Origin of the sequence: Phycisphaera sp. (genome assembly GCA_025916675.1) — a bacterium.
Lineage (GTDB): Bacteria > Planctomycetota > Phycisphaerae > Phycisphaerales > UBA1924 > JAHCJI01.
The window spans coordinates 2,881,529-3,342,901 of the sequence record CP098402.1 but is presented as its reverse complement, the minus strand read 5'-3'; the positions used below and the strand labels follow the sequence as shown (position 1 = coordinate 3,342,901).

The window sequence follows — 461,373 nt, the reverse complement described above, 5'->3', positions numbered from 1 at the left end:
AGCGGGAGGGATTCGAACCCTCGGTACCGGTAAAACCAGTACACCGGATTAGCAATCCGGCCCCTTCAGCCTCTCGGGCACCACTCCGTGTGGCCGGGATCGCTCCCGGCGGGCCCGCATGGTATCAGGCCGTGGGGGCCGAGTCATGGGCGGCCCCACCCGCCCTTACCCATCGACCGGGTGGCCGGCGGCCTCCAGTTGCTGCTGGTAGAGGGCCAGGGTCTGCTTGTCGAACGCGCACAGGGTGATGGTCTTGAGGTCGGGGTAGGGGGCGGTGCCGTCTTCGTCGGGCTTGATGGCCCCGGTGAGCGTGCGGACGGCGATGATGGCGGCGTATTCGGGCGGGAAGCCGTAGACGCCGGTCGAGATGGCCGGGAAGGCGATCGAGGCGATCTTTCCCTTGCGGCAGAGCTCGAGGCAAGCTCGGTAGCAACTTGCCAGGGTGTCGTCCTCGCCGGCTCGGCCGTTGACCCAGACCGGGCCCACGGTGTGGATGACCGCCCGGGCGGGCAGGTCGAACGATCGGGTGACAACGGCCTTTCCCGGCGGGCAGCGGACGCCCGGGCGGACCTCGGGCAGGTCGAGGCAGGCGTCTTCGAGCCCGGGGCCGGCGGCCCGGTGGATGGCCCCGCACACGCCGCCGCCGGGGGCAAGCATCTCGTTGGCCGCGTTCACGATGGCGTCGACACGGAGCGTCGTGATATCGCCCTGAACGCAGCGGACGCGGGTCATGGGGAGGCCTGGGACTCGGCCGATTGCTCGTCGGCCTCCTTGTCCTGCTCGGCTTGCTCGGCCTCTTCTTCCTCTGACAGCCAGCGGTTGTTGTCGGGGTCGACGTCGGGCAGCAGGTCGTCGGGGTCGAGCACCACGCGGCGGATCACCCGGCCGTCGAGCACGATCTTGAACGAACGCTCGCGCGTCGTGGCCCAGGCCTCGACGGGGAACGAGCGGCGGTCGATCGAGCCGTCGTCGAACTGCACGACGACCTCGGCGGGCATGACCATCTCTCCGAGCGAGCGGACGGTGATGGTGGCCATCGGGACGAAGGGCTCTTCTTCCTCGGCGTCTTCACCGTCGCTCTCTTGGTCGCCCTCGGATTCGGGCTCGGGCTCGTTGAACGCCACCTCGACCGCCTGATCGAGTGTGCCGTCTTCGATGAACCATTGGCGGAAGAACCAGGCCAGGTCGGCGCCGGCGGCGTCTTCCATCGTGCGGAAGAAGTCGGCAGGACGCGGGCTCTTGAAAGCCCAGCGGCGGACATACTCCTTGAAGGCGTAATCGAAGCGCTCGGGGCCTAGGACGACCTCACGCAGCAAGTGCAGGCCCATGGCGGTCTTGCGGTATTGCAGGCGGCCCAGCAAGCCGGGCAGGTTGCGATCGGGGAAGATGTCGATGGGCTGGCTGCGGCCTCGGGCCAGGCTCATGGTCTGGCGGCGGGCGCGGCCGGGGTCGATCTCTTGGCCCCGGAACGCGGCCAGCGAGTGCATGTTGATGAAGGTGTTGAAGCCCTCGTCCATCCAGGCGTGGCGTCGCTCGTCGGTGTTCACGATCATGGGGAACCAGGTGTGCCCCACCTCGTGGTCGGTCACGCCCAGCGGCCCGCGGCCGGTGCGCCCGCCGCAGAAGATGATCATGGGGTATTCCATGCCGCCCTCGGGACCATTCACGTTGGTCATGAGCGGGTAGGGGTAGGGGTAGAGGTTCTCGCTGTAGTACTCGATGGAGTGGGCGACGTACTGGGTGCTGCCGCCCTGCTCGGCTTCGGGCTTCCAAGCCTCGGCTTCGACGGGGTAGAGCGATTGGCACAGGACGATCCGGTCCTTGCCCTTGAGGTCGGTGATGGTCACGCCGCAGGCGTCCCAGATGAACGCGTCGGACGCGGCCCATGCGAAGGTGCGGATGTTGTCGCCCTTGAAGCGCCAGGTGAGCGGGCCGTCGCCGCTGGGGCGGGACTCGGGCGTGCCGACTTCTTCGGCGCTGTGGATCATGACCGTCTCGCGGCTCTTGCGGGCGGCGCGTAGGCGGTCGCGCTGCGTGCGGGTGAGCACCTGCTGCGCGTTCTGGAGCTCACCCGAGCCGGCGACGAGGTACGTGCGCGGCACGGTGATGTTGACCTCGTAGTCGCCGAAGTTGGTGTAGAACTCGCCGCTGCCGGCGTAGGGCAGGGTGTTCCAGCCGTTCACGTCGTCGTAGTTGCACAGGTGGGGGAACCACTGGGCGTACTCGAAGATGCGGCCCTGATCGACGTCCTCGGCGCCCATGCGGCGGAGGTAGGGCGGCATGTCGAAGGCGAAGGCCAGCTCGAAGCGGAACGTGCCGCCCGGCTCGATGGGCCTGGGCAACTCGACGCGCATGAGCGTGTCGTAGATGGTGAACTCCAGGTCCTTGCGGCCCGAGCGGACGTAGGGGATGTCGTAGCCGCCGTTGAACTGCTCGTCCATCTGGCGCATGGGCCCGCCGCCGGTGCGGCTGCGTGTGCCGATGCTGTCTTGCCTGAAGAGGTTCTGCTCGAGCTGGACCCAGAGGTAGGTCAGCGGCTCGGGCGAGTGGTTGTGGTACATCGCCTCGAGGGTGGCGCTGAGACGCTTGGTTTCGGCATCGAGCGTGGCATCGATCTTGTAATCCACACGCTGCTGCCAGTACTGCGGGCCGGGCGCGCCCGAGCCCAGACGGACGGCGTTGGGCGTGGGCAGGTCGAGGGGCGCGAAGGCCTCGTAGGGGCGGTCCTCACCGGTCTGGACGGCATGGGCCGCGGGGGTGAGGATGGCGGCAGAGAGAATGACGGTCAGAAGCGTTCGCATGGGCATCTCCGAGTGAGGTCTTGGGGCAATGGTACGCGAGCGGGCCAGATCCACGGCCGGGTGCGGCGGATACCATCCCTTTCGCCCTTCAGTTCCCGAGGACCCGCCCATGCCCGCGATGATCGAGATCGAACACCCCGCCCTGTCACGCCCCCAGCCGTTTCCCGATTTTTCGGACTGGCAGGAGCCGCAGCGCGAGGGCACCCGCGAGATCGCCTTCCGCGAGGCGCTCCGCGAGGCCATGTCCTTCGCCATGCGTGAGGACGAGCGGGTGTTCCTGCTGGGCGAGGAGGTGGCCGAGTACAACGGCGCGTACAAGATCAGCCAGGGCATGCTCGAAGAGTTCGGGCCCAAGCGCATCATCGACACGCCCATCAGCGAGAACGGCTTCGCGGGCATGGCCATCGCCGCGGCCATGAGCGGGCTTCGGCCCATCGTCGAGTTCATGAGCTGGTCGTTCAGCCTGGTGGCGGCCGACCAGATCCTCAACAACGCACCCAAGATGCTGTACATGAGCGGCGGGCAATGGGGCTGCCCGATCGTCTTCCGCGGCAACGACGGCGCGGGCGGCCAGCTCGGCAGCACGCACAGCTGGTGCGTCGAGGGGCTGTTCAGCAACGTGCCCGGCATGAAGATGGTGATCCCCAGCAACGCCATCGACGCCAAGGGCCTGCTGCGCACCTCCATCGCCGACCCCGACCCGGTGTTCTTCCTCGAGAGCGAGCGCATGCTGGGCGATGTCGGTCATGTGCCCGAGGAGGACTACTTCATCCCCTTCGGCAAGGCCCGCGTGGCGCGCGAGGGCGACGCCTGCACCATCGTGAGCTTCGGCCGGCCCGTGAACTTCTGCCTGGAGGCCGCCGAGGAACTGGCCGAGGACGGCATCGAGGTCGAGGTGCTGGACATGCGGACGATCCGGCCGCTGGACATCGACGCGATCGTCGAGAGCGTGAAGAAGACCAACCGCGTGCTGATCGTCGACCAGAGCTGGCCGTTTGCCAGCGTCGCCAGCGAGGTGGTCACGCAGATTGTCGAGAACGCGTTCGACTGGCTCGACCACCAGCCGGTGCGCGTAAACACGGCCGACGTGCCGACGCCGTATGCGAAGAATCTTGAGGCAGAATATCTGCCGAATGCGAATCGCATTGTCGAGGCGGTGCGGGGCGTGATTGGCTGATCGGGGCCTTGGGCCATGCCCTCGCCTGACGACTTCATCATGGAATTGCCCGCTGCGGTGCGGAAGCGTGCCGCCAAGGTGCGTCGGCTGGTGCTCGACCTGGCACCACACTCGGCCGAGCGGGTGACGTGGGACGCCATCTCGTTCTTTGACGCCGAGCGTGGCGGGCCGATCAAGGGCTCGATCTGCCAGCTTGTGCATCGCAAGGGCGTTCTGCGTCTCGACTTCCCGCTGGGCGAGTTTATGGAAGATCCAGAGGGTGTGCTTTCGGGCGAAGTGGGCCGGAAGGGCAAGCGGTTTGTCGAGATCGGGCCTACCTTGCCAAGGGATGCATCGATACAAACCCTGATCGAGTCCTCGCTTTCCGCACCTTCCAAGCCGAAACGCTTGCCCAAGCGGTAGCGCAATCGCCTGTTACGCGTGCCGTTCGACAGGGAGTCGCTCTCCGGCCATCCCGTTGGTCAACTCCCCAGGCCATGAGGTAGCCCGCCATGCTCGCAACCGCCCTGTCCGTATTCACGATCGCGCTCGCGGCTCCCGCCGCACCGGCCCAGAACTCGGCCGCTGTCGAAACCGTGCCCATTGGCGACCGCGTGCCAGCGATGGCAATCGAACACTGGATCCAGGTCAGCGACCTGGACTCGCGCGGGCGGTACGAGCCCATCAAGGAGCCCAAGCCGGGCACGGTGTACGTGGTCGACTTCTGGGCGACGTGGTGCGTGCCATGCATCGCGGCGATGGACAAGGTGAGCGCGCTCCAAGATCGGTATGAGGACAAGGGTGTGCGGTTCGTCGGGCTGACCGACGAGAGCCTGCCCTTGGTCGTGCGGTTCCTTCGCTCGCCGGTGAAGGGTGAGGACGGCCAGGCACAACGGACGCAGTTCGATCGCGCGCGATTCACGCTGGGCGTCGACCCCGACGGGTCGACGGCGCGACAGCTCCTGCCCGACGAGGTCCGGAGCATCCGGCCTCAAGCGGCGATCATCGACGGCAAGGGCACGCTGGTGTGGGTCGGGCTGCCCAAGGCCGAAGAACTGCCGGAGATCCTCGACGCCGTGCTCGCGGGCACATGGGACGCCGACGCGTACGCGGAGCGGTTCGAGCGCGAATTGGCGATCCAGGCGGAGAAGGATCGGATCATGGCCGAGGAGGATTGGGCGGCTGCCAAGGAACAATTCTGGGACGACGCCGACCTGCTCGGCAAGATCGCCTTTGGTATCGCCTTCAACTTCGGCGGGCGGATTCAGAACGTTGATCCAAGTGTGGCCTTCGAGTACGCGTCTCGGGCCAATGAACTCCTGGATGGGAAGAACGCCTACGCCCTGCACAGCCTGGCAAAACTCGCGGCCAACGATGGAAACCTGGCCCAGGCGGTCGAACTCCAGGAGCGGGCGGTGGAGATCTGTCGGACCGATCCAACCGCCGCGGGATTCCTGGACTATTACGCCAGCACGCTCGATGAATACCGGGCGGCTCGAACCGATAAATAGGGGTGGGCCATTAGGGCTCCTACCCTTGTCAGCGTGGCCGGGTGGCCCGGCATCAGGAGCCTCGAATCATGCCCATTACCGTCACCATGCCCCGCCTTTCCGACACGATGGAGGTCGGCACCGTTATCCAATGGCACGTCAAGGAGGGCGACACCGTCAGCCCGGGCGACGTGCTGGCCGACATCGAGACCGATAAGGCCACGATGGAACTGGAGGCTTTCGACGAGGGCACCGTGGCCAAGCTGGCCGCCAAGCAGGGCGACGCGGTGAACGTGGGCGACCCGATCGTGATCATCGCCGAGGAGGGCGAGGACGCGGCCGAAGCCGCCAAGAGTGGCGGTGAGGTGAGGGCCGAATCGAAGCCAGAGCCGAAGGCCGAGAGCAAGCAGGCCGAGGGCGAGAGCGAGGGTTCCACCTCGACCAGCACAGCTACGGCACCCGCGCCGGCCAGCAACGGCAGCTCGAACGGATCGGCCTCCAATGGCGACGGCGGCCGCATCTTCGCCAGCCCGCTGGCCAAGAAGATCGCCGGCGAGCACAACTTCGATCTGTCGGGCGTGGATGGCACCGGGCCCAGCGGCCGCATCGTGAAGAAGGACGTGGAGCAGGCGATCGAGAGCGGCGGAGCGTCGGGATCTGGCGGCAAGGCCCGCGAGTCGGCCCGTCCCGCGGTCGAACTGCCGGCGATGGGGGCTTCCCTCGAAGACAACACCGTCACGCTCAGCAACATGCGCGGCACGATCGCCAAGCGGCTGGTCGAGAGCAAGCAGTCCATCCCCCACTACCAGGTCACCGTCGAGGTCGACATGGACGATCTGCTCGACCTGCGTGAGCAACTGAACGAGCAGCTCAGCGCCCAGGGCGTCAAGCTCACGGTCAACGACTTCCTCGTCCGCGCGTGTGCGCTTGCGATGCACCAGCACCCGTTCGTGAACGCGTCTTGGGATGGCTCTGGCAAGCAGGCCGCCATCAAGCAGCACGGCAGCGTGAACATCGGCGTGGCCGTGGCGCTGCCCGAGGAACGTGGGGGCGGCTTAGTGGTGCCGGTGCTCCAAGGCACCGATCGCATGGGCCTGCGAATCATCTCCAGCGAGACCCGCCGCCTGGCCAAGAAGGCCCGCGAGAAGGGGCTGAGCGTTGAGGACATGGAGGGCTCGACCTTCACCATCAGCAACCTGGGCATGTTCGGGGTAGCCCACTTCACCGCCATCATCAACCCGCCCAACGCCTGCATCCTGGCGGTCGGGGCGGCCCGCGAGATCCCCGTGGTCCGCGACGGCCAGCTGATGATCGGCAGCGTGATGAGCATGACCATGTCCAGCGACCACCGCATCGTCGATGGGGCTATGGCCGCTCAGTACCTGAACACGGTCAAGGGCATGCTGGAAGCCCCCGCGACGCTGCTGGTTTGAGTGGGTTGGCGTAAAAAGCTCACTATTTATGTAAGCAAACGCTAGCTTTCCCGATAAACCCCCTGGGGAGCGAGCCCCGGGAGGCCTCATGAGCGAATCGGACACCAACGAAGCCACGCCCGAGGGGGCCAAGAAGGGCGGCAAGACCAATCGCCCGAGGAAGTGGCGTCGCCGTTTCCGCCGGGCGGGCATCGCCTTGGTTGGCGGCGTTGGGATGCTGGCGCTGGCCTCGTGCATCCACCTCGATCACCCCAACCCCGCCTACCCGGCGACCAAGACCGAGGTGCGTGCTGCCATCGACGAGATGGAGGCAACCCCGGTGGGAGTCCAGCGGCCTGTGATCGTGCTGAGCGGGTACCGGGCCCCGAGCCCCTCGGCCAACAACCTGGCCGCCCGCGTGCGGCGGGTGACCGGGGCCGAGAAGGACCGCGTGCTGCCAATCAGCTACGTGTTTGGCAACGACATCCCCACGCTGGCCGACAAGGTGGCGCTGATGGTGGCCGACGAGTTCGGCAGCACCACCGACCCGCTGACGGGCGAGCGGTGGACGGTGGAGGTCGACGTGGTGGCCGTCTCGATGGGCGGGCTGGTGGCGCGGACAGCGTGGGCCGAGCCAACGGAAGTGGGCCGCAACCTGGGCGTGCGGCTGAACATCAGGACGCTGTACACCCTGGGCACGCCGCACAAGGGCGCGAAGATCGCCCGGTGGATCCACATCGACGACGCCGCGCGGCAGATGATCCCCGGCTCGGCCTTCCTGGCGGCCATGACCGAGGCAAGCCCCGGCACGGGTGACGCCGGTTCGTACACCATCGTGCCCTACGCGACCCTGCGCGACTCGTGGGTTGGCGCGACCAACTCGGCACCCGAGGGCCAGGAGCCCATCTGGGTGCCGGGCCGGATCCTACTGAGCCACCAGTTGATCACGCTTGAGGATCGGATCTTGGCCGATCTTGGGCGGCGGCTACGCGGGGAGACGCCGCTGGCGGGGCCTTCGATGCCGCCTAGGGATTGACCGACTCTCGGATTTGCTCAGTGCTGATCGTGATACGGTTCAGCGGTACTCATCACAATCGAGCGAATGCGAGAGGTCAACATGAGCGACACGACCAGAAGTGGCGACCGCACATCGAATCTGGAATTCTGGCCCGAAATATCTCACGATACCTGGGCAGATACCGCCGCCGCGCTCCACCTGTACACGCAGGTTGTCGGCAAGGTCCGGCTCGAACTCACCCCCTGGACGAACCACTCCTGGCACGTACCGCTCTATGTCAACGCTCGCGGCCTGACGACCTCGCTCATGGCTCTGCAGGGCCGTGCGTTCGAGATGCGATTTGATTTCATCGATCACGAACTTGTTCTTGAAGCGGTCGCGGGGCCCACACGCCGCATCAAGCTCGGCCCCGGGACGGTGGCAGGCTTTTACAACTCGGTCATGAGCGAGCTCGATTCTCTCGGGTACGGCATTTCTATCTACACCACCCCAAGCGAGATCGCGGACGCGACGCCGTTCGAGCGTGATACGAAGGATCGACCCTACGACGCGGCGGCAGTTGAACACTTCTGGCGGGCCCTGGTGCAGATGGATCGGGTGTTCAAGGCGTTTCGGTCTGATTTCCTGGGTAAGTGCAGCCCGGTGCACTTCTTCTGGGGCAGCTTCGACCTTGCGGTCACGCGATTCTCGGGTCGGAGTGCCCCGCCCCACCCCGGGGGGGTGCCGAACTTTCCTGATTGGGTTGCCCGCGAGGCGTACTCGCACGAGGTCAGCAGCGCGGGCTTCTGGCCAGGTGGCAACGGCAGCGATGCGGTCTTCTACTCGTACGCCTACCCCAAGCCAAATGGCTTTGAGAAGGCAAGCGTTCAGCCCGAAACGGCGGCATGGTCGGAGGAACTCGGCGAATTCGTGCTGCCCTACGCGGCGGTGCGTAGTAGCAACGATCCCGATGCATCGCTATCGGCCTTCTTGCGCAGCACATACGACGCGGCGGCGGATCTCGCCGAGTGGGACCGCGACGCGCTCGAATGCGACCTGCCATCCGACGCACGCGCTTGAGTGATCCCACAGAAAGGGGCAGACCAATTGGACCAGCCAAGAGCTGTCAAGATTGTTCGGGCAAGTGAGGGCCTCGGGGAGGGTCATGCTGGCGGTACCAGGGCCGCCGTACCGGTCACCACGGAAATGACCGGCGGCTCGCACGGCGTGATCGTGGGCGACACGCCCGAGGGTGGCGGCCCTCCCTTCCATGCGCACCACACGTTTGATGAGACATTCTTCGTGCTCGAAGGCAACTTCACCTTTTATACGCACGACGACACGATCGATGCCGGCGCGGGCGACGTGCTCTTCGTGCCCGGCGAGATCGCCCACGGCTTTCGCTGCACTAAGGCGGGCAGTCGGGGTGTGGGACGCACGGCCATTGTCGTCACGCCGGGCCGGTTCATGGGCTTCTTTGAGGCTATGGAGTCGCTGGCCAAGGCGGGCAAGCTCACCCAGGATGCCTTGGCTGAACTCGGAACCTCATGGGGTGTGTCGTTTCTTGATGCGCCCAAATCGATGCGGTCGCAGCGAGACTGAATTACTCCGCCAACCGCTCTCGCTTCTGCGGCCGGCTCATGAGCACGCCGATGGCGTCGACGGGGTCGAGGCCGTCGAAGAGCACCGAGTGGACGGCCTCGCAGATGGGCATCTCGACGTTGTGCTTCTTGGCAAGTTCCATCACGGCCTTGGTCGTCGCCACGCCCTCGACGACGTGCATCGTCGCCTTCATGTGTTGTTCGAGGGTGCGGCCCTTGCCGAGCGCTTCGCCGCAGGCGCGGTTGCGGCCCTGGGGGCTGAAGCAGGTGGTGGCCAAGTCGCCCACGCCGGCGACGCCGAAGAAGGTCTCGGGCTGGGCGCCCATGGCGACGCCTAAACGGACGATCTCGGCCAGGCCTCGCGCGAGCAGGGCGCTCTTGGCGTTGTAGCCGGCCTGGAGGCCATCGAGGATGCCCGCAGCAATGGCGATGACGTTCTTGATGGCGCCGGCCAGTTCGGTGCCCACCAGATCGTTCGACGTGTAGATCCGCAGGTAGCTGGCGGCGAACCAGCGCTGGACGTTTTCCGCGAACACGTGGTCGTCGCTGGCGGCGATCATGGTGGCGGGCAGCCCCCGGGCCAGCTCGGCGGCGATGGTGGGCCCGCTGAGGGCGGCGAGGGGACGATCGCTGCCGATCACTTCCCCGATGATCTCGGTGGGCCGAAGGTGGGTGTCGGTCTCGAGGCCCTTGGCCGTGCTGACCACGCCCGCGCCGTGGGGGACGTGGGCCTTGAGGCGGGTGAAGGCCTCTCGGATGTGCTGGACGGGGATGGCGCAGACGATGAGGCCGGCGCCCTGGAGGGCCGATTCGTCGCTGAGGGCCACGCCCACGCGCTCGGGCAGGGTAAAGCCCTCGAGTAAGGGGCTGTGGCGGACCTGGGCCAGCCTGTGCTGGGTGTCGAGGTCGTGGCCCCACAGGGCGATGCGACCGATCTCGGCGTCATCGCCGCCGGGATCGGGAGCATCGAGTTGGGGGGAGGCCGAGGCCAGGATGGCCGTGCAGACCAGGCCCATCTGGCCGCTCCCGAGGACCGCCGCGTGTCGCATGGGGCACGATACGCCGCGAACCGGGGGCGGGGGACGGCCGTAGCAGGCGGCTACCCCGCCCGCGCAGGAGTTGTACCGTGCGCGTTTGGGGGGCGTGTTCGGGGGCCTAAAGTGGCTCCCAGCCCGATTCTGGCTCTCGAATTTGCCCCTGAGCGACCCTTCGCAGGAGACTTGCGCCCATGTCGACCATCGCCTCCGCCCGACGCGACGAGATGGAGCCCACCGCGCCATTGGACAGCCCCGAGCTCGGCACCGAGAGCGAACAGGAAGCCACGATCGAGAAGAAGATCTTCGTCTTCCTGGGGGCGGCCATCGTGCTGGCGTGCTCGGTGATCGCCAAGTGGACGGGCATGGCCAGCGAATCGGTGGCGGCCGTGCCCGCGGGGCTCGCGGCCCTGCTGCTGGGGGCCTATTTGCTGCCGCCGGCTTGGCGCGAGCTGCGGCTGGGCGAGTTCGGCTCGCGCTGCTTGGTGGTCATCGCCGTGGGGGGCGCGCTCGCGCTCGAGCGGTACTTCGAGGCCGGGCTGCTGGCCTTCATCCTGAACATCTCCAACGAGATCGTCGAGCGGACGGCCAGCGGTGCCCGGCGCGCCATCGAGGCGCTCGTGGGCCTGACCCCCGACACCGCCCGCGTGGTCGATGAGCAGGGCACCGAATCGGAAGTCCAGATTACCGACGTCACGCTGGGCCAGATCGTCCGCGTCCGGCCCGGCGAGAACCTACCGGTGGACGGCCGCATCGTGAAGGGCCAGAGCGAAATCAACCAGGCGTCGCTGACCGGTGAGGCGATCCCCGTCTCGGTGCAGGCGGGCAGCGAGGTGTACGCGGGCACGACGAACCTCTCGGGCATCATCGAGCTCGAGGTCACGCAGGTGGGCGAGGACACGACCATCGGCAAGGTGACCCAGCTCATCCGCGAAGCCGAGAGCACCAAGACGCAGCGGCAGCAGATCATCGAGCAGGTGGCAAGATTCTTTGTTCCGATCGCTATTGGTGTCGCGTTCATTGTCTTCATGCTGAGCGCCAACAACGCGCAGACGCAGCAGGACGCGTTCGCGTCGGCCCTGGCCGTGCTGGTCGTCGCGGTGCCCGCGGCCTTGCTGCTCGCGAGCCCGACGGCGATGGTCGCGGCCTTCGGTGCCGCGGCCCGCTTGGGCATCCTCGTGAAGAGCACGAGCTTCCTGGAAGCCGCCGCGAGCGTGAACACGATCATCATGGACAAGACCGGCACGATCACCACCGGCACCTTCGAAGTGACCAAACTGATCCCCGCCGAGGGCATCGAGGGTGCCGACCTGCTGAAGGCTGCCGCGACGGCCGAACGCAACAGCAACCACCCGCTGGCCCAGTCCATCGCGCGAACCGCCGACAAGGCGCGAGTGCCCGTCGAGACGCCCAGCGACTTCCAGGAGTTCCACGGCAAGGGCGTGCGCGCGGTGACCGAGAAGGGCGAGTTGCACGTCGGCCGGTCGAGCTGGCTCAAGGAGCTCAAGCCCGGCCAGGCGTCGGCGATCGAGACGATCGAGGCCAAGATCGAGGGCGTCAGCGGCGTGCACGTGATGCGCGACGGCAGGTACATGGGCGTGGTTGGTCTGGAAGACCGCGTCCGCAAGAACACCAAGAACGTGCTGCAACGCCTGCGCGAGCTGGGCGCGCGGCACATCGCGATCTTCACCGGTGACCGCCTGAGCGTGGCCAAGCGTGTGGGCGTGGCGGTGGGCGTCGACGCCATCGAGGCCGAGTGCCTGCCCGAGGAGAAGTACCAGCTCGTGCGAGACCTGGTCGACCGCGGCTACCGCGTGATGATGGTCGGCGACGGCATCAACGACGGCCCCTCGCTGGCCGAGGCCGACGTGGGCGTGGCGATGGGTCTGAGCGGGTCGGACATCGCGGCCAACTCGGCGGGCGTCGCGCTCATGAACGACGACCTCAGCCGCATCCCCTTCTTCATCGAGCTGGCCCGCAAGACCAAGGCGATCATCCTGCAGAACATCATCGCGTCGATCCTGTTCGTGATCGTGGGCCTGGTGATCGCCTCGACGGGCTTCATCAACCTGACCGTCGCGGGGCTCTACCAGATCCTGCCGGTGCTGTTCGTGATGTTCAACAGCTTCCGCCTGTTCCGCTTCGGCGAGAGCTTCGCCGCCATCGAGGGCGAGGCCGAGGGCGGCCCCAAGCGGCGCGAGGCTTCGATGCGGGGGCTGGCGACGGCCTGAGGCGCTCCGGACTCTTCACCGAGCCGCGGGCGTGAGCACGCGGACCAATACCCGCCCACCAAGAGCGCTCGGCACTACGGGCAGCCGGCGTCGAAGGCGTTCTGGAAGGCCAGGAAGTCGAAGATGGTGAAGTCGCCGTCTCCGTCGAAGTCGGCGCGAGGGTCCATGAGGTCGAAGAGGTTGCCGAACGCGAGGAAGTCGAAGATGGTGAGGTCGCCGTCGGCGTCGAGGTCGGCGGGGCAGGGGACCAGCGGCGCCAGGTCGCGGATCACGAACGCGCGGATCTGGCCATCCAATACGCCCGAGCCGGTCATCACCGTCGCGTCGTCGGAGATGGCCTGCACGTGGCGGAGCGTCCAGCCGCCCAGGTCGACGCCCAGCGTGGGTAGGTAGGTGTTGAGGTCGACCAGGCCGGTCGACCGCGTCCACATCGCAGCTCGGAAGACGTCGATGGCCTCGCCGTAGCCCACGACGATCGAGCCGTCGCCGCTCACGTCGGTGGCGCGGTTGCGCGAGCGGCCTGGCAGCACGCCCAGGTCCTCCAGGCCGCCCGCGTCGGTCCAGCGGACCATCCGGCTCGGGCCCGTCTGCCGCCCGCTGAAGCCCACGATGGCCGAGCCATCGGCGCTGATGGCGTAGGGCGTGGCGAAGGGATCGCCCGGCAGCGCGCCGATCTCCTGGGCCTCGGCCGCATCGATCCAACGCACGATGCGGTTGCCCTCGTCGGTTTGGATCGACCCGGCGATCACGCGGCCATTGGCGCTGACCAGGCCGGCTCGCGAGCGCGTGCTGCCCACCGGCGCATCCAGGGCGACCATGCCCCCCGCGCGTGTCCATACGAAGGCGCGTTCGCCGTCCGGCCCGCGGCTGGTGCCCGCGACGATGGCCCCGTCGGCGCTGATGCCGCTGGCACCCGCGTTGTCGTCGCCGGGCAGCGTGCCCAAGACCTCTGGGGTGCCGTCGGCGCTCCAGATGGCGGCGCGGGACGTCCCCGGCAGGCTGAAGAACTCGAACACACTCGCCCCGGTCGCCAGCGACCCATCGGCGGTCAGGTGGCTGGGGTAGGCGTGGGTGTCACCCGGCAGCGGGGCCAGCACTGTGGGGGTCAGCATGGCATCCCACAGGATCGGGGTGGGCGGGCGGCCCGAGCCCCTGGCATAGCCCACGATCGTGGAGCCATCGCCGCTGGCGTCGGTCGTCCACACCTCGGCGTAGCCCGCGGGCGGCTCGATGGCGGTGATGGTCGCCTGGCCGTGCGCGGTGCTCGCGGCCGCCAGGGCCAGGCCGCTGGCGGCGAGGAGGGCAATCGGATGGGTAGAAACTCGGATCTCGGGCATCGGGGCGCTCCTTCCTATGAACAGCATACCACAAAACGGCCCCTGGCGGGCCAGAATCTTGCGGCCCGATTCACCGGGCGTCCGGGGATCGTTCGGAACCGTCACCGGGGGCCGCGGGGCAACACCGGAACCCTCCGGGGCAGCACCAGAACCTCTCCGTGCAACAACGGAACGTCTCGGGGCCGCGACCGGAGCCTTCGGTGCAGGTGCAAAATGGTTCTGTGCAGCTTCGGAATCGTTCTGGACAGGTGCGGGAACATTCTGTGCAGCTTCGGAACCTCTCCGTGCAGTGGCAGAATCATTCTGTGCCATCACCGAATCATTCTGAACTTCGGTTACGCGGACCCTGGGGGCGTTCTCGGACGCGAAACGCGCACCGGTTGCGCGAATGCGCGGGGGCCTCGGAAATCTTTCACGCGTGGGCGGGCGCGGGGCCGGACGCCTGCCAGGAACGTAACGCCGCCTCCACCGCCGCGGGGTCCTCGGCCGTGCGGATGGCCTCCTTCAGTTCCTTGCAATGCCCCCCGTTGATCCGCTTGGCGAACCAGGAGATCCGCCGGCGGATGTGGTTCATCGCGTAGTGCTCGTCGCGGAAGGTGAGCATGCGGTCGAAGAAGGCGCGGACGATGTCGAGCTTCTCCCGCTCGCTCGGCTCGGCGGGGACCTCGCCCGTGGTCTGCAAGGCCCACGCGTCGCGGAAGAGCCAGGGCGTGCTGAGCGCGCCGCGGCCGATCATGACGCCGTCGCAGCCGGTGTCCGCCATCATGTCGATGCAGTCCTGGGCGGTCTTGACGTCGCCGTTGCCGATGACCGGGATGGTGGGGTGGCGGTCCTTCACCCTGCGCACGACGCGGGCGATGTCCTCGCGGCGGCAGTCGCCCTTGAACCTCATCTCAGTGGTGCGGCCATGCACGGTGATGGCGCTCACGCCAACATCAACCAATCCCAACGCGAGCGCGCCCGCGACGCCTTTCTGGCAGTCCTCCTCGCTCCAACCCAGGCGCATCTTGGCGGTCAGCGGGACATGGCTGGGCAGCGCCGCGCGCACGGCCTCGGCCAGGCGGATGGCGCCCGGCACGTTGCACATCAGCTTGCTGCCGCCGTCCTTCTTGCAGACCTTGTCGACCGGGCAGCCCATGTTGATGTCGACGATCGTCGCCCCGTGATCGGCGGCCCACCGGGCCCCCTCGGCCATCACGGCGGGGTCGGCCCCGTAGAGCTGCATGCCCACCGGCTTGTCCTCGTCGCTGGTCCGGGCGAGGTCGAGGCTGGCCGCCGAGCCGCGGAGCAGGCCCTGGGGGCTCAGGAGGTCGGTGCAGGCCAGGCCCACTCCGCCCTGGTCTCGGCAGGTGAGGCGGAAGGCCAGGTCGCAGTAATTGGCGATGGGGGCCAGCATCAGGTTGGTCGTAAGCCCAACACCACCAATGGTTAACGGCCGGCCGATGGCAGGGTTCTGGGTGGTGCTGGGGCTCGTAAGGAGGGCGGACACTGGACAATCCTAACGGCGAATTGGGTGAAAGTTTTTGTAACGCGTTCTCAGTAATCGTAGTATTGACAGTGCAGTCTCAGTAACCGCTCCGGAGCCCTTGCATGCGGCACGCCTTCACGCTCATCGAGTTGCTCGTGGTCATCGCCATCATCGCGGTGCTCGTCGGCATCCTGCTGCCGGCGCTCGGCCAGGCGAGGGCGACGGCCCGCGGGGCGGTATGCCTGAGCCAGGCCCGATCGCTCGGGCTCGCCCAGCGGCTGTACGCCGACGACAACAAGGGCCACTACGTCGACGCCGGCCTGGCGCACGGCGGCATCGCCGACATTCCCAACGCGTGGCCCGTGCTGCTGGCCGATTACACCGAGGGCGGCCTGGCGATCCGCTCGCCGGTCGACCGCAGCCCGTTCTGGTCGGTCGAAGAAGGCGGGCAGTTCGAGGGCCTGAGCTTCGCCGAGGCGCTGCGTCGCGTGCGCGCGGGCGAGACGGGCCTGGGCGAGCTGGCCCGCTGGACCAGCTATGGGCTGAACAACTACACGACGCGCAGCGTGGCGCCCTCGCCCGACGCGACGTTCGACGCCGACCGGCTGATCGAGCGGCCCTACGCGACGGTGCAGTGGCTGATGATGACCTTTGGTCAGACGGACGCGAGCGCCGACTTTGCGCGCACCGACCACGTGCACGCCGAGGACTGGGGCGCCGCGCCCGGCGGGCGCATCCCGCTGCGAGCCTCGCTCGAATCGCAGATCAACGCCCACGGCGGCAACGGCGGTGACTGGTCGGCCCGCGCCACCTACGGCTACCTCGACGGCCACGCGTCCATCGAGAAGTTCGAGGACGTGTATGAGAGCTACGAGAAGAACCGCTTCGACCCGCGCGTCGCGCAGTAGCGCCAACCAAGGAGGCATGCGATGAAACAGTTGATTGTGTTTACGACCGCGTTGCTGGCGACCGCCGCGGCGGCCCAGACGCACGAGGGTGACATCGTCATCACCGGCGAGCGCGGCATGATCGAGACCGGCTTTGCCGAGGGCGGCTCAGCCGTCTTCGGCCGGCGCGTGTTCGACACCGAGTTCGGCAAGCTGCCCAACTGGACGAACGACCCGGGCTTCGATTCGCCGACCGATGCCTTCGTGCCGCGTGCGGCGTTGGGATTCGATGTGCTCTCGCCCGTGCTCGAATGGGACGGCGCCGCGTTCACCAGCGTGGCCGACTCGCGGATCCTGATCAGTAAGGGCCCGGTGTCGATCGAGACACCCCTGACGGGATCGCTGCCTGGCTTCGTGTTCGGCCAGGCCAGCACCACCGGCAAGTTCCACCACCACCTCGCATACGAGCTGCTGAGCCCGGCCAGCGACGGCGTGTACCTGCTCGAGATGACGCTCTGGCAAGAAGGCGGGGCAGTGGAGGAAAGCGCCCCCTTCTTCCTTGTCTTTGGCCAGAACGCCAGCGCCGACGACCTGGCCGACGCGGTGGCCTGGGTCGAGGACACGCTGGTGGGCACGCCCTGCCGGGCCGACATGGACGGTGATGGATCGCTGACCATCTTCGACTTCCTGGCATTCCAGAACCTGTTCGACGCGGGCGATCTCGCGGCGGATTTTGATGGCGACGGATCGCTGACCATTTTCGATTTCCTGAGTTTCCAGAACGAGTTCGACGCGGGCTGCTGATATCGCCCGGAGAGAGTTCAGAGAGAAGAAGAGAGGATCCCAATGCGCAATACACTGACCGCAGCCATCGCTCTGGCCGTCGCCGGCACCGCACTTGCCCACGAGGGCGACGTGGGCCTGAAGATCATCGACGGCCGCATCGTGACCGGCATCGTCGAGGACGGGCCCGGCGGCGAGTTCGTGATTCCAGGCGAGCGTGTCTTCGCCGGCGAGATGTTCGACTTCGGCGGACGCATCTATGCCGACGGCCCCGGCCTCTTTGCCGCGGCGGGCGAGTTCCCCGATAGCGACCTGAACTTCGACTTTGCCAGCCCCGTGCAGCGCTGGGACGGCTCGACATTCGTGATCGCTCCCCAGACCTACACGCTCGAGTTCGGGCCCCTGAGCGCCACCAGCCCGCTGGCCGGCTCGGCCCCGGGCTTCGGCATCGGCGTGGGCCCGGCCGGCTTCGACGAGCATTACGACTTCTATCTGAACGATCCCGAGACGGGCGTGTACCTGCTGGCGCTCGACTTCTCGAGCAGCGACTCGAGCATCGGCAGCGCGCTGACCACATACCTGGTGTTCAACAACGGCGAGGACGAGCGCGTCCACGACGCGGCGATCCATTACGTCGAGGACGTGATCGTGCCGGCACCGGCGTCGCTGGCTGTGTTCGGCCTGGGCGCTTTAGCGTTGCGTCGCCGCCGCTAGAACTGTGGATCACTGGTGATGTGCAAAAGCTCACCAGTGAACGGATCCTTGTACTCCAGGCTCCACGCGTGCAGCAGCAGGCGGGGAGCCTTGCTCGTGTCGCCGTACAGCGGATCACCCAGGATGGGCGCGCCCAAGCCGCGCTCGTCGGCGGCGTGCACCCTGAGCTGATGCCCCCGGCCGGTGATGGGTGTGAATTCGACGCGCGTGTTTCCATCCTCGACGCCGAGCACCTTGTACCGCGTCTGGCTTGCTCGCCCGTCTTCGGCCACGATGTGCCTGGGCCGGTTCGGCCAGTCGATCCGCAGCGGCAGGTCGATCAGGCCGGCGTGCTCTTTGAGTTCACCCTCGACCACGGCGATGTAGCGCTTGGTGACTCTTCGATGCTCGAACACCTGGCTCATGGCCCGCTGGGCGTCGGCGTCCAGGGCCACGACGATGAGCCCGCTGGTGTCCTGGTCGAGCCGGTGGACGGTCATCGGGCCCGTGGCGTCGGGGTACATGGCAGCCACGCGGTTCCGCACGCAATCGGCCTTCTCGGGCCCCTTGCCCGGCACGCTCAATAGGCCGCTGGGCTTGTCAACGACCACGTAGCGGCCTGTGTCCAGCACGATCTTCACGAGATGGTCGGTCGGGCCGTCGGGCATGGGCAGGGACGATATACTCCCTGTCATTGCGACAGAGTCTCAGTAAGATTTGAGCCCGGTGATGCCGGGGAAGGACGGACGATGATCGGGATTCGTTTTGGTGTGCTGGTGTGCGTTGGCTTGGCAATGGGCAATGGGCAATGGGCATTGGGGCAGAGCCCAACCGCCCAGCCCGACTGGCGCACCGCCGAAGCCTTGATCCTGACGAATCACCGCCAGCTCACCAGCCGAGACATGTTTACCCGCGCGGGCGAGGCGTACTTCAACGCCGACAGCAGTATGGTGATCTTCCAGGCCACACCGGTGCCCGAGGGCGATGCGGCACCGAGCCCGCACTACGAGATGTTCGTGGCGCCTCTTGGTAGCGCTCTGACCACAGGGAACAACGGCTTCGACGTGATCATCGAGGCCGGTGGCGAAAACCGGATCAAGATTCTCAAGATTGTCCGCGCGGCCACTGGGCTTGGTCTCAAGGACGCCAAGGACATGGTCGACAACCTGCCAGCCACAGTAAAGGGGCAGCTAAGCAAAGACGAAGCCAGCGCCCTAGCCGAAGAACTCAGACAAGCCGGCGCCGATGTCAAGGTCGCCAGCGACGGCTCACGCCTCAACACGGTCATCCGCGTCTCCACCGGCGGCAGCGCCAACACCTGCGGCTGGTTCCACCCCATCCAGGCCAACATCGTGCTCTTTGGCAGCACCATCGAGCCGCCATCGGCCGACAAGGTACCCGGTTACCAACGCGGCACGGGGCGGTACGCCTGGAGCTTCCCCACCGAGATGGAGATCGTCAGCGGCTCGATCAGCTCGACGATCATCCCGGCCGAGGGTGAGGACGGCTACCACGCGCTGCGGCCGGCCATCACCGACGCGGTGTTCAGCAAGCCCGGCTACACGGCCGAGGCGTCGTGGAGCCCCGATGGCCGCACGCTGCTGTACGCGCAGGTCGACGAGGCTAAGAGCGACGCCGCCGGCCGGCCCGACGCCGACCTGTGGGCCTACGACACAGAGACGGGCGCGCACTACATGCTGGTGGAAGCCAGCGGCTACGACGGCGGCCCGTTCTTCAGCCCCGACGGCACGAAGATCTGCTATCGCAGCGACCGCGCGGGCAACAACCTGCTGCAGCTCTTTGTGGCCGACCTGAAGCTCAACGAGGACGGCGTGCCGGTTGGGATCACGAAGGAAACCCAGCTCACCAGCAACGAACACGTGAACTGGGCGCCCTACTGGCACCCCGACGGCGACCTGCTGGTCTATGCCACCAGCCAGGTGGGCCACCGCAACTACGAGGTCTTCGCCATCTGGGCCGACGCGAGCAAGGGCACCGAGCCCGTGCGCATCACCCAGGCCAGCGGCGCCGACGTGCTGCCGGTGTTCAGCCCCGATGGACGTTATCTGATGTGGACCGCCCAGCGCGGCGAGCTTGCACCGGGCGAGCAGCGGCCCAGCAGCCAGCTGTGGATCGCGGAGGTCGATAGCGAGGCGATCCGGGCGAAGCTTCGGGAAGCGAACTAATAAGTTCTTGATAGACAACGAGCCCATTCTGCTATACCGCCGCTGGCTCGCGGACCATCTCCATCACCTTATCGACCATGCCGCCAATGCCCGTGAAGACCGCGCCGATGGGCTGGTCGCACATATACGCGGGCGTCGAGACGATGCGGTGGCGGGCGTCGAAGACGATGCCCTCACCGTCGCAGTTCTGGTGCGTCGCGCCCATCGCTTCCAGCCCGTCGGCGGTGCCCTTGTCGCTGCCGATGGTCAGGTTCGGGCCGAGCTCCTTGCCAAACACTCGCGCGGCCACGGCCGGGCTGATGCACGCGAAGCCCAGCGGCTTGCCGGCGGCCTGCGCTTCTTTGAGCACGCGGGCGCCCTGCTCGTTGGCGGTGCACTCGGCGCCCTTGCTGGCAAAATCGCACAGGTTCTTGGCCGCACCGAACCCGCCGGGCAGCACGATGGCGTCGAAGTCGTCGCCTTTCACCTTAGCCAGCGGCGTGACGTCGCCCCGGGCGATGCGGGCCGACTCCATCAGCACGCTGCGCTTCTTGCCCGTGGGCTGCTGGGTCAGGTGGTTGATCTCGTCGAGCTCCATCTCGGGCGCGAGGCACACCGCCTCCGCCCCGTGGCGGTCGAGGGCGTGCAGCACGGCCACCGCCTCGTGGATCTCCGAACCATCAAAAACACCGCAGCCGCTCAAGATTACACCCACACGTGGCATCGCATTCTCCCATTGATGGTACTAGGGCAATTCTCAGGTGTGTATACCCGAAGCCATCCGGGGCGTTGCAACAAATTATCGCGTCACAACGTCGTGCAGCTTCTCGAGCCCGGCCGTGAGATTCCGCGGCCCATCCTCGGTGATCAGGATGTCGGCCTCGTAATGCACGCTCTGGCTGCCATCGGCGATATCGAGCGGCCAGGCGTTGCCGTGCTGGGTGATCCGCCCTGTGCCCACCGCGATCATGGGCTCGACGGCCAGCAACATGCCGGGCGTGAACGGGTCGTGGGCCTCGCGCCACTCCAGGGCCGCCACCTTGGGCACGACATTCGAGATAAACGGCGGGGCGTGCAGCGAGCGGCCATAGCCGTGACCGCCCAAGCCCCGCACCATGTGGAACTTACATTCCTTCTCGACATGGTGCTGGATGGCCCTGGCCCACTCGACCATCTCGGCCCCGGGCTGCATGGCCTCGATGCCCAGCCGCAACGCCTCCTTGCCGCAGTCCATCAGCTTGCGTGTCGTCTCGTCGGGCTCGCCGAACGAGTAGGTGTAGGCCGCGTCGCCGATCCAGCCGTGCTTGCTCACGCCGATGTCGACCTTGAGCACGTCGCCCGCCTTCATCAGTTCCTGATAGCTGCCCGGGTGGCCGTGGACGACCGTCTCGTTCACGCTCAGGCACGCGTGGGCGGGGAAGGGCGGGTGCCGGCCGGCGCGGTAGCCCTTGAAGCAGCTCTTGCAGCCCAGCTTGGCCAGCGTCTCGCCCACGAAGCGGTCGATCTCGGCGAGTGTCTGGCCGTGCTTCAGAAACCCCACAATGGCCTCGTGGGTATCGACAACACAGCGCGCGGCCTGGGCGGCTAGCTCGATCTGGGCGGGCGTAATGGGCGGTTGGGCGCTCTTGCGCCGCGTGGTGGGTGCCATAGATGCGTTCCTCGCTGCTAGCCTAGGTCGATTTCCGGCATTTACCAAGGAACGCCCATGCCCGCCACGCCCAGAGTCTTGATCAAGAACGCCACCTGCGTGCTGCCCGACGGCACGCGACCCGCTTCGGTCTTGCTGGGCGAGGGCCGCATCCTCGACATCGACCCCGCCCCCACCGCCGAGGCGGGCGAGGTCATCGACGCCACCGGCCTGCACCTGCTGCCGGGCATCATCGACGACCAGGTCCACTTCCGCGAGCCGGGCCTGACCCACAAGGAGGACCTGCACACGGCATCGCTCGCTTGCGCCAAGGGCGGCGTCACAACCTTCCTGGAGATGCCAAACACGATCCCCAACGCCATCACGCAAGCCGGCGTCGACCACAAGCTGGCCCTGGCCGCCGACAAGTGCGTTGTGAACTACGGCTTCTACATCGGCGCCACGCCCGACAACATCGACGACCTCAAGACCGCCACGCGCACGCCGGGTATCAAGATCTTCATCGGCTCGAGCACGGGCGACCTGCTGGTCGACCAGCAGGAGGCGCTGGAGCGCATCTTCGCCGAGACGAGGCTGCCCCTGACGGCGCACTGTGAGGACGAAGCGACGGTTCGGGCAAATGCAGAGCGGCTCGATGGCGGGAAGACCATCCACGACCACTCCAAGATCCGCGACCACGCCGCCGCGCGCATCTCGACGGCCCGGGCCATCGATCTGGCCACGCGGCACAACCACCGCTTCCACGTGCTGCACGTGTCGACCGCCGACGAGATCCCGCTGATCGCCCAATCGCACAAGGACCACCCGGGCATCATCACCGGCGAAGCCTGCACGCACCACCTGTGGTTCACGGTGGACGACTACGACCGCCTGGGCACGCGCATCCAGATGAACCCCTCGATCAAGACGCGGGCCGACGTGGACGCGATGTGGCAGGGCCTGCGTGATGGCGTCTTAGAAGTCGTCGCCACCGACCATGCGCCCCACACGCTCGAAGAAAAGAGCCAGCCCTACCCCAAGAGCCCCAGCGGCCTGCCAGCGGTCGAGAACTCGCTCGCCCTCATGCTCACGGCGATGCACGAAGGCAAGTGCTCGCTCGAGCAGATCGTGCGATGGATGTGCGTCAAGCCCGCCCAGACGTGGCGCATCGTGAACAAGGGCTCGATCACGCCCGGCTACGACGCCGATCTGGCGCTGGTGGACATCAACAAAACGCACACCGTGCATGACAACGAGCAACTCACCAAGAGCCGCTGGAGCCCCTGGCACGGCGAGCGGCTGAAGGGCCAGGCGGTTCGCACCATCGTCGGTGGACGAACGGTCTACAACGCGGGCACCATCGACCCGATGCATCGGGGCAGCCCGGCGCGGTACGCGTACGAGCTCGGCTAGACGCCGGTGTCCTTCCAATCGGGGTTGGTGATGGCGTGCAACACGTGGTCCCGCCACCTGCCGTGGAAGTACAGGAAGTCTCGCGCGTAGCCCTCGGGCAGGAAGCCCAGCTTGCGGAGCACCGCGCCGCTCGCCAGGTTCTCGGGCAGGTGCCCGGCCTGCACACGATGCAGGTTCATGGTTTCGAACGCGTACGACACCACCGCCCGGCACGCCTCGGTCATGTATCCACGCCCCTCGTGCGCCTTGGCAATCGAGTACCCCAGCGTGCCGCACTGGAACGACTTGCGCGCGATGTTGAAGACATTGGCCTGCCCGATGACCTCGCTCGGTTCGTCCTTCAAATACACGAAGAACCCCACCGACGCGTCACGATCGAACTCATCACGCATCTGCGCGATCCGCACTTGCCAGTACGCCTCGGTGTAGAACGCCTCATCGCGGGCGGGGCCGAACTCTTCGAGGTGTTCGCTGTTGTTCGTGTAGTACCGCGCGATGCCCTCGGCGTCGGCCACGTGGGGAAAGCGAACGGGCAGCCGCTCGGTGCGCAGGTCGGGCGTCGGCCTACCAGCGCTCATCGTCGTTCTGCGGAGCCATCTGGGGTGCTTCGCTGGGCACGCCATTGACGGTCGTCCCGCCCTGGATGGCGTTGTCGATGTTGGCCAGGAACGAGTGGGGGAAGATCGGATCGGGCGCGCTCAGCTCGTCGAGGGTCTTGGTCTCGTCTTCGGTCAGTTCCAGGTCGATGGCGGCCATGTTGTCCTTGAGCTGGTCGAGGGTTCGCGCACCGATGATGGTCGAGGCCACGCCCTCGCGGTCCTGCACCCACTTGAAGGCTACCTGCGCCGCGCTCACGCCGTGCGCGTCGCCAATCTCCTTGAGCGCGTCGATGATCTTAAACGTGCGCTCCGTAAGGTACCGGCTGTCTTCCTTGTACCGGCCCTCACCCTCCTTGGGCGTGTTCTCCCGCGTGTACTTGCCACTCAGGATGCCGCCCTTGATCGGGCTCCACGGCGTCACCCCCAGCCCCATCTCGCGGGCCATCGGCATGAGGTCGTGCTCGACCGTGCGCTCCAGCAATGAGTACTCAATTTGCAACGCGATCAGAGGCGTCCAACTCCGGAAGATCGCCTCGTACTGCGCCTGCACCACCTTCCACGCGGGCGTATCGCTGAAGCCGATGTAGCGGACCTTGCCCGCGCGCACGAGATCGTCCAACGCCCGCATCGTTTCGTCGATGGGCGTGTGCTTGTCGTGGAAGTGCATCCAATACAGGTCGATGTAGTCGGTCTTCAGCCGCCGCAAGCTCTGCTCACAGCTCTCGTAGATGGTTTTGCGTGAAGCACCCCCGCCATTGGGGTCGCCCATGTACATGTTGCCCAGGAACTTCGTCGCAATGACAACCCGATCGCGATTCCCCTTGCCCGGCCCGCTGTCGAAGTAGTCCCCGATGACCACCTCGCTGTGGCCCTTGGTGTACATGTTGGCCGTGTCCAGGAAGTTGCCGCCGGCATCCAGAAACGTCTTGATGACCTCGTTGGAGGTCTCCACGTCGCTGCCCCAGCCCCACTCCTTGCCGAAGGTCATTGTTCCGAGACAGAACGGGCTGACGCGCAGGCCGCTGCGGCCCAGGGTGGTGTAGTCGGTCAGGGGCATGGCATCTCCTGTGGCAATCGCCACTCCTCAGAACGGCACCTCAACCGTAAACGTAAAGATACGCGTGTCGTCGGTGGGCATCTTCCGGATGGGGAATCCGAAGTCAAAGGCGAGGGGAACCGGCGTCAGGGCCGGCACCGTCAGGCGAAGCCCCAGCCCAGCCGTGATGCGCCAGTCCTCGAAGCCGGGCGAGTTGGTAATCGTGCCCATATCGCTGAAGAACACCAACCGGAAGTTCTCGTTGATGATGGGCTGCTGGATCTCGGCGCTGAAGAAGAGCTCCCACGTGCCGCCAACCTGATCGTCGCCCAGCAGGCCCGTGTCGTTGCGGATGCCCACCGGCCCGACACCACGCACGCCAAACCCGCGGAAGCGCGCGCCGCCCGTGTTGATCCGTTCGAAGATCGGCACGTCGCTGGGCGAATCGGGGATGTAGCCCACCCGGCCCGCGAAGTTGGCCACCGTCGCCCGGTCCAGGAAGTCCTCGCGGATCGGCACGTACACGATACCGCTGGCCCGCAAGCGGGTGAAGTCCCAGTCGTCGGTCAGCAGGCCGGCCCGCTCGACGCTCAGTTGCAACGCCGACCCGCGCGTGGGCAGGATGGGCTTGTCGAAGCTCGTGCGAGAGAACGTAAGGCCCTGGATATCCAGCAGTGTCTGCCCCGAAGACTCGAACAGATCGACCGGGCGATCGGGCTCGATGCCGCTGACGCGCACCTGCTCGAAGCGCGTCGACAGGCTGGCGCGCCACTGGCTGCCGAACGCCCGCCCGAAGGCCAGCGTGCCGCCCACGCGAGACTCGTCGTAGTCGTCGAACCTGAACGACGTGTAGTACGCGCCGGTATCGAGGCTGTAGTTGCTCTCGAGCAGGAAGGGGTCCCTGAATCGCAGCCGGTAGCTCTCGCTGATGTTGCCCGGCTCGATGCTGATCGACGCCTGCTGGCCGCCGCCGCGGAACGCCCGCCGATTGATGAACTCCTCGAAGCTCTCGGGCCAATCGGTGATGTCGAAGTTGGCCTCGCTGACGGTGAGCTGGCCGATGACCCCCGAGTCGCTGCTGAGCGCCGCGCCGATGGCAAAATTGGCCGTGCGCGCTTCCTGGAGGCTGATGAGCACGTCGCGGTGGCTGCCCGACCCCACGGGGTCCTGCAGCACGATCTGGACATCGGGGAAGCCCAGCGGCCCGAAGAACCTCGTCCGCACGAGCTGCTCTTTCGTCCGATCGCCGGCCGACCCCTCGACCGGGCGACGCTCGTGGATGTCCGCCGGCGTGTCGGGCTCCAGCTCGGTGTACCGCAGGATCACCGGGATCTTCGTGATCGTGTTGCCGAACACCGAGATTAATCCGACCTTGCTGGCCGGCCCTTGATCGATGCGCACGCGCAGGTCGACCAGGTTGTCATCCGCATCGGTCAGGTCCTCGACGGCAACCCGGCAGGTCGTGTAGCCCATGCGCGTCAGTGCGGCGTAGATGTCTTCGACGCCCGTGTTGATCAGCGCGGCGTTATAAATATCACCGGGCTTGATCGACATCAGCCCGCGGACCTGCTCGGGGCTCAGCCTGGGCACGAAGTCGCCGTCCGCACGCGCGTCGGCGTACTCGACCAGCACGTCGCGCACCGTGTACCGCTCGCCCTCGGCCACGTGGTACACCACGATGACCTCGCGGTTGTTGGGCGCGTCGATGCGCTGCCAGCCCGCGCGCACGTCGACATAGCCCCGATCGCGGTAGAACTGGATGATGGCCAGCACGTCCTCTTCGGCCTTCTGCTCGTCGAAGCGTCCCTTGTTGAAGATCGGCTTGTAGGTGCCCAGCTCGATCTGGGATCGGAGCTGGCGGTTGCTGAAGACCTCGTTGCCCTCGAAGCGGATGCCCGTGACGCGCAGGCGGCTGCCCTCGCGCACACGCAGGAAGAGCTGGCCCGTCTCTTCGACCTCCGACAGGTCGGGGGTCACCTGCGCCTCGGTGAAGCCCTCGATCGCGTACGCCCGCTCGATGTCTTGCGCCACGTTCTGGATCTGCACCGGATCGACCGGGTTGAGCACCAGCACCTCGGTGAGCGCCGAGATCTTCTGGTCGCTCAGCGCCCGGTTGCCCACCGGCTGCACCACGTACACCAGCGGCTGCGGATCGAGCGTGAAGACGATGACCACCGAGCCGTCGTCCTGCGGAACCGCCTCGACCACGATCCGCCGGAAGCGGCCCAGCCGGTCGAGCGTCCGGCGATCTTGCAACAAAATCTGGGGGTCGAGGGCCGAACCCGGTGCCGTGCGGACCTGCTGGCGGGCCATGGTCTCCAGGGTGGGGTCGAGCTGGCCGTACATGCCGTTCTCCAGCGGCTTGCGCAGCACCACCGCTCGGACCAGACGGTCGGCGTAGCCGGCAACCGGGCCGGTGATGTCGTCGAGCCCCTCCTGGCCGCCCGCCGGGGCCTGGGCGCACGCCGCGCCGGCGGCCGCCAGCAGCGCAGCGACAGCCACAGCACGGGCCCAACGCCCGTTCTTCCGACCTCGCTCGGTGCATGCCGTACCCAAAGCCCCGGACAGTACCGGGGTTGGCGGCCGCAAACAAATCGGGTGACGATCCTGGGTGCTCCGGTCAAAGCCCTACCGCTGGCCCTCGAACCCGGGCTGGGCGGGGCGGCTCGGTTGCCTGCCTTGCTGCGGGGCCGGCTCAGCGACGCCCGGCTCCACCTGCTCGGTGATCGGCATGCCCTGCTCGTCGTATTGCGTGGGCTGCGGCGTCGGGTCGGCAAGCCATAGCACCAGGGCGATGTTGATGGCGTTAAAGCCCGCGTGCATCGCGATGGGCACGCCCAGACCCTTGAACCGCTCGTAGGCCACGCCGATGGCCAGCCCCAGCACGAACAGGGCCGGGATGGCGTGCCACGGCACCTGGTCGCCCACGCGGTGGATCAGGGCGAACACGATCGAGGTGATGATCACCGCCAGCCAGGCCGAGCCCATCATCCGCAGCAGGGCCGTCTGCACGAAGGCCCGGAAGATCAGTTCCTCGATGATGGCCGCCCCGAAGATGGCCGTGAAGATGATGACCCACGTCCACGGGTCGTCGGAGTTCTGGCGGATCATCTCGAGCGTGGCGTGGGCCACCGTCGATTGCTCGTCGCCGCTGGCGTACTCGAACAGCAGCCGAGAGGCCTCGCCCGCCGACACCACCACCGGGAAGGCGATCAGCACCGCCAACAGCCCCAGCGGGATGTCCCCGGCTCCGAATCGCATGCCCTCGTCGTGCTCACGCTTGTTGAGGAGGTACACCATGACGCCGCCCGCGAAGGCACCGAACAGCACCGAGCCGAGCTGGGTGAGCGCCTCGTCGCGCGTCGGGCTCTCCCCTAGGGATTGCACCGGGCCGCCCTGGCCGGCCATCCACTCCCAAAGCTGGGTCACGTGCCCGAAGGCCTGGGCCCCGAAGATCTGGGCCGACACGACCACGAACGCCCCGAAGAGCCACACGGGCCACTGGTAGGCCACCACGTCGCGCCTGCCCGCACGCTGGAACGAGCCGGGCCGGATGAAGTCGGCCAGGAACAGGATCACCAGCACCAAGGGGGCGGCGATGCGGATCGTGATCGCCAGCCAGTCGCTGGTGGTGAGAGACTTCACGCCCTCGCCCATCGGCGGCCCGCTCTGGACCTGTCCGAGCGATTGGCCCAAGGTGGCATCAGCCACCAGCAGGAACGCGATAGCGCCCGCCGCCAGCCCCAACCGGGGCGAGATCGCCCACCGACTTGTCTTGGCTAGAGCCACGCTGCTCAAGGCCACAGGCCCTCCGCACGCACGCGGCTATCGCGTACGGCCCTTGGCATCGGCCAACGCGCCCCGCGGCGGAAAAAGATTGTTGGCAACTGGGAAATCCCACGCACTCTGGAAACGAGCCCCTCGCGCGAGCGAGGGGAATGGACGCACGAAACGCGATAACCCCTCGCTCGCGCAAGGGGCTCGTGATCCCTCAACAGATCCAATCAGGCCGCGACGGCCGCCATCGCACCCTCGTGCGCGAAGGCCAGGCCCACGTGCTGCGTGCCGTCGTCACCCACGCGGACGTGCGCGATCCGCGCCTCGACCACGTCGTCGGTGCCGACCACCGCGCTGCTGCCGTCGCCGATGACCACCTCCAACGGCTCGCCGATCATCAGCGGCCGCTCGCTCTTGATCTCCAGCAGCAGCCCGCCCAGCGAGACGTCCACCGCCCGCACCGGCAGGTACCGCAGGGCCCGGCGGACGTAGACCTTGCCCGTCCGATTCACCGGCGAGCGGCGGAAGCGGCGGCGGTCCATGTCGTTCTGAAGTCGCTCGTCCATGCGAACCATCCCCATTCTCTGGCGGGCATCCATGCCAAAACCAGACCCTTGTTATCGTCAAAACCGACATAAACCGACATAATGTCCGCCCGGACAGCAGGAATTGCCGCCCGATAACAGCATCATGCCGCCGGTGCCTTCCGCTGGCGGCCCTCAAGCCCGGCCAGCGCCTGGGTAATCGCTGCCAGGTGCTCGGCCTGGTCGCCCTCAACGCGGCTCAGATAATCGCCAATGGCCCGCGCCCACGCATTGGCACCATCTTCGGCTGCAAGCTCGGCCAGGCCCTCACCAGCCAGGATGAGTGTGGGGCTGGCCGCTTCGGTCTCCCGGCTGGCAATTTCGAGGGCCGCGTGCTGGGCCTTGGCCATCGCCTCGGCCACCACCGGGCTGGAGTGCTCCAGGTAGGCCCTCTCCCGTGCCGCGTTGCCCAGCGCGTCACGCCACGGCGCATCCATGAGCAGCCCGCCGATCGCACGTGCCAGGGCCTCGGCCTCGGCCGGCATCCGCAGTCCAGACACGCCGTGGACCACCTCGAGCGCGCACAGCGGATCGACCGCCAGCACCAGCGGCGTGCCCACGGCCATGGCCTCGAACACCGCCGGCGGGTTGGTCTCGCTCGTGGCGGTGTACACCATCAGGGCGCAGCGGTGCAACGCCAGCTTGGCCTCTTCGGCCGTCGGGCTGGCGACGATCTCCAAGGGCACGCCGAGCTCTCTGGCTTGCGCCTCGAGCGCGGGCGCCTCGGGCCCGGCCATCAGGATGCGAAGCTTGGCGTTCGGGTTGTCGGTCTTCCGCAGGTACGCCACCGCGTCGATAGCCAGGTTCAACCGAGCCCGCTTCGTCGCGGGCCCAAAGGCCAGGATCAGATCGTCTTCCCGCTGCTCGGCATGGACGCAGCACGTGTCTCCCAGCACCGGCATGGGCACCACCCGCACGCGCTCGGCCGGAAGGTTGAACCGCCACACTAGGTCGTCGGCCACCGGCCCACACCCGGCCAGCACGACGTGCGCCGAGGTACACGCGAGCTGCTCGCGATACGCCGCCTCGAGCGCCGCCCGCGACGTCGGCCCGAACTCGCAGATCGACTGACGGCTCCACAAATCGGCGCCCTCGGCCAGCAGCGCCGCCTTGACGCCAGACTGCCGCAGGGCGCTGGCCACCGACAGGGCCGTCGGCGCGGCCATCAACCCTACCGCCTGCACCACCACCGTCTCGCAGTCCTTGAGCAGCTCGGCCACCTTGCCCGCCGCCCGATCCTGATGCTCGTGGGCCTGGGTGCCCTGGGCGTCGCACACGCACTCGGCACCAAGGCTCTGGGCCAGTTCGATCGCCTTGTGCGTCTCGTCGCCCCGATCGTGGGAAACCAAGACCATCCGCCCGTACTGGCGGCCCATGGCGGTCCACAGCGCACGATGCTGCTCGAGCGTGCCGTTGCGGTCGAGTTGCACCAAAGGCGATCCCTCGTCGAGCACCAACACGAGCGCGTCTGAGATATGGTCCATGTCTGAGGTTCCCCGTTGCAGATCTGGTCGGCCTCGAATCGCCAAAAGCAGCCAGCGAGCGGCCCATTCGGCTCCATCCCAACATTCGGTCAGATCTACCCGGACCTTCACTTGACTCCCCCCATCCGCGGTGCCGATAAGCCTTGCGTGAGCCCTACCGCCTCCCATCCGGCCATCCGTAGCCGCAGCGACCTGCTGGCCTGGCGCCAGAACTTGCGCGATCGCGGCCTCCGGCTGGTCCAGTGCCACGGCTGCTTCGATATCGTGCATCCCGGCCACGTACGGCACCTCCGCTGGGCCAGGGCCCAGGGCGACGTGCTGCTGGTCACCATCACCGCCGACAAGGGCATCAACAAGGGCGCGGGCCGCCCGCTCATCCCACACGATCTACGGGCCGAGAACCTCGCCTCGCTCGACATGGTCGACGCCGTCCACATCGTCGACGAGCCCACCGCCGAGGGCATCCTGCACGCCATCGAGCCCGACGTGTACGTCAAGGGCCGCGAGTACGAATCGAACAACGACCCCCGCTTCGCTGCCGAACGCGCCGCCGTCGAGGGCGCGGGCGGCCGCGTGGTGTTCTCCTCGGGCGATATCGTGTTCAGCTCCTCGGCCCTCATCGCCGCCCTTGAGAGCGGCCGCGACACGGGCGTGGACGCGCCCACCGGCGCACTCGCCCAGCTCCTGCGCCGCCCGGGCATGGCCGCCGAGGATCTCACCGCCACGCTCGACGCCGCCCAGGGCCGCAGCGTGCTGGTCGTCGGCGAAGCCATCGAGGAGGTCTACCGCGTCTGCCAATCGCCCCAGATCGGCGCACGCGAGCCGGTCATGACCCTCCGCCCCGCCGGCGAGCGCCGCTTCGACGCCGGGGCCGCGGGCGTAGCCATGCAATTCGCGGCGATGGGCCTGTCACCAACCCTGCTCACCTGCCCGCCAGCCGGTGAGGCCGGCGGGCGGCTCGCCGATCGCCTCCGCCACGCCGGCGTCGAACTCGCGTCCCTCCCTTCCACGCCCGAGCCCCTGGTTGTCGAGCACTACATCGCCGGTGCGCAGAAGCTGATGACCGTCGATCACGCACGGCCCATCGCCGCCGACACCACCCTGCGCTCGGCCATCACCTCGAGCGTTCGCGAGTTGGCAGGCAGCTTCGACGCCGTGTGCATCGCCGACCAGGGCCTGGGCCTGCTCGGCGGCCCGATCGCTCGCGCGATCAGTGAGATTCTTCGCGAGCGCTCGTGCGTCCTCACCGCCAGCGCCCAGGCGCGCAACGCCAGCCCGCTGGCCATCCGCCACGCCGACATGCTGTGCCTGGGCGAACAAGACCTCCGCCGCGCCGTGGCCAACCCCAGCGGCAGCCTGACCGCCGCCGCGTGGTCGGCCATGGACGCCGCCCAGGCCGCCGCGGCCATCGTGGGGCTCGGGCCCGAGGGCCTGCTCGCCTTCGACCGCCTACCCGAGCCGATCGATACCGGCGACGGCTGGCCCGCGCGCGTGCGGGCCCAACCGGTGCCCAGCCTCGCACCGCTGGCACTCGACACCGCCGGCGCCGACGCGGCCCTGCTGGCCGCCGCCACGCTCGCGTTGCTTGGCGTCCGGGCCTCGGGCCGCGATCAATCCCACGCGCCAACCATCGCGGCCCTCTTCGGCGCCTGCGCCGAAGCGAGCGCCGTCTCGCGCCCCGGGTACGCGACCGTGCCCCACGGGGACCTCGCCGGCGCACTCGCTCGCCTGCACCGGGCACACCTCGTGTACCGCGAGCCCGCGGCGCCCACGGCCAAGGCCGCGTCGTGACCCCCGTCAGCTACATTACCTGCACGCGCAACCGCCCGGCCGAACTGGCCGCCACCATCCGCACGCTCGATGCGCTGCACCGCGATCGCCCCGAGCCCGTCGAGTTCGTCATCGCCGACAACGGATCCGACACGCCCGTGCTCGAGTGCCTGCCCGAAACCACCATCCCCGTGCGTGTTGTTCGATTGCCCGAGAACATCGGCGCTGCCGCGCGCAACCATGCCGCCCAAGAAGCCGAGCACGATTGGCTGGTCATGCTCGACGACGACAGCGCCCCCAGAGACCCGGGCCACCTGGATGTGCTTGCCACAACGCACGAAGACACCGCCGTCGTCATGGCCGACATCACCCTGCCCGACGGCTCGCGCGAGCGCGGCGGGCTGCCGGAAGTCCTCGTCGGCTGCGGCGCGGCTATTCGCAAGCAAGCCTACCTCGACGCCGGCGGCTACGACCCCAGCTTCTTCTTCGCCGCCGAGGAGCCCGATCTGTGCGCCCGCATTATCGCGGCCGGCTGGCGTATCGAGTCAAACCCATATTTCCGCGTCTTGCACCACAAGACCCCGACCAACCGCGACCTCAACCGCATGCTCCGGCTGCTGACACGCAACCAGGGCATGATCGTCGAGCGCACCACGCCCGCGCACGACCGGAGCTTCCTCCGCCGCGACCACATCCGTCGCTGCGCGTGGATCGCCAAGAAAGAAAACGCGACCGAGGGCTTCCGCCAGGGCCTAAGCGAGCTGCGCACGCTCCGCCACACCCTGAAACGCGAGCCCCTCAGTGATGTTCACTACGAACGCTTCACCGGCCTCCACCACGCTCGCGGAGCCGTCCAACACGCCCGATTCGAGACGGCCTGCCTCGTCCACGAGGGCAAGCACGCCTGGGCCGTGCGCCGGGCGCTCGCCGAGGCCGGCATCACACTCGTCGACGCCAACGAAGCCGAACGCCTGGTCATCGGCACCCTCTCACCGGGCCCGATGCTCGACGCGCTGGCCGAGTTGAGAGCCGCGGGGGAGGGCGACCGGGCCCTCGCGCCATGGACCGAAGCGCCGCGACTGCTCGACGCTGCTATCCACCCGGCCGCAGCCGGAGCGCCCGCTCGAGAGAAGATCCGCGCGTAGCCAGCAGCCCCGCCGCCTCGTCGCACGCCCGGCACTGCCCGGGCCACATGAACGCCTCGCGCACGCCGCCGGCATCAATCCACCGATGCGCATTGTGCGCATCATCTCCAGATAAGTCCGGCTCCCACAACTCGTCCGCCAGCACCGCAAACCTCGGCGAGAGCACCACCGCGTCCATCGCCGCAACGAAATACGGATGCACCTCCTCGAGCTGCCAGAACCCAAGCCACGCCGGATCGCCGCCACGCAAGCCCACCTCTTCACCCAATTCACGCACCGCGGCCTGCACCGCGCTCTCACCCGCCTCGACGTGCCCCATTACCGGCTGCCACGTGCCCGCCATGGGCTCGGCTGTTCGACGCAGTTGCAAGAACTCCACAGCCCCATCACGCTCGCGCATGACGTACACGTCCACCAGATCAGCACGAATATCAGGCACTACCCATCGTCCTCGATCACCGCGCCAACCGCCCGCAGCGGCCCGGCCTTGGCCAGCGTCTCGGCCCACTCCATCTCGGGATCGCTCTCGGCCACGATGCCCGCACCCACCGAGTAGCGGATCTCGTCGCCCACGATGACGGCCGTGCGGATGCCAACGGCGAGTTCGGCGTTGCCCCCCTCACCGATCACACCGATCGCCCCGCAATACGGCCCGCGCGGCGTCGGCTCCATCTCGTGGATCACCTGCATCGCCCGCACCTTCGGCGCGCCCGTGATCGACCCCGCCGGCAGCAACGCCCGCAGCGCGTCGTCGAGGGTGAGCCCATCACGCAGCCGCCCGCTCACCCGGGCGCTCGCCTGCCACACGCCGCCCTCGGCCGGCCCATGATGCACGAGCATCCGCGACTCCTCAACGCGCACGGTACCAATGGCGCTCACGCGCCCAACATCGTTGCGCATGAGGTCAACGATCATCGCCAGCTCGGCCTTGTCCTTCTCAGCATCGCGCAGCTCGTGCAAGCCGAGTTCAGTCCCCGGACGCGTGCCCTTCATCGGCTCGCTCGTCAGCGTCCGCGTCGTGGCGTCGTACCGAACCAGCAGCTCAGGACTCAAGCTCAGCACCGCGCGCCGCCGGCCATCGGGCAGCACCGGCAGCTCAAGATAACACCCCATCGCCGGCGACGACGCCCGTGCAAGATCGACAAACAACGCCCGCGGGCAACCCTCGAACCGGCCCACCAGCGCGTGCGCCAGGTTCACCTGATACATATCCCCAGCGTGGATCAACTCCACCGCGCGAGCCACGGCTCGCGTGTACCGCTCACACCCCCACACACTCCGCATCACACCCAACCCATACCCCGGCTCTTGAACGAGCCCCTCGCGCGAGCGAGAGGACTTCGTGTCCAAACACGCCCATTCCCCTCGCTCGCGCGCGGGGCTCGTTCGATCAACACGCGCCCCGAGTCCCATCCACCCCCCAAGCCCCCAAGCACGATCGGGCCGCGCTCCCGCGGGCATCCCACCCGGCCGCTCCGCCGTGCTCGTTGGCTCCAACGCATGCCCGATCTCGTACGAAACAAACCCCACGAACGCCCCCTTGCCCCGAGGCGTCAGCGATCCCGATGTAACTTCCTGCCACCCATCGCAGGAATGGACCGAAACCCGACCACCCCGCACGATCGCGGCTATCGGACCATCTGGCCCGGCCTCGCCTGTCGGCTCCGTGTCGGCAGATTCGCTGGGTGCGGTCGTCACGAGCAAATACGTCCTCTAAGATTCACTTCCAAGCGATCGAAAACCTGCCGCCCGGCTGACCAGCGGCGAACCTTCACGCTAGGCAGGCCCGCATCGTGCGATGGGGACTGGCGAGTATCCAACCAAAAGCCGAGTAGAGGACGCGCCGCCGATGGCACCACCCGCAAAGACTTCCAAGCGTCACGCCGCCAAGACCACCAAGAAGGCCCCCACGGTCAAGAAGACCAGGCCGAACGTAGGCGGCAGGCCACGAGACGCCAAGATGGTGTACTACTTCGGCAAAACAAAGGCCGAGGCCACCAGCGACATGAAGGCCCTCGTCGGCGGCAAGGGAGCCAACCTCTCGGAGATGACCTCCATTGGCCTCCCGGTCCCCCCCGGCTTCACCATCACCACCGAGACCTGCGCCAAGTACTACGAGGGCGGCAAGCGCCTGCCCCACGGCCTCATGAACGAGGTCCACCAGAACATGTCCCTGGTCGCCAAGGAGATGGGCCGCGAGTTCGGCAGCAAGGACAACCCCCTGCTCGTCTCGGTCCGCTCGGGCGCCGCCGTCAGCATGCCGGGCATGATGGACACCATCCTCAACCTGGGCCTGAACGACGAGGCCGTCGAGGGCCTGGCCAACACCACCGGCAACCGCCGCTTCGCCTACGACGCCTACCGCCGCCTCATCAACATGTTCGGCGACGTCGTCATGGGCGTCGGCCATGAAGTTTTCGAGAAGGCCTTCGACAAGATCAAGCTCAAGTACGAGGCCAAGACCGACAACGACGTGCCCGAGCACGGCATCGTCGAGCTGGCCGAGGCCTACAAGACCGTCTACCGCAAGTCGGTCGGCGACGAGTTCCCCCAGAACCCGAGCAAGCAGCTCGAGCTGGCCATCGAGGCCGTCTTCAAGAGCTGGAACGCCGACCGCGCCATCAGCTATCGCCGCCTGAGCGGTATCACCGGGCTCACGGGCACGGCGGTCAACATCCAAGCCATGGTCTACGGCAACATGGGTGAGGACTCGGGCACGGGCGTGGCCTTCACGCGCAACCCCAGCACGGGCGAGAACAAGTTCTACGGCGAGTTCCTCATCAACGCCCAGGGCGAGGACGTGGTCGCGGGCATCCGCACCCCCCAGCCCGTCGACGAGATGCCCAAGTGGAACAGCAAGGTCTACGACCAGCTCATCAAGATCAAGGGCACGCTCGAAGAACACTACCAGGACATGCAGGACATCGAGTTCACCATCGAGCGGAACAAGCTGTTCATGCTCCAGACGCGTACCGGCAAGCGCACCGGCGCCGCCGCAGTCCGCATCGCCTGCGATATGGTCCGTGAGCGCCTGATCACCGAAGAGGAAGCGATCCTCCGCATCCCCGCGGCCGACCTCATCCAGCTCCTGCTGCCCAGCTTCGACGAGGGTGCCAAGCCCAAGGGTTCGGTGCTCACGCGCGGCCTGCCCGCCTCGCCCGGCGCGGCGGTCGGCAAGCCTGCCTTCACCGCCGAGGAAGCCGTCGAGCGCACCCACGCCGGCGAGCACGTCATCCTCGTACGCAAAGAGACCAGCCCCGAGGACGTCGATGGCATGCACTCGGCCGTGGGCATCCTCACCAGCACCGGCGGCATGACCAGCCACGCGGCGGTCGTCGCTCGCGGCTGGGGCAAGTGCTGCGTCGCCGGCGCAGGAGACGTCCATATCGATGCCAAGAAGGGCACCTTCACGATCGGTAGCAAGACCTTCAAGCGCACCGACACCATCTCCATCGATGGCTCGACCGGCGAGATCATGACCGGCGCCATCCCCACCGTCGAGCCCAAGCTGAGCGGCGACTTCGCCAAGATCATGCGCTGGGCCGACAAGTACCGCACCCTGCTGGTGCGCACCAACGCCGACACCCCCGAAGACTCACGCCGCGCCCGAGACTTCGGTGCCCAGGGCATCGGCCTCTGCCGCACCGAGCACATGTTCTTCGAGGGCGAGCGCATCATGGCGATGCGCGAGATGATCCTGGCCGACACCGAGGACGCCCGCAAGGCCGCCCTCGACAAGCTGCTGCCCTACCAGCGCGACGACTTCATCGGCATCTTCACCGCCATGAAGGGCCTGCCCGTCACCATCCGCTTGCTGGACCCGCCCCTGCACGAATTCCTGCCGCACGAGAGCGACACCATCAAGGACCTGGCCAAGACGCTGGGCGTGCCCGCCAAGAAGATCGAGCAGCGCGTCACCCAGCTCCACGAGAGCAACCCCATGCTCGGCCACCGCGGCTGCCGCCTGGCGGTCACCTATCCCGAGATCCTCGTGATGCAGGTCCGCGCCATCGTCGAGGCGATGATCAACTGCCAGCACAACAAGATCAAGGCCATGCCCGAGATAATGATCCCGCTGGTGGGCGTCGCCAAGGAGCTGCACATCCTCCGCAAGCTCGTCGAGCAGACCATCCACGACGTCCGCGCCGAGAACGACATCAAGAGCGCCCTCAACATCAAGATCGGCACTATGATCGAGGTGCCCCGCGCCGCCATCACCGCCGACAAGATCGCCGAGCACGCCGACTTCTTCAGCTTCGGCACCAACGACCTCACCCAGATGACCTTCGGCTACTCGCGAGACGACTCGGCCACCTTCCTGCCCGAGTACGTGGGCCAGGAAATCCTCCCGGCCGACCCCTTCCAACAGCTCGACGCCGAGGGCGTGGGTGAGCTGGTCAAGATGGCCATCGAGAAGGGCCGGGGCGTCAACGACCAGCTCAAGATCGGCGTCTGCGGCGAGCATGGCGGCGACCCCGTCAGCGTGCACTTCTGCCACGCCGCGGGCCTCGACTACGTGAGTTGCTCGCCCTTCCGCGTGCCCATCGCCCGCCTGGCCGCCGCCCAGGCCGCGTTGATGCACGACAAGAAAAAGAAGTAAGCCGGCAACCAGCACAACAAAGAACGCCCGCGACCTCGATGGCCGCGGGCGTTCTTGATCGATCAGAATCAGCGGTGATTACTTCGGCTGGTTGCCGTTGCCACCCTGGTTGCCAGCGGGCTTGTTACCGTTGCCGCCCTGGTTGCCGTTTCCACCCTGGTTGCCGTTGCCACCGGTCTGGTTACCGCCGGCCTCGGTCGTGGTCTGGTTGCCACCCTCGCTACCCTGCATCGTGGCAGGGGCATCGAAGCCGCCGTCGAGCGCCTTCTGCACGGCCTCGGTGATGCTCGTGCGGAACGTGTCCTCGTTGTACTCGGTCAGCGAGAACACCAGCTTGCCGTCCTTGGTCACGACGAACACCGTCGGGAAGCTGCTCACCGCGTACTCGATCGCGACCGCGTCGGCACCGGTCGCCAGCGGGTAAGTCGCGTTGCTGGCCTTCCACGCGTCGATGCCAGCCTGCACGCGATTGCGCTCGCGCCAGGTCATGCTCAGCACCTCCACGGGCTCATCCTCGAACTGGGCGGCGATCGCCTGGATGTCACCACGCGAGTCCTTCGACGTCCCGGACCAACCGGTCCAGAAGTCCAGCACCACCACGTTGCCTTGCAGGCTCTCCAGGCTCACCGTCTCGCCCTTGCCCGGGCCCTCGGCGATGGTCACCTCGAACGGCTTGGCCGACGGATACACCGGTGCGCGAGGATTCTGCGCGGCGGGACGATCACGACCCGTGCGCACGGTCGTGTTGAACGCGTACCCCTCGGGCCGCTCGGGGCTGAAGATGTCCTCGGGCAGGTCCTTGTTCACCGCGATGTTCGTGATCGTGAACGTCTGCCGATTGTCGGCCAGACGCGTCTCCTTGCGACGGGGCAGGTCGGTGTCCTGGCTGATCGACCAGCGGACCACCTGGCGCTGGTCGCCGAAGGCAACCTGAACCACGTCGCACACGTCGTCGCCCACCTTATCGCCACCAATCTCGAGGCTCAGCTTCACCTCGGGCAGTGTCAGCTCGCGCTCGAAGGGGGTGTCGTCGGCAAACTCGGCGATCCACCCCGTCTGCGCGACGGTCACGCTCTTGTGCCGCGCCGCCCGGTGGTACCGCTCGTACACCGTGCGCAGGTCGTGCGCGGTGTAGGTGATGTTCGGACCCTTGCGGATCACGTTGAACTCAACCGTCATGTTGCCTTCCGACGTCGGGTCGCGCACCACGACCTCGCCCTGGCGGCGGTGGTTCCACTCGGAAGCCTCACCCTCGCCCACGCGCTCCATCCACACCTTGCTGTCGAGCTTCTCGATGGTGCCGAACAGGCCGCCCTCGGCGTCGACCGAGCCGACGTACTGCAGCGTCTTCAGCTCCTTGATCGCCTCGCGGCACTCCTCCAGCCGGGTCCGCGCGATCTCGCCCTCCTGGGCGTACGCCGGCGAGACCATGCACACCATCGCCGACACGACGCCGGCCGTACCCAAAACCCAGCCACCAGCCGGGACAAACTGACCTCTTCGACCGAGCATCCTCATGCCTCCTTCAAGTCATCAACATCAAGCCCATCGCCCGGGGCCCTCCCCATTCGGGGCCTCGTCGGGCGGGCCGCCCCACCACCACCCAGCGATGCGCCGCACCGGCGGCTCCCGCCAAACCAGCACCAACATCCATCGGCTGGCCCCAATCCTACCTACCGACAGCCCGCACAACGAACCCAAACCCCCGAAGGGTCATACCGGCATCCATACTTATCGGACAATGCAAGCCCCCGACACACCCCGTGTATCATCTTCTGGCACCCAGATACAGCCGGAGGTCCAGAACCCATGCAAGCCAATCTCGAGAGCAGCACGGTCATCGACAGCACCGAGGCGCGAAACGCCCAGGCCGCCGCCGACAAGGCCCCATTCCAGGCCTCGGCCGACATCGATACCTCGAAATTCTTCATCACCCAGAACATGGCGGGCTATACCCAGGAAAACCACGAGGTCTGGCGACTCCTCTACAGCGAACGCATGAAGACCCTCGACCAGCAGGCCTCCACCGTCTTCCTCGACGGCATGCGCGCCATCGGCCTGCCCAGCGACGCCGTGCCCGAGGTCGCCGCCATCAACGCCAATCTGGCCCAGCGCACCGGCTGGCAGAGCCGACCCGTGCCGGGGTACCTGCCGGCCAAGGCCTTCTTCGCCTGCCTGGCGGGCGGCGAGTTCCCCACCACCATCACCATCCGCCCGCGCCACCTGCTGCACTACCTGCCCGAGCCGGACATCTTCCACGACATCTTCGGCCACGTGCCCCTGCACGCCGACAAGGTCTTTGCCGAGTTCCTGCGCACCTACGGCCAGGCCGCCCTGCACTGCGAGGACCCCTACCACATCGAGCGCCTGGGCCGCCTCTTCTGGTTCACCGTCGAGTTCGGCCTCATCAAGGAAGCGGGCCAGACCAAGCTCTACGGCAGCGGCCTGATCAGCAGCCTGGGCGAGAGCGAGCACGCCCTGCGCAGCCCCCACGTCGACCGCCGCCCCTTCGACATGGACCGCGTCTGCGACACCCCCTTCGAGATCGACCACTACCAGCCGATCCTGTACGTGCTCGAGAGCTTCGAGCAGCTTCGTGACGCGATGAACAAGTACGCGGAGCGGGTGATGAATGCGAGGAAGACGAGTGCGGCATGAGCAAAGACTTGAGTGAGTCCAACAACCCTTGGCGACTTCCGATAGTTGTCGGCGAACGTCCACTCGTACTACTTGGAACAAACACTGACTACGACAATCTCAATTACCTTCGCGCCTTCGAAGTAGACTATTTCAGTTCTGTTGCAGCTTTGTTCTGTGACGAATTTGAACATACTGAAGATCAAGGCCAAAGATCCAAATGTGCTACGGCTATCCGCAGCACATATGGGCATGCCATTGAATCACTTATGGCGATTATTGGAGCAGCAACACAGGCCCCACACGGCGTTGGCCTCTGGCTGAACGAGTATACACTTCGCGATCTGCGCCATGTAGTTAGTTGTGTCAGAAATTCAACCCCCGCGTACTTCAAACTCACTACTAAACAGAATCAGTTAACTGATGGCAAATCTAGACTCACCTGGAACGAACTCTCGAATCTGGTTCACAGCCATTGTCAAGCATGGGATGCTGACAAGCGAACGAGAATTTCAGATGGATTTGCAAGTTTTTGGCAACGAGTTTCCTCAGACTTCATGGACGAACATCAACAACGCGAATACAACAGTATTAAGCACGGCGTACGTGTACGACCGGGAGGGTTTACTCTTAGAATAACACCCGAAAGAACATTTGGGGTCATAGATGAGAGTGCCACGTCTCATATCAGCGGCGGCAAATATGGAACAACCTATCTCACTACTGAGCTATTTAATGGTCGCCCTAAGCATTGCAAGCGTGTTCGCCACGATTCTGTTGTTTGGGATCCGAGAGCGTTAATTCAACGTCTCCAACTCGTTTCAATGTCCATTCAAAATATTATGTCAGCATTAAGACTGGCAGTTTACAAAGATGTCAAACCTGATGGCACGGGGTGTTTGTTCCGCGCTCCTGTAGATCATGGCGCCTGGACTGATTGCTGGCGCAGACCCAACACATTCCGAAGTCGATTCTCAGATGAATTTGGAACAATAGAATCAGATTTCCCGACAAAGGCCGAAGTTCTCAAAGCCTATTCTCAAGGGTCGTGGTAGAGTAACGCGAGAGAACCACCACCCGCTTCTGCACGGCTAACCGCTCGTGCCACGCGCTGTGGGCGAAGAGGTCGCGTACATCACCCACACCCCGCCGCAAACGCATTCTGAAACGCCAGAAAATCAAACAACGTTAGCTCGCCATCCCCATCAAAATCCGCCGCCAGATCGCCCGCACTGAACAGGTTCTGGAAGGCCAGGAAGTCGAACAGCGTCAGCTCACCATCGCCGTCGATGTCGGCCGCGCACGTGTCGCACGAGGTCTCGATCACCGCCAACCCCTGCACAGCCCGCGACGGGTTGATGAGCCCCAGGTCGGTCAGCGTCAACGGATCGAGATCAACGCGAAAGAAGTTACCGCTCACCGAGATGCTGATGTACAGCGCGTTCTCGCTCCGGTCGTACGCCAGCCCGCGCAGGTTGCCGCTCGGCAGCACCAGCGGCAGTTCCGTCACGCCTGCCGTGTCGGGGTCGATGACGATCACCCGGCTGGTAAGGTCCGAGATGCCATACAGCGTGTTGCTGTCGCAGTCGTACGCCAATCCCTCCACGCCGTTGGCACCGGTCAGCACGCCGACAATGCTCGACGCGCCCGTCACCGGGTCGACGGTATACAGCCGATTGTTGTTGTTGTCGCTCACGTAGATCACGTCACGCCCGGGGTCATAGGCCAGCCCGTTAGCGTTGCTCGCGCCCGTGACCGCCGCCAGCAACACCGTCGCGCCGGTGTCGGGGTTGATCGTGTACACCGAGTTGAACCCAGCATCCACAGCATACAGCGTGTTCCGCCCCGCGTCGTACGCCAGCCCCTGCGGCTGCACGCCCACGGGCGCCCGCGCCGTCGTGCTCCCGCTCGTCCGGCTCATCTCCACGAGCTGGTTTGGGTTCAGGTTCCCTCCGATGATCGTCCCATCCTGCCCCAACGCACCGGCCACCACACACGCAACAACAACACCGCTCAACCTGATCATGTCTCTCTCCTGATGGGGCTACCCGCCACATGAAACATACAGGCTAAACCCAATGGTGCCAACCCCGTTACGCTTCAACCGTCCAATAAAAAAACACCCCGCCCTCCCCAGGCGCGGGGTGCCCTCCCTCGGTGTTCGAGGCTCCGAGGTAAGAATCAGCCGATCGCGTCGGCCACCGCCTGGCGGATCGCCATGCTGCCACGCTGGACGGCGTCGCCGATGCCCGTGCGGAAGCCCTCGCCAGCACCGCGGACACGCATGACCAGGTCACGCTCGGCACTCAGGCGGACCAGCAACCGAACGCAGTGGCGCTCGATGCGCTCGACGCGAGACGCGCCGAAGCGGCCGATCAACTGCACGCGATCGGCCCCGGCCTGCCCGGCCCGGATGATCTCCCGGTCGGTCGCCCCCGCCGCGTCGAGCCGGGCGATCCGATCAATCGTGGCGTCCGTCGTGCTCGCGATGGCTCCAACCGTGCGGTCGGCCACCTGCTCCATGCTCGCCACGCACCGTGCGGCCACGTCCGTGGGGTCGGGCGGGTTCCTCTGACCGAACGTGCTGGCGGCCGACACAAGGACGGCCACCACGGCCGCCATGATCGAGATACTCCTGGTCATCTTCAAGCTCCTTTTCTTCGAGTCGCTCCGATGGCGCGGTCGACCCACAGAGGCCGGCCCCCACGGTGGAACGTGAGGCCACACGGCCTATTGCGGCCCCCTCTGGCCATTTGCACCGCGGATTTACCCCGTCACCGCCGTACCCTCCACCCCGTGCCCACCTACCGCCTCACTCTTCGCTACGACGGCACCGCCTTCTGCGGCTGGCAGAAGCAGGAACCACCCGCTCCGGTCCCCGGCGAGCCCGTCGCCACCGGCTCGGCCATCCACCACGCCGACCCCTCATTACCCGCCCCGCCCGGCCGCGTCGCCCTCCGCACCGTGCAGGCCGTGGCCGAGCAGGCCGTCCGCCAGGTCGTCCGCGAGCCGATCATCCTGACCGGCGCCAGCCGCACCGACGCCGGCGTCCACGCGAGGGGCCAGACCGCCGCGTTCACCTGCTCGGACGGCAGCGACCCCGCCCGCCACGGCGGCGGCTGGCCCGTCGAGCGCGGCCTCGACGCCCTCGTCCGCGCCGTCAACGGCCGCCTGCCGCAAGACGTACTCCTCACCCACGCCCAGCCCACGCACGACGCCTTCAACCCCATCGGCGACGCCCAGCGCAAGGCCTACACCTACACCTTCCACGACCACCACCAGCGCCCGCTCTTCGATCGCGCCTTCGTCACGCACACCCACCACACCCTCGACGCCGCCGCCATGCACGCCGCCGCCCAGCACCTGGTGGGCGAGCACGACTTCGCCGCCTTCACCCAGCTCAACCACGACCGCCAGAGTACCGTGCGCACGATCTACGACCTCGCCGTCGAGCGAACCGCCGAGCACCGCGTCCGCATCACCGTCACCGGCAGCGGCTTCCTCTACAACATGGTCCGCATCATCGCCGGCACGCTGCACGAAGTGGGGCGCGGCCGGATTGCCCAGAGCGCCGTGCCTGCCATCCTTGCCAGCGCCGATCGACGCCAGGCCGGCCCCACCGCCGCCCCCACAGGCCTGTGCCTCGAGTGGATCAGGTACCCAGGCGACAATTCCGGCGATTCTCCGACAAATCCCGCGTGACTCGGGCATTTCCTTGCCGCTCTCCCACAGTGCCGGGCAGTCGCAAACCCCGCCCGGCAGCACAAGGAGAAACGCAGATGCAACGCCTCACCCTCGCCGCCGCCGTCGCCGTCGCCGCCACCAGCGTGTCGATGCTGACCAACACCGCCCGGGCCGACCGCATGTACGCCGTCGATGCCAGCGTCGACAGCCTCTACATCTTCGATTCGGACACCGGTGCGACGATCCGCACCATCGGCCCGCTCAACCCCGATCCTGCCCGCTATACCACACCCATCAGCATGGCCGTCACCGACTCGGGCCTCATCTTCGTCATCAACAACACCCCCACCGGCGACGAGGGCCTCAGCCGCGTCGACCCCGCGACCGGCCTGGCCACCCACATCGGCGGCGACGTGCGGGGATCCATCTCCATCGGCCCCGGCGGCGTGCTCTACGGCACCGACCTTGGCGGCCGCCTCGGCACTGTCAGTTCGTCGACCGGCAATGTCCGCCTGCTCGGCGGCTCGAGGCTCCCGCGCCTCTTCGGCCTCGACTACAACACCCGCGACGGCTTCTTCTACGGCATCACCAGCGCCAGCCCGGGCTCCGTCCCCGAGCTGCTCAAGATCAACCCCTCCACCGGCGCCCTGGTCGCCACCATCCCGCTGAGCACCACCATTGTCGGCAGTGCCCCGGGCAGCATCGCCTTCCAGCGCGACGGCGACCTGGTCATGACCGAGAATGGCCGCCGCCTCTGGGAGATCAACATCGTCTCCGGCCTGACCACCCTTCGGGCCGTCACCGCCGACATCCCCCAGGGCCTGGGCCTGGCACCCTGCATCGCCGACTTCGACGGCAATGGCACGCTCGACCTCTTCGACTTCCTCGCCTTCCAGAACGCCTTCGACGCGGGCGATCTGGCGGCCGATCTCGATGGCGACGGCATCCTAACCCTCTTCGACTTCCTGGCCTTCCAGAACGAGTTCGACGCCGGCTGCTAGACCCGAGAACGCGCGGAATCGGTATTCGCCCCAATCCATGAAACCGGCGGCGAACACCCGACGAATAGAAGGTTGACAGAGCAAGACAAAGCCCGGGCCAACTCAGGCCACCCAACAGGGAAATCGGGCAAACAAGCCACACCAGGCACGGCCAGCGTCCGGACTCATCCCCCGGCCCCTGGCCGTGCCTTCTTGTCGGGATTACGACCGGGTGTCCTCTGCTTCGTCATCGCCAAAAACAAACACCTCGGCATCCTCGAACACCTCGCCCTCGATGCCACTCTCATCCACGAACGATCCACCCTCGCCCGATCCCTCACCCGGAATACGGAACAGGCTCTCGATCTCGTCGGGCGTCAGCTCAAGATCCTCACCCCGATCGAACGCGCTCGTGTCGATCAGCCCCTTCTTATCACGACGTTCCGCCTGCTCACGCCGCTTGTCGAACTGCTTGCGGCTCCGCACGAACACCCGGAACGGGATCTCATCAAATGGCGCCTGCTCGCGCAGCCGATTCATCAGATACCGCATGTAATTGGGCGTGAACAGCTTGGGCTCGTTCACCACCATCGCGATCGTCGGCGGGGCCGTCCCCACCTGCGCCACATAGAACATCCGCGCCATCGTGCCGATCTTCGTGGCCGGCCCGCGCTTCTCCAGGATCGACCGAATCAGCCGGTTCAACGCCCCGGTCGACACCCGCTCGTGCGCCTGCTTCTTCAGGTCGAACGCCAGCTCCAGCACGCCGTCGATGTTCAGCCCGGCCTTCGCGCTCAAGAGCGCAATCGGCGCGAACGGCAGCCCCTTAAACCCCTCACGCACGTACTTCTCGTACCGCTCGGGGGTCACAGGCCGGCCCTTGTCATCGGTCCGTCCCTCGGCTAGGTCCCACTTGTTCACCGCCAGAATCGTCGGCTTGAACGCGTTCTGGCACAGCATCGCGAGCTGCTGGTCCACCTGGCTCGTCGGCTCGGTCGAGTCGATCATCAGCATCACCACGTCGGCCCGATCGATCGCCCGCTGCACGCGGTCGAACGCGAACCACTCGACCTTGCCCTGGAAGCTCTTCTTCCGCCGCATGCCGGCCGTATCGATCACGATGATCCGCTTGCCATCCTTCTCCACCAGCACGTCGATCGCGTCGCGCGTCGTTCCCGCGATCTCCGACACGATCACCCGCTCGGCCCCCGCCAGCGCGTTGACCAGCGTGCTCTTGCCCGCGTTCCGCTTGCCGATCACCGCGATCGACAGGTCCGCCGGCGGCACGCTGGCCGTCTCGTCCTCGGCCGGCAGCAGGTCGTACAGCCGGTCGCTGATGTCCCGCCGCATGTAGTTGTTCCGCGCGCTGCACATCAAGGGCTCGCCAAAGCCCAACGCGCTCATCTCGTAGGCGTGGGTCTCCCACTTGGGCCCGTCCACCTTGGTCGCCACGATGTAGACCGGCGCCTGCTTGCCCAGGCTGGGGTCGAGCTTCGCCATCTCGGCGCGATCGCGCCGCCCCAGCTTCTGCTCGCGCAGCAGCCGGGCGATCTCCTCGTCCCGCGGCGTCAGCCCCGCCTGCACGTCCACGCAGAACAGGATCAAATCGGCATCCGACACCGCCGCCTCGATCTGCCCTTCGACATCATCGGTCAGCGTCGAGAGGTCAGCCCCCACCTCGTCGTAGCGCTGCCCCTCGGCCACATAGACCCCATAACCACCCGTGTCGGTGATCTCGACAGGCCGCTCGGGCCGCCCATCGCTATGGGGCAGATCGATGATCGTCGTCACCCGATCGCGCGTCACCCCCGGCAGATCGTCAACGATCGACACCTTGGAATGGGCCAGCATGTTCATCAGCGAGCTCTTGCCCACATTGGGCCGGCCCACGATCGCGATCCGTGGTATAGGCATAGACCCAATCGTACGCCGCCCAGCCCGACTCCCCTTCCCCTCTGCCCCCTCTCCCTCCCAGAGAGAGGGCCGGAGTGAGGGTTCTTCATCCCCCTTCTTCCCCGATGCCCAGTGCCTGATGCCCGATGCCCTCTCTCTCCCTCCCCCCCTACCATCGCCCGCCATGGAAAACCTCACCCCCGGCGCCACCGTGCGTATCACCCAGCAGTTCCCCCGCGCAAGCGGCACGATGGTCTCCACCGTCCAGGGCGTCGTCGTCCGCGTCGGCCAAGAGAAATCCGGCTCCTGGTTCGCCCACACCCGCGACAACAAGGTCTGGATCGACCGCGTCGAGCTCCGCAAGAAGGACGGCGAGCTCGTCGTCCTCAACCTCGACCGCTTCTCGGCCGTCGAGGTGCTCGAAGAGCCAAAAGCCGAAACCACCGGCTAACCGCCGAGCCCCTCCTTCCGAGCCGCGGGCGTGAGCACGCGGCCTTTATTCGGCTATCAAGGTGTGATTGAGGCCGCGTGCTCACGCCCGCGGCTCGGTTTCTACACCCCCTTTACTTTCCCAACTCTTCTCCCCCATCCCCCAAGTCTTCTCCTTTCCCCTCTGGGTCTCTGTGCCTCTGTGGTTATCCCTCTTCATCCCCTCTCCCGCGCGCATGCCACGCCGCGATCACACCAAGCTCCAGCACAATTCTGATTTCGCAGAATCCCCGGCAATTCCGGGGTGATTCTCGCATAGTGCCCACTTCCAAACACCACTCCCGCGCGCCGCCACCCGTCCGACCGCCCGTGAGGTAGAGGCCCCCGAGTTCACGGGGCCAACACCCAACGCCCTTACCCAAGGGAGGTCACCCGTGGCGTTCAACCTCGCACCCTTCACCGACACCACCCTCTCGCCCCAGGCCCTCGAGATCATCCTGGCCGAGCACGAGCGCGACATCGCGCCGCGCCTCCGCTGGCTCTGGGGCTACTTCCGAAACGAGCCAACCCGCCCGGGCGGCGAACTCCCCCAAGCCACCGGCCTCCCGCCCCGCCTCCGCGGCGCGTGGGACCCCTGGTCCGACGATCGGATGGTCGACGCGGCCACGAACGAGGTCGTCATCGAGAACGACATCGCCTGGCGCATCCACACCATGGTCGACTTCATGCTGCCCGAGCCGCTCGTGCTGCTCAGCACCGCCGGCCAACCCCAGCACCGCCGCAGCATCGAAGCCGCCCTCGACGCCGTGTGGGAAGCCTCGGGCGGGCTCTCGCTCCTGCACGACGCCCTCCTCCTTGGCCACGTCTACGGCCACGTCGACCTGCTGCTCCGCTGCGATATCGAACGCCTCACCGCCCTCGCGCCTGACCTGGATGCGCTCCTCGAACTCCCGGCCGAAGTGCTGGCCGAGGCCATCCGCGTCGAAGCGATCGACCCAAGCCGCGGCGTGCCCATCGTCGACCCGAGCGACTACCGACGCCTCGAGGCCTACGCCATCGACTTCACGCGGCGCACCTCGCAAACCGACGAGGACGACCGCCACGGCCGCACCCTCAACACCGAGCGCGTCACCGAAGTCCTCAGCGGCGCGTGGCGGCAGGTCTACGTCGACGGCGAGCTCATCGCCGAGGGCCCCAACCGCGCCTCGCCCGGCCGCGTGCCGGTGGTGCACATCCAGAACATCCCCCAGCCGCTCTGCTACGCCGGCATCGGCGAGGTCGAGCCGCTCACCCCACTCCAAGACCAGCTCAACACACGCCTGAGCGACCGCGCCGCCCGCGTGACCATGCAGTCCTTCAAGATGTACCAAAATACGCTATTTCGAGTATTTTACATGGTTTTAGCACTACTTATTGTCCGATCATGCACTACAATAGACCAACTCCCTGAGTGAGAGTTGCAAGCATGCCCCATCAGCGCAAGCCCAGAATCCCGAAGTTGTCCTTCACCACCAATCGTGGCATCGGCTGGCATGTGTCATTCCGCGACCCCCAGACGGGCAGCCCGAAGAAGCACCGATTCGATCTTGCCAATCCCTCAGATAAAGCCGAAGCTGAGCGTCGTTACGCAAATTGGCTTGATGAATATCTCCACGGAAGACCAACACCTCGACACGGTCACCGGCGTTCACCATCCAGCATCAATCATGAATTGGCTACACAGACGGCTGTCACTATGCAGCCGGGGTGCTTGTTGGAAGTGGCGAACGGCTTGCTCAACTACGAGCAATCCAGAGTCAGGGAAGCTGATACGCCCCGAGCTCGTGGCACCATCCATCCCGATGTGTTTCGATATCGGTGCTACTACGTTCGAGCGTTCCTCAAGTTCATCAACACAGAGCATGGGCAGGGAGCTGTAGGCAAGATTCGAGTAGATGACCTGACAATGCCGCAAGTTGAAGGATACAACCGCAAGCTCATGGAGGATAACCTCTCTTCGGCAGCCATCGCCCATGCCATGCAAGGAGTACGGCATCTAATTATCCGAGCAGGACGACCTGAGCATGGGCAACAAACGCTCTCGTGGAATTGGGAGTCGCGTGACCGGTTTGTTGGACGCCCAAGACAACCGCGTTTGCTCCCAACACTTGATCAATTGAAACGAATACTGGCTGCAACAGACCTGCGTGGCCAAGCCATGATCTGGACTGCCATTGGCCTTGGATTCGGACCTTCAGATCTCTCCATGTTGCGTGTTGGCCAAATTGACAAGATTGGGTACGACCTAAGGCGTGCAAAAACCGGCATCCAACGATATGGGAGTACGCCGCGTCTTGTATGGGCGTATCTTCATGGCTACATCCAAGAGACCGCACGACCGCAAGGGGAACGCGTATTCCAGTCCCAGTCTGGATTGCCCCTCGTTAGTGGCCATGTGAATCGGGTACAAGGCTGGTGGCACGCGCTTCGAGAGCGCATAGATGAAAACAAAGACACGATGAGTGGTTTCTACGTTCTACGCCATCTGGGTGCGACCGAGTTTGGTTCACGCGATGGCTGCTCGATCAGTGAAATGCGCGGCTGGCTAGGACATGCAGCCAGCTCTGCAGTTGCAGATGTCTACATGCGTCCAGTGGCGCCTGAAAACAGGTTGCTCATCGAATGGGTTCGACAACGACTGGATTCGCCGGTACTTGATTACTAGCCTCAATACTGGCGGGTGATACCACCACGTACTCCGCCTCAATCAGCACTACTATCCTCTCTGAACCGTTGTTGCACAAGCATCAGGTGAGTAGCCGTACTACATAGTCATAAATCGGCCTGATGTGTTGGACAATTTTGTCTTACATACCAACTCAATCATCATGTCAGCACTGTCCACGCCGGGTCGCACCCGACCGTGGGCTGTCGATCTTTGTGGTTCGCGGCCGTCCATCGAACCCGGGGCAGCGTGTACTGCCTCGGATCATCGAATGGCAGGTGCGGCAACTGGCATGACAGCAGCACCATCGGTGATTCGTCGGTGCTGAACGTATGAACCACCCCGCGCGTGAAGACGAAGACGTCACGCTCCCGGGCCGGCACGGTGCGAACGGCCGAGCCGTCGAAGCCATCGAGAGGCTGGCCCGCCACGTGGTAGTAGCCCCGGCCTTCCAGTACAATGATGAAGCGGTCGGAGTGCTCGTGGACATGCATCGGCAGATCGATCGCTCTGGCGTCCCAGCGCAGCTTGGCCAGGGCGGCCGCGTATGGCTCACTCAGTGCCCAGACCGCCCCGGCAACCCGATCGCTTCCCTCGAACGGTGAAACGAGGTCAAGGGGGTGCTCCGCCTCCAGCCGATCGACGAGTCGCCCAAAGGAGACCCCGCGTCCCGTGCCCCGGATGCGCCCGAGGACGGCAGTAGGACGATCCGTGCTAGCCCTGAGTTGCTCAAGAGCCGTGCTGGCCATCTCCAGGATGGCCCTCAGCACGTCTGAGCCGGTGGACGGTTTTCCGCCGGCAACGTCCAGATTGAGCCCTTCGAACGCCAGAGCACCGCTGTGTGCAACCATCGGATTCTCCCTTTCTATGTGACGTTTTGTATGTAGACTTATTGTCCGCATGGATCCACGCTCAATCCAGTGAGCCGACGAACCTTCGTGCAAGATTTCGGTGATCGGGTCCGTGCCGTTCGGACCGAGCGCGATCTCTCCCAGGAAGAGCTCGCCCGCCGGTCGGGCTTGCACCGGACGGCGATCTCGTTCATCGAGCGGGCCGAGCGCTCGGCCACCCTAGAGACGGTCGAGAAGCTCGCACGAGCCCTCCGTGTCGAGCCTGCGGATCTGATGCCTCCCCTGCGGCGCTGACGGCCGAGACGAAGCGGCGGCCAGGCTTGGCAGTTCGAATCAGCACGGCCAAGGTCAGGCATCCCGAACTCATACATGGTCCTACCTCCTCCAATCCTGCGCCCATACTGGGCGCAGGCGTTGGGCACTGTAGTGTGCGCCCAACATGGGGACAAGGCCGCACCACACTCTGGCGTACCGAAAGCTTTGCCGTCGGCTGGGCGAGCTGCGCCGGGAGGCCGATCTGACCATGCGGGGGCTGGCCGAGATCCTGAAGCGGCCGCACTCGTACGTCTACAAGGTGGAGCACGGCGAGCGCCGGATCGACCCGGTGGAGTTCGTCCAGTGGTGCCACGCCTGTGGGGCCGACCCGGCGGACGAGATCGCGGACATCAAGCCGTAATGCAGGGCTTTACAAGGGTACCCGACTCTGATAGCGATTCTTGATGGACCAGCCATCCCCAAGCAAGCCCACTTCGGCAAACCATCTTAATCCACAAGCCTCGATCGAGGTGCTGCTGGCTGAGTACAGGGCAATGTACCAACTTGCCGAGTTCCGCATGGCTTCGCTCGAACGCCGGGTGCCCGCTGCCGGGGCAACGATCGTGGCCTTCCTTGGCGTGCTGCCGTTGATGCCCGAGCAATCCCAGTGGATCCTGCTCTTCGTAGTGCCAGCGTCGTTGGTCTGGTTCGTGCGCACGACGATCAGCCATGCGCGTTCGTTCGAGGACGTGCTCCGGCGGATCGAATGGCTTGAGGGGAAGGCTAACGAATTGGTGAGTGAAGATTTACTCGGGTTCCAATCAAGCCATCCAAGCCGACATGTGGCCGTCGGAGGACGAACCGGCGTCGAAACAGTCGGAGCCGTGCTTCTCGCCGCGGCCCTGGTCCTACTGGCCTGCCTCGTGATCGCCAGCACGGCCTTGAGTGGTTCGTCATCGCTCTGGTTGGCCTACTACGCGTATATCGCGACCATCGGCCTGCATCTCATCGTGTGTATCGTCGGATGGCGTCGCTATCGTGCCGGCGGCTGAGGAATCGACCGTACATACCACCATATGCGCGGTCAGTCCTCGCCGTCGTTTCTCCTCCGTCCCATCTCTTCCCTGATCTTGTTGAGTGCGTAAACGTTCGCGTGCAGGTCGTCCGCGATCCTCGCGAGTTCCTCGATAATGAGCTTGTTGTCCATCGGCCTGGTCTCCTTTCGTCTGGTGGGCCGGACCGTACAAGCCTCCACACGAAGGCACGCCTTCTTGGGCCGCGAGCGGCTTATCCGGCGTGGTCCGACCCGTAGGCCGAGACATGTGGCGGGCTTGTACTCCCGGCCGGGCGAAGTGCCGCCCGGCAGTTCAAGATATACAGCATATTGCCTACCTGTGGAAGGGGTATTGGCGGTTCGACACTTGTGCCCTCTCTACTACCGCAAACCACGAACCAAGAAAGGCACACCCTGACTCAACAATCCGCTGATCAGGTGCTGCAATGCAGCACCGAAAGTCCTTGACACACGAAGCCGGCCCGTGGCAGAACCCGATTGTCATAACAACCATACGAGGCAGGCATGACCGGAGACTATAAGGGAATCACCAGCCGCCCGAGGTAGGGCGGCGATGGCGTTGGATGTGTACACGGCGGTGACCGGCCGCATCATCGAGTTGCTCGACCGGGGCACCGTGCCCTGGCGACACCCGATCCGGGGCGCTGGGGGCGAACAATCGCTTCCGACGAGCCTCGCGTCGCAGCGGGCGTATCGCGGCATCAACGTCTTCCTGCTGGCCGTCACGGCCTGGCTGGAGGGCTACGAGTCGCCGTACTGGCTGACATACGTGCAGGCCAGGAAGATGGGCGGGCACGTACGCAAGGGCGAGAAGGGCTCGCTGGTGATCCTCTGGAAGCAGTACGCGACCCAGGACAAGGAAACCGGCGAGGACATCACCGTGCCGGTGCTGCGCCACTACACCGTCTTCAACGCCGAGCAGTGCGAGGGGATCGAGGTCCCGTCGCCGGCGACGGCCGAAGATCAGGACGAGAAGGCGGAGTTCACGCCCATCGAGGCCGCCGCGGCGATCGTCGAGCACTACGAGGGTGGGCCACGCATCGAGCACAAAGGATCTCGCGCGCTCTACCAGCCCAAGGCGGACCTGGTGCGCATCGCCGATCCCGATCGGTTCGTCGATCCAGAGTCCTACTACGCGACGCTCTTCCACGAGCTGGTCCACTCGACCGGGCACAGCTCACGGCTGGACCGGGGCCTGGACGAGAACCTCTCACCGTTCGGCTCGGCGGATTACTCCAAGGAGGAGCTGGTCGCCGAGATGGGGGCGGCGTTCCTGGCGGCGGCTTCGGGCATCGGACAAGCCACGATCGATCAATCTGCGGCCTACATCGACGGCTGGCGGAAGAAGCTGAGCAGCGATACCAAGCTGGTGGTCCAGGCCGCCGGTGCGGCGCAGAAGGCCGCCGATTGGGTGCTCGGGGACAGACCATCTCACCCCTAGAGCCAACATCGTGTCGGAATCAGCGAAGATGATGTCGGTTGAGCATCTTGTCGAACCGCTTGCGCCACTCGTCAGCGCTATCCCATTCAGCCTCTGGCAGGGGATCACCACGCTTTAGAGAATCAAATACCCCTTCATCGAAGCACGCAAAGCGGGTTGCGGATGGGCCACTCAGTGTGATTCGATGATCCAGTTTGCGCATTGACTTAGTGCGTGCGCTCAGGCTCAATGTGTTGACCCGTGCCTGGTCACCGCGGATACGAACCGGGCTCAGCACGACGTTCTCGCTGATACCACTCACGACTAAGGCCGCATCGGTGGATCGAACGAATTTGGTGTGTGTCCAAATGTCGTCAGATTCGATACAGAGCGGGACGTTGCCCGCAGGTCCCGATGGCTCCTCGGCCCGGCACAGGGGCACGGCGACGACAAAGCCACCAAGGGCTCTCGCCGCGATGCTGGCTTGTACCGCGTGAAGGTGCCGAGTAATGGAAAGAGCGCAATCGAATCCACGGGTGTCGAACATCGCCGCCAGGTTGATGGCAAGGGATGATCCCGTAAACACCCTCTTTTTGCATGAAGGGGTCGACCTGCGATCCCAGGTCAGCAAGAACCGCGGCTGATCCAGCACCGCGAGCGATCGCTCGATGCGGATGGGCAGCCTGGCGTCGGAAGGCCCACGAGAGCCAGGCGTATCAAAGACGTTGGAGACAAAATCCTCGACAAGGTCGCCTTGCTGCCGACCGGCGAGCTTTCGGAGGAAGTCCTGGATGGCCTCTACTCCGCCAAGGTGCAGTGCCGACTCGGCGGATCCCGCGAGGATGAGCCATGGCGGGCTTCGATCAGCGTGTGCCGGCTGGCCGCGCCCTCGCTTGATATTCAGACGCTGCCGTGGCGGAGCAAAGATCGGATTATCGGCGCGGTGGGCGGCGAAGCCAATAGCCGACACCGTGCCCCCGGTATGGCCCATGGACAGGGCGTGCCTTCCATCGATCGGTGCGCAGCAGAAGTCAAGATCGAGATCACCATCCCGGTCAGGACCGGAGGCTTCGCGGTAGCCGTCACCGACCCTCTCGAGTGCCCTCAGGATCTGGACCGATGGGGTTGATCCCTTGGCCTCATCTTCGCGGTCGTAGATCTCGTCGAAGAGACCGAACCGGGCTCTGTAGGTCGACTGGCGGAGGTAGCCGGCCATGGACATGGTCGCATACTTGCCGATTTCGTCCCGGTGGACGCCGCGACCTTCTGCGTCGGACATCAGCACAGCGGTCTGCTCCGTGCATCGGATGAGTTCGAGCGCGCCAAATCGGAGGCCTCGATGGGTGTCCTTGTTACTCGGCGATGGTGTGGTGGTGTTGTCCATGCGGACTTGTAGTCACAATCTGGAACTCAGTCTAACACAATCGGCATTTTAATAATTCGGGAGATCGAGTATTCACACACGCGAATTCATAGTCGTTGAAATGCGCGCATCCCTTGCGAATTCAAAGTAGTTGAAAGACGTGAAACCCTGGCGTGCAGATTTACTTACATGCTCTATGAGTTCGACGGTACGCAAGTTGTACACGCTAGCAATGGAGACCTAGAGCCATGCCCAGAAACGATGGAAGCACGATGACGACGATGACCCCGGGCTTCGGAGAGGCCCGGCCGGTGCTTGATGTGGCGATCGTGGGACTTCTCGCCTGCGGCGGCATCTTCCTGCTCGCCCTAGCCGTGAGCCAAGGGCGGCTCGAACACGCCGTCTACCTGCTCATCGGGATGTTGTTCCTGGGCGGCGTCGGGACCGTCGTGGCGGGTGCTGTGCGTGCTCGGCAGTGGTCCCGAGAGACCGAGCGAGAAGTCGAGCATCTGGAACGCATCGAGGATGTGGGCACCTTCCTCGTCGACACGGCCGGCTCGACAACGCCATTCCGCGCGACCATCAACGGAATGGCACAGGCCGGACGCCATGGCCGACCCATACACGGTGACGACTGGGTGGGGGTCATGGAAGATCAACTCGATCGCCTTGCAGGCCCGGCCCGGTGGTTATCGGGCAGTTGCGTGCTCATCGGCGTGTTCGGCACCGCTCTGGGGGCCATGCAGTCCCTCAGTGGCCTGTCGGCCTACGCGTCGTCGGCCGACGTGGGCAGCGGACCAAAGATGTTCGAGGAGTTACTCGGCTTTGGCGGGCCCATCGCCTCGTTGAGCTTGGCCTACGGCTCGACCGTTCTGGGCGTGCTGGCCAGCATCGTTCTGAATGCCCTGGCGGCCGCCGTGCAGGCCTCGGGCCGGGCCTATGTGGCCCATTCCCGCGAGCTCCTGGCCAACTACATCGTGCCAGCAATCTGCGCCTCCGGCGCCGAGGGTTCGAAAAAGGATGGGCAGCCATGAGCCGCCGTCGTGCTTCATCCTCGACGCCGCTCGGGCTCGTCGTCAACGGCGACGTGTGGGCCCTACTGGCCCTGTTGTTCATGTCCCTCTTCACGAGCATGGTGCCCCTAGTGACGCTGAGCAGCACGGCCGATGCAGAGGAGCTCGAAGCCGAGTTGGCGACGACACTGGCATCACTCCAGTCGGCCATCGGCGTCGCGAGCGATGCCGAGGATGCGCGGCAGGCGGCGGTGTCGGAGGCAGAGGCGTGGCAGGGCAAGGCCCAGCAGGCATCAGAGTTGGCCAAGCAGCAGAGGGACAGAGCCGAGCAGGCCAAAGCCCTCGCGCGGCGTGAAGAAAAACGGGCTGACGTCGCCGAAGCGCTCGCCTCTTCGGAGTCGTCGCGGGCGGATCGTGCCGAGAACGAACTGGCGACCAAGAGCGTGGATGTGGTGTTTCTGATCGACACGAGCCAGTCTCAGGCTGCACGTATCGCCCAGCTTGTCGATCGGGTACGGACGCTCTCAGAGACGCTCGGGCCGCTGACAACGCTTCGTGTGGGTGTGATCGCCTACCGGATGGACCAGCGCGTCTTCCGACTAATCCAGATCCGTCCGACGAGCGTCGATCAGGGCAAGAGCCTCAATCAGCTGGCGGCGTTCCTCGGGGCGATCGACACCAAGTCGAGCGCGACCGACCTCGCGGCCGCCGTCGAGGCTGGCATCGCGATGCTGGATTCTTCGTCCAACCAACTAGCTTCGAAGCGGCTGGTCACGCTCACTGATGTAGGCCCATTCGAGGCGGGTGATCGATCGGCCGCGGCCGCAAGCCGGGTGCAGGCTCATCTGGCCGAGTGGGTGAAGAGCGATGACCGAAACGGCACCGTGCACATCTTCACGGGTACGCATGGTCGCGACCGAGCGTTCTTCCAGGGCGTCTCACGTCAAGGCGGTAGCAGGGCAACGTTCTCGGAAAACCCATCGGACATGCTCGAGCCATTGCTCCGGGGGATCACCAGTCGATAGGCCGGCGTAGCCACGTCGGATGGCTTCCAACATTAAGGGAGATTGAGATGAAGGTGACAGATTTAGGGAATCGGTACCGTGAGGAGAGCGACGTGCAGCGAGGTGTTCTCGTCGCCATCGTCGTGGTCATCGCGGGCCTAGCGATCGGCGCACTCTCCATGGGTTCCTCGGTTTTTCGCGAGGGCACAAGTTCTGGACTGTCTGGACCGAACCGCATCAGCGAGCTTCCTGCTGTGCTCTCTGGCCCCGATCTTCTCAAGGGCACCGAGCGCACCCGGGCAGCGGTCTCGCTTCGGATGAAGGTCCGCAGCCTCGAACGCCACCAGCGTGAACTGACAGCCCAGGGCATCAGCGTTGATGGCCTGGATGAGCTCATCGAGTATTCGAGCCTGGTCGCGGATTCGATCAAGCCGAGGGAGGAACGGCCGTGATCAACCTGCGCACACCGGTATGGGTGCTCTGTGGGTTCGCCTTCCTGGCGTGCATGGTCGCCGGGTTCGTGCTCGCCATGATGGAGCCCGAGTTGCCGTTGAGGATCAGGGCGTCGGCCACCGGAGCCCTGGATGGTTGGCAGCGGGCGGTGACCGAGCATGACGCGTCGAGCGAGGGCATGGATATCGAGTCTTACCTGCATGCGAGGCTGGACACGCTCGAGGCAGAGAACCAGGTCCTGCTCATGGAGCTAGCCAACGCAACAGCACTCATCGAGGCGTCGGCCCGCGCGCTTGCCGACGCAGAACGGAAGACGGATTCACTGGGGATGCTCGCAGCGGACCTGGTCCAACAGGTCGCTGCGGAACCCTACATCGTGCCGGCCGAAGAGCCGGAGCATGACGCCGCTGCCGACGCACCGACCGAGTGAACTTCGCACACGACGTAGTGAGCGTGCGAAAAGGACCCGTGGCTGGCCGGCGAGAGCTGGTCCGCCGCATTCGCGAGCTTTGAAGGAACGAACACCTGCAAACAGCGGGAGCACTGTCGTACGCGCTCGACCTGCCAGCAAGCAGTGGCACAAAACCCAGATCCCCAATCCAGACTCCATCAAGGAGACACGCCATGCCGTCCCAGCCGAACCAACCACCCGAGTACCCGCTGCTCCACTTCATCATGGCCGGCGTCGCCTTTGCGGGCACCTACTGGCTGTTCGAGAACCAGACCGTGAACACGCAGTGGTTCGGGGTCGCCGCCCTGGTCACCAGCTTCATGGGCCTGGTCTGGCTGGTGCGAGGGTTCCAGGCCTTGCTTGCGCACGCGCAGCTGCGGCGGATCAACCGGGAGATCAAGGAGCCCAGCACGGCCCACGGTTCCGCCCGTTGGGGCACCGCACGTGATGCGAAGCGGGCCGGCATGCTCGGCCGCGGCTACTTCGAGCTCGGCACGATCGAGGGCAAGCGGATGGCAAAAAACGGGGAAGGGGCCAGCGTGGTCATCTCACCACCGGGGGGCGGAAAGACGAGCAGGTTGGTGATCAACCAACTGACCCAAGAGCAGTACGACGAACACGGCCAGCCGATGTCGATCGTGTGCCTTGACCCAACCGCAGAAATTCAGTGCGTGGCTTCGCCATTCCAACGTTCATTGAAACGCAAACAGATCTCGCTCGTTTCGCACGCCGCGCGGCTGAGCGACGAGCTGGGTGTCGAGATCACCGACTGCGGCTTCAACCCCTACACGATCCTGAACGACGCCGGCGAGGAGACCAAGGACCTGGCGTTCCAGCTCGCCCACACGGTGCAACCCGACGACCCGAAGGCCTCGGGCTCGTCGAAATTCTTCAACACGGCCGCCCAGCGGTTCCACATGTTCCTGAACCTGTACATGACTCTGCGAGGAAACCCCAGCCCGGCCGAGGCGCGGCGGCTGTGCATGAGCTCGGCCGAGGGGTGGGACCTCATCTTCGCCGAGGCGATGGTGAGCGACGCGTTTGGTGGCACGCTGCGGGAGCTGGCCGTGCGGCTGAACGACACACGGGCCTCCGAGAACGAGTGGTCCGGCATGGTTAACACCGCGATCCAGAGCCTGGAGTGCTTCGACGATTTTGGGCCGATCGGTCGCTCGGTGTCGGTCCAGGGTGGCTTCGACTTCGCCACGCTCAAGACCGGAGCCGCGAAGACCGTGTACGTCACGCTGCCGGCCGAGTACGCCTCGAGCCACGGCGTGTGGCTGAACCTCGTCCTGACGGCCGCCATCGAGCAGATGTCGCGCATTCGTACGAACCGCAAGGTGTTGCTGCTACTTGACGAATTCGCCAGCACGGGCCTGGCCATGCCATCCATTTTTAAATGTGTCGCGCTCGGCCGGAAGCTCGGCCTGGTGCCCATCATCTATCTGCAATCGTACGAGCAGCTGCGAGCAATCTACGGCGACTCACGCGCGCGGGAGCTGCTCGCCATGTGCGAGATGGTCGTTGGTCTCGGCGTTCGCGACCGTGAGACCTGCAAGATGCTCGCCGACCTGGCCGGCAGCAAGACGGCCCACCAAACGTCGCACAGCGTTCGGCCCGACGGCTTCGGCAACCGCTCGGGCCCAGACTACTCGACCTCGACCAGCCAACACGGCCAGCGGCTGATCCTGCCCGAGCAGGTCCGCGAGCTGCCCGAGAACAAGGCCCTGGTCTTCTACAAGAACAGCCCGCCGTTCAAGGTCATGACCACGCCGTACTTCCGCAACCCCAGGCTCCGCCGCCGGGCGGCACCCAACCCGTATTACCGCAAGCCGTCGAAAGGAGGCTGAGATGGGAAGGTCAGCGAACGAACTCAAGCCACGCTCGAGCGTGTCACGGCTCTTGGCGTGTGTCGGCTTCCTGGTGGGCCTGGTGGTCGTCGCCGACGTTGTTGGCCTGCCGCACGTGCGATGGGAGTCACGCACCAGCGCAGACCCCCGCATCAACACCGTGCTGTACGCCGAGTACTGGACCCTGACGGGCCCGACCAAGCTCGGGGGCCCGCTGTCACACGAAGACGTGCCTGTGGTGAAGTTCATGAGGCCGCAGCCACCGGTGCACCAGCGGCTGAAACAGTTGATCGGAAGGCTCACCGACGCCCAGGCGAGTGGCCAGGTAAGCACGCACGAAGGAGCACGCCATGCCCGATGACACCCATACCGGATTCAACGATCATGCGTCACCGAATACACCACGCGATCGGGACATCATCCCCGTCGCACGGCCGGTGAACAGGGCTCAGATCGACGAGCTGCACAAGCAGCTCTCCCAGCCGAAGCCCCAGCAGACGCTCACCCCGATGGGCTCGGTCGCGCGCGAGGCTCGGACGCAGCAGGACCATAAGATCCTGAAGGAGATCGAGGCGATCCGGGCCCGGCTGGAGATGCGCCGCAAGGCGGCCAAGCAGGCGTTCGAGCGGGCAACCCGAGGACAGGGGATGTAGCAGGCCTCGAGAACTTGCACGGAGCGGCCGGTTCATGGCATGATGGTGCATGGGCTTCTGGACCGAATACAAGATCGAGCGCTGGATCGAGCGCGAAACGAGAGAGATCTCGCTCCCCGACGGCTCGACGCGCTCGTGCACCGCTTTCCGTCTGGTCTGGGAGCAGGCCGACTCGCTCGTCCTGCTCAACGGGTTCTCCTACGCCGAGCTCGCCGGGTACGCCGACGAAGAGGCACGCTTGCAGAACCTCGGCTTCGACGAGGCCTTCAGCGGGATTGTCGCGTGGCTGGATGGACGCCGGCGGGAACGTTGGGGGATCTAAACCGATTGCTACCGCTCGAGCCCTCGGCCTCGATCACGCCGGCGTTGCTCACGGGCCTCACGCATTAGCCTGGCCTTCTCGAGGACTTCATCCGAAACACCCTCTTTGGAACCCTGGGGTGACGCGGCCCACGTGCGTCCGCCACGGCTCACGGTCCGCTGCCGGTCTTTCTCGAGCTGCCGCCACTCGGCCCGCAGCTTGGCCCGGTCCATCTGCCGCTCGAGCAAGAAGCCCAGGCGGTCCCGCGTGTAGTCCTGCCGCAGCGTGGCCATCCTGGCCTTCTGCGATTGTCGAACCTCTCGGCCCGCTTCGCGCTCCTCGGCTCTGCGTTGACCGCGGAGTACCGCAATCTCCCGCCTGTGGAAGTGTTCGATGTCGTTGAGCTGCAAGCCCGCGTCGTAGGCCAGCGTGAAGGCGTGCTTGATGGAGTGGAGGGGCTTGGTCCGGATGTCCCGCATCCACTCCTTGGTCTGGAATGCCTGCCACGCGTTGCGAGCGTGGCCGGCGGCGGTGCGGTAGCCCTCGAAGAACGCGTCGCGTTCACCGCGTTGCTTCTCGGTCAGAGCGTCGATCTTGGTCGCGTAGGCTGCACGGATCTCAGACCGCTTGGCCCTGATGACCCTCGCCGCCCGATCGCGTTCGGATGTCATGGCCGCGATATGCTTCATCTCGAGCGTGCGGAGGCCTTCGGCGTTCCTGGTTCTGATCATCGCTTCCTTGGCGCGGATCTCCTTGGTCTTCTTGGCCAACATCTCGAGCTCGGTCTTGTGCTTCGGATCTTGGGCGGCCTCGATCGCCTGCTCCTGTTCGTACACGTTCCGTGGCTTGCGTACATGAGACGTCAGCACGCCCTGGGCCCGCTTCGCCGCGTTCTTCACACGCTCGGGGCACAGGTGCTCCTTGCCCTGGGCTCGCCTGAAGTCCAAACTCCATGCACTCAGCTTCTCGTAGTCCTTCGTGTCCGGCAGCATGACCCCATGCTCTGGATGCACACGATTGAGTGCGACGTGGATGTGCTTCGGCTTGCCCGGCCCCTCGTCGTGGGCCACGAAGATCGCCTGGTGCTCGTCGCCGCGCTGGGTCCGCTTGGCGGTCACCTTCTTGCCGATCCGCTCGCCCTCATCGACCCCGAGGTAGCGCAAAGACTGGGTCGCGGCGTTGATCATCTCTTCACGGGTGAGCGTCTCGTACTCGCTCGGGTGCCATGACAGCACGTAGTGCGTGACAGTCTTGTGGGAGCGGCGGCCGGTGTTCTTGATACCGGCGGAGGCCTTCAGATCGGCCTGGCTCTTGGCCGTCGCGACCATCACCTTCCAGGCCTGCTCCGCGTCATCAGTCGCCAGGTTGTGCGTGTGCGTGAAGGCCACGCGCTCGGACGAATCGCGCGAACCAACGTCATGCAACAGATAGGCCATGAGGCCCTTGAAGCTCGATCCGTGTTCGGTCACAACGTTAATCATCAAGCTGCTCTATAGCCCGGCCGAGGGCGTCACGGAGTTGGACCAGAATGTCGTCGAGATCGACCGCACGCACGCCCTTACGGCCGGTGTTGAGGTTGCGCGCGATCTGGTTCAGGTTCACCCCGATCGCATTGAGTTCGTGCACCAATCGGGCGTCCGATCTGGCGTGCTTAGCCACCACCGGAAGGCCGAGCGATCGCCGCCGGACGTACTCGCTCACGCTCACCCCCGCCAGGTCGGCGTTCGTGTGGATGCTGTTGTACTCGGCGATCGTCCAGCGGATGTGTGTCGGCCGGCACCGACGCTCTTCGTCGTCGAGCTTTGGCCTCCCGCCGGGCCCCTTCTGTGCTGCTTGGGTCTGTGCCATGCCCACGCTCTCCCTAACGCCCTCGCAATCGGACCGGGGTCTCAACCACCGGGCGAGACCCCCCGGTTCATGGCACGATTACGACCCGCCAACGAACGGGCAGAGTGATCCGTCCATGAACCGGAACGCCGCATCCAAGGACGGCCGGTCCTTGGTCCCGATCCAACGGGGACACGTTGGCCAGATCATGCCTCTGCACACCCTCCAGGTGGGTAGATTGTGAGTTTTTGCATAGCAAAAACATATCTGGCTATCCAATTGCAGCAGATTTTTGCCACCCTCACCGCACCAGGTCAAGTGCGTCGGTTGTTCCACATGCAAATGGATGCGTTTTCGGGTTGCTCCGAACCATCTCTGTGAACCGTGAGTGACCCGCCAATGAGGGCCCCCGCAAGCTTGGGGCCCGCCGTCACTCGCCCCTGGGCTGTGCCGTGGGCTTGTTCTGGCTCCGAGCCCTGGGCTTGCGCTTGGGTGGCTCCTTGGGCTCCAATACCACGCCCAAAGGCCGGCACAGCTCCGCGATGGCGAGGGCGGCCTCGTGCTGGCGTTGGCGTTCGGCCGCACGCTCGGCATCGGCCAGGCCCTTGAGCATCTCGTTGAGCCCTGGGCCGCTGAGCTGGCCCTTCAGAGTGTCGATCCGGAAGCGGATGGCGGCGAGCTCCTTCGAGGCCTCGCCGGGTTGCTCGAGCCATGATGCGAGCTCGGCGGTGAAACGCTCGATCGACTGGCGAAGGGTGTCGTCCATGCCATCAGTCTAACGCACGCCGAAGACGAGCGGGAGCTGGCGGGATCTCGATTCTGGGCGGATACCGATGAGTTCGCCCGTAGACACGAAGAAGGCCGGCCCCCCGTGTGGAGAACCGGCCTTGACAAGAGGCGGTTGATTAGCTGTTGGCGTCGAACAACCAGTCGTACGCCCAAGCGATCAGCTTCTCGGCGACCGGAAGGTCATCAATCGTGAGCCCGTCGAAGCGGCTGCCGTCGCGGCTCCGGATGGTGAGCACAAAGTCGAGCCGGTGCGGGTGCTCCGGGTCTGGCCTCGTGAATCGCTCATTGATCGCGGCCTCGAGCCGGCCGAGCCGGAGCAACGCAACAGGTCTGGGGTGGTCTTCTGACATAGTGGATAGTCCTTTCGTTGGTGGTTGAAGAAGCCCGCCCCGGCCAGTTGGGACCGGAGCGGGCGGAGTGTGCTACGCCCTGCTGGCGTTGGGTTTGGGCTCGGCCGCCCGGAGCTCGAGCTCTCGGTCGTAAGCCCTGTTCGCCAGTCGGGCGACGCGGAGCAGCTCGGACCGGCTGAAGCGGTCGCTGTCGTGGTAGGTGCCATGCTCGTCACGCCAGGTCCGGGTGATCTGGACGCTGTAGAACGGGCCCTTGTCGTCACCCGTTTTCGGGGGGTTCTTCCAGATCGTCGCCTTCAGGCTGCCGTCGCGGATCGTCTCTGCTGGCTTGTTGGTGGTTGGTACTTGTGTCATCGGTTTTCCTTTCTGTTTGTGTTGCCGATGCACAGCGGATGGCACGGATCGAGGGCGTAGAGCGGAAAGCAAAATTGCGGAGGGTCCGCACAAGCGAAGCGCAGGGTGGAAGCCGTCATTTTGCTTGCAGCGGGCCCGCCGTGCGAGCGTCGCATCTTCTGGCAACACACAACGAAAGGAGAAGGCCGTCGGCACCAGACGAGCACGCCCTAGCAGACTCGTGAGGTCTGGCGGGCTGTAGGAAGGGGAGATTGTCAGTCAGCGGGATATGGCCGGATGGATGGAGCTTCTAGCGTCGGCGGCGTGTCGCCATCGCGATCCCCAGGAACAGTGCCGAGCCGCTCGCGGGGGTAGGGAAGATGACAAGCTGCTGATCAACCTCTCGGAGGTCGCCGAGCCGGCTCTCGCTGGTAGCCGAATCCATGCTCACGTACACGTCGAACCGCGTGGTAACGGTCTGGAGGTCAAGGACCGCCGGCCCACCAGCGGGATCGAACTCGAACGTGTAGTCGACCGCCCAGAAGAAGATCGGATTCGTTGGGTCGGCGTAGATTCCTGCGGGAGGGAAATTGAGCTGCCCCGCGATGATGTCGTCGATCGAGGAGGCCGCAAGGACGCCGGCCGACGTTCCTGGGCCGGCCATCGGAGCGATGAGACGGGGGTTGCTGAACAAGAACTCGCCACGGACCTCGTTGTAAACCAGGCTCGTGGCGATACCGGCAACGGCGTAGTCGGCGCTGCGGTCGAAGCTAGCCCCCAGGGTCATGGTGTTGATCTCGCCCGGCCGAGTTGGGCTGGGATCGCCAACGTCCAAGAAAAGAGCCTGACCACTGGCGACAACAGGACAACTCACGAGAGTACCGAGGGTGAAGAGAATCACGGTGGCGCTCTGATGATGAAGCATTGCGGTTCTCCCAATATGACGGAAAGTGGCTGCCAGTGTTCAATGTACCACACGATCGCAGCGGCACCACTTGGATATTCGCTCGGTGTCCAGTGCTTGTTCCCTCAATCAATATGACATCGAGGCAGGCCCGAATAAGCACGATGGTATGTTTGCCGAAGCCAGCCTTGACCGCCGGTCCTGGCTGTGGCACACAGCGGCCATGTCGCGAGAGATCTACCAGGCGGTCACCGATCGCATCCTCGAACTGCTCGACCGGGGCGTCGTGCCATGGCGCCACCCGATCCGTGGTGGAGGATCTGGTGGGTATCCCAAGAACCTCGAGTCCAGCCGCGAGTACCGCGGCATCAACGTCTTCCTCCTGGCCGTCACCGGCTGGCTCCAAGGCTACGGCTCGCCGTACTGGCTGACCTTCCGCCAGGCTAAGGCCAGGAACGGGCACGTTCGCAAGGGCGAAAAGGGCGCGCTGGTCATCTTTTGGAAGCAGCACGCCACCCAGGACAAGGAGACCGGCGAGGACATCACCGTCCCGGTCCTGCGCCGATGCACCGTCTTCAACGCCGAGCAATGCGAGGGGATCAAGGTTCCCGGGGCGATCGAGGTCGAGGAAGATCCCGAACCCTTCATTCCCATCGAGGCCGCAGCGGCCATTGTCGACGGCTACGCCGGCGGGCCCCGCATCGAGCACGGTGGACACCTGGCGTTCTACCGGCCAAGCGAGGACCTGGTCCGCATCGCAGAGCCGGAGCGGTTCGTTGATCGCGAGGGGTACTACGCGACGCTCTTCCACGAGTTGGTGCATTCAACCGGCCACAGCTCACGCCTGGATCGCGGCCTGGATACCGACTCTGCGCCGTTCGGATCGCCGGACTACTCGAAGGAGGAGCTGGTCGCCGAGATGGGAGCGGCGTTCCTCGCCGCGGCCGCCGGCATCGGCCAGGAGACCGTCGAACAATCGGCCGCGTACATCCAGGGGTGGCGCAAGAGGCTTGCCGGCGATGAGAAGCTGGTCGTCCACGCCGCGGGAGCGGGGCAGAAGGCGGCGGACTGGATCACCAACGGCGACCGCGGCCAAGAGCCAGCTTGATGGCGATCACAACGATAAGGAGGACCGCCTGGATGGCGAGGCCGGCGAGCACCCACTGGACGATGTCCCAAAGCGGAATCGGAAGCACGACGGGCCCAATCTCGGGAGGATGTGTCGACATGCCCGATCGTAGCATTTCTTGCGACGGGCGAGGGCTCGGCTCAATGGGCAGCGCCGTTACGATCTGGCTCTGAATCGATCGTTCAGCATAACCGGATACAAGGCGTTTCGCGATGACCAAGCAACATCAGCCACTCGACCTTGCCGTAATGCCCCCGAAGCGGACGCACCCGCCCACCGAGTCCCAGCCGCACCTGAATCCGATCGAGCCAGAGCTTCGCGTTCGCACGCTCGTGGAGGCCACGCTGGCTGGGGTGCTGGCCATCCTCCTGGCGTGGTTGGCTCTGATAGAACTGGCGTCGTAAAGCATGCGCATGCTACTAGGTACGCAGCGCATCGAGAAACTTGGACCGAGGCGCCGGTCAGATGAAGCGGAGACCCTGTGAACGAAGCAGCCAACTGGACCATCGCGCTCATCGTGCTTGCCGCCCATGGCATCGGGATTTGGTGGCTCCTGGGGCGAGAACCAGTCAGGCTCGGCCGCCACAACCTGGGGGTTGCGTGCTTGCTCCTGCCAATCGTGCTTGGCTGGTACTTTCTCAAGGCCTGGCAGATAGGCCTCACCGACCGTTGGGAATTCGCGTGGGGCGTAGGGCGGCGCATGAGCGATCCCTCGCACTGGCTGCTGTGGTTCATCGCGATCATGCTCGTCACGTCGTTCTTCGCAATGCGGACGCTGGATCTAGCTCTTTCCGGCAAAAGCGTGCGACTCATCGGCTCGCTCGGCGTCGCCGTTGTCGGAGGCATGTACCTCCTGCTGGTCCGGATGGCAGACGCGGGCCAGACGTTCTTCTACCCAAGCGGCTACGACACCCAGGCAAAGTGGATCCAAACCATCGAAGGCGTCACGAGCCTGACCGTGGTGGCGGCCGGGGTGCTCGCGACCCTCTGCTGGATCGCCGTGTTCGTGTGGACGCTCGAGCGGGCCCGGGAGCAACGCTCGCTCCCGACGCTCGGGATGGTGCCCGGATTCTTCGTGGTCGTGATCCCGTTGTTCTGGGGACTGATCGAATCGGCCCGGTCGACCGTACTCGCCGCGGTCGACGACATGCCACTGCACGCCCAAGAGCTGGAAGGCTCACCGGGCAGCAATGTGATCGTGTTCCAGATCGTTGCCGTCTTGAGCGTCGTCCTGCTCGTCGTTGCGGTCGCGTGGTCGCTGACTCGAACGACACTCGATACAAAAGACGCCTGAATGCTTGAGGCCAAAGATCGCTGAATTTCAGGTGATATCTGCCGACATTCAGGCAACGAGCACCTTGATGTCATACTTGCGGATGTCGTCGTCGCGGGTGACGAGCACGAGGCCCTCGATCATCGCCTGGGCGAGCATCATCCGGTCAAACGGATCCTGGTGGTGCATCGGCAGATCCGAGACGGCGAGCGCGTGCGGGAGCGTGATCGGCAGCACGGCGATGTGGTCCTTGTCGAGCACCTCGGCCAGGTTGGCCGGATAGTCGAGCCGTCCCAGCCGCTTCTTGATGGCCATCTCCCACCCTGCCGCCGAGCTCACGTATACCGAGTTCTGACCGTCAGTGAGCGCAGTCCGGGCTTCTCCGGAGAGCTTCTCGGGATCGCTGAGCCACCACAGCAGGGCGTGCGTGTCGAGCAGGAACCCGGTCACTGCGCCGGTCCCCGGAACGCCTGGTCGACCTCGTCGGGCAGGGGCGCGTCGAAGTCTTCGCCGATGCGGACCAGCCCCTTCCAGTGGCCCCCCGTACGGGGCTGGTGGCTCTCGCGGAAGCCGACGAGCTTCGCGATGGGCTTGCCGGCCTTCGCAATGATGAACTCTTCGCCCCGGGCCGCCCGCTGGAGGAGCCGGGAGAGGTGGGTCTTGGCCTCATGGATGTTGATGGTTTCCATTGAATTAGTCTACAAGACTTAGTTTATTTAGTCAAGTAAAATCGATTGACTTAATTAGTGTGGTTTTCACGGCGCCAAACCAGCGGAACCCGAGGTCTTGGGCGACTGCTGTCGTCCAAAGCGGCCGGACATTGGTCCCGGCCGGACGATTCAGCTTTCAACACTCCAAGTGATTTGGGGGACGCAGGTTACGGAAGCACCCTCCGGCGGGCGGCCACACGTGCGTGGCTTGAGCCATTGATGGTCCCGGTGCGAGGGTGCTTCCGTGGCCCGCGTGAACGAAGGAGTTTCGGCATGTGGACCCACCCCGGCGTGCGGACCCATCAGGAATCGCACCAAGACAGGCTCATCACGGGATCGAACGATCGCCCAACGCCCTGGCGATACAGCGACCATGCGGGAGACCCGGACGCGCGCCCTCCAGAAGTCGCGTCGATTGACGAGAGCGAGGATGTCGACCATGTGCTCACCGATCTCCAGGACGCGATCGCCCACGGTGACCTCCACGATGTCGCGGCGCTGGTGGACCACCTGGGCCGCGCGACCCAACGCTTCCCCCAGCGATGGCTGGAGCTGCTGCGGGACGCCCTTCGGGAGGGACGCTGGGATGGGCTGAGCGCCGCCTTCGCCGCCCGGGAGTTCATCGGGCCCCGGGGTGACGTGCTGCTGCTGGGGCGGTATCGCCAGCAGCGAGACGGGGTCGACCACGATGTGCTATCCATGCTTTGCGGCCGGCTCAAGCCCCGCGTGGACCTTGGCCACGTGGCGGCGGTCAGCGAGGACCTCTTCGGCCATCCGCCCCAGAACCCGCCGGAGGCGATCGGTATCGAGGTCTCGCATGCCGCAGGGGCCGTGGGGGGCGCAGGCGGAGAGGCCTTCGTGGTGCCGGACGGCTGGGGGTGGACCGAGTCCCACCGCGGGCCCGCGTTCAACGACATGACCGAGCAGCGCAAGCGCTTCGGTGACGCGATGGAGTGCATCAAGCGGATCTTGGACGAACCGACCGCCGCGCTGCTCACCGGCCTCGTCGGTGGCGTAGACGGCATGGTCGAGGCGGCCGCCATGGAGTACGGGTTGCACGACGCGGCGGGCCACGGCAACGGCATCCATCTCTCGGAGAAGCTGGGAGGGGGCCACCTGCCCAACGCGACGTACTGCGGCTTCGAGGAGTTCCGGGCCGATGGCGTGGCCCTTGAAGTTGCGGGCCGTATGTTCGGACCCGAGCGTGCCGGCCGCATCGCCGCGTCGAACACGATCGTCCGCCTCGGGCTCGACGCCCATCGCCTTGGCGGGCTGGATGCCGACACGGACGCCCAGTGCACCCTGCTGCACTTCCACCACCTCCTGGAATCGGGGCTACTGGCGATCGAGGGCTCGACCGGCCGCCTGACGCTGGCGCGACACGATGCACCCACGCTGTGGCGGGCCTTCAAGCCCCAACGCGACCTGGCCATCCGGGTCACCCAGTGCGAGCTGGGCCTGAAGAAGCCGGCAGGCCTGAGCTGGCTGTACGCGACGCACTTCAACGTGCCCGCATCCTCCAGGCACATCTTTCAGGAGAAGGTCGTGGCGCCCTGCCTCGGCGTCCACAGCCTGAAGTAGGTTCCAATCGGCCTCGAAGTGTGGCCCGCGCGTTCGCGCGCAAGGAGAACAGGATGAGCGTTCGACTTCGTGTTAGCGTCGACGAGGCGATCTATGGGGCCTACCCCGGCTACCAGGCCATCGTGATCTACGGTGCGGGCCTCGATAATCGCGGCCCGGCCCCGTGGTGCGGGGCCCTGCTGCGGTTGGCCGAGTCCGGCCAGCGGCTCGAGCACGCGGCCGAGGGCCAGGCCCTGGATCCCCGCCTGGCCGCATGGCGTCGTGCTTACAGCGCCTTTGGAGCGAAGCCGAGCCGGCACCACTGCTCGCCCGAGGCCATGCTCAAGCGCGTGATCGCCGGTCGAGAGCTGCCCACGATCAACCCCATCGTCGACCTGTACAACGCCATCAGCCTCAAGCACCTCATCCCCATTGGCGGAGAGGACCTCGACCAGGTCCTAGACACGCCCACCTTGCGCTTCGCCCGCGGCGACGAGGAATTCGCCATCAGCGCCCAAGGCGAGTTGGCCATTGAGCGTCCCACTCCCGGCGAGGTTATCTGGATCGATGGCCTGGGCGTGACCTGCCGGAGATGGAACTGGCGCCAGTGCCGCCGGACCATGATCAGCCGCGAGACCACGAACGCGTACTTCGTCCTCGACCGGCTGGATCCGGTTCTAGAACGGCTGGTCGAAACCGCGGCCCTGGAGCTCGCCGCGGGGCTCAAGCGGCTGTCGCCCGAGGCGACCCTCACTGCAGAATGTGTGTCGGCGACGGGCAGGCGGCCGATAGACAGCCTCGACGTATAAGGGCCAGCGTGGCCCATAATCAAATTCTCGACCGAGATTTCCCGGTCCCTTTCCGGTGCCTCTTGCACGGGATGGGGGATTTGTGCTATCAAGGGGGAACAACTCATGGCAGAGCTGCCGAACGCGGGACGATCGAGTAGCACCATCCACCGAGATAGAAGGGGTGGACGAACTGCCTCTAACCGTAAAGTGGACAGCATGCACCCATTCCAACCCTCCTCACGAACTCCCCTGACTACAAAACAGCAGGACCAGGCCCAGGACGCGCTGGAAGCGATCTCGAAGGCCGTGACCGACTGGTCCGATCAGCTGGATCCTGGCGGAGAGAAGCCCTCGGAGGAGGCATTCCAGGCGTGGTTTGCCGATATGGTCGCCGAGCACCTGACCGACGATCCGCAGGTAGACGAAGAGATCCTTCGGACCACCCGGGATATGGCCCAGGTCCTCCGAGTCAATCCAATCCGGGATCGCATCCAACCGGAAGACCCGTCTCCATAAAAAATTTTCGCAATACGGCGGACATGGCCGCAGCAGCGACGATCTCACTCGTGTAGGCACACGCAAAACTCGCCCGGATGGGCGGGCCTAGCACGTAGACACATAGGAGATCCGCCATGACTCACAACACCCAACCAAACGCCTTGGACAACGTCAAACCGGCCGCTCTAGGCCAACCTCACGACGCACACGGCCGGCACATGCAGGGTGATTCTGTCGCGAAACGCGGATCCGGTCATCAGGACTCGGAGGGCAATCATCGCGACGACCAGCACACGCCAGGGCACGGCAGCCAGCATGGCAAGACGAGCCACGACCAGCACGGCAAGCCCCATCCGCACGACTGATGCTCAGGAGCGGGCAGACGACGCTGTTTGCCTGATCGCACGCACGCTGGCTCGGGAACCAGACTTGACACCCGAGCGAATCACGGAGGTGACCGCTGAACACTTGACCGATGATCCTCTTGTCGACCGTCTGATCCTCGAACAGGTCCACGATATGCGGGTCATCATGGGAATGTAACGGAATTCTGATCAGACGCATAGACATCTTGGAGTACCGACAACATTTTCTGGTGGGTAGACACCACGCATCGACATCCCGGCTTGGTTTAGCGACCCCGGGATGTGTTTCTTTGTTGAGGCCAAAAGCAATGCCAGCGATTCTCGACCAACTCGCAGCTCAATGGGCTCCCTTGCCGCCGGGGTAGCCATAGAGCGATAGGGCGGCCTTGGAGAGCCGCCCCATGTCAGCCATTCCCGATCACCACGACCCCAACCTTCCGCAACAGCTCCCAAGTGACATTGACAGGCGCATCCGTGTTCAGGTGTATCACGGAATGGCCGGACGAGCCCTGGAGGCGGATCGCCAGGATGTCGAGCAGAATGCCCGTCTTGACGTTTGGATGCTGCGACGCCGCGGTCAAAGCTGGGACAACATCAGGCCACAGGTAAGCACGATTGTGCGGCGAAGGATCGTCGACCATTGGCGCCGGAGCCCCCGGACGCCCGTTGAGCCGCTTGCTGGCGGCGAGAGTACCGACGTTTTCCCAATCTGGCACGGCATCCTTAACCAGGAGCTCCGTGTTGCAACCCTCAAGGCTCATCTTTGGGGTGCGAAGCAAGTGCAGCGTGACGCCCGGAGCCAAACGGACAAGGCCGCCCGCCGGATGACGCGGCTCCTGCTTCGGTCATTCCTGGCCCTGCGTCCACGATGCATCGCAGACATCGGTCGCGAGTGCGGCTTTGAAGATCGCCGGCGAGTAAACGAGACCATGGGAAAAGTGCGCGAGTACGCCCGCCGGTATCTCGAACAGCGGGGATTCGGACCAACTGCCTGAAACAAAGGCAGCAGCAGAACGATCCCGTCTTTACAGGACTCTTCCAGAAACGAATGCCGGCGATCGATGTTTTGGATGTGAGCGGAAGCTTAAGCGGTCAGAGCCTGCAATCTGAATCGACTCGAAAGCTCCCACCGTTGCGTCCAGGATGGACGGTTGCTCCAGCACCGTCTTCGTGACCAGCTCGTGCGATCGCTCGATCGAGTAGTCCTCAACTTTGATCAGGCCGAGCTCCGCCCTGCGCATGATACGGGGTCGTCACGGCCGACGCCGGGCGTTGACCAGCATCGACCGCAGATCGCCCTCGTAGCGGCGGAACCAGCCGGCTCGGATGTCCGAGTAGCCCTCGAGCACAGCGGCCCGTATGGACGCCGCTTCCAAGCGGTCCTTCTTCTCGCGAATCAACGCCTGGATGAACTCGCTGGGCGTCGAGAAAGTCGTTCCCGGACCGGACTGCTGGTCGACGAATGACCGCAACTCATCGGTGAGGGAGAGGTTGAAGGACCGGCTCATGGGGCACCTCCCTTGTTGATCGGCCCAGTTCTAAGCAGTCTCAAGCTCCGATCTCCGTCGTCGGCTTCCGCCGGCCGTGCCGGAAGTCGAGCACCTCGACCACACGCCGATCGTCATCGATGCGGTAGAACAGCGCGTGTTCGCCGTGGTTCAGGCGGTGGACACCATACCCCTTAGCACGTGAAACGAGCTCGGCCCTGGGATACAGCCTCGGATACTCTCTCAAGGCCTGGAGCTTGTCATGCAGGCGCGCGAGCCAGTCAGTCACGACGGCTTCACCGGCACCGCTCTCGAGGAGGTATTCCGTTTGGTCCGCGATGGCATCGTGGACCCCGGAACTGAAGGCCATGCGATAGCTCATCGATCGAGCGTGAGGCCATGCCGTTCAGCGATCCCTTGGATCGCTTCGAAGGCGTCGACACCCTTCCCATCCGCGAACTCTTGCTCGCTCTGCCGGATCGCGGCCAGGATCTCGGGAAGCTGGGCCTGGTCGAGCAGCTCGTCGTAGGCCTCGGGGCTCAGGAGCACGGCCTCTGGCCGGCCGCGATTGGTGATGAAGATGGGCCGCCCGGTCTCACGGAGCTTGGCGTGGGTGTCGGCCTGGTGGCTGCGGTAGTCGCTGGCCGTGGTGATGTCGTCGGTGCGGGTCATGGCGTGCCTCGTGTAGTTGTACGCTTGGTTGTACGTTTAGGGTCGCATAGTGTTGCGGGTTTGTCAAGGAAATTGAGGTAGATTGGCCCCACTATTTATTCTTGATAAAATACATTATCAATACTAGAATGGCCGATATGGATGGAATAGGTACGGGTAGTAGTTCAGAGATTGTACGGGTTGGGCCCGCGTCAGAACGCGCCCTGACGGCTGGGCAGTTCCAGGGGCTGGCCGACGTGCCGGCGGCGGCCGTCTGGCTGGCCAACATCGCCAACCCCAACACCAGGCGGGCCTACAAGACCGACGTCGAGGCCTTCGTGGCCTTCTGTGGCATCGAGCGGGCCGAGGAGTTCCGGGAGGTCACACGGGCCCACGTCATCGCCTGGCGGAGCGTCCTCGAGAGCTCCGCCCCCCCCACGGCCCCTGGTCCTGATGGCCTGCCTCGGCCGCTGGCCCCGGCGACGATCCGCCGCAAGCTCTCGGCCGTCAGCTCGCTGTATGACTACCTCTGCAACGAGAACGCCGTCGAGAGCAACCCCGTGGCCGGCGTCAAGCGGCCCACCGAGGGCGCCAATGAGGGCAAGACGCCCGCGCTCTCGGACGCTCAGGCTCGGGACCTGCTGGCGGCGCCCATGAAGGGCAAGGACCCCGGCTCCATCAAGGCCAGGCGGGACCGGGCCATCCTGGCCACGTACCTGTTCCATGCGCTCCGGCGATCCGAGGTCGCCGACCTGCGCGTGCTCGACATGCGCGAGCGGCGTGGGGTCATGCACTTCACCGTCTTTGGCAAGGGCTCGAAGACCCGTTACGTGCCGGTGCATCCGGCGGCCCTCTCGGCGATCCAGGAGTACCTCACCGCGGCGAAGCACCGCGAGGACCGGTCGGGCGCCCTCTTCCGCCCCGTCCGCAACAACCGCACTGGACGCATGGACCTGGCCATTACCGGTGACGGGATCTACAAGCTGCTCAAGAAGTACGGCGCCGCGGCCGGCATCACCATGGATGGGCTGTGCCTGCACGCCCTGCGCGCAACCGCCGCCACCAACGCCCTCGAGCACCAAGCCGACATCGCCTACGTCCAGATGTGGCTCGGACACTCCTCGATCGCAACGACCAGGCTGTACGACCGGAGAAGATCAAGGCCGGAAGATTCACCTACATTTAAGGTGAGATATTGACCGCCGCCTCTTCGATGGTCGCCATGGCGTCGGCCGGTTGAAGCGTCTCAGCTGCGTATAGGTACCTAAAGTCAGTACAGGGTTTAACACTTAATCAGAAGTACGTGTCAACGGATACATTTCAATCAACGAGGCTAATATTTTTTCGGAATCTACAGCGACTCTATGATGACTGATCGCGCCGGCTGCGCCTCAATACTACACGTAAAGCAAAAAGCACCGCGATTAAAAATACTATGCCAAGAAATATTAGCATCGTGAACTGGATCGCGGGCTTTACATAGCCATAGCCGCCCGCCAATCTGATATCCTGAGGCCGGAGATCCGCGCCAAGTGTCGCCAGATACTCATTTATCGCCTCAGTACTGTCATCCAGTCTTCTCACAGACCATTCTGAGGCCGCGGTATCAAAAGAACGCACAACAATGTGAGTATCAGAAAGTAAAGAATGTTCCGCTATCACAAAAATGTCCGAATTGGACGAAAACCACAAACACTCATTGATTTCAAAACTTCGTTGGTAGTTGTCAATGCCATGAAACAAAATGACATAGCCTTGCTCAATGACCACAAAGTAATCATTGCTCAGTTTTCGTGGTACCAATTCAAATCCATCATTAAGAAACAAGTAATGCCCCTATTCAATCACCGCCGGTGCATACTCCAAATGGCCGCTTAGTTTCAAAGATCTCGTACAAGCCTTCCGACCACTTCCCGAGAATCAAGTACGGCGTCCCTAATTGCTGATCAGCCCACTGGCTAATCGGTTTTGCAGGAGGCAATAGCACTGGTCCGATGCCCTTAAGAAACCACGGCATTTGTGCATATCGATGCGCGAGGTCCATGATGTCAGCGAGATCTTGAAAACGATCGTTCATACGATATGACACTGCGCATGAATAGTTTGCAGACACATCGCCAGGAAGCGACCATGGAAACGATGTACAACCAGCATGAATTCCACATCTAAATGAATATCGAATCTGATGGGCGCCGATTACGAAACATATATCGATCTGAGGAACAATGATCGCTCCTCTAGGATTGGCCGCAACAACATGTGGGTTGTACGGACGTCTCACAGGAACGTCACCATTCCCCTTGAGAGTAAAGCTAATGGCACGCGGGAGGGGTGTGCGGCAATCGCAGTCAATTAACGATGTGGCGAGCCATACTGCTTGTCTTCCTGCATCTCTGACGCGATCCCTGATTTCACTAACTGCATCTTGAACGTTACTGCATTTCAAGTAGTTGCGCTGCATGGCACCAGTTAATTCATATGTGCTGCCCGAACCTCCCAAGTAATGCAACACAAGTCGCTTTGCGCTCCAAGTGAAGAAATCTCGACTTGAAAGTCCGTGCGGATCACGAAGGGCCAACGGTTGCGACATTGAGTACTCATATAGGCTGGGTCCATCTATGTACCCCGCCAAATCGCGCTGGATCCACCGGCCCAGATCGGTCTTCAGCACGCGATTTCGCACGTGATTCACCGTTGGCACGTAATCGTCCTGCACGTACCCCGCATACCCGACGGTCGACCCATCCCGGCTGAGCACGTCCCAGCCCATGCTGGCATTGGTGGTGAAGCTGGCGTCGTCGTTGTCCACGTCACCGTCCAGGTCTACGTCGACGTAGGCGTCATAGCCGCTCCAGCTGCTGATGGCCGTGTCATCCGTCCCGTCGTATTCGCCGTCGAAGCCCGTATCGGGCGTGTCGCCCGCCACCATACCGAAAGCGCGGCCATACGGGCTGAAGAAGAGACGCTCCCGTTGCACGGCCGCCTCGTCGATGATCGCCACGGCGTCCTGCCGCCAGTTCTGCAGCACGTACCACCGCTGATCCTCGGTCTGCGGCGATCCAGTTGACAGAAAGGTGCGGCGCATGACCACTGAGTCTATGTCGCTGTCGCCGCCATAGCCGTCCAGGCCGGCCTGGTGGTAGAGGAGCTCCTCCAGGTAATCGGATGTGCCGTCGTGACGGCTGATCAGCCGCCAGCGGTCGTCGTAGATCAGATATTCGGTGTCTGTCCCATCGGACTCGGCGATCCGCTGGCCCAGGCCGTTGTAGCGGTACTCGGTCACTACGTTTGTGGTGTCGCGCACGAAGATCGTCGTCAGCCGGTTCCAGGCGTCGTACTTGTAGTCGTAGTCGCCCCCGTCGTCGATCATGTTCCCGTTGCCGTCGTGGTCGGGATCCAAGTCGCTGCCACCGGTGGTGATGTTGCGATAGGTCCACTCGTTGGCGTTCGTGAAGTGTGTCGATAGCGGCGTCGTGTTGTCCTCGGCGAAATCCGTGCCCGACCCGTCCAAGTCATAGTCACGCGTCGCCCAGTTGCCCGTGGCCGTAAGCGACCAGTTGCGTTCCTCGCGGGTCGTGCTGATCGTCGAGCCATTCCAATCGCCACGTTCCTCGCCCAACACCCGGCCCAGCGCATCGAGCGCGTAGACACGGTCGAAGTAGTGTGTGCCACCGCTGCCGACCATCACGTTGTCGATGGTCCGCTCGATGTCGCCACGCTCGTTGAAGGTGATATCTACGTCATAGAAGTCGACGTCAGTTGTGTTCAGATCCCGCGTCCAGGTCCACGTCGCCGGCCGGTTAAACCGATCCAGCTGGGTGTAATCACCAGACGAATCAAAACGCTCGCTAAACACGTCCGGCTCGGGCAGCGTCGTGCCCACCAGCCCGCTCGTGCCCAGGTAGTCGTACGTGGCCACCGTCACCGAGCTCTGCCCGTTGACCAGCTTCACCGAGTCCACGCGCACCAGCGCGTTGCCGATGCCGGTAGCCGGCACCGAGTACTGGACCGTGTACCCCGTGGGGAAGTCCATCTCGCTGCGGCGGATCGTCTTGCGGCCGCCCGTGGGCGTGGCCTTCACATAGGTAAACTCCACGTCGTGCGCGTTCGCGCTAATGACCGAGTCGTGATCCTGCGCGATCTTGGTCGCGTTCCCCCAGCCGTCGTAGCTGTACTTGACCTCATCGGTCGCCGTGCCGCTCGTCGCCGCGTCGTACTGGGTCACCGTGTCCAGCAGACCTCGATCCAGATACGCCTGCTCCACGCGACGCACCGCGCCGTCGAAGTCGGCGTCCAGCGTCGTCACCGCCGAGCTGGTCGACCGGCCCAGATCGTCGTAGGCCGTCTCGATCACGTTGCCCGCCTGGTCCTCGCGGCGCACCACCTGGCCCAGAGCGTTGTAACTAAACGACACCACGTCGGCGTCGCTCGTATCGATGTCCGAGCCCTCGTCGGCCGTGTTGGTCGAGTCGGGGTACACCACCGCGCGCAGCATCCGACCGGACGCCACCTCGCTCTTGCCGGTGCTCACCGTCCCCTTGGCCACGCCGTACACCCACCGGGTGATCTGGTCGTCGGCCGTGCTCGGGTTCGCCGCCACGTCCTTGGCCCCGTCGGCGTCCTGGTCGACGATCATGCGGATCCGAAGCCCGTCCTCGTACTCAAACCAGGTGTACAAATCCTCGTCGTCGGTCACCGTGCCGGGCGTGCCGTCTACGAAATTTCGGATCACCGAGGTCTGCCGGCCCAGGTCGTCGTAGGCAAACACCGTGGCCACGTTCTCAGGATCGATGCTCGTGGAGACCTCGCCGTCGGCGTTGTACGTCGTGTCGCTCACGATCACCGTGGCGACGCCCTGACCGGGCGTGGCCAGGCCATCGCGATCGAAGGTCGAGCCCCCGTTGGTGCCGTAGAAGGCGCTGGTCACCGGCCGGTCCAGCACGTCGTACCACGTCGCGCTGATCTGGATCCGCCCGGTAATATTCGCCGCGGTGAAGGCCAGCAGGTCGCCATCGGCCCCGCTGTCCAGCTCGCCGGTCGTGCTCGTGTCGTCGTGGTCACGCTGGATGGCCGCCGAGGCAAACACGAGATTCGAGTCGTTGCTCTCGTACGCTGTGACCATCTGCTCCATCACGTGGTCGCCGCTCACGCCCTCCGCGTGCGCATACAAGGTATCGTCGGTCTTGCCCAGCACAAACCGGTCGGTCGCCCGGCCCAGCCGGTCGTACTCGGTCTTGGCCAGCTGCCCGCCCTGCACCTTGATCGTCCGGCCCACCTCGTCGTACCAAGTCAGGCTTTCCAGGGTGGTATTGCTAGCCCCGGTCGATTGGGTGATCTCGTGACGCTCGCTCTGCCACACACGCCCACGCGAGTCGTAGTCCATCTCGCTCAAAGCGACCCGGTTGCCCGTCACGCTCGTCGGATCGCTCGAGACCGTCAGCCCGCTCACCGAGCTGTACCGGCCCGCCGCCAGCGTCCGGCCCAGGTTGTCCAGCTTGACCAAGGAGTGCGGGGCCGCCGCGCCCTCGGTCAGGATAGTCCGCCCACGCACGTCGTGGCTGTACTCGGTGGCGCGGGGCCCGCCGAGCGAGCCCTGGGTGTACGCCGTCGTCTTGGTGACGTAGCTGTTCCCGCCATCGTTGGTCCCGTCGTACTCGGTCGCAGAGACCGTCACCATGTTGTTCGTGCCGGTGGTGTCACCGCCCTCGTCGCCCTCGTCGTTGGTCCCGATCTCGCTGGACGTCATCCGCCCCAGCTTGTCGTACACCGCCCGGCTGATCGTCCCCGTGGCGTCCTTGGTCCGGATCCGACGCCCCATGCCGTCGTACGCAAAGGTCGTCGCGTCGTAGTGGGTCCCCTCGGTGCCGTCGCCGCTCGCGGGGATATCGAAATAGCTCCGGCTCTCTTCCAGCAGCGCCCCCGACTCGGTGTACACCGCCGTCGAGTACCGCGACACCGTCCCGTGGCCCACCGCCAGCAGCGGATCCGTATCGGTCTCGTCGATCCAACTCGACAAGGCCGTCGTCGTGCTGCCGCCGCTCAGGGAGACCTGCATCGAGGCCACGCCGTTGCCCGCGTGGTCGGACACCGACACGCTTGCCGGCCCGTAATAGGTCGTCGGGCCGGTGGTCACCAGCGGGATGCTCACCGTCACCGACCGGCGGTCCAGCAGGACCGTCCGGTACACCTCGCTCACGTCGCCATCGGGCGCGGTCATCTGGGTCCGCCGCCCCTGGTCGTCGTAGGCGTAGGTCGTCGTGACGCCCCAGCCGTCGCCGTTCTCGGTGATGCCGAAGACCCCATTGGGGTCCGCGTCGTACGTGCTCGCCGCATCCAGCGTCGCGTCGCGGATCGACTCGACCAAGAGGCCGTCGTCGTACTCCATGTAGTCGTAGATATCGTCCTCGGCCTTCACGAAGGCCGTGTGGCCGTTCTGGCGCACGTAGGCGATCCGGGTGTGGGTTGTGTTCTCGCCGTTCTCGGCAGTCACCACCGCCGGAAGCGTCGTCGTGATCGCCTTGGGTCGGATGGAGCCGATGTCCGTCGCTGTCGCGCTCCACCAGGTCCGGCCCACCGTCGTCTCGTCGTAGTCCGCCGCCGCCAGCGTCCCGCTGGTCTCGCTATCGGCGAAGACCGACCGCTGCGCATCGACGAAGGGCACATTGAGCGTCGCGCTGCCGATCGTCAGCCCGCGCGTCTCGTAGTCCATCTGGCGTTCCACGTACGCCGTGCCGGTCGCGCCGGTCTTGAATTCGTAGCCCTCGACAAAACCGGTCAGCGACCCGCTCGACACGCGGTCCACGACCCGGACCAGGCCCACGGTGTTCGACCGGGTAAACGCCCCGGTCGAGTGCGTGTACGCCGTCACGTTCGCCGGCGTGGCGATCTCGTCGACCAAGGCGTCGCTGCCGCGCACCGCCAGCGTCGCCCAGGTGTCCCCCGGAGCCGAGGACGGATCGCCGTGGGTCTTCACCTCCCCATAGACCTGCCCGCCCTCATCAAACAGCGTGCTCACGTACAAGCCATCGGGCTGCTCCACGATCGCACGACGCTTCCACGCGTCGTCGTACGGCGACGCCTCGCTCCCAGTGGTCCCATACGTGATCTCGTGCTCGCCATTCAGCCCGCCCGCGCAGCCGCAGCGCCCGTTGAACCACGCCTTGTCCACCTGCCGCGACGAGTTGTACTCGAAGTACGCCGCCGCGTACAGCTTGAGCGCGCTCTCGCTCATCGTCAGCGGGGTGTCATTAAACGTGCTATCGTCGTAGTCCGCCGCCCGGTACCCCTCGGCCTCCACGATGTACTGCAACGCGCTCGCGTGCCCGGGGTTCGTGCTGTCGCTGAAGGGATCCACCCAGTAGCGGTAGTACTTCTTCGTGATCAGGTCCTCGCCGCTCTCGTTGCTCGGCATCGTCACCGTGACCGACTTCAGATCGCCGTCGCTGCCGTAGCTCTCCGACGAGCCGTAGTAGACGTAGTCCACCTGGCCGACCTTCGTCACCGTGCCCGGGCTCGACCAATCGCCGCTCGAGCAGATCTCCGCCTCGACCTTGGTCAGCTGGCCGCCCAGGTAGGTGTACGTGTACCGCCTCCCGCCATTGCCGATCGAGTCGTACGCGACGGTGAGCTTGTTGGCGGGGCTCACGCCCACCGTGTCGAAACCGACCTCGATCGCCGTCGACCCCGTCGTCGCATCGCCCACGAAGGCCGTGTCCCCGTCGGGGCCGATCTTTTTCCACAGCTGGCCGGCGGCCACGCCCGAATCGCCATCGAACCCAAAGAAGACCATCTGGGTCCCATCGGGCTGCGTCAGCGTGTAAGTATCAGGCTCGCTGCCGGCACCGGCCGCGTACTGCACCACGCCCGTAGCCCCGTTGATCCCCTGGAATTCGTCGTCGCTGACCCCGATCCGCTTGAACGCCGCGTAGCGGTCCGCACCGGCGACCACATACAAAACATCCAGATCATCCGTCGCGCCCTCGAAGAGCGCGATCTCGGGGTTCGCCATCGCCCAGTTGTTGCCCTGGGGGCCCTGGCTCACGTGGTGCCCCGAGTCGTCCTGACGCGTGTTGTACGTCCGGCCGATCACCCAGTTGCCACCGGGATCAGCCGGGAATGCAAGATCCACGTCGGTCACCCGCACCGCGCCATTGAACAGGTCCACGTACCCGCCCAGCATCCGTTTGCTGTTGAAGCCAAGGTCCGAGCCCGAGTGGCCGGGAATGACCCCGCCCATCAGGCCGCCCGCGCGCCCAGAGCCATCCAAGTGAACGCCGCGCTGGCCCGCGCGAGGAGCGAGATCCTGCACGCTTGTGGGCGAGGCTTGGTAGGTCACCAATTGCGCGTCGTACAAATTCAGCACATCATCGGCCAGCGAAGAAGATGAGAGCGCGAGCCCCGCACACATCACACAAGCGACCGCACCAGAGCCCTTCCATCGAGCACCTTCACGGGCACCCGCCCGGATGCCGGCGGGAGGGCCATTCGCCACACCCACCATCCGCAGCATGCTTCGCAGACCGTTGGACAAGCCGTTGGTACGTGAAATACACATTGTCGCCTCCGACGATAGTTTGCGGGGATCGCGCCCCGCCCCTTGAGCCATTCGCTCGCGGGGGGTTCTCGTTCGCACTGGGTTTTCCGGTACAACTCGATCCGGTACACATCTGAACAAGCTGATTCGAACAGATTCGGATTGTCACGACCACGCGCACGCACCGGAACAACTCGACGGGGGGCAGCGATCGCTCACCCACCATTGGAACGCCGAATCCGAGTCCATGCAAGCGGACAAACCCTAGTTTTGAAGAAAAACTTGCACACCCCCCCAAAGGGGCTAGGCATTCCAACGCAGCCGGAAGTCCTGATGCGTTTCGCGCGCAAATGCGCTTGCATCACAGATCGTTTGCGGTATAACAAAAGAAGTTCACCGCCGATGTTCTGGCAGCGAGCCGATCCCGGATGCGTTCAAGATGTGCGAAGCGATGCCAAGAGCGGCATCGCGATTCGCCGATTCGAGGAACCGATATCACGCCCGCCTCAATGTGACACGTGCGGGCCCATAGGAGATCGCCATGACCCTCAATCCAACCAAGCTCTGGCTTCCCATCGGCAGCGTCACCGCTGCCGCAGGCGCAATGCTCATCGCGGGCATCATCACTTCCTCGCCAAAACCAACCGCCGCCGGGGCCATCACCGCCCGGGCGATCCTGCGCATGGTCACGCCCGAATTGCACGACGTCGATCGTGAGCTGCGACGCGTGGGGCTCACGCCAGAAGCACTCGCGGCGGTTGGCCTCGATGCCACGGCGACCACGGCACTCGCAAACCGAGCCGTCACCCACCTCGACGTCACAAACTACACCAGCCTCCGACAGGCGATGACCGCCCACGGTTCGGCCAAGGCCGAGATGCAGCGGCTCCAGCGCGCCTTCCGGGCCGGCACACCCGGCGAAGCTACCCAGCAGGACCTCGACGACGCCATCGCGCGGGAAGCCTCGACACGAGCCACGATGGAAGCACGACAGGGCGACCTGTACAACGCCGCCACCGATGGGCTGGGCGGGAACATCCTCGCCGATCTGGCCGACATCAGCTCCGAAAACGACCTCCGCTATCCCGAGTACTACAAGGTCGCCGATCGCACCCACGCCGAGGCCATCGCCCTCCGAGACGCCCTCAACGGCGTGCGGATCGATGCCAAGCTCGGGCAGGATCCCTTAGACCACCACCAGACCATCATCGGCGACGAGCTCGCCAAGATCGATGTCGCCGCCGCCAAGACAAGCTTCGACACCAACCTCGGCGCCATCATCACGGCGTGGCAGCTCGTGCTCGATCCGGCGTGAGTGATCAACATCGCGCACGCGAGGGTCGCTCTGGTTTTGGTGGTTGTGATGGGAACTGGCTGCGCCTCGCCGCCGCCGGTGGGGTTGTATGGCTCGATGCCGCTCAGTGGTGAGTGGGCGAAGGCGCATCGGCTAACCGAGTCAGCGATCTTGCTGATCGATGGAACCGAGCCGGATCTCGAACGGGGTGAGGCGCTGCTCCGCAAAGCGATCGAGGCCGATCCCGCGCATGGGCCGGCGTATCTCCAGTTGGGTGTCGTATTCGAGAATCAGCGCGAGCTCGAGCGGGCCCTCCGGGCGTACGCGTGGGCCCACAGGCTTATGCCCGGGCATCCCGAGCCACACGGTTGTCTGAAGCAGATCCTCGATCAGCTTGAAGCACAGTTGGGACCACGGAGCAAGGCTTCAGGCATCCACAAAGTTCCGATGCCGAGCCAGCCAATCCCCCGAACACGATACTTGCATCCCTGGCCGGCTGATCCGCTCGTAAACACACTGGATATTGGCGGGCGGAGCGAGCTCACGGATCAAGAGAGACTCGATATCGCCCAGTAGCTGGGCGGTGAGCCGACACGCCGTCGAGATCTCGCCCACCCGGACAACATATTCTGGTATGTCGAGTACAACATCAATGTACTCCAGCACACCATCCTTGGATCGACAGGCGATACGCTGACGCACGGTCTGCCGGTCGGCCTTGCCGAGGTACAGAACCTTGTCGGTCTCCGGATCGCACAACGCGTACAAGGCCCCTCGGCATTCGAGAAGCTCGTTATCGTCATCGGGCTCGGTGGTCCAGTGGATGCGAACGTTCGCCATGCTTTGACTCCTTCGGCTTTTCATCCATCGTCAGATCTATGAGATCACGCCAGTCGAAGTCATGGACTCTCCGCGCACCATTGGATCATGCCTCGCCGCAAGAAGAAGTGGCTCTTGCACCCGGCTTTTCGCCATACGGATGGCGAAAGCGTCACCGTGTCGTCCTCTTCGGTGCGCACGGACCATCTCGGCCGCCCCCCCACCGTGCTGAGATGGATGTCCGCACCACACCCACACGGGCAGCGCATCGCCACGCTCCAGATGCCACCGTCTTCGCCGATGAGGTAGACCGTTTGCGGCCGCAGGATCTCGGGCGCTTCCTCGACTCGCGCTGTCTCGAAGGTTGAGGGACGCTCGACGAAGAGGTTCTTGAACCACGACCAGAGGCGACGGAACCAGCTCATCGAATTCCCACCTCTCCCAGGGCCGGCATGCCCAGCAATGGGGAGTCGTCCCCCCTGCCCACCATCTTCAGCTCTCTATTGCTCGCCCCTTGGTCCGCTTCACGCTGCCAGAGCGTGTTGGTCAGGCTGATGCGCTGAGCCGCGAACGCGGCGTTGTCATCGGAGCGAAACTCGTGCAAGCGTGAGAGAAGCTCCAGGACCGCGAGGCTCGCGAAGTAGCTGTTCACGCTGACCACCGCGGGCCGGTCCTCGCGAATACCCCTGATGTAGCCGCGCTGGACCTGATCGGCGTAGTCCTCCGGGTCCGTGTCGCGGAGGTTCTCCGCCCTGAGAGCTTCGGAACTGAAGACACCCCGCTGCATGAGCCCGGCCCCGTCGGGGCGCAGGTAGTGCACCGATCCGGCCACCTGGTCGACGCCGCCCTTGCCATCACCATCGAGCTTCACCCCTACATCGATGTACGCGATCGTGTAGTAGCGGGCCAGGCGATTCAGCACGTTCCGGCCAGCCAAGCTGTCCATGCACCCAAAGACCACATCGCACTTCGCCAGAGCCCCGAGGGCGTCTCTGTCCTGTAACTCGGACGCGTATGGCCGGACGATGGTGCCGAGGCCCATCGCCTCCACCGAACGCGCCAACACCTGGACCTTGGGCCGGGCGTTCCGGGCATCCTCCATGGTTGCCCCGACGATCCGGTTGAGGTTCTTCTCTTCGACGTGATCGGGGTCGACAAGCACAAGCTCGCCGACACCCAGGCGGGCCAGTTGCTCGACGAGCGGGCTGCCGGTTCCCGAGCACCCTGCGACACCGATGGTCAGCCTTCTGAGCAGATTCGTCGTCCCCGCGCCGAAGAGTTGGGCGTGGCGGACCGCGAAGCCAGGCACGGCTTCGTCCACGTCATTCGCCCAGATGGCGATGTCATCGCCGATGATGCTGACCTTGGAAACCACCCCAAATGCCCCATCGGTGTGGACCGTTCGGGCGAACACGCGACCGTTGGGAAGCATGACCGCACTCGCGTGGGGACGGTCATCATCCACCCATCCGAAGACGGATTCGAAGAAGACACGATCCGAGTGATCATCCGTCCCAGAGAACTCCTCAAGACCATTAGGATGGGAATGCAGCTTGAGCACGGCCATCGCGCCGGTGTTTGCGCGAGATAGCAAGTCCCCCACCATCGTCGGCGGCCACGTCACACGCAAGGGGCTGCGATCACACGCTTCGTGCGGAATGAGCCGAATCTCGTGGACCATCAGGGCGTCGGATCCGCATCGCCCACACAGAGCCACCGCGACGGCTTCCTCGCCGTCTCCTGGAAATAGATGCCCCTTCAGCTCCGCGTGCTGGCTCCCGGTCATACGGATTTTCATGAGGCCGTTCTCAGCTCGCGTGCGAGCCACTCGCCCACAAGGAGCATGTGCGTCTCGATGCAATCAACGCCCGGGCGCCACGGATTCTGATTCGTACGGTGTCGGGACCACCGCTGCCACACCTGGCCGTCGATCTCGTGCGACGTGATCGTGTTGATCAACCCGCCATCGGCCCGCGAGAGCGCGGGGCTGAAGTAGGCCATGTCGATCTGCACGTCCGGGTAGCTCGATGGCAACTGGAGGGCCACGGAAACGGTGGAGGTCTGGTACGCATCGGGCACCGGGTACTCATGGATGAGAACCCAGTGATCCGACCCGCTCTGGATGGCCTCCCACGGGCGTCCGGATTCGTCGAGATATGCAACGTCCTCGGAACGAAGGACGAATTCACGCCGAGGACTAGCCACGGGAGCCCTCCGTCGTGTCCAGCGGGATGGTCATGAATCGCTCGACTCCAGGAGCCACAAAACTCACGGTCTGGTTCGCGTCGATCTCTTCGGGCTCGCGTCCCCTGAGCTTCTGGAAGAGCTTGTGGGTCTGCGCGGACTTCTGGACCAATTGGAGGATCTCTTCTCCGGAGAGCTCCTTCTGCGAGACGCGTTGGACTTCGCGGTCGATGCGGATGATGTAGACCCGTGCATCGGGCTTCTGGTCTGACGGATTGCTCTTGGTGTACTGCTCGATATCGAGTTCGTTCAATTCGTCGGTCTTGTGCTCTGCCATGTCGATCTACCTCCGTGGTTGTGGTGCTCGGGTCCATCCCGGCTAGGTGTCTTCGTGCTCGGCGGACTACGCCGCCGCCCCCCCACTTCCCGGGGGCAATGGCTGGACTTCGACGCGCGTGACCAGCTTGACTCCGAGCGCTTCGAGCACCCGGTGGGCCCGCTCGACGGTGACCCCGTGGTACTCATTGCGTTCGTCCCGGGAGACCTGGGTCTCCGAGACGCCCAGTTGCTTGGCCAGGTCACGCTGGCTCATGCCGCGCGCGATGCGCAGCCCAATGAGCACCTGACGCAGGCCATCGAGGTTCTCGAACTCGTCGATCTGCCCCTGCTTGAGCCGCTCGTAGCTCTCGATCTCTTCCACCAATTGGAGGTGGAAGGATTCCAAGGGCTCACGGAGCTTTACGATCTGCTCGTCGGTAAAACCCTGCTCCCTCCACGCCGCCTCGTGTTCGGCGAATCGTTGTCGTTCGGCTTCCGCACGCTCAACTGCCTTCTGGTACTCGCTCTCGTTGCGGATCATCTCGACCTTCCCGTTACTGTTTCTCTCCCTCGGTTTCTCTCCCTGCCGTCGATCTTCACATTCTCTTTCCTCCTACTGCCCCGCCTTCACAATCCGGACAATCCCCTTGGGCGCATCGGTCCGCCGGCAGGTCCGAAAAAAGGCGGGAAATTCCAGTTCGTTCCCATGGCTGTCCTTGCCAGCGATGGACCCGGCGTAGTGCGGGTAGAGCTCGACGCGGTAGGCATGCCACATGGGCAATTGGCCCTTGGGATAGCCCCGGTAGGACCGCCTCTTGTTGTGGTCCCAGGTCCAGCACTTGGACGGGTCGAGCTTGTTGAGGGACCGCTCGAGTTCGCCCGTCGCCAGACGCATGGGATCGCAGACGAAGTAACCGTCGATGTCGTTGGGGTGGTCCTTGTCCTCCACGAACGAGCCATCGATGAATACCTCCTCGATCCCGGCCGCCCAGAGCTGCTTCACGAGAATGGCTAGGTTCGCGACGAGGTCCCGTCGCCACTGGCTGTCCCATGTCACGCTCCGATTCGGCCCGGTCGGCCCCAGAACGAGCATCGAGCGTTCGAGCTCTTCCAGAGTCATGAGGTACTCGCCCGGTGGCAGCACCCCATCGTCGTTGAACGCGAGCGATCCGTCCGTATCAACCATCCCAGGCCTCCTGCCTATATGCACATTATCGCATATCTTGACATATATGTCAAGCATAACTCATAAGTATATTCACTACAGATCCTAAAATCCGCTATTTCAAGTAGCCGGGTTCCCCGCCATCGGGTTCTGCCGCTCGAACTGGGCCCTCTGGAACGCGTCGTAGGCCTCATCCCAGACCTGCCGAGTCCAGCCCTTGGCTTTGCGGGCTATGTCTGCCGGATCGATCCGCTGCTGCTTGGCCACGCGTACGCACGCCACGACGAACAACTCGTCGCGGCCGAGGTCCTCCGAGCGGGCCCCATGACCCTGGCTCGGAGGATCCTCGGACCTCGTTTCACGCAGTGGCCCGTGCAGGTGCGCCTTGATCCGCCGCGCTGCCCGATCCTCGTCGTGCTGGGTGATGAATACCGTCTTGCGCTCACGGAGCAGCCAGTAGAACATCGCTCCGGCCCGCCTACCCCGGGCCCTTGCTCGCTCGGCGAGCGCGACGAAATCGAGCCGGGCTGCCTCGCCGGCCGGCCAGAGCCCGAACTTGGTCGCCTGGCCGTGCAGGTCCAGCAGGCGATCTATGCTGGCGAGGTCGATCGATTGGATATCGCGGATGTTCGGCTTCGCCCTGCTCCGCTTCCTTGGTTGCTTCGATGAACGCCGCTTGTAGTGCCTTTGCTTCACCACGCGCGCCGAGCCCCCTCCCTCACTCGGGTCGGTTTCGACACCAGACCGGCTCCGCGCGTGGCGGAGCCTTCTGGTTTCTTGATTCCCCTTCAGGGGAAGCGAGTCTGTGAGATTAGGGCTGGCAGATCCGCCCGAGAATTCGCTCCTTGGGCTAGCAGATTTACCGGTCTGTTGGTTGTCGTTCGAGGTTGTCTTCGCTTGGGTCGCATCGCCCGGACACCAGTCGGTGTTGATCTTGTCGTGCGCGCCCCACCGGTTCAACGCCCACTGCGGCGTCTCGCACGGCTCGAGCCAGCCGAGCTCAATCAGCGTCGCCCGCGCATCGGTCACCGCCCGGCGGCTGATGCCGAAGACCTCGGTGATCCACGAGCCCTTGGTCCTGCCATCGACGCGGTACGTGCCGGAGCTCTTGTGCCAGAACAGCGAGCGGATCAGGGTCGCAAGCATCACACCCGTGACTCCACGACTCAAGCCTGCCGCGAGTGCTCGCAGGGTGCGCCTGGGGACCGGCACGGTCCGTCGTCCATTGGGCACGCGCTCGTACATGGCCCCGAACGACGACGCGTCCTCGATATCGATCTGCTTGATCGAGCTCGCGAATCCGATCTCGTGTGACTCGATCGCAACCAGCCCCAGAGCCTTCAGCTGGCGAACATCTGCTCGCAGCTCTGCCAACGCGCTCTTGGTGCCCCGGCCACCGATTATGTCGGCGACCTCCTCGATCGTGTACAACGGCCTTGTCTTGTTTCGCATGCTTGCACTGGCCGCCCTGCGCCGCTCGGCCATCTCGTGGGCCGCGAAGTACACTCGCAGCTGCTTACGGGTGATGTGGCCATCGACGTGCAGCCACCAGGCCATGCAGAGCTGGTGCGCGCTGATCGAGCGAAACGAGCCCTCGATCCCCTCCTCCCATGTGCCATACTGTGTTTCGTGTGATCGTCGCGATTGTGCGACTGCGTTGTGTCCTGCCATGCGGCCTCCTTCCGCGCGGGCGTAGCGGTCCCCCCGGCCCTCCCGATTGGGGTTGACGGTGAACACGGATCGCGGTATCTTCGGAGTGTGAGATCTGAAGACGATCGTGTGCGGTCCACCGACCCGATCGAGGAGAGCCGCCCTATTGGGCGGCTTTTTCGTGCCGAACGCTCGCTACGCCATGCGCCTCCGTGTGTGGTTGGGCCCGCCGGCTCGGGGATCGAACCGGTTCCGGGGAGCCGTGGTGGCTCAGTCCCACGGTGAGCGAGTCGCTACCGCGCGTCAACCCGCCACCAGCTTCCCACTTCTCACGCACCAAACCCGTTGTGCCCCGAACGTGTGGGTCCAGACGAAGTACCCCGAACGACCGGGGCATGTTGATCGGGGCCGAACGATCTCGAATCCAAGGACATATCCACAGGCTTCCCATCCGCGCGGCCCAGAGCCGTTGACAGCTTCGGGGAGATCGTGCCAGAGTGGTCGTCGTGGGCATCGGGGCATGTCGTCCGGTCCAGAACGTATTGACCCTATTGATCGGTCCAGATCGTTCGACCCCGGACGGTGCCGCTGACGCCCACACCAACTCGACAACAAAAACTGGGGAGAACTCATGCGACACACACACTCGACCACCGTCATCGCCGTCGGGAACCAGAAAGGCGGCGTCGGCAAGACGACCACAACGATCAATCTGGCGACAGCCTTGGGCACGATGGGGAAGCGCTCGCTCATCATCGATCTCGATGCGAACTGCGGCGCGACCCGCAGCCTGGGCGTGCCGCCCGACAGCTACCAGGGCAGCTACGAGGTGCTGCTGGGCGACGAGGATCCGGTCACCGTTGCTCTCGAAACGGACCTGGAGGAGGGGATCGAGTTCCCCGAGGGCGTGTCCCTGATCCCAGCGAATCGCGACCTGGAGTGCGTGGACGCCGAGCTGGCCAGGGTCCACAGGCTGACCGACTACCGGGACTGCCTGCGCCGGCCCATCGAAAAGCTCGTGGCGACGGGGCGGTGGGACTTCGTCTTCCTGGATACCGCACCCAACATCAGCACGCCCACCGCCGCGGCGTACCGGGTGGCCGAGTGGTTCATCCTGACCGCGACCCCGGAACGCCTGGCGATCGAGGGGCTCAACGACGCGATGAGCGACATCGACACCGTGCGCCGATCCAACAACCCGAACCTGAAGCTGCTGGGCGTCTCGTTGTCCTGCGTGAACAAACGCACCAAGATCGCCCGTGAGATCATCGACTGGGTCGACGAGACGTTCGTCGATGCTGGCTTGTATGGCGACTTCAAGAACCGGATCAGCCGGGCCACGGCCGTGCCGACCGCCCAGATGAGCGGGCGGACCATCTTCCAGACCGAGCCGAAGCACAAAGTGGCCGAGGAGTACCGGAAGCTGGCCCGTGAGGTGCTGGACCGGCTGGAGGCCGCCGAGCAGGAGCGGCGTGGACAGCTGGCCATGAGCGGTGCGAGGAGGGCAGGGGCCGATGGCTAAGCGTCGCGACCGGCCCGCCGTCAATCCGCTGGTGAGGGACCACGTGGCGGCGATCGTTGGGCCCGTGGCATCTCCGCCTGTGCCGGAAGGTCCTGCGCCACAAACAGACCGCGGAGCGGAGGAGGGGGCGAGAGGACGAACCCGCCGGCGAGAACGCAGCGACCTAGTCATCCACATCAAGACGAGGGTGACGGCCAGCGAGGCGAAAGAGGTGGAGCGGCTCGCGAGGACCCTGTCGTCCTACATGCAATCCACTGTGAAGGGCAGCGAGGTCACCCGGGCCCTGTGGACGCTGGCGATCCGCGCCCAGGACGAACTGGCCACGATCGCCGCCAAGGCGCCGAAGATCGACCGGCCGTCCTACGGCGACCGGCTCGGCATGGCCGAGTACGAGGACGCCATCGCGGACTTCCTGCTGCTGGCGCTCAAGCAGACACGACGCCGGTGATCGCACCGAGGATCATCGATCGCATGGGTCGTTTCAGGAACTGATCGATACTAAGCCGGTCCAATCGAGCGTTGTCCGGTTTGCCGCGTCGGGGTCGGACTGGATGGGCCACGGCACGTGGTGATGGCCCACCGCATTCCGCCCAATCCGCCGCCGCCCACCAGCCAGCCGCACGATGGCCCGGTCTGGCTCAGCGTCGAGCAGATTCGCAAGCGCGAACGCATGCGACGCGAACGCGTCATCGAAGCGATGGAAGCCGATGAGCTGCCGTTCGAGCGACGCGGACGTGTCCGCTATGCACGGCTCAGCGATGTCATCGAGTGGGGAGAGCGACGACTCAGTACAGCCGATAGCCAAGAACAGACTCTACGCAACGACCTGATGGACCTGCTCTAAGCAACAATAGTCCGCGCCAATTTATGTCACTCATTTGCAGGCCAGTAACATACTATCTTATGTGCCACTCATGATCCAGAACTCAATTCGTGACAGCGTAGATCTCGAGCGCATCTACTGACTACTTGGCCGTGCAGACGCCCCGGCTGACACGATTGAATCGCGCATCCTTCGTCAGGGTCTGGTTGACCAGGACCCGGCCATGGTAGGATCAACACAGCTGACTACGCAACGAGATCTTCTCAGCAGTATCGGATCACCGGCCTGCGTGGTTCAAGCTTCGCAGAGATCTTGAGAGTCGGGACGGCAACTAGCGAGTCGCATTGCGTGCTCGATGCCTTCGAAGACTAGTGATTTTCTGCAAGAACGACGAAGTTCAAATCCGATTACCCCGATTCAACATGTCTGATGGCTCTAGCAGGTGCCATGGCCATCTATGTTTACGGCATTGTTTGATTGTGCCCTTTCATCCTCTCGCCGAGCATGTGGTGGTGCAGAGACTCCCGAATGCAGCGGACCTTGTCGATGCTAGGTGTCGGCCTTCTCGTCGGTTTCGCTGGGCCGAAGCAACCCGGCCGCCTCTTGCAGTTCCTTCCGAGCGTTCTCGATGTAGCTCGCCCCGTTCTCGTCCGGAAACTCGATAGGTTGCGCTCCATTGGGCTTTCTCCGATAGAACTTCGAAATGACCGAGATCAGATCATTTGGGTCTTGGGACTGCCCTGTTTGTCGGCGGACGAGGTACGGGGCGCGGGCATCTTTGTCTAGGTTGCGCCACACCCTTTGAACAAGTTGCTCACGGAAGACCAGCATCTCAGCAAGCAGGATGTTCACTTCATGTAGTGCGCTCTGCGCATCCTCAAGGCACTTTGTACGTGGGTCATTCGGCATCCGCGCCATTACGACCTCGACTTGCGTCTTCCACTCGGCGTACATGTCGCGGAACACGGCGGCGCGACTGCTGAGCTCGTCGAGCGTCGCCGCCCCAGAATGCGCAACCGCAGTACCTACCCGTTGGTTGTTTTTGTCGACAAGGTACCAAAACGCCTTGGCCAAACCGTCGGCATCGTTAGCCAGCTTTAGTCCTGTCGTGACCAAGGAGTCGAACTCTGCTTGCTGCTCTCGGCCGTATGCCTTTTCCCGCTCGACGACGGCCCGGTTCGCGGCAAAATGGTCGTTGATCGCGACGCCGCCAAGTGACGCGCCCGCGCCGATCAGCGCGCCGATGAGCGCGATGACGAATGGCAACTCGAACCACTGTTTGCGGCGCTCGGCGAACGGCTTCACGATCTCCTCGATCCTCTCCCAGTCACGCTCAGTTACCATTGTCTGTGTTTCCTTTGTGACCCGACTTGCACGTGTCGAGTTACCCTAGATCCCAACAGCCAGCGCTTTTCTATTATAATTCTGAAGACGACTGTAGCGAGCGGCCAGTTTGTCGCAGTTGAAAGAGAGACCATCGCATGTCAACATGCGACTAACGATCTAGCCCCCTTCCTGGGCATTTCACCCTTGGAGTACTGGCCCGGACGCACAATGGTCGGTTCGTCCGCCTGCTGACGATCGTCGACAAATACTCAGGCGAGTGCATGGCGATCGATGTGGTGAGGACACTGAACTCGGAGAACGTTCTCAATCGTCCGGAGTGATAGTTTATCACACACGGCAGTTCGGAGTACATTTGGAATGATTACGGTTCCGAATTGACCGCAGAAGTTGTCCGGGAGTGGCTCATCGAACTGGTAGTCAGCGACTGGTGGGCTCGAAGCGGTGCCAGTCGTAGTCGTCGTAGTAGTCGGATTCCATCATTTCCTCGAGTTTCTCTCGACCGTAATAGGTCTTTGAGTACGTGATCTTGTGGTTCAGCTTGCGCAAAAGGCCGGAAGGGACGCCGGAGAATCGGGTCATCCCCGGCACACTGGGATAGGTTGTGGGCTCATCGGCATAGCCATAGACAATGAGCTTGTCGTATCGCTTGGCGGCGCGACCGACCAGAATCCATGCATCCCTGCTCGTGTCACCGGGTGAGACGTTCCACGTAACATCGGTCACGTAGATCACGACTCGCGTCGCTCCCATCAGCAGTTGAGCTTCCGTATGCAACATTATTGGACGCCTCGCGGGCTCTGGCGCTTCGGATAGGCTTGCTCGCGATGGGGCCGACGGCTGTTGGTCACGGTTGTTACGGATCGTGAACATCTCTCGACCGATGCGATTGCGTTGCCTGGACAAAGTCAGGTGAGCGGAGGCGCCTTTCGCGAGTCGAAGGATGGTCTGCTCGGGTTTGGTCCAAAAATCGCGTGCGGGGTTCGGCCGTTGTTGTGTGGGGTGTTGGGATGCGCGAGCGATCATATCAGAGACCTGGTCAGTGAGGTCACCACGTATCGATGGCTTGGTTTCGATTGCGTTGGCTACGGAGGACGCGGCATTGATGCGGTCGGCGAGTGAGTCGTGTGGGGTGCCCCACGTTCTTGATGTCGGAGAGGCACCCTGTCGGCCAGCGATCGCGGTCGCCAGAGCTTCAGTGAACATTCGCTCGGCGGGGTCGACGCCTACGCCGAGGTCTTTGACGAGGGTCTGCCCAAACTCTTCGACCAACGTCGAGTGTGTGCGGAGGAACCCGCGTTCCAGTTGGTCGGGATCGAAGGAAGAATCACGACCGACGTCGTGGATGGAACTGAACAGTGCGGCGCTGGCTTCCTCTGCGACAGAGTCCGCGATTCGTTTAGCATCTTCCGGCGTCCAGGCACCGCTTGGAATGTGATTCGGGGTGTAGACGGCCAGCAGCCGATCAAGGACATCTGGCTCAGCTTCCGAACCATCATTTTCGTGTTTCTCTTCTTCCACCTCGATCTGCCGCGAGAATTTGACTTCAAACCACGGGCGACCCCACCACAGATCGTTGTGCCCTCCCAGCTTCCTCCGAGTTTTGACCTCGGTGATGTTCCAACTCAATATTGTCGACCCCGATCTTGCCGCGTATTCGTGCGCCTCCCTCGGAGGATACTGATTGCGAGCGAATCGCTTCACTTCCGCTTCGGTGTAGTACGCCGGCCAGGTCCACCGTCCAGCAAATGTCTTGATGACAACATCGTCGGCGAAAGTACCGGTGCCCATGATGAGAGCTGTTGCGACAAAGAGCCAGTGATATGAGTGAGCTATGCACATATACTTCTCATTCAAATTCAGATCGAGCGTACCAGTCGTGGACGAGCCACATCCGTGCGTGCCGTTCAAGATCGAAATCTAGTTCGCAATCGCCAAGTCCAAGCGTAACTCGGCAACGGGCGTAGCCGCCAGACGCATTGATGAACGAGACCTCGCCGGGGTAATCGGTGAGTACGTGCGCTAGAAGCGCCAGTTGAAGCGGACTCGTTCTCGCTTCATCCGAAGTGAGCGTGTCCGCCGCTGTGATGTGCCCATCGCGGACAAGGTCGATGAACGTTCCGGCCGTCTTGGAGACATCCGGCGCCGGCAATCGTGCGCTGTCTATTAACGCAGATGGCATCAGTCTCTGAAGAATGCGAGGCAGCGGCGACTTTGGGAAGATAGCACTGGCCACGATAATAATCATGGCTCCGGCGAGCACCAACGCGAGCAGAGAGAGGAATGCTTTCCAATCTTCCTTCTTTCGCCACCACAGCCAATCAATAAGCACGGCTGGAATAAGCCCATGGACAGCGATCCGCCAGATCGTCTGGGCGTCTCCGATGACACCAGTCTTCCACGCCATGAAGGTATTGCCGTCGTCAGCAAAGCTCGGCGTTTCAATCCACCCGGCGTTTCGGGCGACGAACACACCGATTGAAAAGGCGGCGGCGATCAATGGAGCGCTTATCGCGATTCGAACCGCTGGGTTGAGAACAGTTGCTGCCATGACAATTCCCATGATTCCGCACGACAGGTTCGCGCCGATCCGACTCGTAGTCTAGACCACTCGTGACCTGCCCCCGGTTTTCATCATAGTCTCTTTGAGGTCTTGGGCTTGATGTTCCCGCCGCTAGCCAAACCTCATCACGCTCGAGCACCTGTGGCTGCCGTGCATGAGAGGAGAGCTGCCGTTCCGGGCTCCGATGCGGGACAGGACCAAGGACGAAGCAAGAGAACACCTGGGCCTCCGTGCTCGCTGTGGCACTCTGAACACCAGAACGTACTGCAATAAGGTCGTGCATACGCTTCCCGCAGATCGAGTGCAATCATATGAATCTGCTATGTCGTCGCGGAGTCAATCCACGGACTTAAACGTCCAACCCATCCGTTCCATGGCAGCGCGTTGATCTGCGGACAAATGATCATCTCGTATGGCAAGGCAAACAAGCTGCCGAGCCCTTGTCATCGCAACGTGTATCCGCTTGACATTCTCCTGAAGGCGCTTTTGCCTAGCCTTCGCGGCGGTTGGCCGCAGCCCGCTCAGAAAACCCGCTGCAATCAGCTGTTTGAGATCATGGTCGTGAAAGTACGTAGTCAGCACCAACACAGCTTCGAGCGTTTCACCCTTCACGCTGTGAATAGTCCCAATGCCAACCTCCATGGTTCCAATGTCCGTGGCCACCTCTACGCCATCACTAGCAGGGCGCGCCGGCGGTGCTAGTCCACCGTCAGATATGACCGTGTCTTCTGGCACAGCACAAAACGCGATGACTTGAGCATTCCAGTCGTCATCGCACAACGGCTTCAGGCTCTCCAGCAAGTCGGTGGAAAAGGCACCCAGTCCGCCGTCTCCCGCCTCCAGATCGCGGCCCAGCCGGTGAGCCAACACCCTCGAGAGCTTCGGACTGTGCGCATGATCGAGCTCTCGCAGCCTGCGAAGAAGCCGGCGCGGGGTATAGACCTGTCCGTCCAGTCGCACGCCCTGCAATTCGAGAATATGACAGGCGGCGTTGAGCAATTGGTTGCTGCCGGCACCAGTGCCGCGCTCGGCAATCACCTCCGACCGTGCCGCGTGATCGTACTCAGACAGCATTGATAGCGACCTCGATGAGCCCTGTCCAATGGTCACATGAGGCCCACAGTAGTCTGCCAGTATCCCCGGAATCTTGTTTTCGACTGAGGCGCCGTCTCTTCGAAAGCCGATGGCCTTGATCTCATTGGCGTTGAGCTCATGGCCAATCTCCGCGGCAGCGTGTCGTGCAAATGCAGGTATGACTTCGGTGACTCTATCCAACGAGAAGACGAACACAGTGTGACAGCGATCTGGATTGCTCGCATTCCCTTGCATTGCCTCAACGGTCCCGTTGCACACATTCTCAGAGAGCTTCGCAATCGAGGGACTGGCTCTCCTAGACGATGTCATGGACAAGTGGCCCGCCCGCGGAAAACCGGCGCCGGGTTCACTCTGCGAGACTCCGCGATAGATCGCTTGGCGATCATCGCCGAATCGCTGGACAACCGAACGTCTGTGGAAGATCAGGTCGAGCAGGGAAGCCTGTTCAGGATCAGTGTCCTGCGTTTCATCAATGAAGACGACGGGAAACCGCCTCGCGACCGCGTCCGCAGCACGCTTGCGGTGGCGGGCGTACCAGAGACCCATTGCGTTCATATCATCAAACCGGAAGAGGCCCTGCTTCAGCAACTGAGCCTTGAGTTGGACAAGGGCTTTACCGGTTGCGCTCGCAATCGACGGAAGCGATCCTCCGGCTGATGCCAGAACCACTTGGTCTGATTCGTCGAGTGCGAAGTGCAGCCCACGGACCAGCGCCTCGCCATTGTGTTGCCTCTTCAACCAGCCCGTCGCGGTGGCGTAGCTCTGATGGCCAATTGCTCGCATGGCGGCAGTGCCGAACCTCTCGTCGTCGATGACGACGGGCCGAATACCGAAATTAGCGATGACGCCCGGGATTCCGAGATACACGTCTACGAAGGCTTGGATAGTGCCTAGAAAGTGCGGATACCCTTCGAGAGCCCTGAGCCCCGGCACGTGAGAGAAGCGTTTGCGAATCTCGCGGTGCGCGACATTGGTATGTGACAGAATCGCAATGCCGCGATACCGATCTGCCCACGCATCTGTCAAGAGTGCCAATTTGGTGACCAGAAGGGTCGTCTTTCCACTCCCCGCGCAAGCACGGATGTCCGCGGTGTCGCGATGGGCGAGGATTGCTCTTCGCTCTTCATCACACTGGAGACCAAGCGCCTCGACAACACGGTCAATCTCATCATTGGAAAAAGCAGGCAGTCGTATCATCCGGGTGCCGTGTTTGCGACCTCGTCATTCCGCGACGCGTATCGGATAGCTGCCACCAGATACGGCGGAAGTCTCGGCTCTAAGTCAAGGAGCCGTCTCCTGGCAAGCCTCCGAAGGAGTCGGGCCAGTTGCTGGGCGGCCTCGGCCTTGGAGGCCCGAGAGTTCAGCAATGGTGCATAGACTCTGACGGCGATCACTTCTCCGGTGTCTCCGGCTGCAACCCAAGCCGCGTGCTCTCTAAACGCCGCGCGCAGTATTTGCCGGTACTCGGGAGGAGTCAGTGCGCGACGACGACTCTTTGACTTGACCGCCAACATGACAGCGGCGTGCATCTCTCTTGAGAGGCCATGAAGGGCCAGATCATACTCGAATGTCCACGCGTCGGACACGAATGTCTGAATCGGGCCACCATCATCGGACGTGAGGGCCGTGACCCTTGCTTGCACTTGTTCGTCGGAGAGATCGCCAGCAGTAAGCCGCTCTGGGGTAAGATGTTCTTTCGCTTCATCTGGAGGCACATCCCGATCGGCGATACAGGCCACGCGCACTGGAATGTCCGGTCCGTCCGTTCGCTGCAGAATGCGTGAGTAGCGGAACAAGCCGACGGAGCCAACGTTAATGATAGAGACTCCACGCTCGGACAGAGAGCAACCGATCAGGTCGGAGATGATTGGGATCGCGATAGCCTCTGCGTCCCCTTCGACGACCAGCAAGCCGCGTGCAAAGAGCAGTTCTGAGCGCGTGACGTCGAGAAAACGCTCCAGGAATTCATAGTCGGAGGGATCGAGCTTGGTATGGATCGGCGCAAGCGAGAAAGCCCTCCCGGCATGCATCAGAGTGATGTCTGGAAGCGGCACCTTGCATGCGATGTTGGGACTATGGCTTGTCAGGAGAATCTGCAGGCCGCCATTTGTGTCCGCGCCGGTTTCACTTCGGAAGAATTCAAGGAGTCGAACCTGGAGCTGGGGGTGGAGGTGCGCTTCGGGCTCCTCGATCAGAATCAACGGCAAGCAAGGCTCGTCATCGCGTTCAAGAGCAAGCAGCTCTGCAGCCATAAACAGAACGTTGTGATGACCAAGGCCTCGACTCGCTCCGGGGTCGTGATCCGCAAGAGTCAGCTCCATGCGCTCCAGGAGTTGTCGCAATTCCTGCGACGGCATTCCGATCCGACCTTTGAGAGGGGAAGGACCAATGCTGAAGCGTTCAAGGTAGTCGCTGTTTAAACTCGACTCTGCGGTGACGATGGCGGCGCTGCTGCGAATCTCGTGCTCGGCTTTGCGGAGGATGCCGATAAGAGTAGTCGGGCTTGACTCCGGTTTGTCGGGGTCCCAATCGCTGACTTCCTGCCCCCGGAGTTGCGGGTAGGACTGCAGAATCTGCGAGAGCCGAGATCCCTTTTTGGCAGTCAATTCGCTCACCGCGTCGCGAAGCGGCTTCAAGTACGTTGCCCGAAGTAGATTGCGTGAAGGGCCGTCAAATCGAGGCGGGTCATCTCCCGGTCCGGCTCGGCGATCCCACTTGACGGGATTGCGCCTGGAAGAGGTTGCGTTCGCCTCTTCGATTGTCGCCGAAAGCGTGACGCGCAACCGGTAGGGCGACTCCTTCTCATCCTCAGCAACCTCAAGGTACTCAAGAAAGGCCGCGGCTTCGGTCTCGGAGAGACCGGCGAACTCAGCCGAGATTGCTAGGGATGTCCGCCGATTGCCGTCTCGGCAGTGAAAATCATCTGTGGTGATAGGGTAGTACTCTTCGGGCAGTGTACCCAGGAGCAATCGTAGAGCGTCAACAACGGACGTCTTTCCAGAGTCATTCTCTCCGACGAGAAGGCTCAGGCCGGGGTGTAGAGTGAGCTCAAGGTGGCGGTCCTCATCACGGGAGCCGAAGATACGGAAGTTCTCAATCTCTAGTCGAGACAGGTACATAATGGTTTTCTACTGCGAGGTGATGTAGCAGACTGGATTTTGCGTCAGGGGTGAGGCATGGTACTAGGTCGCAACAAGACAGGCATCAAATTGGAACCACCTCGATCAGGAAGCGCTCTTTGAAATCAACTGCCTGTGGATGGTATCACGCTGACCTGGCCCCAGAGCCTAGTCCACCTGGTATGCGACAAAGCGGCGGGGTGCGCTTGTCCCCGTTCCTGTACCAGTGCTGGGTTTAGGGATCTGCATCATCCGGCCGGGCGGACCCGGCCGGATGATGCAGCGAATTCCTCGGGGGCCAGGCTTCCCAAGGCGCTGTGTGGTCTGTCTTGATTGTAATGCAGCTTCCAGCCTTCGATCTTCTCCCTGGCATCGTCGAGCGAAAGAAACCAGTTCTCGTTGAGGCATTCGGCACGGATCCGCCCGTTGAACGCCTCAATCAGCCCGTTATCCGTGGGCTTCCCGGGCCGGCTGAAGTCCAAGCGGACCCCGTTCAGGTACGCCCACTGGTCGAGACGCTTGCTCGTAAACTCGCTGCCGTTGTCCACGCGGATCTTCTGTGGCAGCGAGCCGCGCTCGGCTTTGATCCGATCGAGCACCCTCGCCACGTCGTCGCCGCGCAAGCCGCTGGCCACCTCGATCGCCAGGCTCTCGCGTGTGAAGTCATCCACGATCGTCAGCAGCCGGAATCGGCGGCCATCGAAGAGCTGGTCCGACATGAAGTCCATGCTCCAGCTCTCGTTGGTGTGAGTCGCCCTGGTCAACTCCGGTCGCGTCACGCTGCTGCGATGTCGACGCGGCTTGTGCCGGCCGACACAGAGCCCTTCTTCTCGGTACAACCGGTATACACGCTTGCGATTCACCGTCCAGCCCTCCCGGCGCAGCTTAATCCAGATCCGCTGGTAGCCCCACGTCACGCGTACACCCACGATCTCCTTGATTCGTGATCTCAGCACGGCCTGATCGTCCTTCACGCTCTCGTAGCGTTGTGTGGCCCGGGGATGGCGTATCACCTCGCACGCACGACGTTCGCTCAGGCCGTACGCCGACTGCGTCCTCTTCACCATCTCCCGGCGACGACCAGGCCTCAGAGCTTTCCCTTGAGGGCGTCCTGAAGAATGTGCTTGTCGAGACTGAGATCCGCGACGAGCTGTTTCAGCTTCCGATTCTCTTCCTCGAGCGCCTTCAGCCGACGCACCTCGGCCACGCCCATACCGGCGAACTTCTTCTTCCAGCGGTAGAAGGTCTGCTCGCTGACGCCCATCTTCCGGCAGACGTCCCGGACGGCGGCACCGCCCTCGGCTTGCCGCAACGCGAACGCAATCTGCTCCTCGGTAAATCTCGACCTCTTCATGATCCTGGCCTGCAAACAAAGGCCGGATTCTTGCGCGAAACCTCACCCTACGGATGGATCAGGAAACAGGTACGAGCGCACGGGTGTTAGGCCATGACGACAGCCTCACCCTATTCGACTTCCTCGCCTTTCAGAATGCGTTCGACGCGGGGTGCTGAGGCGGACTCAGCCCCGCGCGGCTCCCATGCTCGGCGCTTACCCTGGATCGATCGCGTAGCGATCGGTATTGTCGTGCACGTGCTTAAGCTGCTTGCAAAAGTCGCTCACAGGTTCCAGTACAGGATCGGGTTGATCAGCGGCCCGACTATGATGCTCGCGCCCACTGTGTCGGCCGCGGCACCAGCCAGGCGCCGCGGCGTGTGCACTCCCACGCTCACCCCCTTAGGCTCTGGGCTTATTCACTAGAGGCGATCATCACCATGAAGCTCCTACGACTCAGTCTTACAACTTCTTCTTGGCATACGGGATCTCCTCTGTGGGGCCACAGCCAGCGCTTCTTGCTGCTCTCCTCTATTGGTGTACTTGCAGCCATGGTGCCCCTGTCCGGCTGCGTGTTTCAGCCCAAGCCCAAATCACTCTTCGCTCATAATCCGCCCGCACCACCGACGATCTTCTCGCGAGTTACGCCGCTCACCCGCGCAACAGTGAATGACTCTCCAAGAAAGACCGACATTCGGCGATTAATCGACTACTTCTCAGAGAAGGCGGTTGGTGCCCTTCCTGAGATCAAGCAGGGTCCAACCTATCACGGCGAGCAACCAATAATCTCTGGGATGCTGCCACCTCTTCTTACTATCTGGCAATCACTTGCCGCCATCGAGTCGGGTGCCAGTGCAACGCATCAATTCGAGCAGGACTATCAGACGCTTTTCGACTTCACAGATGCACCCCATTCAATTCGCGCTGGTTCAACAGTTCCCGACGAGCAGGCTGCGATCGACCGAGGTCTGACTCGGGTTACAAGGGATGGCGCGAACATGGGGATGATCGTGTACCCCTACTATTCCGATGAACGAGTCCGCAATCGTGTTAGCTGGCCGCCAACCGCAAATTCGTTCCAGTCGCTTTCTCCGTCAGAACGCAATTTGTTTTGGGAGCATACGGACATTTTTGCCCCGGCCTTTGACGACGCAGAAGGACTCTACTTTCTACCCGAACAGACTTTTCCCACCTCCTATCGGTTGGTCTATCTAAGTGCGATCACACATGAAATAGGTCTTCCCGAGTGGCGTAGGCGAGCGTGGACGTGCTGGATTAACAACCAGATCTACGCACCTATGTCAACTCGCGCGGATCAGTTTGTCGATCTGATTGCTGTCCCTGATGTGTCGACGGGGTCGATCAGAACCCGGCCTCGGGAGACCGCGGCTGGATCAGAGTTCGCTGCGATCACACGAAGCGACGAACGGCGCACGCCCCCCGGTGAGCGCATTGAAGCACGACTGCAGGTTTTAGACGCGATGCTTCGCGTGAGCAGTTACTCCGGTCACCCTCCCGTGGAAATGGACCTTGCGAGCGCTACGAGCACACTGCGGACACTCGCAGGCGAGAACTGGGAGCAGGCTGGTTTTCCTTCGGAGATACTGGGCGAGAGGGTTGGCTCCATCCTCGATGCGTTCGGTCTTGAGCAACCTGTCTCGATCGATCTGATAGACCGAGGGACGGCCGACATTGAGTTCATTAGCAGCGAGATCCGCATTCGTGCCAACTCTGCGTTCTTATTTGATCTTCTCACATTGGCATTTGTAAGCGCTGGTGCAAGCACTATTGACTCGACCTTGGAAACCTGGGTGGGTGTCCCTGGCCTTCCTCGCACATCCCGCACAACGAACGCTACTGACGAGGTTTACCGTCGCTACCTATTACTAGTTGATTTTCTACTGCTTCATGAACTGGCCCATGTTTTTCCTGAACTCACTAAGGATGAAGTGCAGTGTGATAGTGCCGCACTTGCCGCGATCGGTGTGGTTCAAGATTCAGATGCAGAGATGCTTATGGCAAGTGTGCGTCTTGCCTACGAGGGCCAGAGGCAGCGCGAGGCACAGGATGAGTTAGTGCATCGCCTAGCGAACCTCCGAAAGAAGCTCCAATCCACCGGTGGATAACGCGGCTTCGAGATCTCGTTTCTCAGGCTCGGTGAGGGGTGTCCACTCGACAGCGTAGCCCCCACCTTGATATCCGGTTCGTATGACTGGCCTGTACGGTACGTAGCCAACTACGCGTGGCTCGTCGATCACCACCACGCCATCTGAAAGCCATGACAGGTCGCCGGTGGCTCCGGCATCGATCTCACCGATCTCGCGTTGGATCACATTGGCGTCTAGCGTGAGTCTGCGGCCTTGCCAGTCGAGCGATTCGACTTTAGCGCCGGCCCAAGTTACTGTCTGCCACAAGATAACCGTATCTCGAAAGAACTCAACGTCAGCTTCGTTAAGATCTCTGATGAACTGCTCGAGTCGCCGAACATCGAGACTGTGCACAGTCACTGTGCCGGGGTCAACCTTAACGAATGACATGCCGGCTCGTTGCAAAGACGCTTCAAGGTCTGGCCCAGACAAGACGGTCGGAATCAGACCTAGGTGGATGTCGCCCCCAATGAATTCGCTCGACGCAACAACAACTTCGTCCCAGGTCTCGTCACCGAGAGCTGCGCGCGGAACATCGTCTTCTGGGATCACCGGCCTTAGCGAGCCAGTAGGAAGTCCGACGGAGGCTACTCTCCACTTCCCGTTCTCGTCACGTTTCAATACGGCACCAGGAGCATAATAAGATAGCGGCGAATCTGTAGGTTCAAACCCGCGCGACGATACAATGCGTGACAGCGCACTGCTCGCCGGCCTGAACTGTGCAGCTGAACTGCATCCACTTGCGCACATAGCTACCGTCATCGTCAGGGCGCCGTGCCAACAGTTTAAGGCTCTTCTCATTCTATGTTCTCCAAATGGTCGCAAAGCCCTGCGTGAGACATGTCATCGTGCAATGCAATTATAGCGACGCAACGAGCCAGCTGTTTGTGATGCTCTTGACGAAGACGTTTGCTACGTCGCTCAGGCCTTGCACAGGATTGTCTGCGTTCAACCTCGGGTCCTCGGTACTGTGTTGTCGTCATACTGGTGGTGTTGCGGCCAGGATCACTTCTACTTAGGAGACGCGCCGGGCAAGGAGGTCTTGACCTGCCCCCCAGAATCCAGTCCATCCGCTATGTGATAACTTGGCAGGATGCGCTTGTCCCAAGGTCGATCGCACCGTGAGCAATCGGGCGGGCACTCGCGCTGTGTACCAGTAATTTCTGCACTACAAATTGGTCGATCGAGGTCGGATCAGATTGACTGACCGACCCATGGAGTCGCCCTCAGAGGCCGTGACGGCTGCTTTTGAGGTGTGTTCCTTGGTTCAAGAGGTCGATAGCGAGGCTGTTCTTTGATGTCGTAAACTAATTCGTGATCGTGTCTTGCGCACGTAGAATTAACTTGTGATGTACAGCCATTGCACTACAATTGGTACGGAGCCCACCCAGAGTGAGCTAAACACCCGTTCTGTGACCTTTACCTTAGAGTCCAGCCACAGCGGTACCCACTAGCAATGCGTTGGCTACTCGCTCACCGACATGTTCCATCGCCTGGCAATCGACGCCTATGGAACTCCAAGTCTATCTGATCCGATTCATGAGTTGCTGCCGCCTCACAGCATTCACTGCATTCTTGGGATCCTTTGCACCAAGAGTCCCGCCGATTGCGCCGCCAGCAATCGCGCCGAGCTTCGCACCAACCACCGCTCCCACTGGCCCTCCGACACAACCGAGTATGCCTCCAACAACGGCCCCAGACTTCGCACCACAAACCGAGCCCACGACGCCACCAGCAACCTTGTCCGTCGTCGAGTGATAGGCCATGCGTATTTCCTTGATTGTTGAGTGCGTTCATCAGCCACAACGGGTAATACAAGAGTATACGTCGGTGCATGTCCCAACGTATGACTCACCACCTGCCACACGTACAGCCACCTGTCCACCTCTTTGGAGCAATCACAATCGACCTTGGCCTCTGGGCTCTGGGCTCTTTGGCGGCTGGACAACAAGCACTCCCCCCAATTTGGGGGGTCGATCATCTCCTTACAGTATCGTCACCACAGTCATACCCGACCTCATGATGCCGTACCATCACTTGGCACGAGATCGATGCCTGTTTGTTGCTCAGGACATCTGACCCGCCCCCCAGAATCTAGTCCATCTGCTATGCGGTCCTTTGGTGGGATCGGACGCACCTGAGAAGGCAGGTCTTGTCATGGCACGGATCGAGCACAGCGTGGAACAGATCATCAATAAGCTCCGCGAGGCGGAGGTGCTGCTGGGCCTAGGGATGAAGGTTCCCGAGGTCACGCGGCGGCTGGGGATCACCGCGCAGCCGTACTACCGGTGGCGGCCGCATTACTAAGAAGCTGGCAGCTTGCGTTCCAGATCGGCCCGTACGATCAATCGGGCAACAGGTCTGCGTTCAGGATCTCGCTCATCTCAAAGATCACGGGTTGATCTGGGTCGGCCACATGCTTGCGGGCCAGGGCGGTATAGTGCGTTGGCAACTTGGCCAGGTAGGCCCGGTCTGGATCGTTGACCCGGCGGATGATCTTGCCCGGGACACCCATCACGACCGAGCCATCGGGCACTTCGAGCCCCGGCGGCACGACGGCGCCGGCTCCGATGATGCAACCGCTGCCGATGTTGGTACGCCCGAGGATGACCGCGCCCATGCCGATGAGCGTGTTGTAACCGATCGTCTCGCCGTGCACGATGGCACCGTGACCGATGATGACATCGTCGCCGATGACATTGGCGTAGCGGTGGTCACAGTGGATGACAGCGTTGTCCTGAACATTGGTACGGTCACCGATGACCACCGGCGCGACATCACCTCGGATCGTGGCGCCGTACCAGATGTTGACCTCTCGGCCGAGGCGGACATCACCTACGACCCGGGCGGTATCGGCGAAGTAGCGGCCGTCGCGTTCGTGCATGGTCATGGAGCGGATCTCGATAGCCGGAGGGGTGCTCGGCGGCCGTTCAGCATCGGCACGCTGCGGTTCGCCGGGCGTTTAGTGATCTCACGCGGCGCAAACGCAAGTCGTCGCGGCTCATCGACGCACGGCTGGTTGTAGCGCCGCCAACGCATCCGAAACGCCGTCATTCGCATCGACCACTCTGGCACCCGCTGCCTGCTTCGTCAGAATTGTACCTGTCTCATCCTTGGGGACTCGGCCGCCGGTGGCTCGGGGCCAGAACAGTCCCGCGAGATCTTGCTGGGCACGCCAATGTGTGAGATTGGCTTCGGTGAGCGTTCGTCTCGCGTCTCGTGCGGTTGACCTGCCAAACGATGAGGCGATAGACCAGATACGACAGGCCGATGCCGAGAAGCACGACGGCGATCATGTCTGCAGACAGCACGGCAATGACCGGCGCGCACTGCGACGATTTTGACTTAATCGCGGTGTACGCCGCGAACGCTGCCCACGGGATCAGCGTGGCGAGAGCCTGAACGCAGACCTGTTGCCCGATTGATCGTACGAGCCGATGTGTCACGCGTCTTAAGGCTGATCGGGTGGAGCAGCCATCCGGGGTTATCGCTGAGAAACGCGTCGATGCTGGCGGTGGCGAAGGCCGCGTGGTGCAGCCCGGGACCGCGCTTCCAGAGCGCTCGGGCGTATGGGCCATCCTCACCGAGAGGCTCGATGAGCAGGAGGCGGCCTGGCCGGCCCGGCGGGCCCAGATAGAGCTCGCGGGTGCCCTCGCCCGGGAATTCTTCGATCGGGCCGCAATCAGCATCGACCTGCCCGAGGCGGGCGAGCATGCCCTCAATTGAGCGGACGAGCAGTGCAGCGTGATCGAGCATGGCCCATGGTATTGGATGGGGCCAGTGGAGGGCTGGGGGCACATACGGGGTGTAGCGCAGCTTGGGCAGCGCGTCTGACTAGGAGCCAGAAGGTCGGACGTTCGAATCCTCTCACCCCGAGTAGTGGCCTGAGCAGATAGCGGGACCAGCAGCTGCACTCTGTGCATCCAAAGTTGCGCACTACATTTCGGTTAATCGAGGTTAGATGAGGTCGATTGATCGACCCTTGAAACAGCCTTCAATGGCCGTGAAGGCTGTTTTTTGGGGTGTGTTTCTTGGTTCAAGACGTAAACAAGCAGGCTGTTCTCTGATGTCGTAAGCCAATTCGTGGTCGTGTGTTGCGCACATACAAACCACTTGCGATGTACAGCCATTGCACTACAAATGGCACGGAGCCCCACCCATATTTGTAAACACCCATTCCGTGACCATTCCCCCTGAATCCAGTCCATTTCGCCGAGTGGTCACATCGCAGGTTGCTAGATTTTGGGGAGCAGGTCATCCATCGCCTGACCCTCCTTTTGATCAAGGCCCAAGACTGTCATTCGAGTCTGGCTGGGCCTCGCAGGACAAATCGTGACACCCCCATCTAGGGAGGGTCAGTGTTCTTCATAGATAAGACCGAACGCTGTCCCGCATACCATCGGGCATGTCCACGCCACTCCCTCCCAGCTTGGGAATATCCAATACGCGCACTACGACGCGGCTGCTGGAAGAATTGCATGACAGGGATAATGTGCTGGCATGGGAGAGTTTCGATGCCCGCTACCGACCGATCTTGACCGCCTTTGCCCACCGTCTTGGGTTCGCCGGCGATGATGCGGCCGAAATGGCCCAGCAGACCCTTGCCGAGTTCGCGCGGGCGTACGCCCAGGGACGATACCAGCGCGGGCGGGGGCGGCTGAGCTCGTGGCTCATCGGCATCGCCAGCAACGTGGGCTCTGGGCTGCGGCGACGAGCCGCTCGGGGGCCGGCCAATACCGGTGATGAGTTGCTGGACGATGCCTGGGCCGACCAACGCCTGCTCCAGGACGCTTGGGATCGCGAACGCGAGCGTGCCATCGTGATCGAGGCCATGTCGATCCTGCGCGACACCAGCCGGGTGCAGGCGGACACGCTGCGGGCCTTTGAGTTGTTTGCCATCCGTGGCGTGCCGGCCGAGGAGGTGGCCGCCCAGTGCAGCATCTCGGTCGACGCGGTCTACGTCGTCAAGAATCGACTCACAGGCCGCTTGCGTGAGATCGTGCAGGAGCTGACCGTGGCCTACGACGAGAACGGCTGATGCGCGATTGCCCAGGTGCCTCGGATCTCGAAACGCTGGCCTCGCGCGACGAGGCGACGCCGGCCGTGCGCCGGCACGTGGCGCGCTGCCCGGCGTGCAAGGCCCAGCTCGAAGCGGTGCGCGCGAACGATCGCTTCCTGATCCACGCTGCGGGCGACTTGGCCGAGGCCCTGCGGGGCGAGTTGCATCCCCAGGTATCATCTCGCCCCCTGCCCGAACGCGACAGCATCCCCGGCTATCGCATCGTCGAGGAGATCAGCTGCGGCGGGCAGGGTGTGGTCTACCGGGCTATCCAGAGCGATACAAAGCGGCCCGCGGCGATCAAGATGCTCCTGGCCGGGGCGTTCGCCAGCGACCGGCAGGTGTACCGCTTCGAACGCGAGACTGAGCTAGCCGCGGGCCTGCGCCATCCCAACATCGTCACCATCTTCCAGTCGGGCGCGGCGACCGACGGAGGGCGGTACGTCGCGATGGAGTTCGTGACCGGTGTTCCGCTGGACCACTACGTCGAGGACACGCTCGGCCGGGCCAGCAGCGGCGGCAAGGCGCGCGCTGACGCCGTCATGCGGCTGATAGTGCAGGTCGCGATGGGCGTGGGCCACGCGCACACGGCCGGCATCATCCACCGAGACATCAAGCCAAGCAACATCCTGGTCGACGAGCACGGCGTGCCCCGCGTGCTCGACTTCGGGCTGGCGCGTTCGATCGAGACGGCCCCCGACGCGCGCTCCAACGCGCCGATGACCGAGAGCTTCGCTGGCACGCCCGCCTACGCCGCCCCGGAACGGCTGAACGAGCAGCACGAGCACACCGACGCGCGCAGCGATGTCTATTCGATGGGCATGATGCTTTACCGCCTGCTGACCGGTGTTTCGCCCTACCCGTGCGACGGCCCGATTGCCGCGGTGGCTCGGCACGCGGCCGAGACTATGCCCGCGCCGCCGTCGCGCTCCGTGCCACGTTTGCCGAAGGATGTCCAGACCATCGTGCTTCGATGCCTGACCAAGGATCCCCAGCGTCGGTACGCCAGCGCATCGGCCCTGGCCGAGGACATTGAAGATTACCTGGCCGGGAACCCAATCGCCGCCCGCCGCGACAGTGCGACATATGTGCTACGCAAGCTCGTGCTGCGAAACCGTGCCGCCTCGGCCGCGGTGGCGATCGTCGCGCTGACCGTGCTGCTGGCGGCCATCGGCTTCGCCCTACTGGCGACCGACCTCGACCGGGCACGCCGCGAAATCGAAGCCACGCTCTCGGACAGCACTGTGCAGCGGGCCCGGTTCATGGCCAAGGCCGGCGATCCGCAGCAGGCCGAGGCGCTCTTGTGGGACGAAGCCATCGCTGCGGGCATCACCACGAGCGACTTGGCGTTGTGGGAGGCCCCCGCCAGCCGGTTGCGTTCGGCGTGGTCGCTGGCCGAGTTCTACGCGGGCTTGCCGCGCCTGATGCGAGCCCGCGCCGACACCTTCTTCCGCAGCGTGGGGCTCGACCCCGAGCGTGAGTTGATGTGGGCCATCGACAACAGCGGCTCGCGATGGTCGTGGTCGTTTGACGGCCGGCCGATCAAGCCCACGCCGGAGCTAGCGTCCTGGCCCACGACCTCGGTTGCCAGCCCGAACGGGCGGTACGTCGTGCTGCATGGCGAGTTGGACGGCAAGAGGACGGCGCAGGTCTGGGATGTGGACCAAGGCACCGTGGTCGGGCCATCGTTCGCCTCCGAGCAATCGGCATATTCCATGCTGGTCGAGGACGAAGGCCGGGTCTTGGTGCGTCTCAACGAGCCGGAGCTGGGCTCGACCCTGGTCTGGAACGTTGACGACGGAACTTCCCTCGCCCTGTTCGGGCCGGAGATTTTCTGGGTGCACCTGGACCGGGACGCGCAAGGCGAACTGTTCCTCTTGGTCGGCACCCGAGACCAGTCCTCCGCCCGCGTATCCATTGCGCGACCGCCCAACTGGGATGTGCACCGATCCGTCGATATTCCCAATGTGCCTGTTTTGGCCGGCAAGTACGATCGGATGGTCTCCCCGGTCCTGAGCCATGATGGCCAAATGCTCGCTGCGGCAGTCGGTGACCAACTCCTCTTGTTCGATGTATCGGCGGCCCCGGAACTGCTGTCGCGCGTTGATGCGCCAACGGTCAATATCGGGCAGATCGTGTTCGACAGCCAGGACCGTTCGCTCATCGTGACGGGGACCACCGACGGCGTGCTCATGATCTTCGCGGTGCCCGGGCTCGACCTGCGGCACGATGATACCGGCGCCTTCGGCAGGATTGCATCCGCGGGGGACCCGCCGCTGGCGGCGATGACCGCGGCCGACGGCGTCGCTGTCTATGCCACAACCGACCGCCCGTGGCTGACGCGGATCAAGACGAATCCGCAGACGCAGATGTCGATTACCACCTCTCTCCATGGCACGCTGGCCTGGGGCGACGATGTGGGCACGCTGTACATCCGGCCGATCCGGGAGCCGCACGACGCAACCCCGATCCCGGCCCACGACGACGAAATCAACGCTGTGTGCTGGTCGCCCGATGGCGCGACTCTGCTGACCACTGGAGCCGACGGCGCGATCCGTGAGTGGAAGTCCGATGGCCGGCCGCTGCGCGTCGTCGCTGAGGGCCTGCCCCCGCTCTGGAGCGTGCAATACAGCCTCGACGGTCGATCGATCGCCGCTGGCGACTTCGGCGGCGTGATCCGGGTGTGGAGGGAAGCGGGACACGATGGGCCAGTGGAGCCATTCGCGTACCACACTGGGATGCATCGCCTCCCGATGGTCAGGTTCAGTCCCGATGGCCGCCGGTTGTTGTGCGCGGCCGTTTCTAGTTCATGGGAGCCCGCCAAAGCCACCGTGCTCGACCTGGAGACCGGCGAGCAACTTCACGAGCTTTACGGCCACGGTACGACCATCCGGGCCGTTGCGTGGTCGTCCGACGGCGAGCTGGCCGTCACCGGCGGCGACGACCGCGCCCTGCGCGTATGGGATGCCGAAAGCGGCGATTTGCTGCGCACGATCAGGGGGCTGCCGTGGGGGCCATACGACCTGGTCTTCCATCCCCGGGGCAGCGTGCTCTTCGCGGTCGGCCCGGGTGGCTCGATCGTCGTGATCGACCCGCACGCGGGCGTCGAGCTGGCGCAGCTGCCGGTGCATGACCGCTCCATCTTCTCGATCGCTCTGAGTCCCGACGGCACGAAGCTCTACACCTCTGGCCAGGACCCCTGGATCGGCATCACCGACCTCAATGAGCTGCTCGGGTACATCCGAGGGAACGAGAATTACTGGCGTGAGGCCGAGCCGCTCGAATAACCCTGCCCACAGGCGCCACGCTCACTCACCGCTCGTTGCTTTTGCGCCGCCGGAGCACCGAATGGCCGGCCAAGAGCAAGAGTGCGAGCGAATCCAGCACGAACACGCCGATGAGCAGCCAGCTCGGCCGCCCGCTACCAATGCTGATCATGGCCCCAATGGCCACCGCCGCCAGCAGCACCATCACGCCACCTAACACGAAGAACGCAATCAGTGGTTTCATAACAACCTTTCCACAGATTACCAGGGATCAAATAGCCACGCCCCCGCGTTTGGCGGGAGCGTGGTGAGCGCACATGTGTTCCCTCTGATCACGAGGTTACGGGCAGCCGGCTGAAAACTCGTTCTGGAACAAGAGGAAGTCGAAGATGGTCAACTGGCCGTCGTCGTCGAAGTCGGCGGCCGGGTCGCCGGCCGAGAAGAGGTTCTGGAAGGCCAAGAAGTCGAAGATCGTGAGCGCGCCGTCGCCATCGATGTCGGCGCGGCAGGGCTTAGCGATCGCTGGCAACTCGGTGACCGGGTCGAACAGCACCAACTCGTCCATATTGAGAATGCTGAAGTCCAGCGACGCGAGCGGGCCCGCATCGGGTGCTCCTTCGGCCAGCGCGCGCAGCTCATGCACATCGAACTCCAGACCGCCCGCCGTGCGGAAGACCGAATCGGGTGGGTAGCAGGTCTTAAAGCATGGCGTGGTCCCACCGAGTTTGCCAATCTCCGAGGGCCAACTTGAGCATCCGCCAGCAATGCCCTGGAGCCCGGACTCCTCGTGCACCAGCGTGCCGGACAGGTCGAAGATCTGGAGGGTGTACGTCTCGTCGCCCACGCCCGTGAAGTCGGGCGCGACCGCTACAAGATCGGGATCGATCGGCCAGGGATCCAAACTCATCTTGCCGGAGGGAATGATGAAGGACCCAACCTCGAACGAGCACACCGTCATGCAGGCCGCCGCCGGATCGGGTGCCAGCACATCGATGCCCACCGAGGCCGACACCACGCCGCCAAGCTCCATGCGAAGGCGCCCATCGTCCCTATCACGGGGGGCCCGCTTACGATAGCGAAGGTCGGCGAGCCCGTCGCCGGTGACATCCGTCGCGGTCAACGAATGCGCGCCCGTCTCGTCGATGGCCCTCATCGAGACGCCAACTTGGGTCACGGTGCCGGTGCCAAAGGGCCGGAGGCTGGTCTCGGCCTCGCCGATGACCACGCCGGGTGCGCTCGCGCTCACGTCAATCGCGATGCCCACGATGCCCGTCGCTGTGAACTCCACCATCACTGGTGGCGACACGCTGATCGACGGCTCAAATGGCTCGATCCAGATCTCGTCGCCGAGGAGTGTCGGTCCGCCCCCTGTCGTTGGCGCGACGACTGCGGGGGGGGTCCGCACGCCGTAGAAGGACCGATCCCTCTTTACGGCGCCGCTCTCGAAATACTCTATATCGCGTTGGCAGCCGGCCTCCACCCCGATGCCGAAGAGCCCCTTGACCCAATTCCAGAAGGCCTCGTCGGGGTTCATGAACCGCACCGAGCCCGAGGTCTGGTCCTCGAGTGTCCCGACCAGTTCGCCCTCTCGGAACACGTGGACGTTGAACCGATCAAACCCCGCTGAATCAAAATCGAGTTCGAGCACCGCCTCGTCCGACGTCGCGGGGTTGTTCCGGAACACAATGCGATCACCTGCCGCACCGGGATCGCTTTTGAAGGCGATGGTCACCGTCGGGTCTATCTGATCGTCCGTCGAGAGCGCACGGAACGATGCGTCGACCCCCATTGTCAGATCGCCGTAAGCGACCGACAGGCCAAAGGGTGCGGCACTCCCATCGCCATAGGCGGCCACTTCACCACCCACCGTACCCAGCGCCACAGGCCCGATCGGGCTGATCGGAAACCCTCCGAGCACCGGCACGGCATACCCGGCGGTGACGCCCACCGAGATCGCGGCATGGCTGTTGGGAAATCCCAAGCCCGATACATCGGTAAACTCGGGCAGGCCGCAGGCCTCCGAACGCAGGTAGGTCGGGGATGACTGGCCCAGAGCGTTGAACCCCAACGAGAGCAACTCGCCATCACCACCGGTCGCGGGGTTGCGCGAGGGCGTGTCGAGCTCGACGATGAACGCCTGTCCCTCCGGAACGAACGCCGCCGGTAACGCGGCCGTGAAGAACTCACTGGTCGTCCCCGCGGGCACTACCACCGTTGCCTCGGCCAGCACCGGCCGGGACGCGTAGGGATCGGTGATGGCCCCGCCCAGGATGCGCACTTGGCACGGCCAGTCGGCTCCGGTGTTGCGTGTGACACCGAACGTCACGCACGAGATCGTCAGGTCGTAAGGGGCTGTGAAGCCCCGGCCGATCTGCGTCTGCTCGTTGAAGTCCAGCGTGCCGCACCAGGCCGCCCGGGAGGCCTGGATCACGTCGGGATCCGTCGATTGCGACAACTCTTCGTCGCCGCACTGTGCAAACGCACACTGGGGTGATGTGACCAACCCCACCAACGCTACGGTACTGCTCATTCCAACAAGGTTGGCCATGCCGCCAATACCGACCATCGCCGTGCCTGCCGCGGCAAGCAATGCCCCAAGGGTTCCTCGTCCCGGTCGAGAGGCGCTCGCCATGCCCCCGGTCTCAGCGGGTGGGAAGTTCTGGCTTGCCGACACCGTTTGTTTTACTGTTTCCATCTGGATTCTCCTTCGCAGTTCACCGTTGGGTACGCGAGACATCGCGCTGCCCACTGAAAGGAGTTGGCTTCCGCCGCCGCGATCTAACAGTTCTACTCACACATTTTTGCAGCAGCGACGTGGATGCGAGACGCACTCCGAGCGCGCACAACCACGCCCCGGCGGGCCGGGGCGTGGAGAAGAGAGCTACAAGATAAACGAACCGTATCAGCGCCGGCGGCGCACCAGTGTCAGGCCCGCCAGGCCCAGGCACGCGAGAGCGCTCGGTACGGGGATGATCTGGATCTGCCCGCTGCCCTCCATCAGGAGAGCGGTATCGAGGGACCTGGAATCCGGCAACGCACCGTCGATGTACAGGGCGAACCGGCTGGTAATGGTCTCCAGGTCGATGAACCGCGGCGTGAACTCGGTGGCTGTGAACTTCATGGTCCACACCAGGGCGGGGTTAGTGGGATCGGCGAAGATGCCCGCTGGCAGGAAGTAGATTTGCCCGAGTGTTGCACTAGTGGCATCGGGATCGCCGGGCAATGACACGCTTGCGCTGGTCTCGTTTGGTCCAAATGGCACCACCAGGGTGTTGTCACTCCAGCCACCGGCCTCGTTGGCAATGAAGTCGTAGATACCTGCCGCGAATGCATAGTCCACTGCGCTGTCGAATTTGGCGTACACCTCGACGGTCGTCATTTGCGGAAGCCCGCTGCTGTGGCCGGGAAGAGCCAAGACGGGGTCTTGGACCTCGATGATCCAGCCATTGGGTGATATCTGTCGGCAGCCGTGCCCGCCAGGGCGGCCAACCCCGCGGCGGCCGCCAGCATATGGGTAGAACGCATGTTTGATCTCCTTCCAAAAATCGAATTCGTGGGACGAGCCGCACCAGTGCCGGGCGGGCCCCACACAAAGAATTGGGCCCTTGGCCGCTGATCTAGCAGGTCGCTCGTAAAATTGTTCAAATGCGTCATCATGGGTAACCCGGATCATCCTCAGCGGGCACTCACGCCCAGGCGGTCACATCATCCCAAATCCAGAGACTCTGTCGACCCTGCCGCGTGTCAATGGTGAGCCTTGCATGGCATGAGCTTCGTCTTGTGGTAACGTAGCTAGTACCTTCTGGTGAGTTGCCTGATTGGGACGACATTGCCCGTGAAGACAGGTCTCGGCCTCGGTGTCGTTGTTTTTCCTGGGCTGAAATTGCCCCAGGTTGGGTGTCACCGCACCCGGCCGTCCGGAGCTGCTTCTGGATCGCTCAGCCTTGGCCGCTGGGTTGGGTTTGACAATGTTCTAGTTGCAGAAACCGTCGTAGAGCGAGCTAACAGCCGAGCGTATGCGAGGAGGCTCGCGGTTTTCACCCCAAACTAGAGTCTGTAATTCCAGCCCCAGAGGCTGATCTGACTACAAAAAATCAGCTCGATCCTCTCACTCCAATTTTCTAGCATTGATGGCCTCAGCGAGTGCTGGCTCAGGCAAACACACCCCGCCCACCATAATTCCTGCACTACATTACGGTTGATCGAGGTCAGACGAGGTCGACTGATCGATCCAGAGAACCGCCCTGAGAGCCCATAGTGGCTGATCTGTGGCTGTGTTTCTTGGTTCAAGATGTATCTGGCCAAGGGCATCGAGGGGTTCGACCAAGTCCGCATTGGCCCGGGCCGCGTGCTGAGCACCGACAACCCCGACGCCCAGGTCACCGCGTTTGGTGGCGATGCCGACTCGCCCAGCGAGACCGTCCACGTCGAGGAGATCCGCGAGGCGATGGACAAGACCTCAGGCGTGCCGCCCATCGCCGCCGGCGTCGTCCGCGCCAAGATCGGCAACCTCTCCAGCGGCAACGCGCTCCGCGTGACCATGCTGGGACTCCTCAGCAAGACCCGCCGCAAGCGCGTCGGCTACGGCACCGGAATCGCACGAGTGAGCGCCCTCATCCTTGAGGCCCTCGACCGCGCGGGCACCTTCGCCACCGAGCCGCAGGACCGCAAGGTCAGCGTCCACTGGCCCGATGCCATCGACCTCGATCAGGATGACCGGCTCGCCAGCGCCCAGCGCAAGAACGAGCTGGGCATCAACCCCGAGCGCGTGCTGGCCGAGCTGGGCTACGCCGCCCCCCGCCCCACAACCGCAAAGGAGAACACCAATGCCTGAGAACACACCCAACGAGCCAACCAACACCGACAACGACCTGCGCGAGGCCCTGGCCGAACGCACCCAGATGGCGCACGACCTGGCCGACCAGCTCCGCGCCCGCGACGCGCAACTCAACGACCTGCGCGACCGCGCCAGCAGGCTCGAACGCCGGGGCTCCATCGAACGGGGATTGGCCCAGGCCGGCGCGCTCGACACCGAGTCGCTCGCGCTGCTGGTCGAGAGCCGCCTCGAGGGCGACGATGACGCCACGCCCCAGCGTGTGATCGCCCAGCTCCAACGCGAGCGGCCCGCGCTCTTCCGGGCCAGCTCGGCACGCGCGTCGGCCATGAGCCCGAGCCATCCCTCCCAGGGCGCGCCGGGTCGCGCGGTGGTCGATCGTGCGCACGACGACGCACGCGCCACCGGCGACCGGCGCGCCCTCATGAAGTACCTGCGCCTGCGACGCGCCAACTAGTCACACGCCCTTTGCTCCCACTTTCTCTGCTCGCCAAGCACCCGATTTTGACCAAAGGAGAATCGCATGGCATTCACTGGTAAGGCAACCTTCTCGGCCGGCGACGGCCTGCCCGAACTGGTCGAGGACGTCTCGGACATCATCGGCATCGTCAGCCCCTTCGAGACCCCCCTGCTCGACCACCTGGGCGATGCGCGACGCGCTGCGGCCAGCACCGTCCACGAGTGGATCGAGGACGACCTGCTGCCCAATACCGCGCTCGTCGATGCGCAGGCCTTCTCGCCCACGGCCCTCACCGATACCACCATCGACGTCGATGATGGCTCGCGCTTCCGCGTCGGCGACCTCGTCCGCCCGGGCGAGGGGCCCGAGGTCATGCTGGTGACCAGCATCGCGACCGATACCCTCACCGTCGTCCGCGGGTATGGCTCGACCACACCGGTCGCCCTGGCCGAAGACATGGTGCTCACCATCCTGGGCAACGCCGCCCTCGAGGGCGCCGACGCGCCCGACGCACGCTTCACCAACCGCGTGCGCAAGGCCAACTACACGCAGATCTTCACCTCCGCGGTGGAGGTCAGCGGGTCGATGCAGGCCGTCCGCGCCCACGGCATCGCCGACGAGCTCGACTACCAGAAGCAGGAGCGCATGCGAGAATTGCTGCGCGACCTGGAAAACTGCGTCATCAACGGCGTCTCACCCGCGGCTACGCAGCAGGGCTCGGGCACCGTCCGCCGCTCGATGGACGGCATCATCCACAGCATCGCCACCAACCAGTTCGAGCCGGGCGTGGGCGCCATCCCCGGCGGATCGGGTGGTGGGTCCGATGGGCTCACCGAGGAAGTCCTCAACGCCGCTCTGCGCGAAGTTTGGGACCAGTCGGCCGGCCCGATCGACACCATCGTGTGCGGCGGCTTGCAGAAGCGCCGCATCAACGCGTTCCTCACGTCCTCGCGCCGCTATGGGCCGAGCGATGATCGCTACAGCGACCTGGTGAGCGTGTACGAGAGCGACTTCGGCGTCTGCCGCGTGGTTGTCTCGCGGTGGATGCCGTCCGACAGCCTGCTGCTGCTGGATTCCAGCCGCATCGAGGTGATGCCGCTCGAAGGGCGCAGCTTCCACTACAAGCCGCTGGCAGCGACTGGTGATGCGGCCATGGGCCAGGTCATCGGCGAGTACACGCTCGAGATGCGCAACGAGAACGCGCACGGCCTGCTGAGCGGCCTGGCCACCAGCTAGCCGGCTCTTTCTCCCTCTGTGGCCCGCAGCGAAGGGCACGGCGGTTTCGTGTGGGGGCGGCCGCCGGCTCGCGGGTCGGATCACACCGGCTCGCGGGTTTGACGAACGGATCGATTGGAACGAAGCGCGCGTGGCGCGCAAGGAGCAGCCGATGTTTGCACAGGACAGGGACATGCTGGCCGTCGAGCCGCACGCCTTCACCGACGCGCTCTGGGCCGGGCGGCGCCTGGCTTCGGGCACGGCGGGGATCACCGGCACGACGCTCACGACCGTGAGCGCGTCCGCGACGTTCACCGAAGCCCAGGCCCAAGCCGGCCAAGTGATCGTGTTCAACGGCGTGCCGCTGGAGATCACTGAGGTTACCTCCGGCACCGTCCTCGAGGTCTCCAAGCTGCGCGCCTCGGTCGATGATGACGCGATCCCGCCGGGAGATGCCTCGGGCGTTTCGTTCACGCTCGTGTCGTTCGAGCCGCAACTGGTGATCGTCCACCGCCAGCTGCTGGGCATGCTGGGGCTCGACCGGCCCGATGGCCCGGGCGCCGAAGTTGTTGTCGATGACGCGCCGCTTGCGCACGCGGAGGCACTCGGTGCGCTGCACCTGGTGTACGCGGCGGCCTCGGCGCTTAGCGGGCCAAACTCGGCTCTGGGCGCCCGGACATCGATGTACGCCGACATGTTCTCGCGCGCTCGGCAGACACTGGCAGTGGGCCTTGACCTTGATGGCGATGGCGTGATCGACGCGACGCGCCGGCCCGCGCTCATGCACCTCGTGCGAGGCTAAGAGGAGATCCACGATGCTTGTGCTGAATCCACAATCTGTGAGGCTGCTCGGGCAAACGATCGAGCGTGTTCGACGCGTGGCCGTCCACCGCACACCCGAGCGCGTGGTGCTGGAGTGGGGCAACCTCGGGCCATTCGCCACGTTCGCCGACGTGCCCGAGCAGCGGGTCGAGATCGAGCTTGTGGCCGACCTAGAGCGCGGCTCTCTCGACGGGCCGACGCCCGGCGACGAAGGAACGCTCGAGCTGTTCACGTCACCAACAGCGGGCAGCGGCGGCCGGCGAAGGGTCGAAGCGAGCGTGGTCGTGACCGCCGTCCACGACGAGGTCGAGCCGGGCGGCAAGGCGCAGCGGCGGGTGAAGATGGCCGCGCTCTCGAGCGACGGCGTGTCCGACCCGATCGATGTCTCCAACGCCGAGGATGGGTCGCGATAGGACCCCAGCATAGAAAGGAACTTCTGCCATGCCGAGCATGTTCGATGGATCCCCCTTGTTTGCCAGCGGCCCGCACCGATTCGTGATGCATCGGCGTGGCCAAACCGAGATCGAGCCAGGGACGTCGCCCACGATGCAATCCCAGCCGCAGGCCTTGTGGTCGCAGCTCGGGCTTGTGCAACTCTCGGTCAGCGTGCGCGGCCGTCTGGTCGCGGCCAATGAGGCGGATCTGTGGGCGCTGCGTGACGCGATCACCGGCGCTCTCACGGCGACGTCGAGCACCGGGAAGGGCACGCTCGAAGATGGCAACGGCCAGAGCTGGACCAACATGTGGCTGGTGGGATACGAAGAGCACGGTCCGGTCGATGCCGGCCGCGAGTGGTCGATCGGCTACGAGGCCGTGTTCCGCCAGGTTGGGCAATAGATATGCAAGGGGATGCGGTTGGGATGCTGGCGCAGTTCGGCATGGCCGGGCTCATCGCGTGGATGTGGCTGACCGAGCGGCGAGCCGGGCTCGTGAGGGAGAAGCAGATCGAGGAAGCCCACCGGCGGCTCTCGCAGGAGCGCGAAGCCCTGGGCGTGGTGCTGGGTGTGGTGGAGGCCAACACGCGGGCGATGGTGTCGCTCGAACTCGGGCAACGAGAACTGGCGGGGCTCTTGCGCGGCTTCACGCTCGACTCTGGCACAGGATTGTCCCAACATACAAACTAACAAGACTGAGTGCGCACAGAAAAAGGCCCCCGGCGGACTCCGGGGGCCCCTGTGGTCACTCAGAAGGTATTACTTGTGACCGGAAAACAGGCTATCGAAGAACGCGGCTTAGTCGCAGCCGGCGTCGAACTCGTTCTGGAAGCAGAGGAAGTCGAACAACGTGAGGATGCCGTCCCCGTCGCAGTCGGCGGCCAGGTCACCAGCATCGAACTGGTTCTGGAAGCAGAGGAAGTCGAACAGCGTGAGGCTGCCGTCGCCATCGCAGTCGGCGAAGCAGTCATCACCGGGCTTGGGAATCCAGCCAAGCTGGGCGGCCACGAGGGCTCGGACTTCGGCATCAACCATGGAGTCATAGTCGAAGCCGTTGAACAGGGTGTTGTCGCCGTTGGCCACGATGATGGCGCCGTCGCCACCAGCGAAGTCGTGCGTACCCACAACCGCGCCACCGGCGGCAGCGGTCATGCTGTCGCCGTTGTCGTTCCACGGGCTGGGAGCCGCATCGGGGTTGACCGTGCCGGCACCGCCCCACGACGGGTGACCAACGTTGTCATGCACCGAGCGGGGGGTGAAGAAGTCGATGGCCGTAGCCACGCCGAAGGCACCCTGCAGCACAACGTCCGCGTCCATGTTCCAGAAGGACAGGTGCGCGATGTTGCCGTTGGCGATGAAGCTATCGAAGGCGGCGGGGGTGCCGGCGTCGAAGAAGCAGCAGGGGTTGCTGACCAGGGCCATGCCGTAGTCCGGATCGTTCAGCGCAGCGGTCAGGCCGGGGAAGTCGCTGAAGAGGTCCAGGTCGGGCGTGATGCCGGCGGTGGCCGAAGCTGCGCCGAGGTGGCCGTCGTTGCCAGACTGGAACTGGACGATGAGGCTGCCCGGAGGCGGGGGCGGGGGAGCGCTGTTGAGGACCCAGTCGATCTGGGCCTCGAGCAGGGCGACGACGCCGGTCTCGTCGAGCGTGTCGTACTCGAAGCCGTTGGTCAGCGTGCGGTTCTCGTTGCTGACGATGGTCGCGCCATCGCCCGAGGTGCTGTCGAAGGTCGAGACGACCTCGTCACCGGTCATGCTGTCGCCGTTGTCGTTCCAGGGATCGGTGCCATCGACGGCAACCGGGCTGGCCGCGCCGCCCCACGAGGGGTGGCCGGCGTTGTCGAAGACCGGACGCGGGGCGAAGAAGTCGACCGCGCTGTCGACGCCCAGGGTGCCCTGGAGCGCTACGTCGGCGTCCATGTTCCAGTAGGAGAAGTGGACGCGACCGCCGCCGCTGACGAAGGTGTCGAGCTCGGCGTCGAAGCCGGCGCCGAAGAAGCAGCAGGGGTTGTGGATGATGGCGGCGTTGTACTGACCGTTGTTCAGATCGGCATTCAGCGCGACGAAGTCGCCGTCGATCAGGTCGTAGTTCAGGCCGAGGTTGTCGGCGGCGGAGATCTCGTGCCCGTCGTTGGCCGACTCGAACAGCAGGATCTGCGCCGGGACGTCGCCCTGGATGTAGATAAAGTCGTCGAACGCGGTCTCGGGACCGTCCAGGCGGACCGAGCCGATGGCGACTGTGGAGGTCCAACTCAGGTCGATCATGCTGCCGTCGCCGGGGCCGTAGCCATCGGCGTCGGTGAACAGACCGATCGAGGCACCACCGAGGTCGAAGAACTCGATGGTGTCGGCGCCAACGCCAGCGGCGCTAGCCGAGAAGCCGAAGCCGGTGACACCGCCGATCCCGGTGAAGTCCAGGGTGACTTCACCGAAGCCGAAGATGGTGCCGAACTTACTGCCCGAGGTGGGCGTGATCGGGCCACCCGGAGTGCGGAAGTCCAGCCAGTCGCCGAAGTCGACCGAGGCAAAACTCAGGGCACCGCCAACGGCGACATCGCCAGCGAACAAGGTGCCGAGGAAGGTGCGAGCACCGGGATAGCTTTCCATGTCATCGGTGGCGTCGGGAGCAAACGCGCCAGGCGAAACCTGGGCGAACGTGGTGCCGGCGGCAGCGAGGATCGCGGCAGCGGCCAAAACCTTCTGGGTATTCATCTCTTCAAGTCCCCCAAAAATTAGGAACTACATGTTCTGCGGCTGGCACGATACCGGCCACTACTCGATGCAACAAACGATTCGGATCCCAACGAGGAATCCCGAGTCAGCAAGCAGACAATTTCAAATTGTGGTGAGCAGCAACTTACATATTGCCAATCGCCACCTTCTTTCCTCTGCATGCCACACGCCAACGCGATATCCGTCGTGCACGCTCACGAGGCGACGCACTTCAACTCGCATTGAGCCGGTGGCGTGTCGTGTGTTGCTGGTGGTAACCGATCTTCAGGAACGCAAGCCTACCGATCGGATTGAAGAATCTGCCCCCAGCTTCCCACGAGCCCTTCCAACTTTTTCCCCTTGTAGTAATGAAGCAACGGCGCGGAGTTGTCAAGAGTATTTTGCGGCCGCATGGTATTTTTTGTACACGATGGTGGTAGTTTTGCGTAATTTCGCTCCGCCCGATCGCACCAGAAGCCGCCTGTGAGCTAGGCTCAATGGGATGGCGCGAGCCACTGAAAGGGGCCATTGCATGCACGGCGGGCGACGGGTTGTAGTCACGGGGATGGGGTGGGTGACACCTGTTGGTTGCGGCTTGGAAGGTGCGTGGGAGGCCATGATGAGCGGCAAGAGCGCCGCTGGCCCGGTAGAACAGTTCGACGCGGGCGGCTTCGCCACGAGCTTCGCGGCCGAGGTGCGTAGTTTTGACCTTCGGGATTCCCTTGGTCCGTTGGCCGGCTCGCATTCGTCGGCTGGGCGAGCGACCAAGTTCGCCTTGGCCGCCGGGGCCCGAGCCTGGGAACTGGCCGGGCTGGGGGCCGGTGGAGTCGTGCCGGAGCGGGCGGGGTTGTATCTCGGGGCCGGAGAGAGCAGCCCGGACAGCGAGGTGTTTGGGCGGCTGTGCATCGGGGCTTGGGACGCCGACGCCCGGGGCCTCGATGATCGGCGGTGGGCCGAGGGGGCCGGGGCGCTGGGCCTGCTGCGCGAGGTGGAGCAGGAGCCGCAGATGGCCTTGGCCCACCTTGCGGCGGCGCTGGGCCTGCGTGGTCCCTCGATGAATTGCATGACGGCTTGTGCGGCGAGCACGCAAGCGATCGGAGAGGCCGCCGAGGTGATCGCACGCGGTGATGCCGACGTGATGGTCAGCGGCGGCTGCCACTCGATGATCCACCCCCTGGGCATGACCGGGTTCGTGCGGCTCACCGCGATGAGCACCAGGGGAGATGATCCCACTGGCGCGTCGCGGCCGTTTGATCGCACGCGCGACGGGTTCGTGATGGGCGAGGGCGCTGGGATGCTGGTGCTCGAGGACCTCGACCACGCGCTGGCGCGAGGGGCAACACCATTGGTGGAGATCGCGGGGTACGGCTCTTCGGCCGACGCGTATCGCATCACCGACATCGACCCCGAGGGCGAGGGCGCGTGGCGGGCGATGGCCCAGGCGTTAGAACAGGCTGGGATTGATCCCGCCGCACTTGGCGAGGATGGGAGGCCCGGCGTGCATTACATCTCGGCGCATGGCACGGGCACGCGCGAGAACGACGGCATCGAGACACGCGCCGTGAAGCGAGTGTTCGGCGAGCATGCGCCGCACGTGCCGATGAGCAGCGTGAAGAGCATGCTGGGGCATCTCATCCAAGCCGCGGGTGCGGTGGAGCTCATCGCCTGTATCCGATCGATGCAAACGGGGTGGCTGCCGCCAACGATCAATTATCAGCAGCCGGATGAGGCGTGCGACCTGGACTACGTGCCCAATGTTGCACGCGACGTGCGCGACGCGGGCGGCGTAGGTGTGTGCCTGTCGAACAGCTTCGGGTTTGGTGGGCAGAACGATTCGGTGGTGGTGCGCCGCTGGAACCCGTGAGCGGGGCTGCGGGGATCAGGGGCAGCCGGCGTCGAAGGCGTTCTGGAAGACCAGGAAGTCGAAGATGCTGAGTTAGCCGTCCTCATCCAAGTCGGGATAACAGATGGAGCCGAACCCCGCGAGCCAGTGACCTGCGAAACGAGCAGTTGGGCGTGTCCATCGAGTCATTGCTGTGGCATCGCCTCTGCTCCCCTTGAGATCTGTTTCCCATACGCACCGCGAGCATGCTGCTTGCCCATATGGATTACGCCACCAGCTGGCCGGGAGTTGCGACCGGGTATCTCACGATCACGATGCGCACAAAAAAAGCCCCGGACGAATCCGGGGCCTTGAACTTACTCAGAAGATCCTAGAACGAGCCGGGCTAGCTTAGTCGCAGCCGGCGTCGAAGGCGTTCTGGAACGCGAGGAAGTCGAAGAGGGTCAGGATGCCGTCACCGTCGAGGTCGGCGGCCAGGTCACCAGCATCGAACAGGTTCTGGAAGCAGAGGAAGTCGAACAGCGTCAGGCTGCCGTCGCCATCGCAGTCGGCAACGCAGACGTCGCCACCGATCCAGCCGAGCTGGGCGGCCAGCAGGTCGCGGATCTGGGCGTCCTCGAGGGAGTCGTAGTCGAAGCCGTTGAACAGCGTGCGGTCGCCGTTGGCCACGATGATGGCACCGGGGCCGACATCGGAGTCGTGGGTACCGACGATCGACGCGCCACCGGCGGCGGTCATCTCGTCGCCGTTGTCGTTCCACGGGCTGGGATCGATGGCGGGGTTGACGGGGCTAGCCGCGCTGCCCCACGAGGGGTGGCCCGCGTTGTCGAAGACCGAACGCGGGATGAAGAAGTCGAAGGCCGAAGCGACGCCGAAGGCGCCCTGCAGCACGACTTCCGCGTCCATGTTCCAGAAGGACATGTGCGCGACGTTGCCGTTGGCGATGAAGGTGTCAAGAGCACCGGGGGTGCCGGCGTCGAAGAAGCAGCAGGGGTTGCTGATCAGGGCAACGCCGTAGTCCGGATCGCTCAGCGCCGCGGTCAGGCCGGGGAAGTCGCTGAAGAGGTCCAGGTCGGGCGTGATGCCGGCGGTGGCCGAAGCCGCGCCGAGGTGGCCATCGTTACCAGACTGGAACTGGACGATGAGGCTGCCCGGGGGCGGGGGCGGGGGAGCGCTGTTGAGGACCCAGTCGATCTGGGCCTCGAGCAGGGCGACGACGCCGGTCTCGTCGAGCGTGTCGTACTCGAAGCCGTTGGTCAGCGTGCGGTTCTCGTTGCTGACGATGGTCGCACCATCGCCCGAGGTGCTGTCGAAGGTCGAGACGACCTCGTCACCGGTCATGCTGTCGCCGTTGTCGGCCCAGGGGTCGGTGCCGTCGACGGCAACCGGGCTGGCCGCGCCGCCCCACGAGGGGTGGCCGGCGTTGTCGAAGACCGGACGCGGAGCGGTGAAGTCGACCGCGCTGTCGACGCCCAGGGTGCCCTGGAGCGCCACGTCGGCGTCCATGTTCCAGAACGAGAAGTGGACGCGGCCGCCGCCGCTGACGAAGGTGTCGAGCTCGGCATCGAAGCCGGCGCCGAAGTTGCAGCAGGGGTTGTGGATGACAGCGGCGTTGTACGAGCCGTTGTTCAGGTCGGCGTTCAGCGCGGTGAAGTCGCTGTCGTTGAAGTCGTAGTTCAGGCCGAGGTTGTCGGCGGCGGTCATCTCGTGGAAGTCGTTGGACGACGAGAAGACGAGGATCTGCGCGGGGACGTCGCCCTGGATGTAGGCGAAATCGTCGAACGCGGTCTCGGGGCCGTCCAGGCGGACCGAGCCGATGGCGACCGTCGAGGTCCAGCTCAGGTCTTCCATGGTGCCGTCGCCGGGGCCGTAGCCGTCGACGTCGGTGAAGGTGGCGATCGAAGCGCCACCGAGGTCGAAGAACTCGATGGTGTCGGCACCCACGCCAGCAGCGCTAGCCGAGAAGCCGAAACCGGTGACGCCACCGATGCCGGTGAAGTCGAGGGTGATCGAGCCGAAGCCGAAGATCGTGCCGAAGCGGTTACCCGACGTCGGCTGGATGGGACCGCCGGGGGCCCGGAAGTCCTGCCAGTCGCCGAAGTCGATCGAGGCGAAGCTCAGATCGCCGGCGACGGGAACGCTACCACCAAACAGATCGAAGAGGAAGGTGCGAGCACCGGGGTAGCTCTCCATGTCATCGGTGGCGTCGGGAGTAAACGCGCCAGGCGAGACCTGGGCGAACGTGGAGCCGGCGGCAGCGAGGATCGCGGCGGCGGCAAAAACCTTCTGAGTGTTCATCATCTCTACAAACCCCATATCTTATATGGACTACATGGGTACTGCGACCGGCACGCTGCCGACCACATCGAAACATAAACCGAAGCCATTGTCCGAATGGCCCCGGATCAGCAAGTCTGGTTGGGAATGATCGCTCGGCGATTTTCCACCGTGCATCCCCCTTCTGCTCCCAGTGGAACCCGACTCCGACCCTCCCCGTCGGTGCCAGGCCGGCCCCGTCATTGGGGCCTGCCCTCTCTCATGCCGCCAACCATCAACCCTGGCGGCCTCTGCAAAACTCGTGGACGTCACAACGACACAAGCCCCTACGCCAGCTCACGAGGCGTAGCGATGGGGCTAGATCAGCGTTTCGGTTTATGGATGCGGATCCAGAAAATATCGCCGTCCTCCACGAATCTCTCTGGTACATACAATGGCCCAAGATGGCTGTGATGTCAAGCGGGAAACACCCACGAAGCCGAATTTTCACCTCCGGGCTTGCCCTGATTACCATACTATTGGCCGTGATAGGTGGTTACTTGGTGATGTCCCGCGCGAGGGCCGACCTAAGGGCCGATATCTATCGGGATCGTCTCGAGGAGATCGCCAAGGATTACACGGTCCTGGTCGATCAGTTTAACACTGCCGTCGCGCAATCCGCTGTCACAGAGTTAGTTGTGGAAGACGGCGCGATGAGCGTGCGGGTGCGCAGCCGGCGTGGTGTCGAGACGGTGATCCCAACGCCGTTCGACCCGGAGCGCGAGATCTACGTCGACTACGTGGTTATCGGGGGTCGGCTGTGGATCCGCCGGGTGTTCGACGAGGTCACCCCGCCGATGGATGGGATCGTGATCGATCCCGAGGTGGCCGAGGTCGATTGGGAGCAGCCGGGCGCGCTGGTGGGCAAGGCGGTGTACCGGGCGCTGGGCGAGGGCGTGTGGCAGGTGAGCGTCACCGGGCAGGGGGCGCTGGGGCTCATGCGCGTGGACGAGAGCCAGCGGCGGCCGTTGATCGAGGCGCCCGAGGTGGTCGAGTTCGACGTGATCGAGGCGAAGGTGCGCGAGGAGGCCGAGCGGGTATCGTTTGGGGATCTACTGCGGAAAGCCTTCGGCGGCTAAACGGCAGGAAACGGGAATCGGGCGATGGTCCGCGTGCTCACGCACGCGGCTCGGTTGGAGACTTTGATGAGCGAAGCGGTGGCGGACGGGGCCAGTTCGGTCCAAGGCAAGTCGATGGAAGAACTGGTGAGCCTGTGCAAGCGGCGCGGGTTCATCTTTCCGGCTAGCGAGATCTACGGCGGGCTGAACGGCTTCTGGGACTATGGCCCGCTGGGCGTGCAACTCAAGAAGAACCTGGCCGACCGCTGGTGGCGCGACATGACGCTGACGCCGCCGCTGCGCGAAGGCAAGCCGGTGTCGATCGTGGGCGTGGATTCGAGCATTATTCAGAATCCAAGGGTGTGGGAGGCGAGTGGGCACGTTGGTGGGTTTAGCGACCCAATGGTGGATTGCACCGAGACCAAGTTCCGCTATCGGGCCGATCATCTGATTTGCATCGGCGAGAAGGGCGACACGTCGGGGCAGATCTATGTCCACATCGAGGACGACGACGAGACCTACGCCGCGGCGCGCAAGAAGCTGGACAAGTACAAGAAGCGGTCGCTCGGCGATGACGAGATCGATACGTGCCCGTTCGTGTCGCTTGGCGCTGATGAGCGGGCGATTTCGGTTGGCCCGCACGCCAAGACACCGGGCACGCTGACCGAGCCGCGTGCGTTCAACCTGATGTTCCAGACCTACGTCGGCGCCACCGCCAGCGAGGACGACAAGGCCTACCTCCGCCCCGAGACCGCCCAGGGCATCTTCCTGAACTTCGCGAACATCGTGGATACCACGCGGGTGCGCGTGCCCTTCGGCATCGCGCAGGTGGGCAAGGCGTTCCGCAATGAAGTGACGCCGCGGAACTTCATCTTCCGGTCTCGCGAGTTCGAGCAGATGGAGATGGAGTTCTTCTGCCACAAGGACGAGGCGCAGCAGTGGCTCGACTATTGGGTCGAAGAGCGCAAGCGGTGGTGGAACAGCGTTGGTTTGAGCGACGAGAACATGATCGTCCGCAAGCATGATGACGACGAATTGGCGCATTACTCCAAGAACGGCGCGGGCACGTACGACATCGAGTATCGCTGGCCGTTCACGCACCCGGGCTTTGGCGAGCTCGAGGGCGTGGCGCACCGGAGCAACTACGACCTCTCGCAGCACAAGGAGCACTCGGGCAAGAAGTTGGACTACTTCGACCAGGAACGCAACGAGCGGTACCTGCCCGACGTGATCGAGCCGGCGGCGGGGCTGACGCGGGGCGTTCTCGCGCTGCTGTGCGAGGCGTTCACGCCCGACGACTCACGGGCCAGCAAGGTGGTCATGAAGTTCAAGCCCAGCATGGCGCCGATCAAGGCCGCCGTCTACCCGCTGGTGAACAAGGACGGCATGCCCGAGGTGGCCGAGACGCTGGTGCGCGAGCTGCGTGGACGGTTCGGGCACATGGGGCTGATCGAGTACGACCCCAAGCAGAGCATCGGCAAGCGGTACGCCCGCATGGACGAGGCGGGCTGCCCGGTGTGCTTCACCATCGACGGCGACACGATGACCGACCAGACGGTGACCTTCCGCGATCGCGACACGCTGGCGCAGGATCGGATCGCGATCGACAAGGTTGGGGATTGGCTGGCCGAGAAGCTCGAGGCGTAGGGCTGGATTCGATATGGTTGTAAGAATGCCCCCCGCCCCACGGCGGGGGTTCGTTTTTTGCACTCGATCGTGCTCTTACTCGCAGCCGGCGTCGAACTGGTTCTGGAACTCGAGGAAATCGAAAAGGGTCAGGTCGCCGTCGCCGTCGAAGTCGGCCAGGGGGTCGCCGGCGTCGAAGAGGTTCTGGAAGGCGAGGAAGTCGAAGATGGTGAGTTGCCCGTCGCCGTCGAGGTCGGCCGGGCAGGCGTCGGCGAAGTTGAGTGTGAACAGGCCGCGCGAACCGTCGGTGAAACGGGCTTCGAGGGTAACGCTGCCAGCATCGGCCATGCCCTCGCCCAGGGTGAAGGACGAGAGCGTTCGGATGTCGGAGCCGTCGCCGAAGACGTCGACGCCCGTGCCGGTCTGGATCGCGAGGACGCCCTCGCCGGACGGATCGATCTTGACCAAGCCCATCGCGAGACCACCGGATGCCGTGCGGTAGACGCCGCGCACGAGGACGTCTCCGCTGGGCAGTTGCCTCATCTCGCGGAGCCCATCGACGGAGTCTCGCGGGTCGACCCAGATCGCACCGGGAACACCGGCGACCGGGCCGGTGTCATAGGCGAGCGTCTGTCGGCCATCGCCGAAGTCGCCGATGATGGCGCGCACACTGTTGAAGGGGTCGCCGCCCGGGTCGAGGGCGACAAACGCGAACAGCGCGATATCGCCCGCGGCGTTGATGTCGATGGGTGAGAAGTCGAGGAACGCGCTGTTGTCCAGCTCCGGCATCGGGTCTCCGGGCACGAAGCCGAGGACGGGCCGGAAGCCCTTGGCGATGAGTTCGAGCTCGCCCGAGCGGTTGGTCCACACCGTTGGAAATTTTGGCTCGTCTGGCGCATCGCCGGTATCGACCAGGGCATGGAAGAGCAGGACATCGTCGCCAGCGGCCTTGATCGCCGGGAGCGAGGTGAACGTGCCATCGGCGACAAAGCTGGAGACAAAACGCCCGCCGGGTGGGATGCCCGGAACACTGGGCGCAGGGCCGCCCTCGATCAGGAACGGCTGGAATCCGCCATCGGTTTGCTCGATCCAGATGCCCTCGTCGTTCTCGGGCACGATGCCGGTCCCCTTGTTGATACCGACGAATACCAAGCGGTCGTCGGCGAAGAAGTCGAACGAGTGGACGGTGCCCAGCCGCTGCGTGGTGGTGAGTTGGCCGAAGACCACGCCGTCGGGGCGGCCCGGGGCCTGGTTGTCGACGACGGCGATTGGCTGGGCGGACCCGCCGTCGCGGAATCGCCAGAAGCCCGAGGGATCCAGATCGCTGGCCAGGTCGTCGTTGATCTCTGCGAAGAGGTAAGTATCGCCACCGTTGTAGAAGGGCAGGAGCAGGCGGGCGAGTTCGGCATCGGGCCGCATGCCAGGCAGCGCGTCGCCGTGGGCGGCCAGTAGGATGTACGCGGAGCCGTTTTGTTGCCACAGGCCCTCACGAGGGGCGTCGCCGGGTGTGGTGAATTTTGCCGAGAACGAGGCGTTGCCCTCGTGTATGTGTGCGAGTGGAGGCTGGCCCAGGAACGAGTCAAACTGCAACGAGGCTTCGGTGCCTGGGATCGTCATCGAGGAGTCGAACAGCAGTTGGGGATCGGCGGGGTCGCCGGCGTAGAGGCCGACGATGGCCTCGGTGATAGGCGGCGGGGCGGGGTCCTCGCCGATCCAACTCGAGAACGCCACTTCGCCCGATCGCGAGGCACGGATGGACGGGCCGGGGAAGAAGATGATCTCCCCCGTGGGGTGCAAGCCGAAGTGCTGGTAGATCTCGCCAGCGGGCCGCATGGGCGCGGGGGTGCCGGTGAGGGCGACTAAGGCGAGATCCACCTCGACGCTCTGGGCAAGCCCGGCGCTGGCCAGTGTTGCGGCGGCGAGCGGGACGATGGTGTGACGGCGTTGCACGAGAACCTCCATTCATCTGCTGCAGAAGAACAAACCCGATTCTGCAAGTTGCAGAACCGGGTATAGAGGTTTGGCGCGTTCTAGCGCGTTGCGGGCCGCGTTGAATCCGCAAGATTGTGCCAGGATCCGATCGCATGCATCGGGATGTCAGGGGCAGCCCGCCACGAAGAGGTTCTGGAACTCCAGGAAGTCGAAGATGGTGAGCACGCCGTCCCCGTCGAAGTCGGCGGCCAGGTCGCCGCCGTCGAAGAGGTTCTGGAACTCCAGGAAGTCGAAGAGGCTGAGGCTGCCGTCGCCGTCGAGGTCGGCCTTGCACGCGGCCAGAGCAACGGTAAGGGTGGCCGCGGCGCGGATGCGGTCCTCGCCGAAGACGGTATCGTCGTTGAGGTGGAAGCCGACGAGCGAGTCGTCGAGCATCACGCACGAAAGGAAGACGCCGCCGCGGACGCCGACGGTCGTGGGCGTGGTAGTCAGGTCCATCGCGACGCCGTCGAGGGTGGCGCTCTTGACGGTGAGGTTCATGGTGACGCCCGAGCCGTCGCCGGTGGGCCGGCCCAGGCGGAAGCCGTCGCCAACGAGGCCGCCCGAGATGTTGATGGTGCCGTCGTAGGCGCGGAAGTCGGTGCCCAGGGCGCCGCCGGTCATGTTGAAGATGGGATCGACCCCGCCGCTGCCGTTGAGGATGGCGCAGTTGGTGTCCATCGCGCCGCCGGACATCTCGACGATGCCCTTCTCGACGACGAAGTCTCGGCCGATGGTGCCGCCGGTGATGGTGAGGCGATTGTCGATGGTCTTCATAAACCCGCTGCGGCCGACCGAGCCGCCCGAGATGGTGGCGGTGGCGCGGTCGTCCATTTGCAGGGCGCCCTCGATCTCGCCGTCGGTGATGCTCACGGTGGCGTCGTCGATGGCGAGGATGAACGTGTCGACGGTGCCGCCGCTCATGTTGAACTCGGCGTCGTCTTCGATGATGAAGGCGGCCTGGCCGCCAGCGACGAGCCCGGCGTCGCCGCCCGACATGTTGCAGACGGTGTTGCCCTGCAGCCACACGCCGCGCCTGGTCTGGCCGTCGATGATGTTCAGCGTGGTCGTGCCGACACCACCGACGAACTTGACGCGGATGAGCTCGCCGCCGTCGAGGTTGTAGGTGACGTCCTCGACGAAGTGGTCGATCGTCGGGAAGCCTGACACGCCGCCGAGCTCGATGTTCACGGTCGCACCATTGAAGGTGAACGCGCCGGTGCCGGAGTCGGGGAAGATGCTGCCGCCGCTGCCGACGTTGACCGTGGCGCCGGGGTTCGCGGTGAACCACGACTCGGCGGGCAGCGAGTCCGGCGGGATGTCGATGACCTGGGCGTGGGCGCTGCAGGCCAGGCCGGCGGTGAGGGCGAGTGCGGCGATGGAGGGGAGAGTCATGGCGTGCTCCTAAATATGGGTGCTTGTCACCAGTAGTGAGCGGGAGGAGCGGCCACCGATCACGGGAAACACACAAACAAATAGCCCCCAAGGTCAGGTTGGGGGCTCTAGGCGTGCCTGGGAGGCGTGTGGGGCGGGTTCTTGGACCGAGTCGCGGGCGTTATGGGCAGCCGGCGTCGAAGGCGTTCTGGAAGGCGAGGAAGTCGAAGATGGTGAGGGCGCCGTCGCGGTCGAAGTCGGCGAGGGGGTCGCCGGCGTCGAAGAGGTTTTGGAGTTCGAGGAAGTCGAAGATGTCGACGCCGCCATCCTGATTGATGTCGGCCGGGCAGATAAGCCAGCGGTTGTTGGAGATACGAGCTTGCACGGAGTCGACGCGGACACCATCGGGGAGAGTGAAGATGTCCCGAGCGATGGGGAAGCCGGACTCAGGGCTACGCAATCTGATCAGCATTTCTTGCCCCGATACACCCTCCGGCCTGTCGATCGACTTCGCGATTTCGATTCGTAGTGTGACGGGCTTGTTCGTCGGCACCTCGATGTCACGAATCGAAACCACGCCTCCGGCACGATGTACTAGGATGCCAGAAAATTCGACCTCGAAGCGTTCACTGTCGCCGGTAAGAATCACGGTTGATGAACCCCGGTACGGCTGGCCATCGATTTCAACCGTGATTTTGCTGGTATATTTGATACCCTCGTACTCTTCGCCGCTCGGCACAACGAAGACCAGGCTGGGAAACACGAATTCCATATTGACCATGATCGCCTTTGACTCGGTGGCCGTGAAGACAAGATCATCGAACGCTGCAACCGTACGGGCTCGCGAGAACAGCGCGGAATCACCAGCGCCAACGGCGCGTACATGGATGTTAATCCCCGATAGCGATGGCTCTGAGTCGTCAAATAAATTCAACGCGACAGCGCGTTGGTGGAACGGGTACGGCAAGAACTCGCTATCGGCACTCATGCTGAACGGGGTTGGCTCGACACGAACAATCTCGGGGTGATCGTTGAATTGCAACCCGATCTCAAACTGGGCCTGGGCCATGACCAGGGGCGTGGTGGCGAACAGGACGGTGGTGGCGATGGTTCGGCGCATGGCGGATCCCCTTCTGGTGCCTTGGATGCTATCAGATTACCACAAACGCCCCCGCGATGCAAGGGCGTTTTCGGCGATTCAGGGAGGGTCCGCGAGCTTACGCTCGCGGCTCGACAAGAAGGGGGACGGCTTCGGTCAGGCGTTGATCATGCGGCCTTCGCTGCCCAGGGCCGCCTCGTGCACGCTCTCGTGCATGGTCGGGTGGGCGTGGACGGTGGCGATGAGTTCCTCGCTCGTGGCTTCCAATCGGCGCGCGAGGGAGAGTTCTGCGATCAATTCGGTCGCCTGGTCGCCCATGATGTGCGCGCCCAGGATCTCGCCTCTGGGCAAACCTCGGATGATCTTGCAGAAGCCGTCGGTGTGGCGGGTCGCGATGGCCTTGCCCAGGGCGCTGAAGGGGAACTTGCCGACCTGGTAGTCCTCGCCCGCCTTGAGGCCTTTTTCTTTCAGGGCGCGCTCGGTGTACCCGACGGCCGCCACCTGCGGGTGGCAGTAGGTGCAGCCGGGGATGATCGAGTAGTCCATCGGGATGGGCTCGTGGTCGAGCTTGCCCTCCTTCCACGCGATGCGCTCGATGCACAACACGGCTTCCTCGCCCGCGACGTGCGCGAGCCAGGGCGGGCCGATGACGTCGCCGATGGCGTAGACGCCTTCGAGGTTGGTCTTGTAGTCGATGCGCTGCTCGCCTAGGTTGGCGGGGTCGTAGTCGGTCTTGATGTGGTCCTTGACGGTCTCGAGCCCGAGCTTGTCGTCGAACAAGCCGTCGAAGCGGCCCTTGACGCCGATGGCCAGCAGCAGCTTGTCGGCCTCGAGGGTCTCCTTCTTGCTCTCATCGGGCTTGCCGTCCTTCATAGGAGCGATCGTCACCTTCACGCCCTTGCCCTTGGCGTCGACGTTGGTGCCGACCATGCCGAGCTTGAAGTCGATGCCGGCCTTCTTGTAGTAGCGGAGCATGGCCTGGCTCACGTCGTCATCCTCGACCGGCAGGATGCGGTCGAGCATCTCAACGACGGTGACCTTGGTGCCGTAGGCGTGGTAGAAATAGCCGAACTCCATGCCGATGGCGCCCGAGCCGACGACGATGAGGCTCTTGGGGAAGCCCTTGTTGAACATGGCCTCGCGGGCGCCCCAGATGTTGGGCGACGAACCGAACTTGGCGAAGGGCAGGTCTCGCGCGACCGAGCCGGTGGCGATGATGACCTTGTCGGCGGTGATGGTCTCACGCGGCTTGGCGGCCGGGGTGGCGGGCGCGTCGGTGCGCTCCTCCTCCACCTTGCAGTCGTAGATCTCGATCTTGGCGGGTGTTCTGTTCTTCCCTTGGCCCTTGGCCGGGGACACGATCTTGGCGCTGGCCTCGATGTGCTCGACCTTGTTCTTCTTGAACAGGAAGCCCACGCCCTTGTTCAGCTTGTCGGCCACGTCCCGGCTGCGGCCGATGACCTTGGACCAGTCGAAGTCGATCTTGCCGTTGATCTTGAGGCCCCATTCCTCTTTCTCGGCGAGCTTGTCCATGAGCTCGGCATTGGAGAGGAGGGCTTTTGAGGGGATGCAGCCCCAGTTGAGGCAGACGCCGCCGAGCTTGGCCCGCTCGACGCAGGCGGTCTTGTAGCCCAGTTGGGCGGCGCGGATGGCGCCGACGTATCCGCCGGGGCCCGAACCGATGACGACGACGTCGAAGTGCTTGTCGGCCACGGAGTTGCCTTTCTGCTGAATCGCTGGGGTCTCGAACAAGGTGATCGGAGCGGGCACTCTAGGTGCCGGGGTGGGCCTTGGCCGGGCCTCAATGGGTGCCATCGGAGGCTCTGCCGGGGCAATCGGACGCGGCCATAATTCGGCCGAGAGGGTTCAACGAGGTTCGCCCGCCATCGACCCCGGTGCCGGGCGCTTGAAGAGAGGGAGACACCCCATGAATGGGCGTGCGAGTGCTGTTGTATGGGTTGGAATGTTGGCGGTGGCGGCGGCGGATGCGGGCGAACCCGTGCTGGTGGCCACCGACGCGGCGTTCGGCTCGGCCATGGTGTACCACATCGACCCGGCCACGGCCCAGGTGCTGTCAGCGGTCGATCTGGTTGGCACGGGGGTGACGGGACGGACCCCACTGGCGGCGCTGGCCTTCGACGGCGGCGGGCGGCTGCTGGGCTTCACCCCCACCACCGACAATGAGCTGTATGAGGTCGACCGCGAGACCGGGCAGGCCACGCGCGGCGGGCGGCTTGGCATCACCGCACGCGAGGGCGGGATGGCGATCTTCGCCGACGGCACCATCTACGGCACGCGCACGGCTTCGCCGGCGAGGCTGTTCACCATCAACCCCGCAACGGGGCGGGCGACGCTGGGGCCGACGCTGATCCCGGCGACCGACATCTCCGGATTGGGCGCACGGGGCGATGGGTTGCTGGTGGGGCTCGACCTGCGGACCACCGAGGGGCCGCCTTCGCTCCGCGCGATCGACCCCGAGACGGGCGAGACGACGGTGATCGCGCCGTTGCTGCCCGCGATCGAGCTGTCGGACGTGGGCGGGCTTGAGATCATCGAGGTCGGTGGCGTCGAGACGGGCTTCTACATCGTCGCGGGCAGCGCGCCCGAGAGCGAGGCCCAGCTCTGGCGGTTCGACCCGTACACGGGCGTGCAAGAACCCGTGGGCGTGATCGCGGGCGTCGGGCCGGTCACGGGATTGGCGGGCCTCGCGTGCGAGGCGTGCCCGGCCGACCTGGACGGCGATTGCGAGGCGACCATCTTTGATTTTCTGGTGCTCGGCAACTGGATCCAAGCCGGCGACGCGCGCGGCGATGTCAACGGTGACGGCGTCGTTGATCTGTTTGATTTTCTGTTCTTTCTGAACGTGTTCGAGGATGGGTGCTAGAGCATTCTGAACGAGGCTGTGGCGCATGCCTTGGCTCTTCTATGAATCTTGAAGAGCCCAGGCTTACGCCAGGGCCTCGTTTACGGGTGTCGCACCACGTTGTCGTATGGTTTCGCGAGCGCGCCCAGCAATTGGATCTGCCGCCAGAACTCCGGGCTGTCGATCACGTTCGTGTGTGTGCCCGGCTGGCCGCTGCCCGGCTTGTGCAGCACCGTGATGCAATCGATCAGCGCACGGTCCTTGGGGCCGCCCTTGGTGCAGAGTTCTTGCAATGGGACTTCGAGGTTGCAGGCGAGCCCGCGCTCGCGGATGGCCTTCGCGTCGACGCTGGGTGCGCGCCAGTGGGTGGGCGTGCCCTTCGGCGCGTCGCAACCGGCCAGGTTGCTGTGGTGCAAGAAGGCGTAGCCGCCCGGGCGCAGCACGCGAGAGAGCTCACGCACGTACGAGCCCATCGCGTCGATCTCGGCGTGGACCAGGCTGTCGTAGCTGAAGCAGAAGTCGATCGGACCGTTGATGCGCTCTGTTGCCCCGCCGAGGGTGAAGCCATCGCCCAGCACGAGGTGTACCGCGCCACCAAACCGCTTGCGGCACGCGTCGAGGCAACCCCGGTCGATGTCGAGCGCGGTCAGCGTGCCGGCGTGCCGCAGCAAGTACTGCGTCCAGCGGCCGTAGCCCGGGGCGATCTCGAGAACGTGCGGGTTGGGTGGGAGCGCCGCGAGGATGGGCAAGAGGCGTGGCAAGAGGATGCCGTGCCACCACCGCGCACTACCGCCGGCGAGCGTGGACCATTCGTCGCCCCCGCGGCTCCAATCGTGCGAGGCCCACTTGTTCTTGTTCGCTTCGAGCGAGGGCATGGGATCGCCGCCTAGCTCGTACCCGAGAGCTTGCGCACGGTCATGTCGAAGCGGCGGACCATCTGGCTGTGCAACGCCCAGACCGCGGCCAGGTGGACGCCCGCGCTGGCGGCCGCGCCGATGAGCAGCGCCACGCGGGCGGTCAGCAGCGAGCCGCCACCGCCCTGGGTCACCGTCTCGTACATCGCGTCCACCGGCTCGACCATCGCGAGCCCCGCGGCAAACGGCGAGAGCCCGAGCAACGCCGGCCCGACAGCGGGGATCGACCGCCCCGCGTTGAACCCGCACCCACCCACCACCGCGGCGACGATGGCCGCGACGATGACCGCCCCCACCACCGACGCGATTGCACCTTTGCTCTTGAGCGACCAGTGCAGGCCGATCATGACGCACAGCGCCATGAACGGCGCGGCGCTGAGCGCCAGCACGAGCCCGGCCTCGGGCAGCACGACGGGGATCATGACATTTCCGACGGCCGGGCCGGCGGGAACCTGCGCGTTGTCTGGCTGGCTGAGCCCCCCCACCGCCGCGTGGATGCCGGCCAGCAGCATGGTGACCACCGGGACGGCGATCATGGGTAGGAGGTAGGCGATCAGGCCGCGCAGCTTGCCGCCCAGGTACTCGCCGGGCGTGACGGGCGTGGTGAGTAACAAATCGAGCGTGCCGTCCTCGCGCTCGCGGCTGATCGCGGTCGCCGACATGTTGATGGCCACCAGCGTCGTCACGGCCAATTCGACCAGCACGATCACGAGGATCGCCAGGCGGTAGTCGGTGGCGGTGATGGCCGAGGTGTCGTACGCGAGCACCAGCACGATGGCCAGCGCGATGCCGAAAACGATGAACGCCCAACGCGCCAAGATGCGCGCGAGCGTGGCGTTCCGGGCGGCGGCCTCGCGCCAGGCGATGGGGTTGTGCCACACGTTGCGCGGCGGGCGGAAGGCCTGACCGTCCTCGTCGACGGCCCCGGCGCTCAGGCCCAGCATCTTGCGATACCAGGGGAGCTTTCGGCGCTCGACCGTGCGCTTCGCGAGGCCGCCGGTGCGCACCGTTAGGGTGGACGCGGAGATCAGTGCCAGGCTGAGGCCCGAGGCCAGCAGGATCCACGCCCGGACCGGTCGCTCGAGCATGAAGGCGGCCAACCCGGATCGGCTCCCACTGTCCGCGCTCGGATAGGTCGTGGGGTTCAGCAACGCGTCGAGGGCCAGGAATGGATTCACGCCGGTGAGCCAGGTGACGCCATCGTTGCTCGGGCCAGCGCCGAGGCCGCGCCTGCTCAGCCACTCATCGAGGCCATACGTGATGCCTAAGTATGTCACCACGGCAACATAGAACGTGAACACCGCGCGGCGGCCAGCCACACGGCTTACCGCCAGGGCGATCGCGATCGCGCCCACGAGCAAGGCGGCCGCCGCGGCCACGAGATAGCTCGCGAAGATGCTCGTGCCCGGCACGCCACCGAAGTATTGCGTGAGCGCGAACAGCGGCAGGCTGGCGAACAGCAACGCGAGCACGAAGAAAAGCCGGCCGAGTAGGTTCCCCAGCACGATCTGCAAGCGTCCCAGCGGCGTGGTGAGCAGGACCTCCCACGTTCTCGGGCTTGCCTCTTGCGCGATCGCGCCGGCCATGAACACCGGGCTGAGCACGCAGATCAGCAGGATCTGGAGGTAGGCGACGTACGTGAAGGTGCTGGCCCCGGCCTCCGACAGGTCGCGGAACGACGTGGCCCCCCCGCTGCTGCTCGTCTTGACCAGCAGGGCCCAGAGCATGACCAGCACCAGCAGGGCCAGGTAAGCCGCCCGGATGTACATGTGGCGGCTCCGGCGGGAGCCGTTCTGCACGAGCCGCACGGCGATGGGGTTGGCCGGGCCCAGAGCCAGCAGCCAGCGGATGAAAACGGGCATGTGGGTCGATCGTACCGGCGTTGGGCTTGGGGTGTTGCGATCGGGTTGTAGGGATTGGCTCTGTTATCAATAACGAACAAAAACAGAATGCCAAGATAGGCAACACTTTCTGAGCACAATTTTAGAAGTTTAGGGTTTTCGTCAATGGTTTGGTGGCCATATGTGGTCATACTACGGGTTCATGATCCCGGCACGGCGTCTTTAGGAGGGCGCCGCATTGGGTGAGAGGAGACAGACATGCGTAAGACCGTACTTTTGGGGGCCGTTCTGGCCCTGGCTGGCACCGCCTCGGCTCAGAGCGAGGTGATCGACGTGAGCGTTGAGAACTTCGGCAATGATCCCGAGGTCGTGCTCGACACCACCTTCGACCTGCCCGCGATCGCTTCGATCGACATGGTCTCGATCGACCTGGCCCACTCGTGGGGCTCGGACATCGAGTTCATCCTGACCAGCCCCGCTGGCGACATCTTCACGCTCACCGACGACAACGGCAGCGGCGTGCTGCTGGGCGACGGCGGCTCGCTGCTGGCCGGCACCGCACGCTACGACTTCGTCTCGGCCGCCGGGAACGGCAACTGGAACGACTTCGCCTTTGGCGACACCGCTCCGGCCGGCACTTACGACGCCGACTCCTGGAACGATGGCCCCTTCGCCGCCGGCACATGGGGCATCTTCCTGGCCGACGACGCTGGTGGCGATGATGGTGCCGCAGGCCGCATTGTGGTCGAGTACACCATCCCGGCCCCGGCCTCGCTGGCCCTGCTGGGCCTTGGTGGCCTGGCCGCCGCCCGTCGCCGTCGCTAATTCGCGATTTCGACTTACACCCAAGAGCTCTCTTGTGAACGCCCCACGGGGCGTTTTTTCGCGCCACGACCCACGTAGGCCTAGCCAACTCGGCGGCAAAATAGCCTTGCAGTCGAAGCCGGATTCCGGTATGGTGCAGGTCTCAGGCACCGTGACCGCGCAACAACGGAGGAGAACAACGTGAGAATACTGACGACGACCTGTACGGTGCTGGCCCTGACCACGACCGCAACCGCCCAATCGCTCGAGTACCTGGGCGACACCCGGGGTGGCGACCGATTCAACCGCCCGGATAGCCTGACGAGCCAGAGCTTCTTCGCGACCGACGTTCCCTACGAGGCGGTCGAGATCGAGGTGACCGAGACCGGGCCGTACACCATCCTTAGCGACCAGGAAAACTTCGGCCTCTTCTGGGACGGCTACCTGTTGCTGTACGAGAGCAGCTTCGACCCGGCCTCGCCGCTCGATGGCCTGATCGGTCTGAACGACGACTACTTCGGCAGCATGCTGCCGGGCACCGGCATCGGCTACTCGGGCATCGAAGGCATCACGCTGACGGAGGGCGTGTCATATTTCGTCGTGCATACTGGCTACGAGAATGACGACGATGGCCCGTACCAAGCCCAGATCTCCGGCGTCGGCGGTGTGCGATTCTTCCGGTGCTTTGCCGACATGAACGGCGACAGCCAGCTCGACATCTTCGACTTCCTCGCCTTCCAGAACCTGTTCGCCGCGGGCGACATCGAGGCCGACTGCGACGAGGACGGCGAGCTAACCCTGTTCGACTTCCTGTGCTTCCAAAACGCGTTCGACGTGGGCTGCGAATAAGCACGGCTCGACATCCGGCTATCAATGCAAAACGCCCGGTCGCTTCACACGACCGGGCGTTGTTGTTTCAAGATTCAGAATCCGGATCAGGTCGATTCGGCCCCGGCCGACACTGGGTGGTCGCCTTCCTTGTCGCCCTCGTCCTCATCCTTGGGCGGCTCGGGCAGCTTCTCGGTGTTGAAGAAGAGGTTGTCGTCCTCGCCCTTGCGGGTCACCTTCAGCAGCGTCCGGCCCGAGATCTCGCCCGACAGCAGCATCTCGCTGAGCGGGTCCTCGATGTACTGGCCGATGGCGCGACGCAGGGGGCGGGCGCCAAAGTCCGGGCTGTAGCCCTTGTCGATGAGGAAGTCCTTGGCCGGCTGGTCGAGCTCCATGGTGATGTCCTGGACTCGCAGGCGGTCGCCGACCTTCTTGACCTCGTACTCGATGATCTGCACGAGGTCGTCGCGGGTGAGCGGGCGGAACACGATGGTGTCATCCAGGCGGTTGATGAATTCGGGGCGGAAGAACCGCTCGATCTCCTTCATCAGGATGCCCTTGATGTTGTCGTAATCGACGTCGGCCGTCCGCTTCTGGAAGCCGAAGCCGCCGCCACCCTTGATCAGGTCCGCACCGATGTTGCTGGTCATGATCATGATGGTGTTGCGGAAGTCGACGTTGCGGCCGAACGAGTCGGTCAGGCGTCCTTCCTCCATGATCTGGAGCAGCATGTTGAAGACGTCGGGGTGGGCCTTCTCGACCTCGTCGAGCAGCACGACGCTGTAGGGGCGCCGGCGGATGCGCTCGGTGAGCTGGCCGCCCTCCTCGTAGCCGACGTAGCCCGGAGGCGCGCCGATGAGGCGGCTGACGTTGTGCTTCTCCATGTACTCGCTCATGTCCAGGTGGATCAGAGCGTCCTCGTCGCCGAACATGAACTCGGCCAGGGCCTTGCTCAGCAGCGTCTTGCCCACGCCGGACGGACCGACGAAGATGAAGCTGCCCATCGGGCGCTTGGGATCCTTCAGGCCCGCACGCGCACGCCGGATGGCGCGGGCGACGGCCTTGATGGCCTCTTCCTGGCTGATGACCTTCTTGTGCAGCTCGGTCTCGAGCTTGAGCAGGCGGTCGGCCTCCTCGCTCTCGAGGCGTTGCAGCGGCACGCCGGTCATGCTCGACACCACCTCGGCGATGATGTCCTCGTCGACGGTGCCGTCGATCTCCTTGGACTTCTCGCGCCAGGTCTTCTGGATCTCTTCCTTCTTCTTGCGGAGCTGCTCGGCCTGATCGCGCAGCTCGGCCGCACGCTCGTAATCGGCACCCTTGACCGCCTCGTCCTTCTCGACGCCCAGCTTCTCGACCTCGCTCTCGATCTCTGCGAGGTCTGGCGGCTTGCTCATGCTCTTGATGCGGACGCGAGCACCCGCCTCGTCGATCACGTCGATCGACTTGTCGGGCTGCACGCGACCCGAGATGTACCGGCCGCTCAGCTCGACGGCGGCGCGGACGGCATCATCGGTGATGCGCACGCGGTGGTGCTGCTCGTAGCGGTCGCGCAGGCCCTTGATGATCTCCACCGTCTGCTCGTCGTTGGGCGGGTCGACGGGGATGGCCTGGAAGCGGCGTGCGAGCGCGGCGTCCTTCTCGATGTACTTGCGGTACTCGTCGAAGGTCGTCGCGCCAATGCACTGGATCTCACCACGCGCCAGCGCGGGCTTGAGCACGTTGCTGGCGTCGATGGCGCCCTCGGCGCCACCCGCACCAACGAGCGTGTGCAGCTCGTCGATGAACAGGATCACGTTCTTGGCGCGACGCACCTCGTTCATGACGGCCTTGATGCGTTCCTCGAACTGGCCGCGGTACTTCGTGCCGGCGACCATCATCGCCAGGTCGAGCACCACGATCCGCTTCTCGTGCAGGATCTCGGGCACGTCGCCGGTGATGATGCGCTGGGCCATGCCCTCGACGATGGCGGTCTTGCCAACCCCGGCCTCGCCCAGCAGCACGGGGTTGTTCTTCGTGCGGCGGCAGAGGATCTGCACGACGCGCTCGATCTCCTTCGACCGGCCGATGACCGGGTCGAGCGTGCTCTCCTTGGCAAGCTCGGTCAGGTCGCGGCCGAAGCTGTCGAGCGCGGGCGTGCGGCTCTTGCCCTTGCGGCCCTCGCTCGGGCCGCTGCCCGAGACGCCCGCGCTGGCGAAGCCCTCCTCGCCGCCGCCCGAGCCCTCGCCCGAAGCACCCAGCAGGTTGAGGACCTCCTCGCGGACCTCGTCGAGCTTGAGTCCGAGGTTGCGCAGCACCTGGGCGGCCACACCGTCCTGCTCTCGCAAGAGGCCCAGCAACAGGTGCTCGGTGCCGACGTAGTTGTGGTTGAGGCTCCGCGCCTCTTCAATAGCGTACTCGATGACCTTCTTCGCGCGCGGCGTCTGGGGCAGCTTGCCCATCGTGACCATCTCTGGCCCGGCCTTCACGAGCTTCTCGACCTCGAGGCGGACCTTGCGCAGGTCAACGTCGAGATTCTTGAGCACGTTGGCACCAACACCCGAGCCTTCTTTCACCAGGCCGAGCAGGATGTGCTCGGTCCCGATGTACTCGTGGTTGAGGCGCTGGGCTTCCTGATTGGCGAGGCCCATCACCTTGCGGGCCCGGTCTGTGAACCGTTCGAACATGCCGCACCTCCAAGTGGATCATACCGAACAAATGCCGGCCGATCCTGGTCCCCGGGGCCCTTGGATTCCCCGGGGGTCTGCCGATGTCGCTGGGCACCAAGCCCGTTGAGCATCGACGCATTCCGGGGTATCGGTTGCATGGCCCATGCCAATTGCCCAAACCGAGCCCGCCGGAGCGCACTTTCTACCCGGAAGGCTCCAAAACGCCCTCCGGGCCGATCGGGCGGGCCCCGATTCCAAGGCGGCCCGGCCGATCCGTGATCGGACCTGCCTCTTCCTGCCGAAGCGGCAGGATCGGCCGGGCGATCATCGTTCTATACGTGTGGTTATGGGCTCCGGGTCGTCCGGGTTGTCAGCCGCGGGTCGGCAACGATCTTGATGGGGATCACCCGCTCGTCCTCCGAGCCATCGGCGTGATCGCGGAGCACGACCTTGAGCTGGTACCGCCCCACGCTGAGCCGATCGGGCAGCTCGATCATGGTGCCGAGATAGACCTCCGAGCGTGGCCGATCGCTGCGGATCGCCACTCGCTCCTCGGGCCTTCGCCAGGCGAGCATGGATCCCCGCTCGTTATAGAGCTGCAACTCGAGACCGAGCACGACCTCGTACGCGCCGGGATTGGCGGCGCTGCCCTGGCTGGCGGGCTCGGTGGCCAGGCGGCTCTGGAAATTCGCCGGCTCGGTGTACACCAGCATCCGGTTCGAGCGGCCCGACAAGAAGGTGTAACTCTCGAACGGCTTGTACGCGGCGAACCCATAGATGTCGGTGGCCAGCGCGGCATCGTTGATACGAACGGGCAGGACCGACGAGAGGCCGCGTGCCGCGTCGTCGATGGCCAGCCCGATACGGTTGGGCGCATCGGCCCGATCGCCGGTGGTCAGGGCGTCGAGCAACGGGCCCAGCAGGGTCGCCAGCTCGCGCTCGGGCGGGCTGAGGTTCTGCCCCGGGCGCGAGCCATCATCGGCGCTCGCATATTCACGGATGGCTTGCGCGAGGATCGAGGCGGCCAGCGCCCGCTCGGGGTCCCGCGTATCGATCTCGAGGCGTTCGAGGATCATCGCGACGGGATCGGGAGGGGGCGCAACATCGACATCGGCATCGGCATCGGCAACTGGCTGTTCGGGCTCGGCCGTCGGAAGCTGCGCTTGTTCATCCGGTTGCCCGGGGTCCGCTTCGGGTGCGGGCGGGCTGCCCTCATCGGAATCGCCCGATTGCCACGGACGCTGCCCCTCGGCCGGTTCTCCATCTGGCGCGGAACGACGCTCGGCGGGCTCGTTGTTCATCAACGCCGCCATGTCGTCCGCCGCGCGACGCGCGGCCTCCGCCAGGGAGAGGCCGCCGGGCCCCCGCGAGTCCGAAGAAGTGGGCGTAGGCTGCCCCAGGTCGTCGAGCCCGGCGCTCGGGGCGGTGTCGGCGGACTGGGTCTGGGTTGCGCAGCCGGCCACCAGGGCCGGCACGAGCGCGCAGCACGCGAGAAGTGATCTCAGGTCGTCCACGGTCGCCTCCTGCGACGTTCGGCACGCGACAAAACCCGGGGCCTCCGGCCCCGTTGGCATTACCGGGTATCGGGCCGCCCGCTCAGGCGGCTTGCGATTTCGACGCACAGCGTCTCGAGCGTGCGCCGGCTGTGCGCCCCGCGCTTGATGGCGGCATCGGCCTCGCACGCGCGGGCGTGCAATTGCGCGGCCCGGGCCGGGCCCAATCGGCGGGCCGCCCCCACTACCGCACCGCCGCGATGGGCGGGCCACAGCTTCAGGCGTTTGGCGATGGCCCCCTCGGGCGTGCCGCCCTGGGCCATGCGGGCGGCCGTCGCCAGCGCGCGCGTGAGGTCGACGCACGCCCACATCGCCGGCACGGCCTGGTCCCGCGGGGCGTTGCCCATCCACAGCTCGATGTACGCCAGCGGCCGGACCGGGTCGCCCGACAGGATCTCGTCCTGCAACGGCCAGGGCGTCTCGGCCTCGCGCGTGGCACGCACGTGGGTCCGCACGAGGTCTGCGGTGATTTCGGCGACTTCTTCGCCGGTCGGGCCCGAGCCCTCGGCATCGGTCGACAGCTTGGCCAGCTCGGCGTCCAGGCGGGCCAGATCGACTCCCACCGAATCGACCAGCAGCTGGGCGGCGTCGGCCCGGAGCCCGACCTTATGGGAGGCCTTGGCCCGCCCCGTGGCCCACTGTGCGGCCTGCTGGGGGCTTGCCGCCTCGCACGCGAAGACCTTGCCGACCTTCTCGACCGCCTTGTCGAGCCGGCCGGGCCTCCACGTCTCGGCCCGCAGCACCAGGGTCGCCCGGTCGTCGGGCTCGGCGGCGTACCGCTCCAGGGCCGGGCGGGTGGCCTCCTTCACGAACTTGTCCGCCGCGTCAACCACCACCAGCTTGTGGACCGGCAGCAATCCCGGGCTGCGGCACTCGTCGAGCACGTCGGCCAGGGCGGCACTCTCGCCGTCGAAGCGGACGGTGTTGATGTCCATCCCGGTGGCGGCCGCCAGGGCCCCCTTCAGCTTGTCGAGAAAGTGCTGGCGGAGGAAGGCGTCGTGCCCCTTGATGATGGCCACACGCTCCGACCCGTCCGGGGCGGCCTGCTTGGCGGATTTGCTGGGGGCTCGTTTGGCCATGGCCCGTGACAATATGCGACCGATCGGCCTCGGCGGGCGTATACCACTGTCGTGCTGGTGCTGACGGTCATCGAGGGGCCCGAGAAGGGCAAGCGGTTCGAGCTGCCGGCCAACGAGCCGCAACTGCTCGGGCGGTCGAGCGAGGCGCTGCCGCTGGGCGACCAGGCCGTCAGCCGCCGCCACGCCGAGCTGACGCCCGACCGCGGCGAGTGGTGGCTGCGCGACCTCGAGAGCCAGAATGGCACGCTGGTGAACGGCAAGGCCATCGAGGACCGCGTGCGGCTCAGCGCGGGCGACACCATCACCGTGGGCCACACGACCCTGGCGTACGGGCTCTCGAGCATCGTCGACGAGTTCGACATGATCGAGCTGCTGCAGCCCGGCGAGATGGCCACCAGCGTGGACGCCACGGTCAAGCGTCCGCCAGAGAACGCCCCCACCACCCCCAACGGCCAGAGCCCCCCCGCCGAGCAACACGCGCTCGAGTACCTGCGCATTGTGTACCAGATCACCGAACTGGCGGCCAAGTCGGTCACGCGCGGGGCGCTGCTGCACGGCTTGCTCGAATTGATCTTCGAAGAATTCAAGCCCGAACGCGGCGTGGTGATGATCATCGACGACAAGCGCAAGCTGGTGCCCGCGGCGGTCAAGAACCGCGCGCTCATCAAGGGCCGCGAGGACGATCGCATCCAGGTCAGCCGGACGATCTTGCGGCACGCCGTGCGCAAGGGCGAGGCGGTGCTCTCCACCAACGCGATGGCCGACCCGCGCTTCGCGTCGGGCGATTCGGTGCAGAACTTGCGCATCCGCAGCGCCATCTGCGTACCCATGGAACACCGCGCCACCGTGTTCGGGGCGATCTACATTGACACGTCGGCGACGGACCAGACGTTTACGAACGAACAACTCAGGCTGCTGCACGCCGTGGGCCAGCAGGCCGGCATCGCGCTCTCGAACCTGCACCTGCACCAGGGCAAGCTGCAAACCGAGCGCCTGGCCGCGATGGGCCAGACCGTGGCGAGCCTGAGCCACTCGATCAAGAACATATTGCAAGGCCTTAGCGGCGGGGCCGACCTCGTCGAGATGGGCCTCGACCGCGAGAACCTCGAAATCTCGCGGCAGGGCTGGGGCATCCTGCGACGCAACCTCGATCGCATCGCCGGGCTCACGACGAACATGCTCGCGTTCAGCCGACAGCGGCAGATCGAGATCGAGTTCACGCACCTGCGGCCGTTGATCGAGGACTGTGCGCAGTTGCTTGAAACGGTGTGCGAGCAGGCGGGCGTGGCGCTCATCGTGGATTCGGAAGACGACGTGCCGCCGGTGCCGGTGGACGCCTCGCTCATCCACCAGGCCCTGATGAACCTGCTAACCAATGCGTTGGAAGCCGTCCCGGAAGGAATGGGCTCGATCACCATCCGGCTGCACTACGAAGAACCCGACTCGCGTGGGCCCGGCAGCCCGGGCGAGGCCCACGTGCTGGTGATCGATAACGGGCCGGGCATCCCCAAGGATCGCCACGCCACGATCTTCGAGCCCTTCCAGACCAGCAAGGGCGTGCGCGGCACGGGCCTAGGCCTGGCGGTGACCAAGCGTGTGGTCGAGGACCACCGCGGGCGGATCACCATCGAGAGTGAGCCGGGCAAGGGGTCGACGTTCACGCTCGTGCTGCCGGCCGATCCGGGCCGGATCATCGATCCCTCGGCCACGCGCGGGCCCATGAAGAAGTAGGCCTGCGCAGCACAACGCCGGAGCGGCTCGGCCCCGGCGTTCACGACCAGCGTTCGTGCGCTTACTTCGCGGTGTAGAGCCCGCGGCCCTTCTTCGAGAAGGTGTCGGGGTGCTTGATGAGCGTCTGGTTGACGATGGTGCGGAAGTTGGGGCTGGTGGTCTTGTAGCCGGCCTTCTGCACGGCGTTGGCCGCTTCGGTCACGCCCAGGGTCTTGCCGCTGAGAACTTTCTGGAGCGCGCCAACGAGGTTGGTATCGTTGCGGTGACGCTTGCGCGAACCCCGAGGCTTGGTTGGGCCCTTACCGGTGACCTTCTTCTTCGAGGTCTTTGTGGTCTTTTTGGCCACCTTGCGGGCCGTTTTTTTGGAAGCCTTCTTCTTCGTCGACTTCTTGGCGATGCGCTTGCGGCCTCCACTGTGGGAGCGGGCGGCGGTCTTCCGTGGGCGGCCCCGGGCGCGGCCGGTGGTCGTGCTCACGCCGAGTTCTTCAAGGTACTCATCGATCTCGGCGATGCGCTCGACCAGTTCGGCACGTTCTTCGGCAAGTTCGACCGCGCCCTCGCGGCGGCGTTCGATCTCCTGGGTGAGATCGGCCAGCGGGAGATCTTTGAGAGGCTTGGCCGACTTGCGGGTTGTCTTCTTCTTTCGAGGCATGGTAGCTCCAGTTGGAAACAACGAAACAACGGCGGACAGGCCGCGACGATCATCCCCAAATGAGAAAAGGAATCATAACCTTAGGTACACAATTCCCCAATTTCAGTGTCAAGTGAGCGAAGTTTTATGTTGATTCGAAGCCCATGGCGCGCATGAGCCCATCAAAGTGTTCTAAGTCGTAGAACTCTAAGACGAGTTTGCCCTTCTCGCCGCCCGGCGAAACATCGATGCGCACGCGCGTCCTGAGGTGATCCCCTAGTTTCGTTTCAAGATCGCGGATGTTTGCGTCACGGTCGGGAGACAGGGTCTTCCCGTCATCCTCACCGGGCTGCGCGCCGCGATTGGCGATCTCGCGCACGGCCTTCTCGGTCTGCCTGACGGAAAGATGCTCGGACATGATTCGCTCGACGAGTTGTCGCCGTTGCGACTCGTCGGCCACCGAGGCAAGCATCTTGCCGTGGCCAGCAGAGAGCGCGCCATCGGCGATCATGTTGCGGATGTCGTCGGGGAGTTCCAATAACCGCAACAGGTTGGCCACCGATGACCGATCGAGCCCGACGCGGTCGGCAACGTCGGATTGCGTCATCGAAAACTTGGCCATCAGCGCACGGAACGCGCCAGCGCGTTCGATCGGATTCAGGTCGGTGCGCTGGACGTTCTCGATGAGCGCGAGCTCGGCCGACTTGCGATCGTCGGCTTCGCGCACGATGGCCGGCACCGTCTTCAGCCCGGCCATCTTGCACGCACGCCAGCGACGCTCGCCCGCGATGATCTCGTACCGGCCCTCCCCCGCCGCTCGCACCACGATCGGCTGCATGAGGCCGGCTAGGCGGATCGACGCGGCGAGCTCGGCTAGGTGCCGATCGTCGAACCGGATCCGGGGCTGGAAGGCGTTGGGCTTGATACTATTTATAGGGATTTCCCGTATTTGCTCACTATTGTCCGATAACTCAAATTGATTCACCTCGACCTGCTGCGGAGCGGATTCCTCGAGAAGGCTGGACAGGCCGCGACCGAGCTTGCGTGGGCGTTGGGTAGGCATGAAGCATCTTATCGGGCAGGTTCGGGTGTTTCACGTGACACCCGCGCTAACCAACACGGAATCTGTAACCGATGCTTAGAGGAATGGGGCGAGAACTTGATACAACGGTTGAGGCGGACACCAGCGGATCGATCGCCGCCGCGATCGCCCACGAGGTCAACAACCTGCTGACTCCGGTCATCGGCCTCGCCGATCTTCTCGAGCATACCGAAGGCGATGAGACCATCAAGGATCAGCTCATCGAAAGGGCCGTGGAACGATGCCAGCGGGCCGTCGCCATCTGCGGCTTGCTCGTGGATCTGACGAAGGACGCCCCGAGTTCGTCCCCCACTTGTTCACTCTCGGATTGCCTCGTCGCCGCCATCTCGACAGCCCAGACCAAAGCCGAAGATGCTGGCGTACGGCTCGAGTGCGGATTCAATGAGCCGGGCGAGTTGGCCCTCCCACCCGCCGTCGTCGAACACATCCTGCTGAATCTGCTTCTAAACGCGATCGCTGCCTCGAAGTCGGGCTCGTCCGTGGCCGTGACTGCAGGGTACGCGCCAGGATCATCGTGGCGACGTGCGGCTTGGTCCATCTGGGTCGAGGACCGTGGCAGGGGGCTGGAGGCGCGGAGTGTTTCCTCGATCAATCGAGGTGGGCTGCCGACCGGATCGCCTGGGATTGGCCTAGCTGTCGTGCGATTGCTCTGCCAGCGGTGGGGCGGCCAGCTCTCGGTCATATCCGAGCTCGGCATCGGCACAACGTTCCACGTGGAACTTCCGGCCGACTAGTCAAGCAGGACTACAGCATCCTCGGCCTGTACCGCCAGCCGGACGCGGCCAGAAAAAGCGCTCTGCGGGCCCGGGGAAAACTCGGAAACGTGCAGTGCCCCCCCGGCATCGGTGACCACGCGGTGGTGGGCCACGTCGCCGAGATAGGTCGTGGACTCCACGTTCCCGGCCAGCACGCCGTTAGATGCAGCTTTTAACGCTTCTGGGCGGAGGGAGACGTTGACGGATCGGCCCGACGCTCCGTCAGCGGTCAAGGTGCCTTGGATCATTCCGGCAGCCGTCTTGACCTCGACCACGGAACCCGCAGCACCCCCATTGGTGAGCTCGCCGGGGATCAGGTTCGTGTCACCAAGGAAAGACGCGGCGAAGGTCGTGGTGGGGCGGCGGTAGAGTTCCATGGGCGAGCCGGCCTGGACCACGTTGCCGTCACGCATGACGGCGATCCGGTCGGCCACGCTCAGGGCTTCCTTCTGGTCGTGGGTGACATACACCGTCGTAATGCCCGCCGATTTGCAGATGCGGCGGATCTCGTCGCGCAAGTCGTTGCGGAGACGGGCGTCGAGATTCGACAGCGGCTCGTCGAGGAGCAGAACGTCGGGGCGGATGACCAAGGCCCGGGCCAGTGCGATGCGTTGCTGCTGGCCGCCCGAGAGCTCGCCCGGCTTTCGGTCGGCCAGGTGGGCGAGCTGGACGTCCTCGAGAGCCGCCTTGGCCCGCTTCAGGCGCTCGGCTTTGGGCAGCTTGCGCACTTTGAGGCCAAAGGCAACATTCTCCGCGGCGGTCATGTGCGGCCACAGGGCGTAGCTCTGGAAGACCATACCAGCATTACGTTTGTTCGGATTTAGTCTGGTAATGTCCCGGTCATTGAAGTGGATCGTTCCCGCACTCGGCTCGATGAAGCCGGCGATCATGCGGAGCAGCGTGGTCTTGCCGCAGCCCGAGGGGCCGAGCAGGAAGAAGATCTCGCCGGGCTCGATCACCAGGTCGATGTCGTCGACGGCCTTGACCTGCCTGTCGGCCCGGCCGAAAGTCTTGGTGAGGCCGGCGATCGTGATCCTGGTGGGCATGAGCCGAGGATATGCTAGCGGGTTCTGATGGTGTCTGGCCAAAACCCTGACATATCTATAAAATTGTGCATCAGATTCCAATCATTAGCCGAACATGTAGATATGAAACCGAACATGAGCCATACTGAAAGCCTCGCCCAGGTCAATCGGCTGCGCGGGTGGCGGGTGTACTCGCCCCAGAGCGACCTGGCCAACGCGTTCCGCAGGGCCCGGCTGGACTACGAAGCAGTCGCGCGGTCGGGCGTGTCGCTCCAGCAGGCCTGGGCCGAAATGGCCCCTGGCGGGCTGGGCGAGCGGGCGAGTGCCGACCGGGTGTCCCGCGGCGTGTTGGTGGTGCGCGTCGTCAATGGGGCCGACCAGCACTCGGCGGCGCGGTGGCTGAGGAGTGGGGGGGCGCTCGATCTCTCGCGGGCGGCGAGTGTGCCGATCCGTCGGTGGAAGTTCGAGTACGGCGCGAAGCCCTCGGCCTGACTCCCCACCGCCTACCCGAACACGCTTGGCGCGACGAGCATGACCCACAGCGTGATGATGCACGCGAACAGGACGTTCAGCACCACGCCCGTGCGTGCCATCTGGCCGATGGTTACGCGGCCGCTTGCGAAGGCGACCGCGTTGGGTGGTGTGGCCACGGGCAGCATGAACGCGCACGAGGCCGAGACTGCCGCCGGTAGCAAGAGGTAGGCCGCGTCGACGCCCATCACCGGCGCAGCAGCCGCGAGCACGGGAAGCAGCGCGGTGGTCACGGCGGTATTGCTGGTGAGTTCGGTGAGGAACGTGACCAGCAAGCACAAGCCGAGCACGATGACCCACAGCGGCATGCCTTGCAGGAGCGCGAACTGTTGCCCGATTGCAACGTCGAGGCCCGTCGCCGATACCGCCGCGGCCAGGCTCAAGCCGCCGCCGAACAGCAGCAAGATGCCGAAGGGTGCGCGCGACGCGGTGTCCCAGTCCATAGCGAACGTACGGCACTTCTTGTCGACCGGCACAACGAAGAGCGCGATGGCGGCGAACATGGCGATCTGGGCGTCGCTGAGCCTCAGGCCAGCTTGGGTCATGAAATCCTGGCTGTTGATGACCTTGCGGAATATCCACAGGAGGGCCGTGATCGAGAAGATAACGAGCACCACCCATTCGCCGGGCTTCATCCGGCCGAGTTCGTGGAATTGCGTACGAACCGCCGATCGGCTCCCGCCGACGCTGCCACGCACTCGGAACATCGGGCCGGTCAGCAATACGAAGCAAATCGGCAGCAACACAACAACGAGCGGGAGTGCGTGCAGCAACCAGCGACCGAAACTCAGAGTGCGCTCGCCCTGGTCGGCTACGAATCCGGCCAAGACCGCGTTGGGTGGTGTGCCAATGAGTGTGGCAGCACCACCGATCGATGCTGAGTATGCGATTGCGAGCACGAGGCATGTTGCGAAGCGTTGGCGGGCACCGGGGGGCGCGTCGGGGTTGTCATGCACCGTGGCCAGCACGCTGGTAGCGATGGGGATGAGCATGATGACCGTCGCAGTGTTGGACACGAATGCGCTCAGCATGGCCGTGGCGATCATGAAGCCGGCGATGATGGAACGCGGGCCCGAGCCAACGGCCATGATGACGAGCAGGGCGATGCGCTTGTGCAGGCCCCAGCGTTCCATGGCCAACCCGAGCATGAACCCGCCAAGGAAGAGGAAGATGACCGGGTTGGCGTACGGGGCGGCCGCGTCGGCCATGCCCATCGCGCGCAGGAGTGGCAGCAGCGCCAGGGGCAGCAGGGCGGTCGCGCTCAGGGGAATGGCCTCGGTGAGCCACCAGATCGCCATGAGTGCGGCGACTGCGGCCGTGATGCGAGCGGGGCGGGTGAGCTCGATGGCGGCCTCGGCCCCGGGGAGGGTGTCGGGCAGGAGCAGCCCAACGAGGATGGCGACCACCGGCCCGAGGCCGAGCCCGGCGAGGGAGACCGTGTGTTGGAGCCTGCCGGCGGCGGGGGGATTGCCCGTATTCTCGGTCATTGCGGCCCAATGGTACGGGTCTCTGCCGATGACCGAAACGGGTCGGGCCGGTGAGCCGTACGGATGTTGGAGGGCGTGCGGCCCTCGGCTTATCTAATGGAGAACTTGCCCATGTCGCTTCTTTCCGCTTCGGGTGTGCGTGCGATGGCGTGCAGTGCTTCGGTGTCGGCCTGTGTCCTTCTGGCGTGGGCCGGAACGGCCACCGGCCAGGACGTTGGCCAGCAGCAATCGGCCAAGCCCTACGAGGGGCACAAGCTCGTCCAGCTCCCCGTGGCGACACGGCGGGTGCTCGAGGCGATCGAGCCGCTGGGGGCCGACGTGTGGACCCACACGATCATCCCCATGCAACCGATCGAGCTGAGGCTGAGCCCTGAGCAGTACGCCCGGTTCGTCGGCCTCGAACTCACGCACACGGTTATGGCGGAAAACCTGCAAGCGGTGGTGGATGCCGAGCGGGCGCGGATCGACGCGCGCGGCGCGCAGGACGACCTGACGTTCTACGACGAGTACCGCACGCTGGATGAGTACTGGGTGCGGTGGCAGTCGATCGCGGACCTGAACCCCGATGTGACGGGCTTCCAGGTCATCGGCCAGTCGCTCGAGGGTCGCGACATGCCGGGGTTCGTGCTCAACGGCAACGGCGAGGCGGGCAAGCCCGTGATGCTGATCAACGCCTGCCAGCACGCCCGCGAGTGGGTGAGCCCCGCGGCGGTGACGTACCTGATCGAGCAATTGGTTGAGGGGTACGGCGATGATCCGCGCATCACGCGGCTGCTTGATGAGTTGGAGTGGGTGTTCGCGCCCATGTTGAATCCCGACGGGTTCGACTTTACCTGGACCGACGAGCGCTTCTGGCGCAAGAACCGGCGCGACATCGACGGCAGCGACGAGTTCGGCGTCGACCTGAACCGCAACTGGTCGGTCGCGTGGGGCCAGCCGGGCGCGAGCGACGACCCGGGCAGCCAGACGTATCGCGGCACGGGCCCCTTTACCGAGCCCGAGCTGCAAACGTTCACGTCGTTCGTTGATGGCAAGACCGATCGCGTGGTGGTCCACCTGGACGTGCATACCTATGGCCAGCTCGTGCTGCACCCGCTGGGGTACACGTTCGATCCCTCCGAGGACGATTCGGTGTTCCAAGAGCTGGGCGACGTCGTCGCGGCGGGCATCCTGGACGAAACGGGCGCGACCTATACCGCGGCCCAGGGCAGCAGCGGGCTGTACCTGACCAGCGGCTCGGCCAAGGACTGGGTGTATGGCGAGTTCGGTGGGGTCGGGTTTGGCTGGACGATCGAACTGCGTCCGCAATCGCGTGGCGCGGGCGGGTTCGATCCCGAGCCCGATCAGATCCTGCCGGCCGGGCGAGAGTTGACCGAGGGCGTGCTGCGGCTGGCCGAGCAGATGGCCCAGCCGCTGCGCTTCCACGTGTCGCCGCAGGATGGTGGCACGCCCGCGGGCGAGACATCGGTCCGCCTGTTCGAGGTCCGCGACGGCCTGGACGAGCTCGACCCGGCGACGGTGCGCGGCTTCTTCCGCGAGGGTCCGGGCGACGCGTTCGAGCCCGCGACGGTTGAGCACATCGAGGGCGAGGACTACTCGATAGAGATGGGGCTGCTCCAGTGCGGCGAGCTTGGCGAGTTTTATGTCGAGGCGGCGACGGTGGGGGGCACGCTGTTCCGTTACCCGGAGTTTGGCGTGTTCACGCATAGCGTGAGCGATCCAATTGTGGTATTGCGGGACGCGTGCGAGATCGAGGGCGAGTGGATCGCGGGCCTGCCCGACGACACTGCCGAGCGCGGGCAATGGGGCAACGCCGACCCCGAGGCGACCGATGCGCAGCCCGAGGACGACGCGTCGGCCGATGGCACCAACGGCTGGTTCACCGATGGGCGTGCGGGCGACTCCCTAGGCGAGTTTGACGTCGACAACGGGTTCACTTCGCTGGTATCCCCGCTTTTTGACGCGACGGTAACGGGCGGCAAGGTGAACCCCGATCCGTTTGTATCGTTCGCGCTGTGGTACAGCAACGATCAGGGCTCGGCACCCGCACAGGACACGTTCGCCGTACTCATCAGCAACAACGACGGCGCATCGTGGGAATTGCTCGATGCGACGAACGCCTCGACGGTTGGCTGGGAGACCCGGCGGTACCGCATCGCCGACGTGGTCGAGCCGACAGCCGAGATGCGTCTGCTGTTCGTGGCCGCCGACGAAGACCCAGGCTCGATCGTCGAGGCTGGCATCGACGAGTTGGTGCTCGAGATCGATTGCGCTCCGCCGCATCCGGCGGACCTGGATCGTGATGGTGCCCTGACCATCTTCGACTTCCTGCTGTTCCAGACGTTGTGGGAGGCCGAGGATCCGGCCGCGGACATCGACGCCGACGGCGCGTTTACGATCTTCGATTTCCTGGGTTTCCAGACCCTGTTCGATCTGTAAGGCACACGCGAAGGGGGCGGACATGCTGGCAAGGGTATCAAAGGCGTGCGCGGTGTTTGCGCTTGCGAGTATGGCGGTTGCGCAGGAGGCCGAAAAGCCGTACGCGGGGCACAAGCAGGTTCGCCTGCCGATGGCCACGCGCGCGGTGATGGAGGCGATCGAGCCGTTGTCGCCCGACCTGTGGACGCACCGGGTCGTGCCCTTGCGGCCGGTTGATATCCGGCTGAGCCCCGAGCAGTACGCGCGGTTCCTTGAACTCGAACTTGAGCACCGGGTCGTCGTTGATGATCTCCAGGTGGCCGTGGACGCCGAGCGAGCCCGGATTGCGGCGAGATCGCAGCGCGATGACGTGCAGTGGTACGAGGAGTATCGCACGCTTGACGAGTTCCGCACGCGTTGGCAGTCCATCGTCGACTCAAACCCCGGCATCGCACGGCTCGAGACGCTCGGCCAATCGCTCGAGGGCCGCGACATCCCCGGCATCGTGCTCAACGGCGATGGACGCGCGGACAAGCCGGTGTTTGTGATCAACGCCTGCCAGCATGCGCGGGAGTGGCTGAGCGCGGCGGCCACGACGTTCATGATCGAGCAGCTCGTGTCTGGATATGGCAGCGATGCGCGCATCACCAGGCTGCTCGACGAGCTTGAGTGGGTGTTCCTGCCAATGGTGAATCCGGATGGGTTCGATTACACCTGGACCGATGAGCGCTTCTGGCGAAAGAACAAGCGCGTGATCGACGATCGCCTGCGCGGTGTCGACCTCAATCGAAACTGGTCGTATGAGTGGGGCGGGCTTGGGTCCAGCTCGAACCCCGGGAGCGGGACGTACCGCGGCGTGGAGCCCTTCAGCGAGCCCGAGCTGCGGGTGTACATGGACGCCATCGACGGTTTACGAGATCGGGTCGTCGGGCATTTGGACGTCCACACGTTCAGCCAGTTCGTGCTCAGCCCATGGGGCTACCAACTCGAAGAGCCGGTCGATATCGCCGAGATGAACGAGCTTGGCAACATCTTCGCCGATGGCGTGCGCGACGCGACGGGGGCCGAGTACGAGGTGGGCACCGGCGCAACGGTGCTCTACCTGTACAGCGGCAACTCGACCGATTGGTTCTACGGCGAGCTCGATGCGCTCTCGTGGACCATCGAACTGCGACCGACGCCGCCCATCACGCTGCCGGGCTTCGATCCGCCGCCCGACCAGATCCTGCCGGCGGGCGAGGAGCTACTCGAGGGCACGCTGCGGCTGGCCGAAGAATTCGTGCGGCACCCGGCCGACCTGGACCGCGACGGGGCGCTGACGATCTTCGATTACCTGCGGTTCCAGGCGTTCTGGATGGAGCGGGATCCGCGGGCGGACATCGACGACGACGGCGTGTTCGATGTTGCCGATTTCGTGGCCTTCGAGGCATTGTTCCGGGGCTGAGTGGCGTGTCGCGTTGCCGACGAGTTCTGGTATATGAACCCAGATTCGAACAACGCACCGCGCGGCACATCGTCGAGTGCATTGCCCCATTTGCCCAATCTAACATCCAATTTATGTATGTGGCTTCCCTGCGTGACTTGTGGCGGTGCTTTCCGCTCTTGTAGTGGCACGCACACAAAACATAAAGGAATACGCCATGCTACTGCACTCGTGGAAACGTCGTCTCACCATCGCCGCGGCAGCACTGCTGGCTGGGGGCTTGTCTCCGGCCTTCGCGCAAACGGGGTGTCGGGCCGACCTCGACGGCGACGGTCGGCTCACGATCTTCGACTTCCTGGCGTTCCAGAACGCCTTCGTCTCCGGCGACCCGCTGGCCGACTGGGACCGTGACGGCGAGCTGACGCTGTTCGACTTCCTGGCCTACCAGAACGACTTCGACCGCGGCTGCGATCCGCTGCCCGGCTGCCTCGACTTCCAGGTCATCGATCCCCTCGAGGCCCAATACGGCGAGAACATCGAGCTCGGGCTGTACAACCAGCTCCAGGTCGACGTGCCGGCGATCATCCCGCTGGGCCCGGACTTCACGCAGGTGCAGGCGCCACGGAGCAGCCACCTGCCGTACCAGTACTTCGAGGACTTCCAGCTTGGTTTCTGCGGCGATCTGGGTGAGTTCGAGCTGCGGATCAACGAGCCGGGCGTGTACCACCTGGTCAGCTTCGGCCCTGCGGGCCCGGACATCACGGCCGTGTTCGCCGGCGTGACGGCCGAGGTCGAGAGCGACAAGGAAGCCAAGACGGGCACCAGCTCGACGCTCGAGATCCACGAGCCCGATCTGGTCATCTCCGACAAGGTCGGCACGCACAGCAACCGCTGGAAGTACTACAAGGACCAGGAGGGCTACGACGTCGAGGAAGTCGACGACGTGGCCGATGCGACCATGAAGGTGTGCGACGCCAAGCCCGTGAAGAAGCTGATCATCGCCAACCACGGCACAGACGGCCAGATCTCGATGGGCGACGGCAACACCCGCCAGGACGGCAAGTGGATCGGCAAGAACGCCGACAACGGCAAGCTGGGCGCGTACCAGACATTCGTTGACGCCCTGAAGGCAGACGGTAAGTTCGCGACTGACGCCGAGATCTGCCTGATCGGCTGCAACGTGGGCGACGGCGACGAGGGGCAGAACCTCGTCGACTGCCTGGCCATGGACCTGGGCGTCAAGGTCCGGGCCACCAAGGGCACCGTGACCTACACGCTCCGCAAGGATGGCACGGTCGAGGTGAGCCAGTCGGGTGATGGATGGGCGACCGGCACGCCCTGAGGGCGACCAAGCCACGGACCACGCACGCCCGGCGCTTGATGCGTCGGGCGTGCTTTTGCGTTTGAGGCTTAGCAGCCGGCGTCGAAGGCGTTCTGGAAGGCGAGAAAGTCGAACAGGGTCAGGTCGCCGTCGGCGTCGAGGTCGGCCACGGGGCTGGCGTCTATGAAGAAGTTCTGGAACGCGAGAAAGTCGAACACGTCGAGCTCGGCGTTGCCGTCCAGGTCGGCCAGGCAGTCGGTGCGGACGACGATAGTGGCAAAGCCGGGGTCGGGGAATTCTTCTGTGGTACCGCCGATCAACTCCGCCCAACTGAAGTGGTCGCCTGGCGTAGCAGTGAGTTCGACTACTCTGGGTGCAAAATCGCGCGTGCTCCAATTCGCGGTCCAGAGCAATAGCGGATTCCGATCATCCACACTCCCCCCGCCGCCGCCACCGCCCAGTGATCGCTGGCCAGCGACGATGTCATTCACGGCGTCACCCTCCGGGCTTCGAACTCCGTCAGAAAAACTCGCGTATGGAGGTGGCGCCAAATCTCGACGTATCGTATTAAGGTTCGCGAACAGCGGCTCGGTTGCGTAGACATCAAGGTCACCACCTTGGATGACATATGTACCACCGGGAAATGTGGTGTACCCACACCAGACCTCGATTGCCGCTCCCCCAGACGAAGGCGTGACAACTGCTGGCGACTCGATGAGTAGGAAAAAACTGTCGAGGGGGCTTTGGGCATGGGCGAGTGCGGCGACCGCTAGAAGAGTCACCGCCGTAAGCTGTGAACCGTGCGTACGCATGACGAGGCCTCCGAGGGCGTGCTCACCCGTGGAGTGTACAGCTTGCACTGGCGACTGCCAGCCGAGCGATCACTTTCGGTGCGATCTTCGTGGCTGGTTGTTCGGGGTTGGCCCGGGTGCTCACGTACCCGCCTCGGTCGGAGCCCCTACGCCGCGTGGCGTTCGACGGCTTCGATGGCGCGCATGACGTCGCGGCAGATGGGGAAGAGGCGGTCGAGGCGCGTGAGCTTGAAGAGGCACTCGACGTTGGCGGCGGCGTTCACCAGGGCGACGCGGCCGCCGGCCTTTTGCAGGCGGGTGAGCAGCTCGACGAGCACGCCGATGCAGGCCGAATCCATGTACTCGACGTTCTGGAGGTCGAGGACGACGTGACGCGCGGTGACCTGGCCCGGCTCGGTGAGCTTGTCGGTGAGGGCGACGACCAGGGCGGCGGCCTCGTTGCCCGAGAGCGTGCGCTCCTTGAGCGTGGCGATGATGGTGGCACCGAAGCGGTCGAAGCTGGCCATGGACGATGTGTTGGACGCCTGGGAGGCCATCGATTCAACGTCCGGGCCCTGCTGCTGGTCGGGCTGCTTCGAGTTGTCCTTGCCGAAGAGGCGAGAAAGCATGGCGACCCCCGATAGTGCGTGATGCGGGCAGGAGACGAACGGGCCTCGTGAGGGACCGGTCTACTCGTGAGGGACCGGTCTAGTGGACCCAGCCGTGGCTCGGGCCGGAATTGTCCGGACGCGGGCGGCGGAGGGGCTTGGCCTTCAGGCGGCCTGGTTGTTCTTCGGGCTCCTCGGCGGTCTCGGGCCGGATCGCGGGTGGCGCCGGGATGGCGGGGATGGTCGGGCTCTGGGGTGCCGCGGCCGATGGGCTCGGGAGGTGGCTCGAATGGCCTGGCATGGGCGCGGGCGGCGTCGAGCCGTGGGTGCGCTTCTGCTGGGCCTCGTCGAGCGATCGATCGAGCTTCTGAAGGATGTTGCGGAGCTCTTCGAACTCCCGCTTGCTGTTGTCCATGATCGTGCCTCCCGCACCTTGGTTGCACCCTGGCATCGGCGCGATTCGGGCCCCACTTCTCTCAAAGTGCATATGGGCTCGGAATTTGCACCCGGATTCGTCGCCCGGGTGGGCGTCGATGAGATTTGGTGCCAAAAACCGCTTGTGATTTCGCGGACCTTCAGGTACCCTGGGGAGGCGTGGGGTGGCCGTCGGGGACGTAAACGTGTACCAATCTCGTAAATCCATACGTGTAAAGTGCTTACTGCTGTTCCTTCTCGGACTTGTTGGCCTTTCCCTCGGCATGGAGCGTGAACGGACCGGGATGGTCTTGCACCTGAGGGTGACCGGAGACATCGATTCGATCGCTATGGTCCGAGAACTTCAAGGCCATCTCGACCGAGCGAGCGACGCGCGGTTCGAGGGCGTGCTGCTCGAGCTGCAAGCCGGGCGGGTGCGCGAGGACCTGGCGTGGAATCTGGGGGCTGCCATCGACGACGCCGGCGGTCCGGTGTGGGTGTGGCTCACCGGGCTGACGGATGAGGCCGCCGGGCCCGAGCAGCTCGAGCTGGCGATGCGCGGGGCCGGGGCGTGGATCGAGCCGGGGCTCGACGTGGCCTGGGACGGCCCGGCGAGCAGCACGAGCCTGATGCCCGAAGGGGCCGATCCCCAGCGGATGATGCGCGAGCGGTACTCATCGTTGTGGATGGCCTGCGAGCGGCGGGGGGCCAGCACGCGGCTGGCCGAGGGGCTGCTGCGGCCTTCGGTGCCGCTGCGGGTAACGCGGCTGGTGGCGGGGGAGTGCGAGCTGGTCGAGGGGCCGGTCGCTCGGGGTGAGGACGGCGGCATGGTGACGCTGGTGGAGCCCACTGCCGGCGGCGCCACGAAGGGGCGGATCTCGCCCGAAGTCGCTCTGGCACTGAAGATGGTAGACGGCGTGGAGCGATCATCCCGCCAGGTCATCCGGCAGGCCCTCGGGCACGAGCGATCGCGCGGGCTGCGCACCGAGCGGGCCAGCGTGGAGAGCGATCTCGACGAGAAGATCGCCGAGGGGCACCGGCTGATCGGGGTCGCACGGGCCGAAGCAGCGCTGGCCCAGGACGTGCTCCGCGAGCGGATCGAGAGCGGGCTGGGGCGCGGGGCCTACGAACGGGCGGTACGCGAGCGGGCCCGCAGCACGCTGGTCGTCGTGGGGCGGGGTGAGGCGGCGCTGCGAGCGTTCGAGGCCATCGCGGCCGATCGCCCCGAGGTGCTGCGGACGCGGGCACCGGTGCAAGCCGACTTACCGGGTGTGGAAGAGACGGCCGCCAAGGCTTGGGCGCGGGAGATCGAGTATGTCCGGCGCGGGCTGGCGGGCACGCGGGCCGATGCGATGGCCCAAGCCGAGGGATAGTGCGTAGACCGAGGCCCCCCAAGGGATCGGGCGGGTGCGCGGGCCGCTATTGTGGCTGGTATGAGCAATGCCAATGTGACACATCACACGCAAGGCCACCCAACGGTGAACGGTCCGATTGTTACTGGGGGTAGGCGGCCGGGGTCGAAGGGCGCTTCGTTGCTGGCATCGGCAAGCCATGCAGCGGATCTGCGAGAGGCGTTTTGGCACGACATGTGCCGCGAGATCCTGACCACGCTCTCGGCCGAGGGGCTCCGGCGGGCCGAGAAGTCGCCCGGCGTGGAACTGCCCGGTGGTGGTCAACTGGTGAGCAGCGTTTCGCCCGCACCTCCAGAGCCCGAGCTCTTTGACGGACGCATGGCCGTTCTGACGCATGGGGGCGAGCGGATCGCCATCGGCGAGGTGTACCCCATGCTGGCGTGCGGCATCAGCGGCGACGAGGCCGATCGGGCGGTTTCTCAGGCGGTGGAGTGCAGCATCTTCCAGATCAAGACTCCGGCGGGCGAGTTGTGGACGGTTCCCGTCCACGAGATCCGGGCGTTCCACGCCCTCACCCCCGAATTGATGAAGCAGATCGAACAAGCCGGGCGCCAGAATCGTTCGCGTCGCAGGGGCGGCGAGGATCGGGACATGCCCTTCGGGTTCGAGGCGTACACGTCGCTGGCCAAGGGTGAGCGCGACCGGCAGGAGGCCGATCCGTACTACTCGCCTCCCGGTGACCAATCTCCGCAAGACGACCCGGAATGAAGCAGAGGTGTGCATGACTCGGACGTTGCTGGCAATCCCGGTGTATAACGAAGAGAAGTACGTGGAGCGCGTGCTGGGGCGGGTGTCGGAGTATCTGCCCAACGTGCTGGTGCTCGACGACGGGTCGACCGACGCGACGCCCTCGCTGCTGGCGAAGTTCCCGGTGGAGGTCATCCGCCACGCGCACAACCGCGGGTATGGGCGTTCGCTGATGGACGCGTTCCGGTGGGCGGCGGTCGACAAGTTCGACTGGGTGATCACGATGGATTGCGACGAGCAGCACGAGCCCGCGTCGATCCCCGACTTCATGGCTGCCATCGAACGCGACGACCTGGACGTCATCAGCGGCTCTCGGTATCTTGACGTGCATCCCGAGAACGACGCACCACCCGAAGAGCGGCGGCGCATCAACGGCGTCATCACCGACGAGCTCAATTCGCGATTAGGGTTGGATCTCACCGACTCGTTCTGCGGGTTCAAGGCGTATCGCGTGTCGGCGGTGGAGAAGCTGTGCCTCGATGTCGACGGCTATGCCTTCCCGATGCAGTTCTGGGTGCAGTCTATTGCGGCGGGGCTTCGCATCGATGAGATCCCGGTACGGTTGATCTATAACGACGCAACGCGCTCGTTCGGCGGGCCGCTGGACGACCACACGCACCGGCTGACGCACTACCGCGAGGTGCTGGCTCGCGAGCTGGCGTGCTGCGCCAACAGGCTGCCGCGGCGATGTCCTGCGTGATGGACTCTTTGCTGGAGTCCGTCGCGGTGCGTGCCGAGGGCGATGCATCGATCGGAACCTTGCACGCGCCCGCGCCGGCCAAGGCGGCGGCACGTGCGGAGCTCGGGCTGCCGACAGACAAGCCCATCGTGATGGTTGGGCACCAGGCCGAGGTGTGGCACGCGGGCATCCTGGCGAAGCTGGTCGCGGCGGCGGAGATCGCCAAGCGTCACGACGCGGCGCTCGTGTGGTTGACGCCCGACCAGGACGCCAACGAGCCGACGATGGTGGCGTATCCCGCGCGGACGCACGAGGGGCGGCTGAAGCGGCGCGAGTGGCTTGTCGACGCGGGCGCGTTTGTCAGGCCGGGCACGCCCACGGGCTCGCGGCTGGCGATCGAGCCGGGCGTTGTGCCACGTGAGGCGCGGACGGAGTGGCCGCACGAGGCGGCGCGTGATGGGCTCGGACGCACTCGCGAAGCGTTGATCGGACGCCAGGGCGAGGCGTCGCTGGCGCGGCAGTACACGCTCGCGGCCCTCGACATCGTGCGCGACGTTCTGGGGATCCGCGTCGATCATGTCTTGATGGCCAGCACGATGTCGCGCGGTGCGGCCTTTGGCATGTGGGCCGATCGCATGCGGCGCGAGGCCCGCAACTGCGTGCTGGCGTACAACGGGGCCGCGCAGGCCCTACCCGATGCGCACGTTCGCGATCTCGAGATGGGGCCGCGATGGGAGCTGCCGCTCTGGAGCCTGACGCCCGAACGGCCGCGGGCGGCGGTGTATGGCGATGCCCAGCCCGAGGGGCAGGTCGCGCCGCGGGCGCTGGCGATGACGGGTTTTGTGCGCACACTCTTGTGTGATGCGTGGGTGATGGGCGTGGGCGGCGAGGCGTACGACGACGTGACGCGGCGATGGCTCGAAGCCTGGATGGGGCGGGCCGACCTGGCACCCGGCGTGGTGGCGACGGCAACACTATGGCTTCCATTGCGCGAGGGACCGCTGCCCGACCCCGAGCGGGCGGCGCACGCGGCGTGGCGTGTGCATCACGCGCGACACCATCCGGCAATGCTCGGGCAAGACGGGCGGCAGCGCGAGCGGGACAGGCTCGTCGAGGCGATGCGTGAGGCGCCGTACGCGTCGGTCGAGCGGCGGCGGTTGTTCGCCGAGATGCGTGAGCTGCTTGGCGATGCTCGGAACGCGGGAGCCGATGGACTGAAACGAATGCGTGATGAAGCCGAACTCGAGCGTGAACGGCTGACCGACATGGAGAGCGTGCTCGATCGCACGTGGCCGTTCGCGTTGCATTCGGCTGGGTCGCTGCGCGAACTCGATACCCAAGTGCGTGAGGCGACGGGGGTGCTGGCGTGAGGTGGATTGCGCTCGCAATGCTAGTGCTGATCGGTGCCTGTGGTGAGCAGCATTCTCCGCCGCCTTCGGAAGGTGTGCGCATCGCCACGACCAGCCCGGCGGTGGGCATCATGCTGCGAGACTTCGGGGCCGAGGGTCTCGCGGTCGGACGATCGGGGTATGACGTGGCGCTCGACCCATCGCTGCCGGTGGTGGGGGACGCGGCGGGCATCGACCTGGAGCAATTGTCGGCCACGGGCGCGACGCACGTGTACGTCGAGACCGGGGCGTCGGCGCCGCCGGCGGGGTTGGCCGGGCTCGCCGAGGATGTTGGATTCGAGGTGCGGGCGTTCGAGTTGACGACCCTGGAGCAGCTCATCGAGCTGGCCGATGGCGTGCATGGGTTGGTGTCGAGTGAGATCGATGCCGGTGAGTTGCCTTCGGTCCGGTTCGCGAGCGCCCTGGAGGCCGATGATGCGTTGGCGGATGCGGGGCGGGTGCTGCTGCTGATGCCCGGCGAGCCCGCTGCGGCGCTCGGGCCGGGGTCGGTGCATCACGAGGTGCTGGTGGCCATCGGCGGGGCTTCGGCGCTCGACGTGGGGCGGCCGTACATGCCGCTGGACGCCGAGGACGTGCTGACGCTGGCGCCCGATGCGGTCGTGGTGCTGGCCCCGGGGAAGGTTGGCGATTGGCAGGAACTGCTCGGCCCGCTGGCGGAGTTGCCGGTGCCGGCGATTGAGGCCGGGCGTGTGGCGGTGTTTCGCGATGACGAGGTGTTGATGGCCTCGACGTCGACGCTGCGGTACGCCGATGAGCTTCGGCGGCAGCTCGGGGCGTGGGCGCGCGAGCCGTAGGGCCCGTACGATGGGCCGATGAACGAGACGCAGAGCCCGACCAATACCCAGCTCGACCCGGTTGCCATCCTCGATGAGCGATTCAAGGCGGCCATCGCGCGCGCCTTCCCGGAAGTGGCGGGCAGGGCCGACCCGCTGATCGCCCCCAGCAAGAAGGCGGCGCTGGGCGACTTCCAGTGCAACGCAGCGATGGCGCTGGGCAAGATGGTCGGCAAGAACCCACGCGAGGTGGCGGGGGCCATCGTCGAAGCGGTGGACCTGAGCGACATCGCCGAGCCGGTGGACGCGTCGTCGATCGCCGGGCCGGGGTTCATCAACGTCACGCTGCGGGGCGAGTCGCTCGCGGGGTTGCTGGGCGAGCTGGCCGGAAATGACCTGGGCCTGCCGCCCGTGGGCTCGCCGCAGAAGGTTGTCGTCGACCTGTGCGGCGTGAACCTGGCCAAGCAGATGCACGTGGGGCACATCCGGGCGATCGTGATCGGCGACGCGGTGGCGCGCACGCTCGAGCGGCTGGGCCACACGGTGGTCAGGCAGAACCACGTGGGCGACTGGGGCCTGCCCATCGCGATGGTCGTTGATTTTCTGCATCGTGAGAGCGACGCGGGGCGTGTTGACCTGGATGCGATCACACTCGACGACCTCGATGGCATCTACAAGGCCATGAAGGCGCGCACCGGCGCAGGGCGCACGGGGCTGCGTTTGGCAGAGAAGTGGGACCTTGGGCCGAAGGTGGTCGCCGAGCTCGAGGCCGAGGTGGCCGACGCGGACGAGGCGATGGCCCAGGCCAAGGCGACGCTCATCGCGTTGCAGGGTGGCGAGGCCTGGGCGGTCTCGTTGTGGCAGCGCATCAGCGACATCACGATGGGCGCGTGCATGGACGCGTGCCGCCGGCTGCACACGCGCATCGAGATCGGCGATAGCGCGGGCGAGTCGAGCTACCGCGACGAGCTTGCGCCGATGGTCGACGACCTCATCAAGCGAGGCGTGGCCGAGGAAGACGGCGGGGCGCTCGTCGTGCGTGGCGAGGGCAAGGATCCGCCCGCCCTGATGCGCAAGGGCGACGGCGGATTTCTGTACGCCACGACCGATGTGGCTGCAATCCGCCGGCGCGTGCAGGACATCGGCGCGAGCCGCGTGATCTATTGCGTCGACGTGCGGCAGGCGATGCACTTCCGCCAGGTGTTCGCAGCGGCGCGCAAGGCCGGGTTTGCGACGACACCCGAGGGTGTTGAGGCGAGCCTGGAGCACGCGGCGTTCGGCACGATCCTGGGCACCGATGGGCGACCCTTCAAGACGCGGTCGGGCGAGAGCGTGAAGCTGCAGGACTTGTTGGACGAGGCGCACGATCGCGCCCTTTCGGCAGCCGAGCGAAGCGAGCACGTCACCACGACCGAACGCGAAGCAACCGCGGAAACTGTTGCGATGACGGCGCTCAAGTTTGCCGACCTGTCGAATGACCGTGTCCGTGACTATGTGTTCGACTTCGATCGCATCCTTGCGTTCGAGGGTGACACCGGGCCGTACCTTTTGAACGCCCTCGTACGCATCAAGAGCATCTTCCGCAACGCGCAGGAGCGCGGTGTTGGCGATGGCTGGAAAGACGCCGCGATTTGTGTCGAGCACGACGGCGAAAAGCAACTCGCGATGGCCTTACTGCGATACCCGTCGGTCGTCCGCGCGGTGGGCGAGCACCTGGAGCCGCACCGGTTGTGCCAGCACCTGCTCGAGATCGCCAACAGGTTCAGCGGCTTCTACCAGGCGTGCCCGGTGCTCAAGGCCGAGGACGACGCCACTCGTGATAGCCGGCTGCGGCTGTGCGAACTGACGGCCAGAGTGCTCGAGGACGGGATGGGCGTGCTGGGGTTGCCGACGCTCGAACGGATGTAGTGCACGCCCTTCCCCCGATGGGACCGGCGGAAGGGTGAGGAAAGAGCGCACAAAAAAACGGGCGACCCACACCGGGTCGCCCGTTCTGATATCAAATCAGACCAGTGCCGCTCGGATTAGAACGAGAGGATGAACTGGGTGCGGACGCCGGCTTGCGGATCGCCGTTGTCGGGCAGGAGGCCACGCGAGGGCTGGCCACCGGTGAAGTAGGTGTCGGCGACGGTCTCGAAGATGAAGAACACGTCGGCGGTGAACTTAGCGCTCTGGTCGCCATAGACGTAGTGGTTGTAACCGAAGGTCAGCGAGGCGAAGTCCTCGACGCCCGTGGTATCGGCCAGCAGGTAGTCGAACCGGCCGAAGACCTCGTTGTTCTCGTCGAAGCGGTACCCGGCCTGGGCGATGAAGCCCAGATCGGTGGAATCACCGGCCATGCCGAAGTCGGCATCCTGGAAGGTGAACGCACCGAAGACGCTGACGCCGTCCTGCTCCCACTGGGCATCGGCGGTGATGCTCAGGAGGTCGAGCTCGGTGGTGGCACCACCAACGGCGTAAGTGCCGTCGCCCATCTGGTAGAAGATCGCACCACCGACGCGGAGGGCCTGCTCCTGGCCCTGGGTCGCGGTGAAATCGTCGAAGTCGCTCCAGGCACCCTCGAACTTGTAGTCGAAGCGGCCGCCGATGGAGAAGTCGGCTTCCATGGGGCTGTCGAATTGCGTGTTCGCGGTACCGAAGCCATCGGAGAACGCGGCCTGGACGCGGTAGTCGTCGTCCTCGTTGCCGGCGTAGGTGAACATGACGCCCTGGCTGCGGCCCTGGCTAAAGAAGCTGTTGATGAACGACCGGTCGACAGCGAGTTGCTTACCGGACGAAACCGACTGCTCGTACAGGAAGGGCAGCTTGAACTGACCAAAGGTCAGCTTGGCCTCGTCTTCCATGCCCGGGACCGGCATGCTGACGTGGGCATCGAGCAGCACGAAGGTACCACCCGAAATTTCGAAGTTACCCTGGATCTTGTAGCTGAACTCGCCGAGCTCGCCCTTGGCACCAAGGCGAGTGCGGCTGCCCTGGAAGCCATTGGCGTAATCCTCGGCGCCGGGGCCACCATCATCGATGAGGGTGACGTTGTACCCGAACTGGAGACGGCCGAAGATCTCGGGGTCCGTTGTGGCACCTTGGCCGAGCGTGGCGCGCGAGGCATCGGTGCGGGTTTCCGCAGCGAACGAGCGGGCTTCATCCAGGCTCGACGTCTGAGCAATCGCGGTGCCACCAAGGCCCATTGCGAGGCCCGCGAGCAGCACTGTGGCCTTCTTGTGACTCATCTACGAGACTCCTTCTTCGAGGTCTTGAGGGCGGTTTCGGCCGCCCGACTCTGTCACCGTGCCCGGCCGCACGTTGCATTGGCCGGTCGCACGTTGAGACCGATGATCGGGTTCCACCCAGTCCATCGATCGATCGGGCTCGACCATGAGCCCCAAACAAGGCTGGCGGTGGCCCATCCTGGGCCGTTTTCGTCAGCCAACCCGGCATCCCCAAGATGCCGAGATAATGCGTATGTTGCCCTGCGGGACCCCCGGCGGACACGCCAAAGAGCCAGCAGAGCCCGAAAGAACCACTCGGGAAGCCGCTTTGAACGGCCTTGATCCCGCCTGGCCTCGATCCGTTACCGGTCGAGAGCCGAGAGTGTAGCAAGCAACTTAGCCCTTGCCAACTACTGGTCCAGTCCGTTTTTCGGCCCGATGCATCTGTGGACACCAGAATCTGCACATGAATGCGAAGATATGTTAAAGTCGGGTGTAGCAGCCGTTGTAGGAGTGTGACCATGCCCAAGAATCAGCCGACCAATGGGCCCCAGGGACGGGCCAGGCGGGTTGAACGAAAGGGCAGCGGCATGGTCGCGAGCGGCACAACAGGCGAAGAGAAGGTCATCCTGATCGTCGAAGACGAGCGGGACCTGTCGGATCTGCTCGAATATAACCTGGGAACCAATGGTTATCGGACAATTACCGCCCACACCGGGCGGGAGGGCCTGTCGATGGCGCGGGCCCATGGGCCCGACCTGGTCTTGCTGGATCTCATGCTGCCCGAACTCCCCGGGACCGAGGTGGCCAAGCAGATCCGGGCCGACAAGGCGTTGGGCCGGGTGCCCATCATCATGCTCACGGCCAAGGGCGACGAGGTCGACCAGGTGGTGGGCCTGGCGGTCGGAGCCGACGACTACGTGACCAAGCCGTTCTCGATGAAGGTGCTGCTGGCGCGGATCGAGGCGGTGTTCCGCCGATCGCACCAGGGCGGACGCTCCAGCGAGCAGGTTCTGCGCTTGGGCGGAGTCGCGCTCGACCTGGAAACGCATGAGGCCACGCTCGAGGGCAATTCGATTCCGTTCACGCTCACCGAGTTTCGATTGCTCTCGGCGTTAATCGAGGCCGATGGCAAGGTGCTCTCGCGGGCCGACCTGATGAGCCATGCGATGGGGCCGGGTGTGACGGTGACCGAGCGGACCATCGACGTGCACATCACCAGCATCCGACGCAAGATGGGCCGATGGGGCCAGCAGATCAAGACCGTGCGGGGCGTGGGCTATCGCGCGGTCCACGAATTGACCCCGGCATGATGCGGCCTGGCCGTACGATCTGCAATGGGTGAGCGGAGCCAACGCTGGTTTGTGATTGCCGGCCTGGCGGGCGCTGGTGCTCTGGTGCTGATCTTGATCGATGCGCTGCCAATCGTGGCGGCGGGGCTCATCATCGCCTCTGGACTGGCGGTGTGGCGTGGAGCGGTCGCCACGACAGCCAGCGCCAGGATCGCTCGCGATGACGCCGGCAAGGCCAGGGCGTCGCTGGCATCGCTCGAGGCGGTGTATCGCGAGCTCTCGATGTTCTTCCAGACGGTCGATGAGCCGCTGCTGGTGTGCGATGAGCGGCAGGCGGTGATCCTGGTGAACGAAGCCGGCTGCCAATGGTTGGAGATGGCTCGAGAAGACGTGCACGGCCGTCGCATCGACGAGGTGTTTACGAACGCCGAGGTGCTCTCGCTGCACGCGCGGGCGTCGCGCGGCGAGCGGTGCCGGCGTCGAATCACGATCACGGGCGAGAACGGGTACCGGGTCGCCGATGTTTCGGCGGTGCCCGTGCCGGTCGAGCGTGGAGCGCACGACGATGGCAAGGGCGTGCTGCTGGTGCTGCGCGATGTGAGCGAGCTGGCGCGGGCGCTCGAGATTCGAACGGACTTCGCGGCCAACGCCTCGCACGAGCTACGGACGCCCATCGCGGCGCTGCGGGGTGCGGTCGAAACGCTGCAAGGGCCCGCCAGCCGGGATGAGGCGATGCGAACGCGGCTGCTCTCGATGCTCGACGAGAACGTGTTCCGGCTGGAAGACCTGATCCGTGACCTGCTCGACCTGTCGAGGCTGGAAGCGCTCGAAGGGTCGGCGAAGCTGGTGCTCGTGCCGGCGAGCGAGTTGGTGCGCGTGCTCGCCCAGAACTTCGAGGCCATGTGCGAGCGCGGGGCCGTGACGCTTCGATTCGAGATCGATCCAGAATTGGAAGCGTTGCGGACCGATCGCAATCTCGTGACCATCATCCTGCGGAATCTCATCGAGAACGCGATCAAGTTCAGCGATAAGGGCGACGAGGTGCTGGTGCGCGGTGTCGTGGAACCCGGGGCCGACCCGAACGCGGCGCGCACGTGCGTGTTCGAGGTGATCGACCAAGGCCAGGGCATCCCGCTCGCCATGCAGCAACGCATCTTCGAGCGCTTCTACCAGGCCGACACGTCGCGCGATGGCAGCAAGGTCGCGCGGGGCACCGGGCTGGGGCTGGCGATCGTCAAGCACGCCGTGCGCACGCTGGGGGGCACCATCAAGGTCAAGAGCGTGTGGCAGCGGGGGACGACGATGACGGTCGAACTCGCTGGCGCCGTTCCCACATCCGACAAAATCGACGCTTAGCGCGGGGCCCACGCAACGCCGTGGAGTTGCCGCAGTCGGCGGGCCCAGGCGTTGAGCAGTCGCTCCTGGGCCACTTGGTCACCATCGGGGTCGACGTAGGCGGTCAGGGCGAATGTGCCGTCGCCAAGGTGGGTGGCGGTTGCAACGCCATCGCGGTTTTCCACGACAATGAACGAGGCCGTGTAGGTTTCGCCGTCCCACGAGCCCGTCAGCAGAGCGGCCTCGGCGGCTTCGAGACCCACGCCCAGGGCGCGGGAGATGTCGTCGCGGTCTCCGGAAACCGGGCCCTTAGTCGTTGGGCCTGGGGTGGGCACGATCTCGTAGCCCGGCCCAACAGCGCAGCCGGCGAGAAGGGCCATAGAAACCAAGAAAAATATGTAGGATTTTGTTTGGTTCTTCATGGGCTTGGCCGATTGGCCTCAGGTACGATTGCCCGAGAGACGACACTGACGCTATGGGCCGGGGCCGTGGTGCCCGTTGGTTCACGGTCTGGAGACTGGTGCTTGGAACTGACCATCGAATTTCCCATCGGCCCCGATCCGGTTCGGGTGCTCGGGGTGCATGACCGGAATGTACGCCTGCTGCGCGAGGGGCTCGGGGTGTCGGTGACGCCCAGGGGCGGCATCGTGCGCATCAGCGGGCAAGAGGAGGGCGTGCGGGCGGCCGAGCGGTTCTTGCGCGCCATCCTGCGTCGCGGCGGGCGGGCGTCGACCTCCGACGTGTTGCAGATGCTGGCCGAGGCGGCCTCGGGCGGGCTGGTGGCGCCCAACGGGAGCGACTATCCCGACGTGTCGACCACGCCGGGGCTGGCCCCCGGTGGGCGCGGGCCGATGCGTGTGCCGCCTCGTGATGGCGAGGCGTGGGAGGGCCCACTCGCGGTGTACAGCGGCGGGCGGCAGATCCGCGCACGCACGCCGGGGCAGGAAAACTACCTCGAAGCCATCCGGGCGAACGAGCTCGTCTTCGGCATGGGGCCGGCGGGCACGGGCAAGACGTACCTGGCCGTGGCGGCTGCGGTGCATTTGTTGAGGACCGATCGCGTGCGCAAGCTGGTGCTGGTGCGGCCGGCGGTGGAGGCGGGCGAGCGGCTGGGCTTCTTGCCCGGCGACATGCAGGCCAAGGTACATCCGTACCTGCGACCGCTGCTCGATGCGCTATACGACATGATGGACGTGGGCACGATGGAGCGGTTCATGGAAAGCGGCGTGATCGAGATCGCGCCGCTGGCGTTCATGCGCGGGCGCACGCTGAACCAGGCGGCCATCCTCTTGGACGAGGCACAAAACAGCACGGTGGGACAGATGCAGATGTTCCTGACGCGCATGGGCGAGGGATCTCGCATGATCGTGACGGGCGACCCCACGCAGATCGACATCCCCGACCCCGGCGGCAGCGGGCTCATCGACGCGGCCCGGCGGCTGCGGCGGGTGCGCGGGGTGGCCTTTGCCGCCCTGACACGTGAGGACGTGGTGCGGCACCCGCTGGTGCAGCGGATCATCGATGCCTACGGCGATGATGATCGCAAAGAGCAGGCTCCGGCGATGGCCGAGGGGGGCGTTTGATGCGCTGGCCTTGGCAAAAAGCGAAGAGCAGTGGCCGGCGTGTGAGCCTGCGACGCGAGCGTGCGACGCCCTGGGAGAAGTTCCAGCGGCTGATCACCAACCCCAAGACGGGCTACGCGGTGGTCATCGGCACCGGGGCGGCGCTCGTGCTGAGCGTCATTACCTGGTGGGCCAGCTCGCAGCCCATGCTGGCGATGGGGCGGCTGGCCGACGAGACGGTGGTGGCCCGCGAGCCCTTCCGCATGCCCGACCCGGCGCGGACCGACGAGAAACGGACGCTGGCCCGTGATCGGGCGGCTCGCATCTTCGTGATGCGTCCCGAGCTGCGTGGGCTGGTCGATGGGCTCTCGGGGCTGCCGCTCACGCTGCGCGATGCCGACACGCTCGAGCAGGTCGCGCCCGAGCTGCGCGCGCGGTTCGACCTGGACGAGGACGAGCTCGCCGCCATCCGGACGCTGGTGAACGAGGAAGAAGTCGCGCCACGTTGGACCGAAGCCATGACGCGGCTACGAGCAGCGCTCGCGCGGCGGCCTTTTGTCGATCTGGCGACGTGGCAGACCGAGCGGCAGCGATCGGCCCAGCTGGGCGGGAGCGAGGCCGGCGAGACGGCCGTCATCTGGCTGCGCGACGGCGAGGCCGAGACGCAGCCCATCCACACCAATGCCGCGAGCCTGGTGAACGTGGGCAGCCCCGAGCAGCGGCTCGAGGCAGCCGAAGCACTGGCGCAACAGACCCAGCTCGGCGATGCCGCGCTGCGGTCGCTGATCGTCGGGCGGGTGGTCAACCAGACCGAGCCCACGTACCGCCTCGACGAGGCGCAGACCGCGTCGCGGCAGGCGCAGGTGGTGGGCGATGTCGAAGAGTCTTGGGTTGAGGTGCAGGCGGGCCAGGTGATCGTTCGGCGCGGCGAACCAGTCGGGTTGGAAACGATCGGCCTGTTGCGCAGCGAGCGCGAGGCGGTGGCGCAGGCCCGTGGCGTGTTCTCGCTCGGATCGCGGCTGCTGGGCTCGGTCGCGGTGTGCGCCCTGGTGGTGCTGGGGCTGACGATGTACCTGGCGTGGTACTGCCCGCGCGTGACGCGCAACCCCGAGCGGATGCTCGGCATCGCCGGCTTGTTCGTGGCGTGCTTCGCGCTGGCGATCTGGCCGTCGGCCGTCGAGCCACGGCTGGTCATGCTGCTGGCCGTCGCGCCCACGCTGCTGCTGGCGATGCTGATGGCCATCGCGTACGACGCGCGGGTAGCCATCGCGATCGCCGCCGGGCACGCGGTGCTGGTGACGGTGGCGCTCGGGCGGCCCTCCTGGTTCGTGATGATCCCGCTCGCCGGCGCGGCGACGGCGGCGTGGCAGCTCAGCGATATCCGCGATCGGCGCGCCTTCGTGCGGTCGGGGCTGGCCACGGCCCTGGCGCTCGCGGCGGCGACGCTCGGCGGCGGGCTGCTGGGGCGGCCGCTCTCGGGCAAGGGCCTGCTCGAACTCTCGTGGGACATGGGCTTCGCCGCCAGCGGCGGCATGGCGATGGCCGGGCTGGTGTTGTTCATCCTGCCGAGCGTCGAGAAGGCGTTCGACATCACCACGGGCATGAAGCTCATCGAGCTGCGCGACCCCAAGCACCCGCTGCTGCGCGAGCTGCAACGCCGGGCGCCGGGCACATACAACCACTCGATGAACGTGGCGTCGATCGCCGAGGCCGCGGCCGACGCCATCGGGGCGGACTCTCTGCAGACGTACGTGGGCGCGCTGTACCACGACGTGGGCAAGATGAACAAGCCCGAGTACTTCGTGGAGAATCAGGCCGGCGGGCCCAACAAGCACGACAAGCTGAGCCCGGCCATGAGCCTGCTGGTCATCGTGGGCCACGTGAAGGATGGGCTGGAGCTGGCGCGCGAGTTCGGCTTACCGCGCTCGCTGCACCACTACATCGAGGCCCACCACGGCACGACGCTGGTGGAGTACTTCTACCACCGTGCGAAGCAGAAGGCCGCCGACGAGGCCGAGGCAGCGCGCGAGAGCCGGGCGGTGAGCAAGGGTGCCTCAAGCGAGGCGGGCGAGGTGAGCAAGCGCGAGACGAAAGAAGGCGACCTGGCCAACGAGCCGCGCGAGATAGAGTACCGCTACCCGGGCCCGAACCCGCGAACGAAGGAGTGCGCCATCCTCATGCTGGCCGACGCCGTCGAGAGCGCGACGCGCACGATGGCCGACCCGACGCCCAGCCGCATCGACCAGCTCGTGCGAAGGCTTGCCCAGAAGCGGCTGACCGACGGGCAGTTCGACGATTGCGATTTGACGCTCAAGGAGCTTGACGCTGTTGGGGATTCGATCAGCAAGACGGTGGCGAGTATCTACCACGGGCGGATTGCGTATCCGGGGGGTGGGGAGAAGAGGGCTTAGGCCTGGTTTGCAGCACGCCCAATGCCAAAGCCTGCCGCCACGCCTGCGAACAGTGTTCCAGCGTAGGTCAACACCTTCTGCAACAAGTCCGGATCATCTTTCAAAAAGATTACCAAGAACACGACGAGACCAACTACGATTACGAACGCAATCAGAAGAAACAGCTTCGAGCGTGACTCCTGGCGATCATCCCGATCAGATTGCTTGTCCGCGAGGTCGAGCGATTGTTTAATGTGTTCCGGACGGACTTGATTGGCAACTGGATTTGGGAGCGGCCCCGAAGCCATGAGTGCCATCATACTTTCGCGGACAAACGGCGGGGCATTTTCAAGTGCCTCTGCAGCCTCCACTTGAGCAGATGAAGACTTCTGAGCGCCTTCGCGAGAAGAGAGGTCAGATGGGCTAGGCGATTCCGGTGGTTGTGGCGAAGATTCGTCCATGGAATCCCATGTTACGCGGCTCGTCGCGAACGAGAGACCTGTCGAACTGATGACCTATCCGGTTGATCACATCGCGTTCGATTCCGCGTGCCAATAGCAACTCGGAAAGCAGTCGAACTTGCTCCGAAGACAATTTGCCCGAAAGTTCGGCTTCCCGCAATTCTGCCAATGCCCGAAAAATATCGCCAGCATTTGGCTGACGGCGCGGGATACCCCTCATCGCCCAAAAGGCGAGTGAACTCGGCCAATTATCAGATCGCAAGTGTCCCATTGGTTTCTCTCTGGCGACATCTATCGACACCTACGCAGTATATGTCCAGTGGTTCAGATTTTATTGCAAACAATACCCAAACGCCATGTAATCGTGTGTTATCTAGCCATACCACTCCCCCAACACCCCCCGCCAATCCTCCAACCCCTTCACCCCAATAAACCGTTTCCGCACCTCATCCCTTGCCGGGTGGTGATGGGCGAAGCGGATGGCGAACTTGCGCATGGTCTTGCCGGTGTGGTGTTCGGGGTCGCGGGTGTGGGCGTTGACTCGTAGGGCTAGTTCGAAGTGGTCCTCGAGCACTTGTCGCTGCTCGGCGATGGTGGGGGGGCGCGGCTCCTCGCCGGCCATCATGGCGCGGGCCTGGCGGAAGATCCAGGGGTTGCCGATGCAGCCGCGGGCGACGCTGACGCCCGACACGCCGGTGTAGCCGATCATGCGGAAGATGTCGTCGACCTTCCAGATGTCGCCCGAGCCGAAGACAACCCGGCCGGGGCGCTGTTTCACGATGTCGCGGAGCAGGTCCCACCGGCTGGGGCCGACGTACTTCTGCTGCACGGTGCGGGCGTGCACGGTGGCCCAGGCGTAGCCCAGGTCATATGCGGCGTCGAAGATGCGCATGAAGTTGCGAGCCATCTCGGGCGTGTCGTCGAAGCTGCGGCGGATCTTGAGCGTAAGCGCCATGCTCTCGGGCAACGCGTCGCGGACGGCTTTCAGGATTTCGATGGCGCCCTCGGGCTCGGCCAGCCAGTGGCCCCCGCGGGCCTTCTTGGCGATCTTCTTGACCGGGCAGGCGAGGTTGATGTCGATCGAAGCGAAGCTTCGGTGGGAGGGCACGGAGGCACGGAGGCACGAAGGCACGGAGGGATCGGAACCCACTTCGTGCCTGGGTGCCTCCGTGCCTTCGTGCCTCTCGGCCATCTGTCGATACTCCTTCGCCCGCCGGCTGCCTTGTTCGACCATCTTGATCGCCGCCGCGGCCATCTCGCCGGGGTCGCTGCCCATGATCTGGCCGACGAGGGGGTGGTCGTCCTCGCCTCCGGGCACGTTGTCGTGCAGCTCGCCCAGGTCGGCCTTGGCGAAGCCCCGCCCGCCGGCCAGCAGGGTGCGGTCGAGCAGGGCCTCGGTGACGCAAAGCGGGCAGCCGTGGCGGCGGGCGATGATCCGCATGGCCGCGTCGGAGTAGCCCGCCAGGCCGGCCTGGTAGAAGGGGGCGTCCATGCCCGGGATGGTCGCGGGCAGGTGAGGATGGACGCCGTCCTTGCCGATCTGGCAGGCGATGGCGCGCGCGTCGAGGCCCTCGCCGCCGGGGGCGATACCCGGGGCGGGCTCGGTGGCGTTGCGTGAGGCGGTCTCGCAGGACATCGGACAAGGGTAGTGGACGCGGGGGCGTGGCGGGGGCACCATTGGCGATGCGTCGTGGTGCTGCCATCGTGTTTTCGGGGTTGTTCTGGGGTGTGGGGCTGGCCGTGCAGACCGGCTGCGCGTCGACGGGCGAGCTCGACAGTGGGCCGCGATACCCCCAGGCCAGCCAACGCGTCGAGACGCTCGACATCCACGCGTTCCGATCGGGCACACGCCTGCAACTGACCAACACCACGGGCCACAGCTTCGGCCCGGGCATGCTCTGGCTCAACGGCCGCTACGGGTACGCCATCGAAGGGCTCGACATCGGCGAGACGATTCGCGTACCGCTGGGCGACTTCGTCGATGAGCAGGGCCGCCGGTTCGGCGCGGGCGGGTTCTTTGCGGCCGAGCCGCCGGAGCTTCTGGCGCTGGTGGAGCTGACGGTGGAGCACGCCGAGGGTGAGCAGCCGACGAAGTACGGGCTGATCGCGGTGGGGCAGCGGCGGTAATCGCGAGCGCCGGGCCGTACCCTGAGCCCATGGCCAACATCCTCGTCGTCGGACCGCATCCTGATGATCAAGAGCTCGGCATGGGCGGGGCGATCGCCAAGCTGGCCGAGCAGGGGCACGACGTGCTGCTGCTCGACGTGACCAACGGCGAGCCCACGCCGTATGGCGATCCGCAGACGAGGGCCGAGGAGGCGAAGAAGGCCGCCGAGATCCTGTCGCCCGATCCGAAGCAGTTTCCCAACGCCAAGCCGGTGAAGCGGGTGCTGCTGGGGCTGCCCAATAGGTTCGTGGAGCACACGATCGAGAGCCGGCACAAGATCGCCGGCGTGATCCGGGCGCACCAGGCGAGCATCGTCTTCACGCCGTTCTTCGAGGATGCGCACCCGGACCACCGGGCCGTGACGCGGATCGTCGAGGATGCGCGGTTCGACGCGAAGCTGACGGGCGTCGACATGCCGGTGCCCGAGGGTATGGAGGCTGGCGAGCCGATCTATCCCAAGTGGCTGTTCTACTACTACGCCACGCACCTGCGGTGGGTGGCCAACCCGAGCTTCGTGCTGGATGTGACTGGGTACGTGGAGCGCAAGATCGAATCGATCCGGGCGTACCACACGCAGTTCGTGCTGCCGGAGAAGAATCGGAAGATCGTGGATTGGGTCGAGGCGTCGGCGACGTATTTTGGGAGTCGGATTGGGGTTAAGGCGGGGGAGGGGTTCTTTACGAGGGAGCCGGTGGGGCTTGGTGGGCTCGACGGGCTGGTAGGCTAGAGATAGTCCTCAGCATTAATCGTCTTCGGCCCATCGCTCCCCGCCGTGCGCTCGTAGTAACCGTCGCCCTTCTTCTCGAACTTCGTGAAGCCGAGCTCGCCCAGGCGTTTGTTGCTCAGCTGGGTCTTGTTGAGGTCGCTCCACTTGCCGGCGATGGCGGGAGCGCTGATGGCGCGGCGGCAGGGCTTGCCCGTCTCGGGGTGCTCGGTCAGCGGCTCGTCGGCCATGCGCTGGACGTACTCGAAGGTCTCGCCCGTGGGCTCGCCCTTCTTGTCGAGGATCTCGTAGTCGTAGGTCGGCATGGACAATTGTACGTTGGAACGGTCGCTCGCGTTCTGTTCAGGGGTCGGTCAGGAGTCCGAGCTCATGGCCCCCGACAGAATAAACGCCAGCTCCAACGCCTGGGCGTAGTTCAGGCGTGGGTCGCAGGCGGTGGCGTAGTTCTCGGACAGTCGCTCCTGCGTCACACCCGAAGCGCCGCCGATGACCTCGGTCACGTCGTGGCCGGTGACCTCGACGTGGACGCCGCCCAGCACGGTGCCGGCCTGGGCGTGGGCGGCCATGGTGCTGCGAAGCTCGGCCACGATGGCGTCGAAGCTGCGGGTCTTGTGGCCGTTGTCGGTCAGGTGGCCGTTGCCGTGCATGGGGTCGCACAGCCAGACGGCGGGCTCGCCCGACTTTTCCACAGCCTGCAAGATCGGTGGCAGGGCGTCGACCTTCGTCGCGCCCATGCGTGAGATGAGCACGATCTTGCCCGGCTCGCGCTTGGGGTTGAGCGTGCGCAGCAGGGCGACGGCGTCCTGGGGATCGATGCCCGGGCCGACCTTCACGCCCACGGGGTTGGCGATACCGCGGAAGAACTCGACGTGGGCGCCATCCAAAGCGCGGGTGCGCTCGCCGATCCACGGCAGGTGGGTAGTGAGGCAGTAGTGGCCGTCGCGGCGTGGCACCTTGCGGGTCTGAGCGCTCTCGTACTCGAGGTTGAGCCCCTCGTGGCTGGCGAAGAAGTCGACGCGGTTGAGTTCTTGCATCGAGCCCGCGCCGATGAGTTCGGCGAAGCGGATGGCGCTGCGGACTTCCTGGCTCATGCGCTGGTAGCGCTCGCGCAGGTCATCGGTCAGCTGGGCGTTGGTCAGGAAGCGCAGGTCCCACTGCTCGGCGTGGTGCAGGTCGGCGAAGCCGCCCGTCGCCAGCGAGCGGATGAAGTTGAGCGTCATGGCGGCGTGGTGGTAGCCCGCGAGCATCAGGTCGGGGTCGGGCCGGCGGGCGCCCGGGGCGAACTCGGCCTTGTTCACCAGATCGCCGAAGTAGCTGGGCAGCTCGCAGGGCTGGCCGTCGATGGTCTTGGTCTCGGTGGGCTTGGAGCGCGGCTTCGCGTACTGGCCGGCCAGGCGGCCGATGCGGACGACCGGCTTCTGCGATCCGTGGATGAGCACGAGGCTCATCTGGAGCAGGATCTTGAGCGTGGCGGTGATGGTGGCCGGGCTGCACTCGTCGAGGGTCTCGGCGCAGTCGCCGCCGTGGATGATGAGGCGCTTGCCGACCTGGGCCTCGGCCAGGCTGGCTTTGAGGCTCTCGATCTCCCACGAGGTAACCAGCGGGGGCAGGTCGGCCAGGCGCCGCACGGCACGCTCGAGGGCGGCGGGGTCGTCGTAGGCGACGGTTTGGGCGCGCGGGCGGGCCTGCCAGCTTGTGGGTGTCCAGGGCGATTCGACGGAAGTTTGGGCGGTGGAGTTGGGCACGGGCGGCTTTCTTCGCGCGATTTTTGCGCATTGGGGAGAGTTTTTCTATTTTTCGTCGGATTCGCTGAATGGCATGGGGAGATGCGTCGATGCAACCTGCGTTCGGGGTTATCCGCCACTGACGGCGACCGGACGAGATGGACCCAGGCCGCACAAACCATATCGCCCGGCTCAGCAGGACCGAATCGGACCTCCCGGGAACAACAACGCCGCGGCCTCATTGGAGACTCAGGAATGCCCAGGACGACGACGACCCGCCGACGCGGGACCAAGACCGCCAGCCGCACCCACGCGGCCCGCACAGCCCCCAAGCGCCGCACCCGCACGACCGGGAGCACCACCGCCACCAAACGCAAGACCACCAAGCCGAGCACCCGGAAGACCACCGGCAGCAAGGCGACCGGGCGGAAGACCACGGCGCGCAAGACCACCGCCAAGCGGATAACGACCCGCAAGACCGGAACCACGGCCAAGCGCAAGACCGGCACCACCGCCAAGCGCTCGACCACCGGCCGCAAGACGACCGCCCGCAAGACCACTGGTCGCAAGACAACCGCTCGCAAGACCGGCACGGCCGCCAAGCGGACAACGACCCGCAAGCCCAGCGCGCGGAAGACCACGGCGCGCAAGACCGGAACAACCGCGAAGCGCACGACAACCCGCAAGACCAGCGCACGCAAGACCGCGGCCCGCACCACCGCCAGTCGCAAGACCACAGCCAAGCGGACTCCTGCGAAGCGGACCACCGCCCGCAAGACCACGGCGCGCAAGACCGGCACCGCCGCGAAGCGCACGACCGCCAAGCGGGCAACCACCCGCAAGCCGGCCGCTCGCAAGACCACGGCCAAGCGGACCACGGCCCGCAAGACCACCGGTCGCAAGACCACGGCCAAGCGCACGCCCGCGAAGCGGACCGCCGCCAAGCGCAGCACCGCTCGCAAGACCGCGGCCCGCAAGCCGAGCACCCGCAAGAGCCCGGCCCGCCGCGCGACCTCGACGACCCGCAGCCTGACGCTGCGCACGGGTCGCTCGACCAGCCGCCGCCGCGCCGCCTGATTTACTCGATCCCCTGACCGCGCCACGGATGGCACGGTCCTGCTGCTCATACCGGCCCCGATTTGGGGCTGGTTTTTATTTGGGTTCGGAAGAATTTATATGTAGATACAAGAATATGTGTTTGGCGGCTTGGGTTGGCTTTGGAGCAAGAACAGCAAACCCTGCATGGGAACGCACGACACACACCAGCTTGAAGGAGACCGAAAATGCCACGCCTGAACACGATCGACCCCGCCAACGCCACCGGCAAGGCCAAGGAGCTCTTCGACGGCCCGCTCAAGGGCAAGCACCTCAACATCTTCAAGGGCATGGCCAACTCGCCGGCCGGTCTCCAGGCCTACTTGGGCATGTCCGGGGCTCTGGCCGAGGGCTCACTGTCCGGGGCCGAGCGAGAGATCATCGCCCTGGTGACCGCCCAACAGAACGACTGCGACTACTGCCTGGCGGCCCATACGCACATCGGCAAGGGTGCCGGGCTGAGTGAGGCCCAGACGGTCGAGGCCCGCCGCGGCGAGATGGGCGACGAGAAATACAACGCCCTGACGACATTCACCAAGGCCCTGCTCGACAAGAAGGGGTTTGCCGACGAGGGCGACCTGAAGGCCTTTAAGGGCGCCGGATACGACGACGGCGACGTGGTGGAGGTCATCGCCAGCGTGGCGCTGAACTTCTTCACGAACTACTTCAACCATGTGAACGGGACGGACGTGGACCTGCCCACGCCACCGGCACTGGAAACCGCCGGCGCCCGATGACCAGGATCTGACGAGCCCCTCGCGCGAGCGAGGGGAATGGATGTGAATACCAATGCGAAGTCCCCTCGCTCGCGCGAGGGATTCGTTTTGCGCTCGTGTATTGTTCAGCCCCGGCTCAGGCGATTGGCACGGTGCAAGGCCAGAGCCGCGAGCGCCATCGCAGGCAGGGCTACCAGCGCGAGCACAGCCCAGATGGCGCCGGGCGACGGATGGCGCACGACCAGCCCACCCGCGGCCATCAGGCATGCGGCGGCCACGATGCACAGCCCACCCAATCGGGCGGCGCGGACAGCCGGGCTGCACCATAGCCCGGCGGCGTTCTTACGCTGGTTGTGCAGCACGGGAGCCTCTCTCTACAAGCCTCTGCGCGCCCGACAAACGACAGTCAGGCGGAGGAATCTATCAGCCGAACCACGACGAATCCAGCACCAAAGTGGCGCGATGCGCTCGGGTGCGGTACAGTGGATCGTGCCAGCCGCAACCACACCCAAGCCGAAGACGAAGCCCAAGTCGAAGCTGCCCAAGCCCTTGCGCCCGAAGGGCAAGCAGTTGCCTGACTGCCGCGTGTATGTTGGCGATTGCCGGGAACTCTTGCCCAACATTCCCGAGTGCGCCAGGAGCCAGGTCGACCTTGTGTTCGCCGACCCGCCCTTCAACTGGGCCCGCGGCTACGACAAGTGGGACGACTCGATGCCCGACGAGGAGTACTGCAACGTGACGCAGAGCTTCGGGCCGCCGGGCGAGGTGACGGCGTTCACGCAGCGTTGGATCGACTTGTGCATCGAGGCCCTCACGCCCACGGGCAGCCTGTGGATCAACATCCCCGACGATTGGGCGGCCGAGATCGTGGTGCATCTGAAGCGGCGCGGGCTGCACATGGTCAACTGGTGCGTGTGGCATTATCGCTTCGGGCAGAACACCACGGGCCGGTTCATCAACAGCAAGGTGCACGCGTTGTACTTCTGCAAGGACCCGCGCAACCGCACCTGGAACGCCGGGGCCGTGCTCGAACCGAGTGATCGGGCGAGCACGTACTTCGACCCGCGCACCATGGACAAGAAGGACGGCATGCCCGCGGGCATGCGCGTGCCGATGGACGTGTGGTACGGGCAGTACTGGGGGCGCATCCAGGGCAACAACCTCGAACGGCGGGGCAAGCACGACAACCAGTTGCCCGAGCTGTACCTGTCCAGGGTGGTCCAGTGCTCCAGCAACGAGGGCGACCTGGTGCTCGACCCCTTCACCGGCAGCGGCACGACAGCCGTGGCGGCGACGGCGCTGGGCCGGCGGTACGTGGGGTGCGAGTACTCGCCCGACATGGCCAGGAGCGCCATCGAGCGGGTGAGCAACGGCCCGGTGCGCGACCTGCGGGCACCGGCGCAGGCGACGGCGATCTTTAAGCCGCGGAAGCGGCGGATGGCGACAGAGAAAGAGGCTTGAGGCTTAGCGCGACACCTGGCCCGCGAGCGTGGCCAAGGCCGTCAGATCCTGGGCATCGACGATGCGGTCGATCTGCGGCTCGGGAACGCCCTTCTGCTTGAGCGCGGCGCGGGCGCTGTTCCACAGGCGTTTGATCGGCGCTTGCTTGCCCTCGGCCGTGGCGATGTAGAGCTCGGACACAACGTCACCTAGACGCGTCTCGACAATAGCGTCCTTGTTCGCGTAGTAGCGGTTGACGATGCGTTGCTGGTTGTGGGAGAGGTCTGGGCGCTTGGCCATAATCAACTCAAGCTCTGCCAGCCCAAACGGCTCAATCCTTGTTGCGACGCGGCGGTGCTAGCTCGCGGATGCGCTTGTTGACGGCCTTCCGGGCGGCGCGGCGGCGGCGCTCGCTGGGCTTCTCGAAGAACTCCCGGCGCTTGATGTCCTTCGTCAGCCCCTCTTTTTCGCAGAGCTTCTTGAAGCGCTTCATCATCTGTTCGACGGATTCGCCGCCGCGAGACTTGATGCGGATCGCCATAAGAACGTGAACCTCCATCCCTCGGTCCGCGGCCCATTCCACCAGGCCGCCAAGATCGGGAACCTGAAGGGTTGGTGCCGGGCCCGAGCAAGTCAAGCCGGCGTAGCCTCAGCCCATGCTGGTCGACATCTCACCGCCCCTCTCGCCCGCCACGGCCGTCTTCCCCGGCGACACCGCGCTCTCCCGCACGGTGCTCATGGACACGGCCCGGGGCGACCACCTGACGCTGAGCACCCTCACAAGCACCGTGCATGTGGGGTCTCACGCCGACGCCGAGAGCCACTACAAGCCGGGCGGACGGCCGATCGACCAGCACCCGATCGAGTTGTACTTGGGGCCCTGCGTAGTCGCGCCGGTGCGGGCCGAGCCGGGCAAGCGGTTCGGCGTTGACGCGATTGACGAGAAATGGCTCGAGGCTGTGGCGGGCCTGACCGACCACGGCCAGCCCGGTAGGCTGCTGCTGGCGACGGGCACCGGGGGCAATCCCAAGATATTCCCGAGCGATCTGTCCGCCCCGGAGCCCGGATGCATCGACGCCCTGGTCGCGCGGGGCGTTCGACTGTTGGGGGTGGATACCCCGAGTGTGGATCTTGCTGATGCGAAGGAGCTCGTCGGCCACGCCGCGTGTGCGCGAGGCGGCGTATCGATCATCGAGGGGTTGGTGCTCGACGACGTAGAGCCGGGCATCTGGGAATTGATCGCGCTGCCGCTGAGGCTGGTTGGTTTTGATGCCAGCCCCGTGCGTGCGGTGCTGCGGCGATAATCACCGATACCACGTCCTGATCGACAGTGTGCCAAGGAAGAAGGAGCGAGGCATGCCCCATCGTGAACCCCCGGTTTGTGAAACGCTCGAGCCCCGCATGCTGCTGAGCGTGAACTTCACGATCGACTACACCTTTGATGCCAACGGCTTTTTTGACGACCCGGTTCGGCGCGAGGTGATCGAGGCGGCTGCCGACTATCTGGGCTCGCTGCTGGACGACTCGTTGAACGCCATCACCCCCGGAGGCGGCAACGAGTGGAGCATCCGATTCACCGACCCGGCCACGGGCATGGCTGCCGAAGTCGACGACCCGACCATCGATCAGGACGAGTTGCTGCTGTTCGTGGGCGGCCGTGATCTGAGCGGCGACACGCTGGGCCTGGGCGGTGCGGGCGGATTCCAGGCCAGCGGCAGCAGCGCGTTCGTGCTGAATATCGAGGGACGCGGCCAGAGTGGCGCCACCGGGCCAGAGGCGGGCCAGAGCGACACCAGCCTCTGGGGCGGCAGCATCGTCTTCGATGCCGACACCAACTGGCACTTCGGCACCACCACCAGCGGCCTAGCGGGCAACGAGCACGACTTCTACTCCGTCGCGCTGCACGAGATGGTGCACGTGCTCGGGTTCACCGACGGCTCGCCCGCGTTTGCCAACCTCATCTCGCCCAGCGGCGAGTTCATGGGCGCCGCGGCGATGGCCGTGAGCAGCGACACGCAGCTCGACACCGACGACTTGGCCCACTGGCGCGAGGGTCTCGCCAGCGCGGGACAGGAAACCGCGATGGACCCGACCTTCTCGCGTGGCACGCGCAAACTACTCACGCCGCTCGATTTCGCCGCTCTCGAGGACATCGGGTGGGAGGTCAACGTGATGCGGTGGCCGGGTCGTGGCGCGTCGATCTCGCTGAGCCCGTTCACGGGCGGGGGTGTCGCATCGGGGAGCGCATCGCCGGCCAACCCCGGCTTGCACTGGGTCGACGTTTCCGATGCGGGCCTGCTGGACTTCCGCATCACCGCCGACCAGCCCGTGACGCTGCGGCTGTGGGATTCGCAGGGCCTGGTGATCGACGAGGTCTCGGCCGCCGACACCATCACGGGGCTTGGCCTCTCGGCGACCGATCAGTTCTACACCATCGAAGTCATCAGCTCATCGGCGGCGACGTACGACATGGCGGTCAGCAGCGGGGGGTTCGACGAAGTCGCGTACTACCCCGAGGGCTTCGCCTCGGTTGATATCGACCAGACGGTCTACGTCTCCAACCCCACCGACAGCGCCCAACTGTTCACCCTCACGCTGCGGTACGAGCGCGAGGGCCTCGGCCGGGACGGCGACGCGGTCGTTGTCGATCGCGTCATCGAGCCGGGCACGAACGTCGCTATCGACCTCGCGCGCGGCGGCACGTTCGCGACCGATGAGGCGACCGGGCGGCAGATCCTCGCGTCCGAGCCCTATGCCATCGTGCTCAGCTCGACCGCGCCGCTGAGCGCCACGCTCGAGCACGCCGACGTGTTCGGCGGCGAGCGCATCACCACGGCCGAGGGCTTTACGGCCATCACGAGCACGACGTGGTACCTGCCCCGCGTCGAGAAGGCGGCGGGCACGTCCGACTTCCTGGTCTTCTACAACCCGAACTCGCACGACGTGCGGGTATCGGTCTTGCTGAGGTCGCTGAGCGGGCAGATCCGGCTCACGCAAACGGTGCGCGGCGAGGCGCGCGGCGGGCTGAGCATCGGCGACATCGGGGCCCTTGCCGATGGGGCGTACGGCATCGTTCTCACGAGCGAAGCGGTGCTGCCCGCCGACCAGGCCGATCACGACGGCGTGGTGGCCGCGGTGAGCCACTACGACGGAACGGCCGGCGTGGGCTGGACGGCGCTCGGCAGCGTGGCCGCCCAGAGTGCCTCCCAGGTCGTGCCGCTGGCCGACCTGCCGGGCTCGACGACCGAGGTGCTCATCTTCAACCCCGAATCGTCCACGGCCGTGCTCAGCTTCGAGCGCACGACCAGCACGGGCACCGAGACGCTGGCCGATCGCTTCGCGCCCCCGGGGGTCGCCACCGTCATCACCGTGCCCAACGGGCTGGGGTACAGCTACTCGGTCAGCGGCGGCTCGGCCGTGGTCCAGTTCGTGCAGCGCACGAGCACCGAGACCACCAGCGGCAGCACGCCCACGATCGCGTCGCGCAGCCTTGGGTTCTCGCTGGGAACGTTCGACCCCGCGGATAGTGATTCGGTCCTGCGGCTGGGCATCTACAACACGTCGGCCAGCAACGCGACCGTGACGGTGCGGTTCGTGTTCCTGAGCGGGGCGGAGGTCCAACAGATCGTGACGGTGGACGGCCGGGGCTTCCGCTCCCTGCAGATCGACACCCTCACCGCCGTGCGCGCGCGCATCGGCGATGGGCCGCTGGCGGTGTTCCTCGATTCGAGCACGCCGATCACCGGCGTGCTGGCGGCGCTTGATGGTGAGCTTGGCTGGGCGAGTGGCGGGATGTTGTTGCCGGCGTGAGGCGTGTGGCAGCTAGTCGAATTCCCAGTACTCAGGCTTCCATTCGTGACGCGCGACGAGGACCCAGTGGCACTTCGCATCGATGACCCAGGTTCCTTCGCCCCAAAACATGCTGTCTACGACTGTCTTCATGCGCGTGCGCAGCGCCATTGGGCCTCCGACATCTTCTCTGAGCATCGTTGAATCCGGAATCAACAAGACGTCGCAATCAGTGGGAATTCGATGCATCGAGACCACTTCGCCGATGCGTTCGGTTAGTCCATCATGATCCCAACGATCGCGTAGGGCTTGCTTAGGCATGTGTTCCCACACGCTTTCGAGAGCAACACGAATGTTGATCGTGGGCGGATTTGCCCGAGCACGACCACAGAGCATCCAGGCAATAGATTCGAGTTCTGCAGTAGCCACCGATTCACACCAGGGTAGCGGATAACCTACGCCATCGAGAAATTCTGCCTCAACGGATGAACGGTCGTCGCGCAGTCGCGTCAACCACTCGACACTCCTCCAAGGGTAATAGCGCACGTTCTTATGCTTCCGGCCGCATGAACGGGAACGGGATCACCTCCCGCAAGCTCGCCCCACCAGTCAACAACATCGCGAGGCGATCAATGCCCAATCCAATCCCACCCGCCGGCGGCATGCCCACGCGCAGGGCGCGCAGGAAGTCCTCGTCGAGCGTGCGGAAGGTGTCGTCGTCGGACTTCGCGCCCTCGAGCTGCTGGCGGAACTTGGCCTCTTGCACGTGCGGGTCGTTCAGCTCGGTGTACGCCGGGCCGATCTCCATGCCGGCAATAAACAGGTCCCACCGGCCGGCCAGCTCGGGGTGGTCATCGAGCGGGCGTGTGAGCGGGCTGGTCGCGCTGGGGTAGTGCAGCACGAAGGTCGGGCGGGTGGTGTCGATGAGTTCTTCGGCCTTGTCCTCGAACAAACGATCGACCAGCAGCCAGTGGTCGGTGGTCTTCGCGTCGTCGTAGCCGGCGTCGACGGCCGCCGTGCGCACGGCGGCTTCGTCGAACATCGAGCAGCCCACGGCCTGCTCGAACAGGTCGCCGTACTTGACCTGCACGAACGGGTCGGCGTAGTTGATCTCCATGCCTTCCCACGGCATGGCCTTCGTCGTCGCGTCGGGGTACAGGCCCTTGTACGCCGGGTCGATGCACACCATCTCGGCCAGGCGGCGCACCATGCTCTCGGCCAGCTCGAGCATCGTGTGGGCGTCGCCGAAGGCCTGGTAGGCTTCCATCGAGGTGAACTCGGGGTTGTGCCGGCGGCTGAGGCCCTCGTTCCTGAAGTTGCGGCTCATCTCGAACACGCGGGGCATGCCGGCGACGAGCAGGCGCTTGAGGTACAGCTCGGGCGCGATGCGCAGCGACAGGTCCATGTCCAGCGCGTTCAGGTGCGTCACGAACGGCTTGGCCGCCGCGCCGCCGGCCTGCGCTTGCAGCACGGGCGTCTCGACCTCGGCGAAGCCCCGCTCTTCCATGAAGGCGCGCACGTCGCGTACGATCTTGCCGCGCAGCACGAGCCTTGCCATGGCCTCGGGGTTGCTCCAGAGGTCGACGTAGCGCCGGCGGAAGCGGGCCTCGGGGTCGCTCAGGCCGGCGTGCTTCTCGGGCGGGGGCTCGATGGACTTGGCGCCGGCCCGAAGGTAGCTCGCCCAGACGGTCAGCTCGCCCGCGCGCGTCTTCATCAGCGGGCCCTCGGCCACGATGATGTCGGCCAGGTCGGTGTGCTTGGCCAGGTTGAAGCCGGCCTCGGCGCAGTCGCGCTTGCTGACGGCCACTTGCAGGTCGCCCGTCGAGTCGCGCAGGTTCAGCCAGACGAGCTTGCCGTTGTCGCGGTGCAATACGACCCGGCCGGCCACGCGCACGCGTGTGCGGTTGTCCTGGGCTGGCGGCACGTCGGCGTTCGGATCTTCCTTGAGCTTCGCCTTGCGCTCGGCCTCGGCGGCCTGGTGGGCGGCGTCGGCACCGGCATCGTACAACTCGTGCGTGCTGGCCAGCGTTACCAGCCCGTCCTCGCGCACGCCGTAGGGCTTCAGGCCGAGCTTGGCCACGGCGTCGCGGTTGGTTAATCGCTGGCGCACGAACTCGTTGTCGGCGTTGGGCTGCGTCGGGGTCTGGTCGGTGGCGGTATCGCTCATGAGCCAAGACTGTAGGGGAAGCGGCTCAGCCGGGGCCTTGGCCATCGCGTTCGGCGGCCATCGCCGGGCTCTGGGCCCGCACGCGTCGCAGGTCCTTGTCGCCGCCGCCCTCGCCGGGCTCGTCCAGCGTGGTCATGCACCAGAATTCGAGGCGGGCGCCCACCGGCCGCATCGCGATCATCCGCACGCGGCGGCCATCACCAAGAGACTGCGAGGCGTTCTCGATGAGCGGGGCCTTGCCCTCGAGCGCGAGGAAGATGGCCTCGGTCTCGGGGAGCGTCAGCAGCGCGGGCGGCACGTACTCCTCCCGGTTCCGGCGGAGGTAGTCGAGGAACACGCCCGCGGGCAGGGTCAGGCGGCCCACGCTCACGGTGCGGGCGGGCAGCCACAGCGCGCCATCGGGGTCGATGATCGGCTCGACCACAGCCGATACGTAGCGCACGCCATCGGGCATGCGCACGCGCAGGCCGATGGCGATCGCGCCGTCCATGAACTCGACCTGGACTTGCTCGAGCTCTTGCGGCCAGCCGACGAGTTCCCACTGCGAGGCCACCCAGTCGCGCATCGTCGTGTTGAGCCAGGCATTCGAGTCGTTGGCGCTGATCCACATGTGCCAGCGTTCTCTGCCCGGCTCGCGCCGCTGGTAGAGCGCGTTCCACAGGCCGTTCTCGATGGCGACGGCGGTCTGTTCGGTGCGGGGGTCTTCGGTCTTGACGGTCCGCCACCACGCGGGGGCCTGCTCGACCAGCGAGTACGCAACGACCACCGCCAGCGTGAGCATCGCGACGAGCGAGAGGGCGCCAATGACCAGCCATCGGCGGAGACCGCTTATTCTCAAGCTGCTGGGCCGGTCGGGCATCGTTGGTGAATGGTCGGTCGCGCCACGGCCCCGATCAAGCGGGGAGCCCGACCATCTGCCTTGCGCGGCCCTGGAGCGCGCCAGGGCAGACAGATTCCCCCAATGCCAGAATCGGGCCTGCCTCAGCCCTCGCCATTGGCCGGGTCGTGGTCGGCCCGCAGGCGTGCCAGCAGTGGGTCGTCACGCTTGGCCCACATGGCCTCGATCACCGCCTCGGGCACCATGCTCCGCAGCACGTCGGGGTCCTTGCCCATCGCGGCGATCTGCTTGATCAGGCTGCTGCTGATGTATGCGAAGCTCTCGCCCGACACCATAAAGGCCGTCTCGAGCCCCGCGAGCTGCCGGTTGGTCACCGCCTGTTGGACTTCATACTGGAGGTCCGACAGGTTCCGCACGCCCCGCAGCAGGGCGGCCGCACCCTTCGAGACGGCGAAGTCGACGGTGAGCCCCGTGAACACCTCGACGCGCACCGGCCCGTGCTGGGGCTCGTTGGCGCATAACTCCTCGACCAGGTCCCGGGCCATGCCCGCACGCTCCTCGGCGGTGAAGAGTTGGGGCTTGCTCGGGTTGTTCCCGATGGCGACGATCAGCTCGTCGAACAGCGTCCGGCCGCGGCGGATGACGTCGAGGTGCCCGAAAGTTATCGGATCAAACGAGCCCGGGTAGATCGCGACGTGGGGGCCTGGCATCGGCCATCGTACCAGAACCGCCCGCCGCCGGCACCGACTGGACGGGTCGTGCCGCTCGTGGACCCGCCCAGCCGATCAAACAAGGCTGACAAGGCTTGGCAAACTACGTCGTGCAATGGACATTTCTGGTGTTCGGCCATCGGCCTTTGGCCGTGCCCAGCCGAAACCCGGGCCCGTGTGGGCCCCCGGCTGGGCAGCAGTGGCCGCATCCCCCTGCACCGGCCCCGCGTCGTGGTGATCACGGCGCGGGGCTGTTTCTTGTCGACCAGCCCCAGAACACCACCTTGATCGGGGACAAACCCACCTTCACGGTTTCGGCTGCTTACTTTGTTGCTTCCTGGATGAATTCTTCAACGCTATCAGCACGAGCCTGATCTCCCTGCGAAGCCAGGACAACGGCGAGCGCACGCCAGTTCTCGGTATTGTCTGGTTCCATCCTGACGGCAAACGACGCGAAACGAAACGCGTCTTCGCTATCTCCGGCTTCCAACGCCTGGGTCGATGCAAGGGTGAACGTTCCGGGGTGATACACGCCCTCCGCGATAGCCTGCCGCGCGTCCGCCAACCCAGCCTGGTACTCCCCCCGCCCGAATCGAAATCGCGCACGCACTGGAATGAACTCCGCAGTACCACTCTCGATCGCCTCGTCCAGCAGTTCCATCGCTCGCTCACGATCACCACCGAATCCCGGCGGGGCCAGTTCGAGCGAGTATACGAGATAGAGACGCGCCGCTAACAGCGACGGATCGAGCCTGAGTGCGGCCTCCATCGCGGTCAGCGTCCGGGTCGAGAGCGACCACCGTTTCATGGGAGATTGCTCTGCGTCCATCAACCCGATCCCGATCATTCCGGCTTGCAAGTGGTGCAGCGCGTGCTCCGAATCCAGCTCGATCGCTCGATTGATCACCCGATTTGCCGCGGCCAAGTCTCCGGACCGCATGAGGTAACGGGCATGTACGTTGAGCAACGCCGCGTCCTCAGAAGCCGGGTCGATCTGCTCGGCGCGTACCAACTCCTCGCCGATCCGGGGCCACGCGGACAGGTACTGCTCATCGGTAACCGATGTCGCCTGCTTGAATACCCGAAACGATGTTGAAGGGGACAGATCCGCGAGCGACGCGACCCCGAGTCGATCCGCATCGGTCTCAGCCGGGTCGATAGCCATCTTCGGAGTATCGGCTTGTGATGATGCCTTCATGGTCGGCATCGACCAGAGCACAACAGCAACGACGACGCCCATGGCAACAGATCCGGCAAGCAGCCCGGAAGCCAGGATCCATCGCTTCTTCACGTGCAGCGACTCCTGCGACTTCACGATGAGGACCGTGGGACAGATAGCCGCCCCAACCAATATCACGATTCCGAACGTTTCGAGCGCCGCTCGCAGCGTGCTGAGCGAATCGGGAATCGGCATGGCATGGGTGCGCAGATAGATCTGGTGCCAGAGCCAGAATGCCGCCAGCATGTAGATCGAGATGCGTTCGCTAGCCGAACGTGGTGGCGACCCGATCGCTTGGACGCACGCGAGCAGGCCCATGAACATAAGGAGAAAGCTGAAGTCGGAGTTGATCGCAAGGACGCCCCACCGGATCATGCCGGGAACCCCGTCGAGCCCGGCATCCCACTGCATGTGCGTTGGGAGGTAGAGGTGGTACGCGCCCATCATCGCCGTGGCGATGCCCGTGGCAAAGAACCCAGCTCGTGCTGTGTACGTGATCGCAGAGCCCATTGATGTTCCCTTCGTCTTCTGTTGGGCAGAACAACGTGAGCCTGGCTATCAAAAAACTGTTCGCTAGAAACCCCCACGGGCTCAATGAGTCCGTCCATGTGATTGCTTGGATTCGGGAGCGGTCGATTCCGCCGATGTTTGAATACGCTCGGTAGTAGGTGGCTGGTGACCAGACCTCACATCCACGTAAACGGCGTCCGATCCCGCGTCGACACCACGCACTCGATCTCGGGCATCAGATCGACCAGCCGGTCACGCAGGCGTGGGAGGTAGCCGCGCTCGGTGTTGGTGTGGCCGGCCAGCAGCACGCCGCAGTCTTTTCGAAGGAGTTCGAGGGCCTCGTGGTGGGTCATCTCGCCGGTGACGAACAGCTCGCAGCCCGAGGCCAGGGCCGCGGGGCGCAGCGACGCGCCCGCGCCGGGGATGACGCCCACCGTTCGCACGGGCTTGTTTACATCGCCGTCGACGGCCGCCACCTTGACGGCCGGGATGCCCAGGAAGGTCTTCAGCCGGTCGGCGATCTCGGCGGGTGTGGCGGGGCGGTCGAGCACCAATCGCCTGCCCGCACCGGCGTGGCGCACGGGTTCGGGGAGTAGTTCGTACAGGTCGACCGCGGGCTCTTCATAAGGGTGGAACTGCCGGAGGGTCTCCATCGCGATGGGCAAGGCGGCCTTCGAGCAGACCATTTCTAATCTCAGCTCTTCGACACGCTCGAGCTGGCCGATCTCGCCGACGACGGGGTTGGCCTCGTCCTCGGCGAAGAAGGTTCCCTTGCCTTCAACGCCAAACGAGCAGGCGGTATAGGCCCCGATGATGCCGGCGCCGGCGCTGGCCAGGGCGTTGCGAACCTGGTCGGCGTCCTTGTGGGGCACGAAGGTGACGATCTTGATCTCGCGGCTGCCCGGCCGCTCCAGGTGGGGGGTCAAGGCTCGGACGTCGCCGGCGATGCTGCCCTCGGTCTTCGAGCCGCTGATGGCCTCGCACAGCCAGTCGGTCATGCCGCCGGGTGCCGCATCGAGGCTGCTGTGGGGGCTCACCACCGCCATGCCCGTCCTCACGGCCTGCAGCAGCATCGCGCCCATGGCCGTGTCGTCGGTCAGGCTCTTGATGGGGTGGAAGATGGGCGGGTGGTACGCCAGGATGGCCGACGCGCCCGCGGCCTTGGCCTCTTCGAGCACGCCGGGGGCCAGGTCGATGGTCAGCAGCACCGGCCCCGAGAGGGCCTGCGTGCGCGAGCCGACGATGAGGCCGACGTTGTCCCAGCTTCCGGCGTAGCGGAGGGGTGCGAAGGACTCCAGAGCGTTGAGCAGGTCGCCGACGTGTGCCATAGCCGATGGTACGGACGTGGGAGGCCAGATGATCGTTCCGCGGGTACCACGGCTTGCCCGTCGATGACGCGGAATGGCCGATAGGGTTCACGATGGACTCCCTCAGGCTCCGAGCCTTCGCGAAGCTGAACCTGGCGTTGGCCGTCGCGCCGCCGGAGCGCGATGGGCCCAGGAAGGGCTGGCACCGCATCTGCTCGTGGATGCACGCGATCGACCTGCACGATGACGTGACCGTCGACGTCGATCGGTCGCTCAACGGGCCGGCGCTTGACGCGCGATGGGCCGACGATGCACAGGTGCTTGCGGGCGGGGCGCTGGCGTGGCCGGCGGAGAAGGATCTGGCGTATCGGGCGGCATTGCTGCTCGACGAGAAGGCGCCGCTGCGGATCACGATCCGGAAGCGGATCCCGGACGGTGGTGGGCTGGGCGGTGGCAGCAGCGACGCGGCGGCCGTGCTGCGCGCGGGCGATGCGTTGCTGGGCCTGAATCACGGCCCCACAAAACTCCGTGAGCTAGCCATGACGCTGGGCAGCGACATCGCCTTCTTCATCGGCGATACCGACCCGAGCCTGGACGCCCAGCCGAGGCCGGCGATCGTGAGCGGGTTTGGGGAGACCATCGAGCGATTGGCCAGCCCCGCCGACGGGTTCGAGGTGACGCTGGCGATTCCTACGTTTGGTTGCGCGACGGGCGAGGTCTACAAGGCGTTCGATAGCCTCCAACCCGGGCCGTTGCGAGAAGCGGAAGTACGGTCGCTGGCGATGCAATCACCAAGGGTTGCGGCGTTGTTCAATGATCTCGCGCCGGCAGCGGAGGCGGTGCGACCCGAATTGAAAAAGCTGCGCAGTGATCTGGTTCATGGCTGGGAGGCCCCGGTCCACGTCACCGGCAGCGGATCGACCCTGTTCGCCGTCGGTTCGCACGCGGCATCGCATGAGGTTACTACGTTGAGTGCACACCTGATCTGATGACGACATCACCCGATCAAACCGATTCCGTCCTGGTGGGTGTCGACGTCGGCGCTACGGGCTTACGCGCGGGTATTGTCGATGGCCGGGGCAATGTCATCGCCCGCAACAAGCAGGCGACACCCAAGGATCCCGACCAGGCGGCCCGAGCCATCGCGAGAGCCGTCACGCGTGCCTGCGAGGATGCGGGTGTTGCGCTCCCACCGGCCGTCGGCCTGGGCGTACCCGGCCCGGTCGTCGGCAACTCGATCACCGCCGCGATCAACCTCGGCTGGAGAGACGTGCCGCTGGGAGAAATGGTGCGCGAGCACCTGGGTGTGCCGGCGGTGCTCATCAACGACGTGAACGCGGCCGCGCTGGCCGAGCAACGCCTTGGAGCGGCGCGCGGTGAATCGGACATGATCGCGCTGTGGATCGGCACCGGCGTGGGCGGTGGGGCGGTGCTGGGCGGCGAGGTCTACCTTGGGATCGACGGTGTCGCGGTCGAGGCGGGGCACATCATCATCAACGCCGACGGCCCGCCGGACGCGCGAACGGTCGAGCAGTGCTGCTCCCGCCGGGCGATCGTCGAAGCCGTGCGGCAGGGCATGGCCGATGGTCGGGCCAGCTCTGTGAAAGAGGCAACCCCCCAAGCCATCGCCGACGCCTACCGCCAGGGCGACGACCTGTGCGTGTCGGTGGTCGACCACGCCCTGCGCCTCGTCGGCTCGGCCGCAGCCAGTTCATGCGCCATGCTCGGGCCGAGTGTTGTCGTGGTGGGCGGCGCGCTGGTCGAGGCCATCGGGCCGGCGGTCGCTCAGGTTGTGGGCCGGGCCGCCAACGCCGACGCCTTCCCGCCTGGCCGCCCGCTCTCGGTCCGCCAGAGCGTGTTCGGCGACGACGCCGGGCTCATCGGCGCGGCCCTGTTCGCCGCCCGTACAATGGCCCGATGACGACCACTTCCATGCCGGCTTCCCAGACCATCTCGCAATTGATCAAGGCCGACCTGCCCCGGTTAACCGGGCTGCGCCGTGAGTTCCATAAGAACCCCGAGCTGAGCAACAACGAGCACGCAACCGCCAAGCGCATCGAGGCCGAGCTGCGCGAGCTGGGGCTGGAACTCAAGACCGGTCTGGCCACCAACGGCACCGGCATCATCGCCTACCTGCCCGCGACCAATCCCACGCGCACGACGATCGCGCTTCGGGGCGATATCGACGCATTACCCATCACCGAGAGCACCGGCAAGCCGTACGCATCGACGAAGCCCGGCGTGATGCATGCCTGCGGCCACGATGGCCACACGGCCATCCTGCTCGGTGCCGCACGCGCCCTTTCGCAAGTCGAAGAACGATCAAACAACGTGCTGTTCCTCTTCCAGCCGGCCGAGGAAGACGGCGGCGGCGCGGAGGTCATGTGCGACCAGGGCGTGCTCAAGGGTGCCGAAGGCGGCGGACTGGGCGAGCCGGTCACGCGCATCTTCGGCTTGCACGGCTGGCCTCGCATGCCGCTGGGCAAGGTCGGCACACGTCCCGGGCCGATGATGGCGAGCACCGACGACTTCGACGTGCGCATCGTGGGCCGAGGCGGGCACGCGGCCATGCCTCACCTAGCCAAGGATCCGATCGTTGCGGCCAGCGCCGTCGTGATGGCGCTCCAGACCATCGCGTCGCGAGCGGTGAATCCCAACGACGCCGGCGTGATCACCGTTGGCCAGTTCGAGGCCGGCACGGCCAACAACATCATCCCCGACAGCGCCCGCATCGTCGGCACCGTCCGCGCGTTGACCGACGACACGCGAGCACTGCTCGCCGACCGCTTCCGCCAGGTCGTCGAATCGACCGCCGCCGCCCACGGCTGCACCGCCGAGGTCGACTGGCTGCCCGGCTACCCCGTCACGACCAACGACTCGCAATGCGCCGACCACATGCTCGCTGTTGCGCGCCAGACGCTGGGCGACGACGCCGTCGAGATCGTGCCCGAGGCCAGCATGGGTGGCGAGGACTTCAGTTATTACAGCCGCCACGTGCCCGCGTGCTTCTTCCTGCTCGGGTTGTTGCCGCGGGGTGCCGACCCCGACACGGTGCCGCTGCTGCACCAGCCGGGATTCGACTTCAACGACGACGCCCTGCCCGTGGGCGTTCGGCTGATGTGCGCCCTGGCGACGGCCTGAACTCGCTCAGCATCTTTCGACTTCCTCGCCTTCCAGAACGAGTCGACGCCGGCTGCCCAGCGTAGCTCAGTTCACCGCCGCATAGTGCTGCCGTTGCCATTCCCGCCACCGCCGTAGCCGTTGCGGCGTTTGTCCTCGCGCTCGACGGCCACGCCCTCCACCAGCCGCGCCGACAGCGGCCCGAGCACGCCCTCGACGCTCGCGATGAACGCCGGTTCCAGGCGAACGCGCTTGGGGTTGGTTGAGGGCACGGCCACCGGCTCATGCTCGCCGATGCACAGCACGACTTCCAAAGGCGAGGCCGGCCCATCGACGGGCGCACCGTTCTTGACCGACGCGTCGTGCCCGCGCGCCAGCTCGTGCACGGTTTCGAGCGCGAGCGGCCCGTTGCCATTGAGCCGGCTATCGCGAACATACAGCCGCAGCTTGCCGCCCTCCAGGGGCACCGCCTCGATGGGCGTCATCTGCTCGACGATGATCTGGGCATCGCCGCGCGAGCGATCGAGCCGTCCCAGTACGAATTTTGGCGAGTCGTCCTCGAGCAGGTGCGCGTAGCGCTGGTAGGCGTCGGTAAACAGCACGGCGTCGGCGGTGCCCGTGGTGTCCTCGACGGTCAGGATGCCCATCTTCTGCCCGGCACTCCGACCACTCCGCGCCACGATCACGCGGGTGCTCTGCACCATGACGCCAGCGATCACGCGGCGGCCCTGCTCGACGCCGGCCAGATCCCCAAGCTCGTGGCTCGCGAACGCACGGATCCAGGGGCCCCACTGGTCCAGCGGGTGGCTCGAGACGTAGAACCCCAGCGTGTCCTTCTCGTTGCGGAGCGTTTCCTGCTCGCCCCAGGGCTCGATGTTCACCAATGCGGGCGACGGCACTTCTTCCGCCGCGGCACCGCCACCGAACAACCCGCCCTGCCCCGCAGCGCGGTCGGCCGCCGCGCTCTGGCCCGCGCTCACGGCTTGCTCGATCGACGCGACCATCGCCGCCCGCTGCTCGCGAGAATGGACATTATCGAACGCGCCGGCCTTCACCAGGCTCTCGATCGTCGCCTTGTTCACGCTGCGCAGCGGGATGCGCTCGCAGAAGTCGAAGAGGTCACGGAACGGCTCGGGCCCGTCCTCGCCCTGCCGCGCGTTCACGATCGCCTCGATCGCGCCGCCGCCCGCGCCCTTGATGGCCTTCATGCCAAAACGGATGTGCCCGTGGGCCGCGTCGTGCGGCTCGCCGGGGGCGTACACCACCTCGAAGTCTTGCCCCGACAGGTTGATATCGGGCGGCGCGACGTCGATGCCCGTCCGCAGCACCTCGCCGGTCTTCGCGTCGAGCACACGCGTGCGCTTGCAATCCTCAAGGTATGGCAACCAATCGGCCACCTTCTGCGCCTGGCTCTCGAAGGTTAGGAACGCCGCCATGTACGGCGCGGGGAAGTACGTCTTCAGGTACGCAGTCTGGTACGCCACGATCGCATAACCAGTTGAGTGGCTCTTGTTGAAGCCATACCCGGCGAACTTCAAGATCAGCTCGAACAGCTCCTCGGCTCGCGCTGCGTCGAGGCCCTGCGTGCCCGCACCCTCGATGAACTTGGGCTTCTCGGCCGCGATGATCTTCTCTTTCTTCTTGCTGATCGCCTTGATGAGCGAGTACGCCGCGCGCAGCGGGATGCCGCCCAGCTCGTGGACGATCTGCATCACCTGCTCCTGGTACACCATCACGCCGTAGGTCTCGGCCGTGAATCGATCGACGATCTCGTGGACCTTGGGCACCGCCTCCTGCCCGTGCTTACGCCGGTTGTAATCGGGGATCAGGTCCATCGGCCCGGGCCGGAACAGCGCGTTGGCGGCGATAAGGTCTTCGAGCCGGTCGGGCTTCATCTCCATCAGCAGCCGCCGCATGCCGCCCGACTCGAACTGGAACACGCCCGTCGTGTCGCCGCGAGAGAACATCTCGAACACGGTCGGGTTGTCGTACGTCAGGCGATCGAGATCGAGTGGGTGGGGGCCCCCGTCGCCGGCTTCTCGACCCACGGCCTTGTAGATCGCCTCCTCGTCCATCGCGGCGGTGATGAGCGACCGCGCCCGCTCGATCACGCTCAGCGTGCGCAATCCGAGGAAGTCCATCTTCAGCAGGCCCATCTTTTCGCAGGTCGGGCCGTCCCACTGCGTGATGGCCTCGTCCTCGCCGCCGCCACTCTGCTTATACAGCGGCACGAGCTCGTGCAACGGCCTGGTCGCGACGATGACGCCCGCCGCGTGCACGCTCGCGTGCCGCGCCTGCCCTTCCATCACCTTCGCGTTGGCGATGAGCCGCTGGATGGTCTCCTTGTCGGCGTGCTGCTCGGGCGGCAGCTTGTCGTTGATCTTCGCCAGCGCCGCGGGCTTGCCGGCGGCGATGTCGGCCCACTCGGGGTCTTCCGCCTCGGCCTTGTCCAGCGTCATGCCGAGTTGCTCGGGGATCGCTTTGGCCAGCCGATCGGCCGCGGGCAGGCTGATCGCCAGCACGCGGGCCACGTCGCGCACGGCCGCCCGCGCCTTGAGCGTCCCGAACGTGATGATCTGGGCCACGTGCCCGTACTTCTCGCGCACGTAGCGGATGACGTCGCCGCGCCCGTCCTGGCACAGGTCGATATCGATATCGGGGTACTCGCTGCGGTCCGGGTCGGTGAACCGCTCGAACAGCAGCCCGTACTTCACCGGGCAGGCGTTGGAGAGGCCCAGCACGTAGCCCGCCATCGTGCCCACGCCCGAGCCACGGGCCAGGGCCGGGATGCCCTTGGCTCGGCCCCAATTCACGAAGTCCCACACGATCAGGAAGTACGCGCTGATGCTCTTGTCGGCCAGGATCTTCAGCTCTCGATTCAGCCGGGCCCACTTGTCGAACGCATCGACATCGACCGCCTTCTCGCGCGCGGCCTCCGTTCGGTCGGCACCCTCGGCATGCTCGTGCTTGTGCGCCGTGATGTCGGGCCCGTACCGCCACACCATCCCGCCCTCGGCCAGCAGGCGCAGCGCCTCATCGCACTGCACGTTGAGCTCGTCGTGGTCCAGCCCGGCGTCGGCCGCGGGTTCGAGCGTGAACCGCGAGCAATAGTCCTTGTACCACGCCGTCAGATCACCGCCGTACGCCTTGCCGCCGCTGTCGGGCAACTCGTCGGGCGTGCGCACCACCACCACCGGCGCGTGGTTGGCTCCGATCGGCAATTCCACGTCGCACCGCGCCGCGATGCGCAGCGTGTTGTCGCACGCCTCGGCGCCGTCCTCACCGTATTCGCCCTCAAACAGCTCGCGCATCTGCTCGGGGCTCTTGACATACAGCTCGGGCGTGTAGCGCAGCCGTTCCTGGTCGTGCTTGTTCTTGCCCATCGAGATGCAGATGAGCGTGTCGTGCGCGTCGTGGTCTTCGGCACGCAAGAAGTGCGAGTCGTTGTCGCACACCAGCGGCACGTCGTGCTTCCTCGCCAGCTTGATCACGTGCGGGTTGATCGATACCTGCTCGGGCACGTGGTGCTGCATCTCGCAATAGAACCGCGGGCCCGTCCCCTCGTCGGCGAACACACGCTTGTGCCACTCGACGCTCTCCTCCGCGGCATCCCACGACGTCTGGCTGTTGTTGCGCACATAGGCCAACAGGTGGTCGCCCAGCTCGCTGCCCAGGTGGCCGTTGATAGCGATCAGCCCGCTGCTGTGCTGCTCGAGCAAATCACGATCGATGCGCGGCTTGAAGTAGAACCCCGTCAGGTACGCTTGGCTGCATAGCAGCATCAGGTTGTTCCAGCCGGTGATGTTCTCGGCCAGCAGCACGAGGTGGTACCCGCCGTCGCTCACGCCCGTGTAGGTGCGGTCCTGCCTGGGCCGGCCCGGCGGGCACACGTACGCCTCGACGCCCAAAATCGGCCGGATGCCTCGCTGGCGGCAGGCCTCGTACATCGCCACCGCGCCGAACATGTTGCCGTGGTCGGTCACGGCCACCGCGGGCGTCCCCAGCTCCTTGATGCGATCGGTCAGCCGATCGACCCGATTGCCGCCGTCCAGAAGCGAATACTCGGTGTGCAGGTGCAGGTGGGCAAAGCCGCTTCCTAACTGATCCAAGAGATCACTGCCCAGCTGTTTACTCGTTTTGTGTTTGGGTGTGCCACTGCCCATTCCAAGCGATCCTCCGTGATCTGCGCGTCCGACGAGTGACCGTAGCCAGCAGCCGTGCCAGCCGGCGCAATCCGGTAACGTACCACGTCGGCCCGATAAGTCGCACTCTTGTTGGTTATACGCGATTTATCACACAAATCCGTATCAAATAGGGGGATCCGTGTGGGCACTTTCGCTCGTATCCGCTATCGTCTTAATGGAGGGAGGTGCGGCCCAGCCATCCGCTGGCCGCGCTCCGCACAATCTGATTCCGCATAGAGCACTGGGGTGGAACCTCCGGGGTGCCATGCGTGCCGTCCCGCCTCGGCGGGCTGGCTCTGTACCCGCGGGCAATGCGTGAGGCCCGGGGGCGCTCCGGTTGATTCGCGAGAGAACACAAGAGAGAGATCCAAGGGAGAATTGAAGATGCGTTCCGTGATTGCACTCACTGCTGTATTGGCCGCCGCCGGCGCTGCCGCCGCCGACTCGGTCGACCTGACCTACACCGGCTCGGGCAACGGTCGCTCGTTCACCGTCGTCGCCAATGGCACGACCACCGACGTGTTCGCCGGCCAATTGAACTTCGCCGTTGTGAACGGCTCGGGTTCGACCGGCGTCCAGCTCAACGGCCCGCTCATGACCTATTGCATCGACGTGCTCGAGGGCGTGGGTGCCGGCCAGAACACCTACGACTTGGCCGCCCTCGAAGACGCCCCGGTCACCGCCGGCGGCATCGCCCCGGCCATGGGTGCCGAGAAGGCCGCCGCCATCGCCCGCCTGTACACCGCCGCTGGTGGCGATCAATTCACGTCGGATAACGACTTTGCCGCCGCCTTCCAGCTGGCTGTTTGGGAAGTTATCGCCGATTTTGGCACCATGGGCGCGACCCTGGACATCAACAGCGGCGACTTTGAGGTCTCGAGTAGCCTCAACGCCGGCACCCAGTCAGTACTCACCGGCCTTCTGGCCGCCGCCGCCGACGACAGCGTCGCCACCTTCTCGGGCCTCGGCGCCCTGACCAACGAGGGCTTCCAGGACCAGCTCTACGCCGTGGCCGTGCCCCTTCCAGGTGCCGCCGGCCTCGCGGCCGTCGGCCTGGCCGGTGTGGTCGTGACCCGCCGCCGCCGCGCCTGATCCCGCTCAATCCAAACCTCGGGCGTCACAGCCCGATGACGGCAGAATCAACTCCAAACGCCCGCCCCACGAGGCGGGCGTTTGCTTTTGCAGGCGCCTTTCGTCCAACATCCATGATCTTGGTCCACATAGGCCAAAATCGTCATAACCCACTGATATAACGCCATTTAGGCCTCGACAATCCCAGCGTTTCGGGTATGCTGTCACTGGCCAGGCAACCAAGGCGGGAGGAGAGGAGAGACCTCCTGCCCGTTGCCTCGCCGACGCCGCCCAGCCAACACCGCCACTCGTGGGTGGCTGGGCGGAGGCAACAGAAGACCAAGAGGGAGACTGCCATGAAGGGTTCCATTTTCGCCACCGCCGCCGTGCTCGCAACCGCGGCTCTCGCCGCCGCGGACAGCGTCACGATGAAGTTCGTCGGTTCCGGTGCCGGTCGCTCGGCCACCATCCGCGTCAACGGCGACCAGTACAACGTCCATGCCGGCCAGCTCAACCACGAGATCACCGCCCGCACGGGCTCGACCGCGCCCGCACTGGGTGCGCTCGCCACGTACTGCGTGGATGTCTCCGAGTGGGTCAGCTACCAGAACCGCGACTACGACGTCAGCGAGCTCACCGACGCGCCCGTGGGCAACGGCAACAGCGGCATGGACCAGCACAAGGCCGACGCCATCGGCCGCCTCTACACCCACGCCAACGGCCAGCAGTTCGGCACGAGCAACAACTTTGCCGCCGCGTTCCAATTGGCCGTCTGGGAGGTCGTGACCGATCTGGAGACCGAGTCCAGCACCCTGAGCGTCCTCAGCGGCGACTTCAAGGCCTGGAACCTCAACAGCGGCACCATGAGCCACCTCGCCACGCTCCTCGCGGTCGCCACCGATGACGGCATCTCCATCAACCGCCGCATCCGCGCTCTGACCAACGACGGCTCGCAAGACCAGATGTTCGAGGTCGCCGTGCCGCTACCCACGACCGGCGCCCTGGCCGCCGTGGGCCTCGCCGGTGCCGGCTTCTTCGGCCGCCGCCGCCGCGCCTGATCCCGGCCCGATCCGACACCACCGCGCCGACAACCACCGGTCGGCCACATCTCCCGCGGCCTGGACACCGCTCCACCGCGTACACCACCGCCCGCCGAATCCGGCGGGCGTGTTTATGCGCTCCCAAGCACCTAAACTCCGTTCGTGTCCCAGTACTCGTTCAACCACACGCTGGGTGGGGGGCAATCCCCGAGCCCGGGCCCGCTCGCACGGCTGAAGACCGCCCTGATGCTCGGTGCGCTGGTTGTCATCGGCGCGGTCATCCTCATCGGCATCGTGGCCGTCGGGCTGTTCCTGCTGCCCTTCGCGCTCGTCGCCGCCATCGTCGGCTGGTTCCTCATCCGCCGCCGCATCCGCCAGGCCATGCGCGCGATGGAAACCCCAAGCGAAGAGACCACCGGCCGCGAGAACGTCCGCGTCCGCAAGCCCGCGCAGGACAACCCGTTCTAATCAGGCCTGGTCTAATCCGACTTGTTCCAATCAGGCTTGATCGAGCCCGGCCAGCTTCTCGCGCAGTTGCGTGCTCACCGGCCCCACCTGCCCATCGCCGATCTCCCGCCCCTCGATGCGTGTCATCGCCAGCACGCCGAAGCTCGCGTTCGTGCAGAACACCTCGTCGGCGTCGAGCAGGTCCGAGATCGCCAGCCACTGCTTGCGCACCTGCATCCCGAGCCCGGCCGTGATCTCCAGCACCGCCGCCCGTGTCACGCCCGGCAGCACCGGGCTGGGCATCGCGCCCCCCTGGCCCGCGATGTCCGCCTCCTCGCCGCGCGCCACCGGCGTCATCACCGCCCCATCCTTGACGGCAAACACATTGCTCACGCAGCCGCCGCACACGTGATTCGTTATGGTGAACACCAGCCCCTCGGTGCCGCCCTTGGCCAACGACGCCTGGAGCTCGCGCAAACGCCACCAGTAATTCAGCGTCTTGTGCCCCGATGTCGGCTCCAGCGGATTCGCCTTCGCGTCGGCCACCGTCATGAGGCCGCCCCGCTCGTACAACTCGGGCGGATACACCGTGGCCTGCTGCGCCACGATGGCCACCGTCGGCGTCTGCACACCCGCCCCCACGCGCTCTGCCTCGCGGCGCACCAGGTTCAGGTCGCCGCCGGTCACCGTCAACCGCAACCGCGCCGCGTCGTGCTCGGCATCTTCGAGGTGAGACTGTGCCGTGTGCTCGATCGCCTCGGCCAGCGGCCCGGCGCGCAGCGACGATGCCAGCCCCAGCTCCTTGGCCGAAGCCACCAGCCGCCCGACATGCTCATCCACGCGCACCACGCGCACACCCGAGTCGGTCTTGCGCGCCGTCATCGTCTCGAACAAGCCGACGCCGTGCATGAAGCCCGCGTCCGAGAGGGAAACGCTCGCCGCGGGGTCGTCGTCCCGCAGCAGCCTGCCGTTGAGGAATACCGTGGCCATGGGCTGTCAGCGTAGGTCGCCCGTCAGCATCCCTTCGGGCCCCTCCCGCGACGGCAGGTCATCGAGTACTCCCCGAGCCGCCAGGAACGCCTGCGGCGGGATCGCGTGCGTCACGATCGCCCGCCCGCGCTTCCACATCCCGCGATACTCCACACGCCCCAGCAGGATCCCCGCCACCCGCGGCCGCCCTTGCTCGTCGTACACCACCACCGGCCCGCCCGACGCTCCGCCAAGCTCGCTCCACCCCCGCACCATGCGGAAGTATCGCAGCTCACGCTCGCCGTCATGCCCCAGTTGCTCGATCGGCCCAGGCGCCTCGCTGCGCAGCACGACGACCTCACGCGGCGTGAACAATCCCACGTCGGCGTCCTTCGTGGGGAACCCAACCAGCACCGCGCCGCCGTCCTCGAACCCGTCATCCACCAGCTTGGCCGGTGTCGCACCGATCTCCTCGGCTCGCTCGGGCAGCCGGATGAGCGCCCAGTCCCCGGCTTCCACGGGCTCACCGCCGCCCGTCATGACGACCTCGATCGGGTACATCACGCCAACGGTCGTCCCGTTCCGCTCGAACGAGATCCACGCGAACTCGGCACCCTCGGGCACCACGTGCGCCGCCGTCAGCAGCCAGCGGTCCGAAACGAACACACCCGAACCACTCCCGCGCACACGCCCGCCAACCAGGTCGATGCTCACCGGCGTGCAGCCGAACACCGCCTCCGCGTCGGCCGGCCAGGCCTCTCGCGTGGCGGTCTCCTCGAGCCCGGTGATCGTGCATCCACCCACCAGCAGCGCGCACGCGACGAGCGGCACGCACCACCTCAAGGCTTCACCCGCAGCACCACGATCGTCTGGTCGTCGGGCATCTCGGCCAACCCAGAGAAGCGTCGCACGCCCCACACCACTTCCTTCACCATCGCCGCCGCCGAGATATCGGGGTTCGCGCTCACCGCGTCGAACACCGAACGAGCAAACCTCGACCGCCCATACCGCTGCCCATCGAAGTGCTGCGCGTCGGTCATGCCGTCGGTGAACATCACCAGCGTGTCGCCACCGAGCAACGGCACGCGCTCCTCATCGAATATCTGCCCGGGCAACACGCCCGCAATCATCCCGCTGCTGAGCATCGGCCGCGCGTCGGCACCCTCGATCTCCGAGGTGTCCGGTGGCATCCCATCCACAACCGGCCGCAGCAGCACGGGCGGGTCGTGGCCCGCGCTCGCGTAGACCAGCTCCAGGCCCACCGGGTCCACCACGGCGTACCACAGCGTGACAAACTCGTTCGGCAACGAATCGCGGCACAAATCATCGTTCACCGCAGCCAGCACGGTACCGGGCGACGAATCGAGTGACGCGTGGGCCAGCAGGCTGGCGCGCACGTGGCTCATCAGCAGCGCCGCCGCCACGCCCTTGCCCACAACATCGCCCACGACGATGCCGATCCGCCGCTCGCCCTCGGGCCGGCTATCACGATCGAGCTCGATGAAGTCGAAGAAATCACCGCTCAGCTCCAGGCTCGGCTCCCAGCTTGCCGCCAGGTCCAGCCGCTCGCTCTTCGGCGCCCGCTTGGGCAGCATGCGGCGCTGCACGTCGCTGGCCAGCTTCAGCTGCCGCTGCATGCGGCGTTCCTCGCGCTGCGTGCGCAAGAGCCGCGCCTGCCCGATCGCCACCGCCGCGTGCTGCGCGATGGTCCGCAAGACCCGCTCTTCGGCCGGCGTGAACTGCCGCACCTGCCGGCCGTACAGCCGGATCACCCCCAGCGGCTTCTGGTTGAAGATCATGCCCGCGTGTAGGGCGCTCGCCAGCCCTTCTTCCTTGGTGCGTGCCTTGATCTGCACCCGCGAGTCGCGCTGCAGGTCGGCCACCGCGACCACCTCACCCGCGAGCGCCCGCTTGTCAAACTCGCGATCGGCCGAGAGCGGCAGCGGGTTGGCCAGCCATCCCTCGCTCAGGTTCCGGCTCACCCGGTGCTCGACGTCACGCTCCTCGGTCGCCAGACCCTGGCTCTGGTCGTCCTGGTCGAACAGCACCAGCGATCCGGCCCACAACCCCAGCAGCTCGATCGCGCTATCCAGCGCGATGCCCAGCACCTCGTCCTCGCTCTGGGCCGACGCCAGCAGGGCGCTCAGCCGCTGCGTCGCGCTCAGCTCGCGCAATCGCGCCCGAAGCTCGAGCTCCCGATCGCACACCTGATCGGCCACGTCCACCATCAGCGCGACCGATTGCTCGATCTCGGCCGCCAGCGGGCCCTCGGTCGCCGGGCTCTTGCCCACGTGTACCCAGCCGATCACGCGCCCGTGCGCCCGCATCGGCACCGTGAACGCACGCTCGGCCGCCAGCGCCGCCGGATCGGGCCCGGGGTCGGCCAGCCGCCACGTCACCGCCTCGTCCTCGGTCGGCAGGATCTCACGCCCGCGAGCGTCCAGCAATCGCACCGGGGCAGACAGCAGCACCGACAGCGTCGCGCACAAGTGCACAAAGCCGCCGTCGCTCAGGAAGTCGATGATCGAAAGCCCAGGGTCGTCCTCGGCACGCGCGGGCTTGCGGGCGGGTTGTGTCGTCATGCCGTCCGCCATCGCGCCCTATCCAACGCCCCTCGCCCCGGGCTCATTGGCCGTCGTCGTCCCCGCTGGGGCTCTCTTCCTTACCCGCGTCCGCCCCGGCTTCTGCGTCGGCTTCCACGCCAGCTTCCACGTCGTCAAGCCACACGGCCCGCAGCAGCGGCGTTAGCGGATCACGCCGGCCGATCTCGCCCTCACCAAGACGCTCCAGCCCCAGGATGGTCGAGACCCGATCCCCGCGGTGGAACGAAACGTACGCCAGCAGCAGCGCGCTCTCCCGCCGCGGGCGCTGCACCTCGTCCGCGTCCAACAGCTCGGACAACCGACGCGACGCGATCTCCAGCCGGTCCTCGCTCGGCAGCATCCCGGGCTCGTATCGAGCGCCCACGAACTCGGGGTGCTCCACCAGGAACGCCCGCAGGTTCACCGCGGCCGACAAGTCGAGCCCGGCACCGATCTGCGCGTGCACGCGGCCGATCGACGCGATCGCGTCGCCCGGCCGGGCCGCCAGCGCCATCGTGAAACGCTGCTCGGCCTCGAAGAACCTACTGGCCGTCAGCATGTCTTTCGCCCGGTTCACGTGCAGGTCGTACGCCGACGCGCGGTCGAGCGTGGCTGCCGGCACCTCCACCGTGCCCACACCCTCCTTGAGCGTGCCGACGAGCTCCTTCCACCCACTGATCTGGCGGGCCATCGCCCGCTGAGACGCGGGCGCCTCGGGCACGCTTCCAGGCTCACCCCCGGCCTCTGTGCCATCGGCCGCAGCACCACCCGGCTCGGCGAGCACGCCCTCGCGGAGAACCTGCTGCAAAGCCGCAAGCTGCTCAAGGAACGGATCGCCGCCACCCATGGCCGCGGCACCCTGCGCGCCGGGCTCGGCAACGGGCACACTGCCAGGGATGCGCGACGCATAGTCCATCGCCAGCTTCTCGCGAAGCTCACGCTCGACACCCGGGCCGGGAGCCGGGTTCGGCTCGCCGACGCCGCGATCGCCCGCATCGGTACCGGGCCGCACGGGATCACCCGGCTCGCGTCCGCCCGCTTCGGTGTCGCCAAGAAGATCTTCACGAGCCAGCCCACGCAACGGCGAGGCTACAAGCCCTTGCGTCAGGCCCCCCTCCCCCTCGACGATCGTCAGCATCGAGGGCCCGAGACTCCGTCCGGCCGTATGGGCCGAGATCGATCGCAGCGACAGCACCGTGCCCGGCTCGTACTCGCCCATCTCGGAGGCAGTCGCCTGCCGCAAGTCGGCGTTCCCGCCGCCGAGGTCTCGCTGATCGATCGGGCTCGACGGCAGGTCCATCGTGACCCGCTCGCCGGTACGCGACGTTAAGAGGCTGCCACGAAGGTTCCGCGGTGGGGCGTTGCCCACCGTGAGCGCGAACTGGTATTGCAGCGCCTCGGTCCCGCGGATGCCCGTACCCGCGAGCCCGCTGGTGAAGGAGTCTCGCCGGAAGGTGAACAGATCGTCCGACCCGACGCGCTGCCGGAAGTCGTACGCCAAGCCGTAGCCGGTCTCGTCCCGGAAGCCCACGCCGCCCGGCACGTTGCCCGTCACCAGGGCGTTGCGGAAGCGGATCTCGGCCATCAGGTCGCGCGTCGGGGTGTTGATGCCCTGCCCGCCGATCCGAGAGTTGCGGTCCAGGGCGTACCCATCACCCAGCGCGTTCTGCCCCAGAGCGAGCCCCGCCGCCAGCAACACCACACCCACGCTCACGCCCGCTTGCCACATCACCGGCCTCCCTTCGGCCCACCGCCTGTCGCCCATCTGGACGATATCTGTAAGGATAGCCCAGAGGCCCATCCTCTACACGTACGACATCGGCCCCGCAGAGGGTTCTGATCGAGGCACAGTCGGCTATTAAAATGTCCGATAATATAAGTAAGTATTCACCAGCTTTTTGCTCCCGATCGCAGGCTTTCCCTCCCGGCCGCATCCGTATGGGGTGTAGAATCCGATCTCAGGCGTGCGCGAAGCCCGGGCTCTTCTGTGGCCGGCCGCCTGATCCGGGCTGGCGTACGCCAACGGCCTGCACTCGCCCGAGGGTTTGTTCGCATCGATCGCGGAGCGATCGCACTCTCCCCACACAGCAGGAGGCTTGACACCATGCCAGAGACCCCAAACACGGCACCCGCCATCTCGTATTCCCGCGCGAACGCCGGCATGGGCCTGCTCGCGATGGTTGCCCTTGCGATCGCCACCGTTGCGTTGCTCAAGCCCCAAGCCGACGCCTCGTCGGTCGCCCGGGCCCCGGCGACACCCGTCGCCGTGATCGACCTCGTGGGCGTGATCACCCAACTCAACGAGTACAACGACGTCAAGGCGAAGTTCGATGCCGAAGCGGACGTCAAAGCCGCCGAGATCGAGAAGCTGACCGCCGAGATCGAGGGCCTGCAGGAAGACCTCAAGAGCTACGACCCGAACTCAGATGCCTACGACCAGACCTTCCGAGAGCTCAACATGAAGGCCGGCTTCCGAGAGCTTCGGGGCACCATGCTCATCCGCTGGCAGGCCGAAGACAACGCCCGCGTGCTAACCGAGCTCTACGAGAAGGCCCTCAAGGCCGTGGAAGACGTCGCCAAGCGGGACGGCTGGGATGTCGTCATCCACGCCGGCCAGGGCCTCATCGTGCCGCGGAACCCCAACATCCGGGCCGAGGCCGCCATGGACTTTGTGGAGAACTTCATCCAAACCCGCCGAGTCATCTATTCCAGCGACGCTGTGGACATCTCGGACAGCGTGGTCGAGCTCATGAACAACCAGTACGCCGCCGGGGGCTGAGCACCCTAAAACACCACGAGCGTCCGACGAACAGACCCGCCAACTCTCACCTGTCGAGGCCTGCCCAGTGCATCCGCCCTCTCCAGCCCAATCTCTCGATATGACCCAAGCCAGGCCCAAGGCCACCACCACCGGCACCCTGGCAGAGATCCTCCAAGCGAGGCTGGTCGGCCCAAGCGACATCCCCCTGGCCGACATCGCCCCCCTCGACAAGGCCACCCCCGGTGCCCTCACCTTCATCCGCGACCAGCGCCACGCCGCCGCCTGGGCCACCTCCAACGCCTCGGCCGCCCTGGTCACCGAGGGCGTCAATCTCGACGAGGGCGATCCGAGCGACCGCGCCATCCTCTACGTGCCCGACGCCGACCGCGCGCTGCTCACCCTGCTCGAGGCCTTCGCCGAACACGCCGCCCCGCCGGTGCCCGAGCAGGGCGTCGACCCCACCGCCGTGGTCGATCCTTCCGCCGATGTCGAGGGCGCCTCGATCGGCCCCATGTGCATCGTCGGCGCTGGCTGCCGCGTCGCGCCCGGTGCCGTTCTTATGGCCCGCGTCACGCTGGGCCCGGGCGTCACCGTGGATGCCGACTCGGTGCTCCACGCGGGCGTTGTCGTCCAGCACGGCTGCACGATTGGTGCCGGCTGCATCCTCCACCCCGGCGCGGTCGTCGGGGCCGACGGCTTCGGCTACCTGCCCGGCCCCGCTGGCCCGGTCAAGATCCCGCACCTGGGCGCGGTGGTCATCGAAGACGACGCCGAGATCGGCGCCAACACCTGCATCGACCGCGGCAAGCTGAGCGATACCCGCATCGGCAAGGGCACCAAGATCGATAACCTCTGCCAGATCGGCCACAACGGCGACATCGGCGAGCACGTCATCATCTGCGGCTCGTGCGCCATCGCCGGCAGCGTCACCATTGGGAGTGGCGCGACCATCGCGGGCAATGTTTCGGTGAGCGACGGCGTCACCGTTGGCGCGGGCGCCACCATCGGTGCACGCAGCGGCGTCATCAACGACATCCCCGCCGGCGAAACGTGGCTGGGCACCCCCGCGATGCCCGCTCGCGAGGCCGCCGCCAACTACGCCCAGTTCCGCACGCTCTCCAAGGACCTGCGCCAGCTCCGCAAGCGGCTGCGCGACGCATGACCGCCCACGCCGTCCCGCGCAGGACCCTCGCCGCCAGCGCGAGCCTCAGCGGCACCGGCCTGTTCACGTCCCAGCCCGCCACCATCACCTTCAAGCCGGGCTCGAGCGGCCTCACGCTGTCTCGCGCCGGCCTCTCCTCGCCACTGCCCGTCCACCACATCGCGGTCAGCACGACACCGATCCACCCCGGCTTCGCCGACGGTCCGCCGCGGAGCACCAATCTGGCCGCGGGCGACACGATGATCGCCACCGTCGAGCACGCCCTCTCGGCCCTCGCCGGCCTGGGCATCACCGATTGCGACATCGAACTCCAGGGCGCCGAGGTCCCCATCCTCGACGGTTCGGCCCAGCCCTTCGTCGACGCCATCCTTGAGGCGGGCACCAATGACCTGGGCTCCACCATCGAGCCGATCACCATCGACGAACCGATCACCCTCAAGGTCGAAGACCGCACCATCACCGCCAAGCCGCGCACCCTGCCCGGCTGGTCGATCACCTATTTCCTCGACTACGGCGACGGCGCGTACCTCGAGCCCCAGGCCGTCACCTGGGACGGCTCGCCCGAGACCTACACACAGAACATCGCCCGCGCCCGCACCTTTTGCATGGAACACGAAGCCCTCGCGCTGCAAAGCGCGGGGCTGTTCCAGGGCCTCACCCCCGCCGACATGCTCGTCATCGGCAAAGACGGCCCGATCGACAACGCCTACCGCCTGGACAATGAACCCGCCGCCCACAAGCTCCTCGACGCCACCGGCGACCTCACGCTCGCCGGCCGGCCGATCCAGGCCGACATCGTCGCCACCAAGTCGGGCCACGCGTTGAACCACCAGATGGCCCGCGCGCTGGCAGGGGCGCTCAAAACCCAGCCGCGGGTGTGAGATGCTCTTGCATCAACTCTTGTCCGCGAAAGCGCCGCAGCACTGGAATGCAGGATCCAGATGCTCACGCCTCTGCGACCTCCGAGACCTCTGCGTTGAAGATCTTGAACGCGGAGGTCGCAGGGGGCTCGGAGGGGGGCAAAGCGCTCGGATCGACCCAATGGGGACAAGCTTGATGCAAGATATTCGTGAGTACGCGGCCTCGCCATCGATTCATCTGCGCAGCACAATCCGCGCATGCCGATGCCTGAAGACTAATCCCCGATGCCTTTCCGTATAGACCACCACCCCCGCGCGCAACCTGCCGGCGCTCCACCCAAATCCACTTGCATCCGCCGGCCCCGCCGGTATGCTCGATTTGCCCATTCCCCCCACCACCAGCCGCAGGCCATTGGGCCCGCACAGGCGGCGGTGACATGCGCCAGCGGGCCCGCGATGGGGGTTTCCCATGAAGACCATCCAGAATTCGTCCGATGACACCCTGTGCAATCCCAAGAGCCGGGATTCGTTCGTAACGCGCAACAGCCTGGGGGCACTATCCTTCCAGGGAATGTTGATGAGGGCTCTCGGCCGATTCCGGCCGAAGGCGTGGGTTGCGATGGCGGCGTTGTTCGCCTGCCTCGCCTTGGGAACTCTGACAGGGGGCTGCGTTGACCAGGCCGCCATGCGCAACCAGATCGCCTCAGCGCGCCAGGATCTTGGCGTGCTGCGCGATGCCCTGGCCACCCGCCAGCATGCCCTGCGCCAGGCCCTGGAAGATCCGTCGGCCCCGCCCGACCTCGCCCACGGCTGGCGCAGCCAGCTCGCCGTCGTCGAAGACCAGCTCGCCGCCGCCGACCACGCCATCAGCGCCTCGGCCGACTACGAGCACGACCCGGCTGGTGGAGCCGTCACCCGGACGATCGGCGCGGTCGCGCCACTCGTGCCCGAGCCCTTCCGACTGCCGCTTGTCCTCGGTGCCGGGCTTGCGGCCTCGCTCGCTCGCGGCGCTCAGCTCCGCCGCGCCGGCCGGGCCATCGCCAAGGGCGTCCAGCGGGCCCTCGACGCCGACCCGCAACTCGCCACCAGCTTTGCCCAACACGCAGATGCCATCCGAAGCGAGCAGCCGCCCCTCGCGCGGCGGATCGTCGACGAGGCCCAGGGCAAGCGCGCCGCGCGGCCCATCTAGCCCCCACGGAGGAACGCCGGGCATGCGCAAGGGATTCACACTCATCGAGCTGCTGGCGGTCATCGCGATCATCAGCGTGCTCATCGGCATCCTCATCCCCACCCTCGGCAGCGCCAGAGAGAGCGCCCGCCGGACCGCGTGCCTGGCGAACCTCGCCCAGATCGGCATCGGCACCCAGATGTACATGGACACCGAGTCCAAGGGCGTGCTGCCCGTGGTGCGCCCCTTCCACACCGGCGAGCCCGGCGGCGGCAGCGACCCGAGCCTGCTCGACGTGCTGAGCCAGTACCTCGACACGCCCGTGCCCCGGCGGTCGTCGCCAGACGAAGACTTCGTGCTAGGCAAGAACTCGTGCTACCGATGCCCGAGCGACCACGGCGGCAAAGAGCCCGCGCTCTGGGCCAGCTCGGGCACCAGCTACGAGTACTTCCCCGGGCAGGCGATGACCGCCACCGAGCTGTTCTTCGCCGCCGAGAGCCCGCAGATCGAGAAGGCCGTCACGCGGGCGCTCGAGTTGCAAGCCGAGGGGGGCACGCCCTTCCCGTTGCTGAACTGCGCGGGCGAGTGGCACGTGCTTCGCGTTGGGGCACCCACCCAGAACGCCGTGTACTTTCCATCCATGCGCGCCGACTGGCTCGAAGAGCTCCAGGCCGAGGACGCCGAGGCGCTCTTCGGCGAGATTGGCCGCATCTTGGGGTTCCAATGAGCAACAACGTGCACGACGACATGCTGAAGACGCTCGGCCGCCTCGATGGCCGCCGCCCCAACATCCGCGCGATGCGTGAGAGCATCGCCGACTTCGAGCGCAACACCCTGCGCAACGGCGACAACTGGCGTCGCTGGTCGCGCCGGGGCTGGCCCTTCGCCACGGCCCTCGTCGTCATCGCCGGCGTGGCGGCCTACTTCATGTTCCGGCCGATGCCCGTGCCCGACTACGAGAACGGGCGCATCGACACGCTGATGAGCTTCACGCTCCTCCAGGACGAATTCAACCAGCTCCCGCTGGAGCGCCGCCTCGAACTGGTCGGCATGCTCATCCAGCGGATGGAAAGCATGAACTCGAGCGATTCGCTCATGCTGGCGGCGTTCGCCGGGTCGATCCGCGGCAAGGCCCGTGACCAGCTCGAAGAAAACGCCAGCCGCCTGGCGATCGAGCTGTGGGATTCGATGGCCGTCGAGTACCAGACCGTGCCGCTCGAGGAGCGCGACGAGTACCTGGCCGACGCGTTCGTGCAGTTCGAGACCACGCTGGAGATGATGGGCGGCGACGTGCGTGATCGCTCTCCCGAGGAGCGCCTCGAACGCGCGCGCCGCAACGCCCAGCGCGACGAGCAGGCCATCGCCGAGGGTGGCGGCCCGCCGTCACGCATCGTGGGCCGCGTGTTCGACGTGATGAACAACAACATCGGCCAGCACGCCAGCCCGCTGGAACGCCGCCGAGGCGAGCTGCTCATGCGTGACATGACCCGGTTTCTTCGCAGCCCCGGCGGTGGCTGAACACCTTTTCATCGAGATCGACCCACACCGCGGGAATGGCCGCGGTTTTTTCGTGCTTCTACAGGGCCAACCCGATTCGCACGGGTAGAGTGACCACGACCAAAGGAGGCACACGATGGCCGAGAAACTGAGCGAGCGGGCCCCGGCGAAGTACGACGACCTGCGAGCGGTGTTCATCAACTGCACGCTGAAGAGGTCTCCCAATATGAGCCACACGCAGGGGCTCATGGATCGCTCGATCGCGATCATGGAAAAGGTGGGCGTGACGATCGACACCGTCCGCGCCGTCGACCACGACATCCCGCCGGGCGTGCAGCCCGACATGACCGAAGCGGGCTTCGACACCGACGACTGGCCGGCGTTGCACAAGAAGGTGATGGCGGCGCAGATCCTGGTCATCGGCACGCCCATCTGGCTTGGCGAGAAGAGTTCGGTGTGCACGCGCATCATCGAGCGGCTGTACAGCAACTCGGGGGATCTCAACAACCAAGGCCAGTCGGACTTCTACGGCCGCGTGGGCGGGTGCATCATCACGGGCAACGAGGACGGCATCAAGCACTGCGCGATGAACATCCTTTATTCGCTCGGGCACGTGGGCTTTACCATCCCGCCGCAGGCCGACGCCGGCTGGATCGGCGAGGCCGGCCCGGGCCCGAGCTACCTGGACGACGATTCGCACGGTCCCGACAACGACTTCACCAACCGCAACACCACGATCATGACGTGGAACCTCCTGCACTTCGCGCGCATGCTCAAGGACGCCGGCGGCATCCCCGCTTTCGGCAACCAGCGTAACAAGTGGAAGGATGGGGAGCGGTTCGGGTTCGAGAATCCCGAGTATCGCTAGTGCTTCAGCACGCCGCCGCTTCGAGCAGGTTGGCGCGTTCGAGGGCCTGGTGGATGGCGCGCTTGGTCGCCTCGGTGGGCTGGGTCATGGGCAGGCGGAGCTGGCCGCTGTCCAGGTGCATCATCGCCATCGCCGCCTTGACGCAGATGGGGTTGGTCTCGAGGACCATCGCGCGGGCCAGCTCGAACAAGGCGGCGTGGTGCTCGCGCGCGGTGGGCAGGTCGGCGTCGAGCATGGCCTGGCACAGGGCGGCCGTGCGTTGGGGCGCGATGTTGCTAACCACCGAGACGCAGCCCGCCCCGCCCAGGGCCATGAAGGGCAGCGTCGTATTGTCGTCGCCGCTCAGCAGGGCGATGCCCGGGCAGCGGGCCAGGATGTCGCTGGCACTGTCGGTGCTGCCGGTGGCCTCATTGATGCTCACAACCCAAGGACTCTCGTACAGCCGTTCGACGGTCGCGGCACCGAGCGCCACGCCCGTGCGCCCCGGGTCGTTGCCGAGAATGATGGGCAGCTCCACGCTCTCGGCGATCGTGGCGAAGTGGGCATAGAGGCCTTCCTGCGTTGGCTTGTTGTAGCAGGGGTTCACGCTCAGCCCGGCGTCGGCGCCCAGCGACATCGCGATGCGTTGCAGCTCGACGGCATGGGCCGTGCTGTTGCTGCCCGCGCCGGCGACAACCACCAGATCGTGGGCCTTGCCCATCTCGACGGCGTGGCGGACCAGCGTGCGGAACTCGGCCTCGCTGAGGGTCGGACTCTCGCCGGTGGTGCTGGCCACGACGATGCCCGCGATTCCATTGTCGGCCTGGCGGGCGATCTGGGCATCGAGGCGGTCGGTGTCGATGGCCTTGCCGTCGGCGGTGAAGGGCGTGATGATCGCGGTGAACGCGCCGGCGAACCGATCGTCTCTCAGATGGCTGGTGGGCATGCTGGGACCTTTGGCTCGAGTCGCGGCGAGCGTCGTTGGTCGCCGGGGGATACTCACTTCGGCAGCCGGGCGTTTGCGGCCTAGCCTCGCATCTCTATTCGTTGGCCGGGCCGGGCTGGTTTGCTCGGTTGGCCTGTTTGGACCAAACGGAGCATCGACCGATGGCCCAGCCGGGCATGATCGAGATAGCCAGGCGGATCGCCGCCGGTGAATGTTCGGCCCGCGAAGCGGTCGCGGGGGCCCTGGCGCGTGTCGATCGCGTGCAGCCCGAACTGAACGCGTTCGTGGATGTTTTCCACGATGGCGCGATGGCACGAGCCGGGATCGTGGACGAGAAGCGGGCGGCCGGCGAGGCCCTCGGCCCGCTCGCGGGCGTGCCGGTGGTCATCAAGGACAACATCTGCCTGGGCCAAGATGCCTATCCGGGCCGGACCACGTGCGCAAGCCGGATGCTCGAGGGCTACCACAGCCCGTACACCGCGACGGCTGTTCAAAATCTGCTCGACGCCGGGGCGGTCGTCATCGCCAAGGCCAACCTGGACGAGTTCGCCATGGGCGGCAGCGGCGAGCACTCGGCCTTCGGTGCCACACGCAACCCTTGGGATGTGCAACGCACGCCCGGCGGCAGCAGCAGCGGGAGCGCGGCGGCGGTGGCCGCGGGCGTGGTGGGCCTGGCACTGGGCAGCGACACGGGCGGCTCGGTGCGCCAGCCCGCGGCCATGTGCGGGCTGGTGGGGCTCAAGCCGACGTACGGGCGGGTGTCGCGGTATGGGTTGGTCGCGTTCGCCAGCAGCTTGGATCAGATCGGCACGCTGACGCACACGGTGGAAGATGCCGCAGCGGCGCTGTCGGTCATCGCCGGGCATGATGCGCATGACGCGACGAGCGCCCCGCGTGCCGTTGAGGATTTTTCCGCCTTGCTCGATGAAGATGCCGACGGCGAGCGCGTTGCCGTGGTACGTCCGCAGGGCGCGATCCATGCCGGGATAGACCGGGCACTGGAGCGCGCGGCGAGGGTGCTGGGCAACGCTGGCGTTGGTATTGCTGAGGGCGCGCTGCCACACACGCGGTACGGCGTCGCGGCGTATTACCTGATCGCGCCGGCCGAGGCGTCGAGCAATCTGGCGCGGTACGACGGCGTGCGATATGGCAGGCGCGCCGAGTTGCGAGCGGGCGAGGGGCTCGAAGACCTGTACGTGCGCTCGCGCAGCGAGGCATTCGGGGCCGAGGTCAAGCGGCGCATCCTGCTGGGCACGCACGCGCTCAGCAGCGGCTATTACGACCAGTACTACGGCAAAGCCCAGCGCACGCGGCGGCTGATCAAGAACGACTTCGACGCGATCTTCGCCAGCGGGGCTCGCGCAGTGCTCATGCCGACGACGCCGTCGCCCGCCTTCGCACTGGGAGAGAAGCTGGGTGATCCGATGTCGATGTACCTGGAAGACGCGTTCACGGTGGGCGCGAACCTCGCCGGGCTGCCGGCCGTCAGCGTGCCGGCGGGGCTGGTCGAGGTCGATGGCGTGGAGCTGCCCATCGGTGTGCAGCTCGTCGGACGGGCGTTCGATGAGGCGGGGCTGCTGCAACTGGCGCGCGCACTCGAACGCGGGCTGGGATTCGATGCCCAGAGCCCGATCGCTCTTCAAACTTCGGGGTAATCAGATCGCGCCGGCGAGCGCTGGCGCCTTGAGCTTGGTGGCGTACTCGAGCGTGGTGTCGGGCGAGGACGTGACGAGGTAGTACACCAGGCCGTCGTGGCGCCAGCCGATGATGCTGCTGCCGTCGGTAGCCTCGGCGCCGACGGTGTAAGCCTTGCCTTCCTCGAAGCGCTTGTCGCCGCAGCGCTGGATGTAGAGGCTGACCTCGACCGGCTCGCTCTGCGGATTCACCGTCTCGAACATGAGGTGGATCGAGGGGCCCTCGCCGGGCACCTTGCACTTGCCCGCGGCGACGAAGTTCGCGTCGCTGAACAGGATGTCCTGCGTCGTGAATCCGTTGCCCAGCACGTCGCGGAAGGCCTCGGGGACCTTGTCGAGGTCGCTCTCGGTGAACTTGCGGATGCTGGTGGGGTGTCTCGCGCAGCGAGAGTGCTCACCGGTCATGAAGCCAGCGAGTTGGATGCCACTTGGGGGTCCATCGGCCAGGGCGATACCACCCCCGCCGGTCTGCGCGGGGCCAGCCTGCTTGAAGTATGCCGACACGGCCACGATGATCACAATCGCCGCGGCGAGGGCGCCCACGCGCTGCCACGTCGAAAATCGTTCGGCTGGGCGGGACGGCTTATCCGCCCGCGTGGGATTGAGCTTGAGCACGGGGCGGTCGCCGCCGGTGGTTCGGATGTCGGCGGTCAACGCCTCGATGCGATCACGCACGGCTTGCGGGCACGCCGCATCATCGCTGCTCATGCAACGACCAACGGCCACGCGGAGCTGGCGCTCGGCCTGCTCGTGCTTGTCGAGCTCGGGACGGGCGGCCTTGGCGCTGGCGTAGGCGGCGGCCTCTTCGGCCGACAACTCGCCATCGGCGGCCAGGCGAACAAGCCGACCGAGCGCGGCGTAATCGAGGGAGTCTCCGAGGTTGTCGTCGGGGCCGTGGCGGTCGGGTCCGATGCTGTGGTCGCTCATGCGTGCCGCTCCAAAACTGCTGACGGGCCGGCGGGATCGAGGGTCCGAGATGGTTTCTGGCAGGCCCGGTAGGTGTCTCCCCAGACACCATGGGGGCTGCTCGCACTGTTCAACTGTCGTCTTGCCTGTTTTCATCCCCGGAAAGTCGATTGATTCCAAGTCTTTCTGCGGCGTCCGTGTCGGCCGATAAGGCCTCGGCCACCAGCTTGCGTGCCCGGTGCAACCGGGACATGACCGTGCCGATGGGCACCTCCAGGATCTCGGCGATCTCGCGGTACTTCAGGCCCTCGACCCCCCACAGCAAGAGGATCTCCCGGAATTCGGGCTTGAGCTGCTCGATGGCGTCTTTCAGGGCGTCGTCGACCTGGTCCCAGTCGAAGCTGGCGCGATCCCAGGCGGGCGAGGCCTCGCCCGGGGTCAGCTCGCCGTCGGATTCCTCGTAGAACTCGCCGACCGGGGTGGGCCGGCGGCCTTCTTTTTTCAGGTCCGAATAAAACGCGTTGTGGGCGATGGTGAACAGCCAGGCCCGCATGCCGCCACCGCGCTCCTCGAACCTGGTCCAGGTCTCGCTCTTGAGGGCCCGCAGGTAGACGTTCTGCACCAGCTCGTCGGCCCGCTCGGGGCTGCGCGTCAGGTGGTACGCCAGGCGGTACACCGAATCGAGGTGTTCCAGGGCCATGGCTTCGAATGCCGGACGTTCCATCAAGCGTTCCTTCGGGACCAGCGGCAATCGGCGCGGGCAGGGCGAGGGTACACCCGCCGGCCACTCTCGACCGCCTTGGTGGCGATCCTGATACCCTGATTCCGTGCCCGAGTTGCCCGAGGTTGAGCACCTGCGACGCACGCTCGAGCCCAGGCTGCTGGGCCGGCGTGTGGTGGGGGCCACGCTGCACAGGCGAGACGTGGCCGTGGGGCCGGCAGACCCGCCCGGAGGGTTCGCTCGCCAGAGGTTGGCTGTTCGGCCCACCCACCTCAGGGCGGCCCAGTTGCTGGCGGACGCCACGATCGGGCGGATCGACCGGCGGGGCAAGCTGCTGGCCATCCTCGCCGGCGATGGGCGGGCGCTGGGCGTCCACCTGGGCATGAGCGGCCAGCTCCTGTGGGCAGCCGCCGGCCGGCGGCTGCCTACCGACCACGTCCACGCGACATGGCGGCTGGACGACCGCTCAAGGCTCATCTTCCGCGATCCGCGACGCTTCGGCGGGCTCTGGCTGGCTCAGAGCCGAGACGAGCTGCCTCCCTGGCGTGGGCTCGGGCCCGATGCCCTCTCCCTGCCGCCGGGCGAACTGGGCGGGCTCCTGGCAAAGGTACGCCGGCCAATCAAGGCGGCCCTGCTCGACCAGCGGCTGCTGGCGGGCGTGGGCAATATCTACGCCGACGAGGCTCTGTACCGGGCGGGCATCCACCCGGCAGAATTGGCTTGCGAGATTCCGGCTACCCGGGCACACAAGCTCGGCAAGGTTCTCGGTGATCTGCTCGCGTTGGCGGTAGAGGCCGGTGGGTCGACGCTGCGGGACTACCGGGCCGCCGATGGGCAAGCCGGGGCGTTCCAACTCCGGCACGCGGTGTACGGGCGTGGGGGCCAGCCATGCCTCACGTGTGGGCAGGCATTGGAGAGTGGAGTGCTGGCTAGCCGGACCACCGTATGGTGCCCCTCGTGCCAGGGGGCTTGCTGAGGTGTGCCAGAGGCCCCCAATCCACCAACGAGTTATCCACATGGCCGGGCAACCGGCTTGCCGGACACCCGACCCCCTCTTCTTCTCCCTTATGTATATAGAAAGTAATCGTCGTACTCGTTACGGCTGTCGCCTTGTGGACAGAACGGCCCGTTCGACCCATAAACACATTGGAATATGCGACTTGCATCGTGTAGATACGGAGCGTTTGGCTGTCGCAAAGCGCTCTGGTGGGCTGGCGATTGGCGGGCGCGGTCGGTAGCTTGGATGGCCCCGCGCGGCGGCAGACCGCACCCGAGCGCTAATAACACGTTGTCCACAGCGGTCGCAACAGGGGTGGCGCAAGAGAAACGGCCCCATCTGGGGCCGCTGGTGGTCGGTTTGGATGGGCGGATCAACTGGTCATCTTGCCGATGAGGCCGCCGATGATGGCCAGGACGAGCACCACACCGGCCATGGCACCGGCCAGGATGGCGATGCTGAGGCCGTCGATGAGGTCCATGATGACGCCCGCGCCCGTGGTGATCGAGACGATCAGGGCGAACGCGAAGGCCATGACCAGGAACAACCCGAAGCAGGCGAACATCGTGGCCATCGACGCCCCCGGGGAGAGCGACTCCTCGGCGTAGACGACCGCGGTCGGCTGGCTGGCGGTCGTGCCGGCGTCCTCGAACAGAGCGCCCCCGCCCGCGCCGACACCCTCGCCCACGGTCGAGCCCTCGCCGTCGCCCATGCCGAAGTCTTCGAGCAGGTCGGCACCCAGCGAGGTGTCGTCGGCCTCGCGGGTCATGTCCAGCAGGCCGCTGCCCGAGGCGGCGGGGTCGGCGGCGGTGTCCATGCCGAAGTTGGGGGCGGCGGACATCTGGGTTTGGGCGGCGGCGTCGGCCTCTTCGACCTCGTCGGCATCGAAGATGCTGATGCCGGTCTGCTCCTTAGCCTCGCCCGAGCCGATGTCGGCGCTGTCGTCATCGGCAAAGCCGATGGCCGAGTCGTCGGAGTCTTCTAAGCCGATGCCCGAGGTAAGGCCCGAATCGTCGGCGAAGCCGGGCAGCTCGTCATCGTCGCCCTCGCCGCCGTCGGCGAGCATGTCGACCTGGTCGACCTTGAAGATGAGCTTGTCGCCGTCGACGAACTTGCTCAGCCGGTTGGAATCGACCAGCTCCATGACCTCTTCTTCGCTCTTGCCGAGCTTCTGGGTGGTCTCTTCCATCGAGTAAAACAGCTTGGCCATGGCGTTTCGCTCCAGCGTTGGGACGTCGACCTACGGGGAATCCCGAAGATCAGATGATACCACGTTCGGCTCCGCGGGGAGCCCGTGTGAGGGGCCGATCCGCACGCCACCACGCGGCGGATGCACCGGCGGGGAGGATAGGCCCTAAAGGGGGGCGGGTGTTTCACCGGAACTTCCACTTGGAGATGGCTTGCCAGAGGCCTCCGGCGGGGCTCCCATACTGGCCATGAACCCAACCGCCGAGCTGTTGAACGTCGAGGTCCGCGAGCTGATCGAGGCCAAGCGGTACCGGGAGCTGCGCGAGGCGTTGGCGCCGATGCCGCCGTTTGATGTGGCGGCGGTGCTGGACCTGCTCGAGCCGGCCGAGGCGGCGGTGGCGTTCCGGCTGCTGCCTCGAGACCTGGCCGGCGAGGCGTTCGCCGTGCTCGACTACGACCGCGAGCAGGCGATCATCGACGCGCTGGGCGATCGGTCGGCCCGCACCATGCTCCAGTCGATGGACCCCGACGACCGGGCGGCGCTGCTCGACGAGATGCCCACCGACGCGGCCCGGCGGCTGATCGACCAGCTCCGGCCCGAGGACCGCGAGGTCACGCAGCAGATCCTGGGCTACCCCGAGGACTCGGTCGGTCGCCTGATGACGCCCGACTACGTGCGGCTTCGGCCCGAGTGGACCATCGCGCAGGCGCTCGAGCACATCCGGCGGTATGGGCGTGACGCCGAGACGGTGCACTGGGTGTACGTGGTTGACAGCGCGGGCGTGCTGATCGACGATTTGCACATCCGGTCGATCCTGCTGGCCGAGCCCGACCAGAGGGTTCGCGACGTCATGGACGACGCGTACCAGGCGCTGAGCGCCACCGACGACCAGGAGCAGGCTGCCCGCGCGATGCTGGACTACGACCGCACGGTGCTGCCGGTGGTCGATAGCAAGGGCGTGCTGCTGGGCATCGTGACGATCGACGACGTGGCCGACGTGGTCGAGGAAGAGGCAACCGAGGACATCCAGCTCATCGGTGGTGTCGAGGCTCTGGACGATCCGTACATCAAGACGCCGCTGCTGGCGATGCTGCGCAAGCGTGGGATCGCGTTGGGCGTGCTATTCGTCGTGCAGGTGGTCACCATCGCGATCCTGGGGCGATTCGAGGGGGCGCTCGAGACGCACCTGATCCTGGCGATGCTGGTGCCGCTGATGATCTCGTGCGGCGGCAACACGGGCACGCAGGCGGCGAGCCTGCTGATTCGGGCGGTGTCGCTGCGCGAGCTGGCGCCCAGCGACTGGCGGCGCGTGGCGCGCAAGGAGCTGGCGACGGGCGCGATTCTCGGGCTGGTTCTGGGCGTCATGGGCGTCATGGGCGTGGGCATCGTGCTGCTGGTCGATGCTATCGGCCTAGCCAGCACCGACCAGCCGCTGCGCGTGGGCGTGGCGGTGGGGCTGGCGGTGCTGGGCATCGTGACGTGGGCGGCGCTGCTGGGCGGGCTGCTGCCGTTGGTGCTCGAGAAGTACAAGCTCGACCCCGCGACGATCAGCAGCCCGCTGGTAGCGACGCTGATGGACATCAGCGGGATCCTGATCTACCTGGGCGTGGCGACGGCGGTGCTCGGCATGGCGTGAGGCCTACGGGCAGCCCGCGTCGAACTCGTTCTGGAAGGCCAGGAAGTCGAAGAGGGTCAGCTCGCCGTCGCCGTCGAAGTCGGCTTCGGGATCGCCAGAGTCGAAGAGGTTCTGGAATTCGAGGAAGTCGAAGATGGTGAGGGCGCCGTCGCCGTCGAGGTCGGCGCGGCAGGTGGTGGGGTCGTCGTTGAAGACGTACACTGACCCCGAGTTCTCGCCTTGGTCGTTGACCCCCGGCGCCCCGACGACGACCGTGTCGGAGTTGATTGCGATGGCAACGCCGAGTTCATCAGACGCCACACCGTCGTTGGCAAGGAGCTTGTCGATCTGAGATCCGCTGAGCGCGTCGAAGAGATACGCGGATCCAGCTGCCGAGGCGCTGTCATCATCCTCGTTCGCGCCGATGGCCAGGACGCCGTCGTCGATGGCGATAGACGCGCCGAAGTGATCTCGGTCGTGGCCATCGGCGGGGAAGATGAACCGGAGTTGGTCGCCTGTCGAAGCGTTGAAGACATAGGCTGCGCCGGAAAAATCAAAGAAGACACTCCGGAACGGCGCACCCACAGCGACCAGGCCGTTCTGGATATCGACGGCATCGCCGAAGCCACCGCCCAGATCTCCGTTGTAGTTTTCGATGTCAGCCCGAAGCCGATGGACCTGGCTCCCAGTCGACGCGTCGAAGAGGTAGACCTTCGCGAAGGTGTAGCCCTCGCCCAGGACGAAATAGGTTCGTGCGCCAACGGCGACGATGCCATCATCCATGGCGATCGAGACGCCGAAACTCTGGTTGGCGTTGCCCGTGTCCGGCAATAGTTTGTGGAGCTGGCTTCCTGTGGACGCATCGAAGAGGTGTGCCACACCAGAGTTGTCTCCGAGTTCATCTGCTCGCCATGATCCGACGGCGACGATCCCATCGCTTATCGTCACGGCGTTGCCGAATTCGTCGCCAGCTCCCGGATCGTCGGGGATGAGCTTGGCGAGCTGAACGCCGGTGGACGCGTCGAAGAGATACACCGCGCCGGCGTTGGTGCCCGCGGCGTCTTGGCCGGGTGCACCCACCGCAACGATCCCATCGGCGATCGCGACCGAGATTCCGAACCGGTCCCCAGCCTCACCGTCGTCGGCCACGAGTTTCCCCGTCTGCGTGCCCGTGCCCGCGTCGAAGAGATAAACGGCCCCCCGCTCATCATCATTCGGACTTCCAGCAGCAATTGTGTTGCCACTCTGATCAATGGACCGGCCGAGCTCATCACCGGCGGCACCGTCATTTGCAACGAGTTTGAATGCCTGATCGACGAGCCTCGCCGTTACTGAGGTGGTGAAGCAGACTACGCCAGTGATCGCGACGAGCGGAATGAGACGGTTCATGGTTGGCAACCTCTCTCTATGCAGACGAACAGGTGGTGTGATGGATTTTATCAGTCGCGTGTCGCTTGTGCCGCACCGATAACTCATGCAACTCCCACCCGCAACCGCGGATGCATCGGACGGGTGATTCTGGCCTACTCGCAGCCGGCGTCGAAGGCGTTCTGAAAGGCGAGGAAGTCGAAGATGGTCAGCTCGCTGTCGCCGTCGAAGTCGGCGATGGGGTCGCCGGCATCGAATGCGTTCTGGAACGCGAGGAAGTCGAAGATGGTGAGTTCTCCGTCGCCGTCGAGGTCGGCGCGGCAGGTGGCGCTGGCGCTCAGGCGTTGCGTGGTGACGTGGGTGGCCTGTTCGTCGGGGCGGTAGTACTGGCCCATGGCCCACACGTCGCCGCTTGGGGTGACGGACATCGTGCGGAACCACTGCTGCTCGCCGTCCGTTGGCGTCGCGACGTCGATGCGCTCCCAGCTCGTGCCGTCGTACTTGAGCATGAGGGCGCGCGGGAAGCCGTCGGCGTCGGCGTCGGTGCCCGAGGCGTAGATCTCCGTCGGCGATCGTGCGGCGATGGCGCGCAGCTCGGCCCTGCCGTCGGGGAACGTCGGCGTGTCCACGATGGTCCAGTCGCTGCCGTCCCAGTGCAAGATGAGCGGTTGGCGGCCCAGGTCGCCGGTGGTGATGGAGCCAACCGCCCAGACGTTGTCCGACGCCAAGGCGAGGGCGTCGTTGAGCCCCGCCAAGTCGCGCAGGCCGATGTCGTACAGTTCCCAGCGATCGCCCTGCCAGCGGGTGATGTACGCCGTGGGCCCGAAGCCGCCCACGCCGGTCTGCTGGGCGTTGCCCACGGCCCAGGCGTCGTCGGCGCTCACGCCGGCAACATCGCGCGGCGTGTTGTACGCGCGGCCGCCGGTCACCAGCGGCTCGGGCTGGTAGCGATCCCACCCCGAGCCGTTCCAGCGTGCCGCGAGCGCCTGGCCGGTGGCCGAGGGCGGGGGGTCCTGCGTCGCCTGGACCCCCACGGCCCAGATGTCGTCCCCGGCTTGGCCCATGCCGACGAAGGCCGCGCCGCCGAAGCGCGTGGGGCTGTCGATCTGCTGCCACGACGAGCCGTCGTAGCGCAGGGCAAGCGTCTGCCCATCGGCGCCGGCGTTGTACGAGCCGACCGCCAGCACGTCGCCGCCGGGCAGCTTCTTCACGCCGTAGAGCGCCGCCCCGTTGATGTCCGGTGTGGGCACGAAGTTCCACCGCGTGCCGTCGAAGCGCTGGGCGAAGGTGAAGCTGAAGAACTGGGGGAAAGGGTCGAAGAAGTCGCTGTTGCCCACGACCCACACCTCGTCGTCGGCGGGCGCGTCGCTTCCCTGGGGGATGTTCTGCGGGTACGGGCTGGTGGTGGAGAAGAACTCCCAGTCTTGGGCGTGGGCCAGCGGGGTGCCGAGCGCGAGGCCGCAGATCGAGAGGGTTGCAAGCGTGTGGTGTGCGAGTTTCATGGTTTTCTCCCTGCGCGGGCCAGTGGTGGTCGGTGTGTGGCCAGCGGTGGCCATAGATGCCGCGATTTAGCGACATCCGGGGGATGGTGTGGGTTGTGTGCAAAGTGCGTGCCCGGCTGGGCCGTGGCCGCGGTCCGGGGATGGGAGCAACGCGGTGCGAGATTCGAGCCGCCTTCAGGGCGTGTCGAGCGCGATCTGGCGGACGCCCACGCGGGTAAGGATGTCCTGCGCCGTCACCACGTGCTGCCAGGCGACGCCACCGTCGGCGCTCAGGCGGATCTTGATGGACTCGGGCGTCGCACCGGCGAGTTGGGTGCGGGCGTGGGCCTCGAAGCCGTCGAGCGCGACGGTGCCCGGGCCCAGGCCGGTGACGGTAATGGTCGGGGTGGGAGTGCCATCGTCGATCGAGACGCGCACGTCGAGCGTGGGGGCGGGCAGGGCGTAGGGATCGGTCGATTCGGGCTCGTTCTCCGGTTGCGCGACCGGGAGTGCGGCGGGCAGGAACCACTCGGGCCCGACGAACACGATCGACGCCATGAAGAAGATGAGGATGACCAGCACCACGTCGACCATGGGCGCGAGATTGGGGCCATAGACGTGGCGTGGATCGCGGGCGCGGCGCATGGGCTACGACCCCCCGCCGCCGCCGGAGAGGCTGGCCTGCTCGGTCGCGACGCGCACGGCGCGCACGCCCGTGCGGCGGAGCTCGGAGAGGACCGGTGCGAGGCGTTCGTAGGGGATGGTCGCGTCGGCGCGCAGGTGGACCGAAGGCGCGGCGCGCACGCTGCGGCCTAATTGCATGAGCGGCACGGGCGCGCCGTCGACGTCGATGAGCAGCAGGCCGTTCTCCAAGCGCACGTTGACGAAGGCGGCCTGGGCCTCCTGGGTCTCGTCGCCGGTGGCCGAGCGCGGGAGGGTGAGGTCGCTGCGCTGATCGCTGGCGAGCTGCCCCACGAGCAGGAAGAACACGATCAGGCACATGACCACGTCGATCATGGGCGTGAGGTTCGGGTGGGTGCTGCCGTTGGTGGTTGGCCGGCGGCGTTTCATGGCTTGGGCTCGTCGTCGGGCGAGGGTGGCTTGGGCTTTGGTTCGGACGACTGCTCGCCGATGCGGTGGGCGACGCGCTCGACCAGCGGGGTGGTGGTGCTGGTGGCCTGGTCGCACAGGCGATCGACGCGCGAGCGCAGGATGCCGTAGGCCAGCAGCGCGGGCACGGCCAGGCACAGCCCCAGCAGCGTGTGGAACAGCGCCTTGCTGATGCCAAGCGAGAGCTGGGCGGGGCCGGCCGCGCCGCCCTCGGCCCCGATGGTGGTGAAGGCCAGGATCATGCCCCAGACGGTCCCGGCCAGGCCCACGAGCGGGGCGAGGTTGCCGATGGTCGAGAGCGGCTCGATGCGGCGCAGCCATCGGGCGCACTGCGCGTCGGCTTCGAGTTGGGCGGCCTCGCGGGCCGTCTCGGCCGGGATGCCCCGCACGCCGGCGGCGTCCTCGGCGTGCAGCATGCTCTTGAGCACCAGGGTTGGGAAGCTCGTGCGCGCCCGGAGGTAGCTGACCAGCTCGGAGCGCGGGCCGCTGGCGGTCAGGGTGTTCAGGCGTGCGAGTTCCTCTTCGGGCAGCAGGTTAACGCGGCGGATCTCGAGCAGGCACTGGACCAGGAGCGCGACGGCGGCGATGGAGCCGGCCACCAGGATGATGGTGAACAGGTCGATCGACTGCACGAACAGCGACCAGGCGCTGGAGGTCGGGGTAGAGGCGGGCGTGTCGGTTTGGGCGAGGAGGTAGGTGAATAGGGACATCGGGGGAGGGTACGGGAGCAGATCAAATGAGGGCGGAGAGGCCGAGGGTGGTCGCCGCCGATCGATGTTCGGGAAGACCCTTGGCCGAATCGGCGCGAGATCGTTGTCGGACCGAGCGGCTTTTGTGGTAGTGTGGAGGGAGAGAGCCACGCGGCCCCACCGGATCTACAGGAAAACCTAAAACAGGAGGTCCACCATGATCACTCATCACACCACGCGTCTCCGCACCATCCTCGCGGCCTTGACCATCGGTGCCACCCTGCCGGCCGCCGCCCTGGCCCAGTACGAGATCACGATCGACGTGGAGAACCCGGTGCTGCTGCCGGGGGAGAGCACGGTGGTGACGATGTTCGCGGGGTTCGATCCCACAATGTACGCCATGGCCTGGGTCATCACGGACTTCCGCACGTCCGTTGGGAGCGATGGTTGGAGTGATGCGATGGAACTGGACCCCATGCGTGGGGCGGCCACGTCACCCGGTACGCCGTCGGCGACCGGCTTCGACACCATCGGGGCAGGCCAATTCAATTTCCCCACCGCGGGCATCTATGCCGATCCGACCAACCCGATTGCATTCTGGCGAGCCACCTACACGGCCCCTGCTGACGCGACCGCCCCCTTCGATATCGATCTGTCGACGATGACAAGTACGTACGACGTGTACCTCGCCATGGACGGTGCAGCATCTGAGCGCCGCCTCTCCGAACTGGTCGAAGGCTCCGCCACCATCCGCGTCATTCCCGCCCCGGCCTCGGCGTCGCTGCTGGCGTTGGGGCTGCTCGCCGCCGCGCGGCGGCGGCGGTGAGTTTTTGAATCACCAAGGAAGAATCCCATGATCCGAACTACAACAACCGTCGTCCTCGCGCTCGCCGGCACCGCGCTGGCCCAGTATGAGATCACGATCGACGTGGAGAACCCGGTGCTGATGCCGGGCGAGAGCACGGTGGTGACGCTCAAGGCCGGCTTCGATCCTGCGCTCTATGCGATGGCGGGGATCGGGACTGGACTCGTCGTCTCGACTGGCACGGTTGGTTTGGGCGATGCAGCCGTCGTGGAACCAATGGATGGCCCTGGCCATTCAGCCGGCAGCCCGTCGTCGACCGGTTACGACGGCATCATCGCAGGGCAGATCCATTCCGCGAGCGCGGGTCTCTATGCGGACCCGACCAACCCGATCGCGTTCTGGGAAGTGACCTACACCGCCCCTCTCGATGTTGCCGTTTCCTTCGACGTCGACCTTTCAACGAGAACCCGGCGGTACGACGTGTATGTTCAAAGGACGAGTTCCTTTTCCGAGAGCCACCTCATCGAATTGGTCGAAGGCTCCGCCACCATCCACGTCATCCCCGCCCCGGCCTCGGCGTCGCTGCTGGCGCTGGGGCTGCTGGCCGCCGCGCGGCGGCGGCGGTGAGTTGTTGCGCCACCAACCAAGGAGGAATCCCATGATCCGGATTACAACAATCGCCGTCTTCGCGCTCGCGGGCACCGCGCTGGCCCAGTACGAGATCACGATCGACGTGGCGAGCCCGACGCTGATGCCGGGCGAGAGCACGGTTGTTACGTTGTACGCGGGGTTTGACTCCAGTGACTACGCGATGGCGGCCGTGCAGACCGACTTGCTGACGTCTGTCGGGAGCGAGGGCTGGAGTGATGCGATGCGGTTGGCCCCGATGGATGGCCCGGGCACGCAAGACGGATTCCCATCGGCGACCGGCTATGACCAGATCATCACCGGCCAGTACCACATCCCTTCGGACTTCATCGCCGACCCGACGAACCCGATGGGGTTCTGGCAAGCGACGTACACCGCGCCTGTCGATCCCGCGGCACCCTTCGACGTGGATGTCGCCACCATGACCCGGGACTACGCCGTGTACCTTCGGGAGTGCTGCGTCGGCGGCGCCTCCCGCCTGGCCGACCTCACCGAGGGCTCGGCCACCATCTACGTCATCCCCGCCCCGGCCTCGGCGTCGCTGCTGGCGCTGGGCGTGCTTGCGATGCGTCGGCGGCGGTGATCGCGATCAGGTCTCTTCGTCTTCGGATGCCTGCGGCAGTTCCGTCGGGTCGTCGCGTTCGGGGTCGAAGGGGCGGCTGATGGTGTGCGTGCCGGCGAACCAGCCGTAGAGGTCGGCCTTCTGGGCCCGCTCGTCGATGAAGGGCCAGGTGGGGCTGCCCGGCGGCACCCGCTTGCCGGTGGTGGGGCAGGTGGTCCAGCCGCGCGGGGGGGTGAGTGTGATGGCGCGGAGGCTCTCGCCGATGTGTTCGAGGGTGATGGTGGTTGTGCGCTCGGGTGGCAATGAGCCCTCGACCTTGCTGGGCCATTCCACGGCGATGACGATGGTGTTGTCGTCGGTCAGGCGATCCCAGCCCAGGCCGGCGAGTTCTTCGGGGCTGTTCATGCGGTAGGCGTCGATATGGACCAGAGTTCGACCCGAACCCTCGTACTCGTTCATCAGCGCGAACGTGGGGCTCGAGACCTTGGCGGGGTCGATGCCCAAGCCGGCGGCCAGGCCGCGGACCAGTGTTGTTTTGCCCGCGCCCAGGTCGCCCTCGAGGGCGAGGATATCGCCGCCCTTGAGGGTGGTGGCGAGTCGCTTGGCCCAGGCTTCGGTTTGCTGGGGCGAGTTGGTTTCGATTGCTTCAGCCATGCTCGAATCCTTGGGCCGAAACTTCGCGTTGGCTGCCGTCGGATGTGATGAGGATGGCGGCGGGCTGGCCGTTGGTCACGCGGCCGATGCGGTTGATGGAATCGGGGATGCTGGCGTCGGCGGGCGCGGTGAAGAGGAGCTCGTAGTCCTCGCCGTCGCCCAGGGCGGCGTTGAGGTCTTTCGCGTCGGGGTGGATGGGGATGGCGGCAGCGTCGAGCTCGAGGCGCACGTTCGAGGCGCGGGCGACGCGGGCGGCGTCCATGCCCAGGCCGTCGGAGAGGTCGATCATCGCGTGGATGTCTTCGGCCAGTTGCTGCGCGAGCCCGACGCGCGGCGTGGCGAGCGCGTGGCGGTGGTTCACGAGCGAGCCGCCGAGTGGGCCGGTGACGTAGACGTGGTCGCCCACGCGCGCGCTGCTACGAAGGATGGGCTTGCGTGCGTGGCCGCCGACGGTGACGGTGAGGGAGATCGGCCCGGGCGTGCCGGGCGGCAACGTGGCGATGTCTCCGCCCACGAGCGGGCAGCCGAACTCGCGGGCGAAGCGGGCCATGTGGTCGAACAGCTCGTTGGCGGGCTGATACCCAACGGGCAGCAGCGCGGTGGCGAGGGCCCACGCGGGCGTGCCGGCCATGGCGGCGATATCGCTGACCGAGCGGACGATCGCCTTGCGCGCGACGAGTTCGATCGGCAGCGCGTCATCGAAGTGGCGGTGCTGGACGAGGTGGTCGGTGGTGAGCAGCAGCGGGTGGGGGCTCGCTTCGATGACGGCGCAGTCGTCGCCCGGACCGACGAGAACCTGGCCGTAGGTATCGGGAAGGGTGGCCGATCGGTCGGCGATGCGTTGGAGGAGTTCGCGTTCGCGCACTGGGCGTGCCTATTCCAAGTACGTATAGCCGGCCAAGCCGTTCTCGTAGTAGCGCATAAGGGCCGCCCCGTCGGCGACGGAGAGCTTGCCCGTCCGGACGGCCTTCTCGACGTCCTTGCGCATCGCGCGGCGGAGGTCGTTGCTGTCGTACTGGAGATAGCCCAGCACGTCCTTGACCGTATCGCCCTCGACGACCTCGGCGATGGCCCAGGTGTTCTCCTCGTCGAGCTCAATGTGGACCGCGTGGGTGTCGCCGAAGAGGTTGTGCAGGTCGCCGAGCACTTCCTGGTAGGCACCGACGAGGAAGACGCCGACCTCGTAGTGCTCGTCGTCCCTGATGTCGTGCAGCAGCAAGGCGTCGTCGTACTCGCCGCCGTCGGTGGCGGGGAAGCGTTTGATGGCGCCGTCGCTGTCGCAGGTCATGTCGGCCAGGATGCCGCGGCGGGTCGGGCGCTCGCCCAGGCGGCGCAGGGGTGTCACGGGGAAGAGCTGGTCGATGGCCCACGCGTCGGGCATCGACTGGAACAGGCTGAAGTTGCAGAAGAAGATCTCGCGGACAACGCCGGCCAGGGGGCGGACGGCGTCGACCAGGACGTCGTCCTCATCGACGGCGTCGGGACGCGCGAGCAAGGAAGCCGCGATGGACTTGAACAGGCGCTCGGTCGTCGCGCGCAGGTCGAGGCTGAGCCGGCCGTACTGGAACAGGCCGATGGCCTCGTCGCGGGCGGCCAGGGTGTCGTGGCTGAGTTCGGAGAGGCGGCCCTCGTGCAGACGCTCGTAGGTCGAGATGAGCTCGAGCACCGGGCGGGGCGGATCGCTCATGCTGCTGAGCTGCGTACGGACGGCCTCGATGTCGACCGGCGCGGGCAGGCCGCTGGAGGCCAGCACGTCGACCACCAGCACGCTGCCGTGGGCGACCATGGCGCGGCCGCTCTCGCTGAAGATATTGGGATGGGGCTGGTGCGCCTCGTCGCACACGGCCTTGATGCGGTAGACGATGTCGGCGGCGTACTCGTGCAGGTCGTAGTTCACGCTGCTGTCTGTGGCGCTGCGGCTGCCGTCGTAGTCGACGCCCAGGCCGCCGCCGACGTTGATGTGCGTGACGCCCGCGCCCATGCGACGCAGCTCGGCGTAGGTCCAGGCCAGCTCGGTGATGGCCGTCTTGAAGCTGATGATGTCGCACACCTGGCTGCCGATGTGGAAGTGGACGACCTCGAGGCACTCGAGCATGTTCGCGGCGCGGAGCTTGTCGAGGGCTTCCATGAGTTGCGCCGCGGTCAGGCCGAACTTGGCCGCCTCGCCCGCCGAGCCCTGCCAGCGGCCGATGCCCTTGGCGCTGGGCTTGATGCGCACGCCGATGCGCGGGGTGACGGTGTGCTCCTGGGCGATGCGGATGATCAGGTCCAGGTCGCTGGGCCGCTCGACGATGGGGTAGATGCGCTCGCGGATGCGGCTGGAGAGCACGACGGTCTCGATGTACTCCTCGTCCTTGAAGCCGTTGCAGACGATGGGGATCGTCGGGCTGTCGGCGGTGAGCGCGAGGACGGCGAGCAATTCGGGCTTGCTGCCGGCTTCGAGCCCAAAGCCGTACCTGGCCGCGGCGTCGCGCATCTGCTCGCACAGGGAGCGCTGCTGGTTGACCTTGATGGGGTACACGCCCTCGTAGGCGCCCTTGTAGCCCTCCTCGGCGATGGCGTTATCGAAGGCGGCCCGCAGCGAGCCCATGCGGTGGTCGGTGATGTCGTCGAAGCGCAGCAGGAAGGGCGCCCCCAGCCCGCGCTCGCGCAGGCCGGCGACGATCTCGCCCAGGTCGATGCTCGGGCCGTCGGGACCGCGCGGCTGGACGCGCATGCGGCCGTTGTCGCCCGCGGCGAAGTAGCCCGAGCCCCAGCGATCGATGCCGTAGAGGTCGGAGGAGTCCTCGATGGTCCAGGTGTTGTCGGCGGGCTGGTGGGGGCTGGTGGGGGCGGTGTTGGTGGTGGTCTGGATCACGGACAAGCGTATGGGGCGAGCCGGAGGTTAGACTTGGGTCTGGTGGAACGGCCGACGCGTATTGGGATAGGTCTGGTGGTCGCGGTCTTCGGGCTGCTGGCATACCTGCTGTTTGTGACCGGTGTATGGCCCCGTGTGCTGGGGCTGGTCGGGGTCGCCCTTGGGTTCGTTGCCGTGGTGGGTGCGTTCTGGCTCGGCTCGACCAAGTTGGCGGCCTGGATGAGGACCCACGAGGGATCGCCACGAGTCGAGCGGGTTCGCACGATCTTCGCACACACGGGTACTCGGGTTGGGTTGGCATTGCTGACATTCCCGGTGGGTGTGGCGTTCATGCTGGCGCTCCACTACGCGATGTCCGGCACGAGCACCGGGAGCCTCATTCCCCTGATCCTGGATAACTTCTGGCAATCGACGATGTGGACCGGTTTCGCTCTGGTGTTCCTGGCCCCGGTGCATCACGGCCGAGACCCGTGCTGCGCCAAGTGCCAGTACACGATGGAGGGTGCGCCCGAGGGTGGATACGACGTGTGCCCCGAGTGCGGCCGTGACCTGCGTGCGAAAGACGCCATCGCCAAGGGCCACAAGACGATCATCAAGCCCATGATGATCGCGGGCATCGCTCTGGTGATCGCGAGTTTTGCGACCATTGGTCGATTCTCGCGTGGGTCGTCGGGTTATTTACCCTACCTACCCACGGGCTCACTCATCAAAGAAGTCACAACGGCACCGCGCGGGTTCACGAGCGACGAATGGAAGGAACTGCTGACGCGCACACTGACATCCCGAGAAGTCGAGATTTTGTTCGAGGGCATGCTGGGCCTGCGTGACACCAAGGGCTACTTCGCGCGGGAGGCCGAGGGTTGGCTTGACCGGACGGCGCTCGCGAGAGCCGTGCCGGCGGATGTGGTCGAGCGGTACTACGAGGGCATGCTGAGCGTGTGGATCGCAGCGCCCGAGAGCGTGAGCCGCGGCGAGCCGCGGGGCTTGCGGTTCGGTTTCGGCGGCGACTTTCAGGGCAACCTCCATGTGCCGGCGGCGTCCGTGTTGCAGGTCTTCTTCGTGCCCGAATCTCTGACGGTCGATGGCGAGCCGGCCGACATGCAGAATGACCCCAGGCACCCGATCCCGGGTATCTCGATGAACACGACCAACCAGGGCGATCGGGGCGCGCCGCGGGATGGCGTGACGCCCGCCTCACACGGGCCAACGGCTCGTGTTGACGCTTCGCGGTACGCGGGCGACACCATCGAGCTGCGTGGCACGGGGTGGCTGTACGTTGCACCGCATGGCACGCCCGCACCATCCGCCGGAGCGATCACGCCGGTGGGGGCCGTGTGGGTGCATCGCGTCGACGTGCGCGAGACCGTGCGAATCGAGAACTAGGGCTTGAGCACCTCGCCGCGCCGAATCGTGCTCACGCCCAGGCCATCGTGCTCGAGACGGACCTGGATGGCCCCATCGCGGCCGGTCACCAGCCAGAGGCCCTGGGTGCGGTAGTCCTTCCACGGGTCTCGCCGCACGCGCTTGGTGCCGGCCGACTGGATAACCACGCGGGCGTTCGAGAGGGCGACGAGGCGACGCGCGTGGTCGTCGTCGGCCCCGTGGTGGGGCAGCTCGAGCACGTCGACGCGCAGCAATTCCGGGTCGGTGGTGTCGATCATGCGCCCCAACGCTGGGCCGCCGATGTCGCCGGTGAGCAGCAGCGTGTGGCCCGATCGGCTCTCCCATCGCACAACAAGGGACGAGCTGTTGGCGTCGTTGAAGCGCTCGTTGGCAGGCGGCCAGAGCACGGTGGCGTGGGCGTCGCCCAGGCTGAAAGCATCGCCGGCCGTCAGCGTGTGGATGGTGACGCCCTGAGCTCGCAGGTCGTCGAAGATGTCGCGCATCGCGCCGCTGCCGTTGGCGGCTTCGAGGGCTTGCGGTGTCGTCCAAAGCCATGTGATGCCGAGTTCTTTGGCGGCACGCGGCAGGCCATTGGCGTGGTCGAGGTTGGCGTGCGTGAGCACCGCAGTGGAAACGGGCACGTCGCGGAGGGCCCCAACCGCGCTCGCCGTGGTGCGACCCGCTCCCGGGCCAAGCGAGCCGCAATCCCAGAGCATCGCCTGATCCTTGGAGCGCAGCAGGTGGGCGCTGCCGTCGCCGATGGAGAGGGTGTCGAGCTGGAGCATGATGGACGCCCTGGTCCAAGGGTACACGACCTCGACTGCCGTCCACACGACGACCACGTTGAGCGCGAGCACGTGGTTCCATCGCACGCGTCGGCCCGCATAGGCGGTGGCCGCGAGCGCCGCCGTGGCGCTGATGGCTACCGCGGGGCCGATGGGTGGAATCTCAAGGCTCGAGTACGCCAGGCCATCGAACCATCGCACGACGCCCAGGCACACTTCGGCCAGCGCGTGCAACACCAGCGACAACGGCTCGGCCAGCGGCGGCGCGATCGTGCCGATGAGCAGCGAGGCGTAAGCGGCGATGAGCAGGATGCCCACGAGCGGTGTCATCACGATCGTGGCCGGCACCGTGAGCGGGGCGACCAGGCCCGTGCGCCAGACGATCCACGGCAGGCTCACGGCCCAACACAGCACGGTGGCGCTGAAGAGCTGGCCGATCGTGCCGCCCGCGTAGTTCACACCCAATCGCCACACCGGCGGGGGCTGTTCCAGCACGCCCTTGATGGGCTGGCGCGAGCCGAAGATGGCCGCGTGCGTGCGCGGGGCGAGCGCGATGAGCGCCGCGACCAGGCCGAAGCTGAGCTGGTACCCGAGGTCGAACGCCTGGTATGGGTTCCACAGCGCGATCGCCAGTGCGGTCCACGCGAGGACGGCCAGCGGGTCGTGCCGCCGGCCCAGGGCGCGGGCGCCGAGCAGTGCCAGCACCATGATCCCGGCGCGCACGATGGGCGTGCGCGCCGGCACGATGATGAGCAGCATGGCCACCGCGGCCGCGACGCCGATGGCCTCGACGCGCCAGCCCGGCCCGATCGCGCGCAGCAGCCACGCCGCCGCCGCCGCGAGGATGGCCAGGTGCAATCCCGAGATCGCCAGCAGGTGCGCCAAGCCCACGCGGCGGAAGGGGTCGTACGCCTCGTCGTAGCCGGGGTCGTGCTGGCCGAGCACCAGTGCGGCCAGGAGCGCGCGGGCGGGGTCGGCGTGTTCGCCTCGCTCATCGAGACCGAGCACGCGTCGAGCGCCGGATTGCAGCGCGTACTGCGCCCGGCGCAGGGGTGCGGTGACGCGTGCAAGGGATCGGTCTGGGAGCGATGCCGGCACGACGAGCGCCCAGCCGTCGGTATGGATCGTGCAGATCGGTTCGCGAGGCGGGCGCTCCGGCCCGGGGTTCATGGGCTCGCCTGGCGGACGCATCCAGCCGGTGATGGTGATGGGCGTGCCCGGGACGAGCGACGGCGCGGCGTCGAGGCCCTCGCTCACGCTGATGCGCACGCGGCCTCGCGTGGGCTTGGAGCCCCGCCCCATGTCGAGCGAGATGGCGTCGGCCAGCAGCACCGAGCGCTCGCCCCGGAACACGCCACGCTCGTAGGAAGGCAGGCCGATATCGGGGTCGATGGCCGCGTCGGTGACGATGGCCGTCAGGCGAACCAGCCCGCGCTGCCGGCCCGAGTCGTCGTGCGGCATCGCGCTCAGGCGGTGGACCAGGTGGTCGGCCGGCGGTGCCAGCTCCCCGGCCATCCGCCCCGCACCCACGCACGCGATGGCCACCAGCAGCACGGCACGCCCGGCGTGCCGCGGGATGGCCAGCGACACGCCCGAGAGGGCGATCGCCAGGGCGTACAGCAGCGTGGGGTGCTCCAGGCCGGCAAACCGTGCCAGCAGGACGCCACCAAGCCCGGCCGAGAACGCGAGCAACGCCCGGGTGCGCGCGGGGCTGGTTGCGGGCTGAGGGGCGGGTTGTGCGTCGGGGAGTGTGGGCACGCCGCCATAGCCTGACGAAGATTGGCCGTCAGGTCAAGGGCAAATGGCGGTCTTGCGACAAAATCAGTTGCCGACCGACTCGATCAGGTCGTCGAACTGGTCGAGCAGGTCGATGGACTCGACGTTGCCGTCGCTATCGACCAGGCGATCGGCCTGGGTGCCCGCCGAATCGCTATAGAAGCTCTGCCAGAACCTGAGTTCGCTGGCTCGACCGCCCTTGTCCTTCGAGCCCATGTACATGGCGTCGATGCCGGCCGAGTGGAAGACGAGGTTGCCGCGGGCGCCGGAGGGCAGCTCGGGCTCGTCCTTGTTGGGCACGGTGGGCGAGCCGAGCAGGATGGCCATGTGGTTGAGCAGCTCGGGATCCTCGGGCACGCCGTCGCCCAGAAGGCTGTACTCGCGGGCGCTGGAGGCGCTGGAGAAGACAGGGTTTTTGCCGCGCTTACCGAGTTCCCGGGTCGACAGGAAACCCGCGTTCGAGGCCCAGTAGAAGCGGGCGGCTGCGGGGGCGCTGGTGTTTGTCGCCGCAAAGTCTTCCAACGCCGCGATCGGCTGGATGGCAGTCTTGTCCAGTTCCCAGGCCAGGATGGGCGAGCCGAAGGAGTCGATCACCGATGGAAGTTGGCGGTGCTGGTCGTCGGCCGATGGCGACATCGCACCCTGTCCGGTCCCATCCTGGGGCACGAAGCGGTTGTCGGCGGGGGTGTAATAGCCGCCGCCGGCCTCGCGGGTGCCGATGAGCGTGACGTCGATGTCGACCAGATCGCCGGTGGTGGGGCCGACGGTGACGACGTTGCCCGCGGCGCTCGTAGACGTGGCGAATCCGCCGGCCAGGTCGAGCATGACGTTCTGCATGCCGGTGAAGCCGCGCGTCTCGTTGGTGGCGTCGCCCATCTGCTTGGCGGTGAAGTAGCCGGGCAGTTGATTTTTGTCGGTGTAGAACTGCTGGGCGGCGGCGCCGATGGCCGTGAGCTCGCTCTGCGTCGCGGCCGCCTTGGCGGTGTTGCGCGCGCCACCCAGGGTGGGCACGATGATCGCGATGACGATGGCGATGACCGCCATGGTCACCAGGAGCTCGATGAGCGAGAAGCCCCGCCCCGAAGTGCGTCGTTGGTCTTGCTGCGTGTGTTGCATGGTCATGTCCCGAAACCTCCCCATCCGCCGGCCCAGGCCTGGGCCCCCTTGGAGCGGCCCGACAACGGGCCGCGATATCCACCCCGTGCGGGCGCGGCCAACCCCAGTGGATTGCTGCACCCGGCACCCTGTTGTTCGCATCGCGGGCCCTTGGAGTTGCCGCGACAAAGGGGAGGGTCCCGACGGATAAGTGTACCGAGCCGATCCGGCCCGGTTGAGGGGCATCAGCGAGCAAACCTATCAAGAACCAAAAAAGGCGGCCGCACACGTGTGTGCGACCGCCCGGAGGGAGAAAGAGAGAGCTCTTTATATCACGCTACCGGCGGCAGCGTGAAGAATCCTTCAATCACGGACCTAATCGGTAAGCTAGGCAATTTTCCGCCAGACTTCACGGTACGCACGGGAAAATCAACCCTATCACGGGTCAATACTTACTCATAAATACGCAAAACGGGCCGAATTGGCCCGCTTGCATGGATACTTCTCACCAGAATTCGCTGGTTGCAGGCCGAGTTTTCAGCCCAGCAGGCCGGCTGCGGCGGAAATTTCTTCGGGCACCCGCTCGCGGAGGGTGTTCACGTCGGCCTCGCTCAGCCCCAGTACCGCCAGCACCTCGGGGTCGATCTGGAGGCTGGTCAGGTCCAGGCGGAACTGGCCGTCGACGGCACCGACCAAGCGGTCGGCCAGGTAGACCATGGCCGGCAGGCGACGGGCGTCGGCCGGGGCGCTCATGGGGTTGTGGTGGTAGCCGGTGACCAGCGCGAAGTTGCTGGGGAACTTCCACTTCTCGCACAGGCCCTTGCCGAAGTCCTGATGATCGGCACCGATGAGTTGGGCCTCGACGTCGCGCATGTCGTTGGCTGGCACGCCGTCGCCGTCGACGCCCAGCGTCTGCACGACCTCGATCAGCTTGTTGCGATCGAACTGCATCTCGACCATGAGGCCGATGTTGTGCATCAGGCCGGCCAGGAAGGCCTCGTCGGCAAAGCCGACCTTCGCGGTGTCGGCGATCATCTTGGTCACGGCACCACACGCCACGGCGTGCTCCCACACGGCGCGGGCGCTGAAGCCGTGGCTCAGGTCGCCGCCGCGGAAGAGCTTGGCCAGGCTGGCGGCGATGGCGATGTTCTTGACGGCGTTGAGCCCGAGCATCACGATCGCACGGTTGATCGAGCCGATCTGGCCCGGCAATCCGTAGAACGACGAGTTCACGACCTTCAGGATGCGGCTGGACAACGCCGGGTCGTTGGCGATGACGTTGTGCAGGTCCTGGGCCGTGGAAGAGGGGTCTTCCACCAGCTCGACGATCTTGAGGGTCACTTCGGGCAGCGTCGCGATGTGGCTGATCTCGCGGATCGCCACGGTGACGGCTTGTTCACGTTCTTGCGTTCCGGTGCTCATTGGCCTGATCTCCTGCCGGTCGAACTCTCGCGACGGGCTTGCCCATGAGGATCGGCGGATCTGCGGCGCGACTTTGGTGGTCGTGAGGCTTGGGCCCAAAAAATTTTCGGGCGTGGCCGCTGTTGGGCCCAGAGGCCGGCCTTAGTAGGCGTTGAGCTTGGCCAGGATGCCCCGGTTATTGGGGTCGACCGAGGCCAGCAAGGCCGCCACACGCTCGCCGGCGAGGCCGTCTCCATAGGGATGGGCCTTTGGATCGCACGGGGGGGCGGCCAAAGCGTCGAGGATGGTGCGTTCGACGGCTTCTTGCGATTGGTCGTCGGCGTGCAGCACGCCTGGTGGGCGCTCGCGGCCGTTCTGGCGGGGTCCGATATCGACCACGCGCAGCCCCAGCGCGGGGGCCTCGATCAGACCCGCCGACGAATTGCCCACAAGCACGCCACCGGTGAGAGCCAGGCGCTTGAGCAGGGCGACGAACTTCTCGCGGCGCATGTGGGGCTGGGGGTGGCCCAGCCGCTCGGTCAGCGTGCGCAGCACGCCCGCTCGGCCGGGGTCGTGGTTGGGGCTCAGGGCGAGCGGCTTGAGCTTGAGCGATGCCAGGGCGTCGAGCAGCGTGGCGGTCACGTGCTCTTCGGTCTCGACCGAGCGGCCGGTCGGGTGCAGCAGCACGAGGGCCTTGGGCGAACCGACTTCCTCGAAGTCGGCCTGCGGCATGGGCTCGATGGCGTGCAGGTCGTCGATGGCCGGCGAGCCAACAACGTGGACGTGCTCGGGCTTCTCGCCCATGCGCGTCAGGCGATCGGCCGAGGCCTGCGTGGCCGGCAGGTGCAGGTTGGCCAGCTTGCTGATGGCGTGCCGCATCGATTCGTCGGCCACGCCCTCGGCCCGGTCGCCGCCGTGCAGGTGGGCCAGGGCCCAGCCGCCGACGCTGGCGGCGCTGGCGGCGGCGAAGGCCTCGATGCGATCACCCAGCACGACCACCCAGTCTGGCTCGTGGGCGCGGAAGCTGCGGGTCAGGCGGCTGACGCCCGTGCCTAGGGCCTCGGCGTCGTCGGGCCGGGTCGTGCGCCCCGGTTTCTGCATGGGCACGCTGTCGGCGATCGGGAACAGCGCCTTCACGTCGCGGAAGCTGTCGGCCGGGGGGATCAGGTGGGCCCCCGCGGCGATCACCAGCAGTTCGAGTTCGGCGTGGGCGTCGACGGCGGCCATGACCGGCTTGAGCAGCCCGAAGTCGGCCCGAGATCCGGTCACCACCGCCACGCGGCGCGTGCGGGCGGCCCGGGCGTGGGTGCGCGCCGGCTGGGGGTCGCCGGCCCATCCGGGGCCGATCATGGGTGGCTCCGGGGCGTGCGGGGGGTGGTCATGGGCGATGGTAGAGGGGCTATCTCGGAGGCAGGCGTGCTACAGTGCCTGCTTCTAAGCAGGGCCTCATGCGAGGCGTGATTCGTGGGCCCGGATGCGGGCCAGGAGAGGTTTTTCATGCGAGTGGTTTGCGATCGTGGTGCGTTGCTGGACGCGGTGAACGTGGTGTCGTCGGTGGCGGCGTCGCGCACGCCCAAGCCGCAACTGACCTGCGTGAAGATCACCGCCAGTCGCGAGGGTGACGCGGGCGAGCTCACCCTGTCGGCCACCGACGGCGAGATCGGCCTGCGCCTGCGCACCGCCCGCGTCGACGTGCAGGAGCCCGGCGAGGCTCTGGTGCCCGCCGACAAGCTCAAGCAGATCGTCGCCGCCGAGGACCACGAGCCCACGCTGACCCTCGAGGGCGAGGACCGCACCCTGCACGTCAAGGGCGAGAACGCGAACTACACCCTGCTGGGCTACGACCCGGCCGACCTGCCGCGCGTGGCCGATCGAAGCGACTTCGGGGCCGAGGGGCTCAAGACACGCTTCGACTTCCCCAGCGACACTTTGGGCGACATGATCGGCATGACGCTGTTCGCCACGGCCCGCGAGACCACGCGGTATGCCATCAACGGCGTGCTCGTGCGTCGCCACGGCAAGGCGCTGGAGATGGTCGCCACCGACGGTCGCCGCCTGGCCATGGCCAAGGGCACCGTGCCCGGCGCGAGCAAGGACGACCCGGACGTATCGTGCATCATCCCCACCAAGGCCCTCTCGCTGTTGCAGCGGTTGGTTGATAGCGAGGACGAGTCGGTGACCGTGGCGGTGGGCGACCAGAAGGCGTTGTTTGCGCTTGGCGGCGGAGACGACGATGCGCCCCGGGCCGTGCTCTCGACCTCGCTGGTCGACGGCCAGTTCCCGCCGTACGAGGAGGCCATCCCCAGCGACCAGACCGTCAAGGCGACCTTCGACAAGGACATGCTCCACAGCGCCGTCCGCCGCGCCGCCCTGCTGACCAACGAGGAGAGCAAGGGCGTCCGCCTGGCCTTCCGCGGCGAGCAGAAACAACTCGAACTCTCGAGCCACGCCCCGGAGATGGGCGAGGCCCGCGTGAACGTCGAGCTCAAGGGCTACGACGGTGCCGACGTCGAGATCGGCTTCAACCCCGGCTTCATCACCGACGCCCTGCGGGTGATGCACGACACCGAGGTAACGATGGAGCTGAAGGACGGTCGTCACGCTGGGGTTATCCGGACGGCTGGGAATGGGTTCTTGTATGTGGTGATGCCGGTGACGATCTAGGGCAATCCCTGAAACCAAAAGTTCTTTGGGTTTGGGGGTTGACATTTAAAGCAAATAGCGTTTTGCTTTAAATCATGGACCTAGATTCAAACCCAGCTTCAAAACCCCCTTGGAACCTGAAAGCGAGATTCTCGGACGCGAGCCCGGGAAAGCTGGAGCCGGTCACCATGCGCAAGCGTGTGGTGGGCGGCTCGGGGGCAGGCGAGTGGCAGGAGGTCGAGACCTGGGCGTTCGTGCCCGACGACCTGCCGCCGGCGATCGACTGGAAAGGACTCAAGGGCGAACTGTTCGACGAGTTCGCCGGCGCCCACGCCGCCCTGGGCCGGGTGAACGGGCTGGTGCATGCGGTGCCGAACCCCGAGATCCTCCGCCAGGCGTTGTGGCTGCGCGAGGCTCGGCTGAGCTCGAAGATCGAGGGCATCGAGACCACCGCGCTGGACATGGTGCTGGCTGGCGAGGGTGACGGGAAAGCCAACCCAGGCCGCGAGGCGCTCAACGCCGTGCGCGCGGTGCAGTTTGGGATCGAGAGCCACGAGCCCTACAGCGGGAAACTCGTGCGCGCGATGCACGAGAAGCTGCTCGATGGAGTGCGCGGCGAAGAGCTGCGGCCTGGAGAGTTTCGGGACGTGCCGGTGTATATCGGCGTCGCGGGCAGGCCCGATCGGGCGCGGTTCGTACCGCCGGCCGAGGGCGAGACGGTGGCGCGATGCATGGTCGCGTTGGACGCGTTCGTGAACGGCGAGTGGCCCGAGATTCCCGCGATCGCGCAAGTCGCGTTAGCGCACTATCAGTTCGAGGCGATCCACCCATTCCGAGACGGCAATGGTCGAATCGGGCGGGCGCTCATCTTGCATCAGATGTGCGCCTTGGGGTTGCTTGATATGCCGATCGTGTCGCCCAGCGGGTACTTCCAGCGACATCGGCAGGAATACGTCGACCGCATGCGTGCGCTGAGCGAGCATGGCGCGTGGGTCGAGTGGCTGCGCATGTTCGCGATTGCAGTGGGGGAAGAGGCTGTTTCGACGCGACTGCTGGCCGAGCGGATTGTGTCGGCCCACGCGGCGTTTACCGAGAAATTGCGCGATGAGACGGCGGCCGGGCGATTGTTGCGCTTGCTCGACCACGTCTTCGGCTGGCCGCTTGTGACGGCGGCCAGCGCGGCCAAGGTGCTGGACGTGACCGATCCAACAGCGCGGAAGGACATCGCGTTGTTCGAGGAGCTGGGCATCCTGGCGCGCACCGATGATGGGAAGTATGGCAAGACCTGGTACGCGCCGGCCGTGCTCGACGTAGCCGAGGCAGAGTACGCGGAATTTCCGGAGTGACCTAACCCCGCAAGCCGGGGTGGTCCTGCCACCGCGTCTTCAATCCGTGCTCGACATCCAACAAATCAAGCACCTTCCCCGCCACGAAATCAATCACCTCGCCGATGGTCTGCGGCAGCAGGTACAGCCCCGGGTTGGTCGGGCAGATGCACGCGCCGGCGAGGGCCAGGATGCGCATGTTCTCGATGTCGATCAGGTTCAGCGGCGTCTCGCGGTGGCAGATGATGAGCGTGCGGCGCTCCTTGAGCGTGACCATCGCGGCGCGGGTGAGCAGGTTGCTGCCCGCCCCGGTGGCGATGGCACCCAGGCTGGTGCTCGAGCAGGGCAGCACGGCCATGCCGTCGTGGCGGAAGCTGCCGCTGGCGATGACAGCGCCGACGTCCTTGTTGGGATGGCAAACCAGGCGGCCCTTCATGGCCTGCGCGTCGGCATGGCCAGCCAAGTGGGGCAGCAGGTCGTCGAAGCCGACCTTGGTGATGCCCGACTCATCGCCCAGCAGCCGGCGGCCGTACTCGCTGACGACCAGGTGGACCGTGGCTCCGGCCAGCAGGAGTTGCTCGAGGGCGCGCAGGGCGTACCAGGCCCCCGAGGCCCCGGAAACGCCAAGAACGACAGTCCGGCCAGCGGCGGCGGTGGAGGTGGGGGCGTCGGGGCTGGCGTGGGGAAAGGTGGGCACGTGGGCTCTCAATGCTGGATGGGGCGCGAACGGGGGGTCTGGGGCGAATAGAGTGTCGTCCTAAGGACGGGACGGGTTCAGGGTATTGAGTTGAGGGCAGTGATAGCCCCAGCGGATGGAGGGCATCGTGGCAGGACGAGCACGAGTCGGGCAAGCGAGGACGTGGCGCGGGATGGCGGTCGCCGGCATGCTGGTGGGCCTGGTGGCGGGGCTGGCCGGCTGTGCGGGCTGGGACACCTGGCCGCCGACCGATCCGGTGGACAGCGTGCCGAATCGCGACGACGCGGCCATCGGCCAGACCATGATGCTGGCTTTGGGCCGGGTGATCGGCGACTACCCACCCCGGGGCCGCCAGGGCCAACCGGTGGCGATCAACGTGCCCTCGCCGCTGGTCACCAAGCCCGTGTACCGGCGGATCGCCCGGGACGTGGAGGCCGAGCCGGGCGTCAACCGGCTGGTGACGCCCCTGGACCAGGCCGGGCTCGCGCTGCCGATCTACCACGTTGCTGGCGTGCGCATCCGCACGGGCAAGGCCGAGATCGACATCCTGCGACCAATCTTTGGTCCGGGCGAACTGGACCGTGCCGAACTGACCAACAGCGAGGCTTACGAGGGGTACACCGTGCGGCTGAGCGGCGGCTTCCGCCCCTGGCACATCACGTGGGTCGAGCGATTTACGCCGGGCGTCATCCCAGCCCCGGCGCTCAACCTCATCGACGACATCGCGCCCAGCGGCCTGCCCGAGCCCGAAGCGGAGCCGGAGCCCGAGGGCCAGCAGGTGCCGGAGATGCCGGCGGAAGATCTCGCGGATGACCCAGGCGACGACCCCGGCGATGACCCAGCCGAGGATCCGGGCCAGGGCTGAGGCCGGCGATGACGACGAGCAGCCCTGGTAGCACGGGTGAGCCGATGGGGATCTCCGGTGCGCACGCGTTGTCGGGCGTCATGCCGGGCAAGGACCTGGTGAACCTCCGCGACCTGGAGCCTTCGGTGCTCCGGCGGCTCCTGTCGCGTGCGCGGCAGCACGCGTGGGCGCTCGACGAGGATCCGTTCGACGTGGGGCAGACCCTGCGGGGCCAGGTCGTGGGGCTGCTGTTCTTCGAGGACTCAACGCGCACGCGGCTGAGCTTCGCCATGGCGCTGCACCGGCTCGGCGGGCGGTTCATCGAATTGACAGACAAGGGCAGCTCGCTGAGCAAGGGCGAGACGCTGGCCGACACGGCCCGCACGGTGGAGGCGATGGGCGTGTCGCGGCTGGTGGTGCGCTCGAAGCGCACCGACGACGTGCTCGAAGTGGCTCAGGCCGTTCGCATCCCGGTGCTCAACGCCGGTGCGGGCGATGGCGAGCACCCGACGCAGGGCTTGCTCGACACGCTCGCCTTCGCCGAGGCGCACAAGAGGCTCGACTCGCTGGACCTCGATGGGCTGACGGTGCTGATCGTGGGCGACGTGGCCCGGAGCCGGGTCGCGCGGTCGAGCGGGCCCTGCCTGGCGGCGCTGGGCGCACGGGTGCTCGTCGCCGGGCCCGATGTGGACGAGGCGATCGCGGCGTCGGCGGGTGGGCAGGTGAGCGAGAACTTCCTGAGCGACGTTCGTGAGGCCGACGCGGTGATGGCGCTGCGCATCCAGCACGAGCGGGGCGGGAGCGATCTGGACGCCGCCGGTGCCGACGCGGCCTATCGCGAGAAGTTTGGTCTCACCGTCGATCGCGTCCGCACGCTCAAGCCGGGCGCAGTCATCATGCACCCCGGTCCGGTGAACCCGGGCGTCGAGATCGACGCGGAAGTGATGGGCCAGCCGCGCTCGATCATCACGCGGCAGGTGGCTCTGGGCGTCGCGGTGCGGATGGCGTGCCTGGAGGCGCGTGGGGCGGTCACGGGTCGGACGTAATGGCCACCCAACTGTCGCCGTTGTAGGTCTGGATCTCGGCCAGGTGGGGCGTGAGGGCGGTCATCTCGTTGCTGTAGTGGTTCCAGCGGAACATGAGCCAGGTCAGCACGACCATGCACAGGATGGCACCGATCTCGCCGGCCACGCTACGGCGCGCGCGCCAGAGCAGCCAGGTGCCCAGGAGCAGGGTCATGCACTTGAACATGGCCAGCGTGGCCGGCGAGCCCCACTGGAGGATGAAGCGGGCCAGCGGGTTGCTCTCGTACATGCCCGGGCCGACCATGTGGTCGAGCGTCATCGAGAGGTCGGCCAGGCTCAGAAAGACGATGGCCAGCAGGAAGAGGTTGACGCGGCGGGCACGGAAATCAGGGTTTGCCCACTGCTGACGCAGGGGCACCCGCATCCACTTTGGGAACCCATCGGCCCCGAGGGCGTCCGAGAAGCGAGCCTTCCGCGTCGCCGGCGCCGCGATCGATTGTGCCATGCCCGTTCCCCCATCCCTGCTTGGGGCTGGGATCGGGCCGTGGCGGGCCTTTATGCACGGCGTGCGGGCTGCGGCGCATCGAAAGGGGTCGGGTCGGGGGGGTTAGACTGGCTTGGCATTCGGGCTGAGCCGATCAGGCTGGGGTTGCCGTGCGTATCGACTGCGTCGGAGGTCCAATACGGTGAGCACACAGACCAGCTTGCAACGATTCACGACGCTCGCGGCCGCGGCCGGGCTGGCGCTGTCGATCGCGGGGAGCCAGGCCCTCGGGCAGGGCGAGACCAGCTCGATCTATGTTGATGACTCGACGGCGACGCAGAGCACGCTGCGGTCGCTGCCCTCGCTGTTGCGCGCGGGCAACGAGGCCGAGGCGGTGCGGGCGCTCCAGGCGTCGCTGGATACCGGACCCAACCGGCTGGTGCCCACCGAGGAGGATGCCGACCTGTTCGTGTCGGTGCGCGATGCCATCCACGAGCGGCTGGTGGCCGAGCCCGAGTTGCTGGAACGATACCGCGTGGAGCACTCGGCTCGCGCGCGGCGGATGCTGGGCGAGGGCCGGTATGCCGAGGTCGAGCGCAGCTACCTGCTGACGCCCGCGGGCTATGAGGCGGCGCTGAACGTGGCGCGCGAGCGGTTCGGGCTCGCGCGGTTCGAGTCGGCGGCGCGCGTGCTGGCGCAGCTCGAAGGGCATCCCGATCGCAGGGCCGATGCGCGAGCGGCGGCCGAGCTCTTGACGCGGGTGGCCGCGCAGCTCGACGACGAGCCAGCGCGTGCGATGGCACGGGCGTGGCGCGAGCAGGCGGGCCTGGAACCGGCCGATTTCGCGGCGCTGGAGATTCCCAAGCCCGCGGCGGTGGTTCGGCGCGACGCGAGCACGATTTCTGGAGGGCAGCGGCCGCCGCACCTGCCCGGCGAGGAGCCCTGGTCGCAGGCGATCGACCGCGACCTGGCCCCCGGGCCCGACGACACGCTGCCGCCGCCGCCACCGATCGAGCCCAAGGGTGGTGGGTTCTGGCTCATGCCCATGGTGGCGGGCGACACGATTCTGATCAACGACGGCGGGACGTTGTCGGCGTGGGATCGATACTCGCTACGGCTGCGCTGGCGGAAGTCGATCCTGACCAATGAAGGGTCGATCCGCGACATCGCCGGCGCCCGGCGCGAGCCGCAGACGTGGCGGTCGATCGAGGCGCCCAACACCGTGGCGGCCGACGCGCGGGCGGCGTACGCGTCGATGGGCCTGCACATGTCGAGCGCGCCGGACCTGGCCGTGGGCATCATCGCGGTCGACCTGCAAAGCGGCGACCATCTGTGGACGGCCGACACGCGGAACCTCGACCCGCGGTACGCGCTGGCCAACGTGCGCGGCGGGCCGGTCGCGGGGGAGGGCCGCGTGATCTTCGGGCTGCGCGAGGACAACCGCGCGGGGCGGCAGGTGGGCACGGCCCTGGTGGGCCTCGACGCGCTCACGGGCGAGCCCGCGTGGATGCGCTCGCTGGGCAGCGCGGGAACGGGCTGGAGCCGCTCGAACCGTAACGTGGGCGCCGGCGGGGTGATCGAAGGCGGCGTGGTGTACTGGTTCGAGCCCATGGGCGTGGTGGCGGCCTTCGATGCTCACGACGGGCGGCCGATCTGGCTCCGGCGGTTCGATACCAGCGTCCGCCCGGACCGCAGGAGCGCGGTGGGCGCCTGGATGGTGCGCCCACCGGTAGTGAAGGGCGACTCGGTGCTGGCGCTGGTCGACCGGCTCGAGATGATCTACCGGCTCGACCGCAAGACCGGGCGTGAGCTGGGGCGTGTGTCGTCGGTTGCGCTGAGCAATGCGGACTACCTGGTGGGCGTGGGCGACCACGTCGCCGCGGTAAGCGGCTCGAACGTGTGGTTCTTCGAGCCCGAAGCGGTGCGGATGAATCGCCGGCAGAGCGATGCGTTCGAGCTGGCCGACGGCTTCGAGGCGCTCATCACCGGGCGCGCGATGGCGGCGGGTGGCAGCCTGATGGTGCCTTCGGGCGATGCGGCCGTGCTGCTCGACCCGGCCACGGGCGAGATGGACGGGCCGATCATCGCGCTGCCAAGGTCGGGCAGCGTGGTGCCGCTGGAAGACCAGATCGTGGTGGTCGACACCGGTGTGCTCGAGAGCGTGATGGGCGCCGACGTGGCGGCCATGGCGCTCACCCAGCGCTTGCAAGATGATCCGGACGACATCGCTTCGCTCGTGAGCCTGGTGCTGCTGGCCCAGCGGCAGGACGTGCTCGACGCCGTGCCCCAGGCGGCCGAGCGGGCGCTCGAGGCGCTCGGCCGCGCGGGCGAGAACGGCGAGGTGGCGCTGCGTCGGGCGCAATCGGAGACCCGGCGGCTGTTCGAGGCGCTGCTGTCGATGACGGTGCGCATGGTGGGCCTCGACGCGGCCGAGCGCGACGACGAGCTGGCCGACGAGCTGGCGCGTCTGGCGTTCGAGGCGGCGCCGGGCTCGAAGGGCCGCGCGCGGGCGCTGCTGACGATCGCCGAGCTGCGCGACACGCAGGGCCGCGCGGCCGAGTCGGCGGTGGCCTACCTCGACGTGCTGGCCGACGCGTCGCTGCGGATCGCGGTGGTCGGGCCCGATGCCGAGGCCGCGGGCGTGCTGGCCACGCGGCGTTTGCAGAAGCTGCTGCCGATGCACGGCTACGGCATCATCGAGCCGCACGAGCGGGCCGCGGCCGAAGCGCTGGCGCTGGCCGATGCCGGGCCGGCGGGCGACGAAGCGAGGCTGGGGGTCGCGTCGCGGCTTCCCGTATCGATGGCGGCGGTCGAGGCGTACTCGAGCGTGGCGCGCGTCGCCGAAGCGGATGGCAAGATCGAACGGGCCACCCGGGCGTGGCGGCGGGCGCTCGACGCGGCGCGCCTGGTGCGCACCAGCGGCGGGCCGGTGAGTGGCGCCGATGTTGCGGCGCTCGGCGCCAACCTCGCGCGTGTGCTGGCCGAGAGCGACCACGTGGCCGCGGCGGGGCGGGTGATCCGCCAGCTCCGCGCGGTGTCGCCCATCGAGACGATCGACGCGCCCGACCTGGCGCAACTTGCCGAGCGGTTCGCGCAGCGCCAGCGCGGGGCGCGGGTGGGCAACCGGCCGGTGGAGGTGAGCCAGCGGCTGGACGGCTGGAACCTTGTTACGCCCATGGCCACCGAGGTGGAGACGGCCGTGCCCGAGCATGCCGTGCTCGCGGCGGGGCATCTCGTTGGTGTGTGGGCGCTCGCGCCCGACCTCGGCCCGATCGAGGGCGAGCCCTTCGAGGCCGACCCCAAGGGCCCGCTCGAGCTGGTATGGACCGCGACCCACGATCCGTCGCGACCGCCGACGCTGCTGCGGCAGGACCGCGAGCGAGCGCTATTCGTGTGGCAGACGGGCGGCCTGGCCGGGTTGCGAAGCGTGTCGTTTTTCGACGCGAGCGAATGGAGCCTTCCCTCGCTGATCGGGCTGTTCGGCGAGGACCTGCGCGAGCCGAACCTGGGCGATCGCGGCCCGCACGTGGCGGCGCTGATGGCCACCGGGCAGCAGGCCGACCCGCTGAGCTGGGTCATTGCCAGCGATGGGGCGCACGTCGCGGTCGCGCGGCGCGACGGGCTGCTGGCCGTGCTCGACGCGACGACCGGCGAGAAGCTGTACGCGGGGCGGCAGGGCCTGGGCACCGTGATGGACGTGGCGATCGCCGGCGGCCGGGTGTGGGTCATGGGCTCGACCGAGGCGCCCGGTTCGCCTTCGGCCGGCGAGATCGAATCGCTCGCGCTGTGGGGGTTCGGTGTCGATGGCACCGAGGCCGTACGACGCGTGGGCATGCCCGAGCCGCCACGCTGGCTTGCGGCGGTGGAGGATGGCTCGGTGGTGATGGGCACGCACAGCTCGATCGCCAGCTATGGCGTGGACGAGACCGGTGATGCCGGCCGTGTTGTGTGGGAGAGCAACGACGACGCGGCGCTCAACGCGGCGCTCGGCTGGGTGCTGGGCGACGCGCTGCTGGTGATGTCGTCGCGCGGCGACCTATCGATGGCGCATACCGGCGACGGCACGTTCGACAGCAAGCGCATCATGCTCTCGCTCGACGACGGCGAGGTGCCCCGGCTCTCGCGGCAGGGCGAACGCGTGGTGGTGCTGACCACCGGTGGCGTGACCGTGCTCGACGCGTCGGGCGAGGTGATGGGCCGCGACGCCTTGCGGAGCAACGGCGGGCGCACCTACGAGAAGCTGCCGCCCGCGCTGGGTGAGAATCGCGTGCTGCTGGTGCCCCAGGGGAGCTTCTCGATCAATAACGGGCAGGGCGAGTACATCGTGTCCACGGTCGACACCGTGTCGGCCAAGGTGACCGGCACGCGCGCCATCCTGCTGCCCGAGCCCCCGCGCGTGGCGCGGCTGATCGATGGCTACGGCTTGATCTCGACCGGGCAGCGGACGGTGGTGCTGCGGTTCGAGTAGCTATCGATCCGGCGTGATCTCGATCGCCTTGCCATTGTCATCGTCGCGCTGGCCCGTGGCACAGTCGACGATGATCGTGGCGACGGCCTTGGGGTCGAGCACGTCGCTGCTGGGGACGGCTTCTTCGTCGAAGAGCGCACGGAACATGGCCGTTTCGGTGGCGCCGGGCGCGACGGCGAAGGCGCGCACGCCGGCGGCCTGGCCCTCGTTGGCGATGCTCTTGACCATCAGCTCAACTCCCGCCTTGCTCGACGCGTACGCGAAGAAGCCGGGGTAGGGATCGCGCGTTGCCATCGACGAGACATTGACCACGCGCCCCTTGGATGCCGACAGATAGGGCCACGCCGCCAGGATGAGCTTGGCCGGGCCGATGGCGTTGGTGGCAAAGCACTGGTCGATGAGCCCGGGCGTGTGCTGGGCCAGGGGTACCAAGGGGGCGGTGCCGGCGTTGTTGATGAGTGCGTCGATGCTGCCGAAGGCCTTCATGCACGCGGCCACGATGGCGCCCGGGCCGTCGGGCTTGCTGACGTCGGCGCTGCAGCCCTGGGCCTTCCCGCCCAGGGCGTCGAGGGCCTCGCCCAGGCGTTTTGGATCTCGCCCGACGACGAGCACGCGCCAGCCGCGCTCGATGAGCAGCGTGGCGGTGGCCAGGCCGATGCCGGCGGTGCCGCCGGTGACGATGGCGGCCTTCGAATCGCTCGGATGGGTCGGGTGGGCCATGGGCTGAGCGTAGACTGCCCTCATGCGGTGGACGGCCGGTATATTGGGTGTGTTGCTCGTGATCTTGCTGGCCCTGCCCTGGGCGGTTCGGCCGCGCGGCGCGGGCGGGGCCAGCGCCGACGGCCCGACGCTGGTCATCATTACGCCCCACACCGAGCAGATCCGCTTCGAGTTCGAGCGCGCGTTCTCCGCGTGGCACGAGGACAATCATGGCGAGCCGGTCACCATCGACTGGCGCGCGCCGGGCGGCACCAGCGAGATCCGGCGTTTGCTCGTAGACCAGTACCAGGCGGCGATCCGCAACGACGAGTACGAATTGATCGATGGCGAGGTCGTCATCGAGCCGGGCCGTATGGGCTTCGACATGCTCTTCGGCGGGGGGAGCTACGAGCACACGGAGATCGCCAAGGGGTTCACCGTCGAGATCGACGGCGAGGACGTCCGGGTGCCCATCAGCGTGCCGGCGGGGTTCGAGCAATCGAAGCTCGATGAGTGGTTCGGCGAGAATGCCATCGGCAATCAGTTGCTCTACGAACAGGACCAGTACTGGCTGGGCGTGGCGCTCTCGGGCTTTGGCATCATCTTCAACAAGGACCTGTACGCCGAGGCGGGCATGGAAACGCCCACTGGCTTCAAGGACCTGACCGACCCGCGGCTGATGGGCCAGGTCGCGCTGGCCGACCCCAGGCAGAGCGGCTCGATCACCACGACGTTCGAGTCGATCCAGAACGCCTACGGGTGGGACGAGGGCTGGAAGATCCTGCGCGAGATGAGCGCGAACACGCGGTACTTCACCAGCGCGGCGACCAAGCCGCCACTCGACATCGCCGCCGGCGAGGCGATGGCGGGTTTAGCTATCGACTTCTATGGGCGTACCCAGGCGCAGGCCGTCACGGCCCCTGGCGCGCCGCCCGAATCGAGCCGCGTGGGTTACGTCGATCCGGTGGGCGCGGTGTACATCGATGCCGACCCGATCTCGATCTTGCGCGGCGGGCCGAACCTTGAGCTCGCTAGGCGGTTCGTCGAGTTCTGCATGACAGAGCAGGCGCAGAGCCTGTGGCAGTTCTCGGCCAATCCCGAGCAAACCGGGCCTGCACCGGTCGGGCCGATCAAGTACGAATTGCGCCGCGCGCCGGTGCGGCGGGTGATGTACGAGAAGCACGCCGATCGCTTTATCGATCCGCTCGACCCGTTCGAGGCTGCGGCCGACGTGCCGTCGCGCGGCTGGCGGTCGGCCATCCCGGTGATGATGGGGGCGTTCGGCGTCGACAGCGATGATGAGCTGCACGAGGCGTGGGCGGCGTTGTGGCGCCTGCGCGGCATGGTTTCGAGTGACCCGGCCTGGGCACCGGTGCTCGCACAGGCCGAAGCGGCGTTTTACGCCTTCCCCAGCCAGGAAGTGGTGGATGAGGACGGGAATGTCCAGGTCCTTGTATTCAGCGAGGAGAACTACAGGGCCGTCCGCAACGTGTGGCGGGACCCCGAGGCCGCCGCCGAGGCCAGAATCGCCTATACCCGGTTCTTCCGCGACCGATATAAGGAGGTGGTGGAGCTCGAGGCCCGCTCCCAGCCGAACTGACCGATAATCGGAAGGATCGCGACCGTGCCAACCCAACTCCACCCAGCGCCCATGCCCAAGCTGACCCCAACGCCGGTCGACAACGCCGCGCGCACTGAGCGCCCCACGCTGACGAAGATCGTGGCCACCATCGGCCCCGCTTCGGAGAGCCCCGCCGTGCTCGAACGCCTGATCGATGCGGGCGCGAGCATCTTCCGGCTGAACTTCTCCCACGGCACCAACGACGAGCACAAGAAGCGGCTCGAGGCCATCCGCGATGCGGCGCAGGCCAAGGGCGCGTGCATCGGCGTGCTGGGCGACCTGCCCGGTCCGAAGATCCGCGTTGGCACGGTGCCCGATATCGACGAGAACGGGGGCATCGAGCTGCAGCCGGGCCAGAACGTGCTGCTCGACCGGAGCATCGAGACCGCCGAGATCCGCGAAGAGCCCGAAGGCGACCACTGCGAGCGTGTTCCCGCGCTGCCGCTGACCTACGGCGGGCTGGTCGACGAGGTGCAGCCGGGCCAGCGCGTGCTGATCAATGACGGGGCGATCCGGATGCTGGCCGTCGGCATCGAGCCCGATGGCAACGCCGTGCGCTGCGTGGTGACCATGGGCGGCACGGTGACGACGCGCAAGGGCATCAACCTGCCCGAGACCGAACTGAAGGTGCCCGCCCTGACCGAGCGCGACCGCGAGATGGTCAAGTGGGCGGTGGCTAACGAGCTGGATTATCTTGCGTTGTCGTTCGTGCGCAGCGGCAAGGAGATCGAGGAGCTTCGCGACCTGATCATCGCTGAGAATCCTGACCGCGAGCCAATCCCGATTGTCGCCAAGATCGAGAAGCCCCAGGCGCTCGCGCGCATCGACGAGATCGCCCAGGTGGCCGACGCCATCATGGTGGCGCGTGGAGACCTGGGTGTCGAGATGGACATCCCCGAAGTTCCGCCCGCGCAGAAGCGCATCATCAAGGCCGCCAACGACTGGGGCAAGCCCTGCATCGTGGCCACACAGATGCTCGAGACGATGATCGAGAGCTCGATTCCGACTCGGGCCGAGGCCAGCGACGTGGCCAACGCCATCTTCGATCGCGCCGGCGCGGTCATGCTCTCGGGCGAGACGGCCGTAGGCAAGCACCCGGCGCTGGTCGTCGACATGATGGCGCGCATCGCGCGTGCGGCCGAGTGTGCGCTCGCTACGGCCGAGGGCAAGGCAAGCCCGCCGCAGAAGCTCAAGCAGACGCGCTACCGCACCGCCGCGCTCGCGCACGGCGCGTGGCATCTGGCCGAGGATCTCGACGCGACTGCCATCGTGTGCTGGAGCCAGCTGGGCGGGACGGCCCGGTACCTGAGCCAGAACGACTTCGACATCCCCATCATCGCGTGGTCGAGCGACGCGGCCGCCTCGCGGCGCATGGCGCTGCTGCGCGGCGTGTGGCCCGTGTTGCAGCAGCCGCCCGAGAGCGGACGCCTAGCTGATTGGACCGACGTGGTCGAGGCCTACCTGCTCGAGCACCATTGGGTGGAGGCGGGCGACCAGGTGCTGCTGGTGGCCGGCCGGCCGCTGGGCACAGCCCGCGTGGTGAACTCGTTGAGCGTGCTCGAGGTGGGCGACCCCTCGGGCGGGTACCGCGACCACCACTGAGGTGGCACCCGGGTTACCCCGTTTTTTCGCGAATTATGACCGCATATCGGACGTTGTGCTAACGCTATCCATCCGTCCGAACTACTGGAAGTAGCAGAATGTGGCTCGGGCGTCGTCCGGGCTGTCTGTTTGTTCGTATACAGGCATGGGAAGCCCACGCACCCTGCCCGGTGCGTGGGTTATTCAGATATTTCAAGGCCAGCATTCCACAGACAAGGGGAGCACAGCATGGGTCATCGCAACGTTTCGGGTCGGCCGGTTCTCGGAGCCCTTTCCATCCTTCTTTCGGTCGGTCTGACCGCACCGGCGCTGGCCGATGATGCCATCGGGCTGGGGGCCGAGTACTTCGGTCCGTTCGTCGAGACAGCCGGTTCGCGCACGTTTAGTGGGCAGATGCTGGTTGCGTCCAAGCGCATCGTGCAGTTGCAGCGCGAGGGCCTGACGTACGAGCAGGCCGTGGCGCGCCGCCGCGCGGCCGAGGCCCGCATCGCGCCCTTCGTGGTGCGCCACGATCGCGGCCCCGATCGCTACACGCTGGCGCTGCCCGATGGGATGGATGAGTCGGCGATGGGCGCGTGGCTGGGCACGACCAGCGACTACCGCTTCGCCCACCCCAACTGGATCGTGTACACCACGCAAGAGCCCGACGACCCGCGCTACGGCGATCAGTGGCACCACCCGGTGATCGACTCGCCCGAGGCCTGGGACATTTCTACCGGCTCTGCGGCGATCACCGCCGCGTTCGTGGATACCGGCACGCTGCTGGGCCACGCCGACCTTTCGAGTTCATTGCTCGAGGGGTACAACTCGGGCGACCGCCTGCTGGAGAGCGCGGGCGGTGTCGTGCGTGACCAGCACGGGCACGGCACGCACGTGGCCGGCTGCGGCGCGGCCATCGGCAATAACGGCACGGGCGTTTCCGGCGTGGGCTGGAACCTGAGCATCCGCGGCGTGCGCGCGCCCGAGGCTTCGGCCGGCGGCGCGGGCAGCGCCTCGTTCGACGCCATCCTGCACGGTGCCGAGTGGGCCATCGAGAACGGCGCCAAGACATCGAGCTGCTCGTGGACGGGCGTCCAGACCCCGGCCGTGGGCGACTCGGGCACGTACATCAAGAGCATCGGCGGCCTGCTGCTATACGCGGCCGACAACTTCAACCAGGACCACAGCGGCTTCTCGTGGGACGACACGATCGTCGTGGGTGCTTCGGATCGCAATGACCAGAAGGCCGGCTTCTCGAGCTATGGCCGCGGGGTCGACGTGTTCGCGCCCGGCGTGGACATCCTCAGCTCGACGATCGACGGCGGCTACGGATTCGCGAGCGGCACGAGCATGGCCACGCCCGTGACCAACGGCGTGGTGAGCATGATGTGGAGCGTGGCGCCGACGGTCACGCCCGACGTCATCCAGACGCTGCTATATAACAGTTGTGATGACATCGGGGCCCCCGGGTTCGATCCCATCTTCAGCAACGGCCGGGTCAACGTGTCCAGCGCCGTCGCCGCGGCGGCGGGTACGGGCACGCCTGGTGCTCCGCTGGCCGTCGACGACATGTACGCCGTGATCGCCGGCGAGATGGCCACGCTCGACGTGACCGCCAACGACTTCGACCTGGGCGGCCTGGACATCTCGATCGACAGCTTCGATGCCAGCAGCGCGCTCGGCGGAATCATCTCCTTGAGCGTGGGCACCGGGCCTGAAGGTCGCGACGAGTTGATCTACACCGCTCCGGCCGCGACCTTTGGTGCCGACAGCTTCGATTACGTGATCACCAATGGTGACTTCACCGCCGAGGCATCCGTGAGCATCGACGTGCTGGACCCCTCCAGCTTCCGCGCCCCCGAAAACCCCACGCTGACTCAGCCGGGCATGGACGTGGACTACTACGTGTACACCACCGGTTCGCTGCTTCCCGATTTTGACTTGCTCTCGCCCTACGCCAGCGATGTGGTGAGCGCCATCAACTTCCCGTCGACCGGCGAGGACTTCATCACCAGTGGCCGGGCCGACGACGTTGGCGCGGTGTTCAACGGCTTCATCGACATCCCCGAGTCGGGCCTGTACACGCTGTACACCAACTCGGACGACGGCAGCAAGCTGTACCTGGGCGACGACGAGATCGTCAACAACGATGGGCTGCACCCGATGGTTGAGGTTGGTACGGAGGTTGCCCTGCAAGCCGGCACGCACGCCCTGACCGTCGAGTTCTTCGAGCGTGGCGGCGGCGCGGGCCTCATCATGAGCATTCGTGGCGTCGACGGTGTGAAGCGCACCGTGACGGCCAGCGAACTCAGCCGCCCGGTAGACTGCCGCGTCGACCTCGACGGCGATGGCAGCCTGACCATCTTCGACTTCCTCGAGTTCCAGAACCTGTTCTCCAGCGGTGACCTGGCCGCCGACTTCGACGGCGATGGCTCGCTGAACATCTTCGATTTCCTGGCGTTCCAGAACGAGTTTGCCGCCGGCTGCTCGTAACGCGCCTACTCAACATTCCCATACTCAAAACACCGCCGCGTTCGCGGCGGTGTTTTCGTACTCTGATTGGTTCTCTAGGATATGAGGAGGATTTAAATGAAGCGTGCAATCACCATCGTAGGGCTGGCGTGCGGCGCTGTTGCGGCGTCGGCCAACGCCCAGATCTTCGTCGGGCTCGAGGGCGGCTCGCCCAACACCAATACGTCCGACCTGTCGGGCTTCCCCAGCGTCTCGTGGGTACCCGGTGTGAGCGTGGACGTCAGTGGGGCGGCGGGCAAGGGTGATGGTAGCGTCTATTTCTGCAACGGCGCATTCACCACCGTGCTGTACGAGCACGACTTCTCGGGCTCGCCCATGCCGCTAGCGACCATCGATCGCGACATACATGCCATGGCCTACGACGGCGTGACGCTCTACGGCTACTCGAACTTCTCTCCCGTCAAGGGTATCTACAGCATCGATCCGGCGACGGGTGCCACCCAGTTGGTGTACGACATCCACAGCGGTACCGGCTTCCGCTTCTTCGCGCTCGACTATAACGGTGCCGACGGGCTGCTCTACGGCTACACCGAGTACGGCGACACCGGACTGTGGGCTATCGACATTGACGCGCAAGAGATGACCAAGGTCGTCGACCCCTACCCCGCCGACAACACGCAGGGCCGGGCGATGGCCATTGGCAACAACACCGTGTACATGCTTTCGACGCGCGGTGATGAGGGCGTGCCCGGCTTCTCGTACGACCTCTCCCAGGTCGCGGGCGGAGAGTGGGTGGGCTTCACCAACCCCTACGACAGCAGCGCCACCGGCGGTGCCGCCTGGATGGGCCCGCTCGAGTCTCCCTGCCGAGCCGATCTCGACGGAGACGGCGAGTTGACCGTGTTCGACTTCCTGGCGTTCCTCAACCTTTTCGACGCCGGCAGCGTTCGCGCCGACCTGGACGGCGACGGCTCGCTCACGATCCTCGACTTCCTGGCCTTCCAGAACGAGTTCGACGCGGGGTGTTAGACGCGCTGTGGCTACGACCGCTCGGCCTCCCCTACAGAACCGAACCGCGAGCGTGCCGTATAGACATGCGGCGCGTCTTCGCGCGCCGAATTGGAAGCTTGTTTCTCATGGCCGCCCCGCCCGAGCCCATCCCGGTCTGCCGGCATTGCGCGTACAGCCTCGAGGGGTTGCCGGGCTACATCTGCCCAGAGTGTGGCGGTGATGTGCGGCCACCGCCACCGCCCGCGCCGCCGCCGGCACACTGGGCGAAACGCTCGCAGCGCCTCTGGGCGTGCTCCATCCTGGCTACGGGGGTGTTGTGGTCAATCCTCTTGGCGATCCCGATGCGACGCTCGTACTTCGAGGGCTACACCCATCTCGGTGAAGACGGAGTGATGGTGATCCTGACCGGTGTGGTCGGCCTGCATGCGATCGGCCTCTTCTTTGTGCTGCGCCGCCGCCACGCTTTCAGGGCCATCGATCCGGGCACCGTGCCGCTCAACGCGATCTTCCTGCTGATCGTCGTGCCGGTGATCGTGTTCGTGATCCTGGCACCACTCACTACACACTGAACACCAGCGGGAAGATGCCGCCGGGGTGGACCACGGGCTTATCGTGGGTGGGGTTCTTCGTCGCCAGGGTGGTCTTCATGGGGAGGTCTCCTTGTGGATTCTCAGGGATGCGCCCGGGCCGCCACCCCGGCGTGCGCGGCCGCACGCCTATAAACGCCCATGCCCCCCCCGAAGCCCCCGCTGCCCGTTGAACGCCGCATCGCCGTGCTGACCACCGGCGGCACCATCGAGAAGAGCTACGACGAGTACACCGGCGAGCTGGCCAACCACCGCTCGATCGTCCGCCGTAAGCTGGGCCGCCTGCGGCTGTCGGCCGCCGAGGTAGGCGTCACCGAGCTGATGAGCAAGGACAGCCTCGAGCTGACGGACCACGATCGCCGAGCGATCTTGGAAGCCGTCCGCGAGACACTCGCGGCCGATCCGAAGCCCACCGGCGTGGTCATCCTGCACGGTACCGACACGCTGGCCAAGACGGGTGACCTGCTGCACACCGAGCTTGGCACGCTAGCGGTCCCGGTGATCCTGACCGGCGCGATGCGCCCCTTCGCCATGGCGCGCAGCGATGGCGTGCAGAACCTGACCGAGGCCCTGTTCGCCACTGGCGTGCTCTCGCCCGGCGTGTGGTGCGTGTTCCACGGCCGGGCGCTGCCCTTCCCCGGCGTAGCGAAGGACCGCTCGCGTGGAACGTTCTTCCGCGTTGGAGATTAGTTCTTCATCCACGGTGGCGTCCGGCCGTCCGCGGTCCACAGTGCCGATACGGCGATGCGGAGGTTCTGATTCATGAACATCGTCGCGATGCCGCGGGCGGTGGGGCGGGCGATGGCCGTGGCGAGCGCAAGCGTGAGCCAGCCGACGAAGAAGTGGAGGATCGAGGCGATGACCTCGCCCTCCGAGGGTGCGTCAAAGCCGCTCGAGTGGAAGGCAATCGTGCTGAGGCCCCCGATGATCACGGGAATGAGCGAGAGCAGCATGAGCCGCCGCGTGGTCAGGTGGGGCATGCCGATGGCCGCCGTCAACGCGAAGATGAGCATGACCGGCGGGAACCACAGCATGTCGCTGAGCGCTGCCCAGTCGAGGAAGTCGCCGTTCCAGCGGGCCCAGGACGCCGCCGAGGCCGACATGCCAAACATGAACATGCCGCTGCCCATCAGCCCCCCGAACACGAAGCCCCACCACACGAATGCCGAGGCGTAAACCATCCGCCGGCGCACGCTGGGCTTCAGTTCCTGGACTTGCGCCGGCCACACCCGCCCGCACTCTGGGCAACGGCACACCAGGAATTTGTACTTGGGCTCCAGATGGATTGCTTGCCCACGGAGGTCGTAGCGGCACTGCGGGCACGTCCAGCCGTCGGTGATCGCGGCGATCACCTCGCCCAGTTCGTGATCGGTGAATCTGGAATTGGCGGGCCCCGGGCGCGAGGCGGGCGTCTCAGTCATCGGCGGCTCCCAGGCTGGGCACGAGATTGGTGTTTGTTCGCAATGCTACGAAAAAAGGCTTGACAACGCGCTCCATTTCTGGGATATTGGTGTTTCGTTGGTCGGCGCTTCTCGTGTTCCGGCTGCCAGCGTGGCTGGTTCCGGGATGGTGCCGTCTTGGGTACGGGTCCAAACGGGCCCGAGTCAGAGGGGGTTTGCGGGGTGCACCGTCGTGGGTGTGCTCCCTGGAGACGGGGGATTCGAAAATGAAGAGTACCGCAAAGAGCGGTCCGGGCCTTGCGCTCGGGCGTTGCAACAGTTGTGCCATCGCCGCAATGGCCTCGGCCATCGGCCTGGCGTGTAGCCTGGCGAGCGCCCAGACGTTCGCACTCGAAGACGTGAGCGACCTTGTGGGCATCGATTCGGCCGACTACACGTCGGCCCCAGGCATGATCGCCGGCATTGCCGCGGTGGATTACAACAACGATGGGTACGTCGATTTCTTCGTGCCCAGCGCCGAAGGCGTGCCCGACCTGCTGTACGTGAACAACGGCGACGGGACTTTCGCCGAGATGGCCGAAGAAATGGGCGTCTCGGGCGGTGACGGGGTCGACAAGCCGCGCTCGCGCGTCGCGCTGTGGCTTGATTATGACGGCGACCGCCGCCTCGACCTCCTGGTGCTGGGCGATTCGTTCTTCACGCCCATCGACGAGATCAACTACGGCTGGGCGACGCCCCGGCTCTTTCATCAGCTGCCCGACGGCACCTTTGAGGATGCCAGCGACGCGACGGGGTTGAGTGACCTCGATCTTGTCAGCGACCACCGCGGCCTCGACCCCGGCTCACCCGCGACGACTCTGCTCCGCCATCAGGGCGGTGTGGCCGCGGGCGACCTCAACGGTGACGGCTATATCGATCTGATGATCGGGGTCTGGTCCGCCGCCGGCGAGAACGACCCCGACGAGATCGGCGGCCGCCTGCTGCTGAACCAGCCCGACCCCAACACCGGCGGCCGGCGCTTCGAGGACGTCTCCATCGACGTGCTCGCCCCGGGCGTGGCAGAGCCAGGGACCGACAATTTCGGCAGCTTCTGGCAGATCGTCATGAACGACTTCAACGGTGACGGGCTGCTGGATATCTATGGCGCCTGCGACATGGACAAGAACCACCTCTGGCTCAACCAGGGCAGCTACGAGGATCCCGATCGCCCGGGCGTCATGCTCATGCACCCGATGCTCGACGTGACCGACTCCGCGGGCGCGACCGACCCCATGCCCGAGACCGACATGGGCGTGGCCCTGGGCGACACCAACGCCGACGGCCTCTTCGACATCTTCGTGACCATCACCGACACGCCCGGCTCGGCCCTGCACAACAACTTCTTCCTGTCGCAGACCGACGAACCGACCTTCATCGAGGCCGCCGCCGCCGCGGGCGTCAGCGAGATGGGCGGCAAGTTTGGCTGGGGCTGGGGCACGACCTTCCAGGACATGGACCGCGACGGCTGGCCCGACCTGCTCATCACTAACGGCTTCAACTCGTGCGTCGATCGCCCGCGCATGATGCTCCACGACGGCGACCCCGACAACGTGAGCTTCACCGAGCAGGTCAGCGATGCGCTCACCCTCGTCGAGCGGGGCTCGTCGATCATCGGTGCCGACCTGGGCCGCAACGGGTGCATCGACCTCCTGCACACCGTGACCATCTCGGCCGGCCCCACCGGCTGCGAGGGCTCCTCGGTCAAGATCCTCAGGAACGTTCCAGATATCGATGACCCGCTGCCGCACTGGATCACCGTCCGCCCGCGCATGACCGGTCCCAACTTTCACGCCATCGGTGCTGTCGTCCGCGTCGAGCTCGCCGGCGCCGCGACCGACCTCGACATGGTCCGCCTGCTCACCGCCGGCATTAGCATGGCCGGCCAGGAGCCCGCCGAGGCCCACTTCGGCTTGAGCGCCGACGCCGAGCCGAGCGACATGCTCACCGTCACCATCCAGTGGCCCGACGGCTCGGCCCCGACGGTCATCGAGGGCACGATCGATCAGATCGGCGATCGTGTGCTGCACGTCGGCCCATGCTCGGTGGTCGATATGGACGGCGTCGACGGATTGTCCTTCTTCGACCTGCTCGAGTACCTCAACCGCTTCGAGGCCGGCGACCTAGCCACAGACCTGGCCGCCCCTTTCGGCACGCTCGACTACATGGACGTTCTCGAAGCGATTAACCAGATCGAAGCCGGCTGCCCGTAGGCCGGCACGCGGACCCGTTCTCCTTCCCTACCCCGGGAAGCAAAACACCCGCCTTCCTTCTCGGGAGGCGGGTGTCTTTGTGTTGCTCGGAATGGTGGGGGCCGGCTCAGCCGTTCAGGCCGGTGACCTTCACCAGCGTGTAGCGCTGGCGGTGGCCGGTCTTGGTGCGCGAGTTCTTCTTGGGGCGGATCTTGTGGATGTCGAGCTTCTCGCCCTTGACCACCGGCTCGACGATCTCGGCCGTCACGCTCGCGCCGCCGACCAGCGGGGTGCCGACCTTCGCCGAGCCGCCCGCGTCGCCGATGACCAGGACCTTGTCGAAGGTGATCGAGTCGCCCTTGCTGGCCTCACCGCCCTTATAGAGGTCGATGAGGATCTCCTCGTCCTGGCTGACTTTGCGCTGGCCGCCCGATTCTTCGATGATCGCGTAGGTGGTCATGGCTCGAATCCTATCAAATACCGCACGGCGATTGGGGCGAGAGGGAAAACCTCCCGGCTTGATGCCCGGGCCACGGCGGGTCGAGATGTTAGCAGGGGTTCTGGGCCGGGGAAAGGGCTAGTGGCACTGCCACTCCATCGCCCACTGATCGCGGTGCTCGCCCGTGCCACGCCCGAAGTACATCGAGCCGGCATCGCCGATCCAGAGATTCAGATCCGGATCGCTGTCGATCTGGAACGCGTACTTCGGGTTGGCCGGGTGCTTGTTGTGCGGGGCCCAGTAAATCTCGGACTGGACTATGTTTGGCCAGCCGCCAACACGCGCTCTGTACTCGCGATCCAAGCCCTTCTTCGGCCATTGATCCAATTCGATCTCGTCCGAGACGTCTTCCCAGTCGGGCGTGTCGCGTTCCAGCAGTTGGTACGTCAGCGGAGCACCGCCGAAGCCGAAGTCGACCTCGGGCCGTTCAATTTCCACAAGGTCGGCAGCCGAGGCATAGCTTCGAAGGACCCACGAACCGGGTTGTTCTTTGCAGAACGCCTCTCCGACGTGCCCCTCTTCGAACTGCACGAACACGGTAATGACCTGAAAGTCGCACAGCTCTTCTGGCACGAACGGCATCTGATCCAACCGCAGCTGGGCGATCGGAGCCAGCGGCTGCCCGTCGAACTCGGGCCACGTCTCGCCTGGCGCGGCGACAGCCACATGCCCCAGCCAACTTCCGTGCGGGTCGCCCTCATCGGCTTCGAGATCGGGAATGAGCAGCGTGCACGGCTTGCCGTACCGCTCGATGATGTCCGATGCTTTCAGTCGCTTTGGTTTTGCCATGAACTAAACCCCCACCTTCTCCTTATCCTTCTTCTGTCGCTCCGCTCGCTTGCGCATGCCCTCGTCGAGGATGCGCTTGCGCAGGCGCACGCTCGTGGGGGTCAGCTCGACCAGTTCGTCGTCCTCGATGTACTCCAGCGCGTCTTCCAGGCTCAGCGTGCGCGGGGCCTTGAGCGTGACGGTGGCCTCCTTGTTGGCCATGCGGATGTTGGTGAGCGCCTTCAGGCGGATGATGTTCACCGGGATGTCGTTGTCGCGGTTGTGCTCGCCCACGACCTGGCCGCCGTAGACCTTGTCGCCCGGCTTCACGAACAAGATGCCGCGGTCGTGCAGTTGCTCGACGGCGTGGGCGGTCACCTGGCCGGCCTCGGTGGCGATGAGCACGCCCTGCTGGCGGCCGGAGCTATCGCCGGCCATGGGCACGTAGCGCTCGAAGCGGTGGCTCATGATGGCCTCGCCCTGGGTCGCCGTCAGCAAGCGGCCGCGTAAACCAATGAGCGCCCGGCTGGTGATCTCGAAGACCATGTGGCTGGTGTGGCCGCCGCGGTCTTCCATCTTCTTGAGTTCGCCCTTGCGCGCGCCGACGAGTTCCATCACCTTGCCCATGCTGGCCACGGGCGCGTCGACCACGAGCACTTCCAGCGGCTCGTGTTTCTCGCCGTCGATCTCTTTGATGATCACGCGAGGCCGGCCGATGCTCATCTCGTAGCCCTCGCGCCGCATCGTCTCGAAGAGGATGCCCAGGTGCAAGAGCCCACGCCCCGCCACGATGAACTCGTCGCTGGTCACGCCCGCCTCGACGCGCAGGGCCACGTTGCTCTGGAGTTCCTTGTCCAGGCGCTCCCGGATCTGCCGGCTGGTGACGAACTTGCCATCCTGCCCGCCAAAGGGCGAGTCGTTGATGCGCATCTGGATCGACACCGTTGGCTCATCGATGGTCACCGGCGGCAGCGCGACGGGGTTCTCCGGGTCGGCCAGCGTGTCGCCGATATCCACGCCCTCGATGCCGATCGCTGCGAACAGATCGCCCGCCAGCACGCTCTTGGCGTCGAGCCGGCCCAGCCCCTCGAAGCGCTGCAAGCCGCTCACGCGCACGTTCGTCTGCGATCCGTCACGCTTCATGAGCGCCACCTGCTGGCCCGATTTCAGCTCGCCCGCGAACACGCGGCCGATGCCGATGCGCCCGACGTAGTCGCTATACGCCAGGGTGGTGATGAGTGCCTGCAGCGGCTTGGTCGCGTCGTCTTTGGGCACGGGCACGTGCTCAAGGATCGACTCGAACAAGGGCCGCAGGTCCGTCCCGGTCTCGCCCTGCTCAAGCGATGCCCAGCCGTCACGGGCCGAGGCGTACACGACGGGGAAGTCCATCGCGTGCTCTTCGGCACCCAGCTCGACGAGCAGGTCGAACACCTCGTTGATGACGCCCTGCGGGCGCGCGTCGGGCCGGTCGCACTTGTTGATGACCACCAGCGGCTTGAGCCCGGCCTCGAGCGCCTTGCCCAGAACGAAGCGCGTCTGCGGCATCGGGCCCTCGAACGCGTCGACCAGCAGCAGCGCGCCGTCGGCCATCCGCAGCACGCGCTCGACCTCGCCGCCGAAGTCGGCGTGGCCCGGCGTGTCGATGATGTTGATGGCAAAGCTCTCGCCGTCCGGCCGCGCGTAGCGCACCGCGCAGGTCTTGGAGAGGATGGTGATGCCCCGCTCGCGTTCGAGCGGGTTGCTGTCCATGATGAGCTCGCCCTGCCCGCCGGCGAGCTTCTCAAGCTCGCCGGCGCGGAAGTTGCCCGATTGGCGGAGCAGCCCGTCCACGAGCGAGGTCTTGCCATGATCGACGTGGGCGATGATCGCCACGTTCCGAATGCCTGCGTCGGCCATAATAAAGTGCAGTCCCGGCGGGATTCCGCATCGCCGGCGCGTCGCCGGTGCTGTTCCCAAAGTGCGATAGCAAGGGTAGTCGCCTGCCCCGCGATTCGCTTCTCATTGCCCCATCGGGTCACGCAAGTCCAGCACGATCCGTCCACGCACCCCGTCGTGGCCCTTCTCGATCGCCCACCTCGCCCGCTCGATCAGCGCGGAGAGCGACGCGAACCCGGCCATCTCGGTCCGGGCCAGCCGGGGATCGGGCAGTTCGACCGTCGATTGCAGAAGGGTCCAGAGTTCGTGGGGCCAGGCCGATCCGTGCAGGCCGATGGTCCTTGGGCTCGGGCGGTCGAGCGCCTCGATTACGATCTCCACCGCTTGGGCCCGGGGCTGCTTGTCCGGTGGTGGCGGGGGGGTTGCCTCGGTCGGGCCGGCCGTCAACGCGACGACCAACTCCGCCGGCCCGCCCGCCGGTTTCAGCACCGTCCAAGCCATCAGGGCGTCGGGCCCGAAGATAGCCCGGGAGGCCTCGGTCTCGGCCAATTCGCGGATGCGGACCTGGCCCAGGTCGGCCGAGGGTTGCCCAACGGGGAACGCCGCGCTCGCCCCGGAAGAGGACAAGGGCAGCCGCGCCCCAAGATCAACGCCCTCGGGCCCTCGCCGGACAACCAACTCGCCCGTCTCGCGTGACACGGTGAGCCCGTCGGGCACCAGACCGATGAGCCCCGCGCGCTCCAGCACCCCGGCCACGATGGCAATGCCCGGGCCGGTCACGTCAAGCATCACGCCATCGGCCATCTCTGGCGGCTTCGGGCCGGGTTTCACCCCACCGGCGGTAGGGCTCAAGCCGATCTCGATCTTGCTCTCACGAGCGGCGGCCCAGAGAGCCAGCGTGTGCATGGGCTCGCGCTCGTCCCACAGGCTTCGCTCGATGTCCCCGAACAAGCCTTCGGCACCCTGCGGTTGCCAGAAGCCGCGCACCACGGCACCGATGGGCGCGGGCTTGAGCGCGTCGGCCGAAACCGGCTTGGCCTTCCCCACCGAGACCGCGAGGGTTTGGGTCAAGAGCCACTCGGCACCCGCGGGCGCCAGTGCGAGCACACCGCGATCGTCGGCAAGCGGCGGCAATGTTGCAACGAAGAACGACTCTTCTTCGAGCTGGAAGACCGCGCGGCCGTGCACGATCCTGCGCGGCACCGCTTGCGTTCGGCGGAGCATGCGCACGTCCATGGCCGGTTCCACTACGGTCAATACCATCCAATCCAAGGATGATCGCGCGTCGCGTTTCCCGAATGCCAGCACCGCGTGCCCGCCGAGCAAGCCGTCGAACGCCTCGACCTCGCTCACGCCCAGCCGCTTGGCGAACAGGCTCCAGGCTCGCCTTGAGTTCGTGAGCGCGTCGTGCTCTTCCATCCAGAGCGAGACCGCGTCGCCGATCTTGCTCGCACGCAGTTTCGTTGCGTTATCGACCGAGAACGCGCCGACGATGTCACGCGGCAGCCGCTCGAGCAGCTCGGTGCCCAGCGCATCATCACCGCGTGCAACCCGCGGGCCGCACAGCGCCATTGCCAGCATGACAACTGCCAGCCACGCGCGGCCCACGGCGTTCATTCCCGGTCGCGATCTTCGTTTGCTGGGTCGTCCATGCGAAGGATCAGCCACAGCGCGCGCCCGCCGTTGGGATGATGCAACACCTCGGCATGGGGGCCGGGGCGGCCCCACCAGCCCCGATCGCTCGAATGGGGCGTGCGCACCACACTGGCCGAGCGTTGTGCATCCATGGGCAGCGGGCCCATGAGCATCGCCGACGCGCGCTGCTCTTCGAGGCCCGATTGCCGGGCGAACATCGGCAGCCGTGCCATGGCGCGCGTGTCACGCGGTGCGGCTTGCTGCTGGCGCAAGGGCGAGAAGCTGCCCGCCGGATCGGGCCGGAGGTCGAACACGATGGTCCGCTCGGCCTTGCTCTGGTCGACCGAGTCCGAGAGCTCCTGATGGACGTTGAGCGGGACGATGCGCATGGAGGCCGCGTCGGCGTTGCCGCCCTCGATGAGCGCGCTCAGCGGCCGCTGGCTCTCGGGCAGGCGCAGCTCGGGCGGTGTGAGCCGCACGAACAACACCACGCCGGCGGTGAGCGCGAGCGCCGCCAGCGCCACGGCAGACCGCCCGGCCATCACGAACCGGCGGCCGCGCTTGTTGAGGTACCCACGCGTGCCCTCGCACTGGGTCAGCACCCGATCGGTCAGGTCGGTGCCAAGCCCCGCGTCCGAGCCGCTCTGGCGCAGCAACGAGACCGCTTCGCTCGTGCGGCTGAACTCCTCGGCCAGCACCGGGTCGTGGCGCAGCGCTTCGTGCAACTGCCCCTTTCCGGCGCGATCGAGATCGCCATCGAAGTACGCGTCGAGCAAGTCGCGCGCATTGGGGGTGGTGTTCCCACCCGGTGTCGTCTCACGTTTCATCGGCTACCCCACGATCGACCCGTTGCTCTGACTGAGAATGAGAATGGGCAGAACGCAACGCCGCGTGTTCGGCACGAATGGCCTCGAGCGCGACGCGAAGTTTTCGGCGGCCACGATGCAGGTGGCTCTTGACAGTGCCCGCGGGCATGAGATAGTGCTCGGCGATACGGGCGATCGGCCAGTCGCATTGATGGAACAGCACGACCACGTCGCGCTGCACCTCGGGAAGGCGGCTGAGCGCCTCGTCAAGGTCGCTGCGCGATTGCGAACGTTCCTCGCCGAGATCGATATCGTGCTGCGGGCCGCTCACGTCGCCCGCAGAAAACGAGACCAGATCGCTGTCGTACGTTGGCGAATGCTTCTGCACCATGTTGCAGTGCAGCCGCTTGGCGATCGTGAACAGCCATGTTGAGAAGCGGAAGCGGGTATCAAAACGGTGCAGGTTGGTCAACGCCCGGACGAATGCCTCTTGCACCACGTCCTCGGCCATCTCGGGCCGGCCGCAGCGGCGGAGCATGAAGGCGTACAGCGACGCCTGGTGAGCCTTGATCAGCCCGGCCGCGGCAGTGCGGTCGCCGGCGAGGGCGGCGTGGATCAGGTCTTGTTCGCTCTGGCGGTCCATGGCTTCATCTCACTATACCACAAGCCCGACCCGGGGTTGCACCCGGGGCGGGCTCGCATCGATTGGTCACGGATTTGGTATCGGCCAAGGCTGGCCACAAGGTCCGAAAAGTAGGTAACTTCGCGGATGGACTCAAGCCGCGCTCTTGCGACGCCGGCGGCGAGGCCGGGCCTCGGTCCGGATGTGGGCGTCTTCGATCAGCGATTGGACCACGTCCAGCGGGTCCTCGCCCCACAGGTCGGCACCGATCTCCTCGGCCAGCCCGTTCGCCCGGTTAAACACGCCGCCGCCCACGGCCACCTGCATGTCCCGTTCGGGGTAATCCTCGTGGATGGTGTCGATCAGGTCGCGGATGTGCGGCAGGTCGTTGGCACCCGAGGCGAACAGCACGAGGGCAGAAGGCCGCCGGGCCTTGATCTCGGCCAGCAGCTCGTCGTTGGGGATGCCCCCGCCGCCAAAGTGGACCGTGAAGCCCTGGCTGGAGAGCATGTCGACGGCGAGTTGGCCGGCGAGATCATCGGAGTCCCTCGGGCCACACACGACCACGATAGTGCGCCCGTTGTTGGTGGTCGGGACGATCAGCCCGGCAGTCTGATCGGCCAGCACGCGGAGCAGGCGTGTGGCGTAGTGGTGGCTCAGCTTGGTGAGCTGATCGTTGCGGAAGAGCTTCTCGATCCTTTCATACGTAGGCCAGTACATCTCGGTGATCAGGTCGACGGCCGTATCGCCGGCCTCCAGGGCCCGCAGCACCACCTGCCGAGCCTCGACCCGATCACCAGTCACCAAGACGTCGAAGAACCGTTCCCGGAGCGCGTCCGTGCACATCGTGCTTCCCCTGATTCCGGCCCGCCGCACTCGCGGAGGTCCAATGCCTTTGCCCCCAGGCCGGCGACCATCGCCGCCCGCAGGCGGGGGATACATCGCCCGACGGGTGTGCGCAAAACCATGGTGGTGAAAAATCTTTGAAATGGCAGAACGTGCGCGGCAATCCCTGCGCGGCCGGACGCCCGATTACCGCTTACGTCCGAAATAACACGCGCAGATACCGCCACTGAGCGACTTCGCACCAACTTCTTCAAGCCCGGCGGCCCCCATGAGGCCCACCACGCGATCGCGTGTCAGGAAGGTCTCGACCGATCGTGGCAGGTACTGGTACGCCCCGGATCGATCGCCGCTGATCCAGGTGGCTGTGCGGGGCATGACAACCTTGGTATAGAAGTCGTGCCCCCAGCGGACGGGTGCCAGGCGGGGGCGGTCGAATTCCAGGATCACCAGCCGCCCGCCGGGTCGCAGCACGCGTGCGAACTCGCCGATGGCCGCCTCGGGCCGCTGGACGTTGCGCAACCCGAAGGCGATGGACACCACGTCGCAGCAGGCGTTGGCCAGCGGGAGGGCCATGGCGTCGCCCTCGATATAGAAGAGTTTGCTAGATTGATGGTTATTTAAGTCATTTTGTCTATATCGAGCCCGCTCGAGCATGGCGTGGGTGAAATCCACGCCGATCACCGCCGCTGCGGGCGTTGCCGCGAACGCCTCGGCCAAGTCTCCGGTGCCGCAGGCCACGTCGACCACCACATCGCCGGTGTTCACAGCTGCCTTCTTCACGGCCGCCTTGCGCCAGCGTTGGTCGAGCATGAAGGAGTGGACGCGGTTGTTGAGGTCGTACGAGCCGGCGATCGAGGTGAACATCTGGCGGACTCGATCGGCTTTATCGGACTGGTGGTGCGGATCCGCGAGCGACCGGCCGTCCCACGCGGGCGGTGAAACTTCCTTCAGGGGCGGCTCGGGGGGGGAACTCTGGCTCATACGCTGTCAGAAGGATAGAGCACACCACGTCTTGGCTTCGCCTCGATCAAGGGAGGGTTTGGGAATGTCCGGCACGAAGAAGGTACTGGCCACCATGGCACTGGTGACCGCCGCAGTTTTCACCGGCTGCGCCACCGACCCCACGACCGGGGACAGGTTCTTCAGCATCTACACCTGGGACCAGGAGACCGCGCTCGGGCTCGAGGCGGCGTCGTCGTTTACCGACGAGTTCGGCGGCGATCTGCCCAACGAGAGCGTGCGGGCCTACGTCACGGAGGTGGGCTCATCGATGATCCCCCACGTCGAGGAGGGCGTGCCCGACGATCTGCCGTGGGAGTTCACGATCCTCAACTCAGACGTCGTCAACGCCTTCGCGCTGCCCGGCGGGCAGGTGTTCATCACGCGCGGGCTGGCGTCGCAGCTCGACAACGAGGCCCAACTCGCGGGTGTTCTCGGCCACGAGATCGGCCACGTTACCGCGCGGCACGGCAACCAGCAGATGAGCAAGTCGGTTGCGCTCCAGGGCGGGCTTGCCGCGAGCGCGCTCGTGATTGGCGCTGCCGATGAGGACAGTGTGCTGCGGCAGTACGGTACGTATGGCTTGCCCGTCGCGCAAGTTGGCGGGCAACTCGTGCTGCTCAGCTACGGGCGCGATGCCGAGTACCAGTCCGACGAGCTTGGCATGCGGTACATGTCGCTGGCCGGCTACAAGCCGAGTGGCCAGCGCGGCGTGATGCAGAAGCTCGCCCAGCTCAGCTCGGGCGGCCAGCGTCCGCCGGCCTGGCTCGCGACGCACCCCTACCCCGAGGCCCGCATCGACCGCATCAACGAGCTGCTGCGCACGACCTTCGCGCAAGCCGAGGCGAGCGGTGCGAACGAGAAGTTCCCCGATCGCTACCGCCAGCGCATGCTCCAGCCGCTGGCGAGCATGCCCGCCGCGCCGCCACCGCCGACCGGTGATGGAACGGCGATGCTGCCCGACGCGGCGATCTGGTGCGCGTTGTGTGGCGATGATGCGGACGACCAGACGCTCGCGGCGCGCTGGTCACGGCGTGTGAACGCGCACGAGTAATCAGAGTTTACGAGCCCCCTCGCGCGAGCGAGGGGAATTGTCACTCGTACATGCATTCCCCTCGCTCGCGCGAGGGGCTCGTTCTTATTCCCAGTCCATCCCCAGCACCCGCGCCCAGTTCCCCCCCGCGAACCCCGCAACCTCGGCTTCGCTCCACCCCTCACCGCGCAGCATGTCCAGCAGTTTGTGCAGGTCGCTCGGCTCGTTGACGCCCTCGGGCAGGTCGGTGGCCGCGAAGCCGCCGTCCATGTCGGTGCCCAGGCACACGGTGTCCTTACCGGCGATCTCGGCGATGTGCAGCGTGTGGTCGAGCGTGGTGCGTAGCGGCGGGCGCTTCCTGGTCTTGTCGAAGTTGGGATCGAGGAACGGCGCGTAGAGGTTCACGCCGATGACGCCATCGCGGCGCGCGATCTCGGCGATGGTCTCGTCGCGTAGGTGGCGTTGGTTCTTCCCGCCCAGTAAGGCCCGGGAGTTGCTGTGGCTGGCGACCACTCTGCCGTCGGACATCGACAGCAATTCGTCCATCGCATTGTCGCTCAGGTGCGAGAGGTCGTGGAAGAGGCCCGCGGCGTCGATGGCGCGCACGACGTCCTTGCCCTCAGCGGTCAGGCCCGACTTCTGCGCGTTGCCGCCCGCGTAGCGCGAGCCCAGCGCCCACGCCAGGCCGATGGCGATCACGCCCTGCTCGGCCCACCACGAGACCTCGTTCGCGTTGGTGATGGGGTCGGCGCCCTCCATCAGGATGCCGAGCGCGAGCGGCGCGCTGCCAACATTCGGCAAGAGGTCGATGACGCCGGCGTCGCGCCAGGCGTGGTAGAGCTTGAGTTGTCGCAGCCCGGCGCGATGCGCCGCCTCGGCGTCGCCCGGCGGATAGGTGTGGCCGAACCCGCCGAGCTGTAAGCCCGTCGGCGAGTCTTGCTCGCTCATCTCGGTAAAGATCGTGCCCAGGCAGCCGCGCACGTTGCCGCTCTTCAGCGACGGCAGCGTGACCGCCGCGGGCAGCAGCGTGCCGCGGCACTGGTCGAGTTCGGCGTGCATGTCGCGGCCGATCTCGGCGAAGTACGCAAGGTCGAGATGTCCGTCGAAGATCGGCGTCGACGCCGCGTGCGTCACGGGCCCACCACTTCGGGCTGGTCTTCGGGCTCGTCCTCGTCGGGCTCGGCTATCCCGCCGGGGTACGCCCGCAGCGGGAGGCTCTCGAACTCGATATGGAAGTGTGTTGGCTCGAAGAAGGTGCCGGGCTCAGTGCGCAGCCAGGGGTCGCTCACGTGGCGGAACAGCTCATACGGCAGTTCGGCGCGCAGGCCGATCGCTCCGGTTTCCTGGTTGAGGCTGAAGCGAACGGTCGCGAAGCGCTCGGCCGGCTGCGGCGGTTCGTCGCCCTCGGGGTCGCTGCCCTGGCGGTAATAGCGCGGCGCGTCGGCGGGGAGTTCGCCCTGGACGACGCGGATGACGCCTGGGCGGCCGTTGTTTTTGGTGATGGCACCGCCGAGGTTCTCGTCCGCGCGGGCGGTGTTGTATTGGTCGACCGCGCTCGCGTCGAGCCCGCACTCACGAAGGTCGTCGAGGTGGTACTGCAGGTGGTTGAGCGCCGTGCTCCGTGTGGGCCGTGCGTCTTCCAGGAAGCGCACGCCCTGGAGGCGGACCTCGACCGACGAGCCGGGCTTGATGTCGGCAAAGAACGGCTTCTCGACATCCTCTCGATAGAAGCCCACGCGTACGACGGCGCCGAGCGGATGGCCGCGTCCGAGCTCGATCCGCGTGCCACCGACGGCGGCGAAGGCCAGTACGTTCAATCCCAGGTCGACCCGGTCGTTGCTGGTGCCCCAGGGCAGGGTGCGGGCCAGCTCGACGCGTGTGCCGTCACGCTGGATCCATGAGATCATGATCGTTGGTTCGTGGGCGTCGTCGATGAACAGCGGCCGGCCCGAGCCGCGATCTTGGGCGTCTTGGGCGGGGGGTTCACCCCTGGGCTGGTCTTGGGTGGGCTGGCCGTCTTGGACCTGGCCCGAACCCCCAAGAGCCAGGGTGAGGCAGCCAAGGGTGGCCACCGCCACGCGACAGCCGACCGATGACCGCCACGGACGGCGAAATTTGACCATGGGCATGGGTTCACTCCAGCAACCGGGCGCTTCTTCTTCGCCCGATAGGCCGGGAATGGTACATGGCCCGCACGCGCGATGGCAAAATAGCACGATTCTGAAACAGGTAGGCTGCGGATTGACGTATGCTCTGCCAGGGAGCATCAAAGCATGAAGAAAATGACGGCGAACTGCCAAAACCGTTTGGTTTCTGCTCGGAATTTGCGATTGGCCGCGTTCGGCCTCGCGGGCACCGGAGCCCTTACGCTGGCCATCTCGGCCGGTGCACACCAGAACTGGCGTGTCCTGCGGGACGCTCTGCCGGCCGTCTCCGCGCCCATGTGGACGTTGGCGGGCCAGGCGCAATTGCAAGACGGCGGCCCGGGCGGAGACGCCCCGCCCACCGACATGTTCGAGAGCCACAACGTCACGCTGCTCTCGTGGATCCCCCTCAGCGCGTTCCCGGGGGGCCACAGCGAGGGCAACGATTGCTGGGGGTACACCAGCCCCAGCGGCCGCGAGTACGCCATCATGGGCCTACGACGCGGCTACGGCTTCGTTGAGGTCACCGACCCGACCAACCCGGTCATCATCGACTGGGTCGAGGGCCCCAGCAGCGGCTGGCACGACGTCAAGGTCATCGGGCAGTACGCCTACGGCGTGAGCGAGGGCGGCTCGGGCATCCAGGTCATGGACATGGGCGAGATCGACGACGGCCGCGTCGCCCTGATCCAGAACAAGACCCAGCTGGGCCACAGCAGCACGCACAACATCATCTCGAATCCCGATTCGGGCTACATCTACCTGTGCGGTGCGAACATCGCCAACGGCGGCCTGATCGCCGTGAGCCTGGACGACCCGACCAACCCGATCATCGTGGGCGAGTGGACGACCCACTACGTGCACGACGCCCAGGTCGTCTCGTATACCTCGGGCCCGTACGCGGGCCGCGAGATCGCGTTCTGCCTGAACGGCGGCGACGGGCTCGAGATCGTCGACGTGACCGACAAGGGCAACATGTTCCTGGTCGGTCGTACCGACTACGCCCAGGCACGCTATACGCACCAGGCGTGGCTGAGCGAAGACAAGCAATTGCTCTACATGAATGACGAGCTCGACGAGGGCGACACCGTCTCGGTGACCACCACGCGCGTGTTCGATGTTTCGGATATCACCAACCCCACGCTCGCGTCGACGTTCACCACGGGTTTGGCCGCGATCGACCACAACAACTATGTCAAGGGCGACACGCTCTACCAGGCCAACTACCGCAGCGGCCTGCGTGTCTGGGACCTGTCGGACGACCCGCTCAACCCCACCGAGGTCGCGTGGTTTGATACGTTCCCCGGCAGCGACCGGGCCTCGTTCAACGGCGCGTGGAGCACGTACCCCTACTTCGATAGCGGCATCGTGCTCATCAGCGATATCGAGCGTGGGTTGTTCATCGTCGACGTGACCGCCGACGGCGCGGGCAAGCTCGAACTGACCGTGCCCGGCGGCGCACCGACAGAGGTTGCGCCACACGGCCAGACCATCCAGCTCGAGGTCAACGAACTGGCCGGCGCCGTCGACAGCGTCGACGTCAAGGTGCGCCTCGAGAGCGGCGATGTGCTGTCGGCCCCGCTGGCGTCCATCGGCGGCAGCCTGTACGAGGGCGCCATGCCCAACATGCCGTGCTTCGAGAACGTCGAGTATTGGTTCGAGGCGCAGACTAGCGACGGGCAGTTCTTCCGTACGCCGCTCTCGGCCCCGTTCATCAACTACGAGGCGTTCGTCGTCACCGACATCGAGCAGATCGTCAGCGATAGCTTCCAGACCGACACCGGCTGGACCGTTGCCGACTCGGACATCGAAGAGGGCGGCTGGGAGCGTGGTGCCCCGCGTGGCACCGGCGATCGCGGCGACCCGGCCGACGACTTCGATGGCACCGATTCGCTCTATACCACCGGACTCGGGCTCGACGTCGATCTCGACGGCGGCCCCACGCGCCTGAGCAGCCCGGTGTACGACCTCACCGCCGTTGGCGACGAGGCCCGCGTCCGCTTCGCCCTGTGGTACACCAACGACGACGGCGACGAGAATCTCGAGATCGAGATGTCGTCCAACGGCGGCAGCTCCTGGGTGCCCATCGAGTCGGTCCCCGGCCAGGGCCCAGCGTGGAGCCTCCGCACGTACCGCGTGGCCGACTTCGTCACGATCACTGACCAGTTCCGCATGCGGTTCATCGCCGCCGATCAGCCCAACGACTCGGTGACCGAGGCGGCCATCGATGCGTTCGAGATCGTTCGCATGACCTGTGATTCCTGCCGGGCCGACATCGACGGCGATGGCTCGCTCAACATCTTCGACTTCCTGGCCTTCCAGAACCTCTTCAGCTCGGGCGACCTGCTGGCCGACTTCGACGGCGATGGCTCGCTGACCCTGTTCGACTTCCTGGCCTTCCAGAACGAATTCGACGCGGGCTGCGACTGATCGAGCCCTGGCGAATTGAAAGAATCACGGCGATCGGGTGGGATTCACCCGATCGCCGTTTTCGTTTGTGCCACGGGTTCCTGGTGCCCTCAACGCCTTACGGCGTCACCACCACGATCGACCCGTTGCTCGTCGACAGCACGATCTCGCCCTCACCATCGCCCAGGTCGTGGTCGACGCTCGTGGCCGAGACGAGGCGGCGAGATTCGCCCGAGGCGCTGCGCTGGGACACGGTCGCCTTGCCGTTCGAGGTCGAGGCGCGGATGCGGCACGTGACCGGTTCGGTCAGGTCGAGCTGGATGCTGCCATTGCTGGTCGAGGCGCGCCAGTGGTAGGGTGCGCCGGCCGTGCCGGGCGAGGTGCCGCGGATGGTGATGGCCCCGTTGGACGATGCCAGGTCGAGTGTGCCGGCGCTATCGGTTACCTTGATGCTGCCGTTGCTTGTGCGTGCGACGGTGTCACCCTCGCGCTGGGTGATCGTGATCGATCCGTTGCTGGTCTGGACGTACGCCTTGCCCTCGCCGCCGGCTAGCCGTACGGATCCGTTGCTTGTTCGCGCGGTGACCGTGCTGAGGCCCGGCGCGGTGATCTCGAAGCTGCACTTTTCGTTGTTATGCCGCTCGCCATCGGGCCACACCGGGCGCACGACGAGAACGCCATCGTCGGTCAACGTGGCATTGATCGTAAACCGTTGGGCGCGATCCTCGCTGACCAACTTGGCCTCAGCCGACACCGTTGCCCCGCCCGCGCTGGCATCCTGGCTGATGACCACCTTGCCGTTGTTCGTGGAGACATCGATGCCCACAGTGGTCGCCGCGGGCACGGCCGAGGTCATTGAGGCCGGCACGGTCGCGCGCGGAGAGCCGTAGAAACAACCTGACAGCAAGGTCGACGACAGGGCCAGAGCGGCAATCAGAGCCGCGGAACGGCGATTGGTGATCATCTGGGTACCTCCACGATGCGAGTGCGAACCCAACTGGGATACCCAGTATTGGGCTCCCATCGCGGCGGCTTTCAGTGCTGGAAGTGTCGCGAGCGGCTTAGCTGATCTCAACGATCTCGAACCGCTTCACGCCACGCGGGGCGTCCACGCGGACGACCTCGCCCACGCGGGACTTCATCAGGGCGCTACCCATGGGGCTGTTGGCGGTCACCTCGTCGTAATCGTCGGGCGGATCGTCCGAGAACTCGCCCACCAGCTTGACCATCTCGTCCGCACCCTTGGGCCCGTTCTCTCTCACTTCGCGGATCTTGACCATCGACCCGAGGAACGCGACCTGGGCGTCCTTGGCCAGGGCGTCGTCGACGACCTTGGCGTTCTCCAGGCGGTCCTCGAGGCGGCGGATCTCGGCCTCTTCCATGCCCTGGAGCTCGCGGGCGCTGTGGTACTCGGCGTTCTCTTTGAGGTCGCCCAGCGCGCGGGCCTCGGCGATGCGCTCGGTGATCCTGGGGCGGTTGGCGACCAGCTCGTCCAGCCGGGCCTTGATCTTCGCCTTTTCCTCGGCGGTCATGTAGTCCATCGGGCGCCCTTCCTGTGTGCGCGCTTCCTGCGAGCGTCTCGCGTCGGGCACGAACGGCGTGCCCGAAAGACGATCCCCGCGTGCGCCGGGCACTGGGCCTCGGCCTCGCGGGGTGGTCGCCGATGCTATGGGCGTATGTGCGTCCGGGCCACCCTCGGTCTCGGCGGGTGTTTGGACAATCTTTGGGCGGCGGTCGAACGCGGCAAGCAAGAGCCACGCGAGCATCGCCACGCCCGATTGGGTGAGCAGCACGATCCAACGCCCACCGTCCACCGAACTCGCCCCAGGGCCAATCTCGCGCGGGTGGGCCAGGTCGATCATGGCCGAGACCGGGCTCAGCATGGTGGCCCAAGCCGGGCCGACCCGCAGGGCGACCAGCGGCAGCAGAGCGGCGGCCACGAAGCCCAGCATCGCCAGCGTCCGCACGATCCCGCTCGGGCCCCGGGCACCCACGAATGGCGTGCCCGCGTCGAACGTATCGCTGGTGGTTTGATCTGCCCCCGGCCTGAGCACCAGCGCCATCACCGCGCCGGCGAGCATGGGCCAGGCCACCAGGCTCAGGGCCATCGCGGCGATGAGGTCGATGGCCCAGCCCGCCCGCGCCGCCGCCTGGGCCCACACGACGGCCTGCGTGGGCGGCAGCAGAACCAGCATGTCCTTGAAGATCGCCCCCGACGCCCGCTCGCGGAGCGGCACGCTCTGGCTGAGGCGCGCCATGGGCCACAGCGCCGCGAGCCCGATCGCCACGCACAGCAGCATCGTGCGCGCGGCGTATTGGTACACGTCCTTGTCGAGCAGCGCCCAAGGCCCGCGGAACAGCAGCACGCCGATGGTCAGCAGGCCGGCGGCCAAAATGTACATGGCCCACAAGAACGCGAGCGTGCGCGGCTCGGCGCGGCGGTGGGCCCAGCGGTCTGGTTTCTTGGGCTTCTTGGGTTTCTTGGGCTTGTCGGGCCTGGTGTCGCGCAGATTGTTCGCTTCGGTGGCTTCGGTGCTCACGGCTGGCCCCCGCGGCCTCCCGTTCCGATGTCGTCGCCGATGAGCACGGTGCCCGGCCAGTGGATCTCGACGCGCTGCTGCCCGCCGTCGAGCTGGCCGGTCGCCTTGACGAGCTCGCGCAGATTGGCCAGCTTGCTCTCGTCGGGCACCTCGCCGCTGTACACGCCCTCGCCGCCGGGGGGCATGCCCCACACCACGCGACCGCCGGTGGTCGTGACGATCAGCAGCCGACGCTGCTCGGCGTGCTCGGCAAGGTCGATGCCGACGATCTGCGGGGCGAAGTTCTCGGAGGCGAGGAGCCGCAGCAGCGCGATCGCGTCGCGGACATCCTGGCCGGGCCAACTCGGATTGGTGTCGGTGCCGTCGATCGGCTTGGGCAGGCGCGAAGGGTTCAGGATGACCTTGAGGCCCGGGAAGCCCTCGGGCGGCCCACTCATGGGCAGCACGTCGGCGGTGGCATCGATTGCGGTATCGCGCAGGCCCTGGCGCGCGCCGTATTGGAACGCGCTGGATCGCACGACGGCCACCGGCCGGCGCCAGGCCATCTCGATGACCACGTCGTTGCGTTTCGCGGTGGCATCGTCGCCCTCGACGTTCGTGGGCCGCCGGCGGGAGACGCGGGGCGTGTCGGCCGCCCAGCCCGACGCCAGTATCGCCTGCTGCACGGCTCGCAACGGCTCGGGGCTCAACGCCTCGCCCGAACCCAACTCGCGGCTGGTCTGCGCGTACGCATTCACGGCGCGATCCATCACGCCGTCGAAGATGTCCTGAGGCATCTTCCAACCGGGTGGGGTGAGCCACACCTGCACGGTGCGAGACTCATTGCTGATGCGGCTCGCGGCGTTGCGGCCCAGCGCGGGGATGCCCACGCCCGCGCCGATCACCACACCCGCGGCCAGCACCAGCCCGATGCCCGCCAGCACGAGCTTGCGCGTCGAGCCCTCGGGCAGGAGGGGCTCGGAGCGGGCCTTGGGCTTGGCCTTGTCCTTGCGAGCGGTCTTCTTTGGTGCGGCTTTTCGTGGCATGGTTCTCAGGAGCGTACGGCGGCCGGGGCCGGCTGGTGCGCGCCGTGGCGGGCGATGGCGTCGTCGACCAGGGCGGCGCACAGTTCGGGCATCGCCAGCCCCGCACGGCCTGCGGCCATCGGCAGCAGCGAGTGGCTGGTGAACCCCGGCATGGTGTTGGCCTCGAGCAGTTGCGGGCCCCCGTGCTCGCCCAGCATGAAGTCGACGCGCGCCAGCATCGCGCAGCCCAGGGCCCCGGCCAGTCGCAGGGCGTCGCGTTGCATGGCGTGGCCCACGCCCTCGGGCAGCGGCGGGTCGACGACGTACCGCGTGTCGTCTCGGGTGTACTTGGCGGCGTAGTCGTACACGCCGTCGGCGGGGGTGATCTCGACGATCGGCATCGCCTCGCCCGCCACGATGCCCACGGTCAGCTCGCGGCCCTTGGTGAGCGGCTCGACCATGAACGCCGCCGATTGTCCGCCCGCCAGCGCCGAGCGGGCGACGTGCAGCGCGGCAAGCCACTGCTCCAACGTCGTGCAGATGGCCAGCCCCACGCTCGAACCTTCGTGCACGGGCTTGAGCACCAGCGGCAACGCGATGGGCGGCACGTCGTCGAGCGGATGCAAGATCGCCGATGGTCCGGTTGCGATGCCGAGCGACAGGCACACCTGCTTGGTCAACAGCTTGTCGATCGCCGCCCGTGCCGCGATCGAACCGCAGCCCGCGAACGGCCGGCCGTCGGCTTCGAGCAGCCGCTGCATGGGCCCGCCCTCGCCCCACGGCCCGTGGAGCACGGGGAACACGACATCCCCCGGCATCGCGCGCAAGCCTTCGAGCGTGAGCGCTCCGATGACTTCCCGGCGCGCGACGTAGCGACCACTCTGATTGAGTGCCTCCGTCACGGCGGCGCTGCTATTCAGGCTGACCTCGTGCTCGGCGTCGGGCCCGCCGCCGAGCACCAGCACCCGCTTCTCGCTCATGGCTGCCCCCAGATGACCACCTCGGTCTCAAGATCAACTCCGAACCGCCCACTCACGGCGTGTTGCACGCGACCGATGAGTTCGATCACGTCTGTAGCCGTCGCGCGGTCCTTGTCGACGACCATGAAGTTCGCGTGCCGCTCGCTCACGCTCGCGCCGCCGGCGGCAAGGCCCTTGCACCCGGCGCGGTCGATGAGCAATCCTGCGCCAACCCGATCACCCGCCTCGCCGATGCCGTCCATTGCTTGCGTAAGAACGGGATTCTTGAACACGCACCCCGCGCACCGCTCGCCCATCGGCTGGCTGTGCTTCTTCTCGGCCATGATGGCCTTGAACCGCTCGCGGATGTCGGTCGCATCGCCGGGGATCAGTTGGAACACAGCTTCGACCACGATGCGACCATCCAGCCCGCCGTTGCGATAGCCGGCGTTGAAGTTCGACGCTGGCTCGGTGCGCAGCTCGCCCTCGCGGTCGAGCGTCGTGACTTCCGCGAGATGGTCGAACGTGTTGCCGTACTTGCCCCCGGCGTTCATCGCCACTGCGCCACCCACCGTCGCGGGCACGCCGGCCAGCGTGTGCAAGCCATCGAGCCCGGCGCGCACGCTGTCTAAGACGAGGCGAGGCAGGTCCACGCCCGCCTGCGCGCGCACGAGGCCATCCTCGGCAATCTCGACGTCGTTGAACCGCTCCAGGCTCACCACAAGCTCGCGCACTCCACCGTCGGCCACGAGCAAGTTTGCGCCATCGCCCATGATTCTCAAATCGGGGTCGATGCGCAGGCACTGCCGCAGCTCGTCGATATTCTCGGGTCGGGCGAGGCGGTCTGCCCGGCCGCCGATGCCGAACCACGTGTCGATGGCGGCGTCCTCTTCGATTTCGAGCTTGATCACCTCAGGCATGCGCCACCGCCCGTGCGCCATCGATGAACTGCCGCGCGATCTGCCACACCGGGCCGGCACCCATGACCACGACAACGTCTCCCGGCCGGCAGTCCCGCTCCAATTGCTCGACGATGGCGGCAAACGGGTGCCGGTGGTTCGCCTGCACGCCCCGATCACGCAGCCGTTGCACCAGGTCGTCGGCGCTGACGCGCTGCCTCTCGGCCTCGCTATCGCGCACGAAGTAGATCTCGGGAACGATGACCATGTCGGCGCTGGTGAAGGCCGTGGCGAACTCGTCGAGCAGGAACCTTGTGCGAGAGTGCTGGTGGGGCTGGAACACGACAACCAGCCGCCCGCCGCTCTCCTCGGGCCTCTCGGCCAGGCGGATCGCCCGCAGCGTCGCGTCGACCTCCGTCGGGTGGTGCCCGTAATCGTCGTACACGCGCACGGTGCCGCCCTGGAGGGCCCGATCGCCCAGCACCTGGCAGCGACGCTCGAGCCCGCTGAATGCTCCGAGCGAACGTGCCACGATGGTTGGGTCACCACCGGCCACGCACGCGAGCGCAAAGGCCAGCCCCGCGTTCGCCGCATTGTGCGCGCCGGGCAGGCGTTGCCGCCAGCGCCCGATCGTGCCGTCGCGGTGCCGCACCACCATGTCGTGCGTGCGCTGGTCGTACTGGATGGCCCAGTCGGCCTCGGGGCTGAAGCCGATTGTCTGCACATTGCAGTTCAGGCCTGCAGCAATCTCGCGCCGGTGCGCGCCGTCGTGGCCGATGACCAGCACGCCGCCATCCTCCGCCGATGGCAACGCCCGCGCGAACCGGGCGAATGCCTCCACCACGGCGTCGAGGCTGCCATAGATATCCAGGTGATCGGCCTCGACGTTGTTGATGCCCGCGATGGTCGGGTGCAGGTTGTGGAACGAGCGGTTGAACTCGCACGCTTCGGCTACCAGCAAGCCGGCCCTGCCGAAGCGTGGCCCGCTGGGGATGGTCGCCGCCCCGAGCCTCGAGCCAACCCAGGGTCCGGGGTCCGCGAGCGCCCCGTGTGCCAGTTGGGGCGAAGCCGCGCCGGCGATGACCGTCGGGTCGAGCCCCGCGTCGACCATCGCCACCCCGAGCATGGCCACCGTCGTGCTCTTGCCGTGCGTGCCCGCGACGGCGAGCCCGGTATGCCCGCGCATCACCAGCCCGAGCGCTTGCGGGTAGCTCAGGATGGGCAGTCCAAGCCTGGCCGCCTCCACGAGGGCGGGGTGATCCTTGGGGATGGCCGCCGATGCCACCATCACGTGGGCAGCCTTCGCGGCGTCGTGGTCATCACCGATCGAGATGCTCAGGCCGGCGGCGACTAGCCGTTCGGTCACTGGCGTCTGTGTGGCGTCGTAGCCGGCCACCATGGCCCCCATCGAGTGCAGCAGCCGCGCCAGGGCGCTCATGCCGCTGCCGCCCACGCCCAGCATGGCCACGGCCTTGCCCTTCAGGTCGCTTGCGCGGGTGGGTGGGGTCATGTCGATCTCGCGGGGCACAATCAAGCGTATCGGAAGGTTGGCCGTCCGATCGTGAGCGTGTTGCGTGACCCCAAAAAATCCCGCTTCGCTCGGGCAAAGAGGCGGTAGGATACGGCCGTGCTGCGGTTCCCCTCAGAGCTTGTTGCCAGCGTCCGCCCCGCCTATGAGCACAGGCGGGTGGTGGTCACTGGAGGTGCCGGTTTCATCGGCAGCCATCTGGTCGATGCCCTGGTATCGCTGGGCGCCCACGTTCGGGTCATCGACGACCTCTCGAACTCCAACGCGTCCTACGTGGCCGACCTCGTCGAGCTCGAGCCCGATCGGGTGGCGTTCGTGCATGGATCCATCCTCGACCAGGCCGCCCTGGCCGACGCGTTCGTGCTGGATCACGGCGGCCGGAAGGCCGACCAGTCCGATCGCGGCCCGGTGGTTTTCCATCTGGCCGCCGTCGGTTCGGTGCCGCTCTCCATCGAGCAGCCCGGCCGGGCGTGGGATGTGAACGCCACTGGCACACTGAGGGTGCTTGAGGCCCTCCGTGCTGCTGGCGGCGGCAGGATCGTGCAATCGAGCTCCAGTTCGATTTACGGCGACAACGGGGCCACGTCGGGCGAGCCCTGCCAGGAAGACATGCCCCCCTGCCCGCTCTCGCCCTATGCCGCGAGCAAGCTGGCCGGTGAGCAACTGCTGGCCACCTGGGCACGCTGCTACGGGCTCGAGAGCATCGCCCTTCGGTACTTCAACGTCTTCGGCCCCCGCCAGCGGGCCGATTCCGCGTATGCCGCGGTGATCCCTGCTTTTGCCTCGCGGATGCTGGCTGGCAAGCCGCCGGTGATCTATGGGGACGGCCAGCAGACCCGGGACTTCACCTTTGTCGCCAACGTCGTGCAGGCGAACCTGCTGGCCGGGGCCACCAGCACCCTGCCCGACAACGCCATCGCCAACGTGGGCCTGGGCCACGCCACCAGCCTCAATCGTCTGGCCGAGCAGATGGCCGAGATCGTGGGCCAGCAGAGCGACGTGGACCCAAGCTCGATCAAGCCCCAGCACCAGCCCGCCCGCCAGGGCGAGGTCCGCCACTCGCTGGCGAGCATCGAGCGGGCCCGGGGACTTCTGGGGTACGAGCCGTTCACGTCGCTGCGCGAGGGCCTGGCCGAGACCATCCACTGGCACCGGGCCCAGATCGAGGCCGGCGCGTCGAGCGGCGGGCACTAGGTGGCCGCCTTGGGCCTGCTGCGAGACCTGCCCCTGGCGATGTACGAGCTGCCCCGCATGGCCATCGTCGCCCGCTTCCGGTTGCGCGGGCCGTACTACGCATGGCGCTGGCAGACAGCCTTCGGGCGCGGCATGCCACCGAGGGGTGAGCTCGTCCGCGGCATGATCGAGTTCGGGGCCTGGGCGAATCGCGTCAGGCGGGGGCGCTAATCGTGGCCGATCCGGTAACCATCGGGCGTGTCGTCGCCCAGGACGCCCGCGCCTGGGGCCAGCTTGGCGTGGCCTGGGGCGTGCTCGGCACCCCCGCTCCCCTCGCGGCCGAAGTGATGGCCTCCGAACCTGCACAAACCAGGCCCGCGCCCCAACCACAGGAGCCGGCATCCATGCCCAAGGCAAGCCCAGAGCCCAAGGCCCAGGTCGAGAAGAAGCCCCGAAAGGCACCCAGCGGCAGCGCCCGAGAGGTCGCCGAGCAACTGCTTGACGAGATCCTTGAGGATTACACCGCCGCCGCCCCGCACGCCAAGACGGGCACGCCCCACAGCACCATCGTCTTCGGTGAGGGCGACCCCTGCGCCCGGATCATGTTCATCGGCGAGGCACCCGGGGCCGACGAGGACCGGCTGGGCCGCCCCTTCGTGGGCCGGGCCGGGCAGAAGCTCGACCAGATGATCCTGGCCATGGGCCTGAAGCGCGAGGACGTGTACATCGCCAACGTGTTGAAAGTGCGCCCGCCCAACAACGCCACGCCCACCATCGAGGAGGCCGAGGCCAGCGCCCCCTACCTGATGCGGCAGATTGAGGCCATCAACCCCGAGGCCATCGTGTCGCTCGGCCTGCCCTCGGCCAAGCTGCTCACGGGCCAGACCCTCTCGATGCGCGAGCTGCGTGGCCAATGGTGGCCCATGGCCACACCCTCGGGCAAGAGCTTCGACGTCTTGCCGACCTACCACCCCGCCTATCTGCTGCGCAACTACACGCCCGACACCCGACGCAAGATGTGGGAGGACCTCAAGATGGTCCTCGAGCGGCTGGAACTGCCGGTGCCGGCGCGCTGAGGCGTTCCCGATCGGGGTGGGGGTTCGTCCGTATCGGGCAAGAATCTGCATAAGGGCTTGGAATAGCCATGCCATTTTTTTGATTCACCCTGCAACAGGGCATTCAATCGACGCGAATATCCTGGCGTCCGGGACAGCCCGGGCACAACCAAGACCCCCACGAGACCCGGTGATTGAGCACTCGATGTTCGTCACCGGGTTTTTCTATCGCCTGGCAGCACCGGGGTTGCAGCGTGCGTGACCGTTTTCAGCCGCCAGAGCTATCGGGCGTTGGGGCGGATTCATCGCCCTCGGGCATCTCAAAGGCGAACCGCGTGTCATCGGGCAGCAGCTCGAGTTCGGTAATCACCCAGGTCGGGGAACTCTCGCCCCACGTGACATCGAACGTAAACCGCACCGGCTGGCCGACTTCCAACGGCTGAACATCGATGCCTTCGGCGACGCGAGGGAACGACATCGGGTGGCTATTCATGCCCACGACCTCGCCCTGCCCATTCACAAAGTTCGGGATGGCCTCGTGGTGGATCTTGAACTCGCTTGCCGGGCTCTCGGGGGTGACCACCGAGTAGACGCGGCCTTGCGTGGTGTACCGCGCGTCGGGCGTTGGGTCGCTCTCACCACACGCGAACAGGCCCAGGCTAACAACAACAAGGCCCGCTGCGAGGAGCGGGCCGGTTCGGGGAGCATTCTTCATGCGCAAAGTTTAGCGGAGCAGATCAGCCCTTGGCGGGTTCGACCTTGAGGTAGCTCTCGACCGACTTCATATCGGCGGCGAGGTGGGGCACGTAGGTCATGTTGAAGGTCTCGCCCTCGCGGACCTGTCCGCCCTTGCCGCACTTCTCCCGGGCGTACCAGTCGCGGCCGCCGCGGACGTAGACCTTCATGTTCTGGCGGCGGCGGTCCTGGGCCTTGCGCAGGTGGCGTTGGATCTCGGGGTCCTGCTTCATCAGGCGGCCGATGGTGACCTTGCCCGCGCGGCTGCGCGGCACGGCGGTGATGGTGCAGGTGACTTTGGCACCGGTGTCGAGGCTGTCGATCGTGTTGGCCATGGCAAGACTTCCCAGCGGTTGAGACGAAAAGCCCCGCATCGATCGAACCCAACGGGGCTCCAGAACGGGGGCCTAGATGGTAGCTTGGTTGCCGATCGTGTCCAATCGGGCCCAACAGCCCGAGAACCGGTCGGCTTGACCCGTGCTGGGCGGTAACATTGCGCATGAGCGATCCTGCCGCCCCGACACCGCCCGCTTTCGATCCCAATGCGCCGCACCAGGCTAAGCCCAAGCTGCGTCAAATAAAGGGATTTCCCTCTCAAATCGAGGGCAAGCCCGCGATGGGCGTGGCCGACGCCCGGCAGATCAGCCGCAAGGTGGTCTTCACCTCGCCTGCGGCCCAGCAGATCCTGCCGCTGATGGACGGCACGCGGACACTCGACGAGATCGTCGACCAGGTCGGCCAGGGCTTGGAGCGCCGCAGCGTGGAACTGCTGGTCGCCCAGCTCGATGACGCGGCCCTGCTGCACGGTCCGAAGTTCGACGAGGTGTGGGACGACTTCACCCGGACCTTTGACAGCACCGACTCGCTGCCGCCGTCGAACTCGGCCGACTACGCCGAGGCGCTGGTCAAGAAGAAGTACGGCGAGGGCAACGAGCCCACCGAGGAGCAACTGGCCGAGGAGGCCCCCGAGGCGCTCCGCGAGCACCTCGACCAGCTCATCGACGAGGCCCTGAAGGACGACGAGAACCCCAGCTTCGACGCCCTGCCGCCCGGCGTGGTCGTGCCGGCCATCGACTACGCCCGCGGCGGGCTGGTCTTCGCCAAGGCTTACGGCCGGATGCGCGTGGTCGACCGCCCGGACCGGGTCATCATCCTGGGCCCCAACCACTACGGCCGCTCGTCGGGAATCGCGGGCTGCGACAAGGGCTTCCAGAGCCCCTTCGGCGAGTGCCCGCTGGACACCGAGCTGGCCGACCGTCTGCGCAAGTCCTTGGGAGACAAGCTCTTCGAGCACCGTTACGACCACGAGCGCGAGCACAGCATCGAGCTGCAGATGCCGTGGATCCAGCACGTCTTTGGGAAGGACGACGCCGGGAACTACCCCAAGGTGTTCGCGGCCCTGGTCCACGACGCGGCGGCCAATAACGGCGAGAGCTACGACGGCAACGGCGTGGCCATCCAGCCGTTCGTGGACGCCATCCGTGAAGCCCTGACGGATCTTGGCGGCACCACGCTGATCGTTTCGAGCTTCGACCTGAGCCACTTCGGCCCGATGTTCGGCGACCAGGTGCAACTGCTGGGCGATTCGCAGGAGTCCCAGCAGGCTCGCAGCAAGGTGGTCCAGCACGACCGCGATATGCTCGAGCTGCTGGCCCAGGGCAAGCCCGAGGAGATGGTGGCCGCCATGGCTTGGCAGCAGAACCCCACGCGATGGTCCTCGACCGGGCCGATCGTGGCGGGTATGGGCATTGCCGCGCCCAGCACGGCCCGCGTGCTGCACTACCAGGGGGCGATCGACCAGAACGGGCACATGCTCGTGTCGATGGTGGCCGGCGTGATCGAGTCGGCGGGCGAATAGGGGCCTTCCCCAAGCAATCTCCGAGCCGGATCGGTTTGGTCACCGGGCTGTAACGGCCCGGCGGCTTTGGGCAACTGCCCGGGCTCGGGGTCGTATGGATGGGTCGTGTGGGGCTCGCGGGCGAGGCCGATCGGCCTCTGGAGCCCGCTGGTGGAGTACGATCGGCCCCTCTGGGTCGCGGGAGCGGCCCGGCATTCGATTGGGTCGGTGGTGGCCCGGGACTCGGTTCTCTCGGTTCTTGTATCTAAGTAAGGAAGGCTTCAACCATGGCGACATCGAACGCGTGCTGGGGCATCGAGGTAGGCGCGGGCGGCATCAAGGCCGTCAAGCTGGTGCTGGACGGCGAGGGCGTGCAGGTTGCAGAGTTCGTGAACATGCCCCACAAGCGGGTGCTGTCCACGCCCGAGCTCAACCAGGACGACGCGACCCGATTGGCGCTGGGCGCCTTTGTCAATCAGTACGACCTGAGCAAGGCGCGCATCGCCGTCAGCGTGCCGGGGCACGCGGCGTTCGCCCGCTTCGCTAAGCTGCCGCCGGTCGAGCCCAAGCAGATCCCCAAGATCGTGCGTTTCGAGGCCGAGCAGCAGATCCCCTTCTCGCTCGACGAGGTGGAGTGGGACTTCCAGACCTTCCGCTCGCCCGACTCGCCCGACGTCGAGGTGGGCATCTTCGCGTCGACCAAGGAGCGCATCCGCCAACAGCTCCAACTCTACGACGACTTCGGCATCGTGCCCGACATCGTGACGCTCAGCCCGATCGCCGCGTACAACGCGCTGGCGTACGACCTGGTGTTCGACGAGCGCACGCCCGGCACGGTGATCGTCGACGTGGGCACGACGTCCACCGATCTGATCATCGCCGAGGCCGGCCGCGTGTGGGTGCGCACCTTCCCGCTTGGTGGAAACAACTTCACGCAAGAGATCGTCGACAAGTTCAGCGTGAGCTATCCCAAGGCCGAGAAGATCAAGCGCGAGGTGCACAAGAGCAAGAGCGCCCGGCACGTGCTGCAGGCGCTGCGGCCGATCTTCAGCGATCTGGGCCAGGAGATCCAGCGTTCGATCGGCTATTACCAGTCGCTGCACAGCGACTCGGACCTGCAACGCGTGATCGGCGTCGGTGCCACGTTCGAGCTGCAGGGCATCCGCAAGGCGCTCCAGCAGCAGGTGCAGCTGACGGTCTACACGGTCGAAGAGTTCAAGCGTGCCAAGTTTGACGGCGTTGATGAGGCAACCCTGGGCGAGAACGCGGGGCAGTTGATGACCGCGTACGGGCTGGCGCTCCAGGGGCTGGAGTTCACCACCCTCGAGGCCAACCTGATGCCGGCCGCCGTGGTGCGCGAGGCAGTGTGGCGCCGCAAGACACCGTGGTTCGCCGCTGCCGCAGCGCTGGGCCTGGTGGCCGGTGGTGCGATGTTTATCCGCCCGTTCCTCGACCAGGCCGCCGTTGACGCGGAGACGCAACCGCCGATCATCCAGCAGGTGCTCACCAGTGGCGAGGCCCTGAAGAACGACGCCTCGGATGTCACGGGCTCGCAGCTCGTTGATCGCACGCTCTCGAACCTGGTCGAACTGGCCGAGAATCGCGACGTGTACGCCAACATCGTGAACGACCTGGGCCTCATGCTCGAGCGCGCTGACATGGTGGCCGGGGGCGATGCGAGCGCCACGGGCGATTCGCCCGCGGTACACGTGCAGACGTTCACGACCGAGTACGCCGGCCCGGCCGACCCGAACGTCGACCCCTACGCCGAAGGCAGGTCGAGCGGTAACGAAGATCGACCCGAGAAGCCGCAGATCACGATCAAGCTCGTGGGCTGGACCGACCAACCCAACGCCAACGAGTTCATCGTGAACTCGTTGGACAAGTGGCTGCGCAGCAACCAGGAACGCTCGGGCGTGCCGTACAAGCTGCTGCCCGACACCGTGGATTGGGGCGTGACCCAGCAGTTCGGCTCGACGGCCGCCGCTGACGGGGAACCCGAGGGCGGCGCCGTGGCGCCCCCGCCCGGTCGCGGGGCCGAACGCCCAGACCGCGGGGGCAACCCAAGGGGGCCGAGCCGCACGCGCAGCCGTCCTGGTGCCGCGCAGCCGGGCGTCACCACCACGGGTGAATCACCCGATGATGCCCCCTTGCCCACCGGCATGCCGCGAGACACTGGTATGCGCACGCTTCCCGGCGGGTTGTCGGATCTCATCAACACGTACCCGATCCCGCGGCCCGATCGGAACATCCCGGCGGGCCAGACGCGGTCGTTCTTCCAGATGACCTGGGTGGTCGAGCTGGTCGACGAGCAGGAAGGTGGCAACCAATGAAGAACATGATGGCATTCATCAAGAAGCGCTGGCCGCTGATCGTGAGCATCGTGGTCATCCTCGTTGCGCTGCCCGTTGCCTGGGTGATGAGCAACAAGCTCAATACCCAGCTGAAGGAACGGCAGGAGAACGCGGCCAATGGGCTGTACACCCGCCTCGACGGGCTGAAGGTGACATACGAGCTGCCCGCGCCCGTCGAGGGCATGGAGCCGGTGCAAGAGAGCGGCGTGATGCCGCATCCCAGGCTCACCGAGTTCTTCCGCGAGCAGCAGCAGATCCAGGACGGCCGCCTGACCGAGGCGACCCAGGACATCATCACGTTCAACAGCAAGAACCGCGGCGTGCTGGTCGAGGGACTCTTCCCCAAGCAGCCCGAGGACAACTCCGAAGCGCAGTTGCTCCGCCTGAGCATGCAGAACCAGTTGATCCCCGGCGAAGACGGCACGTCGGCCTACGGGAAGCTGCTGGCCAGCATCAACGCGACCACGCCGCCCGACCCCCAGAGCGTGCTGGACCAGCTCAACGACACCGCCGCGCGCCTGCGCGAGCGTGACCAGGCCCAGACCGGCGCCGCCGAGATGGATCCCGAAGAGCTCGAGATCATGAGCCAGGAGCTCACCGCCCAGCGTGTGAGCCTGTACGCCCGGCCCGCGCAGGAGCACTCGATCTACCTCTCGCTCGACGAATTCCCCGAGGGCTCGCCCTTCCGGGTGGCGCCGGCCTTCCCGAGGCAGGCGTTGTCGAACACGCCCAACCACGGCCTGACGTTCCTGTGGCAGCTCGATTACTGGCTGGCGCAGGACATCATCGGCTTCCTCGGCCAGGCGAACACGCGCGACGGCGACCTGCTGCCGATCGTCGACGCACCCATCAAGCGCGTGCTCGAGATCGAGGGCCAGCCCCTCAGGCTCAACCGCACCGCGGGCCGGGGCGAGTACGACGACGCGATCGACATGGGGCCCGACCCGGCATCGCAGGTGTACCAGCCGCGGTATTTTGCTTCGCCCTCGGGCCGCGAGGCCGACTGGCTCAACCAGCTCTATGACATCCGCCGCGTGAAGATGGCGCTCGTGGCCGATTCGGCCCGCATCCCGCGGATCATCGATGCGGCGGCCGAGCACAACCTGATCACGGTGGTCGATCTCGACATCCAGCCTATCGACGTGTGGGCCGATCTCGAGCAGGGCTATTACTACGGCAAGGACCACGTCGTGCGTCTGGACATCGAACTGGAATTGATCTATCTGCGTGCGTGGACGGCGCCGCTGATGCCCAACATCATCCGCCAGGAACTCGGGTTGCAACCGCATCCCGAGCCCGAGGAAGACATGGGCTTTGGTGAAGACCCGGGGATCGGCTAAGGGCCGTCGAAAAGGAGCATGCCATGAAACTCAAGGGTGTTGGCTTTTTTGAGGCCCATATCGAGAAGCTGTTGCTGGGCCTGATGGTGGCTGTTGCCGCCGGCGTGGTGGTGATGCAGTTCGCGACCAATCCGAATCAGGTGATGGTGCGCAATCAAGAGCTGCCACCAGCCCGTGCGTACGACCCTGTCGAGCGCCGCGCACGCGAACTGGACGGACAGATGAGCGCGACCACCGTGACGCTGCCGCCGGTGAAGGACCGCACCGAAGCGCTCGCCGGCGTGGAAGCCCGCGTGATGGGTGGCGTGTCTCCGCGGCCACAGATCATCGCGATGGGCGCGCCCGCCGAGATCGACGACGCCTTGCTGGAAGGGCAGGCCGACGACGCCGAGTACGCCGTTGTCACACCGCCGCCACCGAGCCGCCCGGTCGTCGCGTCGACCGCCGGCACGCTCGACCCCAGCCTGCTGGCCGAGTCCGAAGAGGGAACTCGCAACGAGGAATTGGCCGCCATCGTCGGCCCGTCCCAGCCGTTCGACATCGCGGCCGTGAGCGTTGAGGTGACCTACGACGGCGCCGAGCTCAACGACCTGTACCGAACCGCTGGCGACGGTGACATCCGCGCGCTCCCGTTCAACTGGGTCAACTCGATCGAGGCGTTCGGCCTCCAGCTCGAGCGACAGGAGCGCCAGGCCGATGGGTCGTGGGGCGGCTCCACGCTCATCAACAGCATGCCGGGCTTCAAGGCCGAGTTCGAGTGGCTGCAGGAGGACGCGGAAGCGGACGCCCTGGGCCGCGACCAGCTCGCGTCGGCCGCCCGCATCGCGTTCGAGGAGGCGTACAACTATCGCCGCCCGCTGCCGCTGCCGATGATCGCCGGCCCGCAATGGAAGCCGCCGACCATCCTAAAGCAGGAGATGGCCGCCCAAGGCGGAGCCGACAAGCAGGATCGGGCCAACCAACTGAACCGCCAGCGTGCATCGGTGATGCGCCGCCTGGAAGGGATCCGGGACCAGATCGAAGAGGCCTCGAGGGGCCGGGGAGGCGACCAGGGTGGACGCGGCCCGCGCGGTCCTCGTCAGGGTGATCCCGAAGATCAACCCGAAGGCCGCCAGACCCAGCGGCTGCGTCAGCAGGAGTCCCAGCTCGAAACCCAGATCGCCGAGTTCGACGCCGAGATGGTCGAGCTTGGCTACGACCCCGAGACCGGTGCCCCAATCGAGGTGGCCGGTTTCGAGGACACGACCGAGGACGCCCGCCTGCTGGAAGACAGCGATGCTCGCCTGTGGGCCCACGACGTCACGGCCGAGCCGGGCAAGGCCTACCGCTACCGCGCACGCCTGGTCATCAACAACCCGATGTTCGGCCGCGAGCCCGTGCTGCTCGAGGCCCAGCGTCCGCTGGCGGCCTCGCCGATCGTGTTCAGCGAGCCCTCCGAGTGGAGCGATCCGGTGGTCGTGGCGCCGAAGACGGCGTTCTTCCTGACCAGCGCCAGCGACGGCCGCGGCGGGGCGCTCGGCCCCAGCGAGCCCAGCGCCAGCATCGAGGTGTACACCTTCTATTACGGCTATTACCGCCGGAGCACCCTGACCCTGCGGCCCGGCGACCTCGTGTCGACCCAGGCCGACATGCCCGACGACCTGCGGCTACCCCTGCTGGCGATGGGGCCCGAGGGCGATGCCGACCCCGGTGCCGGCCGCCCCGGCGGTGTGATCGGTGCAGAGCCCGGTGGGCGTCTGGGAGACGGCGGCCAGGGCGACGATGCCGGCCAGGGTGAGCCCGTGCCCGACAAGGTGCCCGCCATTATGGGTGTGTATCTGGTGGACGTGACCACCGAGCCCACGCAGGCCGAGGGGCTCGGCGACCGCACGAGTCGGGCCGTGGCATACTTCTCGCAGCTCGATGATGCCGGCCTGATGCGTCGGGTGGCAACCGAAGATCGGCAGGGCGTGCTGTACCAGATGCTGTCCCGGTCTGCCGACGAGGGCCGCAACCAGGGCCAAGCCCGCGAATCTTTGGAGCGTCCTGCGGTTCGAGATCCAGAAGAAGGCCGGCGGCCCACGAGCCCCACTGGCCCCAGTGGTGGTGGTAAGGGCGGTGGCGGTGGCGGTGGTGGTGGCTAACGCCCGTCGAACCCCGATTCTCTCAAGCTGACACACTCCCGACCGGCCAGATTCTGGCCGGTTTTTTTGATGCCCTAGATTGACGACAGCCCGGGGGCTGTTATCATCTCTACCGCTCTGGACGGCCCACAAGCCGCTCAGAGGGGACCGGTCTCGAGGGGCGGATGCCCCGAACGGACCAAGGCTCTTTGACAACCGGCACGGATCAAAACGTCGTCCCGCACACATGGGCACGGTGGAAGGCAACGCCGATCGGGCAACCGTGAAGCGGAGTTTGAAACGGTGTGTTGTGGCGTGTGGGGCTGGCGGGTAGCAAGAAGAATCGAGCGAGCGCCGCCAGGCGGAGGACGCAAGTCCGAGGCCTGGCCAGTGTGCGATCCGTCGCAAGACAGATCAATCACATGTGAGAATAATAAGGTGCGTTTGAGCCAATCTGGAGTCATATCGTGGCGACAGGTTGGTGTGATCAAGCGACTAAGGGCGCACGGTGGATGTCTTGGCGTCAAGAGGCGATGAAGGACGTTGGAACCTGCGATAAGCCATAGGGAGCTGGTAACCGAGCTGTGATCTATGGATTTCCGAATGGGGAAACCCACTCTGTTTACAGAGTACTGCACACTGAATGCATAGGTGTGTGGAGCGAACCCAGGGAACTGAAACATCTAAGTACCTGGAGGAAAGGAAATCAACCGAGACTCCGTAAGTAGCGGCGAGCGAAAGCGGATAAGGCAAAGTGAACACGTTGGAATGCGTGGCCGAAGAAGGTGAAAGCCCTGTAGGTAGCCGTTTAGCCATAGAGTAGCGTCGGGCTCGTGAAACCCGGCGTGAACATGGGGGGTCCACCCTCCAAGGCTAAGTACTCCTTGACGACCGATAGTGGACCAGTAAGGTGACTGAACGATGAAAAGCACCCCTATTAGGGGAGTGAAATAGCACCTGAAACCGTGCGCTTACAAGCGGTGGGAGCCCTTCGGGGTGACCGCGTGCTTTTTGCATAATGAGCTCGGGAGTTAGCCTCAGTGGCGAGCCTAAGGCCTATCGGGCCGGAGGCGGAGCGAAAGCGAGTCTGAATAGGGCGTGCAGTCGCTGGGGCTAGACGCGAAACCCGTGTGATCTACCCATGGCCAGGGTGAAGGAGGGGTAAGACCCTCTGGAGGCCCGAACCCGTATTCGTTGAAAAGAATTGGGATGAGCTGTGGGGAGGAGTTAAAGTCTAATCAAACCGGGAAATAGCTCGTTCTCTCCGAAATAACTTTAGGGTTAGCCTCGAGATGCAAGCATTGGGGGTAGAGCTACTGGATGGATGGTGGGCCCTCACGGGTACCCCATCCAACCAAACTCCGAATACCAATGCCCAAGCCTCGGGAGATAGACGGCGAGTGACAATATCCGTCGTCAAGAGGAGAACAATCCAGACCGCCGGCTAAGGTCCCAAATCGATGCTCAGTTAGGAAGGAAGTCGGATTGCCCTGACAGCCAGGATGTTGGCTTAGAAGCAGCCACCATTTAAAGAGTGCGTAATAGCTCACTGGTCGAGGAGTCCGGCGCCGAGAATGATTGGGGATAAGCATCGAGCCGAAGCCGCGGACACGCAAGTGTGGTAGGAGAGCGTTCCTGTCGGCGTTGAAGCCAATCCGGAAGGGTTGGTGGAGCGTCAGGAAGTGAATATCCGAGCTTGAGTAACGATAAAGCAGGTGAGAATCCTGCTCGCCGAAAACCTAAGGTTTCCTGGGGAAGGTAAATCCTCCCAGGGTCAGTCGGGACCTAAGGCGAGGCCGAAAGGCGTAGTCGATGGACAGCTGGTTAATATTCCAGCACCCCGGACATAGTGCGGATCGAGAAAACCCTCTGCCTTATCAGATTGGTAGGCCGCAAGGCCGTTGGGGGTGGAATCGGTTCCTAGAAAAGCTATGTCACTAACGGGCCCGTACCAAAACCGACACAGGTAGGTGGGGTGAAGAACCTCAGGCGCTCGAGAGAACGGTTGTGAAGGAACTCGGCAAAATTACCCCGTACGTTCGCAATAAGGGGGCCCTACCCGTAAGGGAGGGCGCAGAGAAAAGGCCCTAGCGACTGTTTACCAAAAACACAGCTCTGTGCTAACTCGCAAGAGGATGTATACAGAGTGACACTTGCCCAATGCCGGAATGTCACGGAAGTGGGTTAGCTTCGGCGAAGCTCGCGACCCAAGCACCGGTCAATGGCGGCCGTAACTATGACGGTCCTAAGGTAGCGAAGTTCCTTGTCGGGTAAGTTCCGACGCGCATGAATAGTGTAACGACTTGGGCACTGTCTCCACAACCGACTCGGTGAAATAGTAGTGGCGGTGAAGATGCCGCCTACCCGCGGCAAGACGGAAAGACCCCGTGGACCTTTACTGTAGGCTTTTATTGGTCACGAGCGATCATTGCGTAGGATAGGTGGGAGGCTTTGAAGCCGGCGTTTAGGCGTTGGTGGAGCCATTGGTGAAATACCACCCTTTGTTTGTTTGTGGCCTAACCCCGATTCCCATGAAGCTGGGCGGGGGACAGTGAGTGCTTGTCAGTTTGACTGGGGCGGTCTCCTCCTAAAGAGTAACGGAGGAGCGCATAAGGTTGGCTCAGCGCGGATGGAAACCGCGCATCGAGTGTAAAGGCACAAGCCAGCTTTACTGCGAGGCCGACGGGCCGAGCAGTTACGAAAGTAGGCCTTAGTGATCCTGCGGTCCCGTGTGGAAGGGCCGTAGCTCATCGGATAAAAGGTACCCCGGGGATAACAGGCTGATCGCTCCCGAGCGTCCATAGCGGCGGAGCGGTTTGGCACCTCGATGTCGGCTCATCGCATCCTGGGGCTGAAGGCGGTCCCAAGGGTTAGGCTGTTCGCCTATTAAAGCGGTACGCGAGCTGGGTTCAGACCGGCGTGAGCCAGGTCGGTCCCTATCTGTCGTGGGCGTTCCAGGCTTGAGAGGAGTCATCCTTAGTACGAGAGGATTAGGATGGACACACCCCTGGTGATCCAGTTGGCCCGCTCGGGCCATCGCTGGGTAGCTACGTGTGGCAGGGATAACCGCTGAAAGCATCTAAGCGGGAAGCCCCCCTCGAGATGAGGCCTGGTCGCATTAGCGTGAGACCCCTTGTAGACTACAAGGTTGATAGGCCACAGGTGTAAGGGTAGAAATATCCTCAGCTGAGTGGTACTAACGGTCGAAAGCTTGATCGCACCAACCCATCGCCGCGATTCCCAGATTTTGGAATCGTGGCATCAGCACTCGCTCGAGTGCTTCGAAGTATCAACCAGGAATATCGCTGTTTTAGCTGAATTCGTTCAGTGAACACGGTCTTCCGTCTGTCATCGATTCACCTCGATGACGCCAGTAGACGTTTGATCCGGCCGGACTTGCTTAGGCAAGATCTAGTGCCGGGTGGCCGAAAGGCTGCTCGTGCATTTTCGGCGACCATAGGTCAGGGGTCACACCTGTTCCCATCCCGAACACAGCAGTTAAGCCCTGGCCGCCGATGATACTGCACTGCGGGAAAGTAGGTCATCGCCGTACTTGAGCCCCCGATGGTAAAACATCGGGGGCTCTTTTTATTTGCTGGGATGACAATCGGCAATCGGCAATGGGGAAAAGGCCTGAGAGCTGCTCCTGCATCGTCGATCTCTACCATTGGTCATGGCTGCCCTGGAGCGGATGTTTGATGCGAACGTGAACCGGGCGTGCGAGGGCCTGCGCACGCTCGAGGATCTCGCGCGCTTCCTGCTCGATGGTGCCGACCTGGTTCGGCGGGCGAAGGATGCCAGGCACGTGATCCGGGCTTCGGCTTCGGCGGTTGGTCCGCAGCGGCTGGTGGCGTGGCGGGATACGCCGGGCGATGTGGGGACAACGATTTCTACGGAGATGGAGGCCAGGCGAGCCAACGCGGGGGCCCTGGCTCTCGCTGCGGGGAATCGTGTAACTGAGGCGCTGCGTGCCTGCGAGGAGATTGCCAAGGTGCTCGGGCTGGATGCTCTGGTGTTTGAGGCGGCCCGGTACGAGGCGTACGAGATCCAGAAACGGCTGGTGCTGGCGCTTGGGGGTGGGGGCATGCCTCGGTGGCCGGTGTGCGTGCTGATCACGGCCGGATTGTGCCGCTTGCCCTGGGAAGACGTGGCCGAGGCGGCGTGCCGGGGTGGGGCCGGGTGCTTGCAGCTTCGCGAGAAGGGGCTGGATGATCGTGAGTTGCTTGTGCGGGCCAAGCGTTTGGTTGAGATCGCTCGCCCGCACGGCGTGGCGGTAGTGATCAACGATCGGCCGGATATCGCGTTGCTCTCGGGGGCGGCGGGCGTTCACGGGGGCCAAGGCGATCTTGGCGTGGCCGAGGTTCGGAAGCTGGCGGGTGAGCGGCTGCTCGTGGGTGTCTCGTGCTCCACGCTGGAGCAGGCTCGGCAGGCTGCACGGGATGGGGCGGATTATCTGGGGCTCGGGCCCATGTTCCCCTCGGGCACAAAGCCCAAGGACAGCCTGAGTGGGCCAGCCTTGATCGAGGCCGTGGTGGCCGACCCTTTGGCTGGCGGGCTTGGACATCTGGCGATCAGCGGCATCGATGCTGAGAACGCCGGCGAGATGGTGGGCCGGGGCTGCACGGGGGTCGCGGTGTGCGCCGCGGTGTGTGGTGCTGAAGACCCCGAGGCCGCGACGCGCGAAGTGGTCGAGGCGATGGGCCGGGCGAAGCCGGGAAAGATGGCCGCATCGTGAGCTAGACTGGCGCATGGCGATCTCATTCCAAGAACGCGTGTTGAGCAACGGCATCCGTTTGATCGGCGAGGTGGACCCCGCGGCCCACAGCGCGGCGGCGGGCTTCTTCGTGCGCACGGGGGCGCGAGACGAGCCGGCCGAGGCGATGGGCGTGAGCCACTTCCTCGAGCACATGATGTTCAAGGGCACCAAGGACCTGACCGCCGAAGCATTGAATACCGCGATGGACGACCTTGGCGCGAGCAACAACGCGTACACGTCCAGCGAGCTGACGTGCTTCTACGCGCACACGCTGCCCGGGGCGCTGCCCGAAGCCGCGAAGCTGCTGGGCAGGATGATGCGGCCCGCGCTGCGCGAGGACGACTTCGAGACCGAGCGGGGCGTGATCCTCGAAGAGATCGCGATGTACGACGACAACCCGTTCTGGGTGTTGCTCGAGGCGGCCAGCGAGCGACACTACAAGGGGCACGCGCTCGGGCATCGCGTGCTGGGCACCAAGGAGATCATTGCGGGCATCCCTGTGTCGACGATGCGCGACTATTTCAACGGGCGATACACGGCCGAGGCGACGGTTGTTGCGCTCGCCGGCGCGCTCGACATGGACGAGGTGGCTGGTGTGCTCGAAGGATTGGACGAGCCCTGGACGCACGGCGATCCGCCGCCGCGTGGGCCCGCGCCCGAGAGCGGCGGTGGGCGTTTTGAGCTCGAGCGTGAGAGCGTGTCCCGTGGATACACCATCGCGCTGTGGCCCGCGCCACCTTTGCAGGACGAGCTGCGGCACGCGGCACGGTTGCTCTCGCAGGTGCTCGGCGCGCCCGGCAACAGCCGCCTGCATTGGGCGCTGGTCGAGCCCGGACTGGCCGACGAGGCGGCCGCGTCGTACATGGGCCAGGACGGTGCGGGCGAGTTCATCGTGTACGCCAGCGGCGATCCCGACAAACTCGGGCAGATCGAGGAAGTCATCGCGGGGGAGCTTGCGAAGGTGGTCGATGAGCTGGGCGAGGACGACCTGGAGCGTTTGCGCGCCAAGGCGGCGACGGGGGTAACAGTGGGGGGCGAGCGGCCTTCGGATCGCATGCAGCGGCTGGGAGCGCGGTGGACGTTGCTGGGTGATTACCTGCCACTCGAAGAGGAATTGGAGCAGGTGCGCTCGGTGACGCTGGACGATTTGCGCGAGGTCGCGCGGCAGTACCCGCTGAAACCCACGACGCAAGGTGTGCTCAAGCCGGCGTGAATTGGTGGAAGAGAGCGCTCAGGCGGCGCGCTTGTCTTTGCCCGGCTCGAAGGTGCGCAGCGCGTCTCCGCCGGCCTTCTCGGCGGCTTCCATCGCGCGGTAGGCGATGGCCAACAGTTGCTTGGGCTTGGTGAAGACGTCGTAGGTCGCTCCCTCGCAACCGGTGAGTCCGGCGCTCGTGGTCTGACGCTTCGGGCCCTTGTACGAGTCTCGCCACGCGGAGACAGCCGTCGTGAGGGTGGGCAGCGGTGAGGTGCAGAGCAGGATCACCGTGGCGTCGTCGAAGCTGCCCAGCTGGCCGTTCTCGAGGCCCTCGCAGATTTCTTCGAGGGATTCGGTGATGTCGATGGCGGCAACGTCACCCGCTTCGAGGCCTTCATTTTCGATGAGTTTGGCAAAGCCGTCGAGGCGAATAATCGCGATGCTGACCGGCGTGCGTTCGGTCTTGCTTTCTTCGTAGGCGGCTTCGAGGTGGCGTTCGATGGCTAGGCGGGTCATCACGCCGGTGATCGGGTCGACAAGATCGCCGTCGCGGATGACCGCCGAGACCGAGCCGTGGTTGAGGTTGTCCTGCTCGGTGGCCGGCTCGGATTGCAGCTCTTGGGCCTTCTTGAGAAGCGCGTCGGCGTCGACGCTGTCGCCCGTGTCGAGCTCGAACAGGCGCGAGACCTCCTTGGCCGCCGTGGCGGTCTCCTTGAGGATCTCGTCGCAGGTCGCGTTGTCGATGCCGAAGAACCGCGAAGCCTGATCATAGAGCCGGCTAAAACAGGCTGCCTTGTCGTCGTAGGTCAGGCACTGGTGGACGGAGTTGCCCAGCGCCACGCAGCTCACGACTTCCTTGAGCTCGTTCGGGGCCGCGGTGGGGCGCTCGTGGAAGCGGATCGGCACGCTTAACTCATCGGGGAGCTGCCACTTACGTGCGAGCAGCGCGCCCACCTCGGGGTGCTGCATGTCAAAGGCGCGTAGCTCGGCGGCCGCCAGGCGGCGGTGGTCCGTTGCCGCGGTCAGGAGTACCTCTTCGTACGGGTCGCCCAGGGCCTGGAGCATCGCCATGATGCCGATGTCCTGGAGGAGCCCACCGAGGAATGCCTCGTCGGCAACCTCACGCGCGACGCGCTGGGCGATGATCTTGGAGGCAACTGCCGAGTAGATGCCGCGGCGCCAGTAATCGATCGGATCGAAGCCTTCGGTATAGGCGGCTTCCATGGCGGGCACGAGGGAGAATCCCAGCGCGAGATTGCGCAGCTCGCGTAAGCCCAGCACGACGAGTGCCTTGTCGATGGTGGCGCACTTGGTGCGCAGACCAAAGAAGCTGGAGTTGACGGTCTTGAGGATCTTGGCCGAGAGGCCTTGGTCGAAGCGGATAGTCTCGGCGAGTTCGTTGACGGTGCTGTCGGGATCCTGGCTGAGTTCGAGGACACGCACGGCCGTCGCCGGTAGCGACGGCAGCGATTCGCACGAGAGGATTTCCTCGATGGCGCAGGCGTCCATGGTCGCGTGTCCTCAGGCGGTCGGCCGGGTCTCTGTATGGCCGACCCGGGCGAGTGTCCTTACTCACCCAGTTCGATGCGGTCGCCGAATACGGCTCCCGCTGCTGGTATCGGCCTGCCGAGCACCCACATCCAGTACGCGCACAGGAAGGCCGCCGATCGGGTCCATGTATCTTCGCTGGCCTCGGTTTGCGGACGTTGGCTTTCGGTTATCGACCGCAACGCCGCCAGCGTCCGGCCGCGCACCGGCCAGGCCGGCCCGATGCCGGCGGGCTTGTCGGTCTCGAAGCGGCCGGCCTCGGGCAGGAAGTAGACCACGGTTTGGGGGCCGATCGGCGCGGTGGTGTCGAGTTCGGGCTTGTGGCCCGCTTCGTCGAGCAGGGCCCACTGGTACCCAGTGAGGTGCTCCATCCCGATGGCATCCTGGCCGAGCAACTCGGCTAGCTGATCGAAGCTGCGCGGGTGGGGTTCTCGGACCGGTAGGGCGCGTTGCATCAGGTCGACGGCGAACATTGCCCGCCAGAGGCTGGGCAGGTCCTTGCGGAGCTGGCCTTGCGTGTGGGTCAGGTCCCAGGCGGTGATGTTGGCCAGCTCGCGGGTGGCCTTCTCGTAGAAGACCACGTGGCCACGCGCCAGAAGCTCGAAGCCGCCCGAGTAGGCCGACCGCTCGCGGCGGGAGCCCCGCGCCAGCCCTCGGATGAGCCCGTGCTCTTTGCACAGCAGCGTGGCGTGCTGGCTGGTCTCGCTCCACTCGCTGTGGCGGAGGCAGATGGCGTCGTCATGGATGGGTGGCATGGTGGTTCGATCGGGACGCGGTGCGAACAAAACACTACGCTTGCCCGTGGACTGGTACGCCTTCGTCGATGACATCCTGCTGCATGAGCCCGAGCGCGTGGTGACGCGGCACCGCCTCGACCAGGGCGACCCGTTCTTTCGGGATCACTTTCCTGGGCGGCCCGTGTTGCCCGGCGTGCTGGCGACCGAGGCCCTGGTACAGGCCTCGCGGATCTTGCTCGGTGATCACGTCGAGGGTGCCGCGCGGTGGGTGCTGGGCTCGGCCAGGGCGGTGCGTTTCAGCAAGTTCCTGACTCCCGGGCAGTGGCTGGTGTGCGACGTAAAGCTACTTCGGGCCTCGGCTGAGGAAGCCAAGGTGGCTGTCGCCGGCCTTGTGGCCGACGAGGCTGAGTGTGATCTTGGCACCTTGGGTGGCCTTCCCACGGCCATTTCGGGCCGCCTGGTGCTTCGTCCTGCTCGTATTGGTGGCGCGTGGAACCCCCGGGCCTCATAGCATCGAACACCCTTGGCGGGGATGGTTTGGGACTACACCCGGGGCGAACGATGGGCACGACGGAGGCGCTATGACGCGAGACGAGATCCAGGCGAGGGTTCAGGAAGTGCTGGCTGAGGTGCTGGGCATCGACGAGGACGAGGTGACCCCACGGGCGACGCTCACCGGCGATCTCGGGGCCGAGTCGATCGACTTCCTGGACATCGTCTTCCGCCTCGAGCAGGCCTTCGACATCAAGATCGAGCAGGGCGAGTTGTTCCCCGAGAACCTGCAGCAGGACGCGACCTACGTGCAGGACGGGGCGCTCACCGAGTCCGGGCTGGCCGCCCTTCGTGAGAAGCTGCCCCACGCCGAGATCGATGCCATCGAGGCCGACCCAAGGCTGAGCCGCGTGGGCGAGATATTCACTGTCGACGCGATGACCAGCTTCGTCGAGCGCAAGCTCGGCGCAGCGGCCTGAGGCACACTCGTGCGCTGGCTGTGGATCGACCGCATCCTGACGCTCGAACCGGGCAAGCGGCTCGTCGCGTGCAAGGCTGTGAGCCTGAGCGAGCCGCACCTGCACCAGCACTTTCCGGCGATCGAAGCGGAGGCCGCGATGCCCGTCGTGCCGGCACCCCTCATCATCGAGGGCATGGCCCAGGCCGGCGGCCTGCTGGCCGGCCACGCGCGCGGGTTCAAGGACGACGTGGTGCTGGCCAAGCTGCGCAAGGCCGAACTGGACTTTGAGGTCCAGCCCGGTGCGACGATCGAGTTCGAGGCCAGGCTGGTCGCGATCGATGAAGCGGGGGCTTCGGTCGATGGGCTGGTGCGCGTGCATGATCCGGCGTGGGACGCACCGCGCGAGCTTGGTACGATCGATTTGATGTTCGCGCACGTGCCCGCCGAGCGGGATTCGTTGCTGATCGCCGAGGCGTTTCGGACGTTGATTTCGTCGAGTGTGCGGGCGGATGGTGAGGGTGTGGGGGATATGCAGTCTCCTTCCGAGCCGCGGGCGTGAGCACGCGGACCTCTTATCGCCCGAAGGAAGGGGTCCGCGTGCTCACGCCCGCGGCTCGGAAGGAGCGGCACTTCCAGCCTTACTCGGCCTGCGCGGTCTCTCGGAATAGATCGATCGGCGCTTGGCTTCCGGTGAACGCCTCGAACTGCGCCGCCGCCTGCGTGACGAGCATGTCCAACCCATCGATCACACGCAAGCCCCGCGCGGTCGCGGCTCTGACCAGCGGCGTCTCTCGCGGGTGGTACACGGTCTCGACGATCGTTGCGTCGCTTAGGGCGTCGGCGGGGATGGGCGACTCGCCTGGCGCGGGCCCGCCGGCCATGCCGAGGGGCGTGCATTGCACGATCGCGCGCATCGACGATGGTTTCTCGAGCGATTCGAGGTGGGTAGCGCCGTCGATGCGGGCGGCCAGCTCCCGCGCACGCTCGGCGGTGCGGTTGTGGATGTGAACCCGTGCGCCCGCCTCGGCGAGCGCGAACGCGGCGGCCTGGGCCATGCCGCCCGCGCCGAGGACGAGCATCGGGGCCCCTTGCAACTCAACACCCGCGTTCGTGAGGCAGGCAACGACCGCGGGGCCGTCGGTGTTCATCACGCGGATCGTGCCGCCGTCGCGCACGAGCGTGTTGGCCGCCCCGCACCGTTCGGCGAGGTCGTCGATCAGCCAGCCTTGTTCTCGCGCGAGACGCACGAGGCTCTTCTTGTGCGGCATGGTGACGCTCAGGCCCGTCAGGTCGAGCGTGTCGTGGGCGAGCAATTCGGTCAGCGTGGCCTTGAGCGACTCGTACCCCGGCGCGACGGGCAGGGGCAGGTAGACGCCGTCGAAGCCGATGCGCTCGAAGCCCGCGTTGTGCATGGCCGGAGAGCGTGAGTGCTCGACGGGATCGCCAACAATGCCGAAGACCTTGGTGGTGCGGGTGATGCTCTTGAACCTATAGAGGTTGAGCAATTCGGCGATCGTCGGCTGGCCGGGGGCGGTGGTGCTCTCGGGCTTCAGGCTCGCAAACGTGAGAAACCCACCAAACTTGGGCGCGAGCACGCGGCTCATGAGCCCATACGCGCCCATGCCGAGGGCGATGGTGGGGCGGTCGCGGTGGCTCAGGATGTCGAAGAGTTCGATGTTGTCGCGAAGGGATCGTGCTCGGAAGGCGATCTTGTGGACGGTGGCCGAAGAATCGCGGAGCTGGAGCAGCTGGCGCGTGAGGTTAGAGGGGCGGCCCTCGAAGTCATGCGTGCTGAGGATAAGGCCGTCGCCGATGTCCGGCTTGGTTTCCGTGGCGAGCTCGATGTCGATGTACCGCGGCGCGTGCTCGGCTTCGGCCAAGCGCTGGAACAGCGCGAGCCGGGTTTCTTCGTCGCCCTCGTATTCGCCGCCCTCCCAACTCGGCCGGCACGTCGCGACGCAGGGCAGCGGAGAATCGGCGACGAGCTTCACGCACGCGTCGATCTGGCTGGCTTCCTCGAAGAAGGCGTCGAGGCGGAACTCCACCAGGTCGGCACCGGCCAGTTGCGCGTGCTGGGCATCGGCGAGGGCCTGCTCGGGCGTGTCGACGGCGATGGGCACGCACACGAGGGTGATCATGTGTGAGATTAGACCGCCGCGCCGCGGAACAGCGCGGCGCAGGCCGTGTGGGCGTGCACGAACGTGCGGCCCTGGATGGGCCCGATCTCGCCGGCGGCGAAGAAGCCGGCGATGGGCATGGGGTGCCCCGTGCCGCGTGGGGCCGATCCGATGGCCGGCGAGCCCTTGCGGACGGCCTCGAACGCGCGCCGCACGGTGGCCGCGTCGTGGTTGGGCTCGTCGAACAGCCGCGTGCCGCGACCGTTGCACGTCACGAGCAGGCAGCCGGCGGGGTGCTCGTGGAGTTTCTGGGCGTCGAGCAGCAGTTCGAGGTCCTCGTGGGCGGTGCTGGCATCGCGGGCGTGCAGGCGGACGGTCTGCCCGAGGCGGACGTAGTCGCCCAGGGCTATCGAGCCGTCTTTCTCGTTGGCGCTCATGATGCTGCGGATGACGTAGTCGCCGCGCCCGAAGTGGCGGCGGTGCTCGTCGGCCACGACACCCAGGAACACGCCGCGCGAGAGCAACTGGCGGTCGTCTTCGTCCAGGTCGGCGATGACCTCGCGCACGGCGTCGAAGGCCGGGCGTCCGCCCAGGCGGTTGACGATGTTGCCCTGGCCCTGCGTCACGACCATGTTGGGGCCGATGGGCCGGCAGCCCTGGCTGACGACGGTGTCGACGGTGACGGGCCCGTTGATGGAGAGGCCGACGCCGCCGTCGCGGATGATCTGGCCGTCGAGCAGGAAGGCGTTGCCGCCCGCGTTGTTGTCGGCCGAGGCCATGCCGCCGAGGGTGACCGGGCGTTCGTTGTCGGCCAAGCCCAAACGGGCGGCCTTGTCAACCACCCCGATGGTGCGGCCCGAGGGCAGGCCGAAGGGATCGGGGAACAGGATGGTGGCGCGGTGCTCGTGGGTCATGCCCGCGATGTCGCGCACGCGCTCGACCTGATTGGGGTTGGCCGGGTCGATGGTGCCCAACCGCGTGAGCGGGAAGGCGCGCACGTCGACGCCCGGCATGCTGCACGCCAGCACGCTGATGCCCGGGCGGTCTTCGAGCTCGAGCGAGCCGCCCAGGACCGATTCGGCCGAGCAGCCCACGATGGTGGCGTTGGGCAGCGCGGCGCGCGCGGCCGAGGCGACCAGACCGGCCTGGCCCGCGTGGGCGCTCGAAAAGAACACCATCGCCACATCGGCTGAGGCCGGGCCGTCGGGCAACTGCTCGGCGGCCTGCTCGAAGGCCTGGACGGCCGCGTACTCGGTGCGGTCGAGCGACGAGAGGCCGGCGGCCATCATGGTCGCGGGGACTGCGGATGTGGCGTGCGTGCTCACGGAAGTAGTGTACGGGCGCGGGCCCGGCACGGGTGCGTGGCGTGTGGGTTTGCCCGCGTGATGGCGCGAGAGGGCGGTGATACCACGTAAAAAGCCCGGGTTTGTGCCCGGGCCTCGCTTTTGGGTGATGCTTGATCGGTTAGGGTTCGTCACCGGGCTCGGTGGCGTACTGCACCTTCTCGGACTCTTCGGAGCGGAGGACGACCACGTTGGTGGCGTCGATGGTGCTCAGGCGAAGGTCGGCGCGTTGGCTGCCGCCGCCGCTGACGCCCACGAGCACGCCCAGCTTGCGGTCGAGGTTGAGGCCTTCCTTGGGCTCGATGTAGCCCAGGGTGCGGGGGACGCCCTCGCCGATGGAGACCAGGCGGTACATGAGGGGCAGGCGGTTGCCGTTGTAGACGGCGCTCTTCTCGAGCTTGCCGACGTAGTCGTAGATGGCCGAGGCTTCGAGCCTGGCCATGGCCTCGGCGCTCTGCTGGTTTCCCTCCTTGAGGCGGGCCTGGGCGGCGGCGACGTCCTGCAGGCTCTTCTGGAGCTGCTTGCGGATGTCCAGCAGGGTGAGGCGCTGCTGGAGCCAAGCGCGGGTGGACTCGTTATCCACCGAATCGGGGGTGTTGGCCAGCACGCGCTCGAAGGCGGCGACCAGCTCGTCGACCTCGGCGCCAAGGGTGTCCTGGCGGCGGACGGCGTCGAAGGCCGCCGAGAGCGCCTCAAGGCTGGGCATCCGATCCAGGGCACCAGCCGGGCGGGCTGGATCGCTACGCGTCTCGATTTCGGCCGGTGCGGGGTTCTGCTCGGGCGTCGGGTTGGTGATGGCTGGGGCATCTTGCGTGGGCGTGCGGCCCGGCTCGATGCGCATCGGCTCCATCACGGTGGGCACCGGGGCTTCGCCGGCGGGCTGCCTGGCTTCCTGCTCTTGCTCGCCTGGAACCTCGACCGGCAGCTCGCCCTGGGGCTGGGTTGGATCGGCCTCGGCCTGAGTGGGCTGGGTAGCCGGCTGGGAGCCGGGCTCCTGGGCGAGGCTGTCGCGGTAGGCCTGGATCTCGCTTGGCACGGCCCGGCGGGCGTGGGCGGCCTCGATGAAGCCGGCGGCACCCTTGGGGGCGTCGACGACGTAGAAGACCAAGCCGCGGCTGCTGGTCTCGGTGCGGTGGTGCTTGAGCTGGGTGGTGGCGGGGGTGTCGGGGCCCTGCACGTCGCGGAAGGAGCCATCGACGCCGTAGCGGGTGTCGCTGAGGGCCTTGAGGGCACCAGAGCGGCTGAGCGTCACGACGCCCTCGGCCTGATCGAGGGTGGCGTGGTCGGCCCTGACGAGGGCCAGGACGCCCTTGGGGTACTCCACCCGGAGCCAGCGCTCGCTCTCGCCGGTCACCCGGAGCACGGCACCGGGCCGGAGGGTGGCGATGGGGTAATAGCTCCGCAGGTTGCCCGAGCGGAGGAAGCTCTGCTCGGCCGTGATGGTGATGAAGTAGGGCTCGACGTCGCGGGTCTGGGCTTGGGCGCCCGGGGCGAGCATGGTGGCCAGCAGGGCCAGGGCGGCCAGGGTGATGGTTGTGAGCGGGTTTTGGCGTGCGGTGAGCATCGTTCCCTCCGTTGAACGGGGCCCCGGGGGCAAATCGTCGTGCTTGCGGGCCCGGACGCGTCGATGCGCCGGATCCCTGGGTCTGACAATAGAAAGATAGACCGCTTGGGGCGGCGGTCCCAGCCTCCTAGCATCGGCTCCCCACGGGCGAGGGGCTTAGCGCCTTCGAGGCTCGCCGGCGTGCCGCCGGTCGAACCCCTCCCGCCAGCCTCCCCTGCCAGCCCTCCCGGCGCGCGAGCCGGACTTGAAACGAGAAAGCGGAATCAAGATGATCGATCGTGCCAGCCGTCCCTGCTCGCGTTGCCTCGGTGGTCCCCGGCGGGCCGGTTTCTTGCTGGGTGGGGCCGCCGCGTTGCTGGTGGCCTCGGGGTGCGCCTCGCCCTTGGATCGGGGGAGTTCCGCGACGCAGCGGGCGCTCGTGGACCAACTGATGATCGAGCTGCGCGAGGCGCGCGACAGCGGCGAGGGCGTGCGAACGTTCGAGCGCACGCCGGTCGAGATCGACATCGACCGACGGTTCATGGACGACGTGCGGTCGATCGCGGGCTACGAGAGTTATGAGGGCGTGCCCGACGAGTTCGGGCCCGATTTGCTGGGCCGGCCGCAGGCCACGGCTCCGATCGAGTTGCAGAGCGCCATCCGCTCTGCGGTCGAGCACAACTTCGCGTTGCAGTTCTCGCGGCTCGACCCCGTTGTGGCCGAGGCCGGCGTGGTGCGGGCCGAGGCGGCGTTCGATTGGGTGTTCTTCGCGACCACGCAGTACAACAGCAGCGAGAGCGAGCAGATCTCGTCCAGCGCGTTCGTGCCGTCGCGCGACGAGCGGAACATCTGGCAGAGCTCGCTGGGCCTGCGGCGACAGATGGCCACCGGCGGCACGCTGACCATCCAGCAGGACTTCCAGTACACCGACGTGCTGACCGACAATCCGAACCTGACCTTCACGCCCGACCCCGCGTGGCAGAGCACGCTGACGGTCCGGGCCGACCAGCCCTTGCTGCGCGGTTTTGGCACCGACGTGGCGCGCGAGGGGCTGCTGCTGGCGCGCAACACTGAGCGTGACTCGCTGGCCAACCTGAAGGCCCAGGCCATCAACACGGTGCTCGAGACCGAGACGGCGTACTGGGAGCTCTTCCGGGCGAGGCACAACCTGCGGATCGTGCAACGGCTGCTCGATCGCGGCAACGAGACGCAGCGGGAGATCCGCATCCGCGCCGATGTTGATGCCGATCCGGCCGAGGTCGCCGACGCCGACGCGCGCGTGCAAGAGCGCCGCCAGACGGTGATCCAGAGCCAGACGGCCGTGCGCGAGGCCAACGATCGGCTGAAGACAGCGATGAGCGATCCGAGGTATCCGGTGGCCGGCGAGTTGCTGCTGCTGCCTGCCGATGGGCCGGTGGACCAGGCTATCGAGTACGGATTGTTCGATGCGTACCAGTCGGCGCTCCGGCGGCGGCCCGAGATCTATCAAGCGCTCTTGAGCCTGGATAACACGTCTATCCGCCGGCGTGTGGCCGAGAACGGGCTGTTGCCCCAGCTCGACCTTCGGGCGCAGTTTGCGATCAGTGACCTGGACGACACGTTCGGCGATTCGATCACGAACGCGTACGGCTTCAGCCGCCAGAGCTGGCTGCTGGGGTTGAACTTCGAGCTGCCGATCGGCAACCGGGCGGCGGAAGCGACGCGCAACGAGCGGCGCATCCAGCAGTACCAGGCGACCATCGCGTACCAGAACACGGTGCAGGGCGTGATCGCCGAGGTGCGCACGAGCCTGCGTCGGGCCAAGGAGGCCTTCGAGCGCATCGGGCAGGCCCAGAGCAACCGCTTGGCGGCGGCCAACCGCGTGCGCGTGCTCGACATCCAGCGTGAGACCATCGCGGTCAACACGCCCGAGCGCCTGAACCTCGAGTTCCAGGCCCAGGAGCGGCTGGCGGCGGCCGAGCAGGCGGAGATCGGCGCGCTGGTCGACTACATGATCGGCATCGCCAACCTGCACGCGGCGATGGGCACGGCGCTGGAGCGCAACGGCGTCCGGTTCATCGTGCCCGACGCGGGGCAGAGTGAGGAACTCTACGGCGATGGCCGGCTCGGGCCGTACACGTACGATCCCGACGCGAGCAAGTAGCGATGGACGCGATCGCCCACGCGGCGGCGCACTTGCGCGCGGGCGGGCTGGTGGTGATGCCCACCGAGACGGTGTACGGGCTGGCGGCGGTCGCGCGGGATGCTGATGCGGTCGGGCGTGTGTTTGCTGCGAAGGGCCGGCCGGGGACCAATCCGTTGATCGTGCATGCCGGCACGCTGGAGATGGCGCGCGGGTGTTGTGCGCTGTGGCCGGCAGAGGCCGATGCGCTCGCGCGGGCGTTCTGGCCCGGGCCTTTGACGCTGGTGTTGCCCAGGGCGGAGTGGGTGCCCGATGTCGTGACGGCGGGCGGCGGCACCGTGGCGGTGCGGGTACCACGGCATCCGGTGGCGCTGGCGCTCATCGATTCGGTTGGGGAGCCGCTGGTAGCGCCGAGCGCGAACCGATCGGGGTATGTGTCGCCGACGAGGGTGGAGCACGTGCGTGGTGTGTGGAGCGACGCCGAGGTGTTCGTGCTCGACGGCGGGGCGTGCGAGGTGGGGCTGGAATCGACCGTGGTGTCGGTGGGTGATGATGGGTTGAGGGTGCTCAGGCCGGGCGTGATCGGCGCGGGGGCGTTGGAGCGGGTCGCGTCGGTTCCGGTCCTTGGCACCGAAGAAGCGGGTGGGGCGGTTGCCAGCCCGGGGATGATCGGGCCGCACTACCAGCCGCGGGCGAGGGTGGTGCTGGTGCGCACGAGAGATGAGATCGATGCGGCGATGGCAGATGGGCACGCCGTGGTGCTGCCGCCGCCGGGCGATTCGTCGGGTGCTGGTGTGTCGATGCCCGCCGGGGCCTTGGCGTACGCCCGGGAGTTGTACGCGGCCTTGCGCGGGGCGGATGGCGCGGGAGCTTCGGTCATCGCGGTGTGCGAGCCCCGGGGCGAGGGCCCGGTGTGGGACGCCGTCCGCGAGCGGTTGCGGCGGGCGGCCGCCGCGCGATAGCTGCTGTCCGAAGTGCGTCTGAGGCCCTACCCTGCACCCCCGCCGAGCGATCTGTGGCGGGGTTTGTTCGTGAATTCTCGCTCACTGGTTCGCACGGGAGAGGTGGCCGCCGCATGTCGCAATCGTCGCAAAAACTGAAGATCGCCCTGGCCGAGGGTGATGGCATCGGTCCCGAGATCATGGCCGCGTGCCTGGGCATCTTCGAGGCCGCTGGCGTGATGGAGCACGTCGAGTTCGTGCCCGCCGAGATGGGCGAGCGGGTGTTCGAGGCCGGCAACTCGATGGGCATCAGCGAAGGCGGGATGCGGATCGTCGAGGAGACGGGCCTGGTGTACAAGGGGCCGATGGGCACGCCGGTGGGCAAGGGCGGCAAGAGCATCAACGTGACGCTGCGGAAGATGTACGGCGCGTTCGCCAACATCCGGCACTTCCAGACGCTGCCCAACGTCGAGACGGTGTACAGCAAGGCGGGCGTGCCGATCGATGTTGTGATCGTGCGTGAGAACATCGAGGACACCTACGGCGGTATCGAGCACCGGCTGACCGCCGACGTGGTGGAGTGCAAGCGGCTGATCAGCGCTCCGGGGTGCGATCAGGTGCACCACGAGGCGTTCGAGACGGCGCGGCGGCTTGGCATCACCAAGGTGCACTGCGGGCACAAGGCCAACATCATGAAGATGAGCGACGGCCTGTTCCTCGAACGGTTCAAGACGGTCGCCAAGGAGTACCCCGAGATCGAGATCGGCGACGTGATCATCGACGCGCTGTGCATGAACCTGGTGCTCAAGCCCCAAGCCTACGACATGGTGGTGCTGCCAAATCTGCAGGGCGATATCGTGAGCGATCTGGCCGCCGGGCTCGTGGGCGGGCTTGGTTTTGCGCCGAGCGCGAACATCGGCAAGAACGTGAGCATCTTCGAGGCGGTCCACGGCACGGCACCCGATATTGCCGGCAAGGGCATCGCCAACCCGACGAGCCTGCTGCTGAGCGGCATCCTGATGTTGCGGCATATCGGGCTGCTGGCCCAGGCCAACTCGATCGAGAACGCGCTGATGCACACGCTCGAGCAGGGCGTGCATACCGGGGACTTTGGCGCGAATTCCGGCAAGCCGGCCGTGGGCACACGTGAGTACGGTGCCGCGATCGCGGAGAATCTCGGCAAGGAACCAAGCACGCACGTCGTGCGGCCGACCGAGGGCGTGAGCGCGAAGGTCGAGCACAGCCGGCCCTCGCGGCCCGAAGGGCACACGCTCATGCGCACGTTCGCCGATGCGAAGAGCGAGCTGGTGGGATGTGATATCTACCTCGACACGATCCTCGAGCCCAAGCCGCTTGGCGATCAGCTCGGGAGCATCTGCGAGGGCACGCCCTTCAAGCTGACCATGATGAGCAACCGCGGCACGCAGGTGTGGCCCAGTGGTAGCGTGTACACGGACATCGTCGATTACTACCGCTGCCGCTTCGAGCTACGAGACATGGGTCAGGCGGCGGGCATGGACCAGGCAACGCTCATTAAGTTGCTCGGTCGTATCGCCGAGAAGTTTGGGGTGACGGACTTTCAACCGCTGAAGTATTACGACGGGAAGCCCGGGTATTCGCTGGCGCAGGGGCAGTAGGATGCGACGCCTTCGTTGGATCGTGCCGCTGGCGGTCGTTGTGATTCTGGTGCCAACCTTGCTGGTCATGCACGGGTGCGCGTCGACGGTGCCCAACCGCGACCCGACGGGCGAGGTGTTCCCGGCCGTCACGGGCGAATCGCTCGAAGAGAACGAGGTCACGCTGCCCGATGCGTTCGCGGGCGAGCCGGTGGTCTTGTTCGTTGGCTATCGCCAGGGCACACAGTTCGACATCGATCGCTGGATCCTCGGCTTATTGCAGGCGGGCGTGACGGCGCGGATCGTTGAGGTGCCGACCATCCCGGGGTTGGTGACGTCGCTCGCATCGGGCTGGATCGACGACGGCATGCGATCGGGCATCCCGCGGGAGGACTGGGGCGCGGTGGTCACGCTCTACGGCGGGGCGGCCGATCCGGTCGCCGAGTTCACCGGCACCGAGAATGGCCGCAACGCGCGTGTGCTGGTGCTCGATCGCCAGGGACGGGTTGGGTGGTTCACCGATCGGGGCTACTCGGCCTCGCAGGCGATCGAAGTTGCCGCGTTGCTCCAGACGCTCCGTGGCGAGAAAGCCGAGCCAGGCACCGGCGGCTGAGCATTGCGGGCCGATCCCAAACGAACACCGCGGGAGCGGCGTACACCTGTGTGGAGGTGCGCCATGCTCGGTTGCCGGTTCCCAGAGTTCGTTGTCTCGCTCGCTGTGGTTGCGTTGGTCTTGGTGCCACACATGGCCATGGCCCAGGACACCGCGCCAGATCTGCTGGCGGGGCCAACGGTCGATGCCCAGGCCACGATCGTTCGGCATGGCATGGACGGCCGGCTGATCCGCGTCGAGGGGCGGCCCGAGGTCGCGGCAGTGCAGGCGCTGGTGCCGGCGTCGGGGTTGCCGGCCGGGGTGTCCGAGCGTGTGCGGGGCGTCGTTGCGGCCCGCAGCGAGGCGATGCGGATGCTGCTGGTTGACGAGCTCGACACCGTGCGCGTCGTGACGGATCTTATTACCGCCGGCGAGGCCGACGCCGCGCGTGACGAGATGCGGGCGATGTGGGAGCGGTTCGAGCCCGGCCAATCCCATGCGCCGCTTCTGGATGACCTGGCAGACGCCATCGGGGCGGAGCACGCTCCCAAGCTGCGTTCGATGGTGTCGGAATACTTCGATGCGATGCTGCGCGAGCGCTTGGGCGATCGGCTTGCGGATCGGATGGATGGCGCGGGGTCGCCGGTCGAGAGCGACGACCCCATCATTGTCGCGGCCCGGGAGCGTCTGGCGTTCGAGCTGTTCCAGGCGGAGCTGCGCACGGCGTACGACCAGACGCTGCGGCGATACCGCGAACTGCTCGAGAGCATCTACGACGGCGTCGAGCCGACCGAGGCGCAGCGGGCGGCGATCCGAGACGTCGTGCTCGAGCACATCAAGGACACGCGATTGCAGGCCACACCGCAGCGGCGACGCGAGGCGATGCTCGCGATCTATCGCGAACTGGATGAGGAGCGACGCGAGCGATTGTATGAAGTTTTGCTCATCCAGATCGTGCCGGACTGAGCGTTCCTCTCTGGTGCTATGCGGGTTTTTGGTCCCTAGGCTCGATCCATGAGCATGCTCCAAGCCCAAGAGACTCCGAGCGATCCTGCGGCCCCTGAAGGTGATGGAACGCGGGCCGACGGGACAGTTGATGCGGCGGCATCACCGGGCGATTCGGCCCTGGGAGATCCCTCCGCGACCGTGATGGACACCCTCCGGTCGATCGCCGAGAGCTTCCTGGCCCATCTGCCGCTGATAGTTGCCGGCGTGCTCGTGGTTCTGGCCACGCTCGTCGTGGGGCAGTTGGCCCGCTTCATCGCCCGGCGATTACTTTCGGGCGTTCGGATGCGTGACTCATTGAAGGAACTCATCGTCCGGTTCGTCGTCCTCGGCGTCTGGGGTGTTGGCCTGATGATCGCGGCGATGGTCACGTTTCCCGGGCTCACACCTACCAAGGCGCTGACCGCTCTGGGCGTGGGCTCGATCGCCATAGGCCTGGCGTTCAAGGACATCTTCGAGAACTTCTTTGCCGGCGTACTGATTTTGTGGCGCTTCCCCTTCGAGAACGGCGACTGGATCTCGTGCAACGGCATTACCGGCCGCGTCGTGAACGTCACCGTCCGCAACACCGTGCTGCGAACGGTGCGGGGCGAGCTTGTGATTGTGCCGAACGTGACGATCTATAAGAATCCGGTCGACGTGCTGACCGACCGGTCGCACCGCCGCCTGGAGGTGATCGTGGGCGTGGCGTATGGCGAGAGCGTCGCCGACTCGCGTGCGGTGATCGAAGAAGCCGTGCAAGGCTGCGAGACCATCCAGAAGCGTCTGGGCGTCCAGGTATTCGCCCAGGAGTTTGCCAGCAGCAGCATCAACTTCGAGGTGGCGTGGTGGACGGGCGCGACGCCGCTGGACCAGCGCAAGAGCCGCGACGAGGTGGTCGAGGCCATCAAGAGTGCGCTCGACAACGCGGGCATTGAGATCCCCTTCCCGTATCGGACGCTCACGTTCAAGCACGCGTTGGGTATCGAGCAGCGTGAGGCGGAAGCGAGTGAGGGCGATTAATTCGGCATGGCTTCCTCGAAGAAGCCCTTCATCGCCGTCCATGAACGCTTGTCGGCGGTCTCGTCGTAGGCCGCACCCTTGCCCTCGGCGGGCGGGCCGGCGGCCTTGCTGGTGAAGCTGTGGACGGCGTCGGCGTAGTCGATGAACACGAAGTCGGCCTCGGCCTGCTCCATCTCACGCTTGAAGTCCTGGCGGTCTTCGATGGGCACGTAGGGATCGGCGTAGCCGTTGCAGACCAAGACGCTTGCCTTCACCTGATCGCGGCGCGGGGCGCTCTCGAACTCCAACCCGCCGTGGAAGCTGACAACGGCGTCGAGGTCGAAACCATTGCGGGCGCACTCGAGCACGACGGTGCCGCCGAAGCAGTAGCCGATGGCGGCGAGGTTGTCGGTGAGCTTGCCCTCGCTCTCGAGGGCATCGATGGCGGCCTGCACGCGGCCGCGCATGAGCGGGCGGTCTTCGTAGTACTTGCCGGCGAGCTCGGAGGCCTCTTCGTTGTTCTCGGCTCGGACGCCGTCGCCGTACATGTCGAGCGCGAAGGCGCGGTAGCCGAGCTTGGCGAGCATGCGGGCGCGTTCCTTCTCTTCGTCGCCCAGGCCTCGCCATTGGTGGACGATGAGCACGGTGCCGCGCAGCTCGCCGCCCGCGGGCTCGACCACGAGCCCACGCAGATCGGTGCCGTCGTGCTCGTAGCGGAGCTCGTACTCGCGGTTCATGTCGCCCCAGCGGCGCGGCTCGATGGGCTGGGTCGGTGTGTAGGGGCCTTCCTGGGTGCCGAGAATGAGCTCGGCGTAGAGCTGCTCGGTTGTTTCGGACAAGAGCCGTCGAGCGTCCGGTTGCCGTTCGAGGCGCTGCACACGCGCGGGGTATCGCAGCACCGGGTGCACCAGTTTGTAATGTTGCACGCTGGGGTAGGTTTCATCGGACTGGAGCCTGTCCGCCAATTCCAACAAGGTCGTTTGGTCCTGGGCGGACGCCGCTTGCGGTCGGGCGATCATGGCGGCCGCCACGATCGAGAGTGTCAGCAACTTCACGATTCGTACGCGCATTGTCATGGCGATCCTCCTCGGGGTTCCCGCAACTGTACGGGCTCGCCCGAAGGGAGTTCACAGACCATCAAAACTGCCCCTTGATGACGCGGACGCGGGGGGTTAGTTGTTATGCGTTTGGTTGCAGGGGCGTCAGCGGCCGCGGAAGGTGATGCGACCCTTGGTGAGGTCGTAGGGCGACATCTCGACGGTGACGGTGTCGCCCGGGGTGATGCGGATGTAGTGCTTGCGCATCTTGCCGGACACGTAGGCGAGGATCTCGGTCTGCTGCTCGTTAGGCAGGCGCACCTTGAACATGGCGTTGGGGAGCGCCTCGACGACGATGGCTTCCATCGTAAATTTGTCGTCTTGTTTGGCCATACGAGGGGTGGGTCCTCCGTGAAGGGTCTTCGGATAATGGGCGTCATCCAGAAATCGGGAGCGTCCGATTGCTGGTTCTCGTGTGATGAGCGTCCACTGTAGCCCGACCGGTCTGAGACGGCCTCGGCGGCATTCCAAACAAAACAAGAACTCGGGGGGCGGGTTTATTCCGGAGTGCTCGGACCGAGCACTGCCGTGCTTTGTGCTCGAACAACCGGATCATGCGTTGCGGGCCTGCTTGGCGATGCGGTTGGCTGGGGTCAGTGTGATCGCCTTGTGCCACACCATGGGCAGGGCCAGGGTTGCCACGCCGAGTTCGGGGATCGGCCGGCGAGCTCCCACTCTTTCGTATCCGAGTCGGTCCATCTGCTGGCCGCAAATGCGCTCGATGGCACCGATCTTCCAATACGGGAGTTTCTGGCGAAACCGACCGACGCGTGAGTTGGTGACGGGCTCGAGCGTGCGCTTCTTGTGAGTCTCGTGATCGGCGTACCCCTTGGCGGTCCGTTTGTGGGGCTCGAGCATCTCGGCCGTGTACTCCATTGGGAGCACGTCGCAGATGCGGCGTAGCTGGGACTCTGGATCGGTCACGAGATCCTCGTAATGCACCGTCACGAAGCGCGACGGCGAGACGATCGTTTCGAGGTCGCCCTGGAGCTTTTGATCGAGCGTCCATCGGATTGCCGCGGACATCGTCGGGGTATTCCAAGCCTCTCGCTGGCTGGCGGCGACATCACGCGGATCTCTGATGATGTGTACGACGCTCGAATCGGGCATCATCGCCAGCAACTCGAGTATGTCCTGAGCGTGGGCCGGGCTCTTTTCACCGATGATGGCGGGTGTTTGATCGTCGTAGGACGCGTGCGCTTCTGCGGCGGCACGGAGCCACGCGGACATCAGCGTCCCGTAGTGCCTGGGGCCCGATTCGGCCAATTCTTCGAACCGTGCGCGTTCTAGAGCAATTGTTGCGAGTTCATTGCGCCGTATGAGGGCCCGCTTGGCGGCGTTCCACCCGTCATCGCTCGCGATCGGGCCGAGCTTCTTTCGTTGTCGCCAAAGGAGGCCCATGAAGTGTGTCTCGGGAGGAATAAACACGCCCTGGCCACGCGAGAGCATGGCTTGCAAGAGCGTTGTTCCCGATCGGGGGGTTCCAGTTATGAAGAAGAAACGAGGCATGATCGCATCCTACCCCCGATCATGTCAAGGCACTGGCCGGAGGCGGAGAACCGTCCCGGCTATGCGCGCCGCTTTGCCCGGCGCGATCGAAAAAATGCTTCGTAACGTGTCCGGCAGCACTATCCGTACGAGGACGCACGCCGATAGGGCGTACACGCACGCCGAAAGCGCGAGGCGTTCCACGGTTTCGAGGATGCCCGCTTGGCCCGGCAGTCTTTGCGGGTTCTGCAGCATGCCGTTCTGGATCCACAAGTCTCCCACGATGACCATGAGCGCGAGGATCGTGAGCATGCCCCAGGGCTTGAGCACGACCCCGAGAAATGATGCGACCGGAACCCCAGCGCCGCGCAGGCTCCACGCGGCCACGCCCGTAACACCCACGACGAAGTACAGCCCCACGCCCGCGGCGATCATGCCGGGCTCGTTTGGATAGAGCAGCCCACCCACGCCGGCGATGGCGACCATGCCCGTGCCTTGGGCGAGCAGCGACCAGAACTGCGTGCGAAAGCGTCCGGTGCTCGAGAGGGCGGATTCCTGCACCGTCACCAGCAGGCGGAGCGCGAAGCACAGCGAGAGCGCTTGCACTGCAGGGACGGCCCCGTCCCACTTGCCCTGCCAGATGATCTGCTGTAATGGGTCGAAGGTCACCGCGATGCCGCCGGCGAACCCTGCGGCGATCAGGGTAAGGGCGCCGCTGACGCGCAGCACCGAGGCGGCGTGGCGTTTGGTGTCGTGCTGGAAGGCGGCCATCGTCGGCATGAGTACCTGGCGGAGGTTGCTTGCCAGCAGCGCCATGACCTGGTCGCCGATCATGTAGGCGAACACGTACACGCCCATGACGCTCTCATCGAGCAGGAAGCCCAGCACGAGGTAGTCGCCCTGGCGCAGCAGCGCGAGCGCGACCGCGCCGAGCAGCAGCCACTTCGTGCGCGCCCAGATGGCGGGCCAGAGGCGCACCTTGGGCTGGAAGCGTATCAATGGGTCGCGCGTGAGGTAGAGGCCATACAACCACTCGAACGCGGCCATGATGACCAACGACCATGTAAACGTGAGCGGACCGGCGCCGGCCAGCGCGAGCGCGACCATGGCGATGTAGCGCACGATGGAGCTGCTCGCGTTCATCGCCGCGGCCGCCTTGAAGCGATAACCCATCGCCAGCTTCGATCGGTAGATCATGCTTGGCCCATAGATGCCCGCGGCGATACCGAGCGTGACCATGACCATCACATACTCGTCATTTTGATGGATGTACGCGAGCACGGGGCCGAGTGCGCACAGGATGGCCGCCGCCACCAGGTTGAGCATGAGCGTCCATGCGTACACCGGGCCGACGAGCCCGTCGTAGCGGTGGATGCCCTTCTGGATGAGGATTCGGCGGACGCCGCCGTCGCGCAGGACATTGACCAGGGCGGCGACCCCGATGGCCGTGCCGAAGATGCCGAAGTCGTCCTTGCCCAAGAGGACACCCAGGATGGCGATGTTGGCCAGGCTGGCGATCTTGACCACGGCCGTGGCGACCATGAGCCACGTAAGCCCGCCGCCCACCTGGCGGCCCATGGCCTGGGCCTGCTTCCGGGGGCCCGCCTGACTCCGGTCGGTGGCCGGTGTTCGTGCTGGGTGGGAGTCGGACGGCGGGGGCATCGTGGCAGTAGGCCTCGGGCGGGTCTCGGGTTCGGTTCTGGGGCCTTCGAACGCGGCTGGGGCGGTCGGCCGCTGGTGGGCCCAGCCTACCATCGGCCCCGCGGCATGGGTGGCACGAGCCGAATCAAACCGCGCGGAGCCCCAAGCGGCCCCCGCGCCCGGCCGCCCGATGCAGCGACTCGAAGCAAGGAATGGGAATCACGCTATGAAGGCCAACGAGATCCGCCAGGGCAACGCCATCCAGATCGACGGCAAGGTCTACATCGTCGTCAAGGTCGACCACACCAAGCCCGGCAAGGGCCCGGCCTACTACCAGGTGAAGCTCAAGGACGTGTCCAGCGGCCTGCACATCGACAAGCGATACACCGGTGGCGACTCGGTCGAGAGCGCCCCGCTCGACCGCCGCGAGATGGAGTATCTCTACAGCGACCAGACCGGCGCCACGTTCATGGACACCGAGAACTATGACCAGGTGATCCTGTCGGCCGAGTTACTGGGCGACGCGCTGCTATACCTGGCACCCAACACCACCTGCACCGTGCTGGTGTACGAAGAGAACCCGCTGAGCATCGAGCTACCCGCGAGTGTCGAGGTGGAGGTCACCGACACCACCCCGGGTATCAAGGGCGCGACCGCGACCAACCAGCTCAAGGAAGCCGAGTGCGAGACCGGCCTGAAGACCCGCGTTCCGCCGTTTATCACCATCGGCGAGAAGATCAAGGTCGCCACCGAAGACGGCCGCTACCTCGCCCGCGCCAAGGAGTAGCACCGTGCCCCCGGCCGCCGAGCTGCCCTACGCCGGCCGGCACCTGGTGCTCATGGGCCTGCGCGCCAGCGGCAAGAGCACCGCGGGCCGCCTGGCCGCCCAATCGCTCAACATCGCATTCATTGACCTGGACGCGCTCGTGCTGCGAGAGCTGGGCGCGCGCAGCGTTACCGAAGCCTGGGCCGAGCACGGCGAGTGGGCCTTCCGCGCGGCCGAGGCGGCGTGCCTCAAGACCGCCCTCAGGCGCCATCGCGAGGACGTGCTGGCCCTCGGCGGCGGCACGCCCATGATCAACGCCGCCAGGCACGACCTGCAAGCGGCGGTGGTCGCCGGTGCGGTGGTGGGGCCGGTCTACCTGCATGCCCCGCCCGAAGTGCTGGCCGGGCGTCTGCTGGCATCGCCCGGCGACCGCCCGCCGCTGGGCGACGCCGACCTGCCCGATGAGGTGCGGGGTGTGTACGAGAAGCGCGACAGCGTATACCAGGCGCTGGCGGGTGAAGTGCTAGAGGTGGGGGATCTGGCGGTGGAGGCGGTGGGGAGATGCCTGGTAGAAGTTTGGAAGTCGTAAGGGCCTTTCCTCTCTTGACTTGTGCCAATATGTTTGTATTGTGTCTGGTATGGAGCAATACGAGCCCTCATACCGGGATGCGCTGCCGGATGGCCCCGCCCACCGGCGTGGGGCCGGGCTGAATCCGGGCAACCGGTTTGACGACATACGCCTGCACGTGCTTGGCGAGGAACTCGATCGGCGGTGGGTGGAGCGGGAGGCCGAGGGTGATGAAGGCGCGCCCCAGAGGGTGCAGCGGCAGGTCTTCCGGGACCGCACGAAGACCATCATCAACCGCGTGGCCAGGACCAGCGACGTGCCGTTCGATTGGACGGTGAACCCGTATCGCGGCTGCGAGCACGGGTGCATCTACTGCTTCGCTCGGCCGTACCACGAGTATCTGGGGTTCAGTTGCGGGCTCGACTTCGAGACCAAGATCATGGCCAAGCCCGAAGCTCCCGAGTTGCTCAAGCGGGAGCTGGCGAAAAGGAGTTGGAAGGGCGAGCCCATCGTGATGTCGGCCATCACCGACGTGTACCAGCCCATCGAGCACGAGATGCGCATCACGCGGCAGTGCCTAGAGGTCATGGCCGAATGCAACCAGCCGGTGAGCACGATGACCAAGAGCGCGATGGTGCTGCGCGATGTCGACTTATGGCAGCGGCTCGCGGCCAAAAATGCCGGCCGTGTGATCGTGACGCTGGTGACCCTTGATGCCGAATTGGCGCGCACGCTCGAGCCACGGGCGAGTGCGCCGGCCGGCCGGTTACGCACGATCCGCGAGCTGACCGACGCGGGCGTGCCGGTGTCGGTGAACATCGCGCCGATCATTCCGGGGCTGACCGACACCGAAGTGCCGAGGATATTGGAAGCCATCGCCGACGCGGGCGCGAAGCGGGCGGCGTGGGTGCTGCTGCGCCTGCCGTATCAGGTGAAGGAGCTGTTCCTGGAGTGGCTGACACGGAACGTCCACCCCGATCGGGCGCGCAAGGTCGAGTCGCTCATCCGCCAGGGCCGCGGCGGCAAGCTCTACGACGCGAGCAAGAATCGGGGGCGGGGTGAGGGCCCCATCGTCCGGCAGATCAAGCAGAACTTCGACGTGTTCAGCCGCCGGTACGGGCTGAATCGCGACGTCCGGCCGCTCTCAGGCGCCCACTTCGTAAAACCCGACGTGAGCGGGCAAATGGGGCTGTTCGGCTAGCGGAGAGCAGAGAATGAAGAAAGCGGGCGAACGGACTCGAACCGTCAACATTCAGCTTGGAAGGCTGACGCTCTACCATTGAGCTACGCCCGCAAGGCACGATTTGCACGATAATTTCGCGACCCAGTGCGGTCCCCGGGCCATGGGGAGTGTAGCCAAACGGCCAGCCGGGGTCCAAACCAACGCGAGCGCGGGCGCCGTCAATCGAGCACCTCGCCGAGCGCCACCATCGCGTAGGCGGTGATGAGTACGGGATCGCTCTCCATCCAGCGGTCGTTCACCGAGCGGAACGAGCCGTCGGGCTGCTGCAATTCGGCCAGCCGGTCGACGAGGTCGTCGGCCCAGTTGGCCTCGCGCGTCGAGCCGTCGGCGTTCACGACCTCAAGCGAGGGCTCGCCGAAGGCGTCCAAGGCCCGGGCGAATGTCAGCAGGAAGTAGTACGTGCCCTCGGCCCCCAGGCCCGGGTTGTGCTCGAGCGTGTAGTTCCTCGAGATCCACTCGCGTGCGGCCGTGACGCGGAGGTCGTCGGTGGCCAGGTCGGCGTACACGTAGCTCTTGAAGCCCGCGTAGGTCATCGAGCCGTACGCGCGTAAGCGGCTGATCTTCGTGCCGTCGTCGAGGGTCTCCTCGATCATCGCGGCCTTGCTCTCGCCCTGGCCCATGGCTTCACCGCTGGGGCTCGTGGCGTACACGAAGCCACCCTGCCGGGAGCGATCGGCGTACTCCATGTCGTTGATGCGATCGTCCATCTGCGTGCGCTCGAGGAAGACCAACGCCCGCCGCACCGCCGGGTCGTCGCCGGGCACGCCCGCCTCCTGGAGCGCCCACATGAACATGTGCAGATTGCTGTTGTCGGGCCGGCCGTGGCTGCCATATCCCACGCCGCCATAGAACGGGTGCTCTTGTTGCACGCGCAGCTCTTCTTCGGGTGCGACCTCGCTGTATTGCATGCCACGCAAGAAGCCGAGGGCCTTCTTGACGGCAGCATCGGCGCGCTGGGTGTCACGGCGTGCCAGCGCCGCCAGCGAGATGGCCGTGTTATACTGAGGCAGGATGCGGTCATAGATGCCGCCATCGTTCTGTTGCATCGCGAGCACGTACTCGTATCCGCGATCCAGAGCGCGCCCCGTCGCTTGGTCGCGCTGGGAGAAGGCCTCGTCGGCGGTCATACCAAGGAGCACTAGGCCGGTAATCGCGGGCAGGTTCGGGCCATCGGGGCGCACGTTCCATCCGCCGGTGTCGCCGTCCTGCTTGCTCAGCAAGAACGCCGCCGCCCGATCACGCATCTGCCTGGCCTGGTCGAGCTGCGCATCGCTCGGCTTGCCTCCGGTTTGCGCGAGCGATATCGAACTCGCGGCGAGCACGCAGGCGATGGTTGCTACTCGCTGTATTGTCATCATGATTCGCCCTCCAAGGCTCGGGTCCAAGGTATCAGATGAGTCGGATCAGCCGCCGGCCCACCCACTCCATCGCGAGCAGCACGAGCAGCACCACGAGCACGATGGGCCGGTCCCACAACGGCTCTACCTGGGGCTGCCCGGCGATGACCACCTCTCGCCTGGGCAACGCTTGGGGGAGCTCGCCGAGCGTGTCCATCCCCAGCACGCGCCCCCCGGTGCGTTCGGCCAGCGAGGCCAGTAACTCGTGGTCGGCCATCGGGTCGCGCAGCTCGTCGCTATCGGCGAGCACTTCCAACTCGATTCGCAATCCCAGCGGCGCCAGCAACGGCTCGTCGACGATGATCTCGTACGTGCCCGGCTCGGTCGGCAGCCACGAGGCCGCGTATCCCTGCGACAGCGCCCTCCGCGCGCCGGTGTCTTCGACACCCAGGGTCAGCGTCTGGGCCATGCCCGACTGGCTGTCGTCGTCGATGGGCCGCACCTGCGCGCGGACCGACGGCAAACGCCGGTCGACCAGCGACTGGTCGAGCAGCCGCACCTCGACGCGTGCCGGTCGCTCCACGAGCGCGGGCCTGGGCGACACGCTCAGGGCCGCCTCGGCCCCGGTGCGTGCCAGCCGCCCGCGCGCCTGCATGCGGACCAAGGGAAGATAGAACCGCTCGAACAGCGGCTCGCCTCGCGCGTAGCGGTACCGCCACACCTCGTCGGTGGCAACATACACCACACGTCCCGCGCCGTAGGGCATCGTCATGACGGCGGGCATCGCCGCGCCGGCCTGCTCGGCCGGCTCGAAGCGCGCCAGCACCTCGGTCGTGGGCTTGAGCGCGCCCTCTTCGATGCGCTGCCACCACCAGAAGCGGTTCCATCCCGTCCGCGGGTCGCTCAGATACTCGGGCCACGTCGACAGCGTCTCATCGAGACGCAGCACACCCAGGCGCTCGCCCGAAGCGGTCCGATCCAGCACGACGGGCTGGCTTGAGGTGGCAATGCCCGACCCCTGGTCCATGCGGAAAGGCAGCAGGTCTTCCAGCGGCGTGCCGCGCCAGCTCGCGGGCGTGTTGCTCGTGCCGCCGATCCACAACAGCCCCGCACCCCGGCTGGCCACGTGCTCGCGGAGCTGGTCGAGCTGCTCGGCACTGAACAGTCCTGAACGGACATCGCCGATGATGACCACGTCGTACTCGGCCCACTCCTCGTCGCTCGTGGGCGGGTAGCCGATGGTGACGTTGCCCTCTTCGATGAAGCTCCGCCGCGCGGCCAGCAGCAGCGAGCTCGACCGCACGCTCGGTTCTCGCAGCAGCATGCTGGTGATGTAGCGCCGCTCCCATCGCGGGCCGCCATCGATATACAGCACCCGCAGCGGCCGATCGACGACGCGGACGCGCAGGTTGGCCTGGTCGTTCTCGCTCAAGAGGTCGGGCGTGTCGGGCACGAACCGCACCACCCAATCGGCCTCGCCCGCGGCGAGCTCGCCGGCCACGAGCGATGCCTCGGCCGCATCATCCTGCCAACGCTCGTCGTCCGCTTCGATGCGGACCTGATCGATGACCTCGCCCGCATCATCCTGCCAACGCTCGTCGTCCGCTTCGATGCGGACCTGATCGATGACCTCGCCCGTTGTGCGATCTTCGAGTCGCAGCACACCCGACGAGCCCGAAGCCGGTCCCCGGCGATCGAGCCGCACGTTCACGGGTGCCTGATCGCCGGCGAACGCCGCCTCGGGCGCGACGGCCTGCACGATCGCCACATCCGTTGCCGCCTGCGGGCTGCCCAGCGGCACGACATGCACTGGCACGCGCTCGCCGACGAGCCGCCGGAGCACCGCGGCCGATGGCTCGTCGATCGACCGGCCATCGCTCAGCACGACCACCGCCGACAGCGGGCGCGCCGCGGCGCGCGTGAGCGCACCCGAGATGGCGGCGCCCAGCGCGGTCCGCCGGCCGTCAGCTTCGGGGAGTGCGGGCGGCCCCACGCCTTCGTCGTCGATTGCCGATCGCGCGCGTAAATCGAAAGCGGCCGCGTCGAAGCCGAGCCAGACCATCTCGCGATCGCCGGCGAGCTCGGCGAACATCGGCGCGTGACGGTCGAGGAGGACACGGGCTTGCTCGTCGCGCGTGGCGCGCGCGTTGCCGTCGATCGTGATGGGGGCATCGGCTACGCGCATCGATACGGAGCGGTCGACGAGCACCAGCACCCAATCGGGTTCCAGCCTTTCGTTCACACGCTCCAGTCGCGGGCCGAGGGCCAGCACCACCAGGATGAACAGCAGGAGGGATCGCACGAGCGCGAGCGACCACCGCGCCGCCTTGGGGCCCTCGAGCTTTCGGTAGCCCCACCAGCCCAGCGCAATGCACCCCATGACCACGAGGGCCCAGCCCCACGTGGGCAGCGGTCGCTCGAATCCGAGCGTCACGCCGTCCTGGCCGAACCCGAGCTCGCGCAGCGCGAACACGCGGCTGAACAGGCCGTCGGGCGCGATAGTGGCAAGCGAAAGCAGCATGTCCATTCAGGCCGCCTCCCGCCTCGTGTTGGTCGATGTGCTCACGCCCGCGGCGCCGGGCACCTGCGCGTGGCTGAACACCCGCGCCAGGACCGCTTCGAGCATGGCCAGCGCCAGGGCAACACCCAAGAGGATCGCCCCGAGGGCGAGGCTCGGCTCGGTCCGGGCCATCGCCTGTGTGGGTGCGACCGCGCCCTCGGTCGCGCCGCCGGGCCGGTCGAGCCAGGACAGGGTGTCGTCGTCGGCCAACTCAACCCCAAGGGCATCGGCCACACCCTCGCGGACCCGCTCGCGGGCGACGGCCTCGCGCGCGGCGCCGCGGTGATCGGGAGCGACGGCGACGACACCCACGGGCCGGCCCGCGCCGTCGAGCGCCAGCCACGGGCCGGCGCGGCGGAGCGGCCGGAGGCTCCGGCCCTCGTCGCCGACCGCAACCGGCGCGATCGAACCACCGGCGGCCACGTTCCAGCCCGGGCGCAGCTGCACGGCCACGCTCGGGGCCGCCGGACGCGCGCCCGCGATCGACGGGTGTGATCCGACGGCCAGCCCCACGCCCGAGCGTGCCAGTTCCTGGACGAGCGGCACGATCGCCGGGCGCGCGGGCAGGTCGGTCCAACTCGCGGCCAGCGGCATGGCAAACACGATCACCAAACCATCGCCGTTGGCACCACCGGGCCGGGACACCAGCGCGGCGGGCGAGCCATCGGCCAGGGTCAGCAGGCTGCCCGATCCGCTGCCGGGCTCTGTGGCCAGCGGCAGGCTCCTGCTCACCGTGACCGGGCGCAACAGCGATTCGAGCTCGCCCTCGATGAGGCGCAGCAGGCCGAGCGGGTCGTCACCCGGCGCGCGCGAAACGCCCAGGGGGGCCTCGTGGGCCAGGGCCTCGGGCCCGATGGTCCACGGCACGCCGAAGGCCTCGGTGAAGCGGTCGGCCCACGGCGCGAGCGAACTCGCGGGATCGGGGAACACCGCGACCAGCCCGCCGCCGCGTGCGAAGCCGGCGAGCGCACGCCAGCCGCCCGCGCGGAGGTCGTTGGGCGCCAGCACGAACGCCGCGTCGACGCGCGCGAGCCGGGGCACGTCGACCACCGAGGGGTCGAGCGTCGTTGCGGCGATATCGGCCAGCGGATCGCCCTCGCCCATGGCGTCGGGGGCCAGCGCCACGCGCAGCCACGCGGCCGGGTCGTCGGGGTCCAAGCCGCTGGCTGGTGACCCAAGCGTGTCGGCGGTGTCGATGATCGCCACCGACAATTGCCGGCGGAGGGCGACGATGGCCACCGCAGAGTCGTTGCCCGGAACACCATCCCGGGTCGCGTCCGGATCGATCTGCGCCTCGAGGTAGGCCAGCCCCCGCGGCCGGCCGACCACCTGCGCGTCGAGCACGACCGACGCGGTGCGCTCGCCCGGCCGCAGGCGCGCCGCGGCGGTCGACCACGGGCCGGGCCCGCCGTCGTCCACGAACCGCAGACGCACGCCGATGGTTGCCTCGGTGTCCAGCCCCGCCCCGGACCGGCCGACGAGCACGCGTGCGGGGGCGCTCACGGCCACCGCTTCGCCCTGCCCTACGACCAGCACGGGGCGCACTGGAGTGAGCGACGCGATGCCGACGTCGCTCGTGGGGCCGGTGCCTGACAGCGCCGGATCGCTCACCAGCACGGAGACGCGCGGGCCCCGCCCATCACCCTCGGCGATCGCGCCCGGCGTCGCCGACGCATCGGGAAACACGCCCGCGACGCCGTCGGCCAGCACGGCGACAACCCAACGCCCACCAACTACGTCATCGCGTGCGGCCGCGGACAATCGCTCGGCGACCAACGCCAGTGCGCCGGCCGTATCGGCCGCGGTGCTGGTTGGCGCAAGGTCTTCAAGGAACTGGCTGATCGTGCCGAGGTCGCTGGTTGGAGCGAGCGCGCTCGCTGCCGGCAGGTCGGCTTCCGAGGCTAAAGGCCCCGAGAGCGGGATGAGGATCGCCCGATCACCACGGTCGGGCCTCAGGCTCTCCAGCAGCTCGACGGCCATGGCCTTGTGCCGGTCGAGAGCGGTGGTATCGCCACCATCGGGCGCCCCCGATGCGATCGAGTCATCGATGACGATGGCTAGCGTGACGGCCGACGAGCCGAAGGGCGAGTTGCCCGCCAGCCCTCGCAGCGTCGGCCGCCCGAGTGCCAGCGCGATGGCGGCAACAAGCAGGCACCGCACAGCCAGCAATAGCAGCCTTTCGAGCTGCAACCTCCGCCGACGTCGCCGGATGGCCTCCATCAGGAAGCGCATGGCCGCCCAGGGCGTGGGCTTGCGCCGCCGCCGCATGAGCAGGTGGATGGCGATCGGGATCGCGATCGCCGCCAGGCCGGCCGCGAGGATGAGGGGGTTGAGGAAGGTCATGCGCCCATCACCCCATCTTGCTCCGCTTCAGCAAACTCTCACGCCGCGCCGCGTAGGCAGCCAGCGGTGGGCCCAGCCAGTCGTGCGTGCTCAGGCGGTGCAGATCGAAGCCAACGCGGCGCAGCCCTCGATCGAGTGCGCGCGAGTGGTCGGCCATCGCTTCCAAGTAAGCAGGGCGGAGGGCACGCGGATCGATGCGCAGCTTGCCCTCGCCTTCCAATCCCTCGAACGGTGCCGGATCCTTGAAGGCAAAGTCCGTCTCGCTCTGGTCGAGCACCTGGAACGCGATGGCGTCGTGCCCGCGGTGCTTGGCCCGGGCCCACCCGGCCTCAAGCACGCTCGTATCGGTGAAGAAGTCGCTGATGACCACCAGCAGGCACTTGTTGTTCAGCTTGCCCAACGCCTGATCGAACACGCGTGCGAAGTCGGCCTGGCCATCGACCGGCGCCTGCGCGAGCGCCGACACGATACGCCGCCAGCTCCCCTGGCTGCTCGAACGCTCGACACCGCCCAGGATGCCGTCGGCGAACGTGTACAGCCCAACACGGTCGCCCTGCCGCAGCGTCACGTAGCTCAGCGCGGCCGCGAGGGCCGTGGCATGATCGATCTTGCGCCAGTTGTTCTGCCCGCTCGGCCCGGTCGATTCGCCCGTGGCCGCCGCGTCGGCGAATGTTCGGCTGCCATACGCCATCGACCCCGAGGCATCGACCAAGACCACCAGGTCCAGGTTGGTCTCCTGCTGGTACTGCTTGAGGTACAGCTTGTCGCTGCGGCCGTAGACCTTCCAGTCCAGGTGCCGCAGGTCGTCCCCGGCCACATACTGGCGGTGCTGGGCGAACTCGACGGATTGGCCTTGATAGGGTGAGCGGTGGGCCCCGCTCATCACGCCCTCGACGATCATCTTGGCCCGAAGCTCAAGGCTGCCCAGCCGGGCCAGCGTGGCCGGGTGCAGGTAGAGCGTCGGGTCGATCCGCTCGGGCATCGCTGCGGGCTTGGCTGCCGGGGTGGCGACCGAGGCCGGGTTGGCTGGCGCGGGGGTTGTGGTGGGGGTGTCGGCCACAGCCGATGGTATCGGGCGTTTCTCACCCGGGAATCCCGTAGATGCCCGTAGAAACCGGCCTTACTGTTGGGAAACCCCAGCCCAACCCAACAGGAGGGAAACCCATGCCCAGCGATCGCTTCAACAAGGCGTATGAGAATCTCCTGAACGCCAAGGCCGAGATGCGCACCGTGATGAAAGAGGCCTACGGCCCCGAGGTGAAGGAGGACTACGAGTTCCAAACCGAACAGGGGCAGGTCAAGCTCAGCGAGCTCTTCGGCGAGCACGACGACCTTCTCGTGATCCACAACATGGGCCGCAGTTGCAACTACTGCACGCTCTGGGCCGACGGGCTGGCCAGCCTGGAGCCCATGATCACCGAGCGGTGCGCGCTGGCGCTCTCGAGCCCCGATGCGCCCGACACCCAGGCCGAGGTGAAATCCAAGCGCGGCTGGCCATACCAGATGGTGTCGGTCAAGGGCAACCGCTTCGCCCACGACATGGGCTACGTCTCAGACCACGGCTACATGCCGGGCGTCTCGGCCTTCCATAAGAACGAGGCCGGCGAGATCACCCGAACCGGCTCATCGTTGTTCGGCCCCGGTGACGATTTCTGCGCGATCTGGCCCTTGTTTGACCTGCTCGAGGGTGGGGCGAACGGGTGGGAGCCGAAGTAGCGCCATACGCGCTTGGGAAACTGGGCATTCTCGTGCTGGCCCCATAAGTCCTGATCCCGCAAAAGGGCGCGATCAAGGCAAGCGAGGCCGCCCGTAACACTTGATCTACAGGCCAGTTGCGGTATGTTTATCCTGCCCATCTCGCCGCTGTGGCGAGTGGCTGTAGCTATACCATCGTTCGAGGTCGCCCTGAACCGACGACGGTTGTTGTATTGGAGAGATGAGATGAGCAGAGCAGTACTCCTGAGCGTGCTGGCAGGCGTGGGCCTGGCCAGCAGCGCGCTGGCCGACCCGGTGGTCCTCTTCCAGTCGAAGCTGGGCGACCACCCCGACGGCGCCAAGCGCCCGCCGGCCTACGGGCTCCGGCTCGACAACGTCTTCGCGGACCAAGGCGCCAGCGGCGTGACCACCTTCTCGTTCCAGCAGAGCGGGGCCAGCGTCTTCCTCAAGATTCTGGACATGAACAGCGATGGGACCGCCGACGCCATCAACATCTCGGGCAAGATGTACGGCGGCGTGGACACAGGCTCGAGCTACGGCTTCGGCGAAGGCCTCTACGACCTCGACTTCACGTTCTCGATGGGCGTGTCGACCGAGACCGATGGTTGGAAGGCCAGCAGCTTCGCGACCAACAGCGGCTCGCTGACCGCGCTGGCCGGCAACGCCGACATCGCCGAGGGCACGTCGTTCGACTTCTACCAGCAGGCCGACGCGATGGCCAAGGACTTCGCGTTGCTCCGTGACGCCCACCGCTACCCCGGCTTTGGGGGCTTGGTCGGCCGCGGTTGGATGACCTTCAACAGCGATGGCAGCAACTCGGCCGGCACGCAGGACTTCCTGTTCGTCGCCGTCCCGCTGCCCGGCAGCGCGGGCCTGGCGATGGCCGGCCTGGGCCTGGTGGCCGTCCGCCGCCGCCGCTCGGCCTGATTCGACAGCCATTCGCACGATCGAAGCCCGGGCGCACGCCCGGGCTTCGATCGTGCGCCAGCGCGATTCCCCTTGTTTGCCGGACCGGTTTCTGGTATGCTGGACATTCTGGACGCCCAGCATCGGCCGAACATCCAAGGAGGTCCGCATGCCCCGACCAATCTACATCGCGTTATTCTTCTGCTCGGTGGTGGCCGCCCTGGCGTCGGCCCAAACGCCCGTCGAGGGCCGCATCGACACCGACACGACCTGGACCATCGCGGGCAGCCCGTACGTGCTGACGGGGGATGTGGAGGTGGTGGGTGGGGCGACGCTGACGGTTGAGGCGGGTGTCAGCGTCGAGGGCATGGCGAGTGCGCGGCTGATGATCGGAGGGGTAGCCGACGGCGACATCGGCACGCTCCATATTCCGGGCGAGGGAGCACTGCGCGTCGGCTTCCGAGCGCACGATCCGGACGAACCGTGGGTGGGCATCGTGTTCCGCCAGAATGCCTCGGACGCGGTCTTCTCGGCGAGCGGGGAGTTCCTGGGCGGATCGATCATCCGCGGGGCGGTCGTGCAGCAGGCCAAGGCACCCATCAACATGGAAGGCGCGTCGGCATACCTCGAATCGGTCATCGTGTATGGGCCGCAGGACCCTACGGGCTCGGGGATCTTCGCGGAACTGCGTGTACCGACCGTGAAGCGTGTGCGTATGCGCGATGTCGAGGTAATCGGTTCGGACGGCTACGGGCTGTTTATCATCGGCGGAGCAGGACACATCTTAGAAGACTGCACATTCGACCGCAACGGCACTGGAGCCGCAATCCAGGCGATTGCCAGGGTGCCGCCTGATTTTCCGCGGGATCGCATCGAGCGGTGCGTGTTCGTACGAAACGGTATTGCAGCCGCCCCTTCACTCCGTGGCGGGGGGGTGGTGTTTTTGGGCATCGGAGGGGTAGACTTCAGCGAGTGCGTGTTTGCCGCGAATTCGGCCCACACCAACGGTGGCGGGATCTGGGGCTTCGCCGCCGAAGCAAGCTTCACGAACTGTCAGTTCAGTGGCAATTACGCCGGAGAAGCCGGCGGTGGTATGGACTTCGATGCCGACATGGTCATTGAGGACTGCGCGTTCACGGACAACAGGGCCGAGCGATCGGCTGGGGGTTACCTCGGATTTGACAGCCGTTCGTTGACCATGCGCAGGTGTGAGTTTCGTGAGAATGAAGCGGGCCGAGGTGGCGCGATGTCTCTCTCGTTCGGAGTCGCCAACGTCGAACACTGCGATTTCGTGGGGAACCAATCCACCAGCGACGGCGGGGCGGTTCGATTCTTCCGAGGCGAGAGCCAGATCACGTTCACCAGCAACAACTTCATCAACAACACGACCGCTGGTGCCGGCGGGGCCGTTAGCTTAATAGATTCCGACCTCCACGAATCCGTCACCTTCACCGGCAACACCCTCGAGGGCAACATCGCCCGCCTCGGCGGGGCCGTCTACACCACCAACATCGATGACGACGTCTCCACCTTCAGCTTCGCCGAGCGCGATGGCCTGATCAACACCTTCCGCAACAACACCGCCCAACTCGGCGACAACATCTACCACGCCAGCCCCGTTGACATCGACGCCACCGGCGTCTGCTGGGGCACGCCCCTCCCCGCCGCCATTGCCAACCGCATCCACGACGGCCGCGACGAGCCGGGCCTGGGCATCGTTTCGTTCGACCCCGTCGCCACCATCTGCGACACCTGCCGCACCGATCTCGACGGCGACGGCGCCCTCACCCTGTTCGACTACCTCGCCTTCACCGGCCTCTTCGGCCTGAGCGATATGCAGGCCGACTTCGACGGCGACGGTGCGCTGACCATCTTCGACTTCCTGGTGTACCAGACCGAGTTCGACGCGGGCTGCGGCTGAGCCCGGGGCCATATCACGCACAGAGGCCGTGCCCACCGGGGCACGGCCTGTTTCATTTCTCATGCTCGCGGCGAGACCGATCTATCGCGGCCGGCCGGGCTCTTCCCACTGGTCGGTGTACCACGGCAGGGTGTCGGGCAGGTTCTTCTTCGGGATGTCCGAGACGTGCCCATCGAGCCAGCACGTGTTGCAGCTATGGCCGTGGCGGAAGTACTCCTTGTCCTTCTCGTCGCCGTGCTGGTACAGGTCGTTCAGCGTGTCCCCATTGCCGTCGATCATCTGCTCGTAGCCGTCCTGGAAGACGATGAGCTTGGACGGATGGCCGACTTCGGTGACGCGCTTAGGCCTGGCGGTGTTGTAGCTGCCGGCCTTCCACAGCGCGCCCTCGCTGCCCGGGCCGTCGCGGAAGACGCCGTTGAAGCACATGGTCGCGTAGTCAAAGTTGCCCTCGGCTCCACGACCGGTGATGCCGTAGCGATCGATCTGTTTAGCGCTCGGGCAGGCCCACACGTCCCAGCCCGAGAGGTGGCTGCGATTGCCGATGCCGACGCTCTGATCGAACATGTGATCGGCCACCTCAACGCCAAGGTAGCTGTCATACAGCCCGCCCCAATAACCCCACTGACCCAGGCCGCTGGAAACGCCGGGCACGCGATAGTCCTCGTAATATGGCAGCAGGAAGTTGATCTCCGAGCCACGGCCGCCTCGTACCTCCATGCGGGAGGAAAAGTTCTGCCGGCTGCCGTGGTGGTACTCGTTGTAGTCCAGCGTGTACGCGGTCCACGCGGTCATGATCTGCTTCATCTGCGATTGGCACTGGACCTTCTTGGCCGCCTCGCGTGCGGCGCCCAGCGAGGGGAGCAGGATGCCGATGAGCAGCGCAATGATGGCGATGACAACGAGCAACTCGATCAGTGTGAATGCGCGGGGTCGCGGTGTGGGCATGGCGTGTCCTCTCAATATCAGACAGGGTGTGGCGAGGCGATGCGAGTGTGATGCCGCTTTCGATCATTCCGGCGCGGATCATCTCCGTCATGCGCCGTTGTGCGTGTTCGCGCACTCTTCATACCGTCTTGTTGCACGCTTATTGCGGTGCTGACATTGCGGATGCATTCGCTTTCTACGGTTGGATCCGAGGATAAGACGCGCATCAAGACACCACACACGGAGAGATACCCATGAACCGCACACGCACGCTCGCCCTTGCCGCTGGCCTCGCGCTCGCCGCCACCGCCACGACCCTCGCGCAGGAAGGCACGCTGGTTCCCATATCCCCGGCGACCACGACCGGCGACGTTGATGCCTTTACCTTGTCGCTCGATGGCCAGTTCATCTTCTTCGTAGGCTCGGTCGACGACGGTGTCAGTGGCGACCACCTCTACCGCATCCCCATCGCCGGCGGCACCGCCGAGATCTGGAACGACCCGACGCTGCACAACGACGTGGATGAGGCGCCCATCGTCGGCACCGACTTCGTCTACTTCAAGGGTGACCAGACCATCGGCAACCCGAGCAACGAGTGGTTCCGCCTGCCCATCGGTGGTGGAGACCAGCTCCAGATCACCGACGGTACCGGCATCGCCGGCGACGGCGTGCTCATCAAGGGCGGCACCGAACTGATCTACCTCAACGACGAGTCCAGCGACGGCATCTTCAACGCCCTGACCGACGGCTCGTTCGACATCTTCGGCATCACGCCGCTCGACGTCGACATCGACCAGTTCCAGTGGGACGTGACCGAGGATGGCGAGACCCTCATCTACGGCAGCCAGTTCGCCGGCGGCCCACAGCCCCAGGTGTTGGGCGTCTTGCCCACCGACGGCTCCTCGTTCGACCCGCAGTTCATCACCCCCATCGACGTGCCCGACTTCTGGGAGATCGTTGATGGCGAGCTGACGCCCGACGGCGAGTTCTTCGTTTGCACGGCCGACTTCGACTTCGTCGACACCCAGAGCCTCGTCCGCATCCCCACGACCATCGGCGACGTCCAGGTCGAGCCCATCGTGTCCCTCGATGGCGAGTTCCAGGACATCGACGGCCTGGCCGTTTCTCCCGACGGCACCATGGTGGCCTTCAGCGGTGATATCGACGTTGATACCGTCGACGCGCTATACGTCGTCAACATCGACGGCACGGGCCTGCGGAACCTGACCCCCGACCTTCCCGTCTACGCCGACGTCACCGGCGGCTACGGCGACATCCGCTGGTCGGCCGACAGCAGCCGCATCTACTTCATCCGCGACCGCGACTTCGACGGCGAGCTCGCGCTCTACTTCGTCGATCTGGACGGCTCCATGCCCTGCCGCGCCGACATCGACGGCGATGGCGACCTGACCATCTTCGACTTCCTGGCGTTCCAGAACGCCTTCGACTCGGGCGACCTGGCCATCGCCGACTTCGACGGCGACGGCAGCCTGACCATCTTCGACTTCCTGGAATTCCAGAACGAGTTCGACGCCGGCTGCCCATAAAGCCAGCACCAACTGAAGCCTGAACGAGGCCCGGGCGCAAGCCCGGGCTTCTTCATGTCCTGTGCAGATTTCGCAAAGGAAGCGAAGAACGCGCCACGCCGCCATCAACATTGCGAGAGGACTGCGCGAAACCCATGAACGCTGATTGTCTTGCCCACGTCGCCCCGCTTACATCGGACATGCAAGCCAAGTCACGCCTCGCACGCCATGCCTTCACGCTCATCGAGCTGCTTGTCGTCATCGCCATCATTGCGATCCTCATCGGCATCCTGCTGCCCAGCCTCGGAGCGGCCCGAGAGTTGGGCATGACCGCCGTGTGCAGCAGCAACTGCAAGCAGATCGCTATGGCCAGCCTGCTCTACGCCCAGGACGACCGTAAGGACGAGTTCTGGCCGCCCGCCCAGTGGGCCCGCCTGCCCCGCTACGACACGCCCGAGGGTGAGGCCACGCCCGGCTTGCTCTACGAGTACCTCGAGGCCGCTGACGAGTGCACCGCCTGCCCCAAGAACAAGCGTCGCAGCAGCGACGGGGCCGACAAGTCGACGCTGTTCTACTCCGACATCGACTTCGACTACACCATGGCCGCCAGGATGGCCGGCGCTACCCCACACACCGACGTGCAGTTCAAGTACGCCGATCCGAAGCTGGGAGGTGGCCTGCCCCGCGTGCGTGACGAACTGGCAAAGAACGTACTCCTGCCCTTTGACGGCACGCCCCTATTCGTGGAAGAGAGCCTCGAGTGGTACGGCGACAAGATCGTCGACGGCCTCTGGGGCAACCGCGACCAGGTGACCAACCGCCACGACGGCGGTGGGCATATCGCCATGTTCGACGGCAGCGTCACGAGGTTCGTCTCCCCCAAGGGCCCGCGCGGCGAGGCCTTCCAGGAAGACGAGGACTTTGAGGCCAACGACTTCTACGTCAAGGGCCATCCCAATGACCCGTTCTGGCACCAGTTCGACGGCGGGGTTTCCGGCCGAGGCTGGGGCTGGATCAACAACCCCAAGTGACCACGGTCGGTCGCTTCTCCCCAGCGTCGATCGAGGTCCCCATTCGTCTCCCAGCACCGTTCCAAGAGAGAGGTATTCCCATGCAGCATAACAGCGTGATCTCCGTCCTTGCCGTCGTCGGTGCCGCCGCCACCGCGATGGCCCAGGCCCCCGCCGTCACCGTTCCCACCGGCACCGACGTGCTTGGCGAGTCGTTTCAGGCCCCCGGCGCCTGGCCCGGCGCCACCGTCTCGGGCGCGTGGTTCAACTTGAACCTGGCCCCCGGCACCGTCCTCGATGGCGCGGGCTCCGATCGCCTGCTCGTCGATGACCAAGCCAGCGGCCCCGTCCGCTGGACCAGCGGCTGGACCAACGAGGGCGACTTCGACGCCAATTTCGGCCCCGGCTTGGTCGACGACCCTCGCAGCTACCTCGACGGCGCGGGCGGCTTCTGGGATGATTATCGCGGCAACCCGCCCGGCTCCACCCCGGGCGCCGGCCCGCTGCGCCTGAACAACGGCCTGCCCACCTATGCCTGGGCCGCCCACCCCTTCATTGGCGTCATGACCGTCGCCATCGCCAACAACGGGCGCGACAACGACAACACCGTCTTCGGCTTGCCGGTCGGCACGCTGTACGCGCACGGCGGCTTCGCGATCGATAGCTTCCGGAGCGGCCAGGCCTACAGCCCCATCGACGGCACCCACCGCAACGGCGATGGCTCGGGCTACCTGGGCTTCTTCTCAGTCGGCACCGCCACCGAGGCCGTGGTCGACTTCAGCGCCACCATGTTTCCCTTCGAGCAGGGCTGGCTGGGTGGCTGGGTCCGCACCGAGCAGGCCACCGGCACCGGCACCGCCGCCTGGGTCTCGGGCTCAGGTGGTGAGTACGCCACCGCCGGGCTAAGCCCCGACGTGGTCACTTGGGAGTCCACCTTCAGCCAGACCAGCGGCCGCATCGACCTCCCGGGTGTCACGCCCGACGACGGCATGCTCTTCACCTGCTACGCTGGCGACACCAACGACGCCAGCCTCATTGCCGTCCTCCCCGACGCCGACGGCTGGAACTTTGCCATGCGTCGCGACGACACCATCGACAGCAGCGGCGGTGGCATCCGCGAGCTCGATGGCCAGTCACGTTTCGGCTTCGTGTTCGTGCCCTACGGTGCCAGCAACTTCGTTGGCGGCTTCATTGATGGCATCAGCGGACGCGTGATCGACGGCAGCGGTATCACCGTCACCCGCGTCGAGGCAGGTGTCTACGAGATCGAAATCCCTGGCAAGGACAAGACCACCGGCAGCGTCAGCCTGCAGATCGCCGACAACCTACCCGGCTCGGCTGGCGTACCCGACATCACATTCGCCAACTTCGACTACGACAGCGCCAAGGGCGTCTTCGTCGTCAATACCCGCTTCCTGACCTTCGGCGACGATGTGTTCGGCGAGGCCTGCGAGCTCCGTGACGCCAGCTTCTATTTCCTCTACAGCGATTTCGAGACGCCCATCAGCCTCGAGGACGCGTGCCGCGCCGACATCGACGGCGATGGCGACCTGACCATCTTCGACTTCCTGGCCTTCCAGAACGCCTTCGATGCCGGCGACCTCACCACCGCCGACTTCGACGGCGACGGCAGCCTGACGATCTTCGATTTCCTGGCCTTCCAGAACGAGTTCGACGCCGGCTGCGCGTAAACAACTGCAAAACCACGAAAGGAATAAGCCGCTCCCAATCGGGGGCGGCTTGTCATTTGCAGGCAAAAGTTCTCGAAAGCGGGTGAACGGATTCGAACCGTCGACATTCACGTTGGCAACGTGACGCTCTACCACTGAGCTACACCCGCGTCAGGGCCTCAAGGATATCGACCAACCCACTTGGCGTCAACACGAAGGCTCGATCGGGCGGAGAAGGATCGAGTCATAGACGGGTTTTGTCCGGAGGCCGCTTAGTCCGATTTCTCAACCGACTCCTCCGATTCCTCGTCGCCGTTAGCCTCTTCGCCTTCGCCGGCCGCGGCCTTGTTCTTGGCCGGTCCGATCTCGACCCCGATGAAGTGCATGCCCTCGGGGGGCCCGTCGGGGAAGGCCTTCTCGACGTCGCCATCGTCGATCATGTGGACCTGGCCCTGCTCGTCGACGCCCACGATGGCCACCGCCCCGACGCCCGCGTCTTCCCAGGTGGCCACGCGCGCCAGGCCCGCGTCCATCTGGAAGAGCATGTGCCGGATCGGCCGGCCCCACTTCATGGCCGTGCCCGGTTGCGGCTGGCCCTTGGGCGATGGCACCGGCTTATCTCGCCGCCACCGAAGCACGTGCGGCACGCCAAAGCGCTGCGCCGCCCACAGCGATACCGCGCCGTCCACCTCGTTGTTGTCCGAGAGCGCCAGCACGTTGCCGTAGCCGGTCGACGCGACCTCCTGGTCCATCCAGCGGATGTCGGTGGCACTGCCCATGCTCGTGCCGATGCCCTCGCTGGCTGCCGCCGCGATGTTCGCGGCGTTCGTATCCACCAGCCGTACTGGCACGCTGAGCGCCCGGAGGTGGGCGGCCAAGTCCCGGCCCAGGCGATGCCCGCCCACGATGATCACGCCATTGGGCCGCCCCGCCCGCACCTTCAAGAGCGTGGCCAGCGGCCCGGCGGTCAGGCCTGCGAGGGTGACCGTAACCACGATGACCAGGATGACGAGCGTCTCCAATTTCTCCGCGTTGGTGACGAGATCGGGCCGCCCTTCCACGGCTGCGGCCGTGCGCGTCATCTCGATGGCCACGATGGCACCCAGCGCGATGGCCACGATCCCACGCGGGGCAATAAGCGCCGTGTACATGCGCTCGCGAAAGTTCAGGCCCGTTCGGAACGTGCTGGCAAACACCGAGGCCGGCCTGACCAGCAACACCATGGCCGCGACGAAGGCGATCTCCTCCCAACCCACGTTCCACAGCCGGTCGAGCTGCACGCGTGAGGCCAGCAGGATGAAGAGCGCGCCCACGAGCATGACCGCCGTGGTCTCCTTGAACCGGCGCATCTCCTCGGCGCTCGGCCGGGCGGCGTTGGCCAGCACAAGCCCACACAGCGTGGCCGCTACGAGTCCGGCCTCGCTCGACACGGCCTCAGCCAGGCCGAACGACACCATGCACGCCGCCAGGCCCACCAGCACCACGGTCTGCGTGTCGGCCTTGCGATCGCCGCGGATGATGCGAAGCACACGGGAGGCCCCGTACCCGAAGATCACGCCCAGCCCAACACCGGTGACGGCAGGCACCAGGAACTGGACCAAGATGGCCATCGGCCCCGCCTCACCGGGCTGCTCGATGCCAAGGCGCACGATCTCGAGCGTCGATACGGCCGCGACCACGCCGATCGGATCGATCAGGATGCCCTCGGTCATCAGGGCCGAGTGCAGCCTGGGGCTCAGCGGCGTGCGACGCAGGATGGGCTGGATCACCGTGGGGCCCGTAACCACCAGCATCGCGCCGAGCAAAATGGACAGGTCGAGCGGCAGGCCGATGAGATAGTGCCCAAGCAGGGCCGTGAGCATCCAACTCACGATAACACCAACGGTCAGCAGCCCGCGGACCGCGCCCGGTGCGCGCGCGATGGTGTCGCGGTCGAGCCCGAGCCCCCCCTCGAACACCAGCAAACCGACCGAGACCGACACAATGGCCAGCAGCCCCGAGGTGCCCAGGGCGTCGCCGTCGACCAAGCCGAGCCCGTCGACACCGAGCCCGAAGCCGACGAGCAGCAGGAACAGGATGGGCGGCTGGCGCAGCCGATCGCTCGCCAGGGTGACGAGCGCTCCCGCTCCGAAGGCCAACGCCAGGCTTTGTACCGCCCCATGTGCTTCCATTGGCTGCCAGTGTACGGCCGCGACCCTACCCCAGCACGAACCAAGCCCGGCGGTCTCCCCGCTGGCGGTCGAGGGTTGGCCCTTGGCTCACCGGCTCGCACCGTTCCAAATGGACCAGCGTGGCACACCTGGCGTTCCTTGCGGCGTCCCAGTACGCATCATCGCCGCCGATCTGGTCGCGGTGCTCCGCCTCGATCTCCCCGACGCGCTGGGGCGTCAGGTTCTCCCAGGATTGCACCCGCCCGACGCTCGCCCGGACGGCATAGCCCCCGCCGGCGACGCGGAAGTAGACGTCCGCGCCCTTGGCGATCCGCCCGAACGGCGGGCGTTTGTCTCGCGAGAACCGGCTCTCGATGGTCTTCGTGCCCGCCAGCAACGCCTCGGCCACCCACGGATGCACGATGGCCACGTGCTCGCGCACGGCGGTGGTCGCCTTGGGCGGTGTCACCGGCCGGCCCCGAGCCGCGACAGCGCGCTGGTCGTGCTCAGTCCTTGCACGAGGTCGACCAATTCCACGCGTCCGCCGGCCGCCTCGACGACCTTCTGCCCCACGACCTCCTTGCCCGCGTAGTCGGCACCCTTCACCAGCACCTCGGGCTTGATCGCCTCGATGAGCTTGATGGGGGTGTCTTCCTCGAACAGCACGACCGCGCCCACGGGTTCGAGCGCCCCCAGCACGCGCGCGCGGTCCAGGGCGCTGTGGACGGGCCGCCCCTCGCCCTTGAGCCGCCGCACCGAGTCGTCGTTGTTCAGGCCGACGACCAGGAAGTCGCCCAACTCGGCCGACTTCTCGAGCAGCGAGACGTGGCCCGCGTGCAACACGTCGAAGCAGCCGTTGGTGAACACGACGGTGCCGCCGTGGCGCCGGACGCCAGCGATCTCGTCGCACAATTCTTCGATCGTGCGCAGCTTGCCGGTCAATCGTCCGGCCTGCCGCATCAATTCCCGATGCACGTCGGCCAGCGGGATGGGCTTGACGCCGAAGATCTGGACTTCCAGCCCCGCCGCCGCGTTGGCAAAGCGCACCGAGTCGGGCCACGACAGCCCATTGGCGCGGGCGGCGGCCAGGCCGGCCAGCATCATGTCGCCAGCGCCCGTGACGTCATACACCTCACGCGCGACCGTGGGCACCGACACCGGCTCGGCATGGCGTTCGAGCAGCAGCGCGCCATCCCGGTCGAGCGTGAGCACCACGGCATCGCAGTCGAGTTGTCGGGCCAGCTCGTGCGCAAGCTCCTGGCGTTGCTCGGCCGACGTCATGGCGTGGCGACGCCCGGTCGCCCGTTCGGCCTCGCTGCGGTTTGGCGTGATCGACGTGCAGCCGCGATACCGCGCGAAGTCGTCACGCGACGCCGGATCGACCAGCAGTGGCACACCGTGCTTGCGCGCCAACTCAATCACCGCCCGGCAGGTCGCTTCGTCGCACACACCCTTGTCGTAGTCTTCGAGGCACAACACGTCGGCGGTCGGGAGCGCGGCCTCGAGGGCCGCGAGCAGTCGCCCCGAAACATCTGCCGATAGAGCATCGCGAGACTCGAAGTCCACGCGGAACATCTTCTGCGGATGTCGGTGCTGGGCCAGGCCGATGAGGTTGCGTTTGACCGTCGTCGGGCGCGCCGCGTCGGCGATCAGCCCGGTGGTATCGATCTTCGACTTGCCAAGGTGGCGGCGGAGCAACTCACCCTCGGCGTCCTCGCCGGTTACGCCGAACACCTTGACACCGCCACCGAGCGCAATGAGATCCTCGGCCAGATTCCCCGCGCCGCCCGACATGGAATCCTGCCGCGTAACCCGAAGGACCGGCACCGGCGCGTCAGCGCTCAGCCGCTCGGCATCGCCGTAGAGCTGCTGGTCGAGCATGAAGTCGCCCAAGACCAGCGCGTTGAAGGGCTTCCAATTGGCAAGGGCGTCGAGGAGGGTGTCCACGGGCGAGTTTAGGGTGTGCGGGCGGTCTGGGCCCGGGGGCCATGGGCGTATCAAAAAGACACGCCCCCGGCACCCCGGGAGCGTGCGATGAGCCAAGCAGACTCTGACGGTCGACCCAAACCCCGGCGAGCCACCGGTCGAGAGCGGCTGTTCCGATGGGGCCCGCGTCGGGCGGCCGAACTGCAACATGCCGCCCATCGCGAGACGGGCCATGATTCATCGCGGTTCTTGGCTGTCCAGCCCCCGGCATCCAACCAATAAGCGCCAGAATCCACCTAGCTTGACGCCAGGGGCACCCGATAGCGGCGCGCGATCGGGTGCCCGGGCGGGCGGATCAGCCGAAGCTGCGGCCGGTCTCGAGGTCGAGTAGCTTCCAGGGCAGGTTCTTCACCAGCCGCATGAGCACGGGCCAGGCCGTGTCCTCGTCGATCAGGGTCACCAGGCCCTGCGTCACGCGGTCGATGCCCATCGGGAGCTCGACCACCAGGCCCGGGCCGTGCAGGACGATCGTCCCGGCCGACGCGCTGCGCTCCGAACCGTCGGGGGCGGTGTTGAAGTCGGCCAGCTTGGCCGACACCTCATCAATGGTGCCCAGGGGCGGCAGGCCCTCTTCGGCGGGCTCATTCGACGACACGATGACGATCTGGCGTTTGGGCATGGGTCCAGATCCCTCAGGCTCGGGCGGCCAGCAACTCGGCGGCCGTCTCCATCAGTTGGCCCAGCGGCACGGGCTTGATCATGTACCCATCGACCCCAAGCGATTGGGCGTAGGCCTGGTGCCGCTTGCCGTCGTTGGCGGTTACCATGATCACCAGCGGGCTGTCGTCGTTGCCCTTGATCTTCTCGAGGGCCAGAAAGCCAGAGCGGGCCGGCAGCATCATGTCGAGTACCACCAAGTCGGGCTTGGCGTCCAGCGTTAGGGTGATGGCGGTGTTGCCGTCGCCCGCGGTGTGGGTGATGGCACCCTCGGCCTTAAAGGCCGTTTCCATAGCCAGCAGCACGTCACGGTCGTCGTCGACGATGAGGATGGTCGCGTCACGCAGGGCGGAAGTATCGGTTGCTGGCACGAGAAAGGCCTCCAGTCGCTCGGTCCCACCATAGGGGGCTCCTGCCACCAGAGACCTTCGTCCAGAAACCGCCTTGGGTTCCGCAGATTCGGGAGCCGTCGGGGTTAGTCCTCGTCGTCTGCGCGACCTCTGCCCATGACAAAGCGGTCGATCGACAGCATGCCCGGGCCCGAGAACAGCAGCGCCAGGCCCATGGCCAGCAGGGCAAGCTGGTACAGCATCGTGGTGTAGGTCGCGGGGTTCATCGGGTCGTACGGGTCGTTTATGGGCAGGAAGCCCAGCCAGGCGTTGCCGCTCGAGATGGCCGGCCCGATCTGGGTGAGCCACAGCGCCACGCCCATCACGCCGGCGACCGCCAGCCCGCTCAGGCGGGTGAGGGCGCCGATGAGCAGGAACCCGCCGGCGACCAGCTCGGTGATCGCCGCGGCCCACGCCAGGTACTTCGGCCAGGGTGGTGCGCCCAGCCCCTGCGGCACGATCGCCAGGGGTGTGCTCGTGGTGCCATCTTCGGCGACCACGGGTTCGGGGTTGGCACCGGCGTGCAGCATCAGGGCGATCTGGTTCGCCTTACGCACCTTCTGAGGGGCGGGCTGCGTCTGGGCGACGAGGATCACCTCGGTTGGGTCGTCTGCGACTGGGTCGGGCTCTGCGACGGGGTCTTCGGGCTGCGGGGCCGGCTCGACCGGGGATACCGGATCGGGGTCGGACGCCGGATTCTCTTCGGGCAGGGGCTCTTCTTCGGGGATGAGGTCGGGCTCCGGCTCTGGGACCGGTTCCTCGTCCACCGGGTCGGGGATCACCGGATCGGGAACGGTTTGCCCCTTGGGTAGCACGCCCGCGGCGACCAGTTGCGCCCGGTTCTCGTCGGTGACCGCGAACGTACCGAAGACCTTGGTGTAGCCCGCCCAGATGAAGATGATCGCCAGCGCGAGGCGCAGCAGCAGCGGGGGCACGCTCAGGCCTGTGCGCTGGCGGGCTGTGAGGTGTGGGTCGTGGGCCATGGGTGTCCTCCTTGGGGGCCTCGGTCGCCCAAAGTATGCGCGTCCGGATCATGTCTATCGACCCTTGGGCATCGAGACGACCAACCGCCCGCCGCCCGTCCGTTGGGGGCGGTTTTTGGCCCCTTTCCCGGGGGTTATTGGGAGAAGCCCGCCCGCCGTGTCGGCCGGGGATGTGCGCCCAAGCCCTGCGATACCATTCCCTTATCATGGCCCGCGAGAACCGTCCGCTGGACGACATGCCCGACACGACCATCGCCAAGCGGGCCGAGGCCCGGCGGGGTGACGTGCTGGACCACGCCCCCGAGTATGGCCTGCCCGACGACGGCCCCAGCGACGACGACCTGGACCGCTTCGGGGGTGTCACCCAGAACTGCTGGCGCTGCGGCACCGAGCTCTACGACGACGCGACGGTGTGCTGGAACTGCCAGGCCAGCGTCGGCCCGGGCGGCGGCCCCCGCCGGGGCGTGCCGGTGTGGGCCATCGTGGCGGGGGTGGGGCTGGCGGTGGTGATCGCGGCGTGGGCGATCTTCTAAGACCGAGTGTTGCGCCATCCACGGAATCTGGTGTCGGTTTGTTGCGAAACGCAAAACCATTGCGTCGTGCAGCGAGTCGTCCACTCGAAATTTCTCGACGAATTCAACTATGGCCTACTTCTCATTGATAACTGTGAGAAGCCGTTGCGAAATGGATCTGGGTTCTGGTTCTGAAAATTCCACGGCTCACAAATAACAACGTGAACCCGCGGAAGCTCGTTACGCGTCGCTGCGATCCACGATCTTGTAGCTCTCCCGCTCACCACGGCCTCGCACGGGGTAGTCCTTGCGCAGGGGGTGGGCGGGGTATTCCTCCCACGTCAGGATGCGGCGCAGGTCGGGGTGGTTGTTGAAGCGGATGCCGTACATGTCGAACACCTCGCGCTCGGGCCACTCGGCCCCGGGCCAGAGGTCGGTGACGGTGTCGACGTAGAGGCCCGGGTCGTCCAGGATGCCGTCGGTGGGCAGCGTGGGGTCGACGTAGGTCTTGACGAAGAAGCGATCCTCGGTGCTCGTGTTGATCATGTTGTACACGACGGCGAAGCGGCCGGGCATGTCGCCGGGGTAGTTGAGATAGTCCACGGCGGTGACGTCCGAGAGGAAGTCGTAGCCGCGGTCGTTCTTGAGGAAGGCCATGAGGGCGTGCAGGTCCTTGGGCTGCACGATGAGGCTCGACTGCCCGCGGAACTCGGTGCCGTTGAGGGTGGCGCCGGGGAAGGCGGCCTTGATGGCCTTGAAGTTGGGATGGTCGAGCGTGGGCGCGTCGGGCATTCTGGCTCCCTCAAGTCAGGCGTTCGCGGGCTGGGAGGGTAGGACGCCGGCCTCGCGGAGCATGTCGAGCTGGGCGGGCACGTCCTCGTCGTACAGGGCCAGCGGGCGATGGAATGGCCCGTGTTCCTTGAGGACCGCGAGCAGGTCGTGGTAGTCGAGCGAGCCGCGGGTGAGGGGGGCGGGCACCAGGATCTCGTCGTGCTCGGGGTCGGCCTCGCCCAGGGCCGGCCGCTCGGCCCCGGTCAGCAGCACGGCGGCCACGCGCTCGTGGTGGGCCAGGGCCTCGAGCAGGCGGGTGAGGTGGTCGCTGGCGTCATCGGCCATGCCGGCGGTCAGCATGGCCGCGGGCTCGAAGAGGATGCCCAGGGCGGGGGTCTCGAACATGCCCAGGATGCGGCGGACCGAGGGGGCGTCGGAGACCACGTGGCGGACGTGGGGGCGAAGCAGCAGCCGGGCGCCGACGGCCTCGAACCCGGGCAGGATCTCGGCCAAGCGGGCTTCCAGGGTTTCCCAGCCCTGGGCCGTCCAGGTGCGCGGGTCGTGGTGGAAGACGCCCGATTCGGGGGCCGCGGCGTCGTCGAACCAGCCGCTCCATGTGATCTGTGTTTGGTCGGGTTCGGGCGTTGGAGCGTCCGAAAAAATGTTGGCGGCGGACACCTGCCAGCGAAGCTCACCACTTTGTGAGCGGAGCAACCACCCACCACTAGACCTTGGGCCGAAGAGCAGCATGCCTGAGTTTACGCCGCGTAAAGGGGTGCCCGGCGCGTTCCAAAATGTGAATGGTGCGCGTGGGAAGGGCCGAAACCACCCGGCCTCGAAGCCCGCCCCATAACCCATCCCGTTTGTTGAGTAGGGTGGGAATGGGTCGAAAACCGGAGACGAATCGATGCGCGACCTGGCTGCGATGCCCGAGTCGTGCGAGCTGGCGGAGATCCACTCGCCTGTCACTTCAACGCGATTGACCCGGGAGCAGGTCGTCGATCGCATCATCACCATCAACCGCTCGGCTTCGCCCGCATTCCTGGATAGATTCGCCGAACCGCAGCTCCGCCACTATCTGGAGCACCTGACCCACACCGACGAGCGGCGCGAGGTTCCTTGGGTGCGCCGCGGTGAGACCCCCGCGATCGTGGGCCGGTCGGCCGACAGCCACACGCGATAAGCAAGAACAGAAACGACCCGGGACTCCCGGAGCCGTGGTGCAAAGCCCCGTGTGATCGCACGGGGCTTTGTTGTGTCTATTTCGTCGCGGCGGTGCGCCCCATAACCGTCTAGGTGAAATCGCGTGCGGGGATTTTGGTCCGTTTGCATGGGTTGGGCTTCAGCCGGCTTGTCGGACCGCCGAAACAACCGGCATGGGTGGTGCGACCGGACCCCTCCGGCCGACCGCCCGAACACGCGAAACTGCCCAGCCGCGGCGTGTGCCGGGGGGCGCAACATCGGGCCGCGGTTGGCCCGCAGGCCTACGGGCTTGTGAACCAGGGATGGAGACTCGAACAATGATGACTCGCAGCACGAACACGACCGTCCTGGCCGCCGCGGCGCTGATCGCGGTTGCCGGCATGACCACGGCCTGCACGACCACCAGCGGCAACGGCCCGCTGGTGCGTAGTGGTGAGAGCGGCACCCAGACTGGCCGGACCACGCCCAGCACCTACCGCCAGCCATTGACTCGCGGCAACGGATACGACAGCCAGCGTGCGCCCTCGACGGCGACTCCCATCGATCCGTACGCCATCGGCCTGACCGCTGACGACTCGCAGGGCTTCCAGCGCACCGGCACGGCCCCTCAGGCGGGCGAGCGTCTGAGCCTGAGCCCCAAGACTCCCCACCAGTTCCAGCCAACCGACGAGGTGCATGGTTTCTATGGTGAGGTCTTTACCGATAACGCCGGCCTGGTGGCGCTCGATCCCGATCGCATCGGCGGCAACAACCTGGCCCAGGTCAGCTTCAGCGTCGAAGGCGCCGACTTCGACCCCGACGTGTCGCCCGACGGCGGCTACATCACCTTTGCCAGCACGCAGCACAGCCTGACCAGCGACATCTTCATCAAGCCGGTCGACAGCCGCGTCATCACCCGCCTGACCAAGAGCGAGGGCAACGACGTGATGCCCAAGTTCAGCCCCGACGGCAACCGCGTGGCCTTTGCCAGCAACCGCTCGGGCAACTGGGACCTGTTCGTCATGCCCACCACCGGTGGCAAGGCCGTGCAGATCACCACCGAGAGCAGCCACGAGCTGCACCCCACCTGGTCGCCCGACGGCCAGTACCTGTCGTTCAGCCGCCTGGGCGAGGTGAGCGGCAAGTGGGAGATCTGGGTCACCGACGTGAGCAACCCGGGCGTGAGCAAGTTCCTCACCTACGGCCTGTTCCCGCAGTGGTCGCCCGTGGCCGGCAACAGCGCCAACGGCAACGGCGAGCGCATCTTGTTCCAGCAGAGCAAGGAGCGTGGTGACCGCTCGTTCACCGTGTGGAGCCTGGACTTCAGCGGCATGACCGCCAGCAACCTGACCCAGGTCGCCTCGAGCCCCTACGCCGCGTGCATCAACCCGGCCTGGAGCCGTGACGGCAAGTGGATTACCTTCGCCACCGTGCCCAACCCCACCCAGTGGGCCAAGATGGAAGAGACCCGCCCGACCTCGGCCCAGCTCTGGATGGTCGCCCAGAACGGCACCGCCCTGGTCGAGCTGACCGACGACAACGCTGTGAACCTGATGCCCGCGTGGGGCCCGGGCAACGAGATCTACTACATCTCCGATCGCGGTGGTGTGGACAACATCTGGTCGATGAGCGCCAATAACGCCATCCTGGCGGCCACCGGCATCGATCCGAGCCTGACCAACCCGACCGGCCAGGGCCCGACCTACACCGGCGTGCCCGACAGCGGCAACTGAGCCTGTACTTCAGGCTGAAGCCTTAACTTACCCCTACTCAACGCCCGGTAACTCCGGGCGTTGTCTTTTGGTGCAACAATGGGGGATGAGAAGAGGGCAATGGGCATTGGGCGATAGGCAATGGAGAAGAGTTGGGCTGCTGGGTGCCACGGCTTGTCCGTCTTCGGCAAGCGGTGCTCCGTGCGGGTGCCCGACCACGGCTTGCGAAGACGAGAAGCCGTGGCACCCGGTTTCGGGCCAATTGCCAACTGCCAATTGCCAATTGCCATTCCCCCGTTGGTCCGCGTGCGTAGGCACGCGGCTTGGTTGGGTGCTGGCCCTTTGCGTTGTCATCGCGGGCTGCGCGAAGCAAGACCCGTTGCGTCCGCCGCAGCAATTGTTGTCGCCGTACGCCAGCACCCCGGCCGAGCCGGTGTGGGCGGTGGTGCCGCTACGCAACGAGAGTGGGACGTCGGCTGTCAATCCCATGGAAGTGAGCGACACGCTGGTGGCGACCATCACCCAGGCGCGGGGGCTGCGGGCGTTGCCGCTGAATCGCACACTGGACGCGATGGCGGCGATGGGGATGGGCTATCCAGAGACCCCGGCGGACCTGGATCGCCTGGCCCGAACGCTGGGTGCCGACGGTGTCATCGTGGGCAGCGTTACGGCATACGACCCGTACGAGCCGGTCATGGGCATCGCGCTTGGTATCTACGCCCGGCCGGGTGCCCTTGAAAACGCTGGGGCAGAGGAGTTGGTCTTCGACACCAGGCAACTCCGTGAGCAGCCGACCGAGTACGACCACTTCGGCTCGCAGCGGTCCCTGGGCCGCGGGCCGGCCAGTTCGGTGATGCTCGTGCTCGACGGGCGCGACCACGACGTGAAGATGCGGGTGCGGCGGTATGCCCAGGGTCGCAGCGAGGCAGTGTCTTCGTTGCGGTGGGAGCGGTACCTGCGGAGCATGCCCGAATATGAACGATTCGTGGCGTTCGAGGCCGTTGGGTTGCTCTTACAGCGCGAATGGGTGCGATTGGCGCGGGATCGGGCCTCTGGTGGCCCGCCTTCGGAGGGCATAGGGGGATAACCCCAATTAATATGGAACAAAAAGTCGTCCAGAAACATTGGTGCGGAGGAAACCCGCCCTCGAAACTGGCCGATATCTCTAAGTCGGGCGTGCGAGTCGGACCTCGCGATGAACGCCGGCAGGGGCCCGCAGTGGGCTCGTGCGAAGGAGTGCAGATATGACGGCATTGCCGCTCACCGACGCTTTCAGCAGCTACCTGACCGATGAGCGTCAGTTCAGCCCCTACACCGCCCGGTGCTATGGGGCCGACCTGAAGCAGTTCATCGAGTTCTTGATCGGCCACCTCAAGACCGAGCCCGTCGTGGCCGCCGAGCAGGCGGCGTTCGATCGCCGGCTTGCCGGCCAGAAGGGCGAGGGCCCCACGCTGACCGACGCGATCTGCGAGGCCGACAGCGAGCTGATCCGCAGCTTCCTGGAGCACCTGGACGCGCACCACTATTCGGCGGCCACGCTGGCGCGAAAGATCGCCACGCTGCGATCGTTCTTCAAGTGGGCCGTGCGGGGCAAGGTTGCCAGCAGCAACCCCATGGTCCAGATCCGCACGCCGCGCCAGACCAAGCGGCTGCCCAAGGCCATCACCATCGAGCAGGTCGAGCAGCTCTTGAGTGCTCCAGACGAGAAAGATGTGCTGGGCACTCGTGATCGTGCGATCCTGCAGACGCTGTACTCCACGGGGTTGCGTGTGAGCGAGCTCGTGGGGCTCAGCTTCGCCGATGTCGACTTCGAGCAGAAGGTGCTGCGGGTGAAGGGCAAGGGCAACAAGGAACGCCTGGTGCCGCTGGGCCAGCGCGCCATGGACACCATGGGCCGTTACGTCGAACGCCTGCGCACCGACCCGCGATTCTCGGGCGTCCTGAAGGGCGAGGCCAACCAGACTCCGCTGTTTATTAACAAGCACGGCAAGCGTCTGAGCAGCCGCTCGGTGCGTCGGAAGCTCGACAAGTACCTTGGCATGGTGGGGCTCGACTCGACGATCAGCCCGCACACGCTGCGGCACACCTTTGCCACACACCTGCTGGACAACGGCGCCGATCTGCGGGCCGTGCAGGCGCTCTTGGGCCACCAGTCGCTGAGCACCACACAGGTGTACACGCACCTGAGCGGGCAGCGTCTGCGTGAGAGCTACGACAAGGCGCACCCCCGGGCCGAGGCGAGCTGAGCACGCTCGGACTCGGCCCTCCATCACTCTGAGTGTTCCGGAGCACGCCCGCGATCGGGCGTGTATGCCGTTGGGCTCTCGGGCAAGGCCGCGGGGGGCTCGTCCTCGGCGTCACGCTTCTCGAACATCGTGTCGATGGCGGCCGATTCGTCCGGCTGATCGACCTCGAAGAGGTGCAACCCGAACTCGTGCGAAAGATCCTCGAACACGCGCAGCCCCCGTACGCTGTGGCCGTGGTGATCGACCTTTGGCGAGTAGCACGCGATGCCAAGCCGCCCTGGCACGACGGCGAAGATGCCGCCCGAGATGCCGCTCTTGGCCGGCAGGCCCACGGTGTAGGCCCACTGTCCGGAGTAGTCGTACATGCCGCAGGTCTGCATGACGGTAAGCACGTCGCGGACGTAGGCGGCGTCGAGGGCCCGCTCGCCCGTGAGGGGGTTGATGCCGCCGTTGGCCAGCGTGCCCGCCATGGCGGCCAGATCGGTGCAGGTGACCTGGATGGCGCATTGCTGGAAGTAGAGGTCGAGGATGGCGTCGACGTCGCCCTCGATCATGCCGAAGTGCAGCATGAGATAGGCGATGGCGCGGTTGCGGTTGCCGTGGGTGCGTTCGCTGGTGAAGACGGGCAGGTCGACGCTGAGCTTGCGGCCGGCGAAACGGTTGAAGCTGTCGAGCAGTTGCTTGACGCTTGCGGTGGCGTCCATCTCGCGAAGCAGGCTGGTGACGGCGATCGCGCCGCTGTTCACGCACGGGTTGTGCGGGCGGTTGGCCGCGTCGAGCTTGATGATCGAGTTGAACGCGTCGCCGGTGGGCTCGACGCCCACGCGGCCCAGCACGGCGCTGCGGCCGTGCAGGCCCAGGGCGTGGCCATAGGTGAAGGGCTTGGACGACGACTGGATCGTAAAGGGCACCGCGTCGTCGCCCACCGAGCAGACCTGGCCGTCGGCGGTCACCACGGCGATGGAGAACAGCGAAGGATCGACGTTGGCCAGTTCGGGGATGTAGTCGGCGAGTTCGCCCTCATCGAGGTCGGCGTAGCGCTTATGTAATTCGGAAATTGCGGCGATGATCTTTTGGGCGTCGGACATGGGGCATTATGGCCTACTGGCCCACGCGGTGCAGCCCCGTCGCGCGGATCGTGAGTACCTGCGGCGTCGGCCGGGCGGCGACGGTGCCCACGACCACGACTTCGTCCAAAGGCGAGACGCCCTGGGCCGAGAGATCGAACTCGAGCGGGTTGCCGTCGGCGTCGACGAGCTGGACGGTGGCGCTGTTGGCCTGGACGTCCTCGGGCATGGCGCAGCAGTAGTCCCAGGGCGTGGCGCAGTGGTCGTCCTCGCTTGTGCAGATGTTCTCGAGGCCGGGATCGACCATCACGAAGAAGGCCGAGTCGGTGCTGAGCGCGTCCTTGCGGCCGCCGATGATGCCGCGGACGGTGACGGTGTCGCCCTCGGCGGCGGTGTCCTTGATGGCCTTGACGCCCTGGGCATCGGCGGGCATGGACGCGAGCTGCCAGTTGGCGGTGGTGGGGGCGGCGCTGCTGGTTGAGTCACCCGTGGTTGGGGCGGCTTCTTCCTGGCAGGCCACGACGCCGAACGCGAGGCCGGCGATGGACGCGGTAGCGATGGTGCGGATAAGACTCATGGGGAGTTTCCTTTCGGTTGGATGATGATACTCAGTGCATCTTGAGGGCTTGGGGAATGGGTAAACGCAAACAACGGATCGCCGGTGGGATTGCGCCGACGAGGCCAACGAGCACGCCGCCGGCGAGCCCGGAGAGCATGACCGGGGCGTCGAGCGTGAGCGCGAAGGCGCCCATCGAGAACTTGACGGCCAGGCCATCGAGAAGCAATAGGCCCAGGATGGCACCGAAGATGGTGCCGATGGCGGCGGCGAAGAGCGATTCTTCGCTGAGGCTGGTGACGATGGCCAGGCGCGTGAAGCCGAACGACTGCAGCGTGCCGATCTCGCGCACGCGGGCTGCGAAGGACGCGTACATGGTGTTGAGCCCGCCGAGCAGCCCGCCCAGCGCGATGAGCGAGGCGGTGACGATGACCATGATGCGGATGGGGCGGTAGAACGCGGCGATCGAGGCGTAGTAGTCCGCCTCGCGCATGGCGGTGATCTCCAGGTCGAGCCGGCCCTTGGCGAAGAGGTCCACCTCGGAGAAGCGTGCGGTGTCGAGGCTCACCACGACGGCCGAGAGCGTGGCCTCGCGCTTGGTGGCCACCTGCAGGTCGATGATGGGCATCCAGATCTCGGCGTCCATCACGGTGTTGGACGCACGGAATCGGCCGACGATCGACCAATCGCGGTTGTCGAAGTGCAGGGTCTTGCCGACGGCGAGGCGTTCGTCGGGCAGGCCTAGGCGCGTGGCGGCGAGCGAGCCGACGATGATCTCGTCCTGGCCGGCCCTGGGCTGGCGGCCCTCGACGATCTCGACCTCGCTGTGGACCAGGAACGCGACCGGACGCACGCCGCGGATGACGGCCTGGCGGGGCGTGGTGTCGCTCGCGTCGGTGTTGACGGGCAGAGCGATATTGATCTCGGGCGAGGCGTAGGTGACCCCGCCGCGCTCGGCCAACCCCGGGATGCTGGCGATGGCCTGGCCCGCTGTGGAGGCGTCGATCTGGCTGCGCTCGAGGGCCTCCTCGCTGCCGGTGCTCATGATGATGACGTTCTCGTGCAGGCCTTCGCTTTGGGTCAGGGTCAGCTGCATGCCGCGCACAAAGCCGGCGGCCGACAGCACGAGCAGCACCACGAGCGTGGCGCCGATGATGCTGGCCAGCATGCGCATGCGGCTGCGGCCGAGGTTCCGGTAGGCGTACTCGAATGGGAGTTGTCGTAGTTTCAACTGCCCACCAAGCCCCTCAATTGGTCTGCGATCTGGTCGGCAGTGGGGAGCCCGTCCTGATAGATCCTGCATCCCAACTCCCCCGACGCCGAAGGGAGTTCTCCAAAGAGGTCCTTGGAGTCGACCAAGATCGAGGGGGCCGCGAACCGACGGCGGGGATCGTCCTCATTCAATTGTGTAAGGTCGATGTCTTCGAATTGTGTGCTCCAGCCGCCGAGTTCGAGAGCATTGAAGAGCTCTTGGCGCAGCGAAGGCGTGTTTGGACAGCCGTCGAAGCCGACCAGTTCGAGTGTCATGGGATATTGAACGGTCATCTTGGGAGTCTCCGGCTCAGAGCACGCGACAAGGAAGGCCAGCGTGAGCGAGATGCTGAGAATTTGTACGAGTTTCATGGCTTTCCTACTTAGACGGCCCGGAAGCACGTAGCGATCTCGCGGCGCGAGGCCTGCCACGCGGGCACGAGGCCCGCCAATACGCCCAGCGCCACGCACACCAGCACGCCGATGGCCAGCACCCGCCAGCCCGCGGTGATGGGGATGGATTGGCCCTCGACCGACAAGGCGAAGCTGCCGAAGCGGGCCACGAGCATCGCGGCGGCCGCGCCCAGCACGCCGCCGATGAGCGACAGCAGCACGCCCTCGGCCACGATGAGCATCGCGACCAGGCGGCCGTTGAAGCCCAGCGTTTGCAGCACGGCGTGCTCGGCGATGCGGCTCTGGACGCTCAGGATGATGGCATTACCCACCAACGCCAGCACGGCGATGAGGGCGCCGATGCCCAGCCAGTTGGCGAAGCCCACCAGCTCGACGATGTCGTCGGCGATGCGCGCGACGAAGGCCTTCTCGCCGAAGGTCTGGGTTGGGTCTTGCGCGCGGCGGAACTCATCGTCGATGGCCTCGGCCACGCCGTCGAGCATGCTCGCGTCTTCGACCTTTACGTTGAACTGCGTGACGATGCCAAGCCGGTCTCGCCCGGCGAGCTGCACGAACTCGAGCGCGGTGTAGGCGACGTTGTGGTCCTGGGGGTCCTTCGAGCGAATGACGCCGGCGACGTAGGCGGTGATGCCCGCGGCGTCGAAGGTCTGCCCGGCCTTGAGGCCTCGCCGGGTGGCGAGGGTTTCGCCAAGCAGCGCGGCGTCGGTGCGGCGTTTCCAGTCTTCGAGGCTGCCGTCGATGACCTCGAACTTGTCGCCGCGGCTGGCGATGAAGTCGTCTTTGGGCACGCCGCGGAAGGTGACCACGTCCAGGCTTGTTCGGCAGTTGCTGACGACGACCTTCATGGGGATGGCCGACACAACGCCGGGGATCGACTCGATGCGGCGTTGGTAGTCCTGGGGCAGCTCGCTGGTGACCGGGCAGAAGCGGTCCTTGCGGTAGACGACCAGCGTGGTGTCGTTGGCGGTTGCGGTCGTTGCGGCCTCGACGCCGGTGCGCATGGCCTGGACGGCGGTGAACAGGAACATGGCGATGGCGATGCCCATGAGCGTGAGGCCCGAGCGCACGCGGTGGCGCCAGGCTTGCTTTGCGATATAAGGGACAAACTTGAGGGGGTTCATGCGAGCACCTCTTCCGTTTGGTGCGCGTGGTCGCGGGCGAGCTTTCCGGTGTCCAGGTGCAGCGTGCGTGTTGCGTAGTCGGTGGTGCCCGGATCGTGGGTCACCATCACGATGGTCTTGCCCTGATCCCGATTCAGGCTGCTGAGCAGTTCCATGATCGACTTGGCCGACGATTTGTCCAGGTCGCCCGTGGGCTCGTCGGCCACCAGGATGGTCGGGTCGGTCACGATCGCGCGGGCGATGGCCACGCGCTGCTCCTGCCCGCCCGAGAGCTGGCGGGGGAAGTGGTCGCTTCGGTCGGCGATGCCCACGTCTTCAAGCGCCTTCTGCACACGCTCGCGCCGCTCGGCGCGGGTGAGCTTGTGCAGCAGCAGGGGCAGCTCGACGTTCTCGAAGGCCGTGAGCACCGGCACGAGGTTGTAGAGCTGGAAGACGTAGCCGACGTTGTCGGAGCGCCAGGCGGCCAGCTTGTTGCGGCTGAGCTCGGCGATGTTCACACCGTCGATGATGAGCTTGCCGCTGGTGGGCTTGTCGATGCCGGCGATGAGGTTCAGCAGCGTGGTCTTGCCGCTGCCGCTGGGGCCCATGAGGGCCATGAACTCGCCGGCGGGGACTTCGAGGTCGAGACCGTCGAGCGGGCGGATGATCTCCTCGCCCTTCTTGAACTCGCGGGTGAGTTGTTCGCACTTGATGAGTGTCATGGGGTGCCGTCCTTGCTGTCGGTAGAGATGCGCACTCGGGCGCCGTCGTTGAGGTTGGTGGCGTTCAGCGCGAGCAGGTCTCCCGATCGCAGCTTGCCGCGCACGCGGGCGTACTCGCCGAGGTCTTCGATGATCTCGATGCCCTGTGCGAAAGCCTTGCCCGTATCGCCGCGACGACTCCGAACGACCCAGACGCGGCCGTTGTCGATGGCGCTGCTGGGCACGAGCATGGCGGTGTCGCCCAATGCGGGGGCTTCCTGCCCGCCCCCGCCTCGCGGCAGGAACTTCACGCGCGTGAGCATCTCGGGCCGCAGCAGGGGCGAGGGGTCGATCACGCGCACCTTGGCCTGCAACGTGTTCTTTTGCAGGTCGGCCTCGTAGGTGATGCGGTCGACCACGCCCTCGAACGTCTGGTCGGGCAGCACCTCGACGATAACCTCGCACCGCTGGCCCTCGAACATGTGCCGCGCGTCGGCCAATGGCACGTCGACGCGGACCTGGAGCTTGGCGGGGTCGTACAAGTGAACGACATGCGCGGAGTGGGCCTCGTCCATGGCCAGCATGATCTTGTCGCCGGGCACTTTCAGGCGTTTCTGCACGGCCCCGGTGATGGGAGCGGTGATGGTCAGGCGGTCGACGCGGAGCTGGGCCTCGTCGAGCTTGGCCTGGGCCATCGCGACGGCGGCTCGGGCGCGCTGCTCGTGGGCGCGCGAGAGGTCGAGGCTGCGCTGCTCATCGATACGGAGCTCGAAGTTGCGCCCGGCGGCGTGCACCTCGGCCCGCAGGCGGTCGCGCTGGGCTTCGAGGATGGCCTGCCGCTGCTCGGTCGCGGTAACCGTGGCTAGCTGGCCGGCCACACGCTGGGTGAGCACGATCACTTCCAATTCGTTCGCAGCGCCGCCCCGCTGCGCGCGGCTGGCGCGGTCGAGCTCGGCCTGCAGCTGCTTGGCCATCGCCCGCTGCGTCTCGGTGACGGCGGGGAGTTGGGTGAGGTTGGCCTCGGTTTCCGCCAGCGCGGCCTTGGTCGCGGCCACGGCCCGCTCGCGCTCGATGGGGTTGTTCCAGTCGGTCTCGGCGGCACGAAGGTTGGCTTGCGCGACCGCCAGTTCGGCTTGGGCGCTGGTGAGGTTGGCCTCGGCGGCGGCGAGTGAGATGTGCGCGTCGTCGGGCACCAGGCGTGCCAGGGGCTGGCCCTTCTCGACGGTCTGCCCCTCGAGCACCAGCACCTCGGCCACCACGCCGTCGGTCAGCGCGGTGGCGGCGGTGTAGTAGGGGGCGGCCTCGAGCCAGCCTGGGGCCTGGATGGCCTGGCCGGCGGGCTGGCGTTCGCCCGGTTCGGCTTCCTGTGTCTCGACGGCGGACGCCTCGAACACTACCGGCGCAACGCGCACCGGAGTGGCGGGGGTGAAGCTCACGCCGGCGGTCCAGACGACCACCCCCGTCAGAATGATGGCGACGCCCGCGGCGACGGCGGTGGAGGGCGGGATGCGCCCAAGGAGTGCTTTCGAGTGCATTGCGGTTGCTCCGCGGCTGAGTGATGCGCATGGACCAGGGCGCGCACCATCTCAAGACGGGCGCGCAACACGGGTGCGGACGCTCAGCTTCGCGGGGGACGCAGCAGCGAGAAGTGGGGCTCGATCGCGTGGCTCTGCGGTTCGATTGCCGTGAACGCGTCGGGTTGCGAATCGGGAAGTTCGAGGCCCATCGTGGGCCGGCTCAGTTGCACGGGCTGGCTCATGACCGAACACGACACGCACGTGTCGCACTCGCTCGGGCACTCGCTCGGCGTGTCATCGTCGCGCGAGTCTTGGTGCTCGGGCCGATCGCCCGGCACCTCGCAGCAGGCGTCGGTTGCGCCGGCATCGGCCTGTGTTGCAGCTTGGGTGCAGCAGCAGTCGCCGGTGGCCGCGAACGACGACACCGGCCCGGCCAGCAGAACGGCCAGGGACACCAGCAACACGATGGCGCGGATCGGGGTCACCATTGGGAGTATACCTCGAGGACGCGGCTTTGTTCCCGCTATTTCATCGGTAAAACTCTGGCCTTCGATCGATTGGCTTGGTATTGATCGATCATGCTCAAGAAGTTGTCCAGTAAGGCCGAACCGTGGGGGGTCAGATAACTCTCGGGATGGAATTGCACGCCCTCGAGCGGGGCCTTGGTGCCGTCTGCCCAGATTCGCCGCAGGCCCATGAGTACGCGGCGGGTGCCGCCGTTGGGTGTCGGCTCGTCGGTCCGGGCGGTGATGGCCCAGCCATCGCGATCGGGTGATGGCTCGGGAATCTCGCCGGTGACGACCAGCGAGTGGTAGCGGGCGGCCTCCATCGGGCTGGGCAGGTTGGCTAGCACACCTTGGCCGTCGTGGGTGACGATGCTCGCGCGGCCATGCACCGGAACGGCGTGGCGGGTGACGGGCAGGCCGTGCATCTGGGCCATCACCTGGCAGCCCAAGCAGACGCCCAGCACGGGCACGACTCCGGCGAAGCGTTCGATGATGGCGGCCGACACACCGGCCTCGGCAGGGGTGCAGGGGCCGGGGCTGATGACGATGCCCGTTGGGTTGAGGGCGATTGCCTCGCCAGGGGTGATCTCGTCGTTGCGGGCGACGACGAGGCCAACGCCGGGCTCGAGGGCTTCACCGCGCACGAGGGCGGCCTCGCCCAGGCGTTGGACGAGGTTCCAGGTGAACGAGTCGTAGTTGTCGATGAGGAGGATCAAGGGGGAAGAGTAGAGGAGGCATCGGGCATCGGGCACTAGGCATTAGAGAAGAGCAAGAAGTTGGCGACCAAAGGCTCTTGCCCTTGTGCCTGATGCCCAGTGCCTGATGCCTCTCTCTTTCCGCCTACGCCGCCTTGCTATCCACCGTCCCCGCTACACCATCTCGGGTCACATAGAACAACTGGTCGGTGATCGGGTACGGCAGCCGCTCGTAGTCCTGGCGCACGCGGTCCTGGATGCGATTGACGAACTCGGCCGGCTCGCGCGAGAGGGCCACGAACATGTCACGGGCGGGAATGGCCACCAGGAAGTCGCCGCCCAGCGAGGGGGCCAGCCGCGGGTGCAGCTTGCCAAGCAACAGGCGGGCGGCGTCGTAGCCGTCTTGCTCTGCAAGGATCGCCGCCATGCCGCCCTCGCGGCTCTCGACGAGTTGCACGTCCATCTCCGGGGCGTACAGGTCGAGGTTCTCGCGGGCGATGTCCTCGAGTTCTTCGATGTCCACGTTCCACTGGACGAGCTGCTCGGTGGTGATGCTCACGGTCATCTGCGGCAGGTCGAGCACATAGACCACCACGGCGCCGTTCACGAACGGCGTGTGGGCCACCAGGCGGCGGCTGAGGCTCTCGAAGATGCTCTCGGGCTGGATGCGCGGCATGATGCGGGCCTTGGCGATATCAAAATTCATCGCGTTGACGTACATCAGGTCGCCGGCGAAGAGCTGCTCGAGGTAGTGCTCGACGATCTCGACGCCCCGCTGGGGGTCGTGGCGGACGATGCGGTAGAGGTTGATCAGGTCGAGCCGGCGGCCGGCGATGACCAGCTCGTCCTCGCGGATCGAGTCGATCGTCAGCTCGGGCTGGAGGCGGCGCAGGATCTGGGCGACTTCCTGGCTGAACTCGGTCGGGTTATCTGGCATCATGGTCATTTCCCCCGGCTTCCTCGATTCGACCGGCACCGTCCACGCCACCGACACCAACCGGCGACCTGTGGGGGATCGGGGATCTGGAGGGGCCTCCCAAGCCGCACAGGTGCAAGCGGGCGAGGTTTATCCGGCAGGGCCCCACCGGCCAGTGCAATCCCTACAGCCCGATGCCCGAGAACCGGCGGACGGACCCCGGCGAGCCCGCTGGGCAACGGGTCCGGGCTCGGTGGTTCGCAGGTTCGATCCGGCCCCCATTGCCCCGGGGGGCCGCCTGCGGGTAGAATCGCGCCACCCGAACGGGTCTCGGCCTTCCGCTGCTGGCGGCGGGCGGGCCCAACCGGGTGAACAGACTTCCCCTCGCCCGTCGCGCTGGGGTGCCACATGGGGGCGTTCGACCCCCGGGGACTGGAGGCTTACAGGTGACCGAAGCTGAAATCGAGTCGAAGGTGATCGATATCGTCGCCGAGCAGATGCACGCCGAAAAAGAGAAGATCAGCCGCGAGACGAGCTTCGTGGATGATCTGAACGCCGATAGCCTCGACACGGTCGAGCTGGTGATGGAGTTCGAGGACGAGTTCGAGACCTCCATCCCCGACGAGCAGGCCGAGCAGATCAAGACCGTCGGCCAGGCCATCGAGTTCATCAAGCAGGCGCACGGCGTCGAGTGACCCCACCGGCGGTTTGTCCGCCGGCGGGCCCTCCATGGGGAGCCACGCCACGAACCAGCAGAAGATCGTCATCACCGGCGTCGGGGCCATCACGTGCATGGGGCCGGATCCCCAGTCGGCGTGGGCGGCCATGCGCGACGGCGTCTCGGGCATCACCCCGCTCGAGGGCGATGAGTTCGCCCGCTTCGAGGGCCAGTGGAGCGCCCACGTCGCGGGCCAGGTGAAGGACTGGAAGGCGGGCGAACACCTCGACCCGCGCGAGGCCAAGCGGCTCGACCGCTCGGCCCAGTTCGGCATGGCCGCCGTCTCCCAGGCCATCAAGATGTCCGGCATCGACTTCTCGGCCATGGAGCCCGAGCGGGCCGGCGTGGCGTTCGGCACCGGCGTGGGCGGCATCTCGACCATCGAGGACGGCCATTCCATCCTGCTCGAACGCGGCCCGAAGCGGCTGGGCCCGCTGACCGTGCCCAAGCTCATGGTGAACGCCACCGCGGGCAATGTTTCGATCTCCTACGGCCTCCGCGGGCCGGCAACGGCGATGGCCACCGCGTGTGCGAGCTCGGGCAACGCCATCGGCGAGGCGCTCGAGACCATGCGGCGCGGCCGGACCGACGTGATGATCGCCGGCGGCACCGAGGCGGCCATCACGCCCCTGTGCGTGGGCGCGTTCCAGGCCATGAAGGCCCTGAGCGGCAACAAGGAACCCGCCAAGGCCAGCCGGCCCTTCGACGCCGGCCGCGATGGATTCGTGCTGGCCGAGGGCGCGGCGGCGTTCGTGCTCGAGACCGAGGCCCACGCCAAGGCCCGTGGTGCGACGATCCTTGCCGAACTCTCGGGCTGGGCGGCCAGCGCCGATGCCTACCACATTACCGCGCCAGACGAGGCCGGCCGGGGCGCTCGGCAGGCCATGACCTGGGCTCTGGAGGACGCCGGGCTGAAGCCCAGCGACATTGGTTACATCAACGCCCACGGCACCAGCACGCCCCTGGGCGACAGCGCCGAGGTGGCGGCGGTGCTGGAAGTCTTCGGCGACCACGCCCGCAAGAGCAAGGGCGGCCCGCTGCTCATGAGCTCGACCAAGAGTGTGCATGGGCACGCCCTGGGCGCCTCTGGCGCGGTGGAACTCATCGGCTGCATCCATGCCCTTCGCGAGGGGCTGGTGCCGCCCACGATCAATCTGGACAACCCCGAGGAGGGGTTCGACATCGATCTGGTGCCCAACGAGGCCCGCAAGACGCCCATCAAGTACGCCATGAACAACACGTTCGGCTTCGGTGGGCACAACGTGAGCCTCATCGCCGGCCGCTACGACGGCTGACGCCCCTTCCAGCCCGCCCCCCAACCCCGTGGCGCTCAAGTTGGCCGGTCCGGCGGGCCGATGGCCTGTGCGTGCCCCGAGACGTCAAGAGCATCCTGAGCCTGGAAGTGCCCGTGGTGGTGGTGCTGGCCGAGCGCACGCTGACCGTGGGCGAGGTGCTGGGGCTGCGGCCGGGGTCGATCCTGGAGGTCGCCAAGACCGCCGACGACGATCTGGCCCTGCGGATCAACAACCGCGACGTGGGCTCGGGCACGGCCGTGAAGGTGGGCGAGAACTTCGGGCTGCGGATCGCGTCGATCGGCAGCCAGGAGACGCGGGTGGAGGCGCTGGGGGGCGAGTAGCCCTTGCGCCGGTTTCTGACAGACCCCGCATTTGGGGCGCCGCACGACACCACTACCAAGTTCGTAGCAGCAGGCGAGGCACTGGTTTCGCTTGCGGCGGCGCGTGGGGTGTCATGCGGCCACCAACGGCTAAGAGATGGCCAGTGATGGCCGTGACAAGTCGAGAAGTCACGTCAGGAAACTATACCAGCCATCAATTTTCCGGTACGCTGGTTGCAACGCCAGTGCCGTCGGATGACCTGCGCTTGTATGTGCCTGGACCACGGCAATGAAAGCGGTCGGACGCTGGCGGCGCTTCTCGGACCAATCACATAACGGCACCATGCGGGTGCCGGGAGAGATCATCATGCTTTCGGCTTCATACACCTTGGCGTTGAGCACACTCGTGGCGGGGGCGGCGCTGGCCCAGACGGTCGAGTTTGACCACTTGCGGCCTTCCACGACGGGCATCCCGGGCGAGACGATGGTGACCGGAGGGTATGGGCCGGATGGGCGGTTGTGGGTTTCGGCCCGCTGGCCGTTCTGGGGTGAGGGCGGGGTTGGCGTGTTCGATGGCACGTCATGGCAAACCTACGCCAACGTAAACTCGCCCATGCCCAGCCAGTGGGTCTATGACATCGCGTTCGATGGCGACGTTGCCTGGCTGGCGACCGAGGCTGGCGTTGTCCGTTTCGACGGGGCCGAATGGACGCTCTTCAACCAGACAAGAGCTCCTTTCCCGACGAACGAGGCACGATCGATCGCGGTCGCTCCCGACGGGGACGTGTGGGTGGCCCTGAGCGCAACCGGTCGCGTCGATGGCGGCGTCGCACACTATGACGGCGACAGATGGGAGGTCTTCACAAGCGCGAGCGGGTTGCCTTGGACGTTCTCGGACAACATTAGCGGCATCGCGGTCGACGCCTCTGGCAACGTGTGGGCTACGCACGGCAGCAGCACCGGCATCGGCAGCTACGACGGCACGAGTTGGACACTGCACTCGCCCACGAGCTTTGGGCGGTTCGACCATCCCGTGGCCGACAGTACCGGCCGCGTGTGGGTCGCCTCGAGCAACGGCGTGTGGATGTACGAGGGCGGCGTGTGGACGCGCGATCTGATCGGTGTGAACGCGTCCACCTTGTCTGTTGGTGCGGATGACCGTGTGTGGGCGGGTACCGGCGGCGGCGATGTGTACGCCTACGACGGCGTGTGGACGCCCCGGACGGACATCGACGACTATGTTGAGGCCATTGCCTTCGATGACGGTGGCCGTCCGCTCATCATCGGTCGCTTTACCAGCCATTGGCTGGATGGTTTCGAGATCTCCCCGGCGTACAACGGGTACAACACCGGCATGACCGATTTTTTCGTGGATAATATCCACGTTGATCCGAACGGGCATTACTGGTTCAGCGCCGGGGCCGGGCAGCTCTGCGAGTTCGATGGTACGGTGTGGAACGGCTTCAACCGATTCAACCAAGACGCCAAGCCCTGGCCTTTCGCAACTAATCCGGTAACTGGCTCAGACAGCGACGATGCTGGCAACCTGTGGGTTTCGACGCGGCGCGGGCTCGGCCGCTGGGACGGCGTGGGGTGGGAGGTCTTCGATGTCGACACCAGCGGCATCCACGATTACTTCCTTGAGGACGTCGCGGTTGATAGCCGCGGCTGGGTGTGGGTGTCTTCACCCACTGGCGCGTCATACTTCGACGGGATAGACTGGACGTACTCGTTACAGGCCACTCCAGTTGGCAGGCTAGTCACCGACGATGCTGGAAACGTGTACGCCTGCGGGCGTGGCGGGCTGCGAGTCTTCGACGGGACGAGTTGGTCGGATTCGCCTGCGCCTCTGACGAGCGGGCATGTTCACGAGCTCGCCATCGACGCCGACGGTACGCAGTGGATCGGCACGGGCGATGGACTCGTGCAATGGGACGGTGTCGACGGTACCATCTACGACGAGACCAATTCGGATATCCCTGCTAACAACGTGACGGGCGTGGTCATCGGCCATGATGGGCTCATCTGGGTTGGGGCGCGTAGGACGACTCCCGCTCCCGTGTATGGTGGTGTCGCGAGTTTCGATGGCATGACATGGACACGGTACATGGCCTATGAAACGCCGATCTCGCACCACCAGATCGAGCACTTGGCGGTCGATGCCGCCGGCAACATCCTGGTATCGGCATACAGCGAAGGCGTGGACGTCATCCTCGTTGGAGGTTCGTGCCGGGCCGACCTCGACGGCGATGGCGCCTTGACGATCTTCGACTTCCTGGCATTCCAGAATCAGTTTGACGCTGGTGATCCGAGTGCCGATTTTGATGGCGACGGCGAGTTGACTATCTTCGATTTCCTGGCGTTCCAGAATGAATTTGATGCTGGCTGCGAGTAAGGCTCAGGGCCCACCCGCCGGGATCGCCCCGCCCGCGGGCAGCGGCCGCACGATGGTGAACTCGCCGGTGTTGATGTTCCAGCGGACGCTGGCGGCCGAGGCGGGCTGGGCGCTGCGCTTGTCGAAGACGACCACGGGGGCCATCGGGTCTCCTGACGCGATGACGATGCCCGTGCGCGCGTCGTAGTCGAGGCTGCGGCACACCAACTCCCGATCATCGGTGGCGGCGTACACCGCGCCCTCAGCCCGGGCCGTGCGCAGGGTGGTGGCCGAGCGTGATCGGTCGAGGCCCTCGAGCGTGATGGTGAGCGTCTCGCAGTCGAGGTCGAGCTGAGGCGAGTCGGCGTCGGTGCGGTGGCTCAGGCGCACGGCGCGTTCGAGCACGAGCTGCTGAGCCATGCGGTCGAAGACCATCGAGCCCAGCCAGTCGACGAGCGCCTCGCCCGACCCGCCGCGCGCCATGTCGGTGAACGAGCCCCGCGCACGATCGGTTGTGGCGCCGTCATCCAGCGGCGTGGCGTCGGGGCGTTCCAAGATGATCGCCCGGCCCTGGCCGGTGGCCTCGATGTTGCTCGTGGGCCCGTCGAGGGTGGCCTCGGGCACCATGAGCACGAGGGCCGACTGCAGCGTGCGGTCTTGGGGCGACGTGCCGAGGTAGCGGCGAGACTCGATGATGACCACCGAGCCCGGCGCGGGGTCGGCCTCGGCCCGCGCCCATAGCAGCTCGCGCTGCCCCTGGGCGAAGTCGGGGTCCATCGGCACGGCTTCGTCGGGTTCTTCCGGCATGCTGAACGCGAGCTGGATGTTGGCCGCGGCGATGCGGTCTTCTTCGTTGCGGTTATCGGTGAGGTTCACGCGCGCGTTGCCGTCCGCCTCGGCGCTGCCGGTTTGATCGTTGAACAGCATAAAGTTGTCCCAGCCCAACGTAAGCGTACTGGGGCGGGTCTGGCCGTCGCGGTACAGCTCGTGGGTTAGCGTGCCGGGGCCGAAGACCTCGGCCTTGCCGTTGAGTGCGTCCAGGCGGATCTGCGGGCCGGCAATCTCGGTGCCGGCGCGCGAGGCGGTGGCGATGGTGCCGTCGGCGGCCACGATCTCCGCGTACTGCTCGTTGGGCCGGATGAGCACGCGCTCGCCCTTGGCGGCCACGCGCGCGCCGTTGCTGTCAGTGGCGGCCAGGTCGACCGAGCCGGTGAGTTCGGCCTCGTCCACCTCGGTGCGCATCTTCGTGCCATCGAGGGTGGTGCTGAGCTTCGCATCGAGCTTGTCGGCGTTGAAGGTGGCCTCCTGCCCCCGGCCTTCGACGCTGCCGGTGGCGACCAGGCGGCTTGGCAACGAGCGTTGCTCGGCTTCGCCGAGCTCGAAGTCGACCTCGATCAGGTCGCCCGAGAGGCTGCCGGTGCGGTCGCTGCTGGCCGTCGCCGGCTCGTTGGGCTCGCGCGCCATCACGAGCCGCCGGATGAGCGGCCGGTTGCCGTCGACATCGAAGAACTCGGCATCGACGGTCTCGCCCGCGAGGTACGCGTCCTGGGCCTCGCCGTTGACCTTGCCCTTGAAGTTGGCGCTCTTGAGCGTGAGGCTTTCTTTCTGGTCGTTGGTGGCGGCAACGCGGCGGAACTCGATATCGGCGCGCTCGGCCCAGGCGATGCGGCCCTGCTGGTCTTCGCCCAGCGCGGTGAGCTGGCCCGGGCCGATGAGGGCGGCGGTTTCGGAGAGCAGGTCGAGCTCGACGCGGATGCCGCGGGCCTCCCCCACGCCCGGAGCGGTGACGAACACGCTATTGGCCGCCGGCCCGAGCAGGATGGCCCGCTGGGTGGTTGGGTAGTAGTCGATGGTGGCCGCGTGGCCCTTGGCGCCCATTTCCGCGTCGGCGATCTGCACGAGCCCGCGCTCGGGTGCGCTCAGGCGGAAGGCGAGGTCGTCGGTTGCCAGCTCGCGGGGGCGGTTGGCCAGCGGGCGCGCCACGAGCGGGCCGTCCCAGGTGAGGGTGATGGGCTCGCCGGGTTCACCCGATGTGCCGGCGTCGTCGGGGTTCGTGGCTTGGTCTTGCTCGACGGCGGCCATGAGCGCCGTCATCAGGCGCGCGGTCAGGTCGAGCTGGCCGCTGGCGGTCCGCGTGCCCAAGGGCGCGATCGCGCCTTCGGGCAGGCTGTTGTCGACCAGGTGCACCCACGCGTCGAGCGTGTCGGCGGTGGTGGTCATAGTGCCGCGCACGATGGTCACGTTGTCCTGGATCTGGAGGTGGTAGTACTGGTCGGTCAGAGCGGCCGCCGGCTCGGCCGGGGTGGGGTCGGGGGAAACCTGCGTGGGTGTCGGCGACGGCGTGCGTGGCTGGCCGGCGGGACGATCACCGCGCGGTCGGACTGGCTCTTGGGGCCCGGCTTGGGTCGGCTTCGATGGCGGGGGCGTGTAGGTGGCCGTGCCGCCGCGCTGGCTCTCGAGGCGTTCGAGCTGGCTGGTGACCTGGTTGCCGCGGATGTCCAGGCCGTCGACCTCGAAGACCAGGTTCTCGGCGGTGCCCTTGACGGTCTCCCGGGTCGAGACGGTGCCGAGTTCGACGTTGAAGTCGAGGGCTGGGGTGGCGAAGGTGGCCACGGGCGCGGGGCCCGGGTTCGCGGGATCGATGGCCTCAATACCCATCTCATAAATTCGGATGAGCACGTCGCCGGTCAGCGTGCCGCGCTCGGGCGGCTGGTTGCGGGTGGGCATGGCCAGGTCGCCCCGATCGGCCTGCACGTGGACGGTCTGGCCCGAGGACTGGGAGATGGCCATGCGCGGGGTGGTGGCGATGTAGCCGCGAGGGCCCTGGGGCGCCATCTGCTTGGCGACCATGCGGGCCTGCGGGCGGGCTTGGTCGTCCCGGCTGAAGAACGAGATGTCGACGTTGCTGGCCACCTGGTCGCCCGCGCCGCCCAACTGGAGGCCGTCTTCGCTGCCGACCGGTGGCAGGCCCTGGCCCTGGGGGCCCGGTGTGGGGCCGCCCGAGTTCTGGGCGAAGACGTAGACGAGCACGCCCACGCCCACCGCCGCGATGGCGACGGCCAGGAGGATTCGTTTGGGGGCGTTGCCGCGCCGGCTCGGGCCGGGGAGGGTGTTTGGCATGGCTAACTGTAGAGAGCTAGCTGTACAGGGCCATGACGTGGTCCAGCTTGTCCTGGGCCCGCAGGATGGCCCAGATGGCCTCGCGGACCGCGCCGCGGCCGCCCTCGGCCCGCGTGGTGAGCACGCAGAGGTCCTTGATGCCCTGGTCGGCGTCGCCCACAGCGATGGGGCAGCCCACCGTGTGCATGGCGCGCAGGTCGGAAAGGTCGTCCCCAACAAAGGCAACCTCGTCGATCGTCAGGCCGAGGTCCTTGACCAATTCGAGGATGGTCTGCCGCTTGTCGGCCACGCTATCGAACAGGTGGGCGATATCCAGGTCCCGTGCCCGGCGGCGGACGGCCCGAGCCGGGCGGGCGGTGACGATGGCGGTGGTGTAGCCCAGCCGGTGCCAGGCGGTAATGCCCTGCCCGTCGTGGACGCAGAAGCGGCGGGTTTCGACGTTGTCCTCGTTCAAGTAGAGCCCGCCATCGGTCAGGGTGCCGTCCACGTCCAGGCACAGCAGCTTGACGCCGGCGGCCTTCTCGCGAAAGGCGGCGGGCAGGTCGTCGCTGGGTTGGGTCGTTGGTGGAGGCATGCTGCGGGTGGGTCCTTCGTTGGCTTGGCGTATGGTTGGGGCTTCCGGCTGGCCGGCAACGGTATGGTTGGGCCGGCGTCGGGCCGGGTTTTGGCTCAGATTCGTGTTTGGGAGGGTCGAGATGTCCTGGGTGAAGCTCGCCGAGCGTGTGGACAGCCTGGAGGGGTCGGCGACGGTGGCGGTGGCCACGCGGGCCAAGACGCTGAAGGCCCAGGGCAAGGACATCGTGAGCTTCGGCGCGGGCGAGCCCGACTTCGACACGCCCGAGGTCATCAAGCGGGCCGCGATCGATGCGTTGAAGGCCGGCAGGACCAAGTACGAGGCGGCCGCCGGGCCCGAGCCCGCGCGCGAGTCCATCGCCAGGAAGTTACAGGCCGACAACGGGCTCGCCGTGGACGCCAAGGGTGTGGTGATCGTCTCGGGTGCCAAGGCGGCGTTCTTCCAGGCCTGCTTCGCGCTGTTGGGAGACCCCAGCCCCGACGGGCAGCCGTGGGAGGTCGTCATCCCCACGCCCGCGTGGGTGAGCTACGAGCCCATCACCAAGATGTGCGGCGGCAAAGTGGTCGAGGTTGACCTGAAGCCCGAGGACGGCTTCGTGTTGCAACCCGAGGCGCTGCGCAGCGCCATCACCCCGCGCACGCGGATGGTGCTGATCAACACGCCGAGCAACCCCTGCGGCTCGGTGTACTCCCGCGCGGCGCTGGAAGAGATCGCCACCGTGCTGGGCGATGCGGCCGATTCAACCGCGCCGAACATGGTCGTGGTGACCGACGAGATCTACGAGAAGATGGTGTTCGACGGGCTCGAGCACGTCTCGATCGGTGCGATGTCCCAGGTCGCGGAACGCACGCTGACCATCAACGCGCTGAGCAAGAGCTACGCCATGACGGGCTGGCGCGTGGGGTATGCGGCGGCGACCGGCACGCTGGCCGATGAACTGATCCCCGCGATGGCGCGCATCCAGGCGCAGACCATCACCAACATCACGTCGTTCCTGTATCCGGCCATCTCGACCGCCTTCGACGAGTCGGCCGACGACATCGAGCGATTCCGCAGCACGTTCGAGACGCGGCGCGACCTGGTGATGGAGTTGCTCGATGGTGTCAATGGTATTGAAACAGCCAGGCCGCAGGGGGCGATGTACGCCTTCCCGCGCGTGGCCGAGAGCTATGGCAAGACCAGCGCGGGCGGCGCGGCAGTGCAGGACTCTTTGAGCTTCTGCGAGGCGCTGCTCGAGGAGCATGGCGTGGCGATGGTGCCCGGCGGTGCCTTCGGCGGGCGCGGCGATGAGCACGTGCGCATCAGCTACGCGTGTTCCGAGAGCGATATCCGCAAGGGCATCGAGCGGCTGGATGTGTTCGTGCAGGGCCTGCGCTAGCGGGCGATTTCCACGGCGATCTGGGCTGCCAGGCCCGCATTGGCGCGCACCAGGGCGAGGTTGGCGGCCAGCGTCTTGCCCTCGGATATCCGGTGCAGCGTATCGAGAATAGCCGGCGTGGCGGCGCGGCCCTGCATGGCTGGGGTCGCGTGCTGGGCTTGTTCGAGCCAGTCGTGCCACTGGTGGGGCTCGATGGCGTGCTTGGCGGGCACGGGTTGGACGACGAGCACGCCTCTGCCAGTTTGTGCCAGGTGGCGACGCGCGAAGGCGGCGATGTCGCGGGGGTTGTCGAAGGTGGCATCGACGCCCGACTCGCTATCGGTGAGGTAGAAGGCGGGGAAGGTGTCGGTGTTGTAGCCGATGACGGGGATGCCGAGGGTCTCGAGCAGCTCTCGCGTGGAGCCGACGTCGAGGATGGCCTTGACGCCGCTGGAGACCACGGCGACGGGGTATTGCGTGAGGGCGGTGAGGTCGGCGCTGATGTCCAGGCGCTGGTCCATGTTGTGGTGCACGCCGCCCAGCCCGCCGGTGGCCATCACGCGTACACCGGCGCCGGCGGCCAGTTGCACGGTGGCGCTGACCGTGGTGGCGGCGGTGGCGCGCTGGTGGATCAGCGGGCCGAGGTTGGCGGTGTTGGCCTTCTCGATGCGTGGGCGCGAGAGGAAGCCGGCCAGCTCGTCCTTGGTCATGCCGACGATCGGCACGCCGTCGAGCACGCCGATGGTGGCCGGGCGGGCCCTGTGGCCCTCGATGATGTCGTCGAGTTCTTGGGACAGTGGCAGGCCCTGGCCCGCGGGCAGGCCGTGGGCCAGCAGGGTTGTCTCGAGCGCAACGGCCGCACGCCCGGCAACGCGCCGCACGGTAAGGGTGCGAGGCGTCGGGGCGTGCTGGTGGTCGGGCATAGCTCAGGCTATGCGCCGGGCGTCTTGTCGACCGGTCTTAGGCAACCCTCTTAGGCAACCATGTCCTTCAGGGCCTTGAGCGGGCGGACCTTGACCACGTTGCGGGCGGGCTTGGCCTTGAAGACGGTGGGCTCCTTGGTGAATGGGTTGATGCCCTTGCGCGCCTTGGTGGCGGGCTTGCGCTGGACGGTGACCTTCATCATGCCCGGCACGTTGAACGTGCCCACGCTGCCCTTCTTGAGGTCGGCGGCGATCATGGTGCTCATGGTGTCGAAGACCTGGGCGACCTCCTTCTTGGAGATGCCCACGTGCTCGGCGATGAGGGCCTGGACCTCGCTCTTGGTGCGGGGCTTGCCGCGGGCGCCGGTGATCTTGGTGCCGGTGGACTTGGTGGCCGTGCCGGCGCGGCGGGCGGGTGCCTTGCGCGTTGTCTTGCGGGTGGTCTTGCGGGCCGGCGCCTTGCGGCTGCTGGCGGTGGTCTTCGCGCGGCGGACGGTCTTCTTGGTGGTCTTCTTGCGTGAACGAGTCGTCGTTTTCTTGGCCATGTTGCACTCCGTGCGAGGGTTCCGGCGTTCGTGCCGGGCGGTTTGCCCATACTCCAGGCAAGTCTCTGTACGCATCCGCTCGCCGACAGTTGTTCGGCTTACGGGGCTTTGAGCCTAAAAAAACAGTGTTTTTTGGGGTGTTTTTGTTTCCGGGGGGCTCAAAACCCTTGAAAAACAGGCCCAACGGGTGCTCGGATCCAACGAGATCGCGGTCTTTGCTGCGTTACCGCAGGTGTGCGCGCGAACGAATCGACGCGCATGTTTGCGCTGTCGGTTGGAGAGGTTGGGCTTGACGAGAGCGGCATGATAGGATAATGTTTGGATATGGTCGGTGCCGCCACACAGCCGAACTGGCTCTTCGTGGACATGGATTGCTTCTTTGCCTCGGCCGAGCAGCACCTGAGGCCCGAATTGCGCGGGCGGCCGGTGGGGGTGGTGCCGGTTTCGAGCGAGTCGAGCTGCGTGATCGCGGCCAGCCATGATGCCAAGCGGCTTGGGGTGAAGGTCGGCACGCGTGTGCCCGAGGCGCGAGAACTCTGCCCGGGCATCGAACTCGTCCAGGCGCGGCCGGCGACATATGTGGAATTGCACAACGCGGTGGCGGCGGAGATTGATCGGTACTTGCCCATCGAGAAGGCCTACTCGATCGATGAGTGGGCCATCCGGCTGCGCGGGCGTGAGCGGGACTGGGACCATGCTCGGGGGGTTGGTGGGGCCATTAAGGAGGGGATTCGCGAAGCCTTCAGTGAGGCGCTGGGCTGCTCGGTGGGCATCGCGTCGACGCGCCTGCTGGCGAAGGTGGCCAGCGACCTGGACAAGCCCGATGGGCTGCTGGCGTTGCCGGCCGAGGAGGTGCTCGATCGCCTCGGCCATCTTGGCGTGCGCGAACTGACGGGCATCGCCGGGGGCATGGGTGCGAAGCTGGAACGAAACGGCGTGCGCACGGTGGGGGACTTGTGGGCCATCAGCCGGCAGGACGCGGTGCGGATCTGGGGGTCGGTCGTTGGGGCTCGATACTGGGACGGGTTGCATGGTGTGGACGAGCCGGAGGCGGCGACGCGGCGGCACTCGATGAGCCACGCGAACGTGCTGGAGCCCAAGTATCGCAGCGACGAGGGGGCGCGGCAGATGCTCGCGAGGCTCGTGACGCGGCTTGGCAAGAGGCTGCGGCAGGAGGGGTACCTGGCCTCTGAGCTTGCCATCCAGGTGCGGTACGTCGATGGCGGGCGGTTTTCGGCCTCGGCCACGCTGCCCCAGGTGCAGGACACGCCCGCGTTGCTCGAGTGCCTGTATGACTTGTGGGAACGCCGAACGGTGCGCGACGGCCGGGCGCAGCAGGTGGCGGCAACGGTGGGCGGGCTGGTGCTGGCCAGCCAGACGGCGGGGATGCTGTTCGGGCAGGAGCCGAAGAACACCGGGCTTTCCCGCGTGATGGACTCGGCCGTGCGGCGGTGGGGGCCGGGGTCGCTGTACTTCGGGTCGATGCACGGGTGCAGCCACCAGATGGACGAGAAGATCGCCTTCGGGCGGGTGCCGCAGGGGTGAGATAGGCTGGGGCATGGCGAGCAATGGCAACGGGACTGATGTGGTGGTGACGCGGGCGATGCCCGGGGCGTTCGACGTGGGTGGCGCGGGCGTGCGCGTGCTGGGGGAGGCGTTGCCCGAGCGGCAGACCGTGCTCGACGCGCTGCCGGGGACCCGGGTGCTGGTGAGCATGTTTACCGATAAGGTGGATGCGGAGACGATCGCGGCGGCTGGTGGCTCGCTGCGAGGCGTGTGCCAGTACGCCGTGGGGACGGACAACATCGATTTGGACGCCTGCAAGGAGGCGGGCGTGGTCGTCACCAACACGCCCAACGCGGTGACCGAGGGCACGGCCGACCTGGCGTGGGCCCTGCTGCTGGCTGTGGCACGGCGGGTGGTGGAGGGCGACGCGTATGCGCGGAGCGAGGCGTATCCGGCGAACGGCCCGCTTGGGATGAGCGATTTTCTGGGGGCCGACCTCACGGGTCGCACGCTGCTGATCGTGGGGGCGGGGCGGATCGGCCGGGCGGTGGCGCTGCGGAGTATCGGCTGGGGCATGCGCGTGCTGTACGTGGCGCGGAGCCGGCATTGGGATTTTGAGTTGGCACCGCTGGCGGCCGAGCGGGTGGAGCTTGACGAGGGGCTGGCTCGGGCCGACGTGGTGAGTGTGCACACGCCGCTGACCGACGCCACGCGGCACCTGATCGACAAGCGGCGGTTGGGGCTGATGAAGGCGAGCGCGATCCTGGTCAACACCGCGCGCGGGCCGGTAATCGACGAGGCGGCGTTGGCGGAGGCTTTGGAGAACGGCACGATCTGGGGCGCGGGGCTGGACGTGTTCGAGCGCGAGCCGGTGGTACACCCGGGGCTCATCGCGGCGAAGAACGCGGTGCTGACGCCGCACATCGGCAGCGGCGAGCGGCGGTACCGGGAGATGATGACGGCGATGGTGGCGGGGAATGTGCGGGCGATTTTGGAGGGGCACGAGCCGGCGAATCGGGTGGGCTAGTTTGTTGGGAGCGAAGAAAGCCCGGACTTGCGCCCGGGCCTCGTTTGGGATCGGGCGCTTGCTCAGCGGTTGCTGGCGTAGTGGATGTCGAGGTATCGCGCCACGTAGTCGACCAGGCTTGTTGCCTCAGGGATCTCGGGGTTGGACGTGTGGCCCATGGGCTCGAAGCGCATGCCCTTGAAGCGGGTGACGGCTTCTTCGACGGGTAATCCATATTGGAGCGCGAGGCTGAGGGCGCGGCAGTAGGCTTGGACCATGCCCTTGATGGTCGAGCCTTCTTTGGCCATCTTGATAAAGACCTCGCCGGGCGAGCCGTCGTCGTAGAGGCCGATGGTGAGGTAGCCCTCGTGCCCACCGACGGAGAACTTGTGTGTGACGGCGTTTCGGGTGTTGGGCAGCATCCGGCGGTCGTGCTTGGTGGGCGTATCGGTCATGGTCGATTGCATCGTTGGGGGGCCTCCGGTGCCGCGTGCGGTGGGAAGGATATCGGCTGTTGGCCCCCCGGCCTCTCGATGTTGAGTATCAGAAGCGGCTATGGGGTTGTTTGGGGGCCGCGGCGGGCCGATACTCATGGCGGTGGTTGTCGCTTATGATGCTGCCGGCCCGTGTGAGATCTGGCGGGAATGCCGGAAGGCCGATCGATGATGATGCTGGTATACACATGACGCAAACTGCGAACACAATACGAACAAATGCCAATAGCCGGGCGGCTTCGCTCGCGGCGTTGGCGGCGTTGCTGGTTGTGCTCGCGTCGGCCGATGCGGCCATGCGGGTGTCCTCGCAGGGCGTCCGCGAGGCGATCGAGGGCCGGCCGCAGGCGCGCACGAGCGTGGTCGGGCTAGGCCGGATGGTCGAGGGCCTGCTGGCGTGCGCGGCGGTGCCCGACGAAGGCCGGTGCGTGGCGCCGGTGCCGTCTGCCGATTTTGTCTCGGAACCCGGCCAGGTCGGCTGGGCGTTGCCGGCGGCCTTCGGGCTGCACGAGTTGATGGACCTGCCTCCGCCCGCTGTGGCGTGAATGGTCTCGGGCCGGCGTGGGCGCTCTCGGGCGGCTTGCGCGGGCGGCACCTCTCGCCCGACTTCGTACACATCCAAGGCAACACCCCATCGGGGCGTCGCGGCGTGCGTTCTTCTGGCACGGCCGGTGGCGCGGCATCGTGAGGCATCATCATGGCAGGCAACCAGGGCATCCCCGTCATCGGGCCCGTGCTGAACAAGATCATCGGCACGCGCAACGAGCGGTTCGTCAAGAAGTACACCAGCAAGGTCGACCAGATCAACGCGCTGAGCGACGAGATGGGCGCGCTGACCGACACGGAGCTGCGCAAGAAGTTTGGCTCGTTCCGCAAACGCATCACCGACGGCGAGAAGGCCGAGGCGGTGCTGCCCGACGTGTTCGCCGTGGCGCGCGAGGCGATGGACCGGTCGGTGGGCATCCGCAACACGCTGAACCCCGAGCACGAGTTCGACGCGAGCAAGCTGTCCGAGGACATGCGGACGCTGCACGCCGACCTGATGAAGCAGGCGGCCGAACTGCCCGTGCTAATCCCCAAGACCTTCATGGGCGAGCCGCCCCAGGGCGCTGTGCCCGACGAGAAGGAAGAGTTTCTGGGTTCGGCCGAGCCGATCCCCGGATGGATGCGGGTGGAGATCCCGCCGGCGTTCTACGCGGCGGTGCGAGAGCTGATTCCCGAGAGCCGCCCGCCGTTCCGGGCGAGGCCGTTCGACGTGCAGTTGCTCGGCGCGATGGTGCTGAGCCAGGGCAAGATCGCCGAGATGAAGACGGGCGAGGGCAAGACGATCGTCGCGCCGCTGGCCACGTGCCTGGCGGCGGTCGAGGGTCTCAAGATCCACGTTGTGACGGTGAACGACTACCTGGTGCAGCGCGATCGCGACTGGACGTTCCCGTTCTTCCACGCCCTTGGCATGACGGTGGGGGCCATCCACCCCCAGCACATGCAGCCCGAGGAGATCAAGCGGCAGATGTACCGCTGCGACGTGGTGTATGGCACGACCAGCGAGTTCGGGTTCGACTACCTGCGTGACAACATGAAGCGGTCGGTGGCCGAGCAGGTGCAGCGCCGGCGTGAGTTCGCGGTGGTCGACGAGGTGGACTCGACGCTGATCGACGAGGCTCGGACGCCGCTGATTATCAGTGGCCCCGCGCACGAAGACCGCCCGCGGTACGAGCAGGCCGACGAGTTGGCACGGCATCTGGTCGAGCTCAACAAGCCCTGGACGCAGGCCGACGAGCAGGTGCAGGAGGCGGTCAACCGGATCAAGGCGCTCGAGGGCGACGTGCGGACGGCTCGTGACAAGGACGAGGCCAAGAGGATGCAGGCCGAGCTTGCCGAACTGCGCAAGGGCCTGCCCGCGATGGAAGAGCAGCGCGATCGGCACACGCAGTATTACGAGATCAAGATCGAGCGCAAGCAGGCGTACCTGACGCACGACGGCATCGCCGAGGCGCAGCGCAAGGCGGGCGTGGGCTCCTTCTATGTCGACGAGAACATGGACCTGCCCCACCTGATGGAGCAGGCGCTGCGGGCGCACGTGGTGTACGAGATCGACCGCGATTACGTGATCATGAACACGCCCAGCCCGCAAACGGGCCAGAGCGAGCCGAGCATCGTGATCGTGGATACGTTCACGGGCCGCCCGATGATCGGCCGCCAGTGGAGCGATGGGTTGCACCAGGCGGTAGAGGCGAAGGAGAAGGTGCCCGTCAAGCAGGAGACCCAGACGGTCGCGACGGTGACGATCCAGAACTTCTTCAAGATGTACGAGCGTCTGGCGGGCATGACGGGTACGGCCGACACCGAGGCGCAAGAGTTCAACGACATCTACAGCCTCGACGTCGTGAGCATCCCTACCAACCGCGAGATCACGCGCAACGACTACGACGACCTGATGTTCCTTCGCGAGAAGGACAAGTGGGAGGCGATCGTCGACGAGATCAAGGCGTTCCACGACGTTGGGCGACCGATTTTGGTTGGCACGACGAGTGTGGAGCGGAGCGAGTTCCTCGGCAAGATGCTCCAGCGCAAGCACGGCGTGAAGCACGAGGTGCTGAATGCCAAGCAGCACGAGCGCGAGGCGCACATCGTGGTGAACGCGGGCCAGATCGGGGCGGTGATGATCGCCACGAACATGGCCGGTCGCGGCACGGACATCAAGCTGGGCAAGTGCAGCCGCGAGCAGTTGATCGATCACTGGCTGCGCCGGAGCATCGCGTCGCGAGAGCTGACGCCGCAGGCCACCGAAGACGAGCTGCGCGAGAATGTGTTCCGAAAGATCGCGCAGACGGAATTGAAGGAAGCCGGGCTGAGCAAGCGCGACATCGAGCAGATGCCGTTCGAGGACGTCGAATTCGCGTTGCTCAAGCGGTGGGCGGAGCACCACACGTACTTGACTGACAAGCAGGTGGAGGCGGCAACACGCGATGAGTTGATGGCCGAGCTCGACGCGTGCGGGCGGTTCCTGCTGCATCGGATTCGTTGGTTTGACAATATCGAGGACATGGGCGGCCTGCACGTGATCGGCACCGAGCGGCACGAGAGCCGGCGCATCGACAACCAGTTGCGTGGTCGTTCGGGCCGCCAGGGTGATAACGGCTCGACGCGGTTCTTCGTGAGTCTTGAAGATCCTCTGATGAAGATGTTCGCGGGCGCGGCGATGCAGAACTTCCTGTCGAAGGTGGGCGGCATGAAGGAGGGCGACGCCATCGAGCACCCGTGGCTGAGCAAGAGCTTCGAGCGAGCCCAGCGTAAGGTCGAGGAACGCAACTTCCAGACACGCAAAAACATCCTTGAGTACGACGAGGTGATGGAGCACCAGCGGCAGTACTTCTACGGGTTGCGCCAGCGCGTGCTCGAGGGCCGCGACGTGAAGGGCTTGGTGCTGAATTACATCGATGTGGTGGTTGATGAGGCCTGCGAGCAGTACCTCGACACCGATTACCCGGCGCAGTGCGCTGCGGAGTATGCCAAGCAGCAGCTCGATTGCTCGGTGTTGAGCGATCGGCTGCGTGGCAAGGATCAGGAGGAGATGGACACCATCATCCGGCGCGAGGCCAAGGAGGACGCGCGGCAGATGATCGACCTGACCCTGGGCGAGTACATGCCCATGGAGGGCTCGGAGGTCAGCGTCGACTTCGATTCGGCCGGCCTCATCAACTGGGCCAAGAGCCGCTTCGATGTCGAACTGCACGCGGCGGACCTGCGCGAGGGCGGGGCATCCGAACGGCGGCACGTGATGGACACGCTGGTCGTGCGGGCGCACGAGAAGATTGACCAGGCCGACCTTGCGGGCCTGGCGCGGTTCACCGAGGCGCACTACGGCGCCGTGGAGCTTGCCGACTGGGCCAAGAAGCGTTTCGGCATCGAGGTCGGTGTGCAGGAACTGGTTGATGCCGAGACGGCCGAGGAGAACTCGGCGGGCGAGCTCATCAAGCAGAAGGCCCGCGAGGTATACAACGACCTCGAGGTGAAGTACCCGGCCGAGTTTGCGATGAACGTGACGCGGAACCTGATGCGCACCAGCCCGGGCGATGCGCTCGGGCAGCTCGCCGAGTGGGCCAATCGGCGCTACCAGCTCGGGCTCACCGAGGAGCAGCTCCGCAAGACGAATCCCGCGGCGCTACAGAAGCAGGTCGAAGAAGCGTCTCGGGAGTTCGTGGAATCGGGTCGGCTTGATAAGGAGATCAAGGACGCGTTGGCGTGCCCGACCGACGAGACGCTCGACGCGCACCTGAAGCAACGCTTCAGCCTGCGGACGGGTGTGCCCGACTGGATGAAGGGCATGCGCGGCGAGCAGCGTGAGGGTGTGGTGAGCGGCCGCATCGAGGAACTGCTGCGGGCCGAGATGCTGCACCTGGAGCGCATGGTGCTCCTCGAAGCGCTCGACAACCAGTGGCGCGACCACCTGTACCAGATGGACCAGTTGCGCGACGGCATCAGCTTCCGCGCGTTCAGCCAGCAAGACCCGCGCATCGCGTACAAGAGCGAGGGTGCGACGCTGTTCGGCGAGATGCAGCAGGCCGTGCGGACACGCGTGACCGACTACATCTTCAAGATCCAGGTTGGCCCCGAGCAGGCCCTGAGCCGCAGCGGGCTCGGGCCGATGGTCGGCGGCCGGCGGGGCGGCGGCCAGGGCGGACCGGGTGGTCCCGGCGGCGCTCGACCGACACCGGCTGGCCCCGCAGCGGGGGGGCGCCCTCCTGGGGGCGGTTCGATCCCTGGGTCGGGCATGATGTAGGCCGCCGGTATAAGTTTGTTCGGGAAATCGAACCCCCGTGCCATTGGCTGCGGATGGGTTCGTGGCTCGGCCTCCCTCCCCGAGAGCCACCGGAGCGTCCGGTGGCTGTACCATGGGTATCGATCCGGGGTTCCGATCGGGTTTTCGGATCGGGGCATCGGCAGCCGGGGCGGGTGATGGGCCCGTGGGTCCCGGCACAAATCCAAGACGCGGGAGGGGATCGGCGATGGTGAACATGCGAACACGAACGGCGGCGTGGCAACGAGGCTTCACGCTCATCGAACTGCTGGTGGTGATCCTGATCGTCTCGGTGCTGATCGCGCTGGGGCTGGCGGTGGGGGCCCGCGTGGTGGAAGGTGGCAAGGCCAGCCAGACTCGCGACCTGATCAAGGTGCTGGACAACGCGATGAACAGCTACTTGCAGGCCACCGACCGGAAGGTGCCGCCATCGTCGATCATCGATCCGAGGCAGGACGAGGGCAATCCGAGCGGCACGATCGTGTACATGCCGCTGGCCGATGCGTGGGATGCGGACAATGACCGGCCGATCAACAGCGTTGGCCTGTTCCTCGCCGAGGCGAGCCGGGTGTCGGGCGTGTCAAATCTATTGGAAGGGCTCGACGCGAAGAACTATCGCCTGTTCGCGTACACCGATGCCGCCACGCTCACGGACGCGCCCGGTGAGAGCGAACCGGAACTGATGACCGTGCTCGACGCGTGGGGGAACCCCATTCGGTTCGTCCACCCGGCTTTCCACGGGGTCCGCCGGACCGCGGAGCGACTCGATGCCACGGACTTCCTCGGCCCCGCACCGGCCGGCGAGTACTACCCGCGTGAGGTCCGCCGGGATCCGGCCATGATGGACGCCGACGGGGGCCTGAGTTCCAACGGGCGGCCGTACTTCTACTCGGCGGGCCCCGATGGCGATCCCTCGACGGTCGAGGACAACATCTATACGGTGCAGCCGCAGATCCAGAACTGACCGCTCTCGGGCCGGCGGGTGCCGATTCGCCCCGCGTGTGGCGGCGGCGTACCATGACGGCCTTCCGGGGTGTAGCGCAGCTTGGTAGCGCGTCTCGTTCGGGACGAGAAGGTCGGAGGTTCGAATCCTCTCACCCCGATTCAATTTTGCAAAAGCTTCGGTAAGTGTCGAAGCTTCCAGTGTTTAGAACTGGTTCAACCCCATCCCCCACTCCGCTTCTGCGCTGCGGGATGATCACGCTACCATCTCAACGAGTCTGCCGCCCTCTTTGTCGGTGCCAGTCCACATGGATACAACCCCCGACGAGGACATTCTTGCGCATTATGCTGAGGGCATCGAAGCCGATCGCCTGTCCGGGCGTGGTGGAATCGAGTTTGAGCGTACAAAGTCGATCATCGAGCGAACTCTCCCGATGGAGAGGTGTTGTGTGTACGACATCGGTGGCGGACCGGGCGAGTATGCATTCTGGTTGTCATCGATGGGCCACGAGGTCCATCTCATGGACGTTGTTCCACTGCACATTGAGCAGGCCGGGGCCCGGAGCAACAACAAATCAGTCGCTCTGGCATCCATTGAGGTGGGTGACTGTCGTTCATTGCCTCGATCAAGTGAAACGGTCGATGTCGTGCTTCTCTTGGGGCCGCTCTACCACTTGCACGAGCGTGCCGATCGGATCGCCTGTTTGTCCGAGGCACTACGCGTATTGAAGCCTGGAGGTGTGGTGATAGCCGCAGCGATATCTCGATTCGCATCGGCTCTCGATGGGATCGTGCGAGGATTACTCGATAATCCGGACTTCACGGCGATCGTCAATGAAGATCTTCGGAGCGGTCGACATCAAAACCGGGCTCGGCACCCCGGGTTCTTTACCACTGCGTACTTCCATACGCCTGACGAATTTCTCGACGAGGTAGCCGAAGTCGGGTTCAGGGGCTGCAATTTGCTCGCGGTTGAAGGACCAGCCTGGCTAACCGGTCTGTCGCTGTCCGATTGCTCGGATCAGGGCCGAGAGCGGTTCTTTGAGTTGCTCGGGCGCATAGAGTCTGAACCTTCTCTCATGGGAGCAAGCGCGCACTTCGTGTGCGTTGGGAGGAAATCAGAACTTGCCGTAGGCTCAGTCTGAGACCAGAGCTAGGGCGAGATTCACTGTTCATGGGCTCCGGATCCTATTTGAGAAGCAAAGAGTTCAACCGGAGTTCTGTCATCCCCAATTCGGATCGGCAAGAACAGCCGGAGCAAGTTCTTGGGGCTTGAGCGTTCTGCTCGAGCACGATTGCTCGTATCCGGGGCTCCGCCGTGTTCTCCGTCCAATACATCCAAGAGCTTCGTTGCCTCGACCAACTGATCGCCAGCGGCACTCGCCTGCGCGATGAGTGGGAAGCCGGACTCAACCGGTTCGCCGGTCCGGGCGAGGCCCTCTTCGAGGTCTCGACGACACGGAATTCGTTGGAGTGTGCGGGCTCAACCGCGATCCCTTTTGTGATGATCGGATTTTCGGCCGAGTGTGGCACCTCTCCATGTTGCGCCGGCTTCGAAGGGAAGGGCCGGTATCGACAGAGCATTCGTCCGAGCCGCGTTGGATCACGCCCGGTCGCCGTTCGGGCTTGCTCGGCTTCGTGCGGATGATGTGGGATCGCTGCCAGAGACCATGCTCGATTCCGCCGAGGATGCCGATCGAGAAATTGCTCTGACCGCCGGGGATCATCGGGCAGACAACCGTGGTCCGGCGGTGCTTGCCGATGGGGATGTCGTGCTTCTTCTGGAACCCCAGCGTCTCACCAAAGGAGCGTGGAGGCTGGTGCCGTCATGGTGTCGGCTGGCCGTTGTTGGACTCTGGTTCGAGCGGGTCTTGTGTGCGTGTTCTGCTTGCGGCAGACTATTCTTCTACACCGACGCCGAAGCGTTGCACTTGTGAGCCGTCCTTTTGAGTACCGAGGTCAACATGCCCAAGCCTTTTGCACCCGATGTATCGTCCCGCCCGTTCTCGATGACTATCGAGCGGCAGATGGCCGCGGGTGCCGGGCAGCTCTACGACGCGTGGACCAGGGGCTTCGACACGTGGTTCGCCCAGCCGGGTGAGCTCATCATGACGCCGGAGGAAGGGAGCCTGTTCTTCTTTTATAACCGCCACGATTGGGGGCGGCATGCCCACTACGGGCGATTCTTGGAACTCGTCAAGAATGAACGCGTCAAGATGACCTGGCTGACCGGTGCGCCGGGCACCTATGGCGACGAGACGGTGATCGAGGTCGAGTTGAGCCCCCGAGAGGGTGGCACCCTGCTGCGGCTTTCGCACTCGGGGTTCAGCACCGAAGAAGCGTGCAAGGGGCACGAGGACAACTGGCCCGCCGCTTTGGAAGCGCTGGACGACGCCCTGAGCCGATAAAGCACGCCGCTTGTGAGCAAACTGTCGCGACACTTCGGATGCCCACGGCAGTTGATTTGACGGTGAAGTGGTCGCTTCTGCGAAGAGTGTGTAGCACTGCGACCTCCCAGATTCAGGCGGTTCGGCGCAACTGGTCGGCCTGGCAGTATCATGCTGTGGAGATGCAGATGGAACGTCGAGCGGGTAGTCCAAGAGTCGGGGTGTGGTAAGTTCGGTGGGGCGCGAGCACGGGATGCAACAAGACAGAACTCTGGCAGCCGCGCGGGGTTGGGTAGCCTGATCTCGAACTCTGGCAACAAGTTACAAGCTTTCTGAGAACCAGTGTGCATCTTCGCGCACGGACCTCGGCTAGGCTGGCCGGGGGGTAAGATCGGACGGTCCACCATTTGCTACACTCCCGACGCCCGATGCTGGCCGCATGGAGGATGAACGCATGGCTCAAGCCGACTTCCACCTCCCCCAGCGTGGCATGGGCAGCACCGCCCGCCGGGACAAATGGTGGATCCAGCCGCTTGTCGTGTTCCTGGTTCTCAGCGGGTTCATCATCTACGCGACGTGGGCGGCGTTGCAGGGCGAGCATTACTTCGCGCACAACGGCGGGGCGCACTACCTCTCGCCGTTCTATTCGCCGCTGCTCTACGGGGCAGAGGGCGAGCCGTATTGGATCGCGAGGGGCATTCCGAGTTGGTGGCCCTCGTTCCTCCCGTTCTCACCGGCCATGCTGATCCTGATCGGGCCGGGGTTGATGCGCTTCACGTGCTACTACTACCGCGGTGCGTACTACAAGGCGTTCTGGGCCGACCCGCTCTCGTGCAGCGTCGGCGAGCCGCGCAAGGGCTACCGGGGCGAGAACTCGTTCCCGCTGATCATGCAGAACATCCACCGGTACGTGTTCTACCCGGCGGCGGCGTTCGTTTTGGTGCTGCTCTACGACGGGTTCAAGGCGCTCTGGTTTACCGATGCTTCGGGCGACACGCGTTTCGGCGTTGGTGTTGGCTCGGTTGTGCTCATCTTGAACGCCCTGCTGCTGGGCGGGTACACATTCGGCTGCCACTGTGCGAGGCACCAGATCGGCGGGTTCCTCAACTCGCTGTCGAAGCGGCCGATCCGGGCCAAGTGCTACGGCTGCGTGAGCGCGCTCAACAAGCGGCACATGTATTGGGCGTGGGTGAGCCTGTTCTGGGTGGCGTTCACCGATCTCTATGTCCGGCTGCTCTCGATGGGCTACATCACCGACCCGAGGATCATCTTCTGATGGGTACACCAGAACGCATCACCCACGAGCACGAGGTGCTCATCATCGGGGCCGGCGGCGCCGGGCTCCGGGCGGCCATCGAGGCGGCCTCGACCGGGGCGAGCGTCGGCGTGGTCTGCAAGTCGCTGCTGGGCAAGGCCCACACCGTGATGGCCGAGGGCGGGATGGCCGCCTCAATGGGCAACGTCGACGACCGCGACAACTGGCGGGTCCATTTTTCGGACACGATGCGGGGCGGGCAGTACCTGAACAACTGGCGGATGGCCGAGATCCACGCCCAGCAGGCGGCCGATCGGGTGCGCGAGCTCGAGTCGTGGGGGGCGCTGTTCGATCGCACCCGCGACGGCAAGATCCTGCAGCGCAACTTCGGCGGGCACAAGTTCCCCCGGCTTGCCCATGTGGGCGACCGAACCGGGCTGGAGATGATCCGCACCCTCCAGGACCACGGCATCCACCAGGGCATCGACTTTTACATGGAATGCACGGTGCTCGAGATCCTGATGGATGGCGACCGCGTCGCCGGGGCCGTCGGATACGACCGAGAGAAGGGACGTTTCCACGTGTGGAAGTCGCCGGCCATCGTGCTGGCGACCGGCGGCATTGGGCGGGCGTATAAGATTACCAGTAATTCGTGGGAGTACACAGGCGACGGGCACGCTTTAGCTTACCGCGCGGGTGCCGAGCTCAAGGACATGGAGTTCGTCCAGTTCCACCCGACCGGCATGGTCTGGCCGCCGTCGGTGCGCGGCATCCTGGTGACCGAGGGTGTTCGCGGCGAGGGCGGCGTGCTTCGCAACAGCGAGGGTCGCCGGTTCATGTTCGACGACATCCCGGATCTGTATAAGAACCAGACCGCATCGGACCCCGAGGAGGGATGGCGGTACGTCACGGGAGACAAAGACGCACAGCGGCCGCCCGAACTGCTCACGCGCGACCATGTTGCCCGGTGCATCGTGCGCGAGATCCGCGAAGGGCGCGGCAGCCCGCACGGCGGCGTGTTCCTCGACATCGCGTGGATCAAGGAGAAGATGCCCAAGGCCGAGGCGCACATCCAGAAGAAGCTGCCCAGCATGTACCACCAGTTCAAGCAACTGGCCGGCGTGGACATCACCAAGGACGCGATGGAGGTCGGCCCGACCACCCACTACGCCATGGGCGGCGTGAACGTCGACGGCGAGACCCAGATGTCGACGGTTAAGGGGCTGTTCGCCTGCGGCGAGGTCGCCGCCGGGCTGCACGGGGCCAACCGGCTGGGCGGCAATTCGCTGTCGGACCTCGTCGTGTTCGGCAAGCTCGCGGGAGAGCACGCGGTCAACTGGGCCAAGGCGAACCCCACGCCCACTGTTGACCAGGGGCAGGTGCAAGACGCGTGCCGTGCCGCACTGGAGCCGCTGGAGCGATCGACCGGCGAGAGCCCCTACGAGGTGCAGTCCACACTCCAAGACATGATGCAGGACAAGGTCGGCATCGTGCGCAAGGAGGGCGAGATGGCCGAGGCGGTCGAGGGCATCGCGGCATTGAGTGCCAAGGCCGCCAACGCCTCGGTGCCCGGCAACATCGAGTACAACCCTGGCTGGCATACGGCGCTCGACCTGCAAAATCTCATGGTCGTGTCCGAGGCGGTCGCCCGGTGTGGCATGGACCGCAAAGAAAGCCGCGGGGCCCACTTCCGAGAGGACTACCCCGAGAAGGACGAGGGGCATGCCGGGCACAACACCATCGTTTCTCGCGGATCGGACGGCCAGATGAGGGTCGAGCGGCGGGCCATCCCGCCCATGACGAGCGAACTGAGCGACATCATCAAGGAAATGGGTTGAGCCCCGTGCGTTTCCGCCGAAAGGACTGAAGTCATGAGCGAGGGCCGGCAAGCGACATTCAGCGTCTGGCGGGGCGACCATCAGACCGGTTCGTTCGTGGACTACCAGACGAACGTCACCGAGGGCATGGTGGTGCTCGACGCGGTCCACCAGATCCAGGCCGAGTCGGCCTCGGACCTCGCCTGCCGCTGGAACTGCAAGGCGGGCAAGTGCGGCTCGTGCTCGGCGGAGATCAACGGCAAGCCCAAGCTCATGTGCATGACGCGCCTGGACACACTCGACATGACCAAGCCGGTCACGGTCGAGCCCATGCGGTCGTTCCCCTCGGTGCGAGATCTCGTGACCGACGTCTCGTGGAACTATGAGGTGAAGCGGAAGATCAAGCCGTTCAAGCCACGCAAGCCCGACGCCGAGGACGGCACGTGGCGGTTGCAGCAGGCCGACGTGGAGCGTGTGCAGGAGTTCCGCAAGTGCATCGAGTGCTTCCTGTGCCAGGACGTGTGCCACGTGCTGCGTGACCATCACAAGCACGACGAGTTCGGCGGCCCGCGGCACTTTGTCTACCAGGCGGCGCTCGAGATGCACCCGCTGGACGTCGAGGAACGCCTCAAGCAGGTCAAGGACGACAACGGCATCGGGTATTGCAACATCACCAAGTGCTGCACCAAGGTGTGTCCCGAGCACATCACGATCACCGATAACGCGATCATCCCGCTCAAGGAGCGTGTGAACGACGAGTTCTACGATCCGATCACGAAGCTCTTCAGGATCTTCCGGGCCAAGCCCAAAGCGGAGCGCAAGGACTAACGCGACAGATTCCCAAGGAGCACATCGATGGAACTGAAGCGAATCAAGGCCGAGTCGATCCCCAGAGCGCTCCAGAAAGCCGAGCGGTACCGCTTGCTGAACGAGCCGCGGAGTGCCGAGAGCATCTGCCGGGACGTGCTCGTGGTGGACGACAGCAACGAGTCGGCGATCAAGATCCTGATCCTGGCGATCACCGACCAGTTCACCATGGGCGGCGAGCGCACCGGCATGCGCGAGCGGAAGGAAGACGTGGAGGGCCTGCTCTCTCGTCTTCCGGATGAGTATTCGCAACTCTACTACAAGGGCGTGATGCTCGAACGCTGGGCCAAGGGCCTGCTTCGGGAGAAGGCCGATCCCAGGACCGTCCACGAGTTTCTCGTCGAAGCGATGGCGGCCTACGAGGCTGCCGAGGCCATCTTCGATACCGACAACCAGGACGCCGAACTGCGTTGGAACACGTGCGCCCGGATCATCATGCGATACGGGTTGGCTGGTGGGTCCGAAGAGCCGGCGGTCCACCTCGAATCGTTCGATGACGAGGTGCCGTTCCGATAGGGCTGGCCGAGTAGGGCTCGTACTCTAAGTGTATCTCGACAGGGGCTCATACGGCTGATAACAGGATCTGATATCGTGGCGCAAAACGATGCCAATTTACGGGAATAACCGATCTGCTGCGGAGGATTCCCCGTTCACATGGCAACCGATCTACCCATCACCCACTCGGCCAGGTGCGATCGCCGGGACTCGTCCCAGGCAGCGCTCAATGGCATGGGCTTGACGCTCTTCTGAGTCGAGTGGCTATCTAGCTGAGCGTGTGCGAGCCGACCTTCTCGGCCCCGTTCGGTTGTCGTGATGACTCTATTCCAACTCGTTGCACCACTCGTCGATCACGTTCGGTAGTGTGCTGTCATGCCCGAACCGCATGTGGTCCGCTCGAAGCGGCCTCCGGCGCTGTAGCGCCACGGCCCATCATGGAAGGAAACCAAACATGGACCCCCGATTCGTTACGAAGGAAATCCACGCCCTGCTCGATTACCCCGTCGCTCTCGTGCTCATGGGCGCCCCGTTTGTTCTTGGCTTGGGTGAATCGAACCCTGCGGCACTCTGGCTCGGTGTTGGAACCGGTATTGCCGCGTTGATCCTGACGATCTTCACGAACCACAAGCTGGGTGTCGTGCGCATTTTACCCTACTGGTTCCACGTCCTTGTCGACGCGCTCGTTGGCGTCACGTTCGTGGTCGCTCCATTCGTGCTCGGCTTCGCGGGGATCGACGCCTGGTTCTACTGGGCCAACGGGGCGGCGGTGCTCACGGTCGTCAGCCTGAGCAAGCCAGCATCCTCGGCTTCGCAACATCCGATCGCAGCCTGATCGGTCGTGCTGCGGCGAGCAGTTCCTCGTTCCCACGGACTCGTGGCCAACCCCTCGGAAGTATCCGAGGGGTTGTTCATGACGTTTTGCCGTGGCCGATCGAGATACCTCTGTTCTTCGATGCATGGGAATGCTCGGGCAGATACCCGTATTATCTGCGATGCTATCCACACTCATCCCGATCATCGCGCTGCTCGCCGCCGCTCCCGACCCCACGCTGCCGGAAATGACCGGTCAGATCGAGCGGTACCGGGCCGACCTGGGCAGCTTCCGGCGGTTCGATGATGCGCCGATGTCGCCGGGGGCGATCGACCGGCTTGGCGGCTTCAACCAGCAATGGCTCGACGCGCTCGACGATGTCGAGCTCGATGGGCTCTCGAACGATGGCCGGGCCGACTTCATGCTGTTCCAGGAGCACCTGCGGTTCGCCATCGATCAGGCGGCGTACGAGCTCGACAAGCTGCGTGAGATCGAGCCGCTCGCGCCGTTTGTTGCCGACATCGTGCCGATGCTCGAAGCGCACCGGCGAATGGAAACGCTCGACGCACGTCAGGCCGCCGAAACGCTCGATCGGTTGTCGGCCGAAATCAGCGAAGCGACCGAGGCGCTCGAGGACGCCGACACCGAGCGGGATCGCGTGCTGGCCCGTCGCGCGTCGATGAGCCTTGACCGACTCATTCGCTCGCTCTCGTCCTGGTACCAGTTCTACGACGGGTACGACCCGGTGTTCTCGTGGTGGTGCGAGAAACCGTACCAGGCGTGCAGGGATGCGTTGCGTGCGCACTCGAAGAAGCTGCGTGAGAAGATTGCGGGCATCACCGACGAGGAGGACCCGGTCATCGGCGATCCCGTCGGCCGAGACGTGCTGCTACGGATGCTTGAGCACGAGGTGATCGCGTACACACCCGAGGAGCTCATCGAGATCGCCGAGCGGGAGTACGCGTGGTGCCTCGACCAGATGCTGCAAGCTTCGGACGAGCTGGGTTTCGGCAAAGACTGGAAGGCGGCGCTCGAGCACGTCCGCGGGCTGCACGTCGAGCCGGGCCGGCAGCCGGCGATGATCGCCGAGATGGCACACGAGGCGACGGCCTTTATCGAGGACAACGGCCTGATCACCGTGCCCGAGCTGTGCAAGGAAACGTGGCGGATGTCGATGATGTCGCCCGCGCGGCAGAAGGTGAGCCCTTACTTCCTCGGCGGCGAGACCATCATCGTTTCATACCCAACCGATACCATGGAGCACGCCGACAAGCTGGCCAGCATGCGCGGCAACAACCGGCACTTCTCTCGAGCGGTCGTGCATCACGAGCTGATCCCGGGGCATCATTTGCAGAACTTCATGCTGGCCCGCTACCGCACGCATCGGTCGCTGTTCCGCACGCCGTTCTGGATCGAGGGCTGGGCACTGTATTGGGAGATGAGGCTGTGGGATATGGACTTCCCGGAAGGCCCCGAGGACCGCGTCGGCATGCTGTTCTGGCGGATGCACCGGTGCATGCGCATCATCTTCAGCCTGCGGTTCCACCTGGGTGAGATCACCGCGAGCGAGGCGGTCGACCTGCTCGTCGATCGCGTCGGCCACGTCCGGCAGAACGCGACGGCGGAGGTGCGACGCTCGGTGAACGGCGACTATCCGCCGCTTTACCAGGCGGCGTACATGCTGGGCGGGCTCCAGATCCTTGCGTTACACGAGGAGCTCGTCGAGAGCGGCGGCATGACCGAGCGCGAGTTTCACGACGAGATCCTGCGCCACCATGCCATCCCGATCGAGGTGCTGCGGGCGATCCTGACCGACGAGACGATTGAGCGGGATTTCGAGCCGTCCTGGCGCTTTGCCGGCTGAATTTAGATTTGGTCCCAGGCCCAGATCTTCATCTGCGTGTCCTTGTCGAGCGTGTGCTTGCTGACCTTGAGTGTGAGCAGGATGCGGCCACGGTGGTGGGCCTCGTGCGCGATGAAGTAGCTCAGGGTCGTGTAGATGCCGCGCTTGAAGCCGCGGCGTTTGGCCTCCTCGTTGAGTACGCCGATGAGCAGCGAACGGATCGCGGCATCAGACTGCTTGAATGCCTTGCGGAGCGTGGCGCGAGAAGGCTTGGAAGAGGCATCGAGCTTGACCACGCCCGATGCGAGGTCCTTCGCACGCTTCTCAAGGTGCGCGAGCCGGATGTTGTGCATATGGGCGAACTCACCCGATACGCCCCGGCCGCCGCGTGTGGACAGCGTGCAGTGCAGCCCTCCATCCGATACCGCGTCGAGGATCACGCGGTTGATCGCACAGTTGGTGTCCCAGGCGGTTGCAAGTTCAGCGGATTGGTCGGTCATGGGTCGCCTCTCACCAGTCATCACGACCGCGTCGCTTTCGCGAAACGGCCGACTTGATCATCTTGGTCTTCTTACGCTCGCGTTCGTGCCGCTCGGCCAGGGTGCGGGCGTTGCGTGCTTGCTCTTCCTGGAGTTTCAGGTAGCTGGTAAAGCGGCGTTCGTCGAGCTCGCCGGCTTCGATGGCGGCCCGGACGGCGCAGCCGGGCTCGCCCTCGTGCCGGCAATCGCTGAACTTGCAATCCGCGATGATGGCCGCGACGTCCTCGAACAGGTCGGCGACACCGTCGTCGCAGTCTCGCAGTTGGAACTCACGCACGCCGGGGTTATCGACGAGCACGCCGCCCGATGGCAGCAGGTGCAGCGAGCGGGAAGTGGTCGTGTGCCGCCCCTTGCCGTCCTTCTCGCGGATGCCGCCGGTGGCCAGATCGCCCGCGCCCAAGGCGTTGGCCAGGGTCGATTTGCCCACGCCCGAAGAGCCCAGCAGCGCGACCGACTGGCCCGGCCCACACCATCTCTTGAGAGCATCGGCCTGCTCGGGGGTCCGCGCGTCCATGATCTCAACGGCCAGCCCCGGGTGGAGCTGCCCGGCTTGCTCGGCGAGCGCCGCGGGATCATCGTGCAGGTCGGCCTTGGTGAGCACGACGACCGGCGTCGCCCCTGCTTGAAGCACCATCGCCAGGTACCGCTCGAGGCGCGATAAGTTGAAGTCCTCGTTGCACGAGCTCACGACGAACACGGTGTTGATGTTCGCGGCGATGACCTGCGGCTTGGCCTCCTCGCCCGCAGCCTTCCGCGAGAGCAGCGTCTGGCGTTCGAGCCGCTTGATCGTGCGGTCGCCTGCGGCGTTGAGCACGAGCCAGTCGCCCACCGCGACCCGGCCGTCGGCATCGGCAGATTGCACGGGCAGGCGGAACTCGCCGTTCTCTCCGAGCAGTTCGACCTGGCTGCTGTGATGGGCCGAGACGCGGGCCAAGACGATCGAGTCAAGCTCGAATTCCGAGAGCTGGGCCTCGAAGAACGGGTTCCAGCCGAGGGATCGGAGTGCTGGGGGGGTCATGCCGGGGCACCTCGAGCGAGCATCGAACAGGTCCGGAGCATCGCTCGAAGTCTAGTGCCGGCGTCTCGGGTCGGCTCGTTAGCCTATCGCTTTCGCGCCGGCTGCGGCGACAGTGTGGTCGTTCTCCACGGAACTGCCTGAGACGCCGATGGCCCCGACGATCGTTCCACTGGCGTCCTTCAGAGGCACGCCGCCGGGGAAGCTGATGAGCCCGCCGTTGGAGTGCTCGATGTTGTAGAGGGCGCCGCCCGGCTGGCTGAGCTTGCCGATCTCGCCCGAGTCCATGTCGAAGCCGCGGGCCGTGCGGGCCTTCTTCATCGCGATGTCGATCGAGCCAAGCCAAGCGCCGTCCTGTCGCGCGAACGCGACGAGGTTCATGCCCGCATCGACCACGGCGACGTTCATTTTCGTATCGATCTTCTTCGATTCCGCGAGCGCGGCCTCGACGACGTTCTGTGCTTGTTCCAATGTGATGCTCATAGCGTTCACCTCCTCCGTTGGATGTTGGTTGGCATGCTATACGGCGCACTCGTCCGCCTCGTGGTGCTCGTGTTGGCCGTGTTCGTGCGTGGTCGTCGGGGAATACCATTGCGCCATGCCCAACCCCTTCCACCTCGCCTTCCCCGTGACAGACCTCGAAGAGACCCGAACGTTCTACGGCGGCTTGCTCGGCTGCCCGGAGGGACGCAGCAGCGACCACTGGATCGACTTTGATCTCTTCGGCCACCAGATCGTGGCGCACTTGTCAGAGAAGGTGGAAGACCCGGCGCCGACCAATGCGGTGGACGGCCACGATGTTCCGGTGCCCCACTTCGGTGTCGTGCTGGGCATGCCCGAGTGGCGCTCGCTGGCCGACAAGTTACGCGCCGCCGGCGTCGAATTCGTGATCGAGCCCTACGTCCGCTTCGAGGGCCAGCCGGGCGAGCAGGCGACCATGTTCTTCCGCGATCCCTCGGGCAACGCGCTGGAATTCAAGGCGTTCGCGGATCGCTCGAGGCTGTTTGAGAAATAGCCCCGTTCGCCAGAAGGTCGGCAAGAGCGGGTTCGAGATCGGGAAACCGGAACTCAAAGCCCTCCTCGGCCAGCCGGCGGGAGACAACGTATCGCCCATACAACGCGAGCTCGGGATCGGTCTTCATGACGAGCGGCGCACCGAGTCGCACCATCCACGCGAAGGCGGGGAGCCCGACGGGCATGCCGATCCGCTTTCGCAGGGTGCGCATGAACTCGACCTGGGATACCGGGTTCGGAGCCGAGGCGATGTAGGTGCCGGCCATCTCGGCGTTGGTCAGCGCCCGCTCGAACAGGGCGTTCATGTCGGCCTCGTGGATCCAGCTCATGCCCTGCGTGCCCGAGCCGACACGACCACCAAGGCCAAGCCTGGCTAAGAACCGGAGCCGCGCGAGCGCGCCGCCGCCAGCCCCTCGATCGCGGCCGACGACGAAGCTGGTGCGGAGGACGACCTTCTTCTGCTCGGCGAGCGCACTGGCGTGGAAGGCCTCTTCCCACGCCCGGCCCACGAGCGGGGCGAGGCCCAAGCCAAATGGTGATTCTTCATCACAGACTACCGAGGGCGGGTCGCCGTAGATGTGGGCCGTGCTCATCTGCACCCACACCGGCGGCGGCGTGTTCACCGAGCGGACGGCCCGGCCCAGCACAGTGGTCGCCTCCACCCTCGACCGCAGGATCTCGTCGCGGTGGTCTGGCGTCTTGATGCAATCGACCGTGCGGCCGACGAGATTCACCAGGCCGCTTGCGCCGTCGAGTTCCTTCGCCCATTCGCCCAGCGTGCGTGCATCCCATTGGGCATGCCGCCACGGTCCATCGACCCTTAGCCTGCTGCGCGAGAGCACAACCACTGATGTACCCATCGCCGAAAGGTGATGCGCTAGAGACGTGCCGATGAAGCCGCTGCCACCGGCGATCACGACCTGGCCGTTTGTGTTCCCTCGATCCATGTTGGGGGAGGATAGCGAACGAACGCGGCCCCAAGCGTGGATGCTCGGGGCCGCTCAAGCAGTCGGTGCTGGGGGATGCTCGTCAACCGCCGGGGCGCTGGCCCCTCGGCGGGCGCTGCCCGCGTTCGCCCTGGCGTGGGCCGCGCGGCCGCTGGCCGTTCTCGCCACCGGGGGGCGGCCCGCCCCGGCGTTGTATCGAGGCGTCGGGCGTGCCGCGCCACATGCGGGGGATGCTGGGGAACGCCTCGGTGACAACGTAGTAGTACGTGCCCTCGGGGAACTCGGGCGTCACGCCGAAGCGGCCGTTGCACTCGTCCAGATCGCCGTGGCCCTCGACGTACTCGTAGTCGGCGCCGAACGTGCCGTCGTACGCCTCGCCCGGCCCATCCGGCGGCTCGGGGCGGTTGCCCTCCTTGAGCTTGTAGCTCGACCGCAGCTTGCGGATTTCGGAGCCCGCGTCACTCGCATCGCGATAGCCGTAGGGCCCGTAGATCGGGAAGCCGTCGAACGCCCAGCCGATCTGGATCATCCGCTCATCGACGGTGTGGCTGTGCCCGTGATCCCCATAATGCTCGTGATCCTGGCTCGCGAGTTCTTCGAGCAAGCCCGTCGGCACGCCGTGGTAGTGGTACTTGCCCGTGGGTTGCACGTGGGCGTGGTTCATGTCGATGCCGAACGGCACGCCGCCGCCCAGCGCGTCGTAGTTCCACTCCGAGCCGCCGCCGAAGGCCTGCGGGTTGTCGGCCGTCCAGAACTCGCCCGTGCCCGAGTCGAAGATCACGCCATTGACGCCGATGCCGAACTCGGGCCGGGCGGGGGTGGGTTGCTCGGTGATCTGCGGGTTCAGCGGCACGCGGTACTCGTGGGTTTGGGCACGCATCGCGTTCGGATTGCCATCATTCGGAAACGCGCCGGTCTCGTGCGTCGGCAGGCCGTTGGATCGGATCACCCGGTGCTCGCCCTGGATGGTGATGGTGACCTCGGGCGCGGGCAGATCGACGGCTTCCATCTGCCGGGGTTGGCGGCCCTGCTGCTGGTTCTGCTCGGGTTGGTCATGGTCGGGGTGGGCCTGCGCGAGGCCGGCGGCCAGCACGATCACCGCCATCGTGCGCACCGGAGTGTTTGCGGGCATGTGTGTTCTCCTTGGATGGCTGGGTGCTCGAACGAGCCGCCGACCACGCCCATCCAACGCCGCCGACGCCGGTCTATTGCGCCGCCAAGGAGGTTTGTGACACGAGAGCGAAAAATCGATCGATTAGCCACCCGTCTCGATGAGCCGCCAGCCCAGTTCGGCGTCGTTCTCGCCATCCTCGGGCGCGCGCTCGTCCTCTTCCATCCGCAACTCCCAGCAGCAGTGCCGGCCGTAGATGTCCTTGGGGTCCATGCTGGGCTCGGTCTCGCCGAACAGCGCGAACGTGGTCGAACCAACCAGGCCCACGCCCTCCTCGGGCTCCTCTCGCCAGTCGCCGTTGGGCTCGTAGCGATACTTGAAGATGCGCATCTCGCGCGTGTCGCCGGTGGGCGGCCAATAGATCGTCCGCTTGTCGAGCAACTCGATGGCATCGGGCGATTCGCCGAACTCGCTGGGGTGGCTAAGCCAGTTGCACATCTCCGCCAGGGCGACAAAGTCGGGCTCGCGTGCGGGCGGCGGTACCAGGTCTTCACGCCCCAGCTCCTCGAGGTAGTGCATCGCCTGCGTGGCCCGATTCGGGTCCAGGCATGCCCGGGCGATGGCGTCGAAGCCCTCCTGCCGGTCGAGCTTGGCCAGCATCCACGCGGCCTCGATGCGCACGCCGTCGTCGGCGTGCTGCTGCGCAAGCTCGAGCAACGCGTCGCGTTCGGCGTGTTGGATGAACGCAAGGGCCCCGCACGCGCTGTGCGCGTAGCTCTCTGTCTCGCCAGTGAGATACTCACGCAGACGCGCGACGCCCGCGTCCGAATCGAACGGGTGACGCTCGGCGTTGCCCTCCCGGCAGGCCTCGTTCGCCGCGTCGAGCAACGCGACGCCGACGAATTCCTCGGGCAACGGTTCGGCCAGCTCGCCAAACAGGCGATCCGCCTCGCGGTGGCCCTGCCCGAATGGCCCAAACACGATCGTCCAGAACCAGTTGTCGGCCTCGAAGCCGGCGCGGGCGGCTCGGATGATGCAGTCAACGCCCGCACGCTCGCCCAGGAGCGCGAGCAGCTTCATCCCGAACAGGATGTCGTGCGCCACGTTGCCGGCCTTCTTTGTGCCCACCGTCGCGTCGATCACACGCACGATCTCCTCGGTCGCGTCCGCGGCCATCGTCGGAATCGAATCGTCCTCGGGCGCCTCTTCCTGGAGATCGCCCAAGACGGCGTGGAACGCCTCGCCATGCTTCTCATTCTTCAACGGCGCGGGCACCGCACGCAGGCCGTCCATGATTTTCTCGATCCACGCCTTGTCGATGCCCATGCTCGGTCCTCCCCTTCGGTGTGAACCGAAGCATACCAGCAGATCACTCACCCGCCGCGCTCCGCCCCGCGACATGCCCGCTCGCCCACGCCCATTGGAAGTTGAACCCCCCGATCCGCCCGTCGACATCCAGGATCTCGCCCGCCAGCCATACATTCTCGCTCGCCCGGCTGGCCATCGTCGCGGGGTTGATCTCGCCGAGCGGCACGCCCCCGGCGGTCACCTCGGCGTGCGTGAAGCCGCGATCGCCCGAGACCTCAATCGGCGTACCCGCCAGCAGGTGCGCCAACTGGCGGCGCGGCTCGCGCGGAAGTTGGTTACCAAGGCATGCGGGATCGACGCCTGCTCGCACACATAACGCACAAGCAAGGCGCTCGGGCAGGTGCTCGCGAACAAACGCGAGTGGAGTGCGCTGGCCAAGCCCTTGCAGCGCGGCGTCGATGGTCTCGAATGGCTCATCGATCCAGCAGATGAACAGCGTCGCGCTGCGATCCTCGTGCCGTGCGGCGGTCAGGTAGCGCGACGCGTCCATCGGCCCCGGCCCGCTCAGGCCGAAGTGCGTACACAGCAAATCGTTCTCGAACCGTGCGAGCCGCTTGCCGGTGCTCGAGCGCACCTCGACGCCCGCCCGGCAGCTCACGCCGCTGAGCTCGGTGAGCCAGGCCGACTCTGGCCCGACAACGAGCGGCACCAGCGCCGGGAACACACGCTCGGTGATCGTGTGCCCCAACGCCCGCGCGATGGTGTACCCGCCACCGTCCGAGCCGCTGCGCGGGAGTGCCATGCCCCCGCTGCACAGCACGAGGCGATCGGTGCGCATCGTCTCGGTCGAGTTGGCGCGAGACAAGACGAAGCCGCCATCAACGCGCTCGACCTCGCGAACGCGCCAGGGGTGGACCAGTTCGACACCCAGCCGCTCGACCTCGCCCAGCAGCGCGCCGAGCACGGTCTGCGCCTTGTCGGTGGTGGGGAAGAGCTTGCCAGTGCCCTCGCGCTTGAGCGTGACGCCCAACTCCTCGAAAAACGCGACCGTGTCCTGGACGCCGAACGCGCGGAGCACCTTGCGGATCGTGTTCCGCGACGTGCCGGCGTACTGCTTCTCGTCGACGGCGTGGTGCGTCACGTTGCACCGCCCCCCGCCGGCGACGAGGATCTTGACGCCGATCTTGTTGGCGCCATCGAGCAGGACGATGCGGTTTTTGCCACCCCGATCGCGCACCGCCCGCCCCGCCGAGATGGCGGCCATCAGCCCCGCCGCGCCGGCACCGACGATGGCGATCGTGGGGGTGGTGGGGATCGTTGCTGGGCCTGGGCTGTTCACGGCGACAAGCGTAGAGGCCCGCCGGGCGGGTCCGGAAACGCCCGCCTGGCCCCAGCCGGATCGGCCCCGCTCCGGAACGGTCCATCATCGCTCCTGGGGGGGTTGCATCGATCGCGAACGGCTCGGGATCGATCCCGAACGGCTCCCCATCGATGGGCAATGATTCCCCTTCGAGGGGGAACCGTTCAAATTGCATTGGCAGCGCCTCAAATTCCATTGGCAACCGCTGGAATTGCAATTTCAGCGGCTGGAATCCGATCGGCAACGGTGTTCCTTCGAAGGGGAGCGATTCCCCTTCGAAGAGGAACGGCTGAAATTGTCGTGGCAGCCGTTCAAATTGTCGCGGTAACCGTTGGAATTCCAATTCCAAGAGTTCCCCCGCGATCTCACAACGTCCGGATTCTCGAAAAGCCGGCCCGCAAGGCCGGGTTCCCGCGTGTTCGTGTTATCCACGGGCCGAGCTGCTCCGCAGGGGGTGTGCTCCGCGGGGGGTGTCGCCGAGCCGCGTGGGCACGCGGACCAACGCCCGAGAAGCATCGAACGCGGGGGCCGCGAGGGGCTCTCAGGGGCATGAGAAGGGCCCGTGTTGGCGGGCCCGTGGGGGTGGTTCACCATGTCCGAGTCGCTTACGGCCCGGTCGCCCTGTCGTAGGCGTCCAGATCGTTCAGCATGTCGATCGCGTCGACCACCTCGTCCGCGTCGGTGTCGGCCCGCGGGTTGCCGGCATTGTAGCAATCGCTGTACAGCGCCAGGTCGTGCATGTCTGCGACGCTGTGCCTGCAACCAAGTCGGCCGTGAGACGGAATAGTTGGGCATGAAGCACGCCATCATCGCGTCGTGGTTGCTGTGTGCCATCGCCTCGGGCTTGACCCACGCCCAGGATCCCTGCGTGCCCCAACGCATAGAGCCACCAGTCGGCACGCCACCGGAGAAGTTTGGTTCCATGGTGGCCACGAACGACCAGTATTGGTTCGTCGCCGATGCCGCTGCTCAGACGCTGTGCCCGGGCTCAACGTTCGCCTGCTCGACCGGGGCCGTGCATGTGTATGAACTCGTCGATGGTCAACTTGAGTTCACCCAGACGCTCGTGCCGCCAGACATCGGCCTGGGGGACAATTATGGCTATGGCATGGCCGCTTATGGCAACAGACTGATCATCGGCGCGCCCAAGCACACCGTGCCGGGGGGCGTGCCGCTGCGTGGCTTGCTCTACGATTATGGCTTCGACGGCACGCGGTGGGTCGAGACCGCCCGAATCGAGCCGCCCGCTGAGGTGCAGGCCGACTTCGGCAAGCGGGTTGTGCTGCACGGTGACAGCATGATCGTGTGGAACCAGGTGACCCGGCCCGACGCCGTGTACGCGTACCGGCTAGTGGCTGGCGAGTGGGCGCACGTGCAGACCCTGTCGCCCGGGCCGGAGGCCTTCGCGTGGGACTACGGCCGCCGCATGGTGATGGACGACGACTGGCTGTTCGTCGCGGCCCCCGACGACGACACGATCACGGCGGGCGGCGGTTCGGTCTTCATCTACCAGCGCGAGGGCGACGGCACGTTCACGTTCTTCCAGAAGGTGATGGCCGACTTCTTTGGCCGCTTCGGCACCGACATCGCCTACAACGGGCGGTCGCTGCTGGTTGGCGTGCCGGCATACGCGCCCGAGCATCGATCGCAGGGTGGCATCTTCGCGTACTGGTTCGACGGCGAGGCGTGGGTGCTCGACCAGCGGATCACCCTGAACGACGCGAGGCGCAACGATGGCTTCGGGTGGCGAGTGTTGGTCGATGGCGGGGTGATGCTGGGGCGGGCCGACTTCAGGCTCGCGCCCGAGGGCCGCGGGGCCGTGTTCCAGTTCGAGCAACGGGCCGACGGCACCTGGCGCGAAGTGCGGCGGCTGGTGCCCAACCCACTGGACCGCACGGGCAACTTTGGCTTCGATATGGTCATCGACGGCGGGCTCGCGCTGGTCGCCTCGCTGGACGAGGTAACATCGAGCGGCGACGCGGACGGCGCGGCGTACCTATTCGACCTCTCTTGCAACCCATGCCCGGCCGACCTCGACGCCGATGGCGAGCTGACCATCTTCGACTTCCTGGCCTTCTTCAACGCCTTCGACGCGGGGCGGAGCGAGGCCGACCTCGACGGCGACGGCGAGTTCACGATCTTCGACTTCCTGGCGTTCCAGACGGCGTTCGACGCGGGGTGTGGGTAAGAAGGCATTGGGCAATAGGCATTGGGACCAGAATGGCCTTAACCGTCCGCCTCCGCCCCATTGCCTAATCCCTAATCCCAATCCCCTCCTCACCCCTTCCTGAACCCATGCACCGCGTGCCGCTGGGGCACGCCGAAGGCGCGTTCGGCCCGGGTGGCGCGATCCAGGGCGGCGTCGAAGGCGCGGGGGGCCAGCAGCATCGCGATCGGCGAGATCGGGCGGTCGTGCTCCTTGCCCGAGGCGGCCAGCGATCGCAGGCGGGCGCGGAAGCCGCGGCCACGGCCCATCGCCACGCTGAGCAGGATGAACGCCCGCTCGCCCTCGGGCAGGCGGCGCCACAGGCGGCCGAGCACCACGACCAGCATGGGCACGCCGATGGCCACCATGGTCAGGCCCAGTTGGACGGCCGGGGTGAGGTGGTCGGCCCACCCCGTGGTGCTGGCGGCTTCGGCGGCGGGGGCGTCGCCCGTGGGCGCGCCGGGGTTGAAGATCTCGACCGGGCCGATGTCGACCCCCTCCTGCGCCAAGACGCGGGAGGCCAGCAGCAGCAGCGCCGCGAGCACAACGCACTTCTTCACGCTACGGCTCCCTTCTGACGCTTGGCGGGCTGGGGCTTGGCCGACCCACGCCGCCAGCGTTGGCGGGCCTCGGCTTCCAGGCTGCCCATGCACGCGGTAGCGCGCGCCCGGGCGGTCGCGTCGCTGTCGTGCCGCGCCATGTCGGCGATGACGGCTGCCAGCTCGGTCCACCGGCGGCCCAGCGAGAGCTCGGGCCCACGCCGCAGCACGCGGCCGGCGACCCACAGGCCCGACACGCGGTGGGCCGGCCGCTCATCGCCCAGCATGCCGCGCAGCGCGGTCTCGCACGCCTGCCTGGTGCCGATGGCGGGCTTGCTCTCGACACCAACCAGCCCGGCGCGCACGGCGTTGGCCCGCACGCGCTGGTGCGTGTCGGCGGTCAATTCGATGAACCGCTCGCCGGGCGTCTCGATGAGCCCGCGGCGGCGGCGGTCGTCGAGCGCCTCGACCGCGTTGGCGCGCACGCGCGCCGCGGGGTACTGGCACGCGGCCTCCAGCGCCTTGCTCACCTCGCGGCCCGGCGAGATCGACAGCGCCCGCAACGCCGTGGCGGCCACGCGCTGGCGGTCGTCGTCCTCTGCAAGCCCGCCCGCGGGCCCGGCGGCCATGACGGCGGCCAGCAGCGCATCGCGCACGGCGTGGTGGCTCGCGGGCAGCCCGAGGCGGCGGACCATGGCGATGGCGTTGATGCGGTCGGCCGGCTCGCCCACCTCGATGGCCTCGATCAACCACGTGGCCTTCGGGTCGGTGCGCTTCATCGCGGCCCGGGCCGAGCACGCGGCCAGGGGCCCCGCCTGGCCCACGCCGGCGCGGCCGAGCTCCTGCCGGCCGATCAGCCGCACGGCCTCGTCGGGGTGCCGGTCGAGCGCGGCCATCCAGGCCTCGACGGGCTGGTTCGCCGCGGGCACGGCCTCGAGCGGTTCGCCCAGGCGGCTCATGGCCAGCACGGCCGAACGCGCGACGGCGCCATCGGGGTCGTACGCCAGGTCTTCGATCAGCGTGGGCGGCGCGAAGCGCACCAACGACAAACGCACGCGCGGGTCGTCGTCGTTCAAACGCGACGCCAGCACCCGGGCGCGGGTCATGCGGTCGATCTGCAAGGCCGCCAGCCACTCGGCCAGCCCCGCGCGGGCGGGGGCGTCGAGGCGTTCGATGGTCGCTTCATTGGGCACCGGGCAGGCCTCGGGCCAGTCGAGTGGCGGGTTTCCATCGGCATCGTCGGAAAGCTGGCTGGCGGTCTGGCGGATCTTGGGCCGCGCGTGCAGCGACGCGACCCGGCTGGCCCGCAATCGACGGCGGTTGAGGTACGCCCGCTCAAGCACAGCCTCATGCTCCGCCGGCGTGTTAGCCCGGCTCAGGCGATCACCGGCGGCCTGGGCCAGGTGGTCCATCACGATCCACGACAGCGACCGCTGGCGGGCCAGGCCAAGGTCGGCCTTCCTGAGAACGGTCCTGAGCGCGCCGTGGGCCGCGGTGGGCTTCTGGGCCAGCCAGTTCGAGAGCGGGGTGCCGATGCCCCGCCGGCCGGCCGACGCGCCCGCCTCGGTCAGCAACGCCAACGCCGCCAGCAGCACGCCGAAGCGCCGGTGCTCGTCGAAGTGGATCACCGCGTGGGCGATGACCTCCTCGACACCCTCAACGGTTGCTGGATCGTACATTTCCCCGTCGGCTTCGAGTTCGGGGCTGGCCACGCCCAACTCGGCCGCCCGGCCGGTTGCTCGCACCAGGGCTCGCTCGGCGGCCTGGGCCACGCCGCGGTCCTCGTCGGCCAGCATGGGGGCTACCAACCGCAGGGCGGCTAAGGAGCCCATCCGCCCGCCGATCAGTCCGGCGATCTCGGCGGCCGAGGCCCTCGCCCGCGGGTCGTTCATGCCCGCGGCCCGCTCGATGGCCCGCACCCAGCGGCCGGCTGGGCCGACGTCCAGGGCGGCCTCACGGAGGCCCTCGGGCACGGCCTGCCAGTGCCGGGTGAGCTGGAAGACCGCCTCCTGCCCCGCGGGCACGCCCTGGCCACCAAAGACGAGCTGGCCTCCCCGGGCGGTCAGGGCCGCGATGCCTACGGGCCCCTCACCCTTGCTGGCCCTCCGGATGAGCCATGCGGCCGCCCGCTGGCGATCGGCCCCCTCGAGCCAGGGGAGGGCCTCGCCCAGCGCGAGAGCTTTCAGGCCCGCCGGCAGCAGCCGGGCCTTGCGCAGGCCCTCGGAGCGCCCCAGGTCGCTCAGGCGTTCTAACGATGGGCTGGGACGGCTGGGGTCGGCCATGGGTCCTGCGGGGCACCTCACGAATGGGGAGTCAGGGAATCCATGCGAAAGATAGCGGCCCGCTGGCGGTTCGGAGCGGAGCGAGGCGCATTGGTTGGTATCGTCCGCTCATCGAGCAGGACGCCACAAGCCGGTGCGGGCCCAATCGGGCAGGAATGCCCGGCGCGGTCCGTGAGGGCCGCACCGCGTTGCCGCTCCTGGTTCCGGTGGGCCAGCATCTGGCCCCACGAAATCTTGAAAGGAGCCTTGCCATGTTGAGGAACACCTTGCAGCACCCCGCTATCCATCGGACCCCACGCCACGGCCCTACCGGGAAGCTGGCCCTGGCGGTGGGTGTGGCCGCGTCGGTCTTCGCCGCCGCGGCACCAGCTCTCGCTCAAGACGAGGTCCACGACGTCGCCAAGGGGGCTCCGGCTATCGTCGACGCATCGGGCGTGCGCCGGGCCGAGATTACCATCAAGAACAAGACCGGCGTGGATGCCACGGACGTCACCGCCTCGATCATCGACGGCAAGGGCGTTAAGATCGCCGCCGTCGACATCCAGGGAACCGAAAAAGACTTTGTCGACGACAACAACGACGGCCTGCTCGGCGACGGCGAGGACGACACCTCGTACGACAACGACGACGACCCCGGCACCGTGGTGAGTTCCATCCTCATGGGTGGCACCAAGACCGGAGCCGACAAACAAATCGCCAACGACGAGGAACGCACGATCGTCATCCGCTTCGATGGCCCCACGCCCGACGGGGCCAAGATCCGCGTCCGGCTGTCGACCATCACCGATGATGGAACACACGCCGACATGCTCTCCATCGCCCCGATCGTCCCCGGCGGCCCAGGTACCCCCGGCGGCATGGGTTCGGCCACCCTCGACATCGGTGGCGCCTCGGCCCAGATCGCCACGGGCATCACCAACGTCGGCGATGGGCCGATCGGGGGCATCCAATTCTTCGATCCCGGCTCCGAGCCGTTCTTCCCGCACTGGTGGCCGCCCCGACGCGTGCACGCCATGGGCGAGCGACATGCCGACTGGTGGCTCGACGGCGAGGATCGCCTGAACCTCGTATTCGACCGGCCGGTCGAGCCCGGCGAGACGGTCGAGGTGGGCCTGAGCCTCGCCGCGCCGGTGTATCCGCGTTCGGAGGGGTCCGCCCTGGTGATCGCCTCGATGCCCGTCCCGCGCTGCTACGCCGATTTCGATGGCGATGGCGAGCTGACCATCTTCGACTTCCTGGGCTTCCAGAACGCGTTCGTGTCGGGCGACGCCAGCGCCGATTGCACCGGCGACGGCGTGCTGAACATCTTCGACTTCCTCTGCTTCCAGAACGCCTTCGCGGCCGGTTGCCCCTGAGCCCAAGACTCCGGATCCCTCTTCGGAGGGATGCAATCCAGCCCCGCCCGGGCCCATGTCCGGGCGGGGTTCCTACTATTGACGCATGCTGGCCGCGCCACGAATTATCTCGCCCCGCTGAGGGGCCCCACGCCGAGCCGCTTCCTCTATTGCGGGCCGTCCGCCCGCGCTCGTACCATCCCAGCCCTTGCCCCCTCTGCCAGACGGCCCGAGCCCACCCGGGCTTTGGCGGCCCCATCGGAGCGTGACCAGATGACCGAATCGACCCAGCCAAAGCCCAACAAGACCAAGGCCGACGCTTCCGGCAACAAGCCCGACAAGAACAAGTACCGCCAGAGCCTCAACCTGCCCCAGACCGACTTCCCCATGCGGGCCGGCTTGGTGACCAAGGAGCCCGCCAGCGTTGAGCGGTGGCAGAAGGCGGGGGTGTATCAGAAGCTCCGCGAGCAACGAAGCGACGCCCCCGACTTCGCCTTCCACGACGGGCCGCCCTACGCCAACGGGTCGATCCACCTGGGCCACCTGACCAACAAGACCCTGAAGGACTTCGTCGTCCGCAGCCAGACCATGATGGGCAAGGACTGCCCATTCGTGCCGGGGTGGGACTGCCATGGATTGCCCATCGAGCACAAGGTCATGGGCGAGCTGGTCAAGAGCAAGAAGATCAAGGATCTCGACGGGCTCGACGTATGGGAACGCCGGGCGCAGGTGCGGGCCGAGTGTGAGGCCTACGCCAAGAAGTACGTCGACTTGCAAACCGGGCAGATGATCCGCCTGCTGACGCTCGCGGACTACGAGAACCCGTACCTGACGATCCAACCTTCCTTTGAGAAGGCGGTCACCGAAGTGCTCGCCGACCTGTGCGAGCGCGGATTGGTGTACCGCGCGCTCAAGCCGGTCCACTGGTCCATCGCCAACGAGACCGCCCTGGCCGAGGCCGAGCTCGAATACATGGACCGCGAGGACACCTCGGTGTTCGTCGACTTCGAGGCCGCCGACAAGGAGAAGGTCTACGACGCCTTCGGCATCCCCGACGCCGAGCGTCCCGGCCAGACGCCCAGCTTCATGATCTGGACCACCACGCCCTGGACGCTGCCGGCCAACCTGGCCGTGGCGGTCGGTGCCAAGTTCACCTACGTGCTCGCGCGCATCGATGGAAACCTGACCGTGGTGGCCGAGGCGTTGCTCGACACCGTCGCCAAGCTGGGCAAGGCCGAGGACGTGCACGTGCTCGCGAAGACCACGGGCTCGTCGCTGGTTGGCCTGAAGTACCGCCACCCCTTCCAGCAATACACGCCCGGCGGCGAAGAGTGCGCGGAAAACTGCTGGACCATCTACGACGCCGAGTACGTGACGCTCGAGGACGGCACCGGCCTGGTCCACACCGCCCCGGGCCACGGCACCGAGGACTACGACACCGGCAAGCGCGTGGGCCTGCCGATCTACTGCCCCGTGCTGGGCAACGGCACCTACGACGAGACCACCCCCGAGTGGCTGCGCGGCCAACACATCTGGAAGGCCAACGACGCCATCACGGAGCGTTTGCGCGAGAGCGGGCATTTGTTCCATAGCGCCAAGTTCATGCACAGCTACCCGCACGACTGGCGCAGCAAGACGCCGGTCATCTTCCGCAGCACCGAGCAGTGGTTTGTGAGCATCGACGGCAAGTTCACCGTCGACGGCGACGACAAAAAGTCCCTGCGCGAGCGGTCGCTGCGCTCGGTCGACGCCGAGAATCCGCAGAGCGTCAACTTCCACCCCGCCTGGGCGCGCAATCGCCTGCGTGGCATGCTCGACAGCCGCCCCGACTGGTGCATCAGCCGCCAGCGTGCCTGGGGGCTGCCCATCCCCGCATTCCATACCAAGGACGGCGCTGCTGTGCTCACGCCAACGCTGGTGCGTGAGATCGCCAACGTCTTCGGCGAGCGCGGTTCCGATGCGTGGTTCACCGAAAGCCCAAGTGAGTTGCTGGCAAATTGGAATCCGGCGGATGACGCCGACTTGTCCGACGAACTCAAGAACCTCAGCAAGGGCGAGCTACTCAAGGGCGAGGACATCCTCGACGTGTGGTTCGAGAGCGGCGCGACGTGGAACGCCGTCATGCGCCACCGCCTGGGCGTCTTCCCGTCCGAGCTCTATCTGGAAGGCTCCGACCAGCACCGCGGCTGGTTCCAATCGAGCCTCGCCTGCTCGATCGCATCGACCGGCAAGCCGCCCTACAAGGCCGTGCTCACCCACGGCTTCATGGTCGATAAAGACGGCCAGAAGCTCAGCAAGAGCCGCGGCGACACCATCGAGGCGCTGTTCACCAAGTACGGCTGCGATGTCCTTCGTTGGTGGGTCGCCTCGCTCAGCTACGAGAACGACGCCAAGGTCGACGACGAGTTCTTCAATATCGCCGGCGAGGCCTACCGCAAGGTGCGCAACACCCTGCGCTTCCTGCTGGGCAACCTGGGCGATTTCGAGCCAAGCCAAGCGGTCGACCTCAAGACCATCGAGCCCACAAGCATCGACGCCTGGGCGCTCGCCGAATTCGACAAGCTCACCAAGGACGTGCTCGCCGCCTACGAACGCTACGAGTTCCGCGTCGCCCACGCGAAGCTCTACGCCTTCTGCAACGACACCCTGAGCGCCATCTACCTCGCGGCCATCAAGGACCGGCTGTATTGCGACAAGGCCGACAACGCCCGCCGCCGGCGCACGCAGACGGTGTTGCACCACATCACCGACGGCCTCTGCCGCCTGCTGGCGCCCATCCTGCCCCACACCGCCGACGAGGCCTTCCGCGCCCTCCGCCGCGTGCCGGCCGAGGATATCGACACCTGCGTCCACCTGGAGACCGCCTTGGGCACCACCGGCGTTCAGGCCGATCCACGGTGGGCCAAGATCATGGACCTCCGCGATACCGCCCTGGCGGCCATCGAACAGGCCCGCGGCCCGGCCGACAAGGGCGGCATGGATATCGACAACCCCCTCGACGCCTGGGTCACCCTGCCCAGCACGGATAACCTGCTCGAGAGCTTCGACCCCGTCGATCTGGCCGACCTGCTCGGCGTGAGCAAGGTCGAGGTGGTCGAGGGCGACGGCCAGGTCGCCGTTACCGATCGCCGGAGCGAGCCCCGCTGCGAGCGATCCTGGAAGCGGGATGGCACGGTCAAGGAACGCTCCGATGGCGGCCTGCTGAGCGACCGCGACGCCGAGGCTGTGGGCGTCGCGTGATCAAGTCTTCTGATTCCAAGGCGCAGGGCCTGCGCGTGTGGTCGGGATGTTGACGGCAGGAAACGTCCGAGAACTGTGAACCCGGACATGTTGCCCAAAAGCAACACAGCCCGGACACCGAGCGGGCCGATGACCGATGCGATGGAGCATCATCGCGACAACGATCCCTCGCCAGGCGACCGCCGGCCCGCCCGCCGACCCGCGCCAGGGGTGCCGGGCATGGTGCCCGTGGCCGATAAGCTCACCAGCCTGGCCCACGACCTGAACAACCTCCTCGACGGCTCGATGCGGCAGCTTGCCCTGGCGCGGCAATCGCTCGACGCCGAGCTGAGCGAGGCCGCCGCCCGCGAGCTCGACACCGTCCGCCAGCAGGTGAACACGGCCTACCAGGCCATGGAACGCATGTGCGACATCCTGCACGCCACGCTCAGCGGGGCTCCCGGGGGGGCCGGTTCGCCCACGGTGGCCCGGGGCACGCCCATCTCGCTGGCCGAGGCCGCCGAGCATGCCCTCGCCGTGGTCGGGCCGCTGGCGGCCGAGGCCCTGGCGACCCTCGACGGCCAGCTCGAAGCCGGTGCCGAGGACCTTCCCGCGGGCCCGATCTACCCGCTCATACTGAATGGCCTGCGCAACGCCATCGAAGCGGTCGAGCGTTCCGGCAAGCCCGGCACCGTGACCCTGAAGCTCACCCTCGAACAGCACGAGGACGACGGCCCCCAGGTCGTCCTGGAGATCCGCGATACCGGGCCGGGCCTCGATCTGGATCTTTCGGCCGGGCGGTTGTTCGAGCCTGGCGTGACCAGCAAGTCCAAGGGCTTCGGCCTCGGACTGGCCATCAGCGCCGAGGTGGCACGCGACATGGGCGGCACGCTCGAGCTGACGCCCTCGCGCGAGGGCGGTGCGGTGCTTCGCGCCCGCTACCCGGTGCCGCAAGACCGCGGCGCACAGAGCATCGGATGAGCCCGATGGCCACGGAAACCAAGACCCGTTCCCCGAGCAAGAACACCGGCACGCACAAGGTGCTGGTGATCGACGACGATCCGATCATCGCCGAGAGCCTGGCCGAGTTCCTCGTGCGCGAGGGCTACGAGGCGGCCACCGCCTTCGATGCGGCAGAGGCCATGGAAGCGTTGGCTAAGGCCGAGCAGCACACCGACGGCCCCAGCCGCGTGCCGCACCCGTATGACCTGGCGATATGCGACGTCTCGATGCCGGGCATGGGCGGCATGGACCTGCTCGCGCACATCCAGAAGGAGCACGACGCCGCGGTCATCATGCTGACGGGCTATGGCACGATCGAATCGGCCGTCGAGGCGCTCCGGCTGGGTGCGAGCGACTATCTCACCAAGCCCGTGGTCGACAGCGAGCTGCGCGTCTCGCTCGAGCGCGCCCTGGGGCAGCACAAGCTGCTCAGCGAGAATCGTCGCCTCAAGCAGCAGCTCGCGGGCCGGTACGGGCTGGAAGGGATCATTGGTCGCGACCACCGCGTGCAGCGCATCTTCGAGCTGATCGAGGCCGTCGCCCCGAGCCGGACGACCGTGCTCATGACCGGCGAGAGCGGCGTGGGCAAGAGCCTCATCGCCCGCGCCATCCACCAGAACAGCCCGCGACGCAACGAGCCCTTCGTCGAGATCTCCTGCGGGTCGATCCCCGAGACCCTGCTGGAAAGCGAACTGTTCGGCCATGTGAAGGGCGCGTTCACGGGCGCGTACGCCGACAAGGCGGGGCGCTTCCTCGCGGCCGACGGCGGCACGTTATTTCTCGACGAGATCAACAGCGCCAGCCCGGCCATGCAGCTCAAGCTGCTGCGCGTGCTGCAGGAGCGCCGCTTCGAGCCGGTTGGCACGAACGAAACGATCGAGGTCGACACGCGCGTCGTGCTGGCGAGCAACCAGGACCTCGAAGCCCTGGTGGCCGATGGCAAGTTCCGGCAAGACCTCTACTACCGCATCAACGTCGTCAAGATCGAGATCCCCCCGCTGCGTGATCGCGTGAACGACGTGCCGATGCTGGCCGATCACTTCCTGAAGCAGCATTCGGAAGAACTCGGCAAGACGCTCCTCGGCTTTGCCGACGAGGCGCTCGACGCGCTGCGGCGCTACAGCTATCCGGGCAACGTTCGCGAGCTGCAGAACATCGTGGAACGCGCGGCCGTGCTGACACGCACGCCGACCATCACGCTGCAGGACCTGCCGCCCCAGGTCATCGAGAACGGCACCGGCCTGCTTACGGTGGCCTCGTCGCAAGAGCCCGAGCCCCAGGCCGAGACGCCGTGGGTGCCCACGCCGCTGGCCGACGCGCTGCGTGAGCCCGAGAAGCGGATCATCCGCAAGGCCCTCAAGGCCAACGACTGGAATCGCCAGGCCACGGCCGACGACCTGGACATCAACCGCACGACGCTGTACAAGAAGATGAAGGCCCTCGGGCTCGATGGTCCCGAAGACTGACCGGCCCGGGCCCATACACTGGGCCATGCGAATCGCGACCTGGAACATCAACGGCATCCGCTCGGCCTGGAAGAAGGGCCTGGGCGACATGCTCGACGCTATCGATGCCGACGTGGTGCTGCTGCAAGAGGTGCGAGCGTTTCAGGAGCAGGCACCCGAGCCGCTCATCCATGCGGGCAAGTACCATGTCGTCTGGAATCCAGCCGCACGTGCGGGCTACTCGGGCACGGCCATGCTGTCGAAACGCAAGCCAAAGGCCGTGACCTTTGGTCTTGCCAACGCCAAGCCCGATGACGACGACGAGGGCCGTCTTATCACGGCTGATCTGGGCGGCTTGTTCGTTGCCAGTGTCTACATGCCCTCGGGTTCGTCGGGCGAGCATCGGCAGGCGGTCAAAGAGCAATGGATGCCCGAGTTCAGCAAGTGGGTGCAGCCGCTGAAGCGGAAGCGCACGCCGGTGCTGTTGGGTGGCGACTTCAACGTGGCCCACACCGAGCGTGACATCTTCTACGCCAAGGGCAACCAGAAGAACAGCGGCTTTCTGCCCCACGAGCGGGAGTGGATCGGCGGCATCTTCGACTCGGGGTGGCACGACGTCATCCGCGAGAAGCACGGCGAGACCGATGGCCCATACACATGGTGGAGCAATCGGGGGCAGGCCCGCACCCTCGATCGAGGATGGCGCATCGATTACTTAATGGCCAACCCGGCCGCCAAAAAGGTCATGAAGGATTGCTGGGTCGACCGCGAAGCTGCCGATGGCATCTCCGACCACGCGCCCGTGGTAGCAGAACTGGACCTGCCCAAGGCATAGCAAGGGCCGAGAGGAACCACCGCATGAAGGCCACCCTGGACGGCCAGAGCCTGACGATCGACCGCCCATCGCTGGCCGCCGCCCTCGAGGCGGGCGCGACCAGCGCCCGCGAGCAGGGCCGCATCATCGTCGAGGTCTTCCTCGACGGCCAGCCCGTGCAGGGCGAGGCCCTGGGTGAGCCAAGCGACGACGCCCTCAACGCCGAGCACGTCGAGATGACCAGCACCGATCCGACCTCGCTCGTGCGCGTGACGCTCTTCGATGCCGCCGACGCGATGGATAGCTCCCAGGAAGAGCACGCCGCGTGCGCGGAGATGATCCACCGCGGCGACATCGCCGCCGCGATGGGATCACTCGGCCAGTTGCTCTCGACGTGGCAGGCCGTGCGCGAGGCGATCGCCCAGGGCGGGGCGGCAATCGGCCAGCCGTTGTCTGACTATGCGGGCCAGGGCAAGCTCGACGAGCGCACCGAGGCGCTTTCCAAGCAACTCGACGACCTCAAGCGGGCCGTGGGCAACGACGACCTCTCGACCGTCGCCGACCTGCTCGAAGATGATCTCCGCTCCGAGGCGGGCCTCTGGGCCGACACCCTCCGGCACATCGCCGAGGGCCTGAAGCAGGACTAGCGCCGCACGATTCGCGTTATCGGCATGGGTCGTAGTGCCGGCGATGGTGGCGTGGTGGGCTGTAGTGCCGCGGCGAGTGATGCCATGAGCGGCGCCCCGAGTAATGCCCCGAGTGGTGGCTGCGGTGCCCGTAGTGGCCCCAGCTCTTGTAGACGACCACCGGGCTCTGGCGCACGTACACGGGCCGATCGACATAGACAGTCCGATCGGTGTATACCGGTCGCTCGACGATGCGCTCGGTGGTGTGGCCGTACGAGCCGCGGGTGCTATAGGCCGAGGCCCGGGCATTCTGGTCGCCGATGACCGCGCCGCCCACCCCACCGAGGATGGCTCCGGTGGTCACGCCGCGGCTGACGTCGCCGGTCACCGAGCCGATGCCCAGCCCGGCAAGGCTGCCCAGGGCCGCGCCGGAAAACGCCCCCTGCAGCCCGTTCGCGCACCCGCCCATGAGGGCGAGTGGGACGAGCGCCACCACGGCTGCCAAACCCCTACGCCAGTTGGTTTTGCGGATCATGAGACACCTCCATTGCTGAGCGCCAATGGACTTCTCGCGGAGCACACCGGCGGCACTGTCTAGTAAAGACTTACTAGCTTTAGAGCGGGCTTGTTTCACTTCGGGCGTCAAATCAAGGGTAAATCCTTATTCGGATCGCCCGAGAACGCCCCCCAACGGCGATTTCCGGGATACAATGCCCCTCAATACGCCTCCCTAGCTCAATCGGTAGAGCAGCTGACTCTTAATCAGCGGGTTATAGGTTCGAGTCCTATGGGGGGTACTTGCTGGAGTGGCTTGCGAAGCCCGATTCCGGCGTCCCGATCCACACATCGGCTTTGACTGAGGCCGCATGACTCAGCCCGCGCTTGTCGGCTGAGGCCTTATACGTAGAAACCCAAGCGCAAAGCCCCTTTCTCCCGTGTGCCGACGCTCGCGTTCATTGGGAGCGGTTTGGCCGGCCACACTCCCCTGCGAGACCGATGCCCGTGTGGGGCATGAACGCCTCGCTAGATGGGAGTGCCGCGGGATGAAGACGCTGTTGGTTTCGGGGATGGTGGCCTTGGGCATGTCCTCGGCTTGGGCGACCGCGCAGGACTTTTCGATGGAGTTCGAACGCGGGGTCGATGGGTGGCGCACCGTTGTCGACGGCGTGATGGGAGGCCTGTCGAGCGGACGCGTGTCGTCGCCGCAGCCCGGCATCATGCGGTTCAGTGGTGACCTGAGCCTCGAGAACAACGGCGGATTTAGCCAGGCCCGAACCGCCGTGGATGGCGGAGCGTTCGAGGGTGCCCAGGGCCTCGAGATCGAGGTACGCGGCGACGGCCGGACCTACAAGTTCGACGTGCGACAGTCGAACGTGCGGATGAGGGCCGGGGCGTACCAGCAGGACTTCAAGACGACCGAGGGGCAATGGGAGACCATCCGCCTGCCGCTGGAAGATTTTAGGCTCTATTCGTTCGGCCGCCTCATCTCTGGTGCGCCCGAGATCGCCCCGACACGTATCGAATCGATTGGCGTATCGCTGTCGGATAAGAATCCAGGGCCATTCCAGCTCGAGGTGAGATCGATCCGTGCCTATGGATCGGAATCGCGGCCCTCTGGCCAGACCGCCGCGCGGGACCTCGGAACAGTTGCTTCGCGGGCGGGCCTGACGACGCTCCTGCGACTGGTGGAGGCGGCCGAGCTATCGCTGCCCGACGAGCCGGTGACGATCTTCGCGCCGACGAACGACGCGTTCGCAGCACTGCCGACCGAGCAGGTCGAGGCGCTGCTGAAGCCCGAGGCTCGTGAGACGCTCCGTGCCATCCTTGCCTACCACATCGCCCCGGGCGCGTTGTCGTCGTCTGAGGTGCTCTCCAGGCGGTCCATCGGGACGCTGAATGGACAGAGCGTGGCGATCGGTGCCAAGGGCGGCGCCATGGTGGCCGACGCTGGGATCGTTGCCACGGATGTTTCATTCGATGGTGGCGTCGTCCATGTCATCGATGGCGTGCTGATGCCCGAGCTGCGTTCGATCACGGCGATCGCATCAGAGACCGATGACCTGAGCACGCTCGTCGCGGCCGTCAAGGCGGCGGGCCTGGCCGATCAACTTGGCCCAGAGAACGGTCCGTGGACGGTGTTTGCGCCCGTGAACAGCGCCTTTGAGGCGTTGCCCGATGGAACGGTTGATGCACTGCTCAAGCCGGCAAATCGCGAGCAGCTCATCAGCATCCTGGCGTTGCACGTCGTGCCCGGGCGACTCGAGGCTCGGGACCTGCTCGGCGCAAGCAAGACGCAAACGCTGACGGGCGAGGTCATTGGCTTCGGGATCGACCAGGGCACGCTCAGCGTCAACGGTGCCTCGATCATCGCTAGTGATATCCAGGCTGGCAACGGCGTCGTACACCTGATCGACGCCGTCCTGCTGCCGTCGACGCGCGAGCCCAGGCGTGCAACGGCTCGGTCGTTCAACGCAGGGGCCGCCCGGCTGTACGACTTGGCCGTCGAGCGTGGCGTTCCGCTGTTCAACGCGGGCCAGCATGCCGCGTGTGCCGCGATCTACGAGGTGACGATCGAGTCGATGCTGCTGCTGGGTCGCGACCGGTTGGGCGCTCGCGTCGTTGAACGTCTCGAGCAGAGTCTCGCGGAGGCCGAGCGGGAGCCGCAGGCCTTCGAAAAGGCGTGGATCTATCGCCGGGCGTTGGACATGGCCTACCAAAGCTTTGTCAACGCTGAAACTCGTAACGCCTCCCGGTAACGATCATTGGCTGGCCTTGCGGTTCTTCTGACCCCAGCGCCAAGCGTCAATGCTGTAGAGTACGAGCGCGGTCCAGATGAGCCCGAACGCGACGAGTGTGACCGCATCGAGCTTCTCGCCGTAGATGATCGAGAGCACGAACTGGCCCGTGGGCGCGAGATATTGCAGCATGCCAAGCGTGGCTAATCTCAGTCGATGCGCGGCGGCGGCGAAGGCGACCAGCGGCACGGCCACCATCACGCCGCTGAGGGCCATGAGCACCGTTCGCATGGGCGGGCCTTCGCCGATCTCGGCCCGGCCCGAGTGCAGCAGCCACGCGTACAGGCCGACGGCGATCGGCAGCAGCACGAGCATCTCGACGCACAGGCCCGGGGCGGGCTTGGTCTGGGCCCGCTTGCGCACGAGGCCGTAGAAGCCGAAGCTCAGCGCGAGCGTGACGGAGATCCAGGGGAGACCGCCGCGGTGCCAGGTCAGGATCACGACGGCCAAGACCGCCAGCATAATGGCCGCCGTCTGCGCGCGGCGGGGGCGCTCGCCGAGCAAGATCACGCCCAGCGCGATCGACACCAGCGGCGTGATGTAGTACCCCAGGCTCGCGTCGATGAGCCGGTCGGTCGCGACAGAGTAGATGAACACGAACCAGTTGCACGCGATCAGGGCCGAGCTGAGCAGCAGCACGCGGAGTCGCTTGGGCTCGAAGAGCGCGGCTTTCAGTTGCCCGAACTGGCCGATCGCCAGGAGGAGCAGCAGCAGCACGGGGATGCCGAAGACCACGCGCTGGGAGACGAGTTCGACGGCTGACGTTGCCCAGTCCCCGCGGCTCAGAGCGCGAAGGTAGATGGGCACGATGCTGCCCCACCAGACGTAGGCGATCAGGCCAAACCCAACGCCCGCAGCCGGGCTGGCCGGGGGCTGGAGCGACGGGGGTTGGGTGGTGCCGGCCATGAAGGGCGAGCGTAGCGGGGCTGCCGTGTACCCCGGGGTGTTCCCCTCGGAGTTGTTTCCCCCAAGGCTCGTCCTATGCTGATTCCATGCCCTTAATTGTCACCGGAACCATCGGAATCGACACCGTCTACACCCCCGACCACGGCCATCGGGAGAACGTGCTGGGCGGTTCGTGTACCTACTTCGCCGCCGCCGCGTCCTTCTACTGCGAGCCCATCCGCATCGTGGCGGCCGTGGGAGAGGACTTCCCCGACGAGCTCCGCAAGACCATGGAGCAGTTCAAGGGCGTCGACCACAGCGGGCTGGAGGTCCGCAAGGGCTCCAAGACCTTCCGCTGGGGCGGCAAGTACATGGAGAACATGGACCAGCGTGAGACGCTCTACACCGACCTGGGCGTGGTGGCCGAAGAGCCGCCGACGGTGCCCGAGGCCTTCCGCGACAGCAAGTATGTGTTCCTGGCCAACACGCACCCGTCGGTGCAACTCGGCCTGCTCGAACAGCTCTCGCAACGAAAGCTGGCCGTCGCCGATACGATGGACCTGTGGATCGACACCGCCAAGCCCGAGCTCATGCAGCTCTGCGAGCAGATCGACGGGCTGGTGCTGAACTTCGACGAGGCCGAGCAGCTCACCGGCAAGCGCAACTCGGTGACGGCCGCCCGGCACATCCTGGAGATGGGCCCCAAGTTCGTGGTCATCAAGAAGGGCGAGCACGGCTGCATCATCGTGCATAAGGACGGCATCGCCGCCCTGCCGGCCTACCCGACCGAGGACGTGGTCGATCCCACCGGCGCGGGCGACAGCTTCGCCGGCGGCATGATGGGCTCGCTGGCGCGCGAGGGCGACACGGGCGTCGACCCGACCTCGTTCGCGGCCATCCACCGGGCGGTCGCGCACGGCACGATCGTGGCAAGCTTTAACATCGAGTCGTTCAGCCTCGATCGTTTGGCCACGCTCACGACCCAGGACCTCGACATGCGATTCGACGAGTTCAGTCGCATGGTTCGCGTCGACTGACAATCCATGTCCACAGATAAGAACCAGCCCGATCCGCGGTACCTCGAGCCCTACCGCGAGGCGGTCCGCACGCACGGGCCGGGGTTTGAGGCCCTGCTGTGGCGCAGCCAGGAGTACCAGGTCAAGCGTTTCGAAGTGCTGACGCAGGCGTGCCGGCCAAAGAACAAGGTGATTGCGGACCTTGGCGCGGGGCGTGGCGACCTGCTCGAATACCTGCAAGCCATCGACCAGGCACCTTCCAGGTACGTGGGTGTCGAGGGCATCTCGGAGCTGGTCGAGCCCGCGCAGAAGCGGTTCCCAGAGAGCCAATGGGTCATCGCCGACTTTGTGAGCGACAAGGGGCTCTTTGATCGGCTTGTACGCGATTTTGGTGCGAGCGCGGTCGTCTTTAGTGGCTCGCTCAACACCCTCGACGAGCGCACGGCCATGGTCGTGCTCGATCGCGCCTGGGACGCGTTGCATCGGCTGGAGGGTGCGGTGCTGGCCTTCAACTTTCTGAGTTCGGCCGGCCGCAAGCGTCGTGAATCGACCGGCCCGGCCAACCGCTTCCACAGCGGCAACGTGTTCAAGTGGGCCCAGCGCGCCAGTGGGAACATGCTGTTCCGGCAGGATTACCTGGGCCCGCACGATGCGACGGTCGCGGTGTACGCGACCGCGCCGGAGGTTGGTAGGTAAGCACGGTGCATAAACAAGCCCCTCGCGCGAGCGAGGGGCATAGACGATCGAATAACCTCTCCCCTCGCTCGCGCGAGGGGTTTGTAAGAGAGACTTACTCCCCGAGGTCGGGCCACAAGTCCGCGAGGTCGGTCGAGATGGGCCGGCGGATGCCGTTCTCGTTGAGGACGTCCTCGATCGAGCCCAGGATGTCGGTACGCTTGTACACCAGCCGGTCGGCGCCGCGGTCGTAGAACTCGAACGTGATGAATTCCTCGGAGGACTGGGCCAGTTCCTTGAGCGTCTTGACGCAGTGCTCCAGGCTGGTGATCGTCGTGTCGTTGATGCTCTTGAGCGTCGAGAACGGCGGGATCTCGTAGGCCAGGTTCACACGGTGGTTCAGAAGCCCGCCGGCCAGGATGACGTACTCCTGAACCTCCGCGTCTTCGTCCTTGCCCTTGTAAGCCCGCGACACGATCGGGCTCCGCCGCGCCGCCATGCGGCCCAGGTCGAGGCCGTATACGTGGGCCTGATACACCGGCGTGAAGACGAGCGGGCCGAACACCATGTAGCTGGGGTAGGTGTTGTCCAGGCCCTCGAAGAAGTCGTCATCGCCGCGCACGACGGGCGAGCGGACCTCGATCTCTTCGCCGTCACGCAGCACGCCCAGGGTGATGGTGTCGTCATCGTTCAGCCCGTGATGCACGAAGTACTCAAAGTACAGGCGAAGGTCGCCCGTCAGGCTGGCGAGCCCCTGGCTATCAACGCTGCGACCGGCGATGCTTGTGATCACGTCCCACGACTTGAGGGGGTGGCCCTCGATCGCGCCCGCCACGACCATGCCGTCGAGTTGCGGGGTCAAACCCAGCTTGGCGCGCACGCCGGGGTTCCGGGTGTTGTCGAAGGTCTCACGGAGGAAGGCACGGCCATCGATCTCTCCGTCCTCGATATCGTCGAGAAACAGGCGGATCTCTTCATTGGGAATGATGTAGCCGATGTTGTCGGCCTGCGATATGCCGCTAAATGTCAGGCCGACGACCTCGCCGTTGACGGTGACCGGCCCACCCGAGTTTCCCGGGTTGAGCGCGGCGTCGACCTGGATGCGCAAGCCCAGCGTGCCGGCGCTGTAGCCGACGAATTCGATGCGCGAGACGATGCCCTCGGTGATCGAGAGTTCCTCGCCGCCCATCGGGTAGCCCAGGGCGTTGGCCTTGTCGCCGATGTCGGGCAGGTTCGACGACAGCGCCGCCATGGGCACGCCGTCGATCGCGCCGGGATCTTCCAGTTCGAGCAGCGCGAGGTCGATGCCCGTGTTGCGGGCGATGACCCTGGCCGCCAGCCGCTGGCTGGTGAGGTAGGGCTGCACGAAGATCTGCTGGCCGTACTCGACCACGTGGGCGTTGGTCAGGATGCGTCCGCCGTCGATCACCAGGCCCGAGCCGGTCGAGTCGGCCGCCTGCTGGCGCGTCCAGGGGCGGGTGAGGTCCGGGCCGCGAGAAGTCGTGAAGATCTTGACGGTCGACTCGCGGATGTCAGCCGGGACCGTCTCGGGCTGGGTCTCGAGCACCAGCGTGCCGGACGGGTCGTCTTGGGCGGCCGCCGGGGTCAGCCCGACGGCCAGCGCGGCGAGGACGCACGAGCCGGCTTGGAGGGTCCGGATAAAGCGAATGCTTGTCTTCTTCACGTCATTCTCCTGGGCCGATTCGTTTGGTCTGGCGGGTCTGTAGGGCCTGGTCGGTCTGGCTCGGGCCCCAACAGCGTAGAGCCCGCCGCCGACCCCGGCAGACACGCCCGCCACACGCTAACATCGGCTCCCATGGCCACCATCATCGTTCTTCAGGACGGACAACATCTCGGGCCGGCTCGCTTGGGGGTCACCCTGCGCGACCACGGCTTCAAGCTCGACTACCGCCGCATCGACCAGGACGGCGAGGCAGCGGTGCCCCCCGATATGGACGGTGCCCAGGGCCTGATTGTTCTCGGGAGCCCCGCCGCACCTACCGAAGATCTGCCCTGGATTACCAAGACCATGGATCTGATCCGTCTGGCCCACGAGGCCGAGATGCCGGTCATCGGGCTATGCATGGGCCACCAACTCATCGCCCGCGCATTGGGCGGCGAGGTCGAGAAGCTGCCCACAATGGCCCTCGGGTTCGAGCCCGTCGAAATGACCGTGGTCGGGCAGACCGAGACCATGCTGGCGGGCATGCCGTGGAACGTGCCCATGTTTCAGAGCCACGAGAACCACGTCTCGAAGGCGCCCCCCGGCGCGACGGTGCTGGCCAAGAGCGAGACCACGCCGGTTGAGTGCTTCAAGGCTGGCATCCGCACCTACGGCTTCCAGTACCACTTCGAGTTTGATCGCCCGGGCATCACCCGGCACCTCTCGTCGCTCAAGAAGACGCATAGCGATCTGCCCCTGACGCTCGACCAGCTCGAGGGCGAGTTGAACGAGCACTACGCGCTGTTCGCGCGGGCGTGCGATCGGCTGTGTCTCAACATCGCCTCCTTCGCGGTGCCGTTCGACCGTCTGCTGGCGGTGTAGGCGTGGCGGCTCTCTCGACGACTTCCAGGCCCACACGCCTGCGGATCAACGCCCCGGCAGATTTCGATCTGGCCCGCGACGCGTGCTCGTATGGCTACTTCCTGCTCGAGCCCTACGAGTGGTATCCCGATTCCTCCGTCTATGCTGCCGCCCTGGCGCTCGAGGACGGTGGTGCCCGCGTGGTCATCCGCCAGCAGCGCGTGGGCATGCACCTGACCGTGACCGCCGATCGCTCGCTGACGCGCAGCGAGTGCGCCCAGGCCCGGGCCATGGTCACCCGCATCCTCCGGCTCGATGAGAGCGCCGACGATATCGCCGCGTTCCACGCCGTCGACGACCGGTGGCGCTTCAGCGGCCGCGGCCGGCTCATGCGCTCGGCTACGCTGTTCGAGGACATGGCCAAGACCATCACGAGCTGCAACGTGCAGTGGCCGGGCACGATCGACATGAACGCGGCGCTGTGTGCGCGTGTGGGCTCGCCAACGCCAAGCGGTATCCACGCCTTCCCCACGCCCGAGCAACTCTCTCGCAAGAAGGCCACCTGGCTGCGATCACGCAGCCGCGTAGGCTATCGGGACCAGCGTTTGATCGATCTCGCGAGGCTGTTCCACAAGGGCCAGGTTCCCCAGGCCTGGCTCGAAGACCCGCAGACGCCCGACGAGGAGGTCCGCCAGTTCCTGCTCGACCTGCCGGGCATCGGGCCATATGCCGCCCACAACATCATGCAATTGCTGGGCCGGTACGGCTTCCTGCCGCTGGACACCGAGAGCGTGAGGCATGGCCGAAGCGTGCTGGGCTTCGACGGCACCGACCGCGAGGTGCTCAAGCTGGTGACGGCGCATTACGAGCGTTTCGGCATCGGCCAGGGCGGGCAGGCCTTCCGCAGCTACTGGCTCGACATGTGGATGGACTACGAGACCAGCCGCGGCCCGGCCCACACGTGGGACAAGCGTACGACCGGGCGCTCGTTCACGGCCGCCCAGCTCAAGAAGCCGGCGACCTCACCCCGCAAGCGCAAGCAGGGGTCGTCTTAGAAGCACCCAGCGTCGAACGCGTTGGAGTACGCCAGGAAGTCGAACAGATCGAACACGCCGTCGCGGTTGAAGTCGCCGGCCTGGGCTTGGGCGTCCCATGCGGTTTGGAATGCCAGGAAGTCGAACAGCGTCAGTTCGCCGTCGAGGTCGACATCGGCGGCGCAGGGCGTGCATGCCAGCCGTGCGTCGAGCGCGGCGTCCTGGATCGCGGTGATGTCGGCTTCGAGATCCGAGAACGCGTCCTCGATCATGAACACGCCGCCCAGGACGGCCTCGCCCGTGCTATCGAGCTCGATCCACGGTGTGTATCCGAACGCGCCGGGGCTGTCGATGCGGCGTGTGCCGTCGGGCCTGGTTTGCACCCACGCGCCAAGCCCGTAGTGATCGTCAGGCGTCGAAGCCGGCGTGCAGCGGATGGGCAGGCCGACGGTCATGTCGGTGAACATCAACTCGACGGACGCGGGCTCGATGATCCGCGCGCCTCGATACTCGCCGCCGTTCATGAGCATTCGGATGACGCGTGCGTAATCACCGAGGCTGCTCTCGGCCCCGCCGGCGATGAGCGGGTTGTCCGACACGTACAGCCCGTCGTAGTTGGTCGAGGTGAGCCCGAGCGGCATCGCCACGCGCTCGGCGAACAGCGTGTCCCAATCGGTGCCGGTGAGCACCTCGCACACGCGGCCGGCCACGTGCATGCTCACCTGTCCATAACAGAAGTCGGTGCCCGGCGTGGCTTCGAGTGGTGTGAAGAGCGCGATACGCGACACAGCCTGGGCCAGCGTGATCGTCGGATCGAACGCGAAGATGCTGTTGCTGGGCAGCCCCGACGTGTGGCTGAACATCTGCCGCACGGTCATCGTGCCCTTGGCGCCTCGAAACTCGGGCAGATACGTCGAGACCGGTGCGTCGAGGTCGAGGCCGTCTTGCTCGACGCACGTCATGATGACGATCGCTGAGAGAAGTTTCGTGGCGCTGGCGATGGGAACGACTGTGCCCGGCCCGTAATCGCCGTAGAAGCTCTCCAGGCTGGTGCCGGGGATGAGCGGGTCTTCCAATCGCAGGCTCGCACCGTCGAGCAGGGGGCGATCATCAACGATCATGGCGGCGATGGTGTTGGCCTGGGTGTAATCGCACTGACCCCAGCACGATGGAGCGAGGGCGGCAAGCGTCGTCAGCGAGAGTGCCAAGCGCATTCGTGAGTCTCCCCTCATGACCATCCGAAGCCCACCGTGGCGTTACAATACTACACCAGGAACGAGCAAGCCCCAGGGGTATTGCCCACAGAAATCACCCGGCCCAAGGCCGTCCAGTGGCACAGGAGAGCGATATGAGCGAAGGCAGCAACCCCGAGATCGATGCCAAGATCATCTCAGGCCTGAACAGCCTGCTGGCCGATGCGGCCGTCTTCCGCTATAAGCTCCAGAATTACCACTGGAACGTTCGCGGCCGCCAGTTCTTCGAATTGCACGAGCAGTTCGAGGAGCTCTACACCGCCTGGACGACGCACCTGGACGACATCGCCGAGCGTGTGCGCGCGAAGGAGGCCACGCCCCTGCCCACGCTGGCACGCTGTTTGGAGCACACGCGCATCGCCGAGGAAGAAGGCTCGCCCGACGAGAAGCGGATGATCGAGAACGTCGTGGCCGACCTGCTGAGCATCCACCGGGAGGTGCGTGACGTCATCGAGGACGCCGAGGACGCGGGCGATCGCACGACGGTGAACATCCTCGACGCCATCGGCGACGAGATCGAGAAGAAGGTGTGGATGCTGCGCGCTTGGCACCAGGGCGGATGAGGGCTTAGCGCGGGTCGTTCACCCAGCCGTAGCGGTACTCGCTGCTGAACGTCATGGCGCGCCAGCGGCCGCCACGGGCGCTCAGGTAGAAGTGGGCTGCTGTCAGGTCGCTCACTTCCAGGCCATCGGGCGAGTCGTCGGCCGGCGGGGCTGTGCCCGCGGCGTGGCCATCAAGAAAGGCCATGATCGACCTGCCCGTGCCCCCGCCCCCGTCGTGGCGGCGGTCGAGCTGGTCGAAGCCCTTGAAGGTGAGCATCTCGTCGTTGGCGTGGTAGAACGCGGGGTTCTCCTCGACGAAGATCGGCACGCCGGGCAGGTTCTCCAGCGCGGTCTCGTCTTCCAGCCACACGCCGCCGCTCCAGCCGCGATCGGTGGGGTTAGCGTAATAGGCGAACTGGGTATGAAGCCCGAGCCGCGCCCCCTCGACTTGATGCACGAACGCGAAGTCGCTATCGACCTCGGCGTGGGCGTACAGGCCCGGAGGAGGCGTTGGGGCGTGGCCACCGGAGGCACGCGCCGGCAGGCGCCGGCCATTCACCGCGCATTCGAGAATGCCGTCGTTGGTGAGATACCCACCCTCGATGAGCACGCCGGGGATCGCGGTGTCGCCTTCGATGGTCTTGAGCCAGTCCTGAGCTGTCCAGATTCGGTCCTTGGAGTCGTTGGCGTAGAGGTTGGCGACGGTTGAGAGCTGGCCCATGCGCTGCAGCGTGATGGTGCTGCGGGCGCTCTGGCGGGCGCTGGCGATCGCCGGCATGGTGAGGGCGGCCACCACGGCGATAATGCCGATGACGACCAATAACTCGATGAGCGTGAACCCGGCTCGTTCCGGGCGTCGGCAATGGGGCATCGGCGGCTCCGCTGGCTGTGCCCACCGCCCGGCCCCTGCGCCAGGCGGTGACTAAGCCCCAGACTTCGACCGTTCCTGAAGCCAACTTCATGCCCCTTTGTCCCCTTGGCCGGATCCTCACAATCTGCCCGCGTTGGCGGTACGATCGCTGCGATGCCCCCCGCCGCCGAGCACGCCCACGACACTCCCAACCCCCTGGCCATGACCAGCCAGGAGTGGGTCGACGCCGTGGGGCCACGGGTGAAGGGCCGGAGGTTATGGGCCCTGCGGGCGTACAAGGCGTTCATGCGGGAAGGCCGCACCGACGACCCGGTCTTCGGCCAGGTGGGCGCGCCGCGCGTGGGCCCGGTGCTGCGGCGAGAGAGCGAGGACACCCCCGAGGGGGTCATCACCAAGTTCGTGCAGGAGCTCGACATCGAGCGGCAGGGCGTGAAGCTCGAGTCCGAATCGGTGGTGATCCCCATGATTGGGCGGAAGGGCAGGCTGGCCCACTCGCTGTGCGTGAGCAGCCAGGTGGGCTGCGCGATGGGCTGCGGCTTCTGCGAGACCGCGCAGATGGGGCTCATGGCCTCGCTCACGCCAGCCCAGATCGTCGGCCAGTGGCACGCGGCGCGGCATCAGCTCGGAGCCTCGCCCGCCAATCTCGTGTTCATGGGCATGGGCGAGCCGCTGGACAACACCGACTCGGTGCTCAAGGCCATCGAGATCCTGACCGATCGCTCGGGGCCCGAGCTTGCGATGAGCAAGGTGACGGTGTCGACGGTGGGGCGGCTCGACGGGCTGGCACGGCTGAGGGAGGCGGTGCTGCAACCCGGCTGGCACCGGCTTGGCGTGTCGATCAGCCTGAACGCGCCTAACGACGAGATCCGCAACCAGATCATGCCCATCAACCGGGCCATGCCAATGGGCCAGCTCCGCGACGCCCTGCTGGACTTTCCAAACGGCACGGGCAAGCCCTACCTGATCGCGTACGTGCTGATCCCCGGATTGAACGACGCGATGGAGCACGCCGACGAGCTGGCCGAGTGGGTCTCGCCGTTGCGGTGCATGCTCAACGTGATCCCGTACAACCCCAGGCGTGACAGCCCGTGGCCCGCGCCAGATGAGGCCGATGTCGATCGGTTCGTCGAGCGGCTGAGTTCGCGCGGCGTGTTCGTCAAGCGGCGTCGCACTAAGGGGCGGGGCACCATGGCCGCGTGCGGGCAGCTTGGGAACCCGGCGATCCGACGCCGGCGGGTTGTGGGGCCCATGACACCACTCACGCCGATCACCATCGGCGGCGGACGCTAACGCGGGTGCGCGGCACCGAGCACTGGACCAGGCCTAAGCGGCGCGTGAGCTGGCGTGTGGTGCTGGGGGTGTACCTGGTGCTGCTGTTGGCCTCGCACGTCTTCTATGTGGTCGATCCTCGGATGATGGCGGTCACGCTCCCCCCGACACCTTCTGGCGAGGTGACGCTGCCCGAGATGACCGCCGACGGCCCGCGCGAGGGGCACGAGGCGCGCGTGGCGTACAAGGCGTGGCACTCGGGCGATCCCGACGCGCCGTTCGTGCTGATGATCCATGGTTCCCCCGGTGATGCGACGAACTTCCAGGCGCTCGGGCCGTCGCTCGCCATTCGGGGCGTTGACTCCGTCGCGGTCGACCTGCCGGGGTTTGGCGGATCGGAGCCTTGGGTCAAAGACATGTCGGCACGGGCGATGGCGCACACGTGCCTGGCATTGCTCGACGAGTTGCACGCAAGTGGCAATGCGCCGAGCCGTGTCCACGTGCTGGGGTGGAGCAACGGTGGGGCGGTCGTACTGGAGATGTCGGAGCTCGACGGCGAGGCCAGTGTCGAGCTTGCTTCGCTGGCCATGATGATGGCCACCGGCGCGCAGCGGACCGAGGGATCGGGCGACTACCTCTTCGAGAAGGCCAAGTACGCCCTGGGATACGCCGCGGTGTTCGGGGCGGTCGAGCTGGTGCCCCACTTCGGCATGCTCGGGCCTCGCAACTTTTGGTACTCGTTCATCCGCAACTTCATGCACACCGATCAGCGGCCGCTCGACACCGTGCTGCGCGATCTGGACGAGCCGCTGCTGATCATCCAGGCCCAGCAGGACTTCCTGGTCGCGCCGTGGGCGGCCGAGGCGCACCACGATCTCGCACCGAAGTCAACGCTGGTGCGCCTGGATGGCAGCCACATGATGCCCTTCAGCCAGCCCGATGAGCTGGCGGCGCACATCGCGGCGTTCGTTCGCACATACCAGAGCCCTGTTGCCGTGCCGGTGCGTTCGACGGTGGACGTTTCGCCCAGAGCCGAACACGGTGCTATGACTCGCACGCTCGATCGTGTGGCGACGTGGTTGCGAACGCGGCACTGGACGCTCGAGGCCTTGGTCGTGGCGCTCATCGCGATGGCGTGGTGGCGCGTGGGGTTGGTCATCGTCGCGGCGCTGGTGGCGGGCATGTACGTCGATTATGGTGTCGCCAGTCTCGGGCTGGCGGTGGCGATCGTCATCCGCGGGCCGGGCGTGTGGCGGCGGGTGCTGTGCCTGTTCGTGGGCATCGTGGCGTTGTTCCCCGCGTGGGTGCTGGTGCGTTTTGGCGGGTGGTGGGCGGTCGATCGGTACGGCGTGGTGGCGTTGCTCGTTGTCATCGCGCTAGTGGCCCCGCTGACATGGATCGCGCCGCGTGTGTGGACGCGGAGCAACCGCCAGCGCATCCGGGCCCAGGTGTGGCGGTGGATCAGCCACGAGTTCTGGCCGAGCTGGATCAGCTACGTGCTGCTCACGCCCACGTTCGTCACGCAGGTGCTTCGGTACAGGCATCCGGTCGTGTTCACCGCCACCAACCCGGGCATCGCTGGCGCGGGCGGGTTCATTGGCGAACGAAAGAGCACGATCTCCGGGGCTCTGGAGAAGGCTGGCGCGCCGCTGCTCCCGACGGCCCTGCTGCGCATGCACAGCGACCCCGAGCGGCGTTTAGCACGCGTCGAGAAGCTGTTGCGGCTGCGGCCCGACCTGGGCGGGTATCCGGTGGTCATCAAGCCCGACCGCGGCGAGCAGGGGCGATCGGTGCGCGTGTGCCACAACACACGGGACGTGCGCGAGCAGATCGACCGCGTCCAGACCGATATGGTCATCCAGAAGTACGACCCCGCGCCACACGAGGTGGGGCTGTTCTGGGTGCGATTGCGGCCGCCGGGCGATCCCGACGAGCACGGGCGCGAGGGCGAGATCTTCTCGGTGACGCGAAAGATCTTTCCGACCATCGTGGGCGATGGAAAGCGCACGCTGCGGCAGCTCGTGCTGAACGATGACCGCTTCCGTGTGCAGGAGCCGTTGTTTGCCAAGCGCTTCGGGCGGGCGATCGACCTGGTGCCACCGCAAGACGAGCGGGTGAAGATGGGGCTGGCGGGCAACCACGCGCAGGGGTGCCGCTTCGAGGATGGGGCGCACCTGATCACCGACGGATTGACCGACGTGATCGACGACATCTGTCGAAAGTTCCCGAACAGCGACGGTTTGCCCGGCGGGCTCGACATCGGGCGGTTTGACATTCGCTACAGCGACGAGGAAGCCCTCAAGGCCGGGCGCGGCTTCAGCGTGATCGAGCTCAATGGCTCGTCGGCCGAGGCGACCAACGTGTACGACCCGACGCGCACGTGGTGGTGGGCCATCGAGGTGATGAGCAAGCAGTGGTGCCACGCGTATCGGCTGGGTGCGATGCGCCGGGCAATGGGGCACGAGCCGGTCGGGCCGTTGGAGTTGATCCTCATGGTGCTCAAGGCGCGTCGTGTGCGGCCCGAGAACGCGCTTGCCGATTAGGCCGCGATCGCACGCAGGTAGTCGGTCATGCTCTCGAGTTCGGCGCTGTCGATGTCGTCCTGTTCCAGGCTGAGTTCCAGCAGAACGTCGGCGGCGCTAGCCGAGCCAACGGGGAATCGGTGGACGGCTTGGCGGGTGCCGGCCTCATCGACGATGTAGGCGACGGCGAAGTCGGTGTTCTCCGCGTCGCGTTGTACCTCGATGGAGCCCGAGTGGAACCGGAAGGTGGCCGAGGCCATGCCGGTGTCTTGCTGGAGATCCTCTTCCATCGACTTCTCGATGAGCTTGTTGAGCGTGCCGTGGACGCGCATGCCTAGGGCCTCGACGTCGGTGATGCCGTCGGCGACCTGGCCGAAGAACTCGCGGACGGTGGCGTACTCCTTGCAGGCGTCGGCGAAGATGGCACCGATCTGGCCACCGGTCAGGCTCGTGAGCTTCTGGCCCAGCGTGGGCAGGGGGACGGCCATGGCGGCGGGGGGTTCGTGCTCGATGTGCATGGAGCCGACGTAGAACGACACGCGGTGCAGCACGTGGATGGGCTCGGTGCTCTCGAGGTTCTGCGGCGGGCTGTGGTGCCAAAGGATGGGCTTGGCCAGAACGTCGGGCACGCGCCAGCGACGCATGAGGGCGCGGGCCATGTCCACGTGCGTGTAGGTAAAGTGCTCGGCCCCGCACTTGAACGCGCGTGACGGCGGCTGGTTGGGTGGGCAGGCCACGTCGAACTGGGAAGGACCGATGAGCGTGCGCGCCAGCGGGATGCCCGCGTCGAGCATCAGTCCGATGAGGAAGGCCTCGGCGTACAGGTTGGGCTTGATGGCTTCGGCCAGCTTGGCGGCGAAGCACGCACGCAGCAGGCTCTTGCCCCACATGATCCGGCCGTAGCGCTTCTCACCGCCCGCGTCGATGGCGCGGCTCATATAGAAGCCCAAGGCCAGGGCGCGGATGCGGTTGATGCCCAGCAGCACGCAGGCGCGTTCGAGCGTGGTCACCGGCTCGCGCTGGGCGAAGTAGGCCGAGTTGCTCATGCGCAGCAATCGTCCGCTCAGGGCGGTGTCGGTGCGGATGACCGCGGCGAAGTCGGCCAGCCCGGCATCGGGGTCGGCCACCAGTTCGAGCAATCGGGCCGCCACCTCGGGCTGGGTCTCGATGACCATCGCATCGAGCTTGCGCATGAGGAGGTCGGTGAGGGCCTCGACCTCGGCACTGCTCAAGTTGGCGCGGACCTTCCCTGCCACGGCGTTCCCCTGGGCCCACGGCGAGGTAGGCGCTGCCAGCAGAGCATCGGCGGCGGGCGGGGGGCGACTTACTGGGATCGATGGGAAGCGGGGAAGGTGGTAAGGATCGTGCGGGGCGGGGGGTGATAAGAAGCGGTTTCGTTTCCTGTACCGCCAACCCAGGGTTGGGCGGTACAGGAAACGAAACGGGTTTATTCGGACCTGCATTGAAGTGTGCGTGGTTTGCGTCAATTCGATTCGTGCACCGTTCAACCCTGGGCTGGGCGGTGCATGAATCGAATTCCCAAGGGAATCTATCTCGTCATCGACTCGTGGAGGGCTTCGTTTAGGGTCTCCAAATAGGCCAGCATCTTGTCTGCCGATCGTGAGGCCGCCACAGCGAAGGGATAACCATCGAGGTCGATCACGACCGCGTACATGCCCAGACCCACGTTGACCGGCTCGACCTTGAATAGCTCGGTGGAGCAGACAATCGCCACTTTGCGCACTTTGGCTCTGAAGCTCTCCTCCACGACACCATCATCGACGCGCAACTCGGCGCAGCGGTTCCGACAATCGAGCAAGACCTTCCGTGCTTCGGCTGGCTTACGCCATAGATGGATCGCGGCAGGAGCCATGAACGCAATATACAGGATCATCGAGACGATCCAGAATTCCAGTGGAATTCCCGGAGAGGCGATCGATGCCCAGATGCTTACTGTGAGCAAGAGGGCTCCGCCCATCCCGATCCCGAATAGGAGCCCCGATCGTGCGCCCGGGGCCCCGTCAGTCAGGAGCAGCCCGCGCCGCTTGACCGCTATGTGCGATTTGTATGAATAGCCCTTGGCTAGCTTGAGATTGCACGCCCCCAGGCTGTAACGGGCTTGTGGCATGCAGGTTCACCACCGGCGTTTGCAGATTGGGCAGTTGGAGTAGATAGCGAGTCTAGCGCCGCCAGTCTGTTTGTAGGTTCGATTCCTGCACCGCCCGAGGCTGGGTTCCGTGGTGCAGGAATCGAATACGAAACGGGAATACTCCCCTCACGGCTGCAATCGAGTCGCACTCCAAGCCTCGCTAGGCATCTCCCGCGTCCACCGCGCCCGGTCGTGGATCCGCGCCGGGCTGCCGACCCATAACTCGACCTCGGTGGCCACGATGCGGAAGCCGCCCCAGTGGGGGGGGCGGGGGATGTCCACCTCGGCCCCGTGGGGCGGGGGGTTCTTGGGGTCGATACCGAAGCGTTCGAGGGTGGCGGTGAGCTTGTCGACCAGCGCCTGGCGAGACGCGACGGGCTGGCTCTGGTCGCTGGCCCACGCGCCCACGCGCTTCTCCCAGCTCCGGCTGGCGAAGTAGGCGTCGCTCTCGGCGGCGGGCAGTGGCTCGACGATGCCCCGCAGGCGGGCCTGGCGGTCGAGGGCGTCCCAATGGAAGACGGCGGCGGCGTGGGCGTTGGCGGACAGTTCCTGGCCCTTGGCACTCTGGCCGTTGGTGAAGAACCAGATGGCGCCGGCTTGGGTGTCGACGCCGCGGCACAGCACGATGCGCACGTTGGGCACCTTGTCGTTTGCTGTCGCCAGCGCGATGGCGGTGGGGTTGGGCTGCACCTGGTGCTCGCGCGCGAAGTCGACCCATTCGTTGAGCGTGGGGAAGGGGCTGGTGGGCAGCTCGTCGGGCAGGTGCTCGTCGTGGGTGGTGCCGTAGGCGTGGATGGAATCGAGCGGGCCGGAAAAGTGCGCGTCCGATGGCGTCTGTGAGCGTGCTGACGCGATGCGGTCGATGTTCTTGCGTTGGTCGTCTTGCCCGGTGGTCATGGTTGATCGTACGCTGCCTCTGGCGAATCTACTGGGAGCACGCATGGACGCGAACGGGCAGGGAAAGCAGGGCTATCGCAAGGATGGTCCCGAACGGGGCACGCCCGCGATCGACCTGTCGCGTGTCTATGACAAGCTGCCCCCGCACGCGCCCGAGGCCGAGATGGCCCTGCTGGGCTCGGTGATCCTGGACCCCTACACGCTGGCCGAGATCCTGCCGATGGTCTCGGTGCCCGAGGACTTCTACCGCCAGAGCAACGCGACGGTGTTCCGCGTGCTCAAGGAGGTCTACGAGCGCGAGCCGCAGGCCGACCTGAACGTCGTGGCCGACCGGCTGCGCGAGCGCGACGAGCTCGAGGCCATCGGCGGGGCGGCCTACCTGGCCAGCCTGGCCGAGGCGGTGAGCACGCCCAACAACGCCGGGCTCTATGCAAAGCTCGTGCAGACCAAGAGCCGGCTGCGCAAGCTCATCGCGGCGGCCAACACGATCGTCCACGAGGCCATGCACGCCGGGCAGGACGAGCCCGAAGAGGCACGCCAGCTCATCGACCGAGCCGAGCAGAGCATCTTCGAGATCGCCGACGACGACCAGTCGGCGGACATCCAGAAGCTCGAAGAGCTGCTGCGGGCCGAGTACGAGCGCATCGCCGACCGCGACGCTGGCGGCATGACCGGGCTCAAGACCGGCTTTGCCGACCTGGACGAGCCCTTGAGTGGGCTGCAGGACGGCGAGATGGTCATCATCGCGGCCCGCCCCTCGATGGGCAAGACGGCGCTGGCGCTCAACCTGGCCGAGCAGATCGCCATGGGCGGATCGACGCCCTTCGCGCCGGCGGGCGACGAGCGGATTCCCGTTGGCGTGTTTAGCCTGGAGATGAGCAAGAGCAGCCTGGTGCAGCGCTTGATCAGCGCGTACTCGGGCGTGGACAGCCACAAGCTGCGCACCGGCGCGTTCAGCCAGGACGATTTGGTGAATCGCATCCGTCCCGCGTGCGAGGTGCTGGAGCGCGCCCCGCTGTACATCGATGATTCGCCCGCACTCAGCGTGACGGCGCTGCGGGCCAGAGCCCGCCGCATGAAGCAGCGCTTCGGCATCCGTTGCATCGTGGTGGATTACTTGCAGCTCCTCACCAGCCCTGGCCACGGGCGCGAGAGCCGGCAGGTGGAGGTCAGCGCCATCAGCCGGGGCATCAAGGCGATGGCCCGCGAATTGAACTTACCCGTGATCTGCCTGGCGCAGCTCAACCGCGGCAGCGAGCAGCGCGAGGGCAACCGCCCACGCATGAGCGACATGCGCGAGTCGGGCAGCATCGAGCAGGATGCGGACGTCGTGCTGCTGCTGCACCGCGAGGCGTACTACCACCTGAGCGACCAGGCCTGGATGGAAGAGAATGAGGAACGGGCCAACGAGGCCGAGCTCATCATCGCCAAGCAGCGCAACGGGCCCACGGGCGTCGTGCGATTGGTGTGGGACAACCATACGACACGCTTCAAGAACCGCGCGGGCTACGCGCGCAACGATACCTGGGCCAAGGACGAGCCCGCGGGCAGCTTCGAGGCCAAGCCCGACGCCGCATCGGTTGGCGGGGGGTCGGCCTTCGGCCACCGTGCTCCTACGGCTGACCGTGCGGCCGACAACCGCCCCTTCGACGAGCGTGTGGACCACGGCAAGCCCGAGTATCTGGACGCGGACGACGACACGCCGCCGTGGTGATGCGGTTTTCATGATCTCGCTTCCCGAAAGATCCGATATTCATGTGATCGGATACATGGGATGTGAAACCGAACTATTGCGAAAGTGCTCTTTTTATCGGATGATCCAATCGCCCATCGGGTCATGCCGAAGCTACTTTCCGTTGGAAACATCGACGTAATTGCCGTCCGCCCATCCGGTGAGAAGACCAAAGAAATCGAAGCGTTGTGCTCGGGAAAGCACGCGATCACTCTCGATTGTCGCGTCCATCCCGAAGCGGTGCTGTTTGGGTTTGTCAGATTCTGCTGGGGCGATTTTACAAGAGCGCCGATCGTCCTATTCCACCACCATGACGAGCACGCGATGGGTGTGCTTGGAGGTGCCTTGAATGTGGTCGCCTCGCTCGATGCGGGTAAGGGTTCGCTCGAGGACGTGATCCGTGAACTGATCACCGTCCTATCGCCCCGGTCCCCGCATGCTTCGGTATCCCCCGAGACCAAGCCGGCGGCCCCTCCAGATTCGGTGACCGGGTCCGACGGTGCGACCAAGAGCGGTAAGCGCAAGAAGTCCAAGCCTCCTGCTGCCTCAAAGAAGAGCAAGCCTCCGGCTGAAGAGCCCGCGGCAACACCCGGTCGTCAATCGGCATCCGGCAAGCCGGCCAAGAAGCCATCGAGAGAGAAGCCCCCGCGGCCGCTGAAGCTGAACACGCTGTACAACGATGATGGTTTGCTGGATCGTGAGGCCCGCGAGGCGGAACACCTTGCCGAGGGCTGGCCTTTCAGGCGGGACAAGCCGCCGCAGTTTGAGCGACGACTGTCTCGCAAGGAAACCGCCGCGAAGGTGGCCCAATTCGCCGAGGCCAAGCAACTCAAGGCGACCACGCAGATGGCCCTGCGTATCGCACGGGATTCGACCGCGTCGGTTGAGGATCTCGCGCAGATCGTAAAGCTCGACCAAGCCCTCGCCGCACGCATTCTGCAGTTGGCCAACAGCAGCCTGAATCGCCGAGGAAAGGCGACCCGAACCATCGAGCAGGCCATTGTGCGGCTGGGCATGAGCACGATCCGCGAGTCGATCTCGAGCATGACCGTGCTCGACCAGTTCAACGAATCCGAGGTGCTGAACGTCGCGATGCTGTGGGAGCATGGCTACGCGGTCGGCCTGCTGGCCGCGGATATCGCGCGTTCGGCTGGCTCGATCTCGCCGGACGACGCCTTCGTGATCGGGTTGATGCACGATATGGGGCGCGCGGTCATGGCGTGCGAGTTGGGCCAGGATTATGTGGATGCCCTCATCGCCGCGCGGATGCACGACGTGCTGCCCGCCCAGGTCGAGAAGCAATTCTTTGAGCTGAACCATGCGGACGCGGCCGAGACGATTTTGCCGCGTGGGAATTCGACAAGTCGGTATCTTCTCCGATCTCTAACCACCACTTGTCGTCCAAGAACCTGAAGCACATGGATCCATCGAACTATCGGCAGGCAAGAATCCTGCAAGCCGCCAACACGCTCGCGCACGCGACGCTGCTCGGCGACAGCGGGAGCGACTGGGTTGATTCCGCGCTGTTGCACGTGGAGGAAACGCCAGTGGCTACCGGCTTGGTGCGCACGTGTGTCGAGCGGGCCGATGAAACACTGGAGAGTTTGCGATTGGTGATGGCCAGCACCGACAAGAGTGCTCCGGTTCAGAGTTATGCCGAAACGATCCGCGAACAGGTTCCCGATGGCGTGACCCTGGCCTCGTTGGGCAATGCCGATGTTCTGGATCCGATGGGGCTGCTCGCCTGGCGGCTGGCGGAACAGAACCTGTCGAGTGGTGGGGCTGACATCCTCGGGCCGATCGGACCAAGCGAGCGGCCCGATCTGATCCTGGGGAGCGTCCGCAATCGTGACGATCTCACCGATCTTCGCAAGACCATCCAGCGGTACGATGCCGACGGGCAGGCCGTGCCGGTCCTGCTGTCGGTGGCGAACGCCAAGATGGCCGCAAGTGTGCGAAGCGTCATCGGCGAGCGGCCGAGTCACTTCCTTCCCGGTACCTACCGCGTGTCCTGGGTGCTCAGGGGCGTGAACATGATGCTTGACAATCCCATCCGCGAGGCGGCGTAGGATGTCAGGCTACTCGGGCGGGTAGCTCAGTTGGCTAGAGCATTCGCCTTACACGCGAAGGGTCCGGGGTTCGAGTCCCCGCCCGCCCACTAGACCGGAGTGCGAAGCGTTGCAACCCTGGGCGTCGTGCGGCAGAAAATCCGCGATTCCAAGGGTTTGCGGCGTGCGCTTCGATTCGGTGCCGGAATCTGCCGCGATGCTCCGCGTCGCTTTTGGCTCCACCCGTGCGTCGCTTCGAGCGCAACCCCCAAGCCCGGCAGCCTTGCGGAAGTGTTCATCGCGGGGCTTGAGGTAGTGCTGCGCCGCAATCATGGGCGAATGGCCCAGCCATGAGGCGGCATCGTGGTTGGGAAACTCGCTCGCCCAGTCGGTGGCGCACGAGGCGCGCATGTTCTGGAACAACCGGGGCCAAGGGGTCAGCCCGGCGCGGGCGATAATCTTGTGCATCGTGGTCCGCAGGTTCGACGGGCCGCGCATCGTGGGGAATAGGCTGGGCTCATCGGCTTCGGCGAGTTCGTGGAGGTCTTCGAGCAGCGGGGCCAGCTTGGGCGCGATCGGCACGAGCCGGACCGCATGGCCCTCGTGATTGGCGGTCTTCGGTGAACGCACCACGAGCCGACGCTCCACGAGGTCTACGTCGCCCCACGTCAGCCCGACCAACTCGGACGGGCATCGGAGCCCGGCGAACCGGCAGAGCCCCACGATGGCACGCCAGCGGGCATCGGGGCACTTGTCGATGATTTTCTCGGCGTCTTCGATTCTGACGTAGTACGTCCGCTCGGGGTTGGCTTGCGATCCCGGCTTGAGATCGGCGAACGGGTTGGCGTCCACCAGCCCCCACGAGAGCGCCCGCTTGAATATCAGCTTGGCGACGTACACCCGCTTGGCTTGGGTGGCCTTGGCGTATCCGGCCTCGGCGAGCGCCCGTCGCCAGAGTGATGCGTCTTCGTTGGTGATCTGGCGCACGTCGTGATCGCCACCGAAGTATTCGAGCAGGCTGTTGGCGGTCTGGCGGTACGCCATCGTCGTGGTGGGCGCGACGGTGGTGGAATCGATGAACCGCTCGACCAACTCGTGTAGCGTGTTCGTTTCCGGGGGCGTGCGTGGCTCCACGAGCCCGACGCGGGCCAGGCGGTCGTGCAACTTGTCGCCCAACTCGGACGCCCACAGAGACGACGCACGGGCCGGGGATGAACCGCTCAGTTTGGCGCTCAGCAGCGCCTCGGCGTGGGTGCGGATGGTCTGTGCGGCCGTGGCGTCGAGCTTGCCGAGCCGCACGGTCTGGCGCGTGCCGTTGCCGTCCACGAATTGGAGTCGCCGATTGCCCCGCTTGTCGGTGGTGATGCTTGCCATGCTTGAGTCTCCCTACGGGGTTATTGGTGATCCGGGTCGGGCGTGCCACTTTCTGGCGTGCCTACGTCTACGGAACCCCCATTCGCGCGCTCTGGCGAGGGGTTCCGTTGGTGTAGACGCTTGGCTAGAGAGAATCGACGGGCGGGGCGTCCGCCCTTGGGTCCGATGGGCGGGTAGTGCCATTGGCCAGCGCCTTCGCGTTCGAGGTCGTCCAGCGCCGCCTCGGCGTCGGCAACCCGGGGGAATCGCCTGGATGCCTGGACCAACTCGCGGGCGCTCACGTTGCCGCCCTTGCGCCGGATGAGTTCCACCAACTCGCCACGCTTGTCGTCCACGTCGTCGCCATCGAGGTGTGCATACACCCGCTCGGCCTCGCGGGCGAACCATCGGACCATAGCCAGGGCGGCCCGCACGTCGTCCACGTCGATCGTGTCGGGATCGACGGCCTCTCCCGCCGCCCACCGCGCCAGGTGGACTACCAACGCCAGCCGGGCCGCGTAGCCCTCCAACTTGCTCCACGCCGCCGCCTCGGCCCCGACGCGCTCGGCTTGCTCCCGGCCGTGCTCATTCACGAATGCAGCGAACGCTTGCTTGGCCTCTTCGCTCGGACGCACCAGACGCGGTTCATCATCACCGTCGAGGTGGTCGGGTTCGAGGTTGTACAGGCGATCGAATACCAGCGCGATCGCCTTCTCGGTGGCGTCGGATACTTCGGCGTCGGTCCACTGCTTCGGTGTGCGGGGTGGCATGGCGAAGAGCAGCCGCGCGGTCAGTCCATTCTCGACGTGGGTGAGGCTCAGGTGCCGGCGCAGCGCGCCGGGTTGGATTCCACCAGTAACGCTCACGGTGGCACGCGGGACGTAGGTGGTGCCGCTCCCCTTGCGGTCGATGATGAGCGCCCGTCCGCCGAAGACTTTCAGCCACTTGGCTACGTCCGCGCCCTTGCCGGCGCTGTAGCGGTCGAACCCGCCCAGCCACCCTGCCAGTTCATCGCGGGCCACCAGCAAGCCCCGGGGATTCTCGCCCAGTAGTTCGGCCAGCTTCTCGGTGGTCACGTCGTTGGTCCACGTCCGGCGGCAGACCGGGCGCACGGGTGCCGATGATGGATCGGACGCCCGCTTGCCTTGCGATGCCTTCCACTCGGCCAGAGCCGTCTCGTGGAGTTCCACCGCTTGCTCGTGTTCTTTCATCGCCTGGTGCTGACGCCGCCGAACGGGGCTCAACGCCAGATCCATCGCCGGGCTCTTCGCCGTCCCTGACTCGCCCACGATCGCCGTCCAGACAATGGCGGGTTCGATCCATGACCGTGTGAGCGCCACGCGCCTGGTGTTGCCAATGGCCGATGCCAAGACGCTCATCACGGGCAGAATGATGTAGGACGTATCGCACCCGATCACTCGTGCGCCCTCGACCACGAACCCGCGCACGGGCTCGGGCAGTGCCTCGATGGGGAAGGGCTCGAATGGCTCGGGGAATACAAACTCGGGCGTCGGTTCGTGCGAGTGGGGCTTGTTGTGATCGGACTCTGGCGTGTTGTTCGGCTTGAGCCTCATGCGTCCACCGCCTCGCCTACGAACGTTGCAACCAGTTCGCGCACCAGAATCGCCGACCAATACCTCGGGGCCAGCGTCGTGGCATGTCGAATCCGAGCAACGTGTGGGGTGCCGAGTATCGACAACTGCGCCAGGCTTCCATCACGTCCCTGTCCTTCAGGTGCCAAGGCATTGCCGCTAGGACCAGCAACGCCAGATCAGGGTGCTGGCGCAACAGTTCGAGGTTGTCGCGGTCGCCGTGTCGCTGGGTCAGCGGGTGGGCGTCGAGCGCCAGCGTGCCATCGCATCGAGGGCACGCCGGTACTGCGTTTCGAGATCGGTGGACGTAGAATTGCTCGCTACTTTCTGCCCCCACGGCCCCGCCAGGCCCGGGGCGGCTTCCCGCCACACGGTCATTGGGCACCGCCTTCCGTGCCGGCCTCGGCCCAAGCCTCGACGGCCTGACGGTCGAAGCGGATGCTCCCGGCCATCCTGACGAATGGCAGCCCGTAGTTGGTGCGAAGGTCGAAGACCGTCCGCTCAGAGATTCGCCACTCCCGGGCGAGTTCGCGGGTGGTCAGCTTCGAGGTGGTTGTCGCTTCCGTGCTTGTGAGGCTCATGGTCTGGTCTCCGTTCAACCGCTCCAAGCGGTGGTTACGAGACCAGTTTCTCGTTGCCGTTGAGGTTCCTCAAGCACCAGTCGGCGATGTGCTGCATTGCGGCATATCTACGGAGTTCATGCCGCATTAGTCCGGTACGAGAGGGTAAAGCCCGCCCAATCTCGCATCATCTCGACCCGGTGATCCCAGTTGCCATCGCGGATCGTCTCGTAGATTCGATCCATCTCTTCGGGGGTATAGCGGTAGTTCGCCGCCGCACGTCCCAGTGCAGACTTGATGCCAGCGGCTTTGCGAATACGCCCGAACGTGTCGGTACTGATGCCGCCCTTACAGTTCAACGCATCGAGCAGTTGGGAAATCGTTACGCCCTCGCGGGTCTCGGAAGTGGGCGCGCCGGGCACCAACTCACCTACTGCGATCAGTTCAGCAAGGATGTGGCTGAACCACTCGCCAAGGCTTGCCATGTTCGCTGCATCATCCTCTATGACGATCTGTGGGTTGGACAGCCCAATCGCCAAGCCGATGAATATCGATCTAGCTTGCTGTAACTTTGTGTGGAGTTCAATCGACCGGGGTTGCCCGGCCGTGTTGGGTTGAGTCGCCGCATCCAGCACCTTGCCTGCACCCGCCTGCATCGCGCTTCGCGCCTGTTCGCAACGGTCTCGTCCCTCGGCGAGCTTGACGCGAAGGTACTCGATATATTGGTCAGGCTCGCTGAATACTGGAGTCTCGGTTGAGTCCTGTTCCCGATTGAACGCTGCTTCCAATTGCTCCAGCGGTGAAGCACCACTCTCGGCTAGATCGTTGGCTCGTTTGATGGCGGCTTGTGCTTGTGCATCCCGCAAATGGGCGTGCGTTGCCCATTGTCGCTCTCGACGCTTGGCCAACTCGTGGAAGAGACCAGCACTCAAACAAAGTGTGTGAAGTTGGGATAGTGCCTGGAGCAACGATTGAGTCGGGTCTGTGATCCCAGAAGCCGGGCGCGCGGCTTTCTTCGCCATACTCACGTCTCTGTCAGCGGGCCGATCCGAGCGGATGCTGGGGACGTGATCCAGCGACAGCCCGGGTCGTTCGGCGGGGTCATCCGCCACCCGTGCGAGATTATACATATGTGTGCGAGCCCGTGCCGGTTTTTGCCGTACTTGTCGGTTAGCATGGGGAATGCAACAGTTCGTCGCAAAGGGTGTGGGCAAACTGACAGGTCGCCAGGTCGAGCACCGTATCGAGGCGGTGGACAGGGCAGAGGCTCAGGCTGTCGCTAATGACATTGGGATGGCCGTGGAGTCGGTCGAGGTCGCGCGCCAGCTCAGCCCCGATGATGCCCTCGCCGATCGGCTTCGCCGTATCGAGGATGCCATCGAGGTCAATAGCAAACTGGCTCGGGCCGTCGCCCTCGACGCGGCCGAGATTCGGCGGGCGCTCACCAGCCGCAAGAGCGCATACTTCGATGCCCTCTACCGCAAGGTCGTGTGGGCCGTCGCCCTCGGGATCATCCTGTCGAGCATCCTCGTGTTTCTGATCTGGTTCGGGCTCATGCTGATCGTGGCGGCGCTCAATCTTGGGCTCACTCCGTAGGTCGGTGAGCAAGGTCACTCTGCCAGCATGAGATAGCGCACGCCCAGCAGGATGGCGGGGAGCACCACCAGCAGCAGGACGATGATGGCGTTGCGGGATCGGGCGCGGTCTCGGCGTCTCAGCGCCCGCTCGACGGCGCGCTCAACAGCGCGTTCGATATCAGGGTCTGCCATGAAGCGAGGATATAGGCGCGTCCGTGCCATCGCTCGGATGGCATGATGTAGCCGGCGCTACACTATGGCGAACAATCGTCCGCGATGGCGAGCGCAGGCGGCATCGGCCTGGGGTAGGGGGGGGATTGCGCAGGGGAGGGGGGGCCATGCGCCCAGGGGGTCAGGGGGCCGGTGCCCAGCGATTTACTGCACCGCGTCCGTGAGTGTAGGGTTATCGTTCCGCGTATTCCCCACCCGCTTCGACGCCGGGCGAGCTTCGAGTAGGCCAGCGGAACCGAGAAGCTCTTGCACGGCTTCCACCCTGACCGCTTGATGCCCGGCGAGGGTTTACTATTCGCCCTCGTGACCTCCATCTACGGAGTCTGGACATCACGTGGCATCGTGTGCTTGCTTACGGAGATGCCCAACGGCACGACCGATTGGGCCATTACGTCCGCGAGCGTGACGGCACCCAGAGTTGACTCGGCATCTGCTGCAACGGTATCCATCGCCTTGTGGAGCGGGCAGAGCTCGTGTTCATGCTCGGGCAGGTCGAGCGGGCACTTGAGGATTCGCTGGATGGGTTCTATCGCCTGGACGACATCGAGCAGTGTGATCGTTGTGGGCTTGCGCGATAAGGCGAATCCGCCAGTTGGCCCACGCTGGCTGGTGGCCAAGCCGGACTCGACGAGGAGTTGGAGCACCCTGGAGGCGTAATGCACGGGCGTCTTGGTGCTCTCGGCGACCCTGCTGGCGGTTTGGACCTCGCCATAGCGCTCACTCAGGAAGACCGCCGCCCGAAGGGCGTACTCGGTAGTCATCGTGAACATGCTGGACTGTCTCCCTCGCACGGTGGCCTATCTCTGGCCGCTGCGATCACGGGGTTGTAGATCGATGGGCACCAAAAAACAAGTAATCTATAAAAATATAGATATATACTTGATTCCCTTGCTTGCCGATGGAATGCTGTAATGCAGTGACAAATCCGGTTTGGCAGCATTCTGGGACGATTCGTCCGGATAAGACCAGGGAGAACCCGTAATGTCAGAGCCGAACTCGAGTTTTACGCCATCCGTCGAAACCGGCATCGCTGCGGCGTTGCCGGGCGAGACGGGCACGCCCTCGAAGGCCGTTCTTGATCGCTTCAGCTACGACGACGCGATCGTGCGGATGTTCTTCTGGGCGACCTTGGCCTGGGGCCTCGTCGCCCTCCTTGTTGGCGTGATCCTGGCGTTCCAACTCGCGGTGCCCGAACTCAACATCCTGCCTCAGATCGCGTTTGGACGGCTTCGGCCATTGCATACTAACGCGGCGATCTTCGCGTTCGCGGGCAACGCGATCTTTGCGGCGGTGTACTACTCGACCCAACGCTTGTGCAAAGCACGCATGTTCAGCGACATGCTCAGCCGCCTGCACTTCTGGGGTTGGCAGGTGATCATCGTCTCGGCCGCCTTGACGCTGCCCTTTGGTATCACCCAGGGCAAGGAGTACGCCGAACTCGAGTGGCCCATCGACCTGGCCATCGCGGTGGTATGGGTCGGCTTCTTCGGCGTGAACTTCTTCATGACGCTCGTACGCCGCCGCCAACGGCACCTTTATGTCGCCCTCTGGTTCTACATCGCGACGATCTTGACCGTTGCGGTCTTGCACGTCTTCAATAACCTGTGGATCCCCGTGGGCGTGTACGAGCTCTTCACGACCGGCAAGGTATCCAGCGTCGATGTGGCATTGAAGAGCTATCCGGTGTACGCCGGTGTGCAGGACGCCTTCATGCAGTGGTGGTATGGCCACAACGCCGTAGCGTTCTTCCTGACCACTCCGTTCCTTGGGCTGATGTACTACTTTTTGCCCAAGGCCGCGGGGCGCCCGGTGTTTAGCTACAAGCTCAGCATCGTGCATTTCTGGAGCCTGGTGTTCATCTACATCTGGGCCGGGCCGCACCACTTGCACTACACGTCTCTGCCAGAGTGGGCCAGCAGCCTCGGCATGATCTTCAGCATCATGCTGTGGATGCCTAGTTGGGGGGGTGGCCTGAATGGTTTGCTCACCCTTCGGGGGGCGTGGCAGAAGGTGACCACCGACCCGGTGCTCAAGTTCTTCGTCGTTGGCATCACCTTCTACATGATGGCCACGTTCGAGGGACCGCTGCTGAGCATCAAGACCGTGAATAGCCTGAGCCACTATACCGATTGGACGATCGCGCACGTCCATAGCGGTACACTGGGTTGGAACGGATTCATGATCTTCGGTATGGCCTACTGGCTAGCGCCCCGCATCTTCCAGACCAAGGGCTTGTACAGCGTGAAGCTCGCCAGCGCCCACTTCTGGGTAAGCACGATAGGCATCGCGCTGTACGTCCTCTCGATGTACGCGGCTGGCATCACGCAGGGCCTGATGTGGCGTGCGTTCGATTCCGATGGCGCGCTCATGTACGGTGAGTTCATCGAGACGGTCACGAACCTGGAATGGCTGTACTGGATTCGCGGCATCGGTGGCGTGCTCTATCTCACGGGCATGGTCATCGGCGTGCTCAACCTCTTCCAGACCTGGCGCATGCGACCCGACGAATATGAGGTGGTCGTTCACGAGGCCGCGCCGCTCTCGCCGCTCACCGAGAACTATGCGAAGGCAACCAGCCGCCTGAGCACCAACGTCGAGATCGGACACGCGACCGACCGCTGGCTCCAAGGCCTGTGGCATCGCAAGCTCGAAGCCAGGCCCATCCGCTTCACGATCTGGGTGCTCATCGTTGTAGCCGTGGCATCATTGTTCGAGATCATCCCCACCTTCCTGATCAGGAGCAACGTGCCGACGATTGCCAGTGTCGAGCCATACACGCCTCTGGAACTCGCTGGCCGTGACATCTACATCGCCGAGGGCTGCTACAACTGCCACTCGCAGATGATCCGGCCGATTTTCGCCGAAGTGAAGCGGTATGGTGAGTACAGCAAGCCGGGAGAGTTCATCTACGACAGGCCGTTCCAGTGGGGCAGCCGTCGTATTGGCCCGGACCTCGCTCGCGAAGGGGGCCGGCAGAGTTCGTACTGGCACTACGAGCACTTCTTGGATCCTCAGAAGTACTCGGCGGGGTCGATCATGCCAGATTACCGCCACCTGAACACGCAAGCGCTCGACTTCGAGGCCATCCAGGCTCGGGTGGGGACCATGGCAATGCTCGGCGTGCCCTATGGCGAGGCCGTGAAGAACGCACCGGAAATGGCGCGCGAGCAGGCACTCGAGATTTCCAAGCAAGTCTCGGATCAAGCCCAGAACCCGTCGCTGGACATCAGTGATCGCAAGATCGTGGCGCTCATCGCGTACATGCAGCGCCTCGGCACCGACATCAGCAAGGAGCCAGCGGTAGAAGAGGCCGCGGCCAACGAAGAAGGGGGCGAGTGATGCTCCCAGACACGATCCGCTACGTCGATCTCAGCGTGTGGCCCGAGGCGGCATTGGTGCTCTTTGTTGGTGTGTTTGTTATGGTCTCCATTCGGGCGTTACGGGGCGGGCGTTCGTTGGCACAGCAGATGGCGGTGGCCCCCCTTGACGATGGCCTTGTCGTTGGCCCACAGGAGCGCACCAATGGCTGACAAGTCCGAGAGCACACTGATCCAAGGCCATGAATACGACGGGATCATGGAGTACGACAATCCAACGCCACTGTGGTGGCACCTGATCTGGCTCGGCTCGATGATCTTCAGCGTCGTGTACTTCTTTGTATCGCTCGAGAGCCCGTGGTTCGTCCATCAAACCGATCGCCTGGAGGCCGCACAAGTCGCCGAGATCGAGCGGCTGTTTGCCGACATTGGCGACCTGGCCGCTGATGAGGCGACCATCCTGAGCCTCATGGATGATCCAGAATGGATGAGGTTTGCTCAGAGCCTGTACTCGGGCAACTGCACATCGTGCCACGGTGTGAGTGGCGGTGGGGGCATTGGTGCGAATCTCACCGATGAAGCGTACATCAATGTGAAATCGATCACCGACATCCACACGGTTATCGATAAGGGGGCCAACAACGGTGCCATGCCCGCCTGGGGCAAACGCTTGCACCCGAACGAGCTTGTCCTCCTTACTTCGTACGTCGCTTCACTCCGTGGAACCAATGCGTCAGGGAAGGGTGCCGAAGGCGAAGCCATTCCGGCCTGGCCCGACGCACCAGAATCGGGCAACTGACCAACACTTCATCCGATGAGTGCCAACACCCCACAAGCCGAGCAAGTCCTCTCGACGTTGAATGCCGATGGCTCCCGTCGCTGGCTGAAGCCTCGCCCTTCGCCCGGTCGTTGGCTGAACCGGCGACGTGTTGTCGGGTACGGGCTCATCGCCTTGTTTGTCACGCTCCCGCACGTTCGCCTGGCAGGACGCCCTCCGGTGCTCATTGACATCCTGCATCGAGAGCTCACGCTCTTCGGTGCCACTCTATACCCGACCGATACGTTGCTGCTCGCCTTGCTTCTGATCATCATCGCGCTCTCGATCTTCTTTTTTACCGCGATGTTCGGCCGTGTGTGGTGTGGCTGGGCTTGTCCGCAGACGGTATACCTGGAGCTCGTGTTTCGGCCGATCGAGCGATTCTTTGAGGAGAAGCCGGGCCGGAAGGCCCGGTTTGGTGGCGCGGGCAGCGCGATCAAGGTTGTTGTCTACATCGCGCTGGCCTTTGGTCTTGCCCACACCTTTCTGAGCTACTTCGTTGGGACAGACGCACTCCGGCAGTGGATCTTCGGATCGCCACTGGACCACCCGCTGGCCTTCATCATCATTATCGCCGTCACGGGGCTGATGCTCTTCGATTTTGGTTTTTTTCGTGAGCAATCGTGCATCGTGGCCTGCCCGTATGGTCGATTCCAGAGCGTCATGCTCGACCAGGACTCGCTCATCGTGGGCTACGACCGTAAGCGCGGCGAGCCTCGTGGGAAGAAGCGGCGCAAGGGCGGAGACGTGTCGCTGAAAGTCGTGGAAGTGAACGAGGACGCCCCCCCTTTGGGCGATTGCATCGACTGCACGATGTGTGTCCAGACTTGCCCAACGGGCATTGACATTCGTGATGGCCTGCAGATGGAGTGCGTGAGTTGCACGCAGTGCATCGACGCGTGCGATGCTGTCATGGACAAGATCGGGCGGCCCCGCGGGCTTATCCGATACGCTTCGCAGCGGTCGATGGATGGCAACGGTCGGCACTGGCTGCGGCCGCGTGTGATCGTGTACCCTGCGATTATCGCGGTCCTGGTCACGATCATGAGTATTCTCATGGTTACACGAGCGGCGGCATTGGTGACCGTCATGCGTGGTCCGGGCAGCCCCTTCACGTCGCTCGAAGACGGCATGGTTGCCAACCCCATCAAGCTCAAGATCCACGATCGCTCGCCCGAAGGGGCGGTCTACGAGATCTCACTCGTCGACCTCGAAGGCGGGCGCATCGAGGGCACGAACCCCATCACGCTGGAGCCAGGGCAGATGTTCACCGAACCCATGACGCTGATCGCGCCGGCAGCCGCGTTCAAGGCCGGGCGTTTGCCGGTGAGGATACATGTCCAAGCCGAGGGTTTTGATCGCGACGTGGAATACCTGATGTTCGGGCCGGCAACATTCACCACCGGGGAAAACTGACATGGACACGCCCGTTCAGGCAGATCCGAAGCGTGGTTCATGGCGTTGGCCCGTGGCCGTCGTGGCCATACTGTGTGTGTCGCTGGTGACCTGCACGATTACGGTTATTGCGGCGACAAGCGATCCAGGCTACGCGATCGAAGACGACTACTACCAGCGCGCGGTCGACTGGGACCAGTCACGGCAGGCACAAGCCGAGAGCGACGCCTTGGGATGGTCAGCCGAGCCCACCATTGATAGCAGTGCGAGCCGGCTTCGGTTGACCGTACGTGACGCCCAGGGGCAACCCGTCGAGGGCGCTTGGGTGCGGGCGACGGTGTTCCATCACGCCCGGCGGGGCCTCGCCGAGGATCTCAAGCTGGAGGCCGAAGGAAACGGTGTGTATTCGGCACCATTGGCGCGCCCTCGCCAGGGCGAATGGCAAGTACGCCTGCGGGTGGTTTCTGGCCGCGACACTTTCGTACAAACCTCCGACATCATCGCGACAACGGAAGATGGCCGATGATCGGTACGCTGGCTGCAGTGCTCGTGGCCAGCCTCGCGGGGAGCCCGCACTGCGCTGGCATGTGCGGCGTGTTCGTTGTGATGGCTTGTGGATTCGATCGCAAGAACCCTCGCGGGCATGTACGCTTACAACTGGCGTACCACGGCGGGCGCTTGGTGGGATACACGTCTCTCGGCATGGTTGCGGGCGTGTTGGGCGGTGCTATCGACCTGGGAGCACGAGCCGCAGGGCTCCAGCATTCGGCAGCGATACTCGCCGCTACGACCATGCTGATCGTTGGTGGCATATGGCTCTTGCGCGAGGCCGGCGTCGGCTTGCCGCGAGTACCCACGCCGCTTTGGCTTAAGAAGGTATTTCGGGCTGGAGTGCAACAGAGCGACCGCTTCGGAGCCACCGGCCGTGCTCTGACGTTGGGGTTGTTGACCGTGCTCCTGCCGTGCGGTTGGTTGTGGGCGTTCGCACTCATTGCGGCAGGCACGGCTAGCCCGGCATGGGGAGCCGCGGTGATGGCGGTGTTCTGGGTTGGCACGGTGCCGGTGCTGGCGGCCCTTGGTCTGGGGGCTGGGGCCTTGCGTTCCCGGCTTGGCCCGCGCGTGCGCACCGTCGCGGCTCTGGCGATGATCGCCATCGCGAGCATCATGGTGTTTCGGGTGTACAAGGCCGATCTCTCGCTCCTGCACAACGCCCCAACCGTCGAGCCCACCGCTCAGCGTGAGGCCCCCTGCCCATTGTGTGAACCCACAGAGTAATCAATGACCGCGATTACCGCGACATCAGCACCGCTCATCAACGAACGCAAGGCTTGTGCTCACTGCGGTCTGGCTTCGCCCGTGGGCGATCAGTTCTGCTGCTCGGGCTGCGAAACGGCATTCGAAGCCATCAGCGCGTGCGGACTCGATCAGTACTACGCCCTCAAGCGTCGGCTCGACGATACGAGCAAGCCGGTCGAACTCCCCCAGGGCGCGTACGCCGAGCTCGATGATCCAGCATTCTCGGCCCGCCACGCCCGCGCCCTTCCGGGTGGGCTCATGTCCGTCGAGCTCTACGTCAGGGGCGTCCACTGTGCCGCATGCCTCTGGTTGATCGAACGGCTGCCGACGGTCGTGCCCGGCTTACACAGTGTCGAGCTCGACCTCGCCAGGCGTACTGCCCAGGTTGTGTGGAGCCCGGCCGAGACGAGTCTGTCGCGGGTCGCGCAGCATTTCGCTCGATTTGGCTATCCGCCGCATCCCGTCGAGCCTTCGGCAGCACGCGATGCTCGCCGGATGGAAGACCGGGCCTATCTCATCCGCATCGGCGTGGCCGCGGCGTGTGCGGGCAACGTCATGCTCCTTGCCTTCGCGCTGTATAGCGGTCACTTCGACACCATCGCCGAACCGTATCGCTCGTCCTTTCGGTGGCTGAGCGCCGCTATCGGGTTGCTCGCCTTGCTCTGGCCCGGACGCGTATTCGTCCAGGGTGCGATCATGTCCATCCGCACGCGGACGTGGCACCTCGACACACCCATCGCCATCGCGCTGGTGGCGGGTTCGATCGCCGGGCTCGCGGCAGTTGCCCTCAACCGTGGCGAGATATACTTCGACAGCATCACGATGCTCATCTTCCTGCTGCTCATTGGCAGATGGCTCCAGATGCGCCAGCAGCGCCGGGCAAGCGACGCCATCGAACTACTCTTCAGCGTCACCCCGCAGCGCGTCATGCTGGTCAAAGACGGCATCGCGACCGAAGCCGCGATCGACGCGGTCAACGTGGGCGATCTGGTGGAAGTGGCCCCCCAGCAATGCGTGCCCGTGGACGGCGTGATTGAGTCGGGCTCCACGCTCATCGACAGCGCCGTGCTCACCGGCGAGAGCCGTCCCGAACCTATGCGTGTGGGCAACGAGGTGGCCGCCGGCGCGGTGAACATGTCGAGCACAATTCGTGTACGCGTGGCCGCGTGCGGGCGTCACACCCGCGTCGGCAGGCTCATGGCAGACATCGAGCGTCTCAGCCGCTCGCGTACGCCGGTCATCGGCAGCGCCGACCGCCTTGCTATGCCGTTTGTGGTAGGCGTGATCGGGCTCGCTTTGGTGTGCTTCTTTGTGCGTTTGCCAGTGGGCTTCGACGCCGCGATCCAGTCGACGGTGGCCATGCTGATCGTGTGCTGCCCGTGCGCCGTCGCGCTGGCCACGCCGCTCGCCACGTCGATGGCAATCGGCCGCCTGGCCTCACGCGACACGCTGGTCAAGGGCGGTGATACGTTCGAGGCATTGGCCGGTACCCCCACGCTCGTGCTTGACAAGACCGGCACGCTCACCGAAGGCGTGTACACTGTGTGCGATTGGGTGGGTAACGATCAACTCAAGCCTGTTGTCGCCGCCATGGAGATGGGCGCCCAGCACCCCATCGCTCGTGCGCTGGCCTCGTGGCACGATACACCAACTCAGGTAACCAACATCGAGCATCGCACGGGCCTGGGTGTCATTGCCGAGAACCAGGGCTGCCGCATCGCGAGCGGGTCTTCGGTGCTCATGGGTATGCTCGGGATCGAAACGCCTGCCTGGGCTCTCGAATTCGCCGAAGACTCACGAACGCAAGGCTATTCGGTCGTCTTCATCGGCGTCAATGATCGCGTCGAAGCCGTCGCTTCGCTGGGCGATAAGCTCCGGCAAGATACGCGCTCCTCGGTTGATGCCCTGCGCGCTCTGGGTTGGACGCCCCAAGTACTCTCGGGTGACGACCCGCGCACTGTGCAAGCCGTCGCGCGAGCCGTGGGAATTGGTCAGGCCGCTGGCAATGCCCTTCCCGAAACCAAGCGAGACCGAGTGAGCGAACTGAAACGCACCGGCCCGGTGGTCATGGTGGGCGATGGCGTCAACGACGCGGCAGCGCTTGCAAGTGCAACCGTTGGGGTGGCGGTGAACGGGGGTACCGAGGCATCGATGGCCGCCGCGAACGTGTATCTGGGGCGGCCGGGCCTGGCACCCCTGGTGGATCTGGCCCATACGAGTCGCGGCGTGATCAGGCGCATCCGGCTCTGCCTCGGTTTGGCCGTCAGTTACAATCTCGTCGCCGCTGGGCTCACGCTTGCGGGTTTGATGTCACCAATCCTCGCAGCCATCGTAATGCCCCTGAGTTCACTAACGGTGTTGGCCATTGCCATTGGTGCGGGGCAAGGTCCACAGGAAGGTGAGAGTCAACAATGAGCGTATTGTTCATCGTGCTGCCGATTGCACTCGCGCTCGCCGGGGCAGCGGTATGTGGTTTCGTTTGGATGGTCCGTTCGGGCCAGTGCGACGACCTCGACACGCCCGCAACCCGGGTTCTGATTGATGAAGATTGATAGCCGAGTTTTCGGTAGCTCGGGCTCGTTAGACAGACAGCCGAGCAGTTCCTCGGCAGCTAGGCGATGCTACCCGCCTTGGCACCGATCACTGGAGCCTGCATGCTGGTTCGTACGTCATCGTTCGTTGCGGCCTAACGGATCACACCCGCACCGGCCTCTTGGCCGCCTGATTGCCACAGGCAAACCAGGCTCGGGTGTCCCGGGCATCGAGGGCACCGCCACCGTTCCGATCGGGCGCGTTCGGTGTCTCACGCACGAGCCAGGCCCTTCACGGGGGAGGTCAGCCAGCCCACCACGGCCCTCTGCGCCGGGCTCAGTGCGTCAGGTCGAGCGCCACCCCGCGCCCGCTCGTGCGTTTCTCTCGGGGAATCGTGGGGGGGTTCGAGTCCCCGCCCGCCTATTAGATCGGAATGCGAAGCGTTGCAACCCTCGGCGTCGTGCGGCAGAAAGTCCGCGATTCCAAGGGTTTGCGGCGTGCGCTTCGAGTTGGTGCCGGATTCTACTGCGATGCTTTGCGCCGCTTTTGAACCCACCCGTGCCCTCCAAGTCCGGCGGCCTCAAGGTGCTGCATCAGGCGGCCGAGGATGACGAGTGTGCCAGCACACGTCTGGATACGGCTTAGACGAAAGTCGATACCAATCGCCATCCAACAAGCCGAAGTCGTGGCCGTTCGGGCTCTCGGAGGTTCGTCGCACGGCCCAAGCATCGAGGTCGGCGAATTCGGTAGCGACGGGTCGGGCGAGGAAGCAGAGCTGGGAGAGAGTCGACGAGTCCCGCGCCATTTCGCAACAGTCCCGCAGAGGCTCAATCGCCACCCGCTGCCGATCTTCCGTGATGGTGGTCAGTCCAAGCTCCTGGGATCAGCCAGGCGGGTGTCGGGAGCTTGGAACACCAACGCCCGGCCCGGCCGTTCACGGTCGAGATGGCCATCCCGATCCGCTACCCGGCTCAAATTAGCAAACATTGATCATGGCCTTGGCAACCCATGCCGGGAGATCATCTTGCAGCAGAGCCGTACGGACGGTTTTTGTCAGGATTAAGTGTGGGATGCCGCACGGCTCCGTTATCCAGGCTCTCGGCAATGCATCCACGAGTTGCTCGGGAGATACGCCGCCGATGGGGCTCTAGGGATCATCGACCTGCTCGACAGGCAATGGCAGTGTCCTCCTGATCGGCCGACGCTGCCGGCCCTACCCACCCGCTCTCAATACTGGGCTGCTCGAGCGATCCGTATTTGACCCCATGCTCGCCCGGGAAGATCAGCACTGGGCTCTGGATGTGGCCCCGTGTCGCTGCGCGGTGGCGATCGGCAAAGCGAGCGAAGCCCGAGCTCACCGGTAGCATGGCAAGTACTCTACCAGATTCAGCCCTGGATGTGCAAACTGCATGGGGGGCAAGGTGGGGTGGTCGCCGATACTGTGTCGATGGTGCGCTACGCGATAGGCTGCATGACCGGGACGAGCCTCGACGGGCTGGACGCCGTCCTCGTGGAGGCGGAGGGAACGGGCTTGGACCTGCGCGTGCGCGCGGTCGGGCACGAGGGGGCGGGGCTCGGTGATCTCGCAGACGGGCTCCGCGCGGCAGCAAGCGGCACGCCGATGAGCGCCGGGGAGTTCTCGCGCCTCGCGCTGGAACTCGGGGAACTGCACGCCCGGGTGGTCGGGGACATGGTCGATACCGCCGGCATCGTGCCTGCGGTGTGCGTGCTTCCGGGCCAGACGGTCGTTCACGCCCCCCCCGTCTCGATGCAGCTCATCAACCCATGGCCCGCCGCGCAGCGGCTGGGCTGCCCGGTGCTCCACGACCTGCGCGGTGCCGACCTCGCGGCGGGCGGTCAGGGCGCCCCGATCACCCCGATCGCGGACTGGGTGCTGTTCCGGTCCGAAGAGGAGGACCGCGCGATCGTGAACCTCGGCGGGTTCTGCAATGTCACGACGCTGCCGGCCGGCTCTGGGCCCGAGGACGTGCGAGGGTTCGACGTGTGCACCTGCAACCAGGTCCTCGACGCCTGCGCCAGACGGGCGCTGGGCGAGGCGTACGACGAGGACGGGCGAGCGGCCCTGGCCGGCACGCCCGACGACGACGCGGCGGGCTCGCTCCTCGACATCCTCCGTGCGCAGTCATTAGGAACTCGCTCGCTCGGCACGGGTGACGAGTGCGGGGCGTGGGTGGACCGGTACGCCTCGCTCGATGGGAATAACCTGATGGCCAGTGCCGCCCGTGCGGTTGGCACCGTGATCGGAGAGCGGGTGCGGGGCTCGGGCGCAGCGGTGCTTGCGGGTGGTGGTGTTCGGAACCCGGCGCTCGTGCACTCGATCGAGGATATCGCGGGCCCCAGCCGGACCACTGAAGCGTTCGGTGTCGGTGCGCAGGACCGCGAGGCGACGTGTGTCGCGGTGCTTGGCCTGCTCGCGCTCGATGGCGTCATGTACACGCAAGGGCCTATCACAGGGCGGAAGGATCGACTGATGACCGAAGGGGCGTGGATTGGGGTGCGCCCGTGAAGTCGCCGCCGGACCGTTCGGGCGTGCCTACCGAGGGCGTCCACCCGCGCAGCGTGGGTCTGGATGCGCTGCCGACCGCGGAATTGCTGGCGCTGATGTCGGCAGAGGACGAGCGGGCTGCACGCGCGGTGAGCGCCGAGACAGAGCGCATCGCGGCGCTGGTGGAGGATGTCGTACCGAGGTTCCGAGCGGGCGGTCGCCTCATCTATGTCGGCGCCGGGACGTCGGGGCGCCTGGGCGTGCTCGATGCCTCGGAGTGCCCGCCCACGTTCCTCGTGGACCCATCGCGCGTCATCGGGATCATCGCTGGTGGCGATGCCGCATTACGCCGGTCGAGCGAGTCGCTCGAGGACGATCCGCAGGGCGCCGGCGCGGAGCTGGAGCGGCTCGGTGTGGGCCGGCTCGACACGGTCATCGGGCTGACCGCGGGCGGGACTACGCCCTACCCGCTAGGAGCGATTGACATAGCACACTCGCGCGGTGCGCTGACGGCGCTGGTGACGTGCGGCAGCCTGCCCGAGAGCCTCGATGCGGACCACGTGATCCGCCTCGAGACGGGGCCCGAAGTGCTGGCGGGGTCGACGCGCCTGAAGGCGGGGACCGCAACGAAGCTCGTGCTCAACATGATCTCGACCGCCCTGATGGTGCGCCTGGGCAAGGTGCACGACGGGCTGATGGTCGACGTGAGCGCTACGAATGACAAGCTGCACGACCGGGCGGCGCGGATCGTGGTACGCTTGGTCGGCGGGTCGCGCGAGGACGCCCTCGCGCTGCTCGACGAGGCGGGCGGTCGCGTGAAGACCGCGGTGGTCATGCGCTCGCTGCTTGTATCACGAGGCGAGGCGGAGGCGCTGCTCGAGGTATCGGATGGGGCGCTGCGTGGCGCGTTGGAACGGGGGGCGTCGTGCTAACAGTGCTCGACGGCGTGGTCTTCGCGGCGTACGCCCTCGCGGTGCTGGTGATCGGCTGGCTCGCGGCACGACGGGTGCGGAGCGCGGAGGCGCTGTACACGGGCGAGCGGCGCGTGCCGGCGTGGGCGATCGCGGTCTCGGTCGTCGCGACGTCGGTCTCGGGTGCAACGTTCATTGGAGGACCACAGGAGTCATACACGTCGAACCTGACGTATCTGTCGGCGTCGATCGCGTCGGTGCTCGGTGCGGTGCTGGTCGCGTGGCTGCTCCTGCCGAAGTTCTATGCGGCCCGTGCGACGACGGTGTACGAGCCGATCGGCGCACGACACGGGGTGTTCGCGCAGAAGTCCTGTGCCGCGGCGTTCCTGCTCGGCCGCCTGCTCGCGAGCGGTTCGCGGCTCTACATTGCTGCGGTGCCGTGCAGCCTCATCGTGTTCGGCGACCTCGCGATCGATCACCTGCTGGTGTGCGTGGCGGCGATGGGCACGCTGGCGATGATCTACACGTCGTGGGGCGGGATCAGGGCGGTGATCTGGACGGACGCGCTGCAGGCCCTGGTGATGGTGGTCGCGGTGGTCGCGAGCATCTGGGTGCTGGTGGGGCAGATCGGCATCGCGCCGAGCGACTTGCCTGGCGCGATCGCCCACGCCGACCCAACGGGCGACAAGCTCGTGCTGATCGACCTGTCGTGGGACCTCGGCTCACCCTACACGCTCTGGGCGGTGCTGCTGGGGCTGACACTCTTCAACGCCGCGGCGTTCGGGACGGACCAGGACCTCGCGCAGCGCCTCCTGACCTCGCGGAGCGCTCCGCGGGCGGCGTGGTCGCTGATCGCGTCGAGTCTGCTGGGGACACTCGTCGTCGGGCTGTTCCTGTGCGTGGGGCTTCTGCTCTTCGTACGAGACGCCTCGGGCGGCGGGGTGGTCGAGGGCGACACGCGCGGGGTGTACCTCGCCTTCATCCTCGACGATCTCCCGACGGGCCTACGCGGCCTGCTGATCGCTGGTCTGTTCGCCGCCGCGATGAGCAGCACAGACTCGGCGCTCAACGCCATGTCGAGCTCCGTGGTCGTGGACCTCGGCTTCGGTAAGAAGGACGCCGGCGCTCGCACCGCCCGGATCGTGAACGCACTCTGCGGCTCGGCGTTGATCGCGATGGCGTGTGTGTTTGTGTTGGCGGAGGGCGGGAAGGACGAGGGGTTGATCCCCTTCGCGCTGGGCGTGATGATCTACGCCTACGCGGGGCTGCTGGGGGTCTTCGTGTCGACGCTGCTGCTCGGACGCGGGAGCGCGCTGTCGATCCTGTGCGCGCTGGTGTTCGGCGCGGGCTACGTCGCGGCGCTGCAGTTCATGGTCGAACCGGCGCCCTCATTGGGGTGGCGCATGCTCGGCGGCTTTCTCATGAGCCTCGCTGTCTGCTCGCTTGCCAAGGGGCCAAAGCAGTGAGCGCCGCGCTGCGCGAGCTTGGGGCGATGACCATGCTCGGCATCCGCGGCGCGACGCCGGGCGACCCGGGGCTGGAAGAAGACCTCGATGCCTGTGCTCATGCGGGGGTGCGGATGGTGATTCTGTTCGATCGCGACGTGGCCACCGGTGGGGAACGGAACGTGCGATCGCCCGGGCAGGTCCGGGTGCTGACGGATCACGTGCGCTCGCGCCTTGGCGACGACGCTCTGGTCGCGATCGACCAAGAGGGCTGGCGCGTGCAGCGCCTCTCCCGTGCGCACGGCTTCGCGGGCTGGCCCTCGGCGCATGAGTTCGCGTTGCTGACGGAGCAGGAGCAGTTGGCACAATCGCGTTCGATGGCGGTCGCACTGCGCGACGCCGGCATCGCCCTGAACTTCGCGCCGTGTGTTGACGTGAACATTAATCCTGCGTCGCCGGTGATTGGGGCACTGGAGCGGTCGTTCTCGGGTGAGCCGGGGGAGGTCGCGGCGTGTGCCGAGCGCGTGGTGCGGGCGCATCGGGAGGCGGGGGTCGCCTGTGTGCTCAAGCACTTCCCCGGTCATGGGTCGGCGACGGTCGACTCGCACCACGACCTCGTTGACATCTCCCGAACTTGGAAGCGTGATCGCGAGCTGGCGCCGTACCGCTTGCTGATGGGCAAGCGTGTTGGCGTGATGACGGGGCACCTATTGCTGGCCGCGTTCGATGCGGACCGTCCGGCATCGCTGTCGCGCGCGGTGACGACAGGGCTACTCCGTGACGAGCTCGGTTTTGCTGGCCCTGTGTTCACCGATGCGCTCGACATGGAGGGCGTGCGGGCACGCTGGTCGCTCGAGGAGACGATCTGCCTGGGCGCAGAGGCCGGCGCGGACGTGCTCGTGCACGCCTGCAACTCGGCCCGGAGCGAATTTGCGCCGGACGTCGTCCGATCGATGGAAAAGGCCTCCTCGGAGATCGAAGGGCTCACGGCCCGGGCGGCGCTGTCGCACGAACGGGTACGGTTACTGGCTTAGCCCTGGCGGCAGATCCACGAGCACCTGGCTACGTTCAACATCGCTCTGGCCGAAGCCGCCTGGAGATGGCCGACCCGCCCTCCGGGTCCCCGCTCGCCCATTCCCAAGTACACCGCAATCGTGCGATTTCCATTGATCGGGTGGCCGATTTGTGGTAGATTGTGTGTATGGACGCCCCGATCTAGCGGGGTATGGCAAAGGTCAGGAGGTTCGATATGGTTGCGATGGGGCGTTGTCGGGGTAGTGTTGTGGTGCTGGTTGGTGCGTGCGGAGCCACGATGGCCCAGGCACCCGATCCGCTGCCGTCGTCGACGGTGCTCGAATTGTCGACCTTCGCAACGATCTCGACGATCGATCGTTCGGGGGCCATCGACCTGGACGCGCCCCGCGACGGCTCGGGCCGCGTGTTCGTGAGCACGAACGAGGGCAAGGTGTTCATCTTCTCGGCGGCGGGCGATCCGCTGGGCGTGTTCCTCGATCTGGCCGCACCGGGCGTGCTCCCCGACTTCCGGCAGATCTTCCGACTGTCGACCAATGGGCTTTCCTACAGCGCATTTCACCCCGACTACGCCGTGCCGGGCACAGCGGGAGAGGGCAAGTTCTATACCACTTCGATGAGCGTGAGGCCAGGCTCGCGCGCGCCCGATTACAGTGGCGCGGCGCTCCCCAGCCGGCCGGGCGACAGCCGGGCGCAGTACGCCATCACCGAATGGACGGTCGACGCGAGCGACCCGAACCGCATCGACACCACGTCGCGGCGTGAGGTCATCCGCTTCGAGTTCAGCGGCCGAGTGGTCGACTCGCACAGCGTCGGCCAGCTCATGTTCGATCCGTACGCCGAGCCTGGCGACGCGAACTATGGGCTGCTGCACATCCCGTTGGGTGACATGAACAACGGCTCTGGCAATCCCGGCTGGCAGCACGTGCAAGACCGCGACAACCCCTTCGGCAAGATCTTGCGCATCGATCCGCTGCAGAACGGTACGGATCGGTATTCGGTACCCGCGAGCAATTTCTACGCCGATGGTGGGCCGTTGCTCGACGATGACGGCAACACCGAGGAGATCTTCGCCTGGGGCATGCGAAACCCGCAGAACATGTGCTTCGCGCGCGACGCGTTGGGGAACGGGCGGCTGCTTGTTTTCGACATCGGCGACGAGAAGTTCGAAGAGATCAATATCGTCGACAACGGCGACAACCACGGCTGGACGCGATACGACGGGCCCGACGATGGCAATCTGGGCACGGTACTCCGCCTGCCCTCGGGCTCGACGCTCGAGTTCCCCGCCGCGGTGTACGACCACGAGATCCCAAACACGCCCGGTGCGACGCCGACGGCCGAGAACACCGCCATCGTCGGCGGGTTCCCGGTGATCGATCCGAGCGATCCGGGGTTTGGCGAGCAGGTGCTGTTCAGCGACCTCGCGCGCGGGGCCTTCTTCCACGCCGACCTGGGCGAGTTGTTCGCGGCCGACGCGGGCGATACGCAGGCCGATGTGTTCGTGATGAACGTGAGCGTGGACGGCAGCACGCCTGGTGGGATCAACGACATTTTGGGCCTCGATCGCGTGGACCCTCGCTTCGGTTCAGATGAATCGGGCCGAGTGTTCGTGGTCAGCCGTCAGGTCGACACGGTGTGGGTGGCCGACCTGGTGATCGACGAAGCCGAGCTTTGCGTGGCCAACTGCGACGGCGATGGTTCGCTCACACTCTTCGACTTCCTGTGCTTCCAAAACGCCTTCGACGCGGGCGACCCGAGGGCCGACTGCGATGGTGATGGGTCGCTCACGCTCTTCGACTTTCTGTGCTTCCAGAACGCGTTCGATGCGGGGTGCGGTTGAGGCTCAGTCCTCCGCTTCGGGCGCTACGGCGAAGATCTGCAACTTATGCCCCTGGGGCAACAACCCCAATTCCTTGCAGATGCGATCGCGGATGGCCGCGAGTTCGGGCACGTCGATGGTGACGACCTCGCGCGTGTCGAGGCGCACGAGCGTGTCGCTTGGGCTCTCGCCATAGGCGAGCTGGTACTGGGCCTGGTCGCCCTCGGTCAGCACGCGCTGGATGATGCCCGCCTCTTGCAGCAGGTGGATGGTGCGGTACACCGTCGCCTTGCTCACGCGATGCTGCCGCTCGCGCAGCTCGTCGATCACCTGCTCGGCCTCGAAGATGCGGTCGAGCTGGATGATCGCGTCGAGCACCTGGGCCCGCTCGGGCGTGTACTTCTGCCCCTCGGCCTTGAGCTGACGCCGGAACACGGCGCACAGGGGCTCGGTGATGCGCAGGGCGGGGGTCGAGTTGGTGTTGGGAGACAGTTCGGCCATCGGTACATGGTAGGTGAGATGCGTCAGCCCAGCCGTACCTCGATCGCCGCCGGCTCGAATCGCCCGATCGTCTGGCGCAGCGCTGCACCCCGCCAGTGTAGTGCCAACGAGCCGTTTGCGGGCACATACACGCTTGTATACAGCGTGCCCGAGCCCTTGGCGTAGCTTGCGCGATAGAGCGGGGGCTCCAGGAACCTCTGGGTGAGTGTGCCGAGCGTCTGGCCCTCGTCGCCGAGCAGGTCGCGGGCCCGGTTCAGCCGCTCAACCGTCTTGCACGAGATGGCGTACTGCGGCCACTCGACCTTGCCCTGGTGGTTGGTGCTCGCCGTTGCGTGGTCGATGCGGCTGGAGCGGTCCGGCGCGGCGTACACCGTCGCGTGGTCGCCGTTCTTATCCAGGCACACGAACGTGTAGGTCATCGAGCATGGCACGCGGGCGATGGCCCTGGCCGCCTCGCTCGCGGTGGTGCAGGTCTGGAGCGCATACCGCACCAGCAGCGGAGCGGCGAACCCATCGCCCGACACATTGCGCCCGCCGAAGGCCAGCGCGACGCACAGGCCGTGCTCGTTCACGCCGTCGAGCGCGCCCCAGATGCAATCGGTCATGCACACCGTTGAGACGTCATCCCAGTTGGCGTGCAGCACGATGCCATCGGACAGGTGCGGCGCGTGGTCGTAGTTGCGCACCAGGGCGGGCCCGCCCTCGCCCAGCCACACGGCTTGTGTGCAGCCGCGCACCAGCGGCGGTGGCTTGTACAGCGCGAGGAAGCGGGCGATATCGGCCTTGTCGCCAAAGCGCGCGAGCAGCGCCGCGTACGTCGGCAGCAATTCTGGCACGTGCTGAGCCAGTGCTTCTCGCGCCGCCTTGGCGCTCATGCGGCCCTTGCTCTTTGCGATCCACTTCTGGTACGCGGGCCAATAAGCCGCGAACGCTTCATCTAGCTCGAATCCGTCACGCATGACGCGGAAGAGCATGGTCGGGCTGGTCGTGGCGCCCGGGCTCACAGCAGCTTGAAGCCGGTCAATTCGGGCTGGCCCGCCCCGTCGCTCTCGCCCGCGTAGAACCTGCGGATGCCCTTGATCCACTGCTTCGCCCGCGGCGTCAGCTGGAAGTCGTCATCCATGAACCGGCCCGGGCTGACCAGGATGCCCAGGTCGGCGCCCTCGTACCGGTAGTCACCCGGGGCCGCGATGCGCAGGAAGAACGCCCGGTTCTCGAACTGCACCGTGCGGCGGTGCGTCTGCATGCGCACGTAGTGCATGCCTCCCTTGCCGTCTAATTCATAGATGCCGCTCGGCGGCGCGTGGGTGATGCGGTCGACCGTGTCGTCGGTGTGCTTGATGACCAGTTGCGACCAGCTATCGATATTCTGCGGGTCGGCCCAACGCTCGTTCAACTCGTCGACGTCGAGCTCGTACTTCACGCCCATCCACTCGAGCAGGTGGAACAGGAACAGCGGCGCGTCGGCGTGGGCGAAGGCGGCTAGGTTGGTCATGCTGCTCGCGCCGGTGATGCGCGGGTTGCACTCGCCCAGGTACACCTTTCCGGTGTCCAGGTCGGTCAGGTAGTCGATCTCGAAGTAGCCCAGGTAGCCCATCTCGCGGAGCTGGTCGCCGAAGGCCATCGCGGCCCGGCGGGCGTTCCTGCGGATGCGCTTATCGAACGCATCGTCGAACACCTCGTTGCCGCACCACCCGCCGCGATAGGGCGTCAGCTCCTTGAAGCCCACCAACTCGGTCATCAGCGGGCCCACGATCGTGCCGTGCCGGGTGACGCACGCTTCGAGCGCGCTGCCGCGGCAGCGGATACGCTTCATCACCTTGACCTCGGGGGCGCTGGTGATGTCGGCCTCGTGCTTGGCGAAGTCGCCTTCATTCTTCACGAAGAAGGTCGTGTGCCCCGAGTCGCCGTAGGCGGTCTGGATCACCACGTCGTCGCCGAGATTCTTGGTCTTCTTGCGCAGGTCCTCGTAGTCCTTCACGCTCACCAGCTTATTGGGCACGCTGTACACGCGGGCCTTGTTGCCGATGCGGGTGGTCTCCATCTTGTCATCGACCACGCTGCGCAGCGACGCGGGCGGGAAGCAGACCTCAAGGCCCAGCTCCTTGCAGAGCTTCTCGGTGGTCTCGTCGAACATCAGGAACACGGCCTTGCCGTTGGTCTTCAGGCCCTTGCCACGGCTCTTGATGAGTTCCTTGACGGCCGGGTGGCGCAGCAGGTAGTTGTTGATGTCCTCGATGCTCTCGAACGGCTCGTGCGGCCGCTCGGGCGGCACGAACACGTTGGGGTGCTGCCCGTCGAAGCAGTCGATGTAATTGATGTACGTGAAGTTGCGGACCCACTCGTCGATGCCCAGCAGGTTGAAGTTCGTCGCGCTGATGAAGTAGATGGGCTCGGTGTTGCGGTGGAAGAACCGTCGGATCTCCGAGATGCCGTACAGCGTGCCCTTGCGTTTACGCTTGCCGACGTCGCTGGTGAGCGATTTGGCTTTCGTGAGGTTGGTTGGCTTGGTGGTGACGGTGGTCATGCTGCCCCCTGAGCGGTGGAAGAACGTGGCTTAGGTCCGAAGCGCGTGCTCCTCGAAGACGCGAAGGCCGTACGTGGAGTGATAGCCGTGGATCTCCTTGACGTCCAGCGCCAGCAGGTACGCGATGATCTCGGCGCTGAACACCTGCCCGGGCACCAGGATCGGGAACCCCGGCGGGTACGGCGTCACGAACGCCGCCGACACAAACTCGCGGCCGTCCTTGATCTGCTTGAGCAGGTCGCCGCCGAGTTTTACCCATTCGGTGTTGTCCTGGTCGTACGCCAGGAAGAACGCCCGCCGCAGGTCGCCCTCGGGCGTCGAGGCGTCGCCGTCGCGGAAAGCCTGGTGGAAATGGCTGAAGTTGGGTAGCGGTGGGCCCTCGAGCAGCGAGTCGACCTTTTGTGTGTGCAGGTTCAGCCCCGCGGCGCTCTCGGTGCTGAGGTTGTCCTCGACGCGGCGTGAGATGTCGGCCAGCGTCTCGATGAGGTATGCCACGTCGCCCCGCGTGGTGCCGATGTTGGGCATGAACAACGCGGTATTGCGCGAGGTCTTGTTGATCTGGATGTCGTAGCGGTCCATCAGCAGGTGGCGGATGGTGTCGCCGTCGATACCCGTGGTGCCCACCTCGAGCGTCACGCGGGTGGGGTCGAGCGTGAACTCGTCCTCGCGCCATGCGGCGTCCATCTTGCCCCAGCCCTGCTCGGGGTGGTAGTAGAACTCAAGCCCGCTGGGCCGGTGCCCACTGGGGATCATGTCGGCCGGCCGCAGCACGCGGAAGAACCGCGAGATGTCGGGGTGCTCGTTCACGCGCTTGCGCAGCGTCATGGCCAGGTCGATGGTCTTCTCGACCAGCTCGAAGCCCTCAAGCTCGACCTGCCGCCGCCCGGCGTCGAGCGAGGCGATGATCTGGTAATTGGGCGAGGTCGAGGTGTGCGTCATGAACGCCTCGTTGAACGCAGTGCTGGCCTGCTGCTCGAAGTCCTCGTCGTATACGTGGATCATCGAGCCCTGCCGCAGGCTCGTGAGCGTCTTGTGCGTTGACTGGGTGGCGTACACACGCACCCGGACCTCGGTGGGGTCGGCCATCGGCTCGTCGCCCTCGGCGCGATTCGCGTAGGCGATGCGATACTCGGAGCTGCGGTACAGCTTGCGGAGCGTGCTGGCCGCGTCCATCGCCGTCCGGCGGCGCAGCGTGGGGCTGAAGCGGGCGTAGGCGAACCACGCCTCGTCCCACAGAAAGATCATGTCGGGCTTGATCGCCAGGATGCGCTTCATGATGCGCACCGGGTCGTACGTCAGGCCGTCGAACGTGCAGTTGGTCAGCACCAGCATGCGCACGCGGTCGAGCTTGCCCGCGTCCTTGAGCGCGAGCAGTTGCTTCTCGATCTCTTCGAGTTGCACCGCGCCGTACATCGTGTACTTCTGGAGCGGGTACGAGTCGAGGTACACCGGGTGGGCCCCGGCCAGCACGAAGGCGTAGTGGTGGCTCTTGTGGCAGTCCCGATCGACCAGCACGATGTCGCCCGGACGGATGAGCGCCTGCTGCACGATCTTGTTGGCCGTCGAGGTGCCGTTGGTGACGAAGAACGTCTGGCGAGCGCCGAAGGCACGGGCCGCCGCTTCCTGGGCCTTGCGGATGGGCCCGCGCGGCTGCAGCAGCGAGTCGAGCCCGCCGCTGGTCGCGCTGGTCTCGGCCATAAACAAGTTGTCGCCGTAGAACTCGTGGAAGTCACGAGCCCAGTGGCTGGTGGTCATGCTCTTGCCGCGCGCGATCGGCAGCGCGTGGAACACGCCCGTGGGCTTGGCCGCATACTTGCGCAGCGCGTCGAAGAACGGCGTCTCGTACCGCTCGCGAACACCCCGCAGGATGCTCAGGTGCTGCTCCATGTACTGCTCGAGCCGGTAGAACGTGCGGCGGAAGGCGTTGCCCACGTTGCCGGCCACCGAGTCGAGCGGTGTGTCGGTGACGAGATACAGATCAAGCTCGGGCCGCAGCTTCTTGAGCACCTTGGCCAGGTGCAGGCTCCGATCGAGCCCGTAGCTGTTGGGCATGTTCTCGGCCGAGAGCGCGTTGAGGTACCGCCGCAGGGCGGGGTGGCTGTTCTCGGTGTTGAAGGCGAAGTTGTATCGCAGGAACACGGCCTGGATGGTCGGGTTGAACAACGCCGCGATCACCGCGTCCTGCGCGCTGGGCACCGTAAGCACGTCGTAGACGAACTCGTCGCCCTCGCGCCGGCACTCGGCCAGGCCCTCACGCAACGAATCGTGGTCGTACGCGTCGGCCCCATCGACGAACAGCACCTCGAAGTACGGTCGACCGCGGACTTGCGATCTCGGATCGATCTCCTGCCCGTTCTTGCGCGGGTCGCGTCCGGGCTCGTCGAACACCGCGCCGCCGCGTTCGCGGTACGCGTCGCCGATGAGCAGGCGGCTGATGCTCGAGACCCGATCGGCCAACTCGCCCGTCGCGCCCGCGGCGCACAGGCGGGTGAGTTCGTCCATCCGGGCCGGCCCGGGGAACGCCCAGTAGGGCTCCAGGCTGGCCAGCACGTCGAGGCTCTCGGCCACCTGCGCACGGGGCTCGCTGGCGTCCTGGCCCGACCGTGTCAACTCGCGCAGCCAGTTGGTGCGCACCTGCAGCTCGTTCCAGGTGTCCATGCGCAATTGGAAGGCGCTGTACTGGCGCCCCCGCTGGCGCTGGGGGCGGGTGTCGACCGACTCGGCCTGCGTCATGGCGTGGATCCCGGCACGGGCGGCTGCGTCAACGTATCGGGCGCGGCCGGAGGCGCAGGCGTGGCCGGCTGGCTCGGCAGCGGGGGCATGGGCTCGGGCTGGTGCTCGCCAAACGCGATGCCGGCCCGGCTGCCCCGCGCCATCTTTTCGAGCGTGCCCAGCGTGTTGAGGTATTCGGCGGTCGGGCTGCCCCGCTGGTACACCTCGAAGTCGACGGCCCGATCGCGGAAGCTCTTGAGCGGCTGGCCGAGCCCCTTGAGCCCGACCTCACGCGATCGCCGAACGCGGTCAAGGTCGATCTCGATGGGCAGCAGTTCCTCGTTGCTGCCGGCTTGGTACAGCACGTCGCCAGTGGGTGCCACGAACAGCGAGCGGCCGTTGCCGCCGTCGCCGATGCCGTTGATGTCGACTACGAAGCACTGGTTCATCGCCGCCGTCGCGCGCACGATCGACAACTCCACGTCGCGGTCCATCGTGGGCGTCA

General features: G+C 66.0%; 402 protein-coding genes, 7 tRNA genes, 2 rRNA genes and 3 pseudogenes (2 of these 414 only partly in view). 211 read left to right on the top strand and 203 right to left on the bottom strand.

Annotation, left to right across the window (positions count from 1 at the left end):
* From NCW75_14285 to NCW75_14275, 3 genes are all read right to left on the bottom strand, one after another.
* A tRNA-Ser gene (locus NCW75_14285) sits at positions 1–87 on the bottom strand (it extends 3 nt beyond the left edge of the window).
* Between the two features lie 78 nt (positions 88–165).
* On the bottom strand, positions 166–732 hold the full coding sequence (locus tag NCW75_14280; GenBank protein ID UYV12454.1) for a macro domain-containing protein: 567 nt from the start codon (positions 730–732) through the stop codon (positions 166–168).
* On the bottom strand, positions 729–2,801 hold the full coding sequence (locus tag NCW75_14275; GenBank protein UYV12453.1) for a M1 family metallopeptidase: 2,073 nt from the start codon (positions 2,799–2,801) through the stop codon (positions 729–731). The genes NCW75_14280 and NCW75_14275 overlap by 4 nt, the downstream gene beginning before the upstream one ends.
* 109 nt (positions 2,802–2,910) lie before the next feature.
* Between NCW75_14275 and NCW75_14270 the strand changes: the two genes are divergently transcribed.
* The 7 genes from NCW75_14270 (at position 2,911) to NCW75_14240 (ending at position 9,458) form a co-directional block, all read left to right on the top strand.
* Positions 2,911–3,978, top strand: a complete 1,068-nt coding sequence (locus tag NCW75_14270) for a pyruvate dehydrogenase complex E1 component subunit beta (GenBank protein UYV12452.1) — start codon at positions 2,911–2,913, stop codon at positions 3,976–3,978.
* Positions 3,979–3,993: 15 nt separating this feature from the next.
* A complete protein-coding gene (locus NCW75_14265) occupies positions 3,994–4,380 on the top strand; it encodes a DUF1801 domain-containing protein (protein UYV12451.1) in 387 nt (128 codons plus the stop codon).
* 89 nt (positions 4,381–4,469) lie between these two features.
* Positions 4,470–5,468 carry a redoxin family protein gene (locus NCW75_14260; protein UYV12450.1) on the top strand — a complete coding sequence of 333 codons (999 nt, stop codon included), beginning with the start codon at positions 4,470–4,472 and terminating at the stop codon, positions 5,466–5,468.
* A 68-nt stretch (positions 5,469–5,536) separates the two neighbouring features.
* Positions 5,537–6,880: a pyruvate dehydrogenase complex dihydrolipoamide acetyltransferase gene (locus NCW75_14255; protein UYV12449.1), complete on the top strand. Its 1,344-nt coding sequence runs from the start codon at positions 5,537–5,539 to the stop codon at positions 6,878–6,880.
* 88 nt (positions 6,881–6,968) lie between these two features.
* Complete coding sequence (locus NCW75_14250) at positions 6,969–7,895, top strand: GPI inositol-deacylase (GenBank protein UYV12448.1); 927 nt, start codon at positions 6,969–6,971, stop codon at positions 7,893–7,895.
* Positions 7,896–7,976: 81 nt separating this feature from the next.
* A complete protein-coding gene (locus tag NCW75_14245) occupies positions 7,977–8,936 on the top strand; it encodes a DUF5996 family protein (protein ID UYV12447.1) in 960 nt (319 codons plus the stop codon).
* A 126-nt stretch (positions 8,937–9,062) separates the two neighbouring features.
* Positions 9,063–9,458 carry a cupin domain-containing protein gene (locus NCW75_14240; GenBank protein ID UYV12446.1) on the top strand — a complete coding sequence of 132 codons (396 nt, stop codon included), beginning with the start codon at positions 9,063–9,065 and terminating at the stop codon, positions 9,456–9,458.
* 1 nt (position 9,459) lies between these two features.
* On the opposite strand, the gene NCW75_14235 is transcribed toward NCW75_14240, so the two are convergent.
* Complete coding sequence (locus tag NCW75_14235) at positions 9,460–10,506, bottom strand: NAD(P)-dependent glycerol-3-phosphate dehydrogenase (protein ID UYV12445.1); 1,047 nt, start codon at positions 10,504–10,506, stop codon at positions 9,460–9,462.
* A 179-nt stretch (positions 10,507–10,685) separates the two neighbouring features.
* Here NCW75_14235 and NCW75_14230 point away from each other — a divergent pair, with 179 nt between their 5' ends.
* On the top strand, positions 10,686–12,722 hold the full coding sequence (locus tag NCW75_14230; protein ID UYV12444.1) for a cation-translocating P-type ATPase: 2,037 nt from the start codon (positions 10,686–10,688) through the stop codon (positions 12,720–12,722).
* A gap of 74 nt (positions 12,723–12,796) precedes the next feature.
* Here NCW75_14230 and NCW75_14225 read toward each other — a convergent pair whose 3' ends face one another.
* Positions 12,797–14,059 carry a hypothetical protein gene (locus tag NCW75_14225; GenBank protein ID UYV12443.1) on the bottom strand — a complete coding sequence of 421 codons (1,263 nt, stop codon included), beginning with the start codon at positions 14,057–14,059 and terminating at the stop codon, positions 12,797–12,799.
* A gap of 412 nt (positions 14,060–14,471) precedes the next feature.
* The gene (locus tag NCW75_14220; GenBank protein UYV12442.1) at positions 14,472–15,548 is read right to left on the bottom strand and encodes a tRNA-dihydrouridine synthase; all 1,077 of its coding nucleotides are present in this window, start codon (positions 15,546–15,548) and stop codon (positions 14,472–14,474) included.
* 101 nt (positions 15,549–15,649) lie between these two features.
* On the opposite strand from NCW75_14220, the gene NCW75_14215 reads away from it, so the two are divergent.
* Genes NCW75_14215 through NCW75_14205 form a run of 3 tightly spaced genes read left to right on the top strand, consistent with a single transcriptional unit; the run spans position 15,650 to position 17,911 of the window.
* Positions 15,650–16,435, top strand: coding sequence for a type II secretion system GspH family protein (locus NCW75_14215; protein UYV12441.1), 786 nt, complete (start codon positions 15,650–15,652; stop codon positions 16,433–16,435).
* A gap of 21 nt (positions 16,436–16,456) precedes the next feature.
* Entirely contained in the window at positions 16,457–17,218 is a 762-nt protein-coding gene (locus NCW75_14210) for a hypothetical protein (protein UYV12440.1), read from the top strand.
* 42 nt (positions 17,219–17,260) lie between these two features.
* Positions 17,261–17,911, top strand: a complete 651-nt coding sequence (locus tag NCW75_14205) for a hypothetical protein (protein ID UYV12439.1) — start codon at positions 17,261–17,263, stop codon at positions 17,909–17,911.
* Here the strand turns inward: NCW75_14205 and NCW75_14200 are convergent.
* On the bottom strand, positions 17,908–18,558 hold the full coding sequence (locus NCW75_14200) for an RluA family pseudouridine synthase (protein ID UYV12438.1): 651 nt from the start codon (positions 18,556–18,558) through the stop codon (positions 17,908–17,910). The genes NCW75_14205 and NCW75_14200 overlap by 4 nt on opposite strands.
* Before the next feature lie 81 nt (positions 18,559–18,639).
* Between NCW75_14200 and NCW75_14195 the strand changes: the two genes are divergently transcribed.
* Complete coding sequence (locus NCW75_14195) at positions 18,640–20,076, top strand: ribosomal protein L7/L12 (protein ID UYV12437.1); 1,437 nt, start codon at positions 18,640–18,642, stop codon at positions 20,074–20,076.
* A 31-nt stretch (positions 20,077–20,107) separates the two neighbouring features.
* Here NCW75_14195 and elbB read toward each other — a convergent pair whose 3' ends face one another.
* Both elbB and map read right to left on the bottom strand, forming a co-directional pair.
* Complete coding sequence (elbB, locus tag NCW75_14190; GenBank protein ID UYV12436.1) at positions 20,108–20,779, bottom strand: isoprenoid biosynthesis glyoxalase ElbB; 672 nt, start codon at positions 20,777–20,779, stop codon at positions 20,108–20,110.
* Positions 20,780–20,854: 75 nt separating this feature from the next.
* Entirely contained in the window at positions 20,855–21,703 is an 849-nt protein-coding gene (gene map / locus NCW75_14185; GenBank protein ID UYV12435.1) for a type I methionyl aminopeptidase, read from the bottom strand.
* Between the two features lie 57 nt (positions 21,704–21,760).
* On the opposite strand from map, the gene NCW75_14180 reads away from it, so the two are divergent.
* A complete protein-coding gene (locus NCW75_14180) occupies positions 21,761–23,095 on the top strand; it encodes a dihydroorotase (GenBank protein UYV12434.1) in 1,335 nt (444 codons plus the stop codon).
* Here NCW75_14180 and NCW75_14175 read toward each other — a convergent pair.
* From NCW75_14175 to NCW75_14150, 6 genes are all read right to left on the bottom strand, one after another.
* On the bottom strand, positions 23,092–23,673 hold the full coding sequence (locus tag NCW75_14175) for a GNAT family N-acetyltransferase (GenBank protein UYV12433.1): 582 nt from the start codon (positions 23,671–23,673) through the stop codon (positions 23,092–23,094). The two genes, NCW75_14180 and NCW75_14175, sit on opposite strands and share 4 nt — an antisense overlap.
* Positions 23,660–24,751 carry an aldo/keto reductase gene (locus NCW75_14170; protein UYV12432.1) on the bottom strand — a complete coding sequence of 364 codons (1,092 nt, stop codon included), beginning with the start codon at positions 24,749–24,751 and terminating at the stop codon, positions 23,660–23,662. The genes NCW75_14175 and NCW75_14170 overlap by 14 nt, the downstream gene beginning before the upstream one ends.
* A gap of 27 nt (positions 24,752–24,778) precedes the next feature.
* Positions 24,779–27,232 (bottom strand): BamA/TamA family outer membrane protein, encoded by a 2,454-nt coding sequence (locus tag NCW75_14165; GenBank protein UYV12431.1) that lies wholly within the window; start codon positions 27,230–27,232, stop codon positions 24,779–24,781.
* 126 nt (positions 27,233–27,358) lie between these two features.
* Positions 27,359–28,534, bottom strand: coding sequence for a CPBP family intramembrane metalloprotease (locus NCW75_14160; GenBank protein UYV12430.1), 1,176 nt, complete (start codon positions 28,532–28,534; stop codon positions 27,359–27,361).
* A 200-nt stretch (positions 28,535–28,734) separates the two neighbouring features.
* A complete protein-coding gene (locus NCW75_14155) occupies positions 28,735–29,073 on the bottom strand; it encodes a PilZ domain-containing protein (GenBank protein UYV12429.1) in 339 nt (112 codons plus the stop codon).
* 122 nt (positions 29,074–29,195) lie between these two features.
* Positions 29,196–30,575 (bottom strand): glycosyltransferase, encoded by a 1,380-nt coding sequence (locus tag NCW75_14150; GenBank protein ID UYV12428.1) that lies wholly within the window; start codon positions 30,573–30,575, stop codon positions 29,196–29,198.
* A 147-nt stretch (positions 30,576–30,722) separates the two neighbouring features.
* Here NCW75_14150 and NCW75_14145 point away from each other — a divergent pair, with 147 nt between their 5' ends.
* Together NCW75_14145 and NCW75_14140 are read left to right on the top strand one after the other, a co-directional pair.
* Entirely contained in the window at positions 30,723–32,366 is a 1,644-nt protein-coding gene (locus tag NCW75_14145) for an adenylyltransferase/cytidyltransferase family protein (protein ID UYV12427.1), read from the top strand.
* A complete protein-coding gene (locus NCW75_14140) occupies positions 32,363–33,490 on the top strand; it encodes a glycosyltransferase (protein UYV12426.1) in 1,128 nt (375 codons plus the stop codon). The genes NCW75_14145 and NCW75_14140 overlap by 4 nt, the downstream gene beginning before the upstream one ends.
* On the opposite strand, the gene NCW75_14135 is transcribed toward NCW75_14140, so the two are convergent.
* The gene (locus NCW75_14135; GenBank protein UYV12425.1) at positions 33,438–33,929 is read right to left on the bottom strand and encodes an NUDIX domain-containing protein; all 492 of its coding nucleotides are present in this window, start codon (positions 33,927–33,929) and stop codon (positions 33,438–33,440) included. The genes NCW75_14140 and NCW75_14135 overlap by 53 nt on opposite strands.
* Positions 33,929–34,699 (bottom strand): chorismate-binding protein, encoded by a 771-nt coding sequence (locus NCW75_14130; GenBank protein UYV12424.1) that lies wholly within the window; start codon positions 34,697–34,699, stop codon positions 33,929–33,931. The genes NCW75_14135 and NCW75_14130 overlap by 1 nt, the downstream gene beginning before the upstream one ends.
* Before the next feature lie 640 nt (positions 34,700–35,339).
* On the opposite strand from NCW75_14130, the gene ppdK reads away from it, so the two are divergent.
* Complete coding sequence (gene ppdK, locus NCW75_14125) at positions 35,340–38,090, top strand: pyruvate, phosphate dikinase (GenBank protein UYV12423.1); 2,751 nt, start codon at positions 35,340–35,342, stop codon at positions 38,088–38,090.
* 78 nt (positions 38,091–38,168) lie between these two features.
* Here ppdK and NCW75_14120 read toward each other — a convergent pair whose 3' ends face one another.
* A complete protein-coding gene (locus tag NCW75_14120) occupies positions 38,169–39,602 on the bottom strand; it encodes a TlpA family protein disulfide reductase (protein UYV12422.1) in 1,434 nt (477 codons plus the stop codon).
* Between the two features lie 297 nt (positions 39,603–39,899).
* Between NCW75_14120 and NCW75_14115 the strand changes: the two genes are divergently transcribed.
* Positions 39,900–40,748, top strand: coding sequence for a phenylalanine 4-monooxygenase (locus tag NCW75_14115; GenBank protein ID UYV12421.1), 849 nt, complete (start codon positions 39,900–39,902; stop codon positions 40,746–40,748).
* Positions 40,745–41,782 (top strand): hypothetical protein, encoded by a 1,038-nt coding sequence (locus tag NCW75_14110; protein ID UYV12420.1) that lies wholly within the window; start codon positions 40,745–40,747, stop codon positions 41,780–41,782. Before NCW75_14115 ends, NCW75_14110 begins: the two co-directional genes overlap by 4 nt.
* Before the next feature lie 80 nt (positions 41,783–41,862).
* On the opposite strand, the gene NCW75_14105 is transcribed toward NCW75_14110, so the two are convergent.
* Positions 41,863–42,753: a hypothetical protein gene (locus NCW75_14105; GenBank protein ID UYV12419.1), complete on the bottom strand. Its 891-nt coding sequence runs from the start codon at positions 42,751–42,753 to the stop codon at positions 41,863–41,865.
* A 155-nt stretch (positions 42,754–42,908) separates the two neighbouring features.
* Positions 42,909–43,370 carry a hypothetical protein gene (locus NCW75_14100; protein UYV12418.1) on the bottom strand — a complete coding sequence of 154 codons (462 nt, stop codon included), beginning with the start codon at positions 43,368–43,370 and terminating at the stop codon, positions 42,909–42,911.
* A 153-nt stretch (positions 43,371–43,523) separates the two neighbouring features.
* On the opposite strand from NCW75_14100, the gene NCW75_14095 reads away from it, so the two are divergent.
* Both NCW75_14095 and NCW75_14090 read left to right on the top strand, forming a co-directional pair.
* Positions 43,524–44,429, top strand: a complete 906-nt coding sequence (locus NCW75_14095) for a tRNA pseudouridine synthase A (GenBank protein ID UYV12417.1) — start codon at positions 43,524–43,526, stop codon at positions 44,427–44,429.
* Between the two features lie 77 nt (positions 44,430–44,506).
* Positions 44,507–45,412, top strand: a complete 906-nt coding sequence (locus NCW75_14090; GenBank protein UYV12416.1) for a hypothetical protein — start codon at positions 44,507–44,509, stop codon at positions 45,410–45,412.
* Positions 45,413–45,613: 201 nt separating this feature from the next.
* On the opposite strand, the gene der is transcribed toward NCW75_14090, so the two are convergent.
* Positions 45,614–47,305: a ribosome biogenesis GTPase Der gene (gene der, locus NCW75_14085; GenBank protein UYV12415.1), complete on the bottom strand. Its 1,692-nt coding sequence runs from the start codon at positions 47,303–47,305 to the stop codon at positions 45,614–45,616.
* Between the two features lie 163 nt (positions 47,306–47,468).
* On the opposite strand from der, the gene NCW75_14080 reads away from it, so the two are divergent.
* From NCW75_14080 to NCW75_14070, 3 genes are all read left to right on the top strand, one after another.
* Entirely contained in the window at positions 47,469–47,735 is a 267-nt protein-coding gene (locus NCW75_14080; protein UYV12414.1) for a hypothetical protein, read from the top strand.
* 412 nt (positions 47,736–48,147) lie between these two features.
* Positions 48,148–49,167, top strand: coding sequence for a phage portal protein (locus NCW75_14075; GenBank protein ID UYV12413.1), 1,020 nt, complete (start codon positions 48,148–48,150; stop codon positions 49,165–49,167).
* Positions 49,168–49,178: 11 nt separating this feature from the next.
* Complete coding sequence (locus NCW75_14070; GenBank protein ID UYV12412.1) at positions 49,179–50,417, top strand: hypothetical protein; 1,239 nt, start codon at positions 49,179–49,181, stop codon at positions 50,415–50,417.
* 161 nt (positions 50,418–50,578) lie between these two features.
* On the opposite strand, the gene NCW75_14065 is transcribed toward NCW75_14070, so the two are convergent.
* Entirely contained in the window at positions 50,579–51,268 is a 690-nt protein-coding gene (locus NCW75_14065) for a cupin domain-containing protein (GenBank protein ID UYV12411.1), read from the bottom strand.
* 69 nt (positions 51,269–51,337) lie between these two features.
* Between NCW75_14065 and NCW75_14060 the strand changes: the two genes are divergently transcribed.
* The 4 genes from NCW75_14060 to NCW75_14045 all read left to right on the top strand — a co-directional run bounded on the left by NCW75_14060 (position 51,338) and on the right by NCW75_14045 (position 54,039).
* Positions 51,338–51,562, top strand: coding sequence for a helix-turn-helix domain-containing protein (locus tag NCW75_14060; GenBank protein UYV12410.1), 225 nt, complete (start codon positions 51,338–51,340; stop codon positions 51,560–51,562).
* Positions 51,563–51,707: 145 nt separating this feature from the next.
* Complete coding sequence (locus tag NCW75_14055; protein ID UYV12409.1) at positions 51,708–51,944, top strand: helix-turn-helix domain-containing protein; 237 nt, start codon at positions 51,708–51,710, stop codon at positions 51,942–51,944.
* Between the two features lie 43 nt (positions 51,945–51,987).
* Positions 51,988–52,575, top strand: coding sequence for a hypothetical protein (locus NCW75_14050; GenBank protein ID UYV12408.1), 588 nt, complete (start codon positions 51,988–51,990; stop codon positions 52,573–52,575).
* A 576-nt stretch (positions 52,576–53,151) separates the two neighbouring features.
* Positions 53,152–54,039, top strand: a complete 888-nt coding sequence (locus NCW75_14045; protein ID UYV12407.1) for a zincin-like metallopeptidase domain-containing protein — start codon at positions 53,152–53,154, stop codon at positions 54,037–54,039.
* Positions 54,040–54,058: 19 nt separating this feature from the next.
* On the opposite strand, the gene NCW75_14040 is transcribed toward NCW75_14045, so the two are convergent.
* Complete coding sequence (locus NCW75_14040) at positions 54,059–55,402, bottom strand: fructose-bisphosphatase class II (GenBank protein UYV12406.1); 1,344 nt, start codon at positions 55,400–55,402, stop codon at positions 54,059–54,061.
* A 251-nt stretch (positions 55,403–55,653) separates the two neighbouring features.
* On the opposite strand from NCW75_14040, the gene NCW75_14035 reads away from it, so the two are divergent.
* The 8 genes from NCW75_14035 (at position 55,654) to NCW75_14000 (ending at position 61,127) form a co-directional block, all read left to right on the top strand.
* Entirely contained in the window at positions 55,654–56,415 is a 762-nt protein-coding gene (locus tag NCW75_14035) for a hypothetical protein (GenBank protein UYV12405.1), read from the top strand.
* A complete protein-coding gene (locus NCW75_14030; GenBank protein UYV12404.1) occupies positions 56,412–57,419 on the top strand; it encodes a VWA domain-containing protein in 1,008 nt (335 codons plus the stop codon). Before NCW75_14035 ends, NCW75_14030 begins: the two co-directional genes overlap by 4 nt.
* Before the next feature lie 47 nt (positions 57,420–57,466).
* Complete coding sequence (locus tag NCW75_14025; GenBank protein UYV12403.1) at positions 57,467–57,850, top strand: hypothetical protein; 384 nt, start codon at positions 57,467–57,469, stop codon at positions 57,848–57,850.
* A complete protein-coding gene (locus tag NCW75_14020; protein ID UYV12402.1) occupies positions 57,847–58,281 on the top strand; it encodes a hypothetical protein in 435 nt (144 codons plus the stop codon). The genes NCW75_14025 and NCW75_14020 overlap by 4 nt, the downstream gene beginning before the upstream one ends.
* A gap of 194 nt (positions 58,282–58,475) precedes the next feature.
* A complete protein-coding gene (locus NCW75_14015) occupies positions 58,476–60,152 on the top strand; it encodes a type IV secretory system conjugative DNA transfer family protein (protein UYV12401.1) in 1,677 nt (558 codons plus the stop codon).
* Position 60,153: 1 nt separating this feature from the next.
* Entirely contained in the window at positions 60,154–60,513 is a 360-nt protein-coding gene (locus tag NCW75_14010; GenBank protein ID UYV12400.1) for a hypothetical protein, read from the top strand.
* Positions 60,503–60,805 (top strand): hypothetical protein, encoded by a 303-nt coding sequence (locus tag NCW75_14005; protein ID UYV12399.1) that lies wholly within the window; start codon positions 60,503–60,505, stop codon positions 60,803–60,805. The genes NCW75_14010 and NCW75_14005 overlap by 11 nt, the downstream gene beginning before the upstream one ends.
* Positions 60,806–60,854: 49 nt before the next feature.
* A complete protein-coding gene (locus NCW75_14000; protein UYV12398.1) occupies positions 60,855–61,127 on the top strand; it encodes a hypothetical protein in 273 nt (90 codons plus the stop codon).
* An 8-nt stretch (positions 61,128–61,135) separates the two neighbouring features.
* Here NCW75_14000 and NCW75_13995 read toward each other — a convergent pair whose 3' ends face one another.
* The 6 genes from NCW75_13995 to NCW75_13970 all read right to left on the bottom strand — a co-directional run bounded on the left by NCW75_13995 (position 61,136) and on the right by NCW75_13970 (position 65,330).
* On the bottom strand, positions 61,136–62,587 hold the full coding sequence (locus NCW75_13995) for a relaxase/mobilization nuclease domain-containing protein (protein UYV12397.1): 1,452 nt from the start codon (positions 62,585–62,587) through the stop codon (positions 61,136–61,138).
* Positions 62,580–62,954 carry a MobC family plasmid mobilization relaxosome protein gene (locus NCW75_13990; GenBank protein UYV12396.1) on the bottom strand — a complete coding sequence of 125 codons (375 nt, stop codon included), beginning with the start codon at positions 62,952–62,954 and terminating at the stop codon, positions 62,580–62,582. Before NCW75_13990 ends, NCW75_13995 begins: the two co-directional genes overlap by 8 nt.
* A 409-nt stretch (positions 62,955–63,363) precedes the next feature.
* A complete protein-coding gene (locus tag NCW75_13985; protein ID UYV12395.1) occupies positions 63,364–63,699 on the bottom strand; it encodes a hypothetical protein in 336 nt (111 codons plus the stop codon).
* Positions 63,700–63,838: 139 nt separating this feature from the next.
* The gene (locus NCW75_13980; GenBank protein ID UYV12394.1) at positions 63,839–64,072 is read right to left on the bottom strand and encodes a hypothetical protein; all 234 of its coding nucleotides are present in this window, start codon (positions 64,070–64,072) and stop codon (positions 63,839–63,841) included.
* Positions 64,073–64,144: 72 nt separating this feature from the next.
* The gene (locus NCW75_13975; GenBank protein ID UYV12393.1) at positions 64,145–64,426 is read right to left on the bottom strand and encodes a hypothetical protein; all 282 of its coding nucleotides are present in this window, start codon (positions 64,424–64,426) and stop codon (positions 64,145–64,147) included.
* 289 nt (positions 64,427–64,715) lie between these two features.
* On the bottom strand, positions 64,716–65,330 hold the full coding sequence (locus NCW75_13970; GenBank protein UYV12392.1) for a hypothetical protein: 615 nt from the start codon (positions 65,328–65,330) through the stop codon (positions 64,716–64,718).
* A gap of 202 nt (positions 65,331–65,532) precedes the next feature.
* Between NCW75_13970 and NCW75_13965 the strand changes: the two genes are divergently transcribed.
* The 3 genes from NCW75_13965 (at position 65,533) to NCW75_13955 (ending at position 67,732) form a co-directional block, all read left to right on the top strand.
* Entirely contained in the window at positions 65,533–66,417 is an 885-nt protein-coding gene (locus NCW75_13965) for a zincin-like metallopeptidase domain-containing protein (GenBank protein ID UYV12391.1), read from the top strand.
* Between the two features lie 233 nt (positions 66,418–66,650).
* Positions 66,651–66,842, top strand: a complete 192-nt coding sequence (locus tag NCW75_13960) for a hypothetical protein (GenBank protein ID UYV12390.1) — start codon at positions 66,651–66,653, stop codon at positions 66,840–66,842.
* A 77-nt stretch (positions 66,843–66,919) separates the two neighbouring features.
* Entirely contained in the window at positions 66,920–67,732 is an 813-nt protein-coding gene (locus tag NCW75_13955) for a hypothetical protein (GenBank protein UYV12389.1), read from the top strand.
* A 48-nt stretch (positions 67,733–67,780) separates the two neighbouring features.
* On the opposite strand, the gene NCW75_13950 is transcribed toward NCW75_13955, so the two are convergent.
* Both NCW75_13950 and NCW75_13945 read right to left on the bottom strand, forming a co-directional pair.
* Positions 67,781–68,161: a type II toxin-antitoxin system VapC family toxin gene (locus NCW75_13950; protein UYV12388.1), complete on the bottom strand. Its 381-nt coding sequence runs from the start codon at positions 68,159–68,161 to the stop codon at positions 67,781–67,783.
* Positions 68,158–68,400, bottom strand: a complete 243-nt coding sequence (locus NCW75_13945; protein ID UYV12387.1) for a type II toxin-antitoxin system Phd/YefM family antitoxin — start codon at positions 68,398–68,400, stop codon at positions 68,158–68,160. Before NCW75_13945 ends, NCW75_13950 begins: the two co-directional genes overlap by 4 nt.
* Positions 68,401–68,694: 294 nt before the next feature.
* Here NCW75_13945 and NCW75_13940 point away from each other — a divergent pair, with 294 nt between their 5' ends.
* The 4 genes from NCW75_13940 (at position 68,695) to NCW75_13925 (ending at position 71,635) form a co-directional block, all read left to right on the top strand.
* On the top strand, positions 68,695–70,002 hold the full coding sequence (locus NCW75_13940; protein UYV12386.1) for a DUF6014 family protein: 1,308 nt from the start codon (positions 68,695–68,697) through the stop codon (positions 70,000–70,002).
* A gap of 53 nt (positions 70,003–70,055) precedes the next feature.
* On the top strand, positions 70,056–70,790 hold the full coding sequence (locus NCW75_13935) for a phenylalanine--tRNA ligase beta subunit-related protein (GenBank protein ID UYV12385.1): 735 nt from the start codon (positions 70,056–70,058) through the stop codon (positions 70,788–70,790).
* Positions 70,791–70,988: 198 nt separating this feature from the next.
* Positions 70,989–71,288 (top strand): hypothetical protein, encoded by a 300-nt coding sequence (locus NCW75_13930; protein UYV12384.1) that lies wholly within the window; start codon positions 70,989–70,991, stop codon positions 71,286–71,288.
* Between the two features lie 116 nt (positions 71,289–71,404).
* A complete protein-coding gene (locus tag NCW75_13925; GenBank protein UYV12383.1) occupies positions 71,405–71,635 on the top strand; it encodes a hypothetical protein in 231 nt (76 codons plus the stop codon).
* Between the two features lie 404 nt (positions 71,636–72,039).
* On the opposite strand, the gene NCW75_13920 is transcribed toward NCW75_13925, so the two are convergent.
* The 4 genes from NCW75_13920 to NCW75_13905 all read right to left on the bottom strand — a co-directional run bounded on the left by NCW75_13920 (position 72,040) and on the right by NCW75_13905 (position 73,794).
* Positions 72,040–72,396 (bottom strand): hypothetical protein, encoded by a 357-nt coding sequence (locus NCW75_13920; protein ID UYV12382.1) that lies wholly within the window; start codon positions 72,394–72,396, stop codon positions 72,040–72,042.
* 492 nt (positions 72,397–72,888) lie between these two features.
* Positions 72,889–73,143: a hypothetical protein gene (locus NCW75_13915; GenBank protein ID UYV12381.1), complete on the bottom strand. Its 255-nt coding sequence runs from the start codon at positions 73,141–73,143 to the stop codon at positions 72,889–72,891.
* Between the two features lie 40 nt (positions 73,144–73,183).
* A complete protein-coding gene (locus NCW75_13910; GenBank protein UYV12380.1) occupies positions 73,184–73,504 on the bottom strand; it encodes a type II toxin-antitoxin system RelE/ParE family toxin in 321 nt (106 codons plus the stop codon).
* Positions 73,501–73,794, bottom strand: coding sequence for a type II toxin-antitoxin system Phd/YefM family antitoxin (locus NCW75_13905; GenBank protein UYV12379.1), 294 nt, complete (start codon positions 73,792–73,794; stop codon positions 73,501–73,503). The genes NCW75_13910 and NCW75_13905 overlap by 4 nt, the downstream gene beginning before the upstream one ends.
* Positions 73,795–73,931: 137 nt before the next feature.
* Here NCW75_13905 and NCW75_13900 point away from each other — a divergent pair, with 137 nt between their 5' ends.
* Positions 73,932–74,972 (top strand): tyrosine-type recombinase/integrase, encoded by a 1,041-nt coding sequence (locus NCW75_13900; GenBank protein ID UYV12378.1) that lies wholly within the window; start codon positions 73,932–73,934, stop codon positions 74,970–74,972.
* A gap of 163 nt (positions 74,973–75,135) precedes the next feature.
* Here the strand turns inward: NCW75_13900 and NCW75_13895 are convergent, their stop codons facing one another.
* Positions 75,136–75,543, bottom strand: coding sequence for a hypothetical protein (locus NCW75_13895; protein UYV12377.1), 408 nt, complete (start codon positions 75,541–75,543; stop codon positions 75,136–75,138).
* A 70-nt stretch (positions 75,544–75,613) separates the two neighbouring features.
* The gene (locus tag NCW75_13890; GenBank protein UYV12376.1) at positions 75,614–82,327 is read right to left on the bottom strand and encodes a hypothetical protein; all 6,714 of its coding nucleotides are present in this window, start codon (positions 82,325–82,327) and stop codon (positions 75,614–75,616) included.
* Between the two features lie 520 nt (positions 82,328–82,847).
* On the opposite strand from NCW75_13890, the gene NCW75_13885 reads away from it, so the two are divergent.
* Positions 82,848–83,621: a hypothetical protein gene (locus NCW75_13885; GenBank protein UYV12375.1), complete on the top strand. Its 774-nt coding sequence runs from the start codon at positions 82,848–82,850 to the stop codon at positions 83,619–83,621.
* Positions 83,622–83,762: 141 nt separating this feature from the next.
* Here NCW75_13885 and NCW75_13880 read toward each other — a convergent pair whose 3' ends face one another.
* The 9 genes from NCW75_13880 to NCW75_13840 all read right to left on the bottom strand — a co-directional run bounded on the left by NCW75_13880 (position 83,763) and on the right by NCW75_13840 (position 89,757).
* Complete coding sequence (locus NCW75_13880; GenBank protein ID UYV12374.1) at positions 83,763–83,954, bottom strand: hypothetical protein; 192 nt, start codon at positions 83,952–83,954, stop codon at positions 83,763–83,765.
* A gap of 72 nt (positions 83,955–84,026) precedes the next feature.
* The gene (locus NCW75_13875) at positions 84,027–84,440 is read right to left on the bottom strand and encodes a hypothetical protein (GenBank protein UYV12373.1); all 414 of its coding nucleotides are present in this window, start codon (positions 84,438–84,440) and stop codon (positions 84,027–84,029) included.
* 59 nt (positions 84,441–84,499) lie between these two features.
* Entirely contained in the window at positions 84,500–84,844 is a 345-nt protein-coding gene (locus NCW75_13870; GenBank protein UYV12372.1) for a DUF6527 family protein, read from the bottom strand.
* Positions 84,841–86,205, bottom strand: coding sequence for a ThiF family adenylyltransferase (locus NCW75_13865; protein UYV12371.1), 1,365 nt, complete (start codon positions 86,203–86,205; stop codon positions 84,841–84,843). Before NCW75_13865 ends, NCW75_13870 begins: the two co-directional genes overlap by 4 nt.
* A gap of 8 nt (positions 86,206–86,213) precedes the next feature.
* Positions 86,214–86,624 carry a hypothetical protein gene (locus tag NCW75_13860; protein ID UYV12370.1) on the bottom strand — a complete coding sequence of 137 codons (411 nt, stop codon included), beginning with the start codon at positions 86,622–86,624 and terminating at the stop codon, positions 86,214–86,216.
* On the bottom strand, positions 86,617–86,940 hold the full coding sequence (locus NCW75_13855) for a multiubiquitin domain-containing protein (protein ID UYV12369.1): 324 nt from the start codon (positions 86,938–86,940) through the stop codon (positions 86,617–86,619). Before NCW75_13855 ends, NCW75_13860 begins: the two co-directional genes overlap by 8 nt.
* A 66-nt stretch (positions 86,941–87,006) precedes the next feature.
* Positions 87,007–87,462, bottom strand: coding sequence for a helix-turn-helix domain-containing protein (locus NCW75_13850; protein UYV12368.1), 456 nt, complete (start codon positions 87,460–87,462; stop codon positions 87,007–87,009).
* A gap of 72 nt (positions 87,463–87,534) precedes the next feature.
* Entirely contained in the window at positions 87,535–88,107 is a 573-nt protein-coding gene (locus tag NCW75_13845) for a hypothetical protein (protein UYV12367.1), read from the bottom strand.
* A 99-nt stretch (positions 88,108–88,206) separates the two neighbouring features.
* On the bottom strand, positions 88,207–89,757 hold the full coding sequence (locus tag NCW75_13840) for a hypothetical protein (protein ID UYV12366.1): 1,551 nt from the start codon (positions 89,755–89,757) through the stop codon (positions 88,207–88,209).
* 610 nt (positions 89,758–90,367) lie between these two features.
* Here NCW75_13840 and NCW75_13835 point away from each other — a divergent pair.
* The 3 genes from NCW75_13835 (at position 90,368) to NCW75_13825 (ending at position 92,102) form a co-directional block, all read left to right on the top strand.
* The gene (locus tag NCW75_13835; protein UYV12365.1) at positions 90,368–91,258 is read left to right on the top strand and encodes a ParA family protein; all 891 of its coding nucleotides are present in this window, start codon (positions 90,368–90,370) and stop codon (positions 91,256–91,258) included.
* Positions 91,259–91,502: 244 nt separating this feature from the next.
* Entirely contained in the window at positions 91,503–91,706 is a 204-nt protein-coding gene (locus tag NCW75_13830; GenBank protein UYV12364.1) for a hypothetical protein, read from the top strand.
* A 123-nt stretch (positions 91,707–91,829) separates the two neighbouring features.
* The gene (locus NCW75_13825) at positions 91,830–92,102 is read left to right on the top strand and encodes a hypothetical protein (protein UYV12363.1); all 273 of its coding nucleotides are present in this window, start codon (positions 91,830–91,832) and stop codon (positions 92,100–92,102) included.
* A gap of 528 nt (positions 92,103–92,630) precedes the next feature.
* Here the strand turns inward: NCW75_13825 and NCW75_13820 are convergent.
* The 7 genes and pseudogenes from NCW75_13820 to NCW75_13790 form a co-directional block, all read right to left on the bottom strand.
* Entirely contained in the window at positions 92,631–93,425 is a 795-nt protein-coding gene (locus NCW75_13820; protein ID UYV12362.1) for a hypothetical protein, read from the bottom strand.
* 420 nt (positions 93,426–93,845) lie between these two features.
* Entirely contained in the window at positions 93,846–95,336 is a 1,491-nt protein-coding gene (locus tag NCW75_13815) for a hypothetical protein (GenBank protein UYV12361.1), read from the bottom strand.
* Positions 95,275–95,976, bottom strand: coding sequence for a hypothetical protein (locus tag NCW75_13810; GenBank protein ID UYV12360.1), 702 nt, complete (start codon positions 95,974–95,976; stop codon positions 95,275–95,277). The genes NCW75_13815 and NCW75_13810 overlap by 62 nt, the downstream gene beginning before the upstream one ends.
* 348 nt (positions 95,977–96,324) lie before the next feature.
* Positions 96,325–98,280 (bottom strand): UvrD-helicase domain-containing protein, encoded by a 1,956-nt coding sequence (locus NCW75_13805; protein UYV12359.1) that lies wholly within the window; start codon positions 98,278–98,280, stop codon positions 96,325–96,327.
* Positions 98,277–100,202 carry an AAA family ATPase gene (locus tag NCW75_13800; GenBank protein ID UYV12358.1) on the bottom strand — a complete coding sequence of 642 codons (1,926 nt, stop codon included), beginning with the start codon at positions 100,200–100,202 and terminating at the stop codon, positions 98,277–98,279. The genes NCW75_13805 and NCW75_13800 overlap by 4 nt, the downstream gene beginning before the upstream one ends.
* Before the next feature lie 248 nt (positions 100,203–100,450).
* Positions 100,451–101,437, bottom strand: a complete 987-nt coding sequence (locus NCW75_13795; protein UYV14199.1) for an IS3 family transposase — start codon at positions 101,435–101,437, stop codon at positions 100,451–100,453.
* A pseudogene (locus NCW75_13790) lies at positions 101,404–101,556 on the bottom strand (transposase). Before NCW75_13790 ends, NCW75_13795 begins: the two are co-directional and overlap by 34 nt.
* Before the next feature lie 419 nt (positions 101,557–101,975).
* Between NCW75_13790 and NCW75_13785 the strand changes: the two are divergent.
* The gene (locus NCW75_13785; GenBank protein UYV12357.1) at positions 101,976–103,661 is read left to right on the top strand and encodes a hypothetical protein; all 1,686 of its coding nucleotides are present in this window, start codon (positions 101,976–101,978) and stop codon (positions 103,659–103,661) included.
* Here NCW75_13785 and NCW75_13780 read toward each other — a convergent pair.
* Positions 103,620–104,303 (bottom strand): hypothetical protein, encoded by a 684-nt coding sequence (locus NCW75_13780; GenBank protein ID UYV12356.1) that lies wholly within the window; start codon positions 104,301–104,303, stop codon positions 103,620–103,622. The genes NCW75_13785 and NCW75_13780 overlap by 42 nt on opposite strands.
* 1,536 nt (positions 104,304–105,839) lie before the next feature.
* Here NCW75_13780 and NCW75_13775 point away from each other — a divergent pair.
* Positions 105,840–105,989, top strand: a complete 150-nt coding sequence (locus tag NCW75_13775; protein ID UYV12355.1) for a hypothetical protein — start codon at positions 105,840–105,842, stop codon at positions 105,987–105,989.
* 37 nt (positions 105,990–106,026) lie between these two features.
* Here NCW75_13775 and NCW75_13770 read toward each other — a convergent pair whose 3' ends face one another.
* Both NCW75_13770 and NCW75_13765 read right to left on the bottom strand, forming a co-directional pair.
* A complete protein-coding gene (locus NCW75_13770) occupies positions 106,027–106,572 on the bottom strand; it encodes a gamma carbonic anhydrase family protein (GenBank protein UYV12354.1) in 546 nt (181 codons plus the stop codon).
* 455 nt (positions 106,573–107,027) lie between these two features.
* Positions 107,028–107,438 carry a hypothetical protein gene (locus NCW75_13765; GenBank protein ID UYV12353.1) on the bottom strand — a complete coding sequence of 137 codons (411 nt, stop codon included), beginning with the start codon at positions 107,436–107,438 and terminating at the stop codon, positions 107,028–107,030.
* A gap of 45 nt (positions 107,439–107,483) precedes the next feature.
* Between NCW75_13765 and NCW75_13760 the strand changes: the two genes are divergently transcribed.
* The 3 genes from NCW75_13760 (at position 107,484) to NCW75_13750 (ending at position 112,028) form a co-directional block, all read left to right on the top strand.
* Positions 107,484–107,558 (top strand) — tRNA-Pro (locus NCW75_13760).
* A 658-nt stretch (positions 107,559–108,216) separates the two neighbouring features.
* The gene (locus NCW75_13755) at positions 108,217–108,720 is read left to right on the top strand and encodes a hypothetical protein (GenBank protein ID UYV12352.1); all 504 of its coding nucleotides are present in this window, start codon (positions 108,217–108,219) and stop codon (positions 108,718–108,720) included.
* Positions 108,720–112,028 carry a protein kinase gene (locus NCW75_13750; GenBank protein UYV12351.1) on the top strand — a complete coding sequence of 1,103 codons (3,309 nt, stop codon included), beginning with the start codon at positions 108,720–108,722 and terminating at the stop codon, positions 112,026–112,028. The genes NCW75_13755 and NCW75_13750 overlap by 1 nt, the downstream gene beginning before the upstream one ends.
* A 25-nt stretch (positions 112,029–112,053) precedes the next feature.
* Here NCW75_13750 and NCW75_13745 read toward each other — a convergent pair whose 3' ends face one another.
* The 3 genes from NCW75_13745 to NCW75_13735 form a co-directional block, all read right to left on the bottom strand.
* The gene (locus NCW75_13745) at positions 112,054–112,251 is read right to left on the bottom strand and encodes a hypothetical protein (protein UYV12350.1); all 198 of its coding nucleotides are present in this window, start codon (positions 112,249–112,251) and stop codon (positions 112,054–112,056) included.
* Between the two features lie 96 nt (positions 112,252–112,347).
* Positions 112,348–114,537, bottom strand: coding sequence for a hypothetical protein (locus tag NCW75_13740; protein UYV12349.1), 2,190 nt, complete (start codon positions 114,535–114,537; stop codon positions 112,348–112,350).
* Positions 114,538–114,909: 372 nt separating this feature from the next.
* Positions 114,910–115,386, bottom strand: a complete 477-nt coding sequence (locus tag NCW75_13735) for a hypothetical protein (protein ID UYV12348.1) — start codon at positions 115,384–115,386, stop codon at positions 114,910–114,912.
* Positions 115,387–116,298: 912 nt separating this feature from the next.
* Here NCW75_13735 and NCW75_13730 point away from each other — a divergent pair.
* The 7 genes from NCW75_13730 (at position 116,299) to NCW75_13700 (ending at position 120,462) form a co-directional block, all read left to right on the top strand.
* Positions 116,299–116,841, top strand: coding sequence for a hypothetical protein (locus NCW75_13730; protein UYV12347.1), 543 nt, complete (start codon positions 116,299–116,301; stop codon positions 116,839–116,841).
* On the top strand, positions 116,834–117,298 hold the full coding sequence (locus tag NCW75_13725) for a hypothetical protein (GenBank protein UYV12346.1): 465 nt from the start codon (positions 116,834–116,836) through the stop codon (positions 117,296–117,298). Before NCW75_13730 ends, NCW75_13725 begins: the two co-directional genes overlap by 8 nt.
* A gap of 66 nt (positions 117,299–117,364) precedes the next feature.
* On the top strand, positions 117,365–118,537 hold the full coding sequence (locus tag NCW75_13720) for a DUF5309 domain-containing protein (protein UYV12345.1): 1,173 nt from the start codon (positions 117,365–117,367) through the stop codon (positions 118,535–118,537).
* A gap of 151 nt (positions 118,538–118,688) precedes the next feature.
* Positions 118,689–119,318 carry a hypothetical protein gene (locus NCW75_13715; GenBank protein UYV12344.1) on the top strand — a complete coding sequence of 210 codons (630 nt, stop codon included), beginning with the start codon at positions 118,689–118,691 and terminating at the stop codon, positions 119,316–119,318.
* Between the two features lie 13 nt (positions 119,319–119,331).
* Positions 119,332–119,751: a hypothetical protein gene (locus NCW75_13710; protein UYV12343.1), complete on the top strand. Its 420-nt coding sequence runs from the start codon at positions 119,332–119,334 to the stop codon at positions 119,749–119,751.
* 28 nt (positions 119,752–119,779) lie between these two features.
* On the top strand, positions 119,780–120,175 hold the full coding sequence (locus NCW75_13705; GenBank protein UYV12342.1) for a hypothetical protein: 396 nt from the start codon (positions 119,780–119,782) through the stop codon (positions 120,173–120,175).
* 23 nt (positions 120,176–120,198) lie between these two features.
* Positions 120,199–120,462 (top strand): hypothetical protein, encoded by a 264-nt coding sequence (locus NCW75_13700; GenBank protein UYV12341.1) that lies wholly within the window; start codon positions 120,199–120,201, stop codon positions 120,460–120,462.
* A gap of 108 nt (positions 120,463–120,570) precedes the next feature.
* Here the strand turns inward: NCW75_13700 and NCW75_13695 are convergent, their stop codons facing one another.
* Entirely contained in the window at positions 120,571–122,481 is a 1,911-nt protein-coding gene (locus NCW75_13695; protein ID UYV12340.1) for a hypothetical protein, read from the bottom strand.
* A 532-nt stretch (positions 122,482–123,013) separates the two neighbouring features.
* On the opposite strand from NCW75_13695, the gene NCW75_13690 reads away from it, so the two are divergent.
* Positions 123,014–124,345 (top strand): beta-ketoacyl-[acyl-carrier-protein] synthase family protein, encoded by a 1,332-nt coding sequence (locus NCW75_13690; protein ID UYV12339.1) that lies wholly within the window; start codon positions 123,014–123,016, stop codon positions 124,343–124,345.
* A gap of 369 nt (positions 124,346–124,714) precedes the next feature.
* Here the strand turns inward: NCW75_13690 and NCW75_13685 are convergent, their stop codons facing one another.
* Entirely contained in the window at positions 124,715–126,625 is a 1,911-nt protein-coding gene (locus tag NCW75_13685; protein ID UYV12338.1) for a hypothetical protein, read from the bottom strand.
* Positions 126,626–127,125: 500 nt separating this feature from the next.
* Between NCW75_13685 and NCW75_13680 the strand changes: the two genes are divergently transcribed.
* Entirely contained in the window at positions 127,126–127,719 is a 594-nt protein-coding gene (locus tag NCW75_13680; GenBank protein ID UYV12337.1) for a hypothetical protein, read from the top strand.
* Between the two features lie 66 nt (positions 127,720–127,785).
* A complete protein-coding gene (locus NCW75_13675) occupies positions 127,786–129,345 on the top strand; it encodes a glycine--tRNA ligase (protein ID UYV12336.1) in 1,560 nt (519 codons plus the stop codon).
* 75 nt (positions 129,346–129,420) lie between these two features.
* On the opposite strand, the gene NCW75_13670 is transcribed toward NCW75_13675, so the two are convergent.
* The 4 genes from NCW75_13670 to lpdA form a co-directional block, all read right to left on the bottom strand.
* Positions 129,421–131,274, bottom strand: coding sequence for a hypothetical protein (locus NCW75_13670; GenBank protein ID UYV12335.1), 1,854 nt, complete (start codon positions 131,272–131,274; stop codon positions 129,421–129,423).
* Positions 131,275–131,421: 147 nt separating this feature from the next.
* Complete coding sequence (locus NCW75_13665; GenBank protein UYV12334.1) at positions 131,422–132,690, bottom strand: hypothetical protein; 1,269 nt, start codon at positions 132,688–132,690, stop codon at positions 131,422–131,424.
* A gap of 160 nt (positions 132,691–132,850) precedes the next feature.
* Positions 132,851–133,789, bottom strand: a complete 939-nt coding sequence (locus NCW75_13660; protein UYV12333.1) for a hypothetical protein — start codon at positions 133,787–133,789, stop codon at positions 132,851–132,853.
* Between the two features lie 135 nt (positions 133,790–133,924).
* Positions 133,925–135,481, bottom strand: coding sequence for a dihydrolipoyl dehydrogenase (lpdA, locus tag NCW75_13655; protein UYV12332.1), 1,557 nt, complete (start codon positions 135,479–135,481; stop codon positions 133,925–133,927).
* 214 nt (positions 135,482–135,695) lie between these two features.
* On the opposite strand from lpdA, the gene NCW75_13650 reads away from it, so the two are divergent.
* Complete coding sequence (locus tag NCW75_13650; GenBank protein ID UYV12331.1) at positions 135,696–136,652, top strand: hypothetical protein; 957 nt, start codon at positions 135,696–135,698, stop codon at positions 136,650–136,652.
* Positions 136,653–136,732: 80 nt separating this feature from the next.
* Here the strand turns inward: NCW75_13650 and NCW75_13645 are convergent, their stop codons facing one another.
* The gene (locus NCW75_13645; protein UYV12330.1) at positions 136,733–137,506 is read right to left on the bottom strand and encodes a class I SAM-dependent methyltransferase; all 774 of its coding nucleotides are present in this window, start codon (positions 137,504–137,506) and stop codon (positions 136,733–136,735) included.
* 11 nt (positions 137,507–137,517) lie between these two features.
* Positions 137,518–139,407, bottom strand: coding sequence for an ABC transporter permease subunit (locus NCW75_13640; protein UYV12329.1), 1,890 nt, complete (start codon positions 139,405–139,407; stop codon positions 137,518–137,520).
* 237 nt (positions 139,408–139,644) lie between these two features.
* On the opposite strand from NCW75_13640, the gene NCW75_13635 reads away from it, so the two are divergent.
* On the top strand, positions 139,645–140,211 hold the full coding sequence (locus NCW75_13635; protein UYV12328.1) for a PEP-CTERM sorting domain-containing protein: 567 nt from the start codon (positions 139,645–139,647) through the stop codon (positions 140,209–140,211).
* Positions 140,212–140,391: 180 nt separating this feature from the next.
* The gene (locus NCW75_13630; protein ID UYV12327.1) at positions 140,392–141,039 is read left to right on the top strand and encodes a hypothetical protein; all 648 of its coding nucleotides are present in this window, start codon (positions 140,392–140,394) and stop codon (positions 141,037–141,039) included.
* 86 nt (positions 141,040–141,125) lie between these two features.
* On the opposite strand, the gene NCW75_13625 is transcribed toward NCW75_13630, so the two are convergent.
* The 3 genes from NCW75_13625 to holA form a co-directional block, all read right to left on the bottom strand.
* Positions 141,126–143,684: an ATP-dependent Clp protease ATP-binding subunit gene (locus NCW75_13625; protein ID UYV12326.1), complete on the bottom strand. Its 2,559-nt coding sequence runs from the start codon at positions 143,682–143,684 to the stop codon at positions 141,126–141,128.
* 326 nt (positions 143,685–144,010) lie between these two features.
* Positions 144,011–145,180: a hypothetical protein gene (locus NCW75_13620; protein UYV12325.1), complete on the bottom strand. Its 1,170-nt coding sequence runs from the start codon at positions 145,178–145,180 to the stop codon at positions 144,011–144,013.
* 59 nt (positions 145,181–145,239) lie between these two features.
* On the bottom strand, positions 145,240–146,298 hold the full coding sequence (gene holA / locus NCW75_13615) for a DNA polymerase III subunit delta (GenBank protein ID UYV12324.1): 1,059 nt from the start codon (positions 146,296–146,298) through the stop codon (positions 145,240–145,242).
* A gap of 51 nt (positions 146,299–146,349) precedes the next feature.
* Between holA and NCW75_13610 the strand changes: the two genes are divergently transcribed.
* Positions 146,350–148,029: an ATP-binding protein gene (locus tag NCW75_13610; GenBank protein UYV12323.1), complete on the top strand. Its 1,680-nt coding sequence runs from the start codon at positions 146,350–146,352 to the stop codon at positions 148,027–148,029.
* 61 nt (positions 148,030–148,090) lie between these two features.
* Here NCW75_13610 and NCW75_13605 read toward each other — a convergent pair whose 3' ends face one another.
* Complete coding sequence (locus NCW75_13605; GenBank protein UYV12322.1) at positions 148,091–148,681, bottom strand: hypothetical protein; 591 nt, start codon at positions 148,679–148,681, stop codon at positions 148,091–148,093.
* 124 nt (positions 148,682–148,805) lie between these two features.
* The gene (locus NCW75_13600; GenBank protein ID UYV12321.1) at positions 148,806–149,723 is read right to left on the bottom strand and encodes a ParB/RepB/Spo0J family partition protein; all 918 of its coding nucleotides are present in this window, start codon (positions 149,721–149,723) and stop codon (positions 148,806–148,808) included.
* A gap of 83 nt (positions 149,724–149,806) precedes the next feature.
* On the opposite strand from NCW75_13600, the gene NCW75_13595 reads away from it, so the two are divergent.
* Complete coding sequence (locus NCW75_13595; GenBank protein ID UYV12320.1) at positions 149,807–150,496, top strand: HAMP domain-containing histidine kinase; 690 nt, start codon at positions 149,807–149,809, stop codon at positions 150,494–150,496.
* On the opposite strand, the gene NCW75_13590 is transcribed toward NCW75_13595, so the two are convergent.
* A complete protein-coding gene (locus NCW75_13590; protein UYV12319.1) occupies positions 150,493–151,563 on the bottom strand; it encodes an ABC transporter ATP-binding protein in 1,071 nt (356 codons plus the stop codon). The two genes, NCW75_13595 and NCW75_13590, sit on opposite strands and share 4 nt — an antisense overlap.
* Positions 151,564–151,677: 114 nt before the next feature.
* Between NCW75_13590 and NCW75_13585 the strand changes: the two genes are divergently transcribed.
* Positions 151,678–152,034 (top strand): DciA family protein, encoded by a 357-nt coding sequence (locus NCW75_13585; GenBank protein UYV12318.1) that lies wholly within the window; start codon positions 151,678–151,680, stop codon positions 152,032–152,034.
* A gap of 11 nt (positions 152,035–152,045) precedes the next feature.
* Here NCW75_13585 and NCW75_13580 read toward each other — a convergent pair whose 3' ends face one another.
* Positions 152,046–153,560: a DASS family sodium-coupled anion symporter gene (locus NCW75_13580; protein UYV12317.1), complete on the bottom strand. Its 1,515-nt coding sequence runs from the start codon at positions 153,558–153,560 to the stop codon at positions 152,046–152,048.
* A gap of 111 nt (positions 153,561–153,671) precedes the next feature.
* On the opposite strand from NCW75_13580, the gene NCW75_13575 reads away from it, so the two are divergent.
* The 3 genes from NCW75_13575 (at position 153,672) to NCW75_13565 (ending at position 158,743) form a co-directional block, all read left to right on the top strand.
* Entirely contained in the window at positions 153,672–155,999 is a 2,328-nt protein-coding gene (locus NCW75_13575; GenBank protein UYV12316.1) for a hypothetical protein, read from the top strand.
* Between the two features lie 70 nt (positions 156,000–156,069).
* The gene (locus tag NCW75_13570; GenBank protein UYV12315.1) at positions 156,070–157,422 is read left to right on the top strand and encodes a hypothetical protein; all 1,353 of its coding nucleotides are present in this window, start codon (positions 156,070–156,072) and stop codon (positions 157,420–157,422) included.
* A 196-nt stretch (positions 157,423–157,618) separates the two neighbouring features.
* Positions 157,619–158,743: a DUF4347 domain-containing protein gene (locus NCW75_13565; GenBank protein UYV12314.1), complete on the top strand. Its 1,125-nt coding sequence runs from the start codon at positions 157,619–157,621 to the stop codon at positions 158,741–158,743.
* A gap of 68 nt (positions 158,744–158,811) precedes the next feature.
* Here NCW75_13565 and NCW75_13560 read toward each other — a convergent pair whose 3' ends face one another.
* From NCW75_13560 to NCW75_13550, 3 genes are all read right to left on the bottom strand, one after another.
* On the bottom strand, positions 158,812–159,213 hold the full coding sequence (locus tag NCW75_13560) for a hypothetical protein (protein ID UYV12313.1): 402 nt from the start codon (positions 159,211–159,213) through the stop codon (positions 158,812–158,814).
* A 467-nt stretch (positions 159,214–159,680) separates the two neighbouring features.
* Positions 159,681–160,142: an STAS domain-containing protein gene (locus tag NCW75_13555; GenBank protein UYV12312.1), complete on the bottom strand. Its 462-nt coding sequence runs from the start codon at positions 160,140–160,142 to the stop codon at positions 159,681–159,683.
* 79 nt (positions 160,143–160,221) lie between these two features.
* Complete coding sequence (locus NCW75_13550) at positions 160,222–160,536, bottom strand: hypothetical protein (protein UYV12311.1); 315 nt, start codon at positions 160,534–160,536, stop codon at positions 160,222–160,224.
* 283 nt (positions 160,537–160,819) lie between these two features.
* On the opposite strand from NCW75_13550, the gene NCW75_13545 reads away from it, so the two are divergent.
* From NCW75_13545 to argS, 6 genes are all read left to right on the top strand, one after another.
* A complete protein-coding gene (locus NCW75_13545) occupies positions 160,820–161,908 on the top strand; it encodes a hypothetical protein (GenBank protein ID UYV12310.1) in 1,089 nt (362 codons plus the stop codon).
* Between the two features lie 159 nt (positions 161,909–162,067).
* Positions 162,068–162,655, top strand: a complete 588-nt coding sequence (locus NCW75_13540) for a hypothetical protein (GenBank protein ID UYV12309.1) — start codon at positions 162,068–162,070, stop codon at positions 162,653–162,655.
* A gap of 13 nt (positions 162,656–162,668) precedes the next feature.
* Complete coding sequence (locus NCW75_13535; protein UYV12308.1) at positions 162,669–163,394, top strand: glycosyltransferase family 2 protein; 726 nt, start codon at positions 162,669–162,671, stop codon at positions 163,392–163,394.
* Positions 163,355–164,743: a hypothetical protein gene (locus NCW75_13530; protein ID UYV12307.1), complete on the top strand. Its 1,389-nt coding sequence runs from the start codon at positions 163,355–163,357 to the stop codon at positions 164,741–164,743. The genes NCW75_13535 and NCW75_13530 overlap by 40 nt, the downstream gene beginning before the upstream one ends.
* A gap of 17 nt (positions 164,744–164,760) precedes the next feature.
* On the top strand, positions 164,761–165,576 hold the full coding sequence (locus NCW75_13525; protein ID UYV12306.1) for a hypothetical protein: 816 nt from the start codon (positions 164,761–164,763) through the stop codon (positions 165,574–165,576).
* An 18-nt stretch (positions 165,577–165,594) separates the two neighbouring features.
* A complete protein-coding gene (argS, locus tag NCW75_13520) occupies positions 165,595–167,463 on the top strand; it encodes an arginine--tRNA ligase (GenBank protein UYV12305.1) in 1,869 nt (622 codons plus the stop codon).
* 116 nt (positions 167,464–167,579) lie between these two features.
* On the opposite strand, the gene NCW75_13515 is transcribed toward argS, so the two are convergent.
* Entirely contained in the window at positions 167,580–168,782 is a 1,203-nt protein-coding gene (locus tag NCW75_13515; protein ID UYV12304.1) for an OprO/OprP family phosphate-selective porin, read from the bottom strand.
* A gap of 500 nt (positions 168,783–169,282) precedes the next feature.
* Here NCW75_13515 and NCW75_13510 point away from each other — a divergent pair, with 500 nt between their 5' ends.
* Positions 169,283–170,074: a response regulator transcription factor gene (locus NCW75_13510; protein UYV12303.1), complete on the top strand. Its 792-nt coding sequence runs from the start codon at positions 169,283–169,285 to the stop codon at positions 170,072–170,074.
* A 24-nt stretch (positions 170,075–170,098) separates the two neighbouring features.
* The gene (locus tag NCW75_13505; protein UYV12302.1) at positions 170,099–171,409 is read left to right on the top strand and encodes a PAS domain-containing sensor histidine kinase; all 1,311 of its coding nucleotides are present in this window, start codon (positions 170,099–170,101) and stop codon (positions 171,407–171,409) included.
* Here NCW75_13505 and NCW75_13500 read toward each other — a convergent pair.
* Entirely contained in the window at positions 171,406–171,768 is a 363-nt protein-coding gene (locus tag NCW75_13500) for a hypothetical protein (protein UYV12301.1), read from the bottom strand. The genes NCW75_13505 and NCW75_13500 overlap by 4 nt on opposite strands.
* Positions 171,769–171,912: 144 nt before the next feature.
* Here NCW75_13500 and NCW75_13495 point away from each other — a divergent pair, with 144 nt between their 5' ends.
* Positions 171,913–172,971 (top strand): PhoH family protein, encoded by a 1,059-nt coding sequence (locus NCW75_13495; protein UYV12300.1) that lies wholly within the window; start codon positions 171,913–171,915, stop codon positions 172,969–172,971.
* The gene (locus tag NCW75_13490) at positions 172,971–175,361 is read left to right on the top strand and encodes an HDIG domain-containing protein (GenBank protein UYV12299.1); all 2,391 of its coding nucleotides are present in this window, start codon (positions 172,971–172,973) and stop codon (positions 175,359–175,361) included. The genes NCW75_13495 and NCW75_13490 overlap by 1 nt, the downstream gene beginning before the upstream one ends.
* On the opposite strand, the gene NCW75_13485 is transcribed toward NCW75_13490, so the two are convergent.
* Together NCW75_13485 and NCW75_13480 are read right to left on the bottom strand one after the other, a co-directional pair.
* Positions 175,358–175,801: a hypothetical protein gene (locus NCW75_13485; GenBank protein UYV12298.1), complete on the bottom strand. Its 444-nt coding sequence runs from the start codon at positions 175,799–175,801 to the stop codon at positions 175,358–175,360. The genes NCW75_13490 and NCW75_13485 overlap by 4 nt on opposite strands.
* 373 nt (positions 175,802–176,174) lie before the next feature.
* A complete protein-coding gene (locus tag NCW75_13480) occupies positions 176,175–177,437 on the bottom strand; it encodes a tRNA-dihydrouridine synthase family protein (protein ID UYV12297.1) in 1,263 nt (420 codons plus the stop codon).
* Positions 177,438–177,484: 47 nt separating this feature from the next.
* Between NCW75_13480 and NCW75_13475 the strand changes: the two genes are divergently transcribed.
* Both NCW75_13475 and NCW75_13470 read left to right on the top strand, forming a co-directional pair.
* Positions 177,485–177,928 (top strand): hypothetical protein, encoded by a 444-nt coding sequence (locus NCW75_13475; GenBank protein UYV12296.1) that lies wholly within the window; start codon positions 177,485–177,487, stop codon positions 177,926–177,928.
* Positions 177,929–177,957: 29 nt separating this feature from the next.
* Positions 177,958–178,695: a PIG-L family deacetylase gene (locus tag NCW75_13470; GenBank protein ID UYV12295.1), complete on the top strand. Its 738-nt coding sequence runs from the start codon at positions 177,958–177,960 to the stop codon at positions 178,693–178,695.
* Here the strand turns inward: NCW75_13470 and NCW75_13465 are convergent.
* Complete coding sequence (locus NCW75_13465; protein ID UYV12294.1) at positions 178,692–178,997, bottom strand: hypothetical protein; 306 nt, start codon at positions 178,995–178,997, stop codon at positions 178,692–178,694. The two genes, NCW75_13470 and NCW75_13465, sit on opposite strands and share 4 nt — an antisense overlap.
* A 48-nt stretch (positions 178,998–179,045) precedes the next feature.
* Entirely contained in the window at positions 179,046–180,437 is a 1,392-nt protein-coding gene (locus NCW75_13460; protein UYV12293.1) for a 3-deoxy-7-phosphoheptulonate synthase, read from the bottom strand.
* A gap of 234 nt (positions 180,438–180,671) precedes the next feature.
* On the opposite strand from NCW75_13460, the gene NCW75_13455 reads away from it, so the two are divergent.
* Complete coding sequence (locus tag NCW75_13455; GenBank protein ID UYV12292.1) at positions 180,672–181,493, top strand: histone H1-like repetitive region-containing protein; 822 nt, start codon at positions 180,672–180,674, stop codon at positions 181,491–181,493.
* A 206-nt stretch (positions 181,494–181,699) separates the two neighbouring features.
* Complete coding sequence (locus tag NCW75_13450) at positions 181,700–182,248, top strand: carboxymuconolactone decarboxylase family protein (protein ID UYV12291.1); 549 nt, start codon at positions 181,700–181,702, stop codon at positions 182,246–182,248.
* A 104-nt stretch (positions 182,249–182,352) separates the two neighbouring features.
* Here NCW75_13450 and NCW75_13445 read toward each other — a convergent pair whose 3' ends face one another.
* Positions 182,353–182,589 carry a hypothetical protein gene (locus NCW75_13445; protein ID UYV12290.1) on the bottom strand — a complete coding sequence of 79 codons (237 nt, stop codon included), beginning with the start codon at positions 182,587–182,589 and terminating at the stop codon, positions 182,353–182,355.
* Between the two features lie 127 nt (positions 182,590–182,716).
* Between NCW75_13445 and NCW75_13440 the strand changes: the two genes are divergently transcribed.
* Entirely contained in the window at positions 182,717–183,688 is a 972-nt protein-coding gene (locus tag NCW75_13440; protein ID UYV12289.1) for a site-specific DNA-methyltransferase, read from the top strand.
* Positions 183,689–183,691: 3 nt separating this feature from the next.
* Here the strand turns inward: NCW75_13440 and NCW75_13435 are convergent, their stop codons facing one another.
* Together NCW75_13435 and rpsU are read right to left on the bottom strand one after the other, a co-directional pair.
* Positions 183,692–183,967: a hypothetical protein gene (locus NCW75_13435; GenBank protein ID UYV12288.1), complete on the bottom strand. Its 276-nt coding sequence runs from the start codon at positions 183,965–183,967 to the stop codon at positions 183,692–183,694.
* A 31-nt stretch (positions 183,968–183,998) separates the two neighbouring features.
* Positions 183,999–184,208: a 30S ribosomal protein S21 gene (gene rpsU, locus NCW75_13430; GenBank protein ID UYV12287.1), complete on the bottom strand. Its 210-nt coding sequence runs from the start codon at positions 184,206–184,208 to the stop codon at positions 183,999–184,001.
* A 115-nt stretch (positions 184,209–184,323) separates the two neighbouring features.
* Here rpsU and NCW75_13425 point away from each other — a divergent pair, with 115 nt between their 5' ends.
* Complete coding sequence (locus tag NCW75_13425) at positions 184,324–184,971, top strand: cyclase family protein (protein ID UYV12286.1); 648 nt, start codon at positions 184,324–184,326, stop codon at positions 184,969–184,971.
* A 52-nt stretch (positions 184,972–185,023) separates the two neighbouring features.
* Entirely contained in the window at positions 185,024–187,477 is a 2,454-nt protein-coding gene (locus tag NCW75_13420) for a hypothetical protein (protein UYV12285.1), read from the top strand.
* A 12-nt stretch (positions 187,478–187,489) separates the two neighbouring features.
* Here the strand turns inward: NCW75_13420 and NCW75_13415 are convergent, their stop codons facing one another.
* The 6 genes from NCW75_13415 to NCW75_13390 form a co-directional block, all read right to left on the bottom strand.
* Positions 187,490–187,969 (bottom strand): hypothetical protein, encoded by a 480-nt coding sequence (locus NCW75_13415; GenBank protein UYV12284.1) that lies wholly within the window; start codon positions 187,967–187,969, stop codon positions 187,490–187,492.
* A gap of 37 nt (positions 187,970–188,006) precedes the next feature.
* Positions 188,007–189,623, bottom strand: a complete 1,617-nt coding sequence (gene lysS, locus NCW75_13410; protein UYV12283.1) for a lysine--tRNA ligase — start codon at positions 189,621–189,623, stop codon at positions 188,007–188,009.
* Positions 189,624–189,648: 25 nt separating this feature from the next.
* Complete coding sequence (locus NCW75_13405; protein UYV12282.1) at positions 189,649–190,482, bottom strand: hypothetical protein; 834 nt, start codon at positions 190,480–190,482, stop codon at positions 189,649–189,651.
* Positions 190,483–190,604: 122 nt separating this feature from the next.
* A complete protein-coding gene (gene coaD, locus NCW75_13400) occupies positions 190,605–191,171 on the bottom strand; it encodes a pantetheine-phosphate adenylyltransferase (protein ID UYV12281.1) in 567 nt (188 codons plus the stop codon).
* Between the two features lie 322 nt (positions 191,172–191,493).
* Positions 191,494–192,801 carry a hypothetical protein gene (locus NCW75_13395; GenBank protein ID UYV12280.1) on the bottom strand — a complete coding sequence of 436 codons (1,308 nt, stop codon included), beginning with the start codon at positions 192,799–192,801 and terminating at the stop codon, positions 191,494–191,496.
* A 275-nt stretch (positions 192,802–193,076) separates the two neighbouring features.
* Positions 193,077–194,228 (bottom strand): Nif3-like dinuclear metal center hexameric protein, encoded by a 1,152-nt coding sequence (locus NCW75_13390; protein ID UYV12279.1) that lies wholly within the window; start codon positions 194,226–194,228, stop codon positions 193,077–193,079.
* A 92-nt stretch (positions 194,229–194,320) separates the two neighbouring features.
* Between NCW75_13390 and NCW75_13385 the strand changes: the two genes are divergently transcribed.
* The 3 genes from NCW75_13385 to NCW75_13375 are packed head-to-tail and all read left to right on the top strand — an operon-like array spanning position 194,321 to position 197,348.
* Positions 194,321–195,196: a hypothetical protein gene (locus tag NCW75_13385; protein ID UYV12278.1), complete on the top strand. Its 876-nt coding sequence runs from the start codon at positions 194,321–194,323 to the stop codon at positions 195,194–195,196.
* Positions 195,196–196,128: an ROK family protein gene (locus NCW75_13380; GenBank protein ID UYV12277.1), complete on the top strand. Its 933-nt coding sequence runs from the start codon at positions 195,196–195,198 to the stop codon at positions 196,126–196,128. Before NCW75_13385 ends, NCW75_13380 begins: the two co-directional genes overlap by 1 nt.
* Positions 196,125–197,348 carry a M20 family metallopeptidase gene (locus tag NCW75_13375; GenBank protein UYV12276.1) on the top strand — a complete coding sequence of 408 codons (1,224 nt, stop codon included), beginning with the start codon at positions 196,125–196,127 and terminating at the stop codon, positions 197,346–197,348. The genes NCW75_13380 and NCW75_13375 overlap by 4 nt, the downstream gene beginning before the upstream one ends.
* A gap of 71 nt (positions 197,349–197,419) precedes the next feature.
* On the opposite strand, the gene dnaE is transcribed toward NCW75_13375, so the two are convergent.
* Positions 197,420–201,436 carry a DNA polymerase III subunit alpha gene (dnaE, locus tag NCW75_13370; protein ID UYV12275.1) on the bottom strand — a complete coding sequence of 1,339 codons (4,017 nt, stop codon included), beginning with the start codon at positions 201,434–201,436 and terminating at the stop codon, positions 197,420–197,422.
* Positions 201,437–201,895: 459 nt separating this feature from the next.
* On the opposite strand from dnaE, the gene NCW75_13365 reads away from it, so the two are divergent.
* From NCW75_13365 to NCW75_13355, 3 genes are all read left to right on the top strand, one after another.
* On the top strand, positions 201,896–202,603 hold the full coding sequence (locus NCW75_13365; protein ID UYV12274.1) for a hypothetical protein: 708 nt from the start codon (positions 201,896–201,898) through the stop codon (positions 202,601–202,603).
* 335 nt (positions 202,604–202,938) lie between these two features.
* On the top strand, positions 202,939–203,640 hold the full coding sequence (locus tag NCW75_13360) for a hypothetical protein (GenBank protein UYV12273.1): 702 nt from the start codon (positions 202,939–202,941) through the stop codon (positions 203,638–203,640).
* A gap of 144 nt (positions 203,641–203,784) precedes the next feature.
* On the top strand, positions 203,785–204,090 hold the full coding sequence (locus NCW75_13355) for a hypothetical protein (protein UYV12272.1): 306 nt from the start codon (positions 203,785–203,787) through the stop codon (positions 204,088–204,090).
* Between the two features lie 30 nt (positions 204,091–204,120).
* Here NCW75_13355 and NCW75_13350 read toward each other — a convergent pair whose 3' ends face one another.
* The 4 genes from NCW75_13350 to NCW75_13335 are packed head-to-tail and all read right to left on the bottom strand — an operon-like array spanning position 204,121 to position 209,349.
* Entirely contained in the window at positions 204,121–205,059 is a 939-nt protein-coding gene (locus NCW75_13350; GenBank protein UYV12271.1) for an aminotransferase class IV, read from the bottom strand.
* A 6-nt stretch (positions 205,060–205,065) separates the two neighbouring features.
* Positions 205,066–205,869: a serine protease gene (locus NCW75_13345; GenBank protein ID UYV12270.1), complete on the bottom strand. Its 804-nt coding sequence runs from the start codon at positions 205,867–205,869 to the stop codon at positions 205,066–205,068.
* Between the two features lie 8 nt (positions 205,870–205,877).
* A complete protein-coding gene (locus NCW75_13340; GenBank protein ID UYV12269.1) occupies positions 205,878–207,620 on the bottom strand; it encodes a SpoIIE family protein phosphatase in 1,743 nt (580 codons plus the stop codon).
* A 43-nt stretch (positions 207,621–207,663) separates the two neighbouring features.
* Positions 207,664–209,349 carry a hypothetical protein gene (locus NCW75_13335; protein UYV12268.1) on the bottom strand — a complete coding sequence of 562 codons (1,686 nt, stop codon included), beginning with the start codon at positions 209,347–209,349 and terminating at the stop codon, positions 207,664–207,666.
* Positions 209,350–209,724: 375 nt separating this feature from the next.
* Between NCW75_13335 and NCW75_13330 the strand changes: the two genes are divergently transcribed.
* The 7 genes from NCW75_13330 to NCW75_13300 all read left to right on the top strand — a co-directional run bounded on the left by NCW75_13330 (position 209,725) and on the right by NCW75_13300 (position 215,936).
* Positions 209,725–210,399 (top strand): OmpH family outer membrane protein, encoded by a 675-nt coding sequence (locus NCW75_13330; GenBank protein UYV12267.1) that lies wholly within the window; start codon positions 209,725–209,727, stop codon positions 210,397–210,399.
* A gap of 100 nt (positions 210,400–210,499) precedes the next feature.
* Complete coding sequence (gene lpxD, locus NCW75_13325; protein UYV12266.1) at positions 210,500–211,543, top strand: UDP-3-O-(3-hydroxymyristoyl)glucosamine N-acyltransferase; 1,044 nt, start codon at positions 210,500–210,502, stop codon at positions 211,541–211,543.
* A complete protein-coding gene (locus tag NCW75_13320; protein ID UYV12265.1) occupies positions 211,540–212,424 on the top strand; it encodes a UDP-3-O-acyl-N-acetylglucosamine deacetylase in 885 nt (294 codons plus the stop codon). The genes lpxD and NCW75_13320 overlap by 4 nt, the downstream gene beginning before the upstream one ends.
* Positions 212,425–212,872: 448 nt before the next feature.
* The gene (locus NCW75_13315) at positions 212,873–213,592 is read left to right on the top strand and encodes a hypothetical protein (GenBank protein UYV12264.1); all 720 of its coding nucleotides are present in this window, start codon (positions 212,873–212,875) and stop codon (positions 213,590–213,592) included.
* Positions 213,593–213,614: 22 nt separating this feature from the next.
* Positions 213,615–214,298, top strand: a complete 684-nt coding sequence (locus NCW75_13310; GenBank protein UYV12263.1) for a DUF1559 domain-containing protein — start codon at positions 213,615–213,617, stop codon at positions 214,296–214,298.
* Positions 214,295–215,089, top strand: coding sequence for a hypothetical protein (locus tag NCW75_13305; GenBank protein UYV12262.1), 795 nt, complete (start codon positions 214,295–214,297; stop codon positions 215,087–215,089). Before NCW75_13310 ends, NCW75_13305 begins: the two co-directional genes overlap by 4 nt.
* A 115-nt stretch (positions 215,090–215,204) precedes the next feature.
* A complete protein-coding gene (locus tag NCW75_13300) occupies positions 215,205–215,936 on the top strand; it encodes a flavodoxin family protein (GenBank protein UYV12261.1) in 732 nt (243 codons plus the stop codon).
* A gap of 4 nt (positions 215,937–215,940) precedes the next feature.
* Here the strand turns inward: NCW75_13300 and dapA are convergent, their stop codons facing one another.
* Positions 215,941–216,861: a 4-hydroxy-tetrahydrodipicolinate synthase gene (gene dapA, locus NCW75_13295; protein UYV12260.1), complete on the bottom strand. Its 921-nt coding sequence runs from the start codon at positions 216,859–216,861 to the stop codon at positions 215,941–215,943.
* A gap of 161 nt (positions 216,862–217,022) precedes the next feature.
* Between dapA and gatA the strand changes: the two genes are divergently transcribed.
* Positions 217,023–218,516, top strand: a complete 1,494-nt coding sequence (gene gatA / locus NCW75_13290) for an Asp-tRNA(Asn)/Glu-tRNA(Gln) amidotransferase subunit GatA (protein ID UYV12259.1) — start codon at positions 217,023–217,025, stop codon at positions 218,514–218,516.
* Here the strand turns inward: gatA and NCW75_13285 are convergent, their stop codons facing one another.
* Entirely contained in the window at positions 218,517–219,482 is a 966-nt protein-coding gene (locus NCW75_13285) for a hypothetical protein (protein UYV12258.1), read from the bottom strand. It lies immediately after the preceding gene.
* 109 nt (positions 219,483–219,591) lie between these two features.
* Entirely contained in the window at positions 219,592–220,185 is a 594-nt protein-coding gene (locus tag NCW75_13280) for a sigma-70 family RNA polymerase sigma factor (GenBank protein UYV12257.1), read from the bottom strand.
* Between the two features lie 103 nt (positions 220,186–220,288).
* On the opposite strand from NCW75_13280, the gene mutM reads away from it, so the two are divergent.
* The gene (gene mutM, locus NCW75_13275) at positions 220,289–221,158 is read left to right on the top strand and encodes a bifunctional DNA-formamidopyrimidine glycosylase/DNA-(apurinic or apyrimidinic site) lyase (protein UYV12256.1); all 870 of its coding nucleotides are present in this window, start codon (positions 220,289–220,291) and stop codon (positions 221,156–221,158) included.
* A gap of 394 nt (positions 221,159–221,552) precedes the next feature.
* On the opposite strand, the gene NCW75_13270 is transcribed toward mutM, so the two are convergent.
* Positions 221,553–222,389 carry a hypothetical protein gene (locus NCW75_13270; GenBank protein UYV12255.1) on the bottom strand — a complete coding sequence of 279 codons (837 nt, stop codon included), beginning with the start codon at positions 222,387–222,389 and terminating at the stop codon, positions 221,553–221,555.
* A gap of 226 nt (positions 222,390–222,615) precedes the next feature.
* Between NCW75_13270 and mgtE the strand changes: the two genes are divergently transcribed.
* The gene (gene mgtE, locus NCW75_13265; protein ID UYV12254.1) at positions 222,616–224,004 is read left to right on the top strand and encodes a magnesium transporter; all 1,389 of its coding nucleotides are present in this window, start codon (positions 222,616–222,618) and stop codon (positions 224,002–224,004) included.
* 3 nt (positions 224,005–224,007) lie between these two features.
* Here mgtE and NCW75_13260 read toward each other — a convergent pair whose 3' ends face one another.
* The 5 genes from NCW75_13260 to NCW75_13240 form a co-directional block, all read right to left on the bottom strand.
* Positions 224,008–225,459, bottom strand: a complete 1,452-nt coding sequence (locus tag NCW75_13260) for a hypothetical protein (protein ID UYV12253.1) — start codon at positions 225,457–225,459, stop codon at positions 224,008–224,010.
* 47 nt (positions 225,460–225,506) lie between these two features.
* On the bottom strand, positions 225,507–226,853 hold the full coding sequence (locus NCW75_13255; protein ID UYV12252.1) for a Rax2 family protein: 1,347 nt from the start codon (positions 226,851–226,853) through the stop codon (positions 225,507–225,509).
* 174 nt (positions 226,854–227,027) lie between these two features.
* A complete protein-coding gene (locus tag NCW75_13250) occupies positions 227,028–227,477 on the bottom strand; it encodes a biopolymer transporter ExbD (GenBank protein UYV12251.1) in 450 nt (149 codons plus the stop codon).
* Positions 227,478–227,480: 3 nt separating this feature from the next.
* Positions 227,481–227,903, bottom strand: coding sequence for a biopolymer transporter ExbD (locus tag NCW75_13245; GenBank protein UYV12250.1), 423 nt, complete (start codon positions 227,901–227,903; stop codon positions 227,481–227,483).
* Positions 227,900–228,652, bottom strand: a complete 753-nt coding sequence (locus tag NCW75_13240; GenBank protein UYV12249.1) for a MotA/TolQ/ExbB proton channel family protein — start codon at positions 228,650–228,652, stop codon at positions 227,900–227,902. Before NCW75_13240 ends, NCW75_13245 begins: the two co-directional genes overlap by 4 nt.
* 196 nt (positions 228,653–228,848) lie before the next feature.
* Here NCW75_13240 and NCW75_13235 point away from each other — a divergent pair, with 196 nt between their 5' ends.
* The 3 genes from NCW75_13235 to NCW75_13225 are packed head-to-tail and all read left to right on the top strand — an operon-like array spanning position 228,849 to position 230,667.
* Entirely contained in the window at positions 228,849–229,457 is a 609-nt protein-coding gene (locus NCW75_13235; protein ID UYV12248.1) for a hypothetical protein, read from the top strand.
* 27 nt (positions 229,458–229,484) lie between these two features.
* Complete coding sequence (locus NCW75_13230) at positions 229,485–230,063, top strand: hypothetical protein (GenBank protein UYV12247.1); 579 nt, start codon at positions 229,485–229,487, stop codon at positions 230,061–230,063.
* Positions 230,064–230,094: 31 nt separating this feature from the next.
* A complete protein-coding gene (locus tag NCW75_13225) occupies positions 230,095–230,667 on the top strand; it encodes a hypothetical protein (protein ID UYV12246.1) in 573 nt (190 codons plus the stop codon).
* Between the two features lie 6 nt (positions 230,668–230,673).
* Here the strand turns inward: NCW75_13225 and tsaE are convergent, their stop codons facing one another.
* The 3 genes and pseudogenes from tsaE to speA form a co-directional block, all read right to left on the bottom strand.
* Entirely contained in the window at positions 230,674–231,300 is a 627-nt protein-coding gene (tsaE, locus tag NCW75_13220) for a tRNA (adenosine(37)-N6)-threonylcarbamoyltransferase complex ATPase subunit type 1 TsaE (protein ID UYV12245.1), read from the bottom strand.
* A gap of 175 nt (positions 231,301–231,475) precedes the next feature.
* Positions 231,476–232,165, bottom strand: a pseudogene (locus NCW75_13215) (thiamine-phosphate kinase).
* A gap of 9 nt (positions 232,166–232,174) precedes the next feature.
* A complete protein-coding gene (gene speA / locus NCW75_13210; protein ID UYV12244.1) occupies positions 232,175–234,157 on the bottom strand; it encodes a biosynthetic arginine decarboxylase in 1,983 nt (660 codons plus the stop codon).
* 42 nt (positions 234,158–234,199) lie between these two features.
* On the opposite strand from speA, the gene NCW75_13205 reads away from it, so the two are divergent.
* Positions 234,200–235,540, top strand: coding sequence for a hypothetical protein (locus NCW75_13205; protein ID UYV12243.1), 1,341 nt, complete (start codon positions 234,200–234,202; stop codon positions 235,538–235,540).
* Here NCW75_13205 and NCW75_13200 read toward each other — a convergent pair.
* From NCW75_13200 to neuC, 4 genes are all read right to left on the bottom strand, one after another.
* Entirely contained in the window at positions 235,537–238,083 is a 2,547-nt protein-coding gene (locus NCW75_13200; protein ID UYV12242.1) for a ComEC/Rec2 family competence protein, read from the bottom strand. The genes NCW75_13205 and NCW75_13200 overlap by 4 nt on opposite strands.
* Positions 238,084–238,146: 63 nt before the next feature.
* Complete coding sequence (locus NCW75_13195) at positions 238,147–239,223, bottom strand: prepilin-type N-terminal cleavage/methylation domain-containing protein (protein UYV12241.1); 1,077 nt, start codon at positions 239,221–239,223, stop codon at positions 238,147–238,149.
* 510 nt (positions 239,224–239,733) lie between these two features.
* Positions 239,734–240,618 (bottom strand): HDOD domain-containing protein, encoded by an 885-nt coding sequence (locus NCW75_13190; GenBank protein ID UYV12240.1) that lies wholly within the window; start codon positions 240,616–240,618, stop codon positions 239,734–239,736.
* A 141-nt stretch (positions 240,619–240,759) separates the two neighbouring features.
* Positions 240,760–241,947 carry a UDP-N-acetylglucosamine 2-epimerase gene (neuC, locus tag NCW75_13185; GenBank protein UYV12239.1) on the bottom strand — a complete coding sequence of 396 codons (1,188 nt, stop codon included), beginning with the start codon at positions 241,945–241,947 and terminating at the stop codon, positions 240,760–240,762.
* Between the two features lie 147 nt (positions 241,948–242,094).
* On the opposite strand from neuC, the gene dnaN reads away from it, so the two are divergent.
* Positions 242,095–243,261, top strand: a complete 1,167-nt coding sequence (gene dnaN, locus NCW75_13180; GenBank protein ID UYV12238.1) for a DNA polymerase III subunit beta — start codon at positions 242,095–242,097, stop codon at positions 243,259–243,261.
* 167 nt (positions 243,262–243,428) lie between these two features.
* Positions 243,429–244,586, top strand: a complete 1,158-nt coding sequence (locus NCW75_13175; protein ID UYV12237.1) for a Fic family protein — start codon at positions 243,429–243,431, stop codon at positions 244,584–244,586.
* A gap of 1 nt (position 244,587) precedes the next feature.
* Here NCW75_13175 and NCW75_13170 read toward each other — a convergent pair whose 3' ends face one another.
* Positions 244,588–245,262, bottom strand: a complete 675-nt coding sequence (locus NCW75_13170) for a UbiX family flavin prenyltransferase (protein UYV12236.1) — start codon at positions 245,260–245,262, stop codon at positions 244,588–244,590.
* A 127-nt stretch (positions 245,263–245,389) separates the two neighbouring features.
* Here NCW75_13170 and NCW75_13165 point away from each other — a divergent pair, with 127 nt between their 5' ends.
* Together NCW75_13165 and NCW75_13160 are read left to right on the top strand one after the other, a co-directional pair.
* On the top strand, positions 245,390–246,127 hold the full coding sequence (locus NCW75_13165; protein ID UYV12235.1) for a hypothetical protein: 738 nt from the start codon (positions 245,390–245,392) through the stop codon (positions 246,125–246,127).
* Between the two features lie 8 nt (positions 246,128–246,135).
* Positions 246,136–247,152 (top strand): aspartate carbamoyltransferase catalytic subunit, encoded by a 1,017-nt coding sequence (locus NCW75_13160; GenBank protein ID UYV12234.1) that lies wholly within the window; start codon positions 246,136–246,138, stop codon positions 247,150–247,152.
* On the opposite strand, the gene NCW75_13155 is transcribed toward NCW75_13160, so the two are convergent.
* On the bottom strand, positions 247,136–247,636 hold the full coding sequence (locus NCW75_13155) for a DUF5658 family protein (GenBank protein UYV12233.1): 501 nt from the start codon (positions 247,634–247,636) through the stop codon (positions 247,136–247,138). The genes NCW75_13160 and NCW75_13155 overlap by 17 nt on opposite strands.
* Positions 247,637–247,817: 181 nt before the next feature.
* On the opposite strand from NCW75_13155, the gene NCW75_13150 reads away from it, so the two are divergent.
* On the top strand, positions 247,818–252,083 hold the full coding sequence (locus tag NCW75_13150) for a PQQ-like beta-propeller repeat protein (GenBank protein UYV12232.1): 4,266 nt from the start codon (positions 247,818–247,820) through the stop codon (positions 252,081–252,083).
* Here NCW75_13150 and NCW75_13145 read toward each other — a convergent pair whose 3' ends face one another.
* The gene (locus NCW75_13145; protein ID UYV12231.1) at positions 252,084–252,803 is read right to left on the bottom strand and encodes an SDR family oxidoreductase; all 720 of its coding nucleotides are present in this window, start codon (positions 252,801–252,803) and stop codon (positions 252,084–252,086) included.
* Between the two features lie 22 nt (positions 252,804–252,825).
* Between NCW75_13145 and NCW75_13140 the strand changes: the two genes are divergently transcribed.
* The 6 genes from NCW75_13140 (at position 252,826) to NCW75_13115 (ending at position 260,744) form a co-directional block, all read left to right on the top strand.
* Positions 252,826–254,382, top strand: a complete 1,557-nt coding sequence (locus NCW75_13140) for an extracellular solute-binding protein (protein ID UYV12230.1) — start codon at positions 252,826–252,828, stop codon at positions 254,380–254,382.
* Between the two features lie 24 nt (positions 254,383–254,406).
* Positions 254,407–256,005, top strand: coding sequence for a pyruvate kinase (gene pyk / locus NCW75_13135; GenBank protein ID UYV12229.1), 1,599 nt, complete (start codon positions 254,407–254,409; stop codon positions 256,003–256,005).
* A gap of 228 nt (positions 256,006–256,233) precedes the next feature.
* The gene (locus tag NCW75_13130) at positions 256,234–258,477 is read left to right on the top strand and encodes a S8 family serine peptidase (protein UYV12228.1); all 2,244 of its coding nucleotides are present in this window, start codon (positions 256,234–256,236) and stop codon (positions 258,475–258,477) included.
* A gap of 96 nt (positions 258,478–258,573) precedes the next feature.
* On the top strand, positions 258,574–259,485 hold the full coding sequence (locus tag NCW75_13125) for a hypothetical protein (GenBank protein UYV12227.1): 912 nt from the start codon (positions 258,574–258,576) through the stop codon (positions 259,483–259,485).
* 107 nt (positions 259,486–259,592) lie between these two features.
* Complete coding sequence (locus NCW75_13120; protein UYV12226.1) at positions 259,593–260,036, top strand: hypothetical protein; 444 nt, start codon at positions 259,593–259,595, stop codon at positions 260,034–260,036.
* 159 nt (positions 260,037–260,195) lie between these two features.
* Complete coding sequence (locus NCW75_13115; protein UYV12225.1) at positions 260,196–260,744, top strand: asparaginase; 549 nt, start codon at positions 260,196–260,198, stop codon at positions 260,742–260,744.
* Here NCW75_13115 and NCW75_13110 read toward each other — a convergent pair.
* On the bottom strand, positions 260,741–261,475 hold the full coding sequence (locus tag NCW75_13110) for a hypothetical protein (protein ID UYV12224.1): 735 nt from the start codon (positions 261,473–261,475) through the stop codon (positions 260,741–260,743). The two genes, NCW75_13115 and NCW75_13110, sit on opposite strands and share 4 nt — an antisense overlap.
* Positions 261,476–261,720: 245 nt before the next feature.
* Between NCW75_13110 and NCW75_13105 the strand changes: the two genes are divergently transcribed.
* Positions 261,721–263,703 (top strand): CRTAC1 family protein, encoded by a 1,983-nt coding sequence (locus NCW75_13105; protein UYV12223.1) that lies wholly within the window; start codon positions 261,721–261,723, stop codon positions 263,701–263,703.
* A gap of 106 nt (positions 263,704–263,809) precedes the next feature.
* Here NCW75_13105 and rplU read toward each other — a convergent pair whose 3' ends face one another.
* The 8 genes from rplU to ubiE all read right to left on the bottom strand — a co-directional run bounded on the left by rplU (position 263,810) and on the right by ubiE (position 271,714).
* A complete protein-coding gene (gene rplU, locus NCW75_13100) occupies positions 263,810–264,142 on the bottom strand; it encodes a 50S ribosomal protein L21 (protein ID UYV12222.1) in 333 nt (110 codons plus the stop codon).
* A 117-nt stretch (positions 264,143–264,259) separates the two neighbouring features.
* On the bottom strand, positions 264,260–264,970 hold the full coding sequence (locus NCW75_13095) for a YwqG family protein (protein UYV12221.1): 711 nt from the start codon (positions 264,968–264,970) through the stop codon (positions 264,260–264,262).
* Positions 264,971–264,973: 3 nt separating this feature from the next.
* On the bottom strand, positions 264,974–266,845 hold the full coding sequence (gene typA / locus NCW75_13090; GenBank protein UYV12220.1) for a translational GTPase TypA: 1,872 nt from the start codon (positions 266,843–266,845) through the stop codon (positions 264,974–264,976).
* A gap of 102 nt (positions 266,846–266,947) precedes the next feature.
* On the bottom strand, positions 266,948–268,441 hold the full coding sequence (locus NCW75_13085; protein UYV12219.1) for a hypothetical protein: 1,494 nt from the start codon (positions 268,439–268,441) through the stop codon (positions 266,948–266,950).
* A complete protein-coding gene (locus tag NCW75_13080) occupies positions 268,438–269,286 on the bottom strand; it encodes a hypothetical protein (protein ID UYV12218.1) in 849 nt (282 codons plus the stop codon). Before NCW75_13080 ends, NCW75_13085 begins: the two co-directional genes overlap by 4 nt.
* Entirely contained in the window at positions 269,276–269,908 is a 633-nt protein-coding gene (locus NCW75_13075) for a sigma-70 family RNA polymerase sigma factor (protein UYV12217.1), read from the bottom strand. The genes NCW75_13080 and NCW75_13075 overlap by 11 nt, the downstream gene beginning before the upstream one ends.
* Before the next feature lie 132 nt (positions 269,909–270,040).
* Positions 270,041–270,733, bottom strand: coding sequence for a B12-binding domain-containing protein (locus tag NCW75_13070; GenBank protein ID UYV12216.1), 693 nt, complete (start codon positions 270,731–270,733; stop codon positions 270,041–270,043).
* Between the two features lie 186 nt (positions 270,734–270,919).
* The gene (gene ubiE, locus NCW75_13065) at positions 270,920–271,714 is read right to left on the bottom strand and encodes a bifunctional demethylmenaquinone methyltransferase/2-methoxy-6-polyprenyl-1,4-benzoquinol methylase UbiE (GenBank protein UYV12215.1); all 795 of its coding nucleotides are present in this window, start codon (positions 271,712–271,714) and stop codon (positions 270,920–270,922) included.
* Between the two features lie 64 nt (positions 271,715–271,778).
* Between ubiE and NCW75_13060 the strand changes: the two genes are divergently transcribed.
* Positions 271,779–272,786 carry a M48 family metallopeptidase gene (locus tag NCW75_13060; GenBank protein ID UYV12214.1) on the top strand — a complete coding sequence of 336 codons (1,008 nt, stop codon included), beginning with the start codon at positions 271,779–271,781 and terminating at the stop codon, positions 272,784–272,786.
* A gap of 84 nt (positions 272,787–272,870) precedes the next feature.
* On the opposite strand, the gene NCW75_13055 is transcribed toward NCW75_13060, so the two are convergent.
* Entirely contained in the window at positions 272,871–273,899 is a 1,029-nt protein-coding gene (locus tag NCW75_13055; protein ID UYV12213.1) for a membrane dipeptidase, read from the bottom strand.
* A complete protein-coding gene (locus NCW75_13050; protein UYV12212.1) occupies positions 273,896–274,894 on the bottom strand; it encodes a hypothetical protein in 999 nt (332 codons plus the stop codon). Before NCW75_13050 ends, NCW75_13055 begins: the two co-directional genes overlap by 4 nt.
* Before the next feature lie 144 nt (positions 274,895–275,038).
* Here NCW75_13050 and NCW75_13045 point away from each other — a divergent pair, with 144 nt between their 5' ends.
* Positions 275,039–277,339: a choice-of-anchor B family protein gene (locus NCW75_13045; GenBank protein UYV12211.1), complete on the top strand. Its 2,301-nt coding sequence runs from the start codon at positions 275,039–275,041 to the stop codon at positions 277,337–277,339.
* Positions 277,340–277,436: 97 nt separating this feature from the next.
* Here the strand turns inward: NCW75_13045 and NCW75_13040 are convergent, their stop codons facing one another.
* The 7 genes and pseudogenes from NCW75_13040 to NCW75_13010 all read right to left on the bottom strand — a co-directional run bounded on the left by NCW75_13040 (position 277,437) and on the right by NCW75_13010 (position 284,248).
* The gene (locus NCW75_13040; protein ID UYV12210.1) at positions 277,437–278,282 is read right to left on the bottom strand and encodes a DUF4097 family beta strand repeat-containing protein; all 846 of its coding nucleotides are present in this window, start codon (positions 278,280–278,282) and stop codon (positions 277,437–277,439) included.
* A gap of 97 nt (positions 278,283–278,379) precedes the next feature.
* Complete coding sequence (locus NCW75_13035; protein ID UYV14198.1) at positions 278,380–278,598, bottom strand: GreA/GreB family elongation factor; 219 nt, start codon at positions 278,596–278,598, stop codon at positions 278,380–278,382.
* A 48-nt stretch (positions 278,599–278,646) separates the two neighbouring features.
* Positions 278,647–278,850, bottom strand: a pseudogene (locus NCW75_13030) (transcription elongation factor GreA).
* A 1,004-nt stretch (positions 278,851–279,854) separates the two neighbouring features.
* Positions 279,855–280,883, bottom strand: coding sequence for a hypothetical protein (locus NCW75_13025; GenBank protein UYV12209.1), 1,029 nt, complete (start codon positions 280,881–280,883; stop codon positions 279,855–279,857).
* Between the two features lie 5 nt (positions 280,884–280,888).
* Positions 280,889–281,842, bottom strand: coding sequence for a D-alanine--D-alanine ligase (locus NCW75_13020; protein UYV12208.1), 954 nt, complete (start codon positions 281,840–281,842; stop codon positions 280,889–280,891).
* Complete coding sequence (gene murB / locus NCW75_13015) at positions 281,839–282,741, bottom strand: UDP-N-acetylmuramate dehydrogenase (GenBank protein ID UYV12207.1); 903 nt, start codon at positions 282,739–282,741, stop codon at positions 281,839–281,841. The genes NCW75_13020 and murB overlap by 4 nt, the downstream gene beginning before the upstream one ends.
* Entirely contained in the window at positions 282,734–284,248 is a 1,515-nt protein-coding gene (locus NCW75_13010) for a UDP-N-acetylmuramate--L-alanine ligase (protein UYV12206.1), read from the bottom strand. Before NCW75_13010 ends, murB begins: the two co-directional genes overlap by 8 nt.
* 99 nt (positions 284,249–284,347) lie before the next feature.
* On the opposite strand from NCW75_13010, the gene NCW75_13005 reads away from it, so the two are divergent.
* Genes NCW75_13005 through NCW75_12995 form a run of 3 tightly spaced genes read left to right on the top strand, consistent with a single transcriptional unit; the run spans position 284,348 to position 286,497 of the window.
* On the top strand, positions 284,348–285,442 hold the full coding sequence (locus tag NCW75_13005) for a GDP-mannose 4,6-dehydratase (protein UYV12205.1): 1,095 nt from the start codon (positions 284,348–284,350) through the stop codon (positions 285,440–285,442).
* A complete protein-coding gene (locus NCW75_13000) occupies positions 285,443–285,652 on the top strand; it encodes a hypothetical protein (GenBank protein ID UYV12204.1) in 210 nt (69 codons plus the stop codon). It begins immediately after the preceding gene.
* Between the two features lie 2 nt (positions 285,653–285,654).
* Entirely contained in the window at positions 285,655–286,497 is an 843-nt protein-coding gene (locus NCW75_12995; protein UYV12203.1) for a hypothetical protein, read from the top strand.
* A 247-nt stretch (positions 286,498–286,744) separates the two neighbouring features.
* Here the strand turns inward: NCW75_12995 and NCW75_12990 are convergent, their stop codons facing one another.
* Positions 286,745–287,191: a hypothetical protein gene (locus NCW75_12990; protein ID UYV12202.1), complete on the bottom strand. Its 447-nt coding sequence runs from the start codon at positions 287,189–287,191 to the stop codon at positions 286,745–286,747.
* 22 nt (positions 287,192–287,213) lie between these two features.
* A complete protein-coding gene (locus tag NCW75_12985; protein UYV12201.1) occupies positions 287,214–287,546 on the bottom strand; it encodes a hypothetical protein in 333 nt (110 codons plus the stop codon).
* A 164-nt stretch (positions 287,547–287,710) separates the two neighbouring features.
* Between NCW75_12985 and amrB the strand changes: the two genes are divergently transcribed.
* From amrB to NCW75_12945, 8 genes are all read left to right on the top strand, one after another.
* Positions 287,711–289,069 carry an AmmeMemoRadiSam system protein B gene (amrB, locus tag NCW75_12980; protein ID UYV12200.1) on the top strand — a complete coding sequence of 453 codons (1,359 nt, stop codon included), beginning with the start codon at positions 287,711–287,713 and terminating at the stop codon, positions 289,067–289,069.
* Between the two features lie 266 nt (positions 289,070–289,335).
* The gene (gene pilM / locus NCW75_12975) at positions 289,336–291,381 is read left to right on the top strand and encodes a type IV pilus assembly protein PilM (protein UYV12199.1); all 2,046 of its coding nucleotides are present in this window, start codon (positions 289,336–289,338) and stop codon (positions 291,379–291,381) included.
* A complete protein-coding gene (locus tag NCW75_12970) occupies positions 291,378–292,742 on the top strand; it encodes a hypothetical protein (GenBank protein ID UYV12198.1) in 1,365 nt (454 codons plus the stop codon). Before pilM ends, NCW75_12970 begins: the two co-directional genes overlap by 4 nt.
* A 23-nt stretch (positions 292,743–292,765) precedes the next feature.
* Entirely contained in the window at positions 292,766–294,865 is a 2,100-nt protein-coding gene (locus tag NCW75_12965) for a hypothetical protein (protein UYV12197.1), read from the top strand.
* Positions 294,866–295,329: 464 nt separating this feature from the next.
* Positions 295,330–298,063, top strand: a 23S ribosomal RNA gene (locus NCW75_12960).
* 227 nt (positions 298,064–298,290) lie between these two features.
* A 5S ribosomal RNA gene (gene rrf / locus NCW75_12955) occupies positions 298,291–298,397 on the top strand.
* Between the two features lie 120 nt (positions 298,398–298,517).
* Entirely contained in the window at positions 298,518–299,579 is a 1,062-nt protein-coding gene (thiE, locus tag NCW75_12950) for a thiamine phosphate synthase (GenBank protein UYV12196.1), read from the top strand.
* A gap of 13 nt (positions 299,580–299,592) precedes the next feature.
* The gene (locus tag NCW75_12945; GenBank protein ID UYV12195.1) at positions 299,593–300,813 is read left to right on the top strand and encodes an insulinase family protein; all 1,221 of its coding nucleotides are present in this window, start codon (positions 299,593–299,595) and stop codon (positions 300,811–300,813) included.
* 18 nt (positions 300,814–300,831) lie between these two features.
* On the opposite strand, the gene NCW75_12940 is transcribed toward NCW75_12945, so the two are convergent.
* Positions 300,832–302,304, bottom strand: a complete 1,473-nt coding sequence (locus NCW75_12940) for an HDOD domain-containing protein (GenBank protein UYV12194.1) — start codon at positions 302,302–302,304, stop codon at positions 300,832–300,834.
* A gap of 59 nt (positions 302,305–302,363) precedes the next feature.
* Complete coding sequence (recO, locus tag NCW75_12935) at positions 302,364–303,098, bottom strand: DNA repair protein RecO (protein UYV12193.1); 735 nt, start codon at positions 303,096–303,098, stop codon at positions 302,364–302,366.
* Positions 303,099–303,144: 46 nt separating this feature from the next.
* Here recO and NCW75_12930 point away from each other — a divergent pair, with 46 nt between their 5' ends.
* From NCW75_12930 to NCW75_12920, 3 genes are all read left to right on the top strand, one after another.
* Entirely contained in the window at positions 303,145–303,591 is a 447-nt protein-coding gene (locus NCW75_12930) for a hypothetical protein (GenBank protein UYV12192.1), read from the top strand.
* 70 nt (positions 303,592–303,661) lie between these two features.
* Positions 303,662–304,051 (top strand): phosphopantetheine-binding protein, encoded by a 390-nt coding sequence (locus tag NCW75_12925; GenBank protein UYV12191.1) that lies wholly within the window; start codon positions 303,662–303,664, stop codon positions 304,049–304,051.
* A 9-nt stretch (positions 304,052–304,060) separates the two neighbouring features.
* On the top strand, positions 304,061–304,591 hold the full coding sequence (locus NCW75_12920) for a hypothetical protein (GenBank protein UYV12190.1): 531 nt from the start codon (positions 304,061–304,063) through the stop codon (positions 304,589–304,591).
* A 79-nt stretch (positions 304,592–304,670) separates the two neighbouring features.
* Here the strand turns inward: NCW75_12920 and aroD are convergent, their stop codons facing one another.
* The 3 genes from aroD to NCW75_12905 all read right to left on the bottom strand — a co-directional run bounded on the left by aroD (position 304,671) and on the right by NCW75_12905 (position 309,056).
* Positions 304,671–306,170, bottom strand: coding sequence for a type I 3-dehydroquinate dehydratase (aroD, locus tag NCW75_12915; protein ID UYV12189.1), 1,500 nt, complete (start codon positions 306,168–306,170; stop codon positions 304,671–304,673).
* 8 nt (positions 306,171–306,178) lie between these two features.
* On the bottom strand, positions 306,179–307,474 hold the full coding sequence (locus NCW75_12910; GenBank protein UYV12188.1) for an FIST C-terminal domain-containing protein: 1,296 nt from the start codon (positions 307,472–307,474) through the stop codon (positions 306,179–306,181).
* A gap of 139 nt (positions 307,475–307,613) precedes the next feature.
* Complete coding sequence (locus NCW75_12905; protein UYV12187.1) at positions 307,614–309,056, bottom strand: hypothetical protein; 1,443 nt, start codon at positions 309,054–309,056, stop codon at positions 307,614–307,616.
* A 268-nt stretch (positions 309,057–309,324) separates the two neighbouring features.
* On the opposite strand from NCW75_12905, the gene NCW75_12900 reads away from it, so the two are divergent.
* The 6 genes from NCW75_12900 (at position 309,325) to NCW75_12875 (ending at position 316,313) form a co-directional block, all read left to right on the top strand.
* Complete coding sequence (locus NCW75_12900) at positions 309,325–311,178, top strand: TolC family protein (GenBank protein UYV12186.1); 1,854 nt, start codon at positions 309,325–309,327, stop codon at positions 311,176–311,178.
* A gap of 2 nt (positions 311,179–311,180) precedes the next feature.
* Positions 311,181–312,119, top strand: a complete 939-nt coding sequence (locus tag NCW75_12895; protein ID UYV12185.1) for an L-threonylcarbamoyladenylate synthase — start codon at positions 311,181–311,183, stop codon at positions 312,117–312,119.
* A gap of 113 nt (positions 312,120–312,232) precedes the next feature.
* A complete protein-coding gene (locus NCW75_12890) occupies positions 312,233–313,735 on the top strand; it encodes an isocitrate/isopropylmalate family dehydrogenase (GenBank protein UYV12184.1) in 1,503 nt (500 codons plus the stop codon).
* Between the two features lies 1 nt (position 313,736).
* On the top strand, positions 313,737–314,327 hold the full coding sequence (locus NCW75_12885) for a hypothetical protein (GenBank protein ID UYV12183.1): 591 nt from the start codon (positions 313,737–313,739) through the stop codon (positions 314,325–314,327).
* A gap of 63 nt (positions 314,328–314,390) precedes the next feature.
* Positions 314,391–315,272, top strand: coding sequence for a hypothetical protein (locus tag NCW75_12880; GenBank protein ID UYV12182.1), 882 nt, complete (start codon positions 314,391–314,393; stop codon positions 315,270–315,272).
* A gap of 48 nt (positions 315,273–315,320) precedes the next feature.
* A complete protein-coding gene (locus NCW75_12875) occupies positions 315,321–316,313 on the top strand; it encodes a mechanosensitive ion channel family protein (GenBank protein UYV12181.1) in 993 nt (330 codons plus the stop codon).
* Here NCW75_12875 and NCW75_12870 read toward each other — a convergent pair.
* The 4 genes from NCW75_12870 to NCW75_12855 form a co-directional block, all read right to left on the bottom strand.
* Entirely contained in the window at positions 316,310–317,368 is a 1,059-nt protein-coding gene (locus tag NCW75_12870) for a dienelactone hydrolase family protein (GenBank protein UYV12180.1), read from the bottom strand. The genes NCW75_12875 and NCW75_12870 overlap by 4 nt on opposite strands.
* Positions 317,369–317,494: 126 nt before the next feature.
* Positions 317,495–317,722 (bottom strand): translation initiation factor IF-1, encoded by a 228-nt coding sequence (gene infA / locus NCW75_12865; protein ID UYV12179.1) that lies wholly within the window; start codon positions 317,720–317,722, stop codon positions 317,495–317,497.
* A gap of 219 nt (positions 317,723–317,941) precedes the next feature.
* Entirely contained in the window at positions 317,942–318,898 is a 957-nt protein-coding gene (locus tag NCW75_12860) for a sulfotransferase (protein UYV12178.1), read from the bottom strand.
* Between the two features lie 24 nt (positions 318,899–318,922).
* The gene (locus NCW75_12855; GenBank protein ID UYV12177.1) at positions 318,923–320,455 is read right to left on the bottom strand and encodes an oligosaccharide flippase family protein; all 1,533 of its coding nucleotides are present in this window, start codon (positions 320,453–320,455) and stop codon (positions 318,923–318,925) included.
* A gap of 289 nt (positions 320,456–320,744) precedes the next feature.
* Here NCW75_12855 and efp point away from each other — a divergent pair, with 289 nt between their 5' ends.
* Genes efp through NCW75_12840 form a run of 3 tightly spaced genes read left to right on the top strand, consistent with a single transcriptional unit; the run spans position 320,745 to position 323,053 of the window.
* Positions 320,745–321,305: an elongation factor P gene (efp, locus tag NCW75_12850; GenBank protein UYV12176.1), complete on the top strand. Its 561-nt coding sequence runs from the start codon at positions 320,745–320,747 to the stop codon at positions 321,303–321,305.
* A 4-nt stretch (positions 321,306–321,309) separates the two neighbouring features.
* A complete protein-coding gene (locus tag NCW75_12845) occupies positions 321,310–321,873 on the top strand; it encodes a shikimate kinase (GenBank protein ID UYV12175.1) in 564 nt (187 codons plus the stop codon).
* 49 nt (positions 321,874–321,922) lie between these two features.
* The gene (locus tag NCW75_12840; GenBank protein UYV12174.1) at positions 321,923–323,053 is read left to right on the top strand and encodes a PA0069 family radical SAM protein; all 1,131 of its coding nucleotides are present in this window, start codon (positions 321,923–321,925) and stop codon (positions 323,051–323,053) included.
* Between the two features lie 21 nt (positions 323,054–323,074).
* Here NCW75_12840 and NCW75_12835 read toward each other — a convergent pair.
* The 5 genes from NCW75_12835 to NCW75_12815 form a co-directional block, all read right to left on the bottom strand.
* A tRNA-Gly gene (locus NCW75_12835) sits at positions 323,075–323,146 on the bottom strand.
* Positions 323,147–323,253: 107 nt separating this feature from the next.
* Positions 323,254–324,453, bottom strand: a complete 1,200-nt coding sequence (locus NCW75_12830) for a terpene cyclase/mutase family protein (GenBank protein UYV12173.1) — start codon at positions 324,451–324,453, stop codon at positions 323,254–323,256.
* Between the two features lie 31 nt (positions 324,454–324,484).
* Entirely contained in the window at positions 324,485–326,959 is a 2,475-nt protein-coding gene (locus NCW75_12825; protein UYV12172.1) for a hypothetical protein, read from the bottom strand.
* The gene (locus NCW75_12820) at positions 326,960–329,335 is read right to left on the bottom strand and encodes a VWA domain-containing protein (GenBank protein UYV12171.1); all 2,376 of its coding nucleotides are present in this window, start codon (positions 329,333–329,335) and stop codon (positions 326,960–326,962) included.
* A gap of 7 nt (positions 329,336–329,342) precedes the next feature.
* Positions 329,343–330,395 (bottom strand): DUF58 domain-containing protein, encoded by a 1,053-nt coding sequence (locus NCW75_12815; protein UYV12170.1) that lies wholly within the window; start codon positions 330,393–330,395, stop codon positions 329,343–329,345.
* Positions 330,396–330,499: 104 nt separating this feature from the next.
* Between NCW75_12815 and NCW75_12810 the strand changes: the two genes are divergently transcribed.
* The 3 genes from NCW75_12810 (at position 330,500) to NCW75_12800 (ending at position 333,878) form a co-directional block, all read left to right on the top strand.
* Positions 330,500–331,051, top strand: a complete 552-nt coding sequence (locus NCW75_12810; protein ID UYV12169.1) for a DUF899 family protein — start codon at positions 330,500–330,502, stop codon at positions 331,049–331,051.
* A gap of 225 nt (positions 331,052–331,276) precedes the next feature.
* Positions 331,277–331,978, top strand: coding sequence for a hypothetical protein (locus NCW75_12805; protein ID UYV12168.1), 702 nt, complete (start codon positions 331,277–331,279; stop codon positions 331,976–331,978).
* Positions 331,979–332,126: 148 nt separating this feature from the next.
* A complete protein-coding gene (locus tag NCW75_12800) occupies positions 332,127–333,878 on the top strand; it encodes a right-handed parallel beta-helix repeat-containing protein (GenBank protein ID UYV12167.1) in 1,752 nt (583 codons plus the stop codon).
* A gap of 81 nt (positions 333,879–333,959) precedes the next feature.
* On the opposite strand, the gene NCW75_12795 is transcribed toward NCW75_12800, so the two are convergent.
* Positions 333,960–334,823, bottom strand: a complete 864-nt coding sequence (locus NCW75_12795) for a DUF1559 domain-containing protein (GenBank protein UYV12166.1) — start codon at positions 334,821–334,823, stop codon at positions 333,960–333,962.
* Between the two features lie 233 nt (positions 334,824–335,056).
* Here NCW75_12795 and NCW75_12790 point away from each other — a divergent pair, with 233 nt between their 5' ends.
* From NCW75_12790 to NCW75_12780, 3 genes are all read left to right on the top strand, one after another.
* Positions 335,057–336,349, top strand: a complete 1,293-nt coding sequence (locus tag NCW75_12790) for a hypothetical protein (protein UYV12165.1) — start codon at positions 335,057–335,059, stop codon at positions 336,347–336,349.
* A 179-nt stretch (positions 336,350–336,528) separates the two neighbouring features.
* Positions 336,529–337,359 (top strand): prepilin-type N-terminal cleavage/methylation domain-containing protein, encoded by an 831-nt coding sequence (locus tag NCW75_12785; GenBank protein ID UYV12164.1) that lies wholly within the window; start codon positions 336,529–336,531, stop codon positions 337,357–337,359.
* 80 nt (positions 337,360–337,439) lie between these two features.
* Positions 337,440–339,029, top strand: a complete 1,590-nt coding sequence (locus NCW75_12780; GenBank protein UYV12163.1) for a hypothetical protein — start codon at positions 337,440–337,442, stop codon at positions 339,027–339,029.
* A gap of 77 nt (positions 339,030–339,106) precedes the next feature.
* Here the strand turns inward: NCW75_12780 and NCW75_12775 are convergent.
* The 7 genes from NCW75_12775 to NCW75_12745 all read right to left on the bottom strand — a co-directional run bounded on the left by NCW75_12775 (position 339,107) and on the right by NCW75_12745 (position 345,173).
* A tRNA-Gly gene (locus NCW75_12775) sits at positions 339,107–339,178 on the bottom strand.
* A 102-nt stretch (positions 339,179–339,280) separates the two neighbouring features.
* On the bottom strand, positions 339,281–341,179 hold the full coding sequence (locus NCW75_12770; GenBank protein UYV12162.1) for a sodium:proton antiporter: 1,899 nt from the start codon (positions 341,177–341,179) through the stop codon (positions 339,281–339,283).
* A gap of 25 nt (positions 341,180–341,204) precedes the next feature.
* Complete coding sequence (locus NCW75_12765; GenBank protein ID UYV12161.1) at positions 341,205–341,627, bottom strand: ASCH domain-containing protein; 423 nt, start codon at positions 341,625–341,627, stop codon at positions 341,205–341,207.
* Entirely contained in the window at positions 341,624–343,105 is a 1,482-nt protein-coding gene (gene rfaE2 / locus NCW75_12760) for a D-glycero-beta-D-manno-heptose 1-phosphate adenylyltransferase (GenBank protein UYV12160.1), read from the bottom strand. Before rfaE2 ends, NCW75_12765 begins: the two co-directional genes overlap by 4 nt.
* 334 nt (positions 343,106–343,439) lie before the next feature.
* Positions 343,440–343,763: a hypothetical protein gene (locus tag NCW75_12755; GenBank protein UYV12159.1), complete on the bottom strand. Its 324-nt coding sequence runs from the start codon at positions 343,761–343,763 to the stop codon at positions 343,440–343,442.
* 13 nt (positions 343,764–343,776) lie between these two features.
* Positions 343,777–344,172 carry a response regulator gene (locus NCW75_12750; protein ID UYV12158.1) on the bottom strand — a complete coding sequence of 132 codons (396 nt, stop codon included), beginning with the start codon at positions 344,170–344,172 and terminating at the stop codon, positions 343,777–343,779.
* Between the two features lie 104 nt (positions 344,173–344,276).
* Positions 344,277–345,173, bottom strand: coding sequence for a DoxX family membrane protein (locus tag NCW75_12745; protein ID UYV12157.1), 897 nt, complete (start codon positions 345,171–345,173; stop codon positions 344,277–344,279).
* Positions 345,174–345,379: 206 nt separating this feature from the next.
* Between NCW75_12745 and NCW75_12740 the strand changes: the two genes are divergently transcribed.
* Positions 345,380–345,706: a hypothetical protein gene (locus NCW75_12740; protein ID UYV12156.1), complete on the top strand. Its 327-nt coding sequence runs from the start codon at positions 345,380–345,382 to the stop codon at positions 345,704–345,706.
* 219 nt (positions 345,707–345,925) lie between these two features.
* On the opposite strand, the gene NCW75_12735 is transcribed toward NCW75_12740, so the two are convergent.
* Positions 345,926–346,477, bottom strand: coding sequence for an NADH-quinone oxidoreductase subunit C (locus NCW75_12735; GenBank protein UYV12155.1), 552 nt, complete (start codon positions 346,475–346,477; stop codon positions 345,926–345,928).
* Positions 346,478–346,492: 15 nt separating this feature from the next.
* Positions 346,493–347,134 carry a sugar phosphate isomerase/epimerase gene (locus NCW75_12730; protein ID UYV12154.1) on the bottom strand — a complete coding sequence of 214 codons (642 nt, stop codon included), beginning with the start codon at positions 347,132–347,134 and terminating at the stop codon, positions 346,493–346,495.
* A 229-nt stretch (positions 347,135–347,363) separates the two neighbouring features.
* On the opposite strand from NCW75_12730, the gene NCW75_12725 reads away from it, so the two are divergent.
* The 4 genes from NCW75_12725 (at position 347,364) to xerC (ending at position 351,596) form a co-directional block, all read left to right on the top strand.
* Complete coding sequence (locus tag NCW75_12725) at positions 347,364–347,639, top strand: hypothetical protein (GenBank protein ID UYV12153.1); 276 nt, start codon at positions 347,364–347,366, stop codon at positions 347,637–347,639.
* 337 nt (positions 347,640–347,976) lie between these two features.
* Positions 347,977–349,371 carry a DPP IV N-terminal domain-containing protein gene (locus tag NCW75_12720; GenBank protein ID UYV12152.1) on the top strand — a complete coding sequence of 465 codons (1,395 nt, stop codon included), beginning with the start codon at positions 347,977–347,979 and terminating at the stop codon, positions 349,369–349,371.
* A 310-nt stretch (positions 349,372–349,681) separates the two neighbouring features.
* Complete coding sequence (locus tag NCW75_12715) at positions 349,682–350,437, top strand: hypothetical protein (GenBank protein ID UYV12151.1); 756 nt, start codon at positions 349,682–349,684, stop codon at positions 350,435–350,437.
* A gap of 157 nt (positions 350,438–350,594) precedes the next feature.
* Positions 350,595–351,596: a tyrosine recombinase XerC gene (gene xerC / locus NCW75_12710; protein ID UYV12150.1), complete on the top strand. Its 1,002-nt coding sequence runs from the start codon at positions 350,595–350,597 to the stop codon at positions 351,594–351,596.
* Positions 351,597–351,619: 23 nt separating this feature from the next.
* Here xerC and glsA read toward each other — a convergent pair whose 3' ends face one another.
* The 10 genes from glsA to NCW75_12660 all read right to left on the bottom strand — a co-directional run bounded on the left by glsA (position 351,620) and on the right by NCW75_12660 (position 360,349).
* Positions 351,620–352,684 (bottom strand): glutaminase A, encoded by a 1,065-nt coding sequence (gene glsA, locus NCW75_12705; protein ID UYV12149.1) that lies wholly within the window; start codon positions 352,682–352,684, stop codon positions 351,620–351,622.
* 13 nt (positions 352,685–352,697) lie between these two features.
* A complete protein-coding gene (locus NCW75_12700; protein ID UYV12148.1) occupies positions 352,698–353,240 on the bottom strand; it encodes a hypothetical protein in 543 nt (180 codons plus the stop codon).
* A 31-nt stretch (positions 353,241–353,271) separates the two neighbouring features.
* Positions 353,272–354,450, bottom strand: coding sequence for an ABC transporter permease (locus NCW75_12695; protein UYV12147.1), 1,179 nt, complete (start codon positions 354,448–354,450; stop codon positions 353,272–353,274).
* Positions 354,447–354,842, bottom strand: coding sequence for a hypothetical protein (locus NCW75_12690; protein UYV12146.1), 396 nt, complete (start codon positions 354,840–354,842; stop codon positions 354,447–354,449). The genes NCW75_12695 and NCW75_12690 overlap by 4 nt, the downstream gene beginning before the upstream one ends.
* An 11-nt stretch (positions 354,843–354,853) precedes the next feature.
* Complete coding sequence (locus NCW75_12685) at positions 354,854–356,005, bottom strand: ABC transporter permease (protein ID UYV12145.1); 1,152 nt, start codon at positions 356,003–356,005, stop codon at positions 354,854–354,856.
* Positions 356,002–356,706 (bottom strand): ABC transporter ATP-binding protein, encoded by a 705-nt coding sequence (locus NCW75_12680; GenBank protein UYV12144.1) that lies wholly within the window; start codon positions 356,704–356,706, stop codon positions 356,002–356,004. The genes NCW75_12685 and NCW75_12680 overlap by 4 nt, the downstream gene beginning before the upstream one ends.
* A complete protein-coding gene (locus NCW75_12675) occupies positions 356,703–358,220 on the bottom strand; it encodes an efflux RND transporter periplasmic adaptor subunit (protein UYV12143.1) in 1,518 nt (505 codons plus the stop codon). Before NCW75_12675 ends, NCW75_12680 begins: the two co-directional genes overlap by 4 nt.
* An 83-nt stretch (positions 358,221–358,303) precedes the next feature.
* Positions 358,304–358,690 (bottom strand): hypothetical protein, encoded by a 387-nt coding sequence (locus NCW75_12670; protein ID UYV12142.1) that lies wholly within the window; start codon positions 358,688–358,690, stop codon positions 358,304–358,306.
* A 35-nt stretch (positions 358,691–358,725) separates the two neighbouring features.
* Positions 358,726–359,424, bottom strand: a complete 699-nt coding sequence (locus tag NCW75_12665) for an aminodeoxychorismate/anthranilate synthase component II (GenBank protein ID UYV12141.1) — start codon at positions 359,422–359,424, stop codon at positions 358,726–358,728.
* Positions 359,425–359,548: 124 nt separating this feature from the next.
* A complete protein-coding gene (locus tag NCW75_12660; GenBank protein UYV12140.1) occupies positions 359,549–360,349 on the bottom strand; it encodes a DUF1444 family protein in 801 nt (266 codons plus the stop codon).
* A gap of 467 nt (positions 360,350–360,816) precedes the next feature.
* Here NCW75_12660 and acpP point away from each other — a divergent pair, with 467 nt between their 5' ends.
* From acpP to NCW75_12645, 3 genes are all read left to right on the top strand, one after another.
* On the top strand, positions 360,817–361,014 hold the full coding sequence (gene acpP, locus NCW75_12655; GenBank protein ID UYV14197.1) for an acyl carrier protein: 198 nt from the start codon (positions 360,817–360,819) through the stop codon (positions 361,012–361,014).
* Positions 361,015–361,048: 34 nt separating this feature from the next.
* A complete protein-coding gene (gene fabF / locus NCW75_12650) occupies positions 361,049–362,332 on the top strand; it encodes a beta-ketoacyl-ACP synthase II (protein ID UYV12139.1) in 1,284 nt (427 codons plus the stop codon).
* Positions 362,333–362,403: 71 nt separating this feature from the next.
* Entirely contained in the window at positions 362,404–362,673 is a 270-nt protein-coding gene (locus tag NCW75_12645) for a FliM/FliN family flagellar motor C-terminal domain-containing protein (GenBank protein ID UYV12138.1), read from the top strand.
* 168 nt (positions 362,674–362,841) lie between these two features.
* On the opposite strand, the gene NCW75_12640 is transcribed toward NCW75_12645, so the two are convergent.
* A complete protein-coding gene (locus NCW75_12640) occupies positions 362,842–363,054 on the bottom strand; it encodes a hypothetical protein (GenBank protein UYV12137.1) in 213 nt (70 codons plus the stop codon).
* Here NCW75_12640 and NCW75_12635 point away from each other — a divergent pair.
* The gene (locus NCW75_12635; protein ID UYV12136.1) at positions 363,047–365,047 is read left to right on the top strand and encodes a hypothetical protein; all 2,001 of its coding nucleotides are present in this window, start codon (positions 363,047–363,049) and stop codon (positions 365,045–365,047) included. The two genes, NCW75_12640 and NCW75_12635, sit on opposite strands and share 8 nt — an antisense overlap.
* Positions 365,048–365,050: 3 nt before the next feature.
* Here NCW75_12635 and NCW75_12630 read toward each other — a convergent pair whose 3' ends face one another.
* Both NCW75_12630 and NCW75_12625 read right to left on the bottom strand, forming a co-directional pair.
* Positions 365,051–368,146 carry a hypothetical protein gene (locus NCW75_12630; protein ID UYV12135.1) on the bottom strand — a complete coding sequence of 1,032 codons (3,096 nt, stop codon included), beginning with the start codon at positions 368,144–368,146 and terminating at the stop codon, positions 365,051–365,053.
* A 16-nt stretch (positions 368,147–368,162) separates the two neighbouring features.
* Positions 368,163–368,720, bottom strand: a complete 558-nt coding sequence (locus NCW75_12625) for an HAD hydrolase family protein (GenBank protein UYV12134.1) — start codon at positions 368,718–368,720, stop codon at positions 368,163–368,165.
* 121 nt (positions 368,721–368,841) lie between these two features.
* Here NCW75_12625 and NCW75_12620 point away from each other — a divergent pair, with 121 nt between their 5' ends.
* A complete protein-coding gene (locus NCW75_12620; GenBank protein UYV12133.1) occupies positions 368,842–370,098 on the top strand; it encodes a pyridoxal phosphate-dependent aminotransferase in 1,257 nt (418 codons plus the stop codon).
* Here the strand turns inward: NCW75_12620 and NCW75_12615 are convergent.
* Together NCW75_12615 and NCW75_12610 are read right to left on the bottom strand one after the other, a co-directional pair.
* Positions 370,095–371,000: a pseudouridine-5'-phosphate glycosidase gene (locus NCW75_12615; GenBank protein UYV12132.1), complete on the bottom strand. Its 906-nt coding sequence runs from the start codon at positions 370,998–371,000 to the stop codon at positions 370,095–370,097. The two genes, NCW75_12620 and NCW75_12615, sit on opposite strands and share 4 nt — an antisense overlap.
* A gap of 50 nt (positions 371,001–371,050) precedes the next feature.
* Positions 371,051–371,545 carry an HU family DNA-binding protein gene (locus tag NCW75_12610; GenBank protein ID UYV12131.1) on the bottom strand — a complete coding sequence of 165 codons (495 nt, stop codon included), beginning with the start codon at positions 371,543–371,545 and terminating at the stop codon, positions 371,051–371,053.
* A 324-nt stretch (positions 371,546–371,869) separates the two neighbouring features.
* Here NCW75_12610 and NCW75_12605 point away from each other — a divergent pair, with 324 nt between their 5' ends.
* Together NCW75_12605 and NCW75_12600 are read left to right on the top strand one after the other, a co-directional pair.
* Complete coding sequence (locus NCW75_12605; GenBank protein UYV12130.1) at positions 371,870–373,090, top strand: hypothetical protein; 1,221 nt, start codon at positions 371,870–371,872, stop codon at positions 373,088–373,090.
* 13 nt (positions 373,091–373,103) lie between these two features.
* Positions 373,104–374,078, top strand: a complete 975-nt coding sequence (locus tag NCW75_12600; GenBank protein ID UYV12129.1) for a D-glycerate dehydrogenase — start codon at positions 373,104–373,106, stop codon at positions 374,076–374,078.
* Positions 374,079–374,140: 62 nt separating this feature from the next.
* Here the strand turns inward: NCW75_12600 and NCW75_12595 are convergent, their stop codons facing one another.
* Entirely contained in the window at positions 374,141–374,512 is a 372-nt protein-coding gene (locus tag NCW75_12595) for a hypothetical protein (protein ID UYV12128.1), read from the bottom strand.
* A 227-nt stretch (positions 374,513–374,739) separates the two neighbouring features.
* Between NCW75_12595 and NCW75_12590 the strand changes: the two genes are divergently transcribed.
* From NCW75_12590 to NCW75_12530, 13 genes are all read left to right on the top strand, one after another.
* Complete coding sequence (locus NCW75_12590; GenBank protein ID UYV12127.1) at positions 374,740–375,093, top strand: hypothetical protein; 354 nt, start codon at positions 374,740–374,742, stop codon at positions 375,091–375,093.
* A gap of 152 nt (positions 375,094–375,245) precedes the next feature.
* Positions 375,246–379,331 carry a preprotein translocase subunit SecA gene (gene secA, locus NCW75_12585; protein UYV12126.1) on the top strand — a complete coding sequence of 1,362 codons (4,086 nt, stop codon included), beginning with the start codon at positions 375,246–375,248 and terminating at the stop codon, positions 379,329–379,331.
* 235 nt (positions 379,332–379,566) lie between these two features.
* Complete coding sequence (locus NCW75_12580) at positions 379,567–380,313, top strand: type II secretion system GspH family protein (GenBank protein UYV12125.1); 747 nt, start codon at positions 379,567–379,569, stop codon at positions 380,311–380,313.
* Between the two features lie 65 nt (positions 380,314–380,378).
* Positions 380,379–380,452, top strand: a tRNA-Pro gene (locus tag NCW75_12575).
* Positions 380,453–380,599: 147 nt separating this feature from the next.
* Complete coding sequence (locus tag NCW75_12570; GenBank protein ID UYV12124.1) at positions 380,600–381,436, top strand: class I SAM-dependent methyltransferase; 837 nt, start codon at positions 380,600–380,602, stop codon at positions 381,434–381,436.
* Positions 381,437–381,961: 525 nt separating this feature from the next.
* Positions 381,962–382,228, top strand: coding sequence for a hypothetical protein (locus NCW75_12565; protein UYV12123.1), 267 nt, complete (start codon positions 381,962–381,964; stop codon positions 382,226–382,228).
* A 27-nt stretch (positions 382,229–382,255) separates the two neighbouring features.
* Positions 382,256–382,699, top strand: a complete 444-nt coding sequence (locus NCW75_12560) for an SRPBCC domain-containing protein (GenBank protein UYV12122.1) — start codon at positions 382,256–382,258, stop codon at positions 382,697–382,699.
* Between the two features lie 433 nt (positions 382,700–383,132).
* Positions 383,133–383,954, top strand: a complete 822-nt coding sequence (locus tag NCW75_12555; GenBank protein ID UYV12121.1) for a hypothetical protein — start codon at positions 383,133–383,135, stop codon at positions 383,952–383,954.
* Positions 383,954–385,771, top strand: coding sequence for a fumarate reductase/succinate dehydrogenase flavoprotein subunit (locus NCW75_12550; protein ID UYV12120.1), 1,818 nt, complete (start codon positions 383,954–383,956; stop codon positions 385,769–385,771). The genes NCW75_12555 and NCW75_12550 overlap by 1 nt, the downstream gene beginning before the upstream one ends.
* A gap of 33 nt (positions 385,772–385,804) precedes the next feature.
* Positions 385,805–386,578: a succinate dehydrogenase/fumarate reductase iron-sulfur subunit gene (locus tag NCW75_12545; GenBank protein UYV12119.1), complete on the top strand. Its 774-nt coding sequence runs from the start codon at positions 385,805–385,807 to the stop codon at positions 386,576–386,578.
* A 27-nt stretch (positions 386,579–386,605) separates the two neighbouring features.
* On the top strand, positions 386,606–387,133 hold the full coding sequence (locus NCW75_12540; GenBank protein UYV12118.1) for a hypothetical protein: 528 nt from the start codon (positions 386,606–386,608) through the stop codon (positions 387,131–387,133).
* Between the two features lie 433 nt (positions 387,134–387,566).
* Positions 387,567–387,947, top strand: coding sequence for a hypothetical protein (locus NCW75_12535; GenBank protein UYV12117.1), 381 nt, complete (start codon positions 387,567–387,569; stop codon positions 387,945–387,947).
* A 160-nt stretch (positions 387,948–388,107) separates the two neighbouring features.
* Entirely contained in the window at positions 388,108–389,790 is a 1,683-nt protein-coding gene (locus NCW75_12530; GenBank protein ID UYV12116.1) for a DUF885 domain-containing protein, read from the top strand.
* Between the two features lie 2 nt (positions 389,791–389,792).
* On the opposite strand, the gene NCW75_12525 is transcribed toward NCW75_12530, so the two are convergent.
* From NCW75_12525 to NCW75_12515, 3 genes are all read right to left on the bottom strand, one after another.
* Positions 389,793–390,269, bottom strand: coding sequence for a DinB family protein (locus tag NCW75_12525; protein UYV12115.1), 477 nt, complete (start codon positions 390,267–390,269; stop codon positions 389,793–389,795).
* A gap of 10 nt (positions 390,270–390,279) precedes the next feature.
* Positions 390,280–391,326 (bottom strand): ribosome small subunit-dependent GTPase A, encoded by a 1,047-nt coding sequence (gene rsgA, locus NCW75_12520; GenBank protein UYV12114.1) that lies wholly within the window; start codon positions 391,324–391,326, stop codon positions 390,280–390,282.
* A 78-nt stretch (positions 391,327–391,404) separates the two neighbouring features.
* The gene (locus NCW75_12515) at positions 391,405–391,806 is read right to left on the bottom strand and encodes a heme-binding protein (protein ID UYV12113.1); all 402 of its coding nucleotides are present in this window, start codon (positions 391,804–391,806) and stop codon (positions 391,405–391,407) included.
* A gap of 115 nt (positions 391,807–391,921) precedes the next feature.
* Here NCW75_12515 and NCW75_12510 point away from each other — a divergent pair, with 115 nt between their 5' ends.
* Complete coding sequence (locus NCW75_12510; protein ID UYV12112.1) at positions 391,922–392,338, top strand: VOC family protein; 417 nt, start codon at positions 391,922–391,924, stop codon at positions 392,336–392,338.
* Here the strand turns inward: NCW75_12510 and NCW75_12505 are convergent.
* From NCW75_12505 to NCW75_12490, 4 genes are all read right to left on the bottom strand, one after another.
* Positions 392,298–393,284 carry a DUF1731 domain-containing protein gene (locus tag NCW75_12505; GenBank protein ID UYV12111.1) on the bottom strand — a complete coding sequence of 329 codons (987 nt, stop codon included), beginning with the start codon at positions 393,282–393,284 and terminating at the stop codon, positions 392,298–392,300. The two genes, NCW75_12510 and NCW75_12505, sit on opposite strands and share 41 nt — an antisense overlap.
* 82 nt (positions 393,285–393,366) lie before the next feature.
* Entirely contained in the window at positions 393,367–394,416 is a 1,050-nt protein-coding gene (locus NCW75_12500; GenBank protein ID UYV12110.1) for a YHYH protein, read from the bottom strand.
* Positions 394,417–394,539: 123 nt separating this feature from the next.
* Entirely contained in the window at positions 394,540–395,721 is a 1,182-nt protein-coding gene (locus NCW75_12495) for a HEAT repeat domain-containing protein (protein UYV12109.1), read from the bottom strand.
* A 43-nt stretch (positions 395,722–395,764) separates the two neighbouring features.
* Complete coding sequence (locus NCW75_12490) at positions 395,765–397,042, bottom strand: aminoacetone oxidase family FAD-binding enzyme (GenBank protein ID UYV12108.1); 1,278 nt, start codon at positions 397,040–397,042, stop codon at positions 395,765–395,767.
* An 814-nt stretch (positions 397,043–397,856) separates the two neighbouring features.
* Between NCW75_12490 and NCW75_12485 the strand changes: the two genes are divergently transcribed.
* Positions 397,857–399,251, top strand: a complete 1,395-nt coding sequence (locus NCW75_12485; GenBank protein ID UYV12107.1) for a hypothetical protein — start codon at positions 397,857–397,859, stop codon at positions 399,249–399,251.
* Between the two features lie 89 nt (positions 399,252–399,340).
* Here the strand turns inward: NCW75_12485 and NCW75_12480 are convergent, their stop codons facing one another.
* Together NCW75_12480 and NCW75_12475 are read right to left on the bottom strand one after the other, a co-directional pair.
* A complete protein-coding gene (locus NCW75_12480; protein ID UYV12106.1) occupies positions 399,341–399,829 on the bottom strand; it encodes a hypothetical protein in 489 nt (162 codons plus the stop codon).
* The gene (locus NCW75_12475; protein UYV12105.1) at positions 399,826–402,090 is read right to left on the bottom strand and encodes a hypothetical protein; all 2,265 of its coding nucleotides are present in this window, start codon (positions 402,088–402,090) and stop codon (positions 399,826–399,828) included. The genes NCW75_12480 and NCW75_12475 overlap by 4 nt, the downstream gene beginning before the upstream one ends.
* A 251-nt stretch (positions 402,091–402,341) precedes the next feature.
* Between NCW75_12475 and NCW75_12470 the strand changes: the two genes are divergently transcribed.
* The 6 genes from NCW75_12470 (at position 402,342) to NCW75_12445 (ending at position 410,551) form a co-directional block, all read left to right on the top strand.
* Positions 402,342–403,445, top strand: coding sequence for a hypothetical protein (locus NCW75_12470; protein UYV12104.1), 1,104 nt, complete (start codon positions 402,342–402,344; stop codon positions 403,443–403,445).
* Between the two features lie 252 nt (positions 403,446–403,697).
* Positions 403,698–406,664: an isoleucine--tRNA ligase gene (gene ileS / locus NCW75_12465; protein ID UYV12103.1), complete on the top strand. Its 2,967-nt coding sequence runs from the start codon at positions 403,698–403,700 to the stop codon at positions 406,662–406,664.
* 129 nt (positions 406,665–406,793) lie between these two features.
* Positions 406,794–407,624 carry a sensor histidine kinase gene (locus NCW75_12460; protein UYV12102.1) on the top strand — a complete coding sequence of 277 codons (831 nt, stop codon included), beginning with the start codon at positions 406,794–406,796 and terminating at the stop codon, positions 407,622–407,624.
* Positions 407,625–407,629: 5 nt separating this feature from the next.
* A complete protein-coding gene (locus NCW75_12455) occupies positions 407,630–409,111 on the top strand; it encodes a sigma-54 dependent transcriptional regulator (protein UYV12101.1) in 1,482 nt (493 codons plus the stop codon).
* A gap of 25 nt (positions 409,112–409,136) precedes the next feature.
* Positions 409,137–409,925: an exodeoxyribonuclease III gene (locus NCW75_12450; GenBank protein UYV12100.1), complete on the top strand. Its 789-nt coding sequence runs from the start codon at positions 409,137–409,139 to the stop codon at positions 409,923–409,925.
* A gap of 23 nt (positions 409,926–409,948) precedes the next feature.
* Complete coding sequence (locus NCW75_12445; protein UYV12099.1) at positions 409,949–410,551, top strand: hypothetical protein; 603 nt, start codon at positions 409,949–409,951, stop codon at positions 410,549–410,551.
* Between the two features lie 16 nt (positions 410,552–410,567).
* Here the strand turns inward: NCW75_12445 and NCW75_12440 are convergent, their stop codons facing one another.
* On the bottom strand, positions 410,568–411,065 hold the full coding sequence (locus tag NCW75_12440; GenBank protein UYV12098.1) for a glycine zipper domain-containing protein: 498 nt from the start codon (positions 411,063–411,065) through the stop codon (positions 410,568–410,570).
* A gap of 189 nt (positions 411,066–411,254) precedes the next feature.
* Here NCW75_12440 and NCW75_12435 point away from each other — a divergent pair.
* Positions 411,255–411,327, top strand: a tRNA-Lys gene (locus NCW75_12435).
* A gap of 246 nt (positions 411,328–411,573) precedes the next feature.
* Positions 411,574–413,286 (top strand): CIA30 family protein, encoded by a 1,713-nt coding sequence (locus tag NCW75_12430; GenBank protein ID UYV12097.1) that lies wholly within the window; start codon positions 411,574–411,576, stop codon positions 413,284–413,286.
* A gap of 3 nt (positions 413,287–413,289) precedes the next feature.
* On the opposite strand, the gene rarD is transcribed toward NCW75_12430, so the two are convergent.
* Positions 413,290–414,231 carry an EamA family transporter RarD gene (rarD, locus tag NCW75_12425; protein UYV12096.1) on the bottom strand — a complete coding sequence of 314 codons (942 nt, stop codon included), beginning with the start codon at positions 414,229–414,231 and terminating at the stop codon, positions 413,290–413,292.
* Between the two features lie 86 nt (positions 414,232–414,317).
* On the opposite strand from rarD, the gene NCW75_12420 reads away from it, so the two are divergent.
* Complete coding sequence (locus NCW75_12420) at positions 414,318–415,247, top strand: PfkB family carbohydrate kinase (GenBank protein UYV12095.1); 930 nt, start codon at positions 414,318–414,320, stop codon at positions 415,245–415,247.
* Positions 415,248–415,253: 6 nt separating this feature from the next.
* The gene (locus NCW75_12415) at positions 415,254–415,922 is read left to right on the top strand and encodes a hypothetical protein (GenBank protein UYV12094.1); all 669 of its coding nucleotides are present in this window, start codon (positions 415,254–415,256) and stop codon (positions 415,920–415,922) included.
* 94 nt (positions 415,923–416,016) lie between these two features.
* Here NCW75_12415 and NCW75_12410 read toward each other — a convergent pair whose 3' ends face one another.
* A complete protein-coding gene (locus NCW75_12410) occupies positions 416,017–417,585 on the bottom strand; it encodes a serine protease (protein ID UYV12093.1) in 1,569 nt (522 codons plus the stop codon).
* Between the two features lie 132 nt (positions 417,586–417,717).
* Between NCW75_12410 and NCW75_12405 the strand changes: the two genes are divergently transcribed.
* Positions 417,718–418,446, top strand: a complete 729-nt coding sequence (locus NCW75_12405; GenBank protein UYV12092.1) for a type 1 glutamine amidotransferase — start codon at positions 417,718–417,720, stop codon at positions 418,444–418,446.
* A gap of 2 nt (positions 418,447–418,448) precedes the next feature.
* The gene (locus NCW75_12400; GenBank protein UYV12091.1) at positions 418,449–419,480 is read left to right on the top strand and encodes a hypothetical protein; all 1,032 of its coding nucleotides are present in this window, start codon (positions 418,449–418,451) and stop codon (positions 419,478–419,480) included.
* Here NCW75_12400 and NCW75_12395 read toward each other — a convergent pair.
* Positions 419,477–420,673 (bottom strand): serine hydrolase, encoded by a 1,197-nt coding sequence (locus NCW75_12395; GenBank protein UYV12090.1) that lies wholly within the window; start codon positions 420,671–420,673, stop codon positions 419,477–419,479. The two genes, NCW75_12400 and NCW75_12395, sit on opposite strands and share 4 nt — an antisense overlap.
* Before the next feature lie 134 nt (positions 420,674–420,807).
* Here NCW75_12395 and NCW75_12390 point away from each other — a divergent pair, with 134 nt between their 5' ends.
* Positions 420,808–421,275 (top strand): DNA starvation/stationary phase protection protein, encoded by a 468-nt coding sequence (locus tag NCW75_12390; protein UYV12089.1) that lies wholly within the window; start codon positions 420,808–420,810, stop codon positions 421,273–421,275.
* A 4-nt stretch (positions 421,276–421,279) separates the two neighbouring features.
* Here NCW75_12390 and NCW75_12385 read toward each other — a convergent pair whose 3' ends face one another.
* Positions 421,280–422,125: a type II secretion system GspH family protein gene (locus NCW75_12385; GenBank protein ID UYV12088.1), complete on the bottom strand. Its 846-nt coding sequence runs from the start codon at positions 422,123–422,125 to the stop codon at positions 421,280–421,282.
* Positions 422,126–422,278: 153 nt separating this feature from the next.
* Between NCW75_12385 and NCW75_12380 the strand changes: the two genes are divergently transcribed.
* Together NCW75_12380 and NCW75_12375 are read left to right on the top strand one after the other, a co-directional pair.
* Positions 422,279–423,415: a 23S rRNA (adenine(2503)-C(2))-methyltransferase RlmN gene (locus NCW75_12380; GenBank protein UYV12087.1), complete on the top strand. Its 1,137-nt coding sequence runs from the start codon at positions 422,279–422,281 to the stop codon at positions 423,413–423,415.
* Between the two features lie 5 nt (positions 423,416–423,420).
* Positions 423,421–425,937 (top strand): alpha/beta fold hydrolase, encoded by a 2,517-nt coding sequence (locus NCW75_12375; GenBank protein ID UYV12086.1) that lies wholly within the window; start codon positions 423,421–423,423, stop codon positions 425,935–425,937.
* On the opposite strand, the gene NCW75_12370 is transcribed toward NCW75_12375, so the two are convergent.
* From NCW75_12370 to pdxH, 3 genes are all read right to left on the bottom strand, one after another.
* On the bottom strand, positions 425,934–427,172 hold the full coding sequence (locus NCW75_12370; GenBank protein ID UYV12085.1) for an HDOD domain-containing protein: 1,239 nt from the start codon (positions 427,170–427,172) through the stop codon (positions 425,934–425,936). The genes NCW75_12375 and NCW75_12370 overlap by 4 nt on opposite strands.
* Before the next feature lie 293 nt (positions 427,173–427,465).
* A complete protein-coding gene (locus NCW75_12365; GenBank protein UYV12084.1) occupies positions 427,466–428,044 on the bottom strand; it encodes a hypothetical protein in 579 nt (192 codons plus the stop codon).
* A 147-nt stretch (positions 428,045–428,191) separates the two neighbouring features.
* Positions 428,192–428,962, bottom strand: coding sequence for a pyridoxamine 5'-phosphate oxidase (gene pdxH, locus NCW75_12360; protein UYV12083.1), 771 nt, complete (start codon positions 428,960–428,962; stop codon positions 428,192–428,194).
* 43 nt (positions 428,963–429,005) lie between these two features.
* Between pdxH and dnaB the strand changes: the two genes are divergently transcribed.
* From dnaB to NCW75_12340, 4 genes are all read left to right on the top strand, one after another.
* Positions 429,006–430,676, top strand: a complete 1,671-nt coding sequence (gene dnaB, locus NCW75_12355) for a replicative DNA helicase (protein UYV12082.1) — start codon at positions 429,006–429,008, stop codon at positions 430,674–430,676.
* Positions 430,677–430,799: 123 nt separating this feature from the next.
* A complete protein-coding gene (locus NCW75_12350) occupies positions 430,800–432,107 on the top strand; it encodes an HDOD domain-containing protein (protein ID UYV12081.1) in 1,308 nt (435 codons plus the stop codon).
* Between the two features lie 5 nt (positions 432,108–432,112).
* On the top strand, positions 432,113–432,763 hold the full coding sequence (locus NCW75_12345; protein UYV12080.1) for a hypothetical protein: 651 nt from the start codon (positions 432,113–432,115) through the stop codon (positions 432,761–432,763).
* 15 nt (positions 432,764–432,778) lie between these two features.
* Positions 432,779–432,852: transfer RNA gene (locus NCW75_12340), tRNA-Val, on the top strand.
* A gap of 1,284 nt (positions 432,853–434,136) precedes the next feature.
* On the opposite strand, the gene NCW75_12335 is transcribed toward NCW75_12340, so the two are convergent.
* From NCW75_12335 to NCW75_12325, 3 genes are all read right to left on the bottom strand, one after another.
* Complete coding sequence (locus NCW75_12335) at positions 434,137–435,669, bottom strand: YfjI family protein (protein UYV12079.1); 1,533 nt, start codon at positions 435,667–435,669, stop codon at positions 434,137–434,139.
* Between the two features lie 392 nt (positions 435,670–436,061).
* The gene (locus NCW75_12330; protein ID UYV12078.1) at positions 436,062–436,268 is read right to left on the bottom strand and encodes a helix-turn-helix domain-containing protein; all 207 of its coding nucleotides are present in this window, start codon (positions 436,266–436,268) and stop codon (positions 436,062–436,064) included.
* 116 nt (positions 436,269–436,384) lie between these two features.
* Positions 436,385–437,269, bottom strand: a complete 885-nt coding sequence (locus NCW75_12325; protein UYV12077.1) for a hypothetical protein — start codon at positions 437,267–437,269, stop codon at positions 436,385–436,387.
* A gap of 160 nt (positions 437,270–437,429) precedes the next feature.
* On the opposite strand from NCW75_12325, the gene NCW75_12320 reads away from it, so the two are divergent.
* The gene (locus tag NCW75_12320) at positions 437,430–437,843 is read left to right on the top strand and encodes a hypothetical protein (GenBank protein ID UYV12076.1); all 414 of its coding nucleotides are present in this window, start codon (positions 437,430–437,432) and stop codon (positions 437,841–437,843) included.
* 14 nt (positions 437,844–437,857) lie between these two features.
* Here the strand turns inward: NCW75_12320 and NCW75_12315 are convergent, their stop codons facing one another.
* Both NCW75_12315 and NCW75_12310 read right to left on the bottom strand, forming a co-directional pair.
* Positions 437,858–438,016, bottom strand: coding sequence for a hypothetical protein (locus NCW75_12315; GenBank protein ID UYV12075.1), 159 nt, complete (start codon positions 438,014–438,016; stop codon positions 437,858–437,860).
* 353 nt (positions 438,017–438,369) lie between these two features.
* The gene (locus tag NCW75_12310) at positions 438,370–438,825 is read right to left on the bottom strand and encodes an Rrf2 family transcriptional regulator (protein UYV12074.1); all 456 of its coding nucleotides are present in this window, start codon (positions 438,823–438,825) and stop codon (positions 438,370–438,372) included.
* A gap of 211 nt (positions 438,826–439,036) precedes the next feature.
* On the opposite strand from NCW75_12310, the gene ccoN reads away from it, so the two are divergent.
* From ccoN to NCW75_12245, 13 genes are all read left to right on the top strand, one after another.
* Positions 439,037–441,394 carry a cytochrome-c oxidase, cbb3-type subunit I gene (ccoN, locus tag NCW75_12305; protein ID UYV12073.1) on the top strand — a complete coding sequence of 786 codons (2,358 nt, stop codon included), beginning with the start codon at positions 439,037–439,039 and terminating at the stop codon, positions 441,392–441,394.
* A complete protein-coding gene (locus NCW75_12300; GenBank protein ID UYV12072.1) occupies positions 441,394–441,585 on the top strand; it encodes a hypothetical protein in 192 nt (63 codons plus the stop codon). The genes ccoN and NCW75_12300 overlap by 1 nt, the downstream gene beginning before the upstream one ends.
* Entirely contained in the window at positions 441,578–442,171 is a 594-nt protein-coding gene (locus tag NCW75_12295; GenBank protein UYV12071.1) for a c-type cytochrome, read from the top strand. Before NCW75_12300 ends, NCW75_12295 begins: the two co-directional genes overlap by 8 nt.
* 15 nt (positions 442,172–442,186) lie before the next feature.
* Positions 442,187–443,605: a cytochrome c oxidase accessory protein CcoG gene (gene ccoG, locus NCW75_12290; protein ID UYV12070.1), complete on the top strand. Its 1,419-nt coding sequence runs from the start codon at positions 442,187–442,189 to the stop codon at positions 443,603–443,605.
* A gap of 1 nt (position 443,606) precedes the next feature.
* Complete coding sequence (locus NCW75_12285) at positions 443,607–444,110, top strand: FixH family protein (GenBank protein UYV12069.1); 504 nt, start codon at positions 443,607–443,609, stop codon at positions 444,108–444,110.
* Positions 444,107–444,859 carry a sulfite exporter TauE/SafE family protein gene (locus tag NCW75_12280; GenBank protein UYV12068.1) on the top strand — a complete coding sequence of 251 codons (753 nt, stop codon included), beginning with the start codon at positions 444,107–444,109 and terminating at the stop codon, positions 444,857–444,859. The genes NCW75_12285 and NCW75_12280 overlap by 4 nt, the downstream gene beginning before the upstream one ends.
* A 3-nt stretch (positions 444,860–444,862) precedes the next feature.
* Positions 444,863–447,295 carry a heavy metal translocating P-type ATPase gene (locus NCW75_12275; GenBank protein ID UYV12067.1) on the top strand — a complete coding sequence of 811 codons (2,433 nt, stop codon included), beginning with the start codon at positions 444,863–444,865 and terminating at the stop codon, positions 447,293–447,295.
* 14 nt (positions 447,296–447,309) lie between these two features.
* Positions 447,310–447,432, top strand: a complete 123-nt coding sequence (gene ccoS / locus NCW75_12270) for a cbb3-type cytochrome oxidase assembly protein CcoS (protein UYV14196.1) — start codon at positions 447,310–447,312, stop codon at positions 447,430–447,432.
* Between the two features lie 1,427 nt (positions 447,433–448,859).
* Positions 448,860–449,939: an anhydro-N-acetylmuramic acid kinase gene (locus NCW75_12265; GenBank protein UYV12066.1), complete on the top strand. Its 1,080-nt coding sequence runs from the start codon at positions 448,860–448,862 to the stop codon at positions 449,937–449,939.
* Positions 449,936–450,850 carry an N-acetylmuramic acid 6-phosphate etherase gene (murQ, locus tag NCW75_12260; protein ID UYV12065.1) on the top strand — a complete coding sequence of 305 codons (915 nt, stop codon included), beginning with the start codon at positions 449,936–449,938 and terminating at the stop codon, positions 450,848–450,850. The genes NCW75_12265 and murQ overlap by 4 nt, the downstream gene beginning before the upstream one ends.
* The gene (locus NCW75_12255; GenBank protein ID UYV12064.1) at positions 450,844–452,295 is read left to right on the top strand and encodes a hypothetical protein; all 1,452 of its coding nucleotides are present in this window, start codon (positions 450,844–450,846) and stop codon (positions 452,293–452,295) included. The genes murQ and NCW75_12255 overlap by 7 nt, the downstream gene beginning before the upstream one ends.
* Positions 452,292–453,308, top strand: a complete 1,017-nt coding sequence (locus NCW75_12250) for a hypothetical protein (GenBank protein UYV12063.1) — start codon at positions 452,292–452,294, stop codon at positions 453,306–453,308. Before NCW75_12255 ends, NCW75_12250 begins: the two co-directional genes overlap by 4 nt.
* 278 nt (positions 453,309–453,586) lie before the next feature.
* Positions 453,587–455,149: a PQQ-dependent sugar dehydrogenase gene (locus NCW75_12245; GenBank protein ID UYV12062.1), complete on the top strand. Its 1,563-nt coding sequence runs from the start codon at positions 453,587–453,589 to the stop codon at positions 455,147–455,149.
* A gap of 3 nt (positions 455,150–455,152) precedes the next feature.
* Here NCW75_12245 and NCW75_12240 read toward each other — a convergent pair whose 3' ends face one another.
* The 5 genes in view from NCW75_12240 to NCW75_12220 are tightly spaced (at most 30 nt apart) and all read right to left on the bottom strand, a layout consistent with a single transcriptional unit that may run on beyond the window.
* Entirely contained in the window at positions 455,153–455,629 is a 477-nt protein-coding gene (locus NCW75_12240; protein UYV12061.1) for a transcriptional repressor, read from the bottom strand.
* 23 nt (positions 455,630–455,652) lie between these two features.
* On the bottom strand, positions 455,653–456,633 hold the full coding sequence (locus NCW75_12235) for a C45 family autoproteolytic acyltransferase/hydrolase (protein UYV12060.1): 981 nt from the start codon (positions 456,631–456,633) through the stop codon (positions 455,653–455,655).
* Positions 456,630–458,156 (bottom strand): biotin carboxylase, encoded by a 1,527-nt coding sequence (locus tag NCW75_12230; protein UYV12059.1) that lies wholly within the window; start codon positions 458,154–458,156, stop codon positions 456,630–456,632. Before NCW75_12230 ends, NCW75_12235 begins: the two co-directional genes overlap by 4 nt.
* Positions 458,157–458,186: 30 nt before the next feature.
* Positions 458,187–460,889 carry an aminotransferase class I/II-fold pyridoxal phosphate-dependent enzyme gene (locus tag NCW75_12225; protein ID UYV12058.1) on the bottom strand — a complete coding sequence of 901 codons (2,703 nt, stop codon included), beginning with the start codon at positions 460,887–460,889 and terminating at the stop codon, positions 458,187–458,189.
* Positions 460,886–461,373: the 3' end of a carbon-nitrogen hydrolase family protein gene (locus tag NCW75_12220; GenBank protein UYV12057.1), read on the bottom strand. The gene runs 499 nt beyond the window's last position; only the last 488 of its 987 coding nucleotides appear in the window; its start codon lies off the right edge, out of view; its stop codon occupies positions 460,886–460,888. The genes NCW75_12225 and NCW75_12220 overlap by 4 nt, the downstream gene beginning before the upstream one ends.

What these genes read in the sequence shown, in the direction of transcription:
- NCW75_12905 (UYV12187.1), bottom strand. Translation starts at nt 309,056, where the DNA reads ATGCTCACCGCACGCCAAAACCCGCTCACAACCATCACCCTGGCCGCC.
- NCW75_12265 (UYV12066.1), top strand. Translation starts at nt 448,860, where the DNA reads ATGGTGCGCTACGCGATAGGCTGCATGACCGGGACGAGCCTCGACGGG.
- NCW75_12795 (UYV12166.1), bottom strand. Translation starts at nt 334,823, where the DNA reads ATGCCCACACCGCGACCCCGCGCATTCACACTGATCGAGTTGCTCGTT.
- NCW75_12925 (UYV12191.1), top strand. Translation starts at nt 303,662, where the DNA reads ATGACGCGAGACGAGATCCAGGCGAGGGTTCAGGAAGTGCTGGCTGAG.
- NCW75_13140 (UYV12230.1), top strand. Translation starts at nt 252,826, where the DNA reads ATGCGGTGGACGGCCGGTATATTGGGTGTGTTGCTCGTGATCTTGCTG.
- NCW75_13250 (UYV12251.1), bottom strand. Translation starts at nt 227,477, where the DNA reads ATGCGCCGCGCCCGCGATCCACGCCACGTCTATGGCCCCAATCTCGCG.
- NCW75_13280 (UYV12257.1), bottom strand. Translation starts at nt 220,185, where the DNA reads ATGGAACGTCCGGCATTCGAAGCCATGGCCCTGGAACACCTCGATTCG.
- NCW75_12505 (UYV12111.1), bottom strand. Translation starts at nt 393,284, where the DNA reads ATGGATCGAGGGAACACAAACGGCCAGGTCGTGATCGCCGGTGGCAGC.
- NCW75_12310 (UYV12074.1), bottom strand. Translation starts at nt 438,825, where the DNA reads ATGTTCACGATGACTACCGAGTACGCCCTTCGGGCGGCGGTCTTCCTG.
- NCW75_14105 (UYV12419.1), bottom strand. Translation starts at nt 42,753, where the DNA reads ATGATCAGGTTGAGCGGTGTTGTTGTTGCGTGTGTGGTGGCCGGTGCG.
- NCW75_12945 (UYV12195.1), top strand. Translation starts at nt 299,593, where the DNA reads ATGGCGATCTCATTCCAAGAACGCGTGTTGAGCAACGGCATCCGTTTG.
- NCW75_14040 (UYV12406.1), bottom strand. Translation starts at nt 55,402, where the DNA reads ATGGACAACACCACCACACCATCGCCGAGTAACAAGGACACCCATCGA.
- NCW75_13025 (UYV12209.1), bottom strand. Translation starts at nt 280,883, where the DNA reads ATGCCACGAAAAGCCGCACCAAAGAAGACCGCTCGCAAGGACAAGGCC.
- NCW75_13700 (UYV12341.1), top strand. Translation starts at nt 120,199, where the DNA reads ATGCTGGCGCAGTTCGGCATGGCCGGGCTCATCGCGTGGATGTGGCTG.
- NCW75_13225 (UYV12246.1), top strand. Translation starts at nt 230,095, where the DNA reads ATGATCCGGATTACAACAATCGCCGTCTTCGCGCTCGCGGGCACCGCG.
- NCW75_13820 (UYV12362.1), bottom strand. Translation starts at nt 93,425, where the DNA reads ATGGTAACTGAGCGTGACTGGGAGAGGATCGAGGAGATCGTGAAGCCG.
- NCW75_13380 (UYV12277.1), top strand. Translation starts at nt 195,196, where the DNA reads ATGACGACATCACCCGATCAAACCGATTCCGTCCTGGTGGGTGTCGAC.
- NCW75_13335 (UYV12268.1), bottom strand. Translation starts at nt 209,349, where the DNA reads ATGTGGCAAGCGGGCGTGAGCGTGGGTGTGGTGTTGCTGGCGGCGGGG.
- NCW75_13840 (UYV12366.1), bottom strand. Translation starts at nt 89,757, where the DNA reads ATGGCAGGACACAACGCAGTCGCACAATCGCGACGATCACACGAAACA.
- NCW75_13230 (UYV12247.1), top strand. Translation starts at nt 229,485, where the DNA reads ATGATCCGAACTACAACAACCGTCGTCCTCGCGCTCGCCGGCACCGCG.
- NCW75_14080 (UYV12414.1), top strand. Translation starts at nt 47,469, where the DNA reads ATGGAAAACCTCACCCCCGGCGCCACCGTGCGTATCACCCAGCAGTTC.
- NCW75_14230 (UYV12444.1), top strand. Translation starts at nt 10,686, where the DNA reads ATGTCGACCATCGCCTCCGCCCGACGCGACGAGATGGAGCCCACCGCG.
- NCW75_13160 (UYV12234.1), top strand. Translation starts at nt 246,136, where the DNA reads ATGACGACGAGCAGCCCTGGTAGCACGGGTGAGCCGATGGGGATCTCC.
- NCW75_13585 (UYV12318.1), top strand. Translation starts at nt 151,678, where the DNA reads ATGAGCCATACTGAAAGCCTCGCCCAGGTCAATCGGCTGCGCGGGTGG.
- NCW75_14260 (UYV12450.1), top strand. Translation starts at nt 4,470, where the DNA reads ATGCTCGCAACCGCCCTGTCCGTATTCACGATCGCGCTCGCGGCTCCC.
- NCW75_13080 (UYV12218.1), bottom strand. Translation starts at nt 269,286, where the DNA reads ATGAAACGTGAGACGACACCGGGTGGGAACACCACCCCCAATGCGCGC.
- NCW75_13505 (UYV12302.1), top strand. Translation starts at nt 170,099, where the DNA reads ATGGGTGAGCGGAGCCAACGCTGGTTTGTGATTGCCGGCCTGGCGGGC.
- mgtE (UYV12254.1), top strand. Translation starts at nt 222,616, where the DNA reads ATGAACCCAACCGCCGAGCTGTTGAACGTCGAGGTCCGCGAGCTGATC.
- NCW75_13470 (UYV12295.1), top strand. Translation starts at nt 177,958, where the DNA reads ATGGCCAACATCCTCGTCGTCGGACCGCATCCTGATGATCAAGAGCTC.
- NCW75_12525 (UYV12115.1), bottom strand. Translation starts at nt 390,269, where the DNA reads ATGACCGACCAATCCGCTGAACTTGCAACCGCCTGGGACACCAACTGT.
- NCW75_13070 (UYV12216.1), bottom strand. Translation starts at nt 270,733, where the DNA reads ATGTGCACGGACGCGCTCCGGGAACGGTTCTTCGACGTCTTGGTGACT.
- NCW75_13255 (UYV12252.1), bottom strand. Translation starts at nt 226,853, where the DNA reads ATGAAACTCGCACACCACACGCTTGCAACCCTCTCGATCTGCGGCCTC.
- NCW75_13710 (UYV12343.1), top strand. Translation starts at nt 119,332, where the DNA reads ATGCTTGTGCTGAATCCACAATCTGTGAGGCTGCTCGGGCAAACGATC.
- NCW75_13235 (UYV12248.1), top strand. Translation starts at nt 228,849, where the DNA reads ATGATCACTCATCACACCACGCGTCTCCGCACCATCCTCGCGGCCTTG.
- NCW75_13590 (UYV12319.1), bottom strand. Translation starts at nt 151,563, where the DNA reads ATGCCCACCAGGATCACGATCGCCGGCCTCACCAAGACTTTCGGCCGG.
- NCW75_13645 (UYV12330.1), bottom strand. Translation starts at nt 137,506, where the DNA reads ATGCCCTCGCTCGAAGCGAACAAGAACAAGTGGGCCTCGCACGATTGG.
- NCW75_12470 (UYV12104.1), top strand. Translation starts at nt 402,342, where the DNA reads ATGTTGAGGAACACCTTGCAGCACCCCGCTATCCATCGGACCCCACGC.
- NCW75_13320 (UYV12265.1), top strand. Translation starts at nt 211,540, where the DNA reads ATGACCGCCCACGCCGTCCCGCGCAGGACCCTCGCCGCCAGCGCGAGC.
- NCW75_13905 (UYV12379.1), bottom strand. Translation starts at nt 73,794, where the DNA reads ATGACCCGCACCGACGACATCACCACGGCCAGCGACTACCGCAGCCAC.
- NCW75_13490 (UYV12299.1), top strand. Translation starts at nt 172,971, where the DNA reads ATGCGCTGGCCTTGGCAAAAAGCGAAGAGCAGTGGCCGGCGTGTGAGC.
- NCW75_13925 (UYV12383.1), top strand. Translation starts at nt 71,405, where the DNA reads ATGACTCACAACACCCAACCAAACGCCTTGGACAACGTCAAACCGGCC.
- NCW75_14245 (UYV12447.1), top strand. Translation starts at nt 7,977, where the DNA reads ATGAGCGACACGACCAGAAGTGGCGACCGCACATCGAATCTGGAATTC.
- NCW75_14070 (UYV12412.1), top strand. Translation starts at nt 49,179, where the DNA reads ATGCCCCATCAGCGCAAGCCCAGAATCCCGAAGTTGTCCTTCACCACC.
- NCW75_12790 (UYV12165.1), top strand. Translation starts at nt 335,057, where the DNA reads ATGAACCGCACACGCACGCTCGCCCTTGCCGCTGGCCTCGCGCTCGCC.
- NCW75_14115 (UYV12421.1), top strand. Translation starts at nt 39,900, where the DNA reads ATGCAAGCCAATCTCGAGAGCAGCACGGTCATCGACAGCACCGAGGCG.
- NCW75_13910 (UYV12380.1), bottom strand. Translation starts at nt 73,504, where the DNA reads ATGAGCTATCGCATGGCCTTCAGTTCCGGGGTCCACGATGCCATCGCG.
- NCW75_13580 (UYV12317.1), bottom strand. Translation starts at nt 153,560, where the DNA reads ATGACCGAGAATACGGGCAATCCCCCCGCCGCCGGCAGGCTCCAACAC.
- NCW75_13500 (UYV12301.1), bottom strand. Translation starts at nt 171,768, where the DNA reads ATGGCCCTTCTCGCCGGCTGCGCTGTTGGGCCGGGCTACGAGATCGTG.
- NCW75_14270 (UYV12452.1), top strand. Translation starts at nt 2,911, where the DNA reads ATGCCCGCGATGATCGAGATCGAACACCCCGCCCTGTCACGCCCCCAG.
- NCW75_13240 (UYV12249.1), bottom strand. Translation starts at nt 228,652, where the DNA reads ATGTCCCTATTCACCTACCTCCTCGCCCAAACCGACACGCCCGCCTCT.
- NCW75_13980 (UYV12394.1), bottom strand. Translation starts at nt 64,072, where the DNA reads ATGTCAGAAGACCACCCCAGACCTGTTGCGTTGCTCCGGCTCGGCCGG.
- NCW75_13695 (UYV12340.1), bottom strand. Translation starts at nt 122,481, where the DNA reads ATGAATACCCAGAAGGTTTTGGCCGCTGCCGCGATCCTCGCTGCCGCC.
- pdxH (UYV12083.1), bottom strand. Translation starts at nt 428,962, where the DNA reads ATGACCACCGGGCAAGACGACCAACGCAAGAACATCGACCGCATCGCG.
- NCW75_12225 (UYV12058.1), bottom strand. Translation starts at nt 460,889, where the DNA reads ATGACGCAGGCCGAGTCGGTCGACACCCGCCCCCAGCGCCAGCGGGGG.
- NCW75_12565 (UYV12123.1), top strand. Translation starts at nt 381,962, where the DNA reads ATGCTCGATTCCGCCGAGGATGCCGATCGAGAAATTGCTCTGACCGCC.
- NCW75_13570 (UYV12315.1), top strand. Translation starts at nt 156,070, where the DNA reads ATGGCGGTTGCGCAGGAGGCCGAAAAGCCGTACGCGGGGCACAAGCAG.
- NCW75_13735 (UYV12348.1), bottom strand. Translation starts at nt 115,386, where the DNA reads ATGACGACCGTCGAGGTGTACGCCAAATTCGACAGCGCAGTGGACTAT.
- NCW75_14110 (UYV12420.1), top strand. Translation starts at nt 40,745, where the DNA reads ATGAGCAAAGACTTGAGTGAGTCCAACAACCCTTGGCGACTTCCGATA.
- NCW75_12675 (UYV12143.1), bottom strand. Translation starts at nt 358,220, where the DNA reads ATGCACTCGAAAGCACTCCTTGGGCGCATCCCGCCCTCCACCGCCGTC.
- NCW75_12455 (UYV12101.1), top strand. Translation starts at nt 407,630, where the DNA reads ATGGCCACGGAAACCAAGACCCGTTCCCCGAGCAAGAACACCGGCACG.
- NCW75_12285 (UYV12069.1), top strand. Translation starts at nt 443,607, where the DNA reads ATGGACACGCCCGTTCAGGCAGATCCGAAGCGTGGTTCATGGCGTTGG.
- NCW75_14210 (UYV12440.1), top strand. Translation starts at nt 16,457, where the DNA reads ATGAAACAGTTGATTGTGTTTACGACCGCGTTGCTGGCGACCGCCGCG.
- NCW75_14170 (UYV12432.1), bottom strand. Translation starts at nt 24,751, where the DNA reads ATGCCCCTGACCGACTACACCACCCTGGGCCGCAGCGGCCTGCGCGTC.
- NCW75_13270 (UYV12255.1), bottom strand. Translation starts at nt 222,389, where the DNA reads ATGGCCAAGCTGTTTTACTCGATGGAAGAGACCACCCAGAAGCTCGGC.
- NCW75_14120 (UYV12422.1), bottom strand. Translation starts at nt 39,602, where the DNA reads ATGCTCGGTCGAAGAGGTCAGTTTGTCCCGGCTGGTGGCTGGGTTTTG.
- NCW75_13625 (UYV12326.1), bottom strand. Translation starts at nt 143,684, where the DNA reads ATGTTCGAACGGTTCACAGACCGGGCCCGCAAGGTGATGGGCCTCGCC.
- NCW75_12500 (UYV12110.1), bottom strand. Translation starts at nt 394,416, where the DNA reads ATGCCCGCAAACACTCCGGTGCGCACGATGGCGGTGATCGTGCTGGCC.
- NCW75_14050 (UYV12408.1), top strand. Translation starts at nt 51,988, where the DNA reads ATGGACCAGCCATCCCCAAGCAAGCCCACTTCGGCAAACCATCTTAAT.
- NCW75_12685 (UYV12145.1), bottom strand. Translation starts at nt 356,005, where the DNA reads ATGAACCCCCTCAAGTTTGTCCCTTATATCGCAAAGCAAGCCTGGCGC.
- dapA (UYV12260.1), bottom strand. Translation starts at nt 216,861, where the DNA reads ATGCCCACCAGCCATCTGAGAGACGATCGGTTCGCCGGCGCGTTCACC.
- NCW75_12515 (UYV12113.1), bottom strand. Translation starts at nt 391,806, where the DNA reads ATGAGCATCACATTGGAACAAGCACAGAACGTCGTCGAGGCCGCGCTC.
- ubiE (UYV12215.1), bottom strand. Translation starts at nt 271,714, where the DNA reads ATGAGCCAGAGTTCCCCCCCCGAGCCGCCCCTGAAGGAAGTTTCACCG.
- NCW75_12860 (UYV12178.1), bottom strand. Translation starts at nt 318,898, where the DNA reads ATGCCTCGTTTCTTCTTCATAACTGGAACCCCCCGATCGGGAACAACG.
- NCW75_13720 (UYV12345.1), top strand. Translation starts at nt 117,365, where the DNA reads ATGGCATTCACTGGTAAGGCAACCTTCTCGGCCGGCGACGGCCTGCCC.
- NCW75_13475 (UYV12296.1), top strand. Translation starts at nt 177,485, where the DNA reads ATGCGTCGTGGTGCTGCCATCGTGTTTTCGGGGTTGTTCTGGGGTGTG.
- NCW75_13425 (UYV12286.1), top strand. Translation starts at nt 184,324, where the DNA reads ATGCTGGTCGACATCTCACCGCCCCTCTCGCCCGCCACGGCCGTCTTC.
- NCW75_13450 (UYV12291.1), top strand. Translation starts at nt 181,700, where the DNA reads ATGCCACGCCTGAACACGATCGACCCCGCCAACGCCACCGGCAAGGCC.
- recO (UYV12193.1), bottom strand. Translation starts at nt 303,098, where the DNA reads ATGCCACCCATCCATGACGACGCCATCTGCCTCCGCCACAGCGAGTGG.
- NCW75_13725 (UYV12346.1), top strand. Translation starts at nt 116,834, where the DNA reads ATGCCTGAGAACACACCCAACGAGCCAACCAACACCGACAACGACCTG.
- NCW75_12630 (UYV12135.1), bottom strand. Translation starts at nt 368,146, where the DNA reads ATGCCAAACACCCTCCCCGGCCCGAGCCGGCGCGGCAACGCCCCCAAA.
- NCW75_13300 (UYV12261.1), top strand. Translation starts at nt 215,205, where the DNA reads ATGGCCGAGAAACTGAGCGAGCGGGCCCCGGCGAAGTACGACGACCTG.
- NCW75_13105 (UYV12223.1), top strand. Translation starts at nt 261,721, where the DNA reads ATGAAGAGTACCGCAAAGAGCGGTCCGGGCCTTGCGCTCGGGCGTTGC.
- NCW75_13130 (UYV12228.1), top strand. Translation starts at nt 256,234, where the DNA reads ATGGGTCATCGCAACGTTTCGGGTCGGCCGGTTCTCGGAGCCCTTTCC.
- NCW75_13045 (UYV12211.1), top strand. Translation starts at nt 275,039, where the DNA reads ATGAAGAAAATGACGGCGAACTGCCAAAACCGTTTGGTTTCTGCTCGG.
- NCW75_14035 (UYV12405.1), top strand. Translation starts at nt 55,654, where the DNA reads ATGACGACGATGACCCCGGGCTTCGGAGAGGCCCGGCCGGTGCTTGAT.
- NCW75_14150 (UYV12428.1), bottom strand. Translation starts at nt 30,575, where the DNA reads ATGGACCATATCTCAGACGCGCTCGTGTTGGTGCTCGACGAGGGATCG.
- NCW75_14205 (UYV12439.1), top strand. Translation starts at nt 17,261, where the DNA reads ATGCGCAATACACTGACCGCAGCCATCGCTCTGGCCGTCGCCGGCACC.
- NCW75_12805 (UYV12168.1), top strand. Translation starts at nt 331,277, where the DNA reads ATGAGCAGAGCAGTACTCCTGAGCGTGCTGGCAGGCGTGGGCCTGGCC.
- rplU (UYV12222.1), bottom strand. Translation starts at nt 264,142, where the DNA reads ATGACCACCTACGCGATCATCGAAGAATCGGGCGGCCAGCGCAAAGTC.
- NCW75_13350 (UYV12271.1), bottom strand. Translation starts at nt 205,059, where the DNA reads ATGGCCACGGTATTCCTCAACGGCAGGCTGCTGCGGGACGACGACCCC.
- NCW75_14265 (UYV12451.1), top strand. Translation starts at nt 3,994, where the DNA reads ATGCCCTCGCCTGACGACTTCATCATGGAATTGCCCGCTGCGGTGCGG.
- NCW75_12940 (UYV12194.1), bottom strand. Translation starts at nt 302,304, where the DNA reads ATGGACGCCTGCGCCATCGAGGAAATCCTCTCGTGCGAATCGCTGCCG.
- NCW75_12800 (UYV12167.1), top strand. Translation starts at nt 332,127, where the DNA reads ATGCCCCGACCAATCTACATCGCGTTATTCTTCTGCTCGGTGGTGGCC.
- NCW75_12855 (UYV12177.1), bottom strand. Translation starts at nt 320,455, where the DNA reads ATGGGCCGCCAGGTGGGCGGCGGGCTTACGTGGCTCATGGTCGCCACG.
- NCW75_14280 (UYV12454.1), bottom strand. Translation starts at nt 732, where the DNA reads ATGACCCGCGTCCGCTGCGTTCAGGGCGATATCACGACGCTCCGTGTC.
- NCW75_12895 (UYV12185.1), top strand. Translation starts at nt 311,181, where the DNA reads ATGGACGCGATCGCCCACGCGGCGGCGCACTTGCGCGCGGGCGGGCTG.
- NCW75_12595 (UYV12128.1), bottom strand. Translation starts at nt 374,512, where the DNA reads ATGACCGATACGCCCACCAAGCACGACCGCCGGATGCTGCCCAACACC.
- NCW75_12335 (UYV12079.1), bottom strand. Translation starts at nt 435,669, where the DNA reads ATGAGGCTCAAGCCGAACAACACGCCAGAGTCCGATCACAACAAGCCC.
- NCW75_12300 (UYV12072.1), top strand. Translation starts at nt 441,394, where the DNA reads ATGCTCCCAGACACGATCCGCTACGTCGATCTCAGCGTGTGGCCCGAG.
- NCW75_13595 (UYV12320.1), top strand. Translation starts at nt 149,807, where the DNA reads ATGGGGCGAGAACTTGATACAACGGTTGAGGCGGACACCAGCGGATCG.
- NCW75_12985 (UYV12201.1), bottom strand. Translation starts at nt 287,546, where the DNA reads ATGGCCAACACGATCGACAGCCTCGACACCGGTGCCAAAGTCACCTGC.
- NCW75_13885 (UYV12375.1), top strand. Translation starts at nt 82,848, where the DNA reads ATGACCCTCAATCCAACCAAGCTCTGGCTTCCCATCGGCAGCGTCACC.
- NCW75_13865 (UYV12371.1), bottom strand. Translation starts at nt 86,205, where the DNA reads ATGACCGGGAGCCAGCACGCGGAGCTGAAGGGGCATCTATTTCCAGGA.
- NCW75_13930 (UYV12384.1), top strand. Translation starts at nt 70,989, where the DNA reads ATGCACCCATTCCAACCCTCCTCACGAACTCCCCTGACTACAAAACAG.
- lysS (UYV12283.1), bottom strand. Translation starts at nt 189,623, where the DNA reads ATGAGCGATACCGCCACCGACCAGACCCCGACGCAGCCCAACGCCGAC.
- NCW75_12735 (UYV12155.1), bottom strand. Translation starts at nt 346,477, where the DNA reads ATGCCCGACGCGCCCACGCTCGACCATCCCAACTTCAAGGCCATCAAG.
- NCW75_12600 (UYV12129.1), top strand. Translation starts at nt 373,104, where the DNA reads ATGGCGAGCAATGGCAACGGGACTGATGTGGTGGTGACGCGGGCGATG.
- NCW75_13830 (UYV12364.1), top strand. Translation starts at nt 91,503, where the DNA reads ATGCAATCCACTGTGAAGGGCAGCGAGGTCACCCGGGCCCTGTGGACG.
- NCW75_13685 (UYV12338.1), bottom strand. Translation starts at nt 126,625, where the DNA reads ATGATGAACACTCAGAAGGTTTTTGCCGCCGCCGCGATCCTCGCTGCC.
- acpP (UYV14197.1), top strand. Translation starts at nt 360,817, where the DNA reads ATGCACGCCGAAAAAGAGAAGATCAGCCGCGAGACGAGCTTCGTGGAT.
- NCW75_12320 (UYV12076.1), top strand. Translation starts at nt 437,430, where the DNA reads ATGCAACAGTTCGTCGCAAAGGGTGTGGGCAAACTGACAGGTCGCCAG.
- NCW75_12670 (UYV12142.1), bottom strand. Translation starts at nt 358,690, where the DNA reads ATGGTGACCCCGATCCGCGCCATCGTGTTGCTGGTGTCCCTGGCCGTT.
- NCW75_13945 (UYV12387.1), bottom strand. Translation starts at nt 68,400, where the DNA reads ATGGAAACCATCAACATCCATGAGGCCAAGACCCACCTCTCCCGGCTC.
- NCW75_12555 (UYV12121.1), top strand. Translation starts at nt 383,133, where the DNA reads ATGGCTCAAGCCGACTTCCACCTCCCCCAGCGTGGCATGGGCAGCACC.
- NCW75_13960 (UYV12390.1), top strand. Translation starts at nt 66,651, where the DNA reads ATGACCAAGCAACATCAGCCACTCGACCTTGCCGTAATGCCCCCGAAG.
- NCW75_13690 (UYV12339.1), top strand. Translation starts at nt 123,014, where the DNA reads ATGCACGGCGGGCGACGGGTTGTAGTCACGGGGATGGGGTGGGTGACA.
- tsaE (UYV12245.1), bottom strand. Translation starts at nt 231,300, where the DNA reads ATGGCTGAAGCAATCGAAACCAACTCGCCCCAGCAAACCGAAGCCTGG.
- NCW75_13340 (UYV12269.1), bottom strand. Translation starts at nt 207,620, where the DNA reads ATGACGACACAACCCGCCCGCAAGCCCGCGCGTGCCGAGGACGACCCT.
- NCW75_13550 (UYV12311.1), bottom strand. Translation starts at nt 160,536, where the DNA reads ATGGACAACAGCAAGCGGGAGTTCGAAGAGCTCCGCAACATCCTTCAG.
- NCW75_13770 (UYV12354.1), bottom strand. Translation starts at nt 106,572, where the DNA reads ATGACCATGCACGAACGCGACGGCCGCTACTTCGCCGATACCGCCCGG.
- NCW75_13750 (UYV12351.1), top strand. Translation starts at nt 108,720, where the DNA reads ATGCGCGATTGCCCAGGTGCCTCGGATCTCGAAACGCTGGCCTCGCGC.
- NCW75_12660 (UYV12140.1), bottom strand. Translation starts at nt 360,349, where the DNA reads ATGACCATGATGCCAGATAACCCGACCGAGTTCAGCCAGGAAGTCGCC.
- NCW75_12970 (UYV12198.1), top strand. Translation starts at nt 291,378, where the DNA reads ATGAAGAACATGATGGCATTCATCAAGAAGCGCTGGCCGCTGATCGTG.
- NCW75_13305 (UYV12262.1), top strand. Translation starts at nt 214,295, where the DNA reads ATGAGCAACAACGTGCACGACGACATGCTGAAGACGCTCGGCCGCCTC.
- infA (UYV12179.1), bottom strand. Translation starts at nt 317,722, where the DNA reads ATGGCCAAACAAGACGACAAATTTACGATGGAAGCCATCGTCGTCGAG.
- NCW75_12830 (UYV12173.1), bottom strand. Translation starts at nt 324,453, where the DNA reads ATGATGACAATACAGCGAGTAGCAACCATCGCCTGCGTGCTCGCCGCG.
- NCW75_13835 (UYV12365.1), top strand. Translation starts at nt 90,368, where the DNA reads ATGCGACACACACACTCGACCACCGTCATCGCCGTCGGGAACCAGAAA.
- NCW75_13155 (UYV12233.1), bottom strand. Translation starts at nt 247,636, where the DNA reads ATGGCACAATCGATCGCGGCGCCGGCGACGCGGAAGGCTCGCTTCTCG.
- NCW75_13145 (UYV12231.1), bottom strand. Translation starts at nt 252,803, where the DNA reads ATGGCCCACCCGACCCATCCGAGCGATTCGAAGGCCGCCATCGTCACC.
- typA (UYV12220.1), bottom strand. Translation starts at nt 266,845, where the DNA reads ATGGCCGACGCAGGCATTCGGAACGTGGCGATCATCGCCCACGTCGAT.
- NCW75_13875 (UYV12373.1), bottom strand. Translation starts at nt 84,440, where the DNA reads ATGGCGAACGTTCGCATCCACTGGACCACCGAGCCCGATGACGATAAC.
- NCW75_12365 (UYV12084.1), bottom strand. Translation starts at nt 428,044, where the DNA reads ATGCCACAAGCCCGTTACAGCCTGGGGGCGTGCAATCTCAAGCTAGCC.
- NCW75_12570 (UYV12124.1), top strand. Translation starts at nt 380,600, where the DNA reads ATGGATACAACCCCCGACGAGGACATTCTTGCGCATTATGCTGAGGGC.
- NCW75_13650 (UYV12331.1), top strand. Translation starts at nt 135,696, where the DNA reads ATGAATGGGCGTGCGAGTGCTGTTGTATGGGTTGGAATGTTGGCGGTG.
- NCW75_12445 (UYV12099.1), top strand. Translation starts at nt 409,949, where the DNA reads ATGAAGGCCACCCTGGACGGCCAGAGCCTGACGATCGACCGCCCATCG.
- NCW75_13555 (UYV12312.1), bottom strand. Translation starts at nt 160,142, where the DNA reads ATGCTTTCTCGCCTCTTCGGCAAGGACAACTCGAAGCAGCCCGACCAG.
- NCW75_13855 (UYV12369.1), bottom strand. Translation starts at nt 86,940, where the DNA reads ATGGCAGAGCACAAGACCGACGAATTGAACGAACTCGATATCGAGCAG.
- NCW75_13035 (UYV14198.1), bottom strand. Translation starts at nt 278,598, where the DNA reads ATGGTCAAGATCCGCGAAGTGAGAGAGAACGGGCCCAAGGGTGCGGAC.
- NCW75_12965 (UYV12197.1), top strand. Translation starts at nt 292,766, where the DNA reads ATGAAACTCAAGGGTGTTGGCTTTTTTGAGGCCCATATCGAGAAGCTG.
- NCW75_13190 (UYV12240.1), bottom strand. Translation starts at nt 240,618, where the DNA reads ATGAGCACCGGAACGCAAGAACGTGAACAAGCCGTCACCGTGGCGATC.
- NCW75_14030 (UYV12404.1), top strand. Translation starts at nt 56,412, where the DNA reads ATGAGCCGCCGTCGTGCTTCATCCTCGACGCCGCTCGGGCTCGTCGTC.
- NCW75_12430 (UYV12097.1), top strand. Translation starts at nt 411,574, where the DNA reads ATGAAGACGCTGTTGGTTTCGGGGATGGTGGCCTTGGGCATGTCCTCG.
- NCW75_13485 (UYV12298.1), bottom strand. Translation starts at nt 175,801, where the DNA reads ATGGACGAATCTTCGCCACAACCACCGGAATCGCCTAGCCCATCTGAC.
- NCW75_13740 (UYV12349.1), bottom strand. Translation starts at nt 114,537, where the DNA reads ATGAGCAGTACCGTAGCGTTGGTGGGGTTGGTCACATCACCCCAGTGT.
- NCW75_13715 (UYV12344.1), top strand. Translation starts at nt 118,689, where the DNA reads ATGTTTGCACAGGACAGGGACATGCTGGCCGTCGAGCCGCACGCCTTC.
- NCW75_12325 (UYV12077.1), bottom strand. Translation starts at nt 437,269, where the DNA reads ATGGCGAAGAAAGCCGCGCGCCCGGCTTCTGGGATCACAGACCCGACT.
- NCW75_13510 (UYV12303.1), top strand. Translation starts at nt 169,283, where the DNA reads ATGCCCAAGAATCAGCCGACCAATGGGCCCCAGGGACGGGCCAGGCGG.
- NCW75_12485 (UYV12107.1), top strand. Translation starts at nt 397,857, where the DNA reads ATGAAGCACGCCATCATCGCGTCGTGGTTGCTGTGTGCCATCGCCTCG.
- rarD (UYV12096.1), bottom strand. Translation starts at nt 414,231, where the DNA reads ATGGCCGGCACCACCCAACCCCCGTCGCTCCAGCCCCCGGCCAGCCCG.
- NCW75_12440 (UYV12098.1), bottom strand. Translation starts at nt 411,065, where the DNA reads ATGATCCGCAAAACCAACTGGCGTAGGGGTTTGGCAGCCGTGGTGGCG.
- NCW75_13880 (UYV12374.1), bottom strand. Translation starts at nt 83,954, where the DNA reads ATGCCCGGGCATAAGCCTGTGGGCCCACGCGTACGCCCGGAGGGCCCG.
- NCW75_12460 (UYV12102.1), top strand. Translation starts at nt 406,794, where the DNA reads ATGACCGATGCGATGGAGCATCATCGCGACAACGATCCCTCGCCAGGC.
- NCW75_14015 (UYV12401.1), top strand. Translation starts at nt 58,476, where the DNA reads ATGCCGTCCCAGCCGAACCAACCACCCGAGTACCCGCTGCTCCACTTC.
- NCW75_12720 (UYV12152.1), top strand. Translation starts at nt 347,977, where the DNA reads ATGATGACTCGCAGCACGAACACGACCGTCCTGGCCGCCGCGGCGCTG.
- NCW75_12245 (UYV12062.1), top strand. Translation starts at nt 453,587, where the DNA reads ATGGCCCAGGCACCCGATCCGCTGCCGTCGTCGACGGTGCTCGAATTG.
- NCW75_13870 (UYV12372.1), bottom strand. Translation starts at nt 84,844, where the DNA reads ATGAGCTGGTTCCGTCGCCTCTGGTCGTGGTTCAAGAACCTCTTCGTC.
- NCW75_12740 (UYV12156.1), top strand. Translation starts at nt 345,380, where the DNA reads ATGGCCCGCGAGAACCGTCCGCTGGACGACATGCCCGACACGACCATC.
- NCW75_14180 (UYV12434.1), top strand. Translation starts at nt 21,761, where the DNA reads ATGCCCGCCACGCCCAGAGTCTTGATCAAGAACGCCACCTGCGTGCTG.
- NCW75_12590 (UYV12127.1), top strand. Translation starts at nt 374,740, where the DNA reads ATGACGCAAACTGCGAACACAATACGAACAAATGCCAATAGCCGGGCG.
- NCW75_12495 (UYV12109.1), bottom strand. Translation starts at nt 395,721, where the DNA reads ATGGGCATCGACAAGGCGTGGATCGAGAAAATCATGGACGGCCTGCGT.
- NCW75_12380 (UYV12087.1), top strand. Translation starts at nt 422,279, where the DNA reads ATGCCCCCCGCCGCCGAGCACGCCCACGACACTCCCAACCCCCTGGCC.
- NCW75_13975 (UYV12393.1), bottom strand. Translation starts at nt 64,426, where the DNA reads ATGACACAAGTACCAACCACCAACAAGCCAGCAGAGACGATCCGCGAC.
- NCW75_13115 (UYV12225.1), top strand. Translation starts at nt 260,196, where the DNA reads ATGCCCCCCCCGAAGCCCCCGCTGCCCGTTGAACGCCGCATCGCCGTG.
- NCW75_12295 (UYV12071.1), top strand. Translation starts at nt 441,578, where the DNA reads ATGGCTGACAAGTCCGAGAGCACACTGATCCAAGGCCATGAATACGAC.
- NCW75_13565 (UYV12314.1), top strand. Translation starts at nt 157,619, where the DNA reads ATGCTACTGCACTCGTGGAAACGTCGTCTCACCATCGCCGCGGCAGCA.
- NCW75_13995 (UYV12397.1), bottom strand. Translation starts at nt 62,587, where the DNA reads ATGATTAACGTTGTGACCGAACACGGATCGAGCTTCAAGGGCCTCATG.
- rsgA (UYV12114.1), bottom strand. Translation starts at nt 391,326, where the DNA reads ATGACCCCCCCAGCACTCCGATCCCTCGGCTGGAACCCGTTCTTCGAG.
- NCW75_12605 (UYV12130.1), top strand. Translation starts at nt 371,870, where the DNA reads ATGGTCGGTGCCGCCACACAGCCGAACTGGCTCTTCGTGGACATGGAT.
- NCW75_12875 (UYV12181.1), top strand. Translation starts at nt 315,321, where the DNA reads ATGAGCATGCTCCAAGCCCAAGAGACTCCGAGCGATCCTGCGGCCCCT.
- NCW75_13765 (UYV12353.1), bottom strand. Translation starts at nt 107,438, where the DNA reads ATGCTCGATCACGCTGCACTGCTCGTCCGCTCAATTGAGGGCATGCTC.
- NCW75_14175 (UYV12433.1), bottom strand. Translation starts at nt 23,673, where the DNA reads ATGAGCGCTGGTAGGCCGACGCCCGACCTGCGCACCGAGCGGCTGCCC.
- amrB (UYV12200.1), top strand. Translation starts at nt 287,711, where the DNA reads ATGAGCGATCCTGCCGCCCCGACACCGCCCGCTTTCGATCCCAATGCG.
- gatA (UYV12259.1), top strand. Translation starts at nt 217,023, where the DNA reads ATGGCCCAGCCGGGCATGATCGAGATAGCCAGGCGGATCGCCGCCGGT.
- NCW75_14195 (UYV12437.1), top strand. Translation starts at nt 18,640, where the DNA reads ATGATCGGGATTCGTTTTGGTGTGCTGGTGTGCGTTGGCTTGGCAATG.
- NCW75_13600 (UYV12321.1), bottom strand. Translation starts at nt 149,723, where the DNA reads ATGCCTACCCAACGCCCACGCAAGCTCGGTCGCGGCCTGTCCAGCCTT.
- NCW75_12770 (UYV12162.1), bottom strand. Translation starts at nt 341,179, where the DNA reads ATGGAAGCACATGGGGCGGTACAAAGCCTGGCGTTGGCCTTCGGAGCG.
- NCW75_13730 (UYV12347.1), top strand. Translation starts at nt 116,299, where the DNA reads ATGTATCTGGCCAAGGGCATCGAGGGGTTCGACCAAGTCCGCATTGGC.
- xerC (UYV12150.1), top strand. Translation starts at nt 350,595, where the DNA reads ATGACGGCATTGCCGCTCACCGACGCTTTCAGCAGCTACCTGACCGAT.
- secA (UYV12126.1), top strand. Translation starts at nt 375,246, where the DNA reads ATGGCAGGCAACCAGGGCATCCCCGTCATCGGGCCCGTGCTGAACAAG.
- NCW75_12745 (UYV12157.1), bottom strand. Translation starts at nt 345,173, where the DNA reads ATGGCCCACGACCCACACCTCACAGCCCGCCAGCGCACAGGCCTGAGC.
- NCW75_12615 (UYV12132.1), bottom strand. Translation starts at nt 371,000, where the DNA reads ATGCCCGACCACCAGCACGCCCCGACGCCTCGCACCCTTACCGTGCGG.
- NCW75_12315 (UYV12075.1), bottom strand. Translation starts at nt 438,016, where the DNA reads ATGGCAGACCCTGATATCGAACGCGCTGTTGAGCGCGCCGTCGAGCGG.
- NCW75_12680 (UYV12144.1), bottom strand. Translation starts at nt 356,706, where the DNA reads ATGACACTCATCAAGTGCGAACAACTCACCCGCGAGTTCAAGAAGGGC.
- NCW75_13360 (UYV12273.1), top strand. Translation starts at nt 202,939, where the DNA reads ATGAAGGGTTCCATTTTCGCCACCGCCGCCGTGCTCGCAACCGCGGCT.
- NCW75_12540 (UYV12118.1), top strand. Translation starts at nt 386,606, where the DNA reads ATGGAACTGAAGCGAATCAAGGCCGAGTCGATCCCCAGAGCGCTCCAG.
- thiE (UYV12196.1), top strand. Translation starts at nt 298,518, where the DNA reads ATGGCTGCCCTGGAGCGGATGTTTGATGCGAACGTGAACCGGGCGTGC.
- NCW75_13940 (UYV12386.1), top strand. Translation starts at nt 68,695, where the DNA reads ATGTGGACCCACCCCGGCGTGCGGACCCATCAGGAATCGCACCAAGAC.
- rpsU (UYV12287.1), bottom strand. Translation starts at nt 184,208, where the DNA reads ATGGCGATCCGCATCAAGTCTCGCGGCGGCGAATCCGTCGAACAGATG.
- NCW75_13060 (UYV12214.1), top strand. Translation starts at nt 271,779, where the DNA reads ATGTCCGGCACGAAGAAGGTACTGGCCACCATGGCACTGGTGACCGCC.
- dnaB (UYV12082.1), top strand. Translation starts at nt 429,006, where the DNA reads ATGGACGCGAACGGGCAGGGAAAGCAGGGCTATCGCAAGGATGGTCCC.
- glsA (UYV12149.1), bottom strand. Translation starts at nt 352,684, where the DNA reads ATGTCCGACGCCCAAAAGATCATCGCCGCAATTTCCGAATTACATAAG.
- NCW75_12390 (UYV12089.1), top strand. Translation starts at nt 420,808, where the DNA reads ATGAGCGAAGGCAGCAACCCCGAGATCGATGCCAAGATCATCTCAGGC.
- NCW75_13465 (UYV12294.1), bottom strand. Translation starts at nt 178,997, where the DNA reads ATGCCGACCTACGACTACGAGATCCTCGACAAGAAGGGCGAGCCCACG.
- NCW75_13405 (UYV12282.1), bottom strand. Translation starts at nt 190,482, where the DNA reads ATGCCCGACCGGCCCAGCAGCTTGAGAATAAGCGGTCTCCGCCGATGG.
- elbB (UYV12436.1), bottom strand. Translation starts at nt 20,779, where the DNA reads ATGCCACGTGTGGGTGTAATCTTGAGCGGCTGCGGTGTTTTTGATGGT.
- NCW75_13635 (UYV12328.1), top strand. Translation starts at nt 139,645, where the DNA reads ATGCGTAAGACCGTACTTTTGGGGGCCGTTCTGGCCCTGGCTGGCACC.
- NCW75_14025 (UYV12403.1), top strand. Translation starts at nt 57,467, where the DNA reads ATGAAGGTGACAGATTTAGGGAATCGGTACCGTGAGGAGAGCGACGTG.
- holA (UYV12324.1), bottom strand. Translation starts at nt 146,298, where the DNA reads ATGGCCAAACGAGCCCCCAGCAAATCCGCCAAGCAGGCCGCCCCGGAC.
- NCW75_14000 (UYV12398.1), top strand. Translation starts at nt 60,855, where the DNA reads ATGGGCTTCTGGACCGAATACAAGATCGAGCGCTGGATCGAGCGCGAA.
- NCW75_14130 (UYV12424.1), bottom strand. Translation starts at nt 34,699, where the DNA reads ATGTATCAGGTGAACCTGGCGCACGCGCTGGTGGGCCGGTTCGAGGGT.
- NCW75_12700 (UYV12148.1), bottom strand. Translation starts at nt 353,240, where the DNA reads ATGAGTCTTATCCGCACCATCGCTACCGCGTCCATCGCCGGCCTCGCG.
- NCW75_14065 (UYV12411.1), bottom strand. Translation starts at nt 51,268, where the DNA reads ATGGTTGCACACAGCGGTGCTCTGGCGTTCGAAGGGCTCAATCTGGAC.
- NCW75_13365 (UYV12274.1), top strand. Translation starts at nt 201,896, where the DNA reads ATGCGTTCCGTGATTGCACTCACTGCTGTATTGGCCGCCGCCGGCGCT.
- NCW75_12785 (UYV12164.1), top strand. Translation starts at nt 336,529, where the DNA reads ATGCAAGCCAAGTCACGCCTCGCACGCCATGCCTTCACGCTCATCGAG.
- lpxD (UYV12266.1), top strand. Translation starts at nt 210,500, where the DNA reads ATGACCCAAGCCAGGCCCAAGGCCACCACCACCGGCACCCTGGCAGAG.
- NCW75_12820 (UYV12171.1), bottom strand. Translation starts at nt 329,335, where the DNA reads ATGACCTTCCTCAACCCCCTCATCCTCGCGGCCGGCCTGGCGGCGATC.
- NCW75_12810 (UYV12169.1), top strand. Translation starts at nt 330,500, where the DNA reads ATGCCCAGCGATCGCTTCAACAAGGCGTATGAGAATCTCCTGAACGCC.
- NCW75_13040 (UYV12210.1), bottom strand. Translation starts at nt 278,282, where the DNA reads ATGATCACCAATCGCCGTTCCGCGGCTCTGATTGCCGCTCTGGCCCTG.
- ccoN (UYV12073.1), top strand. Translation starts at nt 439,037, where the DNA reads ATGTCAGAGCCGAACTCGAGTTTTACGCCATCCGTCGAAACCGGCATC.
- NCW75_13245 (UYV12250.1), bottom strand. Translation starts at nt 227,903, where the DNA reads ATGAAACGCCGCCGGCCAACCACCAACGGCAGCACCCACCCGAACCTC.
- NCW75_12240 (UYV12061.1), bottom strand. Translation starts at nt 455,629, where the DNA reads ATGGCCGAACTGTCTCCCAACACCAACTCGACCCCCGCCCTGCGCATC.
- NCW75_13385 (UYV12278.1), top strand. Translation starts at nt 194,321, where the DNA reads ATGGACTCCCTCAGGCTCCGAGCCTTCGCGAAGCTGAACCTGGCGTTG.
- NCW75_12275 (UYV12067.1), top strand. Translation starts at nt 444,863, where the DNA reads ATGACCGCGATTACCGCGACATCAGCACCGCTCATCAACGAACGCAAG.
- NCW75_12395 (UYV12090.1), bottom strand. Translation starts at nt 420,673, where the DNA reads ATGCGCTTGGCACTCTCGCTGACGACGCTTGCCGCCCTCGCTCCATCG.
- NCW75_13990 (UYV12396.1), bottom strand. Translation starts at nt 62,954, where the DNA reads ATGGCACAGACCCAAGCAGCACAGAAGGGGCCCGGCGGGAGGCCAAAG.
- NCW75_12890 (UYV12184.1), top strand. Translation starts at nt 312,233, where the DNA reads ATGTCGCAATCGTCGCAAAAACTGAAGATCGCCCTGGCCGAGGGTGAT.
- NCW75_12885 (UYV12183.1), top strand. Translation starts at nt 313,737, where the DNA reads ATGCGACGCCTTCGTTGGATCGTGCCGCTGGCGGTCGTTGTGATTCTG.
- NCW75_12330 (UYV12078.1), bottom strand. Translation starts at nt 436,268, where the DNA reads ATGAGCCTCACAAGCACGGAAGCGACAACCACCTCGAAGCTGACCACC.
- NCW75_14200 (UYV12438.1), bottom strand. Translation starts at nt 18,558, where the DNA reads ATGCCCGACGGCCCGACCGACCATCTCGTGAAGATCGTGCTGGACACA.
- NCW75_13085 (UYV12219.1), bottom strand. Translation starts at nt 268,441, where the DNA reads ATGAACGCCGTGGGCCGCGCGTGGCTGGCAGTTGTCATGCTGGCAATG.
- NCW75_13515 (UYV12304.1), bottom strand. Translation starts at nt 168,782, where the DNA reads ATGAGTCACAAGAAGGCCACAGTGCTGCTCGCGGGCCTCGCAATGGGC.
- NCW75_12725 (UYV12153.1), top strand. Translation starts at nt 347,364, where the DNA reads ATGCGCGACCTGGCTGCGATGCCCGAGTCGTGCGAGCTGGCGGAGATC.
- argS (UYV12305.1), top strand. Translation starts at nt 165,595, where the DNA reads ATGAACGAGACGCAGAGCCCGACCAATACCCAGCTCGACCCGGTTGCC.
- neuC (UYV12239.1), bottom strand. Translation starts at nt 241,947, where the DNA reads ATGATCGGCCCCGGATGGGCCGGCGACCCCCAGCCGGCGCGCACCCAC.
- NCW75_12780 (UYV12163.1), top strand. Translation starts at nt 337,440, where the DNA reads ATGCAGCATAACAGCGTGATCTCCGTCCTTGCCGTCGTCGGTGCCGCC.
- NCW75_14250 (UYV12448.1), top strand. Translation starts at nt 6,969, where the DNA reads ATGAGCGAATCGGACACCAACGAAGCCACGCCCGAGGGGGCCAAGAAG.
- NCW75_13420 (UYV12285.1), top strand. Translation starts at nt 185,024, where the DNA reads ATGCCCCATCGTGAACCCCCGGTTTGTGAAACGCTCGAGCCCCGCATG.
- ccoG (UYV12070.1), top strand. Translation starts at nt 442,187, where the DNA reads ATGAGTGCCAACACCCCACAAGCCGAGCAAGTCCTCTCGACGTTGAAT.
- NCW75_13660 (UYV12333.1), bottom strand. Translation starts at nt 133,789, where the DNA reads ATGCGCCGAACCATCGCCACCACCGTCCTGTTCGCCACCACGCCCCTG.
- NCW75_12420 (UYV12095.1), top strand. Translation starts at nt 414,318, where the DNA reads ATGCCCTTAATTGTCACCGGAACCATCGGAATCGACACCGTCTACACC.
- NCW75_14240 (UYV12446.1), top strand. Translation starts at nt 9,063, where the DNA reads ATGACCGGCGGCTCGCACGGCGTGATCGTGGGCGACACGCCCGAGGGT.
- NCW75_13545 (UYV12310.1), top strand. Translation starts at nt 160,820, where the DNA reads ATGGAGCGTGAACGGACCGGGATGGTCTTGCACCTGAGGGTGACCGGA.
- NCW75_13965 (UYV12391.1), top strand. Translation starts at nt 65,533, where the DNA reads ATGTCGCGAGAGATCTACCAGGCGGTCACCGATCGCATCCTCGAACTG.
- NCW75_13075 (UYV12217.1), bottom strand. Translation starts at nt 269,908, where the DNA reads ATGGACCGCCAGAGCGAACAAGACCTGATCCACGCCGCCCTCGCCGGC.
- ppdK (UYV12423.1), top strand. Translation starts at nt 35,340, where the DNA reads ATGGCACCACCCGCAAAGACTTCCAAGCGTCACGCCGCCAAGACCACC.
- NCW75_13330 (UYV12267.1), top strand. Translation starts at nt 209,725, where the DNA reads ATGCCAGAGACCCCAAACACGGCACCCGCCATCTCGTATTCCCGCGCG.
- NCW75_13605 (UYV12322.1), bottom strand. Translation starts at nt 148,681, where the DNA reads ATGCCTCGAAAGAAGAAGACAACCCGCAAGTCGGCCAAGCCTCTCAAA.
- NCW75_13575 (UYV12316.1), top strand. Translation starts at nt 153,672, where the DNA reads ATGTCGCTTCTTTCCGCTTCGGGTGTGCGTGCGATGGCGTGCAGTGCT.
- NCW75_13850 (UYV12368.1), bottom strand. Translation starts at nt 87,462, where the DNA reads ATGATCCGCAACGAGAGCGAGTACCAGAAGGCAGTTGAGCGTGCGGAA.
- NCW75_12580 (UYV12125.1), top strand. Translation starts at nt 379,567, where the DNA reads ATGCGAACACGAACGGCGGCGTGGCAACGAGGCTTCACGCTCATCGAA.
- NCW75_12535 (UYV12117.1), top strand. Translation starts at nt 387,567, where the DNA reads ATGGACCCCCGATTCGTTACGAAGGAAATCCACGCCCTGCTCGATTAC.
- NCW75_13665 (UYV12334.1), bottom strand. Translation starts at nt 132,690, where the DNA reads ATGACTCTCCCCTCCATCGCCGCACTCGCCCTCACCGCCGGCCTGGCC.
- NCW75_13310 (UYV12263.1), top strand. Translation starts at nt 213,615, where the DNA reads ATGCGCAAGGGATTCACACTCATCGAGCTGCTGGCGGTCATCGCGATC.
- NCW75_13095 (UYV12221.1), bottom strand. Translation starts at nt 264,970, where the DNA reads ATGGCAAAACCAAAGCGACTGAAAGCATCGGACATCATCGAGCGGTAC.
- NCW75_13125 (UYV12227.1), top strand. Translation starts at nt 258,574, where the DNA reads ATGAAGCGTGCAATCACCATCGTAGGGCTGGCGTGCGGCGCTGTTGCG.
- NCW75_13640 (UYV12329.1), bottom strand. Translation starts at nt 139,407, where the DNA reads ATGCCCGTTTTCATCCGCTGGCTGCTGGCTCTGGGCCCGGCCAACCCC.
- NCW75_12880 (UYV12182.1), top strand. Translation starts at nt 314,391, where the DNA reads ATGCTCGGTTGCCGGTTCCCAGAGTTCGTTGTCTCGCTCGCTGTGGTT.
- NCW75_12900 (UYV12186.1), top strand. Translation starts at nt 309,325, where the DNA reads ATGATCGATCGTGCCAGCCGTCCCTGCTCGCGTTGCCTCGGTGGTCCC.
- NCW75_13525 (UYV12306.1), top strand. Translation starts at nt 164,761, where the DNA reads ATGCTAGTGCTGATCGGTGCCTGTGGTGAGCAGCATTCTCCGCCGCCT.
- NCW75_12625 (UYV12134.1), bottom strand. Translation starts at nt 368,720, where the DNA reads ATGCCTCCACCAACGACCCAACCCAGCGACGACCTGCCCGCCGCCTTT.
- NCW75_13110 (UYV12224.1), bottom strand. Translation starts at nt 261,475, where the DNA reads ATGACTGAGACGCCCGCCTCGCGCCCGGGGCCCGCCAATTCCAGATTC.
- NCW75_13970 (UYV12392.1), bottom strand. Translation starts at nt 65,330, where the DNA reads ATGCTTCATCATCAGAGCGCCACCGTGATTCTCTTCACCCTCGGTACT.
- NCW75_13175 (UYV12237.1), top strand. Translation starts at nt 243,429, where the DNA reads ATGCGCAAGCGTGTGGTGGGCGGCTCGGGGGCAGGCGAGTGGCAGGAG.
- NCW75_14045 (UYV12407.1), top strand. Translation starts at nt 53,152, where the DNA reads ATGGCGTTGGATGTGTACACGGCGGTGACCGGCCGCATCATCGAGTTG.
- NCW75_13800 (UYV12358.1), bottom strand. Translation starts at nt 100,202, where the DNA reads ATGTACCTGTCTCGACTAGAGATTGAGAACTTCCGTATCTTCGGCTCC.
- NCW75_13675 (UYV12336.1), top strand. Translation starts at nt 127,786, where the DNA reads ATGAGCGAAGCGGTGGCGGACGGGGCCAGTTCGGTCCAAGGCAAGTCG.
- NCW75_14255 (UYV12449.1), top strand. Translation starts at nt 5,537, where the DNA reads ATGCCCATTACCGTCACCATGCCCCGCCTTTCCGACACGATGGAGGTC.
- NCW75_12610 (UYV12131.1), bottom strand. Translation starts at nt 371,545, where the DNA reads ATGGCCAAGAAAACGACGACTCGTTCACGCAAGAAGACCACCAAGAAG.
- NCW75_12345 (UYV12080.1), top strand. Translation starts at nt 432,113, where the DNA reads ATGGATCCATCGAACTATCGGCAGGCAAGAATCCTGCAAGCCGCCAAC.
- NCW75_14090 (UYV12416.1), top strand. Translation starts at nt 44,507, where the DNA reads ATGCAACGCCTCACCCTCGCCGCCGCCGTCGCCGTCGCCGCCACCAGC.
- aroD (UYV12189.1), bottom strand. Translation starts at nt 306,170, where the DNA reads ATGATCACCCTCGTGTGCGTGCCCATCGCCGTCGACACGCCCGAGCAG.
- coaD (UYV12281.1), bottom strand. Translation starts at nt 191,171, where the DNA reads ATGCCAGGCCCCCACGTCGCGATCTACCCGGGCTCGTTTGATCCGATA.
- NCW75_12350 (UYV12081.1), top strand. Translation starts at nt 430,800, where the DNA reads ATGCCGAAGCTACTTTCCGTTGGAAACATCGACGTAATTGCCGTCCGC.
- NCW75_13120 (UYV12226.1), top strand. Translation starts at nt 259,593, where the DNA reads ATGGCCGCCCCGCCCGAGCCCATCCCGGTCTGCCGGCATTGCGCGTAC.
- NCW75_13705 (UYV12342.1), top strand. Translation starts at nt 119,780, where the DNA reads ATGCCGAGCATGTTCGATGGATCCCCCTTGTTTGCCAGCGGCCCGCAC.
- ileS (UYV12103.1), top strand. Translation starts at nt 403,698, where the DNA reads ATGACCGAATCGACCCAGCCAAAGCCCAACAAGACCAAGGCCGACGCT.
- NCW75_14100 (UYV12418.1), bottom strand. Translation starts at nt 43,370, where the DNA reads ATGACCAGGAGTATCTCGATCATGGCGGCCGTGGTGGCCGTCCTTGTG.
- NCW75_13915 (UYV12381.1), bottom strand. Translation starts at nt 73,143, where the DNA reads ATGAGCCGGTCCTTCAACCTCTCCCTCACCGATGAGTTGCGGTCATTC.
- NCW75_12990 (UYV12202.1), bottom strand. Translation starts at nt 287,191, where the DNA reads ATGAAGAATGCTCCCCGAACCGGCCCGCTCCTCGCAGCGGGCCTTGTT.
- NCW75_13480 (UYV12297.1), bottom strand. Translation starts at nt 177,437, where the DNA reads ATGTCCTGCGAGACCGCCTCACGCAACGCCACCGAGCCCGCCCCGGGT.
- NCW75_13985 (UYV12395.1), bottom strand. Translation starts at nt 63,699, where the DNA reads ATGGACGACACCCTTCGCCAGTCGATCGAGCGTTTCACCGCCGAGCTC.
- NCW75_12415 (UYV12094.1), top strand. Translation starts at nt 415,254, where the DNA reads ATGTCCACAGATAAGAACCAGCCCGATCCGCGGTACCTCGAGCCCTAC.
- NCW75_13805 (UYV12359.1), bottom strand. Translation starts at nt 98,280, where the DNA reads ATGATACGACTGCCTGCTTTTTCCAATGATGAGATTGACCGTGTTGTC.
- NCW75_12620 (UYV12133.1), top strand. Translation starts at nt 368,842, where the DNA reads ATGTCCTGGGTGAAGCTCGCCGAGCGTGTGGACAGCCTGGAGGGGTCG.
- NCW75_12840 (UYV12174.1), top strand. Translation starts at nt 321,923, where the DNA reads ATGGAGCAATACGAGCCCTCATACCGGGATGCGCTGCCGGATGGCCCC.
- NCW75_13455 (UYV12292.1), top strand. Translation starts at nt 180,672, where the DNA reads ATGCCCAGGACGACGACGACCCGCCGACGCGGGACCAAGACCGCCAGC.
- NCW75_13315 (UYV12264.1), top strand. Translation starts at nt 212,873, where the DNA reads ATGAAGACCATCCAGAATTCGTCCGATGACACCCTGTGCAATCCCAAG.
- NCW75_12870 (UYV12180.1), bottom strand. Translation starts at nt 317,368, where the DNA reads ATGACAATGCGCGTACGAATCGTGAAGTTGCTGACACTCTCGATCGTG.
- NCW75_13390 (UYV12279.1), bottom strand. Translation starts at nt 194,228, where the DNA reads ATGGCACACGTCGGCGACCTGCTCAACGCTCTGGAGTCCTTCGCACCC.
- NCW75_13785 (UYV12357.1), top strand. Translation starts at nt 101,976, where the DNA reads ATGAAGCTCCTACGACTCAGTCTTACAACTTCTTCTTGGCATACGGGA.
- NCW75_13285 (UYV12258.1), bottom strand. Translation starts at nt 219,482, where the DNA reads ATGAGCGACCACAGCATCGGACCCGACCGCCACGGCCCCGACGACAAC.
- NCW75_12385 (UYV12088.1), bottom strand. Translation starts at nt 422,125, where the DNA reads ATGCCCCATTGCCGACGCCCGGAACGAGCCGGGTTCACGCTCATCGAG.
- NCW75_14235 (UYV12445.1), bottom strand. Translation starts at nt 10,506, where the DNA reads ATGCGACACGCGGCGGTCCTCGGGAGCGGCCAGATGGGCCTGGTCTGC.
- NCW75_13050 (UYV12212.1), bottom strand. Translation starts at nt 274,894, where the DNA reads ATGCCCATGGTCAAATTTCGCCGTCCGTGGCGGTCATCGGTCGGCTGT.
- NCW75_12280 (UYV12068.1), top strand. Translation starts at nt 444,107, where the DNA reads ATGATCGGTACGCTGGCTGCAGTGCTCGTGGCCAGCCTCGCGGGGAGC.
- NCW75_13775 (UYV12355.1), top strand. Translation starts at nt 105,840, where the DNA reads ATGGCACGGATCGAGCACAGCGTGGAACAGATCATCAATAAGCTCCGC.
- NCW75_13920 (UYV12382.1), bottom strand. Translation starts at nt 72,396, where the DNA reads ATGAGCCTTGAGGGTTGCAACACGGAGCTCCTGGTTAAGGATGCCGTG.
- NCW75_13260 (UYV12253.1), bottom strand. Translation starts at nt 225,459, where the DNA reads ATGAGTTATCGGTGCGGCACAAGCGACACGCGACTGATAAAATCCATC.
- NCW75_14005 (UYV12399.1), top strand. Translation starts at nt 60,503, where the DNA reads ATGCCCGATGACACCCATACCGGATTCAACGATCATGCGTCACCGAAT.
- efp (UYV12176.1), top strand. Translation starts at nt 320,745, where the DNA reads ATGAAGGCCAACGAGATCCGCCAGGGCAACGCCATCCAGATCGACGGC.
- pilM (UYV12199.1), top strand. Translation starts at nt 289,336, where the DNA reads ATGGCGACATCGAACGCGTGCTGGGGCATCGAGGTAGGCGCGGGCGGC.
- NCW75_13935 (UYV12385.1), top strand. Translation starts at nt 70,056, where the DNA reads ATGAGCGTTCGACTTCGTGTTAGCGTCGACGAGGCGATCTATGGGGCC.
- NCW75_13825 (UYV12363.1), top strand. Translation starts at nt 91,830, where the DNA reads ATGGCCCACCGCATTCCGCCCAATCCGCCGCCGCCCACCAGCCAGCCG.
- NCW75_14055 (UYV12409.1), top strand. Translation starts at nt 51,708, where the DNA reads ATGGGGACAAGGCCGCACCACACTCTGGCGTACCGAAAGCTTTGCCGT.
- NCW75_13435 (UYV12288.1), bottom strand. Translation starts at nt 183,967, where the DNA reads ATGGCCAAGCGCCCAGACCTCTCCCACAACCAGCAACGCATCGTCAAC.
- NCW75_14010 (UYV12400.1), top strand. Translation starts at nt 60,154, where the DNA reads ATGGGAAGGTCAGCGAACGAACTCAAGCCACGCTCGAGCGTGTCACGG.
- NCW75_13890 (UYV12376.1), bottom strand. Translation starts at nt 82,327, where the DNA reads ATGTGTATTTCACGTACCAACGGCTTGTCCAACGGTCTGCGAAGCATG.
- NCW75_13745 (UYV12350.1), bottom strand. Translation starts at nt 112,251, where the DNA reads ATGAAACCACTGATTGCGTTCTTCGTGTTAGGTGGCGTGATGGTGCTG.
- NCW75_12530 (UYV12116.1), top strand. Translation starts at nt 388,108, where the DNA reads ATGCTATCCACACTCATCCCGATCATCGCGCTGCTCGCCGCCGCTCCC.
- NCW75_14225 (UYV12443.1), bottom strand. Translation starts at nt 14,059, where the DNA reads ATGCCCGAGATCCGAGTTTCTACCCATCCGATTGCCCTCCTCGCCGCC.
- NCW75_14155 (UYV12429.1), bottom strand. Translation starts at nt 29,073, where the DNA reads ATGGACGAGCGACTTCAGAACGACATGGACCGCCGCCGCTTCCGCCGC.
- NCW75_12560 (UYV12122.1), top strand. Translation starts at nt 382,256, where the DNA reads ATGCCCAAGCCTTTTGCACCCGATGTATCGTCCCGCCCGTTCTCGATG.
- NCW75_12550 (UYV12120.1), top strand. Translation starts at nt 383,954, where the DNA reads ATGGGTACACCAGAACGCATCACCCACGAGCACGAGGTGCTCATCATC.
- NCW75_14275 (UYV12453.1), bottom strand. Translation starts at nt 2,801, where the DNA reads ATGCGAACGCTTCTGACCGTCATTCTCTCTGCCGCCATCCTCACCCCC.
- NCW75_13020 (UYV12208.1), bottom strand. Translation starts at nt 281,842, where the DNA reads ATGAGCGAGAAGCGGGTGCTGGTGCTCGGCGGCGGGCCCGACGCCGAG.
- NCW75_12825 (UYV12172.1), bottom strand. Translation starts at nt 326,959, where the DNA reads ATGGACATGCTGCTTTCGCTTGCCACTATCGCGCCCGACGGCCTGTTC.
- NCW75_13845 (UYV12367.1), bottom strand. Translation starts at nt 88,107, where the DNA reads ATGGTTGATACGGACGGATCGCTCGCGTTCAACGACGATGGGGTGCTG.
- NCW75_12405 (UYV12092.1), top strand. Translation starts at nt 417,718, where the DNA reads ATGGCCACCATCATCGTTCTTCAGGACGGACAACATCTCGGGCCGGCT.
- murB (UYV12207.1), bottom strand. Translation starts at nt 282,741, where the DNA reads ATGCCTGAGGTGATCAAGCTCGAAATCGAAGAGGACGCCGCCATCGAC.
- NCW75_12450 (UYV12100.1), top strand. Translation starts at nt 409,137, where the DNA reads ATGCGAATCGCGACCTGGAACATCAACGGCATCCGCTCGGCCTGGAAG.
- NCW75_14215 (UYV12441.1), top strand. Translation starts at nt 15,650, where the DNA reads ATGCGGCACGCCTTCACGCTCATCGAGTTGCTCGTGGTCATCGCCATC.
- NCW75_12475 (UYV12105.1), bottom strand. Translation starts at nt 402,090, where the DNA reads ATGGCCGACCCCAGCCGTCCCAGCCCATCGTTAGAACGCCTGAGCGAC.
- NCW75_12690 (UYV12146.1), bottom strand. Translation starts at nt 354,842, where the DNA reads ATGAAACTCGTACAAATTCTCAGCATCTCGCTCACGCTGGCCTTCCTT.
- NCW75_12545 (UYV12119.1), top strand. Translation starts at nt 385,805, where the DNA reads ATGAGCGAGGGCCGGCAAGCGACATTCAGCGTCTGGCGGGGCGACCAT.
- NCW75_12510 (UYV12112.1), top strand. Translation starts at nt 391,922, where the DNA reads ATGCCCAACCCCTTCCACCTCGCCTTCCCCGTGACAGACCTCGAAGAG.
- NCW75_13395 (UYV12280.1), bottom strand. Translation starts at nt 192,801, where the DNA reads ATGCAGTGGGATGCCGGGCTCGACGGGGTTCCCGGCATGATCCGGTGG.
- NCW75_12755 (UYV12159.1), bottom strand. Translation starts at nt 343,763, where the DNA reads ATGCCCAAACGCCAGATCGTCATCGTGTCGTCGAATGAGCCCGCCGAA.
- NCW75_12230 (UYV12059.1), bottom strand. Translation starts at nt 458,156, where the DNA reads ATGACCACCGTCACCACCAAGCCAACCAACCTCACGAAAGCCAAATCG.
- NCW75_13195 (UYV12241.1), bottom strand. Translation starts at nt 239,223, where the DNA reads ATGACCATGCAACACACGCAGCAAGACCAACGACGCACTTCGGGGCGG.
- map (UYV12435.1), bottom strand. Translation starts at nt 21,703, where the DNA reads ATGGCACCCACCACGCGGCGCAAGAGCGCCCAACCGCCCATTACGCCC.
- fabF (UYV12139.1), top strand. Translation starts at nt 361,049, where the DNA reads ATGGGGAGCCACGCCACGAACCAGCAGAAGATCGTCATCACCGGCGTC.
- der (UYV12415.1), bottom strand. Translation starts at nt 47,305, where the DNA reads ATGCCTATACCACGGATCGCGATCGTGGGCCGGCCCAATGTGGGCAAG.
- NCW75_13375 (UYV12276.1), top strand. Translation starts at nt 196,125, where the DNA reads ATGACGACCACTTCCATGCCGGCTTCCCAGACCATCTCGCAATTGATC.
- NCW75_13535 (UYV12308.1), top strand. Translation starts at nt 162,669, where the DNA reads ATGACTCGGACGTTGCTGGCAATCCCGGTGTATAACGAAGAGAAGTAC.
- NCW75_13810 (UYV12360.1), bottom strand. Translation starts at nt 95,976, where the DNA reads ATGGCAGCAACTGTTCTCAACCCAGCGGTTCGAATCGCGATAAGCGCT.
- dnaN (UYV12238.1), top strand. Translation starts at nt 242,095, where the DNA reads ATGCGAGTGGTTTGCGATCGTGGTGCGTTGCTGGACGCGGTGAACGTG.
- NCW75_13900 (UYV12378.1), top strand. Translation starts at nt 73,932, where the DNA reads ATGGATGGAATAGGTACGGGTAGTAGTTCAGAGATTGTACGGGTTGGG.